Source organism: Roseateles sp., from assembly GCF_047654785.1.
Taxonomy (GTDB): Bacteria; Pseudomonadota; Gammaproteobacteria; order Burkholderiales; family Burkholderiaceae_C; genus Pelomonas.
Window position 1 is genome coordinate 390,732 of record NZ_JASGKQ010000001.1, and the last position, 446,592, is coordinate 837,323.

Consider the following 446,592-nt stretch of genomic DNA (forward strand, 5'->3'; position numbering starts at 1 on the left):
CGTACTTCGACAGCCCGGCGCTCTGCGACAGGCACTCGGCCTCCTGGCGGGCGATCTTCAGCACCTCGCGCAGATTGGGCGCGAAGCCGGCCCAGTCGTTGGCCGGGCGCTGCGTGCGCCAGGCGTGCTCGCAGCGGTTGTTGGCCAGGCTCTTGGCCTCCACCAGCGCCTGCGGCAGCGCGTTGGCGGCGCGCCAGGCGCGGGTGATCTCGCGCAGGTTGGCGCGCTGGGTGTCGTCCAGCGGCTCGGCGGCGGCGCCGGCCAGCAGGCCCGGCAGCGCCGGGTCGGTGGCGAGCTGGTGCAGCAGGCCGTCCATCTCGGCCAGCGCCAGGCTGCGCGCCTCGTTGCCGTGGGTGGGCATGTGGGTGGCCTGGTCCCATTGCGCGATGGCCTGCAGGTGGGCCAGGCGGTGCAGGCGCTGCTGGCGGGCGGCGAGGTCTTGGTAGCAGGAGGAAGGGGTCATGACAGCCAGGATTCCGGAACGAGCCACAGCAGGGCGGCGGTGTAGAAGACGAAGCGCAGGAACTTGCCGGCGGCCATCCAGCCCAGGCAGGGCCAGAACGGCAGCTTGAGCCAGCCGGCCACGGCGCACAGCGGGTCGCCGACGACGGGTAGCCAGCTCAGCACGCAGGCCTTGGGGCCGAAGCGCCGCAGCCACTGCGCCGCGCGCGAGTGCCGGGGTTCGTGGTGCCGCACGGCCTCGACGGCCTTCTCGGCGCCGTAGCCCATCCACCACGACACCGCGCCGCCCAGCGTGTTGCCCAGCGTGGCGACGGCGATGGCGGGCCAGAACATGCCGGGGTCGGCCTTGACGACGAGGAACACCGCCGGCTCCGAGCCCAGCGGCAGCAGCGTCGCGGAGACGAAGGCGACGACGAACACCGCCGCCAGCCCCACCTGGGGCAGGGCCAGCGCGGCGAGCAGCTCGTGGATGAATTGGGCCAGCCAGGCTTCCATGGCGGCATTGTGGGCCGGGCGGGCCGCCGGAGGCGGCTGGCTACAATCCCGCCTCATTTTTGAGCAGACCCACGTGCAGATCGGCCCCCACCTCCTCCCCGAACATGCCGGGACCGCGCTGTTCGTCGCGCCGATGGCCGGGGTCACGGACCGGCCCTTCCGCCAGCTCTGCCGGCGCCTGGGCGCGGGCTACGCGGTCAGCGAGATGGTCACCTCGCGCAAGGAGCTGTGGCACAGCCTGAAGACCTCGCGCCGCGCCGACCACCGCGGCGAGCCCGGGCCGATCGCGGTGCAGATCGCCGGCACGGATGCGGCGATGCTGGCCGAGGCGGCCGTCCACAACATCGACCGCGGCGCGCAGATCATCGACATCAACATGGGCTGCCCGGCCAAGAAGGTTTGCAACAAATGGGCCGGCTCGGCGCTGATGCGCAACGAGGCGCTGGCGCTGGAGATCGTCGAGGCGGTCGTCGCCGCGTGCGCGCCGCGCGGCGTGCCCGTGACGCTGAAGATGCGCACCGGCTGGAGCGCGGACGAGCGCAATGCGCTGCGCCTGGCCACGCGCTTCGAGGCCGCCGGCATCCAGATGCTGGCCGTCCATGGCCGCACCCGCGAACAGGGCTACAAGGGCCTGGCGGAATACGACACCATCGCCGCGGTGAAGGCCGCGCTGTCCATCCCCGTCGTCGCCAACGGCGACATCGACTCGCCCGAGAAGGCGCGCGACGTGCTGGCCCGCACGCGGGCCGACGCGCTGATGATCGGCCGCGCCGCCCAGGGCCGGCCGTGGATCTTCCGCGAGGTGGCCCACTTCCTGGCGACCGGCGAGCACCTGCCCGCGCCCACCGTGGCCGAGGCGCGCGACTGGCTCACCGAGCACCTGCACGACCACTACGGCCTGTACGGCGAAGCCAGCGGCGTGCGCAGCGCGCGCAAGCACATCGGCTGGGCCGTGCGCGGCCTGCCGGGCGGCGAGGCCTTCCGCCAGCGCATGAACACGCTGGAGCGCTGCGACGCGCAGCTGCGGGCGCTGCGCGACTGGTTCGACGACCTCGGCCAGACCTTTGAGAGGCTGCCTGCCGCCGTGGCCGCCAACGACGACCAAGCCCGGGCCGACCCCGCCTGCGCCGCCTGACCATGAGCGCCCAGAAGAACACCCCCCCGCCCAATCCCATCGACGCCTGCGTGCGCGAGAACCTCGAAGCCTTTTTCAGCGACCTCGACGGCCAGGAGCCGCACTCGATGCACGAGATGCTGATCAAGCTGGTGGAGAAGCCGCTGTTCGAGATCGTCATGCGCGAGGCCGGCGGCAACCAGAGCAAGGCCGCGCAATGGCTGGGCATCAACCGCAACACGCTGCGCCGCAAACTCACTGATCACAACATTGGCTGACCCGACCATGGCACTCACCGCACTCCTTTCCGTGTCCGACAAGACCGGCATCCTCGAATTCGCGCAAGGGCTGCACGCGCTCGGCGCCCGGCTGCTGTCCACCGGCGGCACCGCCAAGCTGTTGGCCGACAACGGCCTGCCGGTGACGGAGGTGGCCGAGCACACCGGCTTCCCCGAGATGATGGACGGCCGCGTGAAGACGCTGCACCCCAAGATCCACGGTGGCCTGCTGGCGCGCTCCGACCTGCCCGAGCACGTGGCGGCGATGGCGCAGCACGGCATCGCGCGCATCGACATCCTCGCCGTCAACCTCTACCCCTTCGAGGCGACCGTCGCCAAGCCCGGCTGCACGCTGGAGGACGCCATCGAGAACATCGACATCGGCGGCCCGGCCATGGTGCGCAGCGCGGCGAAGAACTGGAAGGACGTGACGGTGCTGACCGACGCGGCCCAGTACGCCGCCGTGCTCGACGAACTGAAGGCGCACGGCAAGACCAGCGACAAGACCCGCTTCGCGGCCAGCGTCGCCGCCTTCAACCGCATCGCGCAGTACGACGCGGCGATCAGCAACTACCTGTCGGCGCTGCAGGAAGACGGCTCCAAGGCCGAGTACCCGGCGCAGATGAACGCGAGCTTCGTCAAGGTGCAGGACCTGCGCTACGGCGAGAACTCGCACCAGAGCGCCGCGCTGTACCGCGACCTGTTCCCCGCGCCCGGCTCGCTGGTGACGGGCCGGCAGTTGCAGGGCAAGGAGCTCTCGTACAACAACATCGCCGACGCCGATGCGGCGTGGGAATGCGTGAAGAGCTTAGCCACGCCGGCCTGTGTCATCGTCAAGCACGCCAACCCCTGCGGGGTGGCCGTCGGCGCCGATCCGGCCGAGGCCTACGCCAAGGCGTTCAAGACCGACCCCACCAGCGCCTTCGGCGGCATCATCGCCTTCAACCGCGAACTGGACGGTGCGGCGGCGCAGCTCGTCGCCAAGCAGTTCGTCGAGGTGCTGATGGCGCCGTCGTTCAGCGCCGAGGCGCTGGCGGTGTTCAAGGGCAAGGCGAACGTGCGGCTGCTGCAGATCGCGCTGCCGCCGGGCGGCGCGACGCCCTGGCTGCAGGGCCGCAATGCCGGCGACAGCAAGCGCGTCGGCTCCGGCCTGCTGCTGCAGACGGCGGACAACCACTTCCTGAAGCGCGAGGACCTGAAGCTCGTCACGACGCTGCAGCCCACGGCCCAGCAACTCGACGACCTGATGTTCGCCTGGACCGTCGCGCAATACGTGAAGAGCAACGCCATCGTCTTCTGCGGCGGCGGCATGACGCTGGGCGTCGGCGCCGGGCAGATGAGCCGGCTGGACTCGGCCCGCATCGCCTCCATCAAGGCCCAGCACGCGGGCCTGAGCCTGAAGGGCTCGGCCGTCGCCAGCGACGCCTTCTTCCCGTTCCGCGACGGGCTGGACGTGCTGGCCGACGCCGGCGCAACCTGCGTCATCCAGCCGGGCGGCTCCATGCGCGACGACGAAGTGATTGCAGCGGCGAACGAGCGCGGCATCGCCATGGTCCTCACCGGCGTCCGCCACTTCCGGCACTGATATCGCCTGACGCGGGCCGGCTCAGGCGCGCCCGGCGCTCGGCCCGCAATATTCAAATTCCCCTGTCGTCCGCGCGACTAGATGCGTTCCTCTAGTCCAGGGCCTCCCCCGATGGTGGGGCCCCCGCTTGCGGTTAGCCTCGACCGGTCGACAAGAACCGGAGACGAAGCCATGGACACCGCGCTGCAGGAACGCCTGCATCTGGCGCTGACGGCGCAGCGCCGCGCCTTCGAGGCGGAGCGCATGCCCGCCTACGAGGTGCGCCGCGACCGCCTGCAGCGCCTGCTGGCGATGACGCGCCAGCACGCCGAGGCGCTCGCCGCCGCGATGGCGCGGGACTTCGGCCATCGCGCGCGCCAGGAGTCGCTGCTGGCCGACCTCTTCACCGTCGAGGCCGGCGCCCGCCATGCGCTGAAGCATCTGCGCCGCTGGATGAAGCCCAGGCGCGTCGCCACGCCGCTGCACTTCCTGCCCGGCCGCAATGTGCTGATGCGCCAGCCGCTGGGCGTCGTCGGCATCGTCTCGCCCTGGAACTACCCCTACTACCTGGCGATGGAGCCCGCCATCGCCGCGCTGGCGGCCGGCAACCGCGTGCTCATCAAGCCCTCCGAACTGACGCCGGCCACCAGCGAACTGATGGCGCGCATGGTCGCCGAGCACTTCGCGCCCGAGGAGATGCAGGTCATCACCGGCGATGCCGAGGTCGGCCGGGCCTTCACCGAACTGCCGCTGGACCATCTGTTCTTCACCGGCTCCACCGCCGTCGGCCGCCACGTCGCGCAGGCGGCGGCGAAGCACCTGGTGCCGGTCACGCTGGAGCTGGGCGGCAAGTCGCCGGCCCTCGTGGACCGCAGCTGCGACCTGGCGCTGACCGCCTCGCGCCTGGCCTTCGGCAAGCTCTTCAACGCGGGCCAGACCTGCGTCGCGCCCGACTACCTGCTCGTGCCGCACGAGCTGGTCGAGCCCCTGAGCCAGCGCCTGCTGGCCGAGATGCGCCGCATGTACCCGCGCATCGCCGGCAATGCCGACTACACCAGCATCGCCACGCCGCGCCACCACGCGCGCCTGCAGGGCCTGCTCGACGACGCCGCCGCGCGCGGCGCGCGCGTGCTGCGCACGCACGACGAGCAGCCCGGCGACCGCCGCCTCGTCCCGGCGCTGCTGCTCGACGTGCCGCCCGACGCCACCGTCATGCGGGAGGAAATCTTCGGCCCGCTGCTGCCCATCGTCGGCTACGGCCGGGTCGAGGAGGCGCTCGCCCACGTCAACGCGGGTGATCGCCCGCTGGCGCTGTACTGGTTCGGCAGCGACGCCGCCGTGCGCGACCGCGTGATGCGCGAGACGCACGCGGGCGGTGTGACCATCAACGACTGCCTGTGGCATCTCGGCCAGGAGGAGCAGCCCTTCGGCGGCGTCGGCGCCAGCGGCATGGGCGCCTACCACGGCGAATGGGGCTTCCGCACCTTCAGCAAGGAGAAGCCGCTGTTCATCCAGTCGCGCTTCGCCGGCACGCGGCTGTTCCAGCCGCCCTATGGCGCGACCTTCGAGCGCCTGCTCGGCTTGTTGAAGAAACTCCCATGACCGACCCCCAGCGTTTCGACGAAACCCACGACGTCATCGTCATCGGCGGCGGCTCGTCCGGCTCGGCGCTGGCCGGGCGCCTGAGCGAAGACCCGGGCACCAGCGTGCTGGTGCTGGAGGCCGGCGCCGACGTGAACAACTGGCTCGGCACCGTGCCCACCGGCGCCGTGCTGATGGTGCCCAGCAAGCTGCACAACTACGCCTTCCAGACCGTGCCGCAGCCCGGCCTCGGCGGCCGCCGCGGCTATGTGCCGCGCGGCAGGATGCTGGGCGGCTCGTCGGGCATCAACGCGATGGTCTACATCCGCGGCCAGCGCGAGGACTACGACCACTGGGCCGCCTTGGGCAACCCCGGCTGGGGCTGGGACGACGTGCTGCCCGACTTCGTCAGGAGCGAGTGCAACGACAGCTTCGGCGCGCCGCTGCACGGCCAGGCCGGGCCGCTGAAGGTCAGCCAGTTGCGCACCGACAACCCGCTGCACGCCGCCTGGCTCGCGGCCGGCCGCGAGGCGGGGCACGCGGTCAACGCCGACTTCAACGGCGAGACGCAGGAAGGCATCGGCATCTACCAGGTCACGCAGGACCGCGGCGAGCGCTGCAGCGCGGCCCGCGCCTACCTGCGCCCGCACCTGGGCCGGCCCAACCTGCGCGTGACGGTGCAGGCGCAGGTGCAGCGCGTCCTCTTCGACGGCCGTCGCGCGGTGGGCGTGGAGGCGCGCGTCGGCGGCGTGCTGCGGCGCCTCGGCGCGCGCCGCGAGGTCGTGCTGGCGGCCGGCGCCATCCAGTCGCCGCAGCTGCTGATGCTGTCCGGCGTCGGCGACGCGGCGCAGTTGCAGGCGCAGGGCATCGCCGTGCTGCACCACCTGCCCGGCGTCGGCGCCAACCTGCAGGATCACCCGGACTTCGTGTTCGGCCTGCGCAGCCGCAGCCTCGACAGCTTCGGCCTGTCGCTGCGCGGCGGGCTGGCGTTCTGGCGCGCCATCCGCCGCTACCGCGCCGAGCGGCGCGGCATGCTGACCAGCAACTTCGCCGAGGGCGGCGGCTTCTTGCGCACGCGGGCCGACGAGCCGCGGCCCGACATCCAGCTGCATTTCGTCGTCGCCGCCGTGGAAGACCACGCCCGCAAGCTGCGCTGGGGCCACGGCATGTCCTGCCACGTCTGCCTGCTGCGGCCGCGCAGCCGCGGCAGCGTGCGGCTCGCCGGCCGCGACGCGGCCACCGCGCCGCTGATCGACCCGGCGTTCTTCCAGCACCCCGACGACCTGCCGCAGATGGTGGCCGGCTTCAAGCTCACCCGCGCGCTGCTGAACCAGCCGGCGCTGCGCGCGCACTGGCAGGCCGAGATGTGGGACACCGAGACGCGCAGCGACGCCGACATCGAGGCCCTGCTGCGCCAGCGCGTGGACACCATCTACCACCCGGTCGGCACCTGCCGCATGGGCAGCGACGCGCTGGCCGTCGTGGACGCCGAGCTGCGCGTGCACGGCCTGCAGGGCCTGCGCGTCGTGGACGCGTCCATCATGCCGACGCTGGTCAGCGGCAACACCAACGCGCCGGCGATGATGATCGGCGAGAAGGCGGCGCGGATGATGCGGGCGGCGGCCTGACGGCGCCGTTCAGGCCGGCACCGCCTCTTCCGCCCGCTCGCCGGGCGCGGGCGGCTCGGCCATGGCCCGGGCCACCGCGACGACCTTCCCGGCCTTGATCTGCACCACGCGCTGTGCGCCGGCAATCGTCTCGGGCCGGTGGGCGATGACGAGGCGGGTGAGCCGCATGTGCGCGATGGCCGCCGTCACCGCGCGCTCGTTGCCCAGGTCCAGGTGGCTGGTCGCCTCGTCCAGCGCCAGCACGCGCGGCTGCTTGTACAGCGCGCGCGCCAGCAGCAGCCGCTGCTTCTGCCCGCCCGACAGCCCCGAGCCCAGGTCGCCCACCAGCGTCTGGTAGCCCATCGGCATGCGGGCGATGTCCTCGTGCAGCTGCGCCATGCGCGCGCAGGCCTCCACCCGCGCGGGGTCGGGCTGCACGTCGAAGAAGGCGATGTTGTCGGCCAGGCTGCCGGTCAGCAGCACGTCCTCCTGCATCACGGTGCCGATCTGGCGCCGGAAGTTGGCGATGCCCAGGTGCCGCACCGGCTGCCCGCCGTACAGCACCTCGCCCTCGGTGGGCTGCAGCAGCCCCAGCGCGATCTTCAGCAGCGTCGTCTTGCCCGCGCCCGACGCGCCGACGACCGCCACGCTCTCGCCGGCCGCGATGCTGAAGTCCGCGTCCTTCAGCACCCACGGCTCGCCCTCGCCGTAGCGGAAGCTCACGCCGCGCAGCTCGATGCCGGGCGGCAGGTGCGCGAGGTCGTTGTGCGGCAGCTCGTCCTTCTCGGGGGGTTCCAGGCAAATGTCGGCCAGCCGCTCGGCATGCAGGCCCAGCATCTTCAAATCCACCGCGTAATTGATGAGCGCCGACACGCGCCCCGAGAACTGGCCCTTGTAGGCCAGGAAGGCGAACAGCATGCCCACCGTCATGCCCGCGCCGGAACTCGCGCCGCCGCCGGCCAGGCCGCCCATGATGAGCCGCGCCCCCAGCCACAGCACCAGCAGGTTCTCCAGCCCGAAGATGAAGGTGCTGGCGGTGGAAAAGCCCATGCCCATCCGCGCCGTGCGCAGGTCGCGGTTCTGCACCTCGACGAGCAGGTTCTGCCAGCGCGCGCGGCGCTCCTGCTCGCGGCCGAAGAGCTTGAGCGGCGTCATCGCCCGCAGCGTCTCCAGGAAATGCGTGTTCTCCCGCGCCGCCACCACCAGCCGCTCGGCCGCCGCGTTGCGAAACGGCGCGTAGGACGCCCAGCGCAGCAGGCCATACAGCGCGACCGCGCCCACGGTCACGGCCGCCAGCGTCGGGGCGTAAATCAGCATCATCACCAGCGCCGCCACCGCCATCAGCCCATCCAGCACCGCTTCGATGACGGCGGTGGTCAGCGTCTTCTGGATCGCCTGCACGGCGCCGAAGCGCGAGGTGATGTCGCCCAGGTGGCGCAGCTCGAAGAAGGCGACCGGCAGCTTCACGAGATGGGCGAAGACATTGCCGGCCCACTGCAGGGCCAGCGACTGGCTCAGCACGATCACCATCCACGAGCGCGCCAGGCCGATCAGCGTCTGCACGAGCAGCAGCAGGCCGAAGCCCAGCGCCAGCACGGTCAGCAGGTCGCGGTCGCCCGAGGTCAGCACTTCGTCCACGACCATCTGCTGCAACAGCGGCGCGACGATGGCGAACAACTCCAGCACGGCCGCGACGCCGAAGATTTGCAGCAGCGAGCGCTTCAGGCCGGTGACCTTGCCGGTCAGCGCCGACAGGCTCACGCGCGGGGCGGGTGCCTGGGGCTTGAATTCGGCGCTGGGGCTCAGCTCCAGCGCGACGCCGGTGAAATGGCGTGACACCTCGGCCAGCGGCATCCGGCGCTCGCCGACGGCGGGGTCGAGCAGGGTGATGCTTCGCCGGCCAACCTGCTTCAGCACGACGAAATGGTTCATGTCCCAGTGCAGGATGCAGGGGAGCTTCAGTTGCCCCAGATGCTCCAGCGTCAGCTTCAGCGGCCGTGACGTGAATCCCAGCGAGGCGGCCATGCCCAGCAGGTCGCGCAGCGAAACCCCGTGGCGGGATACCGTGAACCTGCGGCGCAGGTCCAACAGATCGGCACTGGCGCCATGCGCGGATGAAATCATCGCCAGGCAGGCGATGCCGCACTCCGCGGCTTCGGATTGGATGATTGCGCGCATGGCGTCAAAGAATCGTGCAGGGACACGCCCCGCTAGTGCAACGCGAGCACGGCGCCGTTGTGGAATAGGTATGCCGCCGTGAACCCGTTGTGCAGGAAATGGGCAAGCGCGGTGGTTCTGAAGGCCAGGGTCGTCCCGGCTTTGTGCCAATGAATATAGACCATGGCCAGCAGCAGTCCCCCGAATTGAATTTCCAGCATGGCCGTCATCCCCTTTGAATAATGGGCCAGCGCAAACGGAGTGGACATCAGGGCCAATCTGATGGGTTTCGACAATCCCCTCTGGGTGGCCCACTTGAACGGGATGGACTGGAAAATGAAGGTTTCAATGAAGGGTGATATCCCCAGGGCCGCCACGATGGTGTACCAATAAACAACGTTCCCTTCGGGACGCTTGTCGAGAAGCTCTTCAACGAGGGTTGAGATGGCAAACGAGGCGGTGGCACATGCGGCAGCGCACGCGATTGAGCGCAGCGCAATTTTGCACCTGCCGATTTTTCCGGGAGGCGGGATCGATCGGGTCACTTCCATTGCAGCCCATCGCACCGGTTCGACTTGATCTGTTGGATGATTCCATTCAAGGGCACCAGGCTGGCCACGTCCCCCTTCAGCGTGGGGACGAGTATTTTGTCGAGATCCTTGGTTTCTTCAAGCAGTTCGTTGAACTGTGCTGGCCGGGCAAGGGATAGTGCGCACAGAATGTATGCCCTCCCAGCGGGGGTGGCGTTGTGAAAGCTGCGTCCCAGGTAATCCAACGATGCGCCGTTCTTCCATTGGCTCCGCAGGACGGATTCCGCCTGGGATGCTGCGGCTGGCGTGCCGACCGAGACCCATGAATATCGAGGAGCATTCGTCACGATTGCCAGGGCGTCGTTGCTGGCGTTGCTGCAGCCTGCGGCGAGATAAAGGCAGGTCATCGCTATTGGAATGGCTTTTCTCATGCGGTCAAGCCTGAAGGTTCGGGCTGTTCTTTGGGGTTTTTTGCATTTCTGGCCCTAACAAGCGCCGGAACGGCTGCCAGCAATGCGCCGACCCAGCTCCAGCTGGCCAATAACTTTATGGTTCGGGGGGATGCTTGATTCAGCCATTCCAGCGCGCCAGCGGAACCTAGGCTGGCGAACCACAGGCTGAGCATGGCGAGTCCAAGCGCCAGCGAGAGGTTGAGGATGAGCTTGGATTTATTTGTGCTTGCGAGACGGTTGAACGCCCGTTGTGCGGGAAGCGGCACCAGTGTTATATCGTGAGCGGGGTGGTTTCTAGTAGTTTGACGTGAATGCAGGAAGGTATGAATATGCAGGGCCGACATACGAATGCTGGCCGGAGAAACCCATCTTCGCCAACCGGGAATCGATGTCCGAGGCATTGCTCATGGATGTGTGACCGCTGATATTTTTGACGCCCAGCCGCCGAAGTTCGTTGATGTCTGGAACCCAGAGCGTGTATTCCCTCGTGATCGTGCCGTACAGACTCTCGCCGAGTGTCAGGAGCCCTGAGTAGACGATGAGGTCGATGGACGTGCCGGCGCGGGCGTACAGCAGTTGCTCACGCAGCAGCAGGCGCTCTTTCTCCTTCAGGCGCTCTTTTGAATCAACTGCAGGTCTGAACGGCTTGAAGGAGTGCCCGCCATGCCAGCCCACGATTGCTCCTTCCCGGATGTGCTTGTTTTCGCCGGCAACGAAGAGGTAGTTTGCGCATGATGAGGCGCAGAAATCGATGATTTCAATGTCGAGGTGCCGCTTCTGGATTTTCTCGGCGATGTCCAGTGCTGATTCTGTGACGCCGCCCTCGCTGGAGATCAGCACGGTCTTGATGCCAGGCTGCAGAAGTGATTTGAATTTTTCCGCCGTTGCCGGCGTGATGATCCCGCGGATGGAAATGGTTTCACTGCCTATGGGCTCTACGATGGCATCCGCGAGATTTCCATCGCTGTAGGTGATGGTGTGGAATCCGCAAAACAGAATGAATGCGGCGCATGAATAATAATTTGCCATTTGATGCGAAATTTGTTTCGCCGCTCAGAATAATTCTGCCGACCGCCACGATAAACGCCGGTTCGAGTGGCCATTGTCGCACCTTGCGGCTGCTTTTCATTCGCAAGGCGCGACTTCCAGTCCATCAATCATGTCAATCACCACTCTGAAGTGGAAAAGACGGCGCTATGGAAATTGGCATCAACGTCGGTATGTTGAGATCGGTCATTGCGCGCCCGAGTGCGCCAATGAGCGCGCCGCCGATGGCGGTGTTGAGCATCATTGCTTTCCCTTTGGGTGAAATTTTTTTGCAATTGATGGGCTTCACTTGGGGTGAGGGAAATCAAATAAAACCGTGCAAGTATTTTTGTTGATGGTTGGTGCGCCAGCTTTGAGAAAATGACGAATTCAATCCGCCGGGTCGGTGTCAATTAATTTCTTGATCTGGGCTCTTGCGATGAATATTGGAAGTGCGAATTGGAGTGAGACGAAAATCATCGGCATGATGATCGGAACCAGAATTAGCATTGCCGTTGATGTGATTTTTGGCGAATTGCCTGAGGTGTATGCGAATATTGCCGCAAAAATCAGGCAAATAAAAAATGTGCCAATGATCGACCAGCCAAGGAGTAGGTTGCTTTTCTTGTTGGTGAGGAAAATATGCCGCAGGATGGCGTCAAGCTGCTCGTTGGAAAGCCCCCTGGCTTCGGTAACAATAAGCTTGGCAATGAACAAGGAGGGGTGCATGTCGTGTGGATTTTAAGATAGGTACGAGGTTCTCTCGCACCTATGAGGTCAGAAATTATTTCTCGGTGGCAAGGGTAAACGCAATGCCGACCACGGTGCCGACGACTGCGCCGACAATGCCTCCAACGGTTGCGCCCCAGACAGCGCCAGCGATTGCGCCGCTAGCTGCGCCTGCGGCAGTTCCGCCAATTGCACTGGCGACGCCGCTAGTAACGCTGCCGCCTGCGACGGCATCCAATTGGTTTTCATCTAAAGCTTGCATGGAAATCTTTCAATAACATGTGTAGGACTTACGCATAGGACTTACGCAAAACGCATCAAAACCGAAGGACTTCGCAGCTCCTGGCGCATCCGTTCGGACAGCCAACTGGTCTTGATCTGATACATCGAAGAGAGTTTTTCCTTGGCCACCGCCCGCAGCCGCAGCCAAACCAAGATCGCGCAGGCGATGTGGTTTCTCTGCATTCGCGCCTTGCGGCACTGACACTTCTCAACGCCCGTCAGCTGCTTGAGTTCTCGATGAAACTGCTCGATCTTCCAGCGCAGCGCACACGCCTCTTGCGTGCCCTGCGTCGAATCTTGAGCCAGATCGTTCGTCACGATCCAATCCGTGCGGTGGGAAGACACCGTCACCCGGAAGAGCTTCACCTTGTAGTCCCTGGGGAATCCCTTGATCTTGATCAGCTTGCCGCGCTCAGCCTCTTGTGCCGTCCAGCACAAGCCGCTCACTGCCCGGTACGGCGTTTGGCCGGCGCTGTCATCGACCAGCCGGTTGGCCTTGATCGGGCAGTAAAAGCGTTTGCCCAGGCTGTCCACCAGCAGCATCAGCTCCATCGTGGCGTACCAGGTGTCGAACAGCACCCGGGTGAAGGGCAGCGCTTTGTTGCCCGCAGCGCTGACCAACATGTCGCGCACGTGCTCCAGCTTGGTCTTGCCGTCCTGCTCGGGCGCAAACAATCGATAGTCGATGGGCCAATACTCGCCGGTGTCGGGGTTGACGTAGAGGCAGTTCACCAGGCCGATCCCTTTGATGATGCCGTGGGCATTGCCGCTGTACTGCCGGCGAACCAACTCGATCTGGTGCGAATGGCCTTTGTCGAGGATGGTGTCGTCAAACACGATGCATCCCCGGGGGGATGGAACGATGTCACGCTGCGCATGCTCCCAAACCAAGCTGGCCGACAGCTTGTCGCCTTGCAGGTACCGCTTCACCGCATCGTGGCTGAATCCCTGGCCGTGATCCGCAAAGTTCGTCATGGTGAAATTGGTCTGGCTGGTCAGGATGAACTGGCAGTAGTCGATTCTTTTGATGGACAATTTGCATGCTGAGGTCGATGCGGCAAATTATCCAACAAATACCCTGCGGGGCCTATTTATTTGAACGTTTGCGTAAGTCCTAGGTGTTGAATGAAAGGTCGTCGAGTCTTTCATGGGTGAGTTGCTTAATTGTCGCGATTGGTTCTTCTGAAAATTGCAGGGATGGCGGCCAACAACCCACCTAGCCATCCCCAATGTGCTAGCAGGCGGACAGTTCGTGGTGATGCTTTCTCCAGCCAGTCCATCATGCTAGAGGTTCCGAGGCAGGCCAACCATAGTAAAAATATGGACAACCCAATTGCCAATGTGATGGCGATGAAGAATTTCTTCATGTTGTGCTAATCGTGAAGTGGAGGGCTCGTTCGCACGACCCCTCCATTGCGCTAGTCAAAAGCGATCAAGACAGGCTGGAATCCACAAACGAGAGGGTCGCGCCGAGAACGCTAGAAACCACGGCGAAAGCTCCCAAGGCCGCAGAAGCCGGAGTAGGAACCATTGCCAAGCCGGCACTAACGGCGGCAGCACCACCCAACGCCGCACCCGCTTGGCCCAACACGCCGGCACCATTCACTTGTTCAATGTCACTGATGTTCAATTCCTGCATTTCATTTTCCAAAGAGATAAAAGAAGCGGCTGATCATCCCGCATCTGCGCAATCCAACTCATCCTCCCGGGCTGGATTTCGTCTCGTCGCTCAGATTCCTTCTGCCACCCGCCACGGCCAACGCCGGTTCGAGCAGCCATTCCCACACCTTGCGGCTGTCCTGCCGCACATCGGCATCCAGGCTCATGCCGGCCGCCAGCGGCGTGGGTTTTCCATAGGTCAGCACGGTCTGCCTGGGCAGGCCGACGGTGATGCGGTACATCGGCTCGTTGGCCTGCGCCGCCGCCAGCAGCGCCTGCGCCTGGCCCGCCGGCAGGTCGGCTGGCGCGATCGGGCTGCGGCTCACGGCGAGCACCCGCCCCTCGGCCATGCCGAACTTCTGGTACGGAAAGGCCGCATAGCGCAGCCACACGGCCTGGCCCGGCTGCACGAAGCCGGCCGTGCGGCTGGGGGCGTACAGTTCGGCCCGCAGCTCGGCTGGGTCGGCCCGGCCCGCCGCCTTCGCGGTCGGGACGAGGCTGGCCAGCGTCTGCCCGGCCTGCACGGACTGGCCCTGGCCCAGCGTCAGCGCGCTGACCCGGCCGGCCTGCGGCGCGGCCACCGTCAACCCATGGCGGCCATCGGCCTCGGTGGCCTCCTGGTCGAGCGCGGCGAGGCTGCGGTCCAGCTGGGCCAGGCCCGTCTGCGCCTGCGTGTGCAGCGTTTGGCGGTCGGCCTGCGCGGCTTGCAGGTCGCGCTGCAGCGCCTGCAGATTGCGCTCGGCGTTGCGCTCGCGCAGCTGCAGGTCCAGCAACTCCTCCTGCTTCTGCTGCACCTGGGCGGGGGCGACGAAGCCGTCGCGGGCCAGTTGTTGCTGGCGCTCCAGCGTCTTGTGCCCGAGCTGTAGGCGCAGCCGGTGGGTGTCGAGCTCGGCCAGGGCCTGGCGCGCCTCGGCCTGCAGGCTTTGCAGGCGCTGGGCGAGCGTGTCCTGGCGCTGGCGCAGGCTCTGCTCGGTCAGGCGGCGCTCGGCCTGCAGGCTGGCGCGGCGGGCGGCCAGGGCCTGGGCGATCAGCAGTGCGGCGTCGCCCGCCGCCGTGATGCGCTCGCTCTTCAGGCGCAGCAGCGGCTGGCCGGCGAGCACCGGGTCGCCCTCCTGCACCAGCAGCTCGGCGATGACGCCGGCCTGCGGGCTGCTGACGTGGATGAGCCCGCCGGCCGGCAGCAGCACGCCATGCACCGTGGCCTTGCGGGTGACGTCGCCCCAGCAGGCGAAGGCGACCAGCGCCGCGGCCATCGCCAGCGCGGCGCCGGTGACGAGCGTGAAGCCCAGCGGCCGGCCGATGCGGATGCCGCCCAGCCATTGCGCCTCGCGGGCCTGCAGGGCCTCGGGGCGGAACAGCGGGAGCGCGGGGGTGACGGTCATGGGGCGTCTGGGAGGGGCGGTGCGAGTCCTCGGTGGCTCGACATCGCTGGGCCGGATTGTTTCGATTGCTTACCGGCGATCCAGCCCCGTGGCGTGGGGCGCCAGGGCCGTGCTCCCCGTGGCAAGGCGCGCGCGTGCCACATCCGGCGCGCAGGATTCCTGCAAAAGCGCAGCGTTTCGGCCGGTTTTCTGCAGGAATCCTGCGTTGGCGGCGCCCTGCGCGCGCATGCATCGCGGGTAAACACCTGGCCGCCGGAGGGGAGTGTCCCCTGGAGCGATGGGGGCATAACCGCTGCTCATGTGGTGCCGCCGCATCGTTTGACGGCGCCGGGCACCGCCGCGCAGGCCCGCCCGAGGGGGCGGTGGCGGCCGCCGATAATCCCGCCCCATGACGCTCGCCGCCTTCACCGGCCAGTTGCTCGCCTTCGTCGCCCGGCTCATCACGGGGGCGCAGGGCCACTGGAAGGGCTGCCCGCCAAAAGCCGAGCAGCGCATCTACATCGCCAACCACCAGAGCCATTTCGACCTCGTGCTGATCTGGGCCGCGTTCCCGCATGAGCTGCGGGCCTCGACCCGCGCCATCGCCGCGCGCGACTACTGGACGACCAGCGCCCTCAAGCGCTGGCTGACCACCGAGGTCTTCAACGCGATCTACGTCAGCCGCAGCCGCGCCACGCCCGACGAGGACCCGCTGGAGCCGCTGGTGGAGGCGCTGCAGCACGGCGACTCGCTGGTCATCTTTCCGGAGGGCACGCGCTCCAGCAAGGGCAATCCGCAGCCGTTCAAGAGCGGCATCTACCACCTGGCCGAGCAGTTCCCGCACGTGCCCATCATCCCGACCTGGATCGACAACGTGCAGCGCGTGATGCCCAAGGGCGAGGTCGTGCCGGTGCCCATCCTGTGCACGGTGACCTTCGGCGCGCCGCTGCAGCTGCAGCCCGGCGAGAGCAAGGCCGACTTCCTGTGCCGCGCCCGCGAGGCGGTCATGGAGCAGCGGCCCGATCCCGAGTCGCTGGGCCGCGAGGGCGGGGAGGACTGATGCGCTGGCTGAAATCCCTGACGGCCAGCGAGCAGGTGGCGCTGCTGTTCGTCGTGCTGTTCGGCCTGCTGATGCTGCTGACGGTGGGGCTGTTCCTGAACTCGCTGCGCGAGCGTGGCGACGAGGCCGCCCGCCGCGCGTCGCAGTTGACCTGGGCGCGCGTGCGCCGCGACCTGCGCGCCGCGTGGTTCGGCGGCTGCATGTTCTGGGTCGCGTGGATCTCCGGGCCACTGGGCGCGACGCTGCTGTTCGCGCTGTTCTCCTTCCTGGCGCTGCGCGAGTTCATCACGCTGGTCCACACGCAGCGCAGCGACCACCGCACGCTGCTCGTCGCCTTCTTCGTGCTGCTGCCGGTGCAGTACATGATCTGCGGCACGCGCTTCTTCGACCTGTTCACGGTGTTCCTGCCGGTCTACGGCTTCCTCGCGCTGCCCATCGTCAGCGCGTTCGCCGACGACCCGCGCCGCTACCTGGAGCGCAACGCCAAGATCCAGTGGGGCGTGATGGTGTGCGTGTACGGCCTGTCGCACGCGCCCGCGCTGTTGCTGCTGGACTTCCCCGGCTACACCGGCCGCGGCGCCTTCCTGCTGTTCTTCCTGGTCATGGTGGTGGCGGCGTCGCAGATCGCGCAGGAGATCGCCACGCGCACGCTGCGCCGCCGGCCGGTGGCGCGGCGCATCAGCCGCAGCTTCTCGATGCGCGCCTGGTGGATCGGCACGCTGACCGGCGCGGCCGCGGGCGGGCTGCTGTTCTGGATCACGCCGTTCAAGGCCGGCCAGGCGCTGGCCATGGCCTTCATCACCGCCGCCGCGGCGGGCTTCGGCGGCCTGGTGATGAAGGCGCTGAAGAAGGACGCCGGCGTGCTCTATTGGGGCAACCGCAGCTCCATCACCGGCGCCGTGGGCCTGCTGGACCGCATCGCCATGCTGTGCTTCGCCGCGCCGGTGTTCTTCCATTCGGTGCGCTGGTATTTCCGGCTGCCGCTGGGGTTCCAGTGAGGATCCTGGGCATCGACCCCGGCCTGCAGACGACCGGCTTCGGCGTCATCGACGCGGACGGCCCGCGGCTGGCCTACGTGGCCAGCGGCACCATCAAGACCAGCGGCGTCGCCGCGGGCGAGCTGCCGGCGCGGCTGAAGATCCTGTTCGACGGCATCCGCGAGGTCGCCGCGCGCTACCAGCCGCAGTGCGCGGCGGTGGAGATCGTGTTCGTCAACGTGAACCCGCAGTCCTCGCTGCTGCTGGGCCAGGCGCGCGGCGCGGCGGTCACGGCGCTGGTGTCGGCCGACCTGCCGGTCAGCGAGTACACGGCGGTGCAGATGAAGAAGGCGGTGGCCGGCCACGGCCAGGCCAGGAAGGAGCAGGTGCAGCTCATGGTGCAGCGCCTGCTGGCCCTGCCCGGCGTGCCCGGCAAGGACGCCGCCGACGCGCTGGGCCTGGCCATCATGCACGCGCATGCGCGCGTCAGCTTCGAGGCCATGAGCCGCAGCACCACGCTGCAGCGGCGGCAGCATGCGCAGTTCAAGGGCGGGCGGACGTATTGAAAGAGGCGGCGTTTTTTGCGCTGGTTCTGATGGGGGGGCGGGGCGCAGGAGGGCGGGTGGCCCTGATGCTCCGTGTCCCCCGGGCCGGCAAGCCGGCCCTCCTCCTTTACCTGCGCATCAGGGCCACCCGCCCTCCTGCTTCTCGTTGCGCTCGGTGTTTGCCGCGACAACCGGCTGGTGGAAGCGCCGGGATGCGGGGGTGGGCAATTGCGCAGGTCAAGGAGGAGGGCCGCGCAGCGGCCCGGGGGACACGGAGCAATTGCCCACCCCCGCGTCCCGGCGCCCAGCCCGGTCTTCGCGGCAGTGATCCAATGCCAACGAAAAACGGCCCGCCGAAGCGGGCCGTCTCATGCAGGCGCGGCGCTCAGGCCTTGCGGCGGCGGGCCATCCAGCCGACCAGGCCCAGGCCGCCGATCATCAGCGCGTAGGTTCCGGGCTCCGGCACGGCGGAGACGCTGTACAGGCCGCTGCTGGCCGTCGGCGTCGGCTCGCCGTCCAGCAGGGGCTGGTAGCTCAGGAAGGCGTCGCTGGCGTCGGCGCTGCCGGAGACCATCACGAGCTGATGGGCGCCGTCCTCGAAGAGGTAGTTCAGGCCCAGGAACACACCGTCGGCGTAGTCGGCCGTGGCCGAGGCATTCAGCGTGTAGTTCACGGCGCTGAAGCTCAGCGTGAAGGCGCTCAGCTCGATCTGCTCGAACGCGGCGCCGGTCACGAGCGACGGGTCGTAGCTGTAGCTGCCGCCGAAGGTCTGGCCCGCCAGCGGGCCGGCATCGATCAGGCCGCTGAAGTTGAAGGTGTCGGCATGGGCCGCCGTGGCGGCGATCAGCGCCGCGGCGGCGATCAGGTGGGGGCGGAATTTCATGGTGTTGCGGTCCTTGGGGGAGATCTTGGAGATCTTGGAGAGCCTGGCGATCCGGGCGTTCAGAACTTGAAGGAGGCGGCGTCGATCGCGCCGCAGCTCACGTTCTTGAGCTTGGCGACCGGGCGCGACGCCGCCGGGCCGGCGGCGCCATCCGGGTCGTAGCCGATCAGGGCGCCGTCGGCCTGCTGCTTGCAGCTGACGTGGCCGGTGGCCAGCGGCGCGCCGCTGGCGATGCCCACGTTGCGCAGCAGGTCGGTGAAGACCAGCAGGTCCACGCCCGGCTTGAAGTCGGTGATCGTGTCCAGGCCGTCGGCGCCGGTGCGGTAGACGAACTGGTCGCGGCCGCCGTTGCCGGTCAGCGTGTCGCGGCCCAGGCCGCCTTCGATGAGGTCGTCGCCCGGCGTGCCGACCAGGGTGTCGCTGCCGTTGCCGCCCTTGATCGTCTTGACCAGGTTCAGGCCGATCAGCATCGGGTCGTGGTCGGACGCGCGGAACACGCTGGGCTGGTACCAGTCGTTGCCGGTGGCCTTGTCCTCCAGGTTGTAGTCGGTCCACTCCGGCTCGTCGGCGTTGATGTGCCAGCTGGTGGCGCCCACCACCTTGGCCGCCACGCCGGCGGTGCCCAGGCCGTGGTCCAGGCGGCCGGCGCCGGCGTCGAACACATAGCTGTAGTCGGCCGGGTCGAATTTGCCGATGAGATCCACCAGGCCGCCGGCGGTCAGCAGCTCGATGGGGTCTTCCTTGGCGTAGGCGTTGAAGTCGCCGACCAGGATGAGGTTGTCGGTCTGCGCCGCGGCCCTGACGGTGGGCAGCCAGGCCAGCAGGCGCTGGGCCTGCTCCTTGCGGCTCTGGTTGTTGCAGCCCTGCAGGTCGCCCCGGTCGGCGTTCAGGCCGGTGCCGCAACTGCCCTTGGACTTCAGGTGGTTCACGACGACGGCGAACTTCTCGCCGTTCGGCGCGACGAAGCCCTGCGCGAAGGTCGGGCGGTTGTTGACGCCGTGGGTGTCGGACATCGACGCGCCCACCAGGTCCAGCCGGCCGGGCTTGTAGATCATCGCGACGCGGATGGCGTCCGTGCCCGTGCCGGCGGCCGGCAGCGGCACGGCGGCGTAGGCGTTGGCGCCCAGCGCGGCGTTCAGGCCGTTCACCAGGTCCTGCACGGCGAAGTTGCTGCCGCCGTTCTGGATCTCCATCAGGCCCACCACGTCGGCGTTCAGGCCCTGCAGCATGCCGAGGATCTTGACGCGCTGGCGGTTGAACTCGGCCAGCGAGTTCGCGCCGCGGCAGTTGCTGCCGCAGCTGGGGCTGCCGGGGACGAAGGCGCCGCCGCTGCCGCTGGTGAAGTAGTTCAGCACGTTGGCGCTGGCCACGCGGAGGTTGCCGCCGACGGCCGGCGGCGCGGCCGGGCGCGGCGCGGGGCGCGCGAACACCGGCGGCACGGCCGGGTGGATCTTGTACGACAGCGGGCCGCTGGCCGAGTCGGTGGCCGGGCCGTAGTCGATCACGCCGGTCACGCCGTCCACGGTGTCGCCGGCGCGCACGGTGCCGTCCTGCCACAGGTAGGGCGTGGGGCTGGGGAACTTGGCGGCGCTGCCGTCGTCCAGCACGATGCTGCGGGCCAGGTTGGCGGCCTGCAGCGCGTTGGCGGCGGGGCCGGGGCGCTCGACGTTGGTGGGCGTCAGCGTGCGGCCGCCGGCCGACAGCGTCAGCTGGCCCCAGCTGCCGACGTAGGCGGTCTGGTTGACGGTCAGCGTGTCGGTGATGCGCACCCGCATGCCCTCGAAGCGCTCCATGTCGGCCTCGACCGGGCTGCCCAGGCTGGCGAGGCTGATCTCGACCGGCTGCGGCAGCTGGTGGCCCTGGCTCAGCACGGTCACCGCGTGCACGCCGCTGAGCTCCGTCAGCGGGTTGGCCTGGCTGGCCGCGCTGCTGGACACCGAGTACTCCTGCACCTTGGCGGTGACGGTCGCGCGGTCGCCCACGGCCACCGTCGGTGCGCCGCCGGTGAAGACGAAGATGCCGTCGGACGTGGCCGGGTCGTTGTCGCCCAGCGGGTCCTGCAGGTAGAAGCCGTTGCTGACGAGCTGGGTGACGATGCCGGTGGTGGTCACGCTGTCGCCGTCCATCGGGCTCTTCGCGCCCGAGCCCTGGATGGCCGGGATGGTGGCGACGCGGCTGACCGACAGCTTGAAGGTGCAGCTGGCGGTCTGGCCATGCTCGTTGTCCCACTTCAGGCCGAGGGCGTGGTTGCCCGCGGCCAGCGTGTTCGACACCTCGAAGGCCTGTGTGGCCGCCACGTCGCTGTCGCTGGAGGCGGTGAAGGCGCCCAGCGCCACGCCCGCCGGCAGGCTGCCGACGACGGTGGCGGCGGTGACGCGGCTGTCGGCGTCCCGGGCGCCGACGGTGAAGCTGGCCGCCGTGCCGCCGACGGTGATCTGGTCGGGGCAGGCCGGCACGATGGGCGCGCCGCTGCCGCCGCCATCGCCGCAGGTCACGAAGGCGCTGGCCTTGTTGCGGGGCGCGGGGGCGCCGGTGGCGAAGTCGGCGGCGTTGTCGTCGCTGTCGGTGCAGCCGCTGGCGGCGCGGAACACGGCCAGCGCGGCGGAGGGCGCGGGCGTGGCGCCCGAGCCTTCGAAGAAGTTGGCGCTGCCGAAGCCCACCAGGTCCTCGACCTGGGCCAACTGCCCGGCGGAGCAGGCGCTGCTGCCGCCGTTGCAGCCCAGCGAGGTCGTCTGCCTGACCAGCGCGACCTTGCCGGACGCCGCGGCCATGCTGATCGAGCCGGTGGCGTCGGGCGTCGGCAGCGCGGCGCCGTTCGAGCCGCCGGCCAGGCGGATCAGATAGAACTGGCCGGGCTCCAGCGACCCGGACAGCGCCACCAGGTTGCCGCTGGCGCCCAGCGCGCCGGTGCCGGTGGCGCTGGTGTACTGCAGCGACCAGCCCGCCAGATCGACCGTGCTGTTGCTGCGGTTGTGCAGCTCGACGTAGTCATGCGTCAGCACGGCGCCGTTGTTGCCGCCGGCGCCATAGACCTGGCTGATGACGACGTTGCCGGCGGCCAGCGCGGCGGGCGCGGCGAACGCCGCGGCGAGGAAGGACACCAGGGGTCGGAGTTGCATGACTGAGTAGTAAAAATTGCCCGAGCGGGCGCATCGTAGGGATGCTTCGTGACGATACGACCCACCGCGTTTCGGGGGGGTGCGGCTGAGGCATCATGGCGCCCCATGTCACCTGCACTGCTTTTGATTGGGGTTCTCGCGTATTTCGCACTGCTGCTGGTGCTCGCGCGAGGTGTTTCCCGGGGTTCCGGGGCCGAGGGCTTCTACGTGGGGGGCAGGGAAAGTCCCTGGCCGGTCGTCGCGTTCGGGATGATCGGCACGTCGCTTTCCGGCGTCACTTTCGTCAGCGTGCCGGGCTCGGTCGCGGTGTCCGGCTTCAGCTACCTGCAGGTCACGCTGGGCTATGTGATCGGCTATGTCGTGATCGCCTTCGTGCTGCTGCCGGCCTACCACCGGCTGCGGCTGGCCTCCATCTACGGCCTGCTGGGCGAGCGCCTGGGGCCGGCCGCGCAGCGGCTGGGCTCGGCCTACTTCATCCTGAGCCGCACGCTGGGCGCCACCGCGCGGCTGTACCTGGTCGTGCAGGTGCTGCACACGCTGATCATCGAGCCGCTCGGCGTGCCCTTCGCGGTGGGTGCGGCGGTGGTGCTGGGCATGATCCTGCTCTACACGGTGGAGGGCGGCGTGAAGGCGCTGGTGTGGACCGACACGCTGCAGACCGCCGGCATGCTGACCGGCCTGGTGGTCTGCACCGCGCTGCTGTGGCAGCCCGACGCGCTGGCGCAGATGGACGCGGCCGGCCTGTCGCGCATCTGGGTGACCGACCCGCTGAGCCGCGACTTCTCCGTCAAGGCGCTGCTGGCCGGCATGTTCATCACCATCGCGATGACCGGGCTGGACCAGGAAATGATGCAGAAGAGCCTGTCCGTGGCCAAGCTGCGCGACGCGCAGAAGAACCTGCTGGTGCTGGGCGTGCTGATGCTGGTGGTGATCGCCGCCTTCCTGCTGCTGGGCGGGCTGCTGAGCCTGTACGCGCAGCAGCACGGCATCGCCGCGCGCGGCGACGCGCTGTTCCCGACGGTGGTCATGCAGCACCTGCCGGCCTGGGTGCAGGCGGTGTTCGTGCTGGCGCTGGTGTCGGCGCTGCTGCCCAGCGCCGACGGCGCGCTGACCGCGCTGACCGCCAGCACCTGCCTGGACCTGCTGCGCGTGTCCCGCGACGACACCCGCACCCGCCAGCGCGTGCACCTGGGCTTCGCCGTGCTGTTCCTGGCGCTGGTGCTGTTCTTCAAGGCGCTGGACAGCGACAGCATGATCTACCTGATCCTCAAGCTCGCCGGCTACACCTACGGCCCGCTGCTGGGCCTGTTCGCGTTCGCGCTGTTCACGCCGCGCGCGCTGCCGGGCCGCACGCTGGTCGCCGTCTGCGTGGTGGCGCCGCTGCTGTGTGCGGTGCTGGACTTCGGCCAGCCCTGGGGCGGCTACCAGATCGGGCTGGAGCTGCTGCTGCTGAACGGGCTGCTGACCTGGGCCGGGCTGTGGCTGGCGGGGCGGAGGCACGCGAGCTCCGGTGGTGCGCGACCGGTGACCCCGATGGGCTGATGGCGCGCGGCGATGTGGCAAGCTGACGCCTGTTGCATGCCGTGGAGGCCCTCATGAGCACTGTCGAAGCGCTGCAGGCGCAGGCCGAGAAGCTGTCGCCGGCCGACCGGTCGCGGCTGCTGGAACACCTGGTCGCGCGGCTGGATGCGGATCCGGCCGTCGAGGCGGCCTGGGACGCGGTGGCCGAGGCCCGGCAGGCCGAGCTGGATGCCGGCACCGTGAAGGCCGTCGCGTACCAGGACGCGGTGGCCCGGCTCGAAGCCCGGTTTCCGGGGTGAAGCTCACGCTGCATCCCGAGGCGGAGCGCGACCTGGCCGACGCTGCGGCGTTCTACGAGCGCGAAGCCTCGCCCGTGCTCGCCGCACGCTTCATCGGCGAGTTCAAGCATGTCGTCGGCCTGCTGGCGGCGCACCCGGACATCGGCGCCCCGCGCGCGAACGGCTGCCGCTCGTTCGGCCTGCGTGTCTTTCCCTACAGCGTCGTGTACCGGGTCCGGCCGGATGGCATCGAGGTGCTGGTCGTCCGCCACGACCACAGGCGCCCAGGCTTCGACAGCCGGCGCAGATAGCCCGCCGTTCGATGCCGGCCCCTTCTTCTTCCGCCCCATCCACCCTCACCCGCATGCTCGCCGCCTTCGTGCGCGAGCACTGGCGCGCCTACGCGGCGGCCGGGGCGATGCTGAGCTGCATCGCCGGGCTGACCGTCTGGATCCCGCGCCAGGTCGGCCAGGTCGTCGACGGCCTCGTGACCGGCGGCCTGCAGGGCCCGGCGCTGCTGCGGCAGCTCGGCCTGCTGGTCGCGGCCGGCGGGGTCATCTACCTGCTGCGCGCCGGCTGGCGGCTGACGCTGTTCAAGGCCGCTTACCGCCTCGGCGCCCGGCTGCGCCTGCAGCTGTTCGCGCGGCTCGCGCTGCAGGGGCCGGCCTGGTTCCAGGCGCAGCGCACCGGCGACCTGATGGCGCTGGCCACCAACGACATCGACACCGTCGAGCAGGCGGCCGGCGAGGCCATGCTCGCGGGCTTCGACGGCACGCAGACCCTGCTGCTGGTGCTGGCCATGATGATGCTGGCCATCGACTGGCGGCTGGGCCTGGCGGCGCTGCTGCCCTTCCCGGCGATGGCGCTGGCGTTCTGGTGGATCTCCCGCCACCTGCACCAGGCCGCGCAGGACTCGCTGGCCCGCTTCGGCGACCTCAACACCCAGGTGCAGGACAGCCTGGCCAGCGTGCGCACCCTGCGCGCGCTGGGGCTGGTGGCGCGCAGCCAGGCGCAGTTCGCCGCGCTGGCCGGCCGCGCCGCCGAGGCCGCCTTCCGCTCGCAGCGCTGGGAGGCCGCCTACGAGCCCGCCGTGGGCATGACGCTGAGCGCCGCCACCGCGATCGCGCTGGCCGTGGGCGGCTGGCTGGTGGCGCGCGGCGAGATCAGCATCGGCCAGCTGACCGCCTTCACGATGTACCTGGGCCAGCTGATCTGGCCGATGTTCGCGGCCGGCTGGGTGCTGGCGCTGCTGGAGCGCGGCCGCGCCGCGTGGGCGCGGCTGGCGCCCGTGCTGGACGCGCCGCTGACGCTGGCCGACACGGGCCGCGCGGCGCTGCCGGCGCCCGCGCCGCTGCGGGCCGAGGGGCTGGGCTACGGCTTTCCCGGTGCGGCGCGGCCGGCGCTGGCGGACCTGGATGTCCTGCTGCCACCGGGCCGCACGCTGGGCGTCGTCGGCGCCACCGGCGCCGGCAAGTCCACGCTGGTGCGGCTGCTGCTGCGCCAGGCCGAGCCCGATGCCGGCCGGCTGCTGCTGGGCGGCGTGCCGCTGCCCGAACTGCCGCTGGCCGCGCTGCGCGCCCACATCGCCTGGGTGCCGCAGGAGCCCTTCCTGTTCTCGGCCTCGGTGGCCGACAACATCGCGCTGGCCCGGCCCGGCGCCACGCCGGCCGAGATCGAGGCCGCCGCGCGGCTGGCCGCCGTGCACGAGGACATCGCGCGGCTGCCGCAGGGCTATGCGACCGAGGTGGGCGAGCGCGGCGTGACGCTGTCCGGCGGCCAGCGCCAGCGCGTCGCGATCGCGCGGGCGCTGCTCTCCGACGCGCCGCTGCTGGTGCTGGACGACGCGCTGTCGGCGGTGGACACCGGCACCGAGACGGCCATCCTCGGCCACTTGCGCGAGCTGCGCGCGGCGCGGCCGGAGCGCAGCGCCCTCGTCATCGCGCACCGGCTGTCGGCGGTGATGGAGGCCGACGAGATCCTCGTGCTGAAGCAGGGCCGCGTCAGCGAGCGCGGCACGCATGCGCAGCTGCTGGCGCTGGGCGGCTGGTATGCCGCGCAATGGCGCTATCAACAGATCGAGGCCAGCCTTGAGACCGAGTGAGCAACCCTGGCAGAGCGTCGGCCTGCTGCTGGACGCGGCGCGGCCCGAGAAGCCGCAGCTCGCCCGCGGCGCGCTGTGGCTGGTCGCCGCCGCCGGGCTGGAGGCGCTGGCGCCCATCCTCGGCAAGCGCTACATCGACCACCACCTGCTGCCCGGCCACTACCGGCTGGGCGAGATGGCGACGCTGCTGGCGCTGGTACTGCTGACCGGCTGGGCCGCGACCTGGCTGCGCTTCGCGCAGCTGTCGCGCATGGCCGGCGTCGCGCGGCGCTCGGTGCTGCGGCTGCGCGAACGCGTCTACGCCCATGTGCTGGCGCTGCCGATGGCCTTCTTCGACCGCGCCATCACCGGCCAGCTCGTCAGCCGCGTCACCAACGACACCGAGGCCGTCAACCAGCTGTACCGGCAGGTGCTGTACGTGATGCTGGACTCCAGCCTCGTCGTCATCGGCTCGCTGGCCGCGATGGCGGTGCTGGACTGGCGGCTGATGCTCATCGTCGCGCTGCTGGTGCCGGCGATGGTGCTCATCATCGCCGCCTACCAGCGGCTGTCCGCGCCGGCCGTGCAGCGCACGCGGCAGCTGCGCAGCGACATCAACGCGCAGATGGCCGAAGGCATGGCTGGCATGGCGGTGCTGCAGGCCAGCGGCGCGGCCGGCCGCTTCGGCGAGCGCTTCGGGCGGACCAACGCCGAGCACCGGCGGTCGCGCATCGCCGAGCTGCGCGCCAACGCCTGGCTGCTGCGCCCGGCGCTGGACCTGATGAACGTGCTGCTGCTCGTCACCGTCATCTACGCCTTCGGCCGGCGCGAGCTGTCGGGCGTTGAGGTGGGCCTGCTGTACGCCTTCCTCAGCTACATCGCGCGCGTCGTGGAGCCGCTGATCCAGATCACCCTGCAGTTCGGCCAGCTGCAGCAGGCCCTGGTGGCCGCGTCGCGCGTGCGCGCGCTGCTGCTGGAGGCGGCGCCGCACGGCCCGGCGCAGGACGGCGGCCCCATCACGCGCGGCGCACTGCGCGTCGAGGGCCTCACGTTCGGCTACGACCCCGCGCGGCCGGTGCTGCACGGGCTGGACGTGGACCTCCCGGCCGGCAGCTTCACCGGCATCGTCGGCCACACCGGCAGCGGCAAGAGCACGCTGCTGTCGCTGCTGCTGCGCTTCTACGAAGCCCAGCAGGGCCGCATCACGGTGGACGGCCAGCCGCTGGACCGCGTGCCCGACGCCGCCTTCCGCGACGCGGTGGGTCTGGTGCCGCAGGAGCCGCACCTGATGTCGGCCAGCGTGTTCGACAACATCGCCATGGGCCGGCCGGGCATCACGGCCGCCGCGGTCGAGGCGGCCGCCCGCGCCGCCCGCGCGCACGACTTCATCGCCGCGCTGCCGCAGGGCTACGACACCCGGCTGGGCGAGGGCGGCGCGCGCGTGTCCACCGGCCAGAAGCAGCTGCTGGCGATGGCGCGCGCGCTGGCCGGCGCGCCGCGCCTGCTGTTCCTGGACGAAGCCACCAGCAACATCGACAGCGCCACCGAGCGCCTGGTCGGCGAGGCGCTGGCGGCGCTGCACGGCCGCGTGACGGTGGTGGCCATCGCGCACCGGCTCTCCACCCTCCGCGCGGCCGACCAGATCCTGGTGCTGAACCACGGCCGCCTGCAGGAGCGCGGCACGCACGAGGCGCTGATGGCGCTGGACGGCGGGCTGTACCGCCGCCTCGTCGAACTGCAGACGCTGGAGGAGGGCGCCGGCGACGCGGCCCCGAGCCCTGCCTGAGCCGGATTTAGGCTTGGCGCCCGCGCGCTTCGAGCACGCTCAGGGACCCGCGCAGAGAGCGCAGCGCCTGCTCCAGCGGCGTCTCGCCCGGGGCGGGCAGCAAGCGGGCCTCGCGGTCGGCCAGCACGTCCTCGCGCAGCGCCAGGCCGGCGCGTGCGAATTTGGGGGCCAGCGTGGCCGCGCGCTCGCGCAGCAGCTCGCGCGTGGCCTGGTAGGCGTGCTCGGCGAGCTCGCGGCGCTGGCGGTAGCTGAAGGTGTTGGCCATGAACAGCTCGGCGTCGCGCGGGTCGGGCTCGAACAGCACGATGTCGGTCTGCGGGTGGGTCAGCTCGTAGCCCTTCAGGCCGAGCGCCAGCCGCGAGTGGATCAGCGAGCGGAAGGTCTGCGACAGCACCAGCGGCAGGCCGCCGTCCACCAGCCGGTGGATGCGCGGCTGCAGCGCGCGCTGCGCCGGGCGGCCGAGTTTGTCGGCCAGCCGCTTGGCGCGGCGCTCGCGCTCCTCGCGCGGCGCGCGGCGGTCGCTCTCGAAGGGCACCAGCGGGTTCAGGCAGATCAGCAGGTCCAGCCCGCGGTCGAGCAGCACGGAGGCGTGCAGCGTCTTCTTCAGCGCGCCGTCCACGTAGTGCCGGCCGGCGATCTCCATCGGCGGGAACAGCCCCGGCAGCGCCGCGCTGGCCTGCACGGCCTGCGAGATCGGCACGTGGTCCCAGCCCTCGGCGCCGAAGGGGACGGCCTCGCCGCTGTCCAGGTCGGTGGCCACCAGCACGAGGCGGTGGCTCAGGCGCCGGAAGTCGTTCGTGCGGCCCGGCCGCGCGAACAGGCGGGTCAGCGCGTCGCCGAAGCGGTCGCTGGAGAGCAGGCCGGTGGGCAGCACGCGGCCCAGGCGCTCCACGGCGCCCACCAGCGAGCGGCCTTCCAGCAGCACCTCGCGCGCCGCGCCGGCCAGCAGCCCGGGCAGCAGGCGCAGGCGCTCGCCGTACTCCTGCCACGCGGGCTGCAGCAGGTCGGCGGGGTCGAAGCGGTCGGGCGCGTCCGCGCTGTTCTCGATGAAGGCGGCGCAGAGCTGGCGCGGCGTCATGCCGTTGGCCAGGCCGGCGGCGATGAAGCCGCCCGCGCTGACGCCCACGTAGCCGTCGCAGGCGGTGCAGTCCAGGCCCTCGATGGCTTCTTCCAGTGCGCACAGGGCGCCCACCTCGTAGATGGCGCCCAGCGGGCCGCCGCCGGCCAGGGCCAGACCGATCTTCGGCGGGCTCATGGGCGGCCGGCGGGGTCAGCGGCGGTGGGCCGCACTCAGGCCTGTGCGGCCGGCGTGTCGGCGGCCGGCGCGGCGGCCTTCTTTGCGGCCGGCGCCTTGCGGGCGGCCGGGGCCTTGCGGGCCGGCGCCGCCTTCCTGGCGGCCGGGGCCTTGGGCGCGGCGGCCTTCTTCGCGACCTTCTTGGCGGCGGCCTTGACGGCCGCCTCCACCGGGGCGGCCTTCTTGACCGCAGCCTTCCTGGCGGCGGTGGCGGCCTTGGCGGCGGGGGCGACGGCCTGCTTCACCGCGGCGACCTTCTTGGCGGCGGCCTTGCGGGCGGTCTTGACGGGCGCCTTCTTCAGGCCGGCCGACACGGCCAGCGCGTCGATGCGCTTGATCAGGCTGTCCACGTCGCCGGCGGAGGGCACGTTCAGCGCCTTCAGCGCCTTGGCCACGCGCTGCTCGAAGATGGCTTCGAGCTTGTCCCAGTGCTGGCCGGCCTTGGCGCCGACGTCGCCGGCCACGCCGCTGACCTTGCTGGCCACGGCGTTGAGGCGTTCCTCGGCGGCGGACTGGGTCTTCTTCTGCAGCTTCAGGCCTTCCGAGACCAGGGCGTCGAAGACCTTGGAGCCTTCGCCCTGGGCCTTGGCGAAGGAGGCGAGGCCGGCGGCCCAGATCTGCTGGGCGCTGTCCTTGACGTTCTGGGCCATCGCGCTGTCGAGCAGGCCTGCGGGGAAGCCGGTGGCGGCCGCAGCCTTCTTCTTGGTAGCCATCTTCTGGAGCTTCTTGACCATGGTTCGTCCTTGCGTGTGGGTGGATTGCCGATGCCACTGTAGCGGCGGCATCCCGCATCGGCACGGCGATTCCTAGTGGTTGCCCTCTACGCGCGGCCCTTGGGGAAAGCGCGCAGCGGGGCGGTTTGGGCGATGGTGAAGAATCGGGCGGCCCCGCTTTACACCTACCAATCAGGAGACTCAGGCATGCAGTATTTCGTCACCGGCGCCACCGGCTTCATCGGCAGGCGGCTCGTCAAGAAACTGCTCGCGCGGCGCGGCAGCACGGTCCACTTCCTGATGCGCGAGGAAAGCGCGGCCAAGCTGCCCGACCTGCTGGCCTACTGGGGCGTCTCCAAGGCGCGCGCCATCCCCGTCTACGGCGACCTGACGGCCCGCAAGCTGGGCGTGGCCGCCGACGTGATCAAGGGCCTGAAGGGCCGGATCGATCACCTCTACCACCTGGCCGCGGTCTACGACCTGGCCGCCGACGAGGAGGCGCAGGTGGCCGTCAACGTCGAGGGCACGCGCAGCATGGTGGAGTTCGCGCAGGCGATCGACGCCGGCCACGTGCACCACGTCAGTTCGATCGCGGCGGCCGGCCTGTACGAGGGCGTGTTCCGCGAAGACATGTTCGACGAGGCCGAGAACCTCGACCACCCGTACTTCATGACCAAGCACGAGAGCGAGAAGATCGTGCGCAAGGAGTGCCGGCGGCCGTGGACGGTCTACCGTCCCGCGATGGTGGTGGGCGACTCGACCACCGGCGAGATGGACAAGGTGGACGGCCCGTACTACTTCTTCAAGCTGATCCAGCGCCTGCGCCAGCTCCTGCCGCCGTGGATGCCCAGCGTGGGCCTGGAGGGCGGGCGCATCAACATCGTGCCGGTGGACTTCGTCGTCGATGCGCTGGACCACCTCTCGCACAAGGCCGCCAAGCCCCAGGGCTGCTACCACCTCGTGGACCCCAAGGGCTACCGCGTCGGCGACGTGCTGGACATCTTCAGCAAGGCCGCGCACGCGCCCAAGATGAATTTGTTCGTCAACGCGGCGCTGCTGGGCTTCATCCCCAAGAGCGTGAAGAAGGGGCTGATGGCGCTGGCGCCGGTGCGCCGCATCCGCAACGCGGTGATGAAGGACCTGGGCCTGCCCGAGGACATGTTCACCTTCATCAACTACCCGACGCGCTTCGACTGCCGCGACACCGCGGCCGCGCTGAAGGGCAGCGGCATCGCCTGCCCCGACCTGAAGGACTACGCCTGGCGGTTGTGGGACTACTGGGAGCGCCACCTCGACCCTGACCTCTTCATCGACCGCTCGCTCAAGGGCGCGACCGGCGGCAAGGTGGTGCTGGTGACGGGCGGCTCCTCGGGCATCGGCCTGGCCGCGGCCATCAAGTTCGCCGAGGCCGGCGCGATCACGCTGATCTGCGCGCGCGACCGCAACAAGCTCGACGACGCGGTGGCCGAGATCAAGGACAAGGCCGGCAAGGACGCGCAGGTGCACGCCTTCGCCTGCGACATCGCCGACGAGGAGGGCGCCGCCAACCTCGTGCAGTGGTGCAGCGAGAACTTCGGCGGCGTGGACTTCCTCATCAACAACGCCGGCCGCTCCATCCGCCGTGCGATCGAGAGCAGCTACGACCGCTTCCACGACTTCGAGCGGACGATGCAGCTGAACTACTTCGGCTGCCTGCGCGTGACCATGGGCTTGCTGCCCGGCATGGTGGCCAAGCGGCGTGGCCACGTCGTCAACATCAGCTCCATCGGCGTGCTGACGAACGCGCCGCGCTTCAGCGCCTACGTCGCCTCGAAGGCCGCGCTGGACGCGTGGACGCGCTGCGCGTCCAGCGAGTTCGCCGACACCGGCATCACGTTCACGACCATCAACATGCCGCTGGTGCGCACGCCGATGATCGCGCCCACCAAGATCTACAACAACGTGCCCACGCTGTCGCCGGAAGAGGCGGCGGACATGATCGCCCAGGCCTGCGTGGCCAGGCCGGTGCGCATCGCCACCAGGCTCGGCGTGTCCGGCGAGCTGCTGCACGCGGCCGCGCCGCGCATCGCGCAGATCGTCATGAACACCAGTTTCCGGATGTTCCCGGACAGCGACGCGGCCAAGGGCGAGAAGGGCGGCAAGGGCGGCCTGTCGCCCGAGGCCGTCGCGATGCAGCAGATGATGCGCGGCATCCACTTCTGAGGCCGAGGCGATGCTTCGAGGGCCGCGCGTCGGCCTGCGCCACGTCACCGAGGACGACCTGCCCTGGCTCAAGCGCACCACGGGCGACCCGCAGGTGCGCGAGCCCTTCCTCGGCTCGCGCATGATGGCGCCGCACAAGATCGACGCGCGCTGGCGGGACAACGGCTTCGCCAGCGAGGACGCCGAGCGGCTGCTGATCTGCCACCTCGCCGACGGCAGCGTCATCGGCGACGTGGTGCACTTCGCCGCGGCCCGCTACACGACGGCGCGCGAGATCGGCTGGACGGTGGCCGACCTGTCCATGCGCGGCCGGGGCCTGGCCAGCGAGGCCGCCGCGCTGCTGGTGGACTACCTGTTCGAGAACTGGCCGATCAACCGGCTGCAATGCGGCATGTCGGTGCACAACCATGCGTCGCGGCGCGTGGCCGAGAAATGCGGTTTCACGCACGAGGGCATCCAGCGCGGCGTCGTGTTCGTCAACGGCGAGTACGTGGACTGCCATTCGCTGTCGCTGCTGCGCAGCGACTGGGTGGCGATGAGAGGCGGCGCGGGCTGACGCCTCAGTCCCGGCCGGCCGGGCGTTCGAAACCGCCGTCCACCCAGGCCTCGGCGGCGGACTGGCTGAACCGGAAGCCGGCGTCGACCTTGACCTGCGCCAGCGGCTCGCCGGCCGCGTCGAAGGCTGCGAGCCAGGCGAACGGGTCGTCCTCGGCCGGAACGATCTCCAGCGTGACCTTGATCCAGGCGCCGTCGCGGGCGACGTACAGCGTCTTGTTCAGCTGCGCGTGCAGCTGCTGCTCATGGCGGCGGATGACCTCGGACGCGGTCTTCACCAGCGTGTTGAACGCGCTGGTGTCCAGCGGCTTGGGGTTCTTCTTGTCGCGGCCCATGGTCCAGGGGCCGACCAGCGCCGGCTCGCTCTCGCCGGCCTTGAACATCGCGACGGCCCAGCCCTCGTCGTCCTCGTTCTTGATGACCTGGGCGGTCCAGCCGTTGTCGCGCCACAGGCGGGGTTCGTGGAGGGGCTCGTCGGTGTCGGTCGTCATGGCGGCTGGGGGCGAAAAAGATGGCGGGAAAGCCCGCCATTGTCCCGGGCCGCCGCGGCGGGTCAGCCGTTGCCGCCGGGCGCGGCCGGCGTGGTGGCGGGCGCGCGCATGATGCGGGTCTTGCCGCCGGTCGTCACGAGGATGACCGGGTCGCCGCTGTTGAAGCTCTCGTTGCCGCGTGCCTGGATGACCGAGCGGCGCTCGCCGTTGCGCAGCTGGACGATGATTTCCAGCGCGTCCTCGCGGGTGGCCGAGCGCTCCAGGGCGTTGCCGATCACGGCCCCGGCCACGGCGCCGAGGACGCCGACGACCGCACTTTCGCGGCGGCCGCCGACGGAGCTGCCGGCGATCGCGCCGGTGACGCCGCCGGCCGCGCCGCCGAGGCCGCTCTGCGTGCCGTCGACGACGACCGGGCGCGCGGACAGCACGGTGGCGTCCTGCACCAGGGACAGGCGCTGCGCGTCGTCGCGCTGGACCACGTCGGGGCTGGTGGTGGAACAGGCCGACAGCGCCAGCGCGGCGGCCGCGGCGAGGGTGGTGATGACTCTGGACATGGATTTCTGCTCCGTGGGCGGTACGGCAGCCCAACGCGGCCATTGTCCAGCCGTTGACGGCGCGGCCCGTCGCTCTACAACTCTTTACCCGTGCAGCCGGGAACTGCGCGGTACCGAGGCCAGCAGGAACTCCATCTGGTCGGCCAGGATGCGCCGGCCGCGCAGGATCATGTCCTCGTGCAGGCTGGGCACGTAGGGCAGGTAGAGCAGGTTCATGCGCGCCTCCTCCGGCAGGCGGTTGCCCTTGCGGCCGTTGCAGGGGCGGCAGGCGGTGATGCAGTTCATCCAGCCGTCCTGCCCGCCGCGCGACGTGGGCTGGATGTGCTCGCGCGTCAGGTCCTCGGGCAGGTGGCGGTGGCCGCAGTAGGCGCAGACGAAGCGGTCGCGCGCGAACAGCTTGGCGTTGGACAGCGCCGGCGCCTGCCGCCAGGCCCGGCTGGGCATGGCGCCGCGCACCGCGACGATCGGGTGGACCGTGATCCGCGACTGCCGGCCGGTGGCGCGCTGCAGGCCGCCGCGCAGTTCCTGGCAGGCGTCGCCCAGCGTCCAGGCGACGCCGTCGCAGGCATAGATCACGGCCGCCTCGCGGGTCGTGATCCAGGCCTGGGGCCGGCCGGAGACATCGAGCTGGAGCACATCCACTGGGGCCACCTCCTGGCCCGGGAGCCTAGCGAGAAGCGGGCCGGCGCTCAAGCGCGCGGCGTGCGTCAGCAGGTCCTCAGGGTCTTCCCTGGGGTGGCCGTGCGCATTAGGCGCTTCACCCTAGAAATCGCTCGGGCAAGGTGGCGCTGTCGCGGAAGCGACCTGCAAAATAGAACGACCGTTCGTTTTATTCTTGCCGACTCTCTTTCCCGTTCCGACGATCTCCGTGAGCACGCCCACCCTTCCCGCCAAGAAAGCCGCCGCCGCCCTGCGCGTGGCCAAGCCGGCGCGCGTCGCGCGTTCGCTGCAGAAGGGCCAGCAGACGCGCGCGGCGATCCTGGAGGCCGCGCTGGGCCTGGCCTCGCACATGGGGCTGGAAGGCCTGTCCATCGGCGCGCTGGCTGACGTGACGGGCATGAGCAAGTCCGGCGTGTTCGCCCACTTCGGCTCGCGTGAGGAACTGCAGATCGCGGTGGTCACCGAGTACCACGCCCGGTTCGAGGAAGAGGTCTTCTTCACCGCCATCCGCGAGCCGCGCGGCCTGCCGAGGCTGCGCGCGATGTTCGAGCGCTGGGTGCGCCGCGTGTCGGTCGAGGTCGACTCGGGCTGCATCTACATCTCCGGCGCCGTCGAGTTCGACGACCGGCCCGGCCCCGTGCGCGATGCGCTGGTGGCCATGGTCAAGGCCTGGCACGCGGCGCTGCACAAGGCCATCCGGCTGTCCGTCGAGCAGGGCCACCTGCGGGCCGATGCCGACGTGGACCAGATCGTCTTCGAGCTGCACGGGCTGATCCTGTCCCTGCACCACGACGCGCGCTTCATGCGCGTCCCCGGCGCGCTGTCACGCGCCGGCAACGGCTTCGAGCGAACCATCCAGCACTACGCGACCCCGCAGGGGCTGGAGATCGACCGCGGCCGCCTCGCATGCGGGAGCGGCGCCGCCGCGCGCTGATCCCATCACCCCCCCACCGACTTCCCAGGAGTACCCGATGCCCCAGTACAACCCGCCCCTGCGTGACATGCAGTTCGTCATGCACGAGCTGCTGAACGTCGTCGACGAGCTGAAGATGCTGCCGGCCCATGCCGACATCGACGCCGACACGATCAACGCCGTGCTGGAAGAGGGCGGCAAGTTCGCCGCCACGGTGCTCGCGCCGCTGAACCTCAGCGGCGATGCCGAAGGCTGCACGCTGGACAAGGCCACCCACGAGGTCACGCCGCCCAAGGGCTTCAAGCAAGCCTACAAGCAGTACGTCGAGGGCGGCTGGCCGGCGCTCTCCTGCGACCCCGAGTTCGGCGGCCAGGGCCTGCCGCACCTGGTGAACCAGTTCTTCTACGAGATGCTGAACTCGGCCAACCAGGCCTGGACCATGTACCCTGGCCTGTCGCATGGCGCGTATGAAGCGCTGCACGCCCACGGCACGCCCGAGCAGCAGAAGCTCTACCTGCCCAAGCTGACCAGCGGCGAGTGGACCGGCACCATGTGCCTGACCGAGCCGCACTGCGGCACCGACTTGGGCCTGCTGCGCACCAAGGCCGAGCCGCAGGCGGACGGCACGTACAAGATCACCGGCGCCAAGATCTTCATCTCGGCCGGCGAGCACGACATGGCCGAGAACATCATCCACCTGGTGCTGGCCCGCCTGCCGGATGCGCCGGCCGGCTCCAAGGGCATTTCGCTGTTCGTCGTGCCCAAGTTCAACGTCAACGCGGACGGCTCGCTGGGCGCGCGCAACGGTATCTTCTGCGCCGGCCTGGAGCACAAGATGGGCATCCACGGCAACGCCACCGCGCAGATCGTGCTGGAGAACGCCGTCGGCACGCTGGTCGGCCAGCCCAACAAGGGCCTGGCGGCGATGTTCGTGATGATGAACGCGGCCCGCCTGGGCGTGGGCAACCAGTCGCTGGGCCTGACCGAGGTGGCCTACCAGAACGCCGTCGCGTATGCCAAGGACCGCATCCAGATGCGCGCCTTGAGCGGCCCGAAGGCGCCGGACAAGCCGGCCGACCCCATCATCGTCCACCCCGACGTGCGCAAGATGCTGCTGACCGCGCGCGCCTTCGCCGAGGGCGGCCGCATGCTGCAGGGCTATACCGTGCTGCAGCTCGACAAGGCGCTGAAGAGCAGCGACGAGGACGAGCGCAAGGAGGCCGACGCCGAGGTCGCGCTGCTGACGCCCATCATCAAGGCCTTCATCACCGACAACGGCTGGCTCGCCACCTCGCACTGCATGCAGGTCTACGGCGGCCACGGCTTCATCCACGAATGGGGCATGGAGCAGTTCGTGCGCGACGCGCGCATCAACATGATCTACGAGGGCACCAACACCATCCAGTCGCTGGACCTGCTGGGCCGCAAGGTGCTCGCCAACAACGGCGCGACGCTGAAGAAGTTCGGCAAGAAGATCGCCGCCTTCATCGAGGAAGAGGGCACCAGCGAAGCCATGCAGGAGTTCGTGAACCCGCTGGCCGACCTGGGCGACAAGGTCAACAAGCTGACCCAGGAAATCGGCATGAAGGCCTTCGGCAACCCCGACGAGGTGGGCGCCGCGGCGGTGGACTACCTGCGCGTGGTCGGCCACATGACCTTTGCCTACTTCTTCGCGCAGGCCGCCAAGATCGCGCTGGCCAAGCAGGGCAGCGGCGACCCGTTCTACACCGCCAAGCTGGCCACGGCGCGCTTCTACTTCGCCAAGCTGCTGCCCGAGACGGCCTCGCTGATCCGCACCTGCCGCGCGGGCTTGGCGCCGCTGATGGCGATGGACGAAGCGCTGTTCTGACACCCCCCACAACGACAAGGAGACGAAGCCCATGAAAACCCTGTTCGCCGCCAGCCTGCTGGCACCGGTCCTCGCGTTCGCCCAGGCCACGCCGGTCGGCGTGTGGAAGACCATCGACGACGACGGCAAGACGGAGAAGTCGCTGGTGCGCATCAGCGAGCAGGGCGGCGTGCTCGTCGGCAGCATCGACAAGCTGCTGGACCCCAAGGCCGCGGCCGATGGCCGGTGCGACGCCTGCACCGACGACCGCAAGGACAAGCCCGTCCTGGGCCTGCAGATCATCCGCGGCGTCAAGGCCGAGGGGGACGGCGTCTGGGGTGGCGGCGAGATCCTCGACCCCAAGAACGGCAAGACCTACAAGACCCGCCTGAAGCCGGTCGACGGCGGCAAGCGCCTCGAGGTGCGCGGCTACATCGGCGCCCCGCTGTTCGGCCGCACCCAGACCTGGGTGCGCGTCGATTGACATGCTGCCCCTCGCCCACGCTCGCGCCGCTGAACGCGGGCGAGCCTGGCTGGGTCCCCCGAGGGGACGGCGATGCAAGCGGCATGGAGCCGCTTGCACATCGCCGGACGGGCCGGCTTGGGAGCGGCCCGGCGCTCGGCCCGAAGGTACTTAACTGAACACCATGGAGAAAGAAATGAGTCGATTCCAAGTCCGCCAGGTCGCCGTGCTCGGCGCTGGCGTGATGGGCGCGCAGATCGCGGCCCACCTGGTCAACTGCAAGGTGCCGGTCGTGCTGTTCGACCTGCCGGCCAAGGAAGGCCCGAAGAACGGCATCGTCGCCCGGGCCGTCGACAACCTGAAGAAGCTCAAGCCCGCGCCGCTGGGCGACGCGGCCGAGGCCGCGCTGATCCAGCAGGCCAACTACGAGGAGCACCTGGAACTGCTCAAGGGCTGCGACCTCGTCATCGAGGCCATCGCCGAGCGCATGGACTGGAAGCTCGACCTCTACACCAAGATCGCGCCCTTCGTCGCCCCGCACGCCATCGTCGCCAGCAACACCTCGGGCCTGTCGATCACCAAGCTCAGCGAGGTGCTGCCCGAGGAAATCAAGCCGCGCTTCTGCGGCATCCACTTCTTCAATCCGCCGCGCTACATGGCGCTGGTGGAGCTGATCAACACGCCGACCACGCAGCCGGAGATCCTCGACCAGCTCGAAGCCTTCGTCACCACCTCGCTGGGCAAGAGCGTCGTGCGCGCGCACGACACGCCGAACTTCGTCGCCAACCGCGTCGGCATCGCCGGCATGATGGCCACGATGATCGAGGCCGAGAAGTTCGGCCTGACGGTGGACGTGGTGGACGACCTGACCGGCAAGAAGCTCGGCCGCGCGTCGTCGGGCACCTTCCGCACCGCCGACGTGGTGGGCCTGGACACCATGGCCCACGTCGTCAAGACCATGCAGGACAACCTGAAGGACGACCCCTTCTATGCGACCTACGCGACCCCGAAGGTGCTGGCCGGCCTGATCGAGCAGGGCGCGCTGGGCCAGAAGACCGGCGCCGGCTTCTACAAGAAGGTCGGCAAGGACATCCTGCGGCTGGACTTCGCCACCGGCGACTACGTCGCCGGCGGCAAGAAGGCCGACGAGATCGTCGCCCGCATGCTGAAGAAGGCCCCGGCCGACCGCCTGAAGCTGCTGCGCGAATCGAACAATCCGCAGGCGCAGTTCCTGTGGGCCATCCTGCGCGACGGCTTCCACTACGCCGCCGTGCACCTGGACACCGTGGCCGACACCGCGCGCGAGATCGACTTCGCGATGCGCTGGGGCTTCGGCAGCAGCCAGGGCCCGTTCGAGCTGTGGCAGGCCGCCGGCTGGACGCAGGTCGCCGAGTGGATCGCGGCCGACATCGCCGACGGCAAGGCGCTGAGCAGCGCGCCGCTGCCGGCCTGGGTCACCACCGGCCCGGTCGCCGAGGCCGGCGGCGTCCACACGCCCGAGGGCTCGTGGAGCGCCGCCGAGGGCCGGTTCAAGCCGCGCAGCGAGCTGCCGGTCTACCAGCGCCAGGCCTTCCGCGAGTCGCTGCTGGGCACCGGCGCCGCCGACCCGCTGAAGAGCGGCACCGAGCTGTTCAAGAACGACGAGGTGCGCGTCTGGACGCTGGACGGCCAGGTCGCCATCGCCTCCATCACCGCCAAGCTGCACCTGATCAGCCCGGCCGTCACGGAAGGGCTGCTGAAGGCCGTCGAGATCGCCGAGCGCGACTACAAGGGCCTCGTCATCTGGAGCCCGGACGACGTGTTCTCGGCCGGCGCCAACCTCGAAAGCCTGATGCCCGTCTTCATGAAGTCGGGCAGCAAGGGCATCGCGCCGGAAGAGAAGAAGCTGCAGGACATGATGCTGCGCCTGCGCTATGCGTCGGTGCCGGTGGTCGCCGCGATGCGCGGGCTGGCGCTGGGCGGCGGCGCCGAGCTGGCCGTGCACTGCGCGCGCCGCGTCGCGCACATCGAGAGCTATGTGGGCCTGGTGGAAGTCGGCGTGGGCCTGATCCCCGGCGGCGGCGGCCTGACCTACATCGCCCGTCGCGCCGCCGAGATGGCCGCGGCCGGCAATGCCAATGCGGACCTGCTGAGCTTCCTGAAGGACGGCTTCCTGACCGCAGCCACCGCCAAGGTCGCCACCTCCGCGCACGAGGCGCGCAGGAACGGCTTCCTGCTGCACAGCGACATCATCGTGCCGCACAAGGACGAGCTGCTGCACGTGGCCACGGCCACCGCCATCGGCCTGGCCGAGGCCGGCTACCGCCCGCCGCACAAGGCGCTGTTCCCGGTCGCCGGCCGCAGCGGCATCGCCACCATCAAGGGCCAGGTCGCCAACATGCGCGACGGCGGCTTCGTCAGCCAGCACGACTACGACCTGGCCGCTGCCATCGCCGACGTGGTCTGCGGCGGCGAGGTGGAGGCGGGCTCGCTCGTCAGCGAGGACTACCTGATGGCGCTGGAGCGCAAGCACTTCTGCGCGCTGCTCGACAACCCGAAAACGCAAGAGCGGATCATGGGCATGCTGCAAACGGGCAAGCCGGTTCGCAACTAAGGAGCACGAGATGACCAAGCAAGTTCAGGACGCCTACGTCGTCGCCGCCACCCGCCTGCCCATCGGCAAGAGCGGCCGCGGCTACTTCAAGAACACCCGGCCCGACGAACTGCTCGTCAAGGTCATGCAGGCCGCGCTGGCGCAGGCGCCGGGTCTGGAGGCCAAGGCCATCGAGGACGCCATCGTCGGCTGCTCCTTCCCCGAGGGCGAGCAGGGCATGAACATCGCCCGCGTGGCCTCGGTGCTGGCCGGCTTCGGCCCGACGGTGGGCGGCGTGACGGTCAACCGCTACTGCGCGTCCGGCATCACCGCGATCCAGATGGCGGCGGACCGCATCCGCGTCGGCGAGGCCGACGTGATGTTCGCGGGCGGCGTCGAGTCGATGTCGATGATCCCGATGGGCGGCAACAAGCCGTCGCTGAGCCCGCTGATCTTCGAGCGCGACGAGAACATCGGCATCGCCTACGGCATGGGCCTGACGGCCGAGAAGGTCGCCGCGCAGTGGCAGATCAGCCGCGAGGCGCAGGACGCGTTCTCGGTGGAGTCGCACCGCCGCGCCGTGGCCGCGATGCAGGCCGGCCATTTCGCCGCCGAGATCACGCCCTTCGACGTCGTCGAGCGCACGCCCAACCTGGCGGACGGCACGGTGAACGTGAAGACCCGCACCGTCACCCTCGACGAAGGCGCGCGCCCCGACACCTCGCTCGAAGGCCTGGCCAAGCTGCGCCCGGTGTTCGCCGCCAAGGGCAGCGTGACGGCCGGCAACAGCTCGCAGACCAGCGACGGCTCGGGCGGCCTGATCCTCGTCAGCGAGGCCGCGCTGAAGCGCTACAACCTGACGCCGCTGGCCCGCTTCGTGTCCTTCGCGGTGCGCGGCGTGCCGCCCGAGATCATGGGCATCGGCCCCATCGAGGCCATCCCGGCCGCGCTGAAGATGGCCGGCATCACGGCCAAGGAGCTGGACTGGGTGGAGCTGAACGAGGCCTTCGCCGCGCAGTCGCTGGCCGTGCTGAACGACCTCGACGGCAAGGGCATCGAGCTGGACCGCGCCAAGGTCAACCCCAACGGCGGCGCGATCGCGCTCGGCCACCCGCTGGGCGCGACCGGCGCGATCCGCGCGGCCTCCGTCATCCACGGCCTGCGCCGCACCGGCGGCAAGTACGGCATGGTGACCATGTGCGTGGGCGCCGGCCAGGGCGCCGCCGGCATCTTCGAACGGCTGTAAGCCGCGATGGACCGCCGCCGCGCGCTCAAGACCGCGACGGTGCTGCTCGCGGCGCCGGTCGCGGCGGCCCCGCTGGCCGGCTGCAGCGGCCGGCTCAGGACCTTCACGACCTGGCAGGGCGCCCAGCAGGCGGTGCTGGACCTGCTGTTCGTGCCGCGGGCCGTTGCCGGCAGCCCGTGGAACCTGAGCCAGGTGCTGCAGCATCTGGCGCAGAGCATCGAGTACTCGATGCAGGGCTTCCCGGTGCTCAAGGGCGCGTGGTTCCGCGCCAGCGCCGGCCCGGCCGCGTTCGCGGTGTTCAACGCGCGCGGCGCGATGAGCCACGACCTCGGCGAGCCCATCCCCGGCGCGCCCGCGCTGGACGGCGCGCAGGCGCTGAAGGTCTCCGTGCAGCGGCTGCTGGACGCGATGGACGCGTTCGCCCGGTTCGACGGTACGCTGCGGCCTCATTTCGCCTACGGCGAGCTGACCCGGCCGCAGTACGAGCGCGCCCACCTGATGCATCTGGCCAACCACTGGTCGCAGTTCCACGCCCGGACTGCCACCGCCTGAAGGAAACCCGCATGACCCTCAAGACCTACACCGTCAACGGCGTTGCGACCCTCGAGATCGCCCGCCCCGAGAAGAAGAACGCCATCACCCAGGCCATGTACCAGGCGATGGCCGATGCGCTGCGCGCCGCCGATGCCGACAAGGCCGTGCGCGCCGTGCTGATCACCGGCCAGCCCGGCATCTTCACGTCGGGCAACGACCTGGAGGACTTCATGGCCGGCCCGGTGCGCGGGATGGACGCGCCGACCTTCCAGTTCATGGACGCGCTGGTGGACTGCGGCAAGCCGGTCGTCGCCGCGGTCACGGGCGCGGCCATCGGCATCGGCACGACGCTGCTGCTGCACTGCGACCTGGTGTTCGTCGCCGACGACGCGCGGCTGGCCATGCCCTTCGTGGGGCTCGGCCTGGTGCCGGAGTTCGCGTCCAGCATCCTGCTGCCGCAGCTGATGGGCAACCGCCGCGCCGCCGAGAAGCTGCTGCTGGGCGACCCGTTCACGGCCGAGCAGGCCGTGGAATGCGGTATCGCCAACCGCGTGCTGCCGGCCGGCGAGGTGGTCAACCATGCGCGCCGCGTCGCCGAGCGCTTCAACGGCCTGGCGCCCGGCGCCGTGCGCGACAGCAAGCGGCTGATCCGCGCGCCGCAGTGCGAGGCCGTCAAGGCGGCCATCGCGCGCGAGGCCGAGATCTTCGGCGCCCGGCTGCGCAGCCCGGAAGCCATGGAGGCCTTCCAGGCCTTCTTCCAGAAGCGGGCGCCGGACTTCAGCAAGTTCGACTGACGGAGGCCCGCCCGCCGCCGCCGGCCAAGCGCTCAGCAACTTGAGCGCCGCGGCGGCGCGCCGCTTCCTAGACTGCGCGCGCCGCACTGTCGCGGCTGACCGGCCGCAGGCAGCCGTACAGACGGTCGGATCCTCAGGAGACAAACGATGTGGATCGACGGACTCTGCCGGCGGTTGTGCCGGCTGGGCGCGCTGGCGCTCGCGGGTGGGCTGATGGGCGCGGTCGCGCCGGCCGTGGCGGCCCTCAGCCTGACGACGCTGCACGACGGCGGCAACGCCGCCAGGCCGCAGTACCAGGTGGACACCGGCGGCGGCCTGGTGTTCAAGGTCATGGCTTATGACAACGGCGCCAGCACGCAGTCCAAGGGCGACCTCTCCAGCCTGCTCTACAACGGCGTGCAGTACGCCGACGCCGGCCGCGGCTCGCAGCTGAACTCGGGCTTCGACTATCTCTACAGCAACGTCTCCGCCGTCGACGTGCAGGCGCAGATGATCAGCGCCACCGGCGCGGCCACGCCGGCCGCCACGGCCAACGGCGGCGTCGTCACCGGCGGGGCCTACGTCAAGGTCACGGTGACCGTCTACAGCAGCAGCGGCCAGGTGCTCAAGCACTACTACATGGCCAGGAGCGGCGAGCCGCGCATCTACATGGGCACCTACTTCACCGAGGAGCCCGACACGCTGAACCTGGTGCGCTTCATCCTGCGCGTGCCCGTCGCGGCGCTCTCCCAGGGCGGGCCGGCCGGCACGCCCGGCGGCCTGGCCAGCAACGGCAGCTGGCCGCAGGACCTGCGCGGCACCGACACCACCGTCGAGGCCAGCGACGTGTTCGGCTTCTCCGGCAACGGCCAGACGCGCTCCAAGCACTACGCCAACATGCGGCTGAAGGACTGGCAGTACTTCGGCGGCCGCAACGCCGCCGGCACCGTGGGCCTGTGGTTCTACCGGGACAACAACGAGGGCAACTCCGGCGGCCCGTTCTACCGCAGCCTGCTCAACCAGATCACGGCCACCAGCAACGAGCTGACCTACATCGTCAACTACGGCGAGGGCCAGACCGAGGCCTTCCGCCTGGGGCTGCTGAACAGCTACACGCTGATGTTCACGAACGGCGCCGCGCCGTCGGCGCCGGACACCGGCTGGTTCTCGCTGATGGGGCTGGACGGCTACGTGGCGCCGTCCGGCCGCGGCGCCGTGGCCGGCGTCGGGCTGGCGGGCACCGACCCGGCCTTCACCTACACCGTGGGCTTCGCCAACGCGACGGCGCAGTACTGGGCCAGCGCCAACCTGGCGAACAAGGGCTACTTCAAGAGCAGCGGCATGCGGCCCGGCACCTACACGCTGACGGTCTACAAGAACGAGCTCGCGGTCCACACCGGCAGCGTGACCGTCACGGCCGGCGGCACCACGGTGCTGAACACACTGGCGCTGAGCGGCGACCCGGCCGCCACCGCCGCGCTGTGGCGCATCGGCCATTGGGACGGTTCGCCGGCCGAATTCCTGAACGGCGCGCAGATGACGACCATGCACCCGACCGATTCACGCCAGGGCAGCTGGGTGGCGGCACCCTTCGTCGTCGGCGCGTCCACGGCGGCGGCCGGCTTCCCGGCCTGCCAGTGGAAGGACGTCAACAACGCCCGCGTCATCCAGTTCACGCTGGCCGCCGTGCCCCTGCAGGGCCTGACGCTGCGCCTGGGCACGACGGCCGACTTCAACGGCGCCCGCCCGCAGATCACCGTCAACGGCTGGACCTCGGCCATCCCCGCGGCGCCGCCCAAGGGCACGCGCAACCTGACGGTGGGCAGCTACCGCGGCGTCAACCGGCTCTACAGCTACGCGATCCCGGCGTCGGCGCTGGTGGCCGGCAGCAACACGCTGACGATCAACGCCGTCAGCGGCACCGCCGGCGCGGGCTACCTCAGCCCCGGCTTCGCCTACGACGCCGTCGACCTGGTCGCCACGCCCTGAAGCGCGCGGGCGCTCAGGCCGGGATCGCGCGGGGCTTGCCCTCGCGGTCGATGGCGACGTAGGTCAGGTTGGCCTCGGTCACCTTCACCACGTGCGGGTTGGCCGGGTTGCGCTCGGCCATCACCTCGACGTGGACGGTGATGGAGGTGCGGCCCACGCGGGTGACGGTGGCGTAGAAGCTCAGCAGGTCGCCGATGGACACCGGCTGCTTGAAGATGAACTCGTTGACGGCCACCGTGGCGACGCGGCCGCGCGCCAGGCGCAGCGGCAGCACGGAGCCGGCGATGTCCACCTGCGCCATGATCCAGCCGCCGAAGATGTCGCCGTTGGCGTTCGAGTCCGCCGGCATGGGCATGACGCGCAGCACGAGCTCGCGCTCGCCTTGCGTGGGGCTGCGGGGCAGGGCGGGGGTGGCGTCGTGGTCCATGGGGCGGGGCAGGGCGGCGGGGGCGTGATTCTGCCGCCTCGCCGGGGCGGGGCCTAGAAACTCTGCCAGTCGTCGTCCGCGCCGGCCGGTGCCGGCGGCGGCGGGGCGGCCACCGGCCGTGCGACGGGCTTCAGGGCGGCGGGCCGGGCGGCGGCTTTCGCGGGGACGGGCGGCCGGGGGGCAGGCGCCGGCGCGGCCTCGTCGCGCGAGGCCTTGCGCAGCGTCACCGCGTCCACCTCGGCCAGCGACCGGTCCTTCTCGGACAGGCGGAACACGCGGATGGTGTTGTGCACCAGGCCGACCTGGCTGTTCAGCGCCCCGGCGGCCGCGGCCAGCTGCTCCACCATCGCGGCGTTCTGCTGCGTGATGGTGTCCAGGTGCTGCACCGACTCGCCCACCTGGCCGACGCCGATGGACTGCTCGCGCGCGGCGTGGTCGATCTGCTCCAGCACATGGGTCACGCGGGCCACCACGTCGGTCACCTCGTCCATGCGCTGCTTGGCGTCGTCCGCGCGCTGGCCGCCGGCCTCGACGCGCGTGCGCGACTCCTCGATCAGCGCGCGGATCTCCTTGGCCGCGCCGGTGGTGCGCTGCGCCAGCGCGCGCACCTCGCTGGCGACGACCGCGAAGCCGCGCCCCTGCTCGCCGGCGCGCGCCGCCTCGACGGCGGCGTTCAGCGCCAGGATGTTGGTCTGGAAGGCCACGCCCTCGATGACCTGGATGATGTCGCCGATGCGGCGCGAGGACTCGGCGATCTCCTGCATCGTGTCCACGACGGTGTGCACCGCCTCCTGGCTGCGCCGGGCCACCCCGGCGGTGTCGCGCGCGAGCTGGGCGCCCTCGCCGGCCAGCGCCGAGGTCTGGCGCACGGTGCCGCCGATCTGCTCCATCGCCGCGGCGGTCTGCTCCAGGCTGCTGGCCTGCGACTCGGTGCGGGCCGACAGCTCGTTGTTGCCGGTGGCGATCTCCTGCGCGCCGCCGAGCAGGTTGGCCACCTCGTGGCGCACGTCGCGCACCACGGTGCGCACCGACACGGTCAGCTGCGCCAGCGCCAGCTGCAGCCGGCGCAGCTCGCCGCGGCCGGTGACGGCGATGTTGCGCGTCAGGTCGCCGCCGGCCAGCTGGTTGGCCGTGGCGATCACGCCCCGCAGCGGCCGCACCGCGCAGGCGAACAGGCCGGCGCTGGCCAGGCCGGTGCCGGCCACGGCGGCCAGCAGCTGGCCCCACAGCGGCGCGCCCGCCCAGGTCGCCGCCAGTGGCGCCGCGGCGGCCAGCGCGGCCAGCCAGGCGATCTGGCCGCGCAGTTCGGGCCGCAGCGCGTGCAGCAGGCGGCCGATCAGGTCCACGCGGCGCACCTCGCCGTGCCGCAGCACGTGGATGCGGCGGCCGGCGGCGGCCTCGGCGTTCATGGTGGCGTAGAGCTGCTCGCACTGGCGCACCGCCGCGTCGCTGGGCTTGGTGCGCACCGACAGGTAGCCGACGATGCGGTCGCCGTCGCGCACCGGCGTGGCGTTGGCGTGGACCCAGTAGTAGTCGCCGTTCTTGCGCCGGTTCTTCACCAGGGCGCCCCAGGGCAGGCCCTTCTGGATGGTGTCCCACAGGTCGCGGAAGGCCTCCTCCGGCATGTCGGGGTGGCGCACGAGGTTGTGCGGCTGCCCCATCAGCTCGGCATTGGTGAAGCCGCTGACCGTGGCGAAGTTGGTGTTGCAGTAGGTGATGCGGCCCTTCAGGTCGGTGATCGAGATCAGCGTCTGGTCGGCCGGAAAGGAATAGCTGTTCTGGGTGACGGGCAGGTTCTTGCGCACGGGTGGTGCTCCTCGTTCTCGCGAACCCTTGCGGGGGGGGGCCAGGCCAGCATAGGCGGCCGGCCCCGCAGGCCGGTGGTGATTTGACACGGATCAGACAGTTTGTTGCAGGTCGCGGCAGGCGGCGAGCGCGGCGTCGGTGTCGAAGGCGTCCATGGCCCGGCGCAGCGGGGCGAGCGCCTCGCCCAGCACCGCGCCGTGGGCGGCGAGCAGCGCGTCGTAGCGGTCGAAGCAGTCCAGCGAGGACTGCCGCAGGCTCTCCGCCAGCGCGTCCAGCGCGTCGGGCAGCGGCGATGGCGGCGCGGCCGGCGCGTGCCGCCAGGCCCGCGCGGCGGCCAGCACGGCCGCCAGCGCCGCGCGCAGCGCCGCCGGGTCGGCGCGCCCGGCCTCGGCCTCGGCGCACAGCGCGGCCAGCCGGTGCGCGCCCACGGTGGCGGCCGCGCTCTTGAGCTGGTGGGCGGCGTCGCGGTCGCCGTGGCCCAGCAGGCGCGCGGCCAGCGCCTCGGCCTGCGGCACGAACTGGCGCAGCAGCCGGGCATGGAAGTCGCGGTCGCCGCCCAGCCGCGCGAGCGCGCCGGCCTCGTCGAGGGCCCCGGCGGTGTCCGGCCGGCACAGCGCCAGGATGGCGGCCACGAGGGCGTCGAGGTCGAAGGGCTTGCCGACGTGGCCGTCCATGCCGGCGGCCAGGCAGGCCGCGCGGTCTGCGGGGCCGGCGTTGGCCGTCATGGCCAGCACGGGCAGCGCCACGAGGCGCGGGTCGCGGCGCAGCGCGCGCGTGGCCTGCAGGCCGTCGAGCCCGGGCATCTGCATGTCCATCAGCACCAGGTCGTGCCCGGCGCGCCGCAGCGCGGCCAGCGCCTCGTGGCCGTCGCCGGCGCAGTCCACGCGGGCGCCCTCGCGGCCCAGCAGCTTCAGCGCCACCTCGCGGTTCAGCGCGTTGTCCTCGGCCAGCAGCAGGCGCAGGCCGGCCAGGCGCGGCCCGGAGGCCGGCGCGGGCACGGCGCGCGCCGGGGCGCTGGCCACAGGCAGGCGCAGCGTGAAGGCGAAGCGGCTGCCGCGCCCGGGTGCGCTGTCCAGCCGCAGCTCGCCGCCCATCAGCCGCACCAGCCGCTGGCTGATCGCCAGGCCCAGGCCGGTGCCGCCGAAGCGGCGCGCCGTCGAGGCCTCGGCCTGGCTGAAGGCGCTGAAGACCTCGGCCTGCTGCTCGGGCGCGATGCCGATGCCGGTGTCGCTGACGGCGAACTCCACGGCCAGCGCCCGCGGGTCGGCGTCGGCCCCGGCGTCCAGCAGGCGCAGCCGCAGCTCGACACGGCCCTGCGCGGTGAACTTGATGGCGTTGCCGCCCAGGTTGATGAGCACCTGCTGCAGCCGCAGCGCGTCGCCCAGCAGCCAGGGCGGCAGCCGCGGGTCGGCCTCGACGGCCAGCGCCAGCGGCTTGTCGCCCAGGCTGGCGGCCAGCAGCGCGCGCAACTCGCCGAGCAGCGCGGCGAGCTCGAAGGGCTGCGGGTCCAGCGTGAGCTTGCCGGCCTCGGCCTTGGCGTGGTCGAGCACGTCGTTGAGCAGCGCCAGCAGGTGGCGGGCGGCGCCGTCGGCCTTGGCCAGCAGGTCGGCCTGGCCGCCGTCCAGCCGGGTGTCGCGCAGCAGCTGCATCATGCCGAGCACCGCGTTCAGCGGCGTGCGGATCTCGTGGCTGATGTTGGCCAGGAACTCGCCCTTGCTGCGTGCCGCCGCGCCGGCCGCGTCGACCAGGCGCTGGCTCTCTGAGACGTCGATGCGGAACATGACGAACTGCCCGTCGACGGTGCGGCGGTTGATGGCGCGGATCCAGCGGCCGTCGGCGAGGCGGTGGCGCTCGTCCGAGGTGCCGCAGCGGAAGCGCGCCACCTGGGTGGCGATCCAGGCCTCGAGGTCGCCGGTGTCGGGCACGATGGCGCCGCGCGCCAGCGCCTCGCGCAGCATCGTCTCGAACGGCGTGCCGACCAGCGCGGCGGCGTCGGGCGCCTTGATCAGCCGGCCGTAGTGCGCGTTGCAGAACAGCAGCCGCTCGTCGGCGCCGTAGAGCGCGAAGGGCTCGCCCAGCGCCTCGATGGCCGAGCGCAGCGTGTGCTCGCCCTCGGCGGCGCGGCGCTCGGCCTGCACCAGCGCCGTCACGTCCTGCAGCGCGCCGACGACGCCCGGCGGCCCGCCCGGCACCGCCTCGGTCTCGCCGGTCACGCGCAGCCAGCGCGGCGAGCCGCCGGTGCTGCGCAGCCGCACCAGCAGGTCGAAGGGGCGCTGCTGCGCGGCGGCCGCGTCGATGGCGCCGCGCAGCGCCTGCCAGTCGTCGCCCACGAAGAACTCGCGCGCCTGCGCCAGCGGCAGCACCGGCCCGGCCGGCGGGCCGAGCACGCGGCGGCAGGCCTCGGACAGCCGCAGCGACTGGCGCCGCCGGTCCAGCTCCCAGCCGCCGACGCCCGCGAGCCGGCCGGTGCGGGCCAGCTGCGCGCGGCTGGCGCGCAGCTCGGCCGCAGCGTCGGCCCGTTGCCGGCTGGCGGCGCGGCGCTTGCCCATCGCGTTCAGCGCCCGCCCAGGCGCGCCAGCGCGGCGGCCAGCGCGGCGCGCTCCAGCGGCTTGGTGAGGAAGCCGTCGGCGCCGAGCGCGGCGAAATGAGCCTGGGTGCCGGGGTCGTCGTGGCCCGAGACCATCAGCGCCGCGACGCGCCGGCCGGCCGGCGGCTGCCGGCGCAGCGCGGCCAGCACGTCCTGGCCGCCCAGGCCGGGCATGTTGACGTCCAGCAGCAGCAGGTCGAAGGGCCGGGCGGCGAGCAGGCACAGTGCCTTTTCGCCGCCGTTGACGAGTGCGCCGTGGTGGCCCAGCTCGCGCAGCAGCCGCGCGGCGAGGCGCAGGTTGACGGGGTCGTCGTCGACCACCATCACGTGCAGGCCGGAGGCGGGGGCGGGGTTCATGGTGGCCGGGTTCTACCACCGGCCGGCGCCGACAATGGGCGCGATGCGTGCCTCCTCCGTTCATATTCCCGCTGCGGCCGCCGGCGCGCCGGGCGCGCGCGGCGACTGGGGCACGGTGCGCCGGCTGCTGCCTTATCTGTGGCGCTACCGCGGCCGCGTCGCGCTGGCGCTGGCCTTCATGGTGGGCGCCAAGCTCTGCAACGTCGGCGTGCCGCTGCTGCTCAAGCGGCTGGTCGATGCGCTGGACGTCCGGCCCGGCTCGGCGCAGGCGCTGCTGGTCGTGCCGGCGGGGCTGCTGCTGGCCTACGGCGGGCTGCGGCTGTGCACCTCGCTGTTCGCGGAGGCCCGGGAGCTGGTGTTCGCCAAGGCCACCGAGGGCACGGCGCGCAGCCTGTCGCTGCAGGTGTTCCGGCACCTGCACGGGCTGTCGCTGCGCTTCCACCTGGAGCGCCAGACCGGCGGCATGACGCGCGACATCGAGCGCGGCACGCGCGCCGTGCATTCGCTGATCAGCTACTCGCTCTACAGCATCGTGCCGACGCTGATCGAGGTGGCGCTGGTGCTGGCGCTGCTGGGCCTGAAGTTCGATGTGGGGTTCGCCGCCATCACCGTGGCGGCGCTGGCGGTCTACATCGGCTTCACGGTCAGCGTCACCGAGTGGCGCAGCCGCTTCCGCCGCACGCTCAACGAGCTGGACACGGCGGCCCACGGCCGGGCGATGGACGCGCTGCTGAACTACGAGACGGTCAAGTACTTCGGCAACGAGGACTTCGAGGCGCGCCGCTACGACGAGAGCCTGGAGCGGCTGCGCCGCGCGCAGCTGAAGAGCCAGCGCACGCTGTCGCTGCTGAACGCCGGCCAGCAGTCCATCATCGCCGCCGCGCTGGTGCTGATGCTGTGGCGCGCGACGCAGGGCGTGGTGGACGGCCGGCTGAGCCTGGGCGACCTGGTGATGGTCAACGCCTTCATGATCCAGCTCTACATCCCGCTGAACTTCCTCGGCGTCATCTACCGCGAGATCAAGCAGGCGCTGGCGGACATCGAGAAGCTGTTCGCGCTGCTGGACCGCGAGCGCGAGGTGGCCGACGCGCCGGGTGCGCCGGCGTTGCAGGTGCGCGGCGCGGCCGTGGTGTTCGACGACGTGCGCTTCGCCTACGACCCCGCGCGCCCCATCCTGCACGGCGTCAGCTTCGAGATCCCGGCGGGCCGCAAGGTCGCCGTCGTCGGCCCCAGCGGCTCCGGCAAGAGCACGCTGGCGCGGCTGCTGCTGCGCTTCTACGACGTGCAGGGCGGCGCGATCCGCATCGACGGCCAGGACATCCGCGCGGTGACGCAGCAGAGCCTGCGCCGCGCGATCGGCATCGTGCCGCAGGACACGGTGCTCTTCAACGACACCGTGGCCTACAACATCGCCTACGGCCGCCCGGGCGCGACGGCGGCCGAGGTGGAGGGCGCGGCGCGCGCGGCCCACATCCACGCCTTCATCGCCGCCACGCCGCTGGGCTACGAGACGCGTGTCGGCGAGCGCGGGCTCAAGCTCTCGGGCGGCGAGAAGCAGCGCGTGGCGATCGCGCGCACGCTGCTGAAGAACCCGCCGCTGCTGGTCTTCGACGAGGCCACCTCGGCGCTGGACTCGACCCACGAGCGCGCCATCCAGGCCGAGCTGGACGCTGCGGGCCGCGACCGCACCGTGCTGGTGATCGCGCACCGGCTGTCCACCGTGGTGGATGCGCACGAGATCCTGGTGCTGGAGCAGGGCCGCATCGTCGAGCGCGGCCGGCACGCCGAGCTGCTGGCCCGCGGCGGCCGCTATGCCGCCATGTGGCGGCTGCAGCAGGCGGGCGGCTGACGCGGGGCCAGTCCGTTCTCAGTGCTTCTTCGGCTTATCGAAGCGCTTCGGACGGTAGACGTTGCCGTCCCATTCGCCCTCGGGGCGCTGCTGCGCGGCGTCCTGCGCGCGGCGGATCACGCGCTCGGCCTCCAGCGCGGCGGCGCGGGCCTGGCGCTGGCGGCGGCGCCAGCCGGTGGCGCGCTCCGCCTGCGCCCGCAGCGCGGCGGCGAGCCGGGCGGCGGCGGCGTCCACGCGCGAGCGCGCCCGCCGGGGTAGCGCCATGTGGACCGCCAGCGCGAGGCACAGGGCCAGGCCCAGCGCGGCGAGCACGGTGCTGGCCATGGCGCTCAAGCTCTCAGGCCGGCTGGGCCTGGCGGCGGGCCCACAGCGCCAGCATGGCGTCGGGGATGGCGCGGCTGGCCTCGTCGCGCGCCTCGGCCGAGCCCTCGGCCAGCGCGCCGTCCGGGCTGCCGAGCGCGGCGATGGGTGCCAGCAGCGCGGCGGTGGCGGCGTCCTCGAACCAGGGCGCCCAGGCGGCGGGCGCCAGGTCCACGGCCATCAGGAAGCCGGCGGCCCAGTCCTCGGCGTCGGCGTACTCGGTGTCCTCGTCCTCGCCGTCGGCGAAGCTGAAGATGGGCTCCCAGGCCTGCGGCGCCCGCTGCCAGGCGGTGGCGATGGAGTGCAGGTGGCGCAGCACCAGCATCACCACCTTCTTGCGCTGCTTGCCGCTGGCGAAGGGCGCCGGGTCGGCATCGCCGTCGCCACCCCACACCTCGGGCAGCCAGGCCTCGCCGGGCAGGTCGGCCAGCGCGCGGCCGGGCGTCAGCAGCAGGCCGGCGAGGTAGCCGTCCAGCGCCTCGATGTTCATCGTCGCGTCCGCGGGCAGCGCGGCCAGCAGCTCGTCGAGGTCGTTCAGTTCCTCGTCGGACAGCGGGCGGTCGTCGGACTCCGGGCGGTAGTGGGGGTAGTTCAAATCGGACCTCGATGGCGTGCGCGTGGTGACGGTGGCCTCAAACGGAGGGCCACCCAGTGGCTCCCGCGGAACCGGCTTTGCCGGGCCGCTGGGGGCGCCCCCTGGAGGGGGCCCGCGAAGCCGGTAGGGGGTGGGTCATCTCTGGCTCCTGGCTTTGCGGCCGTCGACGTCGGCGAATTGCGTTTTCAGCAGCGCCATCAGCACGCGGGCGTTCTGTTCGGTCATCAGCAGCACGCTGCTGGGCTCGACGCCGTCCACCGGCGCCCGGGGCGCGACGGCGGCGTCCACCTTGAACAGGATCTGGCCGTGCTGGTTGGCGGTGGCCGCCTTGAACTTGTGGATTTCGATCTGGTGCGTTTTCATGGGGTGCGGCCCGGTGCCGTCGCGTTGCCAGGCGCCATCTTGCCATCGGGCCGCGCGCCATGCGGCTAAGCTGCCGCCTGCCATGCCTGCCTCCCTCTGCCCGCCGGGCCGCGCCCGCCCTGCCTCGTGGCCCTGCTGAGCCGCCCCGCCGTGCTGGCCCTGCTGGGGTTGCCGCTCGTCGCCGCGCTGCTCGGCGCCATCGTGGCGCTGTTCCTGTGGCTGCAGTTGCCGCCGCTGGACGCGCTGACCGACTACCAGCCCCACCAGCCGCTGCGCGTGATGAGCGCCGACGGCCAGCTGCTGGGCGAGTTCGGCGCCGAGCGCCGCCGCTTCGTCGCGCTGAAGGACACGCCCCGGCCGCTGCAGGACGCGCTGCTGGCCGTGGAGGACGCCGACTTCTACACGCACTCGGGGCTGGACTTCGGCGGCATCGCGCGCGCGATGTGGCGCAACCTCACGCACCGCGGGCCGCTGCACGGCGCGTCCACCATCACGCAGCAGCTGGCGCGCGACACCTACCTGAGCAAGCAGCAGCGCTGGTCGCGCAAGGTCGTCGAGGCGCTGCTGGCGCTGAAGATCGAGCGGACGCTGAGCAAGGCGCAGATCCTCGAGATCTACATGAACCAGATCTACCTCGGCAACCGCGCCTACGGCTTCGCGGCGGCGGCCGAGCGCTATTTCGGCAAGACGCTGGACCGGCTGGACATGGCCGAGATCGCGCTGCTGGTGGGCCTGCCCAAGGACCCGAACCGGCTCAACCCCGCCGTCTACCCCGAGCGCGCCCGGCGCCGCCAGGCCGTGGTGCTGGGGCGGCTGGAGGCGGTGGGCCTGGTCAGCGCCGCGCAGGCCGCCGCGGCGCGCGCGCGGCCGCTGGACCTGCGGCGCCCCAAGCGCCTGGGCGGCGTCGCCGACCACGCCGCCGAGCAGGTGCGCCAGGAGATGCTGGCCCGCTTCGGCGAGGCGGCCTACACGCGCGGCCTGACGGTGACGACCACGCTGTTCTACGCCGAGCAGAGCGCCGCGCAGGAGGCGCTGCGCCGCGCGCTGTTCGAGCTGGAGCGGCGCCAGCCCTTCCGCGGCCCGGAGGCCCGCGTCGCGCTGCCCGCGGGCGAGGGCGAGGGGCTGGACGACGCGCTGGACGCCGCCTTCGACGCCCACCCCGACCTCGGCGAGCTGCGCACCGCCGTGCTGCTGGCGCAGGACCAGGCCGGCGCCCGGCTGGCGCTGGCGGACGGCGGGCGCATCGTGCTCAAGGGCGCGGCGCTGCGGCCGCTGCAGCAGCTCCCGCGCGGCGCGGTGCTGCGCGTGCTGGAAGGCAAGGGCGGCGCCTGGCAGCTCAGCCAGACGCCGCAGGCCGAGGGCGCCGTCGTCACGCTGGACCCCGAGACCGGCGCGATCCGCGCGCTGGTGGGCGGGTTCGACTTCGCGCGCAACCAGTTCAACGCCGCCACCCAGGCCTGGCGGCAGCCGGGCTCGGCGTTCAAGCCCTTCGTCTACTCCGCGCTCATCGAGCAGGGCGCCTGGGCCGGCACGCTGGTCAGCGACCAGCCCTTCGTCCAGGGCGACTGGGCGCCGCGCAACTACGACGGCCAGTACGAGGAGGCGCTGACGCTGCGCCAGGCGCTGGCGCGCTCGAAGAACATGGTCACGCTCCGGCTCGCGCAGGCCCTGGGCCCGGCGCGGGTGCGCGCCTGGGCCGGCCGCTTCGGGCTGGACGAGGACAAGCAGCCGCTGAACCTCACCCTCGCGCTGGGCAGCGGCGCCGTCACGCCGCTGCAGATGGCCCAGGCCTATGCCGCCTTCGCCAACGCCGGCCAGCTGCCCACCGGCTGGCTGGTGCAGCGCGTGCAGGACGCGCAGGGCGAGGTGCTCTGGCAGGCCGACCCGCCCAGGCCGCGCCCGGCCGTCAGCGCGCGCAACGCCTTCATGACGGCGCAGCTGCTCGCCGCCGTCACCCGCGAAGGCACCGGCGCCCGCGCCAGCGCGCTGCTGGGCCGCTGGGACCTGTATGGCAAGACCGGCACCACCAACGACGCGGTGGATGCTTGGTTCTGCGGCTTCCAGGCCGCGCGCGCCGGGGCGGTGTGGATCGGCTATCCCACCCCCCGCTCGCTCGGCGAGCGCGAGAGCGGCGGCGGCCTGGCGCTGCCGGTGTGGGCCGCCACCATGGCCGTGGCGCTGCGCGGCCAGCCCATCTCGCCGCTGCAGCCGCCGGCCGAGGGGCTGGTGAAGGAGGGCGACGACTGGTTCTACAGCGAGTTCTCGGGCGAACTGGCCATCGCCCGCATCGGCCTGCCGGAGCCGTCGCTGGAGGCGGCCTCCGACGCGGCCTCCGGGCCGGCGTTCGAGCCGGGGTTCGAGGTGCTGCCGCAACTCCCTTGATTCGAGGGGGCGGCCGACGGCAACGCGGGGTAACAGTTTCCCGGCCGGGCGGCAAGGCCCTAGAGTGCGGCCCCGTCTCCCACCTTGCCGCCGACCCGCCATGTCCCGCTCGCGCCTCGTCCCCGCCGCCCTCGTCCTGCTGCTTGCCGGCTGCGCCGCCGTGCAAGACGGCCGGCAGGCGCCCGCCGCCACCGAGGCGCGCGGCGCGCCGCCGCCGGCCGCAGCCGCCGCGCACATGGTGCAGGCGCCGTCGGTGGCCGGCGTGGCCGAGGAGGCCTTCGGCCGGGCCGGCTGGGGCCGCCAGGGCGAGTTCATGCTGGGCGGCCAGCGCGTTCACTACGAGCGCGGTGCCGCGCGGCTGGCGCTGTTCGAGCCGCTGCCCGCCGACCTGCCGGCGCCGCTGCGCTTCGGCTGGGCCCGCCCGGCCGGCGACGGCGCGGCGGCCTGCGAGGCCTGGACGCCCGCGCGCAGCGACAACGCCCGCGCGGCCGGCGCCAGCCCCTGGGTGCTGAGCTGCCGCTGGGGCAGCGCGCCCTCGGCCATGCTGCAGATCGGCGAGGGCGCGCCGCGCGGCGGCGTGCTGAGCCGCGAAGGCGCCTACCGGCGCGGCGAGATGACGATCGGCCTGCGCTCGGTGCACCGGCTCGAAGGCCGCGCGGCACCACAGCCGGCCGCGGTCGGCTACGAGCTGCTGCACCAGGGCACGGTGGTCGGCAGCCTGGACCTGGCCGGCCCGGTGCCGCGCCTGCGCCGGCCGGACCCGGCGACGCCGCTGGGCCGCGCCGTCACGGAGGCGGCGCTGGCGCTCGCGCTGGTCTGGGAGCCGCGCTGACCCACAATCGGCGCGAACTGCCCCGCCTCCGCCCATGACCCTCGACGCCACCCACGCCGCCCGCTACGCCGAACAAGGCTTTCTCGTCATCCCCGGCTTCAAGCCGGCCGCCGCCATCGCCGCGCTGCGCGGGCGGGCGCTGGAGATCGTCGACGCCTTCGACCCCGGCGCGCAGCGGCCCGTGTTCACCACCGACGAGCAGCAGCGCCACGTGGACGACTATTTCCTCGGCAGCGGCGACCAGGTGCGCTGCTTCTTCGAGGAGGAGGCCTTCGACGCCGAGGGCCGGCTGCGCGTGCCGAAGGACCTGGCCATCAACAAGATCGGCCATGCGATGCACGATCTGGACCCGGTGTTCAGCGCCTTCTCCAAGGGCGAGGCGCTGCGCGGCGTGGCCGCCGCGCTGGGCCTGGCGCGGCCGCAGGTCTGGCAGTCGATGTTCATCTTCAAGCAGCCCGGCATCGGCGGCGAGGTGCGCTGGCACCAGGACGCCAGCTTCTTCGAGACCGACCCCGTCACCGTGACCACCTTCTGGTTCGCGCTGGAAGACGCGACGCTGGACAACGGTTGCCTGTGGACCGAGCCCGGCGGTCACCGCGGCGCGCGCGGCGTGCTGCGCGAGCGCTTCGTGCGCGAGGGCCGCCGGGCCTGGATGGAGCCGGTGGACGCGACGCCCTGGCCCGCGGCCGATTCGCGCGAGGCCATCCCGCTGGAGGTGGAGGCCGGCTCGCTGGTCGTCTTCCACGGCCTGCTGCCGCACTACTCGGCCGCGAACCGCTCGGAGAAGTCGCGCCACGCCTACACGCTGCACGTGACCGACGCCGCCAGCAGCTACTCGCCGCGCAACTGGCTGCAGCGCGGCGCCGCGCTGCCGGTGCAGGGGTTCTGACGCCGCAGCGCAAGCGCTCACGGCGCTCACAACTGCACACGCCCGCTGCCGCCCGTCCTACGCGGCGAGCTCGCCCAGGCCGGCAGGCGCCGCCGCGCCGCGCTGCGAAGAATGGCCCCATCGCAACCCGTCGACGACGACAGCAGGAGGCCGTGATGAAGTTCCCACGATCCGTTCACGCAGAAGGCTGGGCCCGCCACATCGACGCGGCGCCGCCCGCCGCACCGGCGGCCCGGCCCCGGATCCGCCGGCCGGGGGCGCACCGCGCTGGCGGCGCGGGGGTGAAGCTGTCCGTGACCGCGCCCTATGCGCCCCCTGCGCAGGCCGCGGCGGCCGGGCCGGCTACCGAAGCGGCCGCGGCCGGCCCGGCCCTGACCGCTGCCGTCCAGCCGCCACCGCAGCGCGCCGCCACGCCGTGGCTGGTCGGCGTCGGCCTGGGCGCCGTCGCGCTGGGCCTGATCCTGTCGCGCAGCCCGTCGCCGGGCGAGCCGGCCGAGCCGCTGGTGGTGCTGGGCCAGGCGGCCGTGCCGCAGCAGGATGCGCCGCCGCCCGCGGCCGCACCCGAGGTGGCGCCGGTCGAGCCCAAGCCTGCCGAAGCCCAGTCCGCCGAGCCGCCCCGCGCGCTCGCCGCCGCGCCCAAGGCGCCGGCCCCCGAGCCGGTCATCAAGACGCTGCAGGCCGCGCCCGAGGAGGTGCTGGCGACGGCGCCCGTGGAGCCGGTGGCGAGCCCGCCGCCCGCGCTGGCCCAGGCCGAGCCGCAGCCGCCGATGCCGGACCCCCAGGACGTGGGCATCACGAGGGAGGTGCGCGAGGCGCTGGCGGCCGACTTCACGCTGGCCGCCGTGCCCATCGCGGTCAGCACCGACCATGGCGTCGTGACGCTGGAGGGCCAGGCGCCGGACGCGCCGACCCGCGAGCGTGCCACCGTCGTGGCGGCCGCCGCCGCGGGCGTCAAGGCGGTGGACAACCGGCTGACGCTGCCGCCGATGGCGCTGCTGGGGGCGCTGCCGGTCCGCGGCGGTTGATCTCTGCGCCGGGCCAATGAAATCGGGCGCCCTGCGGGGCGCCCGTTGGCATGGAAGGCCGCCCCTTCAGTGGCAGCGCTGGTGGCGGGCCGGCGCCAGGTCGGCGGCGACCAGCGCGTCCTCGGCCGTCTCGCGGGCGGCCTCGAGCTGCAGGCAGAGTTCGGTGATGCCGTCGTCGCGGCCGCCCAGCACCTCGGGCAGCGGGGCGGCGGCGATGTCGGCGGGCAGGTCGGCCAGCGCGCCGATCAGCTGGAACAGCAGCTCCAGGCTGGCCTCGCCGTCCTGCGGCAGGTCGCGCGCGGCGCCCAGGCTGCGGGCCAGGTACCAGCAGGCCTCGGCGGCGTTGTCGCAGGCCTGGGCCTGCAGTTCCAGCGCGCGCTGGCGGGCCACGGCGTCGTCGCGCGCCTGGTGCGACTGCGCCAGGGCGTAGTCGCCCAGGTCGGCCGGGACGGCATCGTCGAGCGGGAACGCGGCGAGATCGAGTTCGTGGGCCATGGTTGCGGCGGGGTTGGCGGGTGGGCCCATGCTAACGGCGCGGCCCGGGGCGGGGCGCCCCCGCGAACGGGGCGGGGCGGCACGGTCGCCGGAACAATGTCACGAATACCGCGCTGTTCAGCGTTTCTTGGCCGGGCGGGTCCAGCCCGTCAGCGCGACCTGCTTGCCGCGTGCGACGGCGAGGTCGCCGGGGGCCACGTCCTTGGTGATGGTCGAGCCGCCGCCGATGGTCGCGCCGTCGCCCAGCGTGACGGGCGCGACCAGCACGCAGTTGGAGCCCACGTGCACGTCGTTGCCGATGACGGTGCGGTGCTTGTTGGCGCCGTCGTAGTTGGCGGTGATGGAGCCGGCGCCGTAGTTGACGCGCTCGCCCACCGTCGCGTCGCCGAGGTAGGCCAGGTGGTTGGCCTTGGCACCGTTGGCGAGGGTCGAGTTCTTGACCTCGACGAAGTTGCCGATGTGGACCTCGGCGCCCAGCTGCGCGCCCGGGCGCAGCCGGGCGAACGGGCCGATCAGCGCGCCCGCGCCGACGCTGGCGCCCTGCTGCTCGCCGTCGATGTGCGTGAACTCGTGGATGCGCGCGCCGGAGGCGATGGCGACGTTGCGGATCACGCAGTTCGCGCCGATGCGCACGTTGTCGCCCAGCGTCACCTGGCCTTCGAACACGCAGTTCACGTCGATCTCGCAGTCCTGCCCGTGCGCCAGCGTGCCGCGCAGGTCGAAGCGGGCCGGGTCGGCCAGGCGCAGGCCGGCGCGCATCAGGCCGTCCGCCTGCCGGGCCTGGAAGGCGCGTTCCAGCTGCGAGAGCTGTACCGGGTCGTTGACGCCCAGCACCTCGACCTCGCTGTGCGCCTTGACGCCCAGCACCGGCAGGCCTTCGGCCACGGCCATGGCGACGATGTCGGTCAGGTAGTACTCGCCCTGGGCGTTGTCGTTGCGGAGCTGGCCCACCCAGCGCTTGAGCGCGCCGGTGGGCGCGGCCATCATGCCGCTGTAGCCCTCCTGGATGAGGCGCTGCTCGGGCGTGGCGTCCTTGTGCTCGACGATGGCGAGCACGCCGCCGTCGTCGGTGTTGCGGATGATGCGGCCATAGCCGGTGGGGTCGGCCAGGTCCACGGTCAGCAGCACCAGCGCGTGGCCGGCGCAGGCGTCGATGAGGGCGCGGGCGGTGGCGGTCTCGATCAGTGGCACGTCGCCGTTGAGGATCAGCGTGGTGCCCTGGCCCGAACCTTCGACCAGGGCGGGCGCGGCCTGCTGGATCGCGTGGCCGGTGCCCAGCTGCGGCATCTGGCGCACGAAGGTGATGCCGCCGCCGGCCACCGCCGCCTCGACGGCCTCGGCGCCGTGGCCGGTGATGACGATGCGGGCCGCGGCCGCCAGCGGCTCGCTGCTGCCGAGCACATGGGCCAGCAGCGAGCGGCCAGCGAGCTTGTGCAACACCTTGGGCGTTGCGGACTTCATGCGGGTGCCCTTGCCCGCCGCCATGATCACGATGTTGAGCGACATGCCTGCCCTTGCGACTGCGTTTTGAACGAAGCCGCGATTATGGTCAGGCCGGCCGGGGCGCCGGGCGCGTCAGCGCAGCGCCTGCACGTTGACGCGGTGCGATGTCGGGTTGACCTTGGGGAACTCGGCCAGCGCGGCGTCGAACAGCGCGCCGATCAGCGACTCGCTGCCCATGGTCATGCCCTCGTTGCTGGCGTGCGCCTCGTACAGGGCTTCGCCGCTGGCGCGGTCGCGCAGCAGCACGGCCACGGCGCGGTCGTAGCGGCGGTCGAAGAAGGGGTCCTGGCGCCAGCCCCAGCCGCTCCAGCCGGCGGCGTAGCCGTAGCGCGGCGAGAACAGCCGGCCGCGCCAGCGCCACCACAGCGGGTCGTTCCAGGGCACGGGGTCGTAGGCGGTGACGCGGGCGCCCAGCGTGACGAGCACGTCGGCGGCCTTGGCGTCGGCCGCGGCGGTGAAGCCGGCGCGCTCCAGCGCCGCCCGGGCGGCGTCTTCCAGCGCGGCCTGGCGCTGCGCGGCCTCGTCGCTCTGCTGCTGCGAGGGCAGGCGGTCGAAGGCGTAGCTGCCGGGCTTGCGGTCGGCCGGCCAGGCGCCGTAGTTGGAGACGTCGGCCGAGACGGTGTAGGGCCCGGCGCAGCCGGTGACCGCCGCGGCCGAAGCGGCGGCGAGGGCGGTGAGGATCAGGCGGCGGTTCATGGCGGCGTCTCCGTCAGTGGCGATGGCGGCCATTCTGGCCCGCCCGGGTTGCGCCGGTGTAAATCAGCGTTGCAGCGTGATGACGGCGGCGGGCGAGGGCGGGGCGCAGCTCTCGTCGTCGTCGAAGGCGATGTCGCCGCCCGCGTCGGCGACGCCGGTGGCCTGGATGGTCTCGAACGGGAAGAGCTTCTTGTCCATCATGTGCGAGGGCACGATGTTGGTCATGGCCGTGAAGATGTTGTCGATGCGGCCGGGGTAGCGCTTCTCCCACTCGTTGATCATGGCCTTGACCTGCACGCGCTGCAGGTTGTCCTGGCTGCCGCACAGGTTGCACGGGATGATGGGGAACTCGCGGTGCTCGGCCCAGCGCACGAGGTCGGGCTCCTTGACGTAGGCCAGCGGGCGGATGACGACGTTGCGGCCGTCGTCGCTGACGAGCTTGGGCGGCATGCCCTTCATGCGGCTGCCGAAGAACATGTTCAGGAACAGCGTCGTGACGATGTCGTCGCGGTGGTGGCCGAGCGCGATCTTGGTGGCGCCGAGTTCGCCGGCCACGCGGTAGAGGATGCCGCGGCGCAGGCGCGAGCACAGGCTGCAGGTCGTCTTGCCCTCGGGGACGAGTTTCTTGACGACGGAGTAGGTGTCCTGGTTCTCGATGTGGAAGTCCACGCCGCGCGAGCGCAGGTAGGCGGGCAGCACGTCGGCGGGGAAGCCGGGCTGCTTCTGGTCGAGGTTGACGGCGACGAGGCTGAACCTGATGGGCGCGCGCTGCTGCAGGTTGAGCAGGATGTCCAGCATTGCGTAGCTGTCCTTGCCGCCCGAGAGGCAGACCATGACCTTGTCGCCGTCCTCGATCATGTTGAAGTCGGCGATGGCCTGGCCGACCTGGCGGTGCAGGCGCTTGGAGAGCTTGTTGGCCTCGTGGGCGGCCTTTTTGGCGGCGGCGGGGTCGAGATCGAGGACGTCGGACATGAGATTCACCATGCACCCAGTTCGGTGCTGATTGCGACTTCGCAGTCGGGAAAGATTTCGAGCTTGGTCAGCTTCAGACGCACGCCGACGACGCCGGGCAGGCCCATCAGCCGGTTGCAGAGCTTGCCGAGCAGGGCTTCGACGAGGTCGGTGTGCTCCTGCGTGCATTCGTCGATGATGGCCGCGCGCACGCGGCGGTAGTCCAGCACGTGGCCGATGTCGGCATCGCGCGCCACCACGGGCAGCGCGCCGAGGTTGACCTCGGCGTCCACCTGGATGGGCTGGGGCCCGGTGCGCTCGAAGTCGAGCACGCCGAGCTTGGCGCGGAAGCGCAGCCCCTGCAGGTGGATGACCTGGCGGTTGTTGTGGCGCACCGGGGCGCAGGCGGCCTGCGGGCGCAGCGCCTGCTCGATCTGCTTGGCGGCCTGCACGCCGTCGGCCAGCGCGGTCTGCACGCAGGGGTGCCAGCGGCCGCTGGCGTCCCCGGCGACGAAGGCGTGCTGGCGGGCATGCGCGTCCAGCAGCGCGAAGGCCGAGGGTTCGGGCTCGAAGCCCAGCAGCGCGGCAGCATGCGCGAAGCGCTCGGCGCCGACGCTGACGCCGCCGTCGTCCGGCAGCAGCGCGTCGGGCAGCGGCGTGGACAGGCGCAGCGCGATGCGCGGGTGGGCCTGCGCGCGCTCGGCCAGGTGGGCCTGGGCGCGCCAGCCGCCGCGGGCCCAGACGGTCACGTCGAAGCCGCGCTCGGCCAGGAAGAGGGCGTTCTCGGCCGCGTTGTCGCCCGCGCCCAGCAGCAGCACGCGGCCCGGCGCGAGCGTGGCGCGGCAGGCGGTCAGCGTGGCGGCGTCCATCACGCGCGCATGCGGCGACGCGAAATAGCGCGCCGGCCGCAGCAGGCGCAGCCCGGTGGCGACCAGCAGCGCCCGCGCCCGCACGCGCTCGCCGCCGGCGAGCTGCAGCGTCCAGCCCTCGGGCGCGTGGCGGGCGGATTCGACCCGGGCGCCCAGCCGCAGCGCGAGGCCCGGCATGGCCTGGACCTGGGCGGCGTAGCGGCCGGCCAGGTCGGACAGGCGCGCGCCGGGTTCGCCCAGCACCCAGTCCTGCGCGAAGTCCAGCCCGGCCAGCGTCGCGCACAGCCGTGGCTCGCGCTCGACGAGCAGCGCCGAGAGCCCCAACTGGCCGAGCCAGGAAGCGGCGCTGCAGCCGGCGGGGCCGCCGCCGAGGATGGCGACGTCGAAGGGATGCGGCGCGGCGGCGGTCATGGCGCGGCCTGCAGCCCGCTGGCGCGCAGCTCGCCGAAGACGACGCCGGTGGCGATGCACAGGTCTTCGGCGAAGTAGCGCTTCAGGTAGGGATTGGCTAGGAAGTGCTGCTGCAGCTTCTGGCGCAACGACACCTGCACCTCGGTGACGGCCTCCGTGCGGCCGAGCACGCTGACGCGGATCGCGTAGCCCTCCTCGACGGCGCCCTGCAGCGTGCCCGCGAAGTGCTTCAGCAGCGGATGCGAGCGCACCCGGTCGAGGTTGTGGCGGTCGATGAACTCCACCGGCTCCTGCCCGGCCAGCGCCGCAGTGCTCAGCGGCAGCGCGGCGACCAGCTCGATGTTGAAGACGTTCATCTTCACGTCGATGACGGCCGGCGGCGGCCCGGGCTCGGCCCAGTCGAGCCCGATGCGCACATAGGAGCGCCCCTGGGCGCGGCGCAGCAGATGCGCCCGGCGGAACGGGAAGCCGCTGTCGCGGTGGTCGGCGCAGGCGGCCTCCAGCCGCGGAAACACCGTGCGCTCGAGGAAGCGGGCCACCAGTTCGTCGATCTGGCGCGTCGAGGTGCGGCGGATGCCGATCGCGGCGATCACCGCGAACAGCATCGGCAGCAGCACGACGAGGGACTGGGCACCGGCCTCGCGGACCTTGTCGGCGCCCAGCGCCATCGCCGCCGCTGCGCCGGCCAGCCCGGCCAGCACGAGCAGGCTCAAGCCGGCGATGGCCGCCACGGGCAGCGTGACGACGATCTCGTGCAGGCTGCTGCTGGCGGGGCCGGTGGTGGAGGGCTCGTCGGACTTCATGGCGGGCGGCAAAGCCGCCGATTATCCCCGCCCCACCCCGTGCCACAGCCGCCAGCCCAGCAGCCCCGCCAGCACCGCGCCATAGACGGCCGGTTCCGTGAAGTCGTGCTTGCCGGCGCGCATCCAGACGAAGTGCAGCAGCGCGACGACGGCGATGGCGTACACCGTCCGGTGCAGCGCCCGCCAGCGCCGCGCGCCCAGGGCCTTGGCGGCGCGGTTGAAGCTGGTGGCGGCCAGCGGCAGCATCAGCGCCCAGGCGGTGAAGCCCATCAGGATGAAGGGGCGCCGGGCGATGTCGGCCGCGATGTCGCCGGGCACCAGGCCCATGTCCAGCCAGCCATAGGCCAGCAGGTGCAGGCTGGCGTAGCCGAAGCTGGACACGCCCAGCGGCCGCCGCAGGCGCGCCAGCGCGGCCAGGCCCGTGATCTCGCGCAGCGGCGTGACGGCCAGCGTCAGCCACAGGCCGCGCAACGCCCAGTCGCCCAGGCCGCAGATCAGCGCCTCGGCCGGGTTGGCGCCCAGCCGGCCGGCGAACGCGCCCCAGGCCAGCCCGGCCAGCGGCGCCAGGCACAGCAGCCACGGCACCGGCCGGGCCGCGCGATGCAGCAGCGCGCGGTGCAGCCACGCCCGCATCAGAAGTGCTTCTTCAGGTCCATGCCGGCGTAGAGCTGGCCCACCTGCGCCTCGTAGCCGTTGAACATCAGCGTGGGCCGCTTCCTGGCGAACAGGCCGTCCTCGCCGATGCGACGCTCCGTCGCCTGGCTCCAGCGCGGGTGGGCCACGTGGGGATTCACGTTCGAATAGAAGCCGTACTCCTGCGGCGCGCTCTGCTCCCAACTGGAGCGCGGCTGCTTCTCCACGAAGCGGATTCGGACGAGGCTCTTGGCCGACTTGAAGCCGTATTTCCACGGCAGCACGATGCGCACCGGCGCGCCGTTCTGGTTGGGCAGCACCTCGCCGTACATGCCGAAGGCCAGCAGCGCCAGCGGGTGCCGGGCCTCGTCCATGCGCAGGCCCTCGACGTAGGGCCAGTCCAGCACGCCGGAGCGCAGCCCCGGCATCTGCGCGCGGTCGGCCAGCGACGTGAACTCGACGAACCGGGCCTTGCCGGTGGGCTCGGCCTTCCTGATGAGCTCGGCCAGCGGGTAGCCCACCCACGGGATCACCATGCTCCAGCCCTCCACGCAGCGCAGGCGGTAGACGCGCTCCTCCATCGGCGCGAGCCGGAGCAGCGTGTCCAGGTCGTAGCGGCCGGGCCGGGCGCACTCGCCCTCGACGGCCACCGTCCACGGGCGCGGCTTGAGCGTGTGGGCGCGCTCGGCGGGGTCGGACTTGTCGGTACCGAACTCGTAGAAGTTGTTGTACGAGGTGGCGTCGGCGTAGGCGGTGGGCTTGTCCAGCACCACGGCGCCCGCCGCGGTGGATCGCTGGCCGGGCAGCCTGGCCAGCCTGCCGCCGCCGGGCGTGGTCTGGGCCAGCACCTGCGGTGCGGCGGCCGCCAGGCCGAGGCCGGCCAGCGCGGCGCGGCGGGTCAGGTAGGTGGTGCGCGGGGTGATCTCGCTGGGGCGGGGCGCGTGAGGGGTGGGGATTCGGATCAGCATGGGTGTCCTGGGTGCAGTGGCCGGGCTGGATCGCGCCGATGAGGCGATAACTTACACCGCTTGGTCCGGCTGGCGCTGGCCCTTTCAGAAATGACGGCAGTCGTTTGATGGCATGGGATGGCGGCGGGATGAGCGCTCTACAGTCGCCCGCCATGACCGCTGCATTGCTGCCCGCATCCATGATCGAGCCCTGGGGCAAGCTTCAGCGCGACGACTCCAGCCAACGCCTGAGTCTCGTCGGGCATTGCATCGACGTGGCCGCCGTGTTCTCGGCCTTGTTGGCACTGCCGACGATGCGTCGGCGTGTCGAGGCGCTCGCCGGGCGCGTGCTGACCGATCAGGACGTGGAGCGCCTGACGGTGCTGTGCTTCCTGCACGATGTCGGCAAGGCTTCTGCCGGCTTTTATGCGAAGTCGCTGCCGAAGCCGGATGTGCAGGCGTGGCAGCGCGCCTTTGGCGTGCCTGATTCCCAGCTCGGGCATACCCATGTGGTGGCGCCGTTGTGCGCAGGTGGCGATTTCGAGCCGCACCAGCAAGCGCTGCGGCTGTGGGAATGGTGCGGCTGGTGGCCGAACGCGATCGAGCTCTGGCTGGCTGCGGTCTCCCATCGCGGTCAGCCGATCACATTGCAGGCCATGACGAGCACCGCCGCTGGCCGCTGGCCCACGTGGACGGCACCAGTGGCCGGCTATGAACCGCTGCAGGGTCTGCGGCGACTGGGTGAGGCCATCACGCGGCTGTGGCCACGGGCGTTCGAGGGTGGCCCTGGCCTGGCTTGGCCATCGGGCCTGGTGCATGCCTTTGCCGGACTGGTGTCGCTGGCCGACTGGATCGGCTCCAACACCGATCATTTCGACTACGGCTTTGCTGCGCAGGACGAGTCGCGTTGGGCGCCGGCGCGTGGACGGGCGGCTCGTGCGCTGTGCGAGATCGGCCTGGACCTGGCCGCCGCCCGGGCCGACTTGGCTACGCGCCGGCCTGGCTTCCAGGTACTGTTCGACAACCCGCCGCGGCCCATGCAGGAGGCTGCGGCCACGCGGCTGGACGAGCGTCTCGTCATCCTCGAGGCCGAGACTGGCAGCGGCAAGACCGAGGCGGCGCTGTGGCGTTTCACCAAGCTCTTCGAGGCTGGCGAGGTCGATGCGCTGAGCTTCTTGCTGCCGACACGCGTGGCGGCCGGCGGCATCTACGAGCGCTTGCAAGGCTTCGTCGAGCGGGTCTTTCCCAATCCGGCCACGCGGCCTGCCTGGGTGCTGGCCGTGCCTGGCGATCTGCGTGCCAATGGTGTCCAGGGGGAGCGTCAGCCCGGCCTGCCATTCGCCGGCGTGCTGTGGCCGGACAGCGTCTCGCCTGAGTCGCGTTTCTGGTCCGCAGAACATAGCAAACGCTACTTCGCTGCGGGGCTGTTGGCCGGTACGGTTGACCAGTTCTTGCTGAGCGCGTTGCAAACCGGCCATGCGCACCTGCGCGGCGCCTTGAGTCTGCGCAGTCTTGTCGTCGTGGATGAGGTGCATGCCTCCGACCCCTACATGACCCGACTGCTGCGCGCTGCGCTGGCGCGGCATGCGGCGGCGGGCGGGCATGCGCTGCTGTTGTCAGCCACGCTGACTGGCGCCGCACGCAGTACCCTGCTGGCGGCGGGCCAGCCGGTGCGACGGCGGGGCGGTTTCCATAGGCTCCCGGCGCCGCCTGAGGCCTGGGCCCGCCGCGATGCGCCTTATCCCTGCCTCGCGCATGCCCAGGGTCTCGACGCTGCCGATCCCGCAGCGGTCGCATCGGCGCCGAACAAGCGCGTGCGCTGTGTGCTGCTGGCTGCGTTGGGGGACCCGGCCCAGGTGGCGCGTCGAGCCCGGGCTGCCCTCGAACGGGGACAGCGCGTGCTGATTCTGCGCAACACCGTCGGCCTGGCGCTTGCCACGCAGCGCGCGCTGGAGGCTGAACTGGGGCCCGATCATCCCGCGCTGTTTCGGGTCGCCGGTCACGTCGTGCTGCACCACGGCCGCTATGCCCGAGAGGACCGCAGGCGGCTCGACGCGGCCGTGGCCGAGCGCTTCGGCAAAGGCGCGGTTGCGTCGCGTGAGCCGGTCGTACTGGCGGGGACGCAGACGTTGGAAATTTCCATAGATTGCGATGCCGATCTGCTGATCACCGACCTGGCGCCAGTGGACGTGCTGTTGCAACGGCTCGGGCGTTTGCATCGCCACGCTGAGCGCCATCCGCTTCGGCCCGGCGGCCACGACGTGGCGGAGGCCGTCGTGCTGGTGCCGGACCGGCGCGCGCTCGATCCGATGCTGCGCCCGGGTGGCGCACGCGGCGTGGGCTGGGGCGCCAGGAGCGCCTACCCCAATCTGCTGGCCATTGAAGCCTGCTGGCGCGAGATCGAAGCCGGGCGCGAATGGCTGATCCCACAGGACAACCGCCGCCTCGTCGAGGCCGGCTGTGACGGCGAGGTGCTTCGCCAACTGGCGGACTCGCTTGGCGCCCCCTGGCCCGCCCATTGGTTGGACCTGCAAGGCAAGGCCAGCGGCCAGCGAACGGCGGCGGACGTGGTGACGCTGGACTGGCTGCGTCCCTGGGCCGAAGCAGCACCGGGCGAACTGCAGGCCGAGGCGCGCACTCGGCTCGGCCTGGATGCGTTTCGTGTGGTGTTGCCCGAACCTTGGGTCACGCCGCTGGGACAAGTCTTGACGGCACTCGACCTGCCGGCCTGGATGTGGCCGGTCGAACCCGCGAGCCTGTCGGTGGAACGCATGCCCTTTGGCGGCAGCACCCGGTCGCGTGTGTCCTCCCAGGCGCTGAAGCGGCGCTGGCGCTTTGCCGGTCAGGAGAGCCACGAGCGTGCCCGTGCCGTGCCGTTCTCGCTGCAATCGCTCGGTTTGCCGATGGGCGAACGGACCAAGGAGGTCATCGAACGCGCCGTGCTGCCTCAGGCTCGCGCTGGCCTGGTGCCGTTGCACGTGACGGCCGAGGCCGCATTGCGCGATGCCCTCATTACCGCGCTCTACGGCGACAAGGCAGCTGACGCGAAGAGCAGGCAGGCGCTGTTCTTCGGTGAGCCCGAGATCGACTATCTACGCGACGTTTGTCGCAGCCTGCTGGAGCAGGGGGCCACCCTGCCTGCGCTGTGCGGTGAGCAGGATCCCGACAAGTCAGCCCTCAAGGCCTGGGGCGACGTGCTGAAGGCCCAGCTTGCGCCGCTGCGCAAGAACCTGACCGAACTGGGCAAGGCCAACCTCGGCACGGCGGGGCTGGAATCCGCACTGTGGGGGCGGATGGTCACCTCCGACCCCGATGCCAACCGCGATGCCGCAGTGCACGTAGCGCACGCATTCACCGTGCACGCCATCGAGCGCGAACTGGACTACGTGACCGCCGTGGACGACTTGCGCCGTCGGGACGGCGGGGTCGGTTCTGCCGGCATCTTCGACATTGAGCTGACCAGCGGGCTCTACTACCTCTATCTCTGCGTCGACGTGGAACTGCTCGTCGCCAATCTTGGCGGCGATGCGGTCCAGGCCGCCGCCGTGCTGGGCCGGCTGACCCAACTCGTCGCGCGCGTCTCGCCCGGCGCGAAGAAGGGCAGCACGGCGCCCTATGCGCACGCCGAGTTCCTGCTCATCGAAACCGGCGACGATCAGCCCCGCACGTTGGCCAATGCCTACCGTGACGCGTTGGACCTGCGCGGCGGTGAGCTGTTCGGCCGTGCCGTGAGGGCCTTGCAGTCGCACCTCGGCCAGTTCGACGCCGCCTACGGAGCGGCCACGCAGCGTGCCCAACTCAGCGTCACGCCGCCCGCGCTGGAAGGCGTGCCGGTGCTGGGCATGGATGCGCTCGCCGTCTGGCTGGCCGCGCAGATCCAGGGGTGAGTGATGAGCGACAGCCCCCACCTGCTGTTGCGGCTCGAAGGCCCACTGATGGCCTTCGGCGGGCCGGCCGTGGACCAGTTCCGCCCCGTGCAGCCCTGGCCGGCAATATCGCTGCTGACCGGCCTGCTCGGCAACGCGCTTGGCTGGCGCCGCCAGGAAGGCGCGCGGCTTGATCGATTGCAAGCCCGCTTGCGCTGGGCGGCTCGGCTCGACCGTGAAGGCGTGCCGCTGACCGAATTCCAGACCGCCCAGCTCGGCAAGGACGATCTCGGCTGGACCACCCGTGGCCAGCCTGAAGGCCGCGACGGCGGACCCGACTCCTACAAATCACCGCATCTGCGCTGGCGCATGCACCGTGCCGACGCATCCGTGCTCGTCGCGCTCGCGCTCTCGCCGGCTGACGAAGCGCCCACGCTCGATGCGCTCGCTCAAGCGCTACAACGTCCGGCCCGGCCGCTCTTCCTCGGCCGCAAGGCCTGTCTGCCCGCGACACCGCTGTTCGCTGGCTGGCAGGCTGCCGCCGATCCGCTGAGTGCCGTGCTGGCTGGCCTGACTGCCCAGGCGCGGCCTGCCGTCTTTTACGGCGACGGCGCTGGTCCGGCCGGCCCGGTGCGCCACCTGACCAGCGACGAGCGTCGCTTCACCCTCGACCTGCACGCCGGCCGGCAGACCGTCTACGAATGGATGCGCTCATGAGCCCGGCCGCTCCGACGCTGACGCTGCTGCAGACCCGCCCCGATCTTGCGTTGCTGCATCGCTGGGCTCAGGCCAGCGGCCAGCGAGCCTTGCGCGAAGACCTCGGCTACGCATTGCACGCCGCAGCCAAGGCCACGCTGGGTGGGCTGGCGCCCAAGCCCTTCGCGCTGGTGCAGCGCGCGGGCGGGTTGGCTCTCTTCGTGGGCTACAGCAGTGCCGATGCGGCGGACCTCGAACGTGTGGCGGCCTTCAGCGCTGGCGACGCGCTGGCCGCCCGGTCCCTCGGCTTGGCGGCGCTGAGCGCTCGCGCATTGCCCAGCGACTGGCGCGTTGGCGAGCTGCTGCGCTTCGAAGTGCGCTGTGCGCCCGTCGTTCGCAGCCGCAGCCAGGGCGGGGGCTATCCCGAGGTGGATGCGGTTCACCACCCGCTCTACGCGGCGGACGACCGCGAAGTCGCTTACCTCAGGTGGCTGGCCCGTGAACTGGCCCGCGACGACGCGGCCGAACTGGAGCATGGTGAACTGGTTGCCTTCCGCCTGGCCGCCATTGCACGCCGGGCTGCCCAGGCCGGTGGCGCCATCCGCACCACACAATGCGGTTTGCTGCCCGACGCGCAACTGCGGGGCCAACTGCGCGTGCGCGACGGCGCCGCCTTCCAGCGCTTGCTGGCGCGCGGCTTGGGACGGCACCGGGCCTTCGGTTTCGGCTGCCTGCTGCTGGCGCCGGCGGGGTGATGCTCAAGGGGCGGCTCGGGCTGGAACAGGCCCGTATCCCGCATGCTGACCGCCACGGTCTGCTCTACCTTGACCGCGGCGTGCTCAGCGTCGAGGACGGCTGTCTGCACTTCGTTTCTGCCGGTGGCTCGCTGCCGGCCGGTACCTACCAACTGCCCCACCAGACCGTCTCGGCGCTGCTCATCGGACCCGGTACCAGCTTGAGCCATGACGTGCTTCGGCTGCTGGCCCGCCACGGCACCAGCCTCGTCGCGGTCGGCAGCGACGCCACCCGGCTCTACACGGCCCCCGCCTTCGGTCCTGATCGGTCCGACCTCGCCCGCGCCCAGGCCCGGGCCTGGGCTGACGAACGGCAGCGCCTGGCCATTGCCCGCAAGATGTATGCGCGCCGCTTGGGAGAAATCCTGCCCCATACCGACATCGATGTGCTGCGCGGCATCGAAGGCGCACGCGTCAAGGCCAGCTACCAGTTGCTGGCGCAGCAGTTCGGCATCACCTGGAAGCGCCGCGCCTATGACCGCAGCCGTCCCGATGCTGCCGATAGTGCCAACGCGGCGCTCAACCACGCCTCCACGGCCGTTCGAGCCGCTGCCGGCGTGGCTGTGGCCTCCGTTTCGGCCCTGCCCCAGCTGGGATTTATCCACGAGGACTCCGATCAGTCTTTCGTGCTTGACGTGGCCGATCTCTACCGCGAGAGCGTCACCTTGCCCATCGCGTTCTCGGTCGCCAAGCGACTGGACGAGGGTACGGACGAGTCGGTGGACCGGCTGGTGCGCCGAGCCGCCGCGCGCGAATTCCGCCGTATCGGCCTCGTGCCCAAGATGATCGACGACATCCAGAGCCTCTTCGGAACCACCCGTGATGACGCTGACCGTTCTGATCACCCGTGACGTCGAAGATCGTTACCGCGGCTTCCTCGCCTCCGCGCTGCTTGAGCTGTCGCCTGGTGTGTACGCCAGCCCGCACCTTGGCGCCAAGGCCCGCGAGCAGATATGGAAAGTCGTCAGTGACTGGCATGCCCAGTTGCAACGTGGATCTTTGACCTTGCTGTACCCCGACCGGCAGGCCGACGGTGGCCTGCACGTCCGTCAACTTGGCACGTCTCCAAGACATCCTGTACGGCTCGAAGGCGTGTTGCTCATGAGCAAGGGTTAACACTGAATTTGATCGACGTGTTCTTTAACAAAATGATTTCGCCTCAATGGGTTAGGGCCTAGAGGTTGCCCCGCGCGAGCGGGGATGGACCCTTGTTGCGACCTGGCCCTGAGACTGGCCGGCGGGTTGCCCCGCGCGAGCGGGGATGGACCCAGCACGCGCTGGCCGGCCGGGATGTTGTGCGCGGTTGCCCCGCGCGAGCGGGGATGGACCCCGTAATCGGCGAGTAGGTGTACTTTTTATATTGGTTGCCCCGCGCGAGCGGGGATGGACCCCAGAGCAGCAATACGACCAGGCAGACGAGGATGGTTGCCCCGCGCGAGCGGGGATGGACCCAACTGGGCGGGCTACACCGCCGACCACTCGCCGGTTGCCCCGCGCGAGCGGGGATGGACCCTCGGCCAGCGCCACCGTGCCCCGTGCGCCGCCGGTTGCCCCGCGCGAGCGGGGATGGACCCGGTGCGCTCGACAAGGGCCTGGACACCATCGTGGTTGCCCCGCGCGAGCGGGGATGGACCCCCCGCGCTGGGCAAGCGGGTGGCACAGAGCATGGTTGCCCCGCGCGAGCGGGGATGGACCCCAGCCGACGATGGTGGCGAGGACGATGGACAGGGTTGCCCCGCGCGAGCGGGGATGGACCGTGGAAGGATGCGACCGCCCAGGGCCTCGCCAGGGTTGCCCCGCGCGAGCGGGGATGGACCCGTGCCATCCGCCTCCAGCGCCGCGTTCGTCGCGGTTGCCCCGCGCGAGCGGGGATGGACCCCCGCCGCGACTGGCGATCAACTCATCGACCGAGGTTGCCCCGCGCGAGCGGGGATGGACCCCGACCCCGCCGCGTCCGGCCCGAAATAGTGGTGGTTGCCCCGCGCGAGCGGGGATGGACCCGATGCGAACTGGCTGATGGACCATGCCGGCGCGGTTGCCCCGCGCGAGCGGGGATGGACCCCATGAGCCGCTTCCTCGAAATCCGCACGTTGCGGTTGCCCCGCGCGAGCGGGGATGGACCCCCAAAGGACTACACCATGCCCCCGACCATCAAGGTTGCCCCGCGCGAGCGGGGATGGACCCGTAGAGCTTTTGCCATGCCACGCGAGCGTCAAGGTTGCCCCGCGCGAGCGGGGATGGACCCCTGCGCGCGATCGAGCGCCTGGCCCAGAAGGCGGTTGCCCCGCGCGAGCGGGGATGGACCCATGGCCGGCACCACGGGCACGCACACGACGGGGGTTGCCCCGCGCGAGCGGGGATGGACCCGGTGTCGTTCAGCTTGCTCATGATCGTGGCCTGGTTGCCCCGCGCGAGCGGGGATGGACCCAAGGGCAAGGTGTCGGCTGAGGAACTGCAGCAGGTTGCCCCGCGCGAGCGGGGATGGACCCCCCCATGCTTGACCTTGACCTGTACTGCCACCGGTTGCCCCGCGCGAGCGGGGATGGACCCACGGCGACCTTGGGCCTGCGCGCGCTCTCTTAGAGCGTGTTTACGATCTCATTTCCTCCGACAATTGTTGGGTGAAGAGGAAGCCGTACCCAAGCGACATCAGTCGAGAGAAGTTTGCCGAGATCGAGCCGCTGCTGCGCAGCGTTCGGCGCAGCACCAAGCCGATCAAGGTCGATCTGTACGAGGTGTTCTGCGCAGTGCTGTACCTGCTGCACACGGGTTGCCAATGGCGCTATCTGCCGCCGCAGTTCCCGAAGTGGCCCAGCGTCTATGCGTACTGGCGCAAATGGAGCGAGCCTGACCAGCACGGAGTGAGCGTGCTGGAGCAGGCTTTAAAAAAATCAGGTTGGCGCGGCCCGCGAGAGACAGGGGCGCAACGCCTGCAGCGCGTTCTTGATCGTGGACGCGCAGAGCGTGAAGAACACGGACACGGCGGGGTTCAAGGGCTATGACGCAGGCAAGAAGGTCTCGGGGATCAAGCGCCACATTGCGGTGGACACCCAGGGGCTTCCCCATGCCGTGGCGATCACGACGGCCGAAGTGACGGACCGCAAAGGAGCGCTGGCGGCATTCAAGCGCTGCAAGCCGTCGCTGGGACGGGTGCAAAGCGTGCTGACGGACAGCGGCTACACAGGCCAGCCCTTCGCGCAAGGCGTCAAGGACATCCTGGGTGAGCACGTGACGGTGCAGATCGCCAAGCGAAGCGAGTTGCACACCTTCAAGGTCATGCCCAAGCGCTGGGTTGTCGAGCGCAGCTTTGCCTGGTTGGAGAAAAACCGCAGACTGTGGAAGAACTGCGAGCGTTGGCTCAACACCAGCTTGCAGTTCGTCCATTTGGCGTTTCTGGCTCTGCTACTCAGGAGATCGTCAACACGCTCTTAGGTTGCCCCGCGCGAGCGGGGATGGACCCCCGATCCGCCGGCCTACACCGTCCGCACCCTCGGTTGCCCCGCGCGAGCGGGGATGGACCCGGCCAGGTGCTGCCGCAGTACCTCACCGGCAAGGTTGCCCCGCGTGAGCGGGGATGGGCCGCAGGATGTGGCGATGCGGTGGGTGCACCGGCTGGTGGGCGCGGCAGTCCCGGGCAGGGGCGTCGTCGGCCGGGGCGCTGCGGCTTCCTAGAATGGCCGCCACCTCCCGGAGCCCCGAGCATGACCACACCCACCACCGCCCCCGACCTCTCCCACATCGCGCCGCGCGAGAAGGCCGAGATCCTGTCGCAGGCGCTGCCCTACATCCGCCGCTTCCATGGCAAGACCATCGTCATCAAGTACGGCGGCAATGCGATGACGGACCCGGCGCTGCAGCAGGACTTCGCCGAGGACGTGGTGCTGCTCAAGCTGGTCGGCCTGAACCCGGTGGTGGTGCACGGCGGCGGCCCGCAGATCGAGGACGCGCTGAACAAGCTGGGCAAGAAGGGCCACTTCATCCAGGGCATGCGCGTCACCGACGACGAGACCATGAGCGTCGTCGAATGGGTGCTGGCCGGCGAGGTGCAGCAGGACATCGTCGGCCTGATCAACGCCGCCGGCGGCAAGGCCGTGGGCCTGACGGGCCGCGACGGCGGCATGATCCGCGCGAAGAAGCTCAAGATGGTCGACAAGGACGACCCCGCCAAGGAGCACGACGTGGGCCAGGTGGGCGACATCGTCTCCATCGACCCCAGCGTCGTGAAGGCGCTGCAGGACGACCAGTTCATCCCCGTCGTCAGCCCGATCGGCTTCGGCGAGAAGAACGAGAGCTACAACATCAACGCCGACGTCGTGGCCGCCAAGCTGGCCACCGTGCTGCAGGCCGAGAAGCTGCTGATGCTGACCAACATCCGCGGCGTGCTGGACAAGGCCGGCGAGCTGCTGACGGAGCTGACGCCGCGGCGCATCGACGAGCTGGTGGCCGACGGCACGATCAGCGGCGGCATGATCCCCAAGATCGCCGGCGCCATCGACGCGGCGAAGAGCGGCGTCAACGCGGTCCACATCATCGACGGCCGCGTGCCGCACGCGATGCTGCTGGAGGTGCTGACGGACCAGGCCTACGGCACGATGATCAGCTCCCGCTGACGTGGCCCCGCTCAACTGCGTCTGGCTGTTCGACCTCGACGACACGCTGCACAACGCCTCCCACCGCGCCTTCGGGGAGCTGACCGCGGCGATGACGGCCTACATCGAGGTCCACCTGGGGTTGCCGGCCGACGAGGCCGCGCTGCTGCGCCAGCGCTACTGGCGCCGCTACGGCGCCACGCTGACGGGCCTGCAGCGCCACCATGGCGTGAAGGCCGCGCACTTCCTGCGAGAGACGCACCGGCTGCCCGGGCTGGACGCGCACCTGCACGGCCATGCGCACGACCTCGCCGCGCTGCGCCGCCTGCCGGGCCGCAAGCTGCTGCTGACCAACGCGCCGCGGGCCTATGCCGAGCGCGTGTTGGCCGCCGTGGGCCTGGCCGGCGCGTTCGAGCGGCTGGTCTGCGTCGAGGACATGCGTTGCTTCGGCCAGGTCCGCCCCAAGCCGGACGCGCGCATGTTCCGCATCGTGCTGGCCCGGCTGCGGCTGCGGCCGGCGCAGTGCGTGCTGGTGGAGGACACGCTGATCCACCAGAAGGTCGCCCGCGGGCTGGGCATGCAGACCGTGTGGATGCAGCGCTGGCTGCACCGGGCCGGCGCGCCGCGCCTGCACCGGCGGCCCGGCTACGTGGGCCGGCGTGTGCGGTCGCTGGCCGCGCTGGCCCGCGCCCCCCAGTTCTGAAGTCCGGAGTTCGCCGGCCGGCGCGCGGCGCTGGCAGAGAATGCGCCTTCCGCGCTTTGGAGCCCATCGCAGGCATGACCCCGTTCTCGGTCCTGATCGTCGAAGACCAAGCCCGCTTCCGGGAGGCTTTCACCCATGCGCTGGGCAGCGTGCCCGACATCGAGCTGCTGGGCATCGCGCCGGACCTGCCGCAGGGCCGGCGCATGTTCGACCAGCTCCGGCCCGACGTGCTGCTGGTGGACCTGGACCTGCCCGGCGGCAGCGGCATCGAGCTGATCCGCCACGCCGCGCACGCCCGCCCGCAGTGCGAGGTGATGGTGATCTCGGTGTTCGGCGACGAGCAGCATGTGGTGGCCAGCATCGAGGCCGGCGCCACCGGCTACCTGCTGAAGGACAGCCTGGCGCTGGACCTGCCCGACCAGCTGCGCTCGCTGCGCGCGGGCGGCAGCCCCATCAGCCCCGTCATCGCGCGCCGGCTGCTGGTGCGCCTGGCGCCGGGGGCGGCCGGCCCGGCGCACCGGGCCGCGGCGGCCGCGGTGGCCGGCGAGGCGGAGGAGGTCGTCGCGCTGTCCGAGCAGGAGTCGCGCGTGCTGCACCTGGCGGCCAAGGGCTTCACGTTCGACGAGATCGCGCAGTTCATGCAGGTGTCGCCGCACACGGTGATGACCTATGTGAAGCGGGTCTACCGCAAGCTGCAGGTGCGCTCCAAGGTGGAAGCCATCTACGAGGCGCGCCGCCTGGGCTGGCTGCGGGACTAGCATCGGCCGCCATGGACGCCGCCCCGCCCGCCGCCAGCCCGGCTCCGAAGAAGCGCCCCCGGCCCGGCGAGCGCCGCCTGCAGATCCTGCAGGTGCTGGCCGGCATGCTGGAGCAGCCCGGCGCCGACCGCATCACCACCGCCGCGCTCGCGGCCCGGCTCGGCGTCAGCGAGGCGGCGCTGTACCGCCACTTCGCCAGCAAGGCGCAGATGTTCGAGGCGCTGATCGACTTCATCGAGGGCAGCGTCTTCGCGCTGGTGCGGCAGGTCGTGGACGCGCCGCAGCCGCTGCCGCCGCCCGGCGCGGCGGCGCGCATCGCCGGCGTCATCCTGCAGTTCGGCGAGAAGAACCCCGGCATGGCGCGCGTGATGGCGGGCGACGCGCTGGTGTATGAGGACGAGCGGCTGACGGCGCGCATCAACCAGTGCTTCGACCGCATCGAGTCCTCGCTGCGCCAGGTGCTGCGCGCGGCGGCCGAGGCGCAGGGCGCGGCCACGCCGACCGTGCAGGCCAACGTGCTGGCGAGCGTCTGGGTCAGCTTCATCGTCGGCCGGCTGCAGCGCTATGCGCGTTCGGGGTTCAAGCGGCTGCCCACCGAGCAATTGGAAGCCTCGCTGAAGCTGATCGGCTAGGGGCGCCGCCTAAACTGCCGGCATGTCCGCTGCTCTCGAATCCCTGATCGCCCGCGCCGAGGGCCTGCTGGCCCGGCTGGAGGCGGTCCTGCCCCACGCCGCCGCGCCGCCCGACTGGGCCGCGTCCACCGCCTTCCGCGCCCGGCGCCGCCACGGCGCGCTGTGCCTGGAGCCGGTGCGCTCGGTGAGCCGCATCCGCCTGTCCGACCTGCAGGAGGTCGGGCCGCAGAAGGAGAAGCTGCTGCGCAACACCGCGCAGTTCGTCGCCGGCCGGCCCGCCAACAACGTGCTGCTGACCGGCGCCAAGGGCACCGGCAAGAGCTCGCTGATCAAGGCGGTGCTGAACGAGTTCTCGGCCCAGGGCCTGCGCCTCATCGAGGTGGACAAGGCCGACCTCGTGGACCTGCCGGACCTGATCGAGCAGGTCGACGGCCGGCCGGAGCGCTTCGTCGTGTTCTGCGACGACCTGAGCTTCGACGAAGGCGAGGCCGGCTACAAGGCGCTGAAGAGCGTGCTGGACGGCTCCGTCACCGCCGCGCCGTCCAACGTGCTGATCTACGCCACCAGCAACCGCCGCCACCTGCTGCCCGAGAAGATGGCGGACAACCTCGGCGGCAGCCACGGCGAGCATGGCGAGATCCACCCCGGCGAGGCGGTGGAGGAAAAGATCTCGCTGTCCGAGCGCTTCGGGCTGTGGATCAGCTTCTACCCGTTCAGCCAGGGCGAGTACCTGGCCATCGTCGCGCAGTGGCTGCGGCATTTCGGCCTGGACGACGCCGCCATCGAGGCCGCGCGCCAGCCGGCGCTGGTCTGGGCGCTGGAGCGCGGCTCGCGCTCGGGCCGCGTGGCCTGGCAGTTCGCGCGCGACCTGGCGGGGCGGCAGGCATGACGCGGCCGATCACCGAAGTCGCGGTCGGCGTGCTCGTCGCGCCGGACGGCCGCTTCCTGCTGACCTCGCGGCCCGAGGGCAAGGTCTATGCCGGCTACTGGGAATTCCCCGGCGGCAAGGTCGAGCCGGGCGAGACGGTCGAGCAGGCGCTCGCACGCGAACTGCGCGAGGAACTGGGCATCGAGATCGGTGCTGCCCAGCCTTGGAAGACGCTGGTCATGGACTACCCACATGCCCGCGTGCGGCTGAACTTCTGCAAGGTCTTCGCCTGGACGGGCGAGCCGCAGATGCTCGAAGGCCAGCGCATGGCCTGGGAGTGCCTGCCCGTGCAGGCGCAGCCCGTGCTGCCCGGCACCATCCCCGTGCTGGATTGGTTCGCCGAGGAGCGCGGCCATGCCGGCCCCACGCACCGCAGCTGGCTGGACGACGTGAAGTGGGACGAGCGCGGCCTGGTGCCCGTGATCGCCCAGGAGCAGGGCACGGGCGACGTGCTGATGTTCGCGTGGATGAACCGCGAGGCGCTGGCGCTGACGGCCGAACGCGGCCAGGCGGTGTACTGGAGCCGCTCGCGCAACAAGCTCTGGCACAAGGGCGAGGAGAGCGGCCACTTCCAGCAGGTGCACGCGATCCGCCTGGACTGCGACAACGACGTCGTGCTGCTGAGCATCACGCAGCTGGGCCACGAGCCCGGCATCGCCTGCCACACCGGCCGGCACAGCTGCTTTTTCCAGAAGCTGGAGAACGGCGCCTGGACCCCCACCGAGCCAGTGCTGAAGGACCCGCACAAGATCTATGAGTGACGACATCCTCTCCCGCGTCGGCGCGGTCATCGAGTCCCGCAAGGGTGCCGACCCGACCACCAGCTACGTCGCCAAGCTCTTCGACAAGGGACTGGACGGCATCCTGAAGAAGGTCGGCGAGGAGGCCACCGAGACCGTCATGGCCGCCAAGGACGGCGACGCCCAGAAGCTGGTCTACGAGGTCGCCGACCTGTGGTTCCACAGCCTGGTCGCGCTGGCCCATTTCGGCCTCAAGCCCGAGGACGTGCTGGCCGAGCTGGCCCGCCGCGAGGGTCTGTCGGGCCTCACCGAATTCGCCCAACGAGGACAACGACCATGAGCGCAGACCCGAACTGCATCTTCTGCAAGATCGTCGCCGGCCAGATCCCGAGCAGGAAGGCCTACGAGGACGAGGAACTGCTCGCCTTCCACGACATCGCGCCCTGGGCGCCGGTGCACCTGCTCATCATCCCCAAGCGCCACATCGCGTCCATGGCCGAGGTGACGGACGCCGACGCGCCGCTGCTGGGCCGCATGGCGGCGCTGGGGCCGAAGCTGATGCGCGAGCTGGGCGTGACGGGCGGCTTCCGCCACGTCATCAACACCGGGCGCGACGGCGGGCAGGAGGTCTACCACCTGCACCTGCACGTGATGGGCGGCCCGCGCCCCTGGGCCAAGGGCTGACACCCTCCCTCACCTAGAATTTGAGCCAGTCCACAAGGAGTACGCATCATGGGTTCATTCAGCATCTGGCACTGGCTGATCGTCCTCGTCGTCGTCATCGCCATCTTCGGCACCAAGAAGCTGCGCAACGTCGGGTCCGACCTGGGCGCGGCGGTCAAGGGCTTCAAGGACGGCATGAAGGAAGGCTCGACCACCGACGACCCGGCCCGGCCGCCGCAGCAGGTGACCGCCGCCCGGGCCGGCGACCCGCACACGGTCGACGTGGACGCCAAGACCAAGTCCTAAGTGCTTGACTTCGGTTTCGACAAGCTCGCGCTGATCGGCGCGGTGGCGTTGATCGTCATCGGCCCCGAGAAGCTGCCCCGCGTCGCCCGCACGGTGGGCACGCTGCTGGGCAAGGCGCAGCGCTACGTGGCGGACGTGAAGGCCGAGGTCAACCGCTCCATCGAGCTGGAGGAACTTCAGAAGATGAAGACCCAGTTCACCGCGGCGGTCCATGACGTCGAGCAGAGCGTGCGCCAGGAGGTCGATGCCGCCACCCAGGCGCTCAACCCCGCCTGGCATGACGCGGCGGCCGGCTCCGGCGACGCCTACGCGCCGCCGCCCGTGTACCACCACCCCGGCAAGAACTGGCGCCTGAAGCGCGGCGCCACGCCGCTGTGGTTCAAGCAGAAGGCGGGCGTGCGCCGCCACACCCAGTCCGGCGCGGCCCGCGTGGCGCGCTTCCGCCCCCCCAGGAAGCCGTGAGCTCTTTCCAGAACCCCGACCACGACGAACTGGCCGGCACCGAGCAGCCCTTCGTCAGCCACCTGATGGAGCTGCGCGATCGGCTGCTGCGCGCCATCGTCGCCATCGCCGTGTGCTTCGGCGCGCTGTGCATCTACCCCGGCCCCGGCGCGCTCTACGACCTGCTGGCCGCGCCGCTGGTGGCGCACCTGCCGGCCGGCACGACGATGATCGCCACCAACGTCATCGCGCCGTTCTTCGTGCCCATCAAGATCACGATGCTCGCCGGCTTCATGTTGGCGCTGCCGGTGGTGCTGTACCAGGCCTGGGCCTTCATCGCGCCGGGGCTGTATTCGCACGAGAAGCGGCTGGTGATGCCGCTGGTGGTGTCCAGCACGCTGCTGTTCTTCTCGGGCGTGGCGTTCTGCTACTTCTTCGTCTTCGGCCAGGTCTTCAAGTTCATCCAGAGCTTCGCGCCCAAGAGCATCACGGCGGCGCCGGACATCGAGGCCTACCTCGGCTTCGTGATGAATATGTTCATCGCCTTCGGCGCGGCCTTCGAGGTGCCGGTGGTCGTCGTCGTGCTGGCGCGCATGGGCATCGTGCCGGTCGAGAAGCTGCGCGAATGGCGCGGCTATTTCATCGTCGTGGCCTTCGTCATCGCCGCCGTGATCACGCCGCCGGACATCGTCTCGCAGCTCGCGCTGGCCATCCCGATGTGCCTGCTGTACGAGCTGGGCCTGTTCGCGGCGGGCTATTTCGTGCGCCACACCCGCCCGCCCGACGAGGCCGGCACGCCCCCCGCCCAGGGTTAGCCGGGGTCCAGGCTCACTCCTGCTCGGCCAGCCGCTGCGGCGGCGGCCGCTGGGCCACGGTCAGCCGCAGGTCCAAGGCCTTGCCGCCGCGCTGCACGCTCAACGCCACCAGGCTCCCGGGCTGGAGCGCCGCCACCGCGGCCAGCAGCGCCGCCGGCGTCGCCACGGCGTGGTCGCCGATGCGCGTCAGCAGGTCGCCCGGCTTGACGCCGGCCCGGCCGGCGGGCGAGTCGTTGAACACGCTGCCCACCAGCACGCCCCGGGCGTCGCCCAGCTTCAGCGCCTCGGCCAGCTCGGGCGTCAGCTCGCGCGTCTGCACGCCGATCCAGCCGCGCGCCACGGCGCCGTCCTTCAGGATGGCCGCGGCCACCTGCCGCGCCACGTCCACGGGGATGGCGAAGCCGATGCCCAGGCTGCCGCCGGAGCGCGAGAAGATGGCCGTGTTGATGCCCACCAGCCGCCCGTCGCCGTCCACCAGCGCGCCGCCCGAGTTGCCGGGGTTGATGGCCGCGTCGGTCTGGATGAAGTTCTCGAAGGTGTTGATGCCCAGCTGGCTGCGGCCCAGCGCCGAGACGATGCCGGACGTGACCGTCTGGCCCACGTTGAACGGGTTGCCGATGGCCAGCACCGCGTCGCCCACCTGCAGGCTGGCCGCGTCGCCCAGCGGGATGGTGGGCAGGTCGGGCAGCGCGATCTTCAGCACGGCGATGTCGGTCTCGGGGTCGGTGCCGACCAGCGTGGCCTGCGCCTGGCGGCCGTCGGTGAGCTGCACCTCGATGTCCGACGCGCCCTCGACGACGTGGTTGTTCGTCAGCAGCACGCCGTCGGCCGCGATGATGACGCCCGAGCCCAGGCCCAGCTGCGGCGCGCCGCGCGGCGCGCGCGGGCCGAACGGGAAGCCGAACGGGAGCGGGTCGCGCGCGCGGCCGGCGCTGCGGGCCGGCGCCTTGCGGGCCGTGATGCTGACGACGGCCGGCACCGCCACGCGCGCGGCCGGCGCGAAGCCGGCGCGCAGCGCCGACGCGGCGGGCGAGGGCAGCGGCGGCAGCTCGGCCGGGCGGGCCGTCGGCACGGCGGCCGCCTCGCGCCAGCGCGTCTGCGCCAGCCACTGCGGCTTCAGCGTGGCGACGACGAACAGCACCGCCAGCGCCACCGTGACCGCCTGCGCGAAAATCAGCCAGAGCCGTTTCAACACCCGAATCCCCATCAAGCCATGACCGACCGCGCCGCGCTGGAACTCCGCCTGAACCAGTGGCTGGAGCCCGGCCGCTTCAAGGATTATGGGCCGAACGGCCTGCAGGTCGAGGGCCGCGCCGAGGTGCGCCGGCTGGTGTGCGGCGTCACCGCCAGCTTGGCGCTGATCGACGCCGCCATCGCCGCGCGGGCCGATGCCGTCCTCGTCCACCACGGCCTGTTCTGGCGCGGCCAGGACGGCCGCGTCACCGGCTGGATGAAGCAGCGCCTGGCGCGGCTGCTGGCCCACGACGTCAACCTCTTCGCCTACCACCTGCCGCTGGACGCCCACCCCACGCTCGGCAACAACGCGCAGCTCGGCGCGCGCCTGGGCTGGACGGCGGACGCCCGCTTCGGCGAGCAGGACCTGGGCTTCAGCGCCGCCATCGCGCCGACCGATCTGGCGGCGCTGGCCGCGCAGCTGCGCGACCAGCTCGGCCGCCCGGTCACTGCGGTGTCCGGCGACGGCCGCCCGCTGCGCCGCGTGGCCTGGTGCAGCGGCGGCGCGCAGGGCTATTTCGAGGCGGCCATCGCGGCCGGCGCCGACGTGTTCGTCACCGGCGAGATTTCCGAGCCGCAGGCCCACTACGCGCGCGAGACCGGCGTGGCCTTCGTCGCCGCCGGCCACCACGCCACCGAGCGCTATGGCGTGCAGGGCGTGGGCGCGCGGCTCGCGCAGGAGCTGGGCCTGGACTGGCAGTTCATCGACATCGACAACCCCGCCTGAACCCATGACGCCCCCCCTCGCCATCACCATGGGCGATGCCTGCGGCATCGGCCCCGAGATCATCGCCAGCCTGTGGCGCCGCGAGGCCCCGCGGGACGCGCTCGTCGTGGGCGACGTGGCCGTGCTGCGGCGCGCCGTGGCCGCCACGGGCGGCGGGCTGGCGGTGGCGGCGCTGGACGACCCGGACGAGCTGCCGCGCGTGCCGCCGCGCTGCCTGCCGGTGTGGCAGCCCGAGGGCCTGCCGGCCGACCTGGCCGCCGCGCCGCTGGGCCGCGTCGACGCGCGGGCCGGCGCGGCCGCGGCCTGGTGCATCGAGGCCGCCGTGGCGCTGACGCTGGCGGGCCGTGCGCGCGGCCTGGTCACCGCGCCCATCCACAAGGAGGCGCTGCACGCGGCCGGCTCGCCCTATCCCGGCCACACCGAGATGCTGCAGGCGCTGGCCGGCGGCGTGCCGGTGCGCATGATGCTGGCCAACGAGGAGCTGCGCACGGTGCTGGTCACCATCCACTGCTCGCTGCGCGAGGCGATCGCGCGCGTCACGCGCGAGGCGGTGCTGGAGACGCTGCGCATCACCGGCGCCGCGCTGCGGCGCATGGGCTTGCCGGCGCCGCGCATCGCGGTGGCGGGGCTGAACCCGCATGCGGGCGAAGGGGGGCTGTTCGGCGACGAGGAGATCCGCCACATCGCGCCGGCCGTCGCCGCGGCGCGCGCCGAGGGCTGGGACGCGAGCGGTCCGTTCGCGCCCGACACCGTCTTCATGCGCGCCCGCCGCGGCGAGTTCGACGTGGTGGTGGCGATGACGCACGACCACGGGCTGATCCCGGTGAAGTACCTGGGCGTGGAGCAGGGCGTCAACGTGACGCTGGGCCTGCCCTTCGTGCGCACCAGCCCCGACCACGGCACCGCGTTCGACATCGCCGGCAAGGGCCTCGCCGACCCGGCCAGCCTGGGCGCGGCGCTGGCAATGGCGCGACGGCTGGCGGCGCCGGCCTAGCTAGCGCCCGCCGCCCAGCGCGGCGAGTTGCTCGCGGGTGCGCGCCGTGGCGCGCTCCAGCAGGAGCGCGGGCTCGAAGGCGCGCATGCGGCCGGCCTCGCAGAGCTTCCTGAGCATGCGGGCCGTCATCGTCACCGTCTCCTGGTGGCGGTTGCCGTGCGTGAAGATGAAGAAGCTGCGGCCGGCGCTGACGTGGGCCAGCCGCATCTTCTGCCACTCGGTGCCGGTGTGCATCTGGTAGGCGAAGCCCAGCTGCATGTTGTCCATCAGCAGCACGCCGCTGCTGGGCTCGGGCGCGTTCTCGGCGGCGGGCAGGCCGTCGATGGAGATGTCCACGGCCTGCAGCGGCGCGGCGCCGGCGTCGTTGCCGGAGAGGTCCAGGTCCAGCTCGCCGTGCCAGTCGACCACGGCCTCCTCCACCAGCCCGAGGCTCTTGGCCTCGGCCGGCGTCAGGCGCTGGCTGGCGTCCAGCTCGGCGGGCGGCACCTCGCCGGCCAGCGGGCGGGCGAGGTCGGCCTCGCCGGGCGGCGCGGCGCCGAAGATCTGGTCCAGCTGCTTGATGAGCAGGTTGGTGTCCAGCGCGCTGGGGGCCTGGCCCTTCAGCGACTCGGCGTGCGCCGGCAGCAGCACGCCGAAGAAGTCCTTGCGCGGGCCGTCGGGCCAGCGGATCAGGTCCATGCCCTCGTTGAGCGTGCGCATCAGGTTGGGCAACTCGCGCAGGAAGTCGGCGCGCGCCGCCGTGCCGCCCTTGGGCTGCACGCTCATCACCAGCGTGCGGCCCAGCGTGCGCAGGCGCAGCGCGCGCTCCGGCGCGCCTTCGCGCGAGGCCAGCACGATGGCCTGGCTCCAGACCTGGGCGAGGAAGTCGCGCAGGAAGTCCTGCATCGGCACCTTGGCCAGCTGCCGCTGCAATTGCAGCGCGTAGCGCTGCTGCAGGCGCAGGTCGGTCTCGCGGCGCTCCACCACGGCGGCGGCGTCGCCCGAGGCCTTCAGCGTGGCGCGGTTCTGCTCGGCGATGAAGCTCTCCAGCGCGTCGAGCTTGGCCGTGTAGACGTCCATGCGGTCGAAGTCGCCCTGGGCCACGTCCTGCACCAGGTCGCGCACGTGGGCGAGGAAGGCGCGGCCGGGGTCGTCGCTGAAGTCGTCGAACGCGCAGGCCAGCGATGCCAGGCGGTTGACGAACTGGCGCACCGGGTGGCGGCGCGACGAGAAGAAGGTCTCGTCGCCCAGCGCCGCGCGCAGCACGGGCAGCTGCAGCCGCGCGAGCAGGCGCGCCATCTGCGGCGGCACCTTGGCGTCGGCCAGGATCTGGTCGAACAGGCTGCCGACGACGTCGATGACCATGTGGTCCAGCCGGCCCGAGGCGGCCTGGCGCAGCTCGTCGCGGTGCTGGTGGATCAGGTTGGGCGGCAGCGGCAGCTGGCCCCAGGCGCTGGCGGACTCGCCGCCGAGGGTGTCCAGCCCCATGCGGCTGGAGGAGGCGTAGCCGGCGTCGTGCGGCAGCGGCGTGTGCGCCAGCCGGCGCAGCAGCTCCATCATCTGCGGGTCGACCCGGCCGAAGCCGCCGGCGCCGCTGCGGCTCGCGTGGCCGCCATGGCTGCCGTAGCCGCTGCGGCCGGTGCCGCCATGCGAGCCGCCATAGCCACCGCCCCGGCCGGACATGCCGCCGTGGCTGGATTCGAACTCGCCCGGCTGGCTGCCGCCCCCGGCCAGGCCGCCGCTGCGCGAGGACGGGCCGCCGCCCGGCTGGGCGCGCACGCGCAGGTCCTGCGGCCGCAGCCCGCGCGAGCGCAGCAGCTCGGCGATGTCGGCATAGCAGTCGCGCATCTCCTGGGCCAGCGAGCGGGTCAGTTCGTCGGTCAGCGTCTGGCGGGTCAGCGCGTCGTCGGTGATGGCCTGCACCGCGTCCAGCAGCGCCTGGGCTACCAGTTCGGGCCGCAGCGGGTTGCGCTCGCCGACCTGGATGCCCGAGACATAGGACTCCACCTCGCGCAGCTCCCACTCGCAGTGGTGGCCGATGGCCAGGCCGATGCGGTCGGCCGCGACGAGGTTGTTGACCTGGTCGTCGTCCATCAGCGAGAGCTCGCCCCAGCCCTTGTTGGTGGCGGGCGCGGGCGGCGGCCTGGCGTCGGCCTGCTCGGCCGTCACCTGCCGGCGCAGGCTGTGCAGGAAGCGCTGCGAGAACACGCCCTGCTGCTGCCGGAACACGAACTGCGCGGCCAGTAGCGCGTCCCGCCGCTTGATCTGGCCGGCGGACAGCGCCGACAGGCCCAGGCCCTCCGCGCAGCGCTCCGCCGCCTGCTCGCCCGCCAGCCGGATGCGGGTCAGCGAGGCTTCGAGGTGCGGGTTCAGGCGAATCTCGGGCGCGTTCATCAGGCGGGGTGCGGGATGCGCCTGAAAGTATCGCGCCAGCAACAAGCCGGGGTTTTCCGCAAGTTGCGAACTTCGTGGCAAATGGGCGCCCGGTAACCGTTGCTTACCGGGCGGCCGGCTCAGCGCCGCAGCGAATCGCGGATTTCGCGCAGCAGCTGGGTGTCTTCCGAGGGGCCCGGTGCCTCGGCCGGCGGCTCGTCGCGCTTGAGGCGGTTGATCTGCTTGATCATCAGGAAGATGACGAAGGTCAGGATGACGAAGTTCAGCGACACGGTCAGGAAGCTGCCGTAGGCCAGCACCGCGCCTTCCTTCTTCGCGTCGGCCAGCGTGGTGGCCGTCTGCCCGGCCAGCGGCAGGAAGTAGTTGCTGAAGTCCAGCCCGCCGAAGATCTTGCTGATGATGGGCATGATGACGTCGCCCACCAGCGAGTCGACGATCTTGCCGAACGCGCCGCCGATGATCACGCCGACCGCGAGGTCGATGACGTTGCCCTTGACGGCGAACTCCTTGAATTCGGAAAAGAAACTCATTGCAGGACTCCTTTGGCCGCGATTGTGCGGGCAGGCCGTGCATGTTGGGGCCAAAGCCCGGTGTCGGCGGGCGGGTAAACCTGCGTCCGCAGGCCCGTGTCGCGCGCGGCGGCGCCGGGTAAGCGTCCGTTAGAATCCCCGGCTGCCCCTGATCAGAAGTCTCTTTAGAGGACCCTCATGAGTGACCAGCAAGTGGACCAAGGCAAACGCACCTGGTTGATCGCAACCGGCTGCGCCGGCGCCGTGGGCGGCGTCGCGACCGCCGTGCCCTTCGTCAGCACCTTCGCGCCCAGCGAGCGCGCCAAGGCGGCCGGCGCACCCGTCGAGGTGGACATCTCTGGCCTCAAGCCCGGCGAGAAGCTGACCGTGGAATGGCGCGGCAAGCCGGTGTGGATCGTGCGCCGCACGCCCGAGCAGCTCGCGGCCCTGAAAAAGCACGACGCCGAGCTGGCGGACCCCAATTCCGACCGCAAGGCCTACCCGACGCCCGACTACGCGAAGAACGAGTGGCGCTCGATCAAGCCCGAGTACTTCGTCGCCGTGGGCATCTGCTCGCACCTGGGCTGCTCGCCCAGCGACAAGTTCGCCGCCGGCCCGCAGCCCTCGCTGCCGGACGACTGGTCGGGCGGCTTCCTGTGCCCCTGCCACGGCTCGACCTTCGACATGGCCGGCCGCGTCTTCAAGAACAAGCCTGCGCCCGACAACCTCGAAGTGCCGCCCCACGTGTACCTGTCCGACGCCAAGCTGCTGATTGGCGAAGACAAGAAGGCCTAACCAGAAGAAACGGGACGAGACATGGCTGAATTCAAGGAAGCCCCTGCCGGCGCCTCGGTGGGCGTGAAGACGATGACCTGGCTGGAGAACCGGTTCCCGACCGCGTTCGACGCCTACAAGGTCCACATGTCGGAGTACTACGCGCCGAAGAACTTCAACTGGTGGTACATCTTCGGCTCGCTGGCGCTGCTGGTGCTGGTGATCCAGATCGTCACCGGCATCTTCCTGGTGATGCACTACAAGCCGGACGCGGGCCTGGCGTTCGCGTCGGTCGAGTACATCATGCGCGACGTGCCCTGGGGCTGGCTGATCCGCTACATGCACTCCACGGGCGCGTCGGCCTTCTTCGTCGTCGTCTACCTGCACATGTTCCGCGGCCTGATCTACGGCAGCTACCGCAAGCCGCGCGAGCTGGTCTGGATCTTCGGCTGCGCGATCTTCCTGTGCCTGATGGCCGAGGCCTTCATGGGCTATCTGCTGCCCTGGGGCCAGATGTCGTACTGGGGCGCCCAGGTGATCGTCAACCTGTTCGCCGCCGTGCCCTTCGTCGGTCCGGACCTGGCGCTGATGATCCGCGGCGACTACGTCGTCGGCGACGCGACGCTGAACCGCTTCTTCAGCTTCCACGTCATCGCCGTGCCGCTGGTGCTGCTGGGCCTGGTGGTCGCCCACCTGCTGGCGCTGCACGACGTGGGCTCCAACAACCCCGACGGCGTCGAGATCAAGAAGGGCCCCAAGGACGCGAATGGCAAGCCGCTGGATGGCGTGCCCTTCCACCCCTTCTACACGGTGCACGACATCTACGGCGTCTGCCTGTTCCTGATGGTCTTCACCGCGATCGTGTTCTTCGCGCCGGAGATGGGCGGCTACTTCCTGGAGTACAACAACTTCATCCCGGCCGACCCGCTGAAGACGCCGGCGCACATCGCCCCGGTCTGGTACTTCACGCCGTTCTACTCCATGCTGCGCGCGACGACCGACCCGATGGTCAACGTGCTGTGCGTGGTCATCGGCATCGCCGCGCTCGTCAGCTTCCTGAAGGGCCGGTTCGGCGGCGCCGCCAAGGTGGCGCTGCTGGTCGGCGCGCTGGTGCTGATCGGCCTGCTGAAGGTCTTCGACGCGAAGTTCTGGGGCGTGGTCGTCATGGGCGGCGCGGTCATCATCCTGTTCTTCCTGCCCTGGCTGGACCACAGCCCGGTCAAGTCCATCCGCTACCGCCCGGACTGGCACAAATACCTGTACGCCGTGTTCGTCGTGTTCTTCCTGGTGCTGGGCTACCTCGGCATCCAGCCGCCCAGCGACATGGGCACGCTGGTGGCCCAGGCCGGCACGCTGTTCTACTTCGGCTTCTTCCTGCTGATGCCGTGGTGGAGCCGCATCGGCCGCCCGAAGCCGGTGCCCGACCGTGTGACCTTCCACGCCCACTGAGCCGCGGAGCAACAACACAAATGAAAAAGCTGATCGCCATCCTGCTGGCCTCGTTGAGCCTGGCCGGTGCCGCCCATGCCTCGGAAGGCGGCATCCCGTGGGACAAGTTCCCCAAGGAGAAGATGTCGGACATCGCGTCGCTGCAACACGGCGCCAAGCTGTTCGTCAACTACTGCCTGAACTGCCATGCCGCGGCCTTCATGCGCTACAACCGGCTGCGCGACATCGGCCTGACCGAAGCCGAGATCAAGAACAACCTGCTGTTCGCCGCCGACAAGGTGGGCGACACGATGAAGGTCAGCCTGGACGCGAAGGACGCCAAGGCCTTCTTCGGCGCCAACCCGCCCGACCTGACCGTCATCGCCCGCTCGCGCGCCGACGGCGCCAAGGGCTCGGGCGCGGACTACCTCTACACCTACATGCGGAACTTCTACCGCGACGACACCAAGGCGACGGGCTGGAACAACCTGGCCTTCCCCAGCGTCGCCATGCCGCACGTGATGTGGGAACTGCAGGGCCAGCGCGCCGCCAAGTTCGACGAAGTGGCCGACCCGCACGACCATGACAAGAAGACCCACGTCTTCGCCGGCTACGAGCAGCTGACGCCCGGCGCCATGACCGAGCGCCAGTACGACGACGCGGTGGCCGACCTGGTCGCCTACCTGCAGTGGATGGGCGAGCCGGCCCAGGCGCAGCGCTTCCAGCTGGGCGTCATCGTGCTGATCTTCCTCGGCTTCCTGACCGTGTTCGCGTGGCGCCTCAACGCCGCGTATTGGAAGGACGTGAAGTAAGCCCGTCCATCCCGGCCGCCGCCCGCCAGCGGCGCCGAAACACGCAGTGGGATGCGCGTCGAGCCGCCCACTGCGTTTGCTTTTTCAGCGCGGCAGCCGCCGCGCGTTTCGATTGACTGACCCCTCGGGAGCCCAAGCCATGATGGTCCTCTACTCCGGCACCACCGACCCCTACTCGCACCGCTGCCGCTTCGTGCTGTTCGAGAAAGGCATGGACTTCGAAATCCGCGACGTCGACCTGTTCGCGAAGCCTGAAGACATCGCCCTGATGAACCCGTACAACGAGGTGCCCATCCTCGTCGAGCGCGACCTCATCCTGTACGAATCGCACATCATCAACGAGTACATCGACGAGCGCTTCCCGCACCCGCAGCTGATGCCCGGCGACCCGGTCGCGCGCGCCCGCGTGCGCCTGTTCCTGCTGAACTTCGAGAAGGAGCTGTTCGCGCACGTGAACGTGCTCGAAGGCCGCGGCGCCACCACCAAGGCGACCGACAAGCAGCTCGAAAAGGCCCGCGCGCAGATCCGCGACCGCCTGACCCAGCTCGCGCCGATCTTCCTGAAGAACAAGTACATGCTGGGCGACGACTTCTCGATGCTCGACGTGGCCATCGCCCCGCTGCTGTGGCGCCTGGACTACTATGGCATCGACATGTCCAAGAACGCGCTGCCGCTGTTGAAGTACGCCGAGCGCATCTTCAGCCGCCCGGCCTACATCGAGGCGCTGACGCCGTCCGAAAAGGTCATGCGCCGCTGATCCCCCACCCCCGAAGCGCTGCGCGCTTCCCCCTCAAGGGGGCGCCGTCAGTGGCCCGGCAGAGCCGGTTCCACGACGGCCGCTTGGTTTCCAGTCGTATTGCGGCACAGCCGGGTCACCGATCAACATGGATAAATCGCAAGGGATCGAAGGCGGAGCGGGTGGCACGTCCACCCGGCCCTACCTGATCCGCGCACTGCACGACTGGTGCACGGACAACGGCTTCACGCCCTACATCGCGGTGCACGTCGACCGCTCGGTGCAGGTGCCGATGGAGTACGTGTCCAACCACGAGATCGTGCTGAACATCGGCTTCGACGCGACCAGCGGGCTGGACCTCGGCAACGACTACGTCCAGTTCAAGGCCCGCTTCGGCGGCGTCGCGCGCGAGATCCTCGTGCCGGTGGACCACGTGGTCGCCATCTACGCCCGCGAGAACGGCCAGGGCATGGCCTTCCCGGCGCCCGCGCCGCTGGCCGACGGCGAAGCGCCGCCGCCGCGCACGCCCAGCGCGGCGCCGGCCGAGCCGCGCCGCAGCGGCCTGCGCCTGGCCAGCGAGTCGGGCGACGAGCCCGGCGACGAGCCGCCCCCGCCGCCGGACGCGCCCGCCGGCCCGGGCGGCGCCCCGCGCCCCGCGCTCAAGCGCGTCAAGTAGCGCGCCCGCCTAGAATCGCGTCCTGTTTTTCGCCGGCTTAGCTCAGTTGGTAGAGCAACCGCCTTGTAAGCGGTAGGTCATCAGTTCGAATCCGATAGCCGGCACCAAACCGCAACCCCGTCGCCCGACCCGGCGGCGGGGTTGTTTCATTTCTGCGCCAGCCTCACGCGGATGCGCGCCGGCAGGCCGGCCTGCGCCAGCAGCGCCTCCAGACGCGGCAGCAGGTGGCGCAGCTTGGCGGCGACGGCGGCGTTGGCGGCCAGCAGGCTCCAGCCGTCCTCGTCGACCGGGCCGGGCTGGACGCTCGCCAGCAGCGTGCCCGGCAGGGCCGGCGCGATGACGCGCAGCCGGCGCCGCGACGCCTCCAGCCGGGCGCTGAGCTGGTTCAGCCCCTCGTGGGCGCGCAGCGCCTCGGCCACCGGCGTGGGCGACGGCACGCTGGCGTGCTGGCGCCGGGGGGCGAGGTAGCGGGGGGGGGCGGTGGCCATGGGCGGCAGTGTAGTCAGCGGCGGCGCCGGCCCCAGGGGCGGCGGGGGCGGGCCGGAGGTCCGCTGCTAAACTGCCCCGTTTTGCGCGCCCAGGCCGCCCCGCCTTGCAACGCGCCGCCGCGCCCCCAGATGCGCGCGTCCCTCTCGGCTCTGCCGGCCCGCCCAGCTTTCACCCTTCGCAGCATGTTGCCCAAGCTTCTCACCTCGATTTTCGGCAGCCGCAACGAGCGCTTGCTCAAGACCTACCGCCGCACCGTGCAGCAGATCAACGCGCTGGAGCCGAAGTACGAGGCGCTGAGCGACGACGAGCTGCGCGCCCAGACGGCCGCGTTCAAGCAGCGCATCGCGGCCGGCGAGACGGTGGACGACATCCTGCCCGAGGCCTTCGCCGTCTGCCGCGAGGGCGGCAAGCGGGCGCTGAAGATGCGCCACTTCGACGTGCAGCTGATCGGCGGCATGGTGCTGAACGCCGGCAAGGTCGCCGAGATGCGCACCGGCGAGGGCAAGACGCTGATGGCGACGCTGCCCGTCTACCTGAACGCGCTGGCGGGCAAGGGCGTCCACGTCGTCACGGTCAACGACTACCTCGCGCGCCGCGACGCCGAGTGGATGGGCAAGCTCTACAACTTCCTCGGCCTGAGCGTGGGCATCAACCTGCCCAACATGCCGCGCGAGGAGAAGCAGGCCGCCTACGCCGCCGACGTGACCTACGGCACCAACAACGAGTACGGCTTCGACTACCTGCGCGACAACATGGTCTACGAGACGGCCGACCGCGTGCAGCGCGGCCTGGCCTACGCGATCGTCGACGAGGTGGACTCCATCTTGATCGACGAGGCACGCACGCCGCTGATCATCTCGGGCCAGGCCGACGACCACACCGACGTCTACCTGAAGATCAACGCCGTCGTGCCCGGCTTGAAGAAGCAGATCGGCGAGCTGGACCCGCGCACCGGCGAGGGCGTCATCGAGCCGGGCGACTTCACGGTGGACGAGAAGTCGCACCAGATCCACCTGACCGAAGAGGGCCACGAGAACGCCGAGCGGCTGCTCGCGCAGGCCGGCCTGATCGCCGAGGGCGCCAGCCTGTACGACGCGGCCAACATCACGCTGATGCATCACCTGAATGCGGCGCTGCGGGCCCACCACGTCTACCACAAGGACCAGAGCTACGTCGTGCAGAACGGCGAGGTCATCATCGTCGACGAGTTCACCGGCCGGCTGATGTCGGGCCGCCGCTGGAGCGACGGCCTGCACCAGGCCGTCGAGGCCAAGGAAGGCGTGGCCATCCAGGCCGAGAACCAGACGCTGGCGTCCATCACCTTCCAGAACTACTTCCGCATGTACGGCAAGCTGTCCGGCATGACGGGCACGGCCGACACCGAGGCCTACGAGTTCCAGGAAATCTACGGGCTGGAGACGGTCGTCATCCCGCCGAACCGGCCGACCATCCGCAAGGACGAGCTGGACCTGGTCTACAAGACCGACAAGGAAAAGTACAACGCCGTCATCGAGGACATCCGCGCCTGCCACGAGCGCGGCCAGCCGGTGCTGGTGGGCACCACGTCCATCGAGAACTCGGAACTGATCTCCAATCTGTTGCAGGCCGCCAAGCTGCCGCACAACGTGCTGAACGCCAAGCAGCACGCGAAGGAGGCCGAGATCGTCGCCCAGGCCGGCCGGCCGGGCGTCATCACCATCGCCACCAACATGGCCGGCCGCGGCACCGACATCGTGCTGGGCGGCAACGTCGAGAAGCAGGTGCAGTTCATCGAGGCCGACGAGACACTGCCGGCCGACGAGAAGGCGCGCCGCATCCAGCAGCTGCACGACGAATGGCAGGGCCTGCACGACAAGGTCAAGGCCGAGGGCGGCCTGCGCATCATCGCCACCGAGCGCCACGAGAGCCGCCGCATCGACAACCAGCTGCGCGGCCGCGCCGGCCGCCAGGGCGACCCGGGCTCGTCGCGCTTCTACCTGTCGCTCGACGACCAGCTGATGCGCATCTTCGCCGGCGAGCGCGTGCGCGCCATCATGGACCGGCTCAAGATGCCCGAAGGCGAGGCCATCGAGGCCGGCATCGTCACGCGCTCCATCGAGGGCGCGCAGCGCAAGGTCGAGGCGCGCAACTTCGACATCCGCAAGCAGCTGCTCGAATACGACGACGTGTCGAACGACCAGCGCAAGGTCATCTACCAGCAGCGCAACGACATCCTGGAGGCCGACAGCCTGGTCGCCCAGATCGCCAGCCTGCGCACGGCCACGCTGACCGACGTGGTGCGCAGCTACGTGCCCGCCGAGAGCCTGGAAGAGCAGTGGGACCTGCCCGCGCTGGAGCAGGTGCTGCGGGACGAATGGCAGCTGGACCTGGCGCTGGGCGAGCTCGTCAAGAAGAGCGACTCCATCACCGACGAGGACATCCTCGCCGCCGTGACCCAGGCCGGCGACGCGCTGTTCCAGGGCAAGCTGGACCGCGTCGGCATCGACCAGTTCAACCCCTTCATGCGCATGGTGCTGCTGCAGAGCATCGACCAGCGCTGGCGCGAGCACCTGGCCGCGCTGGACTACCTGCGCCAGGGCATCCACTTGCGCGGCTATGCCCAGAAGAACCCCAAGCAGGAGTACAAGCGCGAGGCCTTCGAGCTGTTCTCGCAGCTGCTCGACGTGGTGAAGATGGAAGTCACCCGCACGCTGATGAACGTGCGCATCCAGAGCCAGGAAGAGGCGGACCGCGCCGCCGAGGCGCTGGAGCGCCGCGCCGAGGCGGTGTCCAACGTGACCTACCAGCACCCCAACGAGGACGGCTCGGTCAGCCAGGACCTCGACCCGGCCACCATCGCCGAGCGCTTCGGCCACGTCGGCCGCAACGACCCCTGCCCCTGCGGCAGCGGCAAGAAGTTCAAGCTCTGCCACGGCAAGCTGGCCTGAGGCCCGCCCCCCGCGTCCTCAGCAGCGGGCCGGCGTTGCCGGCCCGTTTTTCGTCCAGCCGGCCGGCCACCCCATCTGCGGGGAAAACCGTGTGTTTGGGCACGAACGGCCACCGACCCCACGTGCATGGGGGGTGCTCATGTCAAGCCCACCCCCCTAGAGTGCAGTCCGTGCCCCGGGGAATCCTCCGGGAAGACTTTGCAGAAAAGCCGAAAGCCCGTCATGAAAACCTCGTTCGCCACGACCCTCGCCCTTGCTGCCGCGCTGTGCGCCGGCGCAGCCCATGCCAGCGACGCCATCGTGGTCAACATGACCGGCACGGCTGGCGGCACCTTCTCGGCCGGCATCTCGCACACCCTCAACGCGGCGGGCAGCTTCGAGGACACCTACACGCTGGTCGGCTACAGCGGCCCCAGCTCGGTCAACGGCACGCTGAACACGCTGATCCTGAACAGCCAGTCCGCCGACATCGACATCACCAGCGTCACCCTGAACGGCGTGTCGTTCTCGCAGCGCCTGATCAGCTTCCAGGGCAACGCCGACGGCCGCGAGAACTACGCGCTGCCCGCCTCGCTGTTCGACGGCCCGCTGACCCTGGTGGTCAAGGGCACGCTGGTCGCCGGCCTGAACGGCAGCACCACCGGCAGCTACAGCGGCACCATCCGCGTCGCGCCCATGGCCCCGGTGCCGGAACCCCAGACCTACGCGCTGTTCGCCGCCGGCCTGCTGGCCCTGGGCCAGATCGCCCGCCGCCGCCGCGCCTGAACCCCACGCCACACGCACCGCATCATGAAGATCAAATCCCTCATCGCCGCCTCCCTGTTCGCGCTGGCCACCGGCGCCCAGGCCGCCCCCCACCTGCTGACGCTGCAGGGCACGGGCCCGTCGTACTCCGTCGGCCTGAGCACCGAGGAAGGCTCCAGCCAGGTCACCCGCACGGAGGCCGGCGCCTTCCGCGACGAGTTCCTGATCCGCCTGAACGCCCCCGCCTGGATCAATGCCTCGCTGGACACCAGCGCCGACCTGGGCGCCTGGGCCAGCCAGGGCGTGAGCTTCACGCGGGCCGGCTTCGTCGGCATCGCCGGCTCGGAGCTGAGCTTCGACAACTTCGACAGCGAAGGTACCCGCTTCTCCTTCGGCGCCAACGGCCCGGTCCTGGCCCAGGGCGACTTCGTCTTCTTCGTCGAAGGCGTGGCCGGCTCCCCCGCCCAGCGCCAGGCGCAGGCCCAGGCGCTGCTGAACAGCTTCAGCTACAGCGGCTTCATCAACGTGCAGTTGGCCGACGACCCGAACGCCCGCCTGCCCGAGCCCGCCAGCCTGGCGCTGGCCGGCCTGGCGCTGGGCGGCGTGCTGCTGGCCCGCCGCCGCAAGGCCGGCTGACCCGGCCCGGGCGCGCCGCAGCGCCCGGCCAGGACGGCATCGCCAAGGCTCCTTCGGGAGCCTTTGTCGTTTCTACAATCCGCGGCCTTCCCCGAACCACTCCCAACCCCGCCACCATGCCCGTCAACCTCACCGCCCCCGATCCCGCCTCCCTGTTGCCCGTGCCGGGCGTGCGCCTCGGCGTGGCCATGGCCGGCGTGCGCAAGGCCAACCGGCGCGACCTGACCGTCATCGCGCTGGACGAGGGCGCGGCCGTGGCCGGCGTGTTCACGACCAACCGCTTCTGCGCCGCGCCGGTGCAGGTCTGCCGCGAGCACCTGGCGGCCGGCGCGGCGGTCCGCGCGCTGGTCATCAACACCGGCAACGCCAACGCCGGCACCGGTGCCGACGGCCTGGCCCGCGCGCGCCAGACCTGCGAGCAGCTGGCCGGCCTGGTCGGCTGCCGGCCCGAGCAGGTGCTGCCCTTCTCCACCGGCGTCATCATGGAGACGCTGCCCGTGGACCGCATCGCCGCCGGCCTGCCGCAGGCGCTCGCGGCGCTGCGCGACGACGGCTGGGGCGAGGCGGCGCTGGGCATCATGACGACCGACACGCTGCCCAAGGCCGCGTCGCGCCGCATCCACCTGGGCGGCGTGCCGGTCACGCTGAGCGGCATCTCCAAGGGCGCCGGCATGATCCGCCCCAACATGGCCACCATGCTGGGCTTCATCGCCACGGACGCCAACATCGCCCCCGCGCTGCTGCAGCCGCTGGTGAGGGAGGCGGCCGACGCCTCCTTCAACCGCATCACCATCGACGGCGACACCTCCACCAACGACTGCTTCCTGCTGATCGCCTCCCGCCGCGCGGCGCACGCCGAGATCACCGCGCTGGACGGCGCCGACGCCCAGGCGCTGCGCGCGGCGCTCATCTCGCTGGCGCAGGAACTGGCCCAGGCCATCGTGCGCGACGGCGAGGGCGCCACCAAGTTCATCGCCATCACCGTGGCGGGCGGCCGCGACGAGGCCGAGTGCCGGCTGGCCGCCTACGCCATCGCGCACTCGCCGCTGGTCAAGACCGCCTTCTTCGCCAGCGACCCCAACCTGGGCCGCATCCTGGCCGCCGTGGGCTACGCCGGCATCGCCGACCTGGACCAGGGCCTGATCGACCTGCACCTGGACGACGTGCACGTCGTCGCGCGCGGCGGCCGCCGGCCCGAGTACCGCGAGGAAGACGGCCAGCGTGTCATGAAGCAGAGCGAGATCAGCGTGCGCGTGGACCTGAACCGCGGCGCTGCGGCGGCCACGGTCTGGACCTGCGACCTCAGCCACGACTACGTGACCATCAACGCCGACTACCGGAGCTGACCGCTCGGCGGCGGGGCCTGCCGGGGCGGGGACAATCCGCCCTTTCTTGAACCCAGGACCCCGCCCGATGAAGCTCTCGCTGACCGCCATCACCCTGGCCGCCGTCGTCGCCACCGGCACGAACGCGCAGCCGCTGACCTACCCCGTCACGCGCAAGACCGACCAGGTCGACAGCTACCACGGCACCCAGGTCGCCGACCCCTACCGCTGGCTGGAAGACGACAACAGCGCCGAGACCAAGGCCTGGGTCGTCGCGCAGAACGAGGTCACCGACAAGTTCCTCGCCGCGATGCCGCAGCGCCTGCCGGCGCGACGCATCTACACCGAGCTGTACAACTTCGAGCGCTTCGGCATCCCGTTCAAGGAAGGCGGCCGCTACTTCTGGACGCGCAACGACGGCCTGCAGCAGCAGAACGTCATCTACACCGCCCGGACGCTGAAGGACACGCCGGCCGTGGCGCTGGACCCCAACACCATGAGCCCGGACGGCACCGTGGCGCTCAGCGGCATGGCGCCCTCGCGCGACGGCCGGCTGATCGCCTATGGCACCGCCGGCGCCGGCTCCGACTGGCAGACCTGGCGGGTGCGCGACCTCGCCACCGGCCAGGACCTGGTCGACAAGATCGAGTGGGTCAAGTTCAGCGGCGCCGCCTGGACGGCCGACGGCAAGGGCTTCTTCTACGCGCGCTACGACGCCCCCAAGGACGGCGAGAAGCTCACCGGCGCCAACTACTTCCAGAAGCTCTACTACCACCGCCTCGGCACGCCGCAGGGCGACGACGTGCTCGTCGCCGAGAACCGCGACGACAAGGAATGGGGCTTCGGCGCCGACGTGTCGGACGACGGCCGGCTGCTGCTCATCAGCGTCTGGAAAAGCGCCGGCAGCAAGAACGGGCTGATGGTGCTGCCGCTGCCCGGCGGCGCGTTCGCGGGCGGCAAGCCCCGGCCCGTCACGCTGGCCTTCGACGCCCAGTACACGCCCGTGGCCGTCCACGGCAACCGGCTGGTGCTGAAGACCGACAAGGACGCGCCGCGCGGCAGGCTCATCACCATGGACCTCCAGCACCCCGGGCCGGCCCGCTGGAAGACGCTGGTGGCCGAAGGCCCCGACGCGATGACCGCGGCGTCCGCCGTCGGCGGCCGCTACCTGCTGAGCTACCTGAACGACGCCGCCACGCTGGTGCGCGTGCACGGCGCCGACGGCCGGCGGCTGAGCGAGGTCAAGCTGCCCGGCATCGGCACGGCCGGCGGCTTCGGCGGGCGCTGGAACGACGCCGAGACCTTCTTCAGCTACACCAGCCTGACCACCCCCGCCGAGATCCACCGCTACGACGTGCGCACCGGCCGCATCGAGCTGTTCAAGAAGCCGCAGACCGCCTTCGACACCGAGCAGTACGAGACCCGCCGCGAGTTCGTCACCAGCAAGGACGGCACGCGCTTCCCGATCTTCATCGCCGCCCGCAAGGGCCTGAAGTTCGACGGCAACAACCCCACGCTGCTGTACGGCTACGGCGGCTTCAACATCCCGATCACGCCGGGCTACGGCGTCACGGCCGCCACCTGGCTGAAGATGGGCGGCGTCTACGTCATCGCCGCCATCCGCGGCGGCGGCGAGTACGGCTCGGCCTGGCACGAGGCCGGCACCCGGCTGAAGAAGCAGAACGTGTTCGACGACTTCATCGCCGCCGGCGAATGGCTGGTGCAGCACAAGGTCGCCAGCCCGGCGACGCTGGCCATCAACGGCGGCTCCAACGGCGGCCTGCTGGTGGGCGCGGTGACCAACCAGCGCCCCGACCTGTTCGCCGCCGCCGTGCCGCAGGTGGGCGTGATGGACATGCTGCGCTACCCGAACTTCACCATCGGCTGGGCCTGGGCGTCGGACTACGGCACCGCCAAGGACAGCCCGGAGATGTTCCAGGCGCTGCAGGCCTACTCGCCGCTGCACAACATCCAGGCCGGCGCCCGCTACCCGGCCGTGCTGGTCACCACCGGCGACCACGACGACCGCGTCGTGCCGGCGCACAGCTTCAAGTACGCCGCCACGCTGCAGGCCGCCGACACCGGCCCGGCGCCCAAGCTGATCCGCATCGAGGTCGACGCCGGCCACGGCGCCGGCAAGCCCACCTCCAAGCTCATCGAGGAGCGCAGCGACGTGCTGGCCTTCATCGCCAACACGATGAAGCTGGACGTGAAGTGACGGCTCGCGGCCTGCCCATCCGGGACCTGGGCGTCGGCGATGCCGCCGCTCTGGTGGTGCTGTACCAGCACCTCAATGCCGATGACCCGCCGCCCGCGGCCGAGGCGGTCCAGGCCGTGTTCACGCACCCGGGCCTGCGTCACTTCGGGGCCTTCGACGGCGATGCGCTCATCGCCAGCTGCAGTCTGGTGGTCGTTCCCAACCTGACCCGGGGCGGCCGGAGCTACGGCGTCATCGAGAACGTGGTCACCCACGCAGACCACCGCGGCCGCGGCCATGGCCAGGCCATCGTCCGGCACGCGGTCCGGCAGGCCGCGGCGGCGGGTTGCTACAAGGTCGTGCTGACGACCGGCAGGAAGGATCCGGCCGTCTGGGCCTTCTATGAGCGTTGCGGCTTCGACGGCGGCGGCAAGCGCGCCTTCGTCATCCACAGGCCGGCGGCCTGAGCGGCGGCATCAGAAATTCACCGCCTGGGTCCGGTAGCCCCGCGCCACCAGCGTCGCGTTGATCAGCTGCGCCTGCTCGCGGCTCGGGAAGGGCCAGACCGCGGCGCGCCAGCCTTCGGGGGTCTGGATCACGTCGGCCTGCAGCGCGTCGGGGCGGCTGTGCACGCCCTTCAGGCTGTCGCGCATCTTCTGCAGCAGCGCTTCGGCCGCGGCGCGGCTGCCGGGCGGGCCGACCAGCGCCACCACCACCCGGGCCGGCGACTCGGCCAGGCGGGCCAGGCTGGCATCGGGTGCGACAGGGGCTGCGGCGGCCTTGTCGATGTCCTTCACGATGCCTTTTTCGTCGGGCTTCTCGGCGGGCTGCGCTGCGCTTGCCTCGGCGCCCGGCCTCGCCGCGGCCTGGCCGGCGGGCGCGGCGGCCGGCGTGCTGGAGCGCAGCGGCGGGCGCCTGGCGCCGTCGGCACGCTCGACGAGGCGGGGGCGGATGTCCGGCACGGGCTCGCTGCCGGCGGCGGCCGGTTCGCTGGCGGCGGCGTCGGCCGGTGCGGAGGCTTCGTCTGGCGGCACGGCGGCGGGCGTCTGCGGCGCCGCCGAGGCGGGTGCGGACACGGGCACGGGGGCGACGGCGGCGGCCTGGGGGGCCGAGGCCGTCGGCGCGGAGGCCGGCATGGGCACGGAGGACGGCTCGGGTTGCGCCCCCGCCAGCCAGGCCGCGAGGGCGGCCGCGGCCAGCAAGGCCGGCACGCCGGCCGCCGCCGCCACGCGCAGCGGCTGCCACAGGCGCCGGCCCAGCAGCTGCGACGGCAGGCCCTGCCCGGCCAGCACGCGCGTGTGGCCGCCGCCGGCGTCGATGCCGGCGCTCAGCAGGTAGAGCGCGAAGGGCTGGCCGCCCCGCCGGCCGGCCAGCGCCTCGTCGGTGACGATGACGCGCCAGGGCTGCTCATCGGGCGCCGCGGGCGGTTCGGCGAAGCCGTGCGCGAGCGCGAAGCGCGCCACGCGCGCGGGGCCCAGGCCGGGCAGGAATTTCTCGCTGAAGAGGCGCCACTGCGTGCGCTGCCGGCCGGGCAGGCGCCGGAGCCGCTGCAGCCAGGCGGTGCCGCGGGCGGCGGGCGGCGGGCCCTGCGGCGCGTCGAAGGTGTCGGCCGTGTCGGCCGGCACCGGCGCTGCGGCCTGCGTTGCCGGCGCCTCGGCGCGCGCGAAGGGCAGCGCCACCACGCCGACGGTGTGGACATCGGCCGGGCCGATGCGGCGGGCGAGGGGGTGGCGGTTGTGCCAGTCAACGATCTGTTCGGCCAGGCGCTCCATGACGGAGGGCATCTTCGCCGCGCCCGGCGCGGCCGGCCCGCCGAACAGCGGCCCGGACTCGGCCCAAATCCGGCCGTTGGGCATGCCCAACGGCCGGATTGAGGCTCAGCCCAGTTGCTTCAGCAGCCAGGCGTTGAGGTCCGCCACCTCCTCGGCGCAGACCGAGTGCGGCATCGGGTAGTCGTGCCATGCCACGTCGTGGCCCATCGCCACCAGCGTCTCGCGGCTGGCGACGCCGCGGGCCAGCGCGACGATGGGGTCCTGCGTGCCGTGGGCCAGGAAGACGGGCAGGTCGGCGTTGGCGTCGTCGCGCTCGGCCTCGGTGGTGGCGGCCAGCGGCAGGTAGCCCGACAGGCCCACCGCGCCGCCCAGGCGGTGCGGGTAGCGCAGCGCGGTCATCAGCGCCATCGCGCAGCCCTGCGAGAAGCCCATGACGACGATGCGCCCGGCCGGCACGCCGCGCTCGCGCTCGCGGTCGATCAGCGCGGCGATCTGGCGCTGCGACTCGCGCAGGCCGATCTCGTCCTCGCGCTTCACGAGGTCGGCGCCGAGGATGTCGTACCAGGCGCGCATCCGGTAGCCGTTGTTGAGGGTCACCGGCCGGGTCGGCGCGTGCGGGAACACGTAGCGCACCGGGCCGAGGGCGGCCAGGTCCAGCTCGCCGCAGATGGGCACGAAGTCGAAGCCGTCGGCGCCCAGGCCGTGCAGCACGATGAGGGTGGTGCCGGGATGGGGGCCGGTCTCGATCTCGTGGGTTTCAAGCATGGGGGGTCCAGTCGGTCCTTGTGGAAGGGGAGGCGTCGGCGCCGTGGGCCGCCAGCGTCGCGGCGGCCGGTCCGTCATTGTGGCGACAGTCCGCGGCGCCCGTGCCGGTCATCATGCCGGCCATGGGAAGCCTCTACCTCGTTCGCCACGGCCAAGCCAGCTTCGGCGCCGCCGACTACGACCAGCTCAGCCCCCGCGGCCACGAGCAGTGCCGCCACCTCGGCGCCTACTGGCGCGAGCGCGGCCAGCGCTTCGACGCCGTGTTCACCGGCACGCTGCGCCGGCATGCGCAGTCGCTGGCCGGCATCGCGGAAGGCTATGGCCAGGCGCTGCCGGCCACCGCGCTGCCGGGGCTGAACGAGTACGACAGCGAGGCCATCCTGCGCGCCATCCACCCCGGGCCGCTGGCCGCGCCGAAGGACGCGGAGGGCGTCAAGCAGCATTTCCGCCTGCTGCGCCAGGGCCTGCTGGCCTGGATGCGCGGCGAGGTGGCGCCGGCCGGCATGCCGCCGCACGCGGGCTTCGCGGCCGGCGTGGCGGATGCGCTGGCCCGCGTGCTGGCGCTGGGCGTGGGCCGGCAGGTGCTGATCGTCTCCAGCGGCGGCCCCATCGCCACGGCCGTGGCCCAGGTGCTGGCCTGCCCGCCGGAGACCTTCGTCGAGCTGAACCTGCGCATCCGCAACTCGGCCGTCACGGAGTTCGCGTTCAACCCGAAGCGGCATCACCTGGTCACGTTCAACACGCTGCCGCACCTGGACGCGGCCGAGACGCGCGGGCTCGTGACGCACGCTTGAGCCGCTCAGGCGTCGCAGCGCACGACGCGCAGGTCGTCGATCCAGGCGCTGGCATCTCCGGCGCGGAAATCCGCATTGTCCGGGGCTCGCCGACAATCGCGCCGCCATGTCCGCGCCGTTGTTCACCTCGCTCATCACCCCGCCTCCCGCCGCCACGGCGCCCGCGCACGAGCGCTTCCTGCACCTCGTGCGCCTGGCGCTGGCGGGCGGGCGGTTCGGCAAGCTGCTGCTGTCCGGCCCGGTCGCCATGGAGGGCGACGACGCCGACGTGGAGCGCCTGACGGTGCGCGCCATCGCGCTGCGCGGCGAGCCGGCGCTGAGCTTTCTGTGGCGGCACCGGACCCGGGACGTCACGAAGAACCACGCGCCCGACGCCGGCCTGGCCGAGATCGCCGCGCTGCTGGGCGCGCGCTTCCGCAATGCGCACCTGCACACGGCCGACGAGGAACTGCAGTTCGCCATCAGCCGCAAGGGCCGCGAGACACTGCGCGTGACGCGCGTCGAAGCGGCCGAAGCCCCGCCCGCCGCACACGACAAGGCCAAGCACCGGCCGCTGGACCTGGCCCGGCCGGTCTGGTCGGCGCTGGGGCTGACGCATCTCGTCAAGGGCCAGCCGGCGCTGGTGCCGGCGATGGCGCGCAAGTGGAAGCAGATCAACCGCTTCGTCGAGATCCTGTCGGCGGCCGTCGAGGATGCGCAACTGCAGGCGCCGGTGCGCGTGGCGGACTTCGGCTCGGGCAAGGGCTACCTGACCTTCGCCGTGCACGACTGGCTGCAGGCCCAGGGCCTCGCGCCGCGCGTGACCGGCATCGAGTTGCGCGACGACATGGTGAAGCTGTGCAACGCCGTCATCGACGCCGAGCAGCTCGGCGGCATCCGCTTCGACCAGGGCGACGTGCGCAGCCAGCCCGTGCAGCCGCTGGACGTGATGATCGCGCTGCACGCCTGCGACATCGCCACCGACCACGCGCTGCACGTCGGGCTGCGGTCGGGCGCGCGCATCATCATGAGCTCGCCCTGCTGCCACAAGGAGCTGCGCCCGCAGATGACGCTGCCGGCCGTGCTGCGGCCGATGCTGCAGCACGGCATCCACCTCGGCCAGGAGGCCGAGATGGTGACCGACTCGCTGCGCGCGCTGCTGCTGGAGAGCCAGGGCTACCACACGCAGGTGTTCGAGTTCATCGCGCTGGAGCACACCAGCAAGAACAAGATGATCCTGGCCGTGAAGGCGCAGGGCCCCGCCGCCGAGGCGCTGGCCGCGCGCCGGCCCGCGCTGCTCGCGCAGGTCGCCGAGATCAAGCGCTTCTACGGGCTGCGGGAGCAGCGGCTGGAACGGTTGGTGGAGGAGCAGCCCCCCGTCCAGGCTTGCGCCGGCTGAGCGCCGGCAAGCCTGACCGGGGCCCCGAGGGGGGGCGGCGATGCTCGTGGGGGGGCGGTCCGGCGCTCGGCCCGCAGTCATGGCAGGAGCGCAGCGGGGTTGTCGGTTCGAAATACTGTATAAAAGTACAGTTTTCGTGCCGCCATGCCTCCCTCCGCTGTCTCCCTCGCCACCGACCCGCTGCTGGACGCCGCCCTGCAGGGCCGGCTGTGGCGTGGCAGCAGCCTGGGCGCCCAGGCCGCGCCGACGCTGCCCAGCGGCTTCGCGGCGCTGGACGCCGAACTGCCCGGCGGCGGCTGGCCGGTGCAGGCGGTGGTGGAGCTGCTGGCGCCGCAGTTCGGCGTGCTGGAGTGGCGGCTGCTGGCGCCCGGCCTGCGCGCCTGGTGGGCCGCCGCGCCGGCCGGGCCGGGCCCGCTGCTGCTGGTGAACCCGCCGCACACGCCGCACCTGCCCGGCCTGCAGGCGCTGGGGCTGCCGCCGTCGGCGCTGGTCTGGGTGTCGGCGGCCACGCCGGCGCAGCAGCTGTGGGCGGCCGAGCAGGCGATCAAGTCGCGCGTGGCCGTGCTGGCCTGGCTGCCCGAGGCGCGGCCGGAGCAACTGCGGCGGCTGCAGGTCGGCGCGCTGGGCTCGGCGGCGCCGGCCTTCCTGCTGCGGCCGGAGCCCGCCCGGCAGCAGGCCTCGGCCGCGCCGCTGCGCCTGGTCGTGCGGCCGGGCGACGGCGGCGGCCTGGCGGTGCACCTGCTCAAGCGCCGCGGCCCCGCGCACGAGGGCTGGCTGGCGCTGCCGGCCGCGCCGGCGGCGCTCGCGCCGCTGCGGGCCGCCGCCGGGGGCGCGGCGCCCCGGCCCGCGCCGGCCCGTCCGTCCCGTCCGTCCCTGGAGCGCGGCGATGCGCTGGCTCGCCCTGTGCTGCCCGCCTGACGCGCCGGCCGGCGACCGCGATGCGCTGGCCTGGCTGGCGCTGGGCTTCACGCCCCGGGTCGCGCGGCTGGAGGAGGCGGTGGTGGCCGAGGTGTCGGCCAGCCTGCGGCTGTTCCGCGGCGCGCGGGCGCTGCGCCAGCGCCTGCAGCACGAGGCCGCCCAGGCCGGCCTGGCGCTGGGCGCCGTCGCCTGGGCGCCCACGGCGTTGGCCGCGCTGGCGCTGGCGCGCTGCCCGCAGCCCCCGTGCGCCGGCCCGCCGGGCGCGCGGCTGGACGCGCTGCCGCTGCCCGCGCTCACCGCCGCCCGCGCCCACCACGCGATGCTGGCCCGCCTGGGCTGCACCCGCCTGGGCGAGCTGCGCCGGCTGCCGCGCGCGGCGCTGGCCCGGCGCTTCGGCCCCGCGCTGCTGGCCGCGCTGGACCAGGCCTACGGCGAGCGCCCCGAGGCGCACGACTGGCTGACGCTGCCCGAGCGCTTCGACGCGCGGCTGGAGCTGCCCTGGCGCGTGGCGCATGCGCCCGTGCTGCTGCACTTCGCCGAGGCGCTGCTGCGCCAGCTGTGCGCCTTCCTGGCCGCGCGCCAGGCCGGCGTGCGCGCGCTGCGCCTGGCCTGGCGGCACGACGCGATGCGCCCGCGCGACGCGGCCGATGGCGGCGAGCTGACCGTGGCCACGGCCGACACGACGCGCGACCTGCGCCGCCTGTCGCGCCTGCTGGGCGAGCACCTGGCGCGCACCCCGCTGGCCGCGCCGGCCGGCGAGATCCGCGTCAGCGCCGACACCCTGCTGCCGCTGGCGGCGCCGAGCGCCAGCCTGCTGCCCGGCGGCCACGAACCGCAGGAGCGCAGCGCCTGCCATGCGCTGCTGGAGCGCCTGTCCGTGCGCCTGGGCGCCGGCCAGGTGCGCGAGGGCCGCCTGCACGAAGACCACCGGCTGGAGCACATGCAGCGCTGGCAGGCCTGGCCGGCGCCGCCCGCGCCGGCCGCCGCCGTGCGCCGCCCGCCCGGGCCGCAGCCGACCTGGCTGGTGGAGCCGCCGCAGCCACTGCGCTGCGACGCGCGGGAGCAGCCGCTGCTGGCCGGCCCGCTCGTGCGCGTCAGCGGGCCGCACCGCGTGGAGGCCGGCTGGTGGGACGGCGGCGCGCACATGCGCGACTACTTCGTCTACCGCAGCGCCACGCGCGGGCTGCTGTGGCTGTACCGCGAGCGGCTGCCGGCCGACGCGGCGGGATGGTTCCTGCACGGGGTGTTCGCATGAGCCTGGCGGGCGGGGTCGTGCCCGGCTACGCGGAGCTGCACTGCCTGACGGCGTTCAGCTTCCTGCGCGGCGCGTCCGAGCCGGCGGAGCTGGTGGAGCGCGCCGCCGCGCTCGGCTACGAGGCGCTGGCCCTCACCGACGAATGCTCGCTGGCCGGCGTCGTGCGCGCGCACCGGCGGCTGCGCGAGATGCGCGAGGCGGCGGCGCATGCCGGCCTGCCGTCGCCCCGGCTCCGGCTGCTGGTCGGCAGCGAATTCCTCGTGCGCGACGACGTCGGCGAGCCGCGCTTCAAGCTGGTGCTGATCGCGCAGGACCTCCACGGCTACGGCAACCTCAGCCAGTTCATCACCCGGCTGCGCCGCGCCAGCCCGGTGAAGGGCGAGTACGCGCTGCACTGGCGCCAGCTCGAACCCGAGCGCCTGGGCGGCTGCCTGGCCCTGCTGGTGCCGCCGCGCGAGGCGGCGGACGACGCGCTGCTGCCGCCCGCGCAGTGGCTGCTGCAGCACTTCACCGGCCGCGCGTGGATCGCCGTGGAGCTGCTGCGCGAGGCCGGCGACGCGGCCTGGCTGGCGCGGCTGCAGGCGCTGTCGGCGGCCACCGCGCTGCCGCTGGTGGCGGCCGGCGACGTGCACTTCCACCGGCGCTCGCGCAAGGCGCTGCAGGACGTGATGACCGCCACCCGGCTGGGCCGCCCGGTGGCCCGCTGCGGCTTCGACCTGCAGCCCAACGCCGAGCGCCACCTGCGCACCCGCCCGCGCCTGGCCCAGGTCTACCCGCCCGGCCTGCTGGCCGAGACGCTGCGGGTGGCCGCGCGCTGCCGCTTCGCGCTGACCGAGCTCAGCTACCAGTACCCCAGCGAGGTGGTGCCGCCCGGCCGCAGCGCGATGCAGCACCTGCGGGCGCTGACCGAGGCCGGCGCGCGCGAGCGCTGGCCGGCCGGCGTGCCCGGCGCGTTCCGCCAGCGCATCGACAAGGAGCTCGCGCTGATCGAGGCGCTGCGCTACGAGCACTACTTCCTGACCGTGGCCGACGTGGTGGCGCACGCGCGCGGCCTCGGCATCCTGTGCCAGGGCCGCGGCTCGGCGGCCAACAGCGTCGTCTGCTACTGCCTGCACATCACGGCGGTGGACCCGGCCGAGAGCACGCTGCTGTTCGAGCGCTTCATCAGCAAGGAGCGCAACGAGCCGCCCGACATCGACGTGGACTTCGAGCACGACCGCCGCGAGCTCGTCATCCAGTACCTCTACCGGAAATACGGCCGCCACCGCGCCGCGCTCACCGCCGTCGTCACCTGCTACCGCCCGCGCAGCGCGATCCGCGACGTCGGCCGGGCGCTGGGCTTCAGCGACGAGCAGCTGGAGATCATGCGCAAGGACCACGGCGGCTGGGTGTCCGAGGTGTTCCCCGACGCCCACCGCGAGGCCCTGCTGCGGCGGCTCGGCCTGCCGGGCGACGACCCGCGCCTGCAGCGCCTCATCGCGCTGGCCCGCCAGCTCAACGGGCTGCCGCGCCACCTGTCGCAGCACGTCGGCGGCTTCGTGCTGACCGAGGGGCCGCTGGAACGCCTGGTGCCCATCGAGAACGCGGCGATGCCGGGCCGCAGCGTCATCGAGTGGGACAAGGACGACATCGACGAGCTGAAGATCATGAAGGTGGACGTGCTCGCGCTGGGCATGCTCAGCGCGCTGCGGCGCTGCTTCGAGCTGGTCAACCCGCTGCGCGGGCAGCGCTACGGGCTGGCCACCATCCCGCAGGACTGCGGCGCCACCTACGACATGATCTGCGCGGCCGACACCATCGGCACCTTCCAGATCGAGAGCCGCGCGCAGATGTCCATGCTGCCGCGGCTGCGGCCGCGCTGCTACTACGACCTGGTCGTCGAAGTCGCCATCGTGCGCCCCGGCCCCATCGAGGGCGGCATGGTGCACCCCTACCTGAAGAACCGCGCGCTGCCCGACGACCGGATCGACTACCCCAAGGGCCTGCGCGACGCGCTGCACCGCACCCGGGGCGTGCCCATCTTCCAGGAGCAGATCATGCAGGTCGCGATGATCGCGGCCGGCTTCAGCGCCGGCGAGGCCGACCAGCTGCGCCGCGCCATGGCCGCCTGGAAACGCCCCGGCGTGCTGGAGGCCTACTACGACAAGGTGGTCAGCGGCATGCGCCGCAACGGCTACGACGACGCCTTCGCCGAGCGCATCTTCAAGCAGATCAAGGGCTTCTCCAGCTACGGCTTCCCCGAGTCCCACGCGGCCAGCTTCGCGCTGCTGACCTACGTCAGCTGCTGGTTCAAGCGCCACGAGCCCGCCGCCTTCCTGTGCGCGCTGCTGAACTCGCAGCCGCTGGGCTTCTACACGCCCGGCCAGCTCGTGCAGGACGCGCGCCGCCACGACGTCGAGGTGCGCGCCGTCGACGTGAACCACAGCGACCGGGACAGCACGCTGGCGCCGCGCCCCGGCCAGCCGCAGCCGGCCGTGCGGCTGGGCCTGCGTCTGGTCGCCGGGCTGGGCGCCGAGGCGGCCGGGCGCATCGAGGCGGCCCGCCGCGGCGGCGGCGCCTTCCGCCACGCGCAGGACCTGGCCCTGCGCGCCCGCCTCACGCAAGCCGACCTGCAGCACCTGGCCGCCGCCGATGCGCTCGCCAGCCTGGCCGGCCACCGCCGCCAGCAGGTCTGGCAGGCCACGGCGCTGCACGAGATGCCCGAACTGCTGCAAGGCAGCCTGCTGCCCGAGCACGGCCTGGCGCTGCCCGCGGCCGGCGAGGGCGAGGAGGTGCTGTGGGACTACGCCGCCACCGGCCTCACGCTGCGCCGCCACCCGCTGGCGCTGCTGCGCCCGCGCCTGGCGCGCGAGGGCTGGCTCAACGCGGCGCAGCTGCAGGGCCACCCGCACGGCCGCACGGCGCGCGCCTGCGGCATCGTCACCGGCCGTCAGAAGCCGCAGACGGCCAAGGGCACGCTGTTCATCACGCTGGAAGACGAGACCGGCCACGTGCAGGTCATCGTCTGGCCCGACCTCTACGCCCAGCACCGCGACGTCATCCTCGGCGCCCGGCTGCTGGCCGTGGAAGGCCCATGGCAGCGCGGGGATGGCGGCGTGCGGCACCTGCTGGGGCGGCGGTTCACCAACCTGAACGAGCGGCTGGGGCGGCTGCCGACGGAGAGCCGGGATTTCCGGTGAGCCGCCCCCACCAAGACGAAGGCCGCGCGTCTTGCGACTTCGCGGCCTTCCATTTGGTGCATCTTTCAGCTTGTTAGCGTCCAGAGCGCATTTCCCAGTGAATCGGGTGCAGCCATCCTAACCGGACTGACCAAGCGCAGCTTGCGGAGCAACCCTGATGCGTTGCGCCCGGCGGCTCCCGTCAAATGCCGGGCTCGACCACAACAATGCTCCTGGGAGGACGCATGAAATACCGCCTGGCACTCGACCTGGGCTCCACCTCGCTTGGATGGGCCATGGTGCTGCTCAACGGCCAAGACCGGCCCTGCGCCATCGTCCGTACCGGGGTGCGCATCTTTCCAGACGGCCGCAATCCAAAGGACGGCTCGTCCCTGGCCGTCACGCGCCGCAATGCCCGTGCGATGCGCCGCCGCCGCGACCGCCTGCTCAAGCGCAAGGCGCGCATGCAGCGGCTGCTGATCGAGCATGGCTTCTTCCCCGCCGACGAGGCCGCGCGCAAGGCGCTGGAAACGCTCAATCCCTACGAGTTGCGCGCCAAGGGCCTGGATGCGGCGCTCACGCCTGCCGAGTTCGCCCGCGCGCTGTTCCACATCAACCAGCGCCGCGGCTTCAAGAGCAATCGCCGCACCGACAAGAGGGACAACGACAGCAGCGCGCTGAAGGCCGCCATCGGTAGCCTGCGCGCGCAATTGGACGCCGCGGGCGCCGACGGCAAGCCGCGCACGGTGGGCGAATTGCTGTGGCGGCGCATGAACGATCCTGCCGTGCGCACCGTGCGTGCCCGCTACCGGGAACAGCGCGTCACGCGGGAAGATGGCAAGCCTCGCGTCGACAAGAGCTACGACCTGTATGTGGATCGCGCGATGGTCGAGGCCGAATTCGATGCGTTGTGGGCCCAACAAGCGACCCTCAACCCGGCCCAGTTCAACGAGGCCGCCCACGCGGCGTTGAAGGACTGCTTGCTGCATCAGCGCAAGCTGCGCCCCGTCAAGCCCGGCCGCTGCACGCTGGAGCCCGACGAGCCGCGAGCCCCGCTGGCCCTGCCCAGCCAGCAGCGGTTCCGCATCCTGCAAGAAGTCAACCATCTGCGGCTGCTGGGTGGCCGGCTGCTGGAAGAAGCCTTGAGCCTGGAGCAGCGCGACAAGCTGGTGGCGGCGCTGGAGCAGGGCAGTAAGTCCTTCAAGACGGCCATCCCCAAGCTGCTGGGCCTGCCCGGCGCGGTGCAGTTCAACTTGGCCGATGCCAAGCGCCTCGAGCTGAAAGGCAATGCCACCAGCGTGCTGTTGGGCAAGAAGGACTTTTTCGGCCCCGCCTGGTACGGCTTCGACGAGGCGCGCCAGGACGAGATAGTCATGCGCATCCTGGAGGAGGAAAGCGAGGCGTCGTTGGTGGACTGGCTGATGGCCTCCACCGGCGTGGACGAGGCGCATGCGCTGAAGATCGCCAATGCGTCGCTGCCCGAAGGTTATGGCGCTTTGAGCGCCAAGGCGCTGGTGAAGATCCTGCCTGCCATGCGCGCCGAGGTCATCACCTACGACAAGGCCGTGCTGGCGGCGGGCTATGACCACCACAGCCACATCAGTCATGCCGCCTCGACCGGAGAAATCCTGCCGGCGCTGCCCTACTACGGCGAATACCTGCAACGCCACGTCGGCTTCGGCACGGGCGAACTGAACGACCCGCCGGAGAAGCGCTTCGGCCGCATCGCCAACCCCACGGTGCATATCGGCCTGAACCAGGTGCGCGTGGTCGTCAATGCGCTGATCAAACGCTATGGCCACCCCGCCGAGGTGATCGTGGAGGTGGCGCGCGATCTCAAGCAGAGCCAGGAACAGCGTCGTGAAACCCACGAGCAGCAGGCCAGGTACCAGAGGCGCAACGAGCGGTTGCGCAAGGAGGCGGCCGCCATCCTGGAAATCGCCGAGGAGCGCGTCCGGCACGCGGACATCCAGAAGCTGATCCTGTGGGAAGAGCTGAGCTTCGACGTGGCAGACCGGCGCTGCCCCTACAGCGGCGTACAGCTCAGCGCCGCGATGGTGCTTGGCGAGCAGGTGGAGATCGAGCACATCCTGCCCTTCTCGCAGACGCTGGACGACAGCCTCAACAACAAGACTTTGGCGTTGCGTCAGGCCAACCGCGTCAAGGGCAACCGCACGCCTTGGCAGGCGCGTGAGGATTTTGCCGCCCAGGGCTGGGACTATGACGGCATCCTGTTGCGCGCCGAACGCATGCCGCGCGCCAAGCGCCAGCGATTCGCGCCGGACGGCTATGAGAAGTGGCTGAAGGAGGACAAGGACTTCCTCGCCCGCGCGCTCAACGACACGCGGCACATGAGCCGCGTGGCCCGGGAGTACCTGAGCCTGATCTGTCCGGCTGGCACGCGCGTGATTCCAGGGCAGATGACGGCCATGCTGCGGGCCAAGTTCGGCCTCAATGACATCCTCGGCCTGAACGGCGAAAAGAACCGGAACGACCACCGGCACCACGCCGTGGACGCCTGCGTGATCGCCGTGACCGACCAGGGCCTGCTGCAGCGCTTTGCCCAGGCCAGCGCCGATGCGCGAGGTAAGGGGCTGGATCGGCTGGTCGAAACCATGCCCGACCCGTGGCCGACCTATCGGGATCAGGTGAAGCGGGCCGTTCACGCGATCTGGGTGAGCCACAAGCCGGATCATGGGCATGAGGGCAGTATGTTCAAAGAGACGGCCTTCGGTATCCGTCGTGATGGATCCATCGTCCAAAAGATGAATGCCGATGGGGAAGTGGGTCGCATCAACGCGTATGTGGTGCCGATGACTGCACCTAGCCAGCGACAGCGGCATGGATTCGACCACCAAGGCCATCCCCGGGCTTACAAAGGCTATGTGCCCGACGGCAACTTTTGCATCGAGATCGTTGCCGGCGAATCCGGCAAGTGGCAGGGCGAGGTCACGGCGACCTTTGAGGCCTATGCCGTTGCTCGCCAGCATGGCGCGCAGGCACTGCATAACCCAAAGCTCAGCCTGAGCGGAAAGCCGCTGCTGATGCGGTTGATGATCGACGATCTCATCCGGCTCGAAATCGATGGCTGTCTCAGATTGATGCGCGTTGCCTCCATCAACGCGGCTGGGCGATTGAGTCTGGCAGATCACAACGAAGCCAATGTCGATGCTCGCAATCGAGACAAGGAGGGTGACTGGCGCTACACCTACAAGCAAGCCGGATCGCTCAAAGCGGCAAAGGGCCGCAGGGTCACTGTCTCCCCCATCGGCGAACTCCGCGACCCCGGCTTCAAGGAGTAAGCCTCATGATCGGCCGCATCGTCGAAGTGGCCGATGACCGGCGGCATTTGTTCATGCACCGTGGCTTCATGGTCGTCAAGGACACCGAAGGTCCGGGCAGGGAATTGGGGCAGGTGCCGCTGGACGACATTGCCGCCGTGATCGCCAATGCGCAGGGCCTGAGCTACACCAACAACCTGCTGGTGGCGCTGGCCGAGCGCGGCGCGCCCTTCGTGCTGTGCGGCGCCAACCACAACGCAGTGGGCATGCTGCTGCCCATCGAGGGCAATTTCGAGCAGTCCAAACGCATCGAGGCGCAGATCGCCGCCAACCTACCCACGCATAAACGCATGTGGGCCGCCGTGGTGCGCTCCAAGCTGGAGCAGCAGGCCGCCGCACTCGAAGCGGCGGGCGCGCCGACTGCACCGCTCACCGCCTTGGCCGCCAAGGTGCGTAGCGGCGACCCCGACAACCTGGAAGCCCAGGGCGCCCGGCGCTACTGGGGTCTATTGTTTGGCGAGGGCTTCCGGCGCGATCAGCAAGGAGGCGGGCTCAATGGCCTGCTCAACTATGGCTATACCGTCATGCGTGCGGCGATGGCCCGTGCCGTCATTGCCGCCGGCCTGCATCCGGGCATCGGCCTGCACCACAGCCACGACAACAACGCGATGCGCCTGGTCGACGACCTGATGGAGCCGTTCCGGCCGATGATCGACCTCAAGGTCTGGCAACTGCGGCGCAATGGCGAAGAACTGGTCAACCCGGATTCCAAACGCGCGCTGGTTCGCACGCTCTACGACGACATGCAAACGGCCGCAGGCGCGACGCCCGTGACCGTCTGTGCGCAGCGGCTGGCCGTGTCGCTGGCGCAGGTCTACCTGGGTGAGCGCGACAAGCTGGACTTGCCGCTGCCCGGCCTGCCGCTGTCGCTGGCGTCCGCCCTGCGGGACGATGAATGAGGGCGAGGCCGGCCACATGCTCACGGGATACCGGCTGATGTGGATGGTGGTCATGTTCGACCTGCCCGTGGTCGAGAAGTCCGAGCGCCGCGCCGCCACCGAGTTCCGCAATGCGCTGCTGGACATGGGCTTCGAGATGAGCCAGTTCAGTGTCTACATGCGCTTCTGCACCAGCGGCACGCAGGTCGAGACCTACTGCCGCCGCGTCGAGAGCGCCTTGCCCACGGGCGGCAAGGTCCATATCCTGCAGTTCACCGACAAGCAGTACGAACGCATCATCAGCTACCAAGGCAAGGCCAAGCAGCCCGCGAAAAAAGCACCGGATCAGTTCGACCTCTTCTAGCCGCAGACATGCTTCCGACGTCGCTAAAAAGCAAAAAACCCTTGACGAATCAAGGGCTTAGTGCCGAACTAGTCTAGTTCACTGGGAAATGCGCTCTGGCCGGAACAAGGACCACCTGCGCGTGCAGGCCATGGGCAGTCTAGTTCACTGGGAAATGCGCTCTGGCCGGAACTGACGCCGAAGTTCCAGCCCGCCGCCGTGAGTCTAGTTCACTGGGAAATGCGCTCTGGCCGGAACTTATTAACAGGTAACCGCCCTACTGTCCTTAGTCTAGTTCACTGGGAAATGCGCTCTGGCCGGAACGAAGTCGCCGGAGTCAGCGAAGAAAGATGCAGTCTAGTTCACTGGGAAATGCGCTCTGGCCGGAACGACACGTCCGTGTGGGTGCGGACCCTCCGGAGTCTAGTTCACTGGGAAATGCGCTCTGGCCGGAACCCCGTAGTCTGATTGATGCTGTCGACGCGCAGTCTAGTTCACTGGGAAATGCGCTCTGGCCGGAACCTGCGGCGCCGTTGTTGTTGATTGGCCGCTAGTCTAGTTCACTGGGAAATGCGCTCTGGCCGGAACCCAGAACTCCGTCGTGACAGAGAAGGACTGAGTCTAGTTCACTGGGAAATGCGCTCTGGCCGGAACGGCGCGCGCGTGTGGGCCTTTCGGGTGTTCAGTCTAGTTCACTGGGAAATGCGCTCTGGCCGGAACACGCACTCGTAGCGCATAGGCGTCGGGATCAGTCTAGTTCACTGGGAAATGCGCTCTGGCCGGAACCCCGGGACTGGCCGAGCAGCTCCCCGAGTAGTCTAGTTCACTGGGAAATGCGCTCTGGCCGGAACATGACCGCGAAGTGCCGGAAAATGTTGGCGAGTCTAGTTCACTGGGAAATGCGCTCTGGCCGGAACGACAAGGCAACGCGCAAGCCTTTCGATGCAAGTCTAGTTCACTGGGAAATGCGCTCTGGCCGGAACAGGTCGTGCACTACGGCCTCGAGCTGGGCGAGTCTAGTTCACTGGGAAATGCGCTCTGGCCGGAACTTGTTGCTCCCGGCCGCGCTGTCCCAGCGGAGTCTAGTTCACTGGGAAATGCGCTCTGGCCGGAACTTACTTGCCCGGCAGATACCGCTTCGAGATAGTCTAGTTCACTGGGAAATGCGCTCTGGCCGGAACGCGGCGGTGGAGTACGCCGTCGCCGCGATCAGTCTAGTTCACTGGGAAATGCGCTCTGGCCGGAACCCTGCGGTGAGCGCCCAGCGGCCGTCAGCGAGTCTAGTTCACTGGGAAATGCGCTCTGGCCGGAACCCACACGATGGACATCTACCAGGCCATCGCAGTCTAGTTCACTGGGAAATGCGCTCTGGCCGGAACTAGTTCCACCGCACAACCAAACCGGAGGCCAGTCTAGTTCACTGGGAAATGCGCTCTGGCCGGAACATCGACAACGACGGCCCGCTGGAGCACCTGAGTCTAGTTCACTGGGAAATGCGCTCTGGCCGGAACGACGGTCCCAAGCTTCACCATCGGCAGCAGAGTCTAGTTCACTGGGAAATGCGCTCTGGCCGGAACTCGTGGAACTCGCGCGCCTTGTCCGGATCGAGTCTAGTTCACTGGGAAATGCGCTCTGGCCGGAACCCAAACCTCATTGCGATGAATGTGCTTGACAGTCTAGTTCACTGGGAAATGCGCTCTGGCCGGAACTGGCGCCACGTTCTGGAGGTTCGTCAGCTGAGTCTAGTTCACTGGGAAATGCGCTCTGGCCGGAACGAGCGCGTCCATGGGTTCGCGCAGCAGGGGAGTCTAGTTCACTGGGAAATGCGCTCTGGCCGGAACGCCCCGGGCCAGCGCAGCCGAAGTAGGCCGAGTCTAGTTCACTGGGAAATGCGCTCTGGCCGGAACAGAAACGGGCTTGATTGACGGCGGCGACATAGTCTAGTTCACTGGGAAATGCGCTCTGGCCGGAACCGCAGCTTTTGCTGGTGCTCGCGCTGCATGAGTCTAGTTCACTGGGAAATGCGCTCTGGCCGGAACATCATCAGCCCATTCGTCGTCATGAGCCGCAGTCTAGTTCACTGGGAAATGCGCTCTGGCCGGAACTGCTCATGATGTGATCCTTTCAGGATTCCCGAGTCTAGTTCACTGGGAAATGCGCTCTGGCCGGAACCAGCGCGGGTACATCCCCCACGGGCTCTGTAGTCTAGTTCACTGGGAAATGCGCTCTGGCCGGAACGTGGCCGTCCAGCACGTCGCGCAGCGCCAGAGTCTAGTTCACTGGGAAATGCGCTCTGGCCGGAACAACACCGTGCTGCCGACCCTGATCGAGTTCAGTCTAGTTCACTGGGAAATGCGCTCTGGCCGGAACCGGACAAGTTCCTCCACAACGGCCAGCGCCAGTCTAGTTCACTGGGAAATGCGCTCTGGCCGGAACGCCTTCCTGATGCGCTACTACGGCGAGGGCAGTCTAGTTCACTGGGAAATGCGCTCTGGCCGGAACGCCGGGGTCTTTCTGCCGGCGCATGCCGCTAGTCTAGTTCACTGGGAAATGCGCTCTGGCCGGAACCCCAGGTGTCGGGCAGGGAGCAGTTGGCGGAGTCTAGTTCACTGGGAAATGCGCTCTGGCCGGAACCAGCTTGCCGCGCCAGGTGCCCGCCTGCCAAGTCTAGTTCACTGGGAAATGCGCTCTGGCCGGAACCGTCGCGGCAGGCGCCGCGCTCCGGGAGAAGTCTAGTTCACTGGGAAATGCGCTCTGGCCGGAACGCGCAACCGCCACGCTTGCGAGCTACGACGAGTCTAGTTCACTGGGAAATGCGCTCTGGCCGGAACTACTGGCTGTACCCACGCCACCCCGGCGACAGTCTAGTTCACTGGGAAATGCGCTCTGGCCGGAACGCCGGCGCTGACGGGCCGCTGCGCATCCGCAGTCTAGTTCACTGGGAAATGCGCTCTGGCCGGAACAGCTACATGCAGCAGGTGAGAGGCGAGTTCGAGTCTAGTTCACTGGGAAATGCGCTCTGGCCGGAACGGAACGGGATGGCAACGCCTTCGTCACCGCAGTCTAGTTCACTGGGAAATGCGCTCTGGCCGGAACGCGTGCTCGGCGCACTCGCCGAGGGCTTCGAGTCTAGTTCACTGGGAAATGCGCTCTGGCCGGAACGGGGCTGCCAGTGACCAACGGCGCGGCTGGAGTCTAGTTCACTGGGAAATGCGCTCTGGCCGGAACCAGTATGCGCGATGCGAACTGCGCCGCCGCAGTCTAGTTCACTGGGAAATGCGCTCTGGCCGGAACCGACGGGCGTGCTGGCCAGAAGCGGGGAGAAGTCTAGTTCACTGGGAAATGCGCTCTGGCCGGAACCTACACGCCGCTGCTGGAGAAGCTCACCGCAGTCTAGTTCACTGGGAAATGCGCTCTGGCCGGAACTTCATGCTGACGCACCCGAAGGGTGACGCCAGTCTAGTTCACTGGGAAATGCGCTCTGGCCGGAACCAGGACCATGAGCGGATGCGGGAGCTGCGGAGTCTAGTTCACTGGGAAATGCGCTCTGGCCGGAACTACCCGGGGCGGCCCCTTCGCTCAGCCGGCAGTCTAGTTCACTGGGAAATGCGCTCTGGCCGGAACGTGAGCGAGAAGGAATACGAGGCGCTGGTGAGTCTAGTTCACTGGGAAATGCGCTCTGGCCGGAACTTGGGGATAAGAGGCACGCAGGGCCGGCGCAGTCTAGTTCACTGGGAAATGCGCTCTGGCCGGAACGCGGGCCGCCTGGTTCGCTTCAAGCCCGGCAGTCTAGTTCACTGGGAAATGCGCTCTGGCCGGAACCGCCGCCATCCGCGAGGCCAAGGCCGAGAAAGTCTAGTTCACTGGGAAATGCGCTCTGGCCGGAACAGGCGCTTTACGAATGCGAACTCGCGTGCGAGTCTAGTTCACTGGGAAATGCGCTCTGGCCGGAACCCGCACTTCGGGCAGGCGTCATCCGCGCTCAGTCTAGTTCACTGGGAAATGCGCTCTGGCCGGAACAAAGCTCGATGTTCAACGTCATGGCGTGCCAGTCTAGTTCACTGGGAAATGCGCTCTGGCCGGAACCGACCGCACGCTGCGCAGCGAGCCGCTGCCAGTCTAGTTCACTGGGAAATGCGCTCTGGCCGGAACCAGATAGGCAGGTAGCGATGCAGGACGATTAGTCTAGTTCACTGGGAAATGCGCTCTGGCCGGAACGAATGCGCCGATGCCACCTGCGCCGCCGACAGTCTAGTTCACTGGGAAATGCGCTCTGGCCGGAACTGCCGCGAACGTCAAAGCCGCCTTCGCGGTAGTCTAGTTCACTGGGAAATGCGCTCTGGCCGGAACCTGCGGCGCCGTTGTTGTTGATTGGCCGCTAGTCTAGTTCACTGGGAAATGCGCTCTGGCCGGAACTTCGCCGACGACACGCTCGACCTCAAGCGCAGTCTAGTTCACTGGGAAATGCGCTCTGGCCGGAACGCCATTGCTCGTACGGTTTTGCCGCGTGCGAGTCTAGTTCACTGGGAAATGCGCTCTGGCCGGAACCGCCCGACCAGGCCGCCGAACTGCTGAACCAGTCTAGTTCACTGGGAAATGCGCTCTGGCCGGAACCAGCATGCTTGAACGGGCGCGGCGACATCTAGTCTAGTTCACTGGGAAATGCGCTCTGGCCGGAACAAGGACCATGTCCACCCGCTCCACCTTGGGAGTCTAGTTCACTGGGAAATGCGCTCTGGCCGGAACTTCTGTAGATGGCGCATTTGACGCTCTCGAAGTCTAGTTCACTGGGAAATGCGCTCTGGCCGGAACTCGCGCTCGGCCTTGGCGTTGCGCGCGATCAGTCTAGTTCACTGGGAAATGCGCTCTGGCCGGAACGGAACCATCGCTGCTTGACGTAACGGTTCTAGTCTAGTTCACTGGGAAATGCGCTCTGGCCGGAACCGCGTCGACGGTCAGGCACAAGTCGCGCAGAGTCTAGTTCACTGGGAAATGCGCTCTGGCCGGAACGCGCTGAACGTTCTCGATGATCTGCTTCGCAGTCTAGTTCACTGGGAAATGCGCTCTGGCCGGAACCGTGTCTTCGTGCGTCAACGTTGTCGGCTTAGTCTAGTTCACTGGGAAATGCGCTCTGGCCGGAACATGCCGTCCGCGTGCTCCTCGAGCGCGGCGAGTCTAGTTCACTGGGAAATGCGCTCTGGCCGGAACCCGCGCAGGTTCGCACCGTACAGGTCCGCGAGTCTAGTTCACTGGGAAATGCGCTCTGGCCGGAACACGGCAGGGTCGGCAGCGGGGGGCGCGGTGAGTCTAGTTCACTGGGAAATGCGCTCTGGCCGGAACTTCAGGCGCTGCACTTCGCCATCCACGTCAAGTCTAGTTCACTGGGAAATGCGCTCTGGCCGGAACCATATGACGCTTGTAACGACCGGGCAGCGGAGTCTAGTTCACTGGGAAATGCGCTCTGGCCGGAACTACACTGACGCGCACCATTTGCTGGGCGCGAGTCTAGTTCACTGGGAAATGCGCTCTGGCCGGAACAGCGACAGCACCGTGGCTCGCGTGCTGAGCAGTCTAGTTCACTGGGAAATGCGCTCTGGCCGGAACGCGGCGCCGGAGCTGCTGGAGGTCGTGCAAAGTCTAGTTCACTGGGAAATGCGCTCTGGCCGGAACCGGCCACTTCAGCAGGATCGCGGCGGCCTTAGTCTAGTTCACTGGGAAATGCGCTCTGGCCGGAACTCGGCCGACAGGAGGTTCTTCAGGACCGGGAGTCTAGTTCACTGGGAAATGCGCTCTGGCCGGAACCAAACCACCACGAACTCCTCGCCGCCGATGAGTCTAGTTCACTGGGAAATGCGCTCTGGCCGGAACTCGCACCCCCGTCGCCCAAGCGGCGGACACAGTCTAGTTCACTGGGAAATGCGCTCTGGCCGGAACTGGATCATGCACAGCAAACCCATGTTCGAAGTCTAGTTCACTGGGAAATGCGCTCTGGCCGGAACCACAACGGCGATGTGGTGAAGAACGCCGACAGTCTACTTTCGACACCCATCTCCGGCCACAGGCCGCCAATTTCCTGTCGGGCGCCGGCTACCGCTGGACAATCCAGCCCCATGCACGCCAGCGCCTACCTGAAGCTTTCCGTCGCGGTCGCCCTCGTGACCATCGCGCTGAAGGCGGCGGCCTGGTGGTGGACGGGCTCGGTCAGCCTGGCGGCGGATGCGCTGGAGTCGCTGGTCAACCTGGCCGGCGCCGTGTTTGCGCTGGCCATGGTGACGCTGGCCGCGCAGCCGCCGGACGCCGGCCACCCCTATGGCCACCACAAGGCCGAGTACTTCTCCAGCGGCTTCGAGGGCATCCTCATCATCGCCGCCGGCCTGGGCATCCTGTGGGGCGCGGCGGACCGCTGGCGCCATCCGCAGCCGCTGGAGGCCCTGGGCCTAGGCGTGTCGCTGTCGGTCGCCAGTTCGGCGCTGAATGGCGCGCTGGCCTGGGCCATGCTGCGCAAGGCGCGCGAGCTGCGTTCCGTGGCGCTGGAGGGCGACGCCCGCCACCTGATGACCGACGTGTGGACCTCCGCGGGCGTCGTGGCCGGGCTGGTCGGCGTGATGGCGACCGGCTGGCAGTGGCTGGACCCGCTGCTGGCCGGCCTGGTCGCGCTGAACATCCTGCGCGAAGGGGGGCATCTGGTCCGCCAGGCCAGCGGCGGGTTGATGGACCAGGCGCTGGACGCCGCCAGCCTCGCCGACGTGCAGGGCGTGCTGGACGGCTTCCGGCGCGGGCGCGCGGTGCGCTTCGACCACGTCGTCAGCCGCGTGGCCGGCCGGCGCCGCTTCATCGACCTGCACATGCACCTGCCCGCCGGCCTCACGCTGGGTCGCGCGGCGGCGCTGCGCGGCGAGGTGGAGCAGGCGCTGATGCGCGCGGTGCCGGGGCTGCACCCCAGCATCCAGCTGCTGCCGACGGACGTGGAAGCCCACACCCTGGACGGCGAGGACCTGGCGTGATCGCGCTGCTGCAACGGGTGCGCGAGGCGCGCGTGGAGGTGGACGGCGCCGTCGTCGGCGCCATCGGGCCGGGCCTGCTGATGCTGGTCTGCGCCGAGCCGGGCGACGGCGAGGCCAGCGCCGAGAAGCTGGTCGCCAAGGTGCTGAAGCTGCGCGTGTTCGGCGACGAGGCCGGCAAGATGAACCGCAGCCTGCAGGACGTGGGCGGCGGCCTGCTCATCGTCAGCCAGTTCACGCTGGCGGCCGACACCCGGGGCGGCAACCGGCCCAGCTTCACGGGCGCGGCGCCGGCCGAGCTGGGCCGCCGGCTCTACGAGCACACGCTGGCGTTCGCGCGCGGGCAGCATGCGGACGTCGCCAGCGGCCGGTTCGGCGCCGACATGCAGGTGCACCTCGTCAACGACGGGCCGGTGACGATTCCGCTGCGCGTCGCCTGACTCCGCGCGATCAACCCAGTTCGATCGTCCAGCGGTTCACGCTGCCCGGTGCCGGCCGGGCCAGCGCCAGCGCGCCGAGGCGGTAGGCATGCGGGCGGCGGGTGGCCGGCAGCTCGCCGCCGGCCTCGCCGCACACGCGCGCCACGCCGTGGCCTTGCGGGCCGACGCGGTAGGTCAGCTCGAAGCGCAGGTCCGCCAGCTGGAGCTGCACCTGCAGGCCGTCCAGCGGCGGCGGCATCACCGGGTCCACCACCAGCGCGTCGTGCTCCAGGCGCAGGCCCAGCAGCGAGCCGATGACCAGGCCCAGCGCGATGCCGGGGCCGCTGGAGTAGATGCGCCAGCCGCCGTCCAGCGCCACCTCGCCGGCCAGCGCGCGGCCATAGGCGGCCTGGGCGACGTAGCGGTTGGGGAAGGCGGCGTCGGAGCTGGAGTAGTAGCAGTTGGCCTGGCGCGGGCTGGCGCTGGGCACGCGTTCGCGCAGCGCGATGGGGTGGGCGAGCATCAGCGCCTGCAGGAAGCCCTCGGCCCGGCCCAGGTGCGCCAGCATCTGCGCATAGCGCAGGTGGGCGTGCATGTACATGATGCCGATCTCGCGGCCGAAGAAGCTGCTCGTCTCGGCGCGCTGGAACAGCCGCGACGGGCCGCCCCGGTAGGGCAGCGGCGCGTCGAACAGCCGGGCGCCGTCGGGGCCTTTCAGGTGCTGTTCGATCAGGTCGGCCTGGGTCCGGGCCTGGGCCGGCGTGAGCAGGTCGTCCAGCACGGCATGCATCATCGGCAGCAGGCTGTAGCGCAGGCCGGTGCGGGTGTCGCGCGGGTGGATCCACAGTTCGCGCCCGCCCGCCTCGGGAAACAGCGCATAGCCGGCGACCACGTCGTCCTGCACCAGCAGGCGCTGGAACTCGGCGCGCACGCCGGCCGCCTCGGCCGCCAGGCCGGCCGCCTGGTCCGCACGGCCCAGCCGCGCGAAGGCGGCGGCCAGCGTGTGCAGCGTCTGGTGGTGCAGGGTCACCGTCCAGGCGCTGCACAGGCGCTCGCGCAGCGCGGGGTCGGCGGGCTGCAGCGAATCGTTCCAGTCGCCATGCCAGTAGGCCGCCAGGCCCGTGCCGGGCACGACGCGCGCGCGGATCAACGCCAGCGCCCGTTCGACGTGCGCGGCCAGCGTCGCGGGCTCGCCGCCGTGGCAGGGCAGCAGCTCGTCGAGCAGTGCGGCGTCGCCGCTGGCGAGCAGGTATTGCGCCAGGCCCAGCAGCGGCCAGAAGACGATGTCGCCGTGCGAGTCGCCGGCCCGGATGTCCGCCTCGCGCTCGAAGAACATGAACCACTGCGGCCAGTCGCCGTCGGCGTTCTGCGCCGCGAAGACGCGCCGCAGCAGGTCGCGCACGGGGGCGGTGAGGCCCAGCGCCAGCAGCATCTCCAGCGGCCCCTGGCAGACGTCGCGCGTGCCCCAGCCGCCGCCGGAGTACTGCTCCAGGCCGCGCGGCGACAGGTAGTGGACGAGGGCGTTGTGGGCGTACCAGGGCAGGATGTCGCGCAGCTGGGCCAGCGGCGGGTGGCTGCCCTGCCATTGCGGCAGCGCCAGCGGCTGCGGCGCGGGCGGCGCGGCCTGCAGCAGCGCGCCGCGCAGCGTCATCGCCACGGCCAGGGCCGGCGCGAAGTCCAGCACCAGCAGCGGCTCGCCGCGGCTGGCGCCGTCGGCGAACAGGAGGCCGTCGCCGCCGGCGCCGGCCAGGCCCGGCGCGTCGATGAGCAGCGCCCCGCCGGGGAAGCGCCCGGCCAGGCCGCTGCCCTCGGGCGGCGTGATGCGCAGGCGGTCGCCGCTGCGCGCCCAGGCCGGGTGGGGCGGCTCGGCGCCGTCGTCGTCGCCGAGCGCGAGGTTCAGGCTGGCGCGCACGTGCAGCGGGGCGCCGTCCAGCACGCGCAGCGCGAAGCCCATCTCGTCGGGCGCGGCGCCGGCCTCGGCCACGACCTCGATGAGGCCGCCCGCGTGCGCATAGAGCCAGCGGCAGCGCCGCGGCTGCATCTCGAAGGCGGACGGCAGGCCGAGCAGCTGCCAGCCGCCGCCGTCCTGCCGCACGAACACGCGCAGCCCGGCCGTGCGGAACAGCCCCAGCAGGCTGCGCTGCGTGGACAGCAGGCGGTTGATGCTGACGTGGCCCTGGGTCAGCATGGAATGGAAGACGCCGCCCATCCAGCAGGTGGAGGTCAGCGCGCCCTCGTCGGGCACGAGGTGGTCGCCGCTGCGCAGGATGTGGCCGTGCGGGCGCTGCACCAGCAGCTCCTTGGCGCGCAGCACGACGTGGCCGGCGTCGCCGGCAAAGAAGCTCAGCAGCCGGCCGTCCAGCCATTCCTCGTGGCGGCGCGCCCCGAAGCGGCCCAGCGACGGCGCGTCGAGGTCCAGCACGGCCAGCGGCGGCGCGCTGGCGAACAGGCTGGCGGCGGGCGGCCGGCCGGGCGCCGGCAGCGGCGCGGCGGGCCGGGCCTCCGGCAGGGCCAGCTGCGCGGGCAGGCGGGCCAGGTCGGCGTCACCGCTGGCTGCCGGGTGGTGGGCCTGCAGCGCCAGGAAGAAGCCGGCCGCGGCCCGGCCGCCGGGGGCGAGCGTGACGGCCTCGTCCTGCAGCGCGACGAGGGCATGCTCCTGCTGCAGCCGCGCGCCCGGCAGGCCGGCGGCGATGGCCGGCGGCGCCAGCCCCGCGCGGGCGGCGTGGCCCCAGACCTGGGCGGCGTCGGTGGCGTAGCCCTCGGCGCGGCGCAGCGAGCCGGCCAGCAGCCAGGGGTGGCGGCCGCGCTGGGCCTGGTTCTGGCGTGCGGCCAGCAGCACGCCGTGCCGCGGGTCGTGCAGCGGCTGCAGGTCGAGGTAGTGGCTGACGTAGAACTCGTTGGTGCGGATGGCGCCGGGGTCGGCCAGGCCCAGGTCCTGCACGAGGACGGGGGCGATCTCGCAGGCGCCGGCGCCGGTGTTCTCGGCCAGCAGGTGCCAGAACAGCGTGGTCTCGTCGGCGGCCAGGCGCAGCTGCAGCCGCAGCGCCAGGCCCTGCCAGTCGCCGCGCATCTCGAAGGCGTTTTCGCCCGCGTGCGCCTGCAGCGGCGACTGCGGGCCGAGCAGCGGCCGGGCCTGCCAGTCGCCGCCGGCATCGCGCCGGCGCAGCCAGACGTTGGCCGGGCCGCCTTCGAGCTCGTTGCCGGGGAAGAGGTTGAGCATCAGGCCCGGCGCGAGCAGCCGGCGCAGCGCGCCGTGGGACAGCAGCTCGGCTGCGAGGCCGGCCCGGTTGCGGATCAGGTGAGGGGTCATGCTTGTCTTTGCGCCAGCAGCCAGGGCAGCAGCCCGGGATCCTGGTAGGCGGGCGTCCAGGCGTCGTGGCCCACGCCGGGGTAGAGGGTCAGCGTGGCGCGGCCGCCCGCGGCGTTGAGCGCGTCCACGCAGGCTTGCTGGCGGGCCGGCGGCACGACGGTGTCGGCGCCGCCGTGGTAGGCCCGCACCGGCACCTCGCGCATCGCCGGCACGGCGCCCGGGTCGCCGTAGCCGCAGACGGGCGCGATGGCGGCGAGGTCGCGCGGGTGGCGGCACGCCCAGTTCCACACGCCATGGCCGCCGAGGCTCAGGCCAGTGGCCAGGCTGCGCTGGCGGTCCACGTGCAGGCGGGCCTGCAGCGCCTGCAGCAGCCGGTGCAGCCGCGCGGGCTCCCAGCGCACGCCCGCCTCCAGCTGCGGGCTGGCCAGCACCAGCGGGTAGTCCGCCCCGGCCGCCGCCAGCCGGGGCGGGCCGTGCACCTTGACCTGGCCGAGGTCCGTGCCGCGCTCGCCGGAGCCGTGCAGGAACACCAGCAGCGGCCAGCGCTCGCGGCGCTGCGCATAGCCGTGCGGCAGCCACAGCCACAGGCGTTCGCCGGCGAGCTGCCAGGCGCGCTGCTCGCCGGCGGCGAGGCCGTCCGGCACGGTGGGCGGCAGCGCGGCGCAGGCGGTCAGCAGCGCCGGCGAGGCGGCCAGCAACTGGCGGCGGTTCATCATGGGCGGGGCTCCAGTCGGACGGTCGTGATGCCGGGCGGCAGCGGCAGTTCGCGGCCCTGCCAGGGCAGCTCGCGGCCTTCGGCGCTGGCGCGCGGCAGCGGCTCGGCGCCCGGCCAGGCCAGGCGCAGCTCGCCGGCCAGGCGCTCGGGCCGGCGGTCGATGGCCAGCTCCCAGCCGCCGGCCTCGCGGCGCGCCAGGCGGTAGTCCAGCCGGCCCCAGGCCGTGGACAGGCCGCTCACGCCGATGTCGCCCGCCGCGCGCCATGCGGCCGGCAGCCCGGCGCCGAGCACCAGCGCGGCCTCGCGCTCGTAGGCGAACAGGTCCAGCGCGGCGCGCAGGTAGTCGGACGAGATCCAGGCGTGCGGCATGTCGCCCAGGAACTGCACCTGGCGCGCATCCGGCAGCACGACCTCGGCCCACTGCTGCCAGCCCGCGGGGCGCTGGTGGGTGAGGAACCACGCCAGCAGCCGGTGCGCCTCGTCGACGCGGCCCAGCCGCACCAGGGCGCTGACGTTGCGCAGTTCGTAGGGCGTGTAGTCCTTCCAGGGCTTGCGCCCGTCGATGCGGGCGAAGGCCTCGTCCACGTAGCGGTCGAAGGTGCCGCGCAGCAGCCCGGGGGCCAGGTCCTCGGCCTGCGCCGGGTTGAGCGCCATGGTCGTGGACGTGGCATCGAAGTCGCCGCGGTCGGCCGCGCCGGCGACGTGGTCCAGGCCGTAGTGCTTCGCGGTGGCCGCGATGGAGGCCGCGAGGTCGGCCGCGAATTCGTCGCGTGAGGCCGCCCAGGCGCCGGCCCGCGCCGCGTCGCCCAGCGCCTGGGCGATCTGCACGGCGTCCTTGTAGCCGCGCAGCGCCCAGAAGTCGTCCCAGTACGAGTAGGCCGGCTTGTCCGAGTAGCCCTCGTGGCTGATGGACGGCGGCATCAGGCCCTTGAAGCGCGGATCGGCGCCGGGCCGGCGCTCGCTGCGGCGCAGGCCGTCCATCCAGGCGACGACGCGCTGCACCCGGGGCCAGTGGCGCGCCAGCAGTGCGCGGTCCTGGGTGTGGCGGTACAGCTCCGCCACCGCGAACAGGTACTGGCCGTGGCTGTCGTTCTCGACGACGGGGTCGGCGCCGCGCTGGTCCACGCAGCAGGGCACCTTGCCCGATGCGAACACGTGGCCGCCGAACCAGTCGACGAACTCGGCCGCCACCTGCGCCTCGCCCATGCGCACGAGGCCGGCGACCATCATGGCGCCGTCGCGCACCCAGGAGCGGGCGTAGGCGCGGGTGCCGGGCCGCAGCGCCGGGCCGTCGCGCGACATCAGCATCTGCGCCAGCGCGCTGCGCATGGTGTCGGCCACGGGCCGGGCCACGGGCGGCAGGCGCAGGCCGAGGTGGCCCAGGCGGTCGCGCCACTGCGCGGCGGCGACGGCCAGGCGCGTGTCCAGCGCGGCCGCATCGTCGCCGGTGACCCAGCCGAACTCGCGGGCCTCGCCCGGCGCCAGCTCGACGTCGAAGCGCAGCAGCGCGGAGGGCAGCGCCTCGGGGTCGGCCAGCGTGCGCAGCGGCGGCGCCTGCAGCAGCGTGGCGAGGCCGGGGCCGGCGCGCCACGGCGCGGCGCGCACCTCGGTGGGCGCTTCGCGGGGCGTGACGGCCAGGCCGGCCGCCGTGAGCCGCCCGTCCACCCAGGCCAGCGCCTGCAGCGGGCTGATGCCGCCCGGCGTGGACAGGAACTGCTGCGGCGGGTTGACCTGCCACGGGCGCAGCGCCAGCAGCAGCGCGTAGCGCTGCGCCCGGCCGGTGGGGTTGCGCAGCGTGTAGCGGGCCAGCAGGTGCGGCGCGCCGGCCGGGCCGTCGGCCGCGGCCGCCACGCGCAGCTCCACGTCGCCGTGGCGCCATTGCACGACCGGCAGCGCCTGCGCGACGAGCTCGTGCTCGGTGCGCACCTGCGCCCAGGTGACGAGGCGGCCGTCGGCGAGCTGGATGGCCGGCTCGATGCTGGGGCCGCCGCGCGTCAGTTCGATGGCGCCGTCCTCGCTGACCAGGCCGGAGCGCTGCGCGCCGCCGTCCACGCCCACGACGGTCCAGTAGTTCTGCTCGCCGACGAAGGCGCGCGGCAGGTCGCCGCGGGGCAGCGCCCGGGCCAGCTCGGCGACGGCGGCGTTGCGGTCGGGCCATTGCGCCGCGTCGCGCAGCTGCACCTCGGGCGGCTTGCGGCCCGCGAAGCGCACGCGCAGCCAGCGCCATTCCTGCTCGCCGAGGAACAGCGCGCGGCCGGGGTCGGTGGCCAGCAGCTTCCAGCGGCGGTCGTCGTCCGACACCTCCACGCGCGTGGCCGCGCCGCTGGCGAACCACAGGCCGTTGAACTCGCGCAGGCGCCGGTAGTCCAGCGTCATCTCGCCGCCGCCGAGCTTGCGCGCGGGCTCCGGCCAGGCCGGGGGCGCCGGGTCCCGCGGCTGCAGGCCCAGCGCGCCGACGCACACGGCGCCGGCCCCGCCCCCGTCCTGCTGGCCGGCGACGACGACGAACTCGATGAAGCGGCTGCGCTTGAGCACGCGCTCCGCGGTGGGGCCCCAGGCGAAGGCGACGTGGCGGCGCTTGAAGCTGGACTCGGTCAGCCGCTCCGGCCAGGCCGGCGCCCGGCGGTTGATCCACCAGACGTTGTCGCCGCCGGCGTCGACGAACTTGATCTGCAGGTCGTTGGCCCCGCCGCGGCCCTTGAGCGGCACGGTGAGCGCGAAATCGGCCGGCCAGTCCACCGGCAGCTCGCGGCGCATGACGGCGTAGCCGGAGACGCCGGAGAAGTCGTAGTCCAGGCACAGGCTGCCGTCCTGCGCGTCGCGGCGCAGGCTGGCGCGCACCTGGTCGGACGCCGAGGCCCGCCAGGCGCTCGCGTCCCGCATGTCATCGAGCACCGCGGCGCCGGAGAACCGGGCGGCGGCCAGCAGCAACAGGGCGGCCCATGCTTTTTTCACTTCACGCTTCCCATCAACAGGCCTTGCATGTAGTAGCGCTGCAAGGCGATGAACAACACCAGCACCGGCAGCACCGTGATGACCGCGCCGGCCATCATCAGCTCGCTGTCCTGCACATGCTCCCGCGACAGCGCCGCCAGCGCCACCGGCAGCGTGTGCATCTCGCCGTCGGTCAGCACGATGAGCGGCCACATGAAATCGTTCCAGCTGCCCAGGAAGGCGAACACCGCCAGCGTGACCAGCACCGGCTTCAGCACCGGCAGCACGATGCTCCAGAAAATGCGCCACTCGCCGGCGCCGTCGATGCGCGCGGCCTCCAGCAGCTCGTCGGGCACGCCGCGTGCGTACTGCCGCACCAGGAAGATGCCGAAGATGCCGGCCATGCTGGGGATCAGCACGCCCATCCAGGTGTTCACCAGCCCCAGGCCCTTGAGCATCAGGAACAGCGGCAGCATGGCCACCTGCCCCGGGATCACCAGCGCGGCGATCAGCAGGCCGAACACGCGCTCCCGGTGCCGGAAGCGCAGCTTGGCGAAGGCGTAGCCGGCCAGCGTGTTGAAGCTGACCGACACGCAGGTGCTGGCGATGGCCAGCCCCAGGCTGTTGGCGAAGGCGCGCTTCAGGCCGCCGTCGCCCAGCAGCTGGCGGTAGTGCGCCAGCGTCGGCTCGTGCGGCCACAGCGGCGGCGGCAGCGTGGAGGCGCCGCCGGCCGGCATCAGCGACACGCAGGCCATCCACACCAGCGGAAAGACGGCCAGCCCCGCCAAGGCCCACAGCAGCGCGTTGACGAGCAGGCGCTTCATGCGTCGGCCCCCATCCAGCGCCGCTGCAGCGCGATCAGCCCCTTGCTGACCACGACGATGACGACGAAGAGCACGAAGGCGACCGCCGACGCCAGGCCCAGGTTCCACCACTTGAAGCCTTCGTCGTACATCAGGTACAGCACGCTGACCGTGCTCTGCAGCGGGCCGCCCTGCGTCATCACGTAGGGCTCGGCGAAGAGCTGGAAGTAGCCGGCCGTCGTCAGGATGGCGACCATCAGCAGCGTCGGCGCGATGCCGGGCAGCGTGATGTGGCGGAACTGCGCCCAGGATTTCGCGCCGTCCAGCCGGGCGGCCTCGTACAGGTCCTGCGGCACGGCCTGCAGCGCGGCGATGAAGATGATCATGTTGCCGCCGAAGTTCTTCCACGCGGCGAACCCGATGATGGTGGGCATGGACCAGTGCGGGTCGCCCAGCCAGTCGATGGGGTCGATGCCGAGCGACTGCAGCGCGTGGTTCACGAGGCCGTACTTGACATGGAAGAGGTAGCGCCAGATCACGGCGACGGCGACCAGCGTGGTCACCACCGGCGCGAACAGCGCCGTGCGCAGCAGCGGCTTGAAGCGCACCAGCCGCGACTGCAGCAGCACGGCCGCGGCCAGGGACAGGCCGATGGACAGCGGCACGCCCAGCACGACGAAATAGGCCGTGTTGCCCAGCGCCTGCCAGAACAGCGGCATGTGCAGCACCTGGACGTAGTTGTCCCAGCCCTGCCAGCGCAGGTTGCTCAGCGAGGCCAGCGCGTAGATGTCGAAGTCGGTCAGGCTCAACGCCAGGCCCGCGAGCACCGGCACGCCGAAGAACAGCGTGATGACGGCCAGCGCCGGAGCCGCGAAGGCCCAGGCGGCGAGTGACTCGCGGCCGCCGTTCATGCCGCCGCCCTGTCCAGCATCCAGCGGCGCTTCTCGAGGATGCCGTCGACGCGCGCATCCAGGCCGCGCACGGCGGCATCCAGGCCGTCGCGCCCGCCGACGACGCGCGCCGCGCTGAGCTGCATCTCCTGCGCGATGCGCTCCCATTCGGGCACGGCCGGCGCCGGGCGCACGCGCTCGAGCTGGCGGCGGAAGGCGGCCGCGTGGCGGTCCTCGGCCAGCGTCGCGCCATCGGCGAGCGGCATCGCCCAGGCGCTGCGCCGGGGCGGCAGGTCGCCAGTCAGGCGGTAGAAGGCCAGCTGCACGTCGGGGCGGCTCAGGTAGCCGATCAGCGCCCAGGCCTCGGCCTTGTGGCGGGAGCGCCGGAACACCGCCAGGCTCGCGCCGCCGGCGATGGAGGCGCCCGGGCCGTCCGGGCCGGGCAACTCGGCCGTGGCCCAGGCCCCGGCGAGCTCGGGCGGCAGGCGGCGCTTGAACTCGCCGATGTTCCACGGCCCCGACACGTAGAAGGCGAACATGCCCCGGCCGAACTCCTGCCAGAGGTTGGCGACCTGGTTGTTCGTCAGGCCCGGCGCGTCGCCGCGGCGGAAGCGCTCGACGTAGAAGCCCAGCGCGCGGCGGAAGTCCGCCGACGAGAAGTTGCCGAAGCGGCCGCCGTCGCGCAGCAGCTCGCCCGGCTGCTGCAGCGCCAGCGCGAGCAGGGGTTCGAACTCGTTGGTGGGCAGCAGCAGCGGCGAGGCCATGCCGTGCCGGCGCAGGCGCGCGAGCGCGTCGGCCCATTCGTCCCAGTCCCGCGGCATGCGCGGGACGCCGGCGCGCGCGAGCAGGTCCTGGCGCACGAACATCAGCCGCGTGTCCACGTACCAGGGCAGGCCGACGCGGTGGCCCTGCGGCGCGTTGGTGGCCCAGATGCCGTCGAAGTAGTCGGCCGCGGCCAGCGCCGGCGTGCGCGCGAGCCAGGGCTCCAGCGGCTCCAGCGCGCCCAGCGCCTGCATCTCGGGCAGCCAGGTGTTGCCGACCTGGGCGAGGTCGGGCGTCGCGTCGCCGGCGAAGGCGGTCAGCAGCTTCTCGTGCGCGGCCGTCCACGGCAGCTGTTCGACCTTCACGCGCACGCCCGGGTGCTCGCGCTCGAAGGCCGGCATCAGCTCGGCGACGACCTCGCTTTCGCGGCCCATGGCCCAGAAGCGCAGCGTGGTCGTGCCGCTGCCGCGCTGGCAGCCGGGCAGCCCGGCGCCCGCCGCCGCGGCCGCGCCGGCCGCCAGCAGGCGGCGGCGCGTCCATCCGGCGGCGGCCGTGGGCCGCAGCGGGCGCGTCATGCCAGCCAGCCCCCGGTGAAGCCGGCGCGCTTCAGGCCGCGCACGAGGTGGGCATTCCTGCGCATGACCTGCCAGATCAGCTCGCCGCGGTGGTTGCCCATCATCGCCAGCAGCGGGCCCTGGTCGATGCCCAGCAGGTCGACGTCCACCCAGCCCCGGCCGGGTTCGATGCGGCCGTGCAGCAGCTTCACGCCGGTGTCGGTGAAGCTGGGGTTGAAGGCGTCGAAGAAGCCGTAGCGGCCCCAGGTGTGGGGGTGGCGCGCCTTGATGGCCCTGAGCGCCGGGATGACGATCTCGGGCGCGAAGGCGATCGACGCGCCGGCCGCGTAGGGCGCGAGCGTGCCGTCGTCGTACAGGCCCATGCCGCGGCCGGCGTAGCTGATGAAGCGGCGCGGCTCGGTCCGGCCGGTGGTCGTCCGGTAGGGCAGGGTCACGTCGGCGGGGCCGTCGCTGGCGCTGATGCCCCAGACCTCGGCGTCGTAGCCCTGCCAGCCCAGCGGGTTGGCGCGCGCGTAGGCCTGCTGCGCGTAGGTGGCGCGGCGCGAGTTCTCGAAATAGTCCAGGCCCTTGGCGCGCATGTACTCGTCGCGGATGCCGCGGAAGTCCACCCAGCAGTGCGTGAACTGGTGGCCGAACAGCGGCGGGAAGCGCAGGAAGGTCTGGCCGTGGCTCTCGCCCCAGCTGTGCGCGTCGTAGGTGCTGGTCCAGGCGCCGTAGGCCTCGGGGCCGACCGGCCGCGTGGGCGAGCCCAGCGCCAGCAGGTAGACCATCATGGCCTCGTTGTAGCCCTTCCAGTCGGACGGGATGAAGCCCTGCTCGGGCGTCCAGCCGTGGCTGATGGCGGGCGGCCGCACCTGCGCCCAGGCCCAGTCGACGCGGCCGTAGAGCTCGTCGGCCAGCGTGCGGATGGCGGCCTCGTCGGCATGCGCGCCGTCGAAGAAGCTCTGCGCGTGCAGCGCGCCCATCAGCAGCAGCGCGGTGTCGACGGTGGACAGCTCGCAGCGTGCGAAGCGCAGCCCCGTCTTCATGTCGAGGAAGTGATAGAAGAAGCCCTTGTGGCCGGCCACGCCGGCCGGGCCCGGGCCTTGCGGCAGGCCGGCGAAGAAGCGCAGCGTCGCCAGCGTGCGTTCGCGGGCCTGGGCGCGCGTGACGTAGCCGCGTGCCACGCCGATGGGATAGGCGCTGAGCGCGAAGCCGACCGCCGCGATGCTGGCGAACGACGGCGTCGGCCAGCGGTCGGGCGCGAGGCCGGTCTTCGCGTCCGTCGTCTCCCAGAAGAAGTCGAAGGTGCGGCGCTCGAGATCGGCGAGGAAGGCGGTCTCGCCCGAGTCCGCGCTGCGGGCCGGGAGCGGGAGCAGCGCGGAGCCTGCGCCGGCCAGGAGGAGGGCGCGGCGGTTCAAGGAGCAATGGTTCATGTCGGAAGGGCGGCGCGCATGTCGCGCGCCGCCATGGGGCTGAGCGGTCAGAAGCTGTAGGAGACCGTCAGCTTGTAGGTGCGCATGTCACCGCGCAAGCCGTTGGCCTTGCCGAGCCCGGCGTTGTCGCCGCCGAGTTCGTTCTGCGGGTTGCCCGGGCCACCGCCCCAGTCGTCGTAGTAGCCCCAGTTGGCGCGGTTGAAGAGGTTGAGGACGTCGGCGCGCAGGCGCAGCGAGCCGAAGCCGACGTGGATGTCCTTGGACAGCCCCATGTCGAACTGGCTGAAGTTGCCGGCCTTGCCCTCCAGGTACACGCACTGGTTCCAGCCGGCCCCGCAGTTGGTGATGCGGCGCGGATTGCCGGTGTCCCAGGTCCACTTGCCGGACAGCCCCAGGCCCCAGGGCAGCCGGTCGGTGAAGCCGGCCAGCACCAGGCGGTCCTTGGCGGTCAGCACGGAGGGGTTGAAGCCGTGCGAGCCCTTGCCATAGGTCCAGTCGAAGATGTCGGTGGCCCATTCCTTGTTGGTGGTCCGGCCCTTGGCATGGGTGTAGGCCAGCGTGGCGCTCCAGCCGCTGGCGGCCGTATAGGGCTTGTCGAGCTTGACGAACAGGCTGGTCGTCTTGATCTCGCCGACGGTGTCGCCCAGGATCAGGTTGCCATGGCCGCTGGGGCCGCCCCACAGCGGGTCGATGGAGCTTTGCGTGCCCCAGCCGCCGTTGGGATCGCGGTTGCCGCTGAACCAGACGAACTGGTTCTTGGCGTGCTGCCGCGACACCGAGACATCGGCGTTCCATTCGCCCAGGGCCTGGCGCAGGCCCAGGCTGAACTGGTCGGCGAACGGCATCTTGTAGTCGTTCTTGATCAGCCAGATCTCGCCGTTGGCCTGGGCGTTGTGCTGCAGTTCCTGCAGGGCCTGGTTGGCCATCGTGCGGTCGTAGCTGCGGCCCACGCCACCGTAGGCCACCGTGCTGCGGTCGCCGGTCAGGTCATAGGAGAAGCCCAGGCGTGGCGCGAGCGCACCCTTGTACGCGCGACGCGAGCTGCCGGTGGCGATGTAGTCGTCGATGTTGACGCCGCCCAGGGCCAGCGACTGCGCATACGTCTGGCCGGCCGGCGCCGTGATGCCGCCGATGGTGCGGCCGTCGAGCCCGTGCAGCGCCGTCACGATGCTGGCAGGCGTGGAATAGCCGTTGTTGAGCATGTTGCTCTCGTAGTCCCAGCGCGCACCGAAGGAGATGTCGAGTTGGCGGGTGACGGACCAGTCGTCCTGCAGGTAGAGGCCGTACTGCTGGTTGTTGAAGTTCACGTCGATGGGGGCGGCCGCACGGGTGATCTGGCACTGGTCGCTTTGCAGGCCGTTGCTGGCGACGTTGGTCCCCGTGCAGGCGCCGTCGGCGTAGTACGGCTGGCCGGTGGTCTGGTCCACCACCACGTTGACGGCGGCGACGCCGTACTGGGTGCCGCCGAGCCGGTACTTCATCAGCTTGAGCTGCGCGCCGCCCTTGATGACGTGGTCTTTCAGGCCGGTGTAGCTGAGGTCGTCCTTGAAATAGACCTCGCCCTGCTTGCGGTCCTGCTGGTCGGGGGAACCGCCCGACCAGAGGATGTCCTGCGAGTTGTTGAGCGCATTGGACGGCGAGTACTTGTAGCGGAACAGCGTGGCGCCCGTCGTGGAGTGCGGGTTCCAGCGCGAATTGGAGACGCCGGCCTTGGCCTCGTTCAGCCATGGGCCGCGCGACCATTCGTGCGCCAGGTCCAGGCGGTTCTCGGTCGTCTTGCTGTTGTTCTCGGTGCTGGCGGCGGCGATGCCATCGTTGCTGATGAGGTCCTTCGCGTCCTCGTCGCGGACCGTGAAGCTGATGTCGAGCTTTTGCTCGTCGTCGATCTGCGCCGACAGCTTGCCGAACAGCAGGTGTTCCTGGAACTTGCGGGTGTAGGGGCCTTGCTCGGCCTTCAGCTGCGAAATGATGCCGGGCGAGGCCGGGTACTTGTCGAAGTTCTTGCCGATGGTCTGCACCGGGCGGTCGATGGACTTGCCGTCGTAGGCGAGGAAGAAGTGCAGCCTGTCCTCGACGATGGGGCCACCCAGCGAGAAGCCGCTCTCGATCTGCTTGAACGACGGGCGCGGCGTGCCGGCGTTTTCGGCTTCGCGCTCCTTGGGGCTGTAGGCGCGCCAGTTGGAGCCCGTGCGGTTCACGTACACGTCGCCATGGAACTCGTTGGTGCCGGACTTGGTGACCGCGGCAATGCCCAGCGAGGTCAGCTGGTCGAACTCGGCCTTGTAGTTCTGCGTCAGCACCCGGTATTCGCCGATGGCGCCCTGCGGGAACGGGTTGCCCTGGCTTTGCTGCTGGCCGATGACGCCGCCGCGCAGGATGTTGTTCTTGCGGCCGACGCCGTCGATGAAGACGTTGACGCTGTCTTCGTTCTGCGCGCCGCCGCGGATGCGGGTGCTGCCGTCGGAGCCGGTCTCGAAGCGCGCGCCTGGTGCGAGGTCGACGGCCGAGAGGAAGTTGCGCGTGATCTGCGGCAGCGCCTCGATCATCTTGTTCGACACGATGGTGCTGACCTGCGTGTCGCGCACACCCTGGCGCGAGGCGTTGCCGGTGATGACGACGGTGCCCAGCTGGTTGGTGTCGCTGGCCAGGTCGAGCGTGGCGTTCTCGCCGACCGACAGCGTGACGGGGCTGCCCTGCGCGGCGCCGGCCACGCGGATCTCGTAGGTGCCCGGGCTCAGGCCCAGCAGCACGTAGCTGCCGTCGGCCTGGGTCTTGGTGCGGTAGGTATTGCCGTTGGCCTTGTTCATGGCCACCACGTCGGTGCCGGCGGGGGCGTTGGTGCCGGCGGCGGTGATCTGGCCGCGCACGGTGGCGCCGGTCATCTGTGCCTGCACGGCCGTGCCGGCCAGTGCCAGCACGACGGCGGCGGTCAGCGCGTGATGGCGGAAGCGTCGGTGGGATCTGCTGCTGTTCACGTTGTCTCCTGTTATGGGTGGGTCATGTCGAAGGGCGCGATCAGGTCTTGGCCCCGCAAGAGCGGCGCACGACGAGTTGCACGGGCACGACGGTGGCCGCCGCAGCGGCGGCGCTGGGGTGCTCGAAGGTCTGGGCCAGCGCGTCGAGCGCCTGCTCGCCCAGCGCCGCGATGGGCACGCACATCGTCGTCAGCGCGGGGCTGACGTAGCGGGCGATGGGGATGTCGTCGAAACCGGCGAGCGCGATGTCGTCGGGCACGCGGTGGCCTGCGACCTGCAATGCACCGAGCAGGCCGATGGCCATCATGTCGTTGGCGGCGAAGACGGCATCGGGCCGTTGGGCCGCCGGCAACGCCAGCACGGTCGCCGCGGCGCGCAGGCCGGCGTCTTCGGAGAAGTCGCCTTCCAGCAGCCAGGGCGGCATGCCGGCGGGCAGGCCGGCGCGGTAGCCGCGCTCGCGCTCGCGCGCCTCGAAGTTGCTGGCCGGCCCGCCGAGGAAGGCGATGCGGCGGCGTCCGCTGCGCACGAGGTGCTGGGTCATCTCGCGCGCGCCGCCGAAGTTGTCGATGGCGAAGACGCGTTGCATCGGGCTGCGCACGCCGGAATTCAGCAGCACGGCCGGCAGCGCTGGCGGCAGGTGTTGCGACAGGAAGTCGTCGTCGGCGTGCGGCGACATGACGATGAGGCCGTCCACGCGGCCGTTCATCGCCCGCAGCGCGGCGGCGGCTTCGTCGGCGTCGTCGTGCGAGCTGGACAGCAGCAGGTGCAGCCCGCGCGCGCGGGCGGCCTGGTCGATGCCGCGGATGAGTTCCGAGAAGAACTCGCCGTGCAGGTCGGGCAGCAGCGCGCCGACGGTGTCGGTGCGGCGCGTGATGAGGCTGCGCGCCGCGCCGGACGGCACGTAGCGCAGTTCGCGCGCGATGTCCACGATGCGCTGGCGGGTGTCGGGCAGCACGTTCTCGGCGCCGTTCAGCGCGCGGGACACGGTGGCCACCGACACGCCCGCTGCCCGGGCGACGTCCTTGATCGTGGCGGGGGCGCTGCTCATCGTCGCCGGCTCAGAGATTGGCGCCGTGCGCCCGGATGACTTCCGAGAAGAAGCGCGCGCTGGCCTTGGGCGTGCGCGCCAGCGTCTGGAAGTCCACGTGCACGAGGCCGAAGCGCTTGGCGAAGCCGAGCGCCCATTCGAGGTTGTCGAACAGCGACCAGGCGAAGTAGCCACGCATGTCGGCCCCGCGCGCCAGTGCGTCATTCACGGCGGCGATGTGGGTGCGCAGGTAGTGCACGCGCAGCGGGTCGTCGATGCGGCCGTCGATGGCGGCCGGCGGGTCGTAGAAGGCGGCGCCGTTCTCGGTGACGTACAGCGGCAGGCCGCCATAGCGTTCGTGCATCCACACCAGGGTGTCGGCCAGGCTCTGCGGGTGCAGCTCCCAGCCGGTCTCGGTGTAGATGCCGCCAGGCTGGCGCTGCGGCGCAACGGGCACGGGCCAGGCCTGGGCGTCGTGGCGGACGACGGCGCGGGTGTAGTAGTTCAGGCCCAGGAAATCGACCGGCACCTTCAGCGCCTCGACCTCGGCGGCGGGCCAGTCGGGCCAGGCCTCGCCGAAGACCTCGCGCAGTTCCTCGGGGTAGCGGCCGAGCAGCGCCGGGTCGAGGTACTGGCGGTTCATGTAGGCATCGGCCAGCCGCGCGGCGTGCCGGTCGGCCTCGGTCGCGTCGGGCGGCAGGTGCTTGGGCTCGATGTTGACGACCAGGCCGATCTGGTGCTTGCCGGTGGCGCGGTAGGCCTGCACGCCCTTGGCGTGCGATTGCATCAGCCGGTGCGCGACCCGGGCCGCCTCATAGGCGCTCCTGTGGCCCGGCGCCAGCGCGCCGTGCATGTAGCCCTGGTCGGCGATGACCCAGGGTTCGTTCAGCGTGACCCAGAGCTTGACGCGGTCGTCCAGCGCCTTGAAGCAGACCTGCGCGTAGTCGGCGAACCAGTCCGGCATGTCGGGGTGGGTCCAGCCGCCGCGGTCGTCCAGCGCGGCGGGCAGGTCCCAGTGGTAGAGCGTGGCCATCGGCGTGATGCCGGCGGCCAGCAGTTCGTCCACCAGGCGTTCGTAGAAGCCCAGGCCGGCCGCGTTGACCCGGCCGCGCCCCTCGGGCAGCACGCGGCCCCAGGCGATGCTGAAGCGGTAGGCCGTCAGGCCCAGGTCACGCATCAGCGCCACGTCGTCCTTCATGCGGCGGTAGTGGTCGCAGGCGATGTCGCCGGTGTCGCCGCCGAGCACGCGGCCCGGCGTGCGCACGAAGCGGTGCCAGTTGCTGACGCCGGCGCCGTCGGCCAGCGGCGAGCCCTCGATCTGGTAGGCGGACGTGGCGCAGCCCCAGAGGAAGCCGGGTGGGAAGGGTTGTCTCATCCGTGGAGTGCGGCTGGCCGGAACCGGGTTACCGCATCATGTAAACGTTTACATGGATTTTTACCGGCGAGCCTGGCGCATCGACAGCGTAGTTACCCGACTGTGTGGCGGCAGGGCATCAGTCCGGTGCGTGCTACCTTGGGCGCATGAAGCGCCTGCCCCCTCGTTCCCGCAGCCTCCTCGGCCTCCCGGCCTGCCTCGGCCTGCTGGCCGCGGGCTGCGCGGCCGGCTCCGGGGCCGTGCAGCCCGCGGCCCCCACCTGCGCCGTGCTGAACCGGCTGGAGCTGCATGCGCACCGCGGCAGCGATGACCGCCCGGAGAACATGGTGTCCGCCTTCCAGCGCGCCGTGGACAGGGGCGCCGACATGGTCGAGCTGGACCTGCAGGTCAGCCGCGACGACCACCTGATCGTCGCGCACGACGCCTTCATGCGCGCCGACTGCCGCGACCCGCAGGGGCGGGCGCTGGCGGGCCGGGTCTTCATCCGCGACCTGACGGCCGCCCAGGCCCAGGCCTTCGATTGCGGCGCGAGGCCCGGCGCCGCGGAGCGGGTGGCCACCCTGCCGGAGGTGTTCCGGGCCCTCGGCGGCCGCGTGACGGCCCGGGGCCGCCCGGTCGGGCTGAACATCGAGCTCAAGTACGACCCGGCCTCGCCGCAGCGCTACCCAGGCCGGGAGCGCTACGCCGCCCTGGTGCTCCAGGCCGTCCGGGCCAGCGCCTGGGATGCCTCACGCATCCTCCTGCAGTCCTTCGACATCGGCTTGCTGGAGGCCCTGAGGGCGCAGGGTGCCGCGTACCGCCTGTCGCCGCTGCTCAGCGATGCGGGCGACGGCATCGCCACGGCCCGGCGCCTACGCACGGACACGGTGACGCCCCACCATGGCCAGGTGACGCCGGAGATGCTGGCCGCATACCGCCAGGCCGGCCTGCGCGTGATCCCGTGGACCGTCAACGACGTGGCGGAGGCGCAGCGCTTGATCGACCTGGGCGTGGACGGCCTCATCACGGACCGCCTGGACTTTTTCCCGCTGGCCCGGCATGCCTGCCGCCAGGGGTAGCGCGCCACCGGCGCGCGCCCCGGCGTTGCTGCGCCGTCAGTCGGCGTACTGCCCGGCCGCCTTGATGATGGGCGTGAGCTTGTTGATCTCCGCCTCGACGAACTTCTTGTGCCCGGCCGGCGTCACGCGGTCGTCGCCGACGATGACGGCGCCCAGCGCCTCCTGGCGCTTCGTGAACTCGGCCTCCTTCAGCGCCACGCGCAGCGCCGCGTTGAACTTCTCGACCACGGCCTTGGGCGTGCCCTTGGGCGCGTACACGCCGTGCCAGATGGTGAGGTTGAAGCCCTTCAGGCCGGACTCGTCCGCCGTCGGCAGCTTGGCCAGCGGGCCGCTGGCCAGGCGCTTGCCGGACATCAGCGCGTAGGCCTTGACCTTGCCGGCCTCGATCTGGCCGGTGGTGTTGGTGGTCTGGTCGCACATGATGTCGACCTGGCTGCCGAGCAGGTCGTTCATGGCCGGCGCGGTGCCCTTGTAGGGCACGGTGGTCATCTCGGTCTTCAGCGCCGACTGGTACAGCAGCCCGCACAGGTGCGAGGCCGAGCCCACGCCCGCGTTGGCGAGGTTGACCTTGCCCTTGTTGGCCTCCAGCCAGCGAGCCAGCTCGGCGTAGTTGTTGGCCGGCAGCGTGGGCCGGCCGATCAGCGTCATCGGCACCTCGTTGACCAGGCCGAGGTATTCGAAGTCCTCCAGCGACTTGTAGGGCAGCGTGCGGTACAGCGCCGGCGCGGTGGCCATGCCGATGTGGTGCAGCAGCAGCGTGTAGCCGTCGGGCGCGGCCTTGGCGACGCGGTTGGCGCCCAGCGTGCCGCCGACGCCGCCGACGTTCTCGATGATGATCGTCGCGCCCAGCGGCTTGCGCAGCGCCTCGGCCAGGTCGCGGGCGACCTTGTCGGTGGGGCCGCCGGCCGTGAAGGGCACGATGACGGTGACGGGCTTGTCGGGGTAGGCGGCCAGGGCGGGCAGGCAGGCGGCCAGACCGGCCGCGAGCAGGAACGAGATGCGCATCAAGAGTCTCCAGGGTGGGTGACGGTCTTCGACGAGTTGTCCGTCGTGGGGCAGGCCGCCGGGGCGGCGGGCCTGCATCGACGCGCAGTGTGGTGGCCGCGGCGCCCGGCCGGCATCAGGCTTTCCACGAGGCCGGGGCGGGATGCACCAGATGGGTGCGTTCCGCGCCCCGGGGGGTCAGGCGGCGAAGGCGATGGCCTCGGGCGCGCAGCGCGGCAGGCTGGCCCAGCGGTCGGCGCGCAGCTCGTAGAGCAGCGCGGCGGCGCTGCCGGGGCCATCGGCCAGCGCGCCCTTCAGGCGCAGGCCCAGGGCTTCCAGCGTCTTGCGCGTGGGCGCATTGCTGGGCAGCACGGCGGCCACGACGGCGCTTTCGCGGCGCTGGCCGAAGGCCTGTTCGAAGGCGTACTGCGCCATTTCCGACGCCAGGCCCCGGCCCCAGGCCTGCGGCGTGATCCGGTAGTAGAGGTAGAGCCCGGCGTGGCCGGCCACGCTGCGGTGCATCAGGCCGCCGAAGCCGATCAGCTCGTCGGGCCGCGCGCGCTCGGCGATGGCCCAGTGGCCGAAGCCGTGCGCCTGCCAGTGCGCCATCCAGCCGCGCAGCTGCGCGGCGACGGCCTCGCGCCCGTGGGGCGGGGCGGTGGCGCAGAAGCGGTTGACGGCCGGGTCGGCGTACAGCGCCGCCAGGGTGTCGAGATCGCTGCTTTCGGGCGGGCGCAGCAACAGGCGGGGGGTGACCATGGCTGCCGGTACGGCGGCAGCGGACTCGCTGAACTCACTCTGGACCATGGACACGAAACTCGGTGGAAACCCTAGGAGATTAGCGGCGAGCTGGCGGAGCGGGAAGCCCGCGCCAGCGGGGGAATGTCGCATTCCTGTCACAAAAACCGTGCCAGCACCGGGCCGGCGCGCGGGCGGCCGGGCCGGGCCGGCGGGCATAGACTGCGCGCTCCACGGTTTCCTGGAGACGAGGCATGGCCACCCCCACTTCCGCACGCAAGGTCGCGGTGATCACCGGCGGCGGCACGGGCGTCGGCGCCGCCGCAGCGCTGATGCTGGCCGGCCGGGGCTACGACCTGCTCGTCAACTACTCGCGCAGCGCCGACGAGGCGCAGGCCAGCGCCGCGGCCTGCCGGGCCGCGGGCGCCGACGCGCTGGCGGTGCGGGGCGATGTGTCGCAGGACGCCGACTGCCGCGCGCTGGCCGCCGCCGCGCTGGCGCGCTGGGGCCGCATCGACCTGCTGGTGAACAACGCCGGTGTCTCGGTGTTCGGCCCGGCGGCCGAATGGGAGTCGCTGGAGGCCGAGACCTTCCAGCGCATCCTGGCGGTGAATGCGCTGGGCAGCTTCCAGATGGTGCGGGCCTGCGTGGCGTCGTTGAAGGCCGTGCAGGGCTGCATCGTCAACGTGTCCTCGGTGGCCGGGGCGCTGGGGGTGGGCTCGTCACTGCCCTACATCGCGTCCAAGGGCGCGATCAACGCGATGACGCTGCACCTGGCCCGCGCGCTGGCGCCGGCCGTGCGGGTGAACGCGGTGTGCCCGGGGCTGATCACGTCGCGCTGGTTCGTGCAGGGCGTCGGGCAGGCGGGCTACGAGGCGGGCCTGAAGGCCTACGAGGCCGGCGTGCCGCTGCAGCGCGCCTGCACGCCCGAGGACGTGGCGGAGGCCATCGTCTGGCTGGCCGGCGCGAGCACGGTGACCGGCGAGCTGGTGCTGCTGGACGGCGGCATGCACCTGGGCGGCGTCCAGGCGCCGCGCTGACGGGCGGGCGGGCCGGCCAGCAGCGCCGGCCGGCCGCGCCCGGCGGTCAGGCGGTCAGCAGCGCGTTGACCCGCCGCACGTAGGCGGCCGGGTCGTCCAGGTGGCCGCCTTCGGCGAGCACGGCCTGGTCGAACAGCACCTGCGCCAGTTCGTCGAAGCGGGCATCGCCGTCGAGCCGCTTCACCAGCGCGTGCTCGGGGTTGATCTCCAGCGTCGGCCGGGACTCGGGCGCGTTCTGGCCGGCCTGCTTCAGCAGCCGCGCCAGGTGGCCGCTGACGTCGCCTTCCTCCACGACGATGCAGGCCGGCGAGTCGACCAGGCGGGTGGTCACGCGCACGTCCTTGGCGCGGTCCTTCAGCGCGTCGCGGAGCTTGTCCAGCAGCGGCTTCAGGCGCTCGGCCACCGCCTCGGCCTGCTTCTTCTCGTCCTCGTCCTGCAGCTTGCCCAGGTCGATGGCGCCCTTGGCGACGGACTGCAGCGGCTTGCCCTCGAACTCGTAGAGGTGGGACAGCATCCACTCGTCCACGCGGTCCACCAGCAGCAGCACCTCGATGCCCTTCTTGCGGAAGATTTCCAGCTGCGGGCTGTGCTTGGCGGCGGCCAGCGAGTCGGCGGTGATGTAGTAGATGGCCTCCTGGCCTTCCTTCATGCGGCCCAGGTAGTCGGCCAGGCCGACGCCTTCGTCCGCATGGGTCGAGGCGAAGCGGAACAGCTTGGCCAGGCGCTCCTGGTTGGCGTGGTCCTCGCCGATACCTTCCTTCAGCACCTGGCCGAAGTCCTTCCAGAAGTCGGCGTACTTCTGCCGCTCGGCGGCGTCCTCGCTGTTGGCCAGGCTCTCCAGCATGCCCAGCACGCGCTTGGTGGAGCCCTCGCGGATCGCGCGCACGTCGCGGCTTTCCTGCAGCAGCTCGCGGCTGACGTTCAGCGGCAGGTCGGCCGAGTCGATGACGCCCTTGACGAAGCGCAGGTAGACCGGCATCAGCGCCTCGGCGTCGTCCATGATGAAGACGCGCTTCACGTACAGCTTCACGCCGCCGCGCTTGTCGCGGTTCCACAGGTCGAACGGCGCCTTGGCCGGGATGTACAGCAGCTGCGTGTACTCGCTGCGGCCCTCCACGCGGTTGTGCGTGTAGGCCAGCGGCGCCTCGCTGTCGTGGCTGATCTGCTTGTAGAACTCCTCGTACTGCTCGGGCGTGATGTCGCTCTTGCTGCGCGACCACAGCGCCGAGGCCTTGTTGACCGGCTCCCACTCGTCGGTGACGACCTGCTTGGCGGCCTCGGCGTCCCAGGTCTCCTTGCGCATCAGGATGGGCAGGGAGATGTGGTCGCTGTACTTGGCGATGGTCGACTTGACGCGCCAGGTCTTCAGGAACTCCTCCTCGCCCTCGCGCAGGTGCAGGATCACGTCGGTGCCGCGGCCGGCCTTGGTGATGGTTTCCAGTTCGTACTCGCCGGTGCCCTCGCTGCTCCAGCGCACGCCCTGGTCGGCGGCCAGGCCGGCGCGGCGGGTCTCGACGGTGATGCGGTCGGCGACGATGAAGCCCGAGTAGAAGCCCACGCCGAACTGGCCGATGAGCTGGGCGTCCTTCTTCTGGTCGCCTTCGAGCTTGGCCATGAACTCGCGCGTGCCGCTCTTGGCGATGGTGCCCAGGTGGGCGGCGGCCTCGTCGGCGCTCATGCCGATGCCGTTGTCGCTGATGGTCAGCGTCCGGGCCTGCTCGTCGAAGCTGACGCGCACCTCCAGGTTGGGCTGGTCCTCCAGCAGCGCGGCGTCGTCCAGCGCCTCGAAGCGCAGCTTGTCGCAGGCGTCGCTGGCGTTGCTGACCAGCTCGCGCAGGAAGATCTCCTTGTTGGAGTACAGCGAGTGCGTGACGAGGTGCAGGATCTGCTTGACTTCGGCCTGGAAGGCGTGGGTTTGCTTGGTCATGGCGGGTGAAGGGGTCTGAAAAGCGAAACGCGGCCCAGATGGGGCCGCGCGTGGCGGGTTCAAGAGGCGGGATGCGGTCAGCGGCGCGCGGTGACGGCCTCGCTGAGCACGTCCAGCACGGCCAGCGAGTCGTCCCAGCCCAGGCAAGCGTCCGTGATGCTCTTGCCGTACTGCAGCTGGGCCGGGTCGTCCTGCCCCGGCGTGAACTTCTGGGCGCCGTCGTGCAGGTGGCTTTCGACCATGACGCCGAAGATGCTGCGGCCGCCCTCGCGCAGCTGGCCGGCGATGTCGCGCGCCACGTCCAGCTGGCGCTGGTGCTGCTTGCTGGAGTTGGCGTGCGAACAGTCCACCATCAGGCGCTGCGGCAGCCGGGCCTTCTCCAGGTCGGCGCAGGCGGCGGCGACGTGCTGCGCGTCGTAGTTCGGCGCCTTGCCGCCGCGCAGGATGACGTGGCAGTCGGCGTTGCCGCGCGTCTCGACGATGGCGACCTGGCCGTTCTTGTGCACGGACAGGAAGTGGTGGCCGCGCGCGGCGGCCTGGATGGCGTCGGTGGCGATCTTGATGTTGCCGTCGGTGCCGTTCTTGAAGCCGATCGGCGCGGACAGCCCCGAGGCCAGCTCGCGGTGCACCTGGCTCTCGGTCGTGCGCGCGCCGATGGCGCCCCAGGCGATCAGGTCGCCGATGTACTGCGGCGAGATCACGTCGAGGAACTCGCTGCCGGCCGGCACGCCCAGGCGGTTGATCTCCAGCAGCAGCTGGCGGGCGATGCGCAGGCCCTCGTCGATGCGGTAGCTCTCGTCGAGGTAGGGGTCGTTGATCAGGCCCTTCCAGCCGACGGTGGTGCGCGGCTTCTCGAAGTACACGCGCATGACGATTTCCAGCGTGCCGGCGTATTTCTCGCGCTCGGCCTTCAGGCGGCGCGCGTATTCCAGCGCGGCCTGCGGGTCGTGGATGGAGCAGGGGCCGATGACGACCAGCAGCCGGTCGTCCTCGCCGCTCATGATGCGGCGGATGCGCTGGCGCGTCTGGCTGACCAGGCCCTCCATCGCCGTGCCGCGGATCGGGAAGAAGCGGATCAGGTGCTCCGGCGGCGGCAGCGGCGTGATGTCGAGGATGCGCTCGTCGTCGGTGGCGCTGGTCTTGTCGTCCTGGGAGTACCAGCGCTGGGCTTCGGGTTCGGTGGTCTGGGGCTGGGCATTCATCGGGGCACCTCTGGAAAACAAAAAAACCGCCGGGCTTTGCGGGCCCGGCGGTTCCTGGGGAGTTCTGGGTTCAGCGCGCGCGCTCAGGACTCTCCACCGCCGGGGCGGGGAAAAAACCAAAAGCGGAAAAAGGCGGCGCGGGACATGGGGGCGGAATCTAGCACGTGCGGGCGCGGGTGCTTTCGGCGCCGCGCAAACCAGGCATCGCGTGGCGCGACGGCATCAGCGTTGCAGCGCCTTGCAGGGGTCTTCGCGCGTGGCGGCCACGGTGTCGACGCGTTCGTCGTAGCGCCCGCTGCCGGGCTGGCCGGCCTCCAGGTAGCCCACGGCATGGATGCGCTGCGGCGCCACGCCGGCCGCTTCCAGGTAGCGCGGCACGCCCAGGTCGCGCTCCACGTGGCCATTGCCGGCGATCAGCACCACCCGCGCCGCGCCCGCCGCGCGCGCGGCCAGCATCGTCTCGGCCATCACCGCGTCGCGGGCGCGCTGGGCGCGGGCCATGGGGGCGTGCATGGCGGCCGGCAGCAGGCCGCAATGGCCCTCGTCGATGGCCTTCAGCTGCGCCTGCTGCTGGGGCTCGCCCCAGGGCGTGCGCTGCGCCAGCGCGAGCGCGGCGGGCGGCCAGGCGGCGTCGCCGTCGCGCATGACGCGGCGCAGCGCCTCGCGTTCCAGGTTGCCGCCGAGGACGCGCGCGCCGCCGGCCACGCTGGCCTCCAGCAGCGGCCGGTGCAGCGGCCAGCGCCAGGCGCGCTGGTCCAGCTGCCCGGCGGCGACCAGCGCCTCCACGTCGCGCGGCGTCTGCCGTGCCTGGGCCTGCAGCGCATCGTTGCGCGCGGCCGGCATCTGCTCGAACACCACCGCCGTGGGCCTGCCGTCGGCCAGCAAGGCCGCCAGCCGCTCGGCGCGCAACTGGTGCTGGACGGGGTTGTCATGCACTTCGCCGAGCAGCAGGAACTCGACCGGCGGCGAAGCGGCCGGCTGCGGGCCGGCACAGCCGGCCAGGGCCAGCGCCAGTGCGGCCAGGATGGCGCGGGCGCTCATGCCGTGCCGCCGACCGTCAGCCCGTCGATGCGCAGCGTCGGCTGGCCCACGCCGACCGGCACGCTCTGGCCCTCCTTGCCGCAGACGCCCACGCCGGTGTCCAGCGCCATGTCGTTGCCGATCATGCTGACGCGGGTCAGCGCGTCCGGCCCGTTGCCGATGATGGTCGCGCCCTTGACCGGGTACTGGATCTGGCCGTTCTCGACCCAAAACGCCTCGCTGGCCGAGAACACGAACTTGCCGCTGGTGATGTCCACCTGGCCGCCGCCGAAATTGGTCGCGTACAGGCCCTTCTTGATCGACGCGACGATCTCGCGCGGGTCGTCCCGGCCGCCCAGCATGTAGGTGTTGGTCATGCGCGGCATCGGCACGTGGGCGTAGCTCTCGCGGCGGCCGTTGCCGGTCGGCGCGGTCTTCATCAGCCGCGCGTTCATCGCGTCCTGGATGTAGCCCTTCAGGATGCCGTCCTCGATCAGCACATTGCGCTGGCTGGCCGCGCCCTCGTCGTCCACGTTCAGCGAGCCGCGGCGGTCGGGGAGGGTGCCGTCGTCCAGCACCGTCACGCCCTTGGCCGCCACGCGCTGGCCGATGCGGCCGGCGAAGGTGCTGGAGCCCTTGCGGTTGAAATCGCCCTCCAGCCCGTGGCCCACCGCCTCGTGCAGCAGTACGCCGGGCCAGCCGGGGCCGAGCACCACGGTCATCTCGCCGGCCGGCGCGGGGCGGCTCTCCAGGTTGGTCAGCGCGGCGCCGACGGCCTGCTCGACGTAGCTGGCGATCATCCCGTCGGTGAAATACGCGAGGCCGAGGCGCCCGCCGCCGCCGCCCGAGCCGATCTCGCGGCGGCCGTGGCTCTCGGCGATGACGGTGATGGACAGCCGCACCAGCGGCCGCACGTCCGCCGCCAGCGTGCCGTCGGCGCGCGCGATCAGCACCACCTCGTGCTCGGCCGCCAGGCCCGCCATCACCTGCGCGACGCGCGGGTCCTTGGCGCGGGCCATCTTCTCGGCGCGCTCCAGCAGCGCGACCTTGGTGGCGCTGTCCAGGCTGGCGATCGGGTCGGCCATGCCGTACAGCTCGCGGCTGCCGGCCACGCGGCCCTGCGCCGGCACCTTCACGCGCCGGCTCTGCCCGGCCGCCGCGATGGTGCGCACGGTGCGCGCGGCGTCCAGCAGCGAGGCCAGCGAAATGTCGTCCGAGTAGGCGAACGCCGTCTTCTCGCCGGCCACGGCGCGCACGCCGACGCCCTGGTCGATGCTGAACGAGCCGCTCTTGACGATGCCCTCCTCCAGGCTCCAGCCCTCGGCGCGCGTGGTCTGGAAATAGAGGTCGGCGTCATCGACGCGGTGCTCGGTGATGAGGCGCAGCGCTTCGCTCAAGGACGCGTCCGTGAGGCCGAAGGGCTCCAGCAGCTGCGAGCGGGCGGTGGCGAGGCGGGCCAGGGTGGGTTCGACGGCGATCATGGGTGGATTCTAGGAACCCGGCCGCCGCCCGCCGCCGGCCGGTATTTGCTAGGCTCGCATCCACCGCCCGCCTGCCATGTCCAAGACGCCCGCCGCCGCCCCGCCCCCGTTCGCGCCCGAGACGGACTGGGACCAGGTGCTGGCGCCGTTCGGGCCGGACCCGCACCCCCCGGCGGCCGACACGGTGGCGGACTCGGTCGCGGAGACGGTGGCCGGCACGCTGGCCGGCGCCCGCGCGGCGCTGGAGCGGCTGTCCACCTGGGTGCCCATCCGCTCGCTGGCCTGGCGCCACCGGCACCGCATCGTCGACCACCTGCTCGCGCTCGACCCGCGCGACCGCTACCTGCGCTTCGGCTACCCGGCGTCGGACGACCAGATCCGCCACTACGCCCTGGGCCTGGACTTCCGCCGCGACGAGGTGCTGGGCATCTTCAACCGCCGGCTGCAGCTGGTGGCCATGGCCCACCTGGCCTGCGCCGACTCCCGGCCGTCCGAGCCGGGCCGCAGCGCGGCGGAGTTCGGCGTCTCGGTGCTGCCGTCGTCGCGCGGCCGGGGCCTGGGGCGGCGGCTGTTCGACGCCGCCGCGCTGCACGCGCGCAACCGCGGCATCGACACGCTGTTCATCCACGCGCTCAGCGAGAACCGGCCGATGCTGCGCATCGCCCGCTCGGCGGGCGCCGTGGTCGAGCGCGACGGCAGCGAGTCCGCCGCCTGGCTGCGGCTGCCGCCGGACACCTTCGGCTCCCAGATGGAGCAGGCGCTGGAGCGCCACCTGGGCGAACTGGACTTCCACCTCAAGCGCCAGGCCAACGTGCTGGGCAGCCTCGTGGACGGCGTGGCCGAGGTCAAGGCGCATTTCGACGCCGCCGGGCGCACCGCCAAGGAGTGAGGCCGGCGCCGCTGCGGCGACACTCGCCGGATGCACGCTTCCCCTGACCTCGGCTTCGGCGACCTGACGCCGGAGTTCATGCTCGACGCCCTGGACGCCGCCGGCCTGCGCGCCGACGGCCGCATGCTGCAGCTCAATTCCTTCGAGAACCGCGTGCTGCAGCTGCACCTGGAGGACGGCCGGGTGGCCGTCGCCAAGTTCTACCGCCCGGGGCGCTGGAGCGATGCGCAGATCCTGGAGGAGCACGCCTTCGCCGCCGACCTGGCCGCCGCCGAGGTGCCGGTGGCCGCGCCGTGGCGGTTGGCCGGCGGCAGCACGCTCTTCCACGACCGGGGCCAGCGCCTGGCTGTCACGCCCCGCCAGGGCGGCCGGGGGCCGGAGCTGGAAGACCCCGAGGTGCTGCGCTGGACGGGCCGGCTGCTGGCCCGCCTGCACGACGTGGGCCGCCAGCGGCCGTTCGCCGAGCGGCTGACCTGGGCCAGCGCCGCGCCGGCCCGGGCCGCGCGCGACTGGCTGATGGCCCACGACGCCCTCCCGCCCGAGATCGCGCCGGCCTGGGACGACGCCGCGCGGCGCTGCATCGACGCGATCCAGGCCGCCTTCGACGGCCTGCCCGGCCTGCGGCTGACGCGCCTGCACGGCGACTGCCACCCCGGCAACATCCTGTGGACGCCCGACCGCGGGCCGCACTTCGTGGACCTGGACGACGCCGTCATGGGCCCCGCCGTGCAGGACCTGTGGATGCTGCTGCCGGGCGCGGCGGACGCGGCGCGCCCGTCCCTCGACGCCGTGCTGGCCGGCTACGAGCAGGTCGCCGGGTTCGACGACCGCGAGCTGCGCCTCATCGAGCCGCTGCGCACGATGCGCATGATCCACCACAGCGCCTGGCTGGCCCGCCGCTGGGGCGACCCGGCCTTCCCGCTGGCCTTCCCGTGGTTCGGCACGCCGAACTACTGGCTGGACCAGGTGGCCAAGCTGCGCGAGCAGCTGGAGGCGATGAAGCCCCGGGACGCCGCCCCGGCGCCGGTGCGCGACGAGGACGTGGCGGACTTCGACGGCGACGGGTTTGCCTGAGCCTAAATCCGGCAGTTGACCGCTTGCCACTCATCGAAAGCCCTGGTGTTTCAACACCTTGTCGCCGATGCGGAGATCACCACGTCGATGAGCACCGCTGCATGCCCGCTGGTCTGGCGCTGCGGGCCGCTGGCGGCGTTGCTTCTCCTCGTGGGCATCAGCCCACTTCGTCGGCGCGCCTTGCCAGCGGCCCGCCTCGCCAGCCCCTCGGGCATGCCCAACTGCCGGATTTAGGCTGACGCCCCCCCCGGTCGGGGCGCCCGGCGCAAAGGAAGGCCCCGCGCGGCACGCGGCCGGCGGGGCGAAAGGCGCTTCACGCCGCCCGGGACGGCACCGGGCGGTGCCATGGGGCTGCGGCGTGGATCACAGCGCAGGCGGCTGGCGCGGGCGACACGCGGGGCGTGACGCGGAGCGGGCCGGGCGGATGCTTGTCGTCATGGTCGCGGGCGGCTCGCGGCGCCGCCTCGCCAGGGGCCGCTGCGTTGCCGGGGGCCGTGCACTGGTGACGGGAGGCATCATCGGCGCGGCCGGCCCGGCCCGATGCGGCGAAGAGCCGGGGCGGCGGGCCGCTAATCCGGCAACGGGCGCCGTGCGGAGCGCGTGCGCCGGTTCTCAGGCGCCCAGCAGTTCGGCGAGCGCGCGGGCCACCACCTGCGTCGCGCGCCGCAGGTCGTCCAGCACCAGGTGCTCGTCGGCGCGCTTGGCGTTGCTCTCCAGCACCGTGCGCGGCCCGGCGCCGTAGATGGCGGCGGGGATGCCGTGGGCGGTGTACAGGCGCACGTCGGTGTACAGCGGCGTGCCGGAGGTGGGAATGTCTTCGCCGAACACGGCCCGGCCGTGCTTCTGCAGCGCGGCCACCAGCGGCGCGGCGCCGGGCAGCGGCCGCATGGCGCCGGTCAGCAGCAGGCGCCTGATGTCCAGCCTGACGCCGGGGCTGCGCGCCACGGCCTCGGCGATCAGCGTGCGCACCTCGGCCTCGACGGCGGCCGGGTCTTCCTCGGGGATCATGCGGCGGTCCAGCTTCAGCACCACCTTGCCCGGCACGACGTTGGTGTTGCTGCCGCCCTCGATGCGGCCGACGTTGAGGTAGGGGTGCGTGATGCCGGGCACGGCGGAGCGGCGCGTGCGCAGCTCGTCGTTGTGGGCGTACAGCGCGGTCAGCAGCCGGTTGGCGGCCTGCAGCGCGTCGATGCCGGTGTCGGGGTAGGCCGCGTGCGAGGCCAGCCCGTGCAGCGCCACCTCCAGCTGCAGGCAGCCGTTGTGCGCGGTGACGACCTGGTAGCTGAAGCCGGCGGCGACCAGGTAGTCGGGCCGGGTCAGGCCCTGCCGCAGCAGCCAGCCCGGGCCCAGCTCGCCGCCGAACTCCTCGTCGTAGGTGAAGTGCAGCTCGACGGCGCCGTCCAGCGGCAGGCCCGAGTGCTTCAGCGCCAGCAGCGCGAAGGTGTAGGTGGCGAAATCGCTCTTGCTGACGGCCGCCGCGCGGCCGTAGAGCCGGCCGTCGGCGATCTCGGCGCCATAGGGGTCGCGCGTCCAGCCGTCGCCCGGGGGCACCACGTCGCCGTGGGCGTTCAGCGCGATCGTCGGGCCGCCGGCGCCGAAGCGGTGGCGCACGATCAGGTTGGTGATGGACTGCAGACCGGCGGCCTGCACCTCGGCGGCCGGCACGGCGTGCCGCTCGACCTCGAAGCCCAGCGCGGCCAGCAGCTCGGCGGTGCGCTCCGCGTGCGGCGCGTTGTTGCCGGGCGGGGTGTCGGTGGGCAGGCGGACGAGCTGCTGGAGGAAGCGCACCTCGTCGTCGAAGTGCGCGGCGGTCCAGGCGTCGAGGCGGGTCAGGGCGTCGGTCATCATGGCTTGGGGCTGGGGTCGTCGAGGCCGCGCAGCAGGTGCTGGAAGGCCTGCACGGCCAGTTCCGCGTCGTCCGCCGTCACCGACTCCAGCGGGTTGTGGCTGATGCCGCCGTTGCCGCAGCGCACGAACAGCATGGCCTGCGGCAGCAGCTCGTGCAGCTTCATCGCGTCGTGGCCGGCGCCGGAGGGCAGGCGGTGGACGGGCAGGCCCAGCGCCGCGACGGCCGCCTCCCAGCGCGCCTGCCAGGCCGGGTCGCTGGGCGCGGCGTCGGCGGCCAGCGTGGGCTGCAGCGTGAAGCTGAGGCCGCGGCGCTGGCAGATGTCGGCCAGCCGGGTGTGCACGTCCAGGTCCAGCCGGTCGCGCGCCGCGTCGGTGGTGGCGCGCAGGTCCAGGCTGAAGCGGCAGCGGCCGGGGATGACGTTGATGGAGCCCGAGGGCACGTCCAGCATGCCCACGGTGCCGACCACGTCGGGCATGGCGGCGGCGCGCTGCTCGACGAACAGGACCAGCTCTGCCACGGCCGCCGCCGCGTCGCGGCGCTGGCCCATCGGCGTGGTGCCGGCGTGGCTGGCCAGGCCAGTGATTTCGCCGGTGTAGCGGCGGCTGCCGTTGATGCTGGTGACGATGCCCAGCGGCAGGTCCAGGCCGTCCAGCACCGGGCCTTGCTCGATGTGGACCTCGACGAAGCCGAGGTAGCGCGACGGGTCGCGCCGCAGCGGGCGGATGGCTTCCATCGTGCCGGGCAGGCCGGCGGCGCGCATCGCGTCGCGCAGCGTGATGCCGGCGGCGTCGGTGGCGTCCAGCCAGGCGGCCTGGAAGCCGCCGATGAGCGCGTTCGACGCGAGGAAATCGGCCGGAAAGCGCTGGCACTCCTCCTCGGAGAAGCCGACCACCTCCAGCCCGAACGGCAGGCGCTCGCCCGCGCGGTGCAGCTCGCGCACCGCCAGCATCGGCACGAGGATGCCGAGCCGCCCGTCGAACCAGCCCGCGCGCCGCACGGTGTCGTAGTGGCTGCCGGTCAGCAGTCGCCGGCCGCCCGTGCCGTGATAGATGCCGACGACGTTGCCGACCGCGTCGCGGCTGACCTCGTCGAAGCCGCATTCATCGCGCATCCAGGCCATCAGCTGCCCGGCGACGGCGGTGTGCTGGGGCGTGGCGTAGGTGCAGGCCAGCCACTCGGAGGCTTCGCTGTGCGTGGCCAGTTGGGCGGCCCAGTCCCACAGCTGCTCGCCCAGCACCGGCCGCAGGCCGAACCTGTCGTTCAGCCGGATCTCGGCGATGCGGTGGATCTGGCGCAGGCATTCGGCGCGTTCCACGTCCGGATGGGCGCGCAGCCGGCGCTCGAAGGTGGCGATGATCTGCTGCCGCGTCAGCCCCAGGCCGCGCGGCCCGCGCACGGCCAGGATGAAGGGCCAGCCGAAGCGGGCGTTGTAGGCCGCGTTGAGCCGCTGCAGCGTGGCGAACTCGTCCGGCGTGCAGGCGGTCAGGCCGGCCTGCTGCTGCTCGTTCGTCGATGCCGCCGTCAGCTCGCCCGCCACGGCGGCCTTGCCGGCCAGTTCGGGGTGGGCGCGGATCAGGCCCAGTTGTTCGTCCCGCGATGCGTCGCGCACCACGCGGGCCAGTGCCGCCTTCAGCGCGGCCAGCGTCCGGAACGGGCGGCCCGCCGCGGCGCGCTCGGCGATCCAGGGCGAGTGTTCGTAGGTGCCGTCCAGCAGCGCGACGAACTCGGCGGCGCTGGCGTCGTTGAGCGGGTCCAGGGTCATCATTCCCACACGAAAGCGGTCTTGGCGTCGAAGGGGTGCACGGCCTTCCAGTGCCGCGCGATGTCCAGCCGGCGGCACACCCACACGCGGTCGTGCGCCTCGACGTGGTCCAGGAAGCGCTGCAGCGCGCGCAGCCGCCCCGGGCGGCCGAGCAGCCGGCAGTGCATGCCGATGCTCATCATCCGCGGCGTCTCGGCCCCCTCGGCGTACAGCACGTCGAAGCTGTCGCGCAGGTACTCGAAGAAGGGCTGGCCATGGCTGAAGCCCTGCGGCAGCGCGAAGCGCATGTCGTTGCAGTCCAGCGTGTAGGGCACGACGAGGTGGGGGGCCAGCTCGCCGCTGGTCTTGCGCACCTGCAGCCAGAAGGGCAGGTCGTCGCCGTAGCAGTCGCTGTCGTACTCGAAGCCGCCGAAGTCGGCGACGAGCCGGCGCGTGTGCGGGCTGTCGCGGCCGGTGTACCAGCCCAGGCCGTGCGGGTCGCGGCCCAGCGTCAGGCGCTTGAGGCTGGCCATGGCCTGCGCCATGTGGGCGCGCTCGGTGTCCTCGTCCACGCCCTGGTAGTGGATCCAGCGCCAGCCGTGCGAGGCGATCTCGTGGTCCAGCTCGACGAAGGCCTGCGTCAGGTCCGGGTGGCGCTCCAGCGCCATGCCCACGCCGAACACGGTCAGCGGCAGCGCGCGCTGCTCGAACTCCTTCAGCAGCCGCCACACGCCCACGCGCGAGCCGTACTCGTAGAGGCTCTCCATGCTCAGGTGCCGCGCCGGGTAGCTGGCCGGGTTGGCCATCTCGGACAGGAACTGCTCGCTGCCCGCGTCGCCGTGCAGCACCGAGTTCTCGCCGCCTTCCTCGTAGTTGAGGACGAACTGCACCGCCACGCGGGCCTGGCCCGGCCATTGCGGATGGGGCGGGTGTTCGCCGTAGCCGACGAGATCGCGGGGGTAGCGTGCGGTGCTCATCCCTACACTTTGCATCAAGCCGCAAGCGGCATCGGGCCATGGAGCTTCAATGGGCAAACTGACAACACATGTGCTGGACACCGCCAACGGCTGCCCGGCGGCCGGCATGGCCGTGCGGCTGTACCGTTTCGAGGCGCAAGGCCCCAAATGGCTGCGCAGCCTGCACCTGAATGGCGACGGCCGCGCCGACGGGCCGCTGCTGGAGGGCGCCGATCTGGTGGCCGGCCGCTACCGCCTGGTGTTCGAGGTGGCCGCGTATTTCCGCCGCCTCGGCGCGGCGCTGCCGGAGCCGGCCTTCCTCGACGAGGTGCCGCTGGACTTCGGCATCGCCGATCCGGCCGGCCACTACCACGTGCCGCTGCTCGCGTCGCCGTGGAGCTATTCGACCTACCGTGGCAGCTGAGGCGCTCGTCCTCGTCACCGTGGCCCGCACCCGCGGCAGCGTGCCGCGCGAGGCCGGCGCGTGGATGGCGGTGGCGGCCGGCGGCATCACCGGCACCGTCGGCGGCGGGCACCTGGAGTTCGACGCCATCGCCCGCGCCCGCGCGGCGCTCGCCGGCGCCGACCTGGCGGCCGAAGTGCGCTACCCGCTCGGCCCCAGCCTGGGCCAGTGCTGCGGCGGCGTCGTGTGGCTGCGCTTCGAGCGCGTCGCGGCGGGGGAGGACCTCGCCGCGCGCCTGCCCGGCGAGGCGCTGCGGCCGCTGGCGCTGTTCGGCGCCGGCCACGTCGGCGACGCGATCGCGCGCATTGCCCGCGAGCTGCCGCTGGCGCTGCACTGGATCGACAGCCGCGACGGCCAGTTCCCCGCCGGGCCGCCCGTGCGCGGCTGGCGCCAGGAGGTGTGCAGCCCGGCGGCCGACGCCGTGGCCGACCTCGCGCCCGGCGCGGCCGTGCTGGTCATGAGCCACAGCCACGCGGAAGACTTCGACATCCTCGCCGCCTGCCTGCAGCGCCAGCGCGAGCGGCGCGACCTGCCCTTCATCGGCATGATCGGCAGCCGCACGAAGTGGGCGAGCTTCCGCCAGCGGCTGGCCGCGCGCGGCTTCGGCGAGGCGGAGTGGGGCCGGGTGGCCTGCCCGATCGGCGTGCCCGGCGTGGCGGGCAAGCAGCCGGCCGTCATCGCGGTGGCGGTGCTGGCGCAGGTGCTGGCGCTGCCTGCATAAACTCGCGCCCTGTCGCAGCGGCGTCGGGTCCGAATCCTGCAGGCGCGACGCCCGAGACCCCACAGCACCCGCCGTGGTGGGGCCGCACGAGGAATCACCGCGCATGGACATCTACCTGCTCGACTGGGCCAGCCTGCTGCTGCGCTGGCTGCACGTCATCACCGCCATCGCCTGGATCGGCGCGTCGTTCTACTTCGTCTGGCTGGACAACCACCTCGTCAGGCCGCAGGCCGCCGACCTGCAGGCCAAGGGCGTGGACGGCGAGCTGTGGGCGGTGCACGGCGGCGGCTTCTACAACCCGCAGAAATACAGGGCCGCGCCGGCCGACCTGCCCCGGGACCTGCACTGGTTCTACTGGGAGAGCTATTGGACGTGGATGAGCGGCTTCGCGCTGTTCGTCGTGCTCTACCTGTTCAACGCCGGCCAGATGCTGGTGGACGCGCGCGTGCACGCCTGGGGCGCGCCCTGGCAGGCGGTGTGCGCGGCGCTGGGCTTCCTCGTCATGGGCACGGTGGTGTATGAGATCGCCTGCCAGGCGCTGGGCCGCACCCGCGACGGCGGCATCGGCAACGACGGCCGGGTGCTGGCGGTCGTCGCGGTGTTCGTCGTGTTCGCGGCGTGGCTGGCGGGCCAGCTGTTCGCCGGCCGCGCGGCCTTCCTCATCGTCGGCGCCATGATCGCCACGCTGATGACGGCCAACGTGGCGCACTGGATCATCCCGGGCCAGCGCAAGGTGATCGCGCAGATGCGCGCGGGCGAGCCGGTCGACCCCCGCCACGGCCAGCGCGGCAAGCAGCGCAGCGTGCACAACACCTACTTCACGCTGCCGGTGCTGGTCGCCATGCTCAGCAACCACTACGGGCTGCTGTACCAGCACCCGCACAACTGGGCCGTGCTGAGCGCGCTGATGGCCGCGGGCGTGGCGATCCGCGTCTTCTTCGTGAAGCGCCACAAGGGCGTCAACAGCCTGGGCGCGGCCGCCGCGGCGCTGGCGCTGCTGGCCGGGCTGGTCGCGTGGCTGGCACCTCCGGCCGCGCCGCCCGCTGCGGCGCGGCCGCCGGTGACCCTGGGCGAGGTGCAGGCCGTCGTCGCGCAGCGCTGCGCCGTCTGCCATGCCGGCGCGGCCGCGCAGAAGGGCGTGCGGCTGGACTCCGCCGAGGCGCTGGCCGCGCACCGCGGGGCGATCTACCAGCAGGTCGTCGTGCAGCGCGCGATGCCGCTGGGCAACGCGACGGCCATGACCGATGACGAGCGCGCCCTGGTCGGCCGCTGGGCCGCGCAGCCGTGACGCCCGACCCGCGCGCGCTGCTGCGCCAGCTGCTGGACGTGGCCGTGGCGCGCGCGCTGCCGGCCGAGGTGCTGGCCGCCCACCTGCCGCCGCCGCCGGCCGGCCGCACGCTGGTGCTGGGCGCCGGCAAGGCCGGCGGCGCGATGGCGCAGGCGCTGGAGGCCGCCTGGCCGGCCGACGCGCCGCTGAGCGGCCTCGTCATCACCCGCTACGGCCATGTGCCGCCCGGCTACCGGCCGCGCCGGCTGGCGGTGGTGGAGGCCGCGCACCCGGTGCCGGACGCCGCCGGCCTGGCCGCCAGCGAACGGCTGCTGGCGCTGACCCGCGGCCTGACGGCGGACGACCTCGTCATCTGCCTGATCTCCGGCGGCGGCTCCGCGCTGCTGAGCCTGCCCGCGCCGGGCCTGACGCTGGCGGACAAGCAGGCCGTCAACCGCGCGCTGCTGCACAGCGGCGCGACCATCGCCGAGATGAACTGCGTGCGCAAGCACCTCTCGGCGATCAAGGGCGGCCGGCTGGCCGCGGCCTGCGCGCCGGCCCGCGTGCTGACGCTGACGATCAGCGACGTGCCGGGCGACGATCCCGCGGTCATCGCCTCCGGCCCCACGGTGGCCGACGCGACGACCTGCGCCGACGCGCTGGCGGTCTGCCGCCGCTATCGGCTCGACCTGCCGGACGGGGCCCGCGCCGGCCTGGCGTCGGGCGCGTTCGAGACGCCCAAGCCCGGCGACGCGCGGCTGGCCGGCCATGAACTCGTGATGCTCGCCACGCCGCAGATGAGCCTGGCGGCCGCGGCCGACGCGGCGCGCGCGCAGGGCCTCGCGGCGCACATCCTCAGCGACGAGATCGAGGGCGAGTCGCGCGTGGTCGGCGGCGTGCACGCGGCGCTGGCCCGCGCGGTGGCGCGGCGCGGCCAGCCCTTCGCCGGGCCCTGCGTGATCCTGTCCGGCGGCGAGACGACCGTGACCGTCGATTCCGGCAAGCCGGCCGGGCAGGGCGGCCGCGCCACCGAGTTCCTGCTCGGCTGCGCGCTGGCGCTGGACGGGGAGCCCGGCGTCCACGCGCTGGCGGCCGATACCGACGGCATCGACGGCGTCGGCCCGCATGCCGGCGCGCTGCTCACGCCCACCAGCCTGGCCCGTGCCCGCGCGCTGGGCCTGAACCCGCAGGCGCTGCTGGACGCGCACGACAGCGCCAGCTTCTTCGCGCCGCTGGGCGACCTGCTGGTCCCCGGCCCGACGTTCACCAACGTCAACGACTTCCGTGCATTGCTGATCGTTTAGCGCAGGTGAAGTGCGTGGCGGGCCCCGGTGCCCGGACCTAGACTGGTCGCATCCACCCGGGAGCCCTTCATGACCGTCACCGCCGAACGTTTTTTCGTCAAGCACAACGCCCTGCCGACCATGCCGGAGGTGGCCGCCCGGCTGCTGAAGAGCTTCGACGACGACAACGTGGGCCTGGGCCAGATCGCCGCGCTGGTCGAGAAGGACTCGACGCTGGCCGCCAAGGTGCTGCGCCTGGCCAACAGCGCGCACTACAGCCCGTCGCACCAGATCGCGTCCGTCATCGACGCCGCGCACGCGCTGGGCCTGGAGACGCTGCGCAACCTGGCCCTGGCCGCCTGTCTGAGCGCCGCCTTCCCGGTCGTGCAGGGCCTGGACCGCACGGTGTTCTGGCGCCACAGCGTCGCCACCGCGAACTACGCGCGCATCCTGGCCCGCATGCTGGGCGCCGACGGCGCCACGGCCGACACCGCCTACCTCGCCGGCCTGATGCTGCGCACCGGCCAGCTGCTGATGGCGCTGGACGCCCCCGAGCTCGTCGCCGACGTGGAGGCCCACGCCGCCGAGCCGGGCAGCCGCTTCTCGCTGGAGGCGCACCGCTTCGGCTGCACGCATGCCGACGTGACCGCCTCGCTCGCCGCGCACTGGCGCTTCCCGGCGGCGATGGTGACGGCCTTCGAGGACGCCAACGCGCCGCTGGAGGTCCGCCCGTTCTCGCTGATCGCCGCGGTGCTGCACCTGGCCGAGGTGCTGGCCGACGCGGCCCAGCGGCACGACGAGCCGGTGCCGGCGCTGCAGGCCGCGGTGCCCGAGCTGATCGAGCACCTGCACCTGGACCTCGAGCTGCTGGCCGCCAAGGTGGCCGCGGCCGGCGACCCGGCGGCGGAAGTCGAGCAGATGCTGCGCTGAGCCTCGGCGGCGCGACAGGCCCCGCCCGCTACAGGCAGCCGGCCTGCGGCGCCGCGGCGCTCGGCGCGCCATAGCCGAACTGCGCCCAGCGGGGCGGCTCGGCGCCGCCGGGCCGCAGCAGGAACACGTGGTGGAAGCTGGTGTCGCACAGATCCGGCAGCGCCGGCCCGCCCAGCGCGGCCAGCACCGCCGGGACGGTGTTGCCGTGGCCCACGACCAGCACCACGCCGGTCTGCGCCCGCACCTCGTCGGCCACCGCCTGCACGTGGCCGGCCCGGGCCTCGACCACCTGCGGCCGCAGGCCCAGCGCGCGGGCCAGCGGCGCGGCGGTGTCGCGCGTGCGGCGGTAGGGCGTCGTCACGATGGCGTTCACGCGCAGGCCGGCCAGCGCCTGGGCCAGCGCGTCGGCCCGCTGCTGGCCGGCGGGCGTCAGCGCGGGGTCGCCTGCCGGTTCGGCGGCGCGCTCCGCGTGGCGCACCAGCACGACGAGATCGGGCCCGGCCCCGGCGGGCAGGGCGAGCGCGGCGGCCAGCAGGCCGGCCGGCAGCAGGGGGGACAAGCGGGGCAAGGGCGGCATCGCGCTTCCATCAAGGGGTGGGCCGGGATTCTCGCCAGGCCCGCCAGTTACCATGCCGGCCCCATGCCGAATGCCTTGCCCCCGCCCCATGCCGCTGCCGTATGAACTCCAGGTCGGTTGGCGCTACACGCGCGCCGGCCGCGGCGGGCGGCGCAACCGCTTCATCAGCTTCATCTCCGGCGCGTCCATCATCGGCATCGCGCTGGGCGTGGCGGCGCTGATCATCGTGCTGTCGGTGATGAACGGCTTCCAGCGCGACGTGCGCGACCGCATGCTCAACGTCATCGCCCACGTGGAGCTGCTGGACTACGCCGGCCAGGCGCTGCCCGACTGGCACGCCACGGCCGCCAAGGCCCGGCAGAACCCCGAGGTGGTCGGCGCCGCGCCCTTCATCGCCACGCAAAGCCTGATCGCCCGCGGCGAGGACATGCGCGGCGCCGTCGTCCGCGGCATCTCGCCGGCCGACGAGGCGCAGGTCACCACGCTGGGCGCGCAGCTCAAGGACGGCGCCTACGCCCGGCTGGTGCCGGGCGGCTGGAACATCGTGCTGGGCGCGGAGCTGGCGCGGCAGCTGAACGTGCGCGAGGGCGACAAGATCACCGTCGTCGCCCCGGGCGGCCAGGTCACGCCGGCCGGCGTGGTGCCGCGGCTGAAGAGCTTCACGGTGGTCGGCACCTTCAGCGCCGGGCACTACGAGTACGACTCCGGCCTGGCGCTCATCCACGTGGACGACGCCGCCAAGCTCTACCGCACGCAGGGCCCCACCGGCGTGCAGCTGCGGCTGCGCGACGTCCACGAGGCCCGCCGCGTCGCCGCCGAGCTGGCGCAGGCCATGGGCCCGGAGATCCTGGTGCGCGACTGGACGCGCTCCAACGCCATCTGGTACGACGCCGTGCAGGTCGAGAAACGCATGATGAGCATCGTGCTGACGCTGATCGTCGTCGTCGCCGCGTTCAACCTCGTCTCCACGCTGGTGATGACGGTGACCGACAAGCAGAGCGACATCGCCATCCTGCGCACGCTGGGCGCCAGCCCACGCTCCATCATGGGCATCTTCATCGTGCAGGGCGCGGTGGCCGGCGTCATCGGCACGCTGTCGGGCGTGGGCCTGGGGCTGCTGGTGGCCTTCAACATCGACGTCATCGTGCCCTTCATCGAGCGGGTGCTGAACGTCAGCTTCCTGCCCGGCAGCATCTACCTGATCAACCACATGCCCAGCGACCCGCAGCGTGGCGACATCGTGCCCATCGCCGTCGTGTCGCTGATCCTGGCCTTCCTGGCCACCCTCTACCCGAGCTGGCGCGCCAGCCGCGTGCAGCCGGCGGAGGCGCTGCGCTATGAGTGAGCCCGTGTTGCAGGCGCGCGGCGTGACGCGCCGCTTCCAGGAAGGCGGCCTGGACGTGACCGTGCTGCGCGGCGTGGACCTGGCCGTGGCGCGCGGCGAGACGCTGGCCATCGTCGGCGCGTCGGGCTCGGGCAAGTCCACGCTGCTGCACCTGCTCGGCGGGCTGGACGTGCCGACGCAGGGCGAGGTCACGCTGATGGGCCAGCCGCTGGCCGCGCTGGACGAGGCCGGCCGCGGCCGCTGGCGCAACCAGCACCTGGGCTTTGTCTACCAGTTCCACCACCTGCTGCCCGAGTTCAGCGCGCTGGACAACGTGGCCATGCCGCTGCGCATCCGCCGCCAGCCGCCGCCGCAGGCGCGCGCCGAGGCCGCCCGCATGCTGGAGCGCGTGGGCCTCGGCCACCGGCTGACGCACCGGCCGGCCGAGCTGTCCGGCGGCGAGCGCCAGCGTGTGGCCATCGCCCGCGCGCTCGTCACCCGCCCGGCCTGCGTGCTCGCCGACGAGCCCACCGGCAATCTCGACCGCGACACCGCCGCCGCCGTGTTCGCGCTGATGCTGGAGCGCGCCCGCGAACAGGGCACGGCCTTCGTCCTCGTCACCCACGACCGCGACCTCGCGGCGCGCTGCGACCGGCAGCTGCAGCTGGTCGCGGGCCAATTCCAGCCATGACCGCTCCTCGTTTCATCCTCAAGCTCTCCTGCCCGGACCGCGCCGGCATCGTCCATGCCGTGACCGGCGTGCTGATGCAGCAGGGCGGCAACATTGTCACGTCGCACCAGCACGGCGACCCCGACCATGCGCGCTTCTTCATGCGTATCGAGTTCGAGGCCGCGGCGGAGGAGGGCGCGCTGCAGGCCGCCTTCGCGCCGCTGGCCGCGCAGTTCGGCATGGACTGGACGCTGCTGGCGCGCAGCCGCAAGACGCGCGTGCTGCTGCTGGTGTCCAAGCTCGGCCACTGCCTGAACGACCTGCTGTTCCGCGTGCGAACGGGGCATTTGGCCGTGGAGATCCCGGCCATCGTGTCCAACCACCGCGACTTCTACCAGCTCGCGGCCTCGCACGACATTCCCTTCCACCACTTCCCGCTGCTCGGCGGCACCGACGCGCAGAAGGCCGCGCAGGAGGCGCGCATCCGCGAGGTCATCGCCGATAACGGCATCGACCTCGTCGTGCTGGCGCGCTACATGCAGATCCTGTCGCCCGAGCTGTGCCGCGACCTGTCGGGCCGCGCGATCAACATCCACCACAGCTTCTTGCCCAGCTTCAAGGGCGCGAGGCCCTACCACCAGGCCTACGAGCGCGGCGTCAAGCTGATCGGCGCGACGGCGCACTACGTGACCAGCGACCTCGACGAGGGCCCGATCATCGAGCAGGAAGTCGCGCGCATCGACCACAGCATGCCGCCCGAGCAGCTGGTCGGCATCGGCCGCGACATGGAGTGCGTCGCGCTGGCGCGCGCGATCCAGTGGCATGCCGAGCACCGCGTGCTGCTGAACGGCAACCGGACGGTGGTGTTCCGCTGACCGGGGCGCGGCAGTGTGGATCGACACCCACTGCCACCTCGACGCGGCCGAGTTCGACGCCGACCGTGACGCGGTGATCGCGCGGGCCCGCGCGGCGGGCGTCGCGCAGATCGTGCTGCCGGCCGTAGCGGCCGCGAACTTCGACGCGGTGCGCGTGCTTGCCCTCGAGCATGGCCTGGCCTATGCGCTCGGCATCCACCCGCTGTACGTGATGCGCGCGGCCGAGGGCGATCTCGCGGCCCTGGCCGAGGCGCTCGCCACGCATGGCGGCGACCTGCGGCTCGTCGCCGTCGGCGAGATCGGGCTGGATTTCTTCGTGCCGGGCCTGGACGCCGACACGCAGCAGCGCTTCTACGTCGAGCAGCTGAAGCTCGCGCAGCGCGCCGGCCTGCCGGTGATCCTGCACGTGCGCCGCAGCGCCGACCCATTGCTCGCCGGCCTGCGCCGCGTGGGCTTCACGCGGGGCGGCATCGCGCATGCGTTCAACGGCAGCGAGCAGCAGGCGCGGGCCTTCGTCGAACTGGGCTTCAGGCTCGGCTTCGGCGGCACGCTGACCTTCGAGCGCGCGCTGCAGATCCGCCGCTTGGCGGCCACGCTGCCCGCCACCGCACTCGTGCTGGAGACCGACGCGCCCGACATCCCGCCGCAGTGGCGCTACAAGACCGCCGCGCAGCGCGCCGCCGGCGAGGTGGCGCGCAACGAGCCGGCCGAACTGCCGCGCATCGCCGAGAGCCTGGCCGCATTGCGCGGCTGGACGGCCGCCGAGACGGCGGCGATCACGGCGGCCAATGCCCGCGCCGCCTTACCGCGATTGCGTTGAGGTTGGGGCATTCGGGCCGAGCGCCGGGCCGCCCCAAGCCGGCCCCTTGGGGGACCGACCAGACTAGCGCGCGTTCAGCGCCGCAAGCTGGGCGAGGGGTCAACGATTCCGCGGCGCGATGGGCGTTTCCGGCACCGGGTAACCCGCCGCGCCGAAGGTGGCGACGACGGCCTTGTGGGTGTCGAAATAGACCTGCCAGTAGTGGTCGGTGTGGCAGTAGGGCCGCACGCACAGCAGCGGACCCTCGGGCGTGAACTCCAGGATCTCGATGTCCGGCGCCGGGCTGGCCAGCACGTTGGGGATGGCGGCGATGGCCGGGCGCAGGCGGGCGATGGCGTCCAGCGGGTCGACGCCGTTGGCCACCTTGGCCACGCAGTCCACGCGGCGGTGCGGCAGCGTGGAGTAGTTCTGGATCGCGCCGCTGAACACCGCGTTGTTGCCGACGATGGTGTGCACGTTGTCCGGCGTGCTGAGGGTGGTGCCGAACAGGCCGATCTCGGTGACGGTGCCGGTCACGCCGCCGGCCTGCACGAAGTCGCCGACCTTGAAGGGCCGCAGCACCTGCATGAAGACACCGGCCGCGAAATGCGTCAGCAGCCCGCCCCAGGCGGTGCCGATGGCCAGGCCCGCGCCGGCCAGCAGCGCGGCGAACGAGGTGGTCTTGACGCCGAAGATGTCCAGGATCGCCAGGATCAGCACGACGTTCAGCAGCACGCCCAGGATGGAGCGCAGGTAGGCCGCCAGCGTCGAGTCGATGCGCTTGCCGCGCTCCAGCGCGCCGGTGAACAGGCGCAGCGTCAGCCCGATCAGCCAGCGGCCGACGATCCAGGCCGCGATGGCGGCGAGGATCTTCAGGCCGAAGTCCACCCCCTGCGTGCTGAGAAACTGCCAGATGGCTTCCGTGTTCATGTCCGTGTTCATCAATCCCTCCAAGTGACTCAAAGCGTTTCCTTGCCGGCCGCCGGATCCCGGCTGACCGGGCTGCCGCCGGTGTTCGATCCCCGCGCCCGGCTGCTGGTGCTGGGCAGCTTTCCCGGTGCCGCCTCGCTGCGGGCCGCGCAGTATTACGCACATCCGCGCAACGCCTTCTGGCCCGTGATGGCGGCGCTGCTGGGCGAGCCCGGCCTGGCGGGCCGGCCCTACGGCGAGCGGCTGGCGGTGCTGCGCGCGCACCGCGTGGCGCTGTGGGACGCGGTGGCCGCCTGCCGCCGCCAGGGCAGCCTGGACGCGGCCATCGCCGATGCCGAGCCCAGCGACCTGCCGCAGCTCGTCGCCCGGCTGCCGGCGCTGCGGGCCGTGGCCTGCAACGGCGCGCTGGCGCACCGGCAGGCGCAGGCGGCGCTGGCCGGCCCCGCGCTGCCGCTGCTGCGCCTGCCCTCCACCAGCCCGGCGCACGCGGGCCTGCGGCCGGACGACAAGGTCGCGGCGTGGCGTGCGGCGCTCGCGCCTTACCTGGGATGATGGCGGCATGACTTCCAAACCTGCGGCCTGGGGGCCGGCCACGCTCAGCGAGTTCGACGGCGTGCGCTACCTGCACCTGGACTCGATCTGGGTGCAGGGCGCGATGCGCATCCGCAAGCCCGACCAGCTCGAGCTCGAGTACGTGCAGCGCATGTGTGCCTGGATGCTGTGGCGCGACGCGGCGCGGCTGGGCGAGGGCCACGCCGTGCAGCTGGGCCTGGGCGCGGCGGCGCTGACCCGCTTCTGCCACGGCCCGCTGAAGATGCGCACCACGGCGGTGGAGATCAACCCCGAGGTGATCGCCGCCTGCCGGCAGTGGTTCCGGCTGCCGGCCCCTGGCGAGCGGCTGAGCGTCGTCAACGCCGACGCCGCGCGCTGGGTCCGGGACGACGCCAACCTGCAGACCGTGGACGTGCTGAACGTGGACCTCTACGACCATGACGCCGCCGCGCCGGTGCTGGACGACGAGGCCTTCTACGCCGGCTGCCGCGGCGTGCTGGCCGACGGCGGGCTGATGACGGTCAATCTGTTCGGCCGCAGCGCCAGCTTCGCGCGCAGCGCGCTGCGCATCGCCCGCGCGTTCGGTTCGGACCAGGTCTGGAGCCTGGCGCCGACCAAGGAGGGCAACACGGTGGTCGTCGCCGCGCGCGGCGTGCAGGTGCCGCACCGCGAGGTGCTGGAGCAGCGCGCCGCTAACATCGAATCGCGCTTCAAGCTGCCGGCCCGCAAGTGGCTGCGCCTGGTGCGGCCGCTGCCGACCAGCATCCTGCAAGCGCTTTGACCCTTCCGCCGATGAGCACCAAGCCCCCCGCCGCGTCCGAGCCGTCCGCCAAGCGATCCGCCAAACCGTCCGCCAAGCCCGAAGGCCGCCTGGCGTGGCGCCAGCTGCTGCGCTGGCTGCTGCGCGACGGGCTGATCGACGAGGCGCAGAGCCAGCGCACCGAGCAGCGCCTGGGCGCTGGCGACAGCGCGCTGCATCCGCTGGTGCGGCTGGGCCATGCCAATCTCGTGCACCTGGCCACGGGCAAGCCGCTGGATGTGGAGGCGCTGTCCGAATGGCTGGCCGTGCGCGCGGGCCTGCCCTATCTGCGCATCGACCCGCTGAAGGTGGACGTGGGCCGCGTGGCCGACGTGATGTCGGTCGGCTACGCCGAGGCCAAGCGCTGCCTGCCGGTGCAGTTCGGCGTCGCGGACGTGACCGTGGCGACCTCCGAGCCCTTCGACACCGGCTGGGTGGCGCAGATCGAGTCGCATGTGCGCAAGCCGATCAAGCTGGTCGTCGCCAACCCGCTGGACATCGCGCGCTACACGACCGAGTTCTTCACGCTGGCGCGCTCGGTGCGCGCCGCTGCCAAGGCCGGCGAGCAGAGCCAGGTGGCGAGCTTCGAGCAGCTCGTCGAGCTGGGCCGCACGAACAAGCAGCTCGACGCGAACGACCAGGGCGTCGTGCAGGTGGTGGACTGGCTGTGGCAGTACGCCTTCGACCAGCGCGCCAGCGACATCCACCTGGAGCCGCGCCGCGAGATGGGCGTCATCCGCTTCCGCATCGACGGCGTGCTGCACACGGTCTACCAACTGCCGCCCACCGTGATGAGTGCGATGACCTCGCGGATCAAGCTGTTGGGCCGCATGGACGTGGTGGAGAAGCGCCGCCCGCTGGACGGCCGCATCAAGACGCGCAACCCGGCCGGCGAGGAGGTGGAGATGCGGCTGTCGACGCTGCCCACGGCCTTCGGCGAGAAGATGGTGATGCGCATCTTCGACCCCGAGACGGCGGTCAAGGACCTGGCCTCGCTGGGTTTCGGCCAGCATGACTCGGACCGCTGGGAGGCGCTGGTCAAGCAGCCGCACGGCATCATCCTCGTCACCGGCCCGACCGGCAGCGGCAAGACGACGACGCTGTACTCCACGCTGAAGCGGCTGGCCACCGACGAGGTCAACGTGACGACCATCGAAGACCCGATCGAGATGATCGAGCCGGCCTTCAACCAGACCCAGGTGCAGAACCAGCTGGACTTCGGCTTCGCCGAGGGGCTGCGCGCGCTGATGCGGCAGGACCCGGACATCATCATGGTCGGCGAGATCCGCGACCTGGAGACGGCCGAGATGGCCATCCAGGCCGCGCTGACCGGCCACCTGGTCTTCAGCACGCTGCACACCAACGATTCGGTGTCCGCCATCACCCGGCTGACGGACCTGGGCGTGCCGGGCTACCTGATCAGCGCCACCGTCATCGGCGTGCTGGCGCAGCGGCTGGTGCGCACGCTGTGCCCGCACTGCAAGCAGCCCGACCCGGTGGTCACGCGCGAAGGCCTGAACGAGTTGGTCAAGCACTGGCGCCTGGGCGGCGGCGTGAGGCCGTACAAGCCGATGGGCTGCCTGGAGTGCCGCAACACCGGCTTCCGCGGCCGCGCGGGGCTGTATGAGCTGCTGACGGTGACCGAGGGCGTGAAGGCCGCGATGCACCCCGCGCCCGACCTGCCGGCGCTGCGCCGCCAGGTCATGCAGGAGGGCCTGCGCCCGCTGCGGCTGGCCGGCGCGATGAAGGTGGCCGAGGGCGTGACGACGGTCGAGGAAGTGCTGCGCAGCACGCCGGCCTGGGAAGGCTGACGCCGCCTCTGGCGCGGCGCGCGCCTTACGTGTAATCCACAGGCTGCCGCTGCGGGGCGGCTGACAGAATCGCCGCGTCGAAATTTGCGTGTCCTCCAGCGGCGCGCCGGAGGTGACAGGCGATGAAGATCAAGAGCCAGCGGGACTTCTGGTCCGGGCTGATGTTCGTGGTGGTGGGCGTGGGCTTCGCCTGGGGCGCCACCGAGTACTCGTTCGGCGCCTCGGCCCGCCCGGGCCCGGGTTACTTCCCGTTCGGGCTGGGCGTGTTCCTGGCGCTGCTGGGCGGCCTGGTGCTGTTCAAGGCGCTGACGCTGGAGTCGGAGGGCGGCGACCCGATCGGCGCCATCGCGTGGCGGCCGCTGCTGGTCATCGTCGCCACCATCGTCGTGTTCGGCCTGGCGCTGCCGAGGCTGGGCCTGGCCTGCACGCTGCCGCTGGTCATCACCCTGTCCTCGCTGGCCGGCCACGAGTTCCGCTGGCGCGACGTGCTGATCAGCAGCGTCGTCCTGACGGTCGGCAGCTGGGCCCTCTTCATCAAGGGCCTGAGCCTGACGATCCCGCTCTGGCCCCTCTATTTCCAAGGCTGACCATGGACCTGCTGAACAACCTCGGCCTCGGCTTCCAGACGGCGCTGACGCTGCAGAACCTGATGTACGCCTTCTTCGGCGTCGTGCTGGGCACGCTGATCGGCGTGCTGCCCGGCCTGGGCCCGGTGGCCACGATCGCGATGCTGCTGCCGTCCATCTACACGCTGGACGCCACGCCCGCCCTCATCATGCTCGCCGGCATCTACTACGGCGCGCAGTACGGCGGCTCGACCACGGCCATCCTGATCAACGTGCCCGGGGAGTCGAGCTCGGTGGTCACCGCCATCGACGGCTACCAGATGGCCCGCCGGGGACGCGCCGGCGCCGCGCTCGCCGCCGCCGGCCTGGGCAGCTTCTTCGCCGGCTGCGTCGGCACCGTGATCATCGCGGCCTTCGCGCCGCCGCTGATCGAGCTGGCCTTCCAGTTCGGCTCGGCCGAGTACTTCTCGCTGATGGTGCTGGGCCTGGTCGGCGCGGTGGTGCTGGCCTCGGGCTCGCTGATCAAGGCCATCGCCATGATCGTGCTGGGGCTGCTGCTGGGCCAGATCAACACCGACGTCATCACCGGCACCGCGCGCTTCTCGTTCGACATCCCGGAGCTGACCGACGGCATCGGCTTCGTCGTCATCGCGATGGGCGTGTTCGGCTTCGGCGAGATCATCGCCAACCTCGGCCAGCCGCCGGAGCACCGCGAGGTCTTCACGAAGGAGGTCAAGGGCCTGTGGCCGACCAGGGAAGACTTCCAGGATGCCTGGCCGGCGGTCTTGCGCGGCACCGCACTGGGCTCCGTGCTGGGCGTGCTGCCGGGCGGCGGCGCGCTGCTGGCCTCGTTCGCGGCCTACACGCTGGAGAAGAAGGTCGTGCGCAATCCGCGCGTGCCGTTCGGCAAGGGCGCCATCCAGGGCGTGGCCGGCCCGGAGAGTGCCAACAACGCCGGCGCGCAGACCAGCTTCATTCCGATGCTGACGCTGGGCATCCCGCCCAACGCCGTGATGGCGCTGATGGTCGGCGCGATGACCATCAAGGGCATACAGCCCGGCCCGCAGGTGATGACGAGCAACCCGGAACTCTTCTGGGGCCTGATCGCATCGATGTGGATCGGCAACCTGATGCTCATCGTGCTGAACCTGCCGCTGATCGGCATCTGGATCAAGCTGCTGACGGTGCCCTACCGCTTCCTCTTCCCGGCCATCGTCGTGTTCTGCTGCATCGGCGCCTACTCGCTGAACAACAACAACTTCGACGTCTACATGACGGCCGGCTTCGCGCTGCTGGGCTACGTCTTCTACAAGCTGAGCTGCGAACCTGCGCCGCTGCTGCTGGGCTTCATCCTCGGCCCCATGATGGAAGAGAACCTGCGCCGCGCCCTGCTGCTTGCCCGCGGCGACTGGAGCACCTTCCTGACCCGGCCGTTGTCCGCCGGCTTGTTGATTGCCGCGGCGCTGATGATCGTCGTCGTCATGCTGCCCTCCATCAAGAACAAGCGGGAAGAGGCCTTCCAGGAAGAGGCGTGAGGGGAGGCTTGGGGCGGCGGGAGAAGCCTGGACGGAAGCGCGGCGTTCCGATGCACTAGGGGCGCGGCCGCGAACGCTTGCTGGGTCGGGAGTGGGAAGAGGCGCAGCAGAGGCGGTTTCTGAATTTTTCCTGGACTGCTTGCGTGCTTTGGATTTTCTGCGCTATAGTCGTGGGCTTCGCTGATCGCAGCGCCTAGCCGGAGACGGCGGTGATGGGATGGCGGGGAGGGCTGCAAGGCCTGGGCGAGCTTGAGAGGGCTGGCGAGTGCGAAAGGGTTCTGAAGAATTTTTTCGAAAAGCACTTGACGGTGCTGCGAAAGCGGATCAAAATCTCGCCTCTTTGCTGCTGACGGATGGTTCGACGAGTTGAGCTGTTCGAAGGTGGTGAAGGAAGCAAGTTGCTGAGTATTGCGAAAAGAAATTTTCAAAAATGCTTGACGACGCTGCAAAAAGCAGATTAGAATCTCGCTTCTTTGCTGCTGACAACAAAACGCTGTCAGCGACGCAAAACGAAGGGTCAAGGCTCTGAGGTTTGCGATGTTCTTTAAGAATTCACAGCCGATAAGCGTGGGCGTTTGAGGCGAAGTGATGTTGTCAGGTGACTGATGACGGTCCTTCGGACTTTAAACGCTCACGGAAAGAGAATGAAGCTATGCAAATAGTCTTTGTTCGATTCCGTTGAGTAAATTCAAGATCGAACTGTAGAGTTTGATCCTGGCTCAGATTGAACGCTGGCGGCATGCCTTACACATGCAAGTCGAACGGTAACAGGTTAAGCTGACGAGTGGCGAACGGGTGAGTAATGTATCGGAACGTGCCCAGTCGTGGGGGATAACTGCTCGAAAGAGCAGCTAATACCGCATACGACCTGAGGGTGAAAGCGGGGGATCGCAAGACCTCGCGCGATTGGAGCGGCCGATATCAGATTAGGTAGTTGGTGGGGTAAAGGCCTACCAAGCCTGCGATCTGTAGCTGGTCTGAGAGGACGACCAGCCACACTGGGACTGAGACACGGCCCAGACTCCTACGGGAGGCAGCAGTGGGGAATTTTGGACAATGGACGCAAGTCTGATCCAGCCATGCCGCGTGCGGGAAGAAGGCCTTCGGGTTGTAAACCGCTTTTGTCAGGGAAGAAAAGGTTCTGGTTAATACCTGGGACTCATGACGGTACCTGAAGAATAAGCACCGGCTAACTACGTGCCAGCAGCCGCGGTAATACGTAGGGTGCAAGCGTTAATCGGAATTACTGGGCGTAAAGCGTGCGCAGGCGGTTATGCAAGACAGATGTGAAATCCCCGGGCTCAACCTGGGAACTGCATTTGTGACTGCATAGCTAGAGTGCGGCAGAGGGGGATGGAATTCCGCGTGTAGCAGTGAAATGCGTAGATATGCGGAGGAACACCGATGGCGAAGGCAATCCCCTGGGCCTGCACTGACGCTCATGCACGAAAGCGTGGGGAGCAAACAGGATTAGATACCCTGGTAGTCCACGCCCTAAACGATGTCAACTGGTTGTTGGGAGGGTTTCTTCTCAGTAACGTAGCTAACGCGTGAAGTTGACCGCCTGGGGAGTACGGCCGCAAGGTTGAAACTCAAAGGAATTGACGGGGACCCGCACAAGCGGTGGATGATGTGGTTTAATTCGATGCAACGCGAAAAACCTTACCTACCCTTGACATGTCTGGAATCCTGAAGAGATTTGGGAGTGCTCGAAAGAGAGCCAGAACACAGGTGCTGCATGGCCGTCGTCAGCTCGTGTCGTGAGATGTTGGGTTAAGTCCCGCAACGAGCGCAACCCTTGTCATTAGTTGCTACGAAAGGGCACTCTAATGAGACTGCCGGTGACAAACCGGAGGAAGGTGGGGATGACGTCAGGTCATCATGGCCCTTATGGGTAGGGCTACACACGTCATACAATGGCCGGGACAGAGGGCTGCCAACCCGCGAGGGGGAGCTAATCCCAGAAACCCGGTCGTAGTCCGGATCGTAGTCTGCAACTCGACTGCGTGAAGTCGGAATCGCTAGTAATCGCGGATCAGCTTGCCGCGGTGAATACGTTCCCGGGTCTTGTACACACCGCCCGTCACACCATGGGAGCGGGTTCTGCCAGAAGTAGTTAGCCTAACCGCAAGGAGGGCGATTACCACGGCAGGGTTCGTGACTGGGGTGAAGTCGTAACAAGGTAGCCGTATCGGAAGGTGCGGCTGGATCACCTCCTTTCTAGATAGATCGCGCCTCGTGTGTTCTCAGGAGCATGCAGAGCAAGATCGACCAAGAGCGAAAGCTCAAGCACTTCGTTTTAAGCGCCCACACTTATCGGCTGTATACAACAGTGAGTGAAATCGCGTGAGCCTGTGGAGCTGGCCTCGACAGCCTGGCGATGATGCAGAGCGACGCAACAAGTTTCGCGTGGGTCTGTAGCTCAGTCGGTTAGAGCACCGTCTTGATAAGGCGGGGGTCGCTGGTTCGAATCCAGCCAGACCCACCACGAAAAGACAGAGAAGTCTGTACGGGGGATTAGCTCAGCTGGGAGAGCACCTGCTTTGCAAGCAGGGGGTCGTCGGTTCGATCCCGTCATCCTCCACCAGTTCACTCATTCAGTTGGTAAACCTTAGCGAATTATGATGTTCGCTGAGGTTTACCAGCTCTTGATCGAAAGATCGGCTGTTGTTCTTTAACAATTTGTAGAGTCGAATCAGCGTCGTTGGCGGAAAGCACCGAATGGTGCACCGTGCCGCCAGCGACATTTTGATTGCGTCAAACATAGACTTCAACTGAGCAAGAAATTGTTTAGATGAAGAACGGCGTAACGCGTGAATACTCAAAAAGCGGTCGGACTGGAGAAATCTGGTTGGATCGTGTCCTTGATCGACGGTGCAGTCAGCGCTGTCAAAGTTATAGGGTCAAGTGACTAAGTGCATGTGGTGGATGCCTTGGCGATTACAGGCGACGAAGGACGTGATAGCCTGCGATAAGCTTCGGGGAGCTGGCAAATTAGCTTTGATCCGGAGATTTCCGAATGGGGAAACCCGACCGTAAGGTCATCGCATGCTGAATACATAGGCATGCGAGGCGAACCGGGTGAACTGAAACATCTCAGTAGCTCGAGGAAAAGACATCAACCGAGATTCCGAAAGTAGTGGCGAGCGAAATCGGAGTAGCCCTCGCGTTTTAGCAGTTTGCATATCAGAACGGAATGGAAAGTCCGGCCACAGCGGGTGATAGCCCCGTATGAGAAATGTAGATTGTGGAACTAGGCGCGAATAGAGTAGGGCGGGACACGTGAAATCCTGTCTGAATATGGGGGGACCATCCTCCAAGGCTAAATACTCGTAATCGACCGATAGTGAACAAGTACCGTGAGGGAAAGGCGAAAAGAACCCCGGGAGGGGAGTGAAATAGATCCTGAAACCGCATGCATACAAAAAGTAGGAGCCCGCAAGGGTGACTGCGTACCTTTTGTATAATGGGTCAGCGACTTACATTCAGTGGCGAGGTTAACCGAATAGGGAAGCCGTAGAGAAATCGAGTCCGAATAGGGCGAATAGTCGCTGGGTGTAGACCCGAAACCAAGTGATCTATCCATGGCCAGGATGAAGGTACCGTAACAGGTGCTGGAGGTCCGAACCGACTAGTGTTGCAAAACTAGCGGATGAGCTGTGGATAGGGGTGAAAGGCTAAACAAACTTGGAAATAGCTGGTTCTCTCCGAAAACTATTTAGGTAGTGCCTCAAGTATTACCTGCGGGGGTAGAGCACTGTTTAGGCTAGGGGGTCATGGCGACTTACCAAACCTTGGCAAACTCCGAATACCGCAGAGTACAGCTTGGGAGACAGAGCACCGGGTGCTAACGTCCGGACTCAAGAGGGAAACAACCCAGACCGCCAGCTAAGGTCCCTAAAATTGGCTAAGTGGGAAACGAAGTGGGAAGGCTAAAACAGTCAGGATGTTGGCTTAGAAGCAGCCATCATTTAAAGAAAGCGTAATAGCTCACTGATCGAGTCGTCCTGCGCGGAAGATGTAACGGGGCTAAGCCAGTTACCGAAGCTGCGGATGCATAGCAATATGCGTGGTAGGAGAGCGTTCTGTAAGCCTGTGAAGGTGGGTTGTGAAGCCTGCTGGAGGTATCAGAAGTGCGAATGCTGACATGAGTAGCGTTAAAGGGGGTGAAAAGCCCCCTCGCCGAAAGCGCAAGGTTTCCTACGCAACGTTCATCGGCGTAGGGTGAGTCGGCCCCTAAGGCGAGGCAGAGATGCGTAGCTGATGGGAAACAGGTCAATATTCCTGTACCGATTGCAAGTGCGATGTGGGGACGGAGAAGGTTAGCTCAGCCGGGTGTTGGATGTCCCGGTTCAAGCGTGTAGTCGTGCTCTTTAGGCAAATCCGGAGAGCTTAGATGAGGCGTGATAACGAGGAGGCTTGCCTCCGAAGTGAGTGATACCCTGCTTCCAGGAAAAGCCACTAAGCTTCAGCTTGCAACGACCGTACCGCAAACCGACACTGGTGCGCGAGATGAGTATTCTAAGGCGCTTGAGAGAACTCTGGAGAAGGAACTCGGCAAATTGACACCGTAACTTCGGAAGAAGGTGTGCCTTTAGTAGGTGAACCATTTACTTGGGGAGCCCAATGAGGCCGCAGAGAATCGGTGGCTGCAACTGTTTATTAAAAACACAGCACTCTGCAAAGACGAAAGTCGACGTATAGGGTGTGACTCCTGCCCGGTGCTGGAAGATTAAATGATGGGGTGCAAGCTCTTGACTGAAGTCCCAGTAAACGGCGGCCGTAACTATAACGGTCCTAAGGTAGCGAAATTCCTTGTCGGGTAAGTTCCGACCTGCACGAATGGAGTAATGATGGCCACACTGTCTCCTCCAGAGACTCAGCGAAGTTGAAATGTTTGTGATGATGCAATCTCCCCGCGGAAAGACGGAAAGACCCCATGAACCTTTACTGTAGCTTTACATTGGACTTTGAACAGATCTGTGTAGGATAGGTGGGAGGCTTTGAAACCAGGACGCTAGTTTTGGTGGAGCCGACGTTGAAATACCACCCTGGTGTGTTTGAGGTTCTAACCTTGGCCCGTTATCCGGGTTGGGGACAGTGTATGGTGGGCAGTTTGACTGGGGCGGTCTCCTCCCAAAGTGTAACGGAGGAGTTCGAAGGTACGCTAGTTACGGTCGGAAATCGTGACGATAGTGCATTGGCATAAGCGTGCTTGACTGCGAGACTGACAAGTCGAGCAGGTACGAAAGTAGGACAAAGTGATCCGGTGGTTCTGTATGGAAGGGCCATCGCTCAACGGATAAAAGGTACTCTGGGGATAACAGGCTGATACCGCCCAAGAGTTCATATCGACGGCGGTGTTTGGCACCTCGATGTCGGCTCATCTCATCCTGGGGCTGTAGCCGGTCCCAAGGGTATGGCTGTTCGCCATTTAAAGAGGTACGTGAGCTGGGTTTAAAACGTCGTGAGACAGTTTGGTCCCTATCTTCCGTGGGCGCTGCAAGATTGAGAGAGCCTGCTCCTAGTACGAGAGGACCGGAGTGGACGCACCTCTGGTGTATCGGTTGTCACGCCAGTGGCATTGCCGAGTAGCTAAGTGCGGAAGAGATAACCGCTGAAAGCATCTAAGCGGGAAACTCGTCTCAAGATGAGTCTTGCCGGGGCCTTGAGCCCCCTGAAGGGTCGTTCGAGACCAGGACGTTGATAGGCTGGGTGTGGAAGCGCAGTAATGCGTTAAGCTAACCAGTACTAATTGCCCGTGAGGCTTGACCCTATAACTTTGAGAGTCTGTGCTCAGCACGTCTCGAGGTGAGGATTCAAGTTATGTCGTTCTTCAGAAGTCTGGAGACGCAATCAAAATACTGATTTCGCAGCAAATGATTGCTGTGTGCAGATGAACTCTGCTGACTCTACGAATTGGGTTTGTTGACCTTGTCAACAAGCCAACCCGTCAAGCCTGACGACCATAGCGACTTGGTCCCACTCCTTCCCATCCCGAACAGGACAGTGAAACGAGTCAGCGCCGATGATAGTGCGGATTCCCGTGTGAAAGTAGGTCATCGTCAGGCTATTTATTGAAGCCAGCCCCCGTCATCGAAAGATGGCGGGGGTTTTGCTTTTGCGGGAACGGAAATCCTCGGCCTGCCAACACTTCCTGGGTAACGAAAACCGCAATGAGAAAACCCGCCTGGGCGGGTTCTTATTTGGTTTGCGATCGCTGAGTTCAGGTGCTGCTGGACTCCGGCGTCGGTCAGACGTTGAACAGGAAATGCAGAACGTCTCCGTCCTTGACCACGTAGTCCTTGCCTTCCGCCCGCATCTTCCCCGCATCCTTGGCGCCTTGCTCGCCACGGTACTGGATGAAGTCGTCATAGGCGATGGTCTGGGCGCGGATGTAGCCCCGCTCGAAGTCGGTGTGGATGACACCCGCGGCCTGCGGGCCGGTGTCCCCGATGCGGATGGTCCAGGCGCGCACTTCCTTCACGCCCGCGGTGAAGTAAGTCTGCAGGCCCAGCAGCTTGAAGGCCGCGCGGATCAGCCGGTTCAGGCCGGGCTCGTCCTGGCCCATCTCGGCGAGGAACAGCGTGCGGTCCTCGTCGCTCATGTCGGCCAGGTCGGCCTCGGTCTTGGCGCAGATGGCGACGACCGGCGCGCCCTGGCTCGCGGCGTACTCGCGCAGCCGGTCCAGGAAGGGGTTGTCCTCGAAGCCGTCTTCCGACACGTTGCCGACGAACATGGCCGGCTTGGCGGTGATCAGGCACAGCGGCTTCAGCACGGCGAGTTCTTCCTTGCTGAACTCGATGGAGCGCACGGGCTTGGCCTCGTTCAGCGCGGCCTGGCATTTCTTCAGCACCTCGACCAGGCGGGCGGCTTCCTTGTCGCCGCCGGCCTTGGCCACCTTGCTGTAGCGCACCAGGCTCTTGTCCACGGTGCCCAGGTCGGCCAGGCACAGTTCGGTCTGGATGACCTCGATATCGGCGATGGGATCGACGCGGCCATTCACATGGATGACGTTCGGGTCCTCGAAGCAGCGCACCACGTTGACGATGGCATCGGTCTCGCGGATGTGCGAGAGGAACTGATTGCCCAGGCCCTCGCCCTTGCTGGCGCCGGCGACAAGGCCGGCGATGTCGACAAACTCGACCACGGCCGGTAGCACGCGCTCGGGCTTGACGATCTCGGCCAGCGCCGCCAAGCGCGGATCGGGCAGCTCGACGACGCCGACGTTGGGCTCGATCGTGCAGAAGGGGTAGTTTTCGGCGGCGATGCCGGCTTTGGTCAGGGCGTTGAAGAGCGTGGACTTGCCGACGTTGGGCAGGCCCACGATGCCGCATTTGAGGCTCATGGCAGGGCTTTCTGATGGGGAGGCGGCGGGCGGCGGAGCGCCGCTGCCGAGAGGCGTGATTTTAGTCGGCCACTGCGGCGCGGGCCGTCCCGCTCGGTCGGGCGGCCGGACCCCGCTGCCTACAATCGCCGGATGCAAAGCGTGGACGTGTTGGTGAAGGGGCGGGGCGCGGTCGGCAGCAGCCTGGCGCTCAGCCTGGCCGCCCAGGGCCTGACCGTGGGCATGGCCGGGGCGCCGCAGCCGGCGCGTGCCGAGGACGTGCGCACCTATGCGCTGAACGCGGCATCGGTGGCGCTGCTCGGCGAGCTGAAGATCTGGGGGGCGCTGCCGGAAGACGCCGTCTGCCCCGTGTACGACATGGTCATCTGCGGCGATGCCGCCACCGGCCGGCCGGCCGGCCGGCTCGGCTTCTCGGCATGGCAGCAGGGCGTGCGCGAACTGGCCTTCATCGTCGACGCCGCCGCGCTGGATGCGCAGCTGGCCGCGGCGCTGCGCTTCTCACCGCATGTGCATGACGTGGCGCCCGAGACGCCGGCGGCGCTGACGGCCCTGTGCGAGGGCCGCGAGTCGGCCGCGCGCGCGGCGCTGGGCGTGGCATTCGAGCCCAAGCCTTACGGCCACCGCGCGCTGGCCACGCGGCTGGTCGCGGACCGCCCGCACCAGGGCGTGGCGCGGCAGTGGTTCGGCGCGGGCGGCGAGGTGCTGGCGCTGCTGCCCTTCGAACGCCCCACCCCTGGCCGGTCCTACGGGCTGGTGTGGTCGTGTGCCGACGAGCGCGCGCAGCAGCTGCTGGCGATGCCCGACGCGGATTTCGAACGCGAGCTCAACCAGGCGACCGCGGGCGCCGCCGGCGAGCTGGCGCTGGGTGGCCTGCGGGCCGCCTGGCCGCTGGCGCTGGCGCGGGCCGGTGCCGTCAGTGGCCCGGGCTGGGCGCTGCTGGGCGACGCGGCGCACCTGGTGCATCCGCTGGCCGGGCAGGGCCTGAACCTGGGCCTGGCCGACGTGGCCGCGTTGTCCCGCGTGCTGCAGGCGCGCGAGCCCTGGCGGCCGTTGGGCGACGAGCGGCTGCTGCGCCGCTACGCCCGCGAGCGCCTGGCGCCCACGCTGGCCATGGGCGAGCTGACCGACGCGCTGCAGCGCCTGTTCGCCCATCCGCACCCCGCCGCACAGGGGCTGCGCAACCGCGGGCTGGATGCGCTGAACCAGCTCCCCCCCGTCAAGCGCTGGCTGACCCGCCGCGCGCTCGGCCTCTGATGTCCTGCTCCCAGATTCCAACGTGCCCTACCGTTCCCTGATCCTGTCCGCCCTGCTCGCCGCGAGCCTGCCCGCCCTGGCCAACGAGGCCGCCATCCGCAAGGCCATCGCCGAGCGCATGCCCAATGCGCCCAAGATCGACGAGGTGCGGCCCAGCGCCATGCCGGGCTTGTGGGAGGTCCGCTTCGGCAACGAGCTGCGCTACACCGACCCCACCGGCAGCTTCTTCATCGAGGGCGAGCTGATCGACCTGAAGGCGCGCAGGAACCTGACTGCCGAGCGCGTCGCGCAGATCAACCGGGTGGACTTCGCCACGCTGCCGTTCAAGGACGCGCTGGTCTGGAAGAGCGGCAGCGGCAAGCGCCGCATCGCCGTGTTCGCCGACCCCAACTGCGGCTACTGCAAGCGCTTCGAGGCCGCGCTGCAGGAGATGAAGGACGTCACCGTCTACACCTTCATGATCCCCATCCTCGGCGGCGATTCGCCCGACAAGGCGCGCGGCATCTGGTGCGCCAAGGACAGGACCGGCGCCTGGCTGGGCTGGATGCTCAAGGGCGAGCAGCCGCCGAAGGCCGCGGCCTCGTGCGACGACGCCGCCATCGAGCGCAACCTGGCGCTGTCGCGCCGTATCCACGTCAACGGCACGCCGGCCATCCTGCTCGAAGACGGCAACCGCATCCCCGGCGCCGTCGGCCCGGTGGAACTGGAGCGGCGCCTGCAGGCCCTGGCCGCTACGGCCGGCAAGCCCTGACCGCGATGAGCCCCGCCCACCGCGAATTCGCGCACCGCCTCGGCTACGCCAGCCTCATCCCCTTCGTGCTCGGCTGCGCGCTGGTCTGGCTGATCGGCGGCCGGGATCTGGACCAGCACGTCTTCATCACCACCGGGCTGTCGGCCTGGGCCGGCCTGGTCATCGCCTGCCTCGGCGGCATCCACTGGGGCCTGTCGTTCGCGCGCGGGCTGCCGGGCCGGCAGCCGCTGGTGTGGGGCGCGGCAGCCGTGCTGCTGGGCTGGCTGGGCGTGCTGATGGCGCCCTACGCGGGCCTGGCGCTGCACGGCGGCGTGCTGATCGCCTGCTACGTGTTCGACCGCCGCATCTACACCCAGCTCGGCGCCGCCGACTGGCTGACGCTGCGCTTCCGCCTCACCGCGGTCGCGGCCCTGAGCTGCTTCCTCGCCGCCGCAGGCAGCTGATGGCCGGGCCGCGCTACCGCATCGAGCTGGCCGACCGCGCGGCCCACCGCTGGCGCGTCACGCTGACGCTGCCGGCGCCGGACGCGGTGCAGGACTTCAGCCTGCCGGTGTGGATCCCGGGCAGCTACCTGGTGCGCGAATTCGCCAAGCACCTCAGCGGCCTGAGCGCGCGCCAGGGCCGGCGCGAGCTGCCCGTCGAGCAGCTCGACAAGGCCAGCTGGCGCGTACGCTGCAGCGGCCGCGCGGCGCTGGTGCTGAGCTACGAGGTCTACGCCTTCGACGCCTCCGTGCGCACAGCCTGGCTGGACGACCGGCGCGCCTTCTTCAACGCCAGCAGCCTGTGCCTGCGCGCGCACGGCCGCGAGGGCGAGCGGCACGGCCTCGCACTGGCCCGCGTGCCGGCCGGCTGGCGGGTCGCCACCGAGATGGCCGAGGCCGGCGGCGGCTACGAAGCCGCCGACTACGACGAACTGCTCGACCACCCCTTCGAGATCGGCCCGCACTGGCAGGGCGAGTTCACCGCCGCCGGCGTGCCGCACCGCATCGTCGTCGCGGGCGCCTGGCCCAGCTTCGACGGCGCGCGGCTGCTGGCCGACGTGCAGCGCATCTGCGAAGCGCAGATCGCCTTCTGGGGCGGCGCGCCGTTCCCGCGCTACAGCTTCCTGCTGTGGGCCGTGGACGACGGCCACGGCGGCCTGGAGCACCGCGCCAGCACGGCGCTGATCTGCGCCCGCCGCGAGCTGCCCACCGCCGCCGAGGGCGCGGCGCCGGGCGACGGCTATGCGCGGTTGCTGGGCCTGTTCAGCCACGAGTACTTCCATGCGTGGAACGTCAAGCGGCTGCGGCCGGCGGAGTTCGCGCGCTTCGACTACCAGCGCGAGAACCACACCAGGCTGCTGTGGTTCTTCGAAGGCTTCACCAGCTACTACGACGAGCTGATGCTGCTGCGCGCCGGCCTCGTCGACGCGCCGCGCTACCTGAAGCTGCTGGCCGCGTCCGTCAACGGCGTGCTGGCCACGCCGGGCCGGCGCGTGCAGCCGCTGAGCGCCGCCAGCTTCGAGGCCTGGACCAAGTACTACCGGCCCGACGAGAACAGCCCCAACACCACGAGCAACTACTACGCGCAGGGCGCGCTGGTGGCACTGTGTCTGGACCTGAGCCTGCGCGCGCGCCGGTCCAGCCTGGACGCGCTGATGCGGCGGCTGTGGCGCGCCACCGGCGGCGGCCCGGTCGGCGAGGACGAGGTGCTGGCCGCCGTGCGCGCGCTGGGCGGCGGCGACCTGGCCGAGCAACTGCGGCAGTGGGTGCACGGCACCGGCGAGTTGCCGCTGCGCGAGCTGCTGGAGGCCGCCGGCGTGGCCTGGCGCGACGAGGGCCGCGCCAGCGTCGCCCAGCGCCTGGGGCTGCGCGTGCGCGAGAGCGCGCTGAGCGGCATCACCGTCACGCACGTGCTCCGCGGCGGCGCCGCCGAGGCGGGCGGGCTGAACGCGCGCGACGACATCCTGGGCTGCAACGGCTGGCGGCTGCGCCGGCTGGACGACGCGCCCGCGCTGCTGCCGGCCGGCGACGCCACGCTGCGCCTGCTGGTGAGCCGCGACCAGCGCCTCGTCGAACTGGCCGTGGCGCTGCCACCCGCGCGGCCGGCGGCGGTCGCATTGGCGCTGGCCGGCGGCGCGCCGGCCGCGCTGCGCTCCCGGCGGCGCTGGCTGGGCGCCTGACAAGGTGTGACCGCACCCGACATGGCCGCCCGTTCCGCCCCACCGCACGCGCGCTTCGTTGCCAATGCCCGCCATCGCCCGAGCGATGGCCGCGCGTTGCGCCTCGATGGCGCACCTTGGGACGGCCCGCTCGGCCACATCGCCTGAACCGGCGATGAGGGCGCCGCGGCCGCCGTTGCTGCTGGTGGCGGCCGTGCTGGCGCTGCACCTGCTGCTGGGCCGCGAGGTGCAGCGCCTGCACGACGGCTGGGTGCGCGACGGCCCGCCGCCGATGCCGCCGCGCCTGCAGGTCGAGTTCGTGCGCGAGATGGCGATGCAGGTGCCGCCCGCCCGGTCGCGCCCACCGCCACCCGCGCCGGCAGCACGCCGGCCGGCGCCCGAGGCCGCCGCGCCCGAGCCGCCGGCCTCGGCGCCGGAGCCCGTCCCCGAGCCCGTTCCGGCCCCCGAGCCCCAGCCCGAGCTCATGCCGGCGTCGGCGCCCGGCGCTCTCGCGGCGGCCGCAGCGCCCCCGGCCTCCGCCGCCGGCCCCGAGGCGCCGCCGGAGCCCGGCCCCGAATGGCCGCTGTCCACCCGGCTCAGCTACCGGCTGACCGGCTACTACCGCGGCGAGGTGCATGGCCAGGCGCAGGTGGAATGGCTGCGCCGGGGGCACGACTACCAGGTCCACCTGGACGTGGACGTCGGCCCCGGCTTCGCGCCGCTGATCACGCGCCGCATGAGCAGCCAGGGGCGGCTGACGCCGCAGGGCATCGCGCCGCAGCGCTACGACGAGGCGACGCGCGTCCTCGTCGGCGAGGGCCGTCGCGCCAGTGTGTTCTTCCAGGGCGGCGAGGTGCAGCTCGCCAGTGGCGCGCGCCAGCCCGTGCCGGCCGGCGCGCAGGACTCGACCAGCCAGTTCGTGCAGCTGACCTGGCTGTTCCTCACCGGCCGCGAGCCGCTGCAGGCCGGGCACCGGGTGCGCTTCCCGCTGGTGCTGCCGCAGCGGCAGTACGCCTGGACCTACGAGGTGGTGGGCGAGGCGGCGGTGGACACGCCGCTGGGGCCGGTGCTCGCCTGGCACCTGCGCCCCGTGCGGCCGCCCGGCGGCGGCGTGCTGGCGGCCGAGGTGTGGCTGGCGCCGTCGCTGCAATACCTGCCGGTGCGCCTCGTGATCCGCCAGGACGCGCAGACCCACATCGACCTGCGGCTGCAGCACGCGCCGCTGCAAGCCGCGCCAGAATCGCCCGACGACAGCCCCCGGAGACCCCCGCCATGACCTATGAATGCATCCTCACCGCCGTGCACGGCGACGGCCCGCGCAAGACCGGCCTCATCACGCTGAACCGGCCCAAGGCGCTGAATGCGCTGAACGACTCGCTGATGGACGAGCTGGGCCGCGCGCTGCTGGCCTTCGACGCCGACGACGGCATCGGCTGCATCGTGCTGACCGGCTCCGAGCGCGCCTTCGCGGCCGGGGCGGACATCGCCACGATGCTGCCCCACAGCTTCGCCAGCGCCTTCAAGAGCGGGCTGATCTCGAAGAACTGGGAGACCATCCTGCGCGTGCGCAAGCCCGTGATCGCCGCGGTGGCCGGCTTCGCGCTGGGCGGCGGCTGCGAGCTGGCGATGATGTGCGACTTCATCATCGCGGCCGACACCGCCAAGTTCGGCCAGCCCGAGATCAAGCTGGGCATCGTGCCCGGCGCCGGCGGCACGCAGCGCCTGCCGCGCGCGGTCGGCAAGAGCAAGGCCATGGACCTGCTGCTGACCGCCCGCATGATGGGCGCCGCCGAGGCCGAGAGCGCCGGCCTGGTGGCGCGCGTGGTGCCGGCCGACAAGCTGCTGGACGAGGCGCTGGCCGCCGCCGAGGCCATCAACGGCTTCAGCGCGCCGTCCGTCATGCTGATCAAGGAGCTGGTGAACCTGGCCTTCCAGGGGCCGCTGAGCGATGGCGTGGCCGTGGAGCGCCGCTACTTCCACGCGCTGTTCGGCAGCCACGACCAGCGCGAGGGCATGGAGGCCTTCCTGGCCAAGCGGGCCCCGTCGTTCGAGCACCGCTGATTGCTTGCGTTCCCGATCTGATGGGGGCGGGCGGCTGGCGACTGTTTGCGACTTGTGAACAGTCAGTTCCCGGCAGCCTGGTGTTTCTACGGAGAGGCGCTGCCTACAGTGCGGGCCATGGACAACGCGGTCGCGGTGTCCGGATACCCAGGCGGCGGGCGTTCCCGCCGCTGCTGAAGGAGTCTCTTGATGAGCAAGCTGTCCCCCCTCCTCGCCGCCTCCCTGCTGATCGCCGCCGGTGCCGCCTCGGCCCAGGCCACCGAAACCGCGCCGCTGACCCGCGCAGCCGTCATCGCCGAACTGGCGGCGGCGCGCAGCAGCGGCGAGCTGGCGGTCATCCAGGGTGAAATGGGTGTGGAGGTGGCCGTCCCGGCGTCCGCCAAGGCGGCCGTCGCCACGGCCACGCTGCCCCGCCAGGCCGTGCTGACGGCCAAGCCGACGGCGATGCCCCGCGACGCCAGGGTCGCCGCCGCCGAAGCCGCCGACCATGGCGAGAACGCCGCCCGCGAGCTGGGCGACTTCCCGGTGCCCACCGTGCATCGCGCTTCCGCGCTGGCCGGCCGCTGAACGCGCCACCGGGCATGACAAGGGCGGCCTCGCGGGCCGCCCTTTTTGCATCCGCCGCCGGCTCGCCGGTGGCGTTCAGGCCTCCCGGCGCAGCGCCGGTGGACGTCAAGCTTCCCGGCGCAGCGCCGGGAAGAGGATCACGTCCCGGATCGACGGCGAATCGGTGATCAGCATCATCAGCCGGTCGATGCCGATGCCGCAGCCGCCGGTGGGCGGCATGCCGTACTCCAGCGCGCGGATGAAGTCGGCGTCGTAGTACATCGCCTCCTCGTCGCCGTCGTCCTTGTTGGCCACCTGGGCGTGGAAGCGGGCGGCCTGGTCCTCGGCATCGTTCAGCTCGGAGAAACCATTGGCGTACTCGCGGCCGGTGATGAACAGCTCGAAGCGCTCGGTGATCCTCGGGTCGGCGTCGGACGCGCGGGCCAGCGGCGAGACCTCGACGGGGTAGTCGATGATGAAGGTGGGCTCCCACAGCTTCTCCTCGACCACCGCCTCGAACAGGCCGAACTGCAGTTCGGCCAGGCTCCAGCGGGCCGGCGCCTCTTCGCCGGCGGCGATGATCCGGGCGCGCAGCAGGTCGGCGTCGTCGGCCTCCTCGCCGGTCAGGCCGGCGTAGCGGATCAGCGAGTCGCGCACGGACACGCGGGCGAAGGGCTTGTCCAGCGCGACGGGCTTGCCGGCATAGGTCAGCGCGGCGCTGCCGGTGGCGGCGATCGCGGCGTGGCGCAGCACGGCTTCGGTGAAGTCCATGATGTCGTGGTGCGTCCAGTAGGCCGCATAGAACTCCATCATCGTGAACTCGGGGTTGTGGCGCACCGAGATGCCTTCGTTGCGGAAGTTGCGGTTGATCTCGAACACGCGCTCGAAGCCGCCCACCACCAGCCGCTTCAGGTACAGCTCGGGCGCGATGCGCAGGAACATCTCCTGGTCCAGCGCGTTGTGGTGCGTCACGAAGGGCTTGGCGTTGGCGCCGCCGGGGATGGGGTGGAGCATGGGCGTCTCCACCTCCAGGAAGCCGTGCTCCACCATGAAGCTGCGGATGGCCGACACGCCCTGGCTGCGCGCGACGAAGCGCCTGCGGGCGTCTTCGTCGGTGATCAGGTCGACGTAGCGCTGGCGGTACTTCTGCTCCTGGTCGGTCATGCCGTGGAACTTGTCCGGCAGCGGGCGCAGGCTCTTGGTCAGCAGGCGCAGCGTGGTGACGGTGACGGTCAGCTCGCCGGTCTTGGTGCGCATCAGCGTGCCCTCGGCGCCGAGGATGTCGCCCAGGTCCCAGTGCTTGAAGGCGTCGTAGGCCTCGGCGCCCAGGTGGTCGATGGTCACGCGCAGCTGGATGCGGCCGGTGGCGTCCTGCAGCGTGCAGAAGCTGGCCTTGCCCATCACGCGCTTGAGCATCATGCGGCCGGCCACCGTGACCCGGATGCCCTGCGGCTCCAGTTCCTCGTTCGGGATCTCGCCGTACTGCGCCTGCAGCGACGCGGCGCGGTGCGCGGGCTTGAAGTCGTTGGGGAAGGGCACGCGCGTGGCGGCCCGCAGCGCGGCCAGTTTTTCGCGGCGCTCGGCGATCAGCTGGTTGTCGTCCGTCGGCGCGGGTGCGGGAATGGTCGGGGTGTGGTGGGTCATTGCGGGGCCTTGGTGAGCCGGGGATTTTAGAATCCCGCGCCCCTATGAGCCTGAAGCGCGCCACCCTCACCTTGCTGGCCGGCAGCGCGCTGGCCCAGGCCGTGCCGCTGCTGCTGGGGCCGTGGATCGCGCGGCTGTACACGCCGGCCGAATACGGGCAGTTCTCGCTGGTGTGGACGGTGGCGGGCAACCTGGCCGTCGTCGGCTGTGCGCGCTACGAGTTCGCGCTGGCGCTGGAGAAGGACGAGTCCGCCGCCGCCACGCTGCTGGCGTTGTGCCTGCGCGTGCTGCTGGCCGTCGTCGCGGCGGCCGTGCTCGTCGGCGGCGCCTGGATGGCCTGGGCCGGACTGCCCCTCGCCGCTGCGCTGCCGCTGGCCGTGCTGGCGCTGGCGGTCAGCCAGGCGCTGGGCCAGTGGGCGGCGCGGGCCGGGCGCTTCGCGGCGCTGGCCTGGGGGCGCGTCGCGCAATGGGGCGGTGGCGCGCTGGCCCAGGTGGGCTTCGGGCTGATGCAGGCCGGCCCTTGGGGTCTGATGGCCGGCGCGACGCTGGCCACGGGCGCCGCCGCGATCGTGCAGGCCCGGCCCGCGCCTGCGGGCGGATGGCGGCAGTTGCTGGCGCCGCGGCCGCTGCGCGCGATGGCGGCCAAGCACCGCGGCTTCCCGCTGCTGAACACGCCGCATGCCTTTGCCGGCGCGCTGCAGGACACGCTGGCCATCGCGCTGCTGACGGCCTGGCTGGGCGCGCCCGAGGCCGGCGCCTGGGCACTGGCGTTGCGCTATCTGAAGGCGCCGGCGTCGCTGGTGGGCGGCTCGCTGTCGCAGGCGCTATACCCGCGCCTCACGCAGGCCACAAGCCTCGCCGAGGCGCGTGCGCTGGTGCGCCACAACCTGCTGCTGCTGGCCGCGCTCGCGCTGCCGCTGATGCTCGTGCTGCTGGCGGCCGGGCCTTGGCTGTTCGCCACCGTGTTCGGCCCGGAATGGCGCGGCGCGGGCGAGCTGGCGCGGTCGCTGGCGCCCTATGTCGCGCTGCACTTCGTCGCCGCGCCGCTGTCGGTCGTGCCGATGGCCTGGGGCGCGCAGGCCTGGGCGCTGAAGCTGGCGCTGGTCGGCCAGGCGCTGTTCGTCGCCGGGCTGGCGGCGGGCCTCCAGCTGGGCGGCCTGGCCGGCGCGGGCTGGGGCGTGTCGGCGGCGATGCTGCTCTACTTCGGCTACTTCTTCTGGGCGCTGTGGACCTGGGAATGATGCGTGTCTTGATCAACCGCCTGCGCCGCCGCCTGCTGCGGCTGCTCGGCTTCCGCATGCTGTTCGGCGAGGCCGGCGCGCCGCATTCGCGCATCGCGCCCAGCACCTGCCTCGAAGGCGAGGCCGGCCTGCGCCTGGGCGACCATGTCTTCATCGGCCAGTTCAACTTTATCGACGCCAGCGCCGGCCTCATCATCGAGGAGGGCGTGCAGATCACCAACTTCTGTTCCATCGTGACCCACAGCACCCATGACGCCTTGCGCGTCAACGGCCGCCGCTTCGCCACCGCGGGCGGCGAGCCGCCGGGCTACCGCAAGGCGCCGGTGCGCCTGGGGGCCTACAGCTTCGTCGGCCCGCACAGCCTGATCGAGCCCGGCAGCACGCTGGGCAAGGGCGCCATCCTGTGCGCCTACGCGCAGCTGCGCGGCGCGGCGCCGGACTTCGCCATCATGGCCGGCCAGCCCGCGCGCCAGGTGGGCGACACGCGCGCGCGCGACGCCGCGCTGCTGGCCCGCCACCCCGAGCTGCGCGCCGCCTACGAGGGCTGGGCGGGGAGGGGGGGCGCATGATGCCCCCGCGCTCACTGCGTTCACGGCCCCCCGAGGCGGCGCGCACCGCCCTCCGGGCGGCCGAGCGGGCGGTGCTGTCATGAGCCTGTCCGGCGGCCTCAAGCTCGTCCTCATCGGCGACGGCGAAAGCCCGCACCTGCTGAAGTGGGCGCGCGCGCTGAAGCCCCGTGTGCAACTGCACGCGATCTCGTCGCGCGGCTTCCTGCCCGAGTTCCACCAGCTGCTGCCCGACGCGCAGCGGCTGGCGCTGAACACCGCGCCGGACCACGGCGGCGGCAACGTCGCGCTGATCAGGCAGCTGCCCAGAATCGGCGCCTGGCTGGCCGAGACCGATGCCGACTGGCTGCACGCGCACTACCTGACCTCGCACGGCTCGCTGGCCTGGGCGGCCAAGCTGGGCTGGCGGCTGCGCGCGCAGATCGCCGGCTCGGCCTGGGGCAGCGACATCCTCGTCACGCCCAACCAGGGCGCCGCCTGGCGGTGGATGACGGCGAAGGTGCTGCGCAGCTGCGCGGTCACCACGTCGGACTCGCAGCACATGGCCCAGCGCATGCGCGAGCTGGGCGCGCGCGACGTGATGGTGTTCCCGTTCGGGCTGGAGGCCCTGCCCAGGCAGAACGCGAAGAAGCAGCCCTGGCTGTGCTTTGCGAACCGGGGCCTGGAGCCCATCTACCGGCCGCAGCTCGTCATCGACGCGTTCGCGCGCATCGCGGCGGCGCGGCCCGACGCGCGGCTGGTGGTGGCCAACGACGGCTCGCTGCGCGCCGCGCTGGAGGCCGACGCGGCCGCGCGCGGCCTGGGCGACAGGGTCAGCTTCGTCGGCCGGCTGGACGCCGCCGCGCAGGGCGCGCACTACGCGCGCTCGACCTGGTTCCTGAGCCTGCCGCAGAGCGATTCGGTGTCGGTCTCGGTGCTGGAGGCGATGGCCCACGGTTGCGTGCCGCTGCTGTCGGACCTGCCGGCCAACCGCGAGCTCATCGGCGACTCGGCGCGCGGCCTGATCGTCGGCGTGCCGGACGACCTGCCGGCGCGCATGGCGGCGCTGGACGTGGCCACGCTGGCGGCCGCCAACCGCGACTGGGTGGCCGCGAACGGCCTGTTCGAGCCGCATGTGCAGCGCTTCCTGACCCGGCTGAAGGCGCTGGGCCCGGCATGAGGATCCTGCTCGTCAACCACTACGCCGGCTCGCCGCGCCACGGCATGGAGTTCCGGCCCTACTACCTGGCCCGCGAATGGGTGCGGGCGGGGCATGAGGTGCTGATCGTCGCTGCCTCGCAGTCGCACGTGCGTGCGGTGCAGCCGGAGGTCGGCGCCGAGTCGCGCGAGGAGCTGATCGACGGCATCCGCTACCGCTGGCTGCCCACGCCGCACTACGCCGGCAACGGCGTCGGCCGGCTGCGCAACATCCTGAGCTTCTTGCGCCAGCTGCGCGCCGACGCCTGGCGGCTGACGCGCGAGTTCCGGCCCGACGCGGTCATCGCGTCCAGCACCTACCCGATGGACGTGTGGGTGGCCAGGAGGCTGGCGCGCCTGGCCAAGGCAAAGCTGGTCTACGAGGTGCACGACCTGTGGCCGCTGTCGCTGATCGAGCTGTCCGGCATGTCGCCGCGCCATCCGTTCGCGCTGCTGTGCGGCAAGGCCGAGGCCGACGCCTACCGCGATGCCGACGTGGTGGTCTCGATGCTGCCCTGCGTGCACGGGCACATGGCCTCGCGGGGCCTGGACCTGCGCAAGTTGCACATCGTGCCCAACGGCTTCGCGCCGGAGGAGTGGCAGGGCGAGTCGGCGCCGCTGGGCGAGGCGCTGGCGGCCCATCTCGCCGCCGAGCGCGCCGCCGACCGCGTCATCGTCGGCTACGCCGGCTCCATGGGCCTGCCCAATGCGCTGGACGTGCTGCTGGACGCCGCCGCGCAGCTGCGCGACGCGCCGCTGGCCTTCGTGCTGGTCGGCAGCGGCCACGAGGCCGCGCGCCTGGCCGGGCGCGCCGTGGCCGAGGGGCTGGCGAACGTGCGCTGCTTCCCGCCCATCCCGAAGGCGCAGATCCCGACGCTGCTCGGCCAGTTCGACATCGCCTACATCGGCTGGCAGCGCACGCCGATCTACCGCTTCGGCATCGCGCCCAACAAGCTGATCGACTACCTGATGGCCGGGCGCGCCGTGCTGCACTCGGTCGAGGCCGGCAACGACCCGGTGGCCGAGGCCGGCGCGGGGCTGACCGTCGCGCCGCAGGACCCGCGGGCGGTCGCCGACGGCCTGCGCCGGCTCGCCGCGCTGCCCGCGGACGCGCGCGCCGCGATGGGCCGGCGCGGCCGGGCGTTCGCGATGGCGCACCACGCCTACCCGGTGCTGGCGGCACGCTTCATCGAGGCGCTGCGGTGATAGCATCTGCGCATCATTGCATCACATGAGGCCCCGCGATGCGCACCACCCTCGACATCGACGACGACCTGCTCACCGCCACCAAGGAACTCGCCCGGCACGAAGGCACCACCGCCGGTGCCGTGGTGTCGCGGCTGCTGCGCCGGGCGCTGACAGGAGGAGGCGGGCAGCCCGCCAAGCCGACCGGGGCGGTCGGCGGCTTTTTGCCGTTTCCGCCCGTGCCGGGCCTGGTCATCACGCAGGAGCATGTCAACGCCGTGCGTGACGAAGAGGGTGTTTGAGTGAGGTCGCTGCTCGACGTCAACGTGCTGCTGGCCTTGCTGGACGCCAATCACATCCACCACCACCTGACGATGAGTTGGTGGAGCGGGCATTTCAGCCGTGGCTGGGCGTCTTGCCCGCTGACACAGAACGGCGCGCTGCGCATCCTGTCTGGGCGTTCCTACCTCAACCGGCAGGCGCCGGGCGACGTGGCCGAGCGACTGGCGCTGGCCGCTGCGCAGGCCGGTCACGAATTCTGGGCTGACGACATCAGCCTGCTCGAACCCGGAGCCATTCTCTGGGATCGGGTGACGGGTTCGCGTCAGATCACCGATATCTACCTGCTGGCCTTGGCGGTTCGTCGCGGCGGTTGTCTCGTGACGCTCGACAGGGGCATCGCAGTGCAGGCTGTGCGTGATGTGAAGCCCAACAATCTGCTCGTGCTCGCATGACCAACACACAACCCTTCCTTCCTTTCCTTCCGTTTGCCCTCCCCGACCTTGGCGACGACGAGATCGCCGAAGTCGTCGACACGCTGAAATCCGGCTGGATCACCACCGGCCCCAAGGCCAAGCGCTTCGAGCAGGCCTTTGCCGAGTTCCTGGGCCGCAACGGCGGCGACGGGCCGCTGGAGTGCATCGCCGTCAACTCCGCCACAGCCGGCCTGCACCTGGCGCTGGAGGCCATCGGCCTCGGCCCCGGCGACGAGGTCATCACCACCACGCACACCTTCACCGCCACCGCCGAGGTGGTGCGCTACCTCGGCGCCGACGTGAAGCTGGTCGACATCGACCCGGCGACGCTGAACATCGACATCGCCGCCATCGAGGCCGCGATCACGCCGCGCACCCGCGCCATCCTGCCCGTCCACTACGGCGGCCTCGCGGTGGACATGCTGGCCGTGCTGGACATCGCGCGCCGCCACGGCCTGCGCGTCATCGAGGACGCCGCGCACGCGCTGCCCACCACGCTGGAGAAGGAGCTGATCGGCACGCTGGGCAGCGACGCCACCGTCTTCAGCTTCTACGCCAACAAGACCATGACGACCGGCGAGGGCGGCATGCTGGTCACGCGCAACGCCGAGCTGGCCAGGCGCGCCCGCGTGATGCGCCTGCACGGCATGAGCCGCGACGCCTTCGACCGCTTCACCGCGAAGGTGCCGAGCTGGTACTACGAGATCGTCGCGCCCGGCTTCAAGTACAACCTGACCGACATCGCCGCCGCGCTGGGCCTGCACCAGCTGAAGCGCCTGCCGGCCTTCCAGGCGCGCCGCGAGCAGATCGCCCGGCGCTTCCACGCGGCCTTCGCCGACCTGCCGCTGATCCTGCCGCCCGACGCGCCCGAAGGCGACGTCCACGCCTGGCACCTCTACGCGGTGCGCCTGGCGGACGACGCGCCGATTTCGCGCGACGCCTTCATCGAAGGCCTGTTCGCCGCCGGCATCGGCTGCAGCGTGCATTACGTGCCGCTGCACCTGCACCCCTACTGGCGCGACCGTTACGGCCTCAGGCCGGAGCAGTTCCCGCACTCGCAGAAGGCGTTCGAGCGTACGGCCAGCCTGCCGCTGTACACGGCGATGAGCGATGCCGACGTGGAGCGTGTCATCGCCGCCGTGCGCGGCCTGCTCGCTTGAGCAAACGGCTGTTCGACCTGCTGTGCGCGGCGCTGGGCCTGCTGGTCCTCGCGCCGCTGCTGCTGCTGGCCGCGCTGTGGATCAGGCTGGACTCGCCCGGCCCGGCGCTGTTCCGCCAGACCCGCGTCGGCCGCTTTGGCGTGCCGTTCACGATCCACAAGTTCCGCACGATGCGTGTGGCACCCGGCGCCGAGATCACCGTCGGCGCCGACCCGCGCATCACGCGCGCCGGCCGCTGGCTGCGCGCGACCAAGCTGGACGAGCTCCCGCAGCTGTGGGACGTGCTGCGTGGCGCGATGAGCCTCGTCGGCCCGCGGCCGGAGGTGCCGCGCTACGTGGCGCTCTACCCCGAGGCGCTGCGCGAGGTGGTGCTGTCGGTCCGGCCGGGCATCACCGACCCCGCGTCGCTGGCCTTCAGCCACGAGGCCGAGTTGCTGGCCGCAGCCAGCGACCCCGAGCGCGAGTACTGCGAGGTCATCCTGCCGGCCAAGTTGCGGCTGTCCGCCGACTACGCGGCGCGCGCCAGCCTGGCGGCCGACCTGCGGCTGATCCTGCGGACGCTGGGCCGCGTGCTACGCGGCTGAGGCGGGCGCCTCGTCCACGTCCTCGAACAAGGTCTCGGCGGGCACCGTCAGCCCCAGGCTGGCGAACGTCACCGCCTGCCCGGCCTCGAACGGGTGCAGCACCCACAGCCCGTCGGCGCCCAGGCGGTACACATCGGTGCGGCGCGAGTCGAGGTCGATCAGCGCGTACTTGGTCAGCGTGGCGATGCGGCGGTAGTGCGCGAACTTCGCGCCACGGTCATAGGCCGCCGTGCCGGGCGACAGCACTTCCACGATGAGCTTGGGTTCGCGCTTGACGAGCGGGCTGGCCCGGTCCGCCTCACCGCAGGTCACGAACACGTCGGGGTAGAAGTAGGCGTTGCTCGCATCGACGGCCAGCTTCATGTCGAGCATGAAGACGCGGCAAGGCGAGCCGCCTACATGCCGGCGCAGCGCCATGTAGGCGTTGCCCGTGACCGTCACATGACGCTCTTCCGCGCCGGCCATGTTGAACACCTCGCCGTCCAGGTATTCATGGCGTTCCTGCTGGCCCGCTTCCCAGGCCAGGTAGTCCTCGGCGCTCAACTTGGACCGTGTGGCGGCTTGTCCCATGTGTACCTCGCTGCGTGGCCGGCGATTATCCGCTGCGACAATCCGCGCCCCATGACCTGGCAGCAACTCGACACCTTCCTGACCCGCCTGCGCCCCCACCGCGAGGCGCTGGCGCTGCTGCTGGACCTGCTCACCGTCGTCATCGCCTGGCAGGCCACCTACCTGTTCCGCCTCGGCTTCGAGCGCTGGTTCAGCGCGCGGCCCGACTACGACCCCTGGGTCATGCTCGCCATCGTCGCGCTGTACGGCGTGCTGCTGAAGCTGTTCAACGTGCCCAAGGGCATGTGGCGCTTCAGCGGCTTCGGCGAGGTCAAGCGGCTGGCGGTGGCCTGCGCCGTCGCGGGCCTGATCGGCGCCGTCGCCGTGCTGATGGCCCAGCTGTCCGCCGTCCCGCGCGCGGTGCTCGCGCTGCACCCGGTCTTCACGCTGATGCTGCTGGCCATGATGCGCATGGGCTACCGCATGCTCTACGAGCACATGCGCAGCCGCATCAGCGGCAGCACGCAGGAGCAGCGCCGGGCCCTCGTCATGGGCGCGGGCGACGCGGGGCGGCTGCTGGTGGCGGGCATCCAGCACAGCCAGGGCTGGGTGGTGGTGGGCTTTCTGGACGACGCCCCCGAGAAGCGCGGCGCCCGCGTCGCGGGCGTGCCCGTGCTGGGCACGCTGGAGGCGGCGCGGCGCTACGCGGAACTGCACGGCATCACGCACATCGTCGTCGCCATGCCGGCGGCCTCCACCGCACAGCGGCACCGTGCGCTGGACCTGGCCGGCCAGACGGGCCTGCCCGTGCTGACCGTGCCCAGCAGCCAGGAACTGCTGGCGGGCCGGCATGTGGACCAGGTGCGCGACATCGAGCCGGAAGACCTGCTGGGGCGGGAGCCCGTCGAACTCGACGAGGGCGGCATCAGCGAATGCCTGGGCGGCAAGACCGTGCTGATCACCGGCGCGGGCGGCTCCATCGGCTCGGAGCTGTGCCGGCAGGTGGCCCGCTACGGCCCGTCGAAGATCGTGCTGTACGAACTGAGCGAGTTCGCGCTGTACACCATCGAGCAGGAACTGGGCGAGAAGTTCCCGCACATCCCGTTGGTGCGCCTGATCGGCGACGTGAAGGACCTGGAGCACCTGCGCCACGTGTTCGGCAAGTACCGGCCGCAGATCGTGTTCCATGCGGCGGCATACAAGCATGTGCCGTTGATGGAGGAGGAAAACGCGTGGGCGGCGCTGAGGAACAACACGCTGGGGACGTATCACGCGTGTGTGGCGGCGGCTGAATCCGGGGTCGAGAGGTTCGTGCTGATCTCGACGGACAAGGCCGTCAATCCGACGAACGTGATGGGCGCGACCAAGCGGGCGGCGGAACTGGTGGTCAGCCACATGGCGGGGCAGGGCCACGCGACGAAGTTCATGGCGGTGCGGTTCGGCAACGTGCTGGGATCAAGCGGCAGCGTGATCCCGAAGTTCAAGGAGCAGATTGCGAAAGGCGGGCCGGTGACGGTGACGCATCCGGAGGTCACGCGTTATTTCATGACGATCCTGGAGGCGGCACGGCTGGTCGTGCAGGCGGGAGCGATCGGGGAGAACGGGCAGGTGTTCGTGCTCGACATGGGCGAGCCGGTGAAGATCGTGGATCTGGCGATGCAGATGATCCGGATGTCGGGACAGGCCGCCGCGGACGTCACGGTGGCGTTTACTGGCCTGCGGCTCGGGGAGAAGCTGTACGAGGAGCTGCTCAGCGACAGCGACCTCACGCTGCCCACGCGGTTCGAGCGGCTGCTGCTGGCCCGGCTGGACGATCGCTCGGCCAGCCAGGACATCGAGGCGCTGCTGGTGACCGCGCGCACGTCGGAAGTCGTGTCGGACGCCGAGGCCCGCGAGCAGTTGCGACAGCTGCTGGGGGCGGAGTTCCGTTCCGATCGCGGATAGGCTCGATGACAAAGATGTGAAAATCCGCCGCATATTCAATGACATGCCAGCACGAAGCAGCTGGCAGCAAACAGGGGCGGCGGCGTCAATTCTCGGCAAATTGGTGTGGTGGCGCTCGTGTTGAGCGTGCCGTAGAGCGCTCACGCCTATGTGGATCCCGGTTCGGGCATACTGATCTGGCAGGGCCTGATCGCGCTGGTCGGCGCGGTGATCGTGTTCGTGCGCAATCCGCTGGCGCGATCAGGGCGATTTGGTCGACTTCGAGATCGTTGACGAGCGCACGGTGTCTGCGCGCCGGGTGCCCTTCGTCAGCCTGCCGCCGGAGTGGTGTGACCTGCAGCTGTTCCAGGCGGCGGAGTTCACGCTGCGGCTGCGGCGCGAGGCCGTCGAGGCGGGGGGCGACCTGAAGGACGCGTCGGCCTGGAACGTGATCTTCGACGGCGGCCGGCCGGTGTTCTGCGACCTGCTGTCCTTCGAGCCGCTGGTCGACCACTACGTCGGCGAACGCGCGCATTACAGCGATGCCGACCTCCAGAACAAACGCGACGCTGTGACGCGCTGGATCCGCGGCCTGGCGCCGTCGCGGGTGCGGGAACTGGGCTGCAACTCGGGGGAGTTCTCGCGGCTGGCCGCCTGGCTGCGCATTCCATTGATCGCGGACACCCATTCCAAGCTGATCGCGGACAGCGTTGGGGGCGATCGCGGACACCTGCAGTGGGGTGCCTGATCCAGAGTGTGTTGGTGAAGCATGAGCGCGTGCGCGGCGATGCGCTGGCGCCGCAGGAGCACCTCCAGCGTGCCCGCCGTGATGCGCAGTTCCACGGCGGCGCCAACATGCTGGTGCGGCACCGAGTAGTAGTGGCCCTCGAAGGCCACGTGATAGTCAATGTTGACGCGCGCCGGCTTGAACTTCGCGAGCACCATCGGCATTGCTGGCAGCGGCTTCAAAGCCGGCGCATCCAGTGCCGCAAACGCCACCGCCCTGCAGCCAGGCAGCTTCTTGAACGGGCGCTGGTTGAGGTCGGCCAGCAGTTGGGCGATGGCGCGGTTGAGCTCCACCAGGCTGAAGAAGCGCCGATGGCGCATGCGCGCCAGGATCCAGCGCTCGACCACCTGCACGCCCACCTCGACCTTGGCCTTGTCCTGGGGGCGCCCTGGGCGCGCCGGCAGCACCGCCACTGCAGCGCGGTGTAACGACCATTGCAGTCTCGTGGCCGATCAGTGCTGCCGACGCCTGCGCGGCCTGGCTACGAGAGCTGCTGCGTTGATCCGCATCGACGCCGCTTGGCTGGCGACGGCACCACTGGACATGCGGGCCGGCACGGAGACTGCCCTTGCGCGCGTGGTGCTCGTCTTTGGCAGCGCCAAGCCGCACCATGCCTACCTGTTCGCCAACCGCAGCGCCACGCGCATGAAGGTGCTCGTGCATGACGGCATCGGCCTGTGGCTGGCAGCACGCCGTCTGCACCAGGGGCGCTTCGTCTGGCCACGCGACACTGCCGCCGCACAGCTGCCTGTGACGCAGGCGCAGTTGCAGGCGCTCGTGCTGGGTCTGCCCTGGCAACGCATCGAGGAAGCGCGTGAGCGCGGCCCAGCGATGCAGGCTGTAGTCCATCGCCTTGGCCGTCGAAGTTCCCTCCGGCACCTTCGGTCGGAATTCGATGAGCCAGTCGTGCAGCTTCTTGGCGATGGGCTTGGAGCGCGCTTGCCGCTGTCGCCATCGCTCATCGAGCGGCAGGCTCTTGACCTCTCGCTCGATGCCGTAGAGCTGCCCGATCAACTCGAGGGCCGTGGCGGCCAGCGTGCTCTTGTTGGCCAGGTGAAGCTCCACGAACTTGCGCCGTGCATGCGCCATGCAACCGGCCTCGATGATGGCGCCGTTGGCGAACAGCGCCTTGTAGCCGCTGTAGTCGTCGCACACGAGGCTGCCCGTCCAGCCGTGCTCGGTGCCGTGACCGAGGAAGCTGCGCGGATGCTGTCCGGATCGGCTCTCGGTGAAGTCGTAGACCACCATACGCCGGGCCTCGAAGGCGCCGCTGGCGTAGGCCCAGAGATAGGCACGATGCGTCTTGCCCGTGCCAGGCGCAAGCATGGCGACCGGCGTCTCGTCGGCGTGCACAACCGGCAGGGTCAGCAGCTCCGCCTTCATGGCGTCCACCAAGGGCTGCAGGCGCACGCCACACACGCCGACCCAGGCGGCCAGCGTCGAGCGCGGGATCGCCAGGCCGGCCCGCTCGAAGATCGCTTCCTGCCTGTACAGCGGCAGGTGGTCCGAGTGCTTGGCCACGAGGACGTGCGCGAGCAGGCCTGCCGTCGGCAGGCCCTTGTCGATGATCTCCGCCGGCAGCGGTGCCTGCGTCAGCGTGCGGCACTTCGAGCAGGTCCACTTGCCTCGCACATGCCGCTGGACCGTGAAGCTGCCGGGCGTGTAGTCGAGCTTCTCGCTCACGTCCTCGCCGATGCGCACCATCTGGCAGCCACATGGGCAGGCGGTGCTCTGCGGCTCGTGGTGACGATCCACGCGCGGCAGGTGGGCTGGCAAGGCGGCGCGCCTCGGCCGCTCCGTGGCCGGCTCATTGCCTTTGCGCTTGGCTGCTAGCAGTTCGGCCAGTTGCGCCTCCAGCGCGGCGAGATCGGCATCGACGGCCTCGTCGAACAGGGCCCGTTGTTCGGTGTCGAGTTGCTCGCTCTTCTTGCCGAACTTCACGCGGCGCAACTGCGCCATCTCGAAGGTGAGCTTCTCGATCTTGGCGTCGCGCCACTCGATCTCGTGGCGGTCATGCGCCTGGCGCATCAGCAGTGCTTGAACCTTGACGCCGATGTGCCCGAGCCCCGCGGCTTCCAGCGAGGCGAGGTCTTCGGCACTGAGGGGCGCGGCGACTGCCATGCGGCAGTGTCTCGCGTGCAAGCCGCGTACGCATGGTGCGGCTTGGCGCTGCCAAAGACGAGCACCACGCGCGCAAGGGCAGTCTCCGTGCCGGCCCGCATGTCCAGTGGTGCCGTCGCCAGCCAAGCGGCGTCGATGCGGATCAACGCAGCAGCTCTCGTAGCCAGGCCGCGCAAGCGTCGGCAGCACTGATTGGCCACGAGACTGCAATGGTCGTTACACCGCGCTGCAGTTCGATGCGAATGGGCTCGGCGACTGCCGGGGCCGGCGTGGGCATCGGCAGCGGAATGAACTCCTGAGGGTCGCTGGCGCGCATCACGCTCCCGGCCTGAGGCTGTGCCGCCGCCAATACCCAGCGGCGCAGGAGGTTGGCATTGATGCCATTGGCCATCGCGACGGAGGCCATCGAAACCCCGGGCTGGCCGCAAGCCTGGACGGCCTGTGCCTTGAAGTCGTCGCTGTGGAATCGCCGCCTGCGGCCCGCTGATGCCTGCTCCATAGTGCCTACGTACCCACCAAGTCCTGATGGATACGAGCATCCTAGGCCGAGCACCTCTGATGTAAGCAGCCAGGGAACACATATTGATCTGAGGTTGCCCTGGTAGTGAACATCTGTCCGCGTAGAAGGAGGCGGACACGTGAACACTTATGGGGTCGATCTGATGGGCCGGCGTCGCAGGCGGCGGCATACGGCGGAGTTCAAGGCAGCAGTCATTGAGGAATGCCTCAGGCCCGGCGTGTCCATCGCGGCGGTCGCGCTGGCGCACGGCCTGAACGCCAACATGCTGCGCAAGTGGGTCATCGACGCCGAGCACAAGATCATGGCACCACCGCCGAGTGCTGCCGCTGAGCCCGAGCCACAGCCGATGCCGCCGCCGACCCGCGAGCAACTCGATGCCCTGGTGCTGGGCCTGCCGTGGCATCGCATCGGCGAGGCCGGCGTGATCGGCCTGACCTGAGCCCCAAGGCAATTGGTGCGTGCGCCGATGGTCAGCGCGCCTGGTGGTGCGCACACTGGCCTCAATGCTTGCAGACCTGCCTATCTCCGCCGAAGAACTCGCCGCCCTGGAGGCGGCGGGTCTTGGTGAGGTCGGTGCCAAGCTGCTGCGCCGCATCGAGCACGACCGCCAGGAGATTGACCGCCGCGACGTGAAGCTGGAGAAGCTCTCGTTCGAGATCGCCCAGTTGAGGCGCCTGAAGTTCGGCAAGAAAAGCGAGCAGCTCGGTGCCGAACAACGCGCGCTGTTCGACGAGGCCGTGGACGCTGACATCGCCGCGGCCGAGGCGGCGCTTCAGGAACTGCTGGGCAAGAAGAAGCCGCCGACAACGCCTGGCGAGCGACCCAAGCGCGCTGCCTTGCCGCAGAACCTGCCGCGTGTGGATCGCCACCACGAGCCCGAGACCACCACCTGCGCCTGCGGCTGTGCACTCAAGCGCATCGGCGAGGACGTCAGCGAGAAGCTGGACTACACGCCAGGCGTGTTCACGGTCGAGCGCCACATCCGCGGCAAGTGGGCCTGCGCGCAGTGCCGCACGCTGACCCAGGCGCCGGCCCCGGCCGAGATCATCGACAAGGGCATTCCCACCTCCGGGCTGCTGGCGCAGGTGCTGGTCGCCAAGTACGCCGACCATCTGCCGCTGTACCGCCAGGAAGCCATCTTCGGCCGCGTCGGCGTCGCGCTCCCACGCTCGACGCTGGGCGCGTGGATCGGTGTCTGTGGCCTGCGCCTGCAGCCGCTGGTCGATGCCCTGAAGGCGCACCTGCTGGCCTGCCCGGTCGTACATGCGGACGAGACGCCGGTAGCCATGCTGGCGCCCGGCACTGGCAAGACGCATCGAGCCTACCTGTGGGCCTATGCCGCCGGTGCGTTCGAGCCCTTGCGCGCCGTCGTCTACGACTTCAGCGAATCCAGAGCCGGTGAACACGCCAGGGCCTTCCTCGGCGACTGGCGCGGCAGTCTCGTGTGCGACGGCTACACCGGCTACAAGGCCAGCTTCGCGCTGGGCGTGACGGAGGCCGGCTGCATGGCCCATGCACGGCGCAAGTTCGTCGAACTGCACGAGGCCAACAAGAGCACCATCGCGGCGGCGGCCATCGACCTCATCGGCCAGTTGTACGGGATCGAGCGCGAGGTCAAGCTGCTCACCTCGCAGCAGCGGCTGCAAGAGCGCCGAACACGCGCGGCGCCCATCGCCAAGGCGCTGCACGACTGGCTCTTCGCGCAGCGCGGCAAGATCACGGACGGCACCGCCACGGCCAAGGCCATCGACTACAGCCTCAACCGCTGGGCGGCGCTCACGCGCTACCTGCACGATCCGGCGCTGCCCATCGACAACAACCATGACGAACAGCAAATCCGTCCCTGGGCCACGGGACGCAAGAATTGGTTGTTCGCCGGGACGCTGCTGGCTGGGCAGCGCGCCGCGGCCATCATGAGCTTGATCCAGTCAGCCAAGCTCAACGGGCATGACCCGTATGCATACCTGACGGACATCCTGCAGCGACTACCGACGCAACGTGCCTGCGACATCGACGAGTTGCTGCCTCATCACTGGGCACCGGCCATCTGACCGAACGCTCTGCGTTGGTCAACATGTGTTCCCTGGCTGCTTACCCTCTGATCAACATGACTTGCCGGAACGCTTACCGCCATCACAGCGGAACGGTGGTAAGCGCTCAATAAACCACGCCCTTGCCTCGCCCGAGGTTGTCGAGCAGGGCGGAGTCAGGCTTTGCTGAGGTCGATGGCCCAGGGCAGCAGAGCGGCGTAGTCGTCGGCGGTCTTGGCGTTGGGCAGCGCGGTGAAGAGCGCGCGCAAGTAGCGGTAGCCGTCGATGCCGTTGACGCGGCAGGTCTGCAGCAGCGAGTACAGGTTGGCGCTGGCGTTGGCACCGGCCACGGTGTCGGCGAAGAGCCAGTTCCTGCGCCCAATGCAGAACGGCCTGATGGCGTTCTCCTGCACGTTGTTGTCGATGCTGTACCTGCCGTCCTCGACGTAGCGCTTGAGCTTGCTCCACTGCGACGACAGGTAGTGCAGCGCTTGCCCCAGCAGGCTCTTGGGCAGCACGCCGTGCAGGTGGGCCAGCAGCAGTGCCTCGATGTCGGCCAGCACGGGCACGCTCTCCTGCTGACGCCGGCGGCCAAGCTCAGTGGTGTCGACGCCGTCGCGCTTGGCCTGCGCCTCGACGTGGTACAGCTGGCCAATGAGCGCAATGAAGCGTGCAGCCAGTTGGTTGGGCGTGCGTTGGTCCTTGGGCAAGCCCTGCAGCGCTTCCATGAAGTAGCGTCGGCAATGCGTCCAGCAGGCCAGGTGCACGAGCTGGTGCGCCTGCGCTACTTTGTCGTAGGGCTCATAGCCATCGGTCATCAGCACCGCGTCGGGACGGATGCCTGCGTACAGCTCCATCGCCGTCTTGGTGGAGCGACTGGGCGAGTAAGCGAAGAGCCGGATGGGTGGCCCGGTCCCGTCCCTGCCGCTGCCGTCGGTCATCTGCGCCCAGATGAAGCTCTTGGACTGGGCACTGCGCCCCGGCTCCTTGAGCACCTGCAAATCGGTCTCGTCGCCGAAGATCAGCGGCGAGTCCAACAGCAGGTCGCGCAGCAGGTTGACGACCGGCTGCACGGCCAGGCCGGTGCGCACGGTGCTGCCAGCCAGCGTGTTGCGCGAGATGTCGGTGCCGCCGAAGCGGCCTAGCAGCACCGCCTGGCGGTACAGCGGCAGCCCGTCCAGGTACTTGGACGTGGCGATCCACGCGAGAGCGCTCTCGGTGAACAAGCCTCTGGGGATGATCTGCGCCGGGCGCGCGGCCAGCCGCATGCCGCCGTCACAGCAAGGGCACGCGTACTTCACGCGCTCGTGCCGGATGACGCGCACCTGCTGAGGAATGATGTCCAGTTGCTCGCTGGCCTCCACGCCGATCTCGCGCAGCCCGGCGCCGTCGTGCGGGCACACACGCTCGGCTTCGGGAAGTTCGTGGCGAATCACCTCGCGCGGCAGCGCCGGATCCAGCGGCTTGCGACCGCGCTTGGCGCGCTGGTGGCCGGGGACGTCGACCTTGTCGTCGGTCTCTTCGCGCGCGGGCTCGGCCTGCGCGCCGAGGTTCTCGGCCTCGTTGAAGAACATGTCCTTCTGCAGGCCGGCGACCTCGCTGCTCGCGGCGAACAGCTGTCGCTTGAACTTGTTGAGCTGCTCCTTGAGCAGGTCGCGCTCGGTGCGTGTCACGCGCAGCTCGCCGGCCAACGACTCATTGCGCTTGAGCGCGTCGGCCAGTGCTTGCTGCAAGGCGATGACTTCGTCGGGCGTGGGCATGTGGACCATCGGGAGCCAGTGTCTGGACTCCAGGGTCACTGCACCATGCGGATCTGCAGCAATGGCGCGCGAGCGCGCCAGGGTGTCTCAGCCAGCGTGCACGTACATGCGCTGGGGATGGCGCTGGACAACGCCGATGTCGATGCCCTCCAGCAACCAGTGCAGCTGCTCCACCGTCAGCGTCGGTACGACCGCTTCGTCAGGCCAGATGAACCGGTCCTCCTCCAGGCGCTTGAGCAGAAGCCAGAAGCCGTTGCGGTCCCAGCCGAGGATCTTGACCCGGTTGCGACGCCGGTTACTGAAGACGTACACGCAAGCCGCAAACGGGTCCAGGCCAAGGGCCTGCTGCACGAGTGTGGCCAGGCCGTTGATGCTCAGTCGGAAGTCCACCGGTGCGCGGTGCAGGTAGACCTTCAGATGGTCGTCGAAGCGGAACACGCCAGCCTCCCCAGCGCCTGAATCACGTCCTCGACCTGGCGCGTCCCGACGCCGCGCAGCTCGACCGTCACGCCGTTGGGCAGCCTGGCCTGCAACGTCATCTCGTGCGCGTCGCGGGCTTGGGGGACGAGCGGCTCGGCGGGCGTCCTGAACACCGGTACCGCCACGAAGGGTGATGTCGGCGCCGAAGTCACGATCGCTGGGCGCTTGCGCCGCTCGCCGTGATCGCGTATCCATTGCGAGACCTGGTTGGCGTTGATGCCGACCTCGCGCGCCAGGCGCGACACCGACACGCCGGGCCGCAAGCACAGCTCCACAAACTCGGCCTTGGCCGCCTTGTCGTAAACACAGCGTCCGCCGGGCCTCTGGCGCAGCACAAGGCGGCGCTTCAGCTCTTCCAGATCTCCCGACATACGTTCCCACTTCTGTAGTTAAGTGGGAACGCAGACTGTCAGCTTGCCTGCGGCTTCTCAAGGTCGCTGTTTATTGAGCGCTTACGAACGGTGTCCGGGATCGCGCGGAATACGCAGAGGCCGGCGCCGCGGTCCTGGACCATGGCGTGATCAGTCGGTACGTGTTGCGCGCGCGGCCCGACGAACAGATCGCCTTCCTGGTGGCGCCGCTGGACGACCTGTGCGGCGGCTACTGCGGGCGTGAGCGCTGCGGCTAAGAGCGGCTAACAAAACTGAATCAAGGCTCGCACGCAGATGACGCTGCACGCCAGGGATAGCAAGGCCACATGGGTATGAACGCTTCGCTCGAAACGCACGCGCAGCTTGCCGAAGGCGGCCAGCCAAGCATGCGTGCGTTCGACGACCCAGCGATGGCACCCGAGTCGGTCGTTGCGCTCGATACCCCTGCGGGCGATCCGATCCTGGATGCCTCGGCGCTTGAGGTGCTCCCGACAGCGTGCAAAGTCGTAGCCCTTGTCCGCGTGCAGCTTGTCGGGCCAGCGGCGCGGCTTTCCACGCTTTCCTCGCACATCGGGCAAGGCATCGATCAACTGCTCGAAGACCACCGAGTCGTGGCGGTTGGCTCCGGTCACGCAGAACATCAGCGGGATGCCCTGGCGGTCCGTGATGATGTGACGTTTGCTGCCGAGTTTTCCTCTGTCCGTGGGGTTGGGGCCAGTGTGCGAGCCCCCCGGGGGCTGGGCACGCTGGCCCCGTCCAGGCTGGCTCGGCTGAAGTCCAGCCGCCCGGCGCTACGCAGTTCGGCCAACAACAGCATATGCAATTGGTGCCACACACCGGCATCCTGCCATTGGCGCAGTCGCCGCCAGCAGGTCATGCCACTGCCGAAGCCCAGTTCCTGGGGCAACTCTTCCCAGGGGATGCCGGTGCGCAGCACGAACAGGATGCCGTTCAGAGCCATCTCGTCGCTCACCCGTGGACGACCGCCCTTGACCGAGGGCACGAATACCGGCAGCAGTGGCTCAATCTTCTTGAACAGCGCCGCGCTGATTTCCTTGTTCTTGGTTCGACCCATGTACCGTCAAACGCACTTCAACCGCCTGACGATGACAGGGTTGTGTTAGCCGCTCTAAACGGGCGGGGGGAGTCTCTGCCGGCTGCGCGCGGCGGGACGGCAGCGGATCCTGGACCGGGCCGGTGCCGGACCTCAAGGCACTGTTCGGCAACGAGCAGGTCTTCGAACTCTTCGGACCGGCGCGTTGAACGCTCAGCGCCAGAGGTAGCGGAAGACCAGGAAGCTGCGCAGCAGCCGCTTGAGGCGGAACAGCTTGGGTTCGCTCAGCGTGCGGTAAACGCCTTCGAGGCCGGCGCGCTGAACCCATCGCGGAGCGCGCCGGATTTCCCCCGAGAGGAAGTCCAGGCTACCGCCGCAGCCGATGCATAGCTCCACGCCGCGGTCCGCGAGCCAGTCCTGCTCGTCGTCCATCCAGAATTCCTGCTTCGGCGCCCCCAGCGCGACGAAGATGTAGTGCGGACGGAAAGCGTCGATGCGATGCCTGCATGCGTCGCGCCAGTCGTTGGGGAACGGATAGGCTGCGAGCGGCGGGGAGTAGCCCTCCACCTGGGCGCCGTACCGTTCGCGAGCGATGCGGGTGGCCTCGGCGTTGGAGTCTGCGGCTGCGCCCAGCAGCAACACGCGGCGGCCCTGACGGGCGGCGCTGGCCAGTAGTTCAGGCACGAGATCGGAGCCGCTGATCTTTTCGATCGGAGTGTCGCGTGGCTGGGCGAAATGGCGCGCGAGCACGAACGGCACCTGACCGTCGAAGGTCGAGGCGTTCTCGTTGATGATTCGGGCGAAACGCGGGTTCTTGTGCGCGGTGACGATGAAGTCGGCGTTGACGGTGACGACCATCGTCGGACGAGGCGCGGCCGCGATGGCAGCTCGCGTCGGGGCGTTGAAGGTTAGGCCCGCGAAGCGGACGGGCTGCGTGGCGCTCGGGCGATTTGGGCGGTCCATTGATTGAAGGCTTGCGGAGAGAAATGGCGAGCGAGGTAAGGGCGGGCGGCATCGCTGGCGCGCTGCCAGAGGGCGCGGTCGGAGCAAAGGCGCTCAATCGCAGCCACGAACTTCTCGGGCGAGTCGGCGACGCTGACGGCATCGCCCCAACCGGGCGGGAACCCCTCCGCGCCTAGCCGGGTGGTCACGACCGGTAGGCCGCGGCCCAGGGCGTTAAGTATCTTGATCTTGATGCCGGATCCCGACAACAGCGGCGCGACGAAGACGCTGGCCTGTCGGTACAGCGGGGCCAGGTCCGGAACCCGGCCGTGCCAGATCAGCGGCCCCCGCGTCACAGGCTTGATGCCGTCGACGTAGCCTCCTGCGATGTGGCTCTGATACCCGGCGGGCAGTCGGGGCACGATTTCATCCTGGTACCAGCGTGCGCCCTCGGCATTCGGCGCCCAGGACATAGTGCCGACGAACAGCAGGTCATGGCCGAAGCGTCCGAACTCGCCTGCCTCCAGCGGCACATTCGGCAGAAAAATCTCGATGGGGCGCGTGATGCCGCCCAACTTGAGCACTTCGTCCGCATCGGTTCGGGAGATGAAATGGATCTCGTCTGCCTCCTGGCAGATGGCGCGCAAGTACTGGCCCGAGCGACGGGCTTCGATCCCGAGTACCTGCCGCAGCGGAAGCCGGGCTCGCTCGGCGGCGCGGGCATAGATGAGGTGTTCAGCGTTGTGCAGGTGCAGAACGCGCCGGCCGGGCGCCTTCAGGCACTGGGCCGCAGACCACATCAGCCAGTGGTCCACGTAGGTGACGTCGAAGGCAGTGTGCTCGCCGAGTTGTGTGGCCAGGCGCAGGAAGTCGACGTTCCGGTTGCGCCAGACTCCGAACGGGTATGGCGAGGCCATAGACCGGATCCAGCCACCGACGGTGCGCGGAATCACCCGGCCCGCATGCAGGACCGCTCTCAGCCCGAAGCGCTCAGTCTGACGGGCGATCGCCAGCGCGGAGGCCTCGATGGCGAGTACGGTCACATCGAAGTGGCGCGACAAGACCTCCAGGCGCTCGAGCGTCAGGATCAGTCCGCCGGAACTGCCCGTCTCAGGGAGTACCGGCGTGAGGTAAAGCAGGGATGGTTTGGTCGTCATGGTGTGGCCTGCCGGACGGCGCGGCGGAGGCACGAGCTGTGTCGCGATGCAGCGCGGAGCCGAGAAGGATGAACACGAAGGCGTTGCCGGACAGACCGAGCGACGAGGCGGACAGAAAGAAGGACAGCGTCCAGCACACCAGCGCCGCGATGGCTGCGGCGTAGACCGGATCGCGGTGCCGGTGATAGCGCTCGAGCAGCGACACGTACAGACTATTGAGCAGGAAGATGTAGACCAGCGACATTAGGCCGAGCTGCGCGGCGATGTTGCCAAAGCCGCTCTCTGCGCCGATCTCCGCTGTGTCAAGGTCTGAGTCAGCATAGTTGCCCCCGGCGCCCAGGCCCAACCCCAGCCACTTGTTCTGCATGACGATCTCCACCAGCGAGGAGATCCCCTTCAGGTGGGCCAGAGCTCCGGCGTCGATGTTCAGCGCGATCACGCCGGTGCTAATGACGATGCAGGCCACCACAAAACCGAGGAACAGATGCTTGTGCAGCCGGTCCCGCAGCGCGATGGTCGCCAGCGCTAGTGGCACGGACAAGGCGAAGAACTTGGAGATTGTCAGCAGTCCTAGCGAAGCGATCAGCCAGGTCCAGAAACGCTCGCGCGGGCCGCCCATGAAGCTGAAGCACATGCAGGCGACGAAGAACGCCGCCATCGTCGTGGGCTCGAGGTAGAAGGACACCATGCGGCGCACCTCGCCGATCAGCGCGTACAGGTCCCAACTGTAGAAGCGGCCATTCTGGCCGATCGTGGACGTCGAGAACGGGTCCAGACTGAGCGCTTCCCAATAGCCGGTGATACCGACCACGTCGTTCCAGAACACGTCGGGCAGGAAGATTTCAACGACGCCGAAGCCCCAGAGCACGACGAGGATGGGTTTGAGAAACTGGAAGTAGGACTGCTCCGACCGGAAGCCGGTGCCGTATTCGCGGAACACCAGCAACACCAGCAGGAAAGACAGGTGGCGGCGTAGGTTGAAGACGCGGTCGGAAACTGGCGCGTCCGACAGCACGAACCCGACCATGTTGACCACTACGGCCAGGATGATCAGCCAGTCCAGCGGCTCCAGGCGCAGTCGCAACAGCCGGCGGATGAGGCTGGGCATCACCAACAGCACGCCGACCAGCAGCAGCAGGTCTTTCAGCGCCAGCATTTGCTGCGGGAAGGATAGGTCCGCGGCGTAAACGAAGTAACTCGCCAACGTCGCGAAGTTGAGCGCCAGGGTGAACAGGATCGTGTACGCCCGCATGGTCACTGCCTTCGCAATCCAAGACGCTTCAACGCCACAACGCCGTCGCGGTGGGCCATGGCCGATGCCTGGAAGATGGCATGGCGTGCCGCGTCGAGCCTGGGCCGGGCGGTCGAGGCGGCCGAGAAGGCCTCGATGTACTGCGCCCCCACGGTCGCAGGGAAGAATGCCGACATCTTGGCCCGACCCGCGTCACCGACGGCCTCGTAGGCCTCGGGAGATGCCTGCAGCAGGCCGATCAGTCGATCTCCGATGTCCTGACGGGGCAGGGGCAGGCTCGGCTCGAAGAAGCTGATGCCATCGATCTCGTGCGGGAAGCCGAAGGTCTGTGGAAGATCCGCGTACTCGATCGCTGGCAGGGAAGGGACGCCGCAGGCGGACGCCTCCATCATGCTCAGCCCCGAGCCGATGAACGCGAACGCATCGGCGAGAACCTCCGGGATGCGGCGATAGTCAACGCTGCCCATCAATCGGACGTGCCGGCCCAGGTCGAGTTCAGCGATCCTCGCTGTCATGCGGGGCTGCAGCATGCCGGTCCCGTAGACGTCCCAGGACACGTCGTGTCCGAGATCGCGAAGTCGCCAGACCACGTCCAGCATTGTGAGGTTGTATGTCTTGAAGTGATCCAGCCGACCGATCGAGACCAAACGCGGGGGCGCGCCGGCAGCGCGCGGCGCGCGGCGAGGGAACTTCTCGCCGTCCACGATCAGCGGAATGACCGGCGCGTCGGCCATGGCGGGCGTCAGACGGCTGTGCTCGTCGCGGCAGGCATCGTTGCCGAAGATGACGTTGCGCACCGGCATCTTGGCGAACGCTTCGCGGACCAACCGGTTGTGCAGGTTCAACGGCCCCCGGTCCAAACAGTACATCCGCGTCTGATAGGTGCCGGCCATCACGCGATCGGCTTCGAAATCCCCGCGGCTCAGTCCGCGCAGAACCGCGAAGAAGGTGTCGGTGTTGGTGAACAGCATGACGTCGAATCGGCGCACCGGCCTGTCCGCGTGCCGGCGCAGGTCGTGGAAGGCTCCGACGACGGCGCCGAGCGCGCTCAGGTCCGGCAGCAGGGCGTTCGTGCCGTCCGGCTCCAGCAGGAACACGTTGGCGTCGTGGCCCATGCGCTTGAACTGTCCGATCAGCGACAGCAGGAAGGTCTCGACCCCGCCGATGTGGAAATGCTGGTTGACGATGGCGATCTTCATGGCTCGACGGCGTGGTCGGCACCAGCGGCTGCGGCTGCGGCCGCGGGCGCTGGGGTCGGTGCGGGTGCGGGCGGGGAGGCGATCCTGTCGGCCCGGACGAGCAGGGCATAGGTCGCCGCGACCAGCGCGAAGTAGGCGGCGTAGGTCGCGGCGTAGCTCCAGGCCACGCCGGCGGCGCCCAGCGGCACGCCGATCTGTCCGGCGAAGGCCCAGAACAGTGCCGCCTGCGTGAGTTCTGCGGCCATTGACAGCTTGTAGCGTCCGGTGGACAGGAAGGCGTAGGTGATCAGGTAGCTGGTGATCTTGAAGGTGTCTCCGATGAGCTGTGGCACGAACAGCTCGGTGACACCGATGAATTTGACCGAGAACAGCGTCGGCACGATCTGGAAGCGCAGCAGATAGATCGTGCCGCACAGCAGTACCATTCCCGGGACTAGCAGGCGGGCGTGGCGCAGCAGCACCGCCGTCGAAGCGGCGATCGTCGGAAACGCCGCTAGGCGCGGGAAGTAGAAGGCGCTCAGGAACAGCAGCCCGAACTGCAGGTAGGCGTCGGACAGGCGGACCATGGCCTGCCAGATTCCGACCGTGTCCCAGCCGGCCGACGCGGCCAGCGCGTTGCGCACTCCGATGAGCGCCGACGGCATGCCAACCACGGTGATCAGGGACAACAGACTGAAGTGGGCCCAGAAGGCCAGGTCCTTGCGTTCCAGCCTCGGCCGGCCGAGCCAGGCCAGATCGGGCAGGTGGCGGCGCGTGAACGCGTAGAGGAAGCCCCATTGGCTGAGCGCGCCCGCCAGGATGCCGACCAGGGTGCCGACCAACCCGAAGCGCAGGCAGCCCACCGTCACCAGTGCGGCCCCGACCACGCCCGCCGCGAGGCTGGACTTGGCAAACAGGTCCTGGCGGCCCCGGCTGTTGACCAGGGCCGTCAGCGCGGCGATCTGGAACAGCCCGTACTGTCCTACGGCCAGCGCGACCAGCAGCCACACGCCGTGTTCCATCGGCAGCAGCGGCGCCAGCCACTCTTGCCCGGCCACGACGGCCAGCACGATCAGCGCCGTGCACATCAGGCCGTAGCCGTGCGCGGAGCCGAGTTCGCGGCGGATATCGTCCAGCGGCTTGTCCTGCCGGGCCGCCGCCTTGACGATGCCCGACGCGATACCGCCGCCCGCGAGCATGGTCGCGATCAGCAGCAGGTTGTTGAACTGCCCGATGACGCCGGTGCCGCTCAGTCCAAGCGCGACCGCCGTGACCTTGACCGTGTACAGGGCCAACAGCATCCGTGCGGCGGTCGAGGCGGCGAGCAGGGCCGTGGACTTGTAGGCTTTCATGCGATCGGAGCGCATTCTGGGTGGCCGGATGCGCGATCCGGAAAGGTCAGCGGCCTTGCAGCGCCCCGGTGACGGCCTGTGCGACGCGATCGACGTCGGCGTCGCTCAGCTCGTAATACATCGGCAGCCGCACCAGGCAGTTGGCAAAGCGATCGCTGTTGGGCAGCGACCGGCCATCATGCTTCTCTCGGAAGTACGGGCTGTCGTGCAGCGACAGGTAATGGAACACCGCATGGATGCCCTGAGCTTTCAGTGCGGCGATCAGCGCGGTGCGCTGCTCCAGGTCGCGGCACACCAGGTAGAACATGTGTGCATTGTTGGTCGCGTAGTCCGGGACTATCGGCAGCGTGATGCCGTACTCCAGCAGCGTCGGCGCAAACTGGCCCCAGTAGCGCTGCCAGATCGCCTTGCGCCGCGTCTGGATGGTGTCCAGATTCTCCAGTTGCGCGTAAAGGTAGGCCGAGATGATGTCCGAAGGCAGGAAGGACGAGCCGACGTCGACCCAGCCGTACTTGTCGACCTCGCCGCGGAAGAAGGCGCTGCGGTTGGTGCCCTTCTCCCGGATGATCTCCGCGCGGCCGCTGTAACGCGGGTCGTTGATGGCCAGCAGGCCGCCTTCGCCGGCGATGACGTTCTTGGTCTCGTGGAAGGAGAAGGCCGACATCGCGCCTAGGCTGCCCAGCGGGCGGCCCTTGTAGAAGGCGTCAATCGCCTGGGCTGCGTCCTCGATTACGGTCACGCCGTGGCGGTGGGCGATCTCGTTGATGCGGTCCATGTCGCAGGCCACGCCCGCGTAGTGGACGACCACGATCGCGCGGGTGCGCGGCGTGATCAGCGCCTTGAGCTGTTCGGCGTCGATGTTGGGATTGCCCGGCTCGCTGTCGGCGAAGACCAGCTTGGCGCCGCGCAGCACGAAGGCGTTGGCGCTGGAGACGAAGGTGAAAGACGGGACGATGACCTCGTCGCCTTCCTTGATGTCCAGCAGCAGCGCGCACATCTCGAGCGCGTCCGTGCACGACGTGGTCATCAGTGCCTTCGCGAAGCCGTAGCGCTCCTCGAAGAAGGCGTGGCACTTCTTCGTGAACAGACCGTCCCCGGAGATCTTTCCGGAGGCCACCGCCTGCGCGATATACACCAGCTCGCGGCCATGCAGATAGGGCTTGTTGAACGGGATCGTGGTCATGTCAGTACCGCTTGTGGAAGCCGAGGAGAAGCGCGTCGAACTGGAACTCGAAGCGTCGGTATAGGTTGAGGATCGGCACATTGGCGGCCGAGATCAGGGTGTGGGCCTCGCGGATGCCGCGCAGCCGGTTCAGACGCAGCGCCTCGGCCCAGAGCGGGACGCCCAGCAGCGCGTGGCTGCGCTTGACGCCGGTCAGCACCAGGTCGGCCACCGTGTCCGTCGCGCGCTGCACGTGCAGGCCGATCACCTCGCCCTTGAGGCGGTAGGTCAGCACTTCGTGCGTCTGCGTCACCAGGTCGAGCAGCCAGAGCCGGTAGCGCCGCGCGGCGTCCTCCGGCGACACCCACGGGTCCTCGTGGATGCGGCCGTGCTGGAAGTCCGCCGCGAGGATGTCCTGCAGCACCGGGTGGTCGTCCTCGCGCGCGGGCTCGAGCACCGGACCCGGACGGATCAGGCGGTCGAAGGCCTCGGTCGACTGGATGCGGGTGTGGCGGATGCGGTAGCTCGCCTCGGCGAAGTAGAAGCCGGCCTGATGCAGCGTGCGTTTCTCCGACGGGGTCGGCGTGAACCGGCCGTAGGCGAAACGCACGCCTTCCTGCGCGGCCCACTCGTCGAAGCGCGCGAGCAGCGACGCGATCGCGGCGTCGTCCGCCGCAGCCGCATCCAGGCGCGTGATCTCCGCGCAAGGGTGGCCGAAGACGCGCTCGTCCCAGGGGGTGCGGCGGCATTCGAGCACTGCGGCGTCGTGGGTGAAGCTGGGCATGAGGCGGTGGGCGGGGAAGCGTCGGGGATCGGAGATCGGGATTCGGGACCGGGAGCTGCGGGCCGGCCGCTCAATTCGACGGCAGCAGCACGTTGCGGCTGAAGCTGAGGATGAGGTCCTGGCCGTCCCAGATGGGCGCGAAGGACAGCGCCTCGCCGAACTTGGCGAAGCGGTCGACGGCGCGGGCCGGCAGCGCCAGCGCCAGTTCGACGAGTTCCTCGCGCGGGAAGCCGTGCACCGCGAGCGTCTGTTCCTTGTCCGAGAGCTGCGGCGCCAGCGCCGTCAGACGCGGCAGCCGCGTCTCCAGGAAAAGGCCGTTGCCGCAGTGGATGGTCTTGGCGGTCTCGTCGAGCGCGGCCTCCATGCGCAGGCGCATCGGATGCGCGTTGCGGAACTCGCCGGGCACCGCAGGACGCGCCAGTCGCGCGGCGGCGTACTCGAAGCTGGCGGCCACGCGGGCCATGTTCATGGCCTCGGAGTTCTCCGGCTGCCGGCGCGCCAGTTCGGTCTCTAGCGCGGCCCAGAACCGCTCGGCAGCCGCATCGACGCTCGCGTCGTCGCCGACCCAAGCGACCAGGCGCGGCGACGAGCAGGCCTGCTGCGCGAACCAGAAGGCGTCGTTGTAGAAGGCCATCGCCAGCTGCGCCAGCGCCGCGTCGTCCGCCTCGAGCACCGCCGAGGCGCGGATCGCGCAGGCGGAGAAGCGGTCGGGAAAGCAGATCTCGGTGGCCGTGGGGCGCAGCGGAATCGCGCGCAGCGCGCGGACGGTCGCGTCGCCGCCCCAGACCACGCGGATCAGGCAGGACTCGGAGATGGTGCGGGTCAGCTGGTCGTCGTGCGGATAGGTGAGCAGCACGATGCGCTCGCGCACCGGCGCGCCCACGTCCTCCGCCAGCGTCTGGGCCAGCGCCCCGACCAGGAAGTCCTGCGGCGCACTGCCCTTCTGGGAGACGCGCACGAGGTTCACGTTGCCGGCCAGCAGCGACAGCAGCCACGAGTACATGAACACCGAGTCGACGTTGCTCGGCGCCAGGTGGAAGGCCAGGCCGCGGCCAAGCTTCAACTGCTTGGGGGTGTCCAGTTCGTACTTGCCGGCGAGCGTCTGCAGGTTGGCGCCGCGGAACCAGTGGCCCAGCGCGGCGAGTTCCGGATGCTGGCGGATGCCGGCGGACGTCAGCAGCTTCTGCGAGAAGCGGCGCACGAAGGCCACGGCGCGCTCGTCGAACGGGCGCCAGGCCGGCTGCGACCGCAGCGACGCCAGCACCTGGGCGATGGGGGCGCCGCCCTGGGCGCCGAGGATGTACCGGATGCTCATGCCATCACCCGCGTGTCGCTGCAGCCGCGCATCTCGACCTGGGGCAGGCGGCCGCGGACGGAGAAGTAGCTGCCCTGCCGGCCGCAGGAGCAGTCGTCGCGGCCGTGCCGCGTGCCGACATCCTCGGTCAGTAGCGAGTGGCCGGGGTAGCTCAGCGGAATGGCGCTCAGCACCTGGATGACGCCGGGGACGCCGTCGGCCACGGGCTGCAGGGTGAGGGGGTCGCGGATGATCACGTCGGCGTAGGCGGGGCTGTGGAGATGGCCGTGCTCGCATTCCATGAAGATGGAGCCGACCTGCTCGACCATGCCGTAGTAGTTGTGCACGTGATCGATGCGGAACTGCTCATGCAGCCGGGCCTTGAACTCGTCGTTGCCGACCTGCTGATCCAGCAGCCGCTTCCAGCCGCCGCCGTGGATGAGCAGACTGCCCTTGGGGAAGCACAGCTTGACCCCTTGGCGCAGTGCGCTCTGGTACAGGCCTTGCCAGATCACGAAGGTGAATCCGAACAGCAGCACCGGCGTGTCCGCGTGGCGGTCCAGCCAGTCCTGCAGACCGGCGGCGTCCAGCTGCAGCGCATCGTCGAGGCAATGGAAGTGGTCGCGACCGTAGGTCGAGAAACCGAGGATGCCGGCCGCGCGGGCGTTGAAGCGCTTGCGGTCGGACAGCAGGCCGCTCGAGTCGACGATCACCATCGGCCAGCGCTTCTTGCCGAGGAACGAGGCCATGATGGCGCTGAGCACCCGGGTCTGGCGGATCGAGGTCTCGCGGTCTAGGAAGATGCGCGAGACGGCCTGGCCGGTCGTGCCGCTGGAGGTCAGCGTCTTGATGACGTCCTGCTCCGGCACGCTGCGGAGCTCGGCGGTTTTGAACAGGCGCACCGGCAGGTAGGGCACCTGGTCCAGCGCCTGCGCGTCGCCGGCGGGGAACAGCCGTTCCACCATCGCCGCGTACGGCGCGCCGCGCTCGCGGTGCCAGCGGGTGAGGTCGTTCATCGTGGCCAGCAGCGCAAGGCCCTTCACCGCCTCCGGGTAGTCGTAGGGGCGGGAGATGTCGAGCGGGAGCGCAGGGCCCTCGGTCGGGCCGGCGGGGCGCGTGTCGGATGACGTCATTGACTGCTCAGCAACGGGCTGTAGTCCTTCTTGCCGGTCGGCAGGAGGGGCAGATCGTCCACGAGCTTGATCTTGACCATCGAGTGGTGGATCGTGAAATGGCTGCGGAGGTAGGTCCGGGCGGTCTCGATCATCACGGCGCTATCGGACTCGATCCAGACGACCAAGCCATCATCCTTGCCTCCGACCGAAACCGGAGCGTGCAGATACCCCTGCAGAGCCTGCTCGACTTCGTCCAACCCGATGCGATTGCCGCCAATTTTTACGAACCGCTTCAGGCGACCAGTGACATAGAAGAAACCGTCAGCGTCCGCGTGACCGAGGTCGCCCGTCGCGAGGCGGCCGCCAAGCTCGTCGCCGAGGGCCAGATCGGCAGGCCGCTCCGCGTAACCGAGCATTACGTTGGGGCCTTCGTAGATCAATTCGCCGCTGTCAGGTGCGACGCTGAGCGTGCCACCGGGGATCGCGATACCGATCGAGCCGATCTTCTCGCTCAAGCGCTCCGGCGGCACGTAGCTGATGCGAGCGCAGGCTTCTGTCTGGCCGTACATCACGAAGAAACGCAGGCCAATTGCCTCAGCCGCCTCGGCCACCAGACGGGTCATCCGGTCGTCCAGTTTGCCGCCGGCCTGGGTGAGTGTGCGTAGTGACGGTACCGGCTGTTTGAAGAAGCCGGTTCGGAGCAACATTTGATAGACATAGGGCACACCGGCCAGCGAGGTCACACGCTGGACCTGCAGGCGTTGCAGGAATTCGCGGCTGATTACGCGGTCGTTGTTCAGAACCAGTGTGCCGCCGGTCAACAGATGGCTGTTGATGATCGACAGGCCGTATGAGTAGTTCATCGGCAACGACGTGATCGCGCGTTCGTCAGGGGACAGGGCCAGATAGTCGGAGATTGATGCAGCGTTGGCTTGCAGTGCTTCTCGTGACAGCCGAACCAGCCGCGGGCTGCCGGTGCTGCCGGAAGTGCTGAGCAGTAGGCCCAACGCCGGATGCAGCGTCGCGGGCGGCATCGCAGGTAGCGGCAGCGGCCCAGCCAAGCCGTCACGGCCGGTGATCCAGTCAGGACCATAGTGCGCGATGAGCTCTTCGAGTTGGTCCTTAGGCATGTCCGCCGCTAGCAGCAGCGGTACGTGACCTCGCCGCAGGCAGGCCAGCAACAGGGCGATGTCCTCGACGCGGTTGGCACACAGCAAGAAGCCGAAGCTGCGATGGCGAAAACCCGCCAGCCGGTCTTCCAATGTGCGTACGCGCTCAAGCAGCGCCTCGCGGGCGATTGCGGCGCCGTCGGCGTCTATGAGCACTGTGTCCTCCGGCCCGTGGGCAGGTAGCTCCCAGAAGCTCATAGGCTCATCCCGCCGTCGATGCCGATCACTTGACCAGTGATGTAGGTCGCGCGATCAGAGGCCAAGAAGCGGATGAGGTCAGCGACCTCGTTGGCTGCCCCCATGCGACCCATCCGGACGCGGGCGAGGTTCTGGCGATGGACGTCTTCGTGATGTTGACGGTTGAGGGCGGTGTCGATGTAACCGGGTGCGACCGCGTTGACGCGGACCTGCTGTGCCGCCAACTCCTTCGCTGCGGCGAGCGTGGCACCGATCAGGCCAGCCTTGGCAGCGCTGTAGGGCACCTGGCCCTCGAATCCGAAGCGGCCGACGATCGACGTCATGTTGACGATGGCGCCGTGGCCGGCGCGGGTCATCAGCTTCGCTGCGCCCTGCATGTGCAGGATGGCTGCTGCCAGATTGACATCCAGTGTGCGTGACAGTGCTTGCTGCGAGATCATGCCCAATTTGGCCGGCTCCATCACGCCCGCATTGTTGACCAGTACATCCAGCCGCCGAAACTGCTTGAAAACGAGCTGGAAGGCCTTGCCGATGCTGTCTGTGTCGGCCATGTCATAAGCAACGATCAAGGTGTCGGCGTTTGGCGGGAGCGATGCCAGCAGCGCGTCCAGCGACTCCCTGCGGCTTGCATGCAGTACCAATCGGTAGCCATCCTGCGCCAACGCGGTAGCGCAGGCGGCGCCGATGCCGCGGGAGGCTCCGGTGACGAAGGCGACGCGTTCACGCATGGGCGTGCTCAGAGGTACTTGGCCACGATCTGCTTCGCCTTGGCGAAGTTGCTCATGTCGATGACGTCTTCGGCGTCGATCATGATGTCGAACGACTCTTCAATGGCCGCAATCAATGCCATATGAGCGACCGAATCCCAATTCGGAAACTCTGAGTACGTCGTTGTGTCGGTGATCTGGTCCGCCGTTGTGCCAAGCGCCTCGGCAAAGGTCGCGCGAAGTTTATCTTCCATGATTTCTCTATGAATTTATCTTGGGATGCGATCTTGAGAGGTCGTATCACGCTGCGCCGTGTCGAGGCCTGCGGCGTGAAACTGCTACGACGAATAGCATGGAGGCGAATAGCCCAGCGACAGCTCCGCCCATCGCGGTCATGGCGCGCCGCGGTTTGGACTTTCGGTCAGGCACCAAGGCAGGGTCAATAACCTGGATCAATGCGCCTTCCCGGCTTTCATCACTTTTGGCTAGTTCGAACTGCCGGGAAAATATCTCAAAAAGTGCTTCTTCGTACTTGTAGTCACGATATTTCGCGACGTAACCATCCTGCTGCGGTACTTCCCCCCGTTTGGCCGATTCGATCTTGGCGATCTGGTCTCCGAGTGCTGCAAGCGTCGCACGAGATTGTTGAACCTCGAGCGAAGAGTCGGCCAATGTTGAGCGTAGCGTTCGGAGGCGCACCTCAACCGCCGTTTGCTCGGCCTTCAGTCGGGCGTATGACTCTGCGGCTGCCTTCGGTTCGGATTTCAAGTCCCCGGCATTGAAGCCGCTGGATTGGAGCGCCTGCTGCGCAAGTGTGAGGCGGTCGCGAGTTTGCTTGAGTTGGGTTTCGAAGAATGCTCGACGTTGTGCCGCCTCTGATAGAGCCAGATTAGTGGTCATGCGCCGTAGTTCTTCAATATAGAAATTGGCAATGCCTGCGGCACGCTGTGGATCATGATCGTCAACCTCAACGTAGATCATGCCGTCTTTCTTGCCCGCCAGGATGCGTACGTTGTCATTCAGTCGCTGGCGGGCAATCGAGCGCAGCTTGGCATCATAGACATCCATGAGATGAAACTGGTCGATGATGCGGTCGCTAACCGTGACACTGGACATCAGCGAGATGAACTGGTCTGCCGGATTCTTGATGGAGCTCGAATTGCCCGCAAGCGACGCCAGGGCACCAAGGGAGGCAAGCGCTGCAGAGGCGTTGCTTTGCTGCTGAGGTGGCAGAAAGCTGGTCTTCGCCGTGAACGTTGGTGATATCAGGTAAGTGGCGCCCAATGCCAGAGCGCCGGTGAGCATCGTGGAGACGGCAATCGTGCGCCAGTGCTGAACCAGCGGTTCTAACAGTGCGTGGATCTCGTCGTCCTCATGAGAGACGATTGTTGTCGAGCTGTTCAAAATATTTCCCAGTCGTCAGTTCTTGATCGTCTTCAGCGCTGCCGCGCCCAGACCGAATTGATAAAGAATCTGCGTCCAGTCCTTCGCCTCTTGGATGAACGTCGTCTTGTTCATCTCCTCCGGAACGAAGACCGTGTCTCCAGGCAGGGCCGGCAGCGCGGCCATCGTGGAGCCCATGCTGAGCCAGCCGCTGCTGGCCTGCCGTGCGCTGATGACGGTGCCGTTGGCGCGGATGACGAAGGTGCTGCCGGTGTCGGCGCCGCGGGTGGGGCCGCCGGCGAGCTTGAGGATGTCGTCCACCGAACTTCCGTCGCGCAGCAGGTAGCTGCCGCCGTTGAAGACGCTGCCGAACACGCCGACGGTGTTGGGGCGGGCGGGGACGTAGAGGCGGTCGTTTTCCTCGACCGGTAGCGCGGGCAGGTCGCGCGCGCCCTGGTCGAGCTGGAGCACGATGCGGCCCGTGGGGCGCGTGGCGCGCAGGCGGTCGATCAGGCGCGCGTTACCTGCGGCACGCTGGGCCTGGGCGGCGGCCTCGTCGGCGTTCGCGGCGCGTTGCGTGGACGTGCTGCGCGTGAACTCGATCTCCATGTCGCGCAGCGCCCGGTCGTAGTTCTCTTCCTGGGCCTTGCGCACGCTTTCGCGGGAGAAGTCGGTGCCGAACACATAGGCTTTGGACGTGAAGCCGCCGGCGGCCTGGACGGCGTCCTGCAGCGTGCTCGCGGGCGGCAGCACGTAGTCACCCGGCCGGGCGACCTCGCCTTCGACGCGCACGCGCTTGTATTGCTTGTCCTGCGGCAGCACGGCGCTGACGCCGCTGAAGGCGCGCAGCACGTCGCCGTTGACGAGCTTCTGGGCGGCGTCGCCCGGCAGCGCGAGCTGGACGACGCGGCGGTCGTTGCGGTCGCTGAGGCGTTCGAGCGCAAGGCGGCTGGCGTCGGCCACGGCGGTCAGGCCACCGACGGCGGCCAGCGCGTCGGCCACGGTCTCGCGGCCTTTCAGCTCGACGACCGCCGGCTTGTTGACGCTGCCCAGCACGCCCACCTGCGGACCGATGGGGCCGACGTGCAGCACATCGTCCGCCTGCAGCGGCAGGTCGCCCTGCTTGTCGCCGCGCACCAGCAGGTCGTAGAGGTCGAAGTGCCCGACCACCTTGCCGCCGCGGCGCAGTTCGATGCTGCGGAAGCTGCCGGCCGCCGACGGGCCGCCGGCCTGGACCAGGCCGGTCATCACGGTGGCCAGGCTGCTGACGCTGTAAGCGCCCGGCCGAGCGACGAAGCCGGTCACGTAGTAGCGGATGCTGCGCAGCCGGCCCAGCGTGGCGCTGAGCTGGAAGTTGCGGAACACCTGGCCGACGCGGCGCGTCAGCAGGTCGTTCAGGTCGGCCTGTTTGACGCCCGCCACGACGACCGGGCCGACGCGCGGGATGACGATGCGGCCGGCGCGGTCCACGGTCAGCCGCAGGTCGGCATCCACCGAGCCCCACAGCGTGAGCTGGATCTCGTCGCCCAGGCCCACGACGTAGTCCGGCGGCACCTGGCGGTTGGCTTCGACGGCGGCCGAGGCGTTGCGGGTCGGCAGCATCAGGTCGTGGCCCAGGCGCTGCACCGGGATGCCGGCCAGTTCGCTGACATAGGCCTCGAATTCGCTGAGCACCGGCTTGCGGCTGCTGCCGAAGGGGAGGGAGTTGCGCGTCCGTGTTTCCGGGGTGGCTTGCGGATCGGTGGACTGCGGGTCCTGATCGGCCTCGTCGACGGACGCCCCCGTGCGCCTGCTGGCGGCCGTGTTCAGGCGCAGCGGCCCCTGCGGCGTGGCCGCCTGGGCGTCGGTTTCCGTCGTGTTGTCGGTGGCGGCGGATGCCGGCGCCGTGCCGGCGAGCAAAGCCGTGGCCAAGAGGCCGGGGAGGGAATGCCAGCGCAAGGAGTTCACCAGATTGGTTGGTCAGGCGGGCGTTGCGGCCGTCGGCGGGCAACTGCCTCGTTGAAATGGAGGCGGATTCTAGTGGCCGCGCCATCGCCGGCCGCGCCGGGGGCGCTCGGTAAACTCGCGCCGATGCTCTATCTTCTCCTGCCATTCTTCGTGGCCGCCGTGGTGACCTTGCTGGTGATCCATTCCGCCAGGAGCCATGCGCACCTGTCCGCCGACGCGGACTTGTCCGGCCCGCAGAAATTCCACGCGACGCCGGTGCCGCGGATCGGCGGCGTGGGCATGTTCGTCGGACTGGCCTGCTGCGTGGGCGTCGTCGCCTTCGCCAGGCATCCGACCTGGACCCTGGGGGCGCTGCTGCTGGTCTGCGGCTTGCCGGCCTTCCTGGCGGGGCTGGTCGAGGACCTGACCAAGAAGGTGTCGCCCGGCAAGCGCCTGCTGGCGACGGCCGCGTCGGCGGCGCTGGGCATCTGGCTGGTGGGCGCCACCATCACGAAGACCGACATCCCGGGCCTGGACTGGTTCGTCTCGACCGCCATCGGCGCCTGGATGGCCACGGTCTTCACCGTGGCCGGCGTGGCCAACTCGGTGAACATCATCGATGGCTTCAACGGCCTGTCGTCCATGTGCGTGAGCCTGATGCTGCTGGTGTTCGCCTACGTGGCCTACCAGGTCGGCGACACCCCGCTGGCGCTGTGGGCGCTGGCGGGCGTGGGGGCGACGCTGGGCTTCTTCGTCTGGAACTACCCGGGCGGGCTGATCTTCCTGGGCGACGGCGGCGCCTATTTCCTGGGCTTCTACCTGGCCGAGATCGGCATCCTGCTGATCGCCCGCAACCCCGAGGTGTCGCCGCTGTTCCCGCTGATGGTCTGCATCTATCCGGTGTTCGAGACGGTGTTCTCCATCTACCGGCGCAAGGTCGTCCGCGCGGTGCCGCACGACCAGCCGGACGGCATCCACCTGCACTCGCTGATCTACCGCCGCCTGATGCGCTGGGCCATCGGCGCCCGCGACGCGCGCGCGCTGACCCGCCGCAACTCCTTGACCGCACCCTACCTGTGGATGCTGTGCGTGACCTCGCTGGTGCCCGCGCTGATGTTCTGGGACTCCACGGCGCTGATCGCCGCCTGCATGCTGCTGTTCGGCACCACCTACGTCGCGCTGTACCGCCGCATCGTCCGGTTCAAGACGCCGAAATGGCTGGTCGTGACGCGCTGAAACCCGCCAAAGTGCCGGCCGGCGATAATCGCCGGCTATGAGCGAACACGCTTCCCAGCCAGACGCCGCCGCCGCGGCCCCTGCCGAGCCGGCGCCGCCGGCCCGTTTCGACACCCTGCCCCTCGACCCCAAGCTGCTTCGCGCGGTGGCCGATTCCGGCTACCTGACGATGACGCCCATCCAGGCCAAGGCGATCCCCATCGTGCTGGAAGGCCGTGATGTGATGGGCGCCGCGCAGACCGGCACGGGCAAGACGGCGGCCTTCTCCATCCCGCTGCTGCAGCGCATGCTCAAGCACGAGAACCCCAGCGTCTCGCCCGCCCGCCACCCGGTGCGCGCGCTGGTGCTGGCGCCGACGCGCGAACTGGCCGACCAGGTCGCCGACAACGTCAAGAAGTACGCCAAGCACACGCAGCTGCGCTCCGCCGTCGTCTTCGGCGGCGTCGACATGAAGCCGCAGACCGCCGCGCTCAAGGCCGGCGTCGAGGTGCTGATCGCCACGCCCGGCCGGCTGCTGGACCACATCGAGGCCAAGAACTGCGTGCTCAACCAGGTCGAGTACGTGGTGCTCGACGAGGCCGACCGCATGCTGGACATCGGCTTCCTGCCCGACCTGCAGCGCATCCTCAGCTACCTGCCCAAGGTGCGGCAGACGCTGCTGTTCTCGGCCACCTTCTCGCCCGAGATCAAGCGCCTGGCGCAGAGCTATCTGCAGGAGCCCCTGCTCGTCGAGACCGCGCGGCCCAACCAGACCGCCTCGACCGTCGAGCAGCGCTTCATCAGCGCGACCGACGACGACAAGCGCGCCATCATCCGGCAGATCCTGAAGGATCGCGCCATCCGCCAGGCCATCGTGTTCGGCAACTCCAAGCTGGGCGTGGCGCGCCTGGCGCGCTCGTTCGAGCGCGACGGCCTGCGCACCGCGGCGCTGCACGGCGACAAGTCCCAGGACGAGCGGCTGAAGTCGCTGGACGCCTTCAAGCGCGGCGAGGTGGACCTGCTGGTGGCCACCGACGTGGCCGCCCGCGGCCTGGACATCGCCGACCTGCCGGCCGTCTTCAACTTCGACGTGCCGTTCAACGCCGAGGACTACGTCCACCGCATCGGCCGCACCGGCCGCGCGGGTGCTTCGGGCCTGGCCGTCACGCTGGTGACCAAGTCCGACGCCCGGCTGGTGGCGGACATCGAGAAGCTGATCAAGCGCAAGATCGACCTGGATGCGTTCGAGCTGCAGGACAGCCGCCCGCCGCGCTTCGAGCGCCGCCGCGCCGACGGCGATGAACCGGCCGACCGGCCCGCGCCGCGCGCCGCCTTCCGGCCGCCCGCGCCGCCCAAGGATCCGTTCTTCGACAAGCCCTATGAAGCCAGCAGCGGCGACGAGCCGCCGGCCTGGGAGAAGGCCCGGGCCGCGTCGCCCGTCAAGGGCTTGTCGAGCTACATCAAGCCCAAGCGGCAGGTCGCCGCGCTGTTCGGCGCCAAGAAGCCCGCGCCGGCCGAGTCCTAGGCCAGCAGCGAGAACACCGCCGGCACCCGGTCGGGCAGGGCGGGGCCGCTGCGCCGCCAGTCCGCCACCGTGGCGGTGCGCGTCCATCCGCCCGGCAGCGTCAGGCCGACGCTGATCGACAGCCGCGTGCCGGGCTTCAGCGCCGCCAGCAGCGCCTGGCGCAAGGCCTCGTTGCGGTAGGGCGTCTCGATCAGCAACTGCGTCTGCTGCGCCCGGGCCGACAGCGCTTCCAGTTCCCGGATGCGCGCGGCGCGCGCCGCGGCGTCCACCGGCAGGTAGCCGACGAAGGCGAAGCTCTGGCCGTTCAGCCCGCTGGCGGCCAGCGCCAGCAGCAGCGAGCTGGGGCCGGACAGCGGCAGCACCGCGACGCCGGCCTCGTGCGCCAGCGCCACCAGCCGCGCGCCCGGGTCGGCGACGGCCGGCAGGCCGGCCTCGGACACCAGCCCCAGGTCGTGGCCCGCGAGCGCGGGCGCCAGCAGCGCGCGCCAGGCGGCCGCGTCGTCGCCGGCCGGCCGGCCGCCCTTGGGCGGGCGGGGCAGTTCGGCGATCTGCACGGCCTGCAGCGGCTGCGCCAGCGGCGCGACGGCATCGACGCGCTTCAGCAGCGCCCGCGTCGTCTTCGCGTTCTCCGCGGCCCAGTGGCCCAGCCGGGCGGCCTGCTCGATGACGCGCTGGGGCAGCACCTCGCGCAGGTCCAGCGCATCGTCCACGCCGAAGTCCAGCGTGTTGGGCATCAGGATCAGGCGGCCCGGGGCCATCACGCCAGCGGCTCCAGGCCGGCACGGCGCAGCAGCGCGCAGGTGCGGATCAGCGGCAGGCCGACCAGCGCCGTCGGGTCGTCGGATTCCACCGCCTCCAGCAGCGCCACGCCCAGGCTCTCGACCTTGGCGCTGCCGGCGCAGTCATAGGGCTGGTCGGCGCGCAGGTAGGCGTCGATGGCGGCGGCGGACAGGTCGCGGAAGCGCACGCGCACCTCCGCGCGCTCGATGGCGGCCAGCCCCGGCGCGACGACGGCGACCGCGGTCTGGAACACGACCACGCGCCCGCTCATGCGCCGCAGCTGCGCGGCCGCCGCCTCGTGGTGGCCAGGCTTGCCGATGGCCTCGCCGTCCAGGTCGGCCACCTGGTCCGAGCCGATCACCACGGCCCCCGCGTGCCGCGCCGCGACGGCGCGCGCCTTCGCCAGCGCCAGCCGTTCGGCCAGGGCGGCCGGGGCCTCGCCTGGCAGCCGGGCCTCGTCGACCTCGGGCGCCACGGCCTCGAACGGCAGGCGCAGCCGGCCCAGCAGTTCCTGGCGGTAGCGGGAGGTGGAAGCGAGGATCAGCGGCGGCATCGCGGCATTCTCGCCCGCCTAAACTCGCGGCCATGAAATCGCGTGCCTTTGTTCCCGAGAAGCTCGACCTCGCGGCCTTCGCGCAGGACGGCGCCAGCCTGGCGGGCGAGTGGCCCGCCGCGACGCTGCAGCGGCTGGCCGAAGCGGCCGCGCCCGAGGCGCCGGCCAGCGGCTGGCCGGCGCTGACCTGGCGGCTGCACGGCGAGATCCGCCAGCCCAAGGCGGCGGCCGCGCAGACCTGGCTGCACCTGGCCGCCTCGGCCCGCGTGGCGCTGACCTGCCAGCGCTGCCTGAAGCCGGTGCATGAGGCCCTCGACATCGACCGCTGGATCCGCTTCGTCGGCACCGAGGCCGAGGCCGAGGCGCTGGACATCGACAGCGACGACGACGTGCTGGCCCTGCCGCGCCATCTCGATGCCCGCGAGCTGATCGAGGACGAGCTGCTGCTGGCGCTGCCGCTGGTGCCGCGCCACGAGGCCTGCCCGGAACCGCTGCCGCAGCCCGGTGGCGGCAGCGCCGGTGATGCACCCGATGAGGCCGATGAGCGGCCCCACCCCTTCGCCGCGCTGGCCGCCCTGAAGCGGCGCGACAACTGACGCGGCGCGCATGCTCGCCGCGCGCCCGGCCAGCCTGTGTTGTCGGCGGGCTTGGCGGTGTGGGTGTTCGGTGCTACACTCGTCGGCTTTTCTGCGGCCTGGAGTTCGAGCCTTGATCTCACTCCCCGGGGTCGCAACCCCAACCCGGCACACCGTTGCCGCAGAATTCGGAGAATCTCATGGCCGTTCAGCAAAACAAGAAGTCGCCCTCCAAGCGTGGCATGCACCGCTCGCACAACGCACTGGTCACCCCGGGCACGGCCATCGAGCCGACGACCGGCGAAGTCCATCTGCGCCACCACATCAGCCCCAACGGCTTCTACCGTGGCCGCAAGGTGCTGAAGAGCAAGGCCGACGCGGCCTGATGGTGCCCGGTGCCGCCAGGCGCGGCGCCGAACTGTCGATGAACCTGCCGACCCGGCCTGCGTACCGCGCAGTGCCGGGTTTGGTCTTTGTGGCCGACCCGAACCACTGAAATGACCAGTCCTGCCCCCCTGCCCGAACCGATACGCCTGGCCGTCGACTGCATGGGGGGCGACCACGGCCCTTCGGTCACGCTGCCGGCCTGCCGCGCGTTCCTCGACCGGCACCCCGGCGCCGAGCTGCTGCTGGTCGGCCAGCCCGAGGCGCTGGCCGCCGCGGCGGCCTGGCCGCGCTGCCGCGTCGTGGCCGCCAGCGAGGTCGTCACGATGGACGACGCCATCGAGGTGGCGCTGCGCCGCAAGCGCGACTCGTCGATGCGCGTCGCCCTCCAGCAGCTCAAGGCCGACCGCGACGGCAACCCGCCACAGGCGCATGCCTGCGTGTCGGCCGGCAACACCGGCGCGCTGATGGCCGTGGCCCGCTACCTGCTGAAGACGCTGGACGGCATCGACCGCCCAGCCATCGCCACCGTCATGCCCAACCAGCGCGGCCGCTTCACGACCGTGCTGGACCTGGGCGCCAACGTGGACTGCACGGCCGAGCACCTGCTGCAGTTCGCCGTGATGGGCAGCGCGCTGGTGTCCGCCGTCGAAGGCGACGAGAACCCCAGCGTCGGCCTGCTCAACATCGGCGAGGAGGTCATCAAGGGCAGCGAGATGATCAAGCGCGCCGGCGAGTTGCTGCGCGCGGCCGGCAGCGCCGGGCGGCTGAACTTCTTCGGCAACGTCGAGGGCAACGACATCTACAAGGGCACGACGGACATCGTCGTCTGCGACGGCTTCGTCGGCAACGTCATGCTCAAGACTTCCGAGGGCATGGCGACCATGATCGGCGCCTTCATCAAGGAGGAGTTCGGCCGCAACCTGCTGACCAAGGCGGCGGCCGTGGTGGCGCTGCCGGTGCTGAAGGCGTTCAAGCACCGCGTGGACCACCGCCGCTTCAACGGCGCCGCGCTGCTGGGCCTGCGCGGGCTGGTGTTCAAGAGCCATGGCTCGGCCGATGCGTTCGCCTTCGAGCAGGCGCTGGCGCGCGCTTATGATGCCGCCCGCAACCGGCTGCTTGACCGGGTCCACGACCGCATCGTCGCCACGCTGCAAGCCGAGGCGGGCGATGCAGGAGACAACGCGGCGAACACCGTCGCGCAGGCCGCATGAGCCCCACAGGAACCTTGACCCCCCGCTACTCCCGCATCCTCGGCACCGGCAGCCACCTGCCCGGCGACCGGGTGAGCAACCAGGATCTCGCCGCCCGCCTCGCGGCCGATGGCGTCGAAACCTCCGACGCGTGGATCGTCGAGCGCACCGGCATCCGCGCGCGCCATTTCGCCGCGCCGGACCAGGCCGCCAGCGACCTGGCCTTCCCCGCCGCGCAGGCCGCGCTGGCCGCGGCCGGCGTCCAGGCCGACGAGCTGGACCTCATCATCGTCGCCACGTCCACGCCGGACATGGTGTTCCCGTCCACCGCCTGCCTGCTGCAGCGGAAGCTGGGCGCGTTCGGCTGCGCGGCATTCGACGTGCAGGCCGTCTGCTCCGGCTTCGTCTACGCGCTCAGCGTGGCCGACGCGATGATCAAGGCCGGCAGCGCGAGCAAGGCGCTGGTGGTCGGCGCCGAGGTGTTCTCGCGCATCCTCGATTTCAAGGACCGCACCACCTGCGTGCTGTTCGGCGACGGTGCCGGCGCCGTCGTGCTGGGCGCGAGCAGCGAGCCCGGCATCCTCGCCACCGAACTGCACGCCGATGCACGCCACGTCGACATCCTCTGCACGCCCGGCACCGTGTCCGGCGGCCAGGTCGTCGGCTCGCCGCTGCTGCGCATGGACGGCCAGGCCGTCTTCAAGCTCGCCGTCGGCGTGCTGGAGAAGGTGGCCCGCGCGGTGCTCGACAAGGCCGGCCTGACCGATGCCGACATCGACTGGCTGATCCCGCACCAGGCCAACATCCGCATCATGCAGGGTACGGCCCGCAAGCTGAAGATGGACCTCGCCAAGCTCATCGTCACCGTCGACGAGCATGGCAACACCTCGGCCGCGTCCGTGCCTCTGGCGCTGGATGCCGCCGTGCGCAGCGGCCGCGTGAAACGCGGCGACACCGTGATGCTGGAGGGCGTGGGCGGCGGCTTCACCTGGGGCGCGGCCCTGCTGAAGTACTAGCCTGCTCCGGCATTCCCCGATCTGGAACCGAACCTATGACTGCACCGTTCGCCGTTGTCTTCCCCGGCCAGGGCTCGCAGGCCGTCGGCATGCTCGACGCCTGGGGCGACCACCCGGAAGTCCGCCTCACGCTGGAGGAGGCCTCTGCCGCCCTCGGCGAGGACGTGGGCGCGCTGATCCACGCCGGCCCGAAGGACCAGCTCGACCTGACCACCAACACCCAGCCCGTCATGCTGACGGCCGGCATCGCCTGCTGGCGCGCCTTCGTCGCCGAGACCGGCGTGGTGCCCGTCGCTGCGGCGGGTCATTCGCTGGGCGAGTACACGGCGCTGGTCGCCGCGGGTGCGCTGAGCCTGGCCGACGCGCTGCCGCTGGTGCGCTTCCGCGCGCAGGCGATGCAGGAGGCCGTGCCGGTCGGCGCGGGCGCGATGTATGCCATCCTGGGCCTGGACGGCGACGCCGTGCGCGCCGGCTGCGCGCAGGCGGCCGCCGAGACCGGCGAGGCCATCGAGGCCGTCAACTTCAACGACCCGAAGCAGACGGTGATCGCCGGCAGCAAGGCCGGCGCCGAGAAGGCCGCCGAGCTGCTGAAGGCCGCGGGCGCCAAGCGCGCGCTGCCGCTGCCGGTGTCCGCGCCCTTCCACTCCAGCCTGATGAAGCCGGCCGCCGAGCGGCTGAAGGAACGGCTGGCGACGGTGCAGTTCCAGCCCGCCGCCTTCCCGGTCGTCAACAACATCGACGTGGCCGTCGCCGGCAGTGCCGACGCGCTGCGCGACGCGCTGTACCGCCAGGCCTTCGGCCCGGTGCGCTGGGTCGAGGTCGTGCAGGCCCTGAAGGCGCGTGGCGTGAACCACCTCGTCGAAGCCGGCCCCGGCAAGGTGCTGACCGGCATGGCCAAGCGCATCGACGCCGAACTGCAGGCCGCCTGCGTGTTCGACCCCGCCTCGCTCGCCGAGGCCCGCAACCTGCTCGGAGGCGGCTGAATGAGTGCGGCATCCAAGGGCGTCGCCCTCGTCACCGGCGCCAGCCGCGGCATCGGCCGCGCCATCGCGCTGATGCTGGCCACGGAAGGCTGGCGCGTCATCGGCACGGCCACCACCGAGGCGGGTGCCATCGCCATCACCGAGGCGCTGGCGGCCCATGGCGGCCGCGGCATCGCGCTGGACGTGACCGACGGCGCCGCCGCCCAGGCCGCGGTGGATGACATCGTCGCCAAGGAAGGCGGCCTGCACCTGCTCGTCAACAACGCCGGCATCACGCGCGACACGCTGTCCATGCGCATGAAGGACGAGGACTGGGACGCGGTGATGGACACCAACCTGAAGGCCGTCTTCCGCCTCGCCCGCGCGGCCACCAAGCCGATGATGAAGCAGCGCGCGGGCCGCATCGTCAACATCACGTCCGTCGTCGGCGCCTCCGGCAATGCCGGCCAGGCCAACTACGCGGCCGCCAAGGCCGGCGTCGCCGGCCTGACGCGCGCGCTGGCGCGCGAGCTGGGCAGCCGCGGCATCACGGTCAACTGCATCGCGCCGGGCTTCATCGCCACCGACATGACCGAGGTGCTGCCCGAGGCCCAGAAGGCCGCGCTGCTGGCGCAGATCCCGCTGGGCCGCCTGGGCGCGCCGGAGGAAATCGCGGCGGCCGTCGCCTTCCTGGCCTCGCCCGGCGGCGCCTACATCACGGGCACCGAGCTGCACGTCAACGGCGGCATGTACATGGCCTGAAAAGGCACGGGCGCCGCTGGTTAGGGGCGCCCATCTAGAGCCCGTAGAATGCCGGGCTGTTTTCTGCAAACCCCTCCTGGAGGAGTCATGAGCGATATCGAAGCACGAGTCAAGAAAATCATCGCCGAGCAACTCGGCGTGGCGGAAGCCGACGTCACGAACGAAAAGGCTTTCGTCGCCGACCTGGGCGCCGATTCTCTGGACACCGTGGAACTGGTGATGGCCCTCGAAGACGAGTTCGGCATCGAGATCCCGGACGAAGAGGCCGAGAAGATCACCACCGTGCAGCTGGCGATCGACTACGCCGTCAAGCACCAGAAGGCCTGACCCCCTTTCTTCGCCGCATGAGCCTCGCCACCGTTTCCCTGAGCCAGCGGGCCGAGCGCCGGGCCGCTCCCAAGCCGGCCCGCATCCCCTCGGGGGATGGGCTGGCCTACTCGTCGGACGAGGGGCGCCCATGAGCCGCCGCCGCGTCGTCGTCACCGGACTTGGCCTCATCAGCCCCGTCGGCAATACCGTCGCCGAGGGCTGGGCCAACATCCTCGCCGGGCGCTCCGGCATCGCCACCGTCACCCGCTTCGACGCCAGCAACCTGGCGTGCCACTTCGCGGGTGAGGTCAAGGGCTTCAGCATCGAGGACTACATCCCCGCCAAGGAAGCCCGGCACATGGATGCCTTCATCCATTACGGGCTCGCGGCGGCGTTCCAGGCGGTGCGCGACTCCGGCATCCCTACCGGGGAACAATTGACCGAGGAGCAGGCCGAGCGCATCGGCGTGCTCGTCGGCTCCGGCATCGGCGGCCTGCCGCTGATCGAGGACACCCACAGCGAACTGGTGAACCGCGGCCCGCGCCGCATCTCGCCGTTCTTCATTCCGGCCTCGATCATCAACATGATCTCGGGCCACGTCTCCATCAACTTCGGCTTCCAGGGGCCCAACCTGGCGATCGTGACGGCCTGCACCACCGGCCTGCACGCGATCGGCGAGGCCGGCCGCCTCATCGAGTATGGCGACGCCGACGTGATGGTCGCGGGCGGCGCGGAAGGCGCGGTGTCGCCGCTGGGCATCGGCGGCTTCGCCGCGGCCCGCGCGCTGTCCACCCGCAACGACGACCCCGCCACCGCGTCCCGCCCCTGGGACAAGGACCGCGACGGCTTCGTGCTGGGCGAGGGCGCGGGCGTGCTGGTGCTTGAGGAGTACGAGCACGCCAGGAAGCGCGGCGCCAAGATCTACTGCGAGCTGGCCGGCTTCGGCATGGGCGCGGACGCCTACCACATGACCGCGCCGAACGTCGACGGCCCCAAGCGCTCGATGCGCGCGGCGCTGCGCAACGCCGGCATCAACCCGGACCAGGTCCAGTACATGAACGCGCACGGCACCTCCACGCCGCTGGGCGACGTGAACGAGACCAACGCGATCAAGCTGGCCTTCGGCGACCACGCCCGGCAGATGGTCATCAGCTCGACCAAGTCCATGACCGGCCACCTGCTGGGCGGCGCGGGCGGCATCGAGTCGGTGTTCACCGCGCTGGCCATCCGCGACCAGGTCGCGCCGCCGACGATCAACATCTTCAACCAGGATCCCGAGTGCGACCTGGACTACTGCGCCAACGAGGCGCGGCCGATGAAGATCGACGTCGCCGCGAAGAACAACTTCGGCTTCGGCGGCACCAACGGCACGCTGATCTTCAAGCGCGTCTGAAGACGCTGCCGCCCGGCGATGCGCCGCCGCACGCCGCCGGTCGTGGTTCGCCTCGCGCCCCAGCCGGCCGTGCAGGCCGTCGTGGCGCTGCTGGCCGCGATGACGGCCGGCGGCCTCGCGGCCTGGGCGCTCGGCCACCAGCCCCAGGCCTGGCCGGCGCTGCTGGCGGTGCCGGCCGCCGCAGCCTGGGCCTGGCGCGCGGCCGCCGTCGGCCCGCGCCGTTTGCGCTGGGATGGCCAGGCCTGGTGGCTGGGCCACCCCCACCGCGATGACGACGAAACCGCCGTCCAGCTCACCGTGCTGATCGACCTCGACGCCTGGCTGCTGCTGCGCGCCATGCCCGGCCCGCGCTGGCTGCCGCTGTCCCGGCACCAGCAGGCGGCGCAGTGGACCGCGCTGCGCGCCACGCTGTTCGCGGCGCCGCCGTCGCCCGGAGAGCCGTCGTGAGCGGCGACCCCGCCGACGAGCAGCTGGTGCGCCAGGCGCAGGGCGGCAGCCGCGCGGCGTTCGACATGCTGGTGCTGAAGTACCAGCGCCGCGTCGAGCGCCTGCTGTCGCGCAGCGTGCGCGACCCCGCCGACGTGGCCGACCTGTGCCAGGAGACCTTTTTGGCCGCCTACCGCGCGCTGCCCGGCTTCCGTGGCGAGAGCGCGTTCTACACCTGGCTGTACCGCATCGCCGTCAACATCGCCAAGCGCCATCGCGCGCGCCAGCGCCCCCTCGAATCGCTGGAGGACGGCGAGGGAACTTTCGGCACCGATGCCGCTCCAAGCGACGATGCGACCCCCGAGGCCCTGCTCGCCAACCGCCAACTGGTGCGCGGGCTGGACGAGGCGGTCCAGGCGCTGGCCGAGGACCAGCGCCGGGCGCTGCTGCTGCGAGAGGTGGATGGCTTGAGCTACGACGAGATCGCCGACCTGATGGACTGCCCGCCGGGCACCGTGCGCTCGCGCATTTTCCGCGCGCGCGAATCCCTGTCCGCGCGGCTGCGGCCGCTGCTGGAGGGCCGGGGAGGGCGGCGCTGGTGAACACGACGATGGACGACGACCTGCTGAACGAATCCCTGTCCGCCGTGGCCGATGGCCGCGCGACGGCCGCCGACTGGGCGCGCGTGGAGGCCGCCTGGGCGCATGACGCCGGCCTGCGCGAGCGCTGGGCGCTGTGGCACGCCGCGGGCGACGGCCTGCGCTCGGCCGACCTGCCCGCGCTGCACCGTGAGCCGCAGGCGCTGCTGGACGGGCTGCACGCGCGGATGTCGGCGCTGGCCGCGCCGCTGCCGCCCCGGCCGCGCCGCCGCGACTGGCTGGCGCCCGCGGCCGTGGCGGCCAGCTTCGTCGCGATGGCGGTCGGCTGGAGCACGCTGCGCTGGCCGTCGCCGGCGGGCGGCGACCTCATGGCCCTGGCGACCCTGGCGCCCGCCACGGCGGCGCCGCGCACGCAGGCCCTGGTGGGCACCAGCTTCGCCCAGGCCGCCGCGGGCCGGGCCTGGCCCGGCGCCGCCACGCTGCAGGTGGTGGACTCTCACCCCGAGATCGCCGAATGGCCGCAAGGCCCGGCGCTGCCCGACGCGGCCGGGCCGGCCGCGCGCCCTTGAACCCGCCGTGCGCCGACCCATCTGTCCCGTCCGCCGTCCCTCCGATTCGTTCCTGGAAAACCACTATGCACGCTGAGAACCACGCCCACGCTCCCTCCCGCGCCCGCCTCGTGGCGAGCGCCGCCGCGCTGGCGCTTGCGCTGACGCTGGGCCACGCGCCCGCCACCGCGCAGGCGCGCGGCGACCTGCCGGACTTCGCCGAACTGGTCGAGCGCGTCGGCCCGGCGGTGGTCAACATCCGCACCTCCGAGAAGGTCAAGGCGGCCGAGGGCCGGGGCGAGATGAACGAGCAGATGCAGGAGTTCCTGCGCCGCTTCGGCATCCCCGTGCCCAACCCGCGCCGCGGCGCGCCGGACGACGACGGCCCGATGCGCCGCGGCGTCGGCTCCGGCTTCATCCTCAGCGCGGACGGCTATGTGATGACCAACGCCCACGTGGTGCAGGGCGCCGACGAAGTCATCGTCACGCTGACCGACAAGCGCGAGCTGAAGGCCAGGATCATCGGCGCCGACCAGCGCTCCGACGTGGCCGTCGTGAAGGTCGAGGCCACCGGCCTGCCGGTCGTCAAGGTCGGCGACAGCACCAAGGCCCGCGTCGGCGAATGGGTGATGGCCATCGGCTCGCCGTTCGGCCTGGAGAACACCGTGACGGCCGGCATCATCAGCGCCAAGCAGCGCGACACCGGCGACCTGTTGCCGCTGATCCAGACCGACGTGGCCATCAACCCCGGCAACTCCGGCGGCCCGCTGGTCAACCTGCGCGGCGAGGTCATCGGCATCAACTCGCAGATCTACAGCCAGAGCGGCGGCTACATGGGCATCGCCTTCGCGATCCCGATCGACGAGGCGGTGCGCGTGGCCGACCAGCTCCGCGCCGGCGGCCGCGTCGTGCGCGGCTACCTCGGCGTGCTGCCGGACGACATCACCAAGGAAGTCGCCGAGGCCATCGGCCTGGGCAAGCCGCAGGGCGCGCTGATCCGCTCCGTCGTTGCCGGCAGCCCGGCCGAGAAGGCCGGCGTCGAGGGCGGCGACGTGGTCACCAAGGTCGATGGCAAGGTGGTGGACAAGGCGGCCGACCTGCGCCGCCTCGTGGCCGCCGTGAAGCCGGGCGCCAAGACCACGCTGACCGTGTTCCGCCGCGGCGCGTACAAGGACCTGAAGGTCACGCTGGCCGAGGACGAGCGCAGCAAGGCCGTGGGCACCGCGGCCGACAAGGACCCGGCGCCTGCCGCCACCCCGAGCGCGGCGCTGGGCCTCCAGGTCTCGGAGCTGGCCGACGCGCAGCGCAAGGAACTGAAGCTGAAGTCCGGCGTCCGGGTGGACGCCGCCACCGGGGCCGCCGCCCGCGCCGGCCTGCGCGAGGGCGACCTGATCCTGGCGGTGGACAACGTGGAGGTGGCCGGCGTCAAGGCCTTCCAGGCGCAGATCGCCAAGGCGGACAAGGCCAAGGTGATCAACCTGATGGTGCGCCGCGATGACGTGGTCAGCTTCGTGCTGCTGAAGCCGGCCCGCTGAGTGCCCGGCAGGGGTGGCCATCGCTTGCGGAAGTTTGCGCTGGCTCACTTCGATGCCTCGGTGCACGGCCCGGATTGTTGGCGTCGAACGCTAAAATCCGGCGCCGAAGCCCCCGGAAAGCGATGCCTGGCGATCGAATCGCCCGGCATCGCCGGCCGGTGGATTCGATCCACAGGCGATCCACAAGCATCTGTGGATAAACTGTGCGCAAATTCCTTGTTGGCAGCCTGCAACGGCCGGGAAACCAATGCTGGTGCGGTGTTCCGGCCGGGCCTTTTGGCTACAATGGAAGCCCAACAAGCAGTTGCCATACCTTTTGTTGGAAGGCGCGTCACCTCTTCGACGTGCCTTTTTTTTATCTTCGGCACGGCCCCTGGCGGGCCTTCACATCGCTGCGCGATATGAGCCTCCAACGCAACGGCGAGGCCGTTGCGATTTCAGTCCCCGCGCGCCGCAGTCAGCATGAACCACATCCGCAATTTCTCCATCATTGCCCACATCGACCACGGCAAGAGCACGCTGGCCGACCGCATCATCCAGCGCTGCGGCGGCCTGAGCGACCGCGAGATGGAGGCGCAGGTGCTGGACTCGATGGACATCGAGCGCGAGCGCGGCATCACGATCAAGGCGCAGACCGCCGCGCTCCAGTACCGGGCCCAGGACGGCAAGGTCTACAACCTGAACCTGATCGACACGCCGGGGCATGTGGACTTCTCGTATGAGGTGAGCCGCTCGCTGTCCGCCTGCGAGGGTGCGCTGCTGGTGGTGGACGCCTCGCAGGGCGTGGAGGCGCAGACGGTGGCCAACTGCTACACGGCGCTGGACCTGGGCGTCGAGGTCGTGCCGGTGCTCAACAAGATGGACCTGCCGTCCGCCGACCCGGACAACGCCAAGGCCGAGATCGAGGACGTCATCGGCATCGACGCCGACGCCGCCATTCCCTGCTCGGCCAAGACCGGCATGGGCATCGACGAAATCCTGGAGGCCGTGATCACCCGCATGCCGCCGCCGCGCGGCAACCCGGACGCGCCGCCGCGGGCCATGATCATCGACGCCTGGTTCGACAACTACGTCGGCGTCGTCATGCTGGTGCGCCTGGTGGACGGCGAACTGCGCAAGAACGAGCGCATCCGCATGATGGCGACCAACGCCGTCTACCCCATCGAGCACCTGGGCGTGTTCACGCCCAAGAGCGAGAACCGCGACGCGCTGAAGGCCGGCGAGGTGGGCTTCATCATCTGCGGCATCAAGGAGCTGGCCGCGGCCAAGGTGGGCGACACCATCACGCTGGAGAAGAAGCTGCCCAACAACGCCGGCCCGGCGACCGAGGCGCTGCCCGGCTTCAAGGAGATCCAGCCGCAGGTGTTCGCGGGCCTGTACCCGACGGAGGCCAGCGAGTACGACCAGCTGCGCGACGCGCTGGAGAAGCTCAGCCTGAACGACTCCTCGTTGCGCTTCGAGCCCGAGGTCAGCCAGGCACTGGGCTTCGGCTTCCGCTGCGGCTTCCTGGGCCTGCTGCACATGGAGATCGTGCAGGAGCGGCTGGAGCGCGAGTTCGACCAGGACCTCGTCACCACGGCGCCCAGCGTCATCTACGAGGTGGAGCTGAACGACGGCGAGGTCATCCAGGTCGAGAACCCGTCCAAGATGCCCGACGTGGGCCGCATGAAGGAGATCCGCGAGCCCATCGTCACGGTGCACCTCTACATGCCGCAGGACTACGTCGGCGTCGTCATGACGCTGGCCAACCAGAAGCGCGGTGTGCAGCTCAACATGGCCTACCACGGCAAGCAGGTCATGCTGACCTACGAGATCCCGTTGGCCGAGATCGTGCTGGACTTCTTCGACAAGCTGAAGTCCGCGTCGCGCGGCTACGCGTCGATGGACTACGAGTTCAAGGAATACCGCGCCGCCGATGTCGTCAAGGTCGACATCATGATCAACGGCGACAAGGTCGACCCGCTGGCCATGATCGTCCACCGCAGCCAGAGCCAGTACCGCGGCCGCGGCGTGGCCGCCAAGATGCGCGAGCAGATCCCGCGCCAGATGTACGACGTGGCCATCCAGGCGGCCATCGGCGCCAACATCATCGCCCGCGAGAACATCAAGGCGCTGCGCAAGAACGTGCTGGCAAAATGCTACGGCGGCGACATCACCCGCAAGCGCAAGCTGCTGGAAAAGCAAAAGGCCGGCAAGAAGCGCATGAAACAGATCGGCTCGGTCGAGGTGCCGCAAGAAGCCTTCCTCGCCATCCTGCAGGTCGACGATTAACCCTCCCCCCCATGCCCTTTCAATCGATGAGCGTTCTCACCGGCGTTTTGTACGCGGCCCTGGTGGCCTATCTCGGCGGCTGGTACGTCGGACGCTGGACCGGCAACTTCGCGTTGCTGCTGTTCGTGCTCACCGCGGTGACCATGCTGTACTGGCTGGCCGAGCGCTTCCACTTCGCGCCGGCCCGCCGCGCGGCCGCGCAGCGCCTGGTGGACGGCGACGCCAAGCGCCGCGAGACGCTGGCCGCGCAGGGCATCAGCCGCGTGGACGGCGACATCGAGCCCGCCCGCCAGCAACTGCTGCAGCAGCCCTGGTGGCTGGACTGGACCGCCGGCCTGTTCCCGGTGATCCTGGTCGTGTTCCTGCTGCGCTCGTTCCTGTTCGAGCCGTTCAAGATCCCGTCCGGTTCCATGGTGCCGACGCTGCTGGTGGGCGACCTCATCCTGGTCAACAAGTTCCACTACGGCATCCGCCTGCCGGTGCTGAACAAGAAGATCATCGCCAACAACGACGTCAAGCGCGGCGACGTGATGGTGTTCCGCTACCCCGAGGACCCCAGCACCGACTTCATCAAGCGCGTGGCCGGCATCCCGGGCGACGAGGTCAGCTACCGCGACCAGAAGCTCTACATCAACGGCCAGCCCGTGCCGGTGCAGGCCCAGGGCAACTTCTACGACGAGGACGCCCGCGTCTACCGCCCGCGCTTCCTGGAGAGGCTGGGCGAGCGCGAGCACCAGAATCCTGGTGCAGCCCGATGCGCAGCGCTTCTTCCGCGCCGACCGCGCGGACGGCCCGTTCCCGTTCCAGGACAACTGCCGCTACACCGTCGAGGGCGTCACCTGCAAGGTGCCGGCCGGCCACTACTTCATGCTGGGCGACAACCGTGACAACTCTCGCGATTCCCGCTTCTGGGGCTTCGTGCCGGACGAGAACATCGTCGGCCGCGCCTTCATGGTCTGGATGAATTTCGGTAACCTCAAGCGCATCGGCACCTTCTTCGACTGACGCCCCCGATGAACACCTGTCGCTCCCCGCTCCCGTCCGCCGCCCGCCGCCAGCAGGGCTTCACGCTGCTCGGCCTGCTGTTCTGGGGCGCCGTCATCGCCGTCGCGGCGGTGGTGGGCATGAAGGTCTTCCCCACCGTGCTGGAGTACTACACGGTGCAGAAGGTCGTGGACCGCATCGCCGCCGGCAACCCGGCCACCGTGCCGCAGGTGCGGCAGGAGTTCGACAAGGCCACCCAGGTCGAGTACTCCATCCAGAGCGTCAGGAGCAGCGACCTGGCGATCAGCAAGGACGCCAACGACCGGGTCGTCATCGAGTTCGGCTACGACAAGGAGATCGACCTCTTCGGGCCGGTCTACCTGCTGATCAAGTACCGGGGCCACTCGCGTTGACCGTGCCGGCGAGGCTGCCGCGACGATGAGCGCCGCGCTCGACCCCCTGCAGCGCCGCCTCGGCCACCGCTTCCAGCGGCCGGACCTGCTGGCCCGCGCGCTGACCCACCGCAGCTACGGCGCCGACCACAACGAGCGCCTGGAGTTCCTCGGCGACGCGGTGCTCAGTCTGGCCGTCTCCAGCCTGCTGTACGAGCGCTACGCCGGCTCCGACGAAGGCGACCTGACGCGCGTGCGCGCCCACCTCGTGCGCGAGGACAGCCTGTACAAGCTGGGCCTGGGCCTGGGCCTGCCGGACGTGCTGAAGATGTCCGACGGCGAAGCCCGCGGCGGCGGCGCGCAGCGCCCGTCCATCCTCGCCGACGCCGTGGAGGCCCTGCTCGGCGCCGCCTACCTGGACGGCGGCTACGACGCCGCGCTGGCCATCGTGCGCCGCCTGCTGGGCGACACCATCGCCACGGCCACCAGCGCCGGGGACTTCGCCAAGGACGCCAAGACCGCGCTGCAGGAATGGCTGCAGGCGCGCCGCATCGCCGTGCCCGGCTACCGCATCGTCGCCGCGCGCGGCCAGGCGCATGCGCAGACCTTCGAGGTCGAATGCGCGGTGCCGGCGCTGGACGTGGCCGAACGCGGCGAAGGCCGCTCGCGCCGCGCCGCCGAGCAGGCCGCCGCGCGCCGGCTGCTGGACAAACTCACCGCCGAACGAGGCACCCCATGACCGAAACCGAAGCCCCGCAACGCTGCGGCCTCATCGCCATCGTCGGCCGGCCCAACGTCGGCAAGTCCACGCTGCTGAACGCCCTCGTCGGCCAGAAGGTCAGCATCACCTCCGACAAGGCGCAGACCACGCGCCACCGCATCACCGGCGTGCGCACCGTGGACGAGGCGCAGTTCGTGTTCGTCGACACGCCCGGCTTTCAGACCCGCCACAACGCCGCGCTGAACCGCACGCTGAACCGCACCGTGCACGGCGTGCTGGCCGACGTGGACCTGGTGCTGTTCGTCGTCGAGGCCGGCCGTTTCGGGCTGGACGACGCCAAGGTGCTGAGCCTGCTGCCCGAGGACAAGCCCGTCGTGCTGGTCGCCAACAAGCTCGACGCCGTGCGCCGCCGCGCCGAACTTGCGCCCTGGCTCAAGGGCATGGCCGAGCGGCGCAACTTCGCCGAGTTCGTGCCGCTGTCGGCCAAGAAGGCGGCCGACGTGACGCGGCTGTTCGGCATCCTCAAGCCCTACCTGCCCGAGCAGGGCTGGTTCTACGACGAGGACGCGCTGACCGACCGCAGCGAGAAATTCCTCGCCAGCGAAATCATCCGCGAGAAGCTGTTCCGGCTGACTGGCGACGAACTGCCCTACACCTCCACCGTTGTCATCGACAAATGGGAGGACGAGGGCGAGTTGCGCCGCATCAGTGCCAGCATCGTCGTCGAGCGCGACGCGCACAAGGGCATGATCATCGGCCAGGGCGGCGAGCGGCTGAAGCGCATCGGCTCCGAGTCGCGCCAGGAACTGGAGCACCTGATGGACGGCCGCGTGTTCCTGGAGCTGTGGGTCAAGGTGCGCTCCGGCTGGGCCGACAGCGAGGAACATCTGCGCAGCTACGGCTACGAGTGAAGACGGCTTCCTCGGGCCGAGCGCCGGGCCGCCCCCAAGCCGGCCCGCGTCCCCTCGGGGGACCGTCCGGCGTACCCGCCGGGCGAGGGGCGCCAGGACAGCCCGCTTACGTGCTGCACCAGCACGACTGGAGCGAGTCCAGCCTCATCCTCGACCTGTTCACGCGCGAGTCCGGCCGCCTCGCTGTCGCGGCCAAGGGCGCCAAGCGGCCCTACTCGCAACTGCGCGCCGTGCTGCTGCCCTTGCAGCGCATCACGGTCAGCTTGAGCAAGCCCGCGAAGGCGGACGGCGGCGAGGTGCAGACGCTGCGCAGCGCCGAATGGGGTGGCGGCGCGACGCTGCCGGCCGGCGCGGCGCTATTCTCCGGCTACTACCTGAACGAGCTGCTGCTGAAGCTGCTGGCCCGCCACGACCCGCATCCACGGCTCTTCGACGCCTATGCCGACACGCTCGTCCACCTGGCGGAAGGCGACGCCGCGCTGCGCGCCTTCGAACTGAGGCTGTTGGCCGAACTGGGCCTGCTGCCGGACCTGAGCGTCGTCACGCCGACGCAGGCGGCGCTCGATCCCGAGCGCCGCTACCAGCTCTCGCCCGAATCCGGCCTGATCCCGCCGACCGGCGACGCCGGCCTGCCCGGCGCGCTGCTGATCCAGCTCCAGGCCGCGCTGCTGCACGGCAGCCAGGCCGCGCTGCGCCAGGCCTGCGCCGCCGCGCCGCAGGCCCTGAAGACGACGCTGCGCGGCCTGCTCCACTACCATCTCGGCCACCAGCCGCTGCGCACGCGTGCGCTGATGGTGGACGTGCAAAACCTCCTCGACAAATGATCGCCCCCGCGCTCGTTCCGCTCGCTGCCCCCGTGGGAGCGTGTGTGGCTTCGGGCGGTAGGGCGCCACACACATGAACCCCTTCGCCCACGCCGGCACGCGCTGCGCGCTGTCCGTCAACGTCAACAAGGTTGCGCTGCTGCGCAACACCCGGCACCTCGGCATCCCCAGCGTGCTGCGCGCGGCCGAACAGTGCCTGCGGGCGGGCGCGCAGGGCATCACCGTCCACCCGCGCCCCGACGCGCGCCACATCCGCGCCGCCGACGTGGACGACCTCGCCGCCTTCCTGAAGGACTGGCCCCACGCCGAGTTCAACATCGAGGGCAACCCGACGCAGAACCTGATGGACTTCGTGCGCCGCCACCGCCCGCACCAGGTCACCTTCGTGCCCGACGCGGAAGACCAGTTCACCTCCGACCATGGCTGGACGCTGCCGCAGGACGCCGCGCGGCTGCAACCGCTGATCCAGGAGGCGCAGGCTCTCGGCGTGCGCGTCAGCCTCTTCATGGACCCCGACCCCGCCGTGATGGCCGCCGTCGCCGCGCTGGGCGCGGACCGCATCGAGCTGTACACGGAGACCTTCGCCAGCGCCTTCGGCACGCCGCGCGAGGCCGAGGTGCTGGCCGGCTTCACGGCCACCGCCGAAGCCGCGCTGGCCGCGGGCCTCGGCATCAACGCCGGCCACGACCTGAACCGCGACAACCTCGCCGCCTTCCTGCGCGCCGTGCCCGGCGTGCAGGAGGTGTCCATCGGGCACGCGCTGATCGCCGACGCGCTGGAACTGGGCTATGCGGAGACGGTGCGGGCCTATCTGCGCGAGATCGCGGCCGCGCCGTGAGCCTGCGCCGCGCCCATGCCGCCGACGCAGCGCGGTTCGCCGCACTGGCGCAGTGGGTCTGGCTCGACAGCGACGCGACCGACGGCGTGGAGGGCCGCTTCCTGCCCTGTCTCGCCGAGTGCTGCACGCCGCAGCAGGCGTTCTTCATGCTCGACGGCCAGGCGCATCGCAATCTGGTTTTCGCGTGGCCCACCGCATGACCGAAGCCGAGCTTCTGCAACTCATCGCAGGCGGCGAAGACAGCCGCCACCAGTTCAAGCGCGATGAAATCCAGCGCTTGTTCCAGCGTTCCGGGCTGATCTATGCCGACGTGATTCCGGTGGAGTGCACTTCCGTCGCCGACCTCGACGAAAAGGCGTTCGACGACTACTTCACCCGGCGCTACGGCCAATCGCCCCAAGCCTCTGGCCAGCCCTTGCCGCAGGTGTTGCAGAACATCGGCCTGGGCGACGGGCAGGAATTGAACCTTGCGGGCCTGCTGCTGTTCGGCAAGCGCCCGCAGCGATACCGGCCCGCGTTCATGGTCAAGGCCGTGGCTTTCCCCGGCACCTCGTTGGCCAGCCATCACTACCTGGACAGTGAAGACATCGACGGCACGCTGCTGGCGCAGTATCAGCGCAGCCTCGCCTTCATCAAGCGCAACCTGCACCATGTCCAAGGCGACCAGAACTTCAATTCCCTGGGCCTGCTGGAAGTGCCGGAGCAGGCCATCATCGAACTGCTGGTCAATGCGCTGATCCACCGCGACTACTTCACCAGCGCCTCGATCCGGTTGCTGGTCTTCGCCGATCGCATCGAGATCATCAGCCCCGGCCATTTGCCGGACAGCCTGAGCGTGGAGGACATCCGTCTGGGTGTCACGAACCGGCGCAATCCCACGCTGACCGAGCACGCGACGCAAATCCTGCCTTATCGCGGCCTGGGCTCCGGCATCCCCCGCGCCTTGGGCGAATGGCCTGACATCCGGTTCGAGAGTGAAGTGAGGAGCAACCAGTTCAGAGCGGTGATCTTGAGGCCGGTGACCGGCCGAATCACCACGGAAGTCACCACGGAAGTTGAGCGCGTGCTGCGTGTGCTGATCGGGGAGATGTCCCGCCAAGAACTGCAAGAGGCGCTGGCGCTCAAAAACGACGAGCATTTCCGCAAAGCCTATCTGCTGCCGGCGCTCGGGTCGGGCCTGGTGGAAATGACCTTGCCCAGCACCCCCCGCAGCAGCAAGCAACGCTACCGCCTGACAGCCATCGGACGGCGGTGGCTGGAGTCACATCCCGATGGCAATTCGGCCTGAGTTCGGCGGCGTCACTCGCTCCCCGCGCGTGCCCGCTGCATCACTTTGAGAAAGACGGAACGCCACAGGTTTCCGCCTGCCATCACAACCTCAAGTTCACCTTCCCATGATCCACGGCATCGGCACCGACATCTGCGACATCCGCCGCATCGAGGCGACGCTGGCCCGGCGCGGCGAGCGCTTCGCCGAGAAGGTGCTGGGGCCGGACGAGTTGCGCGTCTTCCGCGCCCGCCGCGCGCGTGCCGAGGCGCGCGGCGTCAGCTACCTGGCGACGCGCTTCTCGGCCAAGGAGGCGTTCAGCAAGGCCATCGGCCTGGGCCTGCACCTGCCGATGCGGCTGCCCGACTGCCAGATCCTCAACGAGGCCAGCGGCCGGCCGGTGCTGAAGCTCTCCGGGCCGCTCGCGGACTGGTTCGCCGCGCGGGCCTTGAGCGGGCAGGTGAGCCTGAGCGACGAGAGCGACTACGCGGTCAGCTTCGTCGTCGTCGAGCGGGCGGTCAGCTAGCTTTCTTCTTCTTCGCGGCCGGCTTGGCCAGCGACTCGCCCTTGGACTGCATGCGCATGTCCATGTCGATGAACATGCGGCCGTTGTCGGGGCCGTTCATCGTCAGCTTCATCGCCATTGCCAGCCGGTGGGCCAGCGGCAGGCGGTCGGACAGGCGCAGCGAGCTCGTGCCCTTGCCGCTGCCGGTGGCCGTCATCTGCAGCGTCTGCGGCGGGGTGTCCGCCGCGTCCACCGGGTCCGCTTCGGCCGAGGACGCCGCCGACGCGGCCGGCTTGGGCAGCGGCGCGCTGATGTCCATCTTCAGGTCCATGTCCAGGTCGAAGTGGGCCACGCCCTGGGCCACGCGCGCCAGCGTGTAGCGCAGCCTGCCCTGCATCGCGCCCGCGCCGCCCGGCAGCGGCATGGGCAGGGCCATGGTCAGCGGCACTTCCACGCTGTCGCCGACCTGCAGCGGGCGCTCGGCCAGCGCCTTGTAGAGCTGCAGGGCCTCGCCGATCATGGCCTGGCCCTGCTGGCCCATCAGCGCGTTCACCTCGGGCGAGCCGCCGTCGAACTGGCGCAGCTCGAAGCCGAAGTCCTTCGGGTTGAAGCGGGCCGAGAAGCTCACGTTGGCCGCCTGGACCTGGGGCAGCGGCGTGGCCTGGCCGCCGACCTCCATGCTGCCGCCCTGGTGGGCGACCGACACGGTCAGGGGCAGCCAGCCGTCGGCGTCGGCCGCGCCGACCTTCAGCGTCTGCTGCATCCGCATCGCCATCTTGACCGGCCCGGCCTGGCTCATCTGCGCGGCCGTCTGCGCGATCTTGGCGCGCTGCGCCTCGGTGGCCTCGGGGCCGGCCTCGGCGCGCATCGTCATGGCCATCTGCATGTCGATGCTCTGGCGCTGGTGCTGGCCGGCGCGCGGCGTGGTGTCGAAGCGGACGGGCGCGGCGGGGGCCGCGAGGTGCAGGCCGAGCAGGGCGCCCAGCAGGGGCAGGCGCAGCGGGGAGGCGAGGGTCACGAGGGCAACTCCGGAAGGGACTGCCGCCGGGCTGGCGGCCGGCTGCATCCTAGGCGAGGCGGGGCTCCTCAGGCCCGGTAGTGGTCCTGCATCGGGTAGCGCCGCGCCACCAGTGCGAACAGCAGCGCCGCCAGCAGCGCGAAGCCGGCGAAGAAGAACATCAGGCAGGCCGTCTCGCTGTAGCCGCTGGACTGGACCAGCGCCAGCGCTTCCGGGCTCCTGATGCTGGCGTTGGACAGCAGCACCCACAGGTTGCCCACCGTCACCGACAGGTTCCAGAAGCTCATGATGGTGCCCTTCATCGCCGGTGGCGCCTGGCTGTACGCGAACTCCAGGCCGGTGGCGGACACCAGCACCTCGCCCAGCGTCAGCAGCACATAGGGCAGCATCTGCCAGAGGATGCTGACCGTGGCGCCCTCGTCCAGCCACAGCTGCAGCACGCCGGCCACGATCCAGGCCGCGCCGGCCAGCGCGATGCCGGCGCCCATGCGGCGCAGCGCCGTCACCTTCAGGCCCAGGCGCGCCAGCATCGGGTAGAGCACCAGGTTGTTGAAGGGGATCAGCACCATCACCAGCGCCGGGTTCAGCGCCTGCATCATGGACGACTGGAACCACGCGGGCTTGGCCATCTGGTCGGCCTGCAGCACCCAGGTGGAGGCCTTCTGGTCGAACAGCGACCAGAACGGCGTCACCAGCGCGAACAGCACCAGCACGCGCAGCACGGCGCGCACGCCGTCCACGGTCTCGTCCGGGTGGTGGCCGCGCGCGCGCTCCAGCTGCAGCGACGCGCCCACGCCGCCGAAGCCCATCACCAGCACCATCGCCAGGCACACGGCCGCGACGACGCCCAGGCTGGCCATCCGGCTCAGGCTGAACGCCGCCAGCGCCAGGCCCACGGCGGCGACGGCCAGCCCCGGGCCGCCGGACTTCAGCGCCGTCCACACCACCTTCAGGAAGCTGTGCGGGTTGGCGCCGCGCGGCGGCTGGTGCACGTACTGCTTGCGGCCGCTCCACAGGATCAGCGTCGCCAGTCCCATCAGCACGCCCGGCAGGCCGAAGGCGACGCTGGCGCCGAAGTGCTGGAGGATGAGGGGCATCAGCAGCGACGCGAAGAAGCTGCCGAAGTTGATGATCCAGTAGAAGGCGTCGTACACCTTCTGCGCGAGCGAGCGGTTGCGCTTGTCGAACTGGTCGCCGACGAAGCTGGTCACCAGCGGCTTGATGCCGCCCGAGCCCAGCGAGATCAGGAACAGGCCGAAGTAGAAGCCGTGCAGGTTGTCCTCGAAGACCGCCAGGCAGGCGTGGCCCGCGCAGTAGACGAGGCTCAACCAGAAGATCGTCGGGTACTTGCCGAAAAAGCGGTCGGCCAGCCAGCCGCCCAGCAGCGGGAAGAAATAGACGCCGATGACGAAGGTGTGGAACACCTCCTTGGCCTCGGCGCGGCGAAGGTCCTCGGGGATGGCCAGCAGCAGGCTGGTCATCATGAACACCGTCAGGATGTTGCGCATGCCGTAGAAGCTGAAGCGCTCGCAGCCCTCGTTGCCGATGATGTAGGGGATCTGCGGCGGCATCCTGGCCGCGGTGACGGGTGGGGCGGTGGGCGTCATGGAGCCTCGGAGGTGCGGGTCTCAACGGAAAACGCCGCGCGGCTTGTGGCCGGCGGCGTTCGGGGCGGGGCGGGCGGGGATCAGGCCTCGAAGGGCAGCTTCACCTGGCTCAGGTCCTTGCGGGTCTCGACCAGCACCAGCGGGCCTTCGTCGACGACCACCACCGGCGCCGGCTCGCGGCCCAGCGGCGCGGGCGCGGGTTCGGCGGCGATGGCCGCCTGGGCGGCGGCGATCTTGCCGGCATCGGAGTTGACCCACTGCAGGCCGGCACCGTCGGCGATGGCCTGCAGCTCGGCCATCGGCAGCGCGAAGGCGGCGGGGGCGGCCGGCACCGGTGCGGGTGCGGCGGCCACGACGGGCGCCGGCGCGGCCACCGGCGCGGCGGCACCGGCCATCGCATGCTCGATCAGCGAGCCCTGCAGCGGCAGCGCCGGCGCGCTGGGCGCGACGACGGCGGCCTCGGCCGCCGGGGCGGCGTCAGCCACGGCAGCGGGGGCCTCGTCGGTCGGGGCGGCCGGGCCGTCCTGGACGTCGGCGGCGCCGTCCTCGCGGCGGTTGCGGTTGCGATTGCGGCCGCCACGGCGGCGGTTCTCGCGGCCCGGGCCGTCGCCGGCCTCGTCGCCTTCGAGGGCCGGGGCGGCTTCCGTCACGGCGTCGGCGGCGGCATCGGCCGGCGCCTCGGCGGCGATGTCCACGGCGCCGTCGGCTGCGGCCTCGCTGCCCGGCGTGGCCTGGTCGTCACGGTCGCGGCCGCCCCGGCGGCGGCGGCGGCCCCGGCCGGCGCGCTCTTCGCCGGCCGGCGCGTCGCCGGTGGGTGGCAGCGCGGCGTCGGCCTGGCTGTCGACGAAGGCGGGCGGCGCGTCGTGCAGGGCGGCCGGCGCGTCGGCCAGCGGCGCGGCCACGGACAATGCGGCCTCGGCCGGCGCGCGCTCCTGGCGCTCGCCGCGCGGGCGGCGCTCACCGCGCTCACTGCGCTCGCCCCGTTCCGGGCGGTCCTGGCGCTCGCCGCGCTCGGCACGTTCCGCACGCTCGGGGCGCTGCTGCGGCTCGGGCCGGTCGGCCGCGCCTTCGCCGCGCGGCTTGCGGTCGCCGCGGGCTTCCTGCGGCTTGCCGTCGCGGCGGCCGCCCTTGTCGCCACGCTCGCCCCGTTCACCGCGCTCGCCACGGCGGCCATCGCGGCCTCCGTCGCGGCGGCCGTCACGGCCGCCTTCACGCTTGGGCTTGTCGGTCGCGGCAGCGGCCGGGGCGGGGGCCTGGACGGCCGGCACCGGGGCCGGCGCGGGCGCTGCGCCGCCGCCGAAGAGGTTGCTGATCAGGCGGCTGAAGAAGCCCTTGGGTGCGGGGGCCGGCGCGGCCACGACCGGCGCGGGCGCCGGGGCGGGCGGCGGCGGGGCCACGACGGGCGCCGGGGCCGGCATCGGCGCGGGCTGCTCGGGCAGGATGCCCTTGATGACCGGCTCCTGCTTGTTCTTCTTCTCGACGTCGCCGCGGCGGGTGATGCCGACCTCGTCCTGCGGCTCCTCGATCATCGTGTAGCTGGCCTGCAGGTTCTCCAGCCGCGGGTCGTCGTGGCGCAGGCGCTCCAGCTTGTAGTTCGGCGTCTCCAGGTGCTTGTTGGGCACCAGCAGCACGGTGACGCGCTGCTTGAGCTCGATCTTGGTGATCTCGGTGCGCTTCTCGTTGAGCAGGAAGCTCGTCACCTCCACCGGCACCTGCACGTGCACGGCGGCGGTGTTGTCCTTCATGGCCTCTTCCTGGACCATGCGCAGGATCTGCAGCGCGCTGCTTTCGGTGTCGCGGATGTGGCCGGTGCCGTTGCAGCGCGGGCAGGTGATGTGGTTGCCTTCGCTGAGCGCCGGGCGCAGGCGCTGGCGGCTCATTTCCAGCAGGCCGAACTTGCTGATGGAGGCGAACTGCACGCGGGCGCGGTCGCTGCGCAGCGCGTCGCGCAGGCGCTGTTCCACGTCGCGGCGGTTCTTGCTCTCCTCCATGTCGATGAAGTCGACGACGATCAGGCCGCCCAGGTCGCGCAGCCGCATCTGGCGGGCGATCTCGTCGGCGGCCTCCAGGTTGGTGCGGGTGGCCGTCTCCTCGATGTCGCCGCCGCGCGTGGCGCGAGCGGAGTTCACGTCCACCGACACCAGCGCCTCGGTGTGGTCGATGACGATGGCGCCGCCCGACGGCAGGTTCACCGTGCGGCTGTGGGCCGTCTCGATCTGATGCTCGATCTGGAAGCGGCTGAACAGCGGCGCGTCGTCGCGGTAGCGCTTCACGCGATGGCCCTGGTCGGGCATCACGTGGTTCATGAACTGGTGGGCCTGCTCGAACAGGTCGTCCGTGTCGATCAGGATCTCGCCGATGTCGGCGGTGAAGTAGTCGCGGATCGCGCGGATGACGAGGCTGCTCTCCTGGTAGATCAGGAAGGCGCCCTTGCCGGCCTTGGAAGCGCCGTCGATGGCGTCCCAGAGCTTGAGCATGTAGTTCAGGTCCCACTGCAGCTCGGCGGCCGAGCGGCCGATGCCGGCGGTGCGGGCGATCAGGCTCATGCCCTTGGGGTATTCGAGCTGGTCGAGGTTCTCCTTCAGCTCCTCGCGGTCCTCGCCCTCGATGCGCCGGCTCACGCCGCCGCCGCGCGGGTTGTTGGGCATCAGCACCAGGTAGCGGCCGGCCAGGCTGACGAAGGTGGTCAGCGCCGCGCCCTTGTTGCCGCGCTCTTCCTTCTCGACCTGGACGAGCAGCTCCTGGCCTTCCTTGATCGCGTCCTTGATGGTCGCGTTCTTGACGTCGGTGCCCTCGCGGAAGAACTGGCGCGAGATTTCCTTGAACGGCAGGAAGCCGTGGCGGTCCTCGCCGTAGTCCACGAAGCAGGCCTCGAGCGAGGGCTCGACCCGCGTCACGACGGCCTTGTAGATGTTGCCCTTGCGCTGCTCGCGGCCCTCGATCTCGGTCTCGAAGTCCAGCAGCTTCTGGCCGTCGACGATCGCGAGGCGCCGCTCTTCCGGCTGCGTCGCATTGATCAGCATGCGTTTCATGTCATCACTCCTCACGCGCGCCAGCGGGGCTGGACGCGCGACACGTCATGCCACCCGGAGGTGGCGCTCAAGACGCACGAGCGACGGCGTGGAACCGTGGAAGGAGTGCCCTGGACCGCTCGGGTTTCTGACGCGGGGTCAGACGCCGGGCGGCGTTGGCGCATGCGACCGGGCCGTCATGCCGCGGCAAAGCCCCGCCTCGACCGTGCCGCCGTCAAAGGCGCCGGGCCGAGCGACCGCCGCAGCTTCTGGCTGGGGTCGCGCGGCGGGGCGCAGCGGGTGGGGGAGGGAAGGGCTCATCCGCGAAGGAGGGCTGGACGCTGGCGCGAGCTTTTGCGGCTGGCGTCAGCCGCGCGTTCTCGCACCGTGAAAACCTTGTCTGGCAACCGGCCCTCAACAGGAGAGAGGCCGGTGGGTTCCGGGTGTCATCGCTCTGCCGCACCGCGCTGCCGACCGCCGCTTCACTTGGGGAAGCCGCCTGTCAACCGCGGGATGCGCTGCATCGCCTGGTTGTGGCCCGCGGGTTCGCGCCCCCGGACCGCCCCGCTGCCGCCGCTAAAATCAAAAAAATCAAACACTTACGGCAGCAACGTGGTGAAAAGGATTATAGGGGCAGGCCCTGGGGCCCCGACCACGGGGTTGACAGCCGCCACGACTCCGGAAAAACCCGCAGTCCGCCGCGTCGTCGTGGATGAGGGTTCCGCCGGCCAGCGGCTGGACAACTTCCTGCTGCGCGAGCTCAAGGGCGTGCCCAAGACCCATGTCTACCGGGTCATCCGCGCCGGCGAGGTGCGCGTCAACAAGGGCCGCGCCCAGGCGGACACGCGGCTGGAGCTCGGCGACGAGGTGCGCATCCCGCCGGTGCGGCTGCCCGAGCGCGCGGCCCAGCCCGCCGCGCCGGCTCGCGAGTTCCCGGTGGTGTTCGAGGACGAGCACCTGCTGGTCATCGACAAGCCGGCCGGCGTGGCCGTGCATGGCGGCTCGGGGGTCAGCCACGGCGTCATCGAGGCGCTGCGCCGCGCGCGGCCGGAGGCCAGGTTCCTGGAGCTGGTGCATCGGCTCGACAAGGAAACCTCCGGCCTGCTGATGATCGCCAAGAAGCGCAGCGCGTTGGTCCACCTGCAGGACCAGCTGCGCGACCGCGAGACCGGCAAGACCTATGCGGCGCTGGTCTGGGGCGACTGGCCGGACCGGCTCAAGGTCATCGACGTGCCGCTGGTCAAGTTCGTCGGCGGCGACGGCGAGCGCTGGGTGCGGCCGGGCAGGGACGGCGAGGACGATGCCAAGCGCTCGATCAGCCTCGTCAGGGTCGTGCGGAAGACGCTGCGCTTCAGCCTGCTCGACGTGACCATCAAGACCGGCCGCACGCACCAGATCCGCGTCCACCTGCAGCAGGCCGGGCATGCCATCGTCGGCGATCCCAAGTACGGCGACTTCGAGAAGAACCGCGAATTGGCGCGCGGGCCGGCCAGGTTCGACCGGATGTTCCTGCATGCGCGGCGGCTGCGCGTCAGCCACCCGGCCACGGGGGCCGAACTGGTGCTGGAGGCGCCGCTGCCGCCCGAGTGTGCGAAGCTGGCGGCCCCATGAGACCCCAACGCTTCGACCTGATCGCCTTCGACTGGGACGGCACGCTGTTCGACTCCACCGCGCTGATCGCGCGCTGCACCCAGCGCGCCGCGGTGGACATCGGCCTGCCCGAGCCCGACTTCGAGCGTTGCCGCTACGTCATCGGCCTGGGCCTGCGCGACGCGCTGGAGCATGCGCTGCCCGGCCTGCCGCCGTCGCGCTACGAAGAGCTGGTCCTGCGCTTCCGCCACCACTACCTCGGCGCCGAGCATGAGCTGTCGCTGTTCGACGGCAGCGTCGAGATGCTGCACGCGCTCAAGCGCCGCCACCACTGGCTGGCCGTCGCCACCGGCAAGAACCGCGCGGGCCTGGACCGCGCCTTGCGCGCCAGCGAACTGACCGGCCTGTTCGACGGCAGCCGCACCGCCGACGAGACCCGCTCCAAGCCGCATCCGCAGATGCTGATGGAGCTGATGCGCGAGTTCGGCGTGGAGCCCGAGCGCACGCTGATGATCGGCGACACCACGCACGACCTGCAACTGGCGGCCAACGCCGGCGCGCCCTGCGTGGCGGTCAGCTTCGGCGCCCACCACCACGACAGCTTTGCCGGGTTCGCGCCGCTGTTCGTCGCCCACTCGACGCGCGAACTGCACGACTGGCTGCTCGACCATGCCTGAGCCGACGACGACGCCCGCCGCGCCGCAGCGCCTGTGCGCCTCGTCCGAGCTGCTGGAGCGCGGCCGCGCGGTCGGCTTCGACGTGCTCCAGTGGCGCGAGCCGGCGCGGGCCTTCGCGCTGCGCTTCGACGGCCAGGCCGTGGCCTACCTGAACCGCTGCACCCACGTGCCGGCGGAGATGGACTGGCAGGAAGGCGAATTCCTGGACCGCGACCGGCGCTACATCATGTGCAGCATCCACGGCGCGGCCTACGAGCCGCTCAGCGGCGTCTGCGTGATGGGCCCCTGCACCCGCGGGCGCCTGACGAAAATCGAACTCAGCGAACGCGACGGCCAGGTCTACTGGCACCCGACGCGGGACACCGGGCCCGCCTTCCCCGACTGATCGGACCGACATGAACACCTCCCCCCGCGACGACCTGCCGCCCCCCCTGCCAGAGCCCGTCGGCGCGCCGGCGGCCGTGCCGCTGGCCGAGCCGATGCTGGCCGAGCTGGCGCGCGACTTCCTGCGTGAGCGCCGGGCCGAGCGGCGCTGGCGCACGGTGCTGCGGCTGTTCTGGCTGCTGCTGGCGGCGCTGCTGGTCTATGGCCTGTGGCAGCAGGGGCGGTACGCCGGGCCGTCCACGTCGCCGCACACCGCGCTGGTGGACGTGCGCGGCGAGATCGCGGCGGACACCGAGGCCAGCGCCGAGATGCTGCTGGCCGCGCTGAAGGATGCGTTCAAGGACGACGCGGCCCAGGCCGTCGTGCTGCGCATCAACTCGCCCGGCGGCAGCCCGGTGCAGGCCGGCATCGTCTACGACGAGATCCGCCGGCTGCGCCAGCAGTACGACAAGCCGGTCTACGCCGTCGTCGAGGAGATGTGCGCGTCCGGCGCCTACTACATCGCCGCCGCGGCGGACGAGATCTACGTGGACAAGGCCTCCGTCGTCGGCTCCATCGGCGTGCTGATGGACGGCTTCGGCTTCACCGGGCTGATGGACAAGCTGGGCGTCGAGCGCCGCCTGCTGACCGCCGGCGAGAACAAGGGCATGCTGGACCCGTTCAGCCCGGCCGACCCCAAGCAGCGTGCCTATGCGCAGGCGATGCTGGACCAGATCCACCAGCAGTTCATCGCCGTCGTCCGCGAGGGCCGAGGCAAGCGGCTGAAGGAAACGCCGGAGACCTTCTCCGGCCTGTTCTGGAACGGCGAGCAGGCCGTGCAGCTGGGCCTGGCGGACCGCTACGGCAACCTGGACTACGTCGCCCGCGAGGTGGTCAAGGCGGAGGACGTGGTGGACTACTCGCCGCGCGAGAACGTCGCCGAGCGGCTGGCCAAGCGCTTCGGCGCCAGCGTCGGCGCGGGCGCGGTGCGCGCGCTGCGCGAGCTGGCGCCGCTGCGCTGAGGCGGCACGAAAAAAGGCCGCTGCCCCTGGGCGGGGCGGCGGCCCTTGGCGCGCAGCGCCGTCGCGCTTACTGCGTCTTGGCCTCGGTCTTGGCGGTGTCCGCGGCCTTGGCCTCGGCGTGCTTCTTGGCGTGCTTGTCGTGCCCATGCTTGCGGGCGTGCTTGGCGTGGGCGGTGCTGCTGGCGGCCGCATCCGGAGCGGCGGGCGTGGCCGGGGCGGCGGGGCTCTGCGCCAGCGCCACGCCCGAGGCGAGCGTGACGAGGGCGGCGGCGAGGGTGGTCTTCAGCGTGTTCATCAGGGGTGCTCCAGCGAGTGGGGGTGTGGGCTTCGCGCGAAAGCTTGCGTCGTCAACGACGCCTCGCGGCGCCGGGTTGACGGGGCCGCTGCGCTTTGCAAAGCCTTACACGGGCCGGCCGCGCTGCTAGCATGCCGCGCATGACCAAGTTGCTCGATCAGGACTGACGCCGGACGCGCGCGCCGCGCGCCGTCCGCATCCCCGGCGGGGCCACCCCCGCCCGTCGAGTCCTGAACGCAGCCCGTCATGCCCGCCCGCCTCCTCCGCTTCTTCACGCTCGCGCCCGGCGACCTGCTGCGCGACGCCGTCTACCGGCGGCTGTGGTCGTCCATCCTGATCTCGTCGCTCGGCGGCCAGATCACCCTGCTCGCGCTGCCGCTGACCGCAGCGGTGCTGCTGCGGGCCAGCCCCACGCAGATGGGCCTGCTGCAGGCCATGGAGATCCTGCCCTTCGTGCTGTTCTCGCTGCCGGCCGGCGTGCTGCTGGACCGCTGCGCCAAGCTGCCGGTCTACGTCTGGGGCGAGAGCCTGCTGGCCGTGGCCGTGGCCACGGTGCCGCTGGCGGCGTGGCAGGGCTGGCTGGGCATGGGCTGGCTGTACGTCGTCGGCTTCGTGCTCGGCTGCGTCTACACGGTGGCCGGCAGCGCCGCGCAGATCGTGCTGACCCAGGTGGTGCCGCGCGAGCGGCTGGTGGAGGCGCATGCGAAGAACGCGCTGGCGTCCTCCGGCGCCGAGGTGGCCGGCCCGGGCCTGGCGGGCGCGCTGATCAAGCTGTTCGGCGCGCCGCTGGCGCTGGCCGTGGACGCGCTGCTGCTGCTGGCCTCGGCCGCCATCCTGCGCGGCATCCGGGTCACGGAGACGCCGGCGGAAGGCCGCCGCGGCGCGTTCTGGGCGGAACTGAAGGCCGGGCTGCGCTTCGTGCGCGAACGGCCGCTGCTGGTCAGCCTGGCCACGGCCACCGGCGGCTGGCAGCTGTGCCACAACGCGGCGCTGGTGGTGCAGATCCTGTTCGCCACGCGCGAGCTGCACCTGAGCCCGAAGGCCATCGGCCTGTCCTACATCGCGCTGGGCGCCGGCACCGTGCTGGCCAGCGTCTTCGGCCACCGCATCAGCCGCCGCCTCGGGCCGGGGCCCTGCCTGGTGCTGGGCTACGCGGCCTGCGGCCTGGGCTGGGGGCAGCTGGCGCTGGCACCCGCCGGCCGGGCCGGCGTGGCCAGCTTCGGGCTGATGCTGTTCGCGTTCGGCGTCGGGGCGGTGCTGATCTTCATCAACTTCCTGTCGCTGCGCCAGGCGGTCACGCCCGCGCCGATGCTGGGCCGGATGACCAGCACGATGCGCTGGCTGATCCTGCTGCCCGCGGGCCCCGGCGCGCTGATCGGCGGCTGGCTGGGCGAGCACCTGGGCCTGCGCGTGGCGCTGGGCTTCTCGGGCGCGGGCGCCTGCCTGCTGGCGCTGCTGGCCTGGCGCCACGGCGTGATCCGCAGCGTGCGCGAGCTGCCCCGGCCCGTGGAGGTGGCCGCCCCATGACCGACCCGCTGCTGATCGACATCCCCGAGCGCCTGGACGGCGAGCGCAGCGTGCTGCTGGCGCCGCGCGCGGGCCTGGGCGCGGAGATGGCGGTGGTGATCGCGCAGTCGCTGCCGCAGCTGCGGCCCTGGATGCCCTGGGCGCAGGAGGCGCCGACGGCCGAGAGCGCCGAAGCGGTGATGCGGCGCATGCAGGCCGATTTCATCGCCCGCCGCGACCTGTGCTTCCAGATCTACGCCCGCCGCCCGGACGGCCGCGCCGGCCGGCTGCTGGGCGGCACGGGGCTGCACCGCATCGACTGGGAGCTGCGCCGGTTCGAGATCGGCTACTGGATCCGCCCCGAGGCGCAGGGGCGGGGCCATGTGAGCGACGCGGTGCGGCTGCTGGCGGCGCTGGCTTTCGACCGGCTGGCCGCGCGCCGCGTGGAGATCCGCTGCGATGCGCGCAACCTGAAGAGCCGGGCCGTGGCCGAGCGCTGCGGCTTCGCGCTCGAAGGCATCCTGCGCCAGGACAGCCTGGGCGTGGACGGCTCGCCGCGCGACAGCTGCGTCTACGCGCGCATCGGCTGACGGCCGGGGCCGAGGCGGTCCACGGCGTCGGTGATGAGGCCGTCGATGCCGTCGGCGATGAGCCGCCCGGCCACGTCCGCGTCGTTGACCGTGTAGACCAGCGCCCGCCAGCCCTGGCCGTGCAGGCGCTCGATCAGCGCGCGGTCCATCAGCCGCCAGTTCGTGATGACGGCGGCGACGCCCAGCCGCGCGGCCGCGCCGGGCCAGCCGTCCCACAGCGTGTCCAGCAGCAGCGCGCGGGGCAGCGCGGGCGCGGCGTCGCGCGCGGCGGCCAGCGCCTCGGGCTTGAAGCTGCTCAGCAGCGGCGGCGTCCCGGCCCCGGCCCACAGCCGCGCGGCCTCGCGGGCGACGGCGGCGCCGGTGCGCGCCTCCTCGCCCGGGCAGGGCTTGATCTCGAGGTTCAGCGCGCAGCCGTTGGCGCGGCAGAAGGCGGCGACCTGCGCGAGGCGCGGCAGCGGCTCGGCGGTGTACGGCGGGCTGTGCCAGCCGCCCGCGTCCAGGCGGGCGAGCGCGGCCCAGTCCTGCCCGGCCGGCGAGCCGCTGCCGCTGCTGGTGCGGTCCAGCGTGTCGTCGTGCAACAGGAAGGCTTCGCCGTCCCGGCTGAGCTTGACGTCACATTCGAAGGCTCGGTGCCCGAAACCGGCGCCCACGCGGAACGCGGCCAGCGTGTTCTCCGGGGCGAGCCGGCCGGCGCCGCGGTGGGCGAGCCACAAGGGGTAGGGCCAGGAGGTCATCCCACGGATTCTGGGGCGAAAACCCCCGGGGTACGATCCGCAGCCGCTCCCCTTTCCGTCTATGAACGCCCCGCATCCCCTGATGCCGGTCGCCGCTGATGCGGCCGACACCAACGCGCCGCGCCTGCGCGAGATTCCGTACAACTACACCTCGTTCTCCGACCGCGAGATCGTCATCCGGCTGCTCGGCGCGCGTGCCTGGGCGCTGCTGGACCGGCTGCGCGCGGAGCGGCGCACGGGCCGGTCCGCGCGCATGCTGTACGAGGTGCTGGGCGACATCTGGGTGGTGCAGCGCAACCCCTACCTGCAGGACGACCTGCTGGACAACCCCAAGCGCCGCGCGCTGCTGATCGAGGCGCTGCACCACCGGCTGGCCGAGGTGCAGAAGCGCCGCGACCCGGCCGCCGACCCGCAGCGTGACGGCCACGTCGGCGAGCTGCTGCAGGCCGCGCGCGACGCGGTGGCGCGGTTCGCGGCGATGTTCGAGCAGGTGGCCAGCCTGCGCCGGCGCGCGGCCCGGCGGCTGGCCCGGCACACGGCGCGGGACAACATCAAGTTCGACGGCCTCTCGCGCGTGGCCCACGTGACGGACGCGACCGACTGGCGCGTCGAGTACCCCTTCGTCGTGCTGACGCCCGACACCGAGGCCGAGATGGCGGGCCTGGTGGGCGCCTGCTTCGAGCTGGGGCTGACGGTGATCCCGCGCGGCGGCGGCACCGGCTACACCGGCGGCGCGGTGCCGCTGGTGTGGAACAGCGCCGTCATCAACACCGAGAAGCTCGAAGCGCTGCGCGGCGTCGAGATGCTGAAGCTGCCGGGCCTGGACCGCGAGGTGCCGACCATCTTCAGCGAGGCCGGCGTCGTCACGCAGCGCGTGGCGGACCTGGCGGAGCAGCACGGCTTCGTGTTCGCCGTCGACCCGACCTCGGCCGAGGCCAGCTGCATCGGCGGCAACGTGGCGATGAACGCGGGCGGCAAGAAGGCCGTGCTGTGGGGCACGGCGCTGGACAACCTGGCCTCCTGGCGCATGGTGACGCCCGAGGCCAAGTGGCTGGAGGTCGTGCGGCTGAACCACAACCTCGGCAAGATCCACGACGTGGAGGTGGCGAGCTTCGAGCTGCGCCATTTCGACGCGACGGGCCAGGTGCTGGAGCGCACTGAGCGGCTGGACATCCCCGGCCGCGTGTTCCGCAAGGAGGGCCTGGGCAAGGACGTGACGGACAAGTTCCTCGCCGGCCTGCCGGGCATCCAGAAGGAAGGCTGCGACGGCCTCATCACCAGCGCGCGCTGGATCGTGCACCGCATGCCGGCGCACACGCGCACCGTCTGCCTGGAATTCTTCGGCAACCCGAAGGACTGCGTGCCCAGCATCGTCGACATCAAGGACTACATGTTCAGCATCGCGTCCACCGGCGTGCTGCTGGCCGGGCTGGAGCACCTGGACGACCGCTACCTGAAGGCGGTGGGCTACGCGACCAAGAGCAAGCGCGGCGGCCTGCCGAAGATGGTGCTGGTGGGCGACATCGTCGGCGACGACGCGGACGCGGTGGCGCGCGCGACGAGCGAAGTGGTGCGCCTGGCCAACGGCCGCTCGGGCGAGGGCTTCGTCGCGGTCAGCGCCGACGCGCGCAAGAAGTTCTGGCTGGACCGCAAGCGCACCGCCGCGATCAGCAAGCACACGAATGCGTTCAAGGTGAACGAGGACGTCGTGATCCCGCTGCCGCGCATGGGCGAGTACACGCTGGGCATCGAGCGCATCAACATCGAGCTGTCGCTGCGCAACAAGCTGGAGCTGGCGGACGCGCTGACGGCCTGGTTCGCCACCGGCAAGCTGCCGCTGGGCAAGGGCGACGACGCCGGCGAGATCCCCAGCGCCGAGCTGCTGGAGGACCGCGTGCAGCAGGCGCTGGCGCTGCTGCGCGAGGTGCGCGCGCTGTGGCAGCAGTGGCTGGACGGGCTGGACGGGCTGGACGGCGGCGGCTTCTTCGAGCGCCTGCAGACGCATGAGCTGCGCGCGTCGTGGAAGGCGCAGATCATGAAGCCGCTGCAGTCGCTCTTCAGCGGCGCGGCCTTCGAGCCGCTGCTGGCCGAGTGCCGGCGCATCCACAAGCAGGTGCTGCGCGGCCGCGTCTGGGTCGCGCTGCACATGCATGCGGGCGACGGCAACGTCCACACCAACATCCCCGTCAACAGCGACAACTACGCGATGCTGCAGACGGCCCACGAGGCCGTGGCGCGCATCATGGTGCTGGCGCGCTCGCTGAACGGCGTGATCTCGGGCGAGCACGGCATCGGCATCACCAAGCTCGAATTCCTGACTGACGACGAGCTGGCCGCGTTCACCGACTACAAGCAGCGCATCGACCCCGAGGGCCGCTTCAACAAGGGCAAGCTGCTGCGGCAGGCGCCGGGCCACGCCGAGCCGGCCGATACCGCTGGCGGCGCCCTCCATGCCGACCTGCGCAACGCCTACACGCCGTCCTTCGGGCTGATGGGGCACGAGTCGCTGATCATGCAGCAGAGCGACATCGGCGCCATCGCCAACTCGGTGAAGGACTGCCTGCGCTGCGGCAAGTGCAAGCCCGTCTGCGCGACCCACGTGCCGCGCGCCAACCTGCTCTACAGCCCGCGCAACAAGATCCTCGCCACGTCGCTGCTGGTCGAGGCCTTTTTGTACGAGGAGCAGACGCGCCGCGGCGTGTCCGTCAAGCACTGGCAGGAGTTCGAGGACGTGGCCGACCACTGCACGGTCTGCCACAAGTGCTTCAACCCCTGCCCGGTCAAGATCGACTTCGGCGACGTGACGATGGCCATGCGCAACCTGCTGCGCAGGATGGGCCAGAAGACCTGGCGCCCTGGCAACGCGGCGGCGATGTTCATGCTGAACGCGACCAACCCCGAGACCATCAAGCTCGCGCGCACGGCGATGGTGGGCGTGGGCTTCAAGGCGCAGCGGCTGGCGGCCGAGCTGCTCAAGCGCGTGGCGCGCCGGCAGACCAGCGCGCCGCCGGCCACGCTGGGGCCGGCGCCGGTGAAGGAACAGGTCATCCACTTCATCAACAAGAAGCTGCCCGGCGGCCTGCCCAAGAAGACCGCGCGCGCGCTGCTGGACATCGAGGACAAGGACTACGTGCCCATCATCCGGCCGCCCGCCACGCCGAGCGAGACGGAGGCCGTCTTCTACTTCCCCGGCTGCGGCTCCGAGCGGCTGTTCAGCCAGGTGGGCCTGGCGACGCAGGCCATGCTCTGGCATGCCGGTGTGCAGACCGTGCTGCCGCCCGGCTATCTGTGCTGCGGCTACCCGCAGCGCGGCTCGGGCCAGAACGACCGCGCCGAGAAGATGATCACCGACAACCGGGTGCTGTTCCACCGCGTCGCCAACACGCTGAACTACCTGGACATCAAGACCGTGGTGGTCAGCTGCGGCACTTGCTTCGACCAGCTGCAGGGCTACAAGTTCGAGGACATCTTCCCCGGCTGCCGCATCATCGACATCCACGAATACCTGCTGGAGAAAGGCATCACGCTGGGCTCCAAGGGCAGCTACCTGTACCACGACCCCTGCCATTCGCCGATGAAGCAGCAGGAGCCGATGAAGACGGTGAAAGCGCTGGTCGGCGAGGGCGTCGTGAAGAGCGAGCGCTGCTGCGGCGAGAGCGGCACGCTGGGCGTGACCCGGCCCGACATCGCCACGCAGATCCGCTTCCGCAAGGAGGAGGAGCTGCGCAAGGCCGAGACGCAGCTGCGCGCGTCGGGCCAGGCCGGCGCCAGCGACAACCTGAAGATCCTCACCTCCTGCCCGAGCTGCCTGCAGGGCCTGAGCCGCTACGGCAACGACCTGCAGAACGGGCTGCTGGAGGCCGACTACATCGTCGTCGAGATGGCCCGGCAGATCCTGGGCGAGAACTGGATGCCGGACTACGTGGCCCGCGCGAACGCGGGCGGCATCGAGCGGGTGCTGGTGTGAGCGCGGCGGCGTGCCCGCTGTGCGACGCCGACGGCGGCCTCGTCGTCGTGCGCACGCCGCGGTTCCGCGTCGTCCGCGTGACCGACGAGCCGTCGTTCCCGGCCTTCTACCGGCTCATCTGGGCGCGCCATGTCGCCGAGTTCAGCGACATCGGCGACACGGATCGTCACGCCTGCATGGACGCGGTGACCGAGATCGAGCGGGTTCTGAGGGCTTTGCTGCGCCCGACCAAGGTGAACCTGGCCTCGCTGGGCAATGTGGTGCCGCATTTGCACTGGCACGTCGTCGCGCGTTTCGCGGGCGACAGCCACTTCCCCGCGCCCATCTGGGCGCCCGCGCAGCGTGCGGCGGTGCCGGCGCTGGCGTGCGCGCTGGACGAGGTGGACGCTGCGATCGCCCAGCGATTGGCGGGCAACGCGCCGCAGTAGGCGCCGTCGCCGGGGGCGCATTGGCGTCGCCGGGCGCGGCCTGCAGGCGCTGCATGACCGGGCCGGCACCGGCGCTGCGGCCGCCCGTCCGGGGCCCGGCGCGGGCGGGACTGCCATTCGCCATCGCGCGCGGCCATCCGGGATTGCCCGCTCGGGTGGTCCCCGTACCTGCGGGAAGTGACAACCCGGATGCCGCGCGGCGACACACTTTGCGCCGCTTCGTAGAGCGCCGAGGCCGGCGGTGGGCGTGATGTTGGTAGGAACGCCCCCGCAGGCCAGCCGAGACATGGTGGCGCTTCCCGTGGAGATCCCGCGGGCGAAGCCGGTGCGCCGTCTGTCACGGCGACTTTTGAGGAAATACCAAGATGAGCTTTGTTTATGTGAACCGGAGAACCCTGCTGGCCGTGGCCTGCGGCCTGGCCCTTGCCGGGGCAGCCCAGGCGGGCGTGTCCAACCAGCAGGTCGACCGGGGCCTGGCCAGCATCGTGCAGCGCGCGGCACCCGTCACCGACCGCCTGATCATCGGCTACCGCGATGCCGCCCAGGCCGACGCCGCCGACGCCCGCGTGCTCAGCGCCCGCACGGTGGCCGCCGGTGCGATGTCCACCCGTCTGTCCCGCATCAACGCGGCGCTGGCCCAGCGCGGCGCCAAGGCCGGCCTGCTGCGCCAGATGGGCACGGGCGCCCACGTGTTCAAGCTGAACAAGGCCATGAGCTACACCGAGCTGCAGAGCCTGGCCACCGAGCTGAAGGCCGCCGACGCCAACATCGCCTACGCGGAACCCGACCGCAAGATGTATCCGCTGATGACGCCCAACGATGCGAGCTACGCCTCGCAATGGGACCTTCACGAAGCGACCGGCGGCATCCGCGCCCCGGCCGCGTGGGAATTGGCCACCGGCACCGGCATCACCGTCGCCGTCATCGACACCGGCATCCGGCCGCATGCCGACCTGGCCGGCCAGACCGTGGCCGGCTACGACATGATCAAGGACACCACCATGGCCAACGATGGCAACGGCCGCGACAGCGACCCGAGCGATCCCGGCGACTGGACCGCCGCCAACGAATGCGCGTCCGGCGAGCCGGCCAGCAACTCCAGCTGGCACGGCACGCACGTGGCCGGCACCATCGCCGCCAGGACGAACAACGCGTCGGGCGTCGCCGGCATCGCCTTCAACGCCAAGGTGCAGGCCGTGCGCGTGCTGGGCAAGTGCGGCGGCTACACCTCCGACATCGCCGACGGCATCATCTGGGCCTCGGGCGGCACCGTCAGCGGCCTGCCGGCCAACGCCACGCCGTCGCGCGTCATCAACATGTCGCTGGGCGGCGGCGGCGCTTGCGACACCACGTCGCAAAACGCCATCAACAGCGCCCGCTCGCGGAACACGGTCGTCGTCGTCGCCGCCGGCAACGAGAACCAGAACGCCAGCAACTCCAACCCGGCGAACTGCTCCGGCGTCATCACCGTGGCCGCCACCGACCGCAACGGCGCCCGCGCCTACTACTCGAACTACGGTGCCGTCGTGACGCTGGCCGCGCCGGGCGGCGACGTGCGCTCGTCCAGCAGCAACGGCATCCTGTCCACGCTGAACGCCGGCACGCAAGGCCCCGGTGCCGACAGCTACGCGTACTACCAGGGCACGTCGATGGCGGCGCCGCACGTGGCCGGCGTCGTCGCGCTGATGCTGAGCGCCAAGCCCAGCGCCACGCCGGACCAGGTCAAGGCCGCGCTGCAAAGCAGCGCGCGCGCCTTCCCCGGCACCTGCTCGCAGTGCGGTTCGGGCATCCTGGACGCGGCGGCCGCCGTGGCCGCGATCACCGGCGGCAGCACGCAGCCGCCGGCGGCCGTGAGCGAGGTGGAGTCCAACAACACCCTCGCCACGGCCAACACGGTCGCCGCGCCGGCCACCGTCAACGGCACCATCGGCTCCACCCGCGACACCGATTACTTCAAGGTGACGCTGCCCGCCGGCAAGACCCTGAGCGCCACGCTGACCGCGGCCAGCACCGGCAACGACTTCGACCTCTACGTGAAGAACGGCTTCGGCAGCACGCTGGCCAGGAGCGAGAAGCCCGCCGGCCAGGCCGACGGCACCACCTACGCCAACGGGGGCTCCACCCCCGTCACGGTGTACGTGCAGGTGCTGCGCTACAGCGGCACGGGCGCCTACACGCTGAAGCTGCAATGGTGAGCGGCGCGTCGCGCTGAATGAGCAACGGGGCCTTCGGGCCCCGTTTTTCATGAGGCGCTCAGGCGCCGTCCACCAGCACGCGGTTGCGCCCGCCGCGCTTGGCGGCGTAGAGCGCCTGGTCGGCGCGCCGCAGCAGCGTGTCGGCCTGCTGCGGCGGCAGGCCGCCGGCAATGCCCACGCTGATGCGCACCGCCAGCCCCGGCGTGGTGGCGGCCCAGTCGTGCTCGGCCACGGCCAGGCGCAGCCGCTCGCAGATCTCGGCGGCCTGCGCCGGGGCGATGCCGGCCAGCACCGCCATGAACTCCTCGCCGCCGACGCGGGCCACCAGGTCGGCGCTGCGCAGGCGGTGGCGCAGCAACTGCGCGAGCTGCTGCAGCACCGCGTCGCCGACGGCGTGGCCGTGGCTGTCGTTGATGCGCTTGAAGTGGTCCACGTCCAGCGCCGCCACGCTGATGACCTGGCCCGCCAGCCGCGCGCCCTCCACCAGCAGCGGCAGCGCGAACTCGGCGTGGCGGCGGTTGTGCAGGCCGGTCAGCACGTCCTCGTGCGCGGCGCGCTCCAGCGCCAGCGCATGCTCGCGCAGGCGCTGCTGCTCGGTTTCCAGGTGCGCGGCGCGGGCGCGCTCGCGGCGGGCGTCGGCGGCCGCGACGTCGGCACGGGCCTGGGCCTGCTCCACCTGGTCGCGGATCAGGATCACCTCGGTCTGCAGCATCAGGTTGTCGCGGCTGATCTGGCGGTCCAGGCCGACGAGCTCCTCCAGCCGCGCCAGCGCCTCGCGGAACTGGCCGCAGGCCTTGTGCGCCTCGTACAGAGCGCGCACCAGCAGCCGGCGCAGCTTGGGCGGCGGCTCCACGCAGGCCTGCAGCAGCGCCTCCAGGATGCGCGCGGACTGCAGCGGCTCGCCCTTCAGGCGCAGGAAGATGGCGCGCTGCGCGTCGGCCTCGATGGCCAGCGTGGGGTAGCCGTGGTCGTGGGCGAGGTGGCCGAACTCGTTGAGCGGCGGCAGCGCCTCGTCCGGCTGCCCGCTGGCGAACAGCGCGTTGACGAGGTTGGACAGCGCCACCGCCACCTCGAACGGGCCGCCGCCTGCGCAGCGCGCCCGCGCCGTGGCCTGCTCGGCGGCCTGCCGGGCCTGGGCGGCGGCCTCGGCCTGCGCGGCGGCGTCGCCCAGGGCGGCGGCTTCCTCGGCGCGGCGCAGCCAGAAATAGGCCAGGTTGTTCTGGCACGAGAACAGCACCTCGTGCGCGCCGGCCTGCGCGGCGATCTCCTGCGCCTGCTCGGTGGACGCGCAGGCCTGCACCGGGTTCTCCAGGCTGGCGTAGGCCACGGCCACGCGGTTCAGCGCCCAGGCCTCGCGCGCGGGGTCGCCGGCGCGGCGGGCGCAGCTCAGCGCACGCATGCCGCAGGACAGCGCCTCGCGCGCCAGCATCAGCTGGCTGTAGACGAAGGACTCCGAGGTCAGCGCGTCGGCCCGCAGCAGGTCGTCGTCCAGCCGCTCGGCCAGCGCCAGCGCCTCGGTGGCGCTGCGGGCGCTGGCCGTCAGGCGGCCCAGGCGCGGGTACTGGTGGGCCAGCTGCGCCAGTACCGCGCCGCGCCGCCGTGCCTCGGTGGCGGGGCAGGCGGCCAGCAACTGCTCCAGCGCGTCGGTGGAGGCCTGGTAGGCGCCGGCCGCCGCGCGTTGCTGCTGGACGGCGAACGCCGCGTCGAAGGCGGCGGCATCGAAGTCGGCGCCCGGCGCGGGGTGGTCGGGGGAGGTGGCGGGCGGGTCGGCCATGGCAGCGCGATTTTGCCCAGCCCCACAATGCCGGGCATGCGCGACGCCGCCGTTTTCGGGATCGACTTCACGAGTGCGCCCCGCGCCGCCAAGCCCATCCGGGTGGCCGAGGGGCGGCGCCACGGCGCCGTGGTGCGCCTGGCCGGGCTGGCGGCGCTGGCCAGCCTGGACGCCTTCGCCGCCTGGCTGGCCCGGCCGGGGCCGTGGGTGGCGGGGCTGGACCTGCCGTTCGGCCTGCCGCGCGAGCTGGTCGAGCAGCTCGGCTGGCCGACCGGCTATGCGGCGCTGATGGCGCACTACGCGGCGCTGGGCCGCGCCGAGATCCGCGCGCTGTTCGCCGCCTTCTGCGCCGCGCGGCCGGCGGGCGCCAAGTTCGCGCACCGCGCCTGCGACGGCCCGGCCGGCGCCAGCCCGAGCATGAAGTGGGTGAACCCGCCGGTGGCCTGGATGCTGCATGCCGGCGTGCCCCGGCTGATCGCGGCGGGCGTGCATCTGCCGGGGCTGCTGGCCGGCGACGAGCGCCGCGTCGCGCTGGAGGCCTACCCGGGGCTGCTGGCGCGCGAGCTGATCGGCCGGCGCCCGTACAAGAGCGACGCCAAGGCCGCGCAGACACCCGAGCGGCTGATCGCGAGGAAGGACATCGTCGATGCGCTGGAGCAGGGCCGCACGCGGCTGGGCCTGCGGCTCAAGCTCAGCGCTGCGCAGCGCGACGCACTGGTGGCCGACGCGAGCGGCGACAGCCTGGACGCGGTGCTGGCGATGCTGCAGGCGGCCTGGGCGGCGGACCGGCCCGCCTACGGCTGGCCCGAGGGCGTGGACCCGCTGGAGGGCTGGATCGCCAGCGCCTGAGCCGGGTTCACAGCTGCGACGCCAGCAGCCGGCTCCAGCGCTCGGCCAGCTTCTCCGTCCACGGCCGCCGCCGCCAGGCCTCGAAGGTGATGAGCTCGGCGCGCGCCAGGTCGGCCTCGAAGACCTCGGTCTGGCGCTGCGCGAAGCCGCGGTCCAGCAGGTTCAGCGTGGCTTCGTCGTTCAGGCGGAACGAGCGGTTGTCGAAGTTGGTGGAGCCCACCGACGTGAGCAGGCCGTCCACGATCATCACCTTGCAATGGAACATGGTGGGCCGGTACTCGGCGATGGTGGCGCCGGCCTGCAGCAGCGGCCCCCAGGTGGCGCGCGAGGCGTGGCGCACCGCGTCGCTGTCGATGTGCCTGCCGGGCACGACGACGCGCAGCCGCACGCCGCGCCGCATCGCGGCCACCAGCGCCTCGTGGGTCAGCGCGTCGGGCACGAAGTAGGCGGCCGACAGGTCGATGGACCGGCTGGCCGCCGTGATGGCGAACAAATACATCAGCTGCATGCTCTCGCTGCCGCCGCTGGGCGAGCTGCTGAACATCTGCGCGGCCATGCGGCCCGGCGCCTCGGGCTCGGGGAAGTAGGCCGGGCCATGCAGCACCTCGCCGGTGACCTTGAGCCAGTTGTCGAGGAACACCGACTGCATCTGCGCGACGACCGGGCCGGTGACGTGGAAGTGCGTGTCGCGCCAGTGGTCGGCGTCCTGCGCGTGGCCGGTCCACTCGGTGGCGATGCCCACGCCGCCGGTGAAGCCGATGCGGCCGTCCACCACCAGCAGCTTGCGGTGCGTGCGGTTGTTCAGGCGCGCCAGGTGCGTCCAGTGCGGCGGGTGGAAGCGCCGCACCGCGACGCCGGCCGCCTCCATCTGGCGCAGCAGCGCGGCGTCCATCTTGGCGCTGCCCAGCCAGTCCAGCAGCACGTGGCAGCGCACGCCGCGGCGCGCGGCATCGGACAGCGCCTGCGCGAATTCGCGGCCGATGTCGCCGGACCAGTAGATGTAGGTCTCGAAGGTGATCGTCGCCCGCGCGCCGCGGATGGCCGCCAGCATCGGCGGGAAGATCTCGTCGCCGTTCAGCAGCGCCGTGGCGTGGTTGCCGGCCACGAACGGCGGGCCCAGCAGCACGCCCAGCTCGCGGGCGAACTGCGGGTCCTCCAGCGGGTAGAGCCGCGCCACGTGCCGCTCGATCTTCTTCTCGCCGCTCATGAAGTTCACGGCCAGCAGCACGGCCACCAGCGCCACGGCGAAGCCGATGGCCATCCAGGCGGCGTTGCCGAGGAGGTGGGCGGCCATGATGCCGGGTGCGCTACTTGCGCATCAGCGTGGATTTGCCGAACAGCGACTCGATCAGGTCCACGGCGACCAGCGCGGTCTTGTTCTTCTCGTCCAGCGCCGGGTTCAGCTCCACCAGGTCCAGCGAGGCCATGCGGCCGGTGTCGGCGATCATCTCCATGCACAGGTGCGCCTCGCGGTAGGTCGGGCCGCCGGGCACGGTGGTGCCGACGCCGGGCGCCATCACGGGGTCGAGGAAGTCGACGTCGAAGCTGACGTGCAGGTGGGTGTTGTCGTCCAGCGTGGCCAGCGCCAGCTCCATCGTGTGGCGCATGCCCATCTCGTCGATGTAGCGCATGTCGAACACCTCCAGGTCGTGCTGGTGCACGAAGGCGCGCTCGCCCTCGTCGACGCTGCGGATGCCGATCTGGCGGATCCACTTGGGGCTGACGGCCGGCACGTGGCCGCCGATCTCGATCAGCTGCTGCGGGCCGAAGCCGCACAGGCAGGCCACCGGCATGCCGTGGATGTTGCCGCTGGGGGTCAGTTCGCTGGTGTTGAAGTCAGCATGCGCGTCCAGCCACAGCACGCGCAGCTTCTTGCCCAGGTCGCGGCAGTGGCGCGCCACGGCGCTGATGGAGCCCAGGCCCAGGCAGTGGTCGCCGCCCAGCATGATGGGCAGGCGGCCGGTCTTGAGCTCGGCGTAGATGGCGTCGTGGACGCTGCGGTTCCAGGCGACGACTTCGTCCAGGTGCCGGTAGCCGGCGACGGGCGGCAGCCAGGGGTTGGGCGGGCCGGCGAGGTTGCCGCGGTCGACCACGTCCACGCCGCGCGCGCGCAGCGCCTCGGCCAGGCCGGCCACGCGCATGGCCTCGGGGCCCATGCTGGCGCCGCGCGCGCCGGCGCCGATGTCGGTGGGCGCGCCGATCAGGGAGACGTTTCTGAGCTGGGTCATGGTGTGGCGGGGGCGGCGAGTTCGGGTTGGGCTTCGAGCAGCGCCCAGGCTTCCTCGGCGGTCTCGACGTAGTGGAAGAGCTGCTCGTCGCCGGGGCTGATCATGCCGGTTTCCAGCAGCGCGTCGACGTTCAGCACGCGCGTCCAGAACTCGCGGCCGAACAGCAGGATGGGGCGGCGGCGGCTCTTGCCGGTCTGGATCAGCGTCAGCGTCTCGAACAGCTCGTCCAGCGTGCCGAAGCCGCCGGGGAAGCACACCAGCGCGACCGAGCGCATCAGGAAGTGCATCTTGCGCAGCGCGAAGTAGTGGAAGCGGAAGCACAGCTCCGGCGTGATGTAGGGGTTGGGGCACTGCTCGTGCGGCAGCACGATGTTCAGCCCCACGCTCTTGCCGCCCACCTCGTAGGCGCCGCGGTTGCCGGCCTCCATGATGCCGGGGCCGCCGCCGGTGGCGATGACGACCGGCCGGCCGCGCTCGGCGCAGGCAGCCGTGGCGATCTGTGCGAAGCGGCGCGCCTGCTCGTAGTAGCGGCTCATGGCCTGGCGGCCGCGCGCGGCGCGCAGCGCCGCCTCGTCGCCGCTGGCCTCGGCCGCCTCGACCAGCGACCGCGCGGCCTCGGCCGACAGGATGCGCGCGCTGCCGAAGATGACGATGGTGGACTTGACGCCCTGTTCGTTCTGGATCAGCTCCGGCTTCATCAGCTCCAGCTGCATGCGCACCGGGCGCATGTCCTGGCGCAGCAGGAAGCTGTCGTCGCTGAAGGCCAGCTGGTAGGCGCTGCCCGGCTGGTCGTACTCGGGATGGGGCTGCAGCGTGCAGTACTCCTCCCAGGCGGTCGGGAAGTTGCTCGTCGGGACGTCGGTGGGTTTCATGAGCGGGGGATCGTGGGCGGGTCGGCCCGGGATTTTGCGGGGCAAAGCGGCGCGCGCGCCGGAGGTCATCCGCCGCAGACCGGGCAGTGCGGGTCGCGCGGCACGGCGATCTCGCTCCAGCGCATGCGCCGGCCGTCCAGCATCAGCAGCCGGCCGGCCAGCGGCTCGCCCATGCCCGCGAGCAGCTTGAGCGCCTCGGCCGCCTGCACGCTGCCGATGATGCCGACCAGCGGCGCGAACACGCCCAGGGTCGCGCAGTCCGCCTCCTCGACGCCGGCCGTGGGCGGGAACAGGCAGGCGTAGCAGGGGTGCTGGCGCGAGCGGGCGTCATGGACGCCGACCTGCCCGTCGAAGCCCAGCGCCGCGCCCGACACCAGCGGCCGGCGGTGGCGCACGCAGGCCGCGTTGACGAGCTGGCGGGTGGCGAAGTTGTCGGAGCAGTCGATGACGACGTCCGCGCCCGGCACCTCGCGGTCCAGCAGTGCCGCGTCGGCCCGCAGGTTCAGCGCATGCACCCGCACGCCGGGGTTCAGCGCCGCCATGCGCGCGGCGGCGGACTCGACCTTGGGCTGGCCCAGGCCGCCCATGTCGTGCGCGATCTGGCGCTGCAGGTTGGCCAGCGACACGGTGTCGGGGTCCACCAGCGTGATCCGCCCCACGCCGGCCGACGCCAGGTACAGCGCCACCGGCGAGCCCAGGCCGCCGGCACCGATCACCAGCGCGTGCGCGTCCAGCAGCCGCTGCTGGCCGGCGATGCCGATCTCGTCCAGCATCAGGTGGCGGGCATAGCGCAGCAGGTCGTCGTCGGTCATGCGGGCAGGATAGCTCGCGGTTACCGGCGAGGTTCGTGACGGGGGGGCGCGGAGCAATTGCCCACCCCGCGTCCCGGCGCCCAACCCGGTCTTCGCTCCAAAGTGCAAAAAAGAAGGGCCCCCTGGGAGGCCCTGTGTGTGCAAAGGGGGGGCGCCCGGCGCCGGCTCACTCGGCCGGCTTGGCCTCGGCCTTCTGTTCCAGCGGCGTCTTCGAGGCGACCACCGGCAGGCCCTTGAGCTGGTTGAACGCCTGCACCAGCGGGAAGTCCTCGGCGCTGCCGAACTCCGGCAGCGGCTTGGGCGGCTCGTTGCGCTTGGCGTATTCGGCCTCCAGCTTGGCGCGGGCTTCCTCGCGGGCCTTCTGGCGGGCTTCGTTGTCCTCGGGGCCGTTCTCCAGGTGCTTCTGCAGGTCGGCCTCGCGCATGCGCAGCGCCGCGAAGACGTTGCCCTCGGCGGTTTCGTCCAGCAGCACGTCGGGCGTGATGCCCTTGGCCTGGATGGCGCGGCCGGCCGGCGTGTAGTAGCGCGCGGTGGTGATCTTCAGCGCCGTCTCGGGGCCGAGCTGGCGCACGGTCTGCACCGAGCCCTTGCCGAAGGTCTGCGCCCCCATGATGGTGGCGCGCTTGTGGTCCTGCAACGCGCCGGCCACGATCTCGCTGGCGCTGGCCGAGCCTTCGTTTACCAGCACCACCAGCGGCACGTTCTTCAGCGCGGCCGGCAGGCGCCGGATCGGGTCGTCGCCGCTACGGCGGCGGTAGTCGTCCGGCAGCGCCTTGTAGCTGGCCTTGGACTCGGCGATCTGGCCGTTGGTGGACACCACCTCCACGCCCTTGGGCAGGAACGCGGCGGAGATGGCCACGGCGCCCTCCAGCAGGCCGCCCGGGTCGTTGCGCAGGTCCAGCACCAGGCCCTTCAGGTGGGGCTCCTGCTTGTAGATCTCCTCGAGCTTCTTGGCGAAGTCGTCGACGGTGCGCTCCTGGAACTGGCTCACGCGCAGCCAGGCGTAGCCCGGCTCCACGACCTTGGCGCGCACGCTCTGGACCTTGATCTCCTCGCGGGTGATGGTCACCGGGAAGCTGCGGTTCTCGGCCTTGCGGTAGATGGTGAGGCTGACCTTGGTGGCCGGCTCGCCGCGCATCTTCTTGACGGCCTGGTCGATGCTCAGGCCGCGCACGGCGGTGTCGTCGATGCGGCTGATGAGGTCGCCGCTCTTCAGGCCGGCGCGGAACGCCGGCGAGCCCTCGATGGGCGAGACGATCTTGACCAGGCCGTCCTCCATGCCGATCTCGATGCCCACGCCGACGAACTTGCCGGACGTGCCTTCGCGGAATTCCTTGAAGGACTTCTTGTCGAAGAACTGGGAGTGCGGGTCCAGGCCCGAAACCATGCCGCCGATGGCGTCGTTGATGAGCTTCTTCTCGTCCACCGGCTCGACGTACTCGGCCTTGACCAGTCCGAAGACGGCGGCGAGCTGCTGCATTTCCTCCAGCGGCAGCGGGGACAGGCTGCTGCGCGCGTTGGCCTGCAGCTGCATCGTGGTGAGTGCACCGGCCACGGCGCCGAGGGCGACCCAGCCGGCGACTTTCAATTTGGAGCTCATGACGGCGAGTCCTTTGGTCATCGTGATCCTGTCGAAACCGCTTGACAGGTCGGGGCATTTTAGCGGGGGGTATCTCCGGGCCCGGCCGATTTACGCGCGGGAAACCCTTCAAATCGTGATCGAAATGGATGGCGGCGCGGCGGGCTGCCGGCGCCGGGGATGCCGGAAGTCACCGGCGGGGCCTGCGCCGGGACCAGACAATAGGCCGATGCGCAGCGGGCGGGTTCACCACAGGCGGGGAGCGGCGGCGTGGACCCGGTGACGGCCGCCGGCGCCGCGCGGCCCGGCCGGTGGCGCCTGAGCCGGGCGCTGCTGGGCTCGCTGCTGATCCATGCGCTGCTGCTGAGCCTGGCGTTCGGCGACGGCACCGGCCTGCCGGGGCTGAACCTGCCCTGGCAGGCCCGCCGCGCCGAGGCGCCCGCGCTGCGCGTGGTGCTGGCGCCGGTGCCTGCACCTGCACCTGCACCTGCACCTGCACTGGCTCCTGCGCGGCCGGCGCCCGCGGGCGCGCCGCCCGGGGCGCCGGCCGCAGCCGCCATGCCCCCGCCGGTGCCACCGCCCGCGGGCGGCCTGGCGGTGCTGGCCCTGGACAAGCCGGCGACGGCGGCCGACTGGGCCATCGCGGCGGCATCGGCCGTGCCGGCCCCGGTGCTGGCCACGCTGCCCGGCGCCTCCGGCCCGGCGCTGGCGCCGTTGGGCCGCGCGGGCGAATCGCTGCGGCCGCCCGAGCGCACCGCGGTGCAGCCGGCGCTGGCCGCGCTGCAGGTGGACGAGGCGCCGGCCGCCGTCGTCGCGGCGCTGCCCGGCGCCTCCAGCCCGGCCGTGGCGGCGCTGCGGCGTGCCGACGGCGACGAGCTGCGTGTGCGCGGCGATGGCCGCCAGCACGCGGCGGACCTGGCCCAGCTGGCGGCCGCCGAGGCGCAGGCGCCGGGCGCTGCCGTCGTCGCCGCATTCCACGGCGCTGCGGGCCCGGCCGTGGCGGCCCTGCAGCGCGCCGGCGGCGACCTGCGCCTGGGCGCCGACCCCGCCGGCCGGGCCGCCGCGCTGGCCGAGATGGAAGCCGCCCGCCAGGACGCGGCGCGGCAGGAGGGCCTCCGCCTGGACGCCGCCCGCGCCGCCGCCGCCCGGCAGGCCGAGGCCCGGGCCGACGCGGAGCGGCTGCGCGAGGCCCGGCTGCGCGCCATCGGCCGGCAGCTGGACGAGGAAGCCGCCCGGCGCGACGCCGAGCGCCAGCGGCCGGACTGGACGCCCGCGCGCCGCGGCCGCCTGTTCGGCCGCACCGACGCCAATGCCGAGCTGGTGCTGTACGCCGAGGCCTGGGCGCGCAAGATCCAGATGAACCAGGGCTTCGAGATGGTGCGCGAGGCGGCCCGGCAGCCGCACGCCGATCCGGTCGTGACCGTCGCGGTGCGCAGCGACGGGTCGGTCGAGTCCATCACCCTGGTGCGCTCCAGCGGCGTGCCGGCCATCGACGAGGCCGTGCGGCGCATCGTGCGCAGCCAGGAAAACTACCCCGCCTTCCCGCCGGCGCTGCGGCGTGACTTCGACGTCGTCGAGATCCGCCGCACCTGGCATTTCGACACCGCCATCCGCATGGACTGAATCCGGGTCGCTCCGCTTGCTGTGACAAACGACAGTACTGTATAAATGAGCAGTTGTTTCACTGCCCAGCGAAGCCCGCCATGCACCACGAGTACCGCCAGAACTACACGCCCAACCGCCCGCTGCCGCGCTGGCTGGAGCGCCTGATCCGCTGGCTGTGAGCCGGCGCCTGCGCTGTAGGACGCAGCCGACGCACGGCTGCGGTGCGCGACGACGGGGCGCCGCCGCCGCGCGGCCGACCATGCCGGCATTCCATCGCCCCAGGAGGCTCCCATGCGTACTTCCCCATCCTCTGCCGTGCCCGCGCTGCGCCGCGCCGGCCTCGTCGCGCTGATCGCCACGGCCGTCTTCGCCGCCGGCTGCGCGTCCATGAGCGAGCGTGAACGCGGCACCGCGCAGGGCGCCGGCATCGGCGCCGTGGCGGGCGCGGTCATCGGCTCGGCCACCGGCGGCAAGGCCGGCAAGAGCGCGGCCATCGGCGGCGCCGTCGGCGCCATTGCCGGCAACCTGTGGTCCAAGCATATGGAAGAGAAGCGCGAGGCGCTGGCCCGCGCCAGCCAGGGCACGGGCGTGGAAGTGGCCCGCACGGAGGACAACCGCCTGAAGCTCAACGTGCCCAGCGACGTGTCGTTCGACACCGGCCGCGCCGACATCAAGCCGCAGATGCGCCCCGTGCTCGACGAGATCGGCCGCAACCTCGACCCCAAGGTGCACGTGACCATCGTCGGCCACACCGACAGCACCGGCAGCGACGCCATCAACGACCCGCTGTCGCGCGAACGCGCCGCAGCGGTGCGCGACTACCTCGGCGCCCGGGGCCTGGCGGCCTCGCGCATGAGCACCGCCGGCCGTGGCTCGCGCGAGCCGGTGGCGGGCAACGACACCGAGGCCGGCCGCGCGGCCAACCGCCGGGTGGAGATCTTCCTGTCCGAGGCGGGTTGAAGAGGCGGCCCGAGGCCGCCCGGTGCGGCCACCAACGGAAAAAGCCAGTTGATCTCTCGATCAACTGGCTTTCGATTCTGGTGCCGGCAAGAGGAGTCGAACCCCCGACCTTCGCATTACGAATGCGCTGCTCTACCAACTGAGCTATGCCGGCCCGCGAGGCAGGCGGCGGGCCTGCGTCGAGCCCGCCATTATAGCCATCATTTCTGCGCGCCTTCTTCGCGGTGGTAGGCGGCGATGCGCTCCACCTCGTTGCGGGAGCCGAGCGCCACGGCCACGCGCTCGTGCAGCTTGGTGGGTTTGAGGTCCATGATGCGCTCGGTGCCGTTCACGGCCGCGCCGCCGGCCTGTTCGATCAGGAAGGCCATCGGGTTGGCCTCGTACAGCAGGCGCAGCTTGCCGGGCTTGTCGGGCTCGCGCTGGTCCCAGGGGTACAGGAAGACGCCGCCGCGCGTCAGGATGCGGTGGACGTCGGCCACCATGCTGGCCACCCAGCGCATGTTGAAGTCCTTGCCCCGGGGGCCGGTGGCGCCGGCCAGGCATTCGTCGATGTAGCGGCGCACCGGCGGCGCCCAGTGGCGCAGGTTGGACATGTTGATCGCGAATTCCTTCGTGTCCTCGGGGATGCGCACCTGGTCCTGCGTCAGCACCCAGGAGCCGGTCTCGCGGTCGAGCGTGAAGACGGCCACGCCGTCGCCCACCGTCAGCACCAGCGTGCTCTGCGGGCCGTAGACGCAGTAGCCGGCCGCGGCCTGCTGGCGGCCGGGCTGCAGGAAGTCGTCGTCGCTGACGCCGCGCGCATGGCCCACCTTGCGCAGCACGCTGAAGATGGTGCCGATGGAGACGTTCACGTCGATGTTGGACGAGCCGTCCAGCGGGTCGAACAGCAGCAGGTATTCGCCCTGCGGGTAGCGGTTGGGCACGACGTAGATGCCGTCCATCTCCTCGCTGGCCATCGCGGCGAGGTGGCCGCCCCACTCGTTGGCCTCGATCAGTACCTCGTTGGCGATGATGTCCAGCTTCTTCTGCACCTCGCCCTGCACGTTCTCGCTGCCGGCGCTGCCGAGCACTTCGCCCAGCGCGCCCTTGTTGACCGAGATGGCGATGCGCTTGCAGGCGCGCGCGACGACCTCGATCAGCAGCCGCAGCTCCTGCGGGATGTGGCCGTGCTCGCGTTGCTGCTCGACAAGGTATTGGGTCAGGGAGATGCGGCGGGTCATCAGTGGTCTCCGGAGGCGAGGGCGCGTTCGACGATCTCGCGGACGTCGGGCGACAGGTCGGGCTTGGCGGCCACGCGGGCGATGGCTTCGCGGGCGGCGCTGCGGTAGGGCGGGGCCAGCACGGCCCAGCGGTCCATCGCGCGGGCGATGCGGCTGGCGAGCTGCGGGTTGATCGCGTCGATGGCGAGCACCTGCTCGGCCCAGAACACGTAGCCGGCGGCATCCGCGCGGTGGAAGGCGGCCGGGTTGAACATGCACAGGCCGGCCAGCAGGCTGCGCGCGCGGTTCGGGTTCTTCAGGCTGAAGTCGGGGTGCTTCAGCAGCGCCTTGGCGCGCGCGAACACGCGGCCGTCGGCCTCGGGCGCGCGGGCCTGCAGCGCGAACCATTTGTCCACGACCAGCGCGTCGTCCTTGAACAGCGCGTGGAAGCGCTCCAGCGCCGGCGCGGCCAGTGCGGCATTGGCGTTCACCAGCGCGGCCAGCGCGCCCAGGCGGTCGGTCATGTTGGCCGCGTCCTTGAAGCGCTGGTAGGCCTTGCCGGGCCACACGGTGTCGCCGGTGGCCTGCGCGTCCAGCACCAGCATGGACAGCGCGAGGTTGGCCAGCGCCCGCCTGCCCGAGGACACCGGGTCGGGCGTGTAGCCGCCGGGCACCTGGTTTGCCTCGAAGGCGGCGGCCCAGTCCTCGCGCAGCGCGCTGGCGAGCTGGGCCTGCGCGGCCATCGCGGCGGCGTGGATGGCCTGCGGGTCCATCACGTCGAGCTGTTCGGCGATGTAGCTCTCGGCCGGCAGCGTCAGCGCCAGCTCCTTGAAGGCCGGGTCCAGGCCGGGGTGGTTGAGCAGGCCGCGCATCGCGTCGATGAAGACGGGGCTCAGCACCAGCGGCTGGCCGGCGCGCAGCGCATGCAGGATGCGGTTCAGCGCCAGGCGCTGGCCGGCTTCCCAGCGGTTGAACGGGTCGCTGTCGTGGCGCATCAGCACCAGCAGCGCGGCGTCGGGCAGGCCGTCGTCCAGCACCACTGGGGCGGAGAAGCCGCGCAGCAGCGAGGGCACGGGCTCGGCGTCGATGTTCTCGAAGACGAAGCGCTGCTCGGCCTGGTCGAGCACCAGCACGGTCTCGGTGTCGCCGGCCGCGTTCAGCGGCAGCGCGGCGCCGTGGCGGTCCAGCAGGCCCAGCGCGACGGGGATGACCTGCGGCAGCTTGTCCACCTGGCCCGGCGTGGCCGGCGTCTGCTGCGTGAAGCGCAGCGTGTAGGTGCGGGCCGCGGCGTCGTGCTCGCCGCGGGCGGTCACGCGCGGCGTGCCGGCCTGCGAGTACCAGCGCTTGAAGGCGTCCAGCCGCGTGGCGAGCGCCGAGCCGGGGTTGGCGTCGGCGATGGCCTGCGCGAAGTCGTCGCAGGTCACGGCCTGGCCGTCGTGGCGCTCGAAGTAGAGCTTGAGCCCGGCCTCGAAGCCGGCGCGGCCGACCAGGGTCTGGTACATGCGCACCACCTCCGAGCCCTTCTCGTAGACGGTGGCGGTGTAGAAGTTGTTGATCTCGCTGTAGCTGTCCGGGCGCACCGGGTGGGCCATCGCGCCGCTGTCCTCGGGGAACTGCAGCGCGCGCAGCTGGCGCACGTCCTGGATGCGGCAGACCGCGCGGGCCGACGGGCTGCCGGCCATGTCCATGCTGAATTCCTGGTCGCGGAAGACGGTCAGGCCCTCCTTCAGCGAGAGCTGGAACCAGTCGCGGCAGGTGACGCGGTTGCCGGTCCAGTTGTGGAAGTACTCGTGCGCGACGATGGACTCGATGCGCGCGAAGTCCGCGTCCGTCGCGGTCGCGGGCGAGGCCAGCAGCGCGCTGGTGTTGAAGATGTTCAGGCCCTTGTTCTCCATCGCGCCCATGTTGAAGTCGGACACGCCGACCACCATGAAGCGCTCCAGGTCCAGCGGCAGGCCGAAGCGGGCCTCGTCCCAGACGATCGACGCGATCAGGCTGTTCAGCGCGTGCTCGGTCTTTTCGAGGTCGCCGCGGCGGACGTAGACCTGCAGCAGGTGGTCCTTGCCGGCGCGGGTGCGCACGCGCTGCTCGCGCGCGACCAGGTCGCCCGCGACCACGGCGAACAGATAGCTGGGCTTGGGGAAGGGGTCGTGCCACTTCGCGAAGTGGCGGCCGTTCTCCAACTCGCCGCTGTCCACCAGGTTGCCGTTGGACAGCAGGATGGGGTAGCGGGCCTGGTCGGCGCGCAGCGTGACCGTGTAGACGGCCATCACGTCCGGGCGGTCCAGGAAATAGGTGATGCGGCGGAAGCCGTCGGCCTCGCACTGCGTGAAGAAGCTGCCGCCCGAGGTGTAGAGGCCCGACAGCGCGGTGTTCTTCTCGGGGCTCAGGGCGTTGCGGATCTCCAGCGCGAAGTCCTCGTCGGGCGGGCTGTCGATGACCAGCTCATGGCCTTCCTGGCGGAAGGACACGCCGGCGCCGTTGACCAGCACGCGCAGCAGGTTCAGCTCCTCGCCGTGCAGGCGCAGCGGGCCGTGCGGCACGGCGCGGTTGCGCTCCAGCTGCATCCTGCTGGTGACGAGGGTCTTGGCCGGGTCGAGGTCGAACGTCAGCTCGACCTGGCGGATCCAGAACGGCGGCGGCTGGTAGTCCAGCCGCTGGATCAGGGGAGCGGTGCCTTCACGCATGAGGGGCTTTCTTGGAAATCGGTGGATTCGTCCGTGGCGGGCTGCTCATCCGGCAGCCGCCGTGGAACCGGTGTTACCGGGCCGCTGACGGCGCCCCCGCGAGGGGGTGGGCCATCACACGCCCTGCTTGAGCGACTCGGTGATGAACGGGTCGAGGTCGCCGTCCAGCACCTTCTGCGTCGCCGAGGTCTCGTAGTTGGTGCGCAGGTCCTTGATGCGGCTCTGGTCCAGCACGTAGGAGCGGATCTGGTGGCCCCAGCCGACGTCGGTCTTGGTGTCCTCCAGCTTCTGCTGCTCTTCCATGCGCTTCTTCATCTCGTGGTCGTACAGCCGCGAGCGCAGGCGGCGCCAGGCGACGTCGCGGTTGCTGTGCTGGCTGCGGCCGTCCTGGCACTGCACGACGATGCCGGTCGGGATGTGCGTCAGCCGCACCGCCGAGTCGGTCTTGTTGATGTGCTGGCCACCGGCGCCCGAGGCGCGGAAGGTGTCGGTGCGCACGTCGGCCGGGTTGATGTCGATCTCGATGCTGTCGTCGACCTCGGGGTAGACGAACAGCGACGCGAACGAGGTGTGGCGGCCGCCGGACGAGTCGAACGGGCTCTTGCGCACCAGGCGGTGCACGCCGGTCTCGGTGCGCAGCAGGCCGAAGGCGTACTCGCCCTCGACCTTGATCGTCGCGCTCTTGATGCCGGCGACGTCGCCGGGCGTTTCGTCTTCCAGCGTCGCCTTGAAGCCCTTGCGCTCGCAGTACTTCAGGTACTGGCGCAGCAGCATGCCGGCCCAGTCGCAGGCCTCGGTGCCGCCGGCGCCGGCCTGGATGTCGATGAAGCAGTTGCTCGGGTCCGCCGGGTTGTTGAACATGCGGCGGAACTCCAGCTCCTCCACCTTGGCGCGCAGCGAGGCCGCGTCCTCCTCGATGGCCAGCATGCCGGCCTCGTCGCCTTCCTCGCGGCTCATCTCGAACAGCTCGGCGTTGTCGGCCAGCGAGGCGCCCAGGTGCTTGAGGGTGTCGACGATGGTTTCGAGCTGGCGCTTTTCCTTGCCCAGCTCCTGGGCGCGCTTGGGGTCGTTCCAGACGTTGGGGTTCTCCAGCGCGGCGTTGACCTCGTTCAGGCGCAGGGCTTTGCGGTCGAAGTCAAAGATACCCCCTTAGCGCGTCGGTGCGCGCTGAGAGGTCGGCCAGGCTGCTGCCGATTTGGTTGATGTGTTCGATGTCCATGTCAGGGCGGGTGCTGCTTGGGAAAACGCGGATTTTCCCTCAAGGAAGGCCGGGCCGCCCATGACCCAGAATGCGCCGATGACGATGCCGCCGATCCCCTACTGGCGCCGCACCCGCCGCCTGACCGCGTGGCTGCTGGCGGCCTGGGCGGTCGTGGCCTTCGCGCCGGTGTACTTCGCGCGCGAGCTGGCCGTGGAGGTGTTCGGCTGGCCGCTGGCGTTCTGGCTCGCGTCGCAGGGGGCGCTGCTGGGCTTCTGTGCCATCGTCATCGTCTACGCCTGGCGCATGCGCCGGCTGGACGAGGCGGCCGCGGCGTCCGCCGTCAGTCCGCCAGAAACGCGCTGATGTGGGCGGCCAGCGCCTCGGGCTGGTCGTGATGCAGCATGTGGCCGGCGTCGGCCAGCACGGCGCGCTGCAGGGCCGGCACCTGGGCCAGCCGGGCCTCGAAGTCCTCGCGCGGGTAGCGCCCGCCCCAGAAGCGCGTCAGCTGCTCGTCGCTGCCCTCCACCCACAGCGTGGGCGCGGCGATGCGCCGCCAGCAGGCCAGCACCTCGGCCTTGCGGTAGAGCATGGGGTTGGTGCGCTTGTGCGCCGGGTCGGCGTTGAGCAGGAAGCCCTCCCGCCCCTCGTCGGCGCCGGGGCGCGCCCACTGGCCGGCCAGCCAGGCGGCCTTGTCGGCGGGCAGGCGCGGGTTGGTCTTCATCAGCCGTGCGGCCACGTCGGCCAGCGTCGCGTAAGGGCGCAGCGTGGGCGGGGCCTTCAGCTCGTCCAGCCACGCGGCCAGGCGCTCGGGCGCGGCGTCGGGCGCCGTGTCCGGCAGGCCGAAGCCTTCGAGATTGACCAGCCGGCGCACGCGCTGCGGGCGGACCCCGGCATAGCTCATGGCCACGTTGCCGCCCATGCTGTGGCCCAGCAGGTCCACCGGCGCGCCGGGGCTGACGGCGTCCAGCAGCGCGTCCAGGTCGCCCAGGTAGTCGGGGAACCAGTAGCAGTCCGCGCCCGTCGTGCCGCTGAGGCCGAAGCCGCGCCAGTCCAGCGCGATCACCTCGCGCCCGGCGGGCAGCGCGTCCACCATGAACTGGAAGGACGCGGCCACGTCCATCCAGCCATGCACCAGCACCAGCGGCGCCTGGCCGGGCACCGGCCGGTCCCAGCGCAGCAGGTGGTGGCGCAGGCCGCGCAGGGTCAGGAACTCGCTGCGGGGCGGGCGGCGTGGGGCGTAGACATCGGGCATATCCGGGACTGTAGGCCACGGCCGCGCCCCGACAATGCCGCCCACCATGCCTGCATCCCGCCCCGCCATCCGCGCCGCCGAGCCGCGCGACCTGAACGCCATCGTCCAACTCATCGGCGAGCTCGCCGAGTTCGAGAACCTCGCCCACCTGCTGGAAGTGACGCCCGACAAGCTCGCGCCGCACCTGTTCGGCGAACGCCCCGCCGTCGAATGCGTGCTCGGCGAGGTGGGCGGCGAGGTGGTCGCCTTCGCGCTGTACTTCACCAACTTCTCCACCTTCCTCGGCAAGCCCGGCCTGTACCTGGAAGACCTGTACGTGCGCCCCGCCCACCGCCGCAGCGGCCTGGGCCGCGCGCTGCTGATCCACCTGGCGCAGACGGCCTGCGAGCGCGGCTACAGCCGCTTCGACTGGACCGTGCTCGACTGGAATGAGGACGCCATCCGCTTCTACGAAGGCCTGGGCGCCGACGTGATGCCCGACTGGCGCCTGTGCCGCCTGGCCGGCGACGCGCTGGAGCGCTACGCCGAGGGCGACCGGCCCAGCAAGTGGTCGCCGTCGGCCTGGCTGGGCCTGTAGCCGCGCGCCCGGCCCCGGGCAATCCATGAGGCCGGCCCCGGTCGGGCTGGCTAGCATTCGCCCCCTTGTCCCAACCAGCGTGGCCCATGGCGGAAGACCGTTACCAGCAACTGCACGCCGCCTTCCGCTGGCAGGTGCCCGGGGACTTCAACCTCGCCGAGGCCTGCTGCGGCCGCTGGGCGCGTGAGACGCCCCGGGCCACGGCGATCCACTTCGACAGCGAGAGCGGCTGCCGCGCCACCTACAGCTATGCGCAGCTGCAGCGCGCGGCCAACCGGCTGTCCAACGCACTGCTGGCGCAGCGCGTGCGCCGCGGCGACCGCGTGGCCGTCGTGCTGCCGCAGCGCTTCGAGACCGCCGTCGCGCACATCGCGCTGCAGCAGGTCGGCGCGGTGGCCATGCCGCTGTCGACGCTGTTCGGCGCCGAGGCGCTGGAATACCGCCTGCGGGACAGCGGCGCGGTGCTGGCCATCGCCGCCTGCGAGGTGCTGCCCGCGCTGCGCGAGGCCCGGGCGCGCTGCCCGGCGCTGCGCAGCGTCATCGCGGTGGGCGAATGCGCGGCGGCCGGCGCCGAACTGCGCTGGGCGGACGTGCTGCAGGCCGAGGCCGCGCGCTTCCAGCGCCTGCCCACCCGGGCCGACGACCCGGCCATCCTCATCTACACCAGCGGCACCACCGGCAACCCCAAGGGCGCGCTGCTGCCGCAGCGGGCGCTGATCGGCAACCTGCCGGGCTTCATCGCCAGCCAGGACTGGTTCGGCTTCGATCCCTTCGACCCGGCGCGGCGCACCGACGCCGTCTTCTGGAGCCCCGCCGACTGGGCCTGGACCGGCGGGCTGATGGACGCGCTGCTGCCGGCGCTGTACTTCGGCCGCCCCATCGTCGCGTGGCAGGGGCGCTTCTCGGCGGCCAAGGCCTTCGAGCTGATGGCCGCCTACGGCGTCACGCACAGCTTTCTGTTCCCGACCGCGCTCAAGGCCATGATGAAGGCGGAGCCGCAGCCGCGGCGCCATGCGCTGAAGCTGCGCGCGCTGATGAGCGCCGGCGAGGCCGTGGGCGACGCCGTGTTCGCCTGGTGCCGCGACGCGCTGGGCGTGCCCGTCAACGAGATGTTCGGCCAGACGGAGATGAACTACGTCATCGGCAACTGCCAGGCGCTCTGGCCGGCCAAGCCGGGCGCCATGGGCCGGGCCTATCCGGGCCACCGCGTCGCCGTCATCGACGACGCGGGCCGCGAGTGCGCGCCGGGCGAGATCGGCGAAGTGGCCGTCCATGCGCGCGACCGCCACGGCCACCCGGACCCGGTGTTCTTCCTCGGCTACTGGGACAACGACGCCGCGACCCGCGCCAAGTTCACCGGTGATCCTGCCGACAGCTGGTGCCGCACCGGCGACCTCGCGCGCATGGAGGCCGGCGGCACGTTCTGGTACGAGGGCCGCGCGGACGACGTGTTCAAGAGCGCCGGCTACCGCATCGGCCCGGGCGAGATCGAGAACTGCCTGCTCAAGCACCCGGCCGTGGCGAACGCCGCCGTCGTGCCCAAGCCCGACGCCGAGCGCGGCGCGCTGGTCAAGGCCTACGTCGTGCTGGCCGACGGCGTCACGGGCGACGCGGCGCTCGTCGAGGCGCTGCAGGCCCACGTGAAGGCGCGGCTGGCGCCCTACGAATACCCCAAGGAAGTCGAGTTCATCGACGCGCTGCCGATGACGACCACCGGCAAGGTGCAGCGCCGCGTGCTGCGGCTGCGCGAGCAGGAGCTCGCGGCCGGCCGGGCTCATTTGCATTTGTAGGGCTTGCCCATCATCCCCGCCGTGCGGGGCGCGACGTTGCCGTTGAACGGGTCCATGTCGGCGATGCGCGAGCGGAACACCTCGACGCAGGTGTCGCCGTGGCGCATGACGGTGCGGTGGTCGCTGGTGCGCTCCTCCGTCCAGGCGCCGGTATTGCCCGCCGCGTCGGCGATGCGGCTTTCCAGCGTGCGGCGTGCGGTGTTGCTGCGCGGGTCGCCGAGCGCCGGGTTGCGTGTGGCGGCGGACGAAGCGGCATGGCCGGGCGGCAGCGTCAGGAGCAGGGTCGTGCGCGGCGGCTCGGTGGCATCGGCAGGGGCCGTCGGCTCTGGGCTCGCCGCCGCCTCGGCGCGGAAGCCGGGCAGCGGCGCTGGCGCGGGCCGGTCTGGTGCGGGCAGATGCGGCGTGGCGATGGCCCGTGGCGCGGGTGCGGGCGCGGGCGCGGGTGGGGACGGGCTGCGCTGCGCCGGCACCAGGCGCACGGTCGTCAGTCGCCGTCCCCCTGGCTCGTCGTGGGGCGGGGGCGGCCGATGCAGCCAGAGCACTGCGAACAGCCCGAGGTGCAGGGCGGTGACCGCGAGGCGCGCAATCCAGCGGCGGTCCACGCTAGAACTTCACGGCCGGGTGGTGGGGCAGCGGCAGCCGCCAGGCCCGGCGGCGGCGCGGCTCAGGCATCTTCGGGCTCCGGGCCCGGCGTCCAGGCGAGCAGGTCGCCCGGCTGGCAGTCCAGCGCCGCGCAGATGCGCGCCAGCGTGTCGAAGCGCACGCCGCGCACCTTGCCGCTCTTCAGCAGCGACAGGTTGGCCTCGGTGATGCCGACCCGCTCGGCCAGCTCGCGCGAGCGCATCTTGCGCCGGGCGAGCATGACGTCGAGCGTGACGACGATGGGCATCTCAGCGGCTCCCTGCGTGTCGGCCTGGGCGTTGCGCGCCGCCCCCCTCGCGGGGCCGGCCGAGGCAGGCCTTGGACGAGGGGGTCATACGAACCCGGCGTTTTCGTCGGCGACGCGCGCCGCCTCGCCCAGCACCTGCGCCAGCGCGAGCAGCAGCAGGCCGAACAGCAGCGCGAGGTAGTGCTCGGCACCCAGGCCGAACCACAGCTGGCGCTCGCCCTCGGGGTTGCCCCAGGTCAGCGCCAGGATGGCCAGCGTGTGCCCCAGCGGCTGCGCGGCGGCCAGCGCGCACAGGCCCAGCCCCAGGCGGCGCAGGTGCGCGGCCGGCCGGCGCGCCAGCAGCTCGCCCTGCGCGAAGCAGCCGAACAGCGACCACATCTGCCACAGCGCGAACAGGCTCACCGACGTGGGCAGCAGCGACGCCGCCAGCCCCCACAGCCGCGAGCCCAGGTCCAGCTGCACCCGGTCGAGCTGCCAGGTGCGCGCCGCCACCTCGCCCACCCACAGCGGCTCGGCCCAGAAGATGAACGGCAGCGTGCCGATCACCACCACGCCCAGCAGGCACAGCGCCCGCACCACCCAGGCCAGGCGGCGGATGCGCGGCAGGCCGGCGGGAGACGGGTCGTCGGGCATGATGGTCTTCGCAAAACGAGAAAAACTTACTGTAAAACAATAAATCATTGCCGCCAATCGGCAAGTTCGCGCGGCCCGAGAATGGCGGCATGAGCAAGAAGACCGCCCATGTCAGCGAAACCCCGGCCACCCAGGCGCTGAAGCGCGCCGGCATCGCCTTCAGCGAGCATGTCTACGACTACGTGGAGCACGGCGGCACGGCCGAGTCGTCCCGGCAGCTGGGCGTGGACGAGCACGCGGTGGTGAAGACGCTGGTGATGCAGGACGAGCGTGCCGAGCCGCTGATCGTGCTGATGCATGGCGACCGCAGCGTCAGCCTGAAGGAGCTGGCGCGGCAGATCCCGTGCAAGAAGGTCGAGCCCTGCAAGCCCGAGGTGGCGCAGCGCCACAGCGGCTACCAGGTGGGCGGCACCTCGCCGTTCGGGGTGCGCAAGGCGATGCCGGTGTTCGTCGAGTCCAGCATCCTGGCGCTGGAGAAGATCTGCATCAACGGCGGGCGGCGCGGCTACCTGGTCGGCATCGCGCCCCGGGTCCTCACCGAGGTGCTGGGCGCCCGCCCGGTGCAGTGCGCCAACGCACAATGACGGGCATGCAAGAGACGCTCCTCCCCCTGCTCGCCGCCGCCGCGGCCTACCTCGTCGGCTCGCTGTCCTTCGCCGTCATCGTCAGCCGGGCGATGGGCCTGTCCGACCCGCGCTCCTACGGCTCCGGCAACCCCGGCGCGACCAATGTGCTGCGCTCCGGCAACAAGGCCGCGGCCCTGCTGACGCTGGTGTTCGACGCGCTCAAGGGCTACCTGCCGGTGCTGGCCGTGCTGCTCTGGGGCGGGCGCTGGGGCCTGGGCGAGGGCACGGCGGCGCTGGTCGGGCTGGCGGCCTTCCTCGGCCACCTGTGGCCGGTGTTCTTCCGCTTCCAGGGCGGCAAGGGCGTGGCCACGGCGGCCGGCGTCATCTTCGGGCTGAACCCGCTGCTGGGCGTGGCGACGCTGGCGACCTGGCTCCTCATCGCCGGGTTCAGCCGCTACTCGTCGCTGGCCGCCATCGTGTCGGCCGCGTTCGCGCCGATGTATCAGTTGCTCATTTGGGAAGCCGGCCCCACCGCGCTGGCCCTCATCATCATGGGCCTGCTGCTGGTGTGGCGCCACCAGGCCAACATCAGGAAGCTGCTGGCCGGCACCGAAAGCCGGCTGGGCCAGAAGGCGCCGGCCGCAGCCCCACCCGCCAAACCCACCAGGAACCGCAAGAAACCATGAGCAAGCAACCCATCGAACGCTTCGACGTCGGCGCCCGCCTGTCCGAGATGGCCGTGTACGGCGGCGTGGCCTACCTGGCCGGCCAGGTACCGGAAGACGCCAGTGCCGACATCGCCGGCCAGACCGCCCAGGTGCTGGCCGCCATCGACAAGCTGCTGGCGCGCGCCGGCACCGACAAGTCGCGCATCCTGCGCGCGCAGATCTACCTGGCCGACCGCGCCGACTTCCCCGGCATGAACGCCGCCTGGGATGCCTGGGTCGCCGCCGGCCACGCACCGCCGCGCGCCACCGTCATCGCCGGCCTGGCGCGGCCGGAGTGGAAGGTGGAGATCGTCGTCACCGCGGCGGTCTGACCCCGGCCCTTTCTTGATCCGCGACAAGCCGCCCGCCGCGCGGGGGCGCTAGGCTGGCCGGCTCACCACACCAGGGGGCTGGCCGCATGTCCATCGAACTCTTCCGCCAGGGGCGGCACGTCTGCGTCATGTTCTGCCACCTCGGCGAGGAGGGCGGCGACGCGGTGCAGGCCAACCAGTTCCTGCTCGTCAACGGCGACACCGGCGCCATCCTCGACCCGGGCGGCAACATCGCCTACAACGAGCTGTACCTGGGCATGTCGGCCTTCTTCCGGCCGCACAAGCTGGCCGCCATCCTGGCCTCGCACGCCGACCCGGACATCATCGCGTCGCTGGACCGCTGGATGACGTCCACCGAGGCACCGGTCTACATCTCGCGCGTCTGGGAGCGCTTCGCGCCGCATTTCTGCAAGCCGGGCAAGACGGCGGGCCGCATCGTCGGCCTGCCCGACGCCGGCCAGCGCCTGCAGTTGGGCAGCGGCGACGACCGCTTCGAGCTGTGGGCGCTGCCGGCGCACTTCCTGCACGCCGAGGGCAATTTCCAGTTCTACGACCCGGTCAGCCGCATCCTCTTCTCCGGCGACCTCGGCGCCTCGCTCGGCGCGGAGCTCGACCCGGGGCGGCCGGTCAGCTCGCTGGCCGCGCACATCCCGCGCATGGAGGGCTTCCACCGCCGCTACATGGTCAGCAACAAGGTGCTGCGGCTGTGGGCCGCGATGGCCCGCCAGCTCGACATCCGGATGATCGCCCCCCAGCACGGCGCGCCGATGGTGGGCGCGGCGATCGGCGAGTTCATCGCCTGGGTCGAAGGGCTGGAGTGCGGCATCGACCTGTTCGGGCCGGCGAACTACCGCGTGCCGGGCTGAGGCCCGGTCACGGCCGCGGTCTTCGCCGGCAGCTTGAAATCCGCCGGCAGCAGCGTGACCACGCGGGCCAGCTGCAGCGGCGGGACGCCGTCGGCGCCGCCGATGCGCTGCTCGATACGCTCCCCGGAGGCCGGCGCGTCCCGACCAGGGCCGGGCTGCTGCCGGCCGGCAGCCGCTCGCCCCAGCGGCCCAGGCGCCATTGCCTGAGGGCCTGCACCGCCACGGCCAGCGCCGCGCCAGCCAGCCACAGCGCCAGCCAGGCCGTGGCCAGGCCGGGCCGCCGGTGGCGGCCTGCAGCGCCACGCGCAGCGGCTCCCGGGCCGGCCGCGGCAGCGCGGGCGTCAGCAGCAGGGCCGGCACCAGCCACCAGGCCGCGTAGGCGGCACCGGCGCCGAGCCGCTTCAGCAGCAGGGGCCGCAGGCCCCACAGCAGCGCGGCGCCCAGGCTCAGCAGCAGCGCCCGGCGCAGCAGCAGGGGCCGCAGCGCGTCAGCCATGGTCCTGCGCCTTCAGCAGCGCCTTCAGCGCCGCGACGTCCTCGGGCTTGAGCCGGCGCGCCGACGCGAACTGCGCCACCAGCGGCGCGAGGCGGCCGCCGAACAGCCGGTCGATCAGCGACAGGCCCTCGCCCGCCGCCCAGGCCTCGCGCGGGAAGGCCGGCGTGTAGAGGAAGCGCCGGCCGTCGCGCTCGGCCGTCAGCGCGCCTTTTTGCAGCAGGCGGTTCAGCAGCGTCTTCACGGTGGCGGGCTGCCAGCCCTGCTGCGGGCCGAGCGCGGCGGCGATCTCGTCGGCGGCCTGCGGCGCGTGCTGCCAGAGCTGCTGCATGACCCGGGCCTCGGCCTCGCTGATCGTCGGTGGGGTGCTGGGGGACGGGGTCATGATTACGCTTGTAAACGATGCGAGTGATTACGGGTGTAAACGAATCCGTCAAGCGCGGGTTTTCACACCGCTGCCACACGGCGCTGCCAAGCTCGGCGCCGACAGGCCGCCTTCCGCGGCCCGGAGCCCTCCGTGAACGCCTACGACGATGACCTGGTGAAGCGCATCCACCGCGACCTGCGCGACGATTTCGACGAAGAACTGGAGCTGGAGCTCGACGACCGCAACCATGGCGCCGGGCCCGGCGTGCCGGTGGCCGAGCCGGCCGGCGAGCGGCAGCGCTATTTCCGCGAGCTGTTCCGCCTGCAGAGCGAGCTGGTGAAGTTGCAGGACTGGGTGCAGCACACCGGCCACAAGGTGGTCATCCTGTTCGAGGGCCGCGACGCGGCGGGCAAGGGCGGCGTCATCAAGCGCATCACGCAGCGGCTGAACCCGCGCGTGTGCCGGGTGGCCGCGCTGCCGGCGCCCAACGACCGCGAGCGCACGCAGTGGTATTTCCAGCGCTACGTGTCGCACCTGCCGGCGGCCGGCGAGATCGTGCTGTTCGATCGCAGCTGGTACAACCGCGCCGGCGTCGAGCGCGTGATGGGCTTCTGCACCGACGAGCAGTACGAGGAGTTCTTCCGCACCGCGCCCGAGTTCGAGCGCATGTTGCTGCGCTCGGGCATCCAGCTGATCAAGTACTGGTTCTCGATCAGCGACGACGAGCAGCGCATCCGCTTCCTGGGCCGCATCCACGATCCGCTGAAGCAGTGGAAGCTCAGCCCCATGGACCTGGAATCGCGCCGCCGCTGGGAGGAGTACACCAAGGCCAAGGAGGTGATGCTGGAGCGCACCCACATCCCGGAGTCGCCATGGTGGGTGGTCAAGGCCGACGACAAGAAGCGCGCGCGGCTGAACTGCATCAGCCACCTGCTCTCGCAGATGCCTTACCAGGAGGTGCCGCACGCCGACATCGTGCTGCCGGTGCGCGAGCGCCACGAGGACTACATCCGCCACCCGGTGCCGGACGAGCTCTTCGTGCCCGAGGTCTACTGAGTCGTCGCGCCTTGCCAGCGGCCCGCCTCGCCAGCCCCTCGGGCATGCCCAACTGCCGGATTCAGGCTGAGCAGGCCCTAGGATGGCGGCATGAAATCGCCGCCACTCTCGCTGCTGGCCGTCATCGGCGTCGCGGCGCTGGCCTCGTGGGGCTGGCGCGGCCATGTCGCGTCGCGGGACGCCGCGCAGCTCGCCCGGCACGCGCAGCCGGGCGACATCCGCATGATCTCGTCCGAGACCTGCGGCTGGTGCACCGCCGCGCGGCGCTGGATGGCGGACGAGGGCATCCCCTTCCGCGAGTGCTTCATCGAGCGCGATGCGCAATGCCGGGCGGACTACGAGGCGCTGGGCGCCGTCGGCACGCCCACGCTGGTGGTGCGCGGCCAGCGCGTCATCGGCTTCGACCGGGCGCGCCTGCTGGACATCCTGAAATAGGCCGGGCCGAGTCGCCAGCGCGGGCTCGGCTGCGCTGGCGACTCGGCTCGGCGGCGGTGGGGTGGGACGAGGGCCTGGCGATCGGCATGGGCCGGGCGCCCGGTTCAGGCGCGCTGGCCCGGTGCGGCCTTGGCGGCGGCCAGCGTGGCGTTGCGCAGCAGCGTGGCTTCGCTGTAGCCGTTGACGATGACGCGCGGCAGCTGCGCGAGCTCGCGGCTGGCCTTGCCGGTGATGACGACGCGCTCCAGCTTGACGACGTCCCGCGGGGCGGCGGCCGGCGCGGCGACGGCGGACAGGGCGAGGGCGGCGGCGAAGAAGGCGGTGCGTTGGCTCATGATGGACTCCGTTCCGGTGAGTTTCGAACCGCATGATTGCGGGTTCGATGGCCTCAGTGTCGGCAATGGGCGCGCATGCCGCCACGGGCCTGCGATCAAGCGCGGGCCACGCTGGATGAACTGCGACAACGCGGGATGGGCGGCGCGCTAGCCGAGCTGCAGCCCCAGCCGCGCCACGTCGCCCCGCCCCTGGCGCACCAGCACCGGCTCGTCGCCCTGGCTCAGGTCCAGCACCGTGGTCGGCTGGGCCGGGCAGGCGCCGGCGTCCAGCACGAACTGCAGCTGGCGGTCCAGCCGCTCGCTGACCTCGGCGGCGTCGTTCAGCGCCTCGCTGTCGCCGGGCGGGATCAGCGTGGTGGACAGCAGCGGCTCGCCGAACAGCGCCAGCAGCTCCTGCGTGGTGCGGTGGTCCGGCACGCGCAGGCCGATGGTGCGGCGGCTCGGGTGCGAGAGGCGGCGCGGCACTTCCTTGGTGGCCGGCAGGATGAAGGTGTAGGCGCCGGGCGTGGCGAGCTTGAGCAGCCGGTACTGGCGGTTGTCCACCATCGCGTAGGCGGCGAGCTCGGACAGGTCGCGGCACAGCAGCGTCAGGTGGTGCTTGTCGTCCACGCCGCGCACGCGCCGCAGCGCCTCGGCGGCGGCCTTGTCGTCCAGCCGGCAGACGAGGGCGTAGCTGGAGTCCGTCGGGATCGCGCCGAGGCCGCCGGCCTGCAGCATCTGCGCGCACTGGCGCAGGAAGCGCGGCTGCGGGTTGTCGGGGTGGACTTCGAAGAGCTGGGCCATCGTCGGGGCGCCGTCTCAGGCGTGGTGGATGCGGTGGGCGAGTTCGGCCCACACCGGCGTCAGCCCGGCCGCCAGCGGCGGCAGCGCGCCGAGGTCGATGCGGCTTTCGTCGGGGGAGTGGAAGTCGGACCCGCGCGAGGCGAGCAGGCCGAACTCCCGCGCGGTGTCGGCGTACTGCACGAACTCGGCCGGCGTGTGGCTGCCGGTGACGACCTCGATGCCGCGGCCGCCGTGGGCCATGAACTCGGTGATGAGGGCGTATTCCTCGGTCGGCGTGAAGCCGTAGCGGCCCGGGTGGGCGATGACGGCGATGCCGCCGGCCCGCGTGACCCAGCCCACCGCGTCGCGCAGCGCCGCCCAGCGGTGCGGCACGAAGCCGGGGCGGCCCTCGGTCAGGAAGCGGCGGAACACCTCGGGGATGTCGTGGCAGTGGCCGGCGTCCACCAGGAAGCGCGCGAAATGCGTGCGCGAGATCAGGTCGGGGTTGCCGACGTAGTTCAGCGCGCCCTCGTAGGCGCCGGGGATGCCCGCGGCGGCCAGCCCGGCGGCCATCTCGCGGGCGCGGGCGCCGCGGCCGCCGCGCGTGGCGCGCAGGCCCTCGGCCAGCTCGGCGGCTTCGTGGTCGAAGCCCAGGCCGACGATGTGCACGACGCGGCCGGCGAAGGTGACCGAGATCTCGGTGCCGGTCAGGTAGGGCAGGCCGAGCGCGCGGGCGGCGTCCAGGGCGCGCTGCTGGCCGGCGATCTCGTCGTGGTCGGTCAGCGCCCAGAGCCGCACGCCGGCGGCCCGGGCGCGGGCGGCCAGGGCTTCGGGCGTCAGCGTGCCGTCGGAGACGACCGAATGGCAGTGCAGGTCGGCGTTGAGCGTGGCGTCGAGGTTCACGCCGCTATTGTGGCTGCGCGGCCTCGACGACGTACTGCATCCGCTGCTGGCCCTGCCATTCGTCCAGGCTGAGCCGGTAGGCCAGCGTGACGCGCTCGGGCAGCATGTCGGCGTGGTTGAACCAGATGCCGTCGATGAGCCGGCCGCCCTGGCGCAGCCTCACCTTGAGGTGCTTCTCGCCGACCAGCCGCTGCGAGACCAGCTCGAAGCGGTCGCAGAACACCGGCGGCTCGAAGCCCTGGCCCCAGACCTGCGCGTCCAGCAGCCGCGCGGTCTCGGGCGTGGCGGCCTCGGGCGGCAGCGCGCCGTCGTGGCGCAGCGTGCGGGTCAGGTCGTGCTCGTTCAGCCACTCCTCGGCGACGCGGGCCAGCGCCAGCGCGAAGCGGTCCACGTCGTGGACCTCGCCGCGGGCCAGCGTCGCGCCGGCCGCCATCGCGTGGCCGCCGAAGCGGGCCAGCAGGTCGGGCTCGCGCTTGGCGACCAGGTCCAGCGCGTCGCGCAGGTGGAAGCCCGGGATCGAGCGGCCCGAGCCCTTGAGCTGCCCGTCCGCGCCGCGCGCGAACACGAAGGTGGGGCGGTGCACGCGGTCCTTGATGCGCGACGCGACGATGCCGACCACGCCTTCGTGGAAGTCCGCGTCGAACAGCGCCACGGCCGGCGGCAGCGCGCCCTGCAGCGCGTCGACGAGGCCGTCCAGCCGCGCCTCGGCCAGCTCGCGCATGCCGCCCTCGATCTCGCGGCGCTCGCGGTTGATGGCGTCCAGCTGCGTGGCCAGCTGCAGTGCGCGCGCCGGGTCGTCGGTGGTCAGGCACTCGATGCCCAGCGTCATGTCCGCCAGGCGCCCGGCGGCGTTGATGCGCGGGCCCAGCGCGAAGCCGAGGTCGAAGCCCTGGGCCTTGCTGGCGTCGCGCTTGGCGGCCGAGAACAGCGCCATCACGCCCGGCTGCGCGCGGCCGCCGCGCATGCGCCTGAGGCCCTGGGCGACGAGGCGGCGGTTGTTGGCGTCGAGCTTCACCACGTCGGCCACGGTGCCCAGCGCGACCAGGTCCAGCAGGCCGTCCAGGCGCGGCGCCTCGGTGAAGGCCTGGCGCGCGCGCAGCTCGGCGCGCAGGCCCAGCAGCACGTAGAAGGCCACGCCCACGCCGGCCAGCGACTTGCTCGCGAAGCCGCAGCCGGGCTGGTTGGGGTTGACGATGGCGTCGGCCTCGGGCACGACGGTGGCGCCGTCGACGACCGCGGGCAGGTGGTGGTCGGTCACCAGCACCTTCAGGCCCTGCGCGCGCGCATGCGCCACGCCGGCCAGGCTGGCGATGCCGTTGTCCACCGTCACCAGCAGCTGCGGCGTCTGCGCCAGCGCCAGGTCGACGATGGCGGGCGTCAGGCCGTAGCCGTGCACGGCGCGGTCGGGCACCACGTAGCCCAGTTGCGCGGGCGCGGCGCCCAGCAGCCGCAGGCCGCGCAGCATGACGGCGCAGGCGGTGGCGCCGTCGCAGTCGTAGTCGGCGACGACGACGATGCGCTCGCCGCGCTGGACGGCGTCGGCCAGCAGGCGCGAGGCCTCGGGCAGGCCCTTCAGGCCCGACGGCGGCAGCAGCTGCTGCAGGCTTTCGTCCAGCTCCGCGGCCTCGCGCACGCCGCGCGCGGCCAGCAGCCGGGCCAGCAGCGGCGCGACGCCGGCCTGCTCCAGCGCCCAGGCGGTGCGCGGCGGCACGTCGCGCTCGACCAGCCGGGGCGCGTTCATGGCCGCCTCCGGGCGCGTGCCGGCGGGCGGCGGTTCACAGCGCCTCCAGCACGGCGGCCAGGTCGGGCGCCTGGAAGCGGCGCCGGATCCGGCTCAGCAAGGAGCGCGGCTGCGCGGTGAAGCGGCGCGCCAGGCGCTCGCCGCACAGGGTCAGGCTGGGCTCGGCATCGGCCGCCAGCGCGGCCAGCGGGCCGGCGTCCAGCCGCTGCCAGGCCTCGGCCCAGGCGGCGAGGTCGCCGGCCAGCAGCGGCATGGTCAGGCGCGCGTCCACCGCCACGTCGGCGGCGCGGCCGCCGCTGCGGCCGATGTCGCCGATCCAGACCGAGTTGACCGCGTGCTCGCCGCGCGCCTCGCGCCCGGCGTTCAGCGGGTGGCCGTGCAGCCGCATCTGCGCCTCGTTCTGCCAGCGGCGCAGCACGCGGCTGTCGGGCAGCCAGGGCTCGATGGGCCGGCCGGCGGCGCGCTCGATGCTGGCGGCCTGCAGGCCGTCCAGCGCGCTGGCGTGGCCGATGGCCCAGCGCGTCGCGTCCAGCAGCCGCCATTGCCAGCCCTCGGACTCGGGCCACAGCTCGCGCAGCGCGCCGGCCAGGTGCGCGGCGTCGGACTCGCTGAGCTGCAGCGCGGCGGGCGGCAGCACGTCCACGCCGTCGCTGCCGACGGCCAGGTGGACGGGCGACAGCAGCGCCCAGGCGAGCTCCGGCCCGGCGTCCAGCGCCCAGGCGGCGGCGCTGGGCTCGGGCTGGCCGCGCAGCGCGGCGAGCGCCAGGTGGTGGGGCGGGTGGGGCGAGAACTCGTCGCTGCCCCAGGTCTCGGCCGGGTCCAGCCGGGCCAGCAGCGCGGCCAGGTGGGGCAGGGCCAGGCCGGAGAACGCATGCCGCGCGGCCTCGTCCAGCGCGCCGGCATGGGGGATCATCAAATGCATGGCGCCGGATTATCCCGGGCGGGCCATTTCAAGCGGCTGTCACATGGGCTTCATACACTTTTCACCATGACCGACGCCCCCCCGCCGACCGCGCCGCTGAAGCTGCTCAACCGCGAGCAGGCCACCCTGGAGTTCAACCGCCGCGTGCTGGCCCAGGCCCAGCGCGAGGACGTGCCGCTGCTGGAGCGGCTGCGCTACATCTGCATCGTCTCGAGCAACCTGGACGAGTTCTTCGAGGTGCGCTTCGCCGACATGCTGGAGGCCGCGCGCGACCCGCTGAGCGCCGTGACCGGCCAGGACGTGGAGCGCGTGGGCCGCGCCGCGCATGCGCTGATCGACGAGCAGTACCACATCCTCAACGAGCAGATCACGCCGCTGCTGCGCAAGCGCCGCATCCTGATCCTGAACCACGCCGACCGCGACGAGCCGCAGCGGCAGTGGGTGTCGCGCTATTTCGAGCGCGAGGTCAAGCCGCTGCTGGTGCCGGTGGGGCTGGACCCGGCGCACCCGTTCCCGCAGGTGGCCAACAAGTCGCTGCACTTCATCGCGCGGCTGTCGGGCAAGGACGCCTTCGGGCGCGACAACCGCATCGCCATCGTCAAGGTGCCGCGCGTGCTGCCGCGCGTCATCAAGCTGCCGGCGCAGCTCAGCAACGGCGCCCAGCTCTACGTGCTGCTGACCAGCGTGATCCGCGCCCACCTGGAGGACCTGTTCCCGGGCCGCAAGGTGGAGGCGTTCTCGCAGTTCCGCGTCACGCGCGACTCCGACCTGGAGGTGGACGAGGAGGAGGTCGCCAACCTGCGCCACGCGCTGCGCTCGGGGCTGACGACGCGCCACTTCGGCCGCGCGGTGCGGCTGGAGGTGGTCAACAGCTGCCCGACGGAGCTGTCGGAGTTCCTGCTGGAGCAGTTCGGCCTGCCGGGCGCGGCGCTGTACCGCGTCAACGGGCCGGTCAACCTGGTGCGGCTCAACGAGCTGATCGACCAGACCGACGCCGCCGGCCTGCGCTTCAAGCCCTACGAGCCCGCCTGGCCGACGCGCCGGCTGCCGCGGCACAAGTCCATCCTGGAGCGGCTGAGGAAGGGCGACGTGCTGCTGCACCATCCGTTCGAGAGCTTCGAGCCGGTGGTGCAGATGCTGCGCGAGGCGGTCGACGACCCCGACGTGCTGGCCATCAAGCAGACCATCTACCGCACCGGCGCCAAGAGCGAGCTGATGGACCTGCTGATCGAGGCGGCGCGGCGCGGCAAGGAGGTGATGGCCGTCGTCGAGCTGAAGGCGCGCTTCGACGAGGAGGCCAACATCAACTGGGCCGAGCGCCTGGAGGCCGTGGGCGCGCAGGTGGTGTACGGCATCGTCGGCTACAAGACGCATGCCAAGCTGCTGCTGATCACGCGCCGCGAGGGCAGCCGGCTGCGCCGCTACGGCCACCTCTCGACCGGCAACTACAACCCCAGGACGGCCCGGCTCTACACCGACCTGGGCCTGCTGACCGCCGACGCCGACCTGACGGCCGACGCCGACTCGGTGTTCCGCCAGCTCGCGTCGCTGGGCAAGTTCAAGGCGCCGCGGCGCATGCTGCTGGCGCCGTTCAACATGCACAGCCGCATGCTGGAGCTGCTGGCGCAGGTGGAGGCCGCGGCGCGCGCGGGCTACCGGAACGCGCGCGTGGTCGTGAAGATCAACGCGCTGACCGACGCCCAGCTCATCCACGCGCTGCTGCGCACGGCCCAGGCCGGCGCGCGCATCGACCTGATCGTGCGCGGCGCCTGCATGCTGCCGCCGGGGCTGCCGGGGGTCAGCGAGAACATCGTCGTGCGCTCGGTGGTCGGCCGCTTCCTGGAGCATTCGCGCGTGTGCTACTTCCGCTGGGCGGAGGGCGACGAGGCGGACCCGGGCGAGGCGCTGTTCCTGTCCAGCGCCGACTGGATGAGCCGCAACATGTTCCGCCGCATCGAGGTGGCCTGGCCGGTGGCGGACGCCAAGCTGCGCCAGCGCGTCATCGACGAGGCGCTGGTGCCCTACCTGCACGACACGCTGGACGCCTGGCAGCTCGGGCCGGACGGCCGCTCGGTGCGGCTCGGCGGCGAAGGCGGCATCAGTGCCCAGCAGGCACTGATGCGGCGCTACAGTGAAAATGCCTGAGCACCTCGGCCCGGCGGGTCCGGTGCGAACCGGGATGAATGCATGGACCTGATCCTGTGGCGCCACGCGGAGGCCGAGGTCATCGCCCCCGGCCAGGACGACCTGCAGCGCGCGCTCACGCCCAAGGGCGAGCGCCAGGCGCGGCGCATGGCCGCCTGGCTGAACCACCGGCTGCCCGCGAGCACGCGCGTGCTCGCCAGCCCTGCGCTGCGCTGCCGGCAGACGGCCGAGGCGCTGGGCCGCGAACTGCGCATCGTGCCGGCGCTCGCGCCGGACGCGCCCGCTGCCGCGCTGCTCGACGCCGCGCGCTGGCCCCGCGCCGGCGAGCCGGTGCTGATCTGCGGCCACCAGCCCACGCTGGGCCGGCTGGCCGCCCAGCTGCTGGCCGGCGCGGCGCAGGACTGGGCCGTCAAGAAGGGCGCCGTGTGGTGGCTGCGCTGGCGCCAGCGCGACGGCGGGCCCGAGGTCACGCTGCACGCGGTGCAGGGGCCGGACGCGCTCTGAGCCGCCAAGCCGGGCTCGTTCACCCCTTCTCAGGCCAGCAGCAGCTCCAGCACGCCGCTGCGCTGCCAGGCCTCGGCCTCTTCCTTCAGCAGGAAGCGCGTGCGCGCCTGGCCGTCGGACCAGCTCCTCGGGCAGCGCAGCGTCAGCCGCTTGCCGTCGCGCGCCAGCTTCGGCGTGCCGGTGACGGTGGTGCGTGCGTGGCAGAGGATGACGGCCAGGCGCAGCGCGACGAGCTGTTCCAGCAGCCCCGCGTCGGCCAGCTGGCCTTCGATCTTGCGCAGGCCGCCGCGCTGGCCCAGCGCCAGCGTGGACAGGCGCTGCAGCTGGTTGGTGGAGAAGCCGGCGGCGTCCATGTGGGCGATCACGTAGGCGCTGTGGCGGTGGTGGTCGTGGTGCGACACCAGCATGCCGACCTCGTGCAGCGCCGCCGCCCAGCGCAGCTCGCGCAGCAGCTCGGGCGCGGGCCGGGCGGCGATGCCGCGGTACAGCGCCTCGGCCTGCGCGGCCACGCGGTCGGCCTGGGCCAGGTCCACGCCGAAGCGCCGCTGCAGCTCGGCGACCGACGCGGCCCGCGGGTCGCGCGCGGCGCCGGGCTGCAGGCGCTCGGCCAGGTCGAAGATGACGCCCTGGCGCAGCGCGCCCTTGGTGGGCAGCAGCTCCGGGATGCCGAACTGCGTCAGCAGCGTGTAGAGGATGCACAGGCCGCCGGCCACGACCGGGCGGCGGTCGTCCTTCAGGCCGGCGACCTGCAGCCGGTCCTGCGAGCCGGCGGCGAGGCACTGCTCGATGCACCAGCGCAGCGCGGCCGGCGTGATGCGGCCGTCCGTCTGGCCGTTGGCGGCGAGGATCTGCGACACCGCGCCCACCGTGCCCGACGAGCCCAGCGCCTCGCGCCACAGCGCGGGGCGGAACAGCGTCAGCGCCTCCTCCAGCTCGGCGCCGGCGGCCACCTGCGCGGCGCGGAAGGCGTCCGCCGTGTAGCGGCCGTCCGCGAAGAAGCGCATCGACAGGCCCACGCTGCCGACGCCGAACGACTCGGCCCGCCGCGGCTTCGCGGCGCGGCCCAGGATCATCTCGGTCGAGCGCCCGCCGATGTCGATGACCAGCCGCGGCTTGTCCGACGGCTGCAGCCGCGCCACGCCGGCGTAGATCAGCCGGGCCTCCTCGCGGCCCGAGATCACCTCCACCGGATGGCCCAGCACGGCCTCGGCGCGGGCCAGGAAGGCGTTGCGGTTGCGCGCCTCGCGCAGCGTCTGCGTGGCCACCGCGCGGATGCGCCGGGCCGGGATGCCGGCGAGCTGCTCGCCGAAGCCCTGCAGGCAGGCGAGGCCGCGCTGCATGGCCTCCTCGGTCAGCAGGCCCTCGTCGTCCAGGCCGGCGCCCAGGCGCACGCTTTCCTTGATGTAGCGGATGCGCTGGTAGCGCTCGCCGGACAGCCGGGCCAGCTCCAGGCGGAAGCTGTTGGAGCCGATGTCGATGGAGGCCCAGATGTCGTGGCCGGGGGCAGGGCGCGTCGTCATGGCGGCGGATTGTCGGGGCAAAATTCGGCACCCTTCGTGACCGCACTGGAGACGCCCGCCATGTTGGACGCAGAGATCGACAGCCTCGCCCCCGGCCGCCGCTTCAGCCGCCGCGGCTTCGTGCAGACCACGGTGGGCAGCGGCTTCGCGGCCGCCGTGCTGCCGGTGGCGGCGCAGGCCATCAGCACCGACGCCGCCGGCCTGGTGGCCGGCCCCGTCACCATCGACGTGGCCGGCTTCGCGATGCCCGCCTACCGCGCCGCGCCGCAGGACGGGACGCAGCTGCCGGTGGTGCTGGTGGCCAGCGAGATCTTCGGCGTGCATGAGCACATCGCCGACGTGTGCCGGCGTTTCGCCAGGCAGGGCTACCTGGCCATCGCGCCCGAGCTGTTCGCCCGCCACGGCCATGCCGGCGCCTACACCGACATCCCCAGGCTGATCGGCGAGGTCGTCAGCAAGGCCGGCGACGCGCAGGTCAATGGCGACCTGGACGCCGCCGTCGCCTGGGCGGCCGCGCAGGGCGGCGACACGTCCCGGCTGGGCATCACCGGCTTCTGCTGGGGCGGCCGCGCCACCTGGCGCTACGCCGCGCACAACCCCGGGCTGGCCGCGGCCGTGGCCTGGTACGGCCCGGTGGCGCGCAGCTACCACGCGGGCGATCCGAGCATCATCGAGCTGGCCGCCCGCATCCGGGCGCCGGTGCTGGGCCTGTACGGCGGCGCGGACGCCGGCATCCCCGCCGACACGCTGGCGCAGCTGGAGGCGGCGCTGAAGGACGCGGGCAACACCCGGTGCGAGTTCGTCGTCTACCCCGACACGCCGCACGCCTTCCATGCCGACTACCGCCCGAGCTACCGCCGCACGGAGGCCGATGACGGCTGGCGGCGCTGCCTCGGATGGTTCCGAAAGCATGGCGTGGCGTGATGGCTTGACAGCTCTGCTAGGCTGACAGCAGAAGGGCCGCGAACGTTCGCGGCCCGTTGTTTTGCCGAATCCGATGACTCTTCTGTATATCGTGCTCGCCACCTTCGCGGGCGGGCTGCTGTCGGTGCTGGTCGCCGCCAGCCTCACCGTCGGCGTGCTGACCCGCCTCGTGAAAAGCCTGGTCAGCCTGTCGGCCGGCATCCTGCTCGGCACCTCGCTGCTGAACGTGCTGCCCGAAGCCTTCGAGAGCCACACCGCCGAGCCGCAGGCGCTGTTCGCCGTGCTGCTCGCCGGGCTGCTGTTCTTCTGGCTGCTGGAGAAGGTGGAGCTGTACCGCCACACCCACCACCACGAGGACGACGGGCACCACCACCATCACCACTTCGACGCCGAGCAGGCCGGGCGCGGCGGCTTCACGGTGCTGGTGGGCGACAGCATCCACAACTTCTGCGACGGCGCGATCATCGCCGCCGCTTTCCTGACCGACGTGAAGCTCGGCGCGGCGACGGCGCTGGCCATCGTCGCGCACGAGATCCCGCAGGAGGTGGGCGACTACATCGTGCTGCTGAACGCCGGCTTCAGCCGCGCCAAGGCGCTGCTGTTCAACGCACTGTCGGGCATGGCGGCGGTGCTGGGCGGCGTGCTGGGCTACTTCCTGATCGGCCGCTTCGAGGGCGTGCTGCCCTACCTGCTGGTGCTGGCGTCCAGCAGCTTCATCTACATCTCGGTGGCCGACCTGCTGCCGCAGCTGCAGCAGCGCCTGGCCTGGCGCGAGACGCTGGCCCAGGTGGCCTGGCTGGCCGTGGGCCTGGGCGTGGCGCTGGCCGTGGCCACGCTGCTGCATGACCACGGCCACGCGCACTGACCACGTCACTTCACGATCAGCACCGGCAGCTCGACGTGCGTGATGACCTTCTGCGCCTCGCTGCCGAGCAGCAGCGAGGCCAGGCCGGTGCGGCCGTGCGAGGCCATGACGATGAGGTCGGCGTGCTCGGCCTTGGCGTGGTCGACGATGGCCTCCCAGGCGTGCAGCGCCTCGACGGTGTGCATGCGGCAGGCCAGGCCCTGCGCGGCGGCCGCGGCATGGACGGCCTCGACGCGCTGCGTGGCCACGCGCTGCTGCGCGTCGATGAATTCCTGCGGCGGCACCGGCTGGATCTCGGAGACGGCGCTGTACGGGAAGGGCTCCATGACGCTGAGCGTCAGCAGCTCCGCGCCGTGCACCTTGGCGAGCTGGATGGCCATGTTGACCGCGTTGGTGGTGATGTCGGAGCCGTCCGTCGGGACGAGGATGCGCTGGAACATGGGGAGCCTCCTGTCGTTGCGTGGAGCCCCAGTGTGCGCCGCGCGGCGGGCGCCGTGTTTGCGCGCCGTCAACCCCGCGCGATCGGGCGGGCCGGGTCGGCCGACCATTCGCTCCACGAGCCGGGGTAGAGCCGCCCGTCGCCGAGGCCGGCGTGGGCCATCGCGAGCAGGTTGTGGCAGGCGGTGACGCCGGAGCCGCACTGGTGCACCACCTCGGCCTCGGCGAAGGGCGCGAGCAGGGCCTGGAACTCGGCGCGCAGCTGGTCGGCGGGCTTGAAGCGGCCGTCGGCATCCAGGTTGTCGCGGAAGCAGCGGTTGCTGGCGCCGGGGATGTGGCCGGCCTGCCGGTCCAGCGGCTCCACGTCGCCGCGGAAGCGCTCGGGCGCGCGCGCGTCGATGAGGCGCACGCGGCCCAGCTGCGCGAGCAGCGCGGTGGCGTCGATGTGGCCGACCAGGGGCGCGGCGGGCTGCCAGTCGGTCGCCGTGGCGGTGGGCACGTCGGTCGTCAGCGGGCCGTCCCAGGCGCCGTCCAGCACGGCGACTTCGGCATGGCCCAGCCAGCGCAGCAGCCACCAGCAGCGCGCGGCGTAGGGGCCGCCTTGCGTGTCGTGGCAGACGACCTGGCGGCCCGTGCGCAGGCCGAGCGCGCGCAGCCGCGCGGCGAGGTCGTCGCGCGCGGGCAGCGGGTGGCGGCCGTTCGCGCCGGTCTTCGCGCCGGACAGGTCGCGGTCCAGGTGCAGGTAGTGCGCGCCGGGGAGGTGGCCGGCGGCGTAGGCGCGCTCGCCGGCGGCGGGGTCGGCGAGGTCGAAGCGGCAGTCGAGCAGCAGCGGCGGCGCGGCGGCGTGCAGCAGCGCGCGCAGTTCGGCCGGGGTGATGAGGGTCGTGTAGCGGGTCATCGTCAGGACTCTGCGGGGTTGAACTGGCTGTCCCTGGGCGGCGGGGCGACCCGGGCGCGCAGCAGCGTGGCGGCCAGGCCGGCGCCGACGATGAGCACCATGCCCAGGGTGGCGCTTGGCGTCAGCGGGTCGTCGAACAACAGCATGCCGTAGCCGAAGGAGAACACGATGCCCAGGTACTGCAGGCAGGCGTTCACCAGCGGCCGGCCGATCGCGTAGGCGCGCGTCATCAGCACCTGGGCGGCGGTGGCGAACAGGCCCACGGCCAGCAGCAGCGCCGCGCCCTTCGGCGTGTGCCCGTGCAGGCCGCCCACCAGGACGGCGGTGATGAGCGCGCCGGCCAGGGCGCCGCCGACCGAGAAGTAGAAGACGACGCGCAGCTCGGGCTCGCCCGCGCGGCCCAGCGCCGTGACCTGCAGGTAGGCCATCGCGGACAGCATGCCCGACACCAGGCCGGCCAGGCCGTGCCAGAGCTGGCGCTGGTCCAGCGTGGGCCGCAGGATGAGCGCGACGCCGACGAAGCCCAGCAGCACGGCGGCGACGAGCCGCCAGTCCAGCCGCTGCGCGCCCAGCAGCACCGCGCCGCCGAGCAGGAACAGCGCCATCCAGACCGAGGACATGTAGTTCAGCGTCATCGCCGTGGCCAGCGGCAGCTGGCCGATGGCGTAGAACCACAGGCACAGCGCCGCGACGCCGGAGATGCTGCGCCACAGGTGCATGCCGGGCACGGCGGTCCTCAGGCTCAGGCCGCGCTGCTTCGTCAGGATCGCCATCAGCACCATGCCGACCAGGCCGCGGTACATGACGATCTCGCTGGCGGCGTAGAGGTCGCTGGCCAGCTTGACGCAGACGCCCATGGAGGCGAACAGCAGCGTCGCCAGCGCCATGAGCAGCGGTGCGGGCACGTCAGGCTTCTTTGCCGGCGCTGGTTGCGGCCGCAGTGTCTGACCCGGCGACTGCCGCAGAGCCGGCTTCGCCATGCCCCCTTGAGGGGGCTGGCGAAGCCAGCAGGGGGTGGGATCGATACCACTCATGGAAGTGCTGCATGCCGTCTTCCATCGGGCTCTGGTACGGGCCGGCCTCGTCGTCGCCGCGCTGCATCAGCGCCTTGCGGCCGGCGTCCATGCGCTCGGCGATCTCGTCGTCCTCCACGCAGGTCTCCATGTAGGCGGCCTGGTGCGCCTCGACGAACTCGCGCTCGAAGGCGGCGATCTCCTCGGGGTAGTAGAACTCGACGAGGTTGAGCGTCTTCTGCGGCCCCTGCGGGTGCAGCGTCGAGACCACCAGCACGTGCGGGTACCACTCGACCATGATGTGCGGGTAGTAGGTCAGCCAGATCGCGCCGGCCTCGGGCGGGCGGCCCGCGCGGTACTTCAGCAACTGGTCGTGCCAGCGCTGGTAGACCGGCGAGCCGGGGCGCTCCAGCTCCTTGTGCACGCCCACGGTCTGCACCGAGTAGTGCTTGCCGAACTCCCAGGCCAGGTCGTCGCAGGTGACGAAGCCGCCCAGGCCGGGGTGGAAGGGGCCGACGTGGTAGTCCTCCAGGTAGACCTCGATGAAGGTCTTCCAGTTGTAGTGGCACTCGTGCGCCTGCACCTTGTCGAGCACGTAGCCGGAGAAGTCCAGCGGCGCGCGCGGGCCGAGGCGGGCCAGCTCGGCGGCGACGTCATGGCCGTTGTCCTCGAACAGCAGGCCGTTCCATTCGCGCAGCGGGTAGCGGTTCAGGTTCAGGCAGGGGTCGTGGTCGAAGTGCGGCGCGCCGATCAGCTCGCCCTGGTGGGAATAGGTCCAGCGGTGCAGCGGGCAGACGATGTTGGCCCGCGTGTTGCCGCGTCCGCGCAGCATCAGCGCCTGGCGGTGGCGGCAGACGTTGGAGATCAGCTCGATGCCCTGTGCCGACCGCACCAGTGCCCGGCCTTCGCCCTCCTGCGGCAGTGCATAGTGGTCGCCCACCTCGGGCACGGCCAGTGCATGGCCGACATAGCGGGGCCCTCGCTGAAAGATGCCGGCCTGTTCGCGCTGGAACAGATCGGGGTCGAAGTAGGCGCTCACCGGGAGCTGGGTCCGGCTGCGTTGTAGCGCCGAGACGGGAAGGCTCAGGTCGGACATTCCGGGCGGTCTTTCAGGCGAAGTGGGGTGCTGCGTCCCTCCGGCGCATCTCGGGCATGCCGAGTCGGCCAGGTTGCTAGGTGGTTGGGGGAAGGCCTCGCGCGCGCACGCGCTGGCCAGGAAGGGCGGGCGATTCTACCCGCGCACCGTGGCGCGCAGCCGACCGTTGCACCAGGTGACATGGCAACGCGGGGGCCGCTGACTACAATCGCCGTTTCGCGTTTTGAAATGACAAAAACCTCGCCCCGCACCAAGGCGGCCGCGTCGGACGGCCCGGAACCCAGCTACGAGCAGGCGCTCGACGAGCTGGAGCGGCTGGTGGCGGCGATGGAAGGGCAGCAGCTGCCGCTGGACCAGCTGCTGCAGAGCTACCAGCGCGGGGCGCAGTTGCTGACGCTGTGCCGCGACCGGCTGCAGGCGGTGGAACAGCAGGTGAAGCTGCTGGACGGGGCGGAATTGAAGGCCTGGGAGGGCTCCTGAATCATGGATGCAAAGGACTTTGACCACTGGGTGGCGACATCCCTGTCCGCCGTCGAGGCGGCGCTGGACGAGCTGGTGCCGGCGAACGCGCCGGCCGGCCTCGGCGAGGCGATGCGCTACGCGGTGCTGGGCGGCGGCAAGCGGCTGCGCCCGCTGCTGGTGCTGGCCAGCTGCGCGGCGGTGGGTGGCGAGCGCTTCGCCGCGATGCGCGCCGCCTGCGCGGTCGAGCTGATCCACGCCTACTCGCTGGTGCACGACGACATGCCCTGCATGGACGACGACGTGATGCGCCGCGGCAAGCCGACCACGCATGTGCAGTTCGGCGAGGCCCGGGCCATGCTGGCCGGCGACGCGATGCAGGCGCTGGCCTTCGAGGTGCTGACGCCCGACGAAGGCATCGCCCCCGCGCTGCAGGCGCGGCTGTGCGCGCTGCTGGCGCGCTCGTCGGGCCACGACGGCATGGCCGGCGGCCAGGCCATCGACCTGGCCAGCATCGGCAAGCCGCTGGACGAGGCCACGCTGCGCGACATGCACCGCCGCAAGACCGGCGTGCTGCTGCAGGCCAGCGTGATGATGGGCGCCGCCTGCGGGCCGGCCTCGGCGCAGGCCACGGCCGGGCTGTCCGGCTACGGCGCGGCGCTGGGCCTGGCCTTCCAGGTGGTCGACGACATCCTGGACGTGACGCAGGAGTCGCACGTGCTCGGCAAGACCGCCGGCAAGGACCAGGACGCCAACAAGCCCACCTACGTCAGCGTGCTGGGCCTGGACGCGGCGCGCGCGCTGGCGCAGCAACTGCGCGCCGAGGCCAAGGCGGCGCTGGCCGCCACCGGCCTGGCCGACGTGAGCCACCTCAGCCTGCTGGCCGACTCCGTCGTCGAGCGCGACAACTGACCCAAGGGACCGCCATGGACTACAGGTTGCTGAACAGCATCGACAGCCCGGCCGACCTGCGCCGCCTGCCGCGCACCGAGCTTCGCCGCGTGGCCGACGAGCTGCGCGCCTATGTGCTGGAGAGCGTCTCGCGCACCGGCGGCCACCTGGGCTCCAACCTCGGCACCGTCGAGCTGACCGTGGCGCTGCACTACGTGTTCAACACGCCGGACGACCGGCTGGTGTGGGACGTGGGCCACCAGACCTATCCGCACAAGGTGCTGACCGGCCGCCGCGACCGCATGGGCACGCTGCGCCAGCTGGGCGGCATCAGCGGCTTCCCGCGCCGCGACGAGAGCGAGTACGACACCTTCGGCACCGGCCACTCGTCCACCAGCATCTCCGCCGCGCACGGCATGGCGATGGCCGCCAAGCTCAAGGGCGAGGACCGCAAGGCCGTGGCCATCATCGGCGACGGCTCGATGACGGCCGGCATGGCCTTCGAGGCGCTGAACAACGCCGGCGTGGCGCACGGCGGCCTGCTGGGCGACGTGCTGGTCATCCTGAACGACAACGACATGTCCATCAGCCCGCCGGTCGGCGCGCTGAACAAATACCTGGCCCGGCTGATGAGCGGCAGCTTCTACGCCGCCGCGCGCGAGGGCGCCAAGAGCGTGCTGAAGAACACGCCGCTGTACGAATTCGCGCGCAAGTTCGAGGAACACACCAAGGGCATGGTCGTGCCCGGCACGATCTTCGAGGAGTTCGGCTTCAACTACGTCGGCCCCATCGACGGCCACGACCTGGACGCGCTGGTGCCGACGCTGGAGAACCTGCGCGGCAAGAGCGGCCCGCAGTTCCTGCACATCGTCACGAAGAAGGGCGCGGGCTACAAGCTGGCCGAGGCCGACCCGGTGAAGTACCACGCTGCGGCCGGCAAGTTCGACCCGGCCGTCGGCTTCGTCAAGCCCGCCACGCCGCCCAAGCTCACCTTCACCCAGGTCTTCGGCGACTGGCTGTGCGACATGGCCGAGGCCGATGCGCGGCTGGTCGGCATCACGCCGGCGATGCGCGAGGGCTCGGGCATGGTGGAGTTCCACAAGCGCTTCCCGCAGCGCTACCACGACGTGGGCATCGCCGAGCAGCATTCGGTCACCTTCGCCGCCGGCCTGGCCTGCGAGGGCCTGAAGCCGGTGGTGGCGATCTACTCGACGTTCTTGCAGCGCGCCTACGACCAGATGGTGCATGACGTGGCCATCCAGAACCTGCCGGTGCTGTTCGCGCTGGACCGCGCCGGGCTGGTGGGGGCCGACGGCGCGACGCACGCCGGCAACTACGACATCGCCTACACGCGCTGCATCCCCAACATGGCCATCCTGACGCCGGCCGACGAGGACGAATGCCGGCAGGCGCTGTACACCGGCTTCCTGCACGACGGCCCCGTCACCGTGCGCTACCCGCGCGGCGCGGGCGCGGGCGTCGCGCCCGCCAAGGCGATGACGGCCCAGCCCTGGGGCCGGGGCGAAGTGCGCCGCCGGGGCCAGCGCGTGGCGATCCTCGCGTTCGGCACGCTGCTCTACCCGGCGCTGCAGGCGGCCGAGCGCCTGGACGCGACGGTGGCCAACATGCGCTTCGTGAAGCCGCTGGACGCGGCGCTGGTGCTGGAGCTGGCGCGCACGCACGACGCCCTGGTCACCGTCGAGGACGGCTGCGTGATGGGCGGCGCCGGCAGCGCCGTCACCGAGGCGCTGAACGCGGCCGGCGTCAGCCTGCCCGTGCTGCAGCTCGGCCTGCCCGACGAGTTCGTCGAGCACGGCGACCCGGCCAAGCTGATGGGCCTGTGCGGCCTGGACGCGGCCGGCATCGAGGCCAGCATCGTCAAGCGCTTCGGCGAGCGGCCGGCGGTGGTGCGGGCGGCCAGCCGCTGACGCCACCGCATTGACCCGAGCCCTCGGGCGACCCAAAATGACCACAAGAAATGGTCATTTTGGAGCTGACGTCATGAGCGCCCACATCGTTCCCGCCACCGTCTTCAAGGCGCATTGCCTGCGCCTGCTCGACGAGGTGGAGCGCAGCAAGGCGCCGCTGACCATCACCAAGCATGGCCGCCCGGTGGCGCGCATGGTGCCCATCGAGCCGGCGCAGGCGCCCGACCTGTTCGGGGCGATGCGCGGCAGCGTCGTCCGGCAGGGCGACCTGCTGGCGCCGCTGGACGAGGACTGGGGCGCCGAGCGGTGAGCGCGGCGCCGGGCCGCCCCAAGCGCGCTCGCTCCCGTTCGGCGGGATCGGCCGCAGGCCGGAGGGGGCCTCCATGACCCGGCTGCTGCTGGACACGCACATCTTGGTCTGGTTCGCCCACGGCGACGAGCGGGTCGGGCCGCACGCCCGCGCGGCGATCAACCGGGCCGCCGCCGCCGGCGCGCTGCACCTGTCCGCGATCTCGGCCTGGGAGGTGGCGATGCTGGTCGCCAAGGGGCGGCTGGCGCTGGCGCAGGACGTGGAGCAGTGGCTCGACGAGGCATTGGCCAGGCTGAACCTCCGGCTGGAAGCCCTGAGCGTGGGCATCGCCGTGGCCAGCAGCCGGTTGCCGGGCATGGTCCATGGCGACCCGGCCGACCGCATCCTCGCGGCCACCGCGCGGGCGCTGGGCGCGGCCCTCGTGACCGTGGACGAGAAGCTGCTGGACTACGCCCGTGCGGGCCATCTGCTGGCGCTGGACGGCTCGATCTGAGCCCGCCGCAGCGCGCCGAGCAAGGCATCCACCAGCGGCTGTGCCGGCCGGTGCAGCGGGATCAGCGCCGACACGCGGTAGGGAATCGACACCGCCAGCGGCCGCACCGCCAGCCCGGCGCCCGCGCAGGCCGCCGCCGTCAGCGGGTTGACGATGGCCAGCCCCAGCCCGGCGCGCACCAGTTCGCAGACGGCCACCGCGCTGTGCGTCTGCACGCGCAGCCGGCGGGCGATGCCGGCCGCGTCGAAGCGGGCGTCGATCTCCAGCCGGTAGGGGTCGTCGGCGGCCAGGCTGACGAAGTCCTGGCCGGCGAAGTCCTTCAGCGCCAGCCGCGCCTTGGCGGCCAGCGCATGGCCGGCGGGCAGCAGCGCCACCTCGTCGGCCTGTAGCACCGGCTCCACGCGCAGGCCGGGCCGCGGCGTGGCCTGCTCGGCCAGGCCCAGGTCGAAGCGCTGCTCGCCCATCCACGCATCCAGCAGCGGCGGCTCGGCCGGCGTGATGGCGACGCGCGCGCCGGGGTGGCCGGCCAGCAGCGCGGCCAGCGCGCCGGGCAGCAGCGCGTGGCTCAGCGCGGGCAGGCTCAGCACGCTGAGTTCGGCATCCTCGTCCCGGCCCAGCGCCTGCGCGCGCTCGATGACGCGCGCCAGCCCCTGGAAGCTGCGTTCCACCTCGTCGAACAGCACCCGCGCCCGCGCCGTGGCCTTGAGCCGGCCGCGGTCGCGGTCGAACAGCGCATAGCCCAGCAGCTGCTCCAGCCGCGCGAGGTCGCGGCTGAGCGTCGGCTGCGAGGTGTGCAGCAGCGCGGCGGCGCCGGTGACGCTGCCGGCGGCCATGACGGCGCGGAAGACTTCGATGTGGCGGTGCTGGATGTCCATATCAGGAATGGATTGTCCGCCGACAGATTGCAATTTGATTGAATGGTCCGGCGGCGGCATGCTGCCGGCCATGACCCAGACCCTGCCCGCCGCCCTGAACCCCGCCCGCCTGCAAGCCCTCGCCGCCGAACACGGCACGCCGCTGTGGATCTACGACGCCGCGACGGTCCGCGCCCGCGCCGCGTCGCTGCAGCGTTTCGACGTGGTGCGCTTCGCGCAGAAGGCCTGCTCCAACACGCACCTGCTGCGGCTGCTGCGCGCCGAGGGCGTGAAGGTCGATGCGGTGTCGCGCGGCGAAATCCTGCGGGCGCTCGCGGCGGGCTACGTCCCGGGCGGCGACGAGATCGTCTTCACCGCCGACCTGCTGGACCGCGCGACGCTGGCCACCGTCGTCGAGCACCGCATCCCCGTCAACGCCGGCTCCATCGACATGCTGCACCAGTTGGGCCCCGCGTCGCCGGGCCACCGGGTCTGGCTGCGCATCAACCCCGGCTTCGGCCACGGCCACAGCCACAAGACCAACACCGGCGGCGAGCACAGCAAGCACGGCATCTGGCATGCGGACCTGGGCGCGGCGCTGGCCGCGATCCGCCAGCACGGCCTGATGCTCATGGGCCTGCACATGCACATCGGCTCGGGCGTGGACTACGGGCACCTGGCGCAGGTCAGCGGCGCGATGGTCGGGCTGGTGCGCGAGACGGTGGCGGCGGGGCATGACCTGCATGCGATCTCGGCCGGCGGCGGGCTGTCGATTCCCTACCGCGAGGGCGACGCGGGCATCGACGTGGACCACTACTTCGGCCTGTGGGACGCCGCGCGCCGCGAGGCCGAGGCGCTGGTCGGCCATGCGCTGACGCTGGAGCTGGAGCCCGGCCGCTACCTGGTCGCCGAGAGCGCCGTGCTGCTGGCCGAGGTGCGGGCGGTGAAGAACGCCGGCGCCAACCGCTTCGTGCTGGTGGACGCCGGCTTCAACGAGCTGATGCGGCCGGCCCTGTACGGCAGCTTCCACGCGATGACGCTGCTGCCGCCGGACGGCGCGGCGCGGCCGGTGGGCGAGTGCGTCGTGGCCGGGCCGCTGTGCGAGTCGGGCGACGTGTTCACGCAAGGCCCCGGCGGCGAGGTGCTGACGCGCGCGCTGCCCGCGGCGCAGGTGGGCGACCTGCTGGTCATCCACGACGCCGGCGCCTATGGCGCGTCCATGTCCAGCAACTACAACAGCCGGCCGCTGGCGGCCGAGGTGCTGGTGGACGGCGAGGCCGCCCGGCGCATCCGCCGCCGGCAGACGGTGGAGGAGCTGCTGGCGCTGGAGGTCTGACAATTCGGGGATCTGCATCCCCGAGTCGCCATGTCCACTTCCCGTCCCCCCGTGCAGGGCCGCCCGGTCCGCTTCGCGCTGATCGGCTGCGGCCGCATCGCGCAGAACCATTTCGAGGCCATCCGTCGGCACGGCGAGCGCGCCGCGCTGGTGGCGGTGGCCGACGTGGACCCGGTGCGGCTGGCCGCGGCGGTGGCCCAGACCGGCGCGCGCGGCTTCGCGTCGCTGGCCGGGCTGCTGGCGGCCCGGGCCGAGCTGGGCGTCGATTGCGTCGTGCTCACCACGCCCAGCGGCCTGCACCCGCGCCAGGCCATCGAGGTGGCGGCGGCCGGCCTGCACGTGATGACCGAGAAGCCCATGGCCACGCGCTGGCAGGACGGCCTGGCGATGGTCAAGGCCTGCGACGACGCCGGCGTGCAGCTCTTCGTCGTCAAGCAGAACCGCCGCAACCCGACGCTGCAGCTGCTCAAGCGCGCGGTGGCCGAGGGCCGCTTCGGGCGGCTCTACAACGTCGCCGTCAACGTGTTCTGGACGCGGCCGCAGGGCTACTACGACAGCGCCGCCTGGCGCGGCACCTGGGAGTTCGACGGCGGCGCGTTCATGAACCAGGCCAGCCACTACATCGACCTGCTGGACTGGATCGTCGGCCCGGTCGAGAGCGTCATGGCCTACACCGGCACGCTGGCGCGCCACATCGAGGTGGAGGACAGCGGCGTGGCGGCGCTGAAGTGGCGCAACGGCGCGATGGGGACCGTCAACGTCAGCATGCTGACCTACCCGAAGAACCTCGAAGGCTCGATCACGCTGCTGGGCGAGCGCGGCTCCGTGCGCGTCGGCGGCGTGGCGGTCAACGAGATCCAGCACTGGGAATTCGACGCGCCGCACGAGATGGACGCGCTGACCCGGGACGCCAGCTACCAGACCACCTCGGTCTACGGCTTCGGCCACCCGCTGTACTACGACAATGTCATCCGCACGCTGCGCGGCGAGGCCGAGGCCGAGACGGACGGACGCGAGGGCCTGAAGTCGCTGGAGCTGCTGATCGCGATGTACCTGAGCGCGCGCGACGGCCAGCGCGTCAACCTGCCGCTGTCGTACTGAGCATGGCCACCACCATCCACCCCAGCGCCATCGTCGACGAGGGCGCGCAGCTCGGCCCGGACTGCCGCGTCTGGCACTTCGTCCACATCAGCGCCGGCGCGCGCATCGGTGCGCGCTGCTCCTTCGGGCAGAACGTCTATGTCGGCAACGACGTGCGCATCGGCGACAACGTCAAGATCCAGAACAACGTCTCCGTCTACGACGCGGTGACGCTGGAGGACGACGTGTTCTGCGGCCCGAGCATGGTCTTCACGAACGTCTACAACCCGCGCGCCGCCGTCGCGCGCAAGGACGAGTACCGCCGCACGCTCGTGAAGCGGGGCGCCACGCTCGGGGCCAACTCGACCCTCGTCTGCGGCACGACGGTCGGGCGCTATGCCTTCGTGGGCGCCGGTGCCGTCGTCAACCGCGACGTGCCGGACTTCGCGCTGATGGCCGGCGTGCCGGCGCGCCAGATCGGCTGGATGAGCCGCTTCGGCGAGCGCCTGGCGCTGCCGCTGCGCAGCGCCGAGCCGCTGGACGCCGCCTGCCCCCACACCGGCGACCGCTACCGCCTCAGCGGCGGACGACTGCAACTGATCGAGAACTGAATGGACTTCATCGACCTCAAGAGCCAGTACGCCGCGCTGCGCGACGACATCAACGCCCGCGTCCAGCGCGTGCTGGACCACGGCCAGTACATCCTCGGCCCCGAGGTCCGGGAGATGGAGGCGGCGCTCGCGGCCTACACCGGCGCGAAGCACTGCATCAGCGTCGCCAGCGGCACCGAGGCGCTGCTGATCTGCCTGATGGCGCTGGACTTGCGGCCCGGCGACGAGGTCATCACCAGCCCCTTCACCTTCGCGGCCACCGCCGAGATGATCGTGCTGGCCGGCGGCGTGCCGGTGTTCGTGGACATCGAGCCCGACACCGCCAACATCGATGCGACGCTGATCGAAGCTGCCATCACCGCTCGCACGAAGGCCATCATGCCGGTGAGCCTCTATGGCCAGGTGGCCGACATGGACGCCATCAACGCCATCGCCGCCCGGCACGGCCTGGCCGTCATCGAGGACGCGGCGCAGAGCTTCGGCGCCACGTATTGGGGCGCCCCCACGCCGGCGGCCCCCCGAGAGGGCGCGTCCGCCTTGGGGCGGCCCGGCGGCGGACGTGCCGGCAGGAAGAGCGGCAACCTCTCCACCTTCGGCTGCACCAGCTTCTTCCCGAGCAAGCCGCTGGGCTGCTACGGCGACGGCGGCGCCGTCTTCACCAGCGACGACGGCCTGGCCCAGGCCTGCCGCGAGATCCGCACCCACGGCCAGAGCCAGCGCTACCTGCACACCCGCATCGGCGTGGGCGGGCGCATGGACACGCTGCAATGCGCCGTCGTGCTCGGCAAGCTGGAGCGCTTCGGCTGGGAGGTCGAGCGGCGCCTGGCGCTGGGCGAGGCCTACCGCGCCAAGCTGCAGGCCGCCGCGCCCGGCCTGCAGCTGCTGGCCGTGCGGCCCGACCGCGACTGCGTCTGGGCGCAGTACACCGTGTTCGTGGACGGCCGCGAGGCCGTGCAGGCCAGCCTGAAGCAGGCCGGCATCCCGACCGCCGTCCACTACCCGCGCCCGCTGCACCACCAGCCGGCCTATGCCCGCTACGGCAGGCCCGACGCCTGCCCGCACAGCATCGCGGCGGCCCGGCGCGTCATGAGCCTGCCGATGAGCGCCGACCTCAGCGACGCGCAGCAGGACCAGGTGGTCGCCGCGCTCGCCCAGGCCCTGGGTCGATAGAGGCTATCAATCATGGCGATTTGATTAAGTTTTCCAAACGGCTGCGGGTTTTCTATATAGTCCAGCCCATCCCTTCAACCACCGACACGGAGCGATCGCATGTCCCTGATCAACACCCAAGTCCAGCCCTTCAAGACCGAAGCCTTCCACAACGGCAAGTTCATCACCGTCACCGACGAATCCCTGAAGGGCAAGTGGTCCGTGCTGATCTTCATGCCGGCCGCCTTCACCTTCAACTGCCCGACGGAAGTGGAAGACGCCGCCGACAACTACGCCGAGTTCCAGAAGCTGGGCGCCGAGGTCTACATCGTCACGACCGACACGCACTTCTCGCACAAGGTCTGGCACGAAACCTCGCCGGCCGTCGGCAAGGCCAAGTTCCCGCTGGTCGGCGACCCGACGCACGTGCTGACCAACGCCTTCGGCGTGCACATCCCTGAAGAGGGCCTGGCGCTGCGCGGCACCTTCGTCATCAACCCGGACGGCGTCATCAAGACCGCCGAAGTCCACAGCAACGAAATCGCCCGCGACGTGTCCGAGACGCTGCGCAAGCTGAAGGCCGCCCAGTACACCGCCGCCAACCCCGGCCAGGTCTGCCCGGCCAAGTGGAAGGAAGGCGCGAAGACCATCGCCCCGTCGCTGGATCTCGTCGGCAAGATCTGATGCCGCTGGCAAGGAGCCCGGGAGGGCTCCTTCCTCCCGCAGAGCAGCACAGGCTCTGCTGAAAGGGCCTCCGACCCGGGGACGCTTTCAGCAGTGGCCCCTCCCGCCACGCCTCACTGAAAGGAACCCGCCATGTTGGACGCCGCCCTGAAGACCCAGCTCCAGGCCTACCTGGAGCGCGTCACGCTCCCCTTCGACATCATCGCCACGCTGGACGACTCGGCCGCCGCCGCCGAGATGCGCGAGCTGCTGGCCGAGATCGCCGGCATGAGCGACAAGATCACGCTGCACACCGACGGCAACGACGCGCGCCGGCCCAGCTTCCTGCTGCGCCGCGCCGGCAGCGCCACGGTGCTGCGCTTCGCCGCCATCCCGCTGGGCCACGAGTTCACGTCGCTGGTGCTGGCGCTGCTGTGGACGGGCGGCCACCCGCCCAAGGCCGGGCAGGACACGCTGGACGCCATCGAGGCGCTGGACGCCGACCTCGACTTCGAGGTCTACATGAGCCTGTCCTGCCACAACTGCCCGGACGTGGTGCAGGCGCTGTCGCTGATGGCCGTCCGCAACCCGCGCATCCGCGCCACCATCATCGACGGCGGCCTGTACCAGGACGAGGTCGAGGGCCGCGGCATCATGGCCGTGCCGGCCGTGTGGCTGAACGGCAAGCCCTTCGCCTCCGGCCGCATGACGCTGGAGGAGATCGTCGCCAAGCTCGACACCGGCGCGGCCGAGCGCGGCGCGAAGAAGCTCGACGCCGAGGTGCCCTACGACGTGCTCATCATCGGCGGCGGCCCGGCCGGTGGCGCGGCGGCCGTCTACGCGGCGCGCAAGGGCATCCGCACCGGCATCGCGGCCGAGCGCTTCGGCGGCCAGGTCAACGACACGCTGGGCATCGAGAACTACGTCACCGTCTCGCACACCGAGGGCCCGAAGTTCGTCGCCGCGCTCGAAGCGCATGTGAAGGACTACGCCGTGGACATCCACAACCTGCAGCGCGCGGAAGGCCTGGTCCCGGCCGAGCAGCCGGGCGGCCTGATCCAGGTCAAGCTCGCCAACGGCGCGACGCTGAAGGGCCGGACCGTCATCCTCTCCACCGGCGCGCGCTGGCGCAACGTCGGCGTGCCCGGCGAGGCCGAGTACCGCAACAAGGGCGTGGCCTACTGCCCGCACTGCGACGGCCCGCTGTTCAAGGGCAAGCCGGTCGCCGTCATCGGCGGCGGCAACTCGGGCGTCGAGGCCGCGATCGACCTGGCGGGCATCGTCAAGCACGTCACGCTGCTGGAGTTCGCGCCCGAGCTGCGCGCCGACGCGGTGCTGGTCCGCAAGCTGGAGAGCCTGCCCAACGTGACCATCATCAGGAACGCGCAGACCACCGAGTTCATCGGCGTGGACGGCAAGCTGGCCGCGCTGAGCTACACCGACCGCGCGTCCGGCGAGGCCCGGCGTGTCGAGGTGGACGGCTGCTTCGTGCAGATCGGCCTCGTGCCGAACACCGAATGGCTGCGCGGCACGCTGGAGCTGAGCCGGCACGGCGAGATCGTCGTGGACGCCCGGGGCGCCACCTCGGTGCCCGGCGTGTTCGCGGCGGGGGACGCGACGACGGTACCGTTCAAGCAGATCGTCATCGCCGCCGGCGACGGCGCGAAGGCCGCGCTGGGCGCGTTCGACTACCTGGTCCGGCACTGAGGAGCTGTTCCTGAAGGGCCCGCCGCGCGGCGGGCCCGCCACAGGCCCTCCGCGCTGTAGACCGCCAGCGCGCCCCAGATGCAGCCGAAGGCGACGAGGCGGTTCGCGTCCATCGGCTCGTGGAACAGGAACACGCCGAGCAGGAACTGCAGCGAAGGCGACGCGTACTGCACCACGCCCAGCGTCGCCAGCGGGATGCGCCGCGCGCCGGCCGCGAACAGCAGCAGCGCGCCGGCCGTCACCGGCCCGGTGCCGACCAGCCAGGCCCAGTCCGCCGCCGTCTGCCCGGCCAGCTTGCCCGCCTGCCACCACCACGCCAGGCCCGCGCCGGCCAGCGGCGCGAGGATCAGCGTCTCCAGCGTCAGGCCCTCGATGGCGCCGAGCGCGGCGGTCTTGCGCATCAGGCCGTAGACGCCGAAGCTCAGTGCCAGCACCAGCGCCACCCAGGGCAGGCGCCCGCCGGCCAGCGTCAGCCACAGCACGCCGAAGGCCGCCAGCCCCACGGCCAGCCATTGCAGCGGGCGCGGCCGCTCGTGCAGCACCGCATAGCCCAGCGCCACGTTGACCAGCGGGTTGATGAAATAGCCCAGGCTCGCGTCGATGACGTGGCCGTGGCCGACGGCCCAGACGTAGGTCAGCCAGTTGATAGCGATCAGCAGCGCCGACAGCGCGAAGCGCCGCCACGTCGCGGCGTCCACGCCGCGCAGCCAGCGCAGGTTGCGCGTCACCAGCAGCACCCCGGCCACGAAGGCCAGCGACCACAGCGTCCGGTGCGCCACGATCTGCAGCGCCGGGACGGCCGCGATCTGGCGGAAATAGAGCGGGAACAGCCCCCAGCTCAGGTAGGCGCCGAGGGCGTAGAGGATGCCGGGGTTCATCGCCGGCATTGTCGGCGGCCGCCCCGGCGGGCCGCGCGGGCAGGGCTTTCGGCACTGGCCGCGCGCGGCGGCGCTGCCATGATGCGGCGATGCTGAAACCGACCTGCGCGGCGCTGGCCGCCCTCTGCGCCTTCTGCGTGGCGGCCAACGCCGCCGAACCCGCCGACGCGCCGCCCAAGCCGCCCGCCTACGAGCCGCGCGAGCACTACACCAAGTACGAATACCGCATCCCGGTGCGCGACGGCAAGCGGCTCTTCACCGCCGTCTACGTGCCCAAGGACGCCAGCCGCCGCTACCCGCTGCTGATGACGCGCACGCCCTATGGCTGCGGCCCCTACGGCGTGGACCGCGACGGCATCCGCCGCGCCGCGCCCAACGACGATTTCCTGAAGGCCGGCTACATCGTCGTCTGCCAGGACGTGCGCGGGCGCCACCAGTCCGAGGGCGACTGGATCGAGATGACGCCGCACCGGGCCGCCAAGCGCACGCCCGCCGACGTGGACGAAAGCAGCGACACGCACGACAGCGTGCAGTGGCTGATCGACCACCTGCCCGGCCACAACGGCCGCGTCGGGCTCTGGGGCATTTCCTACCCCGGCTTCTACACGGCGGCCTCCATCATCGACTCGCACCCGGCCATCAAGGCCGCGTCGCCGCAGGCGCCGATCGCCGACCTTTTCATGGGCGACGACAGCTACCACGGCGGCGCCTTCATGCTGGCCGCCAACTTCGGCTTCTACAGCGGCTTCAAGCCGCAGCGCACGCCGGTGCTGCCGCCGAAGCAGTGGCCCGAGTTCGACTACGGCACGCCGGACGGCTACGAGTTCTTCCTGCAGTTCCCCAACCTCGACGCGATGGCCGCCCGCCTCGGCGCCAACCCTTACTTCGACGTCCAGATCCAGCACGACCGCTACGACGAGTTCTGGCGCGCCCGCGCGATCACGCCGCACCTGAAGAACATCCGCGCCGCCGTGCTGACCGTGGGCGGCTGGTTCGACGCCGAGGACCTCGCCGGCCCGCTCGCCATCCACCGCGCCATCGGCCGCCAGAGCCCCGCCACCGACAACCGCCTGGTCATGGGCCCCTGGGTACATGGCGGCTGGCTGCGCGGCCCGGGCCGGCAACTCGGCCGCGTGGACTTCCGGCAGGCCACGTCCGAGCAGTTCCAGCGCGACGTGCTGCTGCCCTTCTTCGAGCAGCACCTGCGCGCCGACGGTGAGGTGAAGGCGCCCAACATGCCCAAGGCACCCCTTGCCAAGGCCACGGTGTTCGAGACGGGCAGCAACGTCTGGCGCCGCTACGACGCCTGGCCGCCCCAGGAGGCGCAGCCGCGCACGCTCTACTTCGCGCCCGGCGGCCGGCTCGCGTTCACGCCGCCCGAGGCCGCGCAGCCCGAGTCCGACGCCTGGGTCGCCGACCCGGCCAAGCCGGTGCCTTTCGTCGGCTACACGGCGCTGGGCGTGCCGCAGGAGTACATGGTCGGCGACCAGCGCTTCGCCGCGACCCGGCCCGACGTGCTGACCTACCGCAGCGAGGTGCTCGAAGAGGACCTGACCGTCGTCGGCCCGATCACCGCGCGGCTGTTCGTCGCCACCAGCGGCAGCGACGCGGACTGGGTCGTCAAGCTGATCGACGTCTACCCCAACGAACTCGACGAGCCTGCGGAGCCCGGCCCGCGCCGCCCGCGCGGCGAAGACGCCGGCCTGCCCGCCAGCCCGTTGGCCGGCATGCAGCAGCTGGTGCGCGGCGAGCCGCTGCGCGGGCGCTTCCGCCACGGCTTCGAGCGGCCCGAGGCGATGGTGCCGGGCCGGGTGGAGGAGCTGCGCGTGACGCTGCCCGACGTGAACCACGCCTTCCGCCGCGGCCACCGCATCATGGTGCAGCTGCAGAGCAGCTGGTTCCCGCTGATCGACCGCAACCCGCAGACCTTCGTGCCCATCCGCAGCGCGAAGCCCGAGGACTTCCGGGCCGCGACGCAGCGGCTCTACCGCTGGCAGGACCAGCCCTCGGGGCTGGAGCTGCGCGTGCTTCAGCCGTTGCGCTGACGCTCCAGCCGTCGCGCTGACCGGCCCCGGCCGCGCCGGACCGGCTTCCGCCGACTACTGCACGGTCACGCCGCCGCCGAGGCGGCGGGGCCGGCGTGCGCCGGGCTAGCATCGACCGGATCACCCTGACGAGGAGACCCGCCCATGCCATCGGCCACCCTGCAAGCCTCCTGGCGCCCAGCCGTGCCGGCCGCCGACGAGCGGGCCAGCGCACGCCAGCTGTCCTGGCGCGAGGCGGACCGGCTGATGCTGGCCTGCATGGGCTTGTGCGTGGCGGTGGCGTTCGGCCTGGGCCTGCAATTCGGCGGTGTCGGCCTGGCGCTGGGCGGCAGCCTGCTGCTGTTCGGCATCGCCTGCGGCGCGCACCTGCTGGCCGGCGGCACGATGCTGGCGGCCCAGGTGATGGCCGTGGTGGCGATGGCCCAGGTGGCGCTGCACATCCAGCTGGCGCGCGGGATGATCGAGTTCCACTTCGGCGTGTTCGTCACGCTGGCCTTCCTGCTCGCCTACCGGCACTGGGCGCCGGTGCTGACCGGGGCGGCGGTCATCGCCGTCCACCACGTGCTGTTCGACCGGCTGCAGGCGGCCGGCGTCGGCGTGTACTGCCTGGCCGACCCCGGCTTCCCGCGCGTGCTGGTGCATGCCGGCTACGTCGTCGCGCAGGCGGGCTTCGAGATGCTGATCGCGGTGCAGATGTACCGCAGCGCCGTCGAACAGTCGGCGCTGGTGCGCATGGTCGAGCATCTGACGGCCCGCGAGCGCATCAACCTCGATGCCGGGCGGATGGGCGAGGCCGAGGGCGCGGCCGGGCTGCTGGGCGGCGCGGTGGAGCGCATCCACGGCGTCGTGCGCCAGGTGCAGGCGGCGGCGCGCAGCATCGACGGCGCCAGCGCCGAGATCGCCGCGGGCAACCAGGACCTGTCGGAACGCACCGAGCGCACGGCGGCCAGCCTGCAGTCCACCGCCTCGTCGATGGACGCGCTGACCCAGGCCGTCGGCCAGACCGCCGACGCCGCGCGCCGCGCCCACGCGCTGGCCAGCGGCGCGGCCGGCGCCGCCTCGCGCGGCTCGGGCGTCGTCGGCCAGATGGCGACGACGATGGGCGCCATCAACGCGAGCGCGGGGCGCATCGCGGACATCACCGGGCTGATCGACTCCATCGCCTTCCAGACCAACATCCTGGCGCTGAACGCGGCGGTGGAGGCGGCGCGGGCGGGCGAGCAGGGCAAGGGCTTCGCCGTCGTCGCGTCCGAGGTGCGCGGGCTGGCCCAGCGCTCGGCCGAGGCGGCGCGCGACATCAAGGGGCTGATCGCGGCGTCCAGCGAGCAGGCGGCGGCCGGCGCGGGCCTGGCGGGCCAGGCCGGCGACGCGATGCGCGAGATCGAGTGCGCGGCCCAGCAGGTGGCGGACCTGATCGGCGACATCGCCCGCTCGGCCGGCGAGCAGAGCGAGGGCATCGCCCGCGTGAACCAGACCGTCGGCCAGCTCGACCAGGTGACGCAGCAGAACGCGGCGCTGGTCGAGCAGTCGGCCGCCGCGGCGGAAAGCCTGCGCGACCAGGCGCAGCGGCTGGCCGACGAGGTCAGCGTGTTCCAGACGCGGGCGGGTTGAGGCGACGCGGAGCCAGTCCCCGCGATGCGCTGCGCGCGAGGGACTGGTTCAGCGTCGCCTTAAGAGCGGCTAACACAACCCTGTCATCGTCAGGCGGTTGAAGTGCGTTTGACGGTACATGGGTCGAACCAAGAACAAGGAAATCAGCGCGGCGCTGTTCAAGAAGATTGAGCCACTGCTGCCGGTATTCGTGCCCTCGGTCAAGGGCGGTCGTCCACGGGTGAGCGACGAGATGGCTCTGAACGGCATCCTGTTCGTGCTGCGCACCGGCATCCCCTGGGAAGAGTTGCCCCAGGAACTGGGCTTCGGCAGTGGCATGACCTGCTGGCGGCGACTGCGCCAATGGCAGGATGCCGGTGTGTGGCACCAATTGCATATGCTGTTGTTGGCCGAACTGCGTAGCGCCGGGCGGCTGGACTTCAGCCGAGCCAGCCTGGACGGGGCCAGCGTGCCCAGCCCCCGGGGGGCTCGCACACTGGCCCCAACCCCACGGACAGAGGAAAACTCGGCAGCAAACGTCACATCATCACGGACCGCCAGGGCATCCCGCTGATGTTCTGCGTGACCGGAGCCAACCGCCACGACTCGGTGGTCTTCGAGCAGTTGATCGATGCCTTGCCCGATGTGCGAGGAAAGCGTGGAAAGCCGCGCCGCTGGCCCGACAAGCTGCACGCGGACAAGGGCTACGACTTTGCACGCTGTCGGGAGCACCTCAAGCGCCGAGGCATCCAGGATCGGATCGCCCGCAGGGGTATCGAGCGCAACGACCGACTCGGGTGCCATCGCTGGGTCGTCGAACGCACGCATGCTTGGCTGGCCGCCTTCGGCAAGCTGCGCGTGCGTTTCGAGCGAAGCGTTCATACCCATGTGGCCTTGCTATCCCTGGCGTGCAGCGTCATCTGCGTGCGAGCATTGATTCAGTTTTGTTAGCCGCTCTAAACCCCACTCGGCGCCGGGCGCGGCCTCCAGTGCCAGCGCCGTGCCGAGCAGCGGGTGGCGGAAGGCCAGCCGCTGCGCATGCAGCCACAGCCGCTGCACGCCGAGGTGGGCGGCGACGGCGCGGTTCAGCGGGCCCTTGCCGTGCGTCGCGTCGCCAAGGATGGGGTGGGCGAGGTGCTTCAGGTGGCGGCGGATCTGGTGGCGGCGGCCCTGCAGCGGCTCGGCCTCCAGCAGCGCGACGCGGGTGGTGGCGAAGCGCGGGTCGGTGGCGAGAGGCCATTCGCGGCGTTCGAGCACGCGCCAGCGGGTCTGCGCATCCAGCAACGGCTGGCCGGCCGAGGGCAGTTCGGGGTCGCGGGCCAGCGGGTGGTCGATGAGGCCGGCGTCCTCGCGCGGCCAGCCGCGCACCAGCGCGAGGTAGCGCTTCTGCATCGAGCCCTGCTCGAACATCGCGCCGAGCAGGGCGGCCATCTCGGCCGACAGCGCGAACAGCAGCAGGCCCGAGGTGCCCCGGTCCAGCCGGTGCGCGGGCCAGACCGGCCGGCCGAGCTGGTCGCGCAGCAGTTGCAGCGCGGCCTCGCTCTCGTGCGCCGCGAGCTGGGTGCGGTGCACCAGCAGGCCCGCCGGCTTGTCGATCACGACGAGGTGCTCGTCCCGATAAATTGGGGTCAGAGTCAATTTTCGAGGTCGCCGTCCACGTAGAACCATGCGCCGTGTTCGCGCACGAAGCGGCTCGTTTCGCGCAGCCGGTGGGCGCGGCCGGCGAGTTTGCTGCGGGCGACGAATTCGACCGTGCCGTGGTCGGTACCTTGCATCGCGCTGTGTTTGACGGCCAGGCCCAGCCACTTCAGGCCGGGCTCGGGCGGCGCCAGCGCGGCGGGGCGGGTGCTGGCGTGCCAGCTGGCGAGCAGGTAGGGGCGAAGGTCGAGCACGAAGGCGGCGTAGCGCGAGCGCATCAGCGCCTCGGGCGTGGCGGCCGTCAGGCCCTGGCCGGCCGCGTGGGCGGCGTGCAGCGCGCCGCAGCAGCCGGCGTAGGGCCGGCCCGTGCCGCAGGGGCAGGGGCCGGACGAGGGATGGGGGTTCATGCGGCGCGATGATGCCGCACGATGCCGGAGCTCAGAACTTGTAGCCGAAGCCGACGGTCAGCAGGTTGTCGGTCTTCTTCGTGCCCGCGGGCACGCGGCTGGCGTAGCGGCTGGACAGGCCGGTGTTGAGCGTCCAGCCGCCGCTGACCTGCGTGGCGAGGCTGGCGTCGAAGGTGGCGCGGCTGCCGAGGTCGCCGCCGCCGGGGTAGTAGACGAGGCGCTGCTTCAGCGTCGTCGTGTCGCTGAGCTTGTGGCCGGATTCCTCGCCGAGCAGGGCCTGGGCGCCGTGGACCCTGCTGTGGTCGGTGAAGCGGGTGTCGGTATAGCCGACACCGCCGAACACGTCCCAGCTGTGGGTGTCGTTCTTCAGCAGGTGGTAGCCGACGCCGCCGCTGAGGTTGTAGCGGTCGCGCACGCCGCCGACCTTGTTGGTTTCGCCCTCGGCGGCGCCGAAGGAGAACCACTGCGGGCCGAGGTTGAAGTCGTAGCGGCCGCCCAGGCGCAGCAGGTCGGCGGTGGTCGTCTTGACGCCGTCCACCTCGTTGCGGCCGTAGTTGGCGATGCCGTAGAGGCTGATCTTGTCCTGGGCGGTGACGCGGCTGGCGTCGGCGTTGGCTGCGAGCGTGCGGCTGTCGTTGTTGCCGCTGGAGAAGGCGCCGCCGACGCTGACGCCGCCGTGCCACAGGCCGTCGGCCTTGTCCTGGGCCAGCGCGGCCTGGGAGGCGAGGGCGAGCGCGGCGGTGCCGAGGGCGAGGGTGAATCGGGTCATGGAGGGCCTCCTGGGAAATGCGGGAAGGAAACGAGCCCGGCGGCTTGGCCGGCCGGCTCGGCGGGGCCGCATGGTGCCATGTTGCGCCGCAATATAGGGTTTCCACCTAGTAAAGTTGTGAAACAGGGCGGCCTAGGGGCGTGGGAGGGGCGCTCCCTAGAATGCCGTGATGAATCCCGCGCCAGACGCCGCCGCCCAGCACAGCCCCCTGCTCCGCAACCTCAACCCCGAACAGCTCGCCGCCGTGACGGCCGAGCCGGCGCCGGCGCTGATCCTGGCCGGCGCCGGCTCCGGCAAGACCCGCGTGCTGACCACGCGCATCGCCTGGCTGCTGAACACCGGCCAGGTCAGCCCCGGCGGCGTGATGGCCGTGACCTTCACGAACAAGGCCGCCAAGGAGATGCTGGCGCGGCTGTCGACGATGCTGCCGTTCAATGTGCGCGGCATGTGGATCGGCACCTTCCACGGCCTGTGCAACCGCTTCCTGCGCGCGCACTGGAAGCTGGCGAACTTGCCGCAGGCCTTCCAGATCCTGGACGCGAGCGACACCACCTCGGCCGTCAAGCGCGTCATCAAGGCGATGCAACTGGACGAGGAGCGCTTCGTGCCCAAGCAGGTGGGCTGGTTCATCGCCGGCTGCAAGGAGGACGGCCTGCGCCCGGGCGACGTGGAGGCGCGCGACGAGCAGACCCGCAAGCTCGTCGAGATCTACGCCAACTACGAGGACCAGTGCCAGCGCGAGGGCGTGGTGGACTTCGCCGAGCTGATGCTGCGCAGCTACGAGCTGCTGCGCGACCACCCGGCCGTGCGCGAGCACTACCAGCAGCGCTTCCGCCACATCCTGGTCGACGAGTTCCAGGACACCAACAAGCTGCAGTACGCGTGGCTGAAGATGTTCTGCCCGCCGGGCGCCGGCACCGGCCAGAGCCTGCTGGCGGTCGGCGACGACGACCAGAGCATCTACGCCTTCCGCGGCGCGCGCGTCGGCAACATGGCGGACTTCGAGCGCGAATACCGCGTCAGGCGCGTCATCAAGCTGGAGCAGAACTACCGCAGCTTCGGCCACATCCTCGACGCGGCCAACGAACTCATCAGCCGCAACACGCAGCGCCTGGGCAAGACGCTGCGCACCGATGCCGGCCCCGGCGAGCCCATCCGCGTGCAGGAGTCGCCCAGCGACTTCGCCGAGGCGCAGTGGCTGATCGAGGAGATCCAGGGGCTGCACCGCGGCGGGCTGGATCGGCAGCAGATCGCGGTGCTCTACCGCAGCAATGCGCAGTCGCGGGTCATCGAGTCGGCGCTGTTCAACGCGGGCATCCCGTACCGCGTCTACGGCGGCCTGCGCTTCTTCGAGCGCGCCGAGGTGAAGCATGCGCTGGCCTACCTGCGCCTGCTGGAGAACCCGAACGACGACACGAGCTTCCTGCGCGTCGTCAACTTCCCGACCCGCGGCATCGGCGCCAAGACGCTGGAGAACCTGCAGGACGCGGCCAAGGCCAGCGGCCGCAGCCTCTACCAGAGCGTCGGCGCCATCCCCGGCAAGGGCGGCGCCAACCTGCTGGCGTTCACGAACCTCATCGACTCCACGCGCAACCTCACGCAGCGCATGACGCTGCGCGAGATCATCGAGCAGGTGCTGGAGACGTCCGGGCTGCTGGACTTCTACCGCACCGACAAGGACGGCGCCGAGCGGCTGGAGAACCTGGACGAACTGATCAACGCGGCCGAGGCCTTCGTCATGCAGGAGGGCTTCGGCAAGGACGCCGTCGGGCTGCCGGTGGGCGAGGTGGGCCAGGTGGCCGAGCCGGGCCGGCCCGGCGCGGTGCCCGATGCCGAGACCGGCGAGATCATGTCGCCGCTGTGCGCCTTCCTGACGCACGCCTCGCTGGAGGCGGGCGACAACCAGGCCCAGGCCGGCCAGGACGCGGTGCAGCTGATGACGGTGCACTCGGCCAAGGGCCTGGAGTTCGACGCGGTGTTCATCACCGGGCTGGAAGAGGGCCTGTTCCCGCACGAGAACGCGATGTCCGACCACGACGGGCTCGAGGAGGAGCGCCGGCTCATGTACGTGGCCATCACGCGCGCGCGCCAGAAGCTCAGCTTGAGCTTCTGCCAGACGCGCATGCTGCACGGCCAGACGCGCTACCACGTGAAGAGCCGCTTCTTCGACGAGCTGCCCGAGGACGCGCTGAAGTGGCTGACGCCGCGTAACCAGGGCTTCGGCTCGGGCTACGCGCGCGAGTACCAGCAGGCCTGGGAGCGCGGCTCCGGCCTGAAGGGCATGGTCGGCGCGGGCCGCGTGGAGAAGGCCGCGTGGGTCGAGCCGCCGGTGCCGGCGGCCATGCGGCAGAAGGTGTCGAACGAGTTCGGCGGCCTGCGCGTCGGCAAGGGTGTCTTCCACACCAAGTTCGGCGAAGGCGTGCTGCTGACGCTGGAGGGCACGGGCGCCGACGCGCGCGCGCAGGTGAACTTCGGCCGGCACGGCACGAAGTGGCTGGCGCTGTCGGTGGCGAAGCTGACGCCGATCGATTGATCAGCGCCGGCCGTCGCCGTGCGCCGGATCGCGATGCTGGTGCCGCACGACGAGGATGCGCAGCCCGGAGGGGCCGCTGGCGTAGATCACCGAATAGGGAAAGTCGTGCAGCGGATAGGTGCGCCGGCCATCGCTTGCCGGCGTGCCCAGTTCAGGCTGGTGGTCGATGAGCCGGGCGACGCGCTCGAATTCGTCAAGAAAGCGCTGTGCAATGCCGAGGCCGGCTTCACGTCGGTAGAAGCGAAAGGCGGCCGCCAGTTCTTCGGCGGCCAGGCGATGAATGGAACGGTTCACGCGCGCTCGTCGCGCAGGCGCGCCAGCACGTCCTCCAGCGGTTCGAACTGGACAGATTCCGCCTCGCGCCGGGCCGCAATGTCGTCCCAGGCCGCATCGCGCGCGGCGTCGGCGTCGAGGCTGGCCACCACGCGGTCAAGCAGCTTGGCGCGCTGTGCCGAGGGCAGCTTCAGCACCTCGGCTTCCAGCGTTTCAAAAGTGGTGTCCATGACAACTCCAGGGCCTGCAGGCCGATAGCTTGCCACAAGCCGCCGCATCGTCCTTCCCCTAGCGCTCGTGGAGCTCGGGGATGAAACCGGCGAAGCCCCGGCCACCAAGGTTCATGGATCGATTCCGGGGCGGTGCTAGGCTCCCCGGCACCCTCTTCGCATTTCCTTTCGCCATGACCGAACGCCGCCCCTCACAAGCGGAGCTGGTGGCCTTCCTGAAGGCCGAGTTCCCGCAGAACCTCTGCACGCTGGAGGAGGTGGACGAGGACGGCAGCGTCGTCGTCGCCCATCCGGTGGGCGAGCGCGAGCTGCGCCCCGGCGGCACGGTGTCTGGCCCGGTCATGATGACGCTGGCCGACGTAGCCCTCTACATCGCCATCCTGGCGCGCATCGGCATCGTGCCGCTGGCGGTGACGACGAACCTGTCCATCAACTTCCTGCGCAAGCCGCGCGCCGACCGGCGCGTGGTGGCGCGCTGCCGGCTGCTGAAGCTGGGCAAGGCCCTGGCGGTGGGCGAGGTCTACATCTACTCCGAGGGGGAGGACGAGCCGGTCGCCCACGCCACCGGCACGTACTCGATCCCGAAGCGTTAGACCGGCTTCTTCGCCAGGTTGATGCTGCTGGCGGCGCCCGTCAGATAGCCGACCTGGGCGCCGAAGCGGTCCTTGTAGTTGGCGCGCACCAGCGGATCCAGCGTGGCCTTGACGACGTTGTGCAGCGGCGTGCCCCAGTCGCCGGGGTGCTGGAAGTTGCTGGTGATGTAGGTCCAGCCGTTCAGGTCGTCGACGACGCCCAGGCCGGTCGCTTCGGCGCCGGAGGGCATGGACACCAGGCGGCTCAGCACCTTGGTGTCGACGTTGTAGGCCCAGACGAAGTTGTTGACGTGGTAGCTGCTGTCCTCGCCGATGAAGAGGGTGCGCAGCTTCTCCGAGAACTTCAGGTTGTCGGGTGCGCCGATCTTGTCGGGGTGGGCGAGGTTGCCCAGCGCGTCGGCCGCGGCGAGGTCCTCGCCGATCAGCAGGGTCCTGGTCAGCGAAGGCGCCCAATCGCTGTTGATGGCGGCGCCGGTGCTGTCCTTCTGGCCGCCGCCCAGCGTGTGGGCCAGCACGCCGCCGGCGTTCAGCGCCTTGTCGATGCCGATGTTGTAGTCGGCGTTCCAGGCGGCGTTGCCCTTGACCATGGAGCTCTGCATGTTCTGCAGCGCCGAGTAGGCGATCTTGTCCTTGGCGTTGACGGTCGTGCCTTCCATCTTCGTGAAGGCCATCGAGCCGCCCTTGAGCGCGGCGTAGCGGTGGGTCTCCAGGAAGGCGGCCGCCTTGTCCATGCCGGCCTTCACGCGCACCCACTGCGGCTTGCCACCGAACCAGATCTTGGTGAAGCTGGCGTCGGCCGGGTCGGCGGTGGCCACGTCCATGATGTCGGCGGCCTTCAGCGTGTCGGCCAGGGCCTTGATCTCGGCGCTGGTGGCCGAGCCGAGCTTGATCCAGGCGATGGGCGCGCCGGCGGCGGCCGTGTCCAGCGAGAAGCCGGCGCCGAACTTGGCGACGTAGAGCGTGCCGGCGGAGAGGTCCTTCTCCTTGTCGGCCACGAACATGAAGAAGCCGCCGTTGGTCGCGTCGTCGCCCATGATGGCGGTACGGTTGTCGGGCATGACCTGGATCAGCTCGTGCGAGATGCGGCCCAGGCAGTAGTGCTTCTTGATCGTGCCCGTGCCGTCGGGGTTGACGGTCACTTCGGGCAGATGGCCGTAGTGGTAGGGGTTGGCCTTGGCCTCGTCGCCGAAGAGGTTGCGGCTGTAGTCCTTGAACATCGTGTTCGAGGCGATGGTGAAGGCGTCGGGCTCGTATTCCTCGCTGGACAGGTGGGTGCCCCAGGGCGAGAGGCTGGAGCCGCAGGTGATCCACAGGCCCATGGCGGGCGAGGTGTCGACGTTGTGGTACTTGACGAGGGAGAGGCGGCCGGTGGCGGGGTCCTGGTCCAGCGTCAGCACGGCGATGGGCGAGGGCAGCTTGCCGTACATGTCGGTCTTGCCGTCCTGGGCCCAGGTCGTGTATTCGAACTGCACGACGGCGAAGACGGCATTGCCCTTGACACCGCTGACGGCCGGGTTGTCGAGCTTGAGCAGGGAAGTGCCGTCCGGCGAGTCGCTGAAGAACTGGCGCTCCTTGCCGGCGACGGTGCCGTCGACGATGGGCTTGCCGGCGAAGTCGACATAGCCGCCTGCCAGCAGCGTGCCGCCCTTGCCGTCGGGCACCAGGTCGCCGGTCGTGAAGAAGGGGGCATAGGCCAGCGAGAAGCCCTGGGTGCTGTCGTCGCTGAACTTGACCATCAGCGTCGAGTTGACGAGGGTCCTGGCCATGTCGGCCGGCGCGCTCAGGCTGGGCGCGGCCATGGCCACGAAGCTGGCGGACGCGTAGCTGGCGACGGGCTTGGCGTCGTCGTCGCTGCCGCCGCCGCAGCCGGTCAGCAGGCTGGCGACGGTGGTGCCGCCCACGGTTCCAGCGATGGGCAGCATCAGGGGAGCGCCCATGAACTTCAGGGCATGGCGGCGATTCAGGGTTTCGGACATTTGGCGACTGCTACAGAAGAAGGCTGCACAACCGGGCATCGCGCGAGGTTGCACGCCTGCCCGGCACGAGCCGCGCAATGTAGGAAGCCTGCATGTCAGCCGCGTGAAAGCGCGGCCGCCGTCCACCGACGGTGGCGTCAGGCCTGCTTCTCGTCGAGCAGGGTCTGCGGCGCGCCGAACATGAAGCAGTCGACGAAGCTGAAGTACAGCGAGGCGTAGAACACCGTGGTCAGCAGCAGGCCCGTGCCCATCAGCACCATGGGCGCCACCTGCGGCGCGCCCAGCAGGCCGAAGACCAGGCTGACCCCGCTGCCCACCGCCATCAGCAGCGCGCCCCACAGCAGCGCGTTCAGCGCGAACGCGGCCTTGTTGCGCCACACCGCCAGCGTGCTGGAGAACAGCGCCTGCGCGACGCCCTGGCCGCCCCAGTGCACCAGCGCCGGGGCGTGCCAGTAGGGCACGGCCAGCAGCGCCAGCAGGCCCAGCCGCGTGGCCAGGCCCCAGAACAGGCGCGGGTCCAGCGCGGCCTGGGCGATGGCCTCGCTGTCGGCGTTGTCGGCCACGAGCTGCTGCAGGTCGCGCGTGCTGCCGCCGTCGGCCCAGTCGGACAGCAGGCCGATCAGCAGCACCGCGCCCGCGTAGCCGGCGCACAGCAGCAGCTGGCTGCGGCGCCGCTCGGGCGTGAGCTTCAGCGGCGCGAGGAAGACGGCGGCGGTCGGCGTCTTCTTCTGCAGCACCAGGTGGGTGGCCAGCATGAAGCCCAGCGACAGCAGCGGGATGGCGGCCATCGTCAGCGCCAGGCCGATGCCGGGCAGCATCATGGCGACGAAGCCGGCGAACAGGAACAGCCCGAACAGCCCGGCCAGCGCCAGCGGCTGGCGCTGGAACACCTTGAAGCCGTGGCGGATCCACAGCCGGCCGTTGCGGGCCGGCACGTCCTGGAGGTGGAGCTGCATGGTCATGCGAGGTCTTCCTTCATCGCATGCCAGGGCCGGGCGACGCGCTCGCGCAGCACGCGCTCGAAGTGGCCGGGGTCGTGCGCCTTCAGCAGGCTGGCCTCGCGCGGCAGGTGCAGGTCGAACAGGCGCGACACCCAGAAGCGCAGCGCCGCCGCGCGCAGCAGCGCCGGCAGCAGCCGGTGCTCGACGCCGGACAGCGGCCGCACCCGCTCGTAGGCGGCCACGAACACGCGCGCGCGCTCCTCCGCGAGGCGGCCGGTGGCCAGGTCGATGCACCAGTCGTTCAGGCACACGGCCAAGTCGAACAGCCAAGTGTCGCAGCCGGCGAAGTAGAAGTCGAAGAAGCCGGTCAGCCGCTCGCGGCCCGGGCCCTCGCCGGGCTCGAACATCACGTTGTCGCGGAACAGGTCGGCGTGGATGGGGCCGGCGTACCGCGCGGCCAGTTCCGCGTAGCCGGGCGACGCGGCCAGTTGCTCCTGGTAGGCCAGCTCGCCCTCCAGCAGCTCGGCCTGCGCCGGCGCCAGCAAGGGCAGCAGCTGCGGCACGACCTCGCGCCACCAGGGCAGGCCGCGCAGGTTGGGCTGCTGCAGCGGGAAGTCGCGGCCGGCCAGGTGCATGCGCGCCAGCGTGGCGCCCACCTGATCGCAGTGGAAGGCGTCCGGCGCGAGCTGGTGGCCGCCGTGCAGCCGGTCGACGATGGCGGCCGGCTTGCCGGCCACCTCGAACAGGATCTCGCCCGCCGCGTCCGCGTGCGGCTCCGGCACCGGCACGCCGCGCCGGGCCAGGTGCTGCATCAGCCGCAGGTAGAACGGCAACTGCTCGGCCGTCAGCCGCTCGAACAGCGTCAGCACGTAGCGGTGCAGGTGGCCGCCCTGGGTGCAGTCGACGAAGTAGTTGGTGTTCTCGATGCCGGCGCCGATGCCGCGCAGCGACGCGAGCTCGCCCAGCTTCAGGTGGTTCAGCAGGGCTTGGGCCTGCGCGGGGCTGACTTCGGTGAAAACGGCCATGGGTGCAGGCGGCGGCGCGGGGCCGCGCGCGGTCAGAAGTTGAGGACTCGCCAGACCCGCGAGCCCGAGCCGCTCTTGCTCAGGCCGTTGCCGGTGCCGCCGGCGGACTCGCGGCCCGCGTCGTTGACGACGATCTCGTAGTCCGGCGCCCGGGCGAGCTTGTTCCTGACCGTGACCTTCTTGGCCTCGCCGCGCACCTTCAGCTCCTCGATGCGGACCTGGTCGTCCTCCGCCACGGTGCGCTCGACCTTGGGTTCGGGCGGCGGCGCGGCGAGGGCACCGGTCGCGGTGGCGGCAAGCAGCAGGAGGGCGGCGGGGCGAAGCATGATGCGGGCGATTCTAGGCGGCGCTCCCGCCGGCCTCCTGGACAATCCGGCGCCATGAGCAAACCCATCCTGCTGCTGGTCGACGGCTCCAGCTACCTGTACCGCGCCTTCCATGCCATGCCCGACCTGCGCGGCCCGCAGGGGCAGCCCACCGGGGCGGTGCGCGGCATGGTGGCCATGCTGAAGAAGCTGCAGGCCGACGTGGGCGCGGCGCACGCCGTCTGCGTGTTCGACGCCTCCGGCCCGACCTTCCGCGACGCCTGGTACCCCGAGTACAAGGCCCAGCGCTCGCCCATGCCGCCGGAGCTGCGCGCGCAGATCGAGCCCATCCACGAGGTGGTGAAGCTGCTGGGCTGGCCCACGCTGACGGTGCCGGGCGTGGAGGCGGACGACGTGATCGGCACGCTGTGCCGCGTCGGCGCCGCGCAGGGCCACCGGATGATCGTCTCCACCGGCGACAAGGACCTGTCCCAGCTCGTGAACCCGGACGTGGAGCTGATCAACACCATGAGCGGCGAGCGGCTGGACGAGGCCGGGGTCCTGGAGAAGTTCGGCGTGCCGCCCGGGCGCATCGTCGACTACCTGACGCTGACCGGCGACGCCGTGGACAACGTGCCGGGCGTGGCTGGCGTGGGCCCGAAGACGGCGGCCAAGTGGATCGCGGAGCACGGCTCGCTGGACGGCGTCCTCCAGGCGGCGCCCGCGATGAAGGGCAAGGCCGGCGAGAACCTGCGCGCCGCGCTGGACTGGCTGCCCCTGGGCCGCAGGCTGGTCACCGTGAAGCTGGACTGCGAGCTGGACGGCCACGTGCCCGGCTGGCCGTCGCTGCAGGCGCTGGCCTTCCGCGAACCCGACGAGGCGCTGCTCGCCGAGTTCTACACGCGCAACGGCTTCAAGGCCTGGCTGGAGGAACTGGCCGGCGGCGCCGCCGGGCCGCAGGCCGCGGCCCCGGGCGGGCCCGACGCCCCCGGGCCTGCGGCGGCCGACCTGGCGCGGCGGTACGACACCGTCCTCACGTTCGAGCAGCTGGACGCCTGGATCGCCCGGCTGCGCGCCGCCCCCTTGTGCGCGCTGGACACCGAGACCGATTCGCTGGACCCGATGGCCGCGCGGATCGTCGGCATCTCCTTTGCCGACCGGCCCGGCGAGGCCGCCTACGTGCCGCTGCGCCACGCCGGCCCGGACGCGCCGGAGCAGCTGCCCTTCGACGCGGTGCTGGCGCGGCTGCGGCCCTGGCTGGAGGACGAGTCGGCCCGCAAGATCGGCCAGAACCTGAAGTACGACCGCCACGTGTTCCTGAACCACGGTATCCGCCTGGCCGGCGTGCAGCACGACACGCTGCTGCAGAGCTATGTGCTGGAGGCCCACAAGACCCACAACCTCGAGGCCCTGGCCGAGCGCCACCTGGGCCGCAAGGGCCTGAGCTACGAGGACCTGTGCGGCAAGGGCGTGCACCAGATCCCGTTCGCGCAGGTCGGCGTGGAGCAGGCCGCCACCTACTCCGGCGAGGACAGCGAGATGTGCCTGCACCTGCACCAGGTGCTGTGGCCGCAGATCGAGGCCGACGCCGGCCTGACGCGCATCTACCGCGACATCGAGATGCCCACCGCCGCGCTGCTCGCGCGCATCGAGCGCCACGGCGTGCTGATCGACGCCGCGCGGCTGCAGGCCCAGAGCCACGAGATCGGCCAGCGCCTGCTGCGGCTCGAACAGCAGTGCTACGACGTCGCCGGCCAGCCCTTCAACATCGGTAGCCCGAAGCAGATCGGCGACATCCTCTTCAACAAGCTCGGCCTGCCCGTCGTCAAGAAGACCGCCACCGGCGCGCCCTCCACCGACGAGGAGGTGCTGACCGAACTGGCCGCCGACTACCCGCTGCCCGCGCGCATCCTCGAATACCGGGGCCTGGCCAAGCTCAAGAGCACCTACACCGACAAGCTGCCGCAGCAGATCAACCCCGCCACCGGCCGCGTCCACACCAACTACGCGCAGGCCGTGGCCGTGACCGGGCGACTCTCCAGCAACGAGCCCAACCTGCAGAACATCCCCATCCGCACGCCGGAAGGCCGGCGCGTGCGCGAGGCCTTCGTCGCGCCCGGGGGCTGCCGCATCGTCAGCGCCGACTACTCGCAGATCGAGCTGCGCATCATGGCCCACATCAGCGGCGACCCGGGCCTGCTGAAGGCCTTCCACGACGGCCTGGACGTGCACCGCGCGACCGCCAGCGAGGTTTTCGGCGTGCCGCTGGCCGAGGTGTCCGCCGAGCAGCGGCGCTATGCCAAGACCATCAACTTCGGCCTCATCTACGGCATGGGCGCCTTCGGCCTCGCGCAGGCGCTGGGCATCGAGCAGAAGGCGGCCAAGGACTACATCGACCGCTACTTCACCCGCTTCGCCGGCGTGAAGCGCTACATGGACGAGACCAAGGCCGGCGCCGCCGAGAAGGGCTATGTGGAGACGCTGTTCGGCCGCCGCATCTACCTGCCCGAGATCCGCGGCGGCAACGGCCAGCGCCGCGCGGGCGCCGAGCGCCAGGCCATCAACGCGCCCATGCAGGGCACGGCGGCCGACCTCATCAAGCTCGCCATGCTGGCCGTGCAGGCCGAACTGGACCGCACCGGCAAGCTGAGCCGCATCATCATGCAGGTGCACGACGAACTGGTGTTCGAGGTGCCCGAGGCCGAGCTGGACTGGGTGCGCACCGAGGTGCCGCGGCTGATGGCCGGCGTGGCGCAGCTGAAGGTGCCGCTGATCGCCGAGGTGGGCGTGGGCGGCAACTGGGACGAGGCGCATTGATCGTCCCGCCGCCGCCGTGCCGGTCGCGCCGGGCGGGATGGGCGGCCGCCCGGCAAGCGCGAGCCCCATTTCCCTGAAAAAGGGCAAAATACGGAAATTACCGGAGAGCGCCATGCCCGTCGTCCTCGATCAAGCCCTTGCCGACCCGCTGCCCAGCGTCTCGGCCACGCAGCTCGTGGCCAGCATGCAGAAGGTGGGCCGCACCGTGGATGCCCATGGCGCGGTGCTCATCACCAAGCATGACCAGCCGGCCTTCGTGCTGATGTCGGTGGAGCGCTACCGCGAGCTGCAGCGCGCCGCCGAGCCCGACCTGGGTGCCCTGGGCGGCGAGTTCGACGCGCTGCTGGCGCGCATGCAGCAGCAGGGCGGCGCGCTGGCCGGCGCCTTTGCGATGGCGCCCGAGGCCATCGGCGCGGCCGCCGTGAAAGCCGCCAAGCCCCGCCGCAAGGCCGCCTGAGCCTTGCCCATCTACGTGCTGGCCGGCGTCAACGGCGCCGGCAAGAGCTCGCTGGGCGGCGCGGCCATCGCGGCCAGCGGCGCCGAGTTCTTCAACCCCGACCTGATCGCCGCGCGGCTGCGCGCGCAGCAGCCCGGCCTGTCCGCGAGCCAGGCCAACGGCCTCGCCTGGACGCTGGGCCGCCGCGGCCTGGAGCGCGCGCTGGCGGACGGCCTGACCTACGCCTTCGAAACCACGCTGGGCGGCCGCAGCGTCGCCCGGCTGCTGCTGGACGGCGCCCGCGCCGGGGCCGACGTCCACGTCTGGTACGCCGGCCTGGCCACGCCCGAGCTGCACCTGCGGCGCATCGCGGCGCGCGTGGCGGCCGGCGGGCACGACATCCCCGAGGCCAAGGTGCGCGAGCGCTTCGACGCCAGCCGCGCCAACCTCGTCAAGCTGATGCCGCACCTGGCCAGCCTGCGCGTCTACGACAACAGCTTCGAGGCCGACCCGCGCGCCGGCCGCCGGCCGCAGCCCGTGCTGCTGCTGCAGACCCAGGCCGGCCGCGTCACGGCCCATGCGCCGCTGCCCAGCGTGCCCGCCTGGGCCCGGCCGCTGCTGGCGGCGGCGCTGCGTTGAGGCGGACCAGGGCGGACTCCGGCAAAACCCCGGCTGGCGCCCGGCATGCGCTGCCTATCATCGGAGCCCACAAGGGGGAGGCCGCTCATGGACGTGCTGCTGGTTGCTGCGTTTCCGATGGTGCGCGCCGCGCTGACCGGGCTGGTCGAGCAGCATTTCGCCGGGGCCCGGGTGCAGGGCGTGGACACCGTGGCCGACGCGCGCGCGGCGCTGGACCGGGGCACGCCCCGCCTGGTGCTGCTGGACCTGCGCGTGGAGGGCGGCTTCGAGCTGCTGCAGCAGATCCACCGCGACTACCTGCTGCTGCCCGCGGTGGTGATCTCGGGCAGCGACGACACCGAGGACGCGCTGCAGGCGCTGGGCGCTGGCGCGCTGGGCTACATCCCCGAGCGCACCGACCTCGACACCACGGTGCAGGCGCTGCAGCTGGTGCTGGCGGGTGGCACCTACGTGCCGCCGCTGAAGCCGCTGCGCGACGAGCCGACACCGCCGCCGCCGTCCACGGGCTGGGAGCACCTGCCGCTGACGCCGCGCCAGCAGGCCGTGCTGGCGCTGCTCGTCCAGGGGCTGCCGAACAAGCTGATCGCCCGTGAACTGGGCGTCAGCGTCGAGACGGTGAAGGACCACGTCGCCGCCGTGCTGCGCGCGCTGGGCGTCAGCTCCCGCACGCAGGCGGTGATTGCGGCGCAGAAATGGGGGAAGTGATGGGCTGCTTGCTGTGGGCTGGCGCTCCGCGCCTTGTGCGGGTTTGATAAATGTAGGAACATACCTTCATTCCTGAAAACGCAAGGAGCTGCCTCGTGACCGTGACGACGCTATCCAGCCGGGATCTCGAATCAGGACGTGACCCGTGCCAAGCGGGCTGCCCAGGGCGGCCCCGTATTCATCACCGATCGTGGCAAGCCGGCCCACGTGCTGTTGAGCATCGAGGAGTACCGGCGCCTCACCCGGCAAAGTCGCAGCATCGCGGATGCGCTGGCCATGCCCGGGGTGGCCGACATCGAGTTCGAGCCGCCGCGCCTGACGCCGGGACTGAGGCCGGCCGAGTTCTGAAGATGTACGTCCTCGACACCAACGTGGTGTCCGAGTTGCGGAAGATCCGCGCCGGCAAGGCCGACCCGGGCGTTGTCGCCTGGGCGGCCAGCGTCGATGCGGCCGACCTCTATGTGTCGGTCGTCACCGTCCAGGAGCTGGAGCTTGGCGTGCTGGCCATGGAGCGCAAGGACGCCGCCCAGGGCGCCATGCTGCGTGCCTGGCTGGAGCAGCAGGTGCTGCCCGAGTTCTCCCGGCGCACCTTGCCCGTCGATACCGCCGTGGCCCTGCGCTGTGCCCGGCTGCACGTTCCCGACAGGCGCGCCGAGCGCGATGCGCTGATCGCCGCGACGGCGCTGGTGCATGGGATGACCGTGGTGACCCGCAATACGGCTGATTTCGAGCCCACCGAGGTGGCGCTGCTCAACCCGTGGCTGCGGGCGTGACGGCGCAACAATGAAAAGAGGGCCGAAGGCCCTCTTACCGTGGAATCAGCGGTGATCAGCTGCAGGTTGGGGCGGTCGTGGCCTTGTTGTTCTTGGTGATTGCATCGACGAGCGCCTTATTGGAGTTGGTGCCGGTTTCGGCGATGGTCGTGCCGGCATTCCAGACCACGGCGTTGCCGTCTGGGGTTGGCACCCAGCAGATTTTCTTGCCGTCAGCTTCGGCACCGATGCCGGAGGCCAGTACGGCTGTGATCACACCATCTGAGGTGGTGATCGAGGTCACCTCCTTCGTCACGCCGCCCGACGCGTTCCCAGGAATGCCGTTGCTGCCGCCCGAGCAACCTGTGGCGGCTCCGCTTTCCTGAATGCACAGTACGACGGCCGTCTTGACAGAATCGGCCGCCGTCAGTGCGTTGCCGAGCTTGGCCTTCATCGTGTAGTTCTTGTACTGCGGAATGGCCACAGCCGCCAGGATGCCGATGATGGCCACGACGATCATCAGTTCGATCAGCGTGAAGCCTTGTTGGGCGCGTTGCTTGAGTTGCATGTCAAAACTCCGGTGAGTGGTTGGGAGGCGCACCCCCTGAACGCAGGGGGTATGCCAGCACTTCCGGGCGGTTTTGACGGGGTTTGGCGCGGGGGAGGGCTGTGCCAAGGTCCGCAGGCGGCATCGGCCGGGCTGCGCTTGGCACGGGTGGCGCAGGGCGCGCCGTGCCAGCGATGGGGCTGCCGGGCGTTGATCGCGGCCTTCGGGCCGCAGGCGAAAGGCCCGATGCGTCCTGTCGGCGGCTACCTCGCGCGCCCTTGCTGGCATTCAAATAGGATGCAGGCATCCGCATCACAGCAGGGATTTGAAAGATGCCTTCAGTCACCGTCAGGAATGTGCCCGACGAGGTGCATCGCGCCATTCGCGTCAGGGCCGCCCAGCATGGCCGCAGCATCGAGGCGGAGATGCGCGACATCCTGGAGGCCGCCGTGAGGCCGCAGGGGCGGGTCAGGCTGGGGTCGCTGCTGTCCGAGATCGGCCGCGCGGGCCGTTTGACCGAGGAGGAGTTCGCCGTTTTCGAGCGTGTGCGTGACAAGGCGCCAGCCCGCGCGGCGAGTCTTGAATGATCCTGCTCGACACGAACGTCATTTCGGAGCCGTTGCGCCCCTCGCCCGAGGTCCGCGTTCGTGACTGGCTGGACGCGCAGCCGCTGGAAACGCTGTACCTGTCGGCCATGGCGGCTGCGGAGTTGCGGGCAGGGGTGGCGCTGATGCCTGCCGGCAGGCGCCGCGTCGCGCGCTGCATGAGCACCTGGAGAAGCGCGTGCTGCCGTTGTTCGTGGGGCGTGTGCTGCCGTTTGACATGGGCTGCACGAAGGCCTACGCCGAGCTGATGGCGAAGACGCGCCAGGCCGGCATCGGCATCGGGGCCGCCGACGCCTGCATCGCGGCGATTGCGCTGGCCAACGGATTCGCCGTCGCCACCCGCGACGAGGCCCCGTTCCGGGCGGCTGGCCTGGATGTCATCAACCCCTGGGTGGCTGGCTGACCCGCCGCCGCCGGACTGCCAGAATCCCCGGCATGACGCCGCCGCCTACTCTCAGCCTCCAGACCGCCATCGCCTTGACCGGCCTCAGCCGCCGCACCCTGTGGCGGCGGCTCTCCGATGGCCTGCTGCAGCGCGCCGAGGCGTCCGGGGGGGGGGGGGGTACACACCCGGGTCACGCTCGCGTCGGTGAGGCCGTTGTTCGCGTTGGAGCTGGATGCCGGCACGCTGGGCCGCCTGCCCGCGGCCGATGCCGGTGACGCGGGCGCGCGCAACGACGTGGCGATGTTCTTCCTCGACCGGCAGCGCCCGCTGCTGGCCTTGCCCTGGCTGACGTGGGCCGCCGCGCAGGACCACCCGGACGCGTTGCACTGGCTGGCCCGGCTGCACATCGACCGCCAGGTGCCCGATGCCTCGCTGGCGCGCGGGCTGATGTACCTGGCCCAGTCCGCCGCGCTGGGCCACGCCGTCTCGGCGGCGCAGGTGAATGCGCTGGCGGCGCGGCGCTGAGCGCGGGGGCCTGGCGGGTCAGCGGCGCACGCCCGCCACCGCCGCCAGCACCGCCTCGGCCGTGGCCGGCGCGCGCAGCGGCGGGTCGCAGCGCGCCGGGCCGCAGGCGGCGCAGGCGTCCTTGATGGCCAGCAGCGCGGCGAAGCCCAGCAGCAGCGGCGGCTCGCCGACGGCCTTGCTGCGGTGGATGGTGTCGCTGGCGTTGGCGACGCCGAACAGCGCGGTGTGGAACTCGGGCGGGCAGTCGTTGGCGGTGGGGATCTTGTAGGTGCTGGGCGCGTGCGTGGTCAGCAGGCCGCGGGCGTTCCACACCAGTTCCTCCATCGTCAGCCAGCCCATGCCCTGGATGAAGCCGCCTTCGATCTGGCCGATGTCCAGCGCCGGGTTCAGGCTGGCGCCCACGTCGTGCAGCAGGTCGGCGCGGGTGATGCGGCTCTCGCCGGTCAGCGTGTCCACCAGCGCCTCGCAGACGGCGCCGCCCCAGGCGTAGTAGTAGAAGGGGTGGCCCTGCAGCTTGCTGCGGTCCCAGTGCAGGCCGGGCGTGGCGTAGAAGCCGTCGCTCCAGAGCTGGATGCGCTGGAGGTAGGCGTCGGCCACCAGCTGCGCGAAGCCCAGGCGCTGGCCGCCGCCCGCCACCTGGCCGCCTTCGAACGCGACCTGGCCGGCGGCGCAGCCGAAGCGCTCCGCCGCGAACGCCGCCAGCCGGGCCTTGATCTTGCGCGCCGCGTCCTGCGCGGCCTTGCCGTTCAGGTCGCTGCCGGTGGACGCGGCGGTGGCGGAGGTGTTGGCGACCTTGGCCGTGTCCGTGGCCGAGCAGCGTACCGCCGACAGCGGCAGGCCCAGCTCGTGGGCGACGACCTGGGCGACCTTGGTGTTCAGCCCCTGGCCCATCTCGGTGCCGCCGTGGTTCACGAGCACCGAGCCGTCGGTGTAGACGTGGACCAGCGCGCCGGCCTGGTTCAGGTGGGCGACGTTGAAGGAGATGCCGAACTTGACCGGCGTGAAGGCCAGGCCCTTCTTCAGCACCGGGCTCGCGGCGTTGAACGTGGCGATCTCGGCGCGGCGCTCGGCGTAGCGGCTGCTGGCGAGCAGCTGCGCCGTCAGCGCCTGGGCGTGCAGTTCCTCGACGCGCTGGCCGTAGGGCGCCACGTCCCGCCCGGGCGCGTAGAAGTTGCGCTGGCGCACGTCGGCGGGGTCCAGCCCGAGCCGGCGCGCGATGCCGTCCAGGATCATCTCGATGGCGATGGCGCCCTGCGGGCCGCCGAAGCCGCGGAAGGCGGTGTTGCTCTGCGTGTTGGTGCGGGCGCAGTAGCCGTGCATGGCCACGTGCGGCAGCCAGTAGGCGTTGTCGAAGTGGCACAGCGCCCGGGTCATCACGGGGGCGGACAGGTCGGCGCTGTGGCCGGCGTTGGAGATCAGGTCAATCTCGGCGGCGAGGAGGCGGCCGTCGTCGTCGAAGCCGACGTCCCAGCGGTAGTCGAAGCCGTGGCGGCGGCCGGTGATGAGGAAGTCGTCGTCGCGGTCCACGCGCAGCTTCACGGGCCGACCCAGCTTCAGCGCGGCGATGGACGCGACGCAGGCGAACAGCGCCGATTGCGATTCCTTGCCGCCGAAGCCACCGCCCATGCGCCGGCACTGCACGGCCACGCGGTGCGCCGGCCAGCCCAGCGCATGCGCCACCAGCTGCTGCATCTCGCTGGGGTGCTGCGTGGAGCAGTGGACGAGCAGGCCCTCGCCGCCTTCCTGCGGCACGGCCAGGCTGATCTGGCCCTCCAGGTAGAACTGTTCCTGCCCGCCCAGGCGCCAGCTGCCCTGCAGGCGGTGCGGCGCGGCGGCCAGGTGCGCGGCCGGCTCGCCGCGCGTCAGGTGCATGGGCGGCAGCACGTACTGGCCGGCGGCGTGCGCGTCGAGCGCGGTCAGCACCGGCGGCAGCGGTTCGGCCTGGATGACCTCCTTGGCCAGGGCCGCCGCGCGGCGCGCCAGCTCGCGGTGCGTGGCGATGACGGCGAACACCGGCTGGCCGGCGTAGCGCAGCGTGTCCGTGGCGAGGATGGGGTCGTCGTGCAGCAGCGGGCCGCAGTTGTTGTCGGCCGGGATGTCGGCCGCGGCCAGCACGGCGACGACGCCGGGCATGCGGCGGATGCGCTCCAGGTCGATGCCGGTGAGCCGGCCGTGCGCGAGCGGCGACAGGCCCAGCGCCGCGTGCAGCGTGCCGGCGGGCTCGGGCAGGTCGTCGATGTAGGGCGCCGCGCCGCGCACGTGCAGGTGGGCGGACTCGTGCGGCGTGGAGCGGCCGACGACGGGGGAGGCCGCGCCCTTCATGCCCCGGCCTCCTGCAGCGAAGGCCAGATGCCCACCGGCGCGGTGCCCGGGCCGCCGCCGGTCTCCAGCCACAGCTTGGTGAACAGGTTCTGCGCGACCTGCATGCGGTAGGCGCTCGAGGCGCGCATGTCGGTCAGGGGCTGGAAGTCCTGCGGCAGCGCGGCGGCCGCGGCCCGCGCCGTGGCTTCGCGCCACGGCCGGCCGACGACGGCGGCCTCCGCGGCGGCCGCGCGCTTGGGCGTGGCGGCCATGCCGCCGAACGCGAAGCGCGCCTCGCGCACCCGGGCGCCGTCCCGCCCGTCTTCCAGCCTCAGCGCCAGCACGGCGCAGACGGCGGAGATGTCGCTGTCGTGCCGCTTGGCGATCTTGTGCGCGCTGAAGCGCCAGTCGGCGGCCGGCAGCGGCACGTGCAGCGCCTCGACGAACTCGCCGGGCTGCAGGTCCTTCTTCATGTAGTCCAGGTAGAAGTCCTGCAGCTTCAGGCGGCGCAGCCGGGCGCCCCGGCGCAGCAGGACGTCGGCGCCCAGCGCGATCAGGGCCGGCGGGCCGTCGCCGATGGGCGAGCCGTTGGCGACGTTGCCGCCCAGCGTGCCCGCGTGGCGCACCGGCGGCGACGCGAAGCGCAGCCACAGCTCGCGCAGGCGGGGCACGGCGGCCACGAGCGCGGCCCAGCCGTCTTCCAGCGTCGCGGCGGCGCCTATCCACAGCGCGTCGCCCTCGCGGCGGATCTCGCGCAGCGCCGCGACGCGGCCGGTGTAGATCAGGTCGCCCAGGTCGCGGAACTGTTTGTTCACCCACAGGCCCACGTCGGTCGAGCCGGCCAGCAGCGTGGCCTGCGGATGGGCCTCGCGCAGCAGCGCCAGCGCCGCCACACTCTGCGGCGCGTGGAAGCGGGTGCCGGCGTGGGCGTAGGCCAGCGGCGGGTCGGCCGCCAGCGCGTGCAGCGCGGCGGCGATGGGCAGGCGGTCCAGGCAGCGGGCCGGTGCGTCGAACATGCGCTGGCCGGCGTCCAGGATGGGCCGGTAGCCGGTGCAGCGGCACAGGTTGCCGGCCAGCGCGTCGGCCAGCTGCTGGCGCGTGGGCCGCGTGCCGGCGCCCTGGTGCTGCTCGTAGCAGGCCGCCAGCGTCATCACGAAGCCGGGGGTGCAGAAGCCGCACTGCGAGCCGTGGCAGTCCACCATGGCCTGCTGCGCGGGGTGGAGCGCGTCGGGGCCGCCCACGTCCTCCACCGTCAGCAGCGCGCGGCCGTCCAGCGTGGGCAGGAACTGGGTGCAGGCGTTGACGTTCTTCAGCTGCAGCCGGCCGTCGGCGTCCAGCTCGCCCTGGAGGACGGTGCAGGCGCCGCAGTCGCCCTCGGCGCAGCCTTCCTTGGTGCCGGTGCAGGCGGCGTGTTCGCGCAGGTATTGCAGCACCGTCGTGGTCGGCGGCAGGCCGGCCACCTCGACGACCGCGCCGCGGTGGAAAAAGCGGATGGGGCGGGTGTTCATGCTGGCGTGGATTGTCCGGCGCGGACCGTGAACGGCCATTGGAGTTTTACTGGGGAGAAAGAATTCATCCGGCCACCCGCCGGCGTGGCGCGGCTTTGCGGCAAACTCGGCCGCTCATCCGCTGGAGATCGACATGGACATCACGCTGGAAACCGTGCAGGCGCAGGCCATGCAGCTCGGGCCGCAGGAGCGCGAGCAGTTGATCGAGCGCCTGCTGGCCAGCCTCGGCGACGCGGGCCTGGAGGCCGCCTGGGAGGCCGAGCTGGATCGGCGCGAGGCGGCGGTGGATGCCGGCCTTGAGGACACCATTCCGATGGCAACGGTGCTCGCCGAACTGCGCGCGCGCGTTCCGGCGTGAAAGTCCCGCATGCCTTGCCGATGAAGGTGTGTCCCTACCTTGCCTGCTATCGCGTGAAGGCTGAGATCCTGGAGATCGTGGTGGTGCGCCATCAACGCCGGCATCCGGGCTTCGGCAGGCGCCGTTGATGACCATGCGACATGCCCACCGCCTCGCCCTGCGCGGCGACCTGCTCGACTTCACCGCCGCACCGGCCTGGGGCGACACCGAGTCGCCCGCCGTGCGGTTCGACCGGGACCATTGGCTGTTGATCGAGGAAGGGGTCATCGTGGGCCGCCAGGCCACCGAGCCCGACGGTAGCTGGGCTCGCAAGGACCATGCCGGCCAGCTCATCCTGCCCGGCTTCATCGACACCCACGTGCACTGCCCGCAGCTGGAGGTCATCGGCTCCTACGGCACCGAGTTGCTGGACTGGCTGGCGCGCTACACCTTCCCCGCCGAATGCGCGTTCGCCGACCCGGCGCGGGCGCGGGCCGGCGCCGAGCTGTTCCTGGATGCGCTGCTGGCCAGCGGCACGACGGCGGCGGTGGTGTTCGCCACGGTGCACAAGGCCTCGGCCGAGGCGCTGTTCGAAGGCGCCGCCGCGCGCGGCATGCGCCTGATCACCGGCAAGGTGCTGATGGACCGCCACGCGCCGGACGGCCTGCGCGACGACGTGGTGCAGGCCGAGCGGGACTGCGCCGAGCTGATCACCCGCTTCCACGGCCGCGGCCGGCTGGGCTATGCCGTCACCGTCCGCTTCGCGCCCACCAGCACGCCCGAGCAGCTGGCCATGGCCGGCGCGCTGTGCCGGGCCGACGCCAGCCTCTACATGCAGACCCACCTGGCCGAGAACCGCGCCGAGGTCGACTGGGTGCGCCGGCTCTTCCCTGACGCGCGCAGCTACCTGGACGTCTACGAGCGCGCCGGCCTGCTGCACGAGCGCGCGGTGCTGGCGCACGGCATCTGGCTGGACGACGCCGACCGGCGCCTGCTGGCCGCGCGCGGCGCGCAGGTGGCGCACAGCCCGTCCAGCAACCTGTTCCTGGGCAGCGGGCTGTTCGACTGGCCTTCGGCGAATGCCGCGCCCTTCAACGTCAGCCTGGCCAGCGACGTGGGCGGGGGCACCTCGCTGAACCTGCCGCGCAACATGCTCGACGCCTACAAGGTGCAGGCGCTGCGCGGCGAGCGGCTGACGGCCTGGGTGGCGCTGCACGCGGCCACGCGCGGCGCGGCCGAGGCGCTGCGGCTGGGCGGCGAGATCGGCGGGTTGTCGGCGGGCCAGGCCGCCGACCTCTGCGTGTGGGACTGGGCGCGCGGCCCCGTCGCCGAGGCGCGCGACGCGGCCGCGCGCGAGCTGCACGAGCGCGTGTTCGCGTGGATGACGCTGGCCGACGAGCGCAACCTCGCCGCCTGCTACGTCGCCGGCCAGCGGCGGGTCTGAGCCGCCTGTCCCGCGGATCCGCCGCTTCGTCACAGGCGGGGTGGAGCCGGGGGCCCGTGCTGGCTAGAGTCCGGCCACCCCTTCCGACGGAGCCCCCATGAGCCGACCCCTGCTGACCCTCGCCGCCACGCTGGCGCTGCTGTCCACCACGCCCGAGGCCGCCATCGCGGCCACCGCCGACCGGCCCGCCGCCACCGCGCCCCGGCCGGCCAAGCGCTACACCATCGAGCAGTTCATGGCCACCGTGAACATCGGCGGCGCCAGCTTCTCGGCGGACGAGAGCCGCATCCTGTTCCACAGCAACGAGAGCGGCATCTTCAACGTCTACGCGATGCCCGTGGCCGGCGGCAAGCCGGTGCAGCTGACGAACTCCAGGACCGACAGCCACTACGCCGTCGGCTACTTCCCCAAGGACGACCGCTTCCTCTACACCCGCGACCAGGGCGGCAACGAGCTGAACCACCTCTATGTGCGCGAACTCGACGGCCGCGAGCGCGACCTGACCCCGGGCGACAAGCTCAAGGCCCACTTCGCCGGCTGGAGCGGCGACGACAGCGCGTTCTACGCCGCCACCAACGAGCGCGACCCGCGCTTCTTCGACCTCTACCGCTACGACGCCAAGACCTATGCCCGCACGCTGGTCTTCAAGAACGAGGCCGGCTGGTCGGTGGCCCAGATCAGCCGCGACGGCCGCTGGCTGGCGCTGGCCAAGGTCAACACCACGGCGGACGCCGACGTGCACCTCGCCGACCTGGACAGCGGCGAGATCAGGCACGTCACGAAACACACCGGCGTGGCGCAGTACGCGCCGCAGGACTTCACGCCCGACAGCCGCGAACTGCTGATGACCAGCAACGACGGCGGCGAGTTCGCCCGCGTCATCGCCTACGACCTGGCCAGCGGCAAGACCCGCGAGGTCGAACGCGCCGACTGGGACGTGGACTACACCGCCTTCTCCAAGGACGGCCGCTACCGCGTCACCGGCATCAATGCCGACGCCAGCATCGCGCTGCGCCTGTACCGCGACGGCCAGCCCGTCGCGCTGCCGCAGCTGCCGGGCGGCGAGGTGCGCGGCGTGCGCTTCTCGGCCAGCGGCAAGCGCATGGCCTTCTACGTCAACGGCGACCGCTCGCCGAGCAACCTCTTCGTCGCCGACGTGGGCTCCAGCGCCGCGCCGCGGCAGTTGACGCAGAGCCTGTCGAAGGACATCGACCCGGCCGAACTGGTGGACGCCACCATCGCCCGCTTCAAGAGCTTCGACGGCCTGGTCATCCCGTCCGTCTACATGCTGCCGAAGGAGGCCTCGCCCGCGCACAAGGTGCCGGCCGTCGTCTTCGTGCACGGCGGCCCGGGCGGGCAGACCATGCGCGGCTACTCGGCGCTGATGCAGTACTTCGCCAACAACGGCTATGCGGTGCTGGGCATCAACAACCGCGGCAGCTCGGGCTACGGCAAGAGCTTCTTCACCGCCGACGACGGCAGGCACGGCCGCGAGCCGCTGTGGGACTGCATCGAGGCCAAGACCTTCCTCGCCGCCACCGGCGTCATCGACCCCGAGCGCATCGGCATCGTCGGCGGCAGCTACGGCGGCTACATGGTGCTGTCGGCCCTGGCCTTCCGGCCCGAAGCCTTCAAGGTCGGCATCGACATCTTCGGCGTCGCCAACTGGATCCGCACGCTGGAGAGCATCCCGCCCTACTGGGAGAGCTTCCGCCAGGCGCTCTACCAGGAGATCGGCGACCCGGTGAAGGACCGCGACTTCCTGATGGCCACCTCGCCGCTGTTCCACGCCAAGGAGATCAGGAAGCCGCTGATGGTCATCCAGGGCGCCAACGACCCGCGCGTCATCAAGGCCGAGAGCGACGACATCGTCGCCGCCGTGAAGAAGAACGGCGTGCCGGTGGACTACCTCGTCTTCGACGACGAGGGCCACGGCTTCTCGAAGAAGAAGAACCAGATCGAGGGCAACCGCCGGATGGTCGAGTTCTTGGATAAATATCTGAAGCCCTGAAGGAGAACGCGATGCTTGGCTTCCTGCTCTGGTGCCTGCTGTTCGTGGTCTGCTGGCCGCTGGCCTTGCTGGCCCTCGTGCTGTGGCCGCTGGTGTGGCTGGTCACGCTGCCCTTCAGGCTGCTGGGCATCGCGGTCGACGGCGTGTTCGGGCTGCTGCGCGCGCTCGTCATGCTGCCGGCGCGGGTGCTGGGCGGCGGGCGTTAGGCGATGTCGATCTCGTGCGGGCCGAAGCCCTGGCCCCGGCGGCGGTCGTCGAAGAAGCGGTGCAGCGTCTCGCGCGTCGTCTTGAACGCGATCTCGTCCCACGGGATCTCGGCCTCGTGGAACAGCCGCGCCTCCAGCGACTCCGGCCCCGGGTCGAACGCCGTCGAGCGCAGCCGGGCGCGGTAGAAGAGGTGGACCTGGCCGACCCGCACGACGTTGAGCAGCGTGTACAGCGGCCCCATCTCGACGTCGGCGCCGGCCTCCTCCTGCGTCTCGCGCAGCGCGCCCCCGGCGGTGGTCTCGCCCAGCTCCATGAAGCCGGCCGGCAGCGTCCACAGCCCGTGGCGCGGCTCGATGGCGCGGCGGCACAGCAGCACGCGGCCGTCGGCCTCCCACACCGGCAGCGTGCCGACGACGTTCAGCGGGTTCTGGTAGTGGATGGCGCCGCAGCCCGGGCAGACCGCGCGCTCGCGGTTGTCGTCCGGTGGCACGCGGTAGTCCACGGCGGCGCCGCAGTTCGGGCAATGCTTGAAACGGCTGGGGAAGGGCATGCGGGCGAGTTTAGAGGCGCTAAATTCGGGCCATGAAGCTCTACAACTACTTCCGCTCCTCGGCCTCCTGGCGCGTGCGCATCGGCCTCGCGCTCAAGGGCCTGGACTACGACTACGCGCCCATCCACCTGCAGAAGGACGAGCAGTTCGCCGAGCCGTTCGCCAACCAGCAGGTGTCGCACCTGGTGCCGGCGCTGGTGCTGGACGACGGCCGCTGGCTCAGCCAGTCCATGGCCATCCTCGAGTACCTCGACGAGACCCACCCCGAGCCGCCGCTGCTGCCGCGCGATCCGGTCGCGCGCGCCCGGGTGCGGGCTCTGGCGCAGGACATCGGCTGCGACGTCCACCCGCTGAACAACCTGCGCGTGCTGCGCTACCTGAAGCACGACCTCGGCCAGGAGCAGCAGACCGTGGACCGCTGGTACCGCCACTGGGTGGCGACGGGGCTGGCCATCGTCGAGCAGCGCCTGGCGGCCACGGCCGGGCAGTTCAGCTTCGGCGACACGCCCGGCCTGGCGGACTGCCTGCTCGTGCCGCAGGTCTACAACGCGCAGCGCTTCGAGTGCCCGCTGGAGGCCTACCCGGCGGTGATGCGCGTCCACGCCGCCTGCCTGGCCCTGCCGGCCTTCGCCAACACCCATCCCCGCGTCTGCCCGGATGCGGCCTGACGCGCACTGGCTGCGGCCCGGCCCCGGCGAGCTGGGGCCGGGCGTCACGGCCTTCATGACCACGCGCGGCCCCAACTTCGGCCGCCGCGCCGGCGACCCCGGCGAGGTGGCCGCCAACCGCGCGGGCCTGGCCGAGCGGCTGGGCGCGCGGCCCATCTTCCTGGACCAGGTGCATGGCGCGCGGGTCGTGCGCCTGCAGCCCGACTGGCACGACGACAACGCGCCGCAGGCCGACGCGGCCGTGTCCACCGACCCCGGGCTGGCCGTGGCCATCCTCGCCGCCGACTGCCTGCCGGTGCTGTTCGCCGCGCCGGGCGGCGTGGCGGGCGCGCATGCCGGCTGGCGCGGCCTGAGCGGCGGCGTGCTGGAGAACACGGTCGCCGCGCTGTGTGCCGCCGCCGGCTGCCGGCCGGGCGAGGTGCAGGCCTGGCTGGGCGCCTGCATCGGGCCGGAGGCCTTCGAGGTCGGCCCCGAGGTCGTGCAGGCCTTCGGCCGCGAGCCGCTGGCGCGCGACCAGCCCGGCTTCCTCTACCGGCCCAACCCGGCGCCGCGCTGGCGCGCCGGCCTGGCCGCGCTGGCCCGCGAGCGGCTGCAGGCCGCCGGGGTCGGGCGGGTCAGCGGCGGCGGCTGGTGCACGCTGACCGACGCGTCACGCTTCTTCTCGTTCCGGGGCGAGGCCGGCGGCCGGCCCCGCGGCCGCATGGCCGCCTGCATCGCGCTGGGCCGCCGGGCCGCTTGAATCGTCGGCCTCCGCGGCGCGGCGGCGCCGCCGGCCCGGCGTGCCGAGGATGTACATCAGCAGGCCCAGCGGCAGCACGCCGTACAGCAGCAGCGTGACCAGCGCGCCGAACAGCGTGCCCTGCGGGCTCAGCGCTTCGGCGGCGGCCATCATCAGCGCGACATAGGCCCAGGCGATGGCAACGAGGTACATGGGTGGCGAGACGTCATCGGCCCGTCAGGGCGCGGGGTTACAACAAGGCCGGGCGGGCCGGAGGCGAGCAGCTTATTGCACCGGGCCGCCCCGGTTCTGAGGCAACATCGGGCCCGTGACGGAGTTCCGAGGAGACATATGGCGACCCGCAACAAGAACGACGCGCCGCCCCCGCCGCAGGGGCAGGCGTTCGCAGACCTGATGCAGCAGATGACCCACCTGCCGCAGATCCCGCCGACCGCGCTGGCCGAGCTGCAGGCGGACTACCTCAAGCAGGCCGCCGCGCTGTGGAACGCCTCGCTCGGCCACGGCGAGGCGGCGGCGATCAGCGACCGGCGCTTCGCGGCGCCCGAGTGGCGCGCCAACCCGGCGGCCAACTTCATGGCCCAGCTCTACCTGCTGAACAGCCGCACGCTGCAGCAGCTGGCCGGCGCGGTGGAGGCGGACGCCAAGACCAAGGCGCGCATCCGCTTCGCCGTGCAGCAGTTCGTCGACGCCGCCTCGCCCAGCAACTACCTGGCGCTCAACCCCGAGGCGCAGAAGCTGGCGCTGGACAGCCATGGCGAGACGCTCACGCGCGGCCTGCACCAGCTGTGGGACGACATGCAGCGCGGCCACGTGTCGCAGACCGACGAGAGCGCCTTCGAGGTCGGCCGCAACGTGGCGACCACGGCCGGCCAGGTCGTCTTCGAGAACGAGCTGTTCCAGCTGCTGGAGTACGCGCCGCTGACGGCCGAGGTGAGGGCCCGGCCGCTGCTGATGGTGCCGCCGTGCATCAACAAGTACTACATCCTCGACCTGCAGCCGGACAACTCGCTGATTCGCTACGCGGTGGCCGAGGGCCATCGCGTGTTCGTCGTCAGCTGGCGCAACCCGGACGACTCGGTCCGGCACCTGACCTGGGACGACTACGTCGAGCGCGGCGCCATCCAGGCCATCCGCGTGGCGCAGGAGATCGCCGGGCAGACGCAGATCAACACGCTGGGCTTCTGCGTCGGCGGCACCATCCTGGCCACCGCGCTGGCCGTGCTCGCCGCGCGCGGCGAGCAGCCGGCCGCCAGCCTGACGCTGCTGACCACGCTGCTGGACTTCGCCGACAACGGCATCCTGGACATCTTCGTCGACGAGGCCAGCGTGCGGCTGCGCGAGGCCACGCTCGGGCCGGACGCGCCCCAGGGCCCGCAGCTGCTGCACGGCCAGGAGCTGGCCACCACCTTCAGCTTCCTGCGCCCCAACGACCTGGTGTGGAACTACGTCGTCGGCAACTACCTGAAGGGCGAGGCGCCGCCGGCCTTCGACCTGCTGTACTGGAACGGCGACTCCACCAACCTGCCCGGGCCGATGTACTGCTGGTACCTGCGCCACACCTACCTGCAGAACGAGCTGAAGGTCCCGGGCCGGCTGACCATCTGCGGCGAGACGCTGGACCTGGGCGCCATCGCCGCGCCGGTCTACATCTACGGCTCGCGCGAGGACCACATCGTGCCGTGGACCAGCGCCTACCGCAGCACGCAGCTGCTCACCGGCAAGAAGCGCTTCGTGATGGGCGCGTCCGGCCACATCGCCGGCGTCATCAACCCGCCGCCCAAGCCCGGCAAGCCGCCCAAGCGCAGCCACTGGATCGCGGGCGGCAAGGCCGGCGCCGCGCTGCCGGCCGACCCCGAGGCCTGGTTCGCCAGCGCCACCGAGCACGCGGGCAGCTGGTGGCCGGACTGGGCCGCCTGGCTGGCCTCGCATGCCGGCGCCACCAAGCCCGCGCCCAAGGCGCCGGGCAGCCGCAAGTTCAAGGCGATCGAGCCCGCGCCCGGTCGCTACGTCAAAGCAAAAGCCTGAAACAGGAGACAAGCCCCATGAGCCAGCAAGACATCGTCATCGTCGCCGCCGCGCGCACCGCCATCGGCAAGTTCGGCGGCACGCTCGCCAAGACCCCCGCCAGTGAACTCGGCGCCGCCGTCATCCAGGACCTGCTGCGCCGCACCGGCCTGCAGGGCGAGCAGGTCGGCGAGGTCATCCTCGGCCAGGTGCTGACGGCCGGCGTCGGCCAGAACCCGGCGCGCCAAGCCGTCGTCAAGGCCGGCCTGCCGCACGGCGTGCCGGCGATGACCATCAACAAGGTCTGCGGCTCGGGCCTGAAGGCCGTGATGCTGGCCGCGCAGGCCATCCGCGACGGCGACAGCGAGATCGTCATCGCCGGCGGCCAGGAGAGCATGAGCCTCTCCCCGCACGTGCTGCCGGGCTCGCGCGACGGCCAGCGCATGGGCGACTGGAAGATGGTGGACACCATGATCACCGACGGCCTGTGGGACGTGTACAACCAGTACCACATGGGCATCACCGCCGAGAACGTGGCCAAGAAGTACGGCATCACCCGCGAGCAGCAGGACGCGCTGGCGCTGGCCAGCCAGCAGAAGGCCGCCGCCGCGCAGGACGCGGGCCGGTTCAAGGACGAGATCGTGCCCTTCAGCATCCCGCAGAAGAAGGGCGACCCGGTGGTGTTCGCGGCCGACGAGTTCATCAACCGCAAGAGCAACGCCGACGCGCTGGCCGGCCTGCGCCCCGCGTTCGACAAGGCCGGCAGCGTGACCGCCGGCAACGCCTCGGGCCTGAACGACGGCGCGGCCGCCGTGATGGTCATGAGCGCGGCCAAGGCCGCCGCGCTGGGCCTGAAGCCGCTGGCCCGCATCGCCTCCTATGCCAGCGCCGGCCTGGACCCCGCGCTGATGGGCATGGGCCCGGTGCCCGCCGCGCGCAAGGCGCTGGAGCGCGCCGGCTGGCGGCCCGCCGACCTGGACCTGCTCGAGATCAACGAAGCCTTCGCGGCCCAGGCCTGCGCCGTCCACAACGAGATGGGCTGGGACACGGGCAAGGTCAACGTCAACGGCGGCGCCATCGCGCTGGGCCACCCGATCGGCGCCAGCGGCTGCCGCGTGCTCGTCACGCTGCTGCACGAGATGCAGCGCCGCGACGCGAAGAAGGGCATCGCCTCGCTGTGCATCGGCGGCGGCATGGGCGTGGCGCTCACCGTCGAGCGCTAGGCATGAAGCCCCTCGGCCAAGGCGTACCTTGGCCGGTCCCCCGAGGGGACGGCGATGCAAGCGGCATTGAGCCGCTTGCACATCCGCCAGACGGGCCGGCTTGGGAGCGGCCCGGCGCTCGGCCCGCAATACCCCAGTTTCATGAAAACCTGATACTCACCCCACCACAACAGGAGACATCGAATGAGCCAGAAGATTGCCTACGTCACCGGCGGCATGGGCGGCATCGGCACCGCGATCTGCCAGAAGCTGGCCAAGGCCGGCTTCAAGGTCATCGCCGGCTGCGGCCCGAGCCGCGACTACCAGAAATGGCTGGACGAGCAGAAGGCCCTGGGCTACGCCTTCCACGCCTCGGTCGGCAACGTGGCCGACTGGGACTCGACGGTGCAGGCCTTCCAGAAGGCCATCGACGAACATGGCGCCATCGACGTGCTGGTCAACAACGCGGGCATCACCAAGGACCGCATGTTCCTGAAGATGACGCCCGAGGACTGGAAGGCCGTCATCGACACCAACCTGAACTCGATGTTCAACGTGACCAAGCAGGTCGTGCCGGGCATGGTCGAAAAGGGCTGGGGCCGCATCATACAGATCAGCTCGGTCAACGGCGAGAAGGGCCAGGCCGGCCAGACCAACTACTCCGCCGCCAAGGCCGGCATGCACGGCTTCACGATGGCGCTGGCCCAGGAACTGGCCGCCAAGGGCGTGACGGTCAACACCGTCAGCCCGGGCTACATCGGCACCGACATGGTCAAGGCCATCAAGCCCGAGGTGCTGGAGAAGATCGTCGCCACCATCCCGGTCAAGCGCCTGGGCACGCCGGAGGAGATCGGCTCCGTCGTCTGCTGGCTGGCCGGCGAGGACAGCGGCTTCACGACCGGCGCGGACTTCTCCTGCAACGGCGGCCTGCACATGGGCTGAGCCCCGCGCTGCCGGGCGCCCGCCAGGGCGCCGCCATGCCCCGCCGACGGCGGCCCCGGGACTCGGTGCCGCCGTCGGCTATTTCGGCGGTGCGGACGTCTCGCGCACCTCCAGCCGTATCGGCGGCACGGTGGGCGCCTCGCGGCCGGCGGCGGCGCCCAGCTGCGCCAGCAGCGCCCATGCGGCGGCCCGGCCCATCGCGAAGGTGTGCTGGCGCACCGTGGTGACCGGCGGCGACATGTACTGCGACTGCGGCAGGTCGTCGAAGCCCACCAGCGACATCGCCGCCGGCACGGCGAGGCCGCGGCGGTGCAGCGCCAGCTGGGCGCCCCACAGCGTCTGGTCGTTGGCGCAGAACGCGGCGGTGAAGCCGGGGCCGGCGTCGAGCAGCGCGTTCATCGCCGCGATGCCGCCGCCCTCCATGAAATCGCCCTCGACGATCAGCGACGGGTCCACGCTCAGGCCCGCCTGGCGGTGCGCCAGCATGAAGCCTTCCTGGCGCTCGTGCGCGTCCACGTGGTTGGCCGGGCCGGCGATGTGGGCGATGCGCCGGTGGCCCAGCGCGATCAGGTGCTCGGTGGCCAGGCGCCCGCCCTCGACCTGGTCCTGGCAGAACGAGAACACGCCGGGCACGCTGGTGCGCCGGCCGACGACGGCCACCGGCTGCCGCTGCGCCAGCTCGGCGATCTGCGCGTCGCCGAGCCGCCCGCCCAGCACGATCAGCGCATCCACCTTGCGCGCGGTCAGCAGCGCCACGCGCTCCAGCTCCTCCTGCGGGTTCCAGTGGCCGGGCACGACGATGGGCGCGTAGCCGCTGCCGGTCAGCGCGTCGTCCACGCCCTTGGCGGCGCTGGCGAAGTAGGGGCTCTCCAGCTCCTGCGTCAGCACGCCGATGGTGTGGGTGGAGCCGCTGCGCAGCCCGCGCGCCGACAGGTTGGGGCGGAACTTCAGCTTCTGAATGGCGGCTTCCACCGCGCGGCGCTTGTCGTCGGCCACGCGGGCGGTGCCATTGAGGATGCGCGAGACGGTGGCGGGCGACACGCCGGCCAGCCGGGCGACGTCGGCGACGGTGGCGGGTTCGGGCCGGGCGGCCTGCGGGGGGAGGGGGCTGGAATCCATGGGGGCGACAGGGCCGCCAGGCGGCGCCCGGCACGGCGCTGGGGATGATAGCGATTTCACGATCGGGCTGGATGCGGCGCAATGGATGCGCCTGGGGACTTCCCTAGGAAATATGGCCGCGGTGTGCGACGCGGTTGACAGTCCGGCCGGCGGGCTGGCAGACTGCATGAATTCGATTTCAAACAAACGAGGGCTGCTGCGGCGGCACCTTGACGGAGACAACAGTGACGGACCCGCACCTGCCCGCCCTGAGGCGCCGCGACGCGCTGGCCTGGCTGTCGTGCACCGCGGTGGCGGGCTCGGCGCACGGGGCCGCCGCGCGGCTCACGGTGGCCACCTACCCCGATCTGGACCGGGCCTTGAAGCTGGCGCTGCCCGCGTTCGCGCGCCGGCACCCGGGCGTGGCGGTGAACATCGTGTCGCTGGCGCACAAGGACCACCACACGGCCATGACCACCGCGCTCGCGGCCGGCGCCGCGCTGCCCGACCTGATCGCGCTTGATATGGATTTCATGGGCAAGTTCGTCGAGTCCGCCGGGCTGGAGGACCTGTCCCGGCCGCCCTACGGCGCCCAGCGCTACCGCGACCGGGTCGCGCGCTTCGCCTGGCAGGCCGGCATGAACCGGGCGGGCGCGCTGAAGGCGCTGCCGGTGGACGCCGGCCCCGGCGCGCTGTTCTACCGGCACGACCTGCTGGCCCGCGCCGGGCTGGCGGAGGCCGACCTGACCGGCTCGTGGGACGGCTTCGTCGCCGCCGGCCGGCAATTGCGCGCGGCCACCGGCGCCTGCCTGGTGGCGAATGCGCAGGACTTGAAGGACATCCGCATCCGCGCGGGCCTGGCGGACGGGGAGGGCGTGTTCTTCGACGCCGACGGCCGCAGCCTGGTGCAGACGCCGCGCTTCCAGCGCGCGTTCGAGCTGGCGCGGCAGGCGCGCGAGGCCGGCGTGGATGCGCGCGTGCGGGTGTGGACCAACGAGTGGGCCGAGGGCTTCCGCCGCGACGCCATCGCCACGCAGATGATGGGCTCGTGGCTGGGCGGCCACCTGAAGCACTGGCTGGCGCCCGGCACCGCCGGCCGCTGGCGTGCCGCCGCGCTGCCCGAGGGCGCGGCGGCGGCGTGGGGCGGGTCGTTCTACGCCATCCCGGTGCAGTCCGGCAACAAGGCGCTGGCCTGGGAGCTGCTGCGCCTGCTGGCGCTGGACCGCGAGCAGCAGCTGGCCGCGTTCCGCGGGCTGGATGCCTTCCCGGTGCTGCTGGCCGCGCAGGACGACGGCTTCCTGGCCGAGCCCATCCCCTTCCTGGCCGGCCAGCCCGCGCGGCTGCAGTGGCGCGACATGGCGCGCCGCGTGCCGGCGCTGGCGCTGGACCGCTACGACGCGGTGGCGGACGAGGTCGTCAAGGTGGCGCTGGACGAGGTGCTGGTCGGCCGCAAGCGCGTCGCCCAGGCGCTGGCCGATGCGCGCGCCACCATCGAGCGCCGCGTGCGCCGCCGGCCCGGGGGGCGCCAATGAGCCGTCGCCTTGCCTGGCCCGCCCGCCTGCGCCTGCCGCGGCGCTGGATGCCCTACCTCTTCATCAGCCCGTTCTTCCTGCTGTTCGCGGCGTTCGGCCTGTTCCCGCTGCTGTTCTCCATCGTGCTGTCGCTGCACAGCTGGGACGCCTCGGCGGGCCTGGGCGCGATGCAGTGGGTGGGGCTGGACAACTACGCCTACGCGCTGACGCGCGACGACTGGCTGCGCGGCGCGCTCTACAACACGCTGTGGCTGGCCGTGGTGGCCGGCGTGCCGCAGCACCTGGTGGCGCTGCCGCTGGCCTACTACCTGCACACGGCGTTCAAGCGCTGGCGCAACGGCGTCGTGGGGCTGTACTTCCTGCCGTTCATCACCTCGACGGTGGCGGTGTCGCTGGTGTTCTCGGCGCTGTTCTCCAAGGACTTCGGCGCAATCAACGCCGCGCTGCGCGGCCTGCACGAGCTGCCGCTGCTGGGCGGGCTGTTCCCGGCCGGCGCCATCGACTGGGAGCGCGCGGAGAACACGCGCTGGATGATCGCCATCGTCGTGTTCTGGCGCTACGTGGGCTGGAACACGGTGCTCTACCTGTCGGCCATCCAGACCATCCCGCGCGACCTGTTCGAGGCGGCGCGCGTCGATGGCGTGCGCGGCCACCAGACCTTCCTGCACGTGGTGCTGCCGCAGCTGCGGCCGATGGTGTTCTTCGCCGTCACGCTGGCCATCATCGGCAGCCTGCAGCTGTTCGAGGAGCCCTTCATCCTCACCGGCGGCACGGGCGGCACCGGCCAGGCCGGCAAGACGGTGGCCATGCACCTGTACGCGGTGGCCTTCACCGACGGCGACCTCGGCACCGCCTCGGCCATCGCCTGGCTGCTGTTCATGCTGATCGCCGCCGCCAGCTGGCTCAACAACCGCTGGCTGGGCCGGCCGCACTGAGGGTTTCACGATGTCGATCCCGCCCACCCCCGCCGTTCCCGCCGCGCGCCCGGCGGCCGCCCGCGCCCGCTGGACGCCCGCCCGCGTGCTCGGCCATGCGCTCGTGGTCGGCGGCGGGCTGCTGATGTTCGCGCCGTTCTACCTGATGCTGGTGTTCGCCACGCACGGCAACGCCGACATCCTGTCGGTGCCGCCGCCGCTGTGGTTCGGCGACGCGCTGCCCGCCAACCTGGACCTGCTGCTGGAGCGGCTGCCGCACTTCTGGCACAACCTGGGCTGGAGCTTCTACGTCGCGCTGGCCGTCACCGCGCTGAACCTGCTGCTGTGCTCGCTGGCGGGCCATGCGTTCGCGCTGCTGGACTTCCCGGGCCGCGACCGGCTGTTCGCGGTCGTCATGGCGACCCTGCTGCTGCCGGCCTTCCTTGGCATGGTGCCCACGGTGCTGACCATGGCCTGGCTGGGCTGGCTCAACGAGCACAAGGCGCTGATCGTGCCCGGCGCCTGCGGCGCGCTGGGCATCTTCATGATGCGCCAGTCCATCGGCGCCAGCGTGCCGCGCGAGCTGGTGGAGGCCGCGCGGCTGGACGGCTGCGGCGAGTTCGCGATCTTCTGGCGCATCGTGCTGCCGCTGACGCTGCCGGCGCTGGGCACGCTGGGCCTGATCACCTTCATCGGCTCGTGGAACAACTTCATGGGGCCGCTGGTGGTCATCCGCGACATGGACCTCTACACCGTGCCGCTGGCGCTGCGCGCGCTGCAGGGCAGCGGGCAGACGCCCTGGGGCGCCCTGAGCGCCGGCGCGGCGATCGCCGTGCTGCCGCTGCTGCTGCTGTTCGTGCTGGCGTCGCGCCGGCTCATCGACGGCCTGACCGCCGGTGCCGTCAAGTAGGCCGGCCCCGACCCGAACGACCCTCCTTCCCCCAGCAATATGAAATCGATTTCCATTCCTGATCTTCCGCCCGTCCTGTCCGCCGCCACCGCCGAGCGGCTCGGCCGCGGCTTCACCTGGGGCGTGGCCACCAGCGCCTACCAGATCGAGGGCGCCGTGGACGAGGACGGCCGCGGCCCGTCCATCTGGGACGCCTTCGCCCGGCAGCCCGGCCGCACCGTCAACGGCGAGAGCGGCGCCGTGGCCTGCGACCACTACCGCCGCTGGCGCGACGACGTGGCGCTGATCGCCGACCTGGGCGTGGACGCCTACCGCTTCTCCATCGCCTGGCCGCGCGTGCAGCCGCTGGGCCTGGGCGCGTTCAACGCCAAGGGGCTGGACTTCTACGACCGCCTCGTCGACGGCCTGCTGGCCCGCGGCATCGCGCCGCACGCCACGCTCTACCACTGGGACCTGCCGCAGCACCTGCAGGACCTGGGCGGCTGGGGCAACCGCGACACCGCCTTCCACTTCGCGCACTACGCCGACGCCATGGCCCGCCGCCTGGGCGACCGGCTCGCGTCGCTGGCCACGCACAACGAGCCCTGGTGCACCGCCGTGCTGGGCCACGAGATCGGCAAGTTCGCGCCCGGCGACCGCGACCCGCGGCTGGCCGCGCAGGTGTCGCACCACCTGCTGCTGTCGCACGGCCTGGCGATGGCGGCCATGCGCGCCGGCGCCACGGCCTGCCCACTGGGCATCGTGCTGAACCAGTCCAGCGTGACGCCGGCCACCGCCAGCCCCGCCGACCAGGCCGCCGCCCGCACCGAGTACGCGCGCTTCGTGCGCTGGTACATGGACCCGTTGTTCCACGGAGAGTACCCGCAGGACCCGGGCATCGCCCGCCACCCGCAGGTGCGCGACGGCGACATGGCGCTGATCCGCCAGCCCATGGACTTCCTCGGCATCAACTACTACACGCGCATCTGGGCCAGCCGCGGCCAGCCGCCGCTGCCCGCGCCGGCCGCGCTGGGCGTCACCGACATGGGCTGGGAGGTGTACCCGGACGGCCTACGCGAGCTGCTGGTGGGCCTGCGGGCGCAGTACCCCGGCCTGCCGCCGCTGTTCATCACCGAGAACGGCATGGCCAGCGCCGACACGCTGGCCGGCGGCCGCGTGGCCGACCGCCAGCGCATCGACTACGTGCGCGCCCACCTGGAGGCGATCGCCGCCGCCAGGGACCAGGGCGTGGACGTGCGCGGCTATTTCTACTGGAGCCTGATGGACAACTACGAGTGGGACTCGGGCTATGCCAAGCGCTTCGGCCTGGTGCACGTGGACTACGCCAGCCAGCAGCGCACGCTGAAGGACAGCGCCCACTGGTACCGCGCCAGCATCGCCGCGTCGCGCGAGGCCGCCCATGGCTGAGCTGCGGCTGCGCGGCCTGCGCAAGCGCTACGCCGGGGGCGCGGAGGTGCTCAAGGGCATAGACCTGGACATCCCCGACGGCGAGTTCACCGTGTTCGTCGGCCCCTCGGGCTGCGGCAAGTCCACGCTGCTGCGCCTGATCGCCGGGCTGGAGGACGCCGACGCGGGCGAGATCCACATCGGCGGGCGCAGCGTCGGCGCGCTGGACCCGTCGGCGCGCGGCGTGGCCATGGTGTTCCAGAGCTATGCGCTGTACCCGCACATGACGGTGGAACAGAACATGGGCTTCGCGCTGAAGATGGCCGGCCAGCCGCGCGCCGCGGTGCGCGAGCGCGTGGGCCAGGTGGCCGAGGTGCTGCGCATCGGCCACCTGCTGCAGCGCAAGCCGCGCGAGCTGTCCGGCGGCCAGCGCCAGCGCGTGGCCATCGGCCGCGCCATCGTGCGCCGGCCGGCGGTGTTCCTGTTCGACGAGCCGCTGTCCAACCTCGACGCCGCGCTGCGCGTGCAGATGCGCATCGAGCTGGCGCGGCTGCACCGCGAGCTGGGCACGACCATGATCTACGTGACCCACGACCAGGTCGAGGCCATGACGCTGGGCGACCGCATCGCGGTGTTCAACGCCGGCTGCGTGGAGCAGGTGGGCTCGCCGCTGGCGCTGTTCGAGCAGCCGGCCAGCCGCTTCGTCGCGGGCTTCCTGGGCACGCCGACGATGAACTTCCTGCCCGCCGGTGCCCACCCCGGCCTGGCCGGGCTGCACGCGGCCGACGGCGCGCTGACGCTGGGCGTGCGCGCCAACCACATCACGCTGGTGGCGCCGCAGGACGGCCTGCGCGCCCGCATCGAGCTCATCGAGCACCTGGGCGACACCGTCATCGCCCATGCGCGGCTGGCGGCCGACCAGCCGGCCGTGGCCGTGCGCCTCGCGCCCGACGCGCGGCACCCGGCCGCGGGCGACGAGGTGGGCCTGCGCATCGCGCCCGGCCGCGTCCACCTGTTCGACGCCGACGGCCGCGCGCTCGCGGCCTGACCCCGCTTTCCGTTCACCGATCAACACCCACCAGAGTACCGACATGACCCAGAGACAAGCCCCCCGATCCGCCGCCCGCCCGGCCCTGAGCCTCGTGATGGCCGCCACGCTGGCCCTGCTCGGCGGCGCCGCGCAGGCGCAGACCGCGCCGGCCGACGACAAGAAGCCGGACGCCGACGAGCTGCAGCGGCTGGACACCGTGACCGTCACCTCCAACCGCCGGCTGGAGACGGCGCAGAAGGTGTCGGGCGTCGTGCAGTCCATCGGCGGCGAGCAGCTGCGCAAGGACGGCATCACCGAGCTGCGCCAGCTGCAGGGCGCCATCCCCGGCCTGAGCATCGCCAACCAGGAGGGCAATGCCGAGATCTACATCCGCGGCGTCGGCTCGGCCAACAACACCGAGCTGGGCGACCCCGGCGCCGCGCCGCACCTGAACGGCGTCTACATCCCGCGCCCGCGCGGCCTGGGCCTGATGTTCTACGACCTGGAGCGCGTCGAGGTGAACAAGGGCCCGCAGGGCACGCTGTACGGCCGCAACGCGCTGGCCGGCACGCTCAACATCATCAGCGCGCAGCCGCGCCTGGGCCAGTTCGGCGGCTACGCGCAGGCCGACGTGTCCAACCGCGACGGCCACGGCGTCGAGGGCGCGGTGAACCTGCCCCTCGGCACGGATGCCGCGCTGCGCATCGCCGCCTACCAGAGCAAGAAGGACTACGGCTTCACCAACGTGTCGACCGATGCGCAGGCCCGCCAGCTCCAGCCCGCCGGGCTGGAGGACAACAACGCGCTGCGCCTGTCCGCCCGCTGGGAGCCGACCGAGGCGCTGCGCTTCAGCCTCGTGGCCGACAGCGGCCGCGAGCGCGGCACCGGCTACCCGGGCGCCAACATCTTCAGCGCCGTGACGGCCAGCGGCCTGCGGCCCGAAGACCTGGACCTGCGCCACGTGGCCTACCGCGGCCAGCAGGGCGACATGCGCAACGACCTGTGGGGCGTGCTCGGCAAGGTGGAGGCCGACCTCGGCCCCGTCAGCCTGGAGTTCAACGCCAGCCGCCGCTCGGTGGACTTCTGGCAGCGCAACGGCCAGGCCGACGGCATCGCCTGGCCGGGCCGCGACCTCGGCGCCATCCAGTACGACAACAGCTCCACGCAGTACTGGCAGACGCTGTCCAAGAGCAACGTCTACGAGCTGCTGCTGCGCTCCAACGACGACCAGCAGCCGCTGCAGTGGACGGCGGGCGTCTTCCACTTCGACGAGAAGCAGGCGGTGGGCTATCTGTCGCTGGCGGACCGCGGTTGCTGCTACTGGGGCACCGAGTTCACGATGCCCGACGTGCGCGGCAAGTCCACCGCCGCCTACGTCGATGCGACCTACAAGGTGGCGCCGCAGTGGCGCGCGCTGGCGGGCTTCCGGCGCACCCAGGAGAGCAAGTCGCGCTACGGCATCGGCGGCAACGTGGGCGCGGTGCTGGGCGGCGAGAACTGGGACTGCTGCTACGCCACGCGCTGGGGCACCGATGGCTTCCAGCCGGCGCTGCTGGCGCGCCCCAACTTCGACATGGGCCAGGTGACGACCGACGCGCAGAAGGCGCAGTTCATCCTCGAATCCATCCTCACGCCCGGCGCGCGCGACGTGCTGCGCCAGCAGCTGCTGCCGCTGGCCAACGGCAGCAACCCGCTCGGCCAGTGCGTGGACCGCCCCGACGTGAACGACAACGGCCGCCTGTCCTGCCCCACCACCACGCCGGGCAACACCAACGGCGGCTTCGCCTACGTCGCGGACCTGGCCGTGCCCAAGCAGCAGTACGGCAGCAGCAAGGCCCGCTACAACGACTTCCGCATCGGCGTCGAGCACGACCTGGGCCGCGACGCGATGGTCTACGCCAAGTTCTCCACCGGCCACAAGGCCGGCGGCTTCAACGACGTGTTCGAGACCTCGCCCATCCCCGAGGTCTACGGCCCCGAGAAGCTGAGCGTGCTGGAGCTGGGCAGCCGCAACGTCGTCGAGGTGATGGGCCGCCGCGCGGTGGCCAACCTGTCGGGCTTCTTCTACGACTACAAGAATCAGGTGTTCCAGGACCTGACCTGCATCCAGATGAACACGCAGGTCACGCCCAACACCTGCAGCGGCTACTCGCTGGTCAACCGCAACATCGGCGCCTCCCGGCTGTACGGGCTGGAAGGCGAGCTGCGCCTGCCGCTGCCCGCCGGCTTCTCGCTGGACGTGAACGCGGTGCTGCTGCAGACCAAGATCCGCAACGCCGTGGTGGCCGATGCGCGCGCCATCGACTATGGCCAGGGCGGCAAGGCGCCGAACATCGACCTGACCGGCAACCAGCTGCCGCTGGCGTCCAAGGTCAACCTGTCGGCCCGGCTGCAGCAGGTGTTCGCGCTGGGCGCCGGCAAGTTCGACTGGCAAGCGCTGCTCAGCTACCGCTCGGCCTACTACCTGACGCAGTACAACGAGCGCGACGTCGTCACGCTGGGCGGCACCCGCACCGACGCGCTGGCCGCCGGCTTCCCCGACCGGCAGAAGGGCTACGCCACGCTCAACCTCGGCGTCGGCTACACCTTCGACCGCTACCGCATCGAAGCCTTCGGCAGCAACGTGACCAACGAGCAGGCCTCGACCAAGGCGCTGGTGGGCTCGGCGCTGAACGTGCGCTTCCTGAACGACGCCCGCAGCTACGGCCTGCGCGCGCGGGTGAACTTCTGAGGCGGCCGGCATGACCCCGATCCGCCCCGCCATCGCCGCCGCGCTGCTGCTCGCCGCGGCCGCCGCGCCGGCCGCCGGCTTCTTCGACGACTTCGACGGCACCGGCGGCGCCGGCCCCGCCTGGGAGACGGCCACCTGGCACAACGGCCCGCCGTTCGGCTGCGGCTTCGCCTACAGCGAGGTGTGGAAGGACGCCGGCCGCATGGTCCTCAACGTGAACGCCGGCACCGGCCGCTGCGGCGAAATCCGCACGGTGCAGAAGTTCACCTACGGCAAGTTCACCGTGCGCCTGAAGGCCAGCGACTTCGCCGGCGGCAACACCTCGTTCTTCCTCTACACCGGCGACGCCGGCACCGCCAGCCACCACGAGATCGACATCGAGCTGATCAAGGGCGGCACGGTGCTGCACACCAACGTGTGGAAGGCCGGCGTCCAGCACTACCGGCAGTTCCCCATCGCCGCCGGCTGGCAGACGCTGGGCTTCGAATGGCGCGAGGACTCGGTGCGCTGGTTCGCCGTCGACGCGCAGGGCGGCGAGACCACGCTGCGCCGCCAGGCCATCGCCGTGTCCACGCCCATGCAGCTGATGCTGAACCACTGGCGCGGCGACGACGGCGCCGACGCGCTCAGCTTCCTGGGCCGCTGGAGCGGCGGCGGCGGGCCGGCGTATTACGACTGGGTCAAGGTGGAGTGACAGGGGCCTTGCGCGCCGAGTCAATATGATGCGCGCCGTTTTTGCAGGAGTTGCGCATGGCCATGGACGTTGTCGATTACGAGATCAAGGGCGCCGAGATGCAGTTCGTCGAGGTCGAACTGGACCCCGGCGAGGCGGCCATCGGCGAGGCGGGGTCCATGATGTTCATGGACGCCGGCATCGCCATGGACACGGTGTTCGGCGACGGCTCGGCCGGCCAGGGCGGCGGCCTGCTCGGCAAGCTGCTGGGCGCCGGCAAGCGGCTGGTGACCGGCGAGTCGCTGTTCACGACGATCTACACCAACCAGGGCACCGGCAAGCGGCGCGTGGCCTTCGCCGCGCCCTATCCGGGCAAGATCCTGGCCATGGACCTGCGCCAGCTCGGCGGCACGCTGATCTGCCAGAAGGACGCCTTCCTGTGCGCCGCGCGCGGCGTGTCGCTGGGCATCGCGCTGCAGAAGAAGCTGTCCACCGGCTTCTTCGGCGGCGAGGGCTTCATCATGCAGAAGCTCGAGGGCGACGGCCTGGCCTTCGTGCATGCCGGCGGCACCGTCGTGCGGCGCACGCTGCAGCCGGGCCAGGCGATGCTGGTGGACACCGGCTGCGTGGTGGCGTACACGCCGGGCGTGAACTTCGAGATCCAGTACGTCGGCAAGATCAAGACCGCGCTGTTCGGCGGCGAGGGCCTGTTCCTGGCCAGGCTGACCGGCCCGGGCGAGGTCTGGCTGCAGAGCCTGCCGTTCTCGCGGCTGGCCTCGCGCATCTTCGCGGCGGCGCCGCAGACGGGCGGCGGCGGCCGCGAGGAGGGCTCGGTGCTGGGCGGCTTTGCCGGCGCCGGCCTGCTCGGCGGGCTGCTGGGCGGCGACGACGAGTGACCCTAAGAGCGGCTAACACAACCCTGTCATCGTCAGGCGGTTGAAGTGCGTTTGACGGTACATGGGTCGAACCAAGAACAAGGAAATCAGCGCGGCGCTGTTCAAGAAGATTGAGCCACTGCTGCCGGTATTCGTGCCCTCGGTCAAGGGCGGTCGTCCACGGGTGAGCGACGAGATGGCTCTGAACGGCATCCTGTTCGTGCTGCGCACCGGCATCCCCTGGGAAGAGTTGCCCCAGGAACTGGGCTTCGGCAGTGGCATGACCTGCTGGCGGCGACTGCGCCAATGGCAGGATGCCGGTGTGTGGCACCAATTGCATATGCTGTTGTTGGCCGAACTGCGTAGCGCCGGGCGGCTGGACTTCAGCCGAGCCAGCCTGGACGGGGCCAGCGTGCCCAGCCCCCGGGGGGCTCGCACACTGGCCCCAACCCCACGGACAGAGGAAAACTCGGCAGCAAACGTCACATCATCACGGACCGCCAGGGCATCCCGCTGATGTTCTGCGTGACCGGAGCCAACCGCCACGACTCGGTGGTCTTCGAGCAGTTGATCGATGCCTTGCCCGATGTGCGAGGAAAGCGTGGAAAGCCGCGCCGCTGGCCCGACAAGCTGCACGCGGACAAGGGCTACGACTTTGCACGCTGTCGGGAGCACCTCAAGCGCCGAGGCATCCAGGATCGGATCGCCCGCAGGGGTATCGAGCGCAACGACCGACTCGGGTGCCATCGCTGGGTCGTCGAACGCACGCATGCTTGGCTGGCCGCCTTCGGCAAGCTGCGCGTGCGTTTCGAGCGAAGCGTTCATACCCATGTGGCCTTGCTATCCCTGGCGTGCAGCGTCATCTGCGTGCGAGCATTGATTCAGTTTTGTTAGCCGCTCTAAATCCGGCAGTTGACCGCTTGCCATTCATCGAAAGTCCCGGTGTTTCAACACCTTGCCGCCCATGCGGAGATCACCAGGTCGGTGAGCACCGCTGCATGCCCGCTGGTCTGGCGCTGCGAGCCGCTGGCGGCGTTGCTCATCCTCGCGGGCATGAGCCCGCAGCGTCGTCGCGCCTTGCCAGCGACCCGCCTCGCCAGCCCCTCGGGCATGCCCAACTGCCGGATTTAGGGTGACTTGACCTGGCGCAGGTCGGCGCATCCACCCCCCGGTAAACTGCGCGGCGCAGGGCGGCAACGGGCCGCCCTTTCCTTTGGAGAGCTGGATGTTGCGCAGTTGGGCGGTGGCGTTGGGGTGGGTGGCGGCGCTGGGCGCCCAGGCGCAGCAGGTCCAGCCAGCCCCTCAGGCCCTCCAGGCGCGCCCGCCGCTGTTCGTGCTGAACTCGCTGAGCGCCGACATCGCCGTGGTCGATCCGGCCAGCTTCGCGGTCGTCAAGCGCATCCCGACCGGCAAGGAGCCGCACCACCTCTACCTGTCGCCGGACGAGCGGTCGCTGATCGTCGCCAACGCGCTGGGCGACTCGCTGACCTTCGTGGACCCGCGCACGGCCGAGGTGCAGCGCGTGGTGCGCGGCATCCCCGACCCCTACCACCTGCGCTTCTCGCCGGACATGAAGTGGCTCGCCACCGCCTCCAACCGGCTGGACCGCGTGGACATCTACCGCTGGCAGGGCAGCATCGCGGCCGAGCCGCTGCAGCTCGTCAAGCGCATCCCCGCGCCCAAGACGCCCAGCCACCTGAACATCGACACCCGCAGCACCACGCTCTACGTCAGCCTGCAGGACAGCGACGAGTTGCTCGCCATCGACCTCGCCACGCAGACCGTCAAGTGGAAGGTGCCGGTGGGCAAGATGCCGGCCGACATCTACCTGTCGCCGGACGACCGGCACCTGCTGGTCGGCCTGACCGGCGACAAGGTCGTCGAGGTGTGGGACGTCGGCGGCGCGGGCCCGAAGCTGGTCAAGCGCATCCCCACCGGCGCGGGCGCGCACTCGTTCCGCGCCTGGGGCGACAAGCGCCACGTGCTGGTGTCCAACCGCGCGGCCAACACCATCAGCAAGATCGACCTGGCCACGCTGGCCGTGGTGGACCAGTACCCCGCGCCCGCCGGCCCGGACGACATGGAGCTGCTGACCGACGGCCGCACGCTGCTCGTCACCTCGCGCTGGGCCGGCAAGGTCACGCAGATCGACACCGCCACGCGCAAGGTCGTGCGCCAGGTCAAGGTGGGCAAGTCGCCGCACGGCATCTGGACGCTGGACCATCAGCCCAGGCTATGAAGGCGCTGCTCCTCGCGCTCGTGGCCACCGCGGCCGCGGCGCAGCCACGCTGCGACAAGCCGGTCTACCTGACCTTCGACACCGGCCACATGGGCGTGGCGCCGCTGATTGCCGAGACGCTGAAGCGGCACGGCGCGAAGGCGACCTTCTTCCTCGCCAGCGAGCCGACCAAGACCGGCGGCACGACGCTGGACGACGTCTGGGCGCCGTGGTGGCGCGAGCGCGCGGCCGAGGGCCACGACTTCGGCGCCCACACCTGGGACCACGACGTCTTCCTGGCCGACCTGCCCGACGCCGACGGCCGGGTCACCCGCTTCCGGTTCCGCACCCAGGCCGGCGTCAACCCGCCCGTGGTGCGCGAGCTGAGCGCCGCGCAGTACTGCGCCAGCCTGAAGAAGGTGGGCGAGCGCTTCACGGCGATGACCGGCCGGCCGCTCGGGCCCATCTTCCGCGCGCCGGCCGGCCGCACGTCGGCGGCGCTGCTGGACGCGGCCCGGGCCTGCGGCTTCACGCACGTGGGCTGGAGCCGCGCGGGCTTCCTCGGCGATGAGCTGTCCAGCGCCGCCCATCCCAACGCGCAGCTGCTGGAGAAGGCGCTGCGCGACATCCGGCCCGGCGACATCCTGATGGCCCACCTGGGCATCTGGGAGCGGCAGGACCCCTGGGCGCCCGCCGTGCTGGAGCCGCTGCTGGCCGGGCTGGCGCAGCGGGGCCTATGCTTCGCACCGCTGCGGGAGCATCCCCGCTATGCGCCCTTGTTCGCGCCGCGCCCGAAGAAGCCGTGATCGACTGGATTTCCAACACCTTCGACAACCTGCAGCTCGCGCTGTACGAGAGCGTCGTGCAGCCGGTGGTGTTCGGCCTGGGCTATGGCAACCTGCTGGAGGACGCGTTCGACGCCACCGGCTGGCTGCTGCTGGGGCTGGTGCAGGTGGCCGTGCTGCTGCTGGGCATCGGCCTGCTGGAGCGGCGCTGGCCGGTGGAGCCGGTCACCGACCGCGCGGCCGTGCGGGTGGACGTGGTCTACACGCTGATCCACCGGCTGGGCCTCGTGCGGCTGCTGCTGTTCTTCAGCGTCGGGCCGCTGTGGGACGCGGCGGCCGGGCAGCTGCGCCTGGCCGGCCTGCCCACCTGGCAGCTGGACGGGATCTGGCCCGGCGTGACCGACCGGCCCTGGGTCAGCCTGCTGCTCTATCTGGTCGCGTTCGACTTCGTCGGCTACTGGCTGCACCGCTGGCAGCACGGCTGGAACTGGTGGTGGGCGCTGCACAGCCTGCACCACAGCCAGCGCCAGATGACGATGTGGAGCGACAACCGCAACCACCTGCTGGACGACGTCATCACCGCCACCGTGTTCGCGCTGCTGGCGCGGCTGATCGGCGTGGAGCCGGGGCAGTTCGTCGCCATCACCGTCGTCACGCAGCTGCTGGAGAGCCTGCAGCACGCCAACCTGCGTTGGAGCTTCGGCGCCGTCGGCGAGCGGCTGCTGGTGAGCCCGCGCTTCCACCGCCGCCACCACAGCATCGGCATCGGCCACGAGTCCGGCGGCCGCGGCACGCTGGGCGGGCACAACTTCAGCGTGCTGCTGCCGGTGTGGGACCTGCTGTTCCGCACCGCCGATTTCCAGGACCGCTTCGACGCCACCGGCGTGCGCGACCAACTGCCCGAGGAAGGCGGCCGCGACTACGGCCGCGGCTTCTGGCGCCAGCAATGGCTGGGCCTGGCCCGGCTCGCCACCTCTTACCGAAAGTCCCCCTGATGCAAGGCCTTGCCGACTCCTTCTGGCGCGCCGCCGCCTACTGCCTGCACCCGCGCGTCATCGCGCTGTCGCTGCTGCCGCTGCTGATCTCCGGCGCCGGGGTGTTCGCGTTCATGTACTTCTACTGGGAGGCCGCCGTCGCCACGGTGCGCGCCACGCTGGAGAGCTGGCTGCTCGTCGAGAGCCTGCTGCGCTGGCTGGACTCGTTCGGCCTGCAGTCGCTGCGCATCGCGCTGGCGGCCATCGTCGTGCTGGCGGCGGTGCTGCCGGTGGTCGTGCTGCTGAGCCTGCTGCTGGTGGCGCTGTGCATGACGCCGGCCATCGTGCGCCTGGTGGCCGAGCGCCGCTTCCCGACGCTGGAGAAGAAGCGCGGCGGCACGCTGCTGCACAGCGTCGCCGCGTCGCTCGGCGCGACGCTGGTGGCGCTGGCGCTGCTGATCCTGTCCATCCCGCTGTGGCTGATCCCGCCGCTGGTGATGGTGCTGCCGCCGCTGATCTGGGGCTGGCTGACCTACCGCGTGTTCAGCTTCGACGTGCTGGCCGAGCACGCCTCGGCCGAGGAGCGGCGCGAGCTGCTGCAGGCGCACCGGCTGCCGCTGCTGACGATGGGCATCGTCTGCGGCTACCTGGGCGCCGCGCCGTCGCTGATCTGGGCGTTCGGCGCGATGGCCGTGGTCTTCGCGCCGGTGCTGGTGCTGGTGGCGATCTGGCTCTACACGCTGGTGTTCGCCTTCTCCACGGCCTGGTTCGCGCACTACGCGCTGGCGGCGCTGCAGGCCCTGCGGGCGCAGCGGGCCGAGCGGGAGCTGCGCCCGGCCGAGCCGGTCGCCGTGCCGGTGTCCGAGGTGCTGCTGGTGGAAGACGGCTCGTCCGGGAGCGCGCGATGAACGTCGGCCTGCTCATCATTGGCGACGAAATCCTGAGCGGCAAGCGCCAGGACTCGCACCTGGCCCGCTTCATCGCGCTGCTGGCCGAGCGCGGCATGCAGCTGGCCTGGGCGCAGTACCTGGGCGACGACCGCGAGTTGCTGACCGCGCGGCTGCGCGAGGCCTTGGCCAGCGGCGACCTGGTGGTCAGCTGCGGCGGCATCGGCGCGACGCCGGACGACCACACCCGCCAGGCCGCTGCCGCCGCGCTGGGCCGGCCGCTGGCGCCGCACCCCGAGGCCTGCGAACTGATCTGGCAGCGCATCCAGCAGATGGCCGCCGAGCAGGGCCGGGCCGCCAGCCGGGACGAGCCGGACAGCCGGCGCCGCTTCGAGATGGGCAGCTTCCCCGAAGGCGCCGGCATCATCCCCAACCCCTACAACCGCATCCCCGGCTTCTTCGTCGGCGACGTGTACTTCGTGCCGGGCTTCCCGGTCATGGCCCACCCGATGATGGCCTGGGTGCTGGACCGCTACCCGCAGCTGCACCGCGAGCCGGGCGTGCGGGAGCGCTCGCTGATCGTGCAGGGGGCGATGGAGGCCAGCCTGACGCCGCTGATGGAGCGCATCGAGGCGGACTTCGCCGGCATCAAGGTCTTCAGCCTGCCCAGCGTGGACCACCCGCGCTGGGGCCGCTGCATCGAGCTGGGCGTCAAGGGCGACGGCGAGCGGCTGTCCCCGGCCTACGACGCACTGAAACAAGGCGTGATCCAGTCTGGTGCCAACATAAGCACCGAGATGGTGCGATAGCGGCCGGCCGCGCGGGGCGCCGCCCCATAATGCCGGCGGCCCGCCGGGGCAACCCATGTAGGTGCGCACTGGCATGCAACCTGCTTTGAATCTCTCCGTGGCCGCAGGCACGCGCTTGCGGCGGCAACCACCCACCCGATCCCGCTAGGAGCTATTGATGGCCAAGACCGTCGCCGACGTGATGAACATCGTCAAGGAAAACGAAGTCAAGTTCGTCGACTTCCGCTTCACCGACACCCGTGGCAAGGAGCAGCACGTCACCGTGCCCGTCTCGCACTTCGACGAGGACAAGTTCACGTCGGGCCACGCCTTCGACGGCTCCTCCATCGCCGGCTGGAAGGGCATCGAGGCGTCGGACATGCTGCTGATGCCCGACCCCAACACCGCCAACATCGACCCCTTCTTCGAAGAGCCGACGCTGATCCTGTCCTGCGACGTGGTGGACCCCGCCGACGGCAAGGCCTACGAGCGCGACCCGCGCTCGCTGGCCAAGCGGGCCGAGGCCTACCTGAAGAGCAGCGGCCTGGGCGACACCGCCTTCTTCGGCCCGGAACCCGAGTTCTTCATCTTCGACAGCGTGCGCTGGGGCAACGAGATGTCCGGCTCGTTCTTCAAGATCGAGTCCGAGGAAGGCGCCTGGAACTCTTCCAAGGAATACGAGCACGGCAACAGCGGCTACCGCCCCACCGTCAAGGGCGGCTACTTCCCGGTGCCCCCGGTCGACAGCGGCCAGGACATGCGCTCGGAGATGTGCCTGATCCTGGAGCAGATGGGCATCCCGGTCGAGGTGCACCACCACGAGGTCGCCAACGCGGGCCAGATGGAGATCGGCACCAAGTTCAGCTCGCTGGTCCAGCGCGCCGACTGGACGCAGCTGCAGAAGTACATCATCCAGAACGTCGCCCATGCCTACGGCAAGACGGCGACCTTCATGCCCAAGCCGCTGGTCGGCGACAACGGCTCCGGCATGCACGTGCACCAGTCCGTGTGGAAGGACGGCAAGAACCTGTTCGCCGGTGACGGCTACGCCGGCCTGAGCGACTTCGCGCTGTACTACATCGGCGGCATCATCAAGCATGCCCGCGCGCTGAACGCCATCACCAACCCCGGCACCAACAGCTACAAGCGCCTGGTGCCCGGCTTCGAGGCGCCGGTCAAGCTGGCCTACTCGGCCAAGAACCGCTCGGCGTCCATCCGCATCCCCTACGTCGCCAACCCCAAGGGCCGCCGCGTCGAGGCGCGTTTCCCGGACCCGTCCGCCAACCCCTACCTGGCCTTCAGCGCGCTGCTGATGGCCGGCCTGGACGGCGTGGAGAACAAGATCCACCCGGGCGAAGCCGCCACCAAGGATCTCTACCACCTGCCGCCCGAGGAAGACGCGAAGATCCCGACCGTCTGCCACAGCCTGGACCAGGCGCTGGAGTACCTGGACAAGGACCGCGCCTTCCTGACCAAGGGCGGCGTGTTCACCGACGCCTACATCGACGCCTACATCGAGCTGAAGATGCAGGAAGTGACCCGCTTCCGCATGGCGACCCACCCGGTCGAGTTCGACATGTACTACGCGCTGTGATGGCCGCAGGCGGCACGCCGGCCGTCGCCCCATGCCGGGGCCTCGCGCTGTCCGCGGCCGCCGCCATCCCCGTGCGAGGGGGCCGCTGCGGCGGCCCCTTTTTCATGTGGCCGGCTGAGCCACAATCCCGCCATGCTGATCCGACTGCTGGCACCGCTGCTCGTCGTTGCAAGCCTGGGCGCGCAGGCCCAGGGCACGGTCTACCGCTGCCCCGGCCCGCCGGTGCTCTACACCGACACGCTGTCCGCCCGGGAGGCCGTCGAGCGCGGCTGCCGCACCATCGAGGGCACGCCCATCACCATCATGCAGACGGCGCGGCCGCGCGCGCCGGGCGCCGCGCCGCCGGCCTCGGGTGGAGCGCGCGGTGCTGAGACCCGCGTCGATGCCGGCCAGCAGCGCGCCCGCGACGACGAGCGCCGCAGCGTGCTGCAGGCCGAGCTGCGCGCCGCCGAGGAGCGCCTGGCCAACGCGCAGCGCGAGTTCGGCAACGGCCAGGGCGAGCGGCGCGGCGACGAGCGCAACTACCAGAAATTCCTGGACCGCATGGCCGAGCTCAAGGACAACGTCGCCCGCCACGAGGCCGACGTGCAGGCGCTCAAGCGCGAGATCGCCAAGCTGCCCTGACACCCGGCCCGGCGCCGGGCTGCGCCATGACTGACGCCTTGCTGCTGCCGCCCGACCTCGCCGGCCTGGACCTGCTGGCGACCATGGTGGTGGTCGTCAACGCCCGCGGCGAATGCCTGTTCGCCAACGCCGCCTTCGAGGACGGCATGCGGCTGTCGCGCCGCACCGTGCAGAAGGCGCTGCTGCCCGACTGGTTCGGCGACGCGCAGCGCCTGACCGAGACCATCGCCGGCGTCGCCGCCAACCAGTACTCCAGCAGCCGCTTCGACGCGGTGCTGCGCCGCGCCTGGGCGCATGACGAGGGCCTGCCGGTCCATGTCATCGTCTCGCAGATGGATGCCGGCGGCGACGGCGCGCCGCGCGTGCTGGTGGAGCTGATCGAGATCGCCCAGCAGGCCCGCCAGGACCGCGACGAGCGCTCGCTCGACCAGGTGCAGGCCACCAAGGAGCTGACCCGCAACCTCGCCCACGAGATCAAGAACCCGCTGGGCGGCATCCGCGGAGCGGCGCAGCTGCTGGCCATGGAACTGCAGGACGGCAGCCCCGAGCTGCTGGAATACACCCAGGTCATCGTCCACGAGGTGGACCGGCTGCAAAGCCTGGTGGACCGGCTGCTCGCGCCGCACCGCCGCGCGCAGGTGGTGGGCGACGTCAACATCCACGAGATCTGCGAGCGCGTGCGCGCGCTGGTGCTGATCGAGCATCCGCGCGGCCTCGACATCGCGCGCGACTACGACACCTCGCTGCCCGACTTCCGCGGCGACCGCGAGCAGCTCATCCAGATGGTGCTGAACATCGTGCAGAACGCCGCCCAGGCGCTGGCGCCGCGCATCCCGGCCGGCGACGCGCAGATCGTGCTGCGCACGCGGGTCGCGCGGCAGGTCACCATCGGCAAGCAGCGCTGGCGCTTGGCACTGGAATTGCATATCGAGGACAACGGTCCCGGCGTCCCCGCCGAGATCCGGGACCGCATCTTCTTTCCCCTGGTGTCGGGGCGGGACGGCGGCTCGGGCCTCGGCCTCACGCTCGCGCAGACGATCGCCCAACAGCACCAGGGAATGATCGACTGCGAGAGCGAGCCGGGCCTGACGAATTTCCGAATCACGTTGCCGTTGCCCTGAGCCCACGAGGTCGGGGGCGCGGCAGAGGAACCGCATGAAATCCATCTGGGTTGTTGACGACGACCACTCGATCCGCTTCGTGCTCGAGAAGGCCCTGGCCCGCGAAGGGCTGCCGGTGCGCAGCTTCAGCAATGCGCGCGACATGCTTGCCGCGCTGGACGACGACAGCCCGCAGGTGCTGGTCTCCGACATCCGCATGCCCGGCGGCTCGGGGCTGGAGCTGCTGGCCAAGGTCAAGGCGCGGCTGCCGGCGCTGCCCGTCATCATCATGACGGCCTATTCCGACCTGGACAGCGCCGTGTCCGCCTTCCAGGGCGGCGCCTTCGAGTACCTGCCCAAGCCCTTCGACCTGCCGCGCGCCGTGGAGCTGATCCGCCGCGCGCAGGAGGAAAGCCAGCGCGAGGCCGGCGAGCAGGAGGCCGCCGCGCAGGTGCCCGAGATGCTGGGCCAGGCACCGGCGATGCAGGACGTGTTCCGCGCCATCGGCCGGCTGTCGCAGAGCAACGTCACGGTCATGATCACCGGCGAGAGCGGCTCCGGCAAGGAACTGGTGGCCCGCGCGCTGCACAAGCACAGCCCGCGCGGCGAGGGCCCCTTCGTCGCCATCAACACGGCCGCGATCCCGAAGGACCTGCTGGAGAGCGAGCTGTTCGGCCACGAGCGCGGCGCCTTCACCGGCGCCCAGGCCTCGCGGCGCGGCCGCTTCGAGCAGGCCGACGGCGGCACGCTGTTCCTCGACGAGATCGGCGACATGCCCTTCGAGCTGCAGACGCGGCTGCTGCGCGTGCTGTCCGACGGCCAGTTCTACCGCGTCGGCGGCCACAGCCCGATGCGCAGCAACGTGCGCGTCATCGCCGCCACGCACCAGAACCTGGAGGAGCGCGTGCGCCAGGGCGCGTTCCGCGAGGACCTGTTCCACCGCCTGAACGTCATCCGGCTGCGGCTGCCGCCGCTGCGCGAGCGCCGCGAGGACATCCCCGCGCTGGCCCGCCACTTCCTGCAGCGCAGCGCGACCGACCTGGGCGTCGAGCCCAAGCGTTTGTCGGACGCCGCGCTGGCCGTGCTGACGGCGTTCGAATTCCCCGGCAACGTGCGCCAGCTGGAGAACATCTGCCACTGGCTCAGCGTGATGGCGCCCAGCCAGGTGGTCGAGCCCAAGGACCTGCCGGACGAGGTGCAGCCCGGTCACGCCGCCGCCGCACTGCCGCCGCCGGCCCCGGCCGCCGCAGTGGCCGCGCCGGGCGTCGCGGCCCCGCCGGCCGCCGCGCCCGCCAGCACCAGCAGCGGCGGCTGGCTGGCCGACATGGCCGCCGACGCCCGCACCCGCCTGGCCGCGGGCGACACGGACGTCTGGGACGCGCTGACGCGGCGCTTCGAGGCCCAGCTCATCCTGACCGCGCTGGACCTCACCCGCGGCCGCCGCATCGAGGCCGCGCAGAAGCTCGGCATCGGCCGCAACACCATCACGCGCAAGATCCAGGAGCTGGGTCTGGACGTCTGATCGGGCCCGCCCCCGGCAGCGGGCGCCCGGTCAGCGGGCCGCCTGGTCCAGCCAGACCGCCAGGCCTTGCGCGTTCAGCTCGGCGTCCAGCGCCAGCCATTCGGCCGCGTCGGCGCCGGCCGGGTGGCCGTGCGCGCGCAGGCGGGCCAGGCAGGCGTCCAGCAGCGCGGCCTTGAGCCGGGCGTGGCGGTCCGGCGCCGCGGCCAGCGGCCGGGCCAGCGCCACCATCTCGTCCACCTGCGCCAGCAGCTGCGCGGCCAGGTGCTGCACGGCCGCCTCCGAGCCGCCGATGCGGCCGTAGTGCGTCACCAGCATGGCCAGCGGCCGGGCCGCCAGCAGCCGGGCGACGGTGGCCTTCAGCGCGTCGGGGTCGAACTGCACGGGCGTCGTCGTCGGCAGGACCCAGGCGCGGCCGTCCACGTCGAATTCGCGGTAGGACAGGCCGAAGGTGTCGCCCGTGAACCAGCTGCGGCTGGCCTCGTCCCAGACGGCATGGTGGTGGCGCGCATGGCCGGGCGTGTCGATGAGGCGCAGCGGCCGGCCGGCGAGGTGGATGAGCTGCCCGTCGCTGGACGCCTCGGCCCGCCCGGCCGGCACCGGCACCAGCTTGCCGTAGCTGCGCTGCATCTCGGCCTCGCCGTACACGGCCAGCGCGCCCAGCCACAGCGCCTTGGGGTCCACCAGGTGGCGCAGGCCGCGCGGATGGACGAGCGCCCGCGCGTTGGGCAGTGCCTCCATCAGCAGGCCGGTGCCGCCGGCATGGTCCAGGTGGACGTGCGTGGGGATGACCCAGTCCACCGCGTCGCGCGCCAGGCCCAGCGCGTCCAGCGCGGCCAGCAGGCGCGGCACCGCGTGGTTGGTGCCGGTGTCGATGAAGGCGGCGCGGCCGTCCTGCACCAGCAGGTAGGCGGCGTCGAAGCGCGGGCGCTGGAAGCCGGTGTCGATGGCGTGGATGCCGTGGCCGAGGTCTTCGATGAAATCAAGCATTGCGGGGCTTCCTAGAATCGCCGGTCACGATAGCCGAAGGAGTCCGCGGTGGCGGTGCACGAGATCCTGAAGATGGGCGACCCGCGGCTGCTGCGCGTCGCCAGGCCGGTCACCGCGTTCGGCACGCCGGCGCTGAAGGCGCTGATCGCCGACATGTTCGAGACCATGGCCGCCGCCAGCGGCGCCGGGCTGGCCGCGCCGCAGATCGGCGTGGACCTGCGGCTGGTGATCTTCGGCTACGCGAAGAACCCGCGCTACCCGGACGCCCCGCCCGTGCCGCCCACCGTGCTGATCAACCCGGTCATCGAGGTGCTGGACGGCGGCCGCACCGAAGGCTGGGAGGGCTGCCTGTCGGTGCCCGGCCTGCGCGGCATCGTCGAGCGCGACGAGCGCATCCGCTACACAGGGTTCGACGCCGACGGCCAGCCCATCGACCGCACGGTGGACGGCTTCCACGCCCGCGTCGTGCAGCACGAGTGCGACCACCTGGACGGCATCCTCTACCCCATGCGCGTCACCGACTTCACCCGCTTCGGCTTCACGTCGGTGCTGTTCCCGGACCTGGATGCGGATACCGACGATTGAAACGTTTGTAAGCCTTGTCCACCGCCGGGGGCGCCCACGCGTTGGCGCCGCGCAAAGGAGTCTCGCCATGGCCACGTCCGCCACATCCCCGCTCGTCCTGACCCGCCGCCGCTGGCGCATCCTGGCGCTGTCGCTGCTGGTGGCCCTGGTGCCCGCGGCGCGCGCGCAGGACGGCGACCGCGACCCGCCGTCGCGCGCGGCCCGCGTGGTCGAGGTGGTGGGCGACGCCTGGCTGTTCGACCAGGACACGCGCGAGTGGACGCGCCTGACCCGCAACCAGACCGTCGGCGAGGGCGACCGCGTGCGCACCGACGAGCGCGCGCGGCTGAGCCTGCGCGTGGGCTCCACCACGCTGTGGGTGGACGAGCGCAGCGACATGGAGTTCAGCCAGCTCGACGACGGCCAGACGCTGCTGCAGCTGGACCGCGGCGACGTCGCCGTGCGCCTGCGCTCGGCCGAGAACGCCGCCGAGACGCGGCTGCGCACCCGCGAGGGCACGGCCCAGCCCGAGCGCGAGGGCCTGTACCGCGTGGAGCAACTGGACCGGGGCAGCAAGGCCTATGTCTGGCAGGGCCGGCTGCGCTTCGACTGGGCGCGCGGCGCCGCGCCCGTGTATGCCGGCGCGGGCGAGCAGCTGGAGCTGTGGTGGCCCGACGGCCCGCGCGCCGAGCGCTCGCCGCTGCACGGCGACGGCTTCGGCGACTGGGTGCTGGCCCAAAGCCGCGAGGAGGGCGACCGGCCCGTCGCCCGCCACGTGTCGCCCGAGATGACCGGCGCCGAGGACCTGGACCGCTACGGCCGCTGGGAAACCGCGCCCGACTACGGCACCGTGTGGGTGCCGACGACGCTCGGGGTGGCCGACTGGGCACCCTACCGCTACGGCCGCTGGACCTGGTCGCGCCTGTGGGGCTGGACCTGGGTGGACGACGCGCCCTGGGGCTTCGCGCCCTTCCACTACGGCCGCTGGGTGCAGTGGGGCGGGCGCTGGTGCTGGACGCCCGGGCCCTATGTACACCGGCCCGTCTATGCGCCGGCGCTGGTGGGCTGGGTGGGCGGCGGCGCGGTCAGCGTCGGCATCACCGTCGGCGGCCGCACGCCGCCGCCGCGCTACGGCTGGTACCCGCTGGCGCCGCGCGAGGTCTATGTGCCCGCCTACCGCCACACGCCGCGCTACGTGAGCCGCGTCAACGACCCGCGCGACCTGCGCGACCCGATCACCGTCCGGCGCCCGAACCGCTACCGCGACGTGCCGGCCGCCATCAGCATGCTGCCGGCGCCGGGCGGGCGCATCGAGGCGCTGCCGGTGCGCCGGGAGCGGGGCGGCGGCGCGCCCGGCTGGGTCCGCCCGCTGCCCGTGGCGCCCGGCCGCGGCGACCTCGGCGCGCTGCTGCCCGCCGTGCCCACGCGGCCGGCCGATATGCAACCGCCGCGCCGGGGCGAGCGCCTGCCGGTGAGGCCGCAGCCGCAGCTGCCGGTCGCCCAGCCGCCGCAGCCGCCGCGCGGCGGCGACGACCTGCCCTGGCGCCTGCAGCAGCAGCGCGAAGCCCAGCAGCAACAGCGCCTGGACGCGCAGCAGCGCCTGCAGGACCAGCAGCGCCAGCGCCGCGACGAGATCCAGCGCTTCGAGGAACGGCAACGCCAGCAGCATCAGGACGAGCAGCAGCGCCAGCGCGACCAGGTGCAGCAGCAGCGCGACCAGCAGCTGCAGCGCGGCGAGGTCCTGCGCCAGCAGCAGGAACAGCAGGAGCAACGCCGCCGCGAGCAGGCGCAGCAGATGCAGATGCAGCAACAGCAGCAGCAGCTGATGCAGCAGCAACAGTTGCAGATGCAGCAGCGCCAGCAGGAGCAGCAGCGCCGCGAACAGGCACGGCAGCTGCAGATGCAGCAACAACAGCAGCTGATGCAGCAACGTCAGCAGGAGCAGCAGCGCCAGCAGGAACTGCAGCGCCGCATGCCGCCGCAGCAGGAGCAGCCGCGTGCCCAGCTGCCGCTGCGCCAGCCGCGCGGCGAGGACGGCGGCCCGCGCCGGCCCGACGCGCTGCGGCGCGAGGAGCGCTGAGGGCTACAGCAGCGGCCGCAGCGCCGCCCAGACGTTGTCCAGCATCAGCGCGTGGGCCCGGGCGAGCGGGTGGATGCGGTCCGGCTGGAACCAGTCCGCCGCGTCCGGCCGGTCGGCCACGCCCTTCAGCAGGAAGGGCACCAGGCCGGCCTGCGCCTGCCGCGCGGCCTGGGCGAACAGCGCCTCGAAGTCGCGCGTGTAGGCGGCGCCGTAGTTGGGCGGCACCTGCATGCCGACGATGAGCACCCGGGCGCCCGCCGCCTGCGCGGCGCGCGCCATGGCCAGCAGGTTGTCGCGCGTGCCGGCCAGCGGCAGGCCGCGCAGCGCGTCGTTGCCGCCCAGCTCCAGGATGACGATGGCAGGCCGGTGCGCGCGCAACGCCGCCGGCAGCCGGCTGCGGCCGCCGGCCGTCGTGTCGCCGCTGATGCTGGCGTTGACGACCCGGTGCGGCTTGTTCTGCGCGGCCAGGCGCTGCTGCAGCAGCGCCACCCAGCCGCTGCCGGCCGGGATGCCGTACTCGGCCGACAGGCTGTCGCCGACGACGAGGATGACCGGCGCCGCCCCCGCCGCCGGGGCGGCCGCCGCAGTGCCGGCGGCGAGCACCCCCAGGCTAAAGTGCGCCACCACCCACCGCCGCCGCAGTCCCGACATGCCCGAAGCCCTCGTCCAAGTTGATCAGATCACCAAGCGCGTCCACGACGCGACCGGGGAGCTGACGATTCTGCATGACATCAGCTTCACGCTGGCCGCGCGGGAGTCGGCGGCCATCGTCGGCGCGTCGGGCTCGGGCAAGAGCACGCTGCTGGCCATCCTGGCGGGCCTGGACCTGCCCAGCAGCGGCACCGTGCGGCTGCGCGGGCAGGACCTGTTCGCGCTGGACGAGGACCAGCGCGCCGCCGTCCGCGCGCGCGAGCTGGGCTTCGTGTTCCAGAGCTTCCAGCTGCTGCCCAACCTGACGGCGCTGGAGAACGTGATGCTGCCGCTGGAGCTGCGCGGCGAGCGCGACGCGCGCGAACAGGCCGCCGCGATGCTGGGCCGCGTGGGCCTGGCCGAGCGGCTCGGGCACTACCCGCGCGTGCTGTCCGGCGGCGAGCAGCAGCGCGTGGCGCTGGCGCGCGCCTTCGTGCAGCGGCCCGCGCTGCTGCTGGCCGACGAGCCCACCGGCAGCCTGGACTTCGCGACCGGCGCCGCGGTGATGGCGCTGATGTTCGAGCTGAACCGCGAGGCCGGCACGACGCTGGTGCTGGTCACGCACGACCGCGAGATCGCCGCGCGCTGCGAGCGGCAGCTGCGCATCGAGGCGGGGCGGCTGGCCGACTGACGCAAGACGCAAAAAAGCCCGCCGAGGGCATCGGCGGGCTCCGGCAGCCACCGCGCTCCAGCGGGAGGCTTACTTGCTGAAGGTGTAGTCGGTCTTGGCCTTCTTGATCAGGCCGTCCTGGAACTCGGCCAGCTTCTGCTGCTCGATGCGCTGCTTGATCTGCGCCTTCACGTCGTCGAAGGCCGGGAAGGTGGCAGGGCGGGTGTCTTCCAGCTTGATGATGTGGAAGCCGAACTGGCTCTTGACCGGCTCCTGCGTCATCTCGCCCTTCTTCAGCGCGGTCATGGCCTTGCTGAACTCGGGCACGAAGTTGTTCGGGTTGGCGAAGTCCAGATCGCCGCCGTTTTGCGCCGAGCCGGTGTCCTTGGAGTTGGCCTTGGCCAGTTCCTCGAAGCTGCCGCCGGCCTTGATCTTGGCGATCAGCGCCTTGGCGTCTTCTTCCTTCTCGACCAGGATGTGGCGGGCGCGGTATTCCTCGCCGCTGTTCTGGGCCTTGAACTTGTCGTACTCGGCCTGCGCCTCGGCGTCGGTCACCGGATTCTTGGCGCGGTAGTCGTCCATCAGGCCGCGGATCAGGATGTTCTGGCGGGCGAAGTCGAGCTGCGCCTTGTAGTCGGCCGTCTGCGGGATGCCGGCCTTCTCGGCGGCCTGCACCAGGATCTCGTTGCGCACGACGACGTCCTTGACCTGGGCCTCCAGCTCCGGCGAGCGCTGCTGCTGGCCGCTCTTGGTGACCTGCTGGATCAGCGCCTCCACGCGGGCCTTGGGCACGGGCTTGCCGTTGACGGTGGCGATGTTCTGCGCGACGGCAGTGGCCGGTGCCAGGGCCGAAACGAGGGCCGCGACGGTGGCGGCGAGCGCAAACTTCTTCATGGATGGGGAAGGGGGTGAGGCTAAAAAAATCGCGCCGCCGGGACGGCGGGCGCGGGGTCGCTCAAGACTCGCCAGGGGCTCTGGCGTCGATGGCCAGCGCGTGGATGCCGCGCTGCATCAGGTCAGCCAGGCAATGATAGACGAGCCGGTGCCGGGCCAGCCGGGGCAGGCCGGTAAAGCGGTCCGACACGATGGCCAGGTGGAAATGGCCGCCTTCGCGGGCGCCCGCGTGGCCGGCGTGCCGGGCGCTGTCGTCGCGCAGGCTGAGCGCCGTGGGCGCCAGCGCGGCGCGCAGCCGCGCCTCGATGTCGTCGGCGATCATGGCTGGCGGTCCTCGTCGGGCGGCAGGTGCCGGCTCATGTACACGCCCTGGCCGAGCGTGAACAGCAGGATCAGCCCGGTGGCGCCGAAGACCTTGAAGTTGGCCCAGGCCGACGTGGAGAAGTGGTAGGCCACGTAGAGGTTGAGCACGCCCATGAACGCGAAGAACAGCACCCAGGCGCGGTTCAGGCGCAGCCAGACGGCGTCGGGCAGCCGCAGCTCGGCGCCCAGCATGGCCTGGATCAGGTTCTTGCCGAACCCGGCCTGCGAGATCCACAGCGTCAGCGCCATTGCCCAGTGCAGGCCGGTGGGCTTCCACTTGATGAAGGTCTCGTTGTGGAACCACACGGTGGCGCCGCCGAGCACGACGACCAGCGCCAGGCTGATCCACAGCATCAGGTCGATCTTCTTGCCGCGCAGCTTCAGGAGCGCGGCCTGGGCCAACGTGGCGACCATGACGACGACGGTCGCCAGCAGCACCGGCGCTTCCCCCGTGCCGACGCTGCCGCCCTGCACCATGAAGCCGAAATGCTGCGTGGCGAACGCGGCGGCCGCCTCCGGGCTGCCTTCGGCGAGCTTGAAGACGATGAAGAACAGGATCAGCGGGAGAAAGTCGAGCAACAGCTTCATGGGCCGGGATTTTCGTCGACGAAGTCGATGGCGGCCGAGTTGATGCAGTAGCGCTCCCCCGTGGGTTGGGGGCCGTCCGGGAACACATGGCCGAGGTGCGAGCCGCAGTTGTTGCAGCGCACTTCCACGCGCACCATGCCGTGGCTCTCGTCCAGCACGCGCTCGATGACCTCGCCGTTCACCGGCGCCCAGTAGCTGGGCCAGCCGCAGCCGGCGTCGAACTTGGTGGCGGCCTCGAACAGCGGCGTGCCGCAGCCGATGCAGTGGTAGCGGCCGGGCTCGAAGTGGTCCCAGTACTTGCCGGTGAACGCGCGCTCCGTGGCCGCGTGGCGGGCGACCTGGTATTGCACCGGGTCGAGCTGCTCGCGCCATTCGGCGTCGGTCTTCTGGATGGGGTAGGGCTTGTCGGTCATGAGGAGCAGGAAACTTCGAGGGTGGCGGCCCAGTCGGGCGGCAGCGCGGCGTCGCTGGGGAGAAGCGGTTCGTCGAACGGGCGGGCCAGCACGTCCCGCAGCCGTTCGATCTCGCCGAAATCGCCCTGCTGCGCGGCGCGGATCGCGCCCTCGGCGAGGTGGTTGCGCAGCACGACGGCCGGGTTGACGGCCCGCATGCGCGCCTCGGCGCCGGGCGTGACGCGGGCGTGCCAGCGGGCCAGCCAGGCGTCCAGCGCCGCGCGGTCGATGAACAGGTCGCGCAGCGGCTCGGGGTCGGCCAGCGCGCGCGACAGCCGGCGCCAGCTCTGCGTGAAGTCGGCGCGCGAGGCGGCCATCAGCTTCAGGAAGTCGTCGGCCAGCGCCTGGTCGCCGGCCTGCTCGCCTTCGAGGCCGAGCTTGGCGCGCAGCCGGCCGAGCATCTGCTGCGCGAAGCGCTCGCGGTAGGCCTCGACGGCGTCCAGCAGCCGCTCGCCGGCCGCTTCGGGCTCGCCGTCCAGCAGCGGCAGCAAGGCTTGCGCCAGCGCGTGCAGGTTCCAGAACGCGACCGACGGCTGGCGCGCGTAGGCGTAGCGGCCGCGGTCGTCGCTGTGGTTGCAGACGTGCATCGGGTCGAAGCCATCCATGAAGCCGAAGGGGCCGTAGTCCAGCGTCAGGCCGAGCAGGGACATGTTGTCGGTGTTCATCACGCCATGGCAGAAGCCGACGGCCTGCCAGTGGGCCATCAGGTCGGCCGTCTGCAGCGCCACCTTGCGCAGCAGCGCGACGGCGGGCTCGGGCGCGTCGGCGCAGTCGGGCGCGTGGTGGGCGATGAACCACTCGGCGAGCGCGCGCAGCGCGTCGGGCCGGCCGTGGTGCGCGAAATGCTCGAAGTGGCCGAAGCGGAGGAAGCTCGGCGCGACGCGGGTGACGATGGCGGCGGTCTCCACCGTCTCGCGCATGACGGGCAGGCGCGAGCCGGTGATGCACAGCGCGCGCGTCGTCGGCACGCCCAGGGCGGCCATCGCCTCGGAGCAGAGGAACTCGCGGATCGACGAGCGCAGCACCGCGCGGCCGTCGCCGCGGCGGGAGTAGGGCGTCAGGCCGCCGCCCTTGAGCTGCAGCTCCTGCGGGCCGTGCGGCGTGTCCACCTCGCCCAGCCACAGCGCGCGGCCGTCGCCCAGCTGGCCGGCCCAGACGCCGAACTGGTGGCCGCTGTAGGCCGAGGCCAGCGGCCGCATGCCGGGCCAGGTGGCGTTGCCGGCGAACACGGCCAGCGCATCGGGCTGCGCGGTCCAGCCGGCGGGCCAGCCCAGCAGCGCCGCGCATACGGGGCTGTGCGCCACCCAGTGCGGCTCCGGCAGGCCTTGCGCGGGCAGCTCGGTGAAGAATTCGGGCCCCAGCGACGCGAAGCGGTTGGGCCAGGCGAGGCGGTCGGGCAGGCTCATCACGCCAGTGTAGTGAGCGGGCCTGCACCATCGTGGCCTGGGTGTTTCCTCGGGGGCGCCGGGTCGCGGGTGTGACGGCCCGTGGCGGATTCCGCGGGCTAGACTGGTCCGAGAACAAACCTGCAGGAGACAAGCCATGGCATTGATGGGACGGATGATGTCGGAGCCGCTGCTGATCTCGGCGCTGCTCAAGCATGCCGAGCGGCATGCGGGCGAGACCGAGATCGTCAGCAAGCGGGTCGAGGGCGACGTGCACCGCAGCAACTGGCGCGAGGTGGCGCAGCGCTCGCGCCAGGCCGCGCAGGCCTTCGCGCGGCTGGGCTGCGAGGCCGGCGACCGCGTCGGCACGCTGGCCTGGAACGGCTACCGCCACCTGGAGATCTACTACGGCGCGTCCGGCTCGGGCCTGGTGTGCCACACCATCAACCCGCGCCTGTTTCCCGAGCAGATCGTCTGGATCGCCAACGACGCCGAGGACCGCGTGCTGTGCTTCGACGCGACCTTCCTGCCGCTGATCGAGAAGCTGGCGCCGCTGATGAAGACGGTGCGGCACTTCGTCATGATGACGTCGCGCGCCCACATGCCGGCCAGCACCGCCATCCCGAACCTGCTGTGCTTCGACGACCTGCTGGCCGCCGAGACCGGCGACTACGCCTGGCCCGCGCTGGACGAGAACGCCGCGTCCAGCATCTGCTACACCTCCGGCACCACCGGCAACCCCAAGGGCGCCGTGTACAGCCACCGCTCGACGGTGCTGCACGCCTATGCGGCGGCGCTGCCGGACGCGATGGACTGCTCCAGCCGCGACGTGGTGCTGCCGGTCGTGCCGATGTTCCACGTCAACGCCTGGGGCCTGCCCTACAGCGCGGCCATCGTCGGCTGCAAGCTGGTCATGCCCGGGCCGCACCTGGACGGCAAGAGCCTGTACGAGCTGTTCGAGAGCGAGCAGGTGTCCTTCAGCGCCGGCGTGCCCACCGTGTGGCTGGGCCTGCTGAACCATGTGAAGGCCAACGACCTCAAGTTCTCCAGCTTCAAGCGCACCGTCATCGGCGGCGCGGCCTGCCCGCCGGCCATGATGAAGACGCTGCAGGACGACTACGGCATCGAGGTCATCCACGCCTGGGGCATGACGGAGATGTCGCCGCTGGGCACGCTGTCCAAGCTGACGACGCGCCAGCTCGGCCTGCCGCCCGAGCAGCAGCAGCGCCTGCTGGAGAAGCAGGGGCGCGCCATCTGCGGCGTCGACATGGCCATCATCGACGACGAAGGCCGCTCGCTGCCCTGGGACGGGCAGAACTCGGGCAACCTCGTCGTGCGCGGCCACTGGGTCATCTCGCAGTACTTCAAGAACGAGTCCTCGCCGCTGGTCAGCGTCGACGGCGAGCCCGGCTGGTTCCCCACCGGCGACGTGGCCACGATCGACGCCGACGGCTTCATGCAGATCACCGACCGCAGCAAGGACGTCATCAAGTCCGGCGGCGAGTGGATCTCGTCCATCGACCTCGAGAACATCGCCATGGCCCACCCGGCCGTGAACGAGGCCGCCGTCATCGCGGCCAAGCACCCCAAGTGGGACGAGCGGCCGCTGCTGGTCGTCGTGCTGAAGCCGGGCGCCAGCGTCACGCGCGATGAGCTGCTCGCGTTCTACGACGGCCGCATCGCCAAGTGGCAGATCCCGGACGACGTCGTCTTCGTCGCCGAGATCCCGCACACGGCCACCGGCAAGGTGCAGAAGCTCAAGCTGCGCGACCAGTTCCTGGCGCACAGGCTCCCGACCGCCTGAGCCTGTGGGGAAAGCCCGGGACCGCACCGCGCCCGGGTTGCATTAAGTTCCGCCCACTCAAGACCATCACCCCTAGACAGGAGACAAGCATGTTCGCAACCACTTCGGCCCGTTTCGCCGTCCGCACGCTGGCCGCCGCCGCGACGCTCGCGCTGGCCGCCGGCGCCGCACAGGCCCAGAAGGGTGAGACGGTCAAGCTCGCCTACATCGACGCGCTGTCCGGCCTCATGGGCCCGGTCGGCCAGAACCAGGTCAAGACCTTCCAGTTCATCGGCGAGAAGGTCAGCAAGAGCAACCCGGCCGGCGTGAAGTTCGAGGTCGTCACCTTCGACAACAAGCTCAGCCCCGCCGAGTCGCTGAACCTGCTGAAGGCCGCGGCCGACCAGGGCATCCGCTACGTCATGCAGGGCAACGGCTCCAGCGTCGCGCTGGCGATGGCCGACGCGGTGCAAAAGCACAACGACCGCAACCCGGGCAAGGAAATCATCTACCTGAACTACTCGGCGGTGGACCCGGACCTGACCAACAGCAAGTGCAGCTACTGGCACTTCCGCTTCGACGCCGACACGTCCATGAAGATGGAGGCGATGACCACCTTCATGAAGGACCAGCCCGACGTCAAGAAGGTCTACCTGCTGAACCAGAACTACGCCCACGGCCACCAGGTCGCCAAGTACGCCAAGGAAGGCCTGGCCCGCAAGCGCCCGGACATCAAGATCGTCGGCGAGGACCTGCACCCGCTGGCCCAGGTGCGCGACTTCGCGCCCTACGTCGCCAAGATCAAGGCCAGCGGCGCCGACACCGTGATCACCGGCAACTGGGGCTCCGACCTGGCGCTGCTCGTCAAGGCCGCCAACGAGGCCGGCTACAACGGCAAGTTCTTCACCTACTACACCGGCGTGACCGGCACGCCGACGGCGCTCGGCCAGGGCGGCGCCGGCCGCGTCTACCAGGTGGCCTACAGCCACTACAACATGGGCGGCGAGGCGCAGAAGCTGGCCGACGAGTTCAACAAGCGCTTCAACGACGACCTGTTCACCAACAGCGTCCAGCACATCTACGCGATGCTGACCCAGGCCATGGCGAACGCCAAGTCCACGGATCCGGTCAAGGTGGCCAAGGCGATGGAGGGGCTCACCGTCAAGAGCTTCAACGGCGACATCACCATGCGCAAGACCGACCACCAGCTGCAGCAGCCGCTGTTCATCACGGTCTGGCAGAAGGCCGACGCCAAGTACCCGTACAGCCCCGAGAAGACGGGCATGACGCTGGCGCCGGTGAAGCAGTTCGATTCGTACGTGTCCTCCACGCCGACGTCCTGCCAGATGAAGCGGCCCAGCTGAGCGCTGGCCTCGCTGCTGCGCGAGCCGGCCTCGGGCGCATGCCGCGCCCGGGCCCGGCCCGTTTGCGACGCCGTCCGGCCTGGCCGGGAGGGCGTGTTTCCGAAAGGGCGGTCTTGGATCAAGTCTTCATCAACCTGCTGAACGGGCTGTCCTCCGGGCTGCTGCTGTTCATGCTCAGCTCGGGCCTGACGCTGATCTTCAGCATGATGGGCGTGCTGAACTTCGCGCACGCCAGCTTCTACATGGTGGGCGCCTACGTGGCGTATTCGCTGGTGGGCATCGTCGGCTTCTGGCCCGCGCTGCTGCTGGCCCCCATCGCCGTGGGGCTGATGGGGGCGGCGTTCGAGCGGCTGGCGCTGCGGCGGGTGCACAAGTTCGGGCATGTGCCGGAGCTGCTGATCACCTTCGGCCTGTCCTACGTCATCCTGGAGCTGGTGCAGCTGATCTGGGGCCGCACCGCGGTGCCGTTCACGCCGCCGCCGGAGCTGCAGGGCTCGGCCTTCACCATCATCTCGTCGTCCGCGCAGGGCATGTCGCTGGTGCTGGGCAAGGCCGCGCCGGAGCTGTGCACGGCGGCGTTGTGCTCCACCTTCCCGCTGACGCGCGCCTTCATGATGGCCGTCGCGCTGCTGATGCTGGTGGCGCTGTGGCTGCTGCTGACGCGCACTCGCGTCGGCCTGGTCATCCAGGCCTCGCTGACCCACCCCGAGATGGTCGAGGCGCTGGGCCACAACGTGCCGCGGGTGCTGATGCTGGTGTTCGGCAGCGGCTGCGCGCTGGCGGCGCTGGCCGGCGTCATCGGCGGCATCACCTTCGTCACCGAGCCCAACATGGCCGTCATCGTCGGCTCCATCATCTTCGTCGTGGTGGTCGTGGGCGGCATCGGCTCGCTGGCCGGCGCCTTCGTCGGCTCGATCGTCATCGGCCTGCTGCAGACGCTGCCGCTGACGGTGGACGCCTCGCTGGCGTCCGCGCTGACGGCGATGGGCTTCACCATCACGCCCGAGACGCCCGGCTACCCGGTGCTGCGCCTGGCGCTGAAGGAGGTCGCGCAGATCCTGCCCTACCTGCTGATGGTGCTGATCCTGATCTTCCGGCCCAAGGGCCTCCTCGGCACGCGAGAAGACTGATGAGCCAGGTCAAGGAATTCCACTTCAAGCCCTACAACGTCGGCCGCTGGCTGGTCTGGAGCCTGTTCGCGGTCGCGCTCGTCGTCGCGCCGCGCATCTGGACCAGCGGCCTGGCGCAGACCATGCTGACGCAGATGGCCATCGGCATCATCGCCTGCCTGGCCTACAACATGCTGCTGGGCCAGGGCGGCATGCTGAGCTTCGGCCACGCCGTCTACAGCGGCATGGGCGCCTTCCTCGCCATCCATGCGCTGAACAAGGTGGGCGCCGGCACGCTGGGCCTCCCGGTCAGCCTGGTCCCGCTGGTGGGCGGCCTGGCCGGCCTGGTGTGCGCGGCGCTGCTGGGCTACGTGTCCACGAAGAAGGCCGGCACGCCGTTCGCGATGATCACGCTGGGCATCGGCGAGCTGGTGTTCGCGCTGGCGCTGATGCTGCCGGAGTTCTCGGGCGGCGAGGGCGGCATCTCCAGCAACCGCGTCGTCGGCGAGCCGGTCATGGGCATCACGTTCGGGCCGCAGATCCAGGTCTACTACCTCGCGGCCCTGTACTGCTTCGTCTGCACGGCGGCGATGTTCGCGCTGACGCGCACGCCGCTGGGCCGCATGCTCAACGCGGTGCGCGACAACCCGGAGCGCGTCGGCTTCATCGGCTACAACACGCACTGGGTGCGCTTCCTGGCGTTCACCATCTCCGGCTTCTTCGCCGGCATCGCCGGGGGCCTGGGCGCCGTCAACACCGAGATCGTCAACGGCGAGGTGCTGCACGCGGCGCGTTCCGGCGCCTACCTGCTGTTCACCTTCCTCGGCGGCGCGATGTTCTTCTTCGGCCCCATCATCGGCGCGGTGCTGATGGTGCTGTGCAGCGTGCTGCTGTCGGAGCTGACCAAGGCCTGGCTGCTGTACCTGGGCCTGATCTTCCTGTTCATGGTCATGTACGCGCCGGGCGGCTTCGCCAGCCTGATCCTGATGAACCTGCGCGTGGCGGCCTTCGGCAAGCTCAAGCAGATCTGGGCCTCCTACCTCGCGCTGGCCGGCGCGGCGCTGGCGGCGCTGGTGGGCGCGGCGGCCATGATCGAGATGGTCTACCACCGCCAGCTCAACGAGGCGCTGGGCCCCGAGCTGCGCTTCATGGGCGCGACGCTGAACAGCGCGGGCGTGGACGCCTGGTTCGGCGCCGGGCTGCTGATGGTGGTGGGCGCCGGGCTCTTCGAGCTGGCGCGGCGCCACTATGCGCGCCGGTGGGGCGAGATCCAGGAGGAGATCGAGAAGGAAATCAAACGCAGGGAGGCGCTGTGAGCAACGCGACCTACGCGCTCGAACTGCGCGACGTGCGCAAGAGCTTCGGTAAGAGCGAGATCATCCGCGGCGCGAACCTGGCCGTGCGGGCCGGCGAGCGCGTGGCCGTCATCGGCCCCAACGGCGCGGGCAAGAGCACGATGTTCAACCTCGTCAGCGGCCGCTTCGCGCCGACCTCGGGCGAGATCCACCTGCACGGCCAGCGCATCGACGGCAAGAAGCCCTACGAGATCAACCGCCAGGGCCTGTCGCGCAGCTTCCAGGTCTCCAACCTGTTCACGCGGCTGTCGGTGTTCGAGAACATCCGCTGCGCCGTGCTGTGGAGCCTGGGCCACCGCTATGCGTTCTGGAAGTTCCTCTCCCGGCTGGACGACGCCAACGAGCGCGCCGAGCAGGTGCTGGAGATGATCAAGCTCGACAAGCGCCGCGACGTGCTGGCCATGAACCTCACCTACGCCGAGGCGCGGGCGCTGGAGATCGGCATCACCATCGCCGGCGGCTCCAGCGTCATCCTGCTGGACGAGCCCACCGCCGGCATGAGCAAGAGCGAGACGCAGCGCTTCATCCAGCTGATCCGGGAGGTGACCGTGGGCAAGACCCTGCTGACCGTCGAGCACGACATGGGCGTGGTGTTCGGCCTGGCCGACAAGATCGCGGTGCTGGTCTACGGCGAAGTCATCGCCTTCGACACGCCCGACGCGGTGCGCGCGAACGCGCGCGTGCAGGAGGCCTACCTCGGCTCGGTGCTGGCGGAGGTGCATGCATGAGCCCCGCACGGCCGCCCGAAGGGGCTCGCTCCGCAGCCGAAGGCGAAGGCAGGCCGGCAGGCCAGGGCCGCATCCTCAGGCTGGACAACGTCCACGCCTTCTACGGCAAGAGCCACGTGCTGCACGGCGTCAGCATGGAAGTGCGGCCGGGCGAGATCGTCAGCCTGCTGGGCCGCAACGGCGCGGGCCGTTCGACGACGGCCAAGGCCGTCATGGGCCAGGTGGACGCCAAGGGCTCGGCCCGCTTCGGCGACACCGAGCTCATCGGCCGCAAGGCCTACGAGATCGCCCACCTGGGCCTGGGCTACGTGCCCGAGAACCGCGACATCTTCCCCAAGCTGACCGTGCACCAGAACCTGATGCTGGGCCAGAAGCGCGGCGCGAAAAGCCCCCGCTGGGGCTTCGACGACATGTACCGCATGTTCCCGCGCCTGAAGGAGCGCCAGCACACCGAGGCCGGCGTGCTGTCCGGCGGCGAGCAGCAGATGCTGACGCTGTGCCGCACGCTGATGGGCGACCCCGACCTCATCATGATCGACGAGCCCACCGAGGGACTGGCGCCCAAGATCGTCGAGCTGGTGGCCGAGTACCTGAAGGCGCTGAAGGAGCGCGGCATCGCCGTGCTGCTGGTGGAGCAGAAGCTCGCCATCGCGCTGGAGATCTCCGAGCGCTGCTACGTGATGGGCCACGGCCGCATCGTCTTCGAGGGCAGCCCGGCGGACCTGCGCGCCAACGCCTTCATCCGCAAGGAGTGGCTGGAGGTCTAGCGCGGCGAGCGGCACGCGGCGCCGCGTGCCGGCCTTGAGAGCCCTCAGGGCGCGGTGGCCAGGCTGGCGCGTGCGGCCTCGGCCAGTTCGGCGCCGTTGCGGCCGGACTCCGGGAAGATCGCCGTGCCCACGCGCACGCCCACCTGCGACTGCCGGCCCTCGACGCCGTAAGTGCCTCGCAGCGCCTGCAGCAGCCGCTGCGCCACCAGCCGGGCCTCCGGCGCACCGGCGGCCAGCAGCAGCACGGCGAAGCCATGCTCGCCGACTCGCACCACCTCGTCCGAGCCGCGCACGCGGTTGCGCAGGCGCTGGCTGACGTTCTGGATCAGCGCCTCGCGCTCGCTGGCGTAGGAGCCGCTGCCGGGCGTGGCCAGCACCTCCACGTCCACCCACAGCAGCGCCAGCTGGCCGCCCTCGCGCCGGCACTGGACGAACTGGCGCGACACCTGCACGCCGAACGCCGCGATCGACTCCACCACGGGCAGCCGCACGGCCGGGCCGGGGCCGCGCGCGGCGGCGGCGGGAGGGGCGGTGACGGGTGGCGGAGCGTGGAACATGGCATCACGGATGAACAGGGCGCGCGGACCTGCGCGGGGTGAGGCGCAACGGCGGCGGGCCGGCCCGGTTTGCCCCCCTGGTCGGCCCGGGGCCGTTGCTCCTCATTCAGCTAAACGGCATCCGGATGCGGGACCCGACATCCGCTTCAAGAAATTTGTGTTTTCTGGGTTCCTGGGCCACCCGCCCTCCTGCTCAGCGTTGCGCTCGGTGTTTGCCGCGACAACCCGCTGGTGGAAGCGCCGGGATGCGGGGGCGGGCAATTGCGCAGGTCAAGGAGGAGGGCCGGCTTGCCGGCCCGGGGGACACGGAGCAATTGCCCGCCCCGCGTCCCGGCGCCAGCCCGGTCATCGCAGTAGCCGCAGCGTCATCACGAGATCCCAACGCCCAAAGCGCCAAAAATGCCCCGCCGCCCCAACTCGGGGAATCCCGCGCCGGCTGGCGGCGCCCGCACCGCAGCCGCTAGAGTCCGGCCGGTGCAAGCCATCACCCAACTGCTGCAGGCCGCCCGGCAGGGCGACAGCGCCGCCGCCGACCAGGTGGTGGCCCGGCTCTATGCCGACCTGCAGCGCCTGGCGCGCCGGCAGGTGCGCAACGCCGGCCACCTGACGCTGCTGGACACGACGGTGCTGGTCCACGAGGCCTGGCTGCGCGTGGCGGGCGCCTCCGGCGCCGACTTTCCCGACCGGCGCCACTTCCTTGCCTACGCCGCCCAGGCGATGCGCTCCGTCGTCGTCGACCTCGTGCGCGCCCGCCAGGCCGAGCGCCGCGGCGGCGGCGAAGCCCCACTGCCGCTGGACACCGTGCTGGCCGAGCAACTGCCCCAGGGCGACGCCGACATCCTGCGCGTCCACGAGGCGCTGGACGAGCTGGCCCAGCTGGAGCCCCGGCTGGCCCAGGTCGTCGAGATGCGCTATTTCGCCGGCCTGCGCGAGGCCGAGATCGCCGAGGCGCTCGGCGTGACCGAGCGCACCGTGCAGCGCGACTGGCAGAAGGCGCGCCTGTTCCTGTCGATCAGCCTGGGGTGACATGGACCCGGCCGACAAGCGGCGCTGGCTGGCGCTGAGCCCCCTGCTGGACGAGCTGCTGGACCTGGCGCCCGCCGAACGCGGCGAGCGCCTCGCGGCGCTGCGGGCCGCCGACCCCGCCACCGCCGACCAGCTCGCCGACATGCTGGCCCGCGCGGACGGCCTCGCGGCGCAGGGCTTCCTCAGCCAGCCCGTCGTGGCGCCGTGGCGGGACGCGGCGGAGGCCCTGCCGCCGCCGCCCGACCTGGCCGGCCAGGTCATCGGCCCCTACCTGCTGGAACGCCCGCTGGGGCAGGGCGGCATGGGCAGCGTCTGGCTGGCGCGGCGCGCCGACGGGCGCTTCGAGGGCCGCGTGGCGGTCAAGTTCCTGATGGCCGGCCTGTTCGGGCACGGCAGCGCGGACCGCTTCGCGCGCGAGGGCGACATCCTCGCCCGCCTGTCCCACCCCCACATCGCCCGGCTGCTGGACGCCGGCCTGCACCAGGGCAACCAGCCCTACCTGGTGCTGGAGTACGTGGACGGCCAGCCCATCGACGTCTATTGCCGCCAGCGCCAGCTGGGCGCCGAGGCCCGGGTGTGCCTGTTCCTGGACGTGCTGGCCGCCGTCGCGCATGCGCACTCGCGGCTCATCCTGCACCGCGACCTCAAGCCCAGCAACATCCTCGTCACCGCCGACGGCGACGTGAAACTGCTGGACTTCGGCATCGCCAAGCTGCTCGACGACGCGGTCCAGGCCAGCCAGGGCGCCGCCGCCACCGAGCTGACGCAGCGCGCCGGCAGCGCCTTCACGCCGCAGTTCGCCGCGCCCGAGCAGGTGCAGCAGGCCGAGGTGACCACCGCCACCGACGTCTACGCGCTGGGCGTGCTGCTCTACCTGCTGCTGGGCGGCAGCCACCCGACCAGCGACGACCTGCGCACCCGCACCCAGCTGGACCGGCTCAAGGCCGTCGTCGAGCAGGTGCCGCGGCGCCTGTCCGACGCGGCCGCCGCGCAGGCCGATGCCGCCATCGCGCGCCAGGCCCGGCAGCTGCGCGGCGACCTGGACACCATCGTCGCCAAGGCGCTGAAGAAGCTGCCCGCCGAGCGCTACGCCAATGCCCAGGCGCTGGCCGACGACCTGCGGCGCTGGCTGGCCCACGAGCCCATCGCCGCGCGGCCGGACAGCCGGCTCTATGTGCTGGGGTGCTTCGTGCGGCGGCACCGGTGGGCGGTGGCGGCCGGCTCCGCCGCCGTGCTGGCGCTGGTGGCTCTCACGACGGTCAGCACGCTGCAGGCCCGCCGCGCCGAGGCCGCCGAGCAGCAGGCCGAGCAGCGGCGCCAGCAGTCGGACGAGCTGCTGGCCTACATGCTGGGCGATTTCGCCGACAAGCTGCGCCCGGTCGGCAAGCTGGAGCTGCTGGACGACATCGGCGGGCGGGCGCTGGGCCACCTGACGGCCGAGGCGCCCGTGCGCGCCGACGAGCGGCTGAGCCGCGCCAAGGCGCTGACCGTCATCGGCGAGGTGCGCGTCACGCGCCGGGAGCTGGACGCGGCGCTGCCGCCGCTGCGGGCGGCGCGCACGCTGCTGGCGGGCGAGCCGCCCGAGCCCGGGCTCACCGCCGCCTGGCGCAAGGCCCAGGGCGCGGCCGCGTTCTGGATCGGCCACCTGGCCTGGCGGCAGAACGACACCGATGCCGCATGGCGGGCCTGGCAGGACTACCGCGACGTCAGCGCCCAATGGCTGCGCGAGCGGCCGCAGGACATGGACGCGATGGCGGAGCTGTCCTCCGCCGAGGCCAACCTCGGCGTGCTGGCGCAGGACGTCGGCCGGCTGCCCGACGCGGCCCGGGCGTTCGAGGGCGCGCTGCGCATGAAGCGGCAGGCCCTGGAGCACCTGCCGGAGGCGGGGCGCGGCGCCGCCTGGCTCGACTACGCCGACATCCTGAGCTGGCTGGGGATGACGCGGCTGTGGCAGGGCGACGCCAGCGCGGCGCTGGACTGCTTCCGGCAGTGGCAGGCGCTGCTGGCCGCGCAGCGGCGCGCCGATGACGACGACGCCCGCTACATCCAGCAGCAGGCCAACCTGCACCGCTGGCTCGCCGAGGCGCTGCACGCGCTGGGCCGGCCGGACGAGGCGCGGCAGGCCCTGCGGCGCATCCCGCCGCTGTATGCCGAGCTGGCCAGGCGCGACCCGTCGAACCGGAGCTGGCAGGCCGGCACGCTGGTCGCCGAGCTGGCCACGCTGGACATCGCGCCGCCGCCGGACCCGCGCGCGCTGCGGGACGCGCTGGCGCGGACCGGGAGCCAGCTGGACCGCTGGGAGCAGGCCGGTCCGGCGGCGGTGCGCCAGCAGCGCCTGCGCGACCGCGCGCGCTGGGTGCGCCTGAGCCTGGCCGCCGCGGGCGACGCCGGCCGGCCGGCCGCCTGGGCGCAGCTGGAGGCCGTGCGCCAGCGGCTGCGGGAATCGCTGCGGGCGCGGCCGGCCATGGACCTGGCGCGCGCGCTCGCCGACCTGGACCGCACGCTGCTGACCGCGCGGACCGCCCCCGACGACGCCTGCGCGCGCGTGCGCGACGACCTCGGCCTGCTGGCCGCGCACGTCAAGGTGGACCACCGCGTCACCGGCGCCTGGCTGCTCGCGCGCCGCTGCGAGGCCCCGGCCGACGGGCCGGACGTGGAGGAAGTCCGGAATTGGCTGGCGGCCGCATCGGGCGCGGGCCCGGCCGGCCCGGAAGGCCGTTAGCTTGGGCGTCCGTTCCACTTGTGTTGAGTTCGCGATGACCACGACCTATTACGTGAAGGCCAGCGCCGACGGCGCCTTCGCCGCCTGCAGCTACTACGCCGACCCGGCCTGCACCCAGCCGGTGGCGGACAGCAGGCTCGCCGTGCCGCTCGCGGCCCCGGCCTGCGACATCGCCGAGGCCGCAGGCTCCGAGCTGGTGCTGCTGGGCGCCAGCTACCAGACGCTGGGCCAGGCGCCGGTGATGACCGACGCCAACTTCGCCGCCGCCAGCGCCGGGGTGGTCAGCGTGCCCATGCCCGGCGGCCAGGCCGTCAGCAAGGGCGTGGTGCTGATCTTCTCGCCGCGCGGCACGGTCTCGACGCTGTACGCCAGCGCGGACCCGGTCGTCTCGAACGACGACCAGTAAATCCCGCTGCGGCGCTCAGCCCGGGCCCGGCCCGGCCAGCTGCTGGTGGCGGCGGCGCAGGAAGTCCGCCGCCAGCCGGGCGTCGCCGCCGACGCGCTCGCCGATGTAGAGCTCCTGCCGGCGCTCGGCGATCTGCGCGCGCAGCCGCGCGGCCATGATGTCCAGCGGCCGCATGCCGCCCGCCTCGGCGCGTTCGACGGCGACGCGCAGCCCGTGCATCTGCAGGCTGTGCAGCGCCAGCGTCTGCGCCTGCACGACGCGGATGCGGCCCTGCACCAGGTGCTCGCACAGGCCCAGCCAGGCGCGCAGCGCGTCGGCCGGGCCGCCGATGACCTTCTCGGCCGGCTCGCCGGCCGCCAGCAGCAGCTGCTCCAGCCGCGCGCGGTCGCCGCTGGCATAGGCCTCGTTCGCGGCGGCCATGCGCTGCTCGCACGCGGCGCGCGCCGGGCCGCTGGGCGCCAGGTCCGGGTGCAGGCGCCGGGCGGCGCGCCGGTACAGCGTCTTCAGGCTGGGCGGAGGCAGGTCGGCCAGCGGGCCGGCAGGCTCGGGCGGCAGCGGCGTGGCGGCGGGCAGGGCCGGGATGTCCGGCCAGGGCCGGCTGCGCGGCGGGGCCGGCGGCGGCGGCTCCACGCCCTGGCGCCTGAGCGCCTCCGACAGCGTGGCGGTGGCCTGCTGCAGCTGGCCCTCCAGCGCGTCCAGCTCGCGCATCAGCGGGCCCAGCGCCTCCAGGTAGCGCTGGCGGAAGCCGAGCAGCCGGGCGCGGGCGCCGTCGTGGTCGGCCTCCAGCAGCGCGAGGTAGCGCTGCAGCTCCTGCAGCTGCCCGCGCCGCCGCGCCAGTTCATGTCTCGTGATCGCCAGGCTCGCCATGGGCCGCGATTCTGCCGTGGCCCGGACGTGGCAACGGCCTGCGCAAGCAGGCCGTGGTGCGGGGTTTGCCCGGGGCCGGCGCTATTCCGACGCCGGCGAGGCGGCGGGCGCCACGGCGGCGGCCGGCTCGGGGGCGGGCGCGTGGCTGCCGGCCGGCAGCGGCAGCAGCGGCACGATCAGCAGCGCGACGATGTTGATGATCTTGATCAGCGGGTTCACGGCCGGGCCGGCGGTGTCCTTGTAGGGGTCGCCCACGGTGTCGCCGGTGACGGCGGCCTTGTGCGCTTCGCTGCCCTTGCGGTGCTCCTGGCCCTTGTCGTCCTTGAAGCCTTCTTCGATCAGCTTCTTGGCGTTGTCCCAGGCGCCGCCGCCGGTGCACATGCTGATGCCGACGAACAGGCCGGTGACGATGGTGCCCATCAACAGGCCGCCGAGCGCGGCCGGGCCCAGCGTCAGGCCGACGATGACCGGCGTGGCCACGGGCAGCAGCGACGGCACGATCATTTCCTTGATGGCGGCGGTGGTCAGCATGTCCACGGCCGCACCGTAGTCGGGCTTGCGCCGGCCGGCCATGATGGCGCCGTCGGCGAACTGCTTGCGCACCTCCACCACCACCGCGCCGGCCGCGCGGCCCACGGCCTCCATCGCCATGGCGCCGAACAGGTAGGGAATCAGCCCGCCGATGAACAGGCCGAGGATGACGCGGTGGTCCGACAGGTCGAAGCTGACGTGCAGGCCGCGCGCCTCCAGCGCGTGCGTGTAGTCGGCGAACAGCACCAGCGCGGCCAGGCCGGCCGAGCCGATGGCGTAGCCCTTGGTGACCGCCTTGGTGGTGTTGCCCACGGCGTCCAGCGGGTCGGTCACGTCGCGCACGGCGGCGGGCAGCTCGGCCATCTCGGCGATGCCGCCGGCGTTGTCGGTGATCGGGCCGTAGGCGTCCAGCGCGACGACGATGCCGGCCATGCTCAGCATGCTGGTCGCCGCCACCGCGATGCCGTACAGCCCGGCCAGCGCATAGGCCGCGTAGATGGCCGCGCAGACGAACAGCACCGGCCAGGCGGTGGACTTCATCGACACGCCCAGGCCGGCGATGACGTTGGTGCCGTGGCCGGTGGTGGAGGCCTGCGCGACGTGCTGCACCGGGGCGTACTGCGTGCCGGTGTAGTACTCGGTGATCCAGACCATCGCCGCCGTCAGCACCAGGCCCACCGCGCAGGCGCCGAACAGCGCCATCGCGCTGGTGCTGCCGCCGCCGGCCAGCCGCACCTCGCCGGGGAACATCGCGCGCGTGACGAAGAAGAACGCCACCAGGCTCAGCACGCCGGCCACGATCAGGCCCTTGTACAGCGCCGGCATCACGTTCTTCATGCCGTCGCTGGCCTTCACGAAGAAGCAGCCGACGATGCTGGCGATGATGGACACGCCGCCCAGCGCCAGCGGGTAGATGACGCCGGCCTGGGCCGCGTCGCCCAGCACCATCAGCGCGCCCAGCGCCATCGCGGCGATCAGGGTCACGGCATAGGTCTCGAACAGGTCGGCGGCCATGCCGGCGCAGTCGCCGACGTTGTCGCCCACGTTGTCGGCGATGACGGCCGGGTTGCGCGGGTCGTCCTCGGGGATGCCGGCCTCGACCTTGCCCACCAGGTCGGCGCCCACGTCGGCGCCCTTGGTGAAGATGCCGCCGCCCAGCCGCGCGAAGATCGAGATCAGCGATGAGCCGAAGGCCAGGCCCAGCATCGGCTTGAGCGCCGCGCTGTCATGCCCGCCGCCGATGGCGAGATAGAAGCCGCCGACGCCCAGCAGCCCGAGGCCGACGACCAGCATGCCGGTGATGGCGCCGCCCTTGAAGGCCACGTCCAGCGCCGGGCCGATGCCTTTCGTCGCCGCCTGCGCGGTGCGTACGTTGGCGCGCACCGAGATGTTCATGCCGATGAAGCCGCAGATGCCCGAGAGCACCGCGCCGATGACGAAGCCCACGGCCGTCGTCAGCCCCAGGCCCGATGCCGCGAGGGCGACGGCCAGCACGACGCCCACGAGGGCGATGGTGCGGTACTGCCGGCCGAGGTAGGCGGCCGCGCCCTGCTGGATCGCCGCGGCGATCTCCTGCATGCGGGCGTTGCCCGCGTCCTGGCTCAGGATCCAACTTCGCTGGATGAAGCCGTAAAGAACGGCCGCGAGGCCGCAGGCCAGTGCGAAGTACAGCGCCATCTCCGTCGACATGTGTTCGTCTCCTCAGGTGCGTGTGATCTGTCCGGCCCACGCGGGCTGCGCAGGCCTGCGCGGCGGAGCTTAAGGGCCGGCCCCGAGGCGGCGGGGGCTCGTTTACCCATAAACCTAGAATCCGGGTTTCCCTTAGCCGCTAGAACGACGACCATGAGCCTGCACAACGTGTCCCCCGGCGCCAAGGCGCCCGACGAGTTCAACGTCATCATCGAGATCCCGATGAATGCCGACCCCATCAAGTACGAAGTGGACAAGGAGACCGGCGCGCTGTTCGTCGACCGCTTCCTGACCACGCCGATGTACTACCCGTGCAACTACGGCTACATCCCCAGGACGCTGGCCGACGACGGCGACCCGGTGGACGTGCTGGTCATCACCCCGTTCGCGCTGACGCCGGGCGTGGTCGTCACCTGCCGGCCGCTGGGCGTGCTGATGATGGACGACGAAGCCGGCGGCGACGCCAAGCTGCTGGCCGTGCCGACCAACAAGATCCTGCCGATGTACAGCCACTGGGAAAAGATCGAGGACGTGAACCAGATGCGCTTGAAGGCCATTCAGCACTTCTTCGAGCACTACAAGGACCTGGAGCCGAACAAGTGGGTGAAGGTGAAGGGCTGGGAAGGCCCGGACGCCGCCAAGCGCGAGATCACCGAGGGCATGGCGAACTACGCCAAGGCCTGACCGGGGCTGCCCCCCGTGGCTGGAAGGCGCCGCTGATGCGGCGCTTTTTTTGTGCGCTCGGCATGAGCGCACTCTTGCGGGTGAAAGTCCCGCCGTAAGTTGATCGCGACGAACGAAGACGGCGACACGGGCCTGCTGCTGCGCCACCGCCGCCGGCGTTCCTGGTCGTGGGCGCGGGCGGGTGTCGGCTGCCGATGGCCCCCGGCCCGATGCCGAAGGGGTCAGCTCGGCGCCAGGTTCAGGAAGAAGCGCGACAGCCAGCCGATGGCGTGGGCGTCGCTGACGGCGCCGCGGCCGCGTTGTTCGATGCGGACGTTGGCCACCGAGGTGGAGGGCACGACGTTGCCCTGGCCGATCAGGCGCGGGTCCACCTGGCCGGAGAAGCGCAGCACGTCGACGTTGCGGTTCACGCCGATCTGCTTCTCGCCGCTGATCATCAGGTGGCCGTTGGGCAGCACGCCGGTGACGACGGTGGTGATGACGCCGATGAACTCGTTGGTGTTCTGGTTGCTGCCCTTGCCCTTGTTGTCGTTGCCGGAGGTGGCCTCGGCGCCCGCGCGGGCGAAGGCCTTGGGCGAGATGCCGGGCACGGCGGTGACGCCGGCGGAGAGCGTGCCGGTCTTGCTGAGTTCGCTGGTGCTGGTCTGCGTGGCGGACACGCGCTCGGTGATGCTGACGGTGAGCGTGTCGCCGACGAGGCGGGCGCGGTGGTCCTCGAACAGCGGGCGGTAGGCGGCGGCCTGGTAGATGGCGCCGTTGCCGGCCGCCACCGGCTGCACGGGCGGCAGCTCGACCACCGGCGTGTGGCTCAGCTCCACCTCCGGCGTCGGGTAGGGCGTGGCGCAGCCGGCGAGCAGGGCCGCGGCGATGATGGCGATGACCAGTTTCATGACGTCTGTTCCTTGTGTCAGCCTGCCCACCAGGCCGCGCAGCCGGCCCGGATGGGCCTATATCTGCGCCAGCTTCTGCAGCATCTGGTCCGAGGTCTGCACGGCCTTGGAGTTGAGTTCGTAGGCGCGCTGGGTCTGGATCATCTGCACCAGCTCCTCCACGACGTTGACGTTGGAGGTTTCGACGTAGCCCTGCTGCACCGCGCCGAGGCCATTGCCGTTGGGCGAGCCGGTGCTGGGCGTGCCGCTGGCGGCGGTTTCGGTGAAGAGGTTCTGGCCGCGCGGGTCCAGGCCGGCCGGGTTGATGAAGTTGGCGGTCTGCAGCTGGCCCACGGTCTGCGGCGCGGCCTGGCCGGGCAGCGTGACGCTGACGGTGCCGTCGTTGCCGATGGTCAGCGACTGGGCGTTCTCGGGGATGGTGATGCCGGGCAGCAGCGTGTAGCCGTTGTTGGTGACCATCTGGCCGTTGGCGTTGAGCTGGAAGCTGCCGTCGCGGGTGTAGGCGGTGGTGCCGTCGGGCATCTGGATCTGGAAGAAGCCGTCGCCCTTGATGGCCAGGTCCAGGTTGTTGCCGGTCTGCTGCAGGTTGCCCTGGGTGTAGATGCGGGCGGTGGCCACCGGGCGCACGCCCAGGCCCACCTGCAGCCCGGTGGGCAGCGTGGTCTGTTCCGTGCTGTTGGCGCCGGCCTGGCGCAGGTTCTGGTAGATCAGGTCCTCGAAGACGGCGTGCGAGCGCTTGTAGCCGTTGGTGGCGACGTTGGCGAGGTTGTGGGAGATGTTGTCCAGCTGGGTCTGCTGGGCTTCCATGCCGGTCTTGGCGATCCAGAGCGAGCGCATCATGGCGGGGGTCCTCAGGTGGGGCCGAGCAGCTTGGCGGACTGCTGGCCCTGGGTCTGGGCGAGTTGCAGCAGTTTCATCTGCTGCTCGAATTGGCGGGCCGCGGCGATCATGGAGACCATGGTCTGCACGGCGCTGACGTTGGAGCCTTCCAGCGCGCCGTCCTGCAGCCGCGCGGCGGGGTCCTGGGGCAGGTCGCCGTCGGCGGCACGGAACAGGCCGTCGTCGCTGCGCTGCAGCTGGCGGGTGGCCTCGGGGGTGACGAGCTTGAGCCGGCCCACCGGGGTGGGGCGCTGGTTGGGCTGGGCGGCGCTGACGGTGCCGTCCGCGCCGATGGCCACGGTGCTGTCCGGCGGGATGGTGATGGGGCCGCCGTCGCCCAGCACGGGCATGCCGTTGCGCATGACGAGCAGGCCTTCGGCGTTCACGTCCAGCGAGCCGGCGCGGGTGTAGGCCTCGGTGCCGTCGTTGGCCTGCACGGCCAGCCAGGCGCTGCCCTGCATGGCCACGTCGAGGTTGCGGCCGGTGGGGGTCAGCGCGCCGGGGGCGGCGTCGTAGCCGATCGTGGTTTCGAGCGCGAAGGCGCGGGTGGAGGCGCCGTCGCCGCGCACCGGCACCGCGCGGAAAGCCTGCAGCTCGGCGCGGAAGCCGTTGGTGGTGACGTTGGCGAGGTTGTGCGAGAGCACGTCCTGCCGCTGCATGGCCGCCTTGGCGCCGGCCATCGACAGGTAAATCATCCGATCCATGCCGGCTCCTTTGCTCGGTGCGCGCGCCCGCGCCGCGCGCCGAAGGCGCGTCGGGGGCGGGCCATCACCTCAGGTTGACGATGGTCTGCATGACCTGGTCCTGGGTCTTGATGGTCTGCGCGTTGGCCTGGTAGGCGCGCTGCGCGGTGACCATGTTGACCAGCTCGGCGGTCAGGTCGACGTTGCTTTCCTCCAGCGCGCCGGAGCGCAGGTCGCCGAGGTTGCCGTCGCCCGGAACGCCGACGACGGCGTCGCCCGAGGCGATGGTGCGCATCCAGACGTTGCCGCCCATGGCCTCCAGGCCCTGCGGGTTGCGGAAGTTGGCCAGCTCGACCTGGCCGCAGGGCTTGCTCTGGCCGTTGGAGTAGCGGGCCAGGATGGTGCCGTTGTCGGCCACCGAGATGCCGGTGAGCTGGCCGGGGGAGTAGCCGTCCTGGGTGAGGTCGGTGACCGCGAAGTTGCTGCCGTTCTCCATCGCCTGGGTCAGGTCGAACTCGATGCCGGGGATCGCCAGCGTGCTCTTGCCGGTGGAGGTGGTGACGGCGGGGATGCTCATCGGGATGGACCAGCCCGGGGGCCACTGGCCCTGGTCGGGCGAGGGTGGGGTGAGGCCGGAGTCGGTCCAGGCCTGGCCGCGCGATACGCCGCCGATGCTGTCGGGGCGGCCGCCGGTGGTGGGGAAGTTGATGGTGGTGAAGGGCTGGGTGATGTTGCCGCTGGCGTCGGGCGCGACCGCGTTGCCGGCGCTGTCGAAGGCTTCGCCGTTGGCGGTGGCGTAGACGTTCCAGCTGTCGGCGCCGGTCTTCTGGAAGTAGAAGGTGACGGCCACGTCCTGGCCCTTGGCGTCGTAGACGGTCATGGACGTGGCGTTGGTGTAGGTGGTGGCGTCGGTGAGCTTGATGCCCGAGGCGACGATGGGCTCCTTGCGCGAGTCCAGCGTGAACTCCAGCGCCGCCTTGGTCGTGGCCTTGGGCGGGATGCCGGCCGTGGGCAGCTTGATGGGCTGGGCGATGCCGGGCTGGATGATGCCGTCGTCGGTGGCCGGGTAGCCCATCAGCTTGAGGTTGTCGTTGTTGACGATGAAGCCGTCGCGGCTGAGCTTGAACTGGCCGTTGCGGGTGTAGCGCACCGGGCTGACGCCGTCGGTCACCTGGAAGAAGCCGGCGCCGTTGACGGCCATGTCCATCGGGTTCTCGGTGGCCGAGATGTTGCCCTGCGTGAACTGCTGGGCCACGGCCTGCAGCGAGGTGCCGATGCCGATCTGGTTCTTGCCCGCGCCGTTGAGGGCGGCCGCGTAGACGTCGGCGAACTCGGCGCGCGAGGCCTTGGCGCCGTAGGTGCCCGAGTTGGCGATGTTGTTGCCGATGACGTCGAGGTTCTTGGACGCGGCGTTGAGCCCGGAGAGGCCTTGCTGGAAGCTCATGGGGGAGTCCTTGCTGTCGTGCGGTGGGGCGGGGGAGGCGGAAGGGCGGGGCCGGTCAGTTGACGGCCGACACGCTGGTGTAATCCACCGGGCCGAGGCGTTCGAGGTTCAGCTTCAGGCGGCTGTCCTCGCTGTAGACGGCGGTGACCTTGTCGTGGGCGTAGGTCGTCGCGGTGACGGCGGTGGTGCCGTTGGTGGCGGTGATGCGGTACTTCAGCTCGCTGCCTTCGGCGGCCAGCGCGCCGGCCTGCCAGCTGAAGGTCTGGCGGCCCGAGCCCTGGGCGCCGAGCTGCTGGGTGTCGATGACGTTGCCGGCCGGGCCGAGGATCTCCAGCTTGACGTTCTTGGCCGGGCCGTCCAGCTCGTAGCTGCCGCCGGCCTCGCCGCCGCTGACCTGCAGGCTGTCGCTGGGCACGCTGACCTCGCGGCCCACCAGCGAGATGGACTGCAGCGCCTGCATCTGGCCGAGCTGGCCGCCCAGGCCCTTGATGCTGGTGTCCAGCGTGGACAGGCTGGTGACCTGCTGGATCTGCGCCATCTGGCTGGTCACCTGGGCGTTGTCCATCGGGTTCAGCGGGTCCTGGTTCTTCATCTGCGCGACGAGCAGCTTCAGGAAGCGGTCCTGCGTGTCGGCGGCGTTCTTGGCTGACATGGTCGGCGTGGCCGTCGTGCTGCCGTTGAGGGCGGTGATGTCCATGGTGCGGTGTCTCCGGGTCAGCCCTGGCCCATCTGCAGGGTCTTGAGCAGCAGGCTCTTGGCCGTGCCCATCACTTCGATGTTGTTCTGGTAGGAGCGCGAGGCGGAGATCATGTTGACCATCTCCTCCACCGGGTTCACGTTGGCGTAGGTGACGTAGCCGTCGGCGTCGGCCTGCGGGTGCGCGGGGTCGTGGACGCGGCGGCCGGGCGTCTGGTCCTCGGTCACCTGCACCACGCGCACGCCGGCATTGCCGCCGTCGTTGCCGGCGCCCATCAACTGGGTCTGGAACACCACCTGGCGCGCCTTGTAGGCCTGCCCGTCCGGGCCGGCCACGGTGTCGGCGTTGGCCAGGTTGCTGGCCACCACGTTCAGGCGCTGGCTCTGCGCGCTGACCGCGCTGCCGCTGACGTGGAAGATCTGGAACATCGACATGGCTCAGCCCTCCGTCAGCCCTGGTTGTGCGACTTCATCGCGTCCAGCGCGGTGCGCACCGAGCCGTTGATGAAGCGCAGCGTGGCCTCGTACTTCACCGCGTTGTCGGCGAAGCTGGCGCGCTCGCGGTCCATGTCCACGCCGTTGCTGTCCAGGCTGGTCTGCGACTGCAGCGCGTAGGCCTTGCCGGTCTCGCCGCGCGCGCCGGCCAGCGGCGCCAGGTGGGCGGGCTGCGTCGTCGCCAGGCGGCCGGGCGTGGCCAGCTCGCCGGTGGCCTCGCGCAGCGCCCGGGCGAAGTCGATGTCGCGGGCCTGGTAGCCCGGCGTGTCGGCGTTGGCGATGTTGCTGGCGAGCAGCCGCTGGCGCTCCGCCCGCAGCGTCAGCGCCTGGGTCTGGAAGTTCAGCGAGTCGGTGAGTCGGTTCATCTCGGGCCTCTTTCGAGGGGCGGGGCCGGCATGGCCTCCTGGCGCAAATTGTCTGGAGCACCCCCGGAAACATGAGCGGGATCAGCGGGGGAAAAGCCCGTCAATTCGGGCCTCGCGGCGGCCGCGGCCCTCTCTAGAGTGGCGGCCATGCTGCGTCGAACCGCGTTCCTGCCGTGGGCCCTGCTGGCCGGGGCCTGTGCCCAGGCCGCGCCGGCCCCTGCGCTCGACCCCGCGCTCGTCGAGCGCGTGCGCCAGCTCGCCGAGACCGCCGCGCGCGCCACCGCGCCGCCGGGCACGCGCGTGGCCGTGGAGATCGGCCAGCTCGACGCCCGCCTGCGCCTGGCGCCCTGCCGGCAGGTGCAGCCCTACCTGCCGCCGGGCATGGCCGTCTGGGGGCGCAGCCGCATCGGCCTGCGCTGCACCGACGGCAGCGCGCGCTGGAACGTCACGCTGCCGGTGCGGGTGTCGGTGTTCGGCCGCGTCGTCGTCGCCGCCGCGCCGCTGCCGGCCGGCACGACGCTGGCTCAAGACCAGCTCGCGCTGGCCGATATCGACATCGCTGCCGAGCCCGGCGCCGTCTTCACCGACGCCGCGCCGCTGGCCGGCCGCACGCTGGCCCGCCCGCTCGCGGCGGCCGAGGCGGTGCGCGCGCCGGCGCTGAAGTCCCGCCAGTGGTTCGCCGCCGGCGACACCGTGCAGGTGCTGGCCGCCGGCCCGGGCTTCTCGGCGGCGTCGCAGGCGCAGGCGCTGTCCGCCGGGGTGGAGGGGCAGGAGGTGCGCGTGCGCTTCGAGAGCGGCCGCGTCGCCAGCGGCCGTGCCGTCGGCGAGCGCCGCGTGGAGCTGCTGCTGTGAGCGCGGCGCGACGAAACGCCGCGGCGGACCGGAAAAACCCGCCAAATCCCGCTCAAGTTCCTGGGCGCGGGGCCGATACAAGGGGAAACTCCCCCTGCAATACCCCCAGCGGGGTCCGCCCCGCACCCTGGAGAAGCCCATGAAGATCGGCAACAGCCCCGAAGCCAGCGCCGGCCCGGCCAAGGTCGAGCGGCGCCCCGCCGCGCGCAAGCCCGACGCCCCGCTCGCCGACGCCGCCGCCCCGGCGCCCAGCGCGCAGGTGGCCATTTCCAGCACCGCCCAGCTGGCCGCCGCCGGCAGCGACGACGGCAGCTTCGACGCCGCCAAGGTCCAGCGCATCTCCCAGGCCATCTCCGAGGGGAAGTTCACGATCAACGCCAGCGCGATCGCGGACCGGCTGGTCGCCAATGCGCAAGAATTGCTCGACGCGCGCGCCAACAAGCACTGAGCCCCTGCACCCATGACCGCCACCGCCTCGCCCCTTCCGCTCGGCGCCGAGCTCGAACAGCCGCTGCTGGCCGTCGAGGCCGCGCTGAACCAGCTCGGCGACGCGCTGGCCCGCCGCGACACCGCCGCGATCGAGCAGCACGCCGCCGAGCTGCACCAGCACCTGGCCCGCGCCGTGCAGAGCTTCCGCGAGGCCGCCCGCACCGGCGGCGTGCCCACCGCGCTGCGCCACCGCCTGGTGCGCGCCGGCGGCCTGCTCGCCGCGCAGCGCGAGGCGCTGGCGCGCGGCAACGCCTCGCTGGACCGGGCGCTGGACGTGCTGATCCCGAGCGAGCCCACCGGCCTGTACGGCGCCGGCGGCCGCGCGGAGCGGCGCAGCCTGGGGGGCGGCGGCTACCAGGCCTGATCCGGGGCCGCACCCGCCACGCAAGAGCCACCCCGCGGGGTGGCTTTTTGCTATCCGAGTTGGGTGTCGAGCCGGGCCGGGAGCGTGCGCCTGCTGCTCCTGCACCTCTACGAACTGGGCTGCGTCACCAAAAATGGATTGACGACGCGCAGCCGCCGTTCAAACACATGCCCTGCTTGCAGGTCTTCCGAGAACAGCACCTCGCAACCCGCTTCGAGCGCGCTGGCGACGATTTGCGCGTCGAAGTGCGAGAGCGAATGGCGCTGTGCCAACGCCAATGCATGCTGCACGGTCTGCGTGCCGACGAGCGCCACGTCCAGGCGATCAACCAGGTCGGCAACCACTTCTCCGGCCTGCTGCGGCGTGAAGCCGAGCTTGCGCCGCATGACGTTGGCGACTTCACCCAGCACTTGCACTGAAATCGTGGCCGGCGTGTCGAGCAGCGCCACGGCCGCCGCCTTCTTTGCCGGTTCCTGGCCCAGCGCGTAAATCAACACATTGCTGTCGAGGAACGCCTTGGGCATGGCCTCAGCGCGCGTTGGCTTCGTCGCGGTCGAAGCGATGGTCGGACAGGTCGGCCTGATAGCGGGCGTAGAACGTGCCTGCATCCTGCTTCGCGGCCTGCTCCGCAACCGGCTGGGCGTGCCGGGCGGCCAGGAACTCGGCGAAGTGCAGCACCTCGCTGGCGGCCTGCTGGGGCAGCGACAGGACTTTGTCGTAGATGCGGGCGGCAAGGCTCATGGAGGCACTCTTGCGAATGGCGGCGAAACGGGTTGAATTTTAGTTGCCTGCGGAAATGCGCAAGGGTTCGGTGCCGGCCTCAACGCGTCGCCGCCTGCCGCACCCGGTCCAGGTAGGCATGTCCGTCCGGCGGCAGGCCGCTGCGCTGGGAGGTCCAGATCATCTCGCCCAGCGCTTCCATCGCCGTGTGGTGGGCCTCGTGGCGCGAGTTGCGGCGGGCGGCCAGCAGGTCGATGGCCTGGCGGATGCCGGCCGGCTGGTCGATGGCGTGCTGCTCCGTGATCGTCAAATGCATGGACAGGTGCAGGAAGGGGTTGGTGCGGCCTTCCTCGACCGTGTAGACCTGTGCCAGCGCGGCCGCCTCGTCGGCGAGGTCGGCGTGGTATTCCGGGTGCTCGGCGATCCAGTCGGCCGCGATGGCCTCCATCGGGATCAACGGCAGGCCGTCGCGCCATTTGCGGTAGGTGGCGCAGAAGAAGCGCCGGACTTCGAGCTGGGACGGGGCGAACATGGCCGCGATTGTCGCCGCCCGGTCCCGCGGGGTCAGGCGTCGTGCCCGTCCCGGGCCTTGTTGCGGGCCTCGCGGCCGGCGTCCTCCGCCGCGCGCTCGGCGGCGACGAGCTGGTCGAACTGCTGCAGGCCGAGCTTGGCGGCGGCGATCAGCGCCCCCTCGTCGCGCTGCAGCGGCGCCATGCGCTCCAGCAGCTCCAGGTTGTGGCGCTTGAAGCGCAGCGCCTGGCGGCGGGCGGCCTGGGGGCTCATGCCGGCCAGCTCCAGCACGCTGCGCGCGCTCAGCAGCGCCGACTCGAAGGTCTCGCGCTCGACGTGCTCGACGCCCAGCTCGCGCAGCCGGTAGTAGTGCTGCACGTTGCGGGCGCGGGCGACGAGCGTGAGCTGCGGGAAGTGCGTGCGCGCCAGCTCGGCCAGCGCCAGGCTCTGGCCGACGTCGTCGATGGCGATGACGAGGATGCGCGCGCTGGCGGCGCCGGCACGCCTGAGCAGGTCCAGCCGCGTGGCGTCGCCGTAGTGCACGGTCCAGCCGAAGCGGCGCAGGCTCTCGATGGCCTCGGCATCGTGGTCCAGCGCGGTGGCCTGCAGGCCGTTGGCGCGCAGCAGCCGCCCCACGACCTGGCCGTAGCGGCCACTGCCGGCGATCAGGATGGGCGCGGGCGGCGGTGGCGGGGCGTCGTCGCGGCGGTCCTTGCGGCCCAGGCGGGCGAGCTGCTGCGACATGAGCTGGTCGCCGCCGCTGAGCAGCAGCGGCGTGAGGGCCAGCGACAGCGCGACGGCCGCGACCAGCGCGGAGTTCTGCGCCGCGTCGATCAGGCCCTCGCCCAGCGCGAGCTGGAACACGACGAAGCCGAACTCGCCGCCTTGCGCCAGCAGGATGACGAAGGCCGGCCGCTCGACGAGCGGGATCCGCATCGCCCGGGCCATGGCCGTGAGCACGGCGGTCTTGCAGGCCAGCAGCGCCGCCAGCACGCCCAGCACCAGGCCGGGCTGCGCGGCCACGGCGGCCAGGTCCAGCCCCATGCCCACGGTGATGAAGAACAGGCCGAGCAGCAGGCCCTTGAACGGCTCCAGGTCGGTCTCCAGCTCGCGGCGGTACTCGCTCTCGGCCAGCAGCACGCCGGCCAGGAAGGCGCCCAGCGCCATCGACAGCCCCACGGCCTGCATCAGCGCCGCCGTGCCCAGCACCAGCAGCAGCGCGGCGGCGGTGAAGATCTCGGGCGTCTTGCTGCGGGCGATCCAGCGCAGCGCCGGGCGCAGCAGCAGCCGGCCGCCGAAGATGATGGTGACGATGGCGCCGAGGGCCTTGGCCGCCGCCATCCAGGTGGGGCCGCCGCCGCCGTGCGCGCTGCTGAGGGCCAGCACCGGCACCAGCGCCAGCACCGGGATGGCCGCGATGTCCTGCAGCAGCGCGACGGACAGGATGCTTTCGCCGGCCGTCGTGCGGCCCAGGTTGCGCTCGCCCATCACGGCCAGCGCCACGGCGGTGGACGACATCGCCAGCCCCAGGCCGACGACCACGGCCAGCCGCCACGGGTGGCCCAGGGCCAGGCCCACGGCCGCCAGCACCGCCGCGCAGCCCAGCAACTGCACGCTGCCCCAGCCGAAGATGGGCCGGCGCATGGCCCACAGCCGCCGCGGCTCCAGCTCCAGGCCGACCAGGAAGAGCATCAGCACGACGCCCAGCTCCGCCACCTCGGGGATGGTGGCGGAGGCCGGCGCCAGGCCCAGCACGGCCGGCCCGATCAGCACGCCGGCGACCAGGTAGCCGAGGATGGCGCCCAGCCGCAGGTAGCGCGCCAGCGGCACGGCCAGCACGGCGGCGGTGAGGAAGACCAGGGGCAGGTGGAGCCAGGAGGAGCCGTGCGTCATGGGGGCGGGCAGAGGGGCGGGGAGGTCGGATGTCGCGGACGGGGCTGCCCGGCACGGCGGGGTAGGTTACCGTCCGCGCACGTCAACCTTCCCGACCCCGCCCATGCGCATTTTCGAAACCCTGGCCGACCTGCAGGCCCTCGTCGGCCAGCCGCTGGGCCACAGCGACTGGATCACGGTGGACCAGCCGCGCGTCAACGCCTTCGCCGAGGCCACCGAGGACCGGCAGTGGATCCACGTCGACCCGGCGCGCGCCGCGGCCGGCCCGTTCGGCGGCCCGATCGCGCACGGCTTCCTGACGCTGTCGCTGATCCCGTATTTCTTCGAAACCGGCTTCGCGGTGCGCGAGACGCGCATGGTCGTCAACTACGGGCTCAACAAGGTGCGCTTCACGGCGCCGGTGCCGGTGGGCAGCCGGCTGCGGGCGGGCTTCCGGCTGCTGGCGATGGACGAGGTGGCCGGCGGCGCGGTGCAGCTGACGGTGGAGGTGGCCATCGAGGCCGAGGGCGCGGCCAAGCCGGTGTGCATCGCGGAGAGCCTGGCGCGGCATTACCGCTGAACGCCGCCGGGGGCGGATAGCATCGCGGCCCGTCCCACGACTGACCCTGCCGCCCATGGCCTCCAGCCTGTTCCTGCTGCTCGACGACATCGCCACCGTCCTGGACGACGTGGCGACCATGACCAAGGTGGCCGCCAAGAAGACGGCCGGCGTGCTGGGCGACGACCTGGCTCTGAACGCGCAGCAGGTCACCGGCGTCAAGGCCGACCGCGAGCTGCCGGTGGTGTGGGCCGTGGCGCGGGGCTCGCTGCTGAACAAGGCCATCCTGGTGCCGGCCGCGCTGGCCGTTTCGGCGTTCGCGTCCTGGGCGATCACGCCGCTGCTGATGGCGGGCGGCGCCTTCCTGTGCTTCGAGGGCTTCGAGAAGCTGGCGCACAAGTTCCTGCGCAGCGCCGCCGAGGACCAGGCGCACCACGACGCCCACCTGAAGGCGCTGGCCGATCCGCAGCTGGACCTGGCCGCCTTCGAGCGCGACAAGGTCAAGGGCGCGATCCGCACCGACTTCATCCTGTCGGCGGAGATCATCGTCATCTCGCTGGGCACGCTGGCGGGCGCCGCGCTGCAGACGCAGCTGGCCGTGCTGGTGGCGGTGTCCATCGCGATGACGGCGGGCGTCTACGGGCTGGTGGCCGGCATCGTCAAGATGGACGACGCGGGGCTGTGGCTGTCGCGCCGGGCCGGCGCGGCGGCGCAGGCGGCGGGCCGCTTGCTGCTGGCCGCCGCGCCGCGGCTGATGCGCGCGCTGTCGGTGCTGGGCACGGCGGCGATGTTCCTGGTGGGCGGCGGCATCCTGGTGCATGGCATCGCGCCGCTGCACCATGCCGTCGCGCAGTGGGCAGCCGGCCGCTCCTGGGGCGTGGCGGCGCTGATCGAGAACGGCAGCAACGGCCTGGCCGGCATCGTCGCCGGCGCGGTGGTGCTGGGCGTCGTGACGGCGGTGCAGAAGCTGCGCGGCCGGAAAAAATCCTGAGCCCGGCTCAGGCGGGCGTGTGGGCCAGCCGGACGTAGATCGGCGCGAAGGCCTCGGCCTGCGTGATCTCCAGCAGCCGCTCGCGCGCCAGCTCCAGCATCGCGATGAAGGTGACGACCAGCACGGCCTGGCCGCGCGTCACGTCGAAGAGCTGCTCGAACTCGACGAAGCGCTGGCCCTGCAGCCGGCGCAGCACCAGGCTCATGTGTTCGCGCACCGACAGGTGCTCGCGGCTGATCTTGTGGTGCTGGTTGAGCCTGGCGCGCTTCAGGATGTCCAGCCAGGCCTCGCGCAGGTCGGCGGCGTCCACGTCGGGGAAGCGGGTGGTGAGCGACTGCTCGATGTGGACCTGGGCGCGCAGGAAGTCCCGCCCCAGCACGGGCAGGCGGTCCAGCCGCGCGGCGGCGAGCTTGATCTGCTCGTACTCCAGCAGCCGGCGCACGAGCTCGGCGCGCGGATCCTCGGGCTCCTTGCCGTCCTCGCTCTTCTTGGGCGGCAGCAGCATGCGCGACTTGATCTCGATCAGCATCGCCGCCATCAGCAGGTACTCGCTGGCGAGTTCGAGGTTGTGGACGCGGATCTGCTCGACGTAGCTCAGGTACTGGCGCGTCACGTCGGCCAGCGGGATGTCGAGGATGTTGAAGTTCTGCTTGCGGATCAGGTAGAGCAGCAGGTCCAGCGGGCCCTGGAAGGCTTCGAGGAAGACCTCCAGCGCGTCCGGCGGGATGTAGAGGTCCAGCGGCAGCTGGAACAGCGGCTCGCCGTACAGGCGGGCGACGGCGACGGTATCGACCGCTTCGGGCAGGCCGGAGAGGCCAGACTCAGCGTGGCTGGGCTCGTCGGCCACGACCCCAGTCACGGCTTACTTGGAATCCGTTTGGTAGACGTAGGGCTTCTGCGGCACGCGGGCGGCGTTGAAGCCGGCCTGCGCGGTGCGGTCCTGCTCGCGGTCCCACAGCAGCGCGCGGCCGGCGCGCTGCTCGGCCTCCAGCGTCGGGCGCTGGGCCTTGAGCTGGTCGATGAATTGGGTCACGTCGGACTTGTAGGGCTTCCAGAACAGCGGCATGGTGGTCTTTCCAACTAGGCCGGCGATTTTAGTTCGGCCAGCGACGGCAGGATGCCCGCCTCGCCCAGTTCCTCGGCCAGCCCCGAGCGCTGAAGCAGGCTCAGCGGCTGGGCGTTCACGTTGGCCAGGATCAGCGCCACGCCGCGCCGGGCCAGCGCGCGGTGCAGCTCGCGCAGCGCCTCGACGCCCGAGGTGTCCATGACGATCAGCCGGTGCATCTCGAAGACCACCGCGCGCGTGCCGGCCGGCAGCTGCTCGGGCAGCGGTTCCAGCTTGCCGACGGCGCCGAAGAACAGCGCGCCGTACAGCTCGTAGGCGACCGCGCCGTCCGGCAGCGGCTGATCCTCGACGCGCCGCAGCGTGAACAGCTGGCTCATGCGCCAGACGAAGAACACGCAGGCGCCGATCAGCCCGACCTCGACGGCCACCGTCAGGTCGGCCACGACCGTCAGCGCGAAGGTGGACAGCAGCAGCGTGCGGTAGGTCAGGTTGAAGCGCCGCAGCCGCGCGAACTCGTGCCACTCGCCCATGTTCCAGGCGACGACGAGCAGGATGCCCGCCAGCGCCGCCAGCGGCACGTGCACGGCCAGCGGCGCGGCCGCGAGCAGGATGACGAGCAGCGTCAGCGCATGGACGAGGCCGGCCACCGGGCTGCCCGCGCCGGCGCGGATGTTGGTGACGGTGCGCGCGATGGTGCCGGTGGCCGGCAGGCCGCCGAACAGCGGCGCGGCGAGGTTGGCGACGCCCTGCGCCATCAGCTCCTGGTTGGGGTCGTGGCGGGGCAGGTCGGGCGTCAGCTTGTCGGCCACGCGCGCGCACAGCAGCGACTCGATCGCGCCCAGCAGCGCCAGCGTCACGGCCGGGATGACGAGCTGCTGCGCGCTGCCCCAGCTCAGCTCGGGCCAGGCCAGCGGCGGCAGCGACCGCGGGATGCTGCCGAAGCGGCTGCCGATGGTGTCCAGCGGCAGCTGCAGCAGCGCGGTCGCGGCGGTGGCGCCGGCCAGCGCGACGACGGTGCCCGGCAGCAGCGCCAGCCAGCGGCGGATGCCGGTGAGCGGCCGGCCCTGGGCGATGTTCTTGGGCCACAGCAGCACGACGGCGATGCAGGCCGTGGCGAGCAGCGGCGCGGCCGGTTCGAGGCTGCCGAGGTGGGCGCGCAGCGCGCCGAGCTGGCCGAAGAAATCGGCCGGCATGTGCGCGATGCGCAGGCCGAGGAAGTCCTTCAGCTGCGCCAGCGCGATCAGCACCGCGATGCCGTTCGTGAAGCCGGTGACGATGGCCACCGGGATGTAGCGCACCAGCACCCCGAGGCGCAGCGCGCCCATGGCCAGCAGCAGCAGGCCCGCGCCCATCGTCGCCAGCAGCAGGTTGGCCAGGCCGTGGCGCTGCAGGATGCCGTAGACGACGACGATGAAGGCGCCGGCCGGCCCACCGATCTGCACGCTGGAGCCGCCCAGCAGCGAGATCAGGAAGCCGGCGACGATGGCCGTCGCCAGGCCCTGCTCGGGGCGCAGGCCGGACGCGATCGCGAAGGCCAGCGCGAGCGGCAGCGCGACGATGCCGACGGTCAGGCCGGCGCCGACGTCAGCGAGCAGGCGCTCGCGCGTGTAGCCGCCCGCCAGCAGTGCGAGGCTGCGCGGGCGAAAGGGATGCAGTCGGGGCAGGGGCATGGGACCTCCAGGGGGTGGAACACGACGCGGGATGCGTCGTGCCCGGAGGTCCGCAGTGGTAGCGCTGGGCGATGAAACGGCGGCGCCGCGACGGGCCGAGGGGGCAGCGCGGCGCGCTCATGGTTTCAGCGCACCCGCATGCCCGGCTGCGCGCCGGCGTGGGGCTCCAGCACGAAGAGGCCGGGGTGGGCCTTCTCGTCGCCGTGGCTGGCCGCCAGCACCATGCCTTCGCTGACGCCGAACTTCATCTTGCGCGGCGCGAGGTTGGCGACGAGGACGGTGAGCTTGCCTTCGAGGTCTTCCGGCTTGTAGGCGCTCTTGATGCCGCTGAAGACGTTGCGCATGCGGCCTTCACCGGCGTCCAGCGTCAGGCGCAGCAGCTTGTCCGAGCCCTCGACGGGCTCGGCCTTGACGATCCTGGCGATGCGCAGGTCCACCTTGGCGAAGTCGTCGATCTTGATCTCGGCGGCGATGTCCTCGCCGCCGGGCGTCACCTTGATGGGCGCGGGCGCCTCGAACAGCTGTTCGACCCGGGCGAGGTCCACGCGCTGCATCAGGTGCTGGTAGGCGCCGATCTGGTGCGTGCCCAGCGCGCGGGCGGCATCGCGCCACTGCAGCGGCTCGATCTTCAGGAAGGCCTCGACCTGCGTGGCCAGTGCCGGCAGCACCGGCTTGAGGTAGATCGTCAGCAGCCGGAAGGCCTCGATGCAGACGCTGCAGACCTCGTGCAGCGCGGCGTCCATGCCGTCCTGCCGGGCCAGCTCCCAGGGCTTGTGCTGGTCGACGAACTCGTTGACCTTGTCGGCCAGCGCCATGATCTCGCGCAGCGCCTTGCCGAACTCGCGGGTTTCGTATAGCTCGGCGATCGCGCCGCTGTCCACGCGCAGCGCATCCAGCAGTTCGCGGCCTTGCGCGCCCAGGTCGGCGCTCAGGCGGCCGTCGAAGCGCTTGGCCAGGAAGCCGGCCGCGCGCGAGGCGATGTTGACGTACTTGCCGACCAGGTCGCTGTTGACGCGGGCCGCGAAGTCCTCGGGGTTGAAGTCGATGTCCTCGACCTTGTTGTTCAGCTTGGCGGCGATGTAGTAGCGCAGCCATTCGGCGTTCAGGCCCAGGCTCAGATACTTGAGCGGGTCCAGCCCGGTGCCGCGGCTCTTGCTCATCTTCTCGCCGCCGTTGACGGTCATGAAGCCGTGCACGAACACGTGGTTGGGCGTCTTGCGGCCGCTGAAGTGCAGCATCGCCGGCCAGAACAGCGTGTGGAAATAGGTGATGTCCTTGCCGATGAAGTGCACCTGCTCGACGGCGGGGTCGGCCATGAAGGCGTCGAAGTCGCGGCCCGTCTTGGCGAAGTAGTTCTTCAGCGACGCGAGGTAGCCGATCGGCGCGTCCAGCCAGACGTAGAAATACTTGCCCGGCGCGTCCGGGATCTCGATGCCGAAATAGGGCGCGTCGCGGCTGATGTCCCAGTCGCTCAGGCGGTTGTTGCCGTCCTCGTCGGGCTCGAACCACTCGCGGATCTTGTTCAGCACCTCGGGCTGCAGGCGGCCGGGCTCCTGCGTCCAGCGCGTCAGGAAGTCCACGCAGCGCGGGTCGCTGAGCTTGAAGAAGTAGTGCTCGCTGCTCCTCAGCACCGGCGTCGCGCCGGACAGCACCGAGTAGGGGTGCTTCAGGTCGGTGGGCGCGTAGACGGCGCTGCAGACCTCGCAGGAGTCGCCGTACTGGTCCTTGGCGGCGCACTTGGGGCACTCGCCCTTGATGAAGCGGTCCGGCAGGAACATCGCCTTGTCCGGGTCGAAGAACTGCTCGATGGTCTTGGTGGCGATCAGTTCGTTGCGGCGCAGCGCGAGGTAGATGGCGCGGGAGAGCTCGTGGTTCTCCGGGCCGTCCGTCGAGTGCCAGTTGTCGAAGCTGATGTGGAAGCCGTCCAGGTACTGCCGGCGGCCGGCGGCGATGCCGGCGACGAAGTCCTGCGGCGTCATCCCGGCCTTCTCGGCCGCGATCATGATCGGCGCGCCGTGGGCGTCGTCCGCGCCGACGAAGTGCACCTGCGCGCCCGCCATGCGCTGGTAGCGGACCCAGATGTCGGCCTGGGTGTACTCCATGATGTGGCCGATGTGGAAACCGGCGTTCGCATAGGGGAGGGCGGTGGTGACGAAGAGCTGGCGGGGCATGGAAGCGGCTGCGGCGGAGCGGGAAAACCGGCGATTTTAGGTTTGCGGCTCGGCCGCGTCGGCCGGCGGCGCGTCGGCCTCGCCCTCGGGCGGCGGCTCGGCGGTGTCGGCGGCGTCCGGCTTGCCGCTCAGCTTGCGCTGGCGCTTTTCCTCGGCCTTGCGTTTCTTGGCCAGCTCGCGCTGGCGTTTCTCGTAGCTGTAGTTGGGCGTGGCCAAGGGCGGTTCTCCTGGGAGCGCCCGCCAGTTGCGGGCGGGTCGAATGTAACCGGGCGCCCCGCGCCTGCCGTGCGCGCACTTGGCACCGAAAGCTACAGACCGCCTCAAGGAAGCCGGCTAAGTCACTGATTCGTAAGAATTCGCCAAGCTATCCACCGAGTCTGTGGAAAACTTTGTGGAGAACCCCCCGCCATCGCCGCCAAGCCCTTGTGTGATGCGGCTCTGCTTAGGTTGCCCATTTTTTGAGCAACCGGGTCGTTGCTATATGAATCAACAACTTAGCGGCTGGGTGGCGCTGCCCCACGGCAATCGGGGGCGGGCCCGCCAAAACACTTGACGTTTGCCGGAGATGGGGATAAGTCAAGCCGCGACGGCCGCATGTCACGCCTCTGGAGGACAGCGCGAGGCGGTTTCGGGCCGTTTTGGGCCGGCTGGCGGCCGATTTGTCCCCGCGAACTGTGGACAACTCTGTGGGCCGGCTGCCGACAGCGGCGCTAAGTGCTTGATCGGCCGCCGCCGGGCCTGGGCTGCCTGTTTTTGAGGCGGCCGTGCCGGCTAAACTCGCGGCCTTTTGAACGGGCGGCAGCGGGGCATGACGGAGACGACCAGGGACAGCGGCGGGCGCGGCAGGGGCGCGTCACGCGCCGGCACCTTCGAGCTGAAGTCGCGCCGCTTCAGCCTGCTGGGCCTGGTGCTGCACAGCGCCGACATGGCGGAGATCGCCGCCGACTGGGCGCAGCGCGCCGGCGCCGGCGGCTTCGAGCACGAGCCGGTCGTCATCGACCTGGGCCAGCTGCCGCGGCCCGTGGCGCCGGCCGACAGCCAGGCCCCGCTCGCGCTGGACGGCCCGCCGCCGCTGGACCTGCGCGCCCTGGTCGCGCTGCTGCGCGCCAGCCAGCTGCAGCCGGTGGCCGTGGCCGGCGCCACGCCCGATGAGCTGGCGCTGGCGCACGAGCTGGGCCTGGCCGACGCGGCTGACGAGCCCATCGGCGCCGAGCCGCGCGCCGCCGCCGCGCCGGTGGAGGTGGTGCGCGAGGTCGTCGTCGAGAAGCTGGTCGAGCGCCCCGCCGCGCCCGCGCCGACGCTGGTGGTGGACAAGCCGCTGCGCTCCGGCCAGCAGGTCTACGCCAAGGGCGGCGACCTGGTCGTGCTGGCGGTGGTCAGCCACGGCGCCGAGGTGATCGCCGACGGCAGCATCCACGTCTATGCGCCGCTGCGCGGCAAGGCCATCGCCGGTGCGCGCGGCGACACCTCGGCCCGTATCTACACGCAGAGCCTGGAGGCCGAACTGCTGGCCATCGCCGGCATCTACCGCACGGCCGAGAACCCGTTGCCGGCCGACGTGGCGGGCAAGCCGGCCCAGGTGCAACTCCAGGGCGAGAAGCTGCTGCTGCAGCCGCTCACCGCCTGAACCGCATTCAACGCAAGGAAACACCAGATGACCAAGATCGTCGTCGTCACCTCCGGCAAGGGCGGGGTCGGCAAGACCACCACCAGCGCGAGCTTCGCCACCGGCCTGGCCATGCGCGGCTACAAGACCTGCGTCATCGACTTCGACGTGGGCCTGCGCAACCTCGACCTCATCATGGGCGTGGAGCGCCGCGTCGTGTACGACCTCATCAACGTCGTCAACGACGAGATCAAGCTCACGCAGGCGCTCATCAAGGACAAGCAGCTCGACAAGCTCTACATCCTGGCCGCCTCGCAGACGCGCGACAAGGACGCGCTGAAGCAGGAGGGCGTCGAGCGCGTGCTGAACGAGCTGAAGGAGATGGAGTTCGACTACATCGTCTGCGACTCGCCGGCCGGCATCGAGACCGGCGCGCTGATGGCGATGCACTACGCCGACGAGGCGCTGGTCGTGACCAACCCCGAGGTCTCCTCGGTGCGCGACAGCGACCGCATCCTCGGCATGCTGTCCAGCAAGACCAAGCGCGCGATCGAGGGCGGCGAGCCCGTCAAGGAGCACCTGCTCATCACGCGCTACAACCCGAACCGCGTCGAGGGCGGCCAGATGCTGAGCCTGGACGACATCCACGAGATCCTGCGCACGCCGCTGATCGGCGTCATCCCGGAGAGCGAGAGCGTGCTGCAGGCGTCCAACCAGGGTCTGCCGGCCATCCACATGCAGGGCTCGGACGTGGCCGAGGCCTACAAGGACGTGGTCGCGCGCTTCCTCGGCGAGGACAAGCCCATGCGCTTCACCGAGGCCGTGAAGCAGAGCTGGTTCAAGCGCGTCTTCGGCGGCAAGTGAGCGGAGGCCTGCGATGGGATTCCTGAACTTTTTCCTCGGCGAAAAGAAGAGCACCGCCAGCGTCGCCAAGGAGCGGCTGCAGCTCATCCTCGCGCACGAGCGCAACGGCCGCAGCAGCAGCCCCGACTACCTGCCGCAGCTGCAGCGCGAGCTGGTGGACGTCATCAGCAAATACGTGTCCATCAACCCGGACGACATCAAGGTCCACATGGAGCGCCAGGGCGACCTGGAGGTGCTGGAAGTGAAGATCGAGCTGCCGGAAACGGCGGCCGGCCGCTGACTGCGGCCTCGTCAGGCGGCGGCAAGCCGCAGCATTGGCCGCACAAGCCAATGAACAAAACCCAGGGAGGAGCGATGAGGAAGACAAAGACGAGCCGCTTGAGCGGCGCCTTGTGCGTGGCCGCGTATGCGTCCGGCAAAGGCATCTTGAACCAGCAGTCGCCTACGACAAGGATGCTGTCCACATCACTGAGGTGGACGCATGACAAGCGAGAAGAAAACGCGGCGGCGATACAGCGCGACGAAGCGGGCGCTGGTGCTGGCCGAATGCGCAGAGCCAGGCGCATCGGTGGCCCAGGTAGCGCTGGCTCATGGCATCAATGCCAACGTCGTTCATCGCTGGAGGCAGCTCTCTCGCAGCGGCTCGCACGAGGGGCTCGCGGTGACGAGCGAGTTCGTTGCACTGCCGCTTCCCGGCCTGGCTGCACCTGCTGCGGCACCGGTGGACCTTCGCGTCGAGCTCAAACGGGGCGCGGTCACCATCACCGTCACATGGCCTCTGAGCGCTGTAGCGGAGCTCGCTGCCTGGACTCGCGAGCTGCTGCGGTGATTCGCGTTGACGCCGTGTGGCTGGCGGTCGAGCCGCTGGACATGCGAGCTGGAACCGAGACTGCGCTCACCCGCGTGGTCAACGTCTTCGGCGCCGCCAGGCCGCACCACGCCTACCTCTTCGCCAACCGCCGTGCCAACCGCATGAAGGTCCTCGTGCACGACGGCATCGGCGTGTGGCTCGCTGCTCGCAGGCTCAACAGCGGCAAGTTCGTTTGGCCCCGGGATGTCGGCGGGACGCTGACGCTCACGACGGAGCAGCTCAATGCGCTCGTCCTCGGCCTGCCGTGGCAGCGCGTCGGCGACGCCGGCGTCATCACCCTGCTGTAGACAGCAATTGCGGCATCCACGGATGGCGCGGGAGCGCTGTCGTCGGCACGATCAATCCCCGTGATCGCTGCTGACCCCCTCGACACCGCCGAACCTGAGCAACTGCGTCAGATGCTGCGCGCGGCACGCGCCGAGTTGGCCTTCAAGCAGGCCTTCATCGACAAGCTGATCCACGAGAACGCGGTCCTCAAGCGACTGAAGTTTGCGGCGCAGAGCGAGGCCTACACGCCGGAGCAGAAGAGCCTGCTCGACGAGACGTTCGACATGGACCTGGCGGCGGTGGCGCGCGAGATTGAGGACGCCCAGCCCCACAAGCCTGACGGCGAGAAGCGCCAGCCCAAGCGGGCCCCGCTGCCGGCTCACCTGCCGCGCCACGATGTACATCACGAACCGGCCAGCACGACGTGCAAGTGCGGCTGCACGATGAAGCGCATCGGCCAGGACATCAGCGAGAAGCTGGACTACACCCCGGGCGTCTTCACGGTCGAGCGCCACGTCCGGGGCAAGTGGGTCTGCGCGCAGTGCGAGACGTTGATGCAGGCGCCCATGGACCCGCACATCATCGACAAGGGCATCCCCACGACACGGCTGCTCGCTCAGGTGCTGGTGGCCAAGTACCTCGACCACCTCCCGCTGTACCGCCAGGAAGCCATCTTCGAACGCGCTGGCATGGCCATCGCGCGGTCGACCCTCGCGCAGTGGGTCGGCGAATGCGGCGTGCAGCTGCAGCCGCTGGTGGACGCGCTGACAGCGGAGCTGCTGAAGGCCCCGGTGCTGCATGCCGACGAAACACCAGTGCCGATGCTCAGGCCTGGCAAGGGCAAGACTCACCGAGCCTACATGTGGAGCTGGTGCACGACGCAGTTCCACGACGTCAGAGCGGTGGTCTTCAACTTCGCCGAGACCCGCGGTGGTCAGAACGCGCGGGACTTCTTGCAGCTCGGCACGGATACCAGTTGGAAGGGCAGCTTGGTGGTGGACGACTTCAGCGGCTACAAGCAGTGCTTCGACATGGGCGTAACCGAGGTCGGTTGCATGGCCCACGCGCGACGCAAGTTCCACGAGCTCTGGGCCAACCACCAGAGCAAGGTGGGCGAGCAGGCGCTGAAGTTCTTCCAGACGCTGTACGACGTCGAGCGCGACGCTGCAGACCTGAACGCAGACGACCGGCGAGCCCTGCGACTTGAGAGAGCCAAGCCTGTCGCCGATGCGCTCAAACAGTGGCTCGACGAGCACCGGCAGAAGGTGCCGGACGGCTCAGCCACTGCGAAGGCCCTCGACTACAGCCGACGACGCTGGGAAGCGCTAACGCGCTACCTGAACGACGGGCGCCTGCCCATCGACAACAACTGGGTAGAAAACCAGATCAGACCCATCGCTCTGGGCAGGTCCAACTGGCTCTTCGCCGGCAGCCTGCGCGCCGGCAAGCGGGCTGCGGCCGTCATGAGCCTGCTGCACTCGGCACGCATCAATGGGCACGACCCGTATGCGTATCTACGCGACGTGCTCGAGCGCCTGCCACTGCAGCCGGCCAGCCGGATCGACGAGCTCTTGCCGCATCGCTGGACCGTGACGCCAGCACACGGCTGACAGAACTTCCGCCGTCAAGACGGGTTCACCGTCCGCTTACGTGGCCGCGACGCTGGCTGCTTGCGGTGGTGGCGGCAGTGCCGGCACCGCAGCGCCGGAGGCGGCAGCCAAGCCCGTGGCCGTGGGTTTGAGCGGTGTCAAGCTGCCGACGGTCTCGGGCGAGCGCATGATCGGCAACCAATTCGGCGCGGCACTGCCGCAGGCCGACATCGAGGCCGACGTCACGGGAGACCTGGCGACGCTGAGCGGCAAGCAGGTCTACGTGGTCGTCAACGATCCGAACGGCATCTTCAACAATGCGGTGCTGATACCGGACTCATCGACGCATTACAGGCTGAGGCTCTTCTACGAAAGCGCCACGTACGGCGCGACCGATTACGACATGCCCGTGGGCGATTTCAAGTCGTCGGTCCAGGTGTCCGTCTGCCTTGACGCGAAGTGCAACCAGCCTTTCGCGGGTACACCCATCCTGATGCCCTACAGCTACAAGGTGGAACCGGGGTTGAGAGTGCAGGGCTTTGGTCCGGGTCTTGCGCCGTATGCGCTGAGCGGTACGCCTGCCACGGCCGTGGTCAAGGACTTGCCAGTGACGCTGCCGCCGCGGACGACCCACTGGCACATCGAGGACAACGGCGGCAACGGCGGCGTCAAGTTCACCGCCGTGGGGCCCTCCACGCTGCGCATCGAGGGCCAGGCCGTGGCTGCGGGGAGCTACTACGGCAACTTCATCCTCCGCGCTACCGGAACGACGTCCAGCGGCGCGGCCGCCGAGTTCCTGACCTCGGGGGCGGTGGCCTACGAGGTCAAGTAGCCGTCCGTGCGCTGCGCGCCTGCTCGCGGCGCATGAACAGGTAAAGGCTCTCGACCTTCGCGCGCGCCCATGGCGTCTTGCGCAGGAACTTCAGGCTCGACGCCACGCTGGGATCGATGCGAAAGCATTTGATCTCGATGCGCCGGCCCAGTTCGGCCCAGCCGAAATGCTCGACCAGCGCGGTCACGATGGCCTCGAGCGTGAGGCCGTGCAGGGGATCGTTGTGGCCGTTCATTCGTGGGTGAACTGGTCCGAGTTCCGGCCCTTGAACTGCGCGTAATAGCGCTTGATCTCGGCCATGTCGGCCTCCACGTCGCCGGTGGGCGTGAACAGCGGCCCGAGGCCTGCCAGCTTGCGTGGGTAGTCCATGTAGGCCATGACGATGGGCAACTGGGCCGTCACGGCGATCCAGTAGAAGCCCGTCTTCCAGTAGATGGTCTTGCTGCGCGTGCCCTCGGGCGGCACGATGAGCTGCACCGGGCCGTCCGCCGCCCGCAGCGCCTCGGCGGACGCGGCGACGAGGTTGGTGGACTTGCTGCGGTCCACCGGGATGCCGCCCAGCCAGCGCATCAGGCCGCCGAACGGGAAGCGGAAGATCGAGGCCTTGCCCATCCAGTAGGGCGTCAGCCGCAGCGCGAAGGCGGCGAACAGCGTGTTCGGCAGGTCCCAGTTGCTGGTGTGCGGCGCGGCGATGAAGACGCTCTTGCGCGCCTCGGCCGGCAGCGTGCCCTGCACGGTCCAGCCGGCCAGCCGGAGCCACGCGAGCGAGAACCGGCGCAGCAGCGTGCTGACGACGGGGGTGGTGAAGATGGTGCGGTGCATGGGCGGGGATTCTCCCGTGCGGCGGCGCTGCCTCAATCTGAGGCAGCGCAAGAAAAGCCATACGGCGCCAGCCACTTGCGGCGCCCGCCCGCAGGCTGTTCACGGGCTTGTCCACAGGCGCTGTGGATTCATCCTCGCCGGGAACGGCGTCTCAGGCCGGCCGCAGCGTCAGGTCACTGCGCGGCTCGGCCACGCAGGGCAGGATGAGGCCCTCGGCCTTCTCCTCGGCCGACAGCCCCGGCCATGGGATGCGGTGCTCGATGCGGCCGTCCACGAGGCGGGCGATGCAGCTGCGGCAGCTGCCGTTGCGGCACGACCAGGGCAGCGCGACCCCGGCGGCCAGGCCGGCCAGCAACAGGGGCTGGTCGGCGGCGCAGTCGAAAATGGCCCCCTGCGGCTCGACCCGCACCTTGAACTTCTCCAATGACATCGCCCGATCTTGCCAGCCCCGCCGTCCGCTACCTCGCGGGCTACCCGCCCGAACTGGTCGCGCAGGCCGACGCGCTGCGCGGCGAAGGCCGGCTGGCCGGCTACCTGGAACGCCGCCTGCCCGAGCGCCATGAGGTGCGCAGCGACGCGGCCCTGTTCGACTACGTGAACGAGCTGAAGACCCGCCACCTGCGCAACGCCGGCCCGCTGAACTTCGTCGGCTACGACGCGAAGCTGCGCGTGCTGCAGCACGCGCTCGGCACACACACCCGCCGCACGCAGGTGCAGGGCGCGCGGCTGAAGATGCGCCGCGAGATCCGCATCGTCAGCCTGTTCCGCGACGCGCCCGCCGCGCTGCTGCGCATGATCGTCGTCCACGAGCTGGCCCACCTGCGCGAGCTGGACCACGGCAAGGCCTTCTACGCGCTGTGCCGGCACATGGAGCCGGACTACTTCCAGCTGGAGTTCGACCTGCGGCTCTACCTGATGCACCTGGAGGCGCGCCCATGATCCTGCTCGCGCCCATGGAGGGCCTGCTGGACCACAACCTGCGCGACGTGCTGACCCGCATCGGCGGCGTGGACCGCTGCGTGTCCGAGTTCATCCGCGTGACCGACCAGCTGCTGCCCAGCCGCGTGTTCACGCGCATCGTGCCGGAGCTGAAGCACGGCGGACGCACGGCGGCCGGCGTGCCGGTGCATCCGCAGCTGCTGGGCTCGGACGTGGCCTGCCTGGCCGAGAACGCCGCGCGCCTGGCCGAGCTGAAGCCCGAGGGCATCGACCTGAACTTCGGCTGCCCGGCCAAATGCGTGAACCGCCACCGCGGCGGCGCCGTGCTGCTGGACGAGCCGGAGCTGATCCACGCCATCGTCGCCGCGGTGCGCCGCGCGGTGCCGGCCGAGGTGAGGGTGTCGGCCAAGATGCGCCTGGGCTACCTGGACGACAGCCGCACGCTGGACGTGGCCCGCGCCATCCATGCGGCCGGCGCGCAGGAGATCGTCGTCCACGCCCGCACCAAGGCCGACGGCTACAAGCCGCCCGCGTACTGGGAGCGCATCGCCGCCGTGCGCGAGGCGGTGCCGGCCACCGTCATCGCCAACGGCGAGATCTGGACCGTCGAGCACGCCGCGCTGGCCCGCGCGCGCAGCGGCTGCGAGCACCTGATGCTGGGCCGCGGCATGGTGGCCGACCCTGGCCTCGCGCTGCGCGTGGCCGGCCTGCGTGGCGAGCGCCTGCCCTGGGGCCAGTTGCTGCCGCTGATGCGGCTGTTCTTCGACCAGGTGCGCGCCACCGTCGCGCCGCGCCACCAGGGCGGGCGGCTCAAGCAGTGGCTGCACTACCTGAAGCGCGCCTACCCGGAGGCCGAGGCGGCGTATGCGGAGCTGCGCATCGTCAACGCGGCCGATGAACTGGCGCGGCGGTTGTTCGCGTGAGTTTTCGGGCCGAGCGCCGGGCCGCCCCAAGCCGGCCCGTCTGGCGAAGGGCTGCGGCACTGCCGCAGCGCGGCCTGCCAGACCGGGCGAGAGGCGTCATTCCGGCTGCTTGGTGACGCGCAGATAGGGCTTCAGCGTCTTCCAGCCGGCCGGGAACAGCGTCTTCGCGTCCTCGTCGGAGACGGCCGGCGTGATGATGACGTCGTCGCCCGGCCGCCAGTTCACCGGCGTGGCGACCTTGTGCTTCGCGGTGAGCTGCATCGAGTCCAGCACGCGCAGGATCTCGTCGAAGTTGCGGCCCGTCGTCATCGGGTAGGTCAGCATCAGCTTGATCTTCTTGTCCGGGCCGATGATGAAGACCGAGCGCACCGTCGCGTTCGTCGCCGCCGTGCGGCCGTCGCACGAGCCCGCCTCGTCGGCCGGCAGCATGTTGTAGAGCTTGGCGACGTTCAGGTCGTGGTCGCCGATCATCGGGTACTTGGGCAGGTGGCCCTGCGTCTCCTCGATGTCGGCGGCCCAGCGGTGGTGCTGGTCCACCGGGTCCACCGACAGGCCGATCAGCTTGGCGCCGCGCTTCGTGAACTCGGGCTCGATGCGGGCCATGTAGCCCAGCTCCGTCGTGCAGACCGGCGTGAAGTCCTTGGGGTGCGAGAACAGGATGGCCCACTGCTCGCCGATCCAGTCGTGGAAGCGGATCTCGCCTTGCGTGGTCTGGGCGGTGAAGTCGGGGGCGATGTCGTTGATGCGCAGGGACATGGGGCTCTCCATGGCGTGAAAGGGGAGCGCGAATGATAGGAAGGGTGCAAATGCCGGGGGCGCATGAGCTTGCTCGCGCCGCGTCCGAGCGCCGCGCCGGCCGCTAGCATGCGGCGATGAAAACCGCCCTGACCCTGCTGCTCAGCGCCTGCGCCACAAGCGCCGCCCTGGCCCAGCCGCCCGCGCCGCCGTCTCTCGAACGCATCACCGCCGACCCGCCGCTGGCCGGCCGCCTGCCGAGCCAGGCCGAGGTGTCGCCCGACGGGCGCTGGGTGAGCTTCCTGCGCCCGTCGGCGGCGGACAGCGAGGTGCTGGAGCTGTGGGCGCAGCCGGTGGGCGCCGACGGCCAGGGCGGCGAGCCGCGCCGGCTCGTCGCCGCGGCCGACCTGCTGGGCGGCGCCGAGCAGAAGCTCAGCGAGGCCGAGAAGATGGCGCAGGAGCGGCGGCGCATCAGCCAGCGCGGCATCACCGGCTACCAGTGGTGCGGCAGCGACGACGGCGCGCTGCTGTTCCCGCTGTCGGGCGATCTGTACCTGGTGCGGCTCACCGCGCGCGGCCCGCAGGCCCGCAAGCTGCTGCTGCCGGCCGGCGCGCCGCGGCTGGAGCCGCGCTGCGCGCCCGACGGCAAGAGCCTGGCCTATGTGCAGAACGGCAACCTGTTCGTGCTGCCGCTGGCGGCCGGCGCCACGCCGCAGCAGCTGACGGCGGACGGCAGCGCCACCGTCAGTTGGGGCCTGGCCGAGTTCATCGCCGCCGAGGAGCTGTCGCGCCAGCACGGCTACTGGTGGCGCCGGGACGGCGGGGCGCTGCTGGCGCTGCGCGTCGATGAGTCCGGCGTGGCGGTGAAGACGCGCGCGCAAATCTTCGCCGACCGCACCACGCTGACCGAGCAGCGCTACCCCGCCGCGGGCGAGGCCAACGCACGGGTCACCGCCTTCGTCGTCGACACCGCCACCGGCGAGCGTCGCGCGCTGCCGCTGCCGGACGAGGCCGCCTACATCGCCCGCGCCGGCTGGTTCGGCGACGGCACGCCGTGGCTGCAGTGGTTCACGCGCGACCAGACGCGGCTGACGCTGACCGAGTTCAAGGCCGGCGCCGGACCCGCCTTCGCGGCGCGCGACATCACCGTCGAAACCGATTCGGCCTGGGTCGAGGCGCATGACGACCTGATCGAGACGCCGCGCGGCCTGCTCTGGTCCAGCGAGGCCTCGGGCCGCCGCCAACTGCTGCTGCTGGACCGCGCCAGCGGCGCCCGCACGCCGCTGACGCAGATGCCCGAGCCGGTGGGCCATGCCGTCTGCGCCAGCGCGCAGCACGCCGTCTTCACCGCCGCGGGCGACCGCGGCAAGGCGCAGGAGCTGTACAGCGTGCCGCTGGCCGGCGGCGGCGCGCAGCCGCTGTCCGGCGCGGCCGAGCGCCAGTGGCGCGACGCCACGGCCGACCGCGCCTGCGCCCGCCTGCTCGTCACCCGCTCCGCGTGGGGCGAGCCGCCGCGGCTGGAGCTGCGCACGCCGGGGCAGGACGGCGCCGTCCCGCTGGCCGGCGACCCGCCCGACCCGGCGCTGCGCCGCTACGCCAACACGCCGCAGCCGCTGGACCTGACCGCCGCCGACGGCCGCACCGCGCTGAACGCCTTCTACTTCGCCGCCCAGGACGGCCGCGCCGGCCCGCACCCCGTCATCGTGCTGGCCTACGGCGGCCCGGGCGCGGCCACCGTCAGCTGGGCCTGGGGGGCCAACATGCCGCTCATCGCCTACTGGCAGCAGCGCGGCTACGGCGTGCTGATGCTGGACACCCGCGGCATGCAGCACCGCGACCGCGACTTCACGCGCGCGCACTGGCGCGGCTTCGGCCGGGTCGAGGTGGCCGACCTGTTCGCCGCGGTGCGCCAGCTGCCCGGCCGGGTGCCGGACGTGGACGCCGCGCGCATCGGCTTCTACGGCTGGAGCTACGGCGGCTACCTGGGCGCGCGCGCCGTGATGGACGCCGCCAGCCCCTTCGCCGCCGCCGTGGCCGTGGCGCCGGTGACCGACTGGACGCTCTACGACACCGCCTACACGGAGCGCTACCTCGGCCTGCCCTACCCGGCGGGCCCGGGCGGCAGGTTGGCGCCCGCCTACGCCAGCGCCAACCTGCCGGCCCGCGCCGCGCTGCTGAACCGGCCGCTGCTGCTGGTACACGGCACGGCGGACGACAACGTGCTGTTCGAACACACGCTGCGCCTGGTGGAGGCGCTGCAGAACGCCGGCCGGCGCTTCGACCTGCAGATCTACCCCGGCAAGGCCCACGGCATCGCCGGCCGCGCGGCACGCCTGCACCTGTACCGGACGATGGACGCGTTCTTCGACCAGCACCTGCGGCCGGCCCAGGCCCGCTGAAATGCGCGGCTGGGTCCTTCGGCGTTCAGCCGGCGCAGGAGCCACCTAGCCTTTGAGGTCGCCCAGCGCGCCCGAACTGCGGGCCGAGCGCCGGGCCGCTCCCAAGCCGGCCCGCAGGCGATGTGCGAGCGGGGCAGCCCCCGCGAGCATCGCCGCCCCCTCGGGGGCTGAGCCCGGACACAGCGCGCCCGGTGGGCGCGGTGTGCCTGGCGAAAGGCTGCGGCACTGCCGCAGCGCGGCCTGCAAGCCCGGGCGAGGGGCTCATTTTTGTCGTGCCATGTAGTTGCTGTGCACCTGGTCGCGCTCGCGCTGCAGGCGCGCCTCGCGGGTTTCCCAGGCGCCGCAGCTGAAGACCGAGCCGCCGAACAGCCAGCCCCGCAGGCTGGAGCCGTCCACCGCGCGGGCGCTGCCACTGGTGCAGACCATGGACGCCTGGGAGTTGCTGGCGTCGGTCAGCGCCTCCTGCTCCAGCATCGAGCGCGACATCAGCACCGTCAGCGGCATGCCCGCCGCGAGCAGCAGGCCGCCGATGACGACACCCCGGGCCCAGCCCGGCAGCCGCTGCGGCGGTGCCGCGGCCGGCTGCGGCGCAGGCGGGCGGGCAGGGACGCCCTTGGCGGTGGCGGCGGTGGTGGCCGCCTGCCCCTGGCGCGCCGGGCTGCCGCCCTGCAGCACGCGGGCCTGCGCCGGGGCCGGCGGGCTGGCGGGGCGGGACGGGGTGGCGGGCGGCATGTAGGCGGGCGGAGCGGGCGGCTGGCGCGGATGCTAGGGAGCCGGCCCGCGTGCGATGTGACCAATTGCAAGCCCCGGCCGCGCGCCGCCGCGAAGCGCGCAGGAAGTCACAGCCCGGACAATCGCCGGCATGACCGACATCGCCTTTTCGACACAGCCGCTCAGCCCCGCCATGCTGGCCAACCTCGCCCAACTGGGCTATGTGCGCATGACCCCCATCCAGGCCGCCAGCCTGCCGCTCGCGCTGGCCGGGCGCGACGTCATCGGCGAGGCGCAGACCGGCTCCGGCAAGACGGCCGCCTTCTCGCTCGCGCTGCTGCACCGGCTGCGCGCCGACCTCGCCGCCGTGCAGGCGCTGGTGCTGGCGCCGACGCGCGAGCTGGCCGAGCAGGTCACGCAGGAAATCCGCCGCCTGGCCCGCGCGGCCGACAACGTCAAGGTGCTCAGCCTGTGCGGCGGTAGCCCGTTCAAGCCGCAGGCCGAGAGCCTGGGCCACGGCGCCCACGTGGTCGTCGGCACGCCGGGCCGGCTCCTCGACCACCTGGAGCGCGGCACGCTGGACCTGGCCGCGCTGAACACCCTGGTGCTGGACGAGGCCGACCGCATGCTGGACATGGGCTTCATTGACGACATCCAGGCCATCGCCCGGCGCGCGCCGGCCCGGCGCCAGACGCTGCTGTTCTCGGCCACCTTCCCGGACGGCGTGCAGGACATCGCGCGCAAGTTCATGCGCGACCCGCAGACGGTGAAGGTGGCCGGCGCCACCCGCGCCGCCGCGTCCACCATCCGCCAGATCGCTTACGAGGTGGGCGAGGACCAGCGCCTGGACGCCGTGCCGCGGCTGCTGCGCGCGTTCCGGCCCGAATCGACGCTGGCCTTCTGCAACACCAAGCAGCAATGCCGCGACCTGCAGGCCGTGCTGGCCGCGCAGGGGCTCGTCGCGCTGGCGCTGCACGGCGACCTGGAGCAGCGCGAGCGCGACCAGGTGCTGATCCAGTTCGCCAACCGCAGCGTCTCGGTGCTCGTCGCCACCGACGTGGCCGCGCGCGGGCTGGACATCGCCAACCTGGCCTGCGTCATCAACGTGGACATCAGCGCCGATGTGGAGCAGCACGTCCACCGCATCGGCCGCACCGGCCGCGCGGGCGCGCCGGGGCTGGCGCTGAGCCTGGCCAGCCTGGACGAGATGGGCCGCATCGGCCGCATCGAGCAGCTGCAGGGCGAGCCGTTCACCTGGGCGCCGCTGGACGGCCTGCAGGACGCCCCCGGCGGCCCGCTGCTGCCGGCGATGGACACGCTGCAGATCCTCGGCGGCCGCAAGGAAAAGATCCGCCCCGGCGACATCCTCGGCGCGCTGACCGGCGAGGCCGGCTTCGCGGCCGCGCAGATCGGCAAGATCAACGTGACCGACTTCCACAGCTACGTGGCGGTGGAGTGGGGGATTGCCCGGGAGGCGGTGCGGCGGCTGTCGGCGGGCAAGCTCAAGGGCCGCAAGGTGAAGGTGCGGCGGGTGGGGGATTTGGAATGACGGTCGATGGCCGCTTCAGGCTGGAAGCGGTCCTTCGCTAGACCAATTGCGCCAGCGATGAAGCCTGAAACCGTACCTCTTACGGCAGCGGGATACCCAGCGCTTGAGCCAAGGCCTTCACGGCTTCGTACGCAGGCTGAACGTTCGCGATGGTTTCCACTGCGGCGCCAATCGCGCCCAGCCAGCCAAGCAGCCGCGTCGTGTCTGGACGTTCGCGCTGCAACTCCTCGACGGCGCTGTCGATGTTGTCGACAAATTCTCGGCGCGCTTCCAGAGGCATATCTTGGGAGGCCTCCAGCGCGTCGCGCAGGGCAGCAAGAGCGCCCTGCAGTTCGGACGAATCGCCTTGAACCCACTGCTGCTGAACGTTGGCCGTCGCTCCTGGCCCAGTCTGCACGGCTCCAATCGTTCCGCTGTTGTTGATTGTGTTGTTGAACGTGTTGATGACCGTCACAGGAACCTCCGTCGTCAGCCGTCGTGGTTGTTTGCCCGGAACGTTTCGCTGCTCCCACAGTTGACGAGCCGGCACGTTGGCGACCGTAGCTTGACCGCACGCGTAGGCATGTTCCAGTCCGATCGGGCGGATGTCCTGGAGCCCATATCGTTGCAGGTGCCGCATATAGGCCCCCTCTAGTCCGTCGCGGGCATTAGCGAGCGCGACGGTCCCCCACTCGCGCAGTTGCTCAGAGACACCTTCGTCCAAAGGACAGTCGAAGTCCCGGTGCACCTTCTTCAAGATCTCCGCGATGGTGCCGGCCCGCTGCGCCAAGTCCTCCTTGTAGAGCGTTGACAGGCGCGCAGCGTAGCCCGATCCGTTTGGTCGCTGCCCACGTGCACGTTCAGCTTGCTCGAAATCGCGCTGCCGGCGCGAGAGGTTTGACCACGCGTCCGCTGACTGAGCAGCCCATAGGGAATCAAAATAGGCCTTGGCCGTCTCTGGCAGCACAGCTACCCTTCCTTCCACAGGCTCGCATACGCCTGCATCGCACATCATGGTGCCATAGTGTTGCGCGGGCTTGCCGGCCAATGACCGCCACCGCTGCAGAGCAGTCATCGGCTGCTTGCGCATCACTTCGCGAAACCGTCCTTCAACCCCGTGATCTTGTTGAACACCGGCCTGTCCGCACGGTGGTCCACGCGGTCCGTCACGAAATAGCCATGCCGCTCGAACTGCCAGCGCTGGTCCGCGGCGGCGCCGGCCAGTGACGGCTCGACGAAGCCCTGCACGACGCGCAGCGAGTTCGGGTTGACGAATTCCAGGAAGTCGCGGCCGCCGGCGTCGGGCTGGGGCTCGGTGAACAGGCGTTCGTACAGGCGCACCTCGGCCGCAACGGCCTCGTGCGCGCCCACCCAGCCGATGGTGCCCTTGACCTTCACCGCGTCCGCGCCCGGCGTGCCGCTCTTGGTGTCGGGGATGACCGTCGCCAGCACGGCGGTGACATGGCCGTCGGCGTCCTTCTCGGCGCCGGTGCATTCGACGATGACGCCGGCCTTCAGCCGCACCTTGTTGCCCGGGTTGAGGCTGCCGTCAGGCTGCCGCCGTGGCGGGTACAGCCGGAAGTAGCCCTTGACCGGTGTTTCCATGAAGTCCTCGGCCTCGATCCACAGCTCGGGGCCGAGCGAGAACCTGCGAACCCCCAGTTCCGGCTTGTGCGGGTGGGCGGCGGTCTCGCAGGGTTCGCGGTGCCCGATGCTGCCGAACACCTCGGCGTAGTTCGTCAGCTTGAGCTTGAGCGGCTGCAGCACTGCGAACGCGCGCGGCGCCTGCGGTTCCAGGTCGGCGCGCAGCGCCTGGTCGAGCACGGTGTCGTCGATCCAGGCGTTCTGCTTGCTCGCGCCGGTGGCCTCGACCATCGCGCGGAGGCTCGCGGGCGTGAAGCCGCGGCGGCGCAGGCCGACGAGGGTGGGCATGCGCGGGTCGTCCCAGCCGCTGACGTGGCCTTCCTCGACCAGTTGGCGCAGCTTGCGCTTGCTGGTGACGACGTGGTTCAGGTTCAACCGCCCGAACTCGATCTGCTGCGGCAGCGGCCGGGCCAGCAGGCCGAGGTCGGCGAGGTGTTCGAGCAGCCAGTCGTAGAAGGGCCGCTGGTCCTCGAACTCCAGCGTGCAGATGCTGTGCGTGATGCGCTCCAGCGCGTCCTCGATCGGGTGCGCATAGGTGTACATCGGGTAGATGCACCACTTGTTGCCGGTCGCGTGGTGCTCGGCGTGCTTGATGCGGTAGAGCGTCGGGTCGCGCAGGTTGATGTTGGGCGAGGCCATGTCGATCTTGGCGCGCAGCACCATCGCGCCGTCGGCATGCCGGCCGTCGCGCATCTCGCGGAAGCGCGCCAGGTTCTCGGCCGGCGTGCGGCTGCGGAAGGGGCTGTCCACGCCCGGGCGGCCGAAGTCGCCGCGGTTGGCGCGCATCTCGTCGGCGCTTTGCTCATCGACGTAGGCGTGGCCGGCGTTGATCAGCGCCTCGGCGGCGGCGTACATGAAGTCGAAGTAGCTGCTGGCCTCGAACAGCTTGTCGCCCCAGCTCCAGCCCAGCCACTGCACCATCTCCTTGATCGCTTCGACGTACTCCAGTTCCTCCTTCTCGGGGTTGGTGTCGTCGAAGCGCAGGTGGCATTCGCCGCCGAAGTCGCGCGCCAGGCCGAAGTTCAGGCAGATGCTCTTGGCGTGGCCGATGTGCAGGTAGCCGTTGGGCTCGGGCGGGAAGCGGGTGCGGATGCGCGCTTCGTCCAGCGGGCCGGCGGCATGGTGGGCGGCGTCGCCCGGGGTGCCGGCGAAGTGGCGGCCGGCAAAGGCGCCGGTCTCGAGGTCTTGCTCGATGCGCTGGCGCAGGAAGTTCGTCGCGGGGGCGGCAGCGGGGGCGGTTGGGCTCATCGTCGGCTCTGGAAATGGGAGCGGGCCGCCGTCGTCGGGGAGGGCGGCCCGTGGTGGCGGGATTCTAAGAGCGTGTTGACGATCTCCTGAGTAGCAGAGCCAGAAACGCCAAATGGACGAACTGCAAGCTGGTGTTGAGCCAACGCTCGCAGTTCTTCCACAGTCTGCGGTTTTTCTCCAACCAGGCAAAGCTGCGCTCGACAACCCAGCGCTTGGGCATGACCTTGAAGGTGTGCAACTCGCTTCGCTTGGCGATCTGCACCGTCACGTGCTCACCCAGGATGTCCTTGACGCCTTGCGCGAAGGGCTGGCCTGTGTAGCCGCTGTCCGTCAGCACGCTTTGCACCCGTCCCAGCGACGGCTTGCAGCGCTTGAATGCCGCCAGCGCTCCTTTGCGGTCCGTCACTTCGGCCGTCGTGATCGCCACGGCATGGGGAAGCCCCTGGGTGTCCACCGCAATGTGGCGCTTGATCCCCGAGACCTTCTTGCCTGCGTCATAGCCCTTGAACCCCGCCGTGTCCGTGTTCTTCACGCTCTGCGCGTCCACGATCAAGAACGCGCTGCAGGCGTTGCGCCCCTGTCTCTCGCGGGCCGCGCCAACCTGATTTTTTTAAAGCCTGCTCCAGCACGCTCACTCCGTGCTGGTCAGGCTCGCTCCATTTGCGCCAGTACGCATAGACGCTGGGCCACTTCGGGAACTGCGGCGGCAGATAGCGCCATTGGCAACCCGTGTGCAGCAGGTACAGCACTGCGCAGAACACCTCGTACAGATCGACCTTGATCGGCTTGGTGCTGCGCCGAACGCTGCGCAGCAGCGGCTCGATCTCGGCAAACTTCTCTCGACTGATGTCGCTTGGGTACGGCTTCCTCTTCACCCAACAATTGTCGGAGGAAATGAGATCGTAAACACGCTCTAAGAGCGTGTTGACGATCTCCTGAGTAGCAGAGCCAGAAACGCCAAATGGACGAACTGCAAGCTGGTGTTGAGCCAACGCTCGCAGTTCTTCCACAGTCTGCGGTTTTTCTCCAACCAGGCAAAGCTGCGCTCGACAACCCAGCGCTTGGGCATGACCTTGAAGGTGTGCAACTCGCTTCGCTTGGCGATCTGCACCGTCACGTGCTCACCCAGGATGTCCTTGACGCCTTGCGCGAAGGGCTGGCCTGTGTAGCCGCTGTCCGTCAGCACGCTTTGCACCCGTCCCAGCGACGGCTTGCAGCGCTTGAATGCCGCCAGCGCTCCTTTGCGGTCCGTCACTTCGGCCGTCGTGATCGCCACGGCATGGGGAAGCCCCTGGGTGTCCACCGCAATGTGGCGCTTGATCCCCGAGACCTTCTTGCCTGCGTCATAGCCCTTGAACCCCGCCGTGTCCGTGTTCTTCACGCTCTGCGCGTCCACGATCAAGAACGCGCTGCAGGCGTTGCGCCCCTGTCTCTCGCGGGCCGCGCCAACCTGATTTTTTTAAAGCCTGCTCCAGCACGCTCACTCCGTGCTGGTCAGGCTCGCTCCATTTGCGCCAGTACGCATAGACGCTGGGCCACTTCGGGAACTGCGGCGGCAGATAGCGCCATTGGCAACCCGTGTGCAGCAGGTACAGCACTGCGCAGAACACCTCGTACAGATCGACCTTGATCGGCTTGGTGCTGCGCCGAACGCTGCGCAGCAGCGGCTCGATCTCGGCAAACTTCTCTCGACTGATGTCGCTTGGGTACGGCTTCCTCTTCACCCAACAATTGTCGGAGGAAATGAGATCGTAAACACGCTCTAAGGAGGCCGCCCGCTACAGCGCCTTGAAGCGGGCCGCGTGGACGCGGCTGGCCGTCAGCCGCTCCGGCCGCTGGCGCAGCTGCAGCAGCACCGTGCCGTTGTCCTGCCGCAGCGCGCGGGCCACGGCGTCGATGTGGACGACGGTGCCGCGGTGCACCTGCCAGAAGCGCGCCGGGTCCAGCTGCGGCAGCAGCTCGCGCAGCGACACGCGCACCCAGTACTCGCGGGTGGCCGTCACGGCGCGCACGTATTTGTCGGCGGCCTCCAGGTAGACGAGCTCGTCCACCGGCACCAGCTCCACGGCATCGCCCACGGCCGCCTGCAGGTGGCGCAGCCGCGGCGCGGGCGCGACGGCCTGGGCCAGCAGCTGGCGCAGCGAGTCCAGCGTGGCGTCCGCCGCGGCCGGCGCGGGCCGGGCCAGCCGCGCCTGCAGCCGGGCGACGCTCTGCGCCAGCCGCGCGGCGGTGACGGGTTTGAGCAGGTAGTCCGCCGCGGCCGCGTCGAAGGCCTGCAGCGCGTACTGGTCATAGGCCGTCACGAAGACGAACAGGGGCAGGGCGCCGGCCTCGTCCGGCCAGTCCTCGGTGATGGCCTGGGCGGCCTCCAGGCCGGTCAGGCCGGGCATGCGGATGTCGAGGAAGCAGACCTGCGGCCGGTGCTGCAGCGCCAGCGCCACGGCCGCCGTGCCGCTGCCGGCCACGGCGGCGATGCGCAGGCCGGGCCAGGCGGCGGCCAGCTGGGCGCGCAGGTCGTCGGCCAGCAGGGGCTCGTCTTCGGCGATCAGGGCGGTGGGGGGCGTCATGCGGGGATCTCGATGCGGGCGACGCTGCCGCCCGCGGGGCGCGGCTGGAGGTCGAGGCGGGCGGCGTCGCCGTAGTGCTGGGCCAGGCGCTCGCGCACCTGGGCGAGGCCGAAGCCGGTGCCGACGGGGGCGTGGCCGCCGGCCGGCGCCAGGCCGGCGCCGCTGTCGGCCACCGCCAGCACCAGCCGGCCGGCGTGGCGCGCCGCCGTCACCTGCAGCTCGCCGCCGTCCACATGCGGCTCCAGCCCGTGCTTGATGGCGTTCTCCACCAGCGGCTGCAGCAGCAGCGGCGGGATGGCGATGCCGCCCAGCGTCGCCGGCAGGTGCAGCGTCACGCGCAGCCGCCCGCCCATGCGCAGCTGCATCAGCGCGAGGTAGTCGGACAGGCGCGCGAACTCGTCCGCCAGCGGGTGCTCGGTGGCCCGGCTGGCCTGCAGCGTGGCGCGCAGGTAGTCGATCAGGCGGTCCAGCATCTGCTGCGCCTCGTCGGGCCGCAGCTTGATCAGCACGCGCAGGTGGGCCAGCGTGTTGAACAGCATGTGCGGCTCCAGCTGGCTCTGCAGCAGCGCGAGGCGCGCCTCGGCGGCCTGGCGCTGCGCCTCGGCTTGGGCCAGCCGCGCGGCGTTCAGCCGGAAGGCCGCGAAGAAGAACATCGACGCCAGCAGCGACACCAGCAGCGTGAGGCCCATCGACACCGACACGCGCCGGTCGGACAGCTGCCACGGCGGCAGCGAGCGGTGGCCGGTGATCAGGTCGGCCAGCGCCTGGCCGCCCGCGTAGCCGGCCGCCGAGCCGAGCAGGATGCAGGGCAGCATCCCGCCCCAGCCCATCCAGGCGCTGGGCGGCGCGCCGGCCGGGCCGCGCCAGCGGCGCAGCAGCCGCTCCAGCGCGTGGTGCAGCAGCGAGATGTAGGCCGAGATCTGCGTGCCGATCAGGAAGGCATACAGCAGGCTGGTGCCGAGCTGGCCGCCCCGGATCAGCGCGTTCAGCAGGCCCACGACGAGGCAGATGGCGGCGGTGCCGACGATCTGCGTGCGCCATTCGCCGGCCGGGGGGCGCAGGGGGCTCAGGAGGTTCACGGATGCACCCCTCGGCCTTTGCCCGGTCCCGCCACGCGGGAGCGGGTGTGCTTGGGGTGGCCCGGCGCGGCGTTCATGGGGCCAGCATGATGCCCGGCGCCGGCCCGGGCCAGCGGCCGGCGACGGACGGGCGCATGGCGGCGCCGCCGGCGTTCACACCTGCTCAGTGGCCGCCGGCCGCGATCTTGAACACGCCTACCACCTCGTTCATGCGCTGCGCCTGGCCGCGCAGGCTGTCCGCGGCGGCGGCGGCCTGCTCCACCAGCGCGGCGTTCTGCTGCGTCACGCGGTCCAGCTGCGTCACCGCCTCGCTGACCTGGCCGATGCCGCTGGTCTGCTCCTGCGTGGCGGAGCCGATCTCGGCGATCAGGTCGGCCACGCGCCGCACCTGGGTCACGATCTCGGTCATCGTCGCGCCGGCCTCGCCGACCAGGCGCGAGCCGGTGTCCACGTCGTCCACGCTCTGGCCGATCAGCGCCTTGATCTCGCGCGCGGCCTGGGCGCTGCGCTGGGCCAGCGCCCGCACCTCGCCGGCCACGACGGCGAAGCCGCGCCCCTGCTCGCCGGCCCGCGCCGCCTCCACCGCGGCGTTCAGCGCCAGGATGTTGGTCTGGAAGGCGATGCCGTCGATGGTGCCGATGATGTCGGCGATCCTGCGCGAGTTGCCGCTGATGTCGCTCATCGTCGCGATGACGCGCCGCACCACCTCGCCGCCGCGCACCGCCACGCCGCTGGCGGACTGGGCCAGCTGCGTGGCCGTCTGCGCGGTGTCCGCGTTCTGGCGCACGGTGGCGTTCATCTGCTCCATGGACGCGGCGGTCTCCTCCAGGTTGGCGGCCTGCTGCTCGGTGCGCTGCGACAGGTCGGCGTTGCCGCTGGCGATCTCGCCCGCGCCGGTGAGGATGGCGTCCGCCCCGCCGCGCACCTGGCCGACGAGGGTGACCAGGCCGTCGTTCATGCGGCCCAGCGCCGCCAGCAGCGAGGCGATCTCGTCGCGGCCCTCGGCGGCGATGGCGGTGGTGAGGTCGCCGCCGGCCACCGCCTGCGCGACGCCGACGGCGCGCCGCACCGGCTCGGTGATGGAGCGTGTGATCAGCCAGGCCAGCGCCGCGCCCAGCAGCACCGCCACGGCGGTCAGCACGGCCGTGCCGATCACGGCGGTGGCGCGCGTGGCCTGGCCGCGCTGGTACTCGGCGGCCGCCTCGTCCACCTGCAGCTTGACGAGCTGGTCGGCCAGCTCGCGGGTCCGGGTGGCCAGCGGCTGCGTCTTCTCCTCGTAGATCTGCAGCGCGGTGCTCATGCCGCCGGTGGACAGCGCGGCGGCCACCGGCAGCAGGCCGTCGTCGACATAGGCCTTGCGCACGGCGATGAAGCGCCCGGCCAGCGCCCGCTCCTCGTCGGTGAGCCTGCTGGCCAGGTAGCCGTCCAGCAGCTGCTGGCCGCGCTTGAGGTTGGCGTCCAGCTCGTCGCTGCGCCGCTTGATCTCGTCGAAGCCCGGCGCGCGCAGCATCTCGACGATGACGAGCCGGTTGCGCGTGGACAGGTTGTTCAGCTCGCCCAGCTGGGCGAGCGGCACGGTGCGGTCCCGGTAGACCGCCTCCAGCCCGTCGGCCACGCGGTAGATGCCGTACACGCCGACGGCGGCCACGGCCAGCATCAGCGCCAGCACCGCCGCGAAGGCGAGGCCCAGCCGGTGGCCGATGCGCAGCTGTTTCAGGGCGTTCATGCTGTCTCCTCGTCTGGCGCTTCCCTGTCGGAGCGCCGCGAGTCTGCATGAACGGTTTCGCGCCGTCGACGGGTCAGCGCCGCCGCGAGCCCCCGCCGCCGAGGATGCTGCCCAATACGCCACGAATGATCTCGCGGCCGAACGCCGAACCCATGCTGCGCACGGCGGACTGGGCCGCTTTTTCGGCCAGTCCCGGGTGGCGCCCGCCGCGCGGGCCGGTGGTGCCGAACAGCACGTCCTTCAGCCCGTCCAGCAGGCCGCCGTCCGCGGGCGCCGGTGCCGGCGCGGCCGGGCCGCCCTTGAACACGCCGCCGGCCTCGGCCGCCAGCCCGCCGCCGCCCGCCGGCGCGGCGGCGGCCCGGCCGGTCAGCTTCTCGTAGGCGGACTCGCGGTCCAGCGGCTGGTCGTAGACGCCGGCCACCAGCGAGTTGGCCATCAGCGCCTGGCGCTGCGCCGGCGTGATCGGGCCGATCTGGCTGCCCGGCGGCAGCACGAACACGCGCTCCGTGACGCTGGGCCGGCCCTTCTCGTCGAGCAGGCTGACCAGCGCCTCGCCGACGGCCAGCTCGGTGATCGCCGTGGCGATGTCCAGCCCCGGCTTGGCGCGCATCGTGTCGGCGGCGCTCTTGACCGCCTTCTGGTCGCGCGGCGTGAAGGCGCGCAGCGCGTGCTGCACGCGGTTGCCCAGCTGGCCGAGCACGGTGTCGGGGATGTCCAGCGGGTTCTGCGTGACGAAATACACGCCCACGCCCTTGGAGCGCACCAGCCGCACCACCAGCTCGATGCGCTCGACCAGCGCGTCCGGCGCGTCCTTGAACAGCAGGTGGGCCTCGTCGAAGAAGAACACCAGCTTGGGCTTGTCGAGGTCGCCCACCTCGGGCAGCGTCTCGAACAGCTCGCTCAGCATCCACAGCAAAAAGGTCGCGTACAGTCGCGGCGCGTTCATCAGCTTGTCGGCGGCCAGCACGTTGATGACGCCGAGGCCGGTCCGCAGCGCTGGGCCGCTCCCGAGCGCGGACGCGTCCCCTTGGGGGGCTGGAGCCGCAGGCGACGTGGGGGCCTCGTCCATCGTCTGCATGAAGTCGGCGATGTTCAGCATCGGCTCGCCGAAGAACTTGTCGCCGCCCTGGGCCTCGATCTGCAGCAGGCCGCGCTGGATGGCGCCGATGCTCGCGGCCGAGACGTTGCCGTATTGGGTCGTGAACTGGCTGGCGTTGTCGCCCACGTGCTGCAGCATCGCGCGCAGGTCCTTCAGGTCCAGCAGCAGCAGGCCGTGGTCGTCGGCGATCTTGAACACCATCTGCAGCACGCCGGCCTGGGTCTCGTTGAGCGCCAGCATGCGGGCCAGCAGCAGCGGGCCCATGTCGGAGACGGTGGCGCGCACCGGGTGGCCCTGTTCGCCGAACACGTCCCACAGCGTGGTGGGGCAGGCCAGCTTCTCGGGGGGGGCGATGCCGCGGTCCTTCAGCGTGGCCAGCAGCTTCTCGCCGGGGTTGCCGGGCTGGCTGATGCCGGTCAGGTCGCCCTTCACGTCGGCCATGAAGACCGGCACGCCGAGCTGGCTGAAGCTCTCGGCCAGCTTCTGCAGCGTGATGGTCTTGCCGGTGCCGGTGGCGCCGGTGACGAGGCCGTGGCGGTTGGCCAGCGCGGGCAGCAGCAGGCATTCGGTGTCGCCGTGGCGGGCGAGCAGGATGGGATCGGCCATGTCAGCGGGTCCTTGGTTCAGCGGAGCGTGTCGAGCGCGGGAGTCTATGGGCTGGACGGCCGCAGCCGCCGTGCGGAAATGCGCCGTCCCAGGCCGTGGCCCGCCGCCCTGCCGGTGAGGATTCGTAAAATGCCGGTTTTCTCAGAAACGCTAGGCGTCAGGGCTCCCCGATATGGCAGGACATTCCAAATGGGCCAACATCCAACACCGCAAAGGCCGCCAGGACGAGAAGCGCGGCAAGATCTGGACGCGCATCATCCGTGAGATCACGGTCGCCGCGCGCCAGGGCGGGCCCGACATCAAGGACAACCCGCGCCTGCGCCTGGCCGTCGACAAGGCCAAGGCCGCCAACATGCCGGCCGACCGCATCAAGTACAACATCGACAAGGCCAGCGGCAACCTCGACGGGCTGAGCTACGAGGAAATCCGCTACGAGGGCTATGGCATCGCCGGCGCCGCCATCATGATCGACACGATGACGGACAACCGCGTCCGCACCGTCGCCGAGGTGCGCCACGCCTTCAGCAAGTACGGCGGCAACATGGGCACGGACGGCTCCGTGGCCTTCCAGTTCAAGCATGTGGGCCAGATGCTGTTCGCGCCGGGCACGTCGGAGGACCGGGTGATGGAGGTGGCGCTGGAGGCCGGCGCCGAGGACGTGGTCACCGGCGACGACGGCGCCATCGAGGTGCTGACCTCGCCCGCCGACTACGAGGCCGTCAAGGCCGCGCTGGAGGCCGCCGGCCTGGTGCCCGAGCTGGCCGAGGTGACGATGCGCCCCGAGAACACCATCGCGCTGTCCGGCGAGGACGCCGAGCGCATGCAGAAGCTGCTGGACGTCATCGAGGATCTCGACGACGTCCAGGCCGTCTACCACAACGCGGAAATCGACTGATGAAGGTCCTCGTCATCGGCAACGGCGGCCGCGAGCATGCGCTGGCCTGGAAGCTGGCCCGGAGCGAGCGCGTCAGCCAGGTGTTCGTGGCGCCCGGCAACGGCGGCACCGCGCGCGACGAGCGGCTGCAGAACGTGGCCATTGCGCCCACCGACGCGGGCGCGCTGGCCGACTTCGCGGCGGCGCAGAAGATCGCGCTGACCGTCGTCGGCCCCGAGGCGGCGCTGGCGGCCGGCGTGGTGGACGAGTTCCGCGCGCGCGGGCTGCGCATCTTCGGCCCGACGAAGGCGGCGGCCCAGCTTGAAAGCTCCAAGGCCTTCGCCAAGGACTTCATGAAGCGCCACGGCATCCCGACCGCGGCCTACGAGACCTTCTCCGACCCCGCCGCCGCCCACGCCTACGTGGAAGGGCGCGGCGCGCCCATCGTCATCAAGGCCGACGGCCTGGCCGCGGGCAAGGGCGTCGTCGTGGCGATGACGCTGGCGGAGGCCCACGAAGCGATCTCGTGGATCCTGGAGGACAACAAGCTCGGCGTCACGCACAACGAAGGCGGCGCGCGCGTCGTCATCGAGGACTTCCTGGCCGGCGAGGAGGCCAGCTTCATCGTCGTCTGCGACGGCCGGCACGTCGTGTCGCTGGCCACCAGCCAGGACCACAAGCGCCTGCTGGACGGCGACCAGGGCCCGAACACCGGCGGCATGGGCGCCTATTCGCCCGCGCCGGTGGTCACGCCGAACGTGCATGCCAAGGTCATGCACGAGATCATCCAGCCCACCATTGCCGGCATGGCCCGCGACGGCCACCCGTTCACCGGCTTCCTGTACGCCGGCCTGATGGTCGACGAGCAAGGCCAGCCGCGCACGGTGGAGTTCAACACCCGCATGGGCGACCCCGAGACCCAGCCCATCCTGATGCGGCTCAAGAGCGATTTGTTCGAGCTGCTGATGCACGCCACCGACGGCACGCTGGACCAGGTGGAGCTGCAGTGGGACCGGCGCGTCGCGCTGGGCGTCGTGCTCGCGGCCGAGGGCTACCCGCTGAACCCGCGCAAGGGCGACGCGATCACGGGCCTGCCGGCCGACGCGGAGGACGGCATGGTGTTCCACGCCGGCACGGCCGAGGCCGACGGCGGCCTGGCGACCAGCGGCGGCCGCGTGCTGTGCGTGACGGCGCTGGGCGAGTCCGCGCGCAAGGCAGCGCAGCGCGCCTACGAACTGGCCGCGGGCATCCAGTTCGCCGGGCGGCAGTGCCGCAGCGACATCGGCCACCGGGCCATCAAGCGGTGAGCGCCGCGCCCGAGGTCCGCGCCTACCTGCTCGACCTGCAGCAGCGCATCGTCACCGCGCTGGAGGCCGCGGACGGCAACCCCTTCCTGCGCGACGCCTGGACCCGCGAGCCCGGCGGCCGGCTGGAGGGCGACGGCCTGACCCGCCTCATCGAGGGCGGCTCGGTGTTCGAGCGCGGCGGCGTCAACTTCTCGCACGTCCAGGGCCGGGTGCTGCCGCCCTCGGCCACGCAGCACCGCCCGGAGCTGGCCGGCGCGCCGTTCGAGGCCATGGGTGTGTCGCTGGTGCTGCACCCGCACAACCCCTTCGTGCCGACCGTCCACATGAACGTGCGCCTGTTCGCCGCGCTGCCGGCCGGCGCGCCGGCCGTGACCTGGTTCGGCGGCGGCATGGACCTCACGCCCTGCTATGGCTATGAGCGCGACGCCCAGCACTTCCACCGCGTCTGCCGCGACGCGCTGCGCGCCCATGGCGGGCAGCACTACCCGAAGTTCAAGGCCTGGTGCGACGAGTACTTCTTCCTGAAGCACCGCAACGAGCCGCGCGGCATCGGCGGCATCTTCTTCGACGACTTCAACGAGGGCGGCTTCGATGCCGGCTTCGCGCTGATCCGCTCGGTGGGCGATGCCTTCCTGCCGGCCTACCTGCCGATCGTCGAGCGCCGCCAGGGCTATGCCTACGGCGAGCGCGAGCGCGACTTCCAGGCCTTGCGGCGCGGCCGCTACGTCGAGTTCAACCTCGTGTTCGACCGCGGCACGCATTTCGGCCTGCAGTCGGGCGGGCGCACGGAGTCCATCCTGATGTCGATGCCGCCACAGGTGCAGTGGCGCTACGACTGGGTGCCCGAGCCCGGCACGCCCGAGGCGCGGCTGTACAGCGACTTCCTGCGCCCCCGCGACTGGGCCGACGAAGCGCCCACGGCGCTGTGGCTATGACGCCCCGGATTTAGGTTGAAGCTCGCACTCTTCGGCGGCAGCTTCGATCCGCCCCACCTCGGCCACCTGGCCTTCGCCCGCTGCGCGCTGGACGCGCTGGCGCCCGACCGCCTGCTCTGGCTGCCGGCCGGCAAGCCCTGGCAGAAGGCCGGCCGGGTGCTGGCCGACGGTGCGCACCGCGCCGCGATGATCGAGTGCCTGATCGCGGGCGAACCGCGCTTCGCCGTCGATGCGCGCGAGCTGCACCGCGCCGGCCCCAGCTTCACGGCGGACACGCTGCAGGAGTTCGCCGCCGAGCATCCGGGCGCCGAGCTGCTGCTGCTGATCGGCCAGGACCAATATGCGCGGCTGCCCACCTGGCACCGCGTGGCGCGCGTCATCGAGCTGGCCACGCTGGTGGTGGTGCCGCGCGCCGGCGAGGCCGTAGCCGCGCCGCCCGGGCTGGGCCCGCACCGGCTGCGGGTGCTGGCGCTGCCCGACATTCCGCTGTCCTCCACCGCCGTGCGCGACGCCGTCGCCCGCGGCGAGGACATCCGCCCCATGGTGGGCACCGAGGTCGAGCGCTATATTGCCTCACACCGCCTTTACGAGAAAAAGCCCTGAATGGACATTCGCAAGCTGCAACGGGCCATCGTCGATGGCCTTGAGGACGTCAAGGCCCAGAACATCGTCGTGTTCAACACCGAGCATCTGTCGCCGCTGTTCGAGCGCGTCATCATCGCGTCGGGCACCAGCAACCGGCAGACCAAGGCCCTGGCGTCCAGCGTGCGGGAGACGGTCAAGGGCCGCGGCCTGCAGGTCATGCGCACCGAGGGCGAGGACAACGGCGAGTGGATCATCGTGGACTGCGGCGCCGCCGTCGTCCACGTGATGCAGCCCGCGATCCGCGACTACTACCGCCTGGAGGAAATCTGGGGCGGCAAGCCGGTCAAGCTCAAGGTGGGCAGCGGCGAGACCCGGCTGGTGAAGGCCTCCGAGGAGGCGCCGGCCAAGCCGGCGGCCGGGAAGAAGGCCGTGTCCGCGCTCGGCCCGGTGGGCGCGAAGAAGGCGCCGGCCGCGAAGAAGGCGGCACCGGCGGCCAAGGCCGCCGCCAAGCCGGCCGCGAAGAAGGCCGCGCCGGCCAAGAAGGGCGTGAGCCGCGTCGTCGGCGCCAAGACGCCGGCCGCCCAGACCATCAAGGTGGGTGCGGCCAAGCCGGCCGCGAAGAAGGTGGTGGCCAAGCCGGCGGCCAAGGCGGCGCCGGCCAGGAAACCCGTGGCCAAGGCGCCTGCCGCGAAGCGTCCCGCCGCAAAAAGTCCTGCCACGAAGAGCCCTGCCCCGAAGAAGGCGGCCGTGAAGAAGGCCTGATGCGGCTGCTGCTCGTCGCCGTCGGCCAGCGCCAGCCGGCCTGGGCCGATGCCGCCTACGAGGACTTCGCCAAGCGCTTCCCGCCCGAGCTGCGGCTGGAGCTGAAGGCCGTCAAGGCCGAGGCGCGCGGCGGCAAGTCGGCCGAGCAGCTGATGGCGGCTGAAGGCCAGCGCATCGAGGCAGCCTTGCCGAAAGGCGTGCGCCGCATCGTGCTGGACGAGCGCGGCGAGCGCCGCACCAGCGTGCAGCTCGCCGAGCGCCTGAAGCTCTGGATGGGCGAGGGCCGCGACGCGGCGCTCCTCATCGGCGGGCCGGACGGCCTGCATCCGCAGCTCAAGGCCACGGCCGACGAGACGCTGCGCCTGTCCGACCTGACGCTGCCGCACGCCTTCGCCCGCGTGCTGCTGGCGGAAGCCCTGTACCGCGCCTGGACCGTGACCACCGGCCACCCCTACCACCGCGAATGACCGAGCGCCTGATCTACCTTGCCTCCCAGAGCCCGCGCCGCCGCCAGCTGCTGGACCAGCTGGGCGTGCGCCATGCGCTGCTGCTGCCCGGCGCCGACGAGGACGCCGAAGCGCTGGAGGCCGTGCGGGACGGCGAGCCGCCCGAGGTCTATTGCGAGCGCGTGACCGCCGCCAAGCTGGACGCCGCGCTGCCCCGCCTGGCCGCACGCGGCCTGCCGCCCGCGCCCGTGCTGTGCGCGGACACGACGGTGGCGGTGGACGGCCTCATCCTCGGCAAGCCGGCCGACGACGCCGACGCGCGGTGCATGCTGGGCCTGCTGTCCGGCCGCGCGCACCGCGTCATCACGGCGGTGGCCGTCGCCGACGCCACGCGGCGCGCGGCGGCGCTGAGCGTGTCGCAGGTCGAGTTCGCGCCGCTGTCGTCGGCGCAGATCGACCGCTACGTCGCCAGCCGCGAGCCCTTCGGCAAGGCCGGCGCCTATGCCATCCAGAGCCAGGCCGCCGCGTGGATCGCCAGCATCGCCGGCAGCTACTCCGGCATCATGGGGTTGCCCCTCTTTGAGACGGCCGGGCTCTTGGAAAAATTCGGCTTCGAGTTCTGACCGCTGCGCGCCCGCCGCGCGCAGCGGTCAGCATTCAACCCAAATCCGGCAGTTGACCGCTTGCCATTCATCGAAAGCGCTGATGTTTCAACACCTTGTCGCCGACGCGGAGATCACCACTTCGGTGGCTACCGCTGCATGCCCGCTGGTCTGGCGCTGCGAGCCGCTGGCGGCGTTGCTCCTCCTCGCGGGCATGAGCCCGCAGCGTCTTCGCGCCTTGCCAGCGGCCCGCCTCGCCAGCCCCTCGGGCATGCCCAACTGCCGGATTTAGGTTCAAGGACTGGCGATGGAAGACATCCTGATCAACTGGTCCCCGCAGGAGACGCGGGTGGCCGTGGTCGAGAACGGCGCGGTGCAGGAGCTGCACATCGAGCGCACGCTGGAGCGGGGCCTGGTCGGCAACGTCTACCTCGGCAAGGTGGTGCGCGTGCTGCCCGGCATGCAGTCGGCCTTCATCGACATCGGCCTGGAGCGCGCCGCCTTCCTGCACGTGGCGGACCTGCACGGCGCCTCGCAGTTCGGCCACGGCCGGCATGCGCAGGGCGCCCACGGCGCCGACGTGCCGCCCACGCCCATCGAGCGCCTGGTGTTCGAGGGCCAGCCGCTGACCGTGCAGGTCATCAAGGACCCCATCGGCAGCAAGGGCGCGCGGCTGTCCAGCCAGATCAGCATCGCCGGGCGCATGCTGGTCTACCTGCCGCAGGACGAGCACATCGGCATCAGCCAGAAGATCGGCTCGCCCGAGACGCGCGAGGCGCTGCGGGCGCGCATGGCGGCGCTGGTGGGCAGCAAGGACGAGGGCGGGGGCGGCGGCTTCATCCTGCGGACCAACGCGGAGGACGCCAGCGACGAGGAACTGGCCGCCGACATCGCCTACCTGCGCAAGACCTGGCAGCAGATCCGCGAGAAGGCGCTCACCACGCCGCCCGCCAGCCTGCTGCACCAGGACCTCAGCCTCGTCGAGCGCGTGCTGCGCGACCTGACCAACGAGCGCACCGGCCACATCCGCATCGACTCGGGCATGCAGTACGAGGTGCTGCGCCAGTTCGGCGAGACCTTCATGCCCGCGGCCACCGCCAAGCTGGAGCACTACCGCGGCGAGCGGCCGATCTTCGACCTGTGCAACGTCGACGCCGAGATCGCCCGCGCGCTGGCGCGCAAGGTGGAGTTGAAGTCCGGCGGCTCGCTGGTGTTCGACCAGACCGAGGCGATGACCACCGTGGACGTCAACACCGGCGGCTTCGTCGGCGCCAAGAACTTCGACGACACCATCTTCAAGACCAACCTGGAGGCGGCCGGCGCCATCGCCCGCCAGCTGCGCCTGCGCAACCTGGGCGGCATCGTCATCGTCGACTTCATCGACATGACGCGCGAGGAGCACCGCGCCGCCGTGCTGGCCGAGTTCCGCAAGCAGTTGGGCCGCGACCGCACCAAGGTGACGGTGGGCGGCTTCACGCAGCTGGGCCTGGTCGAGATGACGCGCAAGCGCACCCGCGAGTCGCTGGCGCGCATGCTCTGCGAGCCCTGCCCGACCTGCGAGGGCCGCGGCCAGGTGAAGACGGCGCGCTCGGTCTGCTACGACATCCTGCGCGAGATCCTGCGCGAGGCGCGCCAGTTCTCGCCGCGCGAGTTCCGCGTCGTCGCCGCGGCCAACGTCGTCGAGATGCTGCTCGACGAGGAGAGCGCCCACCTCGCCGGCCTGTCGGACTTCATCGGCAAGCCCATCTCGCTGACGGCCGAGCCCACCAACCAGACCGAGCACTACGACATCGTGCTGCTGTAGCCGCGCCGGACGCGGCCCCGTCCGACGCCCGGCCCGGCCGCCTGCGGCAAAATCGCGCGCCATGCTCGACAACGTTTCCCGCCGCCGCAGCCTCGCGGCCCTGGCCGCCCTCGGCGCCCCGTTCGCCGCCGGCCCCGCGCTCGCGCAGATGCGCATCGACATCGCCGGCGTCGGCGGCAGCCGCATGCCGGTGGCCATCGTCGACTTCCGCGACCAGGCCGCCTCGCCCCAGCCCATCGCTGCCATCATCCGCGCCGACCTGGAGCGCAGCGGCCAGTTCAGCAGCGTGGACGCCCCGGGCCCGCTCAGCGAAACCAGCCTGCCCGTGTGGGCCGACTGGCGCGGCCGCCACGCCGACGCGCTCGCCGCCGGCTCCGTCAGCCGGCTGGCCGACGGCCGGCTGGACATCCGCTTCAAGCTGTGGGACGTCGTCAAGGGCGCCGAGATCGTCGGCGAGGCGCATGCCGTGCTGCCCGAGGACGCGCGCCTGGCGGCGCACCGCATCGCCGACACCATCTACCAGAAGCTCACCGGCGAGCGCGGCGTGTTCGCCACGCGCATGGCCTACGTCACCAAGACCGGCCCGCGCTACAACCTCGTCATCGCCGACGCGGACGGCGAGGGCGCCAAGGTCGCGCTGACCAGCCCCGATCCCATCATCTCCCCCACCTGGGCGCCCAACGGCCGCGAACTGGCCTACGTCAGCTTCGAGAGCCGCAAGGCCACCGTGCGCGTGCAGGACGTGCAGACCGGCCGGCGCCGCGTGCTGGCCAACTTCAAGGGCAGCAACAGCGCGCCCGCGTGGTCGCCCGACGGCTCGCAGCTGGCGCTCAGCCTGTCGCGCGACGGCGGCACCCAGCTGTTCAGCATCGGCCGCGACGGCGCCGGCCTGAGCCGCCTCGCGCGCAGCAGCGCCATCGACACCGAGCCCTGCTACTCGCCCGACGGCAGCCGGATCTACTTCGTCAGCGACCGCGGCGGCGGCCCGCAGGTCTACCGCATGCCCGCCGCCGGCGGCCCGGCCGAGCGCATCACCTTCGGCGGCAACTACAACATCAGCCCGGCCATCAGCCCCGACGGCAAGACGCTGGCCTACATCACGCGCCAGAACGGCGCCTTCCGGCTCTCGGTCATGGACCTCGTCACCGGCCAGTCGCAGCAGATCAGCGACGCCCGCGACGACGAAAGCCCGTCCTTCTCGCCCAACGGCCGGCTGATCGTCTATGCCAGCCGCGCCGGCTCGAAGGAGGTGCTGATGACGACCACACTGGACGGCCGCATCAAGACCCCGCTGCTGGTCACGCTGGCCGAGGTGCGCGAGCCCACCTGGGGGCCTTTTGCACGCCCGTAACGCGCCGCACCGCGCCATGCTGGACAATCCCCGCCCGCAGCCGCCCCGGCTGCGGGCCCCCATTCCCGCCCCCAGACCGTTGTTGTGGAGAACACCCGAATGAAGCTGACCCATCATGCGCTCGCCCTGATCGCCGCCGCCGCCCTGGCCGGCTGCGGTTCCACCGTCAAGCTGGACGAGCCCGCGCCGGTCGAAACCCGCCAGCCCGTCGCGCCGCCGGCCGCGCCGGCGCAGAACACCACCGCCCCGGTGGCCGAGTCCAAGGTCGCCACCGTCGACCTGAACGCGCAGTACACCGAGCAGGTGCGCGACAAGCGCGTCGTCTACTTCGACTACGACAGCGACACCGTCAAGGAAGAGTACCGCCCGCTCATCGACCTGCACGCCAAGCGCCTGAACAACGACAAGAAGCTCGCCCTCAGCCTGGAAGGCCACACCGACGAACGCGGCGGCCGCGAGTACAACCTGGCCCTGGGTCAGCGCCGCGCGGAAGCCGTCGCCAAGTCGCTGACGCTGCTGGGCGTGGACGCCGCGCAGGTCGAGGCCGTCAGCTTCGGCAAGGAGCGCCCCGCCGTGCAAGGCAGCGGCGAGGAAGCCTGGGCCAAGAACCGCCGCGTCGAGCTCAAGGACAAGTGAAGGTGATGCGCGCCCTGCGATTGACGCTGCTGGCGCTCGCCGCGGGCGCCGCCTTCGTGCAGCCCGCGCATGCGGGCCTGTTCGAGGACGACGAGGCCCGCCGCGCCATCATCGAACTGCGCACCAAACTGCAGGCCAACGAAGACGCCGCCAAGCGCAACTTCGACCAGCTCAACGCGCTGATCCAGGACCAGCTCCAGCCGCTGCGCCGCAGCATGCTGGACCTGAACAGCCAGATCGAGGCGCTGCGCGCCGAAGTCGCCAAGCTGCGCGGCAGCAACGAACAGCTGGCCCGCGACCTGGCCGACACCCAGCGCAAGCTGACCGACCAGAGCCAGTCCGTCGACGCCCGACTGCGGCCGCTGGAGCCGCAGAAGGTCAGCCTGGACGGCCGGGAGTTCCAGGTCGGCCCCGACGAGCGCAACCAGTACGAGGCCGCCATCGGCCTCGTGCGGCGCGGCGACTTCGCCGAGGCCGTCAGCGCGCTGAACGCCTTCCTCAAGCGCTACCCCGCCAGCGGCTACACCGACTCGGCGCGCTTCTGGCTCGGCAACGCCCAGTACGGCAAGCGCGACTACCGCGACGCCATCGCCACCTTCAAGGCCTTCCTGTCCGGCAACGCCGCCCACCCGCGCGCCGGCGAGGCCCTGCTGGCGCTGGCCAACTGCCAGATCGAGCTGAAGGACAACAAGGCCGCGCGCCGCAGCCTTGACGACCTCATCAAGGCCTATCCCGGCACCGAGGCCGCGCAAGCCGCCAAGGAACGCCTGCGCGCCCTCAAATAGGCCCCCACACCCGCTACCGGTTTGCGCCGGCCCCCTCGAGGGGGTCCTGCCAGCGGCCCGGCAAAGCCGGTGCCGCAGCAGCCGTGGGGTCAATCAGGTCGGTGGATCAAACGCATGATCGACGTCAACGAGGCTGATCTGGAACGCCGCTTCGGCGGCCTGCGCCGCCTGCATGGCGATGCCGCCTACCGGCGCCTGCGGGCCGCGCGCTTCGCCGTCGTGGGCCTGGGCGGCGTCGGCTCCTGGGCCGTCGAGGCGCTCGCGCGCAGCGGCGCCGCCGGGCTGACGCTGATCGACCTCGACCAGGTCGCCGAATCCAACATCAACCGCCAGATCCAGGCGCTCGGATCGACCGTGGGCATGGCCAAGGCGGAAGCCCTGCGCCAGCGCATCGCCGACATCCACCCCGGCTGCGCGGTGCGCGTCATCGAGGACTTCGTCGAGCCCGGCAACTGGCCGGCGCTGATCGGCGACACCACGCTCGACGGCCTGATCGACTGCTGCGACCAGGTCCGCGCCAAGGCCGCGCTCGCCGCCTGGGCGCGCGAGCGGCGGCTGCCCTTCGTCACCGTCGGTGCCGCCGGCGGCAAGCGCGAGCCGCATCGCGTGCAGCTCGACGACCTCGGTGCCACCACGCACGACCCGCTGCTGGCCTCGCTGCGCCAGCGCCTGCGCAAGCACCACGGCGCGCCGCGCAGCGGGCGCATGGACGTCGCCTGCGTCTACTCGCGCGAGCCGGTGCACCTGCCGCAGCCCGGGGAGGGCGAGGCCTGCGACCCGGTGGACGGCAGCCTGAACTGCCATGGCTACGGCTCCAGCGTCGCCGTCACGGCCACCTTCGGCCTGTGCGCCGCCGCCGAGCTGCAGCGCCTGCACCTGGCGCGCGCAGCCTGATGCCGCCGCCTGACAAGAAATTCTTGCTGGGCCAGTAAAATTTCGCCTATAATGGCAGGCTCTGCTTGACGCGGGATGTTAGCTCAGTCGGTAGAGCAGCGGACTTTTAATCCGTTGGTCGCAGGTTCGAATCCTGCACATCCCACCAGAATTTCTGGCGATGGTTCAACAGAATCGCGCTACAATCATTGGCTCAGCAAGGCATCGGCCGGGTTGAATCAGGGCTCTTAGCTCAGTTGGTAGAGCAGCGGACTCTTAATCCGTTGGTCGTAGGTTCGAATCCTACAGGGCCCACCAAATTAGCTTCCGGCAGCGTCCGGCAGCTGCAAAAAACCCCTTGGACATCAACGCTCAAGGGGTTTTTTGTTGCCTGCGCCGGTCTGAAGGGCGGGCCTTCAAGGCGCCGGCTGCGTCGGCGGCAGCGGCCGGACGCTGCTGTTCAGGCTGCCGGGCGGGTGGGTGTCGGTGGACAGCTGCCACATGCGTCCCGCCCGGGCGGCCTGCGTGAAGGCCGTGCGCAGCGTGCGCCGGTCGGCATCGGTCAGCGCGTGCCGGGACAGGTAGACGCCGCTTTCCGACCAGCCCAGTTCCT

Annotated in this window: 417 protein-coding genes, 6 tRNA genes, 3 rRNA genes, 8 pseudogenes and 2 CRISPR repeat arrays (2 of these 436 running past the window's edge); of the genes and pseudogenes, 258 read left to right on the plus strand and 176 right to left on the minus strand. The window is 70.9% G+C overall.

Annotation, left to right across the window (positions count from 1 at the left end; genetic code table 11):
* Both QM788_RS01805 and QM788_RS01810 read right to left on the minus strand, forming a co-directional pair.
* Positions 1 to 463 carry the 5' end (the start) of a carboxypeptidase M32 gene (locus QM788_RS01805; protein WP_415659765.1) on the minus strand. 1,031 nt of this gene lie to the left of the window's left edge, so 463 of the gene's 1,494 nt are visible here — the first part of the coding sequence; it begins with the start codon at positions 461 to 463; its stop codon lies beyond the left edge, outside the window.
* Positions 460 to 957 (minus strand): YqaA family protein, encoded by a 498-nt coding sequence (locus tag QM788_RS01810; protein ID WP_415659766.1) that lies wholly within the window; start codon positions 955 to 957, stop codon positions 460 to 462. The genes QM788_RS01805 and QM788_RS01810 overlap by 4 nt, the downstream gene beginning before the upstream one ends.
* Before the next feature lie 133 nt (positions 958 to 1,090).
* Between QM788_RS01810 and dusB the strand changes: the two genes are divergently transcribed.
* From dusB to QM788_RS01835, 5 genes are all read left to right on the plus strand, one after another.
* The gene (dusB, locus tag QM788_RS01815; RefSeq protein WP_415660301.1) at positions 1,091 to 2,092 is read left to right on the plus strand and encodes a tRNA dihydrouridine synthase DusB; all 1,002 of its coding nucleotides are present in this window, start codon (positions 1,091 to 1,093) and stop codon (positions 2,090 to 2,092) included.
* 2 nt (positions 2,093 to 2,094) lie between these two features.
* Entirely contained in the window at positions 2,095 to 2,349 is a 255-nt protein-coding gene (locus tag QM788_RS01820) for a helix-turn-helix domain-containing protein (RefSeq protein ID WP_415659767.1), read from the plus strand.
* Between the two features lie 7 nt (positions 2,350 to 2,356).
* Positions 2,357 to 3,934 carry a bifunctional phosphoribosylaminoimidazolecarboxamide formyltransferase/IMP cyclohydrolase gene (gene purH, locus QM788_RS01825; protein ID WP_415659768.1) on the plus strand — a complete coding sequence of 526 codons (1,578 nt, stop codon included), beginning with the start codon at positions 2,357 to 2,359 and terminating at the stop codon, positions 3,932 to 3,934.
* A gap of 171 nt (positions 3,935 to 4,105) precedes the next feature.
* On the plus strand, positions 4,106 to 5,515 hold the full coding sequence (locus QM788_RS01830; RefSeq protein ID WP_415659769.1) for a coniferyl aldehyde dehydrogenase: 1,410 nt from the start codon (positions 4,106 to 4,108) through the stop codon (positions 5,513 to 5,515).
* On the plus strand, positions 5,512 to 7,122 hold the full coding sequence (locus QM788_RS01835) for a GMC family oxidoreductase (RefSeq protein ID WP_415659770.1): 1,611 nt from the start codon (positions 5,512 to 5,514) through the stop codon (positions 7,120 to 7,122). Before QM788_RS01830 ends, QM788_RS01835 begins: the two co-directional genes overlap by 4 nt.
* A gap of 9 nt (positions 7,123 to 7,131) precedes the next feature.
* On the opposite strand, the gene QM788_RS01840 is transcribed toward QM788_RS01835, so the two are convergent.
* The 11 genes from QM788_RS01840 to QM788_RS01890 all read right to left on the minus strand — a co-directional run bounded on the left by QM788_RS01840 (position 7,132) and on the right by QM788_RS01890 (position 15,318).
* The gene (locus tag QM788_RS01840) at positions 7,132 to 9,279 is read right to left on the minus strand and encodes a peptidase domain-containing ABC transporter (RefSeq protein WP_415659771.1); all 2,148 of its coding nucleotides are present in this window, start codon (positions 9,277 to 9,279) and stop codon (positions 7,132 to 7,134) included.
* A 32-nt stretch (positions 9,280 to 9,311) separates the two neighbouring features.
* Positions 9,312 to 9,809, minus strand: coding sequence for a type II CAAX prenyl endopeptidase Rce1 family protein (locus QM788_RS01845; protein WP_415659772.1), 498 nt, complete (start codon positions 9,807 to 9,809; stop codon positions 9,312 to 9,314).
* Positions 9,800 to 10,219, minus strand: a complete 420-nt coding sequence (locus tag QM788_RS01850; RefSeq protein ID WP_415659773.1) for a hypothetical protein — start codon at positions 10,217 to 10,219, stop codon at positions 9,800 to 9,802. The genes QM788_RS01845 and QM788_RS01850 overlap by 10 nt, the downstream gene beginning before the upstream one ends.
* Positions 10,216 to 10,506 (minus strand): hypothetical protein, encoded by a 291-nt coding sequence (locus tag QM788_RS01855; RefSeq protein WP_415659774.1) that lies wholly within the window; start codon positions 10,504 to 10,506, stop codon positions 10,216 to 10,218. The genes QM788_RS01850 and QM788_RS01855 overlap by 4 nt, the downstream gene beginning before the upstream one ends.
* Before the next feature lie 28 nt (positions 10,507 to 10,534).
* Positions 10,535 to 11,269, minus strand: a complete 735-nt coding sequence (locus QM788_RS01860; protein WP_415659775.1) for a hypothetical protein — start codon at positions 11,267 to 11,269, stop codon at positions 10,535 to 10,537.
* A 133-nt stretch (positions 11,270 to 11,402) separates the two neighbouring features.
* Positions 11,403 to 11,531: a hypothetical protein gene (locus tag QM788_RS01865; RefSeq protein ID WP_415659776.1), complete on the minus strand. Its 129-nt coding sequence runs from the start codon at positions 11,529 to 11,531 to the stop codon at positions 11,403 to 11,405.
* A 125-nt stretch (positions 11,532 to 11,656) separates the two neighbouring features.
* Positions 11,657 to 11,995 carry a hypothetical protein gene (locus tag QM788_RS01870; RefSeq protein ID WP_415659777.1) on the minus strand — a complete coding sequence of 113 codons (339 nt, stop codon included), beginning with the start codon at positions 11,993 to 11,995 and terminating at the stop codon, positions 11,657 to 11,659.
* 55 nt (positions 11,996 to 12,050) lie between these two features.
* Positions 12,051 to 12,257, minus strand: coding sequence for a Blp family class II bacteriocin (locus tag QM788_RS01875; RefSeq protein WP_415659778.1), 207 nt, complete (start codon positions 12,255 to 12,257; stop codon positions 12,051 to 12,053).
* Positions 12,258 to 12,298: 41 nt separating this feature from the next.
* Complete coding sequence (locus tag QM788_RS01880; protein WP_415659779.1) at positions 12,299 to 13,312, minus strand: transposase; 1,014 nt, start codon at positions 13,310 to 13,312, stop codon at positions 12,299 to 12,301.
* Positions 13,313 to 13,437: 125 nt separating this feature from the next.
* Positions 13,438 to 13,644 (minus strand): hypothetical protein, encoded by a 207-nt coding sequence (locus QM788_RS01885; protein WP_415659780.1) that lies wholly within the window; start codon positions 13,642 to 13,644, stop codon positions 13,438 to 13,440.
* 330 nt (positions 13,645 to 13,974) lie between these two features.
* On the minus strand, positions 13,975 to 15,318 hold the full coding sequence (locus QM788_RS01890; protein WP_415659781.1) for an HlyD family secretion protein: 1,344 nt from the start codon (positions 15,316 to 15,318) through the stop codon (positions 13,975 to 13,977).
* A gap of 388 nt (positions 15,319 to 15,706) precedes the next feature.
* On the opposite strand from QM788_RS01890, the gene QM788_RS01895 reads away from it, so the two are divergent.
* Genes QM788_RS01895 through ruvC form a run of 3 tightly spaced genes read left to right on the plus strand, consistent with a single transcriptional unit; the run spans position 15,707 to position 17,900 of the window.
* Positions 15,707 to 16,357, plus strand: a complete 651-nt coding sequence (locus tag QM788_RS01895) for a lysophospholipid acyltransferase family protein (protein ID WP_415659782.1) — start codon at positions 15,707 to 15,709, stop codon at positions 16,355 to 16,357.
* A complete protein-coding gene (locus QM788_RS01900; RefSeq protein ID WP_415659783.1) occupies positions 16,357 to 17,355 on the plus strand; it encodes a phosphatidate cytidylyltransferase in 999 nt (332 codons plus the stop codon). Before QM788_RS01895 ends, QM788_RS01900 begins: the two co-directional genes overlap by 1 nt.
* Positions 17,352 to 17,900 (plus strand): crossover junction endodeoxyribonuclease RuvC, encoded by a 549-nt coding sequence (ruvC, locus tag QM788_RS01905; RefSeq protein WP_415659784.1) that lies wholly within the window; start codon positions 17,352 to 17,354, stop codon positions 17,898 to 17,900. Before QM788_RS01900 ends, ruvC begins: the two co-directional genes overlap by 4 nt.
* Positions 17,901 to 18,264: 364 nt before the next feature.
* Here the strand turns inward: ruvC and QM788_RS01910 are convergent, their stop codons facing one another.
* Both QM788_RS01910 and QM788_RS01915 read right to left on the minus strand, forming a co-directional pair.
* On the minus strand, positions 18,265 to 18,762 hold the full coding sequence (locus tag QM788_RS01910; protein ID WP_415659785.1) for an FxDxF family PEP-CTERM protein: 498 nt from the start codon (positions 18,760 to 18,762) through the stop codon (positions 18,265 to 18,267).
* 59 nt (positions 18,763 to 18,821) lie between these two features.
* Positions 18,822 to 21,881, minus strand: a complete 3,060-nt coding sequence (locus QM788_RS01915; protein WP_415659786.1) for an ExeM/NucH family extracellular endonuclease — start codon at positions 21,879 to 21,881, stop codon at positions 18,822 to 18,824.
* Positions 21,882 to 21,986: 105 nt separating this feature from the next.
* Between QM788_RS01915 and QM788_RS01920 the strand changes: the two genes are divergently transcribed.
* The 5 genes from QM788_RS01920 to QM788_RS01940 are packed head-to-tail and all read left to right on the plus strand — an operon-like array spanning position 21,987 to position 27,546.
* Positions 21,987 to 23,423, plus strand: coding sequence for a sodium:solute symporter (locus tag QM788_RS01920; protein WP_415659787.1), 1,437 nt, complete (start codon positions 21,987 to 21,989; stop codon positions 23,421 to 23,423).
* A gap of 53 nt (positions 23,424 to 23,476) precedes the next feature.
* The gene (locus QM788_RS01925) at positions 23,477 to 23,701 is read left to right on the plus strand and encodes an addiction module protein (RefSeq protein ID WP_415659788.1); all 225 of its coding nucleotides are present in this window, start codon (positions 23,477 to 23,479) and stop codon (positions 23,699 to 23,701) included.
* Positions 23,698 to 23,991, plus strand: a complete 294-nt coding sequence (locus tag QM788_RS01930) for a type II toxin-antitoxin system RelE/ParE family toxin (RefSeq protein ID WP_415659789.1) — start codon at positions 23,698 to 23,700, stop codon at positions 23,989 to 23,991. The genes QM788_RS01925 and QM788_RS01930 overlap by 4 nt, the downstream gene beginning before the upstream one ends.
* Positions 23,992 to 24,044: 53 nt before the next feature.
* On the plus strand, positions 24,045 to 25,781 hold the full coding sequence (locus QM788_RS01935; protein ID WP_415659790.1) for an ABC transporter ATP-binding protein: 1,737 nt from the start codon (positions 24,045 to 24,047) through the stop codon (positions 25,779 to 25,781).
* Positions 25,729 to 27,546 carry an ABC transporter ATP-binding protein gene (locus QM788_RS01940; RefSeq protein ID WP_415659791.1) on the plus strand — a complete coding sequence of 606 codons (1,818 nt, stop codon included), beginning with the start codon at positions 25,729 to 25,731 and terminating at the stop codon, positions 27,544 to 27,546. Before QM788_RS01935 ends, QM788_RS01940 begins: the two co-directional genes overlap by 53 nt.
* A 7-nt stretch (positions 27,547 to 27,553) precedes the next feature.
* Here the strand turns inward: QM788_RS01940 and QM788_RS01945 are convergent, their stop codons facing one another.
* Positions 27,554 to 28,801 carry a patatin-like phospholipase family protein gene (locus tag QM788_RS01945; RefSeq protein ID WP_415659792.1) on the minus strand — a complete coding sequence of 416 codons (1,248 nt, stop codon included), beginning with the start codon at positions 28,799 to 28,801 and terminating at the stop codon, positions 27,554 to 27,556.
* 35 nt (positions 28,802 to 28,836) lie between these two features.
* Entirely contained in the window at positions 28,837 to 29,574 is a 738-nt protein-coding gene (locus QM788_RS01950; RefSeq protein WP_415659793.1) for a phasin family protein, read from the minus strand.
* Between the two features lie 186 nt (positions 29,575 to 29,760).
* On the opposite strand from QM788_RS01950, the gene QM788_RS01955 reads away from it, so the two are divergent.
* A complete protein-coding gene (locus QM788_RS01955; RefSeq protein WP_415659794.1) occupies positions 29,761 to 31,755 on the plus strand; it encodes an SDR family oxidoreductase in 1,995 nt (664 codons plus the stop codon).
* Positions 31,756 to 31,765: 10 nt separating this feature from the next.
* A complete protein-coding gene (locus QM788_RS01960; RefSeq protein ID WP_415659795.1) occupies positions 31,766 to 32,311 on the plus strand; it encodes a GNAT family N-acetyltransferase in 546 nt (181 codons plus the stop codon).
* A gap of 4 nt (positions 32,312 to 32,315) precedes the next feature.
* Here the strand turns inward: QM788_RS01960 and QM788_RS01965 are convergent, their stop codons facing one another.
* From QM788_RS01965 to QM788_RS01975, 3 genes are all read right to left on the minus strand, one after another.
* A complete protein-coding gene (locus QM788_RS01965; protein WP_415659796.1) occupies positions 32,316 to 32,801 on the minus strand; it encodes a hypothetical protein in 486 nt (161 codons plus the stop codon).
* 62 nt (positions 32,802 to 32,863) lie between these two features.
* Positions 32,864 to 33,355 carry a glycine zipper 2TM domain-containing protein gene (locus QM788_RS01970; protein WP_415659797.1) on the minus strand — a complete coding sequence of 164 codons (492 nt, stop codon included), beginning with the start codon at positions 33,353 to 33,355 and terminating at the stop codon, positions 32,864 to 32,866.
* 84 nt (positions 33,356 to 33,439) lie between these two features.
* Positions 33,440 to 33,997, minus strand: coding sequence for an HNH endonuclease (locus tag QM788_RS01975; protein WP_415659798.1), 558 nt, complete (start codon positions 33,995 to 33,997; stop codon positions 33,440 to 33,442).
* Positions 33,998 to 34,265: 268 nt separating this feature from the next.
* Here QM788_RS01975 and QM788_RS01980 point away from each other — a divergent pair, with 268 nt between their 5' ends.
* The 8 genes from QM788_RS01980 (at position 34,266) to QM788_RS02015 (ending at position 44,333) form a co-directional block, all read left to right on the plus strand.
* Positions 34,266 to 34,949: a TetR/AcrR family transcriptional regulator gene (locus tag QM788_RS01980; protein ID WP_415660302.1), complete on the plus strand. Its 684-nt coding sequence runs from the start codon at positions 34,266 to 34,268 to the stop codon at positions 34,947 to 34,949.
* A 37-nt stretch (positions 34,950 to 34,986) separates the two neighbouring features.
* Positions 34,987 to 36,777 carry an acyl-CoA dehydrogenase C-terminal domain-containing protein gene (locus tag QM788_RS01985; RefSeq protein WP_415659799.1) on the plus strand — a complete coding sequence of 597 codons (1,791 nt, stop codon included), beginning with the start codon at positions 34,987 to 34,989 and terminating at the stop codon, positions 36,775 to 36,777.
* A 31-nt stretch (positions 36,778 to 36,808) separates the two neighbouring features.
* The gene (locus QM788_RS01990; protein ID WP_415659800.1) at positions 36,809 to 37,240 is read left to right on the plus strand and encodes a DUF2147 domain-containing protein; all 432 of its coding nucleotides are present in this window, start codon (positions 36,809 to 36,811) and stop codon (positions 37,238 to 37,240) included.
* A 175-nt stretch (positions 37,241 to 37,415) separates the two neighbouring features.
* Entirely contained in the window at positions 37,416 to 39,812 is a 2,397-nt protein-coding gene (locus QM788_RS01995) for a 3-hydroxyacyl-CoA dehydrogenase/enoyl-CoA hydratase family protein (RefSeq protein WP_415659801.1), read from the plus strand.
* Between the two features lie 10 nt (positions 39,813 to 39,822).
* A complete protein-coding gene (locus tag QM788_RS02000) occupies positions 39,823 to 41,037 on the plus strand; it encodes an acetyl-CoA C-acyltransferase (RefSeq protein WP_415659802.1) in 1,215 nt (404 codons plus the stop codon).
* Positions 41,038 to 41,043: 6 nt separating this feature from the next.
* Positions 41,044 to 41,589 (plus strand): DUF1569 domain-containing protein, encoded by a 546-nt coding sequence (locus QM788_RS02005; protein WP_415659803.1) that lies wholly within the window; start codon positions 41,044 to 41,046, stop codon positions 41,587 to 41,589.
* Between the two features lie 11 nt (positions 41,590 to 41,600).
* A complete protein-coding gene (locus QM788_RS02010; RefSeq protein ID WP_415659804.1) occupies positions 41,601 to 42,365 on the plus strand; it encodes an enoyl-CoA hydratase in 765 nt (254 codons plus the stop codon).
* Between the two features lie 147 nt (positions 42,366 to 42,512).
* Complete coding sequence (locus QM788_RS02015; protein ID WP_415659805.1) at positions 42,513 to 44,333, plus strand: rhamnogalacturonan lyase B N-terminal domain-containing protein; 1,821 nt, start codon at positions 42,513 to 42,515, stop codon at positions 44,331 to 44,333.
* Between the two features lie 13 nt (positions 44,334 to 44,346).
* On the opposite strand, the gene QM788_RS02020 is transcribed toward QM788_RS02015, so the two are convergent.
* The 4 genes from QM788_RS02020 to QM788_RS02035 form a co-directional block, all read right to left on the minus strand.
* Entirely contained in the window at positions 44,347 to 44,760 is a 414-nt protein-coding gene (locus tag QM788_RS02020; RefSeq protein WP_415659806.1) for an acyl-CoA thioesterase, read from the minus strand.
* Between the two features lie 53 nt (positions 44,761 to 44,813).
* On the minus strand, positions 44,814 to 46,565 hold the full coding sequence (locus QM788_RS02025; RefSeq protein ID WP_415659807.1) for a methyl-accepting chemotaxis protein: 1,752 nt from the start codon (positions 46,563 to 46,565) through the stop codon (positions 44,814 to 44,816).
* 93 nt (positions 46,566 to 46,658) lie between these two features.
* The gene (locus QM788_RS02030) at positions 46,659 to 49,115 is read right to left on the minus strand and encodes an ATP-binding protein (RefSeq protein WP_415659808.1); all 2,457 of its coding nucleotides are present in this window, start codon (positions 49,113 to 49,115) and stop codon (positions 46,659 to 46,661) included.
* Positions 49,116 to 49,120: 5 nt separating this feature from the next.
* The gene (locus QM788_RS02035; protein ID WP_415659809.1) at positions 49,121 to 49,510 is read right to left on the minus strand and encodes a response regulator; all 390 of its coding nucleotides are present in this window, start codon (positions 49,508 to 49,510) and stop codon (positions 49,121 to 49,123) included.
* A gap of 43 nt (positions 49,511 to 49,553) precedes the next feature.
* Between QM788_RS02035 and QM788_RS02040 the strand changes: the two genes are divergently transcribed.
* Entirely contained in the window at positions 49,554 to 51,359 is a 1,806-nt protein-coding gene (locus QM788_RS02040) for an ABCB family ABC transporter ATP-binding protein/permease (RefSeq protein WP_415659810.1), read from the plus strand.
* An 18-nt stretch (positions 51,360 to 51,377) separates the two neighbouring features.
* Here the strand turns inward: QM788_RS02040 and QM788_RS02045 are convergent, their stop codons facing one another.
* The 3 genes from QM788_RS02045 to QM788_RS02055 form a co-directional block, all read right to left on the minus strand.
* Positions 51,378 to 51,683 carry a hypothetical protein gene (locus tag QM788_RS02045; protein WP_415659811.1) on the minus strand — a complete coding sequence of 102 codons (306 nt, stop codon included), beginning with the start codon at positions 51,681 to 51,683 and terminating at the stop codon, positions 51,378 to 51,380.
* 13 nt (positions 51,684 to 51,696) lie between these two features.
* Positions 51,697 to 52,314, minus strand: a complete 618-nt coding sequence (locus tag QM788_RS02050) for a UPF0149 family protein (protein WP_415659812.1) — start codon at positions 52,312 to 52,314, stop codon at positions 51,697 to 51,699.
* Between the two features lie 135 nt (positions 52,315 to 52,449).
* Positions 52,450 to 52,677, minus strand: coding sequence for a hypothetical protein (locus QM788_RS02055; RefSeq protein ID WP_415659813.1), 228 nt, complete (start codon positions 52,675 to 52,677; stop codon positions 52,450 to 52,452).
* Positions 52,678 to 52,803: 126 nt separating this feature from the next.
* On the opposite strand from QM788_RS02055, the gene QM788_RS02060 reads away from it, so the two are divergent.
* From QM788_RS02060 to QM788_RS02075, 4 genes are all read left to right on the plus strand, one after another.
* Positions 52,804 to 55,059: a penicillin-binding protein 1A gene (locus QM788_RS02060; RefSeq protein WP_415659814.1), complete on the plus strand. Its 2,256-nt coding sequence runs from the start codon at positions 52,804 to 52,806 to the stop codon at positions 55,057 to 55,059.
* A 100-nt stretch (positions 55,060 to 55,159) separates the two neighbouring features.
* Positions 55,160 to 55,891: a hypothetical protein gene (locus QM788_RS02065; protein ID WP_415659815.1), complete on the plus strand. Its 732-nt coding sequence runs from the start codon at positions 55,160 to 55,162 to the stop codon at positions 55,889 to 55,891.
* A gap of 34 nt (positions 55,892 to 55,925) precedes the next feature.
* Positions 55,926 to 56,780 carry a phytanoyl-CoA dioxygenase family protein gene (locus QM788_RS02070; protein WP_415659816.1) on the plus strand — a complete coding sequence of 285 codons (855 nt, stop codon included), beginning with the start codon at positions 55,926 to 55,928 and terminating at the stop codon, positions 56,778 to 56,780.
* A 293-nt stretch (positions 56,781 to 57,073) separates the two neighbouring features.
* On the plus strand, positions 57,074 to 57,805 hold the full coding sequence (locus tag QM788_RS02075) for a BON domain-containing protein (RefSeq protein ID WP_415659817.1): 732 nt from the start codon (positions 57,074 to 57,076) through the stop codon (positions 57,803 to 57,805).
* Between the two features lie 66 nt (positions 57,806 to 57,871).
* Here the strand turns inward: QM788_RS02075 and QM788_RS02080 are convergent, their stop codons facing one another.
* The 9 genes and pseudogenes from QM788_RS02080 to msrP form a co-directional block, all read right to left on the minus strand.
* Positions 57,872 to 58,300, minus strand: coding sequence for a hypothetical protein (locus QM788_RS02080; protein WP_415659818.1), 429 nt, complete (start codon positions 58,298 to 58,300; stop codon positions 57,872 to 57,874).
* 117 nt (positions 58,301 to 58,417) lie between these two features.
* Positions 58,418 to 59,806 (minus strand): bifunctional UDP-N-acetylglucosamine diphosphorylase/glucosamine-1-phosphate N-acetyltransferase GlmU, encoded by a 1,389-nt coding sequence (gene glmU / locus QM788_RS02085; protein ID WP_415659819.1) that lies wholly within the window; start codon positions 59,804 to 59,806, stop codon positions 58,418 to 58,420.
* A gap of 69 nt (positions 59,807 to 59,875) precedes the next feature.
* Positions 59,876 to 60,499 carry a DUF4136 domain-containing protein gene (locus QM788_RS02090; protein ID WP_415659820.1) on the minus strand — a complete coding sequence of 208 codons (624 nt, stop codon included), beginning with the start codon at positions 60,497 to 60,499 and terminating at the stop codon, positions 59,876 to 59,878.
* Positions 60,500 to 60,562: 63 nt separating this feature from the next.
* A complete protein-coding gene (ttcA, locus tag QM788_RS02095) occupies positions 60,563 to 61,471 on the minus strand; it encodes a tRNA 2-thiocytidine(32) synthetase TtcA (RefSeq protein ID WP_415659821.1) in 909 nt (302 codons plus the stop codon).
* Between the two features lie 5 nt (positions 61,472 to 61,476).
* Complete coding sequence (locus QM788_RS02100) at positions 61,477 to 61,845, minus strand: dihydroneopterin aldolase (protein WP_415660303.1); 369 nt, start codon at positions 61,843 to 61,845, stop codon at positions 61,477 to 61,479.
* 342 nt (positions 61,846 to 62,187) lie between these two features.
* Positions 62,188 to 62,730 (minus strand): annotated as a pseudogene (locus QM788_RS02105) (FAD-dependent oxidoreductase); the annotation flags it as partial.
* Positions 62,727 to 63,533, minus strand: a complete 807-nt coding sequence (locus QM788_RS02110) for a hypothetical protein (protein ID WP_415659822.1) — start codon at positions 63,531 to 63,533, stop codon at positions 62,727 to 62,729. The pseudogene QM788_RS02105 and the gene QM788_RS02110, both read right to left, overlap by 4 nt.
* A gap of 21 nt (positions 63,534 to 63,554) precedes the next feature.
* Positions 63,555 to 64,166 carry a sulfite oxidase heme-binding subunit YedZ gene (locus QM788_RS02115; RefSeq protein ID WP_415659823.1) on the minus strand — a complete coding sequence of 204 codons (612 nt, stop codon included), beginning with the start codon at positions 64,164 to 64,166 and terminating at the stop codon, positions 63,555 to 63,557.
* Entirely contained in the window at positions 64,166 to 65,134 is a 969-nt protein-coding gene (gene msrP, locus QM788_RS02120; protein WP_415659824.1) for a protein-methionine-sulfoxide reductase catalytic subunit MsrP, read from the minus strand. The genes QM788_RS02115 and msrP overlap by 1 nt, the downstream gene beginning before the upstream one ends.
* 152 nt (positions 65,135 to 65,286) lie before the next feature.
* Between msrP and cas7e the strand changes: the two genes are divergently transcribed.
* The 18 genes and pseudogenes from cas7e to tatC all read left to right on the plus strand — a co-directional run bounded on the left by cas7e (position 65,287) and on the right by tatC (position 81,044).
* On the plus strand, positions 65,287 to 69,000 hold the full coding sequence (gene cas7e, locus QM788_RS02125) for a type I-E CRISPR-associated protein Cas7/Cse4/CasC (protein ID WP_415659825.1): 3,714 nt from the start codon (positions 65,287 to 65,289) through the stop codon (positions 68,998 to 69,000).
* A gap of 3 nt (positions 69,001 to 69,003) precedes the next feature.
* Positions 69,004 to 69,696: a type I-E CRISPR-associated protein Cas5/CasD gene (gene cas5e, locus QM788_RS02130; RefSeq protein WP_415659826.1), complete on the plus strand. Its 693-nt coding sequence runs from the start codon at positions 69,004 to 69,006 to the stop codon at positions 69,694 to 69,696.
* Entirely contained in the window at positions 69,693 to 70,430 is a 738-nt protein-coding gene (locus QM788_RS02135; protein ID WP_415659827.1) for a type I-E CRISPR-associated protein Cas6/Cse3/CasE, read from the plus strand. The genes cas5e and QM788_RS02135 overlap by 4 nt, the downstream gene beginning before the upstream one ends.
* Positions 70,430 to 71,320: a type I-E CRISPR-associated endonuclease Cas1e gene (cas1e, locus tag QM788_RS02140; protein WP_415660304.1), complete on the plus strand. Its 891-nt coding sequence runs from the start codon at positions 70,430 to 70,432 to the stop codon at positions 71,318 to 71,320. The genes QM788_RS02135 and cas1e overlap by 1 nt, the downstream gene beginning before the upstream one ends.
* Positions 71,292 to 71,585, plus strand: a complete 294-nt coding sequence (cas2e, locus tag QM788_RS02145; RefSeq protein ID WP_415660305.1) for a type I-E CRISPR-associated endoribonuclease Cas2e — start codon at positions 71,292 to 71,294, stop codon at positions 71,583 to 71,585. The genes cas1e and cas2e overlap by 29 nt, the downstream gene beginning before the upstream one ends.
* Positions 71,586 to 71,648: 63 nt before the next feature.
* A CRISPR array of direct repeats spans positions 71,649 to 73,020; the repeat unit is 29 nt; unit sequence GGTTGCCCCGCGCGAGCGGGGATGGACCC.
* A gap of 70 nt (positions 73,021 to 73,090) precedes the next feature.
* Positions 73,091 to 73,901, plus strand: a protein-coding gene (locus QM788_RS02150; RefSeq protein WP_415659828.1) for an IS5 family transposase whose coding sequence is annotated in 2 segments (ribosomal slippage) — positions 73,091 to 73,354 and positions 73,356 to 73,901 — 810 coding nt in all. Because the reading frame shifts where the segments join, the coding sequence is not laid out codon by codon here.
* Between the two features lie 269 nt (positions 73,902 to 74,170).
* Positions 74,171 to 75,079, plus strand: a complete 909-nt coding sequence (gene argB / locus QM788_RS02155; RefSeq protein WP_415659829.1) for an acetylglutamate kinase — start codon at positions 74,171 to 74,173, stop codon at positions 75,077 to 75,079.
* A 1-nt stretch (position 75,080) separates the two neighbouring features.
* Positions 75,081 to 75,761, plus strand: coding sequence for a pyrimidine 5'-nucleotidase (locus QM788_RS02160; protein ID WP_415659830.1), 681 nt, complete (start codon positions 75,081 to 75,083; stop codon positions 75,759 to 75,761).
* A 74-nt stretch (positions 75,762 to 75,835) separates the two neighbouring features.
* Positions 75,836 to 76,519, plus strand: coding sequence for a response regulator (locus tag QM788_RS02165; protein ID WP_415659831.1), 684 nt, complete (start codon positions 75,836 to 75,838; stop codon positions 76,517 to 76,519).
* 11 nt (positions 76,520 to 76,530) lie between these two features.
* Positions 76,531 to 77,151 carry a nucleoid occlusion factor SlmA gene (slmA, locus tag QM788_RS02170; protein ID WP_415659832.1) on the plus strand — a complete coding sequence of 207 codons (621 nt, stop codon included), beginning with the start codon at positions 76,531 to 76,533 and terminating at the stop codon, positions 77,149 to 77,151.
* Positions 77,152 to 77,173: 22 nt separating this feature from the next.
* Positions 77,174 to 78,040 carry an ATP-binding protein gene (locus QM788_RS02175; RefSeq protein ID WP_415659833.1) on the plus strand — a complete coding sequence of 289 codons (867 nt, stop codon included), beginning with the start codon at positions 77,174 to 77,176 and terminating at the stop codon, positions 78,038 to 78,040.
* Positions 78,037 to 78,450 (plus strand): annotated as a pseudogene (locus tag QM788_RS02180) (NUDIX domain-containing protein); the annotation flags it as partial. The gene QM788_RS02175 and the pseudogene QM788_RS02180, both read left to right, overlap by 4 nt.
* A 9-nt stretch (positions 78,451 to 78,459) precedes the next feature.
* A complete protein-coding gene (gene hisI, locus QM788_RS02185) occupies positions 78,460 to 78,840 on the plus strand; it encodes a phosphoribosyl-AMP cyclohydrolase (protein ID WP_415660306.1) in 381 nt (126 codons plus the stop codon).
* A complete protein-coding gene (locus QM788_RS02190) occupies positions 78,833 to 79,159 on the plus strand; it encodes a phosphoribosyl-ATP diphosphatase (protein WP_415659834.1) in 327 nt (108 codons plus the stop codon). The genes hisI and QM788_RS02190 overlap by 8 nt, the downstream gene beginning before the upstream one ends.
* Positions 79,156 to 79,503 carry a histidine triad nucleotide-binding protein gene (locus QM788_RS02195; protein WP_415659835.1) on the plus strand — a complete coding sequence of 116 codons (348 nt, stop codon included), beginning with the start codon at positions 79,156 to 79,158 and terminating at the stop codon, positions 79,501 to 79,503. Before QM788_RS02190 ends, QM788_RS02195 begins: the two co-directional genes overlap by 4 nt.
* Positions 79,504 to 79,551: 48 nt before the next feature.
* On the plus strand, positions 79,552 to 79,788 hold the full coding sequence (tatA, locus tag QM788_RS02200; RefSeq protein ID WP_415659836.1) for a Sec-independent protein translocase subunit TatA: 237 nt from the start codon (positions 79,552 to 79,554) through the stop codon (positions 79,786 to 79,788).
* Positions 79,789 to 80,250, plus strand: coding sequence for a Sec-independent protein translocase protein TatB (gene tatB / locus QM788_RS02205; RefSeq protein ID WP_415659837.1), 462 nt, complete (start codon positions 79,789 to 79,791; stop codon positions 80,248 to 80,250).
* 65 nt (positions 80,251 to 80,315) lie between these two features.
* Positions 80,316 to 81,044 carry a twin-arginine translocase subunit TatC gene (gene tatC, locus QM788_RS02210; RefSeq protein ID WP_415660307.1) on the plus strand — a complete coding sequence of 243 codons (729 nt, stop codon included), beginning with the start codon at positions 80,316 to 80,318 and terminating at the stop codon, positions 81,042 to 81,044.
* Positions 81,045 to 81,057: 13 nt separating this feature from the next.
* Here the strand turns inward: tatC and QM788_RS02215 are convergent, their stop codons facing one another.
* Complete coding sequence (locus tag QM788_RS02215; protein ID WP_415659838.1) at positions 81,058 to 82,239, minus strand: S1C family serine protease; 1,182 nt, start codon at positions 82,237 to 82,239, stop codon at positions 81,058 to 81,060.
* 18 nt (positions 82,240 to 82,257) lie between these two features.
* Between QM788_RS02215 and QM788_RS02220 the strand changes: the two genes are divergently transcribed.
* Positions 82,258 to 83,004 (plus strand): Nif3-like dinuclear metal center hexameric protein, encoded by a 747-nt coding sequence (locus QM788_RS02220; protein WP_415659839.1) that lies wholly within the window; start codon positions 82,258 to 82,260, stop codon positions 83,002 to 83,004.
* A 4-nt stretch (positions 83,005 to 83,008) separates the two neighbouring features.
* The gene (gene pdxA, locus QM788_RS02225) at positions 83,009 to 83,998 is read left to right on the plus strand and encodes a 4-hydroxythreonine-4-phosphate dehydrogenase PdxA (RefSeq protein WP_415659840.1); all 990 of its coding nucleotides are present in this window, start codon (positions 83,009 to 83,011) and stop codon (positions 83,996 to 83,998) included.
* On the opposite strand, the gene QM788_RS02230 is transcribed toward pdxA, so the two are convergent.
* Positions 83,999 to 86,371, minus strand: coding sequence for a DUF1631 family protein (locus tag QM788_RS02230; RefSeq protein WP_415659841.1), 2,373 nt, complete (start codon positions 86,369 to 86,371; stop codon positions 83,999 to 84,001).
* A 119-nt stretch (positions 86,372 to 86,490) separates the two neighbouring features.
* Positions 86,491 to 86,901 (minus strand): large conductance mechanosensitive channel protein MscL, encoded by a 411-nt coding sequence (mscL, locus tag QM788_RS02235; RefSeq protein ID WP_415659842.1) that lies wholly within the window; start codon positions 86,899 to 86,901, stop codon positions 86,491 to 86,493.
* Positions 86,902 to 87,078: 177 nt separating this feature from the next.
* Here mscL and petA point away from each other — a divergent pair, with 177 nt between their 5' ends.
* The 6 genes from petA to QM788_RS02265 all read left to right on the plus strand — a co-directional run bounded on the left by petA (position 87,079) and on the right by QM788_RS02265 (position 91,413).
* Positions 87,079 to 87,675 carry a ubiquinol-cytochrome c reductase iron-sulfur subunit gene (gene petA / locus QM788_RS02240; RefSeq protein ID WP_415659843.1) on the plus strand — a complete coding sequence of 199 codons (597 nt, stop codon included), beginning with the start codon at positions 87,079 to 87,081 and terminating at the stop codon, positions 87,673 to 87,675.
* A gap of 21 nt (positions 87,676 to 87,696) precedes the next feature.
* The gene (locus QM788_RS02245; RefSeq protein WP_415659844.1) at positions 87,697 to 89,103 is read left to right on the plus strand and encodes a cytochrome b; all 1,407 of its coding nucleotides are present in this window, start codon (positions 87,697 to 87,699) and stop codon (positions 89,101 to 89,103) included.
* Positions 89,104 to 89,123: 20 nt separating this feature from the next.
* Positions 89,124 to 89,894, plus strand: coding sequence for a cytochrome c1 (locus tag QM788_RS02250; protein WP_415659845.1), 771 nt, complete (start codon positions 89,124 to 89,126; stop codon positions 89,892 to 89,894).
* Positions 89,895 to 90,033: 139 nt separating this feature from the next.
* Positions 90,034 to 90,651 carry a glutathione S-transferase N-terminal domain-containing protein gene (locus QM788_RS02255; protein ID WP_088485912.1) on the plus strand — a complete coding sequence of 206 codons (618 nt, stop codon included), beginning with the start codon at positions 90,034 to 90,036 and terminating at the stop codon, positions 90,649 to 90,651.
* Positions 90,652 to 90,778: 127 nt separating this feature from the next.
* Positions 90,779 to 91,306 carry a ClpXP protease specificity-enhancing factor gene (locus QM788_RS02260; RefSeq protein ID WP_415659846.1) on the plus strand — a complete coding sequence of 176 codons (528 nt, stop codon included), beginning with the start codon at positions 90,779 to 90,781 and terminating at the stop codon, positions 91,304 to 91,306.
* Between the two features lie 31 nt (positions 91,307 to 91,337).
* A tRNA-Thr gene (locus tag QM788_RS02265) sits at positions 91,338 to 91,413 on the plus strand.
* A 39-nt stretch (positions 91,414 to 91,452) separates the two neighbouring features.
* Here the strand turns inward: QM788_RS02265 and QM788_RS02270 are convergent.
* Positions 91,453 to 91,794, minus strand: coding sequence for a hypothetical protein (locus tag QM788_RS02270; RefSeq protein WP_415659847.1), 342 nt, complete (start codon positions 91,792 to 91,794; stop codon positions 91,453 to 91,455).
* 183 nt (positions 91,795 to 91,977) lie between these two features.
* Between QM788_RS02270 and secA the strand changes: the two genes are divergently transcribed.
* From secA to QM788_RS02300, 6 genes are all read left to right on the plus strand, one after another.
* Positions 91,978 to 94,722, plus strand: a complete 2,745-nt coding sequence (gene secA / locus QM788_RS02275) for a preprotein translocase subunit SecA (protein WP_415659848.1) — start codon at positions 91,978 to 91,980, stop codon at positions 94,720 to 94,722.
* A 222-nt stretch (positions 94,723 to 94,944) separates the two neighbouring features.
* Positions 94,945 to 95,487, plus strand: coding sequence for an FxDxF family PEP-CTERM protein (locus QM788_RS02280; RefSeq protein ID WP_415659849.1), 543 nt, complete (start codon positions 94,945 to 94,947; stop codon positions 95,485 to 95,487).
* A gap of 24 nt (positions 95,488 to 95,511) precedes the next feature.
* A complete protein-coding gene (locus tag QM788_RS02285; protein ID WP_415659850.1) occupies positions 95,512 to 96,102 on the plus strand; it encodes an FxDxF family PEP-CTERM protein in 591 nt (196 codons plus the stop codon).
* Positions 96,103 to 96,218: 116 nt separating this feature from the next.
* Entirely contained in the window at positions 96,219 to 97,448 is a 1,230-nt protein-coding gene (argJ, locus tag QM788_RS02290) for a bifunctional glutamate N-acetyltransferase/amino-acid acetyltransferase ArgJ (protein WP_415659851.1), read from the plus strand.
* Between the two features lie 67 nt (positions 97,449 to 97,515).
* Positions 97,516 to 99,645, plus strand: a complete 2,130-nt coding sequence (locus tag QM788_RS02295; RefSeq protein ID WP_415659852.1) for a prolyl oligopeptidase family serine peptidase — start codon at positions 97,516 to 97,518, stop codon at positions 99,643 to 99,645.
* A complete protein-coding gene (locus QM788_RS02300) occupies positions 99,642 to 100,091 on the plus strand; it encodes a GNAT family N-acetyltransferase (RefSeq protein ID WP_415659853.1) in 450 nt (149 codons plus the stop codon). The genes QM788_RS02295 and QM788_RS02300 overlap by 4 nt, the downstream gene beginning before the upstream one ends.
* 9 nt (positions 100,092 to 100,100) lie before the next feature.
* On the opposite strand, the gene QM788_RS02305 is transcribed toward QM788_RS02300, so the two are convergent.
* Together QM788_RS02305 and QM788_RS02310 are read right to left on the minus strand one after the other, a co-directional pair.
* On the minus strand, positions 100,101 to 101,486 hold the full coding sequence (locus QM788_RS02305) for a hypothetical protein (RefSeq protein WP_415659854.1): 1,386 nt from the start codon (positions 101,484 to 101,486) through the stop codon (positions 100,101 to 100,103).
* Positions 101,487 to 101,501: 15 nt separating this feature from the next.
* Complete coding sequence (locus QM788_RS02310) at positions 101,502 to 102,161, minus strand: alpha/beta hydrolase (RefSeq protein WP_415659855.1); 660 nt, start codon at positions 102,159 to 102,161, stop codon at positions 101,502 to 101,504.
* A 122-nt stretch (positions 102,162 to 102,283) separates the two neighbouring features.
* On the opposite strand from QM788_RS02310, the gene QM788_RS02315 reads away from it, so the two are divergent.
* The 10 genes from QM788_RS02315 to dtd all read left to right on the plus strand — a co-directional run bounded on the left by QM788_RS02315 (position 102,284) and on the right by dtd (position 121,667).
* Positions 102,284 to 102,955: a histidine phosphatase family protein gene (locus QM788_RS02315; RefSeq protein WP_415659856.1), complete on the plus strand. Its 672-nt coding sequence runs from the start codon at positions 102,284 to 102,286 to the stop codon at positions 102,953 to 102,955.
* 106 nt (positions 102,956 to 103,061) lie between these two features.
* The gene (locus tag QM788_RS02320) at positions 103,062 to 104,333 is read left to right on the plus strand and encodes a class I SAM-dependent methyltransferase (protein ID WP_415659857.1); all 1,272 of its coding nucleotides are present in this window, start codon (positions 103,062 to 103,064) and stop codon (positions 104,331 to 104,333) included.
* Between the two features lie 144 nt (positions 104,334 to 104,477).
* The gene (gene imuA, locus QM788_RS02325) at positions 104,478 to 105,251 is read left to right on the plus strand and encodes a translesion DNA synthesis-associated protein ImuA (RefSeq protein WP_415659858.1); all 774 of its coding nucleotides are present in this window, start codon (positions 104,478 to 104,480) and stop codon (positions 105,249 to 105,251) included.
* Positions 105,220 to 106,506: a DNA polymerase Y family protein gene (locus QM788_RS02330; protein ID WP_415659859.1), complete on the plus strand. Its 1,287-nt coding sequence runs from the start codon at positions 105,220 to 105,222 to the stop codon at positions 106,504 to 106,506. Before imuA ends, QM788_RS02330 begins: the two co-directional genes overlap by 32 nt.
* Positions 106,503 to 109,685: an error-prone DNA polymerase gene (locus tag QM788_RS02335; protein WP_415659860.1), complete on the plus strand. Its 3,183-nt coding sequence runs from the start codon at positions 106,503 to 106,505 to the stop codon at positions 109,683 to 109,685. The genes QM788_RS02330 and QM788_RS02335 overlap by 4 nt, the downstream gene beginning before the upstream one ends.
* A gap of 224 nt (positions 109,686 to 109,909) precedes the next feature.
* Positions 109,910 to 112,966, plus strand: coding sequence for a type II CRISPR RNA-guided endonuclease Cas9 (gene cas9 / locus QM788_RS02340; protein WP_415659861.1), 3,057 nt, complete (start codon positions 109,910 to 109,912; stop codon positions 112,964 to 112,966).
* 5 nt (positions 112,967 to 112,971) lie between these two features.
* Positions 112,972 to 113,904 carry a type II CRISPR-associated endonuclease Cas1 gene (gene cas1, locus QM788_RS02345; RefSeq protein ID WP_415659862.1) on the plus strand — a complete coding sequence of 311 codons (933 nt, stop codon included), beginning with the start codon at positions 112,972 to 112,974 and terminating at the stop codon, positions 113,902 to 113,904.
* Between the two features lie 16 nt (positions 113,905 to 113,920).
* Positions 113,921 to 114,247 (plus strand): CRISPR-associated endonuclease Cas2, encoded by a 327-nt coding sequence (cas2, locus tag QM788_RS02350; protein ID WP_415659863.1) that lies wholly within the window; start codon positions 113,921 to 113,923, stop codon positions 114,245 to 114,247.
* A 70-nt stretch (positions 114,248 to 114,317) separates the two neighbouring features.
* Positions 114,318 to 120,225: direct repeats of the CRISPR family, unit length 36 nt; unit sequence AGTCTAGTTCACTGGGAAATGCGCTCTGGCCGGAAC.
* A gap of 111 nt (positions 120,226 to 120,336) precedes the next feature.
* Entirely contained in the window at positions 120,337 to 121,230 is an 894-nt protein-coding gene (locus QM788_RS02355; protein ID WP_415659864.1) for a cation diffusion facilitator family transporter, read from the plus strand.
* Complete coding sequence (gene dtd, locus QM788_RS02360) at positions 121,227 to 121,667, plus strand: D-aminoacyl-tRNA deacylase (RefSeq protein WP_415659865.1); 441 nt, start codon at positions 121,227 to 121,229, stop codon at positions 121,665 to 121,667. The genes QM788_RS02355 and dtd overlap by 4 nt, the downstream gene beginning before the upstream one ends.
* 10 nt (positions 121,668 to 121,677) lie before the next feature.
* On the opposite strand, the gene QM788_RS02365 is transcribed toward dtd, so the two are convergent.
* From QM788_RS02365 to QM788_RS02410, 10 genes are all read right to left on the minus strand, one after another.
* Positions 121,678 to 124,956: a hypothetical protein gene (locus tag QM788_RS02365; RefSeq protein ID WP_415659866.1), complete on the minus strand. Its 3,279-nt coding sequence runs from the start codon at positions 124,954 to 124,956 to the stop codon at positions 121,678 to 121,680.
* Positions 124,953 to 125,672, minus strand: coding sequence for an alpha/beta hydrolase-fold protein (locus QM788_RS02370; protein ID WP_415659867.1), 720 nt, complete (start codon positions 125,670 to 125,672; stop codon positions 124,953 to 124,955). Before QM788_RS02370 ends, QM788_RS02365 begins: the two co-directional genes overlap by 4 nt.
* Positions 125,669 to 128,626 carry a hypothetical protein gene (locus QM788_RS02375; RefSeq protein WP_415659868.1) on the minus strand — a complete coding sequence of 986 codons (2,958 nt, stop codon included), beginning with the start codon at positions 128,624 to 128,626 and terminating at the stop codon, positions 125,669 to 125,671. The genes QM788_RS02370 and QM788_RS02375 overlap by 4 nt, the downstream gene beginning before the upstream one ends.
* Positions 128,623 to 129,429, minus strand: coding sequence for a carbohydrate ABC transporter permease (locus tag QM788_RS02380; RefSeq protein ID WP_415659869.1), 807 nt, complete (start codon positions 129,427 to 129,429; stop codon positions 128,623 to 128,625). The genes QM788_RS02375 and QM788_RS02380 overlap by 4 nt, the downstream gene beginning before the upstream one ends.
* Entirely contained in the window at positions 129,426 to 130,319 is an 894-nt protein-coding gene (locus tag QM788_RS02385; protein ID WP_415659870.1) for a carbohydrate ABC transporter permease, read from the minus strand. The genes QM788_RS02380 and QM788_RS02385 overlap by 4 nt, the downstream gene beginning before the upstream one ends.
* A complete protein-coding gene (locus tag QM788_RS02390) occupies positions 130,316 to 131,635 on the minus strand; it encodes a sugar ABC transporter substrate-binding protein (RefSeq protein ID WP_415659871.1) in 1,320 nt (439 codons plus the stop codon). The genes QM788_RS02385 and QM788_RS02390 overlap by 4 nt, the downstream gene beginning before the upstream one ends.
* Positions 131,632 to 133,035, minus strand: a complete 1,404-nt coding sequence (locus QM788_RS02395) for a glucoamylase family protein (protein ID WP_415659872.1) — start codon at positions 133,033 to 133,035, stop codon at positions 131,632 to 131,634. Before QM788_RS02395 ends, QM788_RS02390 begins: the two co-directional genes overlap by 4 nt.
* A 62-nt stretch (positions 133,036 to 133,097) precedes the next feature.
* The gene (locus QM788_RS02400; RefSeq protein ID WP_415659873.1) at positions 133,098 to 136,025 is read right to left on the minus strand and encodes a TonB-dependent receptor; all 2,928 of its coding nucleotides are present in this window, start codon (positions 136,023 to 136,025) and stop codon (positions 133,098 to 133,100) included.
* 40 nt (positions 136,026 to 136,065) lie between these two features.
* A complete protein-coding gene (locus QM788_RS02405) occupies positions 136,066 to 137,073 on the minus strand; it encodes a LacI family DNA-binding transcriptional regulator (RefSeq protein ID WP_415659874.1) in 1,008 nt (335 codons plus the stop codon).
* A 10-nt stretch (positions 137,074 to 137,083) separates the two neighbouring features.
* Complete coding sequence (locus QM788_RS02410; protein WP_415659875.1) at positions 137,084 to 138,427, minus strand: GH1 family beta-glucosidase; 1,344 nt, start codon at positions 138,425 to 138,427, stop codon at positions 137,084 to 137,086.
* Between the two features lie 146 nt (positions 138,428 to 138,573).
* Here QM788_RS02410 and QM788_RS02415 point away from each other — a divergent pair, with 146 nt between their 5' ends.
* Positions 138,574 to 139,485: a glycerophosphodiester phosphodiesterase gene (locus tag QM788_RS02415; protein ID WP_415659876.1), complete on the plus strand. Its 912-nt coding sequence runs from the start codon at positions 138,574 to 138,576 to the stop codon at positions 139,483 to 139,485.
* A gap of 36 nt (positions 139,486 to 139,521) precedes the next feature.
* Here QM788_RS02415 and QM788_RS02420 read toward each other — a convergent pair whose 3' ends face one another.
* Both QM788_RS02420 and QM788_RS02425 read right to left on the minus strand, forming a co-directional pair.
* Positions 139,522 to 140,490 carry a tripartite tricarboxylate transporter substrate binding protein BugD gene (locus QM788_RS02420; RefSeq protein WP_415659877.1) on the minus strand — a complete coding sequence of 323 codons (969 nt, stop codon included), beginning with the start codon at positions 140,488 to 140,490 and terminating at the stop codon, positions 139,522 to 139,524.
* 177 nt (positions 140,491 to 140,667) lie between these two features.
* Positions 140,668 to 141,228, minus strand: a complete 561-nt coding sequence (locus QM788_RS02425) for a GNAT family N-acetyltransferase (RefSeq protein WP_415659878.1) — start codon at positions 141,226 to 141,228, stop codon at positions 140,668 to 140,670.
* A gap of 233 nt (positions 141,229 to 141,461) precedes the next feature.
* On the opposite strand from QM788_RS02425, the gene QM788_RS02430 reads away from it, so the two are divergent.
* The gene (locus QM788_RS02430; RefSeq protein ID WP_415659879.1) at positions 141,462 to 142,247 is read left to right on the plus strand and encodes an SDR family NAD(P)-dependent oxidoreductase; all 786 of its coding nucleotides are present in this window, start codon (positions 141,462 to 141,464) and stop codon (positions 142,245 to 142,247) included.
* Between the two features lie 46 nt (positions 142,248 to 142,293).
* On the opposite strand, the gene htpG is transcribed toward QM788_RS02430, so the two are convergent.
* The 4 genes from htpG to tldD all read right to left on the minus strand — a co-directional run bounded on the left by htpG (position 142,294) and on the right by tldD (position 147,877).
* A complete protein-coding gene (htpG, locus tag QM788_RS02435; protein WP_415659880.1) occupies positions 142,294 to 144,174 on the minus strand; it encodes a molecular chaperone HtpG in 1,881 nt (626 codons plus the stop codon).
* Positions 144,175 to 144,251: 77 nt separating this feature from the next.
* On the minus strand, positions 144,252 to 145,376 hold the full coding sequence (locus tag QM788_RS02440; RefSeq protein ID WP_415659881.1) for a 3-deoxy-7-phosphoheptulonate synthase: 1,125 nt from the start codon (positions 145,374 to 145,376) through the stop codon (positions 144,252 to 144,254).
* 222 nt (positions 145,377 to 145,598) lie between these two features.
* The gene (locus QM788_RS02445) at positions 145,599 to 146,417 is read right to left on the minus strand and encodes a ChaN family lipoprotein (RefSeq protein ID WP_415659882.1); all 819 of its coding nucleotides are present in this window, start codon (positions 146,415 to 146,417) and stop codon (positions 145,599 to 145,601) included.
* Positions 146,414 to 147,877 carry a metalloprotease TldD gene (gene tldD / locus QM788_RS02450; protein WP_415659883.1) on the minus strand — a complete coding sequence of 488 codons (1,464 nt, stop codon included), beginning with the start codon at positions 147,875 to 147,877 and terminating at the stop codon, positions 146,414 to 146,416. Before tldD ends, QM788_RS02445 begins: the two co-directional genes overlap by 4 nt.
* Positions 147,878 to 147,953: 76 nt before the next feature.
* Between tldD and QM788_RS02455 the strand changes: the two genes are divergently transcribed.
* Positions 147,954 to 148,766, plus strand: coding sequence for a GNAT family N-acetyltransferase (locus QM788_RS02455; protein WP_415659884.1), 813 nt, complete (start codon positions 147,954 to 147,956; stop codon positions 148,764 to 148,766).
* Positions 148,767 to 148,796: 30 nt separating this feature from the next.
* Positions 148,797 to 149,840, plus strand: coding sequence for a serine/threonine protein kinase (locus tag QM788_RS02460; RefSeq protein ID WP_415659885.1), 1,044 nt, complete (start codon positions 148,797 to 148,799; stop codon positions 149,838 to 149,840).
* Between the two features lie 612 nt (positions 149,841 to 150,452).
* Here the strand turns inward: QM788_RS02460 and QM788_RS02465 are convergent.
* From QM788_RS02465 to puuE, 3 genes are read right to left on the minus strand one after another with little or no spacing between them, the layout of a single operon-like run.
* Entirely contained in the window at positions 150,453 to 151,685 is a 1,233-nt protein-coding gene (locus QM788_RS02465; RefSeq protein WP_415660308.1) for a M20/M25/M40 family metallo-hydrolase, read from the minus strand.
* Complete coding sequence (gene uraD, locus QM788_RS02470; protein WP_415660309.1) at positions 151,685 to 153,454, minus strand: 2-oxo-4-hydroxy-4-carboxy-5-ureidoimidazoline decarboxylase; 1,770 nt, start codon at positions 153,452 to 153,454, stop codon at positions 151,685 to 151,687. Before uraD ends, QM788_RS02465 begins: the two co-directional genes overlap by 1 nt.
* Positions 153,451 to 154,407: an allantoinase PuuE gene (gene puuE / locus QM788_RS02475; protein WP_415659886.1), complete on the minus strand. Its 957-nt coding sequence runs from the start codon at positions 154,405 to 154,407 to the stop codon at positions 153,451 to 153,453. Before puuE ends, uraD begins: the two co-directional genes overlap by 4 nt.
* 49 nt (positions 154,408 to 154,456) lie before the next feature.
* Here puuE and uraH point away from each other — a divergent pair, with 49 nt between their 5' ends.
* The 5 genes from uraH (at position 154,457) to QM788_RS02500 (ending at position 159,050) form a co-directional block, all read left to right on the plus strand.
* Entirely contained in the window at positions 154,457 to 154,810 is a 354-nt protein-coding gene (gene uraH / locus QM788_RS02480) for a hydroxyisourate hydrolase (RefSeq protein WP_415659887.1), read from the plus strand.
* The gene (gene xdhC, locus QM788_RS02485) at positions 154,800 to 155,570 is read left to right on the plus strand and encodes a xanthine dehydrogenase accessory protein XdhC (protein WP_415659888.1); all 771 of its coding nucleotides are present in this window, start codon (positions 154,800 to 154,802) and stop codon (positions 155,568 to 155,570) included. Before uraH ends, xdhC begins: the two co-directional genes overlap by 11 nt.
* Positions 155,571 to 155,673: 103 nt before the next feature.
* Positions 155,674 to 156,858, plus strand: a complete 1,185-nt coding sequence (locus QM788_RS02490) for a urate hydroxylase PuuD (protein ID WP_415659889.1) — start codon at positions 155,674 to 155,676, stop codon at positions 156,856 to 156,858.
* Entirely contained in the window at positions 156,855 to 158,141 is a 1,287-nt protein-coding gene (locus QM788_RS02495) for a glycerate kinase type-2 family protein (RefSeq protein WP_415659890.1), read from the plus strand. Before QM788_RS02490 ends, QM788_RS02495 begins: the two co-directional genes overlap by 4 nt.
* Positions 158,142 to 158,210: 69 nt before the next feature.
* Positions 158,211 to 159,050 (plus strand): HDOD domain-containing protein, encoded by an 840-nt coding sequence (locus tag QM788_RS02500; protein WP_415659891.1) that lies wholly within the window; start codon positions 158,211 to 158,213, stop codon positions 159,048 to 159,050.
* A gap of 28 nt (positions 159,051 to 159,078) precedes the next feature.
* Here QM788_RS02500 and QM788_RS02505 read toward each other — a convergent pair whose 3' ends face one another.
* Entirely contained in the window at positions 159,079 to 159,609 is a 531-nt protein-coding gene (locus QM788_RS02505; protein WP_415659892.1) for a SixA phosphatase family protein, read from the minus strand.
* A gap of 106 nt (positions 159,610 to 159,715) precedes the next feature.
* Here QM788_RS02505 and QM788_RS02510 point away from each other — a divergent pair, with 106 nt between their 5' ends.
* The 4 genes from QM788_RS02510 to QM788_RS02525 are packed head-to-tail and all read left to right on the plus strand — an operon-like array spanning position 159,716 to position 163,316.
* A complete protein-coding gene (locus QM788_RS02510; RefSeq protein ID WP_415659893.1) occupies positions 159,716 to 160,972 on the plus strand; it encodes a lipoprotein-releasing ABC transporter permease subunit in 1,257 nt (418 codons plus the stop codon).
* Positions 160,965 to 161,642, plus strand: coding sequence for a lipoprotein-releasing ABC transporter ATP-binding protein LolD (gene lolD / locus QM788_RS02515; RefSeq protein ID WP_415659894.1), 678 nt, complete (start codon positions 160,965 to 160,967; stop codon positions 161,640 to 161,642). Before QM788_RS02510 ends, lolD begins: the two co-directional genes overlap by 8 nt.
* Positions 161,639 to 162,496, plus strand: coding sequence for a formyltetrahydrofolate deformylase (purU, locus tag QM788_RS02520; protein ID WP_415659895.1), 858 nt, complete (start codon positions 161,639 to 161,641; stop codon positions 162,494 to 162,496). Before lolD ends, purU begins: the two co-directional genes overlap by 4 nt.
* Positions 162,497 to 162,509: 13 nt before the next feature.
* Complete coding sequence (locus QM788_RS02525; RefSeq protein WP_415659896.1) at positions 162,510 to 163,316, plus strand: TatD family hydrolase; 807 nt, start codon at positions 162,510 to 162,512, stop codon at positions 163,314 to 163,316.
* A 99-nt stretch (positions 163,317 to 163,415) separates the two neighbouring features.
* On the opposite strand, the gene QM788_RS02530 is transcribed toward QM788_RS02525, so the two are convergent.
* The gene (locus QM788_RS02530) at positions 163,416 to 164,225 is read right to left on the minus strand and encodes a mechanosensitive ion channel family protein (RefSeq protein ID WP_415659897.1); all 810 of its coding nucleotides are present in this window, start codon (positions 164,223 to 164,225) and stop codon (positions 163,416 to 163,418) included.
* A gap of 81 nt (positions 164,226 to 164,306) precedes the next feature.
* On the opposite strand from QM788_RS02530, the gene QM788_RS02535 reads away from it, so the two are divergent.
* From QM788_RS02535 to rrf, 10 genes are all read left to right on the plus strand, one after another.
* On the plus strand, positions 164,307 to 164,777 hold the full coding sequence (locus QM788_RS02535; RefSeq protein ID WP_415659898.1) for a DNA-deoxyinosine glycosylase: 471 nt from the start codon (positions 164,307 to 164,309) through the stop codon (positions 164,775 to 164,777).
* 7 nt (positions 164,778 to 164,784) lie between these two features.
* Positions 164,785 to 165,558: a spermidine synthase gene (locus QM788_RS02540; protein WP_415659899.1), complete on the plus strand. Its 774-nt coding sequence runs from the start codon at positions 164,785 to 164,787 to the stop codon at positions 165,556 to 165,558.
* 11 nt (positions 165,559 to 165,569) lie between these two features.
* On the plus strand, positions 165,570 to 167,387 hold the full coding sequence (locus QM788_RS02545; protein WP_415659900.1) for a GspE/PulE family protein: 1,818 nt from the start codon (positions 165,570 to 165,572) through the stop codon (positions 167,385 to 167,387).
* A 122-nt stretch (positions 167,388 to 167,509) separates the two neighbouring features.
* A complete protein-coding gene (locus tag QM788_RS02550; RefSeq protein WP_415659901.1) occupies positions 167,510 to 167,974 on the plus strand; it encodes a tripartite tricarboxylate transporter TctB family protein in 465 nt (154 codons plus the stop codon).
* Positions 167,975 to 167,976: 2 nt separating this feature from the next.
* Positions 167,977 to 169,488, plus strand: coding sequence for a tripartite tricarboxylate transporter permease (locus QM788_RS02555; RefSeq protein WP_415659902.1), 1,512 nt, complete (start codon positions 167,977 to 167,979; stop codon positions 169,486 to 169,488).
* Between the two features lie 696 nt (positions 169,489 to 170,184).
* Positions 170,185 to 171,708, plus strand: a 16S ribosomal RNA gene (locus QM788_RS02560).
* 191 nt (positions 171,709 to 171,899) lie between these two features.
* A tRNA-Ile gene (locus QM788_RS02565) sits at positions 171,900 to 171,976 on the plus strand.
* Between the two features lie 23 nt (positions 171,977 to 171,999).
* Positions 172,000 to 172,075 (plus strand) — tRNA-Ala (locus QM788_RS02570).
* Between the two features lie 314 nt (positions 172,076 to 172,389).
* Positions 172,390 to 175,264: ribosomal RNA gene (locus tag QM788_RS02575) — 23S ribosomal RNA — on the plus strand.
* A gap of 182 nt (positions 175,265 to 175,446) precedes the next feature.
* Positions 175,447 to 175,559 (plus strand): 5S ribosomal RNA (gene rrf / locus QM788_RS02580).
* Together the 16S, 23S and 5S rRNA genes with 2 tRNA genes alongside form the textbook arrangement of a ribosomal RNA operon.
* A 182-nt stretch (positions 175,560 to 175,741) precedes the next feature.
* Here the strand turns inward: rrf and ychF are convergent.
* Positions 175,742 to 176,836, minus strand: coding sequence for a redox-regulated ATPase YchF (gene ychF, locus QM788_RS02585; RefSeq protein WP_415659903.1), 1,095 nt, complete (start codon positions 176,834 to 176,836; stop codon positions 175,742 to 175,744).
* A gap of 132 nt (positions 176,837 to 176,968) precedes the next feature.
* Here ychF and QM788_RS02590 point away from each other — a divergent pair, with 132 nt between their 5' ends.
* The 7 genes from QM788_RS02590 (at position 176,969) to QM788_RS02620 (ending at position 183,609) form a co-directional block, all read left to right on the plus strand.
* Complete coding sequence (locus QM788_RS02590) at positions 176,969 to 178,090, plus strand: FAD-dependent monooxygenase (RefSeq protein WP_415659904.1); 1,122 nt, start codon at positions 176,969 to 176,971, stop codon at positions 178,088 to 178,090.
* A gap of 22 nt (positions 178,091 to 178,112) precedes the next feature.
* Complete coding sequence (locus tag QM788_RS02595; protein ID WP_415659905.1) at positions 178,113 to 178,841, plus strand: DsbC family protein; 729 nt, start codon at positions 178,113 to 178,115, stop codon at positions 178,839 to 178,841.
* Positions 178,842 to 178,846: 5 nt separating this feature from the next.
* Complete coding sequence (locus QM788_RS02600; protein ID WP_415659906.1) at positions 178,847 to 179,284, plus strand: DUF3429 domain-containing protein; 438 nt, start codon at positions 178,847 to 178,849, stop codon at positions 179,282 to 179,284.
* The gene (locus QM788_RS02605) at positions 179,284 to 181,002 is read left to right on the plus strand and encodes a M61 family metallopeptidase (RefSeq protein WP_415659907.1); all 1,719 of its coding nucleotides are present in this window, start codon (positions 179,284 to 179,286) and stop codon (positions 181,000 to 181,002) included. Before QM788_RS02600 ends, QM788_RS02605 begins: the two co-directional genes overlap by 1 nt.
* Positions 181,003 to 181,156: 154 nt before the next feature.
* A complete protein-coding gene (locus QM788_RS02610; RefSeq protein ID WP_415659908.1) occupies positions 181,157 to 182,257 on the plus strand; it encodes a DUF3108 domain-containing protein in 1,101 nt (366 codons plus the stop codon).
* Positions 182,254 to 183,042: an enoyl-CoA hydratase gene (locus QM788_RS02615; protein WP_415659909.1), complete on the plus strand. Its 789-nt coding sequence runs from the start codon at positions 182,254 to 182,256 to the stop codon at positions 183,040 to 183,042. Before QM788_RS02610 ends, QM788_RS02615 begins: the two co-directional genes overlap by 4 nt.
* A gap of 189 nt (positions 183,043 to 183,231) precedes the next feature.
* Complete coding sequence (locus QM788_RS02620; RefSeq protein ID WP_415659910.1) at positions 183,232 to 183,609, plus strand: DUF4148 domain-containing protein; 378 nt, start codon at positions 183,232 to 183,234, stop codon at positions 183,607 to 183,609.
* A gap of 105 nt (positions 183,610 to 183,714) precedes the next feature.
* Here the strand turns inward: QM788_RS02620 and lysS are convergent, their stop codons facing one another.
* Positions 183,715 to 185,232: a lysine--tRNA ligase gene (lysS, locus tag QM788_RS02625; RefSeq protein ID WP_415659911.1), complete on the minus strand. Its 1,518-nt coding sequence runs from the start codon at positions 185,230 to 185,232 to the stop codon at positions 183,715 to 183,717.
* A 44-nt stretch (positions 185,233 to 185,276) separates the two neighbouring features.
* Between lysS and QM788_RS02630 the strand changes: the two genes are divergently transcribed.
* The 8 genes from QM788_RS02630 to QM788_RS02665 all read left to right on the plus strand — a co-directional run bounded on the left by QM788_RS02630 (position 185,277) and on the right by QM788_RS02665 (position 191,899).
* A complete protein-coding gene (locus QM788_RS02630; RefSeq protein ID WP_415659912.1) occupies positions 185,277 to 186,473 on the plus strand; it encodes a lipopolysaccharide biosynthesis protein in 1,197 nt (398 codons plus the stop codon).
* Positions 186,473 to 187,042, plus strand: a complete 570-nt coding sequence (locus QM788_RS02635; RefSeq protein ID WP_415660310.1) for an acyltransferase — start codon at positions 186,473 to 186,475, stop codon at positions 187,040 to 187,042. Before QM788_RS02630 ends, QM788_RS02635 begins: the two co-directional genes overlap by 1 nt.
* A gap of 79 nt (positions 187,043 to 187,121) precedes the next feature.
* Positions 187,122 to 188,198 (plus strand): glycosyltransferase, encoded by a 1,077-nt coding sequence (locus QM788_RS02640; protein ID WP_415659913.1) that lies wholly within the window; start codon positions 187,122 to 187,124, stop codon positions 188,196 to 188,198.
* Positions 188,195 to 189,421 (plus strand): glycosyltransferase family 4 protein, encoded by a 1,227-nt coding sequence (locus QM788_RS02645; protein WP_415659914.1) that lies wholly within the window; start codon positions 188,195 to 188,197, stop codon positions 189,419 to 189,421. The genes QM788_RS02640 and QM788_RS02645 overlap by 4 nt, the downstream gene beginning before the upstream one ends.
* Positions 189,422 to 189,459: 38 nt before the next feature.
* On the plus strand, positions 189,460 to 189,702 hold the full coding sequence (locus QM788_RS02650) for a CopG family transcriptional regulator (protein ID WP_415659915.1): 243 nt from the start codon (positions 189,460 to 189,462) through the stop codon (positions 189,700 to 189,702).
* The gene (locus QM788_RS02655; RefSeq protein ID WP_415659916.1) at positions 189,703 to 190,134 is read left to right on the plus strand and encodes a TA system VapC family ribonuclease toxin; all 432 of its coding nucleotides are present in this window, start codon (positions 189,703 to 189,705) and stop codon (positions 190,132 to 190,134) included.
* Entirely contained in the window at positions 190,131 to 191,315 is a 1,185-nt protein-coding gene (locus tag QM788_RS02660) for a DegT/DnrJ/EryC1/StrS family aminotransferase (protein WP_415659917.1), read from the plus strand. Before QM788_RS02655 ends, QM788_RS02660 begins: the two co-directional genes overlap by 4 nt.
* Positions 191,312 to 191,899 (plus strand): sugar transferase, encoded by a 588-nt coding sequence (locus QM788_RS02665; protein ID WP_415659918.1) that lies wholly within the window; start codon positions 191,312 to 191,314, stop codon positions 191,897 to 191,899. The genes QM788_RS02660 and QM788_RS02665 overlap by 4 nt, the downstream gene beginning before the upstream one ends.
* Here the strand turns inward: QM788_RS02665 and QM788_RS02670 are convergent.
* Complete coding sequence (locus tag QM788_RS02670; RefSeq protein ID WP_415659919.1) at positions 191,888 to 192,442, minus strand: Uma2 family endonuclease; 555 nt, start codon at positions 192,440 to 192,442, stop codon at positions 191,888 to 191,890. The genes QM788_RS02665 and QM788_RS02670 overlap by 12 nt on opposite strands.
* Before the next feature lie 78 nt (positions 192,443 to 192,520).
* Here QM788_RS02670 and QM788_RS02675 point away from each other — a divergent pair, with 78 nt between their 5' ends.
* A complete protein-coding gene (locus QM788_RS02675) occupies positions 192,521 to 194,392 on the plus strand; it encodes a polysaccharide biosynthesis protein (RefSeq protein WP_415659920.1) in 1,872 nt (623 codons plus the stop codon).
* 250 nt (positions 194,393 to 194,642) lie between these two features.
* Positions 194,643 to 195,119, plus strand: a complete 477-nt coding sequence (locus tag QM788_RS02680) for a hypothetical protein (RefSeq protein ID WP_415660325.1) — start codon at positions 194,643 to 194,645, stop codon at positions 195,117 to 195,119.
* Positions 195,120 to 195,130: 11 nt separating this feature from the next.
* Here QM788_RS02680 and QM788_RS02685 read toward each other — a convergent pair.
* A pseudogene (locus tag QM788_RS02685) lies at positions 195,131 to 195,571 on the minus strand (Mu transposase domain-containing protein); the annotation flags it as partial.
* A 130-nt stretch (positions 195,572 to 195,701) separates the two neighbouring features.
* Here QM788_RS02685 and tnpB (QM788_RS02690) point away from each other — a divergent pair.
* Positions 195,702 to 195,905 (plus strand): annotated as a pseudogene (tnpB, locus tag QM788_RS02690) (IS66 family insertion sequence element accessory protein TnpB); the annotation flags it as partial.
* A gap of 12 nt (positions 195,906 to 195,917) precedes the next feature.
* On the opposite strand, the pseudogene tnpC (QM788_RS02695) reads toward tnpB (QM788_RS02690), so the two are convergent.
* Positions 195,918 to 197,138 (minus strand): annotated as a pseudogene (tnpC, locus tag QM788_RS02695) (IS66 family transposase); the annotation flags it as partial.
* Positions 197,139 to 197,421: 283 nt separating this feature from the next.
* On the minus strand, positions 197,422 to 197,778 hold the full coding sequence (gene tnpA, locus QM788_RS02700) for an IS66-like element accessory protein TnpA (RefSeq protein WP_415659921.1): 357 nt from the start codon (positions 197,776 to 197,778) through the stop codon (positions 197,422 to 197,424).
* A 139-nt stretch (positions 197,779 to 197,917) separates the two neighbouring features.
* On the opposite strand from tnpA (QM788_RS02700), the gene QM788_RS02705 reads away from it, so the two are divergent.
* Positions 197,918 to 198,238: a transposase gene (locus QM788_RS02705; protein ID WP_415659922.1), complete on the plus strand. Its 321-nt coding sequence runs from the start codon at positions 197,918 to 197,920 to the stop codon at positions 198,236 to 198,238.
* 64 nt (positions 198,239 to 198,302) lie between these two features.
* Positions 198,303 to 199,850, plus strand: a complete 1,548-nt coding sequence (gene tnpC, locus QM788_RS02710) for an IS66 family transposase (protein WP_415659923.1) — start codon at positions 198,303 to 198,305, stop codon at positions 199,848 to 199,850.
* Between the two features lie 155 nt (positions 199,851 to 200,005).
* Here tnpC (QM788_RS02710) and tnpC (QM788_RS02715) read toward each other — a convergent pair whose 3' ends face one another.
* The 18 genes from tnpC (QM788_RS02715) to QM788_RS02800 all read right to left on the minus strand — a co-directional run bounded on the left by tnpC (QM788_RS02715) (position 200,006) and on the right by QM788_RS02800 (position 219,098).
* Positions 200,006 to 201,589, minus strand: a complete 1,584-nt coding sequence (gene tnpC, locus QM788_RS02715) for an IS66 family transposase (RefSeq protein WP_415659924.1) — start codon at positions 201,587 to 201,589, stop codon at positions 200,006 to 200,008.
* Positions 201,590 to 201,676: 87 nt separating this feature from the next.
* Positions 201,677 to 202,027, minus strand: a complete 351-nt coding sequence (tnpB, locus tag QM788_RS02720) for an IS66 family insertion sequence element accessory protein TnpB (protein WP_415659925.1) — start codon at positions 202,025 to 202,027, stop codon at positions 201,677 to 201,679.
* Positions 202,003 to 202,440: an IS66-like element accessory protein TnpA gene (gene tnpA / locus QM788_RS02725; RefSeq protein WP_415659926.1), complete on the minus strand. Its 438-nt coding sequence runs from the start codon at positions 202,438 to 202,440 to the stop codon at positions 202,003 to 202,005. The genes tnpB (QM788_RS02720) and tnpA (QM788_RS02725) overlap by 25 nt, the downstream gene beginning before the upstream one ends.
* A gap of 263 nt (positions 202,441 to 202,703) precedes the next feature.
* Positions 202,704 to 203,515, minus strand: a protein-coding gene (locus QM788_RS02730; RefSeq protein WP_415659607.1) for an IS5 family transposase whose coding sequence is annotated in 2 segments (ribosomal slippage) — positions 202,704 to 203,185 and positions 203,185 to 203,515 — 813 coding nt in all. Because the reading frame shifts where the segments join, the coding sequence is not laid out codon by codon here.
* A gap of 192 nt (positions 203,516 to 203,707) precedes the next feature.
* Positions 203,708 to 204,352 carry a WecB/TagA/CpsF family glycosyltransferase gene (locus tag QM788_RS02735; protein WP_415659927.1) on the minus strand — a complete coding sequence of 215 codons (645 nt, stop codon included), beginning with the start codon at positions 204,350 to 204,352 and terminating at the stop codon, positions 203,708 to 203,710.
* A 50-nt stretch (positions 204,353 to 204,402) separates the two neighbouring features.
* Complete coding sequence (locus QM788_RS02740; RefSeq protein WP_415659928.1) at positions 204,403 to 205,593, minus strand: glycosyltransferase family 4 protein; 1,191 nt, start codon at positions 205,591 to 205,593, stop codon at positions 204,403 to 204,405.
* On the minus strand, positions 205,547 to 206,845 hold the full coding sequence (locus tag QM788_RS02745) for a hypothetical protein (RefSeq protein ID WP_415659929.1): 1,299 nt from the start codon (positions 206,843 to 206,845) through the stop codon (positions 205,547 to 205,549). The genes QM788_RS02740 and QM788_RS02745 overlap by 47 nt, the downstream gene beginning before the upstream one ends.
* A gap of 2 nt (positions 206,846 to 206,847) precedes the next feature.
* The gene (locus QM788_RS02750) at positions 206,848 to 208,044 is read right to left on the minus strand and encodes a glycosyltransferase family 4 protein (RefSeq protein ID WP_415659930.1); all 1,197 of its coding nucleotides are present in this window, start codon (positions 208,042 to 208,044) and stop codon (positions 206,848 to 206,850) included.
* Complete coding sequence (locus QM788_RS02755; RefSeq protein WP_415659931.1) at positions 208,041 to 209,375, minus strand: hypothetical protein; 1,335 nt, start codon at positions 209,373 to 209,375, stop codon at positions 208,041 to 208,043. Before QM788_RS02755 ends, QM788_RS02750 begins: the two co-directional genes overlap by 4 nt.
* Before the next feature lie 46 nt (positions 209,376 to 209,421).
* Positions 209,422 to 210,558, minus strand: a complete 1,137-nt coding sequence (gene rffA / locus QM788_RS02760) for a dTDP-4-amino-4,6-dideoxygalactose transaminase (protein WP_415659932.1) — start codon at positions 210,556 to 210,558, stop codon at positions 209,422 to 209,424.
* Between the two features lies 1 nt (position 210,559).
* Positions 210,560 to 211,321, minus strand: coding sequence for a hypothetical protein (locus QM788_RS02765; protein WP_415659933.1), 762 nt, complete (start codon positions 211,319 to 211,321; stop codon positions 210,560 to 210,562).
* A gap of 70 nt (positions 211,322 to 211,391) precedes the next feature.
* Entirely contained in the window at positions 211,392 to 212,636 is a 1,245-nt protein-coding gene (locus QM788_RS02770; RefSeq protein WP_415659934.1) for an acyl-CoA reductase, read from the minus strand.
* On the minus strand, positions 212,633 to 213,748 hold the full coding sequence (locus tag QM788_RS02775; protein WP_415659935.1) for an acyl-protein synthetase: 1,116 nt from the start codon (positions 213,746 to 213,748) through the stop codon (positions 212,633 to 212,635). The genes QM788_RS02770 and QM788_RS02775 overlap by 4 nt, the downstream gene beginning before the upstream one ends.
* Positions 213,745 to 215,097: an AMP-binding protein gene (locus tag QM788_RS02780; protein WP_415659936.1), complete on the minus strand. Its 1,353-nt coding sequence runs from the start codon at positions 215,095 to 215,097 to the stop codon at positions 213,745 to 213,747. The genes QM788_RS02775 and QM788_RS02780 overlap by 4 nt, the downstream gene beginning before the upstream one ends.
* A complete protein-coding gene (locus QM788_RS02785) occupies positions 215,094 to 215,825 on the minus strand; it encodes an SDR family NAD(P)-dependent oxidoreductase (protein ID WP_415659937.1) in 732 nt (243 codons plus the stop codon). Before QM788_RS02785 ends, QM788_RS02780 begins: the two co-directional genes overlap by 4 nt.
* An 8-nt stretch (positions 215,826 to 215,833) precedes the next feature.
* Positions 215,834 to 216,058 carry an acyl carrier protein gene (locus tag QM788_RS02790; protein WP_415659938.1) on the minus strand — a complete coding sequence of 75 codons (225 nt, stop codon included), beginning with the start codon at positions 216,056 to 216,058 and terminating at the stop codon, positions 215,834 to 215,836.
* Positions 216,059 to 216,104: 46 nt separating this feature from the next.
* Positions 216,105 to 217,208, minus strand: a complete 1,104-nt coding sequence (locus QM788_RS02795; protein WP_415659939.1) for a GumC family protein — start codon at positions 217,206 to 217,208, stop codon at positions 216,105 to 216,107.
* 15 nt (positions 217,209 to 217,223) lie between these two features.
* Positions 217,224 to 219,098, minus strand: a complete 1,875-nt coding sequence (locus QM788_RS02800; protein WP_415659940.1) for an SLBB domain-containing protein — start codon at positions 219,096 to 219,098, stop codon at positions 217,224 to 217,226.
* A gap of 159 nt (positions 219,099 to 219,257) precedes the next feature.
* Between QM788_RS02800 and QM788_RS02805 the strand changes: the two genes are divergently transcribed.
* Both QM788_RS02805 and QM788_RS02810 read left to right on the plus strand, forming a co-directional pair.
* Positions 219,258 to 220,349 (plus strand): MraY family glycosyltransferase, encoded by a 1,092-nt coding sequence (locus QM788_RS02805; protein WP_415659941.1) that lies wholly within the window; start codon positions 219,258 to 219,260, stop codon positions 220,347 to 220,349.
* A 37-nt stretch (positions 220,350 to 220,386) separates the two neighbouring features.
* Positions 220,387 to 221,853, plus strand: a complete 1,467-nt coding sequence (locus tag QM788_RS02810) for a DEAD/DEAH box helicase (RefSeq protein WP_415659942.1) — start codon at positions 220,387 to 220,389, stop codon at positions 221,851 to 221,853.
* Here QM788_RS02810 and QM788_RS02815 read toward each other — a convergent pair.
* Together QM788_RS02815 and QM788_RS02820 are read right to left on the minus strand one after the other, a co-directional pair.
* A complete protein-coding gene (locus QM788_RS02815) occupies positions 221,850 to 222,611 on the minus strand; it encodes an SAM-dependent methyltransferase (RefSeq protein WP_415659943.1) in 762 nt (253 codons plus the stop codon). The genes QM788_RS02810 and QM788_RS02815 overlap by 4 nt on opposite strands.
* Positions 222,611 to 223,186 carry a Maf family nucleotide pyrophosphatase gene (locus tag QM788_RS02820; RefSeq protein WP_415659944.1) on the minus strand — a complete coding sequence of 192 codons (576 nt, stop codon included), beginning with the start codon at positions 223,184 to 223,186 and terminating at the stop codon, positions 222,611 to 222,613. The genes QM788_RS02815 and QM788_RS02820 overlap by 1 nt, the downstream gene beginning before the upstream one ends.
* A 32-nt stretch (positions 223,187 to 223,218) precedes the next feature.
* Here QM788_RS02820 and QM788_RS02825 point away from each other — a divergent pair, with 32 nt between their 5' ends.
* The 22 genes and pseudogenes from QM788_RS02825 to acpS all read left to right on the plus strand — a co-directional run bounded on the left by QM788_RS02825 (position 223,219) and on the right by acpS (position 241,622).
* Positions 223,219 to 223,782 (plus strand): YceD family protein, encoded by a 564-nt coding sequence (locus tag QM788_RS02825; protein WP_415659945.1) that lies wholly within the window; start codon positions 223,219 to 223,221, stop codon positions 223,780 to 223,782.
* A gap of 179 nt (positions 223,783 to 223,961) precedes the next feature.
* The gene (gene rpmF, locus QM788_RS02830) at positions 223,962 to 224,147 is read left to right on the plus strand and encodes a 50S ribosomal protein L32 (protein WP_415654522.1); all 186 of its coding nucleotides are present in this window, start codon (positions 223,962 to 223,964) and stop codon (positions 224,145 to 224,147) included.
* A 111-nt stretch (positions 224,148 to 224,258) separates the two neighbouring features.
* Positions 224,259 to 225,359: a phosphate acyltransferase PlsX gene (plsX, locus tag QM788_RS02835; RefSeq protein WP_415659946.1), complete on the plus strand. Its 1,101-nt coding sequence runs from the start codon at positions 224,259 to 224,261 to the stop codon at positions 225,357 to 225,359.
* Between the two features lie 14 nt (positions 225,360 to 225,373).
* Positions 225,374 to 226,354, plus strand: a complete 981-nt coding sequence (locus tag QM788_RS02840) for a beta-ketoacyl-ACP synthase III (RefSeq protein ID WP_415659947.1) — start codon at positions 225,374 to 225,376, stop codon at positions 226,352 to 226,354.
* Positions 226,355 to 226,389: 35 nt separating this feature from the next.
* Positions 226,390 to 227,337, plus strand: a complete 948-nt coding sequence (fabD, locus tag QM788_RS02845) for an ACP S-malonyltransferase (RefSeq protein ID WP_415659948.1) — start codon at positions 226,390 to 226,392, stop codon at positions 227,335 to 227,337.
* Positions 227,338 to 228,078 carry a 3-oxoacyl-ACP reductase FabG gene (fabG, locus tag QM788_RS02850; RefSeq protein WP_415659949.1) on the plus strand — a complete coding sequence of 247 codons (741 nt, stop codon included), beginning with the start codon at positions 227,338 to 227,340 and terminating at the stop codon, positions 228,076 to 228,078. It abuts the gene before it with no gap.
* Between the two features lie 87 nt (positions 228,079 to 228,165).
* Positions 228,166 to 228,405 (plus strand): acyl carrier protein, encoded by a 240-nt coding sequence (acpP, locus tag QM788_RS02855; protein ID WP_056204266.1) that lies wholly within the window; start codon positions 228,166 to 228,168, stop codon positions 228,403 to 228,405.
* Positions 228,406 to 228,535: 130 nt separating this feature from the next.
* Positions 228,536 to 229,780, plus strand: coding sequence for a beta-ketoacyl-ACP synthase II (gene fabF / locus QM788_RS02860; protein WP_415659950.1), 1,245 nt, complete (start codon positions 228,536 to 228,538; stop codon positions 229,778 to 229,780).
* Positions 229,781 to 229,798: 18 nt separating this feature from the next.
* Positions 229,799 to 230,227 carry a hypothetical protein gene (locus tag QM788_RS02865; protein WP_415659951.1) on the plus strand — a complete coding sequence of 143 codons (429 nt, stop codon included), beginning with the start codon at positions 229,799 to 229,801 and terminating at the stop codon, positions 230,225 to 230,227.
* Entirely contained in the window at positions 230,224 to 230,808 is a 585-nt protein-coding gene (locus QM788_RS02870; RefSeq protein WP_415659952.1) for a sigma-70 family RNA polymerase sigma factor, read from the plus strand. Before QM788_RS02865 ends, QM788_RS02870 begins: the two co-directional genes overlap by 4 nt.
* Complete coding sequence (locus QM788_RS02875; protein ID WP_415659953.1) at positions 230,805 to 231,374, plus strand: RseA family anti-sigma factor; 570 nt, start codon at positions 230,805 to 230,807, stop codon at positions 231,372 to 231,374. The genes QM788_RS02870 and QM788_RS02875 overlap by 4 nt, the downstream gene beginning before the upstream one ends.
* Before the next feature lie 65 nt (positions 231,375 to 231,439).
* Entirely contained in the window at positions 231,440 to 232,888 is a 1,449-nt protein-coding gene (locus tag QM788_RS02880; protein ID WP_415659954.1) for a DegQ family serine endoprotease, read from the plus strand.
* 462 nt (positions 232,889 to 233,350) lie between these two features.
* The gene (lepA, locus tag QM788_RS02885; protein WP_415659955.1) at positions 233,351 to 235,159 is read left to right on the plus strand and encodes a translation elongation factor 4; all 1,809 of its coding nucleotides are present in this window, start codon (positions 233,351 to 233,353) and stop codon (positions 235,157 to 235,159) included.
* Between the two features lie 26 nt (positions 235,160 to 235,185).
* Positions 235,186 to 236,164: pseudogene (lepB, locus tag QM788_RS02890) on the plus strand (signal peptidase I).
* Positions 236,165 to 236,172: 8 nt separating this feature from the next.
* Positions 236,173 to 236,556 (plus strand): DUF4845 domain-containing protein, encoded by a 384-nt coding sequence (locus QM788_RS02895; RefSeq protein ID WP_415659956.1) that lies wholly within the window; start codon positions 236,173 to 236,175, stop codon positions 236,554 to 236,556.
* A gap of 25 nt (positions 236,557 to 236,581) precedes the next feature.
* A complete protein-coding gene (rnc, locus tag QM788_RS02900; RefSeq protein ID WP_415659957.1) occupies positions 236,582 to 237,274 on the plus strand; it encodes a ribonuclease III in 693 nt (230 codons plus the stop codon).
* Complete coding sequence (gene era, locus QM788_RS02905) at positions 237,271 to 238,167, plus strand: GTPase Era (protein ID WP_415659958.1); 897 nt, start codon at positions 237,271 to 237,273, stop codon at positions 238,165 to 238,167. The genes rnc and era overlap by 4 nt, the downstream gene beginning before the upstream one ends.
* A 110-nt stretch (positions 238,168 to 238,277) precedes the next feature.
* Positions 238,278 to 238,991: a DNA repair protein RecO gene (recO, locus tag QM788_RS02910; RefSeq protein ID WP_415659959.1), complete on the plus strand. Its 714-nt coding sequence runs from the start codon at positions 238,278 to 238,280 to the stop codon at positions 238,989 to 238,991.
* A gap of 73 nt (positions 238,992 to 239,064) precedes the next feature.
* A complete protein-coding gene (locus QM788_RS02915) occupies positions 239,065 to 239,829 on the plus strand; it encodes a pyridoxine 5'-phosphate synthase (protein WP_415659960.1) in 765 nt (254 codons plus the stop codon).
* Positions 239,826 to 240,029: a hypothetical protein gene (locus tag QM788_RS02920; protein ID WP_415659961.1), complete on the plus strand. Its 204-nt coding sequence runs from the start codon at positions 239,826 to 239,828 to the stop codon at positions 240,027 to 240,029. The genes QM788_RS02915 and QM788_RS02920 overlap by 4 nt, the downstream gene beginning before the upstream one ends.
* Positions 240,026 to 241,117 carry a Fic family protein gene (locus QM788_RS02925; RefSeq protein ID WP_415659962.1) on the plus strand — a complete coding sequence of 364 codons (1,092 nt, stop codon included), beginning with the start codon at positions 240,026 to 240,028 and terminating at the stop codon, positions 241,115 to 241,117. The genes QM788_RS02920 and QM788_RS02925 overlap by 4 nt, the downstream gene beginning before the upstream one ends.
* 106 nt (positions 241,118 to 241,223) lie before the next feature.
* On the plus strand, positions 241,224 to 241,622 hold the full coding sequence (gene acpS, locus QM788_RS02930) for a holo-ACP synthase (protein ID WP_415659963.1): 399 nt from the start codon (positions 241,224 to 241,226) through the stop codon (positions 241,620 to 241,622).
* Here acpS and QM788_RS02935 read toward each other — a convergent pair.
* The 3 genes from QM788_RS02935 to QM788_RS02945 form a co-directional block, all read right to left on the minus strand.
* The gene (locus tag QM788_RS02935; RefSeq protein ID WP_415659964.1) at positions 241,615 to 242,619 is read right to left on the minus strand and encodes a hypothetical protein; all 1,005 of its coding nucleotides are present in this window, start codon (positions 242,617 to 242,619) and stop codon (positions 241,615 to 241,617) included. The two genes, acpS and QM788_RS02935, sit on opposite strands and share 8 nt — an antisense overlap.
* A gap of 68 nt (positions 242,620 to 242,687) precedes the next feature.
* On the minus strand, positions 242,688 to 244,226 hold the full coding sequence (locus tag QM788_RS02940) for an oligopeptide:H+ symporter (RefSeq protein WP_415659965.1): 1,539 nt from the start codon (positions 244,224 to 244,226) through the stop codon (positions 242,688 to 242,690).
* A gap of 80 nt (positions 244,227 to 244,306) precedes the next feature.
* Positions 244,307 to 247,258: an Rne/Rng family ribonuclease gene (locus QM788_RS02945; protein WP_415659966.1), complete on the minus strand. Its 2,952-nt coding sequence runs from the start codon at positions 247,256 to 247,258 to the stop codon at positions 244,307 to 244,309.
* Positions 247,259 to 247,852: 594 nt separating this feature from the next.
* On the opposite strand from QM788_RS02945, the gene QM788_RS02950 reads away from it, so the two are divergent.
* From QM788_RS02950 to QM788_RS02965, 4 genes are read left to right on the plus strand one after another with little or no spacing between them, the layout of a single operon-like run.
* On the plus strand, positions 247,853 to 248,848 hold the full coding sequence (locus tag QM788_RS02950) for an RluA family pseudouridine synthase (RefSeq protein WP_415659967.1): 996 nt from the start codon (positions 247,853 to 247,855) through the stop codon (positions 248,846 to 248,848).
* A complete protein-coding gene (locus QM788_RS02955) occupies positions 248,845 to 249,504 on the plus strand; it encodes an HAD family hydrolase (RefSeq protein WP_415659968.1) in 660 nt (219 codons plus the stop codon). Before QM788_RS02950 ends, QM788_RS02955 begins: the two co-directional genes overlap by 4 nt.
* A complete protein-coding gene (locus tag QM788_RS02960) occupies positions 249,497 to 249,889 on the plus strand; it encodes a Rieske (2Fe-2S) protein (RefSeq protein ID WP_415659969.1) in 393 nt (130 codons plus the stop codon). Before QM788_RS02955 ends, QM788_RS02960 begins: the two co-directional genes overlap by 8 nt.
* 10 nt (positions 249,890 to 249,899) lie before the next feature.
* Positions 249,900 to 250,889, plus strand: coding sequence for a S49 family peptidase (locus QM788_RS02965; protein WP_415659970.1), 990 nt, complete (start codon positions 249,900 to 249,902; stop codon positions 250,887 to 250,889).
* A 67-nt stretch (positions 250,890 to 250,956) separates the two neighbouring features.
* Here the strand turns inward: QM788_RS02965 and QM788_RS02970 are convergent, their stop codons facing one another.
* Positions 250,957 to 251,184 (minus strand): hypothetical protein, encoded by a 228-nt coding sequence (locus tag QM788_RS02970; protein WP_415659971.1) that lies wholly within the window; start codon positions 251,182 to 251,184, stop codon positions 250,957 to 250,959.
* 246 nt (positions 251,185 to 251,430) lie between these two features.
* Between QM788_RS02970 and QM788_RS02975 the strand changes: the two genes are divergently transcribed.
* Together QM788_RS02975 and QM788_RS02980 are read left to right on the plus strand one after the other, a co-directional pair.
* Complete coding sequence (locus QM788_RS02975; RefSeq protein WP_415659972.1) at positions 251,431 to 252,711, plus strand: MFS transporter; 1,281 nt, start codon at positions 251,431 to 251,433, stop codon at positions 252,709 to 252,711.
* On the plus strand, positions 252,708 to 253,280 hold the full coding sequence (locus tag QM788_RS02980; RefSeq protein WP_415659973.1) for a GNAT family N-acetyltransferase: 573 nt from the start codon (positions 252,708 to 252,710) through the stop codon (positions 253,278 to 253,280). The genes QM788_RS02975 and QM788_RS02980 overlap by 4 nt, the downstream gene beginning before the upstream one ends.
* Here QM788_RS02980 and ugpQ read toward each other — a convergent pair.
* Positions 253,262 to 254,014, minus strand: coding sequence for a glycerophosphodiester phosphodiesterase (gene ugpQ / locus QM788_RS02985; RefSeq protein WP_415659974.1), 753 nt, complete (start codon positions 254,012 to 254,014; stop codon positions 253,262 to 253,264). The genes QM788_RS02980 and ugpQ overlap by 19 nt on opposite strands.
* 61 nt (positions 254,015 to 254,075) lie before the next feature.
* Between ugpQ and QM788_RS02990 the strand changes: the two genes are divergently transcribed.
* From QM788_RS02990 to QM788_RS03000, 3 genes are all read left to right on the plus strand, one after another.
* Entirely contained in the window at positions 254,076 to 257,981 is a 3,906-nt protein-coding gene (locus QM788_RS02990; protein ID WP_415659975.1) for a DUF3683 domain-containing protein, read from the plus strand.
* Positions 257,978 to 258,409, plus strand: a complete 432-nt coding sequence (locus QM788_RS02995; protein ID WP_415659976.1) for an HIT family protein — start codon at positions 257,978 to 257,980, stop codon at positions 258,407 to 258,409. The genes QM788_RS02990 and QM788_RS02995 overlap by 4 nt, the downstream gene beginning before the upstream one ends.
* A gap of 365 nt (positions 258,410 to 258,774) precedes the next feature.
* A complete protein-coding gene (locus QM788_RS03000; RefSeq protein WP_415659977.1) occupies positions 258,775 to 260,604 on the plus strand; it encodes a S8 family peptidase in 1,830 nt (609 codons plus the stop codon).
* A 58-nt stretch (positions 260,605 to 260,662) separates the two neighbouring features.
* Here the strand turns inward: QM788_RS03000 and QM788_RS03005 are convergent, their stop codons facing one another.
* Entirely contained in the window at positions 260,663 to 262,378 is a 1,716-nt protein-coding gene (locus QM788_RS03005) for a diguanylate cyclase (RefSeq protein ID WP_415659978.1), read from the minus strand.
* 36 nt (positions 262,379 to 262,414) lie between these two features.
* On the opposite strand from QM788_RS03005, the gene QM788_RS03010 reads away from it, so the two are divergent.
* Positions 262,415 to 263,227 (plus strand): DUF429 domain-containing protein, encoded by an 813-nt coding sequence (locus QM788_RS03010; protein WP_415659979.1) that lies wholly within the window; start codon positions 262,415 to 262,417, stop codon positions 263,225 to 263,227.
* A 7-nt stretch (positions 263,228 to 263,234) separates the two neighbouring features.
* Here the strand turns inward: QM788_RS03010 and QM788_RS03015 are convergent, their stop codons facing one another.
* The 5 genes from QM788_RS03015 to QM788_RS03035 all read right to left on the minus strand — a co-directional run bounded on the left by QM788_RS03015 (position 263,235) and on the right by QM788_RS03035 (position 268,739).
* Complete coding sequence (locus QM788_RS03015) at positions 263,235 to 264,521, minus strand: phospholipase D-like domain-containing protein (RefSeq protein ID WP_415659980.1); 1,287 nt, start codon at positions 264,519 to 264,521, stop codon at positions 263,235 to 263,237.
* Positions 264,522 to 264,534: 13 nt separating this feature from the next.
* The gene (gene rocF / locus QM788_RS03020; RefSeq protein WP_415659981.1) at positions 264,535 to 265,455 is read right to left on the minus strand and encodes an arginase; all 921 of its coding nucleotides are present in this window, start codon (positions 265,453 to 265,455) and stop codon (positions 264,535 to 264,537) included.
* On the minus strand, positions 265,452 to 266,327 hold the full coding sequence (locus QM788_RS03025) for an LOG family protein (RefSeq protein ID WP_415659982.1): 876 nt from the start codon (positions 266,325 to 266,327) through the stop codon (positions 265,452 to 265,454). Before QM788_RS03025 ends, rocF begins: the two co-directional genes overlap by 4 nt.
* Before the next feature lie 65 nt (positions 266,328 to 266,392).
* On the minus strand, positions 266,393 to 267,139 hold the full coding sequence (locus QM788_RS03030) for a HesA/MoeB/ThiF family protein (protein WP_415659983.1): 747 nt from the start codon (positions 267,137 to 267,139) through the stop codon (positions 266,393 to 266,395).
* A 166-nt stretch (positions 267,140 to 267,305) separates the two neighbouring features.
* Positions 267,306 to 268,739: a S41 family peptidase gene (locus QM788_RS03035; protein WP_415659984.1), complete on the minus strand. Its 1,434-nt coding sequence runs from the start codon at positions 268,737 to 268,739 to the stop codon at positions 267,306 to 267,308.
* Positions 268,740 to 268,988: 249 nt separating this feature from the next.
* On the opposite strand from QM788_RS03035, the gene QM788_RS03040 reads away from it, so the two are divergent.
* Positions 268,989 to 270,341 (plus strand): TonB family protein, encoded by a 1,353-nt coding sequence (locus tag QM788_RS03040; RefSeq protein ID WP_415659985.1) that lies wholly within the window; start codon positions 268,989 to 268,991, stop codon positions 270,339 to 270,341.
* 273 nt (positions 270,342 to 270,614) lie between these two features.
* Positions 270,615 to 271,283: an OmpA family protein gene (locus tag QM788_RS03045; protein WP_415659986.1), complete on the plus strand. Its 669-nt coding sequence runs from the start codon at positions 270,615 to 270,617 to the stop codon at positions 271,281 to 271,283.
* A gap of 78 nt (positions 271,284 to 271,361) precedes the next feature.
* Here QM788_RS03045 and QM788_RS03050 read toward each other — a convergent pair.
* From QM788_RS03050 to prfB, 4 genes are all read right to left on the minus strand, one after another.
* Positions 271,362 to 271,437, minus strand: a tRNA-Thr gene (locus QM788_RS03050).
* 46 nt (positions 271,438 to 271,483) lie between these two features.
* Entirely contained in the window at positions 271,484 to 272,503 is a 1,020-nt protein-coding gene (locus tag QM788_RS03055) for a class 1 fructose-bisphosphatase (RefSeq protein WP_415659987.1), read from the minus strand.
* Positions 272,503 to 275,169 carry an aminopeptidase N gene (gene pepN, locus QM788_RS03060; RefSeq protein ID WP_415659988.1) on the minus strand — a complete coding sequence of 889 codons (2,667 nt, stop codon included), beginning with the start codon at positions 275,167 to 275,169 and terminating at the stop codon, positions 272,503 to 272,505. The genes QM788_RS03055 and pepN overlap by 1 nt, the downstream gene beginning before the upstream one ends.
* Positions 275,170 to 275,283: 114 nt before the next feature.
* A protein-coding gene (prfB, locus tag QM788_RS03065; RefSeq protein WP_415659989.1) for a peptide chain release factor 2 occupies positions 275,284 to 276,388 on the minus strand; the annotation gives its coding sequence in 2 pieces (ribosomal slippage) (positions 275,284 to 276,306 and positions 276,308 to 276,388; 1,104 coding nt in all).
* A gap of 78 nt (positions 276,389 to 276,466) precedes the next feature.
* Here prfB and QM788_RS03070 point away from each other — a divergent pair.
* Positions 276,467 to 276,733, plus strand: a complete 267-nt coding sequence (locus QM788_RS03070) for a DUF4212 domain-containing protein (RefSeq protein WP_415659990.1) — start codon at positions 276,467 to 276,469, stop codon at positions 276,731 to 276,733.
* Here QM788_RS03070 and QM788_RS03075 read toward each other — a convergent pair.
* Positions 276,711 to 277,622, minus strand: a complete 912-nt coding sequence (locus tag QM788_RS03075; RefSeq protein WP_415659991.1) for an alpha/beta fold hydrolase — start codon at positions 277,620 to 277,622, stop codon at positions 276,711 to 276,713. The genes QM788_RS03070 and QM788_RS03075 overlap by 23 nt on opposite strands.
* Positions 277,623 to 277,668: 46 nt before the next feature.
* Here QM788_RS03075 and QM788_RS03080 point away from each other — a divergent pair, with 46 nt between their 5' ends.
* Together QM788_RS03080 and QM788_RS03085 are read left to right on the plus strand one after the other, a co-directional pair.
* Positions 277,669 to 278,199: a GNAT family N-acetyltransferase gene (locus QM788_RS03080; protein WP_415659992.1), complete on the plus strand. Its 531-nt coding sequence runs from the start codon at positions 277,669 to 277,671 to the stop codon at positions 278,197 to 278,199.
* Positions 278,200 to 278,285: 86 nt separating this feature from the next.
* A complete protein-coding gene (locus QM788_RS03085; protein ID WP_415659993.1) occupies positions 278,286 to 279,989 on the plus strand; it encodes an acyl-CoA synthetase in 1,704 nt (567 codons plus the stop codon).
* Here the strand turns inward: QM788_RS03085 and QM788_RS03090 are convergent.
* The 3 genes from QM788_RS03090 to QM788_RS03100 form a co-directional block, all read right to left on the minus strand.
* Positions 279,974 to 280,591, minus strand: coding sequence for a hypothetical protein (locus QM788_RS03090; RefSeq protein WP_415659994.1), 618 nt, complete (start codon positions 280,589 to 280,591; stop codon positions 279,974 to 279,976). The two genes, QM788_RS03085 and QM788_RS03090, sit on opposite strands and share 16 nt — an antisense overlap.
* A gap of 62 nt (positions 280,592 to 280,653) precedes the next feature.
* Positions 280,654 to 280,878 carry a helix-turn-helix domain-containing protein gene (locus QM788_RS03095; RefSeq protein ID WP_415659995.1) on the minus strand — a complete coding sequence of 75 codons (225 nt, stop codon included), beginning with the start codon at positions 280,876 to 280,878 and terminating at the stop codon, positions 280,654 to 280,656.
* Positions 280,879 to 280,962: 84 nt separating this feature from the next.
* Positions 280,963 to 281,511, minus strand: a complete 549-nt coding sequence (locus QM788_RS03100; protein WP_415659996.1) for a DUF2975 domain-containing protein — start codon at positions 281,509 to 281,511, stop codon at positions 280,963 to 280,965.
* An 89-nt stretch (positions 281,512 to 281,600) separates the two neighbouring features.
* Between QM788_RS03100 and ybaK the strand changes: the two genes are divergently transcribed.
* The 5 genes from ybaK (at position 281,601) to QM788_RS03125 (ending at position 284,361) form a co-directional block, all read left to right on the plus strand.
* The gene (ybaK, locus tag QM788_RS03105; RefSeq protein WP_415659997.1) at positions 281,601 to 282,095 is read left to right on the plus strand and encodes a Cys-tRNA(Pro) deacylase; all 495 of its coding nucleotides are present in this window, start codon (positions 281,601 to 281,603) and stop codon (positions 282,093 to 282,095) included.
* Positions 282,092 to 282,763 carry a glycerol-3-phosphate 1-O-acyltransferase PlsY gene (gene plsY, locus QM788_RS03110; protein WP_415659998.1) on the plus strand — a complete coding sequence of 224 codons (672 nt, stop codon included), beginning with the start codon at positions 282,092 to 282,094 and terminating at the stop codon, positions 282,761 to 282,763. The genes ybaK and plsY overlap by 4 nt, the downstream gene beginning before the upstream one ends.
* The gene (locus QM788_RS03115) at positions 282,760 to 283,116 is read left to right on the plus strand and encodes a RidA family protein (RefSeq protein ID WP_415659999.1); all 357 of its coding nucleotides are present in this window, start codon (positions 282,760 to 282,762) and stop codon (positions 283,114 to 283,116) included. The genes plsY and QM788_RS03115 overlap by 4 nt, the downstream gene beginning before the upstream one ends.
* A gap of 86 nt (positions 283,117 to 283,202) precedes the next feature.
* A complete protein-coding gene (locus QM788_RS03120) occupies positions 283,203 to 283,982 on the plus strand; it encodes an MBL fold metallo-hydrolase (RefSeq protein WP_415660000.1) in 780 nt (259 codons plus the stop codon).
* Between the two features lie 199 nt (positions 283,983 to 284,181).
* Entirely contained in the window at positions 284,182 to 284,361 is a 180-nt protein-coding gene (locus QM788_RS03125) for a hypothetical protein (protein ID WP_415660001.1), read from the plus strand.
* A gap of 108 nt (positions 284,362 to 284,469) precedes the next feature.
* On the opposite strand, the gene QM788_RS03130 is transcribed toward QM788_RS03125, so the two are convergent.
* Entirely contained in the window at positions 284,470 to 284,859 is a 390-nt protein-coding gene (locus tag QM788_RS03130; RefSeq protein WP_415660002.1) for a BlaI/MecI/CopY family transcriptional regulator, read from the minus strand.
* A gap of 132 nt (positions 284,860 to 284,991) precedes the next feature.
* Between QM788_RS03130 and ppk2 the strand changes: the two genes are divergently transcribed.
* Both ppk2 and QM788_RS03140 read left to right on the plus strand, forming a co-directional pair.
* Complete coding sequence (gene ppk2, locus QM788_RS03135; RefSeq protein ID WP_415660003.1) at positions 284,992 to 285,897, plus strand: polyphosphate kinase 2; 906 nt, start codon at positions 284,992 to 284,994, stop codon at positions 285,895 to 285,897.
* Positions 285,898 to 285,987: 90 nt separating this feature from the next.
* The gene (locus QM788_RS03140; RefSeq protein ID WP_415660004.1) at positions 285,988 to 286,332 is read left to right on the plus strand and encodes a glutaredoxin family protein; all 345 of its coding nucleotides are present in this window, start codon (positions 285,988 to 285,990) and stop codon (positions 286,330 to 286,332) included.
* A gap of 104 nt (positions 286,333 to 286,436) precedes the next feature.
* On the opposite strand, the gene QM788_RS03145 is transcribed toward QM788_RS03140, so the two are convergent.
* The 5 genes from QM788_RS03145 to QM788_RS03165 all read right to left on the minus strand — a co-directional run bounded on the left by QM788_RS03145 (position 286,437) and on the right by QM788_RS03165 (position 290,995).
* Positions 286,437 to 286,667: a hypothetical protein gene (locus QM788_RS03145; protein WP_415660005.1), complete on the minus strand. Its 231-nt coding sequence runs from the start codon at positions 286,665 to 286,667 to the stop codon at positions 286,437 to 286,439.
* A gap of 147 nt (positions 286,668 to 286,814) precedes the next feature.
* Positions 286,815 to 287,450, minus strand: a complete 636-nt coding sequence (locus tag QM788_RS03150) for an L-threonylcarbamoyladenylate synthase (protein ID WP_415660006.1) — start codon at positions 287,448 to 287,450, stop codon at positions 286,815 to 286,817.
* A 15-nt stretch (positions 287,451 to 287,465) separates the two neighbouring features.
* Positions 287,466 to 288,332 (minus strand): 3',5'-nucleoside bisphosphate phosphatase, encoded by an 867-nt coding sequence (locus QM788_RS03155; protein ID WP_415660007.1) that lies wholly within the window; start codon positions 288,330 to 288,332, stop codon positions 287,466 to 287,468.
* A 4-nt stretch (positions 288,333 to 288,336) separates the two neighbouring features.
* Positions 288,337 to 290,073 carry a single-stranded-DNA-specific exonuclease RecJ gene (recJ, locus tag QM788_RS03160; protein ID WP_415660008.1) on the minus strand — a complete coding sequence of 579 codons (1,737 nt, stop codon included), beginning with the start codon at positions 290,071 to 290,073 and terminating at the stop codon, positions 288,337 to 288,339.
* 34 nt (positions 290,074 to 290,107) lie between these two features.
* The gene (locus QM788_RS03165) at positions 290,108 to 290,995 is read right to left on the minus strand and encodes a hypothetical protein (RefSeq protein WP_415660009.1); all 888 of its coding nucleotides are present in this window, start codon (positions 290,993 to 290,995) and stop codon (positions 290,108 to 290,110) included.
* Positions 290,996 to 291,061: 66 nt separating this feature from the next.
* Here QM788_RS03165 and ppk1 point away from each other — a divergent pair, with 66 nt between their 5' ends.
* Positions 291,062 to 293,140: a polyphosphate kinase 1 gene (gene ppk1, locus QM788_RS03170; RefSeq protein ID WP_415660010.1), complete on the plus strand. Its 2,079-nt coding sequence runs from the start codon at positions 291,062 to 291,064 to the stop codon at positions 293,138 to 293,140.
* A gap of 42 nt (positions 293,141 to 293,182) precedes the next feature.
* On the plus strand, positions 293,183 to 293,644 hold the full coding sequence (locus tag QM788_RS03175) for a SixA phosphatase family protein (protein ID WP_415660011.1): 462 nt from the start codon (positions 293,183 to 293,185) through the stop codon (positions 293,642 to 293,644).
* A gap of 29 nt (positions 293,645 to 293,673) precedes the next feature.
* Here QM788_RS03175 and QM788_RS03180 read toward each other — a convergent pair whose 3' ends face one another.
* Complete coding sequence (locus QM788_RS03180; RefSeq protein WP_415660012.1) at positions 293,674 to 295,164, minus strand: exopolyphosphatase; 1,491 nt, start codon at positions 295,162 to 295,164, stop codon at positions 293,674 to 293,676.
* A gap of 60 nt (positions 295,165 to 295,224) precedes the next feature.
* Here QM788_RS03180 and QM788_RS03185 point away from each other — a divergent pair, with 60 nt between their 5' ends.
* Complete coding sequence (locus tag QM788_RS03185; RefSeq protein WP_415660013.1) at positions 295,225 to 296,088, plus strand: dienelactone hydrolase family protein; 864 nt, start codon at positions 295,225 to 295,227, stop codon at positions 296,086 to 296,088.
* Between the two features lie 73 nt (positions 296,089 to 296,161).
* Entirely contained in the window at positions 296,162 to 296,953 is a 792-nt protein-coding gene (locus tag QM788_RS03190; protein ID WP_415660014.1) for a ZIP family metal transporter, read from the plus strand.
* A 5-nt stretch (positions 296,954 to 296,958) separates the two neighbouring features.
* On the opposite strand, the gene QM788_RS03195 is transcribed toward QM788_RS03190, so the two are convergent.
* The 4 genes from QM788_RS03195 to QM788_RS03210 all read right to left on the minus strand — a co-directional run bounded on the left by QM788_RS03195 (position 296,959) and on the right by QM788_RS03210 (position 300,398).
* Positions 296,959 to 297,393, minus strand: coding sequence for a universal stress protein (locus QM788_RS03195; protein ID WP_415660015.1), 435 nt, complete (start codon positions 297,391 to 297,393; stop codon positions 296,959 to 296,961).
* A gap of 68 nt (positions 297,394 to 297,461) precedes the next feature.
* Complete coding sequence (locus QM788_RS03200; RefSeq protein WP_415660311.1) at positions 297,462 to 298,295, minus strand: sulfurtransferase; 834 nt, start codon at positions 298,293 to 298,295, stop codon at positions 297,462 to 297,464.
* Positions 298,292 to 299,176 (minus strand): DMT family transporter, encoded by an 885-nt coding sequence (locus QM788_RS03205; protein ID WP_415660312.1) that lies wholly within the window; start codon positions 299,174 to 299,176, stop codon positions 298,292 to 298,294. The genes QM788_RS03200 and QM788_RS03205 overlap by 4 nt, the downstream gene beginning before the upstream one ends.
* A gap of 19 nt (positions 299,177 to 299,195) precedes the next feature.
* Positions 299,196 to 300,398, minus strand: a complete 1,203-nt coding sequence (locus QM788_RS03210) for an aromatic ring-hydroxylating oxygenase subunit alpha (RefSeq protein ID WP_415660016.1) — start codon at positions 300,396 to 300,398, stop codon at positions 299,196 to 299,198.
* A 228-nt stretch (positions 300,399 to 300,626) separates the two neighbouring features.
* Here QM788_RS03210 and xseB point away from each other — a divergent pair, with 228 nt between their 5' ends.
* The 5 genes from xseB to QM788_RS03235 all read left to right on the plus strand — a co-directional run bounded on the left by xseB (position 300,627) and on the right by QM788_RS03235 (position 304,479).
* Entirely contained in the window at positions 300,627 to 300,878 is a 252-nt protein-coding gene (gene xseB, locus QM788_RS03215; RefSeq protein ID WP_415660017.1) for an exodeoxyribonuclease VII small subunit, read from the plus strand.
* Between the two features lie 3 nt (positions 300,879 to 300,881).
* A complete protein-coding gene (locus tag QM788_RS03220; RefSeq protein ID WP_415660018.1) occupies positions 300,882 to 301,769 on the plus strand; it encodes a polyprenyl synthetase family protein in 888 nt (295 codons plus the stop codon).
* 14 nt (positions 301,770 to 301,783) lie between these two features.
* On the plus strand, positions 301,784 to 303,676 hold the full coding sequence (gene dxs, locus QM788_RS03225) for a 1-deoxy-D-xylulose-5-phosphate synthase (RefSeq protein WP_415660019.1): 1,893 nt from the start codon (positions 301,784 to 301,786) through the stop codon (positions 303,674 to 303,676).
* Positions 303,677 to 303,749: 73 nt separating this feature from the next.
* A complete protein-coding gene (locus QM788_RS03230) occupies positions 303,750 to 303,986 on the plus strand; it encodes a type II toxin-antitoxin system Phd/YefM family antitoxin (protein ID WP_415660020.1) in 237 nt (78 codons plus the stop codon).
* A gap of 73 nt (positions 303,987 to 304,059) precedes the next feature.
* The gene (locus QM788_RS03235; RefSeq protein ID WP_415660021.1) at positions 304,060 to 304,479 is read left to right on the plus strand and encodes a type II toxin-antitoxin system VapC family toxin; all 420 of its coding nucleotides are present in this window, start codon (positions 304,060 to 304,062) and stop codon (positions 304,477 to 304,479) included.
* Here the strand turns inward: QM788_RS03235 and QM788_RS03240 are convergent.
* Positions 304,434 to 305,354 carry a LysR family transcriptional regulator gene (locus tag QM788_RS03240; protein WP_415660022.1) on the minus strand — a complete coding sequence of 307 codons (921 nt, stop codon included), beginning with the start codon at positions 305,352 to 305,354 and terminating at the stop codon, positions 304,434 to 304,436. The genes QM788_RS03235 and QM788_RS03240 overlap by 46 nt on opposite strands.
* A 70-nt stretch (positions 305,355 to 305,424) precedes the next feature.
* Here QM788_RS03240 and lysA point away from each other — a divergent pair, with 70 nt between their 5' ends.
* The 6 genes from lysA to ahpF all read left to right on the plus strand — a co-directional run bounded on the left by lysA (position 305,425) and on the right by ahpF (position 311,879).
* Positions 305,425 to 306,669, plus strand: coding sequence for a diaminopimelate decarboxylase (lysA, locus tag QM788_RS03245; protein ID WP_415660023.1), 1,245 nt, complete (start codon positions 305,425 to 305,427; stop codon positions 306,667 to 306,669).
* A gap of 30 nt (positions 306,670 to 306,699) precedes the next feature.
* Complete coding sequence (locus QM788_RS03250) at positions 306,700 to 307,770, plus strand: Gfo/Idh/MocA family protein (protein WP_415660024.1); 1,071 nt, start codon at positions 306,700 to 306,702, stop codon at positions 307,768 to 307,770.
* Positions 307,771 to 307,772: 2 nt separating this feature from the next.
* A complete protein-coding gene (locus QM788_RS03255) occupies positions 307,773 to 308,360 on the plus strand; it encodes an acyltransferase (protein WP_415660025.1) in 588 nt (195 codons plus the stop codon).
* Positions 308,361 to 309,530: a DegT/DnrJ/EryC1/StrS family aminotransferase gene (locus QM788_RS03260; RefSeq protein WP_415660026.1), complete on the plus strand. Its 1,170-nt coding sequence runs from the start codon at positions 308,361 to 308,363 to the stop codon at positions 309,528 to 309,530. It begins immediately after the preceding gene.
* Positions 309,531 to 309,629: 99 nt separating this feature from the next.
* A complete protein-coding gene (gene ahpC, locus QM788_RS03265) occupies positions 309,630 to 310,193 on the plus strand; it encodes an alkyl hydroperoxide reductase subunit C (RefSeq protein ID WP_415660027.1) in 564 nt (187 codons plus the stop codon).
* Positions 310,194 to 310,325: 132 nt separating this feature from the next.
* Positions 310,326 to 311,879 carry an alkyl hydroperoxide reductase subunit F gene (ahpF, locus tag QM788_RS03270; protein WP_415660028.1) on the plus strand — a complete coding sequence of 518 codons (1,554 nt, stop codon included), beginning with the start codon at positions 310,326 to 310,328 and terminating at the stop codon, positions 311,877 to 311,879.
* Here the strand turns inward: ahpF and rarD are convergent.
* Positions 311,861 to 312,757, minus strand: coding sequence for an EamA family transporter RarD (gene rarD / locus QM788_RS03275; protein ID WP_415660029.1), 897 nt, complete (start codon positions 312,755 to 312,757; stop codon positions 311,861 to 311,863). The two genes, ahpF and rarD, sit on opposite strands and share 19 nt — an antisense overlap.
* An 89-nt stretch (positions 312,758 to 312,846) precedes the next feature.
* Here rarD and QM788_RS03280 point away from each other — a divergent pair, with 89 nt between their 5' ends.
* The 3 genes from QM788_RS03280 (at position 312,847) to QM788_RS03290 (ending at position 317,343) form a co-directional block, all read left to right on the plus strand.
* The gene (locus QM788_RS03280; RefSeq protein WP_415660030.1) at positions 312,847 to 314,802 is read left to right on the plus strand and encodes a CocE/NonD family hydrolase; all 1,956 of its coding nucleotides are present in this window, start codon (positions 312,847 to 312,849) and stop codon (positions 314,800 to 314,802) included.
* A gap of 144 nt (positions 314,803 to 314,946) precedes the next feature.
* Positions 314,947 to 316,413, plus strand: a complete 1,467-nt coding sequence (locus QM788_RS03285) for a methyl-accepting chemotaxis protein (protein ID WP_415660031.1) — start codon at positions 314,947 to 314,949, stop codon at positions 316,411 to 316,413.
* 118 nt (positions 316,414 to 316,531) lie between these two features.
* A protein-coding gene (locus tag QM788_RS03290; protein ID WP_415659607.1) for an IS5 family transposase occupies positions 316,532 to 317,343 on the plus strand; the annotation gives its coding sequence in 2 pieces (ribosomal slippage) (positions 316,532 to 316,862 and positions 316,862 to 317,343; 813 coding nt in all).
* Here QM788_RS03290 and QM788_RS03295 read toward each other — a convergent pair.
* Genes QM788_RS03295 through QM788_RS03305 form a run of 3 tightly spaced genes read right to left on the minus strand, consistent with a single transcriptional unit; the run spans position 317,290 to position 319,206 of the window.
* Positions 317,290 to 318,030, minus strand: a complete 741-nt coding sequence (locus QM788_RS03295) for a pseudouridine synthase (protein ID WP_415660032.1) — start codon at positions 318,028 to 318,030, stop codon at positions 317,290 to 317,292. The two genes, QM788_RS03290 and QM788_RS03295, sit on opposite strands and share 54 nt — an antisense overlap.
* Positions 318,027 to 318,437, minus strand: a complete 411-nt coding sequence (locus QM788_RS03300; protein ID WP_415660033.1) for a YchJ family protein — start codon at positions 318,435 to 318,437, stop codon at positions 318,027 to 318,029. Before QM788_RS03300 ends, QM788_RS03295 begins: the two co-directional genes overlap by 4 nt.
* Positions 318,438 to 318,468: 31 nt before the next feature.
* Positions 318,469 to 319,206, minus strand: a complete 738-nt coding sequence (locus QM788_RS03305) for a YdiY family protein (RefSeq protein WP_415660034.1) — start codon at positions 319,204 to 319,206, stop codon at positions 318,469 to 318,471.
* A 169-nt stretch (positions 319,207 to 319,375) separates the two neighbouring features.
* On the opposite strand from QM788_RS03305, the gene QM788_RS03310 reads away from it, so the two are divergent.
* On the plus strand, positions 319,376 to 321,739 hold the full coding sequence (locus QM788_RS03310; RefSeq protein ID WP_415660035.1) for a UvrD-helicase domain-containing protein: 2,364 nt from the start codon (positions 319,376 to 319,378) through the stop codon (positions 321,737 to 321,739).
* On the opposite strand, the gene QM788_RS03315 is transcribed toward QM788_RS03310, so the two are convergent.
* Both QM788_RS03315 and QM788_RS03320 read right to left on the minus strand, forming a co-directional pair.
* Positions 321,740 to 322,033: a type II toxin-antitoxin system RelE/ParE family toxin gene (locus tag QM788_RS03315; protein WP_415660036.1), complete on the minus strand. Its 294-nt coding sequence runs from the start codon at positions 322,031 to 322,033 to the stop codon at positions 321,740 to 321,742.
* On the minus strand, positions 322,030 to 322,242 hold the full coding sequence (locus tag QM788_RS03320; protein ID WP_415660037.1) for a hypothetical protein: 213 nt from the start codon (positions 322,240 to 322,242) through the stop codon (positions 322,030 to 322,032). Before QM788_RS03320 ends, QM788_RS03315 begins: the two co-directional genes overlap by 4 nt.
* A gap of 173 nt (positions 322,243 to 322,415) precedes the next feature.
* Here QM788_RS03320 and QM788_RS03325 point away from each other — a divergent pair, with 173 nt between their 5' ends.
* Entirely contained in the window at positions 322,416 to 322,835 is a 420-nt protein-coding gene (locus QM788_RS03325; protein ID WP_415660038.1) for a PaaI family thioesterase, read from the plus strand.
* On the opposite strand, the gene QM788_RS03330 is transcribed toward QM788_RS03325, so the two are convergent.
* The 4 genes from QM788_RS03330 to QM788_RS03345 form a co-directional block, all read right to left on the minus strand.
* A complete protein-coding gene (locus tag QM788_RS03330; RefSeq protein WP_415660039.1) occupies positions 322,832 to 324,811 on the minus strand; it encodes a PhoX family protein in 1,980 nt (659 codons plus the stop codon). The genes QM788_RS03325 and QM788_RS03330 overlap by 4 nt on opposite strands.
* Before the next feature lie 137 nt (positions 324,812 to 324,948).
* A complete protein-coding gene (locus tag QM788_RS03335; protein WP_415660040.1) occupies positions 324,949 to 325,767 on the minus strand; it encodes a BPSS1780 family membrane protein in 819 nt (272 codons plus the stop codon).
* Between the two features lie 2 nt (positions 325,768 to 325,769).
* A complete protein-coding gene (locus QM788_RS03340) occupies positions 325,770 to 326,777 on the minus strand; it encodes a homoserine kinase (RefSeq protein ID WP_415660041.1) in 1,008 nt (335 codons plus the stop codon).
* A gap of 32 nt (positions 326,778 to 326,809) precedes the next feature.
* A complete protein-coding gene (locus QM788_RS03345; RefSeq protein WP_415660042.1) occupies positions 326,810 to 327,103 on the minus strand; it encodes a hypothetical protein in 294 nt (97 codons plus the stop codon).
* 54 nt (positions 327,104 to 327,157) lie between these two features.
* Between QM788_RS03345 and polA the strand changes: the two genes are divergently transcribed.
* The 6 genes and pseudogenes from polA to QM788_RS03375 all read left to right on the plus strand — a co-directional run bounded on the left by polA (position 327,158) and on the right by QM788_RS03375 (position 332,452).
* The gene (polA, locus tag QM788_RS03350) at positions 327,158 to 329,899 is read left to right on the plus strand and encodes a DNA polymerase I (protein ID WP_415660043.1); all 2,742 of its coding nucleotides are present in this window, start codon (positions 327,158 to 327,160) and stop codon (positions 329,897 to 329,899) included.
* A 112-nt stretch (positions 329,900 to 330,011) separates the two neighbouring features.
* Positions 330,012 to 330,356 carry a type II toxin-antitoxin system prevent-host-death family antitoxin gene (locus QM788_RS03355; protein WP_415660044.1) on the plus strand — a complete coding sequence of 115 codons (345 nt, stop codon included), beginning with the start codon at positions 330,012 to 330,014 and terminating at the stop codon, positions 330,354 to 330,356.
* 3 nt (positions 330,357 to 330,359) lie between these two features.
* The gene (locus tag QM788_RS03360) at positions 330,360 to 330,974 is read left to right on the plus strand and encodes an AAA family ATPase (protein ID WP_415660045.1); all 615 of its coding nucleotides are present in this window, start codon (positions 330,360 to 330,362) and stop codon (positions 330,972 to 330,974) included.
* A gap of 87 nt (positions 330,975 to 331,061) precedes the next feature.
* Positions 331,062 to 331,679 (plus strand): response regulator transcription factor, encoded by a 618-nt coding sequence (locus tag QM788_RS03365; RefSeq protein WP_415660046.1) that lies wholly within the window; start codon positions 331,062 to 331,064, stop codon positions 331,677 to 331,679.
* 95 nt (positions 331,680 to 331,774) lie between these two features.
* Positions 331,775 to 332,027 (plus strand): annotated as a pseudogene (locus QM788_RS03370) (type II toxin-antitoxin system Phd/YefM family antitoxin).
* 2 nt (positions 332,028 to 332,029) lie between these two features.
* On the plus strand, positions 332,030 to 332,452 hold the full coding sequence (locus QM788_RS03375; protein WP_415660047.1) for a type II toxin-antitoxin system VapC family toxin: 423 nt from the start codon (positions 332,030 to 332,032) through the stop codon (positions 332,450 to 332,452).
* A 55-nt stretch (positions 332,453 to 332,507) separates the two neighbouring features.
* On the opposite strand, the gene QM788_RS03380 is transcribed toward QM788_RS03375, so the two are convergent.
* On the minus strand, positions 332,508 to 332,999 hold the full coding sequence (locus tag QM788_RS03380; RefSeq protein ID WP_415660048.1) for a pilin: 492 nt from the start codon (positions 332,997 to 332,999) through the stop codon (positions 332,508 to 332,510).
* Positions 333,000 to 333,310: 311 nt separating this feature from the next.
* Between QM788_RS03380 and QM788_RS03385 the strand changes: the two genes are divergently transcribed.
* The 3 genes and pseudogenes from QM788_RS03385 to QM788_RS03395 all read left to right on the plus strand — a co-directional run bounded on the left by QM788_RS03385 (position 333,311) and on the right by QM788_RS03395 (position 334,493).
* Entirely contained in the window at positions 333,311 to 333,565 is a 255-nt protein-coding gene (locus tag QM788_RS03385; protein WP_415660049.1) for a FitA-like ribbon-helix-helix domain-containing protein, read from the plus strand.
* Positions 333,562 to 333,986 (plus strand): annotated as a pseudogene (locus QM788_RS03390) (type II toxin-antitoxin system VapC family toxin). The gene QM788_RS03385 and the pseudogene QM788_RS03390 overlap by 4 nt, the downstream one beginning before the upstream one ends.
* 186 nt (positions 333,987 to 334,172) lie before the next feature.
* Positions 334,173 to 334,493: a hypothetical protein gene (locus tag QM788_RS03395; protein ID WP_415660050.1), complete on the plus strand. Its 321-nt coding sequence runs from the start codon at positions 334,173 to 334,175 to the stop codon at positions 334,491 to 334,493.
* An 18-nt stretch (positions 334,494 to 334,511) separates the two neighbouring features.
* Here the strand turns inward: QM788_RS03395 and xdhB are convergent, their stop codons facing one another.
* Both xdhB and xdhA read right to left on the minus strand, forming a co-directional pair.
* Positions 334,512 to 336,815, minus strand: coding sequence for a xanthine dehydrogenase molybdopterin binding subunit (gene xdhB / locus QM788_RS03400; RefSeq protein ID WP_415660051.1), 2,304 nt, complete (start codon positions 336,813 to 336,815; stop codon positions 334,512 to 334,514).
* Entirely contained in the window at positions 336,812 to 338,302 is a 1,491-nt protein-coding gene (gene xdhA / locus QM788_RS03405; protein WP_415660052.1) for a xanthine dehydrogenase small subunit, read from the minus strand. Before xdhA ends, xdhB begins: the two co-directional genes overlap by 4 nt.
* A 133-nt stretch (positions 338,303 to 338,435) precedes the next feature.
* Here xdhA and QM788_RS03410 point away from each other — a divergent pair, with 133 nt between their 5' ends.
* The 4 genes from QM788_RS03410 (at position 338,436) to QM788_RS03425 (ending at position 342,300) form a co-directional block, all read left to right on the plus strand.
* Complete coding sequence (locus tag QM788_RS03410; protein WP_415660053.1) at positions 338,436 to 338,660, plus strand: addiction module protein; 225 nt, start codon at positions 338,436 to 338,438, stop codon at positions 338,658 to 338,660.
* Positions 338,661 to 338,787: 127 nt separating this feature from the next.
* Positions 338,788 to 340,083: a guanine deaminase gene (gene guaD, locus QM788_RS03415; RefSeq protein ID WP_415660054.1), complete on the plus strand. Its 1,296-nt coding sequence runs from the start codon at positions 338,788 to 338,790 to the stop codon at positions 340,081 to 340,083.
* A 97-nt stretch (positions 340,084 to 340,180) separates the two neighbouring features.
* Positions 340,181 to 342,094 carry a S9 family peptidase gene (locus QM788_RS03420; protein WP_415660055.1) on the plus strand — a complete coding sequence of 638 codons (1,914 nt, stop codon included), beginning with the start codon at positions 340,181 to 340,183 and terminating at the stop codon, positions 342,092 to 342,094.
* Positions 342,095 to 342,105: 11 nt separating this feature from the next.
* Positions 342,106 to 342,300 carry a hypothetical protein gene (locus QM788_RS03425; RefSeq protein WP_415660056.1) on the plus strand — a complete coding sequence of 65 codons (195 nt, stop codon included), beginning with the start codon at positions 342,106 to 342,108 and terminating at the stop codon, positions 342,298 to 342,300.
* Here the strand turns inward: QM788_RS03425 and QM788_RS03430 are convergent.
* Positions 342,297 to 342,851 carry an NUDIX hydrolase gene (locus QM788_RS03430; protein WP_415660057.1) on the minus strand — a complete coding sequence of 185 codons (555 nt, stop codon included), beginning with the start codon at positions 342,849 to 342,851 and terminating at the stop codon, positions 342,297 to 342,299. The genes QM788_RS03425 and QM788_RS03430 overlap by 4 nt on opposite strands.
* A gap of 32 nt (positions 342,852 to 342,883) precedes the next feature.
* Here QM788_RS03430 and maiA point away from each other — a divergent pair, with 32 nt between their 5' ends.
* Together maiA and QM788_RS03440 are read left to right on the plus strand one after the other, a co-directional pair.
* The gene (maiA, locus tag QM788_RS03435) at positions 342,884 to 343,519 is read left to right on the plus strand and encodes a maleylacetoacetate isomerase (RefSeq protein WP_415660058.1); all 636 of its coding nucleotides are present in this window, start codon (positions 342,884 to 342,886) and stop codon (positions 343,517 to 343,519) included.
* On the plus strand, positions 343,509 to 344,258 hold the full coding sequence (locus QM788_RS03440; RefSeq protein WP_415660059.1) for a polyphenol oxidase family protein: 750 nt from the start codon (positions 343,509 to 343,511) through the stop codon (positions 344,256 to 344,258). The genes maiA and QM788_RS03440 overlap by 11 nt, the downstream gene beginning before the upstream one ends.
* Here QM788_RS03440 and QM788_RS03445 read toward each other — a convergent pair.
* A complete protein-coding gene (locus QM788_RS03445) occupies positions 344,169 to 344,450 on the minus strand; it encodes a hypothetical protein (RefSeq protein WP_415660060.1) in 282 nt (93 codons plus the stop codon). The two genes, QM788_RS03440 and QM788_RS03445, sit on opposite strands and share 90 nt — an antisense overlap.
* 201 nt (positions 344,451 to 344,651) lie before the next feature.
* Between QM788_RS03445 and phaC the strand changes: the two genes are divergently transcribed.
* The 3 genes from phaC (at position 344,652) to phbB (ending at position 348,406) form a co-directional block, all read left to right on the plus strand.
* The gene (gene phaC, locus QM788_RS03450) at positions 344,652 to 346,283 is read left to right on the plus strand and encodes a class I poly(R)-hydroxyalkanoic acid synthase (RefSeq protein ID WP_415660313.1); all 1,632 of its coding nucleotides are present in this window, start codon (positions 344,652 to 344,654) and stop codon (positions 346,281 to 346,283) included.
* 17 nt (positions 346,284 to 346,300) lie between these two features.
* A complete protein-coding gene (locus tag QM788_RS03455; protein ID WP_415660061.1) occupies positions 346,301 to 347,485 on the plus strand; it encodes an acetyl-CoA C-acetyltransferase in 1,185 nt (394 codons plus the stop codon).
* A gap of 183 nt (positions 347,486 to 347,668) precedes the next feature.
* Positions 347,669 to 348,406: an acetoacetyl-CoA reductase gene (phbB, locus tag QM788_RS03460; protein WP_415660062.1), complete on the plus strand. Its 738-nt coding sequence runs from the start codon at positions 347,669 to 347,671 to the stop codon at positions 348,404 to 348,406.
* Positions 348,407 to 348,484: 78 nt separating this feature from the next.
* Here the strand turns inward: phbB and QM788_RS03465 are convergent, their stop codons facing one another.
* The gene (locus QM788_RS03465) at positions 348,485 to 349,525 is read right to left on the minus strand and encodes a LacI family DNA-binding transcriptional regulator (protein WP_415660063.1); all 1,041 of its coding nucleotides are present in this window, start codon (positions 349,523 to 349,525) and stop codon (positions 348,485 to 348,487) included.
* A 224-nt stretch (positions 349,526 to 349,749) separates the two neighbouring features.
* On the opposite strand from QM788_RS03465, the gene QM788_RS03470 reads away from it, so the two are divergent.
* The 18 genes from QM788_RS03470 (at position 349,750) to ntrC (ending at position 370,047) form a co-directional block, all read left to right on the plus strand.
* Positions 349,750 to 351,036: an ABC transporter substrate-binding protein gene (locus tag QM788_RS03470; RefSeq protein WP_415660064.1), complete on the plus strand. Its 1,287-nt coding sequence runs from the start codon at positions 349,750 to 349,752 to the stop codon at positions 351,034 to 351,036.
* Complete coding sequence (locus QM788_RS03475; protein WP_415660065.1) at positions 351,033 to 351,971, plus strand: carbohydrate ABC transporter permease; 939 nt, start codon at positions 351,033 to 351,035, stop codon at positions 351,969 to 351,971. Before QM788_RS03470 ends, QM788_RS03475 begins: the two co-directional genes overlap by 4 nt.
* Positions 351,972 to 351,981: 10 nt before the next feature.
* The gene (locus tag QM788_RS03480) at positions 351,982 to 352,860 is read left to right on the plus strand and encodes a carbohydrate ABC transporter permease (RefSeq protein WP_415660066.1); all 879 of its coding nucleotides are present in this window, start codon (positions 351,982 to 351,984) and stop codon (positions 352,858 to 352,860) included.
* 39 nt (positions 352,861 to 352,899) lie between these two features.
* Positions 352,900 to 354,267, plus strand: a complete 1,368-nt coding sequence (locus QM788_RS03485) for a GH1 family beta-glucosidase (protein ID WP_415660067.1) — start codon at positions 352,900 to 352,902, stop codon at positions 354,265 to 354,267.
* Positions 354,260 to 355,294 (plus strand): ABC transporter ATP-binding protein, encoded by a 1,035-nt coding sequence (locus QM788_RS03490; protein WP_415660068.1) that lies wholly within the window; start codon positions 354,260 to 354,262, stop codon positions 355,292 to 355,294. Before QM788_RS03485 ends, QM788_RS03490 begins: the two co-directional genes overlap by 8 nt.
* Positions 355,295 to 355,337: 43 nt before the next feature.
* Positions 355,338 to 358,007: a TonB-dependent receptor gene (locus tag QM788_RS03495; RefSeq protein ID WP_415660069.1), complete on the plus strand. Its 2,670-nt coding sequence runs from the start codon at positions 355,338 to 355,340 to the stop codon at positions 358,005 to 358,007.
* A gap of 10 nt (positions 358,008 to 358,017) precedes the next feature.
* A complete protein-coding gene (locus QM788_RS03500; protein ID WP_415660070.1) occupies positions 358,018 to 358,701 on the plus strand; it encodes a family 16 glycosylhydrolase in 684 nt (227 codons plus the stop codon).
* Positions 358,702 to 358,757: 56 nt separating this feature from the next.
* Positions 358,758 to 359,576 (plus strand): TIGR00266 family protein, encoded by an 819-nt coding sequence (locus QM788_RS03505; RefSeq protein ID WP_415660071.1) that lies wholly within the window; start codon positions 358,758 to 358,760, stop codon positions 359,574 to 359,576.
* 61 nt (positions 359,577 to 359,637) lie between these two features.
* A protein-coding gene (locus QM788_RS03510) for an IS5 family transposase (RefSeq protein ID WP_415659607.1) occupies positions 359,638 to 360,449 on the plus strand; the annotation gives its coding sequence in 2 pieces (ribosomal slippage) (positions 359,638 to 359,968 and positions 359,968 to 360,449; 813 coding nt in all).
* Between the two features lie 331 nt (positions 360,450 to 360,780).
* Positions 360,781 to 361,794: a YncE family protein gene (locus QM788_RS03515; RefSeq protein ID WP_415660072.1), complete on the plus strand. Its 1,014-nt coding sequence runs from the start codon at positions 360,781 to 360,783 to the stop codon at positions 361,792 to 361,794.
* Entirely contained in the window at positions 361,791 to 362,579 is a 789-nt protein-coding gene (locus QM788_RS03520; protein WP_415660073.1) for a polysaccharide deacetylase family protein, read from the plus strand. Before QM788_RS03515 ends, QM788_RS03520 begins: the two co-directional genes overlap by 4 nt.
* The gene (locus tag QM788_RS03525) at positions 362,579 to 363,553 is read left to right on the plus strand and encodes a sterol desaturase family protein (protein WP_415660314.1); all 975 of its coding nucleotides are present in this window, start codon (positions 362,579 to 362,581) and stop codon (positions 363,551 to 363,553) included. The genes QM788_RS03520 and QM788_RS03525 overlap by 1 nt, the downstream gene beginning before the upstream one ends.
* The gene (locus QM788_RS03530; protein WP_415660074.1) at positions 363,553 to 364,440 is read left to right on the plus strand and encodes an EI24 domain-containing protein; all 888 of its coding nucleotides are present in this window, start codon (positions 363,553 to 363,555) and stop codon (positions 364,438 to 364,440) included. The genes QM788_RS03525 and QM788_RS03530 overlap by 1 nt, the downstream gene beginning before the upstream one ends.
* A complete protein-coding gene (locus QM788_RS03535) occupies positions 364,437 to 365,228 on the plus strand; it encodes a competence/damage-inducible protein A (protein WP_415660075.1) in 792 nt (263 codons plus the stop codon). The genes QM788_RS03530 and QM788_RS03535 overlap by 4 nt, the downstream gene beginning before the upstream one ends.
* A 157-nt stretch (positions 365,229 to 365,385) precedes the next feature.
* Positions 365,386 to 366,801 (plus strand): type I glutamate--ammonia ligase, encoded by a 1,416-nt coding sequence (gene glnA, locus QM788_RS03540; RefSeq protein ID WP_415660076.1) that lies wholly within the window; start codon positions 365,386 to 365,388, stop codon positions 366,799 to 366,801.
* Positions 366,802 to 366,933: 132 nt separating this feature from the next.
* Positions 366,934 to 367,425: a hypothetical protein gene (locus QM788_RS03545; protein ID WP_415660077.1), complete on the plus strand. Its 492-nt coding sequence runs from the start codon at positions 366,934 to 366,936 to the stop codon at positions 367,423 to 367,425.
* Positions 367,426 to 367,451: 26 nt separating this feature from the next.
* A complete protein-coding gene (glnL, locus tag QM788_RS03550) occupies positions 367,452 to 368,546 on the plus strand; it encodes a nitrogen regulation protein NR(II) (protein WP_415660078.1) in 1,095 nt (364 codons plus the stop codon).
* Positions 368,547 to 368,580: 34 nt separating this feature from the next.
* Positions 368,581 to 370,047, plus strand: a complete 1,467-nt coding sequence (ntrC, locus tag QM788_RS03555; RefSeq protein WP_415660079.1) for a nitrogen regulation protein NR(I) — start codon at positions 368,581 to 368,583, stop codon at positions 370,045 to 370,047.
* 30 nt (positions 370,048 to 370,077) lie between these two features.
* On the opposite strand, the gene QM788_RS03560 is transcribed toward ntrC, so the two are convergent.
* Positions 370,078 to 371,034 (minus strand): MBL fold metallo-hydrolase, encoded by a 957-nt coding sequence (locus QM788_RS03560; protein ID WP_415660080.1) that lies wholly within the window; start codon positions 371,032 to 371,034, stop codon positions 370,078 to 370,080.
* Positions 371,035 to 371,082: 48 nt separating this feature from the next.
* On the opposite strand from QM788_RS03560, the gene def reads away from it, so the two are divergent.
* Both def and QM788_RS03570 read left to right on the plus strand, forming a co-directional pair.
* Complete coding sequence (def, locus tag QM788_RS03565; protein ID WP_415660081.1) at positions 371,083 to 371,619, plus strand: peptide deformylase; 537 nt, start codon at positions 371,083 to 371,085, stop codon at positions 371,617 to 371,619.
* A gap of 67 nt (positions 371,620 to 371,686) precedes the next feature.
* The gene (locus tag QM788_RS03570; RefSeq protein ID WP_415660082.1) at positions 371,687 to 373,678 is read left to right on the plus strand and encodes a DUF6600 domain-containing protein; all 1,992 of its coding nucleotides are present in this window, start codon (positions 371,687 to 371,689) and stop codon (positions 373,676 to 373,678) included.
* Between the two features lie 3 nt (positions 373,679 to 373,681).
* Here QM788_RS03570 and QM788_RS03575 read toward each other — a convergent pair whose 3' ends face one another.
* The gene (locus tag QM788_RS03575) at positions 373,682 to 374,329 is read right to left on the minus strand and encodes an arylesterase (protein ID WP_415660083.1); all 648 of its coding nucleotides are present in this window, start codon (positions 374,327 to 374,329) and stop codon (positions 373,682 to 373,684) included.
* Between QM788_RS03575 and QM788_RS03580 the strand changes: the two genes are divergently transcribed.
* Positions 374,328 to 374,999 (plus strand): ABC transporter ATP-binding protein, encoded by a 672-nt coding sequence (locus QM788_RS03580; RefSeq protein WP_415660084.1) that lies wholly within the window; start codon positions 374,328 to 374,330, stop codon positions 374,997 to 374,999. The two genes, QM788_RS03575 and QM788_RS03580, sit on opposite strands and share 2 nt — an antisense overlap.
* 69 nt (positions 375,000 to 375,068) lie before the next feature.
* On the opposite strand, the gene QM788_RS03585 is transcribed toward QM788_RS03580, so the two are convergent.
* The 5 genes from QM788_RS03585 to QM788_RS03605 form a co-directional block, all read right to left on the minus strand.
* The gene (locus tag QM788_RS03585) at positions 375,069 to 375,872 is read right to left on the minus strand and encodes a peptidylprolyl isomerase (protein WP_415660085.1); all 804 of its coding nucleotides are present in this window, start codon (positions 375,870 to 375,872) and stop codon (positions 375,069 to 375,071) included.
* Positions 375,873 to 375,933: 61 nt separating this feature from the next.
* Entirely contained in the window at positions 375,934 to 376,194 is a 261-nt protein-coding gene (locus tag QM788_RS03590) for a BolA family protein (RefSeq protein ID WP_415660086.1), read from the minus strand.
* Positions 376,191 to 376,823 (minus strand): septation protein A, encoded by a 633-nt coding sequence (locus tag QM788_RS03595; protein WP_415660087.1) that lies wholly within the window; start codon positions 376,821 to 376,823, stop codon positions 376,191 to 376,193. The genes QM788_RS03590 and QM788_RS03595 overlap by 4 nt, the downstream gene beginning before the upstream one ends.
* Entirely contained in the window at positions 376,820 to 377,236 is a 417-nt protein-coding gene (msrB, locus tag QM788_RS03600) for a peptide-methionine (R)-S-oxide reductase MsrB (RefSeq protein WP_415660088.1), read from the minus strand. Before msrB ends, QM788_RS03595 begins: the two co-directional genes overlap by 4 nt.
* A complete protein-coding gene (locus QM788_RS03605) occupies positions 377,233 to 378,681 on the minus strand; it encodes a protein adenylyltransferase SelO (RefSeq protein WP_415660089.1) in 1,449 nt (482 codons plus the stop codon). Before QM788_RS03605 ends, msrB begins: the two co-directional genes overlap by 4 nt.
* A 136-nt stretch (positions 378,682 to 378,817) precedes the next feature.
* On the opposite strand from QM788_RS03605, the gene QM788_RS03610 reads away from it, so the two are divergent.
* From QM788_RS03610 to QM788_RS03635, 6 genes are all read left to right on the plus strand, one after another.
* Positions 378,818 to 380,464 (plus strand): 3-(methylthio)propionyl-CoA ligase, encoded by a 1,647-nt coding sequence (locus QM788_RS03610; protein WP_415660090.1) that lies wholly within the window; start codon positions 378,818 to 378,820, stop codon positions 380,462 to 380,464.
* An 89-nt stretch (positions 380,465 to 380,553) separates the two neighbouring features.
* Positions 380,554 to 381,807, plus strand: coding sequence for a branched-chain amino acid ABC transporter substrate-binding protein (locus tag QM788_RS03615; RefSeq protein ID WP_415660091.1), 1,254 nt, complete (start codon positions 380,554 to 380,556; stop codon positions 381,805 to 381,807).
* 170 nt (positions 381,808 to 381,977) lie between these two features.
* Complete coding sequence (locus QM788_RS03620) at positions 381,978 to 382,937, plus strand: branched-chain amino acid ABC transporter permease (RefSeq protein ID WP_415660315.1); 960 nt, start codon at positions 381,978 to 381,980, stop codon at positions 382,935 to 382,937.
* Positions 382,937 to 384,232, plus strand: a complete 1,296-nt coding sequence (locus tag QM788_RS03625) for a branched-chain amino acid ABC transporter permease (protein ID WP_415660092.1) — start codon at positions 382,937 to 382,939, stop codon at positions 384,230 to 384,232. Before QM788_RS03620 ends, QM788_RS03625 begins: the two co-directional genes overlap by 1 nt.
* A complete protein-coding gene (locus QM788_RS03630) occupies positions 384,229 to 384,999 on the plus strand; it encodes an ABC transporter ATP-binding protein (RefSeq protein ID WP_415660093.1) in 771 nt (256 codons plus the stop codon). Before QM788_RS03625 ends, QM788_RS03630 begins: the two co-directional genes overlap by 4 nt.
* Before the next feature lie 71 nt (positions 385,000 to 385,070).
* Positions 385,071 to 385,766: an ABC transporter ATP-binding protein gene (locus QM788_RS03635; protein ID WP_415660316.1), complete on the plus strand. Its 696-nt coding sequence runs from the start codon at positions 385,071 to 385,073 to the stop codon at positions 385,764 to 385,766.
* Between the two features lie 44 nt (positions 385,767 to 385,810).
* Here the strand turns inward: QM788_RS03635 and QM788_RS03640 are convergent, their stop codons facing one another.
* Positions 385,811 to 386,323, minus strand: coding sequence for a diguanylate cyclase domain-containing protein (locus QM788_RS03640; protein ID WP_415660094.1), 513 nt, complete (start codon positions 386,321 to 386,323; stop codon positions 385,811 to 385,813).
* A gap of 474 nt (positions 386,324 to 386,797) precedes the next feature.
* Here QM788_RS03640 and QM788_RS03645 point away from each other — a divergent pair, with 474 nt between their 5' ends.
* The 3 genes from QM788_RS03645 to QM788_RS03655 are packed head-to-tail and all read left to right on the plus strand — an operon-like array spanning position 386,798 to position 390,477.
* Positions 386,798 to 387,349, plus strand: coding sequence for an ECF-type sigma factor (locus QM788_RS03645; protein WP_415660095.1), 552 nt, complete (start codon positions 386,798 to 386,800; stop codon positions 387,347 to 387,349).
* A 1-nt stretch (position 387,350) separates the two neighbouring features.
* Positions 387,351 to 390,071 (plus strand): protein kinase domain-containing protein, encoded by a 2,721-nt coding sequence (locus tag QM788_RS03650; RefSeq protein ID WP_415660096.1) that lies wholly within the window; start codon positions 387,351 to 387,353, stop codon positions 390,069 to 390,071.
* Between the two features lie 34 nt (positions 390,072 to 390,105).
* Positions 390,106 to 390,477, plus strand: a complete 372-nt coding sequence (locus QM788_RS03655) for a hypothetical protein (RefSeq protein WP_415660097.1) — start codon at positions 390,106 to 390,108, stop codon at positions 390,475 to 390,477.
* Between the two features lie 15 nt (positions 390,478 to 390,492).
* Here the strand turns inward: QM788_RS03655 and QM788_RS03660 are convergent, their stop codons facing one another.
* On the minus strand, positions 390,493 to 391,344 hold the full coding sequence (locus QM788_RS03660; RefSeq protein ID WP_415660098.1) for a hypothetical protein: 852 nt from the start codon (positions 391,342 to 391,344) through the stop codon (positions 390,493 to 390,495).
* A gap of 81 nt (positions 391,345 to 391,425) precedes the next feature.
* Positions 391,426 to 393,564, minus strand: coding sequence for a sodium-translocating pyrophosphatase (locus tag QM788_RS03665; RefSeq protein WP_415660099.1), 2,139 nt, complete (start codon positions 393,562 to 393,564; stop codon positions 391,426 to 391,428).
* Positions 393,565 to 393,717: 153 nt separating this feature from the next.
* Here QM788_RS03665 and ppa point away from each other — a divergent pair, with 153 nt between their 5' ends.
* The gene (gene ppa / locus QM788_RS03670; protein ID WP_415660100.1) at positions 393,718 to 394,248 is read left to right on the plus strand and encodes an inorganic diphosphatase; all 531 of its coding nucleotides are present in this window, start codon (positions 393,718 to 393,720) and stop codon (positions 394,246 to 394,248) included.
* 221 nt (positions 394,249 to 394,469) lie between these two features.
* Here the strand turns inward: ppa and QM788_RS03675 are convergent, their stop codons facing one another.
* The 7 genes from QM788_RS03675 to flgB form a co-directional block, all read right to left on the minus strand.
* Complete coding sequence (locus tag QM788_RS03675) at positions 394,470 to 395,138, minus strand: flagellar basal body L-ring protein FlgH (RefSeq protein WP_415660101.1); 669 nt, start codon at positions 395,136 to 395,138, stop codon at positions 394,470 to 394,472.
* Between the two features lie 57 nt (positions 395,139 to 395,195).
* Positions 395,196 to 395,978 carry a flagellar basal-body rod protein FlgG gene (gene flgG / locus QM788_RS03680; protein WP_415660102.1) on the minus strand — a complete coding sequence of 261 codons (783 nt, stop codon included), beginning with the start codon at positions 395,976 to 395,978 and terminating at the stop codon, positions 395,196 to 395,198.
* An 11-nt stretch (positions 395,979 to 395,989) separates the two neighbouring features.
* Positions 395,990 to 396,721 carry a flagellar basal-body rod protein FlgF gene (gene flgF / locus QM788_RS03685; RefSeq protein WP_415660103.1) on the minus strand — a complete coding sequence of 244 codons (732 nt, stop codon included), beginning with the start codon at positions 396,719 to 396,721 and terminating at the stop codon, positions 395,990 to 395,992.
* 64 nt (positions 396,722 to 396,785) lie between these two features.
* Positions 396,786 to 398,144: a flagellar hook protein FlgE gene (gene flgE, locus QM788_RS03690; protein ID WP_415660104.1), complete on the minus strand. Its 1,359-nt coding sequence runs from the start codon at positions 398,142 to 398,144 to the stop codon at positions 396,786 to 396,788.
* A 55-nt stretch (positions 398,145 to 398,199) separates the two neighbouring features.
* Positions 398,200 to 398,841 carry a flagellar hook assembly protein FlgD gene (locus QM788_RS03695; protein ID WP_415660105.1) on the minus strand — a complete coding sequence of 214 codons (642 nt, stop codon included), beginning with the start codon at positions 398,839 to 398,841 and terminating at the stop codon, positions 398,200 to 398,202.
* A 17-nt stretch (positions 398,842 to 398,858) separates the two neighbouring features.
* On the minus strand, positions 398,859 to 399,275 hold the full coding sequence (gene flgC, locus QM788_RS03700) for a flagellar basal body rod protein FlgC (protein ID WP_415660106.1): 417 nt from the start codon (positions 399,273 to 399,275) through the stop codon (positions 398,859 to 398,861).
* Positions 399,276 to 399,289: 14 nt separating this feature from the next.
* The gene (gene flgB, locus QM788_RS03705; protein ID WP_415660107.1) at positions 399,290 to 399,700 is read right to left on the minus strand and encodes a flagellar basal body rod protein FlgB; all 411 of its coding nucleotides are present in this window, start codon (positions 399,698 to 399,700) and stop codon (positions 399,290 to 399,292) included.
* A gap of 147 nt (positions 399,701 to 399,847) precedes the next feature.
* On the opposite strand from flgB, the gene flgA reads away from it, so the two are divergent.
* From flgA to QM788_RS03720, 3 genes are all read left to right on the plus strand, one after another.
* Complete coding sequence (gene flgA / locus QM788_RS03710; RefSeq protein ID WP_415660108.1) at positions 399,848 to 400,552, plus strand: flagellar basal body P-ring formation chaperone FlgA; 705 nt, start codon at positions 399,848 to 399,850, stop codon at positions 400,550 to 400,552.
* A gap of 139 nt (positions 400,553 to 400,691) precedes the next feature.
* Complete coding sequence (gene flgM / locus QM788_RS03715) at positions 400,692 to 401,000, plus strand: flagellar biosynthesis anti-sigma factor FlgM (protein ID WP_415660109.1); 309 nt, start codon at positions 400,692 to 400,694, stop codon at positions 400,998 to 401,000.
* Between the two features lie 12 nt (positions 401,001 to 401,012).
* Positions 401,013 to 401,405: a hypothetical protein gene (locus QM788_RS03720; RefSeq protein ID WP_415660110.1), complete on the plus strand. Its 393-nt coding sequence runs from the start codon at positions 401,013 to 401,015 to the stop codon at positions 401,403 to 401,405.
* A gap of 107 nt (positions 401,406 to 401,512) precedes the next feature.
* On the opposite strand, the gene QM788_RS03725 is transcribed toward QM788_RS03720, so the two are convergent.
* The 4 genes from QM788_RS03725 to kefC all read right to left on the minus strand — a co-directional run bounded on the left by QM788_RS03725 (position 401,513) and on the right by kefC (position 404,528).
* A complete protein-coding gene (locus QM788_RS03725; protein ID WP_415660111.1) occupies positions 401,513 to 401,929 on the minus strand; it encodes a PIN domain-containing protein in 417 nt (138 codons plus the stop codon).
* A gap of 4 nt (positions 401,930 to 401,933) precedes the next feature.
* Complete coding sequence (locus tag QM788_RS03730) at positions 401,934 to 402,146, minus strand: DUF2281 domain-containing protein (protein WP_415660112.1); 213 nt, start codon at positions 402,144 to 402,146, stop codon at positions 401,934 to 401,936.
* Positions 402,147 to 402,225: 79 nt separating this feature from the next.
* Positions 402,226 to 402,657 carry a DUF1841 family protein gene (locus QM788_RS03735; protein WP_415660113.1) on the minus strand — a complete coding sequence of 144 codons (432 nt, stop codon included), beginning with the start codon at positions 402,655 to 402,657 and terminating at the stop codon, positions 402,226 to 402,228.
* A 32-nt stretch (positions 402,658 to 402,689) separates the two neighbouring features.
* Positions 402,690 to 404,528, minus strand: coding sequence for a glutathione-regulated potassium-efflux system protein KefC (gene kefC / locus QM788_RS03740; RefSeq protein WP_415660114.1), 1,839 nt, complete (start codon positions 404,526 to 404,528; stop codon positions 402,690 to 402,692).
* A gap of 103 nt (positions 404,529 to 404,631) precedes the next feature.
* Between kefC and QM788_RS03745 the strand changes: the two genes are divergently transcribed.
* Positions 404,632 to 405,087, plus strand: a complete 456-nt coding sequence (locus tag QM788_RS03745; RefSeq protein WP_415660115.1) for a MaoC family dehydratase — start codon at positions 404,632 to 404,634, stop codon at positions 405,085 to 405,087.
* Between the two features lie 55 nt (positions 405,088 to 405,142).
* Complete coding sequence (locus QM788_RS03750) at positions 405,143 to 406,057, plus strand: DUF808 domain-containing protein (RefSeq protein WP_415660116.1); 915 nt, start codon at positions 405,143 to 405,145, stop codon at positions 406,055 to 406,057.
* Positions 406,058 to 406,064: 7 nt separating this feature from the next.
* On the opposite strand, the gene QM788_RS03755 is transcribed toward QM788_RS03750, so the two are convergent.
* The 5 genes from QM788_RS03755 to QM788_RS03775 form a co-directional block, all read right to left on the minus strand.
* Positions 406,065 to 406,916: a segregation and condensation protein A gene (locus QM788_RS03755; RefSeq protein ID WP_415660117.1), complete on the minus strand. Its 852-nt coding sequence runs from the start codon at positions 406,914 to 406,916 to the stop codon at positions 406,065 to 406,067.
* Between the two features lie 3 nt (positions 406,917 to 406,919).
* A complete protein-coding gene (locus QM788_RS03760; protein WP_415660118.1) occupies positions 406,920 to 407,123 on the minus strand; it encodes a DUF3460 family protein in 204 nt (67 codons plus the stop codon).
* 14 nt (positions 407,124 to 407,137) lie between these two features.
* Positions 407,138 to 408,793, minus strand: coding sequence for a SulP family inorganic anion transporter (locus QM788_RS03765; protein WP_415660119.1), 1,656 nt, complete (start codon positions 408,791 to 408,793; stop codon positions 407,138 to 407,140).
* A gap of 125 nt (positions 408,794 to 408,918) precedes the next feature.
* Complete coding sequence (gene metG / locus QM788_RS03770) at positions 408,919 to 410,964, minus strand: methionine--tRNA ligase (protein ID WP_415660120.1); 2,046 nt, start codon at positions 410,962 to 410,964, stop codon at positions 408,919 to 408,921.
* Positions 410,965 to 411,000: 36 nt separating this feature from the next.
* Positions 411,001 to 411,180 (minus strand): hypothetical protein, encoded by a 180-nt coding sequence (locus tag QM788_RS03775; protein WP_415660121.1) that lies wholly within the window; start codon positions 411,178 to 411,180, stop codon positions 411,001 to 411,003.
* 592 nt (positions 411,181 to 411,772) lie between these two features.
* Between QM788_RS03775 and minC the strand changes: the two genes are divergently transcribed.
* From minC to QM788_RS03810, 7 genes are all read left to right on the plus strand, one after another.
* Positions 411,773 to 412,591: a septum site-determining protein MinC gene (gene minC, locus QM788_RS03780; protein WP_415660122.1), complete on the plus strand. Its 819-nt coding sequence runs from the start codon at positions 411,773 to 411,775 to the stop codon at positions 412,589 to 412,591.
* A gap of 27 nt (positions 412,592 to 412,618) precedes the next feature.
* A complete protein-coding gene (gene minD, locus QM788_RS03785) occupies positions 412,619 to 413,434 on the plus strand; it encodes a septum site-determining protein MinD (RefSeq protein WP_415660123.1) in 816 nt (271 codons plus the stop codon).
* 13 nt (positions 413,435 to 413,447) lie between these two features.
* Positions 413,448 to 413,714, plus strand: coding sequence for a cell division topological specificity factor MinE (gene minE / locus QM788_RS03790; protein WP_415660124.1), 267 nt, complete (start codon positions 413,448 to 413,450; stop codon positions 413,712 to 413,714).
* A gap of 201 nt (positions 413,715 to 413,915) precedes the next feature.
* Positions 413,916 to 414,263, plus strand: coding sequence for a transposase (locus QM788_RS03795; protein WP_415660125.1), 348 nt, complete (start codon positions 413,916 to 413,918; stop codon positions 414,261 to 414,263).
* The gene (gene tnpB / locus QM788_RS03800) at positions 414,206 to 414,592 is read left to right on the plus strand and encodes an IS66 family insertion sequence element accessory protein TnpB (protein WP_415660126.1); all 387 of its coding nucleotides are present in this window, start codon (positions 414,206 to 414,208) and stop codon (positions 414,590 to 414,592) included. The genes QM788_RS03795 and tnpB (QM788_RS03800) overlap by 58 nt, the downstream gene beginning before the upstream one ends.
* A 111-nt stretch (positions 414,593 to 414,703) precedes the next feature.
* Positions 414,704 to 416,182: an IS66 family transposase gene (tnpC, locus tag QM788_RS03805; protein ID WP_415660317.1), complete on the plus strand. Its 1,479-nt coding sequence runs from the start codon at positions 414,704 to 414,706 to the stop codon at positions 416,180 to 416,182.
* A 40-nt stretch (positions 416,183 to 416,222) separates the two neighbouring features.
* Positions 416,223 to 416,993 (plus strand): hypothetical protein, encoded by a 771-nt coding sequence (locus tag QM788_RS03810; protein WP_415660127.1) that lies wholly within the window; start codon positions 416,223 to 416,225, stop codon positions 416,991 to 416,993.
* Here the strand turns inward: QM788_RS03810 and QM788_RS03815 are convergent.
* From QM788_RS03815 to QM788_RS03825, 3 genes are all read right to left on the minus strand, one after another.
* The gene (locus QM788_RS03815) at positions 416,986 to 417,228 is read right to left on the minus strand and encodes a VF530 family DNA-binding protein (protein ID WP_415660128.1); all 243 of its coding nucleotides are present in this window, start codon (positions 417,226 to 417,228) and stop codon (positions 416,986 to 416,988) included. The two genes, QM788_RS03810 and QM788_RS03815, sit on opposite strands and share 8 nt — an antisense overlap.
* Positions 417,225 to 417,815 (minus strand): 1-acyl-sn-glycerol-3-phosphate acyltransferase, encoded by a 591-nt coding sequence (locus QM788_RS03820; RefSeq protein WP_415660129.1) that lies wholly within the window; start codon positions 417,813 to 417,815, stop codon positions 417,225 to 417,227. Before QM788_RS03820 ends, QM788_RS03815 begins: the two co-directional genes overlap by 4 nt.
* Before the next feature lie 151 nt (positions 417,816 to 417,966).
* Positions 417,967 to 418,245 carry a 2Fe-2S iron-sulfur cluster-binding protein gene (locus QM788_RS03825; RefSeq protein WP_415660130.1) on the minus strand — a complete coding sequence of 93 codons (279 nt, stop codon included), beginning with the start codon at positions 418,243 to 418,245 and terminating at the stop codon, positions 417,967 to 417,969.
* Between QM788_RS03825 and QM788_RS03830 the strand changes: the two genes are divergently transcribed.
* Positions 418,239 to 418,754 carry a M48 family metallopeptidase gene (locus QM788_RS03830; protein WP_415660131.1) on the plus strand — a complete coding sequence of 172 codons (516 nt, stop codon included), beginning with the start codon at positions 418,239 to 418,241 and terminating at the stop codon, positions 418,752 to 418,754. The genes QM788_RS03825 and QM788_RS03830 overlap by 7 nt on opposite strands.
* Positions 418,751 to 419,677, plus strand: a complete 927-nt coding sequence (locus QM788_RS03835; RefSeq protein ID WP_415660132.1) for a tRNA dihydrouridine synthase — start codon at positions 418,751 to 418,753, stop codon at positions 419,675 to 419,677. The genes QM788_RS03830 and QM788_RS03835 overlap by 4 nt, the downstream gene beginning before the upstream one ends.
* A 96-nt stretch (positions 419,678 to 419,773) precedes the next feature.
* On the opposite strand, the gene QM788_RS03840 is transcribed toward QM788_RS03835, so the two are convergent.
* Positions 419,774 to 420,433, minus strand: a complete 660-nt coding sequence (locus QM788_RS03840; protein WP_415660133.1) for a peroxiredoxin — start codon at positions 420,431 to 420,433, stop codon at positions 419,774 to 419,776.
* 116 nt (positions 420,434 to 420,549) lie between these two features.
* Here QM788_RS03840 and QM788_RS03845 point away from each other — a divergent pair, with 116 nt between their 5' ends.
* Positions 420,550 to 422,811, plus strand: coding sequence for a DPP IV N-terminal domain-containing protein (locus QM788_RS03845; protein WP_415660134.1), 2,262 nt, complete (start codon positions 420,550 to 420,552; stop codon positions 422,809 to 422,811).
* Positions 422,812 to 423,072: 261 nt separating this feature from the next.
* Here the strand turns inward: QM788_RS03845 and QM788_RS03850 are convergent, their stop codons facing one another.
* On the minus strand, positions 423,073 to 423,543 hold the full coding sequence (locus QM788_RS03850; RefSeq protein ID WP_415660135.1) for a hypothetical protein: 471 nt from the start codon (positions 423,541 to 423,543) through the stop codon (positions 423,073 to 423,075).
* A 130-nt stretch (positions 423,544 to 423,673) separates the two neighbouring features.
* Here QM788_RS03850 and dbpA point away from each other — a divergent pair, with 130 nt between their 5' ends.
* Positions 423,674 to 425,071, plus strand: a complete 1,398-nt coding sequence (gene dbpA / locus QM788_RS03855) for an ATP-dependent RNA helicase DbpA (RefSeq protein ID WP_415660136.1) — start codon at positions 423,674 to 423,676, stop codon at positions 425,069 to 425,071.
* A gap of 79 nt (positions 425,072 to 425,150) precedes the next feature.
* Here the strand turns inward: dbpA and QM788_RS03860 are convergent, their stop codons facing one another.
* The 8 genes from QM788_RS03860 to QM788_RS03895 all read right to left on the minus strand — a co-directional run bounded on the left by QM788_RS03860 (position 425,151) and on the right by QM788_RS03895 (position 435,019).
* Positions 425,151 to 426,140 carry a hypothetical protein gene (locus QM788_RS03860; RefSeq protein ID WP_415660137.1) on the minus strand — a complete coding sequence of 330 codons (990 nt, stop codon included), beginning with the start codon at positions 426,138 to 426,140 and terminating at the stop codon, positions 425,151 to 425,153.
* Positions 426,140 to 427,942 (minus strand): glutamine--tRNA ligase/YqeY domain fusion protein, encoded by a 1,803-nt coding sequence (locus QM788_RS03865; protein ID WP_415660138.1) that lies wholly within the window; start codon positions 427,940 to 427,942, stop codon positions 426,140 to 426,142. Before QM788_RS03865 ends, QM788_RS03860 begins: the two co-directional genes overlap by 1 nt.
* A 64-nt stretch (positions 427,943 to 428,006) precedes the next feature.
* A protein-coding gene (locus QM788_RS03870) for an IS5 family transposase (RefSeq protein ID WP_415659828.1) occupies positions 428,007 to 428,817 on the minus strand; the annotation gives its coding sequence in 2 pieces (ribosomal slippage) (positions 428,007 to 428,552 and positions 428,554 to 428,817; 810 coding nt in all).
* 38 nt (positions 428,818 to 428,855) lie between these two features.
* Positions 428,856 to 429,666, minus strand: a protein-coding gene (locus tag QM788_RS03875) for an IS5 family transposase (protein WP_415659828.1) whose coding sequence is annotated in 2 segments (ribosomal slippage) — positions 428,856 to 429,401 and positions 429,403 to 429,666 — 810 coding nt in all. Because the reading frame shifts where the segments join, the coding sequence is not laid out codon by codon here.
* A gap of 54 nt (positions 429,667 to 429,720) precedes the next feature.
* On the minus strand, positions 429,721 to 430,509 hold the full coding sequence (locus QM788_RS03880; protein ID WP_415660139.1) for a LytR/AlgR family response regulator transcription factor: 789 nt from the start codon (positions 430,507 to 430,509) through the stop codon (positions 429,721 to 429,723).
* On the minus strand, positions 430,506 to 431,588 hold the full coding sequence (locus tag QM788_RS03885) for a sensor histidine kinase (RefSeq protein ID WP_415660140.1): 1,083 nt from the start codon (positions 431,586 to 431,588) through the stop codon (positions 430,506 to 430,508). Before QM788_RS03885 ends, QM788_RS03880 begins: the two co-directional genes overlap by 4 nt.
* Positions 431,589 to 431,751: 163 nt before the next feature.
* Positions 431,752 to 433,314 carry a methyl-accepting chemotaxis protein gene (locus tag QM788_RS03890; RefSeq protein WP_415660141.1) on the minus strand — a complete coding sequence of 521 codons (1,563 nt, stop codon included), beginning with the start codon at positions 433,312 to 433,314 and terminating at the stop codon, positions 431,752 to 431,754.
* Between the two features lie 73 nt (positions 433,315 to 433,387).
* Positions 433,388 to 435,019, minus strand: a complete 1,632-nt coding sequence (locus QM788_RS03895) for a helicase HerA-like domain-containing protein (RefSeq protein ID WP_415660142.1) — start codon at positions 435,017 to 435,019, stop codon at positions 433,388 to 433,390.
* 172 nt (positions 435,020 to 435,191) lie between these two features.
* Here QM788_RS03895 and QM788_RS03900 point away from each other — a divergent pair, with 172 nt between their 5' ends.
* The 14 genes from QM788_RS03900 (at position 435,192) to QM788_RS03965 (ending at position 446,297) form a co-directional block, all read left to right on the plus strand.
* The gene (locus tag QM788_RS03900; RefSeq protein ID WP_415660143.1) at positions 435,192 to 435,914 is read left to right on the plus strand and encodes a YebC/PmpR family DNA-binding transcriptional regulator; all 723 of its coding nucleotides are present in this window, start codon (positions 435,192 to 435,194) and stop codon (positions 435,912 to 435,914) included.
* The gene (gene purD / locus QM788_RS03905) at positions 435,914 to 437,200 is read left to right on the plus strand and encodes a phosphoribosylamine--glycine ligase (RefSeq protein ID WP_415660144.1); all 1,287 of its coding nucleotides are present in this window, start codon (positions 435,914 to 435,916) and stop codon (positions 437,198 to 437,200) included. Before QM788_RS03900 ends, purD begins: the two co-directional genes overlap by 1 nt.
* A complete protein-coding gene (gene hemF, locus QM788_RS03910) occupies positions 437,197 to 438,135 on the plus strand; it encodes an oxygen-dependent coproporphyrinogen oxidase (protein WP_415660145.1) in 939 nt (312 codons plus the stop codon). Before purD ends, hemF begins: the two co-directional genes overlap by 4 nt.
* A gap of 15 nt (positions 438,136 to 438,150) precedes the next feature.
* Entirely contained in the window at positions 438,151 to 438,738 is a 588-nt protein-coding gene (gene nadD, locus QM788_RS03915) for a nicotinate (nicotinamide) nucleotide adenylyltransferase (protein ID WP_415660146.1), read from the plus strand.
* Entirely contained in the window at positions 438,739 to 439,482 is a 744-nt protein-coding gene (gene rsfS / locus QM788_RS03920; RefSeq protein WP_415660147.1) for a ribosome silencing factor, read from the plus strand.
* Positions 439,482 to 439,949 (plus strand): 23S rRNA (pseudouridine(1915)-N(3))-methyltransferase RlmH, encoded by a 468-nt coding sequence (gene rlmH / locus QM788_RS03925; protein WP_415660148.1) that lies wholly within the window; start codon positions 439,482 to 439,484, stop codon positions 439,947 to 439,949. Before rsfS ends, rlmH begins: the two co-directional genes overlap by 1 nt.
* Positions 439,946 to 440,551 (plus strand): Maf family protein, encoded by a 606-nt coding sequence (locus QM788_RS03930; protein WP_415660149.1) that lies wholly within the window; start codon positions 439,946 to 439,948, stop codon positions 440,549 to 440,551. Before rlmH ends, QM788_RS03930 begins: the two co-directional genes overlap by 4 nt.
* A gap of 286 nt (positions 440,552 to 440,837) precedes the next feature.
* Positions 440,838 to 442,334 (plus strand): ribonuclease G, encoded by a 1,497-nt coding sequence (gene rng / locus QM788_RS03935; protein WP_415660150.1) that lies wholly within the window; start codon positions 440,838 to 440,840, stop codon positions 442,332 to 442,334.
* Between the two features lie 61 nt (positions 442,335 to 442,395).
* Positions 442,396 to 443,685, plus strand: a complete 1,290-nt coding sequence (gene tolB, locus QM788_RS03940) for a Tol-Pal system beta propeller repeat protein TolB (RefSeq protein WP_415660151.1) — start codon at positions 442,396 to 442,398, stop codon at positions 443,683 to 443,685.
* Between the two features lie 99 nt (positions 443,686 to 443,784).
* Positions 443,785 to 444,321 carry a peptidoglycan-associated lipoprotein Pal gene (gene pal, locus QM788_RS03945; protein ID WP_415660152.1) on the plus strand — a complete coding sequence of 179 codons (537 nt, stop codon included), beginning with the start codon at positions 443,785 to 443,787 and terminating at the stop codon, positions 444,319 to 444,321.
* 5 nt (positions 444,322 to 444,326) lie between these two features.
* A complete protein-coding gene (ybgF, locus tag QM788_RS03950) occupies positions 444,327 to 445,106 on the plus strand; it encodes a tol-pal system protein YbgF (protein WP_415660153.1) in 780 nt (259 codons plus the stop codon).
* 114 nt (positions 445,107 to 445,220) lie between these two features.
* Positions 445,221 to 446,000, plus strand: coding sequence for a ThiF family adenylyltransferase (locus QM788_RS03955; RefSeq protein WP_415660154.1), 780 nt, complete (start codon positions 445,221 to 445,223; stop codon positions 445,998 to 446,000).
* A 72-nt stretch (positions 446,001 to 446,072) separates the two neighbouring features.
* A tRNA-Lys gene (locus QM788_RS03960) sits at positions 446,073 to 446,148 on the plus strand.
* A 73-nt stretch (positions 446,149 to 446,221) separates the two neighbouring features.
* Positions 446,222 to 446,297, plus strand: a tRNA-Lys gene (locus tag QM788_RS03965).
* A 98-nt stretch (positions 446,298 to 446,395) separates the two neighbouring features.
* Here QM788_RS03965 and QM788_RS03970 read toward each other — a convergent pair.
* On the minus strand, positions 446,396 to 446,592 hold the 3' end of the coding sequence (locus QM788_RS03970) for a hypothetical protein (RefSeq protein ID WP_415660155.1). Its footprint extends 646 nt past the window's final position; only the last 197 of its 843 coding nucleotides appear in the window; the start codon falls outside the window, past its right edge; the stop codon is at positions 446,396 to 446,398.

Coding starts and splice junctions, on each gene's coding strand:
- QM788_RS01810 (WP_415659766.1), bottom strand. CDS start 957: ATGGAAGCCTGGCTGGCCCAATTCATCCACGAGCTGCTCGCCGCGCTG.
- dusB (WP_415660301.1), top strand. CDS start 1,091: ATGGCCGGGGTCACGGACCGGCCCTTCCGCCAGCTCTGCCGGCGCCTG.
- QM788_RS01820 (WP_415659767.1), top strand. CDS start 2,095: ATGAGCGCCCAGAAGAACACCCCCCCGCCCAATCCCATCGACGCCTGC.
- purH (WP_415659768.1), top strand. CDS start 2,357: ATGGCACTCACCGCACTCCTTTCCGTGTCCGACAAGACCGGCATCCTC.
- QM788_RS01830 (WP_415659769.1), top strand. CDS start 4,106: ATGGACACCGCGCTGCAGGAACGCCTGCATCTGGCGCTGACGGCGCAG.
- QM788_RS01835 (WP_415659770.1), top strand. CDS start 5,512: ATGACCGACCCCCAGCGTTTCGACGAAACCCACGACGTCATCGTCATC.
- QM788_RS01840 (WP_415659771.1), bottom strand. CDS start 9,279: ATGCGCGCAATCATCCAATCCGAAGCCGCGGAGTGCGGCATCGCCTGC.
- QM788_RS01845 (WP_415659772.1), bottom strand. CDS start 9,809: ATGGAAGTGACCCGATCGATCCCGCCTCCCGGAAAAATCGGCAGGTGC.
- QM788_RS01850 (WP_415659773.1), bottom strand. CDS start 10,219: ATGAGAAAAGCCATTCCAATAGCGATGACCTGCCTTTATCTCGCCGCA.
- QM788_RS01860 (WP_415659775.1), bottom strand. CDS start 11,269: ATGGCAAATTATTATTCATGCGCCGCATTCATTCTGTTTTGCGGATTC.
- QM788_RS01865 (WP_415659776.1), bottom strand. CDS start 11,531: ATGATGCTCAACACCGCCATCGGCGGCGCGCTCATTGGCGCACTCGGG.
- QM788_RS01870 (WP_415659777.1), bottom strand. CDS start 11,995: ATGCACCCCTCCTTGTTCATTGCCAAGCTTATTGTTACCGAAGCCAGG.
- QM788_RS01875 (WP_415659778.1), bottom strand. CDS start 12,257: ATGCAAGCTTTAGATGAAAACCAATTGGATGCCGTCGCAGGCGGCAGC.
- QM788_RS01885 (WP_415659780.1), bottom strand. CDS start 13,644: ATGAAGAAATTCTTCATCGCCATCACATTGGCAATTGGGTTGTCCATA.
- QM788_RS01890 (WP_415659781.1), bottom strand. CDS start 15,318: ATGACCGTCACCCCCGCGCTCCCGCTGTTCCGCCCCGAGGCCCTGCAG.
- QM788_RS01895 (WP_415659782.1), top strand. CDS start 15,707: ATGACGCTCGCCGCCTTCACCGGCCAGTTGCTCGCCTTCGTCGCCCGG.
- QM788_RS01900 (WP_415659783.1), top strand. CDS start 16,357: ATGCGCTGGCTGAAATCCCTGACGGCCAGCGAGCAGGTGGCGCTGCTG.
- QM788_RS01910 (WP_415659785.1), bottom strand. CDS start 18,762: ATGAAATTCCGCCCCCACCTGATCGCCGCCGCGGCGCTGATCGCCGCC.
- QM788_RS01915 (WP_415659786.1), bottom strand. CDS start 21,881: ATGCAACTCCGACCCCTGGTGTCCTTCCTCGCCGCGGCGTTCGCCGCG.
- QM788_RS01920 (WP_415659787.1), top strand. CDS start 21,987: ATGTCACCTGCACTGCTTTTGATTGGGGTTCTCGCGTATTTCGCACTG.
- QM788_RS01925 (WP_415659788.1), top strand. CDS start 23,477: ATGAGCACTGTCGAAGCGCTGCAGGCGCAGGCCGAGAAGCTGTCGCCG.
- QM788_RS01935 (WP_415659790.1), top strand. CDS start 24,045: ATGCTCGCCGCCTTCGTGCGCGAGCACTGGCGCGCCTACGCGGCGGCC.
- QM788_RS01940 (WP_415659791.1), top strand. CDS start 25,729: ATGCCGCGCAATGGCGCTATCAACAGATCGAGGCCAGCCTTGAGACCG.
- QM788_RS01945 (WP_415659792.1), bottom strand. CDS start 28,801: ATGAGCCCGCCGAAGATCGGTCTGGCCCTGGCCGGCGGCGGCCCGCTG.
- QM788_RS01950 (WP_415659793.1), bottom strand. CDS start 29,574: ATGGTCAAGAAGCTCCAGAAGATGGCTACCAAGAAGAAGGCTGCGGCC.
- QM788_RS01955 (WP_415659794.1), top strand. CDS start 29,761: ATGCAGTATTTCGTCACCGGCGCCACCGGCTTCATCGGCAGGCGGCTC.
- QM788_RS01960 (WP_415659795.1), top strand. CDS start 31,766: ATGCTTCGAGGGCCGCGCGTCGGCCTGCGCCACGTCACCGAGGACGAC.
- QM788_RS01965 (WP_415659796.1), bottom strand. CDS start 32,801: ATGACGACCGACACCGACGAGCCCCTCCACGAACCCCGCCTGTGGCGC.
- QM788_RS01970 (WP_415659797.1), bottom strand. CDS start 33,355: ATGTCCAGAGTCATCACCACCCTCGCCGCGGCCGCCGCGCTGGCGCTG.
- QM788_RS01985 (WP_415659799.1), top strand. CDS start 34,987: ATGCCCCAGTACAACCCGCCCCTGCGTGACATGCAGTTCGTCATGCAC.
- QM788_RS01990 (WP_415659800.1), top strand. CDS start 36,809: ATGAAAACCCTGTTCGCCGCCAGCCTGCTGGCACCGGTCCTCGCGTTC.
- QM788_RS01995 (WP_415659801.1), top strand. CDS start 37,416: ATGAGTCGATTCCAAGTCCGCCAGGTCGCCGTGCTCGGCGCTGGCGTG.
- QM788_RS02000 (WP_415659802.1), top strand. CDS start 39,823: ATGACCAAGCAAGTTCAGGACGCCTACGTCGTCGCCGCCACCCGCCTG.
- QM788_RS02005 (WP_415659803.1), top strand. CDS start 41,044: ATGGACCGCCGCCGCGCGCTCAAGACCGCGACGGTGCTGCTCGCGGCG.
- QM788_RS02010 (WP_415659804.1), top strand. CDS start 41,601: ATGACCCTCAAGACCTACACCGTCAACGGCGTTGCGACCCTCGAGATC.
- QM788_RS02015 (WP_415659805.1), top strand. CDS start 42,513: ATGTGGATCGACGGACTCTGCCGGCGGTTGTGCCGGCTGGGCGCGCTG.
- QM788_RS02020 (WP_415659806.1), bottom strand. CDS start 44,760: ATGGACCACGACGCCACCCCCGCCCTGCCCCGCAGCCCCACGCAAGGC.
- QM788_RS02030 (WP_415659808.1), bottom strand. CDS start 49,115: ATGGGCAAGCGCCGCGCCGCCAGCCGGCAACGGGCCGACGCTGCGGCC.
- QM788_RS02035 (WP_415659809.1), bottom strand. CDS start 49,510: ATGAACCCCGCCCCCGCCTCCGGCCTGCACGTGATGGTGGTCGACGAC.
- QM788_RS02040 (WP_415659810.1), top strand. CDS start 49,554: ATGCGTGCCTCCTCCGTTCATATTCCCGCTGCGGCCGCCGGCGCGCCG.
- QM788_RS02045 (WP_415659811.1), bottom strand. CDS start 51,683: ATGGCCAGCACCGTGCTCGCCGCGCTGGGCCTGGCCCTGTGCCTCGCG.
- QM788_RS02055 (WP_415659813.1), bottom strand. CDS start 52,677: ATGAAAACGCACCAGATCGAAATCCACAAGTTCAAGGCGGCCACCGCC.
- QM788_RS02065 (WP_415659815.1), top strand. CDS start 55,160: ATGTCCCGCTCGCGCCTCGTCCCCGCCGCCCTCGTCCTGCTGCTTGCC.
- QM788_RS02070 (WP_415659816.1), top strand. CDS start 55,926: ATGACCCTCGACGCCACCCACGCCGCCCGCTACGCCGAACAAGGCTTT.
- QM788_RS02080 (WP_415659818.1), bottom strand. CDS start 58,300: ATGGCCCACGAACTCGATCTCGCCGCGTTCCCGCTCGACGATGCCGTC.
- glmU (WP_415659819.1), bottom strand. CDS start 59,806: ATGTCGCTCAACATCGTGATCATGGCGGCGGGCAAGGGCACCCGCATG.
- QM788_RS02090 (WP_415659820.1), bottom strand. CDS start 60,499: ATGAACCGCCGCCTGATCCTCACCGCCCTCGCCGCCGCTTCGGCCGCG.
- ttcA (WP_415659821.1), bottom strand. CDS start 61,471: ATGTCCGACGTCCTCGATCTCGACCCCGCCGCCGCCAAAAAGGCCGCC.
- QM788_RS02110 (WP_415659822.1), bottom strand. CDS start 63,533: ATGAAGTCCGACGAGCCCTCCACCACCGGCCCCGCCAGCAGCAGCCTG.
- QM788_RS02115 (WP_415659823.1), bottom strand. CDS start 64,166: ATGCGGGCGTGGCTGCACCGCGCGCTGCTGCATCGCGCGGCCCGGCCG.
- msrP (WP_415659824.1), bottom strand. CDS start 65,134: ATGCTGATCCGAATCCCCACCCCTCACGCGCCCCGCCCCAGCGAGATC.
- cas7e (WP_415659825.1), top strand. CDS start 65,287: ATGACCGCTGCATTGCTGCCCGCATCCATGATCGAGCCCTGGGGCAAG.
- cas5e (WP_415659826.1), top strand. CDS start 69,004: ATGAGCGACAGCCCCCACCTGCTGTTGCGGCTCGAAGGCCCACTGATG.
- QM788_RS02135 (WP_415659827.1), top strand. CDS start 69,693: ATGAGCCCGGCCGCTCCGACGCTGACGCTGCTGCAGACCCGCCCCGAT.
- cas1e (WP_415660304.1), top strand. CDS start 70,430: ATGCTCAAGGGGCGGCTCGGGCTGGAACAGGCCCGTATCCCGCATGCT.
- cas2e (WP_415660305.1), top strand. CDS start 71,292: ATGACGCTGACCGTTCTGATCACCCGTGACGTCGAAGATCGTTACCGC.
- argB (WP_415659829.1), top strand. CDS start 74,171: ATGACCACACCCACCACCGCCCCCGACCTCTCCCACATCGCGCCGCGC.
- QM788_RS02165 (WP_415659831.1), top strand. CDS start 75,836: ATGACCCCGTTCTCGGTCCTGATCGTCGAAGACCAAGCCCGCTTCCGG.
- slmA (WP_415659832.1), top strand. CDS start 76,531: ATGGACGCCGCCCCGCCCGCCGCCAGCCCGGCTCCGAAGAAGCGCCCC.
- QM788_RS02175 (WP_415659833.1), top strand. CDS start 77,174: ATGTCCGCTGCTCTCGAATCCCTGATCGCCCGCGCCGAGGGCCTGCTG.
- QM788_RS02190 (WP_415659834.1), top strand. CDS start 78,833: ATGAGTGACGACATCCTCTCCCGCGTCGGCGCGGTCATCGAGTCCCGC.
- QM788_RS02195 (WP_415659835.1), top strand. CDS start 79,156: ATGAGCGCAGACCCGAACTGCATCTTCTGCAAGATCGTCGCCGGCCAG.
- tatA (WP_415659836.1), top strand. CDS start 79,552: ATGGGTTCATTCAGCATCTGGCACTGGCTGATCGTCCTCGTCGTCGTC.
- tatC (WP_415660307.1), top strand. CDS start 80,316: ATGGAGCTGCGCGATCGGCTGCTGCGCGCCATCGTCGCCATCGCCGTG.
- QM788_RS02220 (WP_415659839.1), top strand. CDS start 82,258: ATGACCGACCGCGCCGCGCTGGAACTCCGCCTGAACCAGTGGCTGGAG.
- pdxA (WP_415659840.1), top strand. CDS start 83,009: ATGACGCCCCCCCTCGCCATCACCATGGGCGATGCCTGCGGCATCGGC.
- QM788_RS02230 (WP_415659841.1), bottom strand. CDS start 86,371: ATGAACGCGCCCGAGATTCGCCTGAACCCGCACCTCGAAGCCTCGCTG.
- mscL (WP_415659842.1), bottom strand. CDS start 86,901: ATGAGTTTCTTTTCCGAATTCAAGGAGTTCGCCGTCAAGGGCAACGTC.
- petA (WP_415659843.1), top strand. CDS start 87,079: ATGAGTGACCAGCAAGTGGACCAAGGCAAACGCACCTGGTTGATCGCA.
- QM788_RS02245 (WP_415659844.1), top strand. CDS start 87,697: ATGGCTGAATTCAAGGAAGCCCCTGCCGGCGCCTCGGTGGGCGTGAAG.
- QM788_RS02250 (WP_415659845.1), top strand. CDS start 89,124: ATGAAAAAGCTGATCGCCATCCTGCTGGCCTCGTTGAGCCTGGCCGGT.
- QM788_RS02255 (WP_088485912.1), top strand. CDS start 90,034: ATGATGGTCCTCTACTCCGGCACCACCGACCCCTACTCGCACCGCTGC.
- QM788_RS02260 (WP_415659846.1), top strand. CDS start 90,779: ATGGATAAATCGCAAGGGATCGAAGGCGGAGCGGGTGGCACGTCCACC.
- QM788_RS02270 (WP_415659847.1), bottom strand. CDS start 91,794: ATGGCCACCGCCCCCCCCCGCTACCTCGCCCCCCGGCGCCAGCACGCC.
- secA (WP_415659848.1), top strand. CDS start 91,978: ATGTTGCCCAAGCTTCTCACCTCGATTTTCGGCAGCCGCAACGAGCGC.
- QM788_RS02280 (WP_415659849.1), top strand. CDS start 94,945: ATGAAAACCTCGTTCGCCACGACCCTCGCCCTTGCTGCCGCGCTGTGC.
- QM788_RS02285 (WP_415659850.1), top strand. CDS start 95,512: ATGAAGATCAAATCCCTCATCGCCGCCTCCCTGTTCGCGCTGGCCACC.
- argJ (WP_415659851.1), top strand. CDS start 96,219: ATGCCCGTCAACCTCACCGCCCCCGATCCCGCCTCCCTGTTGCCCGTG.
- QM788_RS02295 (WP_415659852.1), top strand. CDS start 97,516: ATGAAGCTCTCGCTGACCGCCATCACCCTGGCCGCCGTCGTCGCCACC.
- QM788_RS02310 (WP_415659855.1), bottom strand. CDS start 102,161: ATGCTTGAAACCCACGAGATCGAGACCGGCCCCCATCCCGGCACCACC.
- QM788_RS02315 (WP_415659856.1), top strand. CDS start 102,284: ATGGGAAGCCTCTACCTCGTTCGCCACGGCCAAGCCAGCTTCGGCGCC.
- QM788_RS02320 (WP_415659857.1), top strand. CDS start 103,062: ATGTCCGCGCCGTTGTTCACCTCGCTCATCACCCCGCCTCCCGCCGCC.
- imuA (WP_415659858.1), top strand. CDS start 104,478: ATGCCTCCCTCCGCTGTCTCCCTCGCCACCGACCCGCTGCTGGACGCC.
- QM788_RS02330 (WP_415659859.1), top strand. CDS start 105,220: ATGCGCTGGCTCGCCCTGTGCTGCCCGCCTGACGCGCCGGCCGGCGAC.
- QM788_RS02335 (WP_415659860.1), top strand. CDS start 106,503: ATGAGCCTGGCGGGCGGGGTCGTGCCCGGCTACGCGGAGCTGCACTGC.
- cas9 (WP_415659861.1), top strand. CDS start 109,910: ATGAAATACCGCCTGGCACTCGACCTGGGCTCCACCTCGCTTGGATGG.
- cas1 (WP_415659862.1), top strand. CDS start 112,972: ATGATCGGCCGCATCGTCGAAGTGGCCGATGACCGGCGGCATTTGTTC.
- cas2 (WP_415659863.1), top strand. CDS start 113,921: ATGCTCACGGGATACCGGCTGATGTGGATGGTGGTCATGTTCGACCTG.
- QM788_RS02355 (WP_415659864.1), top strand. CDS start 120,337: ATGCACGCCAGCGCCTACCTGAAGCTTTCCGTCGCGGTCGCCCTCGTG.
- QM788_RS02365 (WP_415659866.1), bottom strand. CDS start 124,956: ATGACCCCTCACCTGATCCGCAACCGGGCCGGCCTCGCAGCCGAGCTG.
- QM788_RS02370 (WP_415659867.1), bottom strand. CDS start 125,672: ATGATGAACCGCCGCCAGTTGCTGGCCGCCTCGCCGGCGCTGCTGACC.
- QM788_RS02380 (WP_415659869.1), bottom strand. CDS start 129,429: ATGAAGCGCCTGCTCGTCAACGCGCTGCTGTGGGCCTTGGCGGGGCTG.
- QM788_RS02385 (WP_415659870.1), bottom strand. CDS start 130,319: ATGAACGGCGGCCGCGAGTCACTCGCCGCCTGGGCCTTCGCGGCTCCG.
- QM788_RS02390 (WP_415659871.1), bottom strand. CDS start 131,635: ATGACGCGCCCGCTGCGGCCCACGGCCGCCGCCGGATGGACGCGCCGC.
- QM788_RS02405 (WP_415659874.1), bottom strand. CDS start 137,073: ATGAGCAGCGCCCCCGCCACGATCAAGGACGTCGCCCGGGCAGCGGGC.
- QM788_RS02410 (WP_415659875.1), bottom strand. CDS start 138,427: ATGAGACAACCCTTCCCACCCGGCTTCCTCTGGGGCTGCGCCACGTCC.
- QM788_RS02415 (WP_415659876.1), top strand. CDS start 138,574: ATGAAGCGCCTGCCCCCTCGTTCCCGCAGCCTCCTCGGCCTCCCGGCC.
- QM788_RS02420 (WP_415659877.1), bottom strand. CDS start 140,490: ATGCGCATCTCGTTCCTGCTCGCGGCCGGTCTGGCCGCCTGCCTGCCC.
- QM788_RS02425 (WP_415659878.1), bottom strand. CDS start 141,228: ATGGTCACCCCCCGCCTGTTGCTGCGCCCGCCCGAAAGCAGCGATCTC.
- QM788_RS02430 (WP_415659879.1), top strand. CDS start 141,462: ATGGCCACCCCCACTTCCGCACGCAAGGTCGCGGTGATCACCGGCGGC.
- htpG (WP_415659880.1), bottom strand. CDS start 144,174: ATGACCAAGCAAACCCACGCCTTCCAGGCCGAAGTCAAGCAGATCCTG.
- QM788_RS02440 (WP_415659881.1), bottom strand. CDS start 145,376: ATGAATGCCCAGCCCCAGACCACCGAACCCGAAGCCCAGCGCTGGTAC.
- QM788_RS02445 (WP_415659882.1), bottom strand. CDS start 146,417: ATGAGCGCCCGCGCCATCCTGGCCGCACTGGCGCTGGCCCTGGCCGGC.
- tldD (WP_415659883.1), bottom strand. CDS start 147,877: ATGATCGCCGTCGAACCCACCCTGGCCCGCCTCGCCACCGCCCGCTCG.
- QM788_RS02455 (WP_415659884.1), top strand. CDS start 147,954: ATGTCCAAGACGCCCGCCGCCGCCCCGCCCCCGTTCGCGCCCGAGACG.
- QM788_RS02460 (WP_415659885.1), top strand. CDS start 148,797: ATGCACGCTTCCCCTGACCTCGGCTTCGGCGACCTGACGCCGGAGTTC.
- QM788_RS02465 (WP_415660308.1), bottom strand. CDS start 151,685: ATGACCGACGCCCTGACCCGCCTCGACGCCTGGACCGCCGCGCACTTC.
- uraD (WP_415660309.1), bottom strand. CDS start 153,454: ATGATGACCCTGGACCCGCTCAACGACGCCAGCGCCGCCGAGTTCGTC.
- puuE (WP_415659886.1), bottom strand. CDS start 154,407: ATGAGCACCGCACGCTACCCCCGCGATCTCGTCGGCTACGGCGAACAC.
- uraH (WP_415659887.1), top strand. CDS start 154,457: ATGGGCAAACTGACAACACATGTGCTGGACACCGCCAACGGCTGCCCG.
- QM788_RS02490 (WP_415659889.1), top strand. CDS start 155,674: ATGGACATCTACCTGCTCGACTGGGCCAGCCTGCTGCTGCGCTGGCTG.
- QM788_RS02500 (WP_415659891.1), top strand. CDS start 158,211: ATGACCGTCACCGCCGAACGTTTTTTCGTCAAGCACAACGCCCTGCCG.
- QM788_RS02510 (WP_415659893.1), top strand. CDS start 159,716: ATGCCGCTGCCGTATGAACTCCAGGTCGGTTGGCGCTACACGCGCGCC.
- lolD (WP_415659894.1), top strand. CDS start 160,965: ATGAGTGAGCCCGTGTTGCAGGCGCGCGGCGTGACGCGCCGCTTCCAG.
- purU (WP_415659895.1), top strand. CDS start 161,639: ATGACCGCTCCTCGTTTCATCCTCAAGCTCTCCTGCCCGGACCGCGCC.
- QM788_RS02530 (WP_415659897.1), bottom strand. CDS start 164,225: ATGAACACGGAAGCCATCTGGCAGTTTCTCAGCACGCAGGGGGTGGAC.
- QM788_RS02540 (WP_415659899.1), top strand. CDS start 164,785: ATGACTTCCAAACCTGCGGCCTGGGGGCCGGCCACGCTCAGCGAGTTC.
- QM788_RS02545 (WP_415659900.1), top strand. CDS start 165,570: ATGAGCACCAAGCCCCCCGCCGCGTCCGAGCCGTCCGCCAAGCGATCC.
- QM788_RS02550 (WP_415659901.1), top strand. CDS start 167,510: ATGAAGATCAAGAGCCAGCGGGACTTCTGGTCCGGGCTGATGTTCGTG.
- QM788_RS02555 (WP_415659902.1), top strand. CDS start 167,977: ATGGACCTGCTGAACAACCTCGGCCTCGGCTTCCAGACGGCGCTGACG.
- ychF (WP_415659903.1), bottom strand. CDS start 176,836: ATGAGCCTCAAATGCGGCATCGTGGGCCTGCCCAACGTCGGCAAGTCC.
- QM788_RS02590 (WP_415659904.1), top strand. CDS start 176,969: ATGCAAAGCGTGGACGTGTTGGTGAAGGGGCGGGGCGCGGTCGGCAGC.
- QM788_RS02600 (WP_415659906.1), top strand. CDS start 178,847: ATGAGCCCCGCCCACCGCGAATTCGCGCACCGCCTCGGCTACGCCAGC.
- QM788_RS02605 (WP_415659907.1), top strand. CDS start 179,284: ATGGCCGGGCCGCGCTACCGCATCGAGCTGGCCGACCGCGCGGCCCAC.
- QM788_RS02610 (WP_415659908.1), top strand. CDS start 181,157: ATGAGGGCGCCGCGGCCGCCGTTGCTGCTGGTGGCGGCCGTGCTGGCG.
- QM788_RS02615 (WP_415659909.1), top strand. CDS start 182,254: ATGACCTATGAATGCATCCTCACCGCCGTGCACGGCGACGGCCCGCGC.
- QM788_RS02620 (WP_415659910.1), top strand. CDS start 183,232: ATGAGCAAGCTGTCCCCCCTCCTCGCCGCCTCCCTGCTGATCGCCGCC.
- lysS (WP_415659911.1), bottom strand. CDS start 185,232: ATGACCCACCACACCCCGACCATTCCCGCACCCGCGCCGACGGACGAC.
- QM788_RS02630 (WP_415659912.1), top strand. CDS start 185,277: ATGAGCCTGAAGCGCGCCACCCTCACCTTGCTGGCCGGCAGCGCGCTG.
- QM788_RS02635 (WP_415660310.1), top strand. CDS start 186,473: ATGCGTGTCTTGATCAACCGCCTGCGCCGCCGCCTGCTGCGGCTGCTC.
- QM788_RS02640 (WP_415659913.1), top strand. CDS start 187,122: ATGAGCCTGTCCGGCGGCCTCAAGCTCGTCCTCATCGGCGACGGCGAA.
- QM788_RS02645 (WP_415659914.1), top strand. CDS start 188,195: ATGAGGATCCTGCTCGTCAACCACTACGCCGGCTCGCCGCGCCACGGC.
- QM788_RS02650 (WP_415659915.1), top strand. CDS start 189,460: ATGCGCACCACCCTCGACATCGACGACGACCTGCTCACCGCCACCAAG.
- QM788_RS02660 (WP_415659917.1), top strand. CDS start 190,131: ATGACCAACACACAACCCTTCCTTCCTTTCCTTCCGTTTGCCCTCCCC.
- QM788_RS02675 (WP_415659920.1), top strand. CDS start 192,521: ATGACCTGGCAGCAACTCGACACCTTCCTGACCCGCCTGCGCCCCCAC.
- tnpA (WP_415659921.1), bottom strand. CDS start 197,778: ATGGAGCAGGCATCAGCGGGCCGCAGGCGGCGATTCCACAGCGACGAC.
- tnpC (WP_415659923.1), top strand. CDS start 198,303: ATGCTTGCAGACCTGCCTATCTCCGCCGAAGAACTCGCCGCCCTGGAG.
- tnpC (WP_415659924.1), bottom strand. CDS start 201,589: ATGCCCACGCCCGACGAAGTCATCGCCTTGCAGCAAGCACTGGCCGAC.
- tnpA (WP_415659926.1), bottom strand. CDS start 202,440: ATGTCGGGAGATCTGGAAGAGCTGAAGCGCCGCCTTGTGCTGCGCCAG.
- QM788_RS02735 (WP_415659927.1), bottom strand. CDS start 204,352: ATGGTCGTCACCGTCAACGCCGACTTCATCGTCACCGCGCACAAGAAC.
- QM788_RS02740 (WP_415659928.1), bottom strand. CDS start 205,593: ATGACGACCAAACCATCCCTGCTTTACCTCACGCCGGTACTCCCTGAG.
- QM788_RS02745 (WP_415659929.1), bottom strand. CDS start 206,845: ATGCGGGCGTACACGATCCTGTTCACCCTGGCGCTCAACTTCGCGACG.
- QM788_RS02750 (WP_415659930.1), bottom strand. CDS start 208,044: ATGAAGATCGCCATCGTCAACCAGCATTTCCACATCGGCGGGGTCGAG.
- QM788_RS02755 (WP_415659931.1), bottom strand. CDS start 209,375: ATGAAAGCCTACAAGTCCACGGCCCTGCTCGCCGCCTCGACCGCCGCA.
- rffA (WP_415659932.1), bottom strand. CDS start 210,558: ATGACCACGATCCCGTTCAACAAGCCCTATCTGCATGGCCGCGAGCTG.
- QM788_RS02765 (WP_415659933.1), bottom strand. CDS start 211,321: ATGCCCAGCTTCACCCACGACGCCGCAGTGCTCGAATGCCGCCGCACC.
- QM788_RS02770 (WP_415659934.1), bottom strand. CDS start 212,636: ATGAGCATCCGGTACATCCTCGGCGCCCAGGGCGGCGCCCCCATCGCC.
- QM788_RS02775 (WP_415659935.1), bottom strand. CDS start 213,748: ATGACGTCATCCGACACGCGCCCCGCCGGCCCGACCGAGGGCCCTGCG.
- QM788_RS02780 (WP_415659936.1), bottom strand. CDS start 215,097: ATGAGCTTCTGGGAGCTACCTGCCCACGGGCCGGAGGACACAGTGCTC.
- QM788_RS02785 (WP_415659937.1), bottom strand. CDS start 215,825: ATGCGTGAACGCGTCGCCTTCGTCACCGGAGCCTCCCGCGGCATCGGC.
- QM788_RS02790 (WP_415659938.1), bottom strand. CDS start 216,058: ATGGAAGATAAACTTCGCGCGACCTTTGCCGAGGCGCTTGGCACAACG.
- QM788_RS02805 (WP_415659941.1), top strand. CDS start 219,258: ATGCTCTATCTTCTCCTGCCATTCTTCGTGGCCGCCGTGGTGACCTTG.
- QM788_RS02810 (WP_415659942.1), top strand. CDS start 220,387: ATGAGCGAACACGCTTCCCAGCCAGACGCCGCCGCCGCGGCCCCTGCC.
- QM788_RS02815 (WP_415659943.1), bottom strand. CDS start 222,611: ATGGCCCCGGGCCGCCTGATCCTGATGCCCAACACGCTGGACTTCGGC.
- QM788_RS02820 (WP_415659944.1), bottom strand. CDS start 223,186: ATGCCGCCGCTGATCCTCGCTTCCACCTCCCGCTACCGCCAGGAACTG.
- QM788_RS02825 (WP_415659945.1), top strand. CDS start 223,219: ATGAAATCGCGTGCCTTTGTTCCCGAGAAGCTCGACCTCGCGGCCTTC.
- rpmF (WP_415654522.1), top strand. CDS start 223,962: ATGGCCGTTCAGCAAAACAAGAAGTCGCCCTCCAAGCGTGGCATGCAC.
- plsX (WP_415659946.1), top strand. CDS start 224,259: ATGACCAGTCCTGCCCCCCTGCCCGAACCGATACGCCTGGCCGTCGAC.
- fabD (WP_415659948.1), top strand. CDS start 226,390: ATGACTGCACCGTTCGCCGTTGTCTTCCCCGGCCAGGGCTCGCAGGCC.
- fabG (WP_415659949.1), top strand. CDS start 227,338: ATGAGTGCGGCATCCAAGGGCGTCGCCCTCGTCACCGGCGCCAGCCGC.
- acpP (WP_056204266.1), top strand. CDS start 228,166: ATGAGCGATATCGAAGCACGAGTCAAGAAAATCATCGCCGAGCAACTC.
- fabF (WP_415659950.1), top strand. CDS start 228,536: ATGAGCCGCCGCCGCGTCGTCGTCACCGGACTTGGCCTCATCAGCCCC.
- QM788_RS02865 (WP_415659951.1), top strand. CDS start 229,799: ATGCGCCGCCGCACGCCGCCGGTCGTGGTTCGCCTCGCGCCCCAGCCG.
- QM788_RS02880 (WP_415659954.1), top strand. CDS start 231,440: ATGCACGCTGAGAACCACGCCCACGCTCCCTCCCGCGCCCGCCTCGTG.
- lepA (WP_415659955.1), top strand. CDS start 233,351: ATGAACCACATCCGCAATTTCTCCATCATTGCCCACATCGACCACGGC.
- QM788_RS02895 (WP_415659956.1), top strand. CDS start 236,173: ATGAACACCTGTCGCTCCCCGCTCCCGTCCGCCGCCCGCCGCCAGCAG.
- rnc (WP_415659957.1), top strand. CDS start 236,582: ATGAGCGCCGCGCTCGACCCCCTGCAGCGCCGCCTCGGCCACCGCTTC.
- era (WP_415659958.1), top strand. CDS start 237,271: ATGACCGAAACCGAAGCCCCGCAACGCTGCGGCCTCATCGCCATCGTC.
- QM788_RS02915 (WP_415659960.1), top strand. CDS start 239,065: ATGAACCCCTTCGCCCACGCCGGCACGCGCTGCGCGCTGTCCGTCAAC.
- QM788_RS02925 (WP_415659962.1), top strand. CDS start 240,026: ATGACCGAAGCCGAGCTTCTGCAACTCATCGCAGGCGGCGAAGACAGC.
- acpS (WP_415659963.1), top strand. CDS start 241,224: ATGATCCACGGCATCGGCACCGACATCTGCGACATCCGCCGCATCGAG.
- QM788_RS02940 (WP_415659965.1), bottom strand. CDS start 244,226: ATGACGCCCACCGCCCCACCCGTCACCGCGGCCAGGATGCCGCCGCAG.
- QM788_RS02945 (WP_415659966.1), bottom strand. CDS start 247,258: ATGAAACGCATGCTGATCAATGCGACGCAGCCGGAAGAGCGGCGCCTC.
- QM788_RS02955 (WP_415659968.1), top strand. CDS start 248,845: ATGAGACCCCAACGCTTCGACCTGATCGCCTTCGACTGGGACGGCACG.
- QM788_RS02960 (WP_415659969.1), top strand. CDS start 249,497: ATGCCTGAGCCGACGACGACGCCCGCCGCGCCGCAGCGCCTGTGCGCC.
- QM788_RS02965 (WP_415659970.1), top strand. CDS start 249,900: ATGAACACCTCCCCCCGCGACGACCTGCCGCCCCCCCTGCCAGAGCCC.
- QM788_RS02970 (WP_415659971.1), bottom strand. CDS start 251,184: ATGAACACGCTGAAGACCACCCTCGCCGCCGCCCTCGTCACGCTCGCC.
- QM788_RS02975 (WP_415659972.1), top strand. CDS start 251,431: ATGCCCGCCCGCCTCCTCCGCTTCTTCACGCTCGCGCCCGGCGACCTG.
- QM788_RS02980 (WP_415659973.1), top strand. CDS start 252,708: ATGACCGACCCGCTGCTGATCGACATCCCCGAGCGCCTGGACGGCGAG.
- ugpQ (WP_415659974.1), bottom strand. CDS start 254,014: ATGACCTCCTGGCCCTACCCCTTGTGGCTCGCCCACCGCGGCGCCGGC.
- QM788_RS02990 (WP_415659975.1), top strand. CDS start 254,076: ATGAACGCCCCGCATCCCCTGATGCCGGTCGCCGCTGATGCGGCCGAC.
- QM788_RS03000 (WP_415659977.1), top strand. CDS start 258,775: ATGAGCTTTGTTTATGTGAACCGGAGAACCCTGCTGGCCGTGGCCTGC.
- QM788_RS03005 (WP_415659978.1), bottom strand. CDS start 262,378: ATGGCCGACCCGCCCGCCACCTCCCCCGACCACCCCGCGCCGGGCGCC.
- QM788_RS03010 (WP_415659979.1), top strand. CDS start 262,415: ATGCGCGACGCCGCCGTTTTCGGGATCGACTTCACGAGTGCGCCCCGC.
- QM788_RS03015 (WP_415659980.1), bottom strand. CDS start 264,521: ATGGCCGCCCACCTCCTCGGCAACGCCGCCTGGATGGCCATCGGCTTC.
- rocF (WP_415659981.1), bottom strand. CDS start 265,455: ATGACCCAGCTCAGAAACGTCTCCCTGATCGGCGCGCCCACCGACATC.
- QM788_RS03025 (WP_415659982.1), bottom strand. CDS start 266,327: ATGAAACCCACCGACGTCCCGACGAGCAACTTCCCGACCGCCTGGGAG.
- QM788_RS03030 (WP_415659983.1), bottom strand. CDS start 267,139: ATGACCGACGACGACCTGCTGCGCTATGCCCGCCACCTGATGCTGGAC.
- QM788_RS03035 (WP_415659984.1), bottom strand. CDS start 268,739: ATGAGCTCCAAATTGAAAGTCGCCGGCTGGGTCGCCCTCGGCGCCGTG.
- QM788_RS03045 (WP_415659986.1), top strand. CDS start 270,615: ATGCGTACTTCCCCATCCTCTGCCGTGCCCGCGCTGCGCCGCGCCGGC.
- QM788_RS03055 (WP_415659987.1), bottom strand. CDS start 272,503: ATGACCCGCCGCATCTCCCTGACCCAATACCTTGTCGAGCAGCAACGC.
- pepN (WP_415659988.1), bottom strand. CDS start 275,169: ATGCGTGAAGGCACCGCTCCCCTGATCCAGCGGCTGGACTACCAGCCG.
- QM788_RS03070 (WP_415659990.1), top strand. CDS start 276,467: ATGACGATGCCGCCGATCCCCTACTGGCGCCGCACCCGCCGCCTGACC.
- QM788_RS03075 (WP_415659991.1), bottom strand. CDS start 277,622: ATGCCCGATGTCTACGCCCCACGCCGCCCGCCCCGCAGCGAGTTCCTG.
- QM788_RS03080 (WP_415659992.1), top strand. CDS start 277,669: ATGCCTGCATCCCGCCCCGCCATCCGCGCCGCCGAGCCGCGCGACCTG.
- QM788_RS03085 (WP_415659993.1), top strand. CDS start 278,286: ATGGCGGAAGACCGTTACCAGCAACTGCACGCCGCCTTCCGCTGGCAG.
- QM788_RS03095 (WP_415659995.1), bottom strand. CDS start 280,878: ATGCCCATCGTCGTCACGCTCGACGTCATGCTCGCCCGGCGCAAGATG.
- QM788_RS03100 (WP_415659996.1), bottom strand. CDS start 281,511: ATGCCCGACGACCCGTCTCCCGCCGGCCTGCCGCGCATCCGCCGCCTG.
- ybaK (WP_415659997.1), top strand. CDS start 281,601: ATGAGCAAGAAGACCGCCCATGTCAGCGAAACCCCGGCCACCCAGGCG.
- plsY (WP_415659998.1), top strand. CDS start 282,092: ATGACGGGCATGCAAGAGACGCTCCTCCCCCTGCTCGCCGCCGCCGCG.
- QM788_RS03115 (WP_415659999.1), top strand. CDS start 282,760: ATGAGCAAGCAACCCATCGAACGCTTCGACGTCGGCGCCCGCCTGTCC.
- QM788_RS03120 (WP_415660000.1), top strand. CDS start 283,203: ATGTCCATCGAACTCTTCCGCCAGGGGCGGCACGTCTGCGTCATGTTC.
- QM788_RS03130 (WP_415660002.1), bottom strand. CDS start 284,859: ATGACCCCGTCCCCCAGCACCCCACCGACGATCAGCGAGGCCGAGGCC.
- QM788_RS03140 (WP_415660004.1), top strand. CDS start 285,988: ATGAAATCGCCGCCACTCTCGCTGCTGGCCGTCATCGGCGTCGCGGCG.
- QM788_RS03145 (WP_415660005.1), bottom strand. CDS start 286,667: ATGAGCCAACGCACCGCCTTCTTCGCCGCCGCCCTCGCCCTGTCCGCC.
- QM788_RS03150 (WP_415660006.1), bottom strand. CDS start 287,450: ATGGCCCAGCTCTTCGAAGTCCACCCCGACAACCCGCAGCCGCGCTTC.
- recJ (WP_415660008.1), bottom strand. CDS start 290,073: ATGAACGCGCCCCGGCTGGTCGAGCGCGACGTGCCGCCGCGCACCGCC.
- QM788_RS03165 (WP_415660009.1), bottom strand. CDS start 290,995: ATGCATTTGATGATCCCCCATGCCGGCGCGCTGGACGAGGCCGCGCGG.
- ppk1 (WP_415660010.1), top strand. CDS start 291,062: ATGACCGACGCCCCCCCGCCGACCGCGCCGCTGAAGCTGCTCAACCGC.
- QM788_RS03175 (WP_415660011.1), top strand. CDS start 293,183: ATGGACCTGATCCTGTGGCGCCACGCGGAGGCCGAGGTCATCGCCCCC.
- QM788_RS03180 (WP_415660012.1), bottom strand. CDS start 295,164: ATGACGACGCGCCCTGCCCCCGGCCACGACATCTGGGCCTCCATCGAC.
- QM788_RS03185 (WP_415660013.1), top strand. CDS start 295,225: ATGTTGGACGCAGAGATCGACAGCCTCGCCCCCGGCCGCCGCTTCAGC.
- QM788_RS03190 (WP_415660014.1), top strand. CDS start 296,162: ATGACTCTTCTGTATATCGTGCTCGCCACCTTCGCGGGCGGGCTGCTG.
- QM788_RS03195 (WP_415660015.1), bottom strand. CDS start 297,393: ATGTTCCAGCGCATCCTCGTCCCGACGGACGGCTCCGACATCACCACC.
- QM788_RS03205 (WP_415660312.1), bottom strand. CDS start 299,176: ATGGCGCTGGCGACGCTGCTGTTCGCCTCCATGGGCGTCTGCGTCAAG.
- QM788_RS03210 (WP_415660016.1), bottom strand. CDS start 300,398: ATGTCCGACCTGAGCCTTCCCGTCTCGGCGCTACAACGCAGCCGGACC.
- xseB (WP_415660017.1), top strand. CDS start 300,627: ATGACAAAAACCTCGCCCCGCACCAAGGCGGCCGCGTCGGACGGCCCG.
- QM788_RS03220 (WP_415660018.1), top strand. CDS start 300,882: ATGGATGCAAAGGACTTTGACCACTGGGTGGCGACATCCCTGTCCGCC.
- dxs (WP_415660019.1), top strand. CDS start 301,784: ATGGACTACAGGTTGCTGAACAGCATCGACAGCCCGGCCGACCTGCGC.
- QM788_RS03230 (WP_415660020.1), top strand. CDS start 303,750: ATGAGCGCCCACATCGTTCCCGCCACCGTCTTCAAGGCGCATTGCCTG.
- QM788_RS03235 (WP_415660021.1), top strand. CDS start 304,060: ATGACCCGGCTGCTGCTGGACACGCACATCTTGGTCTGGTTCGCCCAC.
- QM788_RS03240 (WP_415660022.1), bottom strand. CDS start 305,354: ATGGACATCCAGCACCGCCACATCGAAGTCTTCCGCGCCGTCATGGCC.
- lysA (WP_415660023.1), top strand. CDS start 305,425: ATGACCCAGACCCTGCCCGCCGCCCTGAACCCCGCCCGCCTGCAAGCC.
- QM788_RS03250 (WP_415660024.1), top strand. CDS start 306,700: ATGTCCACTTCCCGTCCCCCCGTGCAGGGCCGCCCGGTCCGCTTCGCG.
- QM788_RS03255 (WP_415660025.1), top strand. CDS start 307,773: ATGGCCACCACCATCCACCCCAGCGCCATCGTCGACGAGGGCGCGCAG.
- QM788_RS03260 (WP_415660026.1), top strand. CDS start 308,361: ATGGACTTCATCGACCTCAAGAGCCAGTACGCCGCGCTGCGCGACGAC.
- ahpC (WP_415660027.1), top strand. CDS start 309,630: ATGTCCCTGATCAACACCCAAGTCCAGCCCTTCAAGACCGAAGCCTTC.
- ahpF (WP_415660028.1), top strand. CDS start 310,326: ATGTTGGACGCCGCCCTGAAGACCCAGCTCCAGGCCTACCTGGAGCGC.
- rarD (WP_415660029.1), bottom strand. CDS start 312,757: ATGAACCCCGGCATCCTCTACGCCCTCGGCGCCTACCTGAGCTGGGGG.
- QM788_RS03280 (WP_415660030.1), top strand. CDS start 312,847: ATGCTGAAACCGACCTGCGCGGCGCTGGCCGCCCTCTGCGCCTTCTGC.
- QM788_RS03285 (WP_415660031.1), top strand. CDS start 314,947: ATGCCATCGGCCACCCTGCAAGCCTCCTGGCGCCCAGCCGTGCCGGCC.
- QM788_RS03300 (WP_415660033.1), bottom strand. CDS start 318,437: ATGAACCCCCATCCCTCGTCCGGCCCCTGCCCCTGCGGCACGGGCCGG.
- QM788_RS03305 (WP_415660034.1), bottom strand. CDS start 319,206: ATGACCCGATTCACCCTCGCCCTCGGCACCGCCGCGCTCGCCCTCGCC.
- QM788_RS03310 (WP_415660035.1), top strand. CDS start 319,376: ATGAATCCCGCGCCAGACGCCGCCGCCCAGCACAGCCCCCTGCTCCGC.
- QM788_RS03320 (WP_415660037.1), bottom strand. CDS start 322,242: ATGGACACCACTTTTGAAACGCTGGAAGCCGAGGTGCTGAAGCTGCCC.
- QM788_RS03325 (WP_415660038.1), top strand. CDS start 322,416: ATGACCGAACGCCGCCCCTCACAAGCGGAGCTGGTGGCCTTCCTGAAG.
- QM788_RS03330 (WP_415660039.1), bottom strand. CDS start 324,811: ATGTCCGAAACCCTGAATCGCCGCCATGCCCTGAAGTTCATGGGCGCT.
- QM788_RS03335 (WP_415660040.1), bottom strand. CDS start 325,767: ATGCAGCTCCACCTCCAGGACGTGCCGGCCCGCAACGGCCGGCTGTGG.
- QM788_RS03340 (WP_415660041.1), bottom strand. CDS start 326,777: ATGGCCGTTTTCACCGAAGTCAGCCCCGCGCAGGCCCAAGCCCTGCTG.
- QM788_RS03345 (WP_415660042.1), bottom strand. CDS start 327,103: ATGCTTCGCCCCGCCGCCCTCCTGCTGCTTGCCGCCACCGCGACCGGT.
- polA (WP_415660043.1), top strand. CDS start 327,158: ATGAGCAAACCCATCCTGCTGCTGGTCGACGGCTCCAGCTACCTGTAC.
- QM788_RS03355 (WP_415660044.1), top strand. CDS start 330,012: ATGCCCGTCGTCCTCGATCAAGCCCTTGCCGACCCGCTGCCCAGCGTC.
- QM788_RS03365 (WP_415660046.1), top strand. CDS start 331,062: ATGGACGTGCTGCTGGTTGCTGCGTTTCCGATGGTGCGCGCCGCGCTG.
- QM788_RS03375 (WP_415660047.1), top strand. CDS start 332,030: ATGTACGTCCTCGACACCAACGTGGTGTCCGAGTTGCGGAAGATCCGC.
- QM788_RS03380 (WP_415660048.1), bottom strand. CDS start 332,999: ATGCAACTCAAGCAACGCGCCCAACAAGGCTTCACGCTGATCGAACTG.
- QM788_RS03385 (WP_415660049.1), top strand. CDS start 333,311: ATGCCTTCAGTCACCGTCAGGAATGTGCCCGACGAGGTGCATCGCGCC.
- xdhB (WP_415660051.1), bottom strand. CDS start 336,815: ATGAAGGGCGCGGCCTCCCCCGTCGTCGGCCGCTCCACGCCGCACGAG.
- xdhA (WP_415660052.1), bottom strand. CDS start 338,302: ATGAACACCCGCCCCATCCGCTTTTTCCACCGCGGCGCGGTCGTCGAG.
- QM788_RS03410 (WP_415660053.1), top strand. CDS start 338,436: ATGGACATCACGCTGGAAACCGTGCAGGCGCAGGCCATGCAGCTCGGG.
- guaD (WP_415660054.1), top strand. CDS start 338,788: ATGACCATGCGACATGCCCACCGCCTCGCCCTGCGCGGCGACCTGCTC.
- QM788_RS03420 (WP_415660055.1), top strand. CDS start 340,181: ATGAGCCGACCCCTGCTGACCCTCGCCGCCACGCTGGCGCTGCTGTCC.
- QM788_RS03425 (WP_415660056.1), top strand. CDS start 342,106: ATGCTTGGCTTCCTGCTCTGGTGCCTGCTGTTCGTGGTCTGCTGGCCG.
- QM788_RS03430 (WP_415660057.1), bottom strand. CDS start 342,851: ATGCCCTTCCCCAGCCGTTTCAAGCATTGCCCGAACTGCGGCGCCGCC.
- maiA (WP_415660058.1), top strand. CDS start 342,884: ATGAAGCTCTACAACTACTTCCGCTCCTCGGCCTCCTGGCGCGTGCGC.
- QM788_RS03440 (WP_415660059.1), top strand. CDS start 343,509: ATGCGGCCTGACGCGCACTGGCTGCGGCCCGGCCCCGGCGAGCTGGGG.
- QM788_RS03445 (WP_415660060.1), bottom strand. CDS start 344,450: ATGTACCTCGTTGCCATCGCCTGGGCCTATGTCGCGCTGATGATGGCC.
- phaC (WP_415660313.1), top strand. CDS start 344,652: ATGCAGCAGATGACCCACCTGCCGCAGATCCCGCCGACCGCGCTGGCC.
- QM788_RS03455 (WP_415660061.1), top strand. CDS start 346,301: ATGAGCCAGCAAGACATCGTCATCGTCGCCGCCGCGCGCACCGCCATC.
- phbB (WP_415660062.1), top strand. CDS start 347,669: ATGAGCCAGAAGATTGCCTACGTCACCGGCGGCATGGGCGGCATCGGC.
- QM788_RS03465 (WP_415660063.1), bottom strand. CDS start 349,525: ATGGATTCCAGCCCCCTCCCCCCGCAGGCCGCCCGGCCCGAACCCGCC.
- QM788_RS03475 (WP_415660065.1), top strand. CDS start 351,033: ATGAGCCGTCGCCTTGCCTGGCCCGCCCGCCTGCGCCTGCCGCGGCGC.
- QM788_RS03480 (WP_415660066.1), top strand. CDS start 351,982: ATGTCGATCCCGCCCACCCCCGCCGTTCCCGCCGCGCGCCCGGCGGCC.
- QM788_RS03485 (WP_415660067.1), top strand. CDS start 352,900: ATGAAATCGATTTCCATTCCTGATCTTCCGCCCGTCCTGTCCGCCGCC.
- QM788_RS03490 (WP_415660068.1), top strand. CDS start 354,260: ATGGCTGAGCTGCGGCTGCGCGGCCTGCGCAAGCGCTACGCCGGGGGC.
- QM788_RS03495 (WP_415660069.1), top strand. CDS start 355,338: ATGACCCAGAGACAAGCCCCCCGATCCGCCGCCCGCCCGGCCCTGAGC.
- QM788_RS03500 (WP_415660070.1), top strand. CDS start 358,018: ATGACCCCGATCCGCCCCGCCATCGCCGCCGCGCTGCTGCTCGCCGCG.
- QM788_RS03505 (WP_415660071.1), top strand. CDS start 358,758: ATGGCCATGGACGTTGTCGATTACGAGATCAAGGGCGCCGAGATGCAG.
- QM788_RS03515 (WP_415660072.1), top strand. CDS start 360,781: ATGTTGCGCAGTTGGGCGGTGGCGTTGGGGTGGGTGGCGGCGCTGGGC.
- QM788_RS03520 (WP_415660073.1), top strand. CDS start 361,791: ATGAAGGCGCTGCTCCTCGCGCTCGTGGCCACCGCGGCCGCGGCGCAG.
- QM788_RS03530 (WP_415660074.1), top strand. CDS start 363,553: ATGCAAGGCCTTGCCGACTCCTTCTGGCGCGCCGCCGCCTACTGCCTG.
- QM788_RS03535 (WP_415660075.1), top strand. CDS start 364,437: ATGAACGTCGGCCTGCTCATCATTGGCGACGAAATCCTGAGCGGCAAG.
- glnA (WP_415660076.1), top strand. CDS start 365,386: ATGGCCAAGACCGTCGCCGACGTGATGAACATCGTCAAGGAAAACGAA.
- QM788_RS03545 (WP_415660077.1), top strand. CDS start 366,934: ATGCTGATCCGACTGCTGGCACCGCTGCTCGTCGTTGCAAGCCTGGGC.
- glnL (WP_415660078.1), top strand. CDS start 367,452: ATGACTGACGCCTTGCTGCTGCCGCCCGACCTCGCCGGCCTGGACCTG.
- ntrC (WP_415660079.1), top strand. CDS start 368,581: ATGAAATCCATCTGGGTTGTTGACGACGACCACTCGATCCGCTTCGTG.
- QM788_RS03560 (WP_415660080.1), bottom strand. CDS start 371,034: ATGCTTGATTTCATCGAAGACCTCGGCCACGGCATCCACGCCATCGAC.
- QM788_RS03570 (WP_415660082.1), top strand. CDS start 371,687: ATGGCCACGTCCGCCACATCCCCGCTCGTCCTGACCCGCCGCCGCTGG.
- QM788_RS03580 (WP_415660084.1), top strand. CDS start 374,328: ATGCCCGAAGCCCTCGTCCAAGTTGATCAGATCACCAAGCGCGTCCAC.
- QM788_RS03575 (WP_415660083.1), bottom strand. CDS start 374,329: ATGTCGGGACTGCGGCGGCGGTGGGTGGTGGCGCACTTTAGCCTGGGG.
- QM788_RS03585 (WP_415660085.1), bottom strand. CDS start 375,872: ATGAAGAAGTTTGCGCTCGCCGCCACCGTCGCGGCCCTCGTTTCGGCC.
- QM788_RS03590 (WP_415660086.1), bottom strand. CDS start 376,194: ATGATCGCCGACGACATCGAGGCGCGGCTGCGCGCCGCGCTGGCGCCC.
- QM788_RS03595 (WP_415660087.1), bottom strand. CDS start 376,823: ATGAAGCTGTTGCTCGACTTTCTCCCGCTGATCCTGTTCTTCATCGTC.
- msrB (WP_415660088.1), bottom strand. CDS start 377,236: ATGACCGACAAGCCCTACCCCATCCAGAAGACCGACGCCGAATGGCGC.
- QM788_RS03605 (WP_415660089.1), bottom strand. CDS start 378,681: ATGAGCCTGCCCGACCGCCTCGCCTGGCCCAACCGCTTCGCGTCGCTG.
- QM788_RS03610 (WP_415660090.1), top strand. CDS start 378,818: ATGGCATTGATGGGACGGATGATGTCGGAGCCGCTGCTGATCTCGGCG.
- QM788_RS03615 (WP_415660091.1), top strand. CDS start 380,554: ATGTTCGCAACCACTTCGGCCCGTTTCGCCGTCCGCACGCTGGCCGCC.
- QM788_RS03620 (WP_415660315.1), top strand. CDS start 381,978: ATGCTCAGCTCGGGCCTGACGCTGATCTTCAGCATGATGGGCGTGCTG.
- QM788_RS03625 (WP_415660092.1), top strand. CDS start 382,937: ATGAGCCAGGTCAAGGAATTCCACTTCAAGCCCTACAACGTCGGCCGC.
- QM788_RS03640 (WP_415660094.1), bottom strand. CDS start 386,323: ATGTTCCACGCTCCGCCACCCGTCACCGCCCCTCCCGCCGCCGCCGCG.
- QM788_RS03650 (WP_415660096.1), top strand. CDS start 387,351: ATGGACCCGGCCGACAAGCGGCGCTGGCTGGCGCTGAGCCCCCTGCTG.
- QM788_RS03655 (WP_415660097.1), top strand. CDS start 390,106: ATGACCACGACCTATTACGTGAAGGCCAGCGCCGACGGCGCCTTCGCC.
- QM788_RS03660 (WP_415660098.1), bottom strand. CDS start 391,344: ATGGCGAGCCTGGCGATCACGAGACATGAACTGGCGCGGCGGCGCGGG.
- QM788_RS03665 (WP_415660099.1), bottom strand. CDS start 393,564: ATGTCGACGGAGATGGCGCTGTACTTCGCACTGGCCTGCGGCCTCGCG.
- ppa (WP_415660100.1), top strand. CDS start 393,718: ATGAGCCTGCACAACGTGTCCCCCGGCGCCAAGGCGCCCGACGAGTTC.
- QM788_RS03675 (WP_415660101.1), bottom strand. CDS start 395,138: ATGAAACTGGTCATCGCCATCATCGCCGCGGCCCTGCTCGCCGGCTGC.
- flgG (WP_415660102.1), bottom strand. CDS start 395,978: ATGATGCGCTCGCTCTGGATCGCCAAGACCGGCATGGAAGCCCAGCAG.
- flgF (WP_415660103.1), bottom strand. CDS start 396,721: ATGGATCGGATGATTTACCTGTCGATGGCCGGCGCCAAGGCGGCCATG.
- flgE (WP_415660104.1), bottom strand. CDS start 398,144: ATGAGCTTCCAGCAAGGCCTCTCCGGGCTCAACGCCGCGTCCAAGAAC.
- QM788_RS03695 (WP_415660105.1), bottom strand. CDS start 398,841: ATGGACATCACCGCCCTCAACGGCAGCACGACGGCCACGCCGACCATG.
- flgC (WP_415660106.1), bottom strand. CDS start 399,275: ATGTCGATGTTCCAGATCTTCCACGTCAGCGGCAGCGCGGTCAGCGCG.
- flgB (WP_415660107.1), bottom strand. CDS start 399,700: ATGAACCGACTCACCGACTCGCTGAACTTCCAGACCCAGGCGCTGACG.
- flgA (WP_415660108.1), top strand. CDS start 399,848: ATGCTGCGTCGAACCGCGTTCCTGCCGTGGGCCCTGCTGGCCGGGGCC.
- flgM (WP_415660109.1), top strand. CDS start 400,692: ATGAAGATCGGCAACAGCCCCGAAGCCAGCGCCGGCCCGGCCAAGGTC.
- QM788_RS03720 (WP_415660110.1), top strand. CDS start 401,013: ATGACCGCCACCGCCTCGCCCCTTCCGCTCGGCGCCGAGCTCGAACAG.
- QM788_RS03725 (WP_415660111.1), bottom strand. CDS start 401,929: ATGCCCAAGGCGTTCCTCGACAGCAATGTGTTGATTTACGCGCTGGGC.
- QM788_RS03730 (WP_415660112.1), bottom strand. CDS start 402,146: ATGAGCCTTGCCGCCCGCATCTACGACAAAGTCCTGTCGCTGCCCCAG.
- QM788_RS03735 (WP_415660113.1), bottom strand. CDS start 402,657: ATGTTCGCCCCGTCCCAGCTCGAAGTCCGGCGCTTCTTCTGCGCCACC.
- kefC (WP_415660114.1), bottom strand. CDS start 404,528: ATGACGCACGGCTCCTCCTGGCTCCACCTGCCCCTGGTCTTCCTCACC.
- QM788_RS03745 (WP_415660115.1), top strand. CDS start 404,632: ATGCGCATTTTCGAAACCCTGGCCGACCTGCAGGCCCTCGTCGGCCAG.
- QM788_RS03750 (WP_415660116.1), top strand. CDS start 405,143: ATGGCCTCCAGCCTGTTCCTGCTGCTCGACGACATCGCCACCGTCCTG.
- QM788_RS03760 (WP_415660118.1), bottom strand. CDS start 407,123: ATGCCGCTGTTCTGGAAGCCCTACAAGTCCGACGTGACCCAATTCATC.
- QM788_RS03765 (WP_415660119.1), bottom strand. CDS start 408,793: ATGCCCCTGCCCCGACTGCATCCCTTTCGCCCGCGCAGCCTCGCACTG.
- metG (WP_415660120.1), bottom strand. CDS start 410,964: ATGCCCCGCCAGCTCTTCGTCACCACCGCCCTCCCCTATGCGAACGCC.
- minC (WP_415660122.1), top strand. CDS start 411,773: ATGACGGAGACGACCAGGGACAGCGGCGGGCGCGGCAGGGGCGCGTCA.
- minD (WP_415660123.1), top strand. CDS start 412,619: ATGACCAAGATCGTCGTCGTCACCTCCGGCAAGGGCGGGGTCGGCAAG.
- minE (WP_415660124.1), top strand. CDS start 413,448: ATGGGATTCCTGAACTTTTTCCTCGGCGAAAAGAAGAGCACCGCCAGC.
- QM788_RS03795 (WP_415660125.1), top strand. CDS start 413,916: ATGACAAGCGAGAAGAAAACGCGGCGGCGATACAGCGCGACGAAGCGG.
- tnpB (WP_415660126.1), top strand. CDS start 414,206: ATGGCCTCTGAGCGCTGTAGCGGAGCTCGCTGCCTGGACTCGCGAGCT.
- tnpC (WP_415660317.1), top strand. CDS start 414,704: ATGCTGCGCGCGGCACGCGCCGAGTTGGCCTTCAAGCAGGCCTTCATC.
- QM788_RS03815 (WP_415660128.1), bottom strand. CDS start 417,228: ATGAACGGCCACAACGATCCCCTGCACGGCCTCACGCTCGAGGCCATC.
- QM788_RS03820 (WP_415660129.1), bottom strand. CDS start 417,815: ATGCACCGCACCATCTTCACCACCCCCGTCGTCAGCACGCTGCTGCGC.
- QM788_RS03830 (WP_415660131.1), top strand. CDS start 418,239: ATGACATCGCCCGATCTTGCCAGCCCCGCCGTCCGCTACCTCGCGGGC.
- QM788_RS03825 (WP_415660130.1), bottom strand. CDS start 418,245: ATGTCATTGGAGAAGTTCAAGGTGCGGGTCGAGCCGCAGGGGGCCATT.
- QM788_RS03835 (WP_415660132.1), top strand. CDS start 418,751: ATGATCCTGCTCGCGCCCATGGAGGGCCTGCTGGACCACAACCTGCGC.
- QM788_RS03840 (WP_415660133.1), bottom strand. CDS start 420,433: ATGTCCCTGCGCATCAACGACATCGCCCCCGACTTCACCGCCCAGACC.
- QM788_RS03845 (WP_415660134.1), top strand. CDS start 420,550: ATGAAAACCGCCCTGACCCTGCTGCTCAGCGCCTGCGCCACAAGCGCC.
- QM788_RS03850 (WP_415660135.1), bottom strand. CDS start 423,543: ATGCCGCCCGCCACCCCGTCCCGCCCCGCCAGCCCGCCGGCCCCGGCG.
- dbpA (WP_415660136.1), top strand. CDS start 423,674: ATGACCGACATCGCCTTTTCGACACAGCCGCTCAGCCCCGCCATGCTG.
- QM788_RS03860 (WP_415660137.1), bottom strand. CDS start 426,140: ATGCGCAAGCAGCCGATGACTGCTCTGCAGCGGTGGCGGTCATTGGCC.
- QM788_RS03865 (WP_415660138.1), bottom strand. CDS start 427,942: ATGAGCCCAACCGCCCCCGCTGCCGCCCCCGCGACGAACTTCCTGCGC.
- QM788_RS03880 (WP_415660139.1), bottom strand. CDS start 430,509: ATGACGCCCCCCACCGCCCTGATCGCCGAAGACGAGCCCCTGCTGGCC.
- QM788_RS03890 (WP_415660141.1), bottom strand. CDS start 433,314: ATGAACGCCCTGAAACAGCTGCGCATCGGCCACCGGCTGGGCCTCGCC.
- QM788_RS03895 (WP_415660142.1), bottom strand. CDS start 435,019: ATGGCCGATCCCATCCTGCTCGCCCGCCACGGCGACACCGAATGCCTG.
- QM788_RS03900 (WP_415660143.1), top strand. CDS start 435,192: ATGGCAGGACATTCCAAATGGGCCAACATCCAACACCGCAAAGGCCGC.
- purD (WP_415660144.1), top strand. CDS start 435,914: ATGAAGGTCCTCGTCATCGGCAACGGCGGCCGCGAGCATGCGCTGGCC.
- rsfS (WP_415660147.1), top strand. CDS start 438,739: ATGGACATTCGCAAGCTGCAACGGGCCATCGTCGATGGCCTTGAGGAC.
- rlmH (WP_415660148.1), top strand. CDS start 439,482: ATGCGGCTGCTGCTCGTCGCCGTCGGCCAGCGCCAGCCGGCCTGGGCC.
- QM788_RS03930 (WP_415660149.1), top strand. CDS start 439,946: ATGACCGAGCGCCTGATCTACCTTGCCTCCCAGAGCCCGCGCCGCCGC.
- rng (WP_415660150.1), top strand. CDS start 440,838: ATGGAAGACATCCTGATCAACTGGTCCCCGCAGGAGACGCGGGTGGCC.
- tolB (WP_415660151.1), top strand. CDS start 442,396: ATGCTCGACAACGTTTCCCGCCGCCGCAGCCTCGCGGCCCTGGCCGCC.
- pal (WP_415660152.1), top strand. CDS start 443,785: ATGAAGCTGACCCATCATGCGCTCGCCCTGATCGCCGCCGCCGCCCTG.
- ybgF (WP_415660153.1), top strand. CDS start 444,327: ATGCGCGCCCTGCGATTGACGCTGCTGGCGCTCGCCGCGGGCGCCGCC.
- QM788_RS03955 (WP_415660154.1), top strand. CDS start 445,221: ATGATCGACGTCAACGAGGCTGATCTGGAACGCCGCTTCGGCGGCCTG.